This window comes from Mesorhizobium sp. ES1-3 (genome assembly GCF_020164795.1).
Lineage (GTDB): Bacteria > Pseudomonadota > Alphaproteobacteria > Rhizobiales > Rhizobiaceae > Mesorhizobium.
The window spans coordinates 1-370,453 of sequence record NZ_JAIUGW010000005.1 but is presented as its reverse complement, the minus strand read 5'-3'; the positions used below and the strand labels follow the sequence as shown (position 1 = coordinate 370,453).

Here is a 370,453-nt window from a genome sequence, read left to right as displayed (position 1 = left end):
CGGCAACCGCATCTTAGGGGGAGAAAACTGTTACCTATGTATCCGGTTCATTCTGTTACCCATCTATCCGCTGGACACGGTGTTGGCGATTTCGCCAATTACCGGCGACGTTTCGGCCAGTCCCTTTCTCCCCGTCTCTATACGGGGAGAAATGTCCGGCAGGACAATGAGGGGCGGCGCTAACGTTAAGGATTGGCCACTTCAAGCAAGTTCAATGGGCCTTTCAAAGCCCTGGTTAAACCACAAAGAAATCCTCGACACGCTGCCTGGCCTCGATCAGTGCTGGCAGGATTTCGCGTTGCATTTCCGCGACGGAAAACCGTGCCGACTGGGTCGAGACATTGATCGCCGCGACCGTGCGTCCAGCCTTGTCGCGGATCGGCACGGCGATCGAGCGCAGGCCGAGTTCCAGTTCTTCGTCGACGACGGCGAAGCCATCCGTTCCAGCCTTGCCGATGGCCTCTGCGAGCAATGACCTGTCGGTGATCGTCTTCGGCGTCCGGCTTTCGATGGTTGCGCGGCTAAGAAAGGCGTCCAATTCCGCTGGTGTCAGCCCAGCCAGCAGCATCCGCCCCATCGAGGTGCAATAGGCGGGCAGTCTAGTGCCGACGTCGAGCGACACGCTCAAGATGCGCCGCCCGGGAATGCGAGCGACATAGACGACATCCTCGCCCGACAGGATCGCCGCCGAACAGGCCTCGTTCAACTGCGCCGCGACCGTGCGCATGATGGGCGCGGCGAAGGTCCATAGGGAAGTGCCGGCGAGCCAAATTCGGGCAACGCTCAGCAGGCGCGGCGAGAGTGAAAACACACGGGCCGACTGGGTGGCATAGCCGGTGGCAACCAGAGTGAGAAGGAAGCGCCGGGCACCGGCGCGGGTCAGACCCGCTTCCTCGGCCATCTCCGTCAGCGTCATGCCCGAGGGGTGCCGGGCCAGGATCTCCATCACGGCAAGACCGCGCTCGAGCGAGCCGACATGATCACGGGAAACGGTCTCTTCGTCCATCTCGTCCTCTGACAAAGGCGATTTCGCCAGCATTGACTCCGCCTGGAAGCAGGCGCAGAAAGTATCACATGCAATACTTATGTTCGCAATGCGAACTTTTTGAATCGTGAGGGTCGCCGCGATGGTCAAGTTCCTGCCGCTCAAACAGGCTGTGGCCGAGAATCTGGGCAATGGCGACTCCGTCGCCTTCGAAGGCTTCACCCATCTGATCCCGACGGCCGCGGCGCATGAGGCGATCCGCCAGGGGTTTCGCGACCTGACCCTGATCCGCATGACGCCCGACCTGATCTATGACCAGATGATCGGCATGGGCATGGCGAAGAAGATCGTCTTTTCCTATGTCGGCAACCCCGGCGTCGGCCTGCTGCGGCGCGCCCGCGATGCGATCGAAAACGGCTTTCCCCGGTCGATCGAGGTCGAAGAACACAGCCATGCCGGCATGGCCAATGCCTATGAAGCGGGTGCGGCGGGCCTGCCTTGCGCCGTCTTCCGCGGTTATCGCGGCGCCGGGCTGGCTGACGTCAATCCCAACATCAGATCGATCACCTGTCCGTTCACCGGCGAGGTGCTGGCGGCCGTGCCGTCGATCCGGCCCGACGTCACCTTCATCCACGCACAGAAGGCCGACAGAAAAGGCAATGTGCTGGTCGAGGGCATCATCGGCATCCAGAAGGAAGCGGTGCTGGCGGCGAGGCGCGCGGTGGTAACGGTCGAGGAGGTGGTCGACAATTTCGACGATCTGCACCCGAACCTGACCGTGCTGCCGCGCTGGACCCTTTCGGCGATCTCGGTGGTGCCCGGCGGCTCGCACCCCTCCTACGCGCATGGCTACTATGCGCGCGACAATGCGGCTTATCTGGAATGGGACGAGATCGCCGCCGACCGGGAAAAATTCCAGGCGTGGATGCAGGCGCACGTCATCGAAAGAACCGCCGACGATTTCGCGGCCCGCGTCGAGCATCTGAGGAAAGCGGCATGAGCGAGCTCGCCTTTACCCCCAACGAGATGATGACGATCGCCGCCAGCCGTGCGTTGAAGAACGACGATGTCTGCTTCGTCGGCATCGGCGCGCCATCGGCCGCCTGCAACGTCGCGCGGCTGACGCATGCGCCCGATATCACGCTGATCTACGAGAGCGGCACGATCGGCACCGCGCCCGACGTGCTGCCGCTGTCGATCGGCGACGGCGAATTGTGTGAGACCGCGGTCACCACTGTCGCGGTGCCGGAGATGTTCCGCTACTGGCTGCAAGGCGGCCGCATCTCGATCGGCTTCCTCGGCGCGGCACAGCTCGACAAGTTCGGCAACATCAACACCACGGTCATCGGCGACTATTTCCATCCCAAGACAAGGTTGCCAGGCGGTGGCGGCGCTCCCGAAATCGCGACATCGTCGAAGGAGGTCTATATCACCATGGCGCAGACCAAGCGCGGCATGGTCGAAAAGATCGACTTCTTCACCTCCTTCGGCCATGGCGAGGGCGGCGATCATCGCAAGCGGCTTGGCATCGACACCGCTGGCCCGACATTGCTGATCACCGATCTCGCCGTCTGGAAGCCGGATCCGGTGACCAAGGAATTCACCGTGGTGTCGCTGCATCCCGGCGTTACGCGTGAGCAGGTGCAGGACACTTGTGGCTGGGTCGTAAAATTCGCCGAGGCCCTTGACGAGACGCCGGCGCCGACGGAACTCGAACTGAAGACATTGCGCGACCTGCAGGCCCGCACCAAGGCGGCGCATGCGGGGACCGGAAAAGGGAAAGCAGCCTGACATGGCCGAGGCCTATATTTGCGACTACATCCGCACGCCGATCGGCCGCTTTGGCGGTTCGCTGTCTTCGGTACGTACCGACGACCTTGGCGCCATCCCGCTAAAGGCTTTGCTTGAGCGCAATCCCGGCATCGATTGGCAGGCGATCGACGATGTCGTCTATGGCTGCGCCAACCAGGCCGGCGAGGACAACCGCAACGTGGCACGCATGGCGCTGTTGCTGGCCGGCCTGCCCAAGGAAGTCCCCGGCTCGACCGTCAATCGCCTGTGCGGGTCAGGCATGGACGCGCTGACCATCGCCGCGCGCGCCATCAAGGCCGGCGAAGCGGAATTGATGATCGCAGGCGGGGTGGAATCGATGAGCCGTGCGCCTTTCGTCATGCCCAAGGCCGACACGGCGTTCTCGCGCAATGCCGAGATTTACGACACCACCATCGGCTGGCGCTTCGTCAACCCGGTGATGAAGAAGCAGTATGGCGTCGATTCCATGCCGGAAACCGGCGAGAATGTCGCCGAGGATTTTGCCGTGTCACGCACCGACCAGGATGCCTTTGCCGTGCGCAGCCAGGACAAGGCGGTCGCGGCACAAGCCAATGGCCGACTGGCGAAGGAGATCACTGCGGTGACGATCCCGCAGCGCAAGGGCGATGCGGTCATCGTATCGAAGGATGAACATCCCCGTGCCGGCACCACGGTCGAGACGTTGGCCAAGCTGCCGACGCCGTTCCGGCAAGGCGGCACGGTGACGGCGGGCAATGCCTCCGGCGTCAATGACGGCGCGGCGGCGCTCATTGTTGCTTCCGAAGCGGCGGTGAAGAAATACGGCCTGACGCCGATCGCCCGTATCCTTGGCGGTGCGGCCGCCGGTGTCGCGCCGCGCATCATGGGCATCGGTCCGGCGCCGGCGACTCGGAAACTTTGCGCGCGGCTTGGCCTGACGCCGCAACAATTCGATGTCATCGAACTCAACGAAGCTTTTGCTTCGCAAGGCATTGCCGTGCTGCGCCAGCTCGGCATTGCCGAGGAGGCCGAACACGTCAATCCGAATGGCGGCGCCATCGCGCTCGGCCATCCCCTGGGCATGTCGGGTGCCCGCATCTCGGGGACGGCCGCACTCGAGCTGCGCGAACGCGGCGGCCGCTACGCGCTGGCCACTATGTGCATCGGCGTTGGCCAGGGCATCGCCATCGCGCTCGAACGGGCCTGATCCTCAGTTCTCGGCTCGACAAGACCATGGCCAGATTCGGCACTGCCCCAAATTTGACCATGTGGACAAAAGTCCTGACCCGTTCCATAGTTCCCTGTCTGATTTTTGGAACAGCCGGCTCGACACGGCCGTCGAACAGAGGGGCACTTGATGGAAAACCGGAACAACAAATCTCCTTCGATTCGCGAAGGCCTGTCGCGACGCAACGTGCTGGAACTGGGCGCGCTTGGCCTCGCGGCGGCGATGCTGCCCGGTGCGGCCTTCGCGGCCGGCAAAAAACTGAAGGTGGCGGCGATCTTCGCCACGCCGATCGAGGAACCCTGGGACAACCAGATCCATGTCGCGCTGCAGAAGGCCGAGAAGGAACTGGGCATCGAATACAAATGGTCCGAGAAGGTGCAGACCGCCGACTTCAGCCGCGTCATGCGCGAATATGCGCAAGGCGGCTATCAGCTGGTGCTGGGCGACGCCTTCGCCGCCGAGCGCGAATCGCGCCGCACCGCTAAGCAGTTCCCCAAAACCGCCTGGCTGTTCGGGTCGGGCGCCGGGCCGGCCGAACCCAATTTCGGCGTCTTCGACAACTGGATCCATGAGCCCGCCTATCTCTCCGGCATGATCGCCGGCAAGATGTCGAAGTCGGGCACGGTCGGCGCGGTGGCGGCGATGGGCATTCCGGAAGTGAACCGGCTGGTCAACGCCTTCTTCGCCGGCGCCAAGGAGGTCAATCCGAACGTCAAGAAGAAGGTCGCCTTCATCGGCTCCTTCTTCGATCCGCCGAAGGCCAAGGAAGCCGCGGTGGCACAGATCGATGCCGGCGTCGATGTCATCTATGCCGAACGCTTCGGCGTCATCGAGGCGGCGGTGGAGAAGAAGATCTTCGCCATCTCCAATATGTCCGACCAGTCGAGCCTCGGCCCCGACACGGTCATCACCGGCCCGGTCTGGGACATGTACCCGACGGTCGAGCAGGCGATCAAGCTGGTCAAGGCCGGCGTCTATACCGCGCAGGATTACGGCGATTTCTCGCGCATGGCCAAGGGTGGCTCCTATCTGGCGCCCTTCCACAAGTTCGACAAGACCTTGCCCGCCGAGGTCAAGGATCTGGTCGAGAAGAAGAAGGCCGAGATCCTGGAAGGCAATTTCCGGGTGGATGTGGACGAGAACACGCCGGTTTCGGATTGAAGGTTGTTACTCAAGGGGGGAGATCGGCAGTTTCTCCGGGATCGTTCGTATCTGACGCGGAAAATTGGCGAAAGCCGAAACGAGATCCGATCTCCCCCCTTGAGGGGGAGATGGCCGGCAGGCCAGAGGGGGGTGCAGCGCATCCCTGTCAATCGGAGGTGCCATGGCAAAGCTAGTTCCTCTCAGGAGTGCCCTTGTCCGCCCCCCTCATCGAAATGCGCGGCATCACCAAGAGCTTCGGCGCCGTCAAGGCAAACGAGGCCGTTGATCTCAGCGTGGCGCCGGGCGAAATCCTCGGTCTGCTCGGCGAGAATGGCGCCGGCAAGACGACATTGATGAACGTGCTGTTCGGCGCTTACGCGCCGGATGCCGGCGAGATCCTGATCCAGGGCCGGCCGGTGCGGATTACCAGCTCGGCCGACGCGCTGGCCGCCGGCATCGGCATGGTGCATCAGCATTTTCATCTGGCACCACGGCTCACCGTGCTGGAAAATCTGCTCATCGGCATTCCTGGCAAATCGGGGCGGATCGATCGCGCCGGCGGGCTGGCGCGGCTGGCTGAAATCAGCAGCCAGCACGGCCTGACGCTTGATCCGAACCTGCCGGTCTCGGCGCTGTCGGTCGGCGAGCAGCAGCGGCTGGAAATCGTCAAGGCGCTGTTTCGCGGCGCCAGGCTCTTGATCCTCGACGAACCAACGGCGGTGCTGGCGCCGAGCGAGGTCGACGGGCTGTTCTCGGCGCTACGCTCCATGGCGGCGCAAGGACTGGGCATCATCTTCATCTCGCACAAGCTCAACGAGGTGCGGGCGCTGACGCATCGCTGCACGGTGCTGCGGCATGGCCGTGTCGCCGGGCGGGTAGACGATCCCGCCAACACGACATCGGCCGCAATGGCGCAATTGATGTGCGGCCATGAAATCGTGCCACCGGCGCGCGGGCCATCGAGACCGGGCGAGGCAGTACTCACCCTCGATGGCATTTCGACCTCGAAGCATTCGGGCACGGCGCTGCGCGATGTGTCGCTTGCGGTTCGTGCCGGCGAAATCCTCGGCATTGCCGGCGTCTCCGGCAATGGCCAGCGGGCACTGGCGGAGGTCATCTCGGGCACGCGCGCGCCCGACGGTGGTCAAATGACGATAGCCGGCAAACAGGTCGTGCAATTCTCGCCGCGCGAGGTGCAGGCGCTCGGCCTCGGCCGCATCCCAGAAGACCGCATGACGACGGGGCTGGTCACCAATTTGCCGCTTGCCGATTCCATGGTGCTGCCGCGCATCGGTACATCAGCCTTCTCCGCAAAGGGGCTGCTCAAGCCGGATGCGATCCGCACTTTCGCCGAAGAACAGATCAAGGCCTATGATATCAGATGTCCCGGACCTATGACGCGGGCCGGCGCGCTGTCCGGCGGCAATCTGCAGAAGGCGCTGCTGGCGCGCGAGCTTGCCTTTGACCCGAAGGTTCTGATCGTCTCGCAGCCGACGCGTGGGCTCGACATTGGTGCGGCCCGCTTCATCCACGAAAAATTCCTCGACATGCGCGCCAAGGGCTGCGGCATCGTCGTCATCGGCGAGGATCTGGAGGAGCTGCTGGTGCTCTGCGACCGTATCGCGGTGATGTATGAGGGTCGCATCGCCGGCACGCTCGACAGCGCCGATGCCACAATCGCGCGGCTTGGCCTGCTGATGACCGGCGCTGAGGGGAGCGCTTAGAGTGATTGAATTTTCAGACGCTAGCGCTGCCCCTCACCTGCCTGCCGGCATCCTCTCCCCGTATAGAGACGGGGAGAGGGGCGCTATCATCGATGGTTTCGCCAATTTTCCAGGAGGCGCAGAAAGCCGCGACAGCTCCCTTCTCCCCGTCTCTATACGGGGAGAAGGTGCCGGCAGGCGGATGAGGGGCGGCACTGACATCCGGCAAGCAGAGGGCCACGGCTGATGTTTCGCCTGGAAGCTCGTACCTCCACACCCGCCTGGTTCAATCTGGCGCTACCGCTGCTGGCGATCGCGGCCACTCTTGTCCTGTGCAGCGGCCTGATAGCTCTGGCCGGGGCCGGTGTGCTCGAGTCCTACGGCGTGATGTTCACGGCCTCGCTAGGTGACAGCTACGCCATCACCGAAACGTTGGTGCGGGCCGCACCGATGATCTTCACCGGGCTCGCGGTGGCTGTCGCCTTCCGTGCCAAGTTCTGGAACATCGGCGCCGAGGGACAGCTGCTGGCCGGCGCCGTGGCGAGCTGTTTCGTCGGCGCGATCCCGATGCCGGGGCCGCTCGCCATGCTGCTGATGGCGCTGGCGGGTGCGGCCGCGGGTGCGGCGGTCGCGCTGGTGCCGGCGACGCTGCGTGTAAAATTCAAGGTCGATGATGTGGTGAGTTCTTTGCTGCTCAACTCGGTTATCTACTATGCGCTAATGGCGCTGATCGAGGGGCCGTGGAAGGACAGCTTCAGCGGCTATCCGATCTCGCCGCCGATCGAGGATTCGGCCAACTTCCCGGTGCTGATCGAAGGCACGCGGCTGCATCTCGGTGTCGTCGCGGCGCTGATCGCGGCACCCCTGATCTGGTTCCTCATCGTGCGCACGACGCTCGGTTTTCGCATTCGCGTCACCGGCGAAAACCCCGAAGCCGCCAGATATGGCGGCATCCATGTCGAGCGGGTGCTGATCTCGACGGCGCTGCTGTCGGGCGCTCTCGCAGGCTTGGCCGGCGTCGGCGAGGTCGGCGGCGTGCATTTCCAGGTGATGAGCGATATCTCGCCGGGCTACGGCTATTCCGGCATCGTCGTTGCCATGCTGGCGCGGCTCAACCCGCTTGGCGTCGTGCCGGCGGCGATCTTCCTGGCCGCCGTGATGACGGGGGCCGAGGCGATGTCGCGGGCGACCGGCGTGCCGGCCTTCCTCAGCGACGTCATCCAAGGCACGGCGCTGCTCGCCATGCTGGTGGCGCTGCTGTTCACCGCCTATCGCATCCGCCGCGTCGGAGCCATCGGATGAGCGCGGTATTCGAACAGATTTTTCAGGTTGGCTTTCTCGCCGCCATCATCCGCATCGCCACGCCGCTGGCCTTTGCCACGCTTGGCGAAATGTTCTCCGAACGGGCAGGCGTGCTCAATCTCGGCATCGAAGGCATCATGCTGCTCTGCGCGATGACCGGCTTCACCGCCACCAGCCTCAGCGGCAGCCTGTGGTTCGGCGTGCTGGTTGCGGTGTTGACCGGCATGCTGATGGGCACGCTGCATGCGCTGTTCACCGTCGCGCTCGGCCTCAGCCAGCATGTCTGCGGCATCGGGGTGACGCTGTTCTCGTCGGGGCTTGCCTATTTCCTCTACCGGCTGATCTTCGGCCAGCAGTCGGTGCCGCCGAGCATCAAGGGTTTTCAGACTTTGCCGATACCGGTTTTGTCCGATGTTCCCGTGCTCGGCCCGGCGGTGTTCAACCAGTTCGCGCTGGTCTACATGGCGATCCTGGCCATTCCGCTCGCCGCCTTCGTGCTCTACCGCACGCCCTGGGGCCTGTCGGTGCGCATGGTCGGCGAGAATCCGCGCGCCGCCGATTCGGCGGGTGTGAGCGTCATCGCCACGCGCTTCCAGGCTGTCATTCTCGGCGGTGCCTTGATGGGGCTCGCAGGCGCCTTCCTGTCGATGGCGCAATTCAACGCCTTCACCTTCGGCGTGGTGTCGGGACGCGGCTGGGTGGCGATCGCGCTGGTCGTCTTCGGCCGCTGGGATCCATGGCGCTCGGCAGGCGCCGCGCTGCTGTTCGCTTTCGTCGATGCGCTGCAACTGCGCATGCAGGCAAGCGGGCTCGGGCATATCCCCTACGAGGCGTTCCTGATGCTGCCGTTCATCTTCACCATCGTTGCCATGGCCGTCATGTCACGCAACGCGGTGGCACCGTCGGCGCTGCTGAAGCCGTTTCGACGGGAGGAGCGGTAAGGGCGCGAGCTCACGCCCACAGCAATTTCACACCAATCTTTGGCCATCAAAGAGAAAATAGTTCTGCCAATGGTCGAAAAATAGCACTCGACAAAGTCTACAAGTTTTATAGATTAATCGGCGAGACGGAGGTCGCCATGTCCTATATCCAGAACGCCCAGACCGACAGCAACGGCCAGAGGCTGGCGAATGCCCAGGGCTTCCGCCCGGCCTATGCCGGCGCTTTCGCCTATCTCGTCTTTGCCCTTGCGTTCGTGTTCACCGGGGCAGTCGTGTTGGGTCTTATTCCATAAGGGATCGACAGGGGCTGTTGCCCCACAGCTTTCAGGCAATCGGAGTTGAATGAACCGTATCCCGGAGTGCTTTCGCGCGCCTGAGGATTCGCATTTCACAGCATCGGTGATTCCAGCAATGGAGGAGATGACAATGCCGATCGAATTCACACATGTTCCCGGCAAGACCGCCGACGCGGCGGTTCCTTTTTTCTATCACTTCGCCGAGACCGCGACCAAGCTCGGGCTGATCGAGGATAGCGGATTCCAGAAGATCGTCGTCGACGATTCGGCCGGCCTGCTGACCAACATGGATCTTGCATCCCAGGTACTCGCCCGCACCGCTTCGCTGGAAGTGTTGCTCACCCATTGGGCCGGCGTGATCGAACCGACGGTGGCGGCCCGTCAGCTGGCGTCCATCGACAGGGCGGGTGCCGGACGGCTGGCGCTCAGGATGATCAGCGAGCCGTTGAACGATGACGATGCCGAGACACGGCCGGTCGGACATGGCGTCGTCTGGCAGCGCATCGACGAATATCTGGTGCTGTTAAAGCGTCTGTGGTCGAACGATCGGCCCTTCGATCACGAGGGCGCGTTCTACAGCATCAAGGACGGTTATGTGCCGCGCAAGAGCCCGCATGGCGCCGACCTCGTGATCCGCATGGGCGGGCAGTCCGGAACGGCGCTGAAGGTGGCCGGCCGGCATGCCGACGTCTTCGAACTAGCGCCGGGATCGATCAACGATATCAGGCAATTGATGGAGCGGGCGCGTGGCGCCGCAGCCGAACATGGCCGCGCCGGCAAACTACGCTTCGCGCTTCCGGTCAGGATCCACGAAGGTGTTTCCGCCGCCGGCCACAAGGCGGTCGACCTCTCCGGGCCGCCGGCCCAGGTCGCGCTGTCGCTGCTTGCTTATGCGGCTCTCGGCATCGATGAATTCATGATCGTCGGCGTTGATACGCCATGCGAGATCGCGACGGCCGGCCGGGAAACACTGGCGCTGCTGCGCAACTCCCTGGCGCGCCGGGAGGCCTGCGAATTCCAGCCTGGAGCTTATGCGCCTGGCGCAAGGTTGGAGGCGCGGGCAGCGAGCTGAAGCCAGTCAATCGTCAGTTGCTTCAGGTCTGTCGCCCAGCCGCGACAAGCCAGCGATGACGGCGTCCGAATCGGCCAGCACGCCGAAGACGCCGTCCTCGACCGTCACCATGTGCAACGCCGCTTCATGCGCCCTTTGATCGCCGCTGGCGCAGGCGTCCGAGATCGTCAGGCACTGGAAATTGCGGTCACAGGCCTCGCGCAGCGTGGTGTGGACGCAGACATCCGTCGTGCACCCTGAAAACATCAGATGGGCGATGCCTCGCGCACGCAGCACAAGCTCGAAATCCGTATAGGTGAAAGCGCTGTTGCAGGTCTTGTCGACGATGATGTCGTGCGGCGCGACATCGATCTCCGGAACGATCTGGAACCCTGCGCCCGAGCGCAGCAGGATATCGGTGCCATCGAGGCCGGCACGCTTGCGGCGCCATTTCTCATAGGGCGTCATGTCGGCCATGTCGGTACGATAACCCTGCCGCGTGTGGATGACCGTGACGCCAGCTTTGCGCGCGGCCGCGATCAGGCGGTTCACCGTGGGCAGGATCGCCCGCAGCGGCGAGGGGTCATACCCTTTCCTGGCGAAATAGCCCGATGTCGACAGGAAATCCTGTTGCAGGTCGATGACGATCAACGCGGTGTTTTCGGCAACCAGCCCGCCGTCATAGGGGTAGTCGAAAGGTGTTGCCTTGATCATCCGGAGCTCCTTTGCCGCCGGATCACCCTAGCGAGTTCGCATCGATGCGGCGATACCGGATGCCCGGCATCGTACGGCCTGGGATATCGGCGGGCACTGGTGCGTTAGCGGTTCAGGGCTTCACGGCGTATTCCCAAGATTGTTGAGTGTTGCAGTCATCTTCAATGTTGACTAGAAAGTTCATGTTTTATAGTCAGCCGGGCATCTGCCAGCCGCAGCCGGGATTGGAATGCCGCGGCCGCACTGGAGAAATGCATGACCAGAGGCGAACAAAGGAAGAAGCTCGTGTCGAGACATGGTTTGTTGGCGGCGTTGGTCGCATTGGTGATCCTGGCGGCGACCGGCGCGATGGCCCAGGAGCAACCTGCCGGCGTTGCTCCAGCAGTCGAGGCACCCGCGCCGGCACCCGCTACCCCGGCGGTTGCAGCACCGGCGACATCTGCCGGCGGGGGCGACGCCTGCTGGGGCGATGGAGCTGACCCTGCCGCACGATCTGTCGCCATGGGGCATGTTCATGGCCGCCGACATCATCGTGAAGGCGGTGATGATCGGACTGGCCTTCGCGTCGCTGGTCACCTGGACGATATGGCTGGCCAAATCGCTGGAGATTTTCGGTGGCAAGCTGAGCGTCCGCCGTGCCGTCCGCGCGATCGGCGATGCCGCGACGTTGAAGCAGGCGAGCCACGCGCTCGACCGCAGCGGCGGCCCCGGCGCGCTCCTGGTGCGGGCAGCGGAAGAAGAGACCGCGCTTTCGGCCGGTGCGCTCGACCATGTCGGCGGAGACGGGTTGAAGGAACGGGTCAGCTCACGCCTGTCGCGCATCGAAGCGGCGGCGTCGCGGCGCATGTCGCGCGGCACCGGCCTGCTGGCGACGATCGAATGCGGATCAAGTTCCGGGGTTGAGAGGGTCAATGCATAGATGGGCGCGTCGGTAAGACGGTCGAGGCCCAGAAGGCGCTTGATCGCCGAATGGCTCAGCGCCGCCGTCGGACAGGCCGACAGGCCGTGCCTGGTTGCCGCGAGCATCATGTTCTGGCCGATATGGCCAGCCTCGATCAGCACGACACAACGCCAGTCTAATGGGGCGGCTTCCAAAAAAATAGCGTCGACCGGACAGAGGCCATCGCCATAAGTCCAATTGACAACCATTTCGCCTTGGCAACGCGAAATCGCATCTGGTCATTTTTGGGGGCATTGACGCCGTGTGACCCATCTTGACGTATCGGATGACGTTTGGGCGTTGCCGCGCGGGAAAGCCGGACAATCGATTATTCCGCTGGTGGAGCTGAGGAGGATCGAACTCCTGACCTCGTCATTGCGAACGACGCGCTCTCCCAGCTGAGCTACAGCCCCGTCCAGCGGATGGCGCATTTATCGGGCGACGCGGTTTCCTGTCAAGGCGGCGCTTCACCGAAAACCCGACAGCCGGTCACATGGGTGGAACCTGCCCTTGCCGGTTTGGCGCGTAATGGCTACATGTCGGCAACAATTGGAGACCGGCATGCTCGCCCTCATTCAAACCATCGTCATGGCGCTCGACCTCTATTGGTGGGTCATCATCGCCTCGGCGATCTTTTCCTGGCTCTATGCCTTCAACGTCGTCAACTCGCGCAACCAGTTCGTCGGCAGCATCGGCAACATGCTCTACCGGCTGACCGAGCCGGCGCTGCGGCCGATCCGCCGCTTCATGCCCGACCTTGGCGGCATCGACATCTCGCCGATCATCCTGCTGCTGATCCTGTTCTTCCTCAGGCAGTTCATTCTCACCACGATCGCGCCGCTGCTACTGGCCTGACGATCGCATGAGCGCGCCGTTCCGCATCCGCGAGAACGGCGTCGATCTGTTCGTGCGGCTAACGCCGAAGTCTTCCGTGGACCGGCTCGAAGGCGTCGAAACATCGGCGGACGGACGACGTCACGTGAAGGCGCGGGTCCGCGCCGTGCCGGAAAACGGCGCCGCCAATCAAGCGCTGGAGAAGCTGGTCGCCAAGGCGCTGGGCGTGCCGGTATCGGCCGTTTCGGTCTTTGCCGGCGGCACGGCCCGGCTCAAGACGCTGCGCATTGTGGGTGATCCGGAGGCGCTGGCAAGAAGTGTCGAAGCGCTCTGCGATCAATCCTCTGCCTGAAGTTCAATCTCCCAGCGGCAAACGCGGATCGTCCACCTTCAGCGTGTTCACGCTCTGCTTGATGCGGCGCAGGTTCTCCAGCACCTTCGGGCCGCGCGTCTCGGCGACCGATGTCACGATCATGTCGACGATCGCCAGCAGCGCGTAGCGCGACGATGTCGGCTTGTAGATGTTGCCGTCCTCGAGCGGCTGCAGGTGGATGACCGTGTCGGCGGCCTTGGCCAATGCGGAGTCGGGCGCGGTGACGGCCACCGTGGCGGCGCCATATTGCTGGGCGACCTGCACCGCCTCGATGACCGAGCGCGCGTAGCCGGAGACCGAGAAGGCGACCACGGTGGTGTCCGGCGTGGCGACGGCGGCATACATGCGCTGCAGTTGCCCGTCGATCTGAGCCAGCACCGGCAGGCCGAGCCTGAACAGCCGGTTCTGCATCTCGGTCGCCATCATAGAGGAAATGCCACCCGAACCGATGCACAGCACATTGCCCGATGCCGCAAGGCGCGCGGCGACGTCGACCAGCGTCGTCATGTCGAGATTCTCGCTGGCGCGCTGGATGGCTGTGACAGCCGCTTCGGTGATGGCCGATGCGATGCGCTGCTCGCGGGCGTCGCGGCTCAGCGGTTCCGGCGACAGATACTGGCCGCCGATGGCGATGGCCTGCGCCAGATAGAATTTGAAGTCGCGCAGGCCCTCGCAGCCGAGATTGCGGCAGAAACGGGTGACCGTCGGCTCACTGACGCCGACGCGCGCGGCGATCTCGGAGATCGCGGCCTTGGAGGCGAAGTCGAGATCGGACAGAACGAGGCTCGCCAGCCGGCGATCCGACTTGGTGCCGTCCTGCGACATCAGCTGCAGCCGCGTGATGATGTCGGCAGGCGTCTTCATATCAGCGTTTCCGTCGTCATCTCAGCGGCAGGCCCGTCGCCGTGTCGAACAGATGGATGTTGCCGGGATCGACGGAGACCGGCAGCAGGTCGCCTGGCCGGACCGGCAGCCGGTCGCGGAACACGGCGCGTACCGTATCGGTGCCAATGGCGCCGTAGACATGGGTTTCGGAACCGGTCGGCTCGACGACATCAACCTTGAGCGTCATGGCATCGGTGGCTTCACCGACGATGAAATGCTCGGGCCGGATGCCCGCCTCCACCGCACTGCCTGCCGGCACCGGCTTGCCAGCGAGCGCAAGCCGGCCGCCGCCGACCGACTCGAACCAGGTTTTCTCGGGCGTCGTCTTGAGGGCACCGGACACAAAACTCATCGACGGCGAGCCGAGGAAGCCGGCGACGAACTTGTTGGCCGGCCTGTCGTAGAGCTCCAGCGGCGCCCCGACCTGCTGGATCCTGCCGCGATCCATCACGACGATGCGGTCGGCCATGGTCATGGCCTCGATTTGGTCGTGGGTGACGTAGACGATGGTCGATTTCAGCCGCTGGTGCAGCGCCTTGATCTCGGTGCGCATCTGCACGCGCAGCTGTGCGTCGAGATTGCTGAGCGGCTCGTCGAACAGGAACACCGAGGGTTCGCGCACGATGGCGCGCCCCATGGCGACGCGCTGGCGCTGGCCGCCCGAGAGCTGGCGGGGATAGCGGTCGAGGTAAGAGAACAGGTTGAGGACGCCGGACGCCTTCTTGACCTTCTGGTCGATGGCCGTGCGGTTCTCGCCCCGGATTTTCGGACCGAAGCCGATGTTGTCGGAAGCCTTCAGATGCGGGAACAGCGCATAGGACTGGAACACCATGGCGATGTTGCGCTGCTGCGGCGGCAGGTCGTTGGCGCGCGTGCCGCCGATCAGGAGATCGCCGGAACTGATGGTCTCCAATCCCGCCAGCATGCGCAGCAAGGTCGACTTGCCGCAGCCGGACGGCCCGACCAGCACCACGAACTCGCCGCTCTCGATGTCGAGGCTGATGTCCTCGAGAATCTTGTGCTGGCCAAAGGATTTCGACAGGTTGCGAAACTCGACGTCGGTCATGGTCACGCTCCCAATATGTCGTCGATGAACGGCAGGCAGCCGGCGGTCAATCCCGCATCCACGGGCATCACCACGCCTGTTACGCCCGAGGCCCGGTCGGAAGCAAGGAAAGCCACCGCTTCGGCGACTTCCGAGGCGTTGACGATGCGGCCGAGCGGATAGAGCCGCTGCAGCTTGCCGATTACGTCAGGGTTCTTGGCCAGGCGATGGTCCCAGGCGGCGGTGCGGATCGATCCGGGGCAGACCACATTGGCGCGCACGCCGCTGCGGCCACGCTCGACGGCGATCGATTTGGCATAGGCGTTGATGCCGGCCTTGGCGGCGGCATAGGCGGGGTTGCCGAAATGCGCGATGGCGTTGACGGAGGAAATGAAGACGACGTTGCCCGAACCGCGCGCGGCCATCGCCTTGACGATGGGGTCGGCGAAAATCATCACACCGGTCAAATTGAGGTAGAGCTCATGCTCGATCCTGTCCGCCGTCAGCGCATCAAGCGTCTCGGCGCGAGTCCAGCCGGCATTGTTGATCAGGATGTCGGGGACGCCGTCCTTTTCGAGCACCGCGGCGATCGCGGCTTCGACCGAGGCGCGATCGAGAAGGTCGAAGACATGGCGCGAGGCAAGGTGCGGGCTCGCCAGCGCCTCGTCGGACTGGTCGCAGCCGACCACCCGCGCGCCCCTGCCGGCCAGCAGTGCGACGATCGCCGAGCCGAGGCCGCCACCGGCGCCAGTGACCACGACGGTCCTGCCTTCGAATTCGGCTCTCGAAACCACGGCGCTTGCTCCTCCCGCAGGTCAGCCAGATGCCGGGAGGCTAAAGAACGAGATGTAATTAAGCAACATATTAATCCGCTTGCGTGCGGCGAATTCATCGATAATGTAGGAAAGTCACATAAATCTTGTGTCAGCACCGGCACAAGGAGCGCGAATGCGCGAAACAAATGGGAGAGATCGGATGAACCTTGCAAAATGGACTGCCGGCCTGATGGCCGGAATGGGCATGCTGGCCTTCGCGGCGCAGGCAGAGGCCGGCGAAGTGCGGGTTACCGTCGCGGAATACAGCGCCAAGACCGGCCCCTACTTCGAGCAGGTGAAGAAGGAGTTCGAGGCGAAGAACCCTGGCATCACGGTCAAATTCGAGGTGGTGCCGTGGGATGTGCTCTTGCAGAAGCTGACCACCGACATCACCGCCGGCACCAATGCGGATCTCTCCATCATCGGCACGCGCTGGCTGATCGACTTCGTCCAGCAGGATGTGGCCGAGCCGCTCGACAGCTACATCACGCCCGAATTCAAGGGCCGCTTCATCGACACCTTCCTGTCGCCTTCGATCATGGGCGGCAAGACCTACGGCCTGCCGATCGCCGCCTCGGCGCGCGCCATGTATTACAACAAGGATCTGTTCGAAAAGGCCGGCATCGCCAAGCCGCCGGCAACCTGGACCGAACTGCAGGAGGATGCGCGCAAGATCAAGGCGCAGGGCGCCTTCGGCTTCGGCCTGCAGGGCAAGGAGATCGAGACCGACGTCTATTACTACTACGCGATGTGGTCGCAGGGCACCGAGATCCTCAACAAGGACGGCACGTCGGGCCTGAGCACGCCGGGCGCGCTGGCAGCCGCCAAGCTCTACAAGTCGATGATCGACGAGGGGCTGACCGAGCCCGGCGTCACCTCCAACAACCGCGAGGACGTGCAGAACCTATTCAAGCAGGGCAAGGTCGGCATGATGATCACGGCGCCCTTCCTGTCCAACCAGATCAAGGAGGAGGCGCCGAGCCTCAAATACGGCGTGGCCGCCATTCCGGCGGGTCCGACCGGCGCGCGCGGCACCTATGGCGTCACCGACTCCATGATCATGTTCAAGAACTCCAAGAACAAGGACGAGGCCTGGAAGCTGATGGACTTCCTGTTCACCACGGAGCAGCGCGCCAAGTTCACGCAAGGTGAAGGCTTCCTGCCGGTGAATAAGGAAGAGGCCAAGATGGATTATTACGTCAACAACGCCGATCTGGCCGCCTTTACGGCACTGCTGCCAGACGCTCGTTTCGCGCCGGTCATCCCGGGCTGGGAAGAAGTCGCCCAGATCACCTCGGATGCCATGCAGAAGATCTATCTCGGCGGCGATCCCGAGACAATCTTGAAGGACGCCGCGGCGAAGGCCAATGCGGTGCTGAAGAAATAGGGCGTATCTCCCTGCGCCCGTGGCGCGCCCCCGACTCAGGTGGGGCGCGCCACACTTTTAGAAGAAGTATGCAGCGGTGCCTGCGATAAATGGCGAAGACCGACAAGGCAAATCGGGACAAGATCGTCGATGTCGCGCCGCCCCTCATTGCCCTGCCAGGCATTTCTCCCCGTATAGCGACGGGGAGAAAGAGGCTGGCCCCAACCTCGGCGCCCTTCTTGGACGCTGGTGATTGGCGAAATCGGCGACGAAAGCGCCCCTCTCCCCGTCACTATACGGGGAGAGGATGCCGGCAGGCAGGTGAGGGGCAGCGCAGACCGCGTGTAAGGAATTGAAGGGCCACCAAGCCCACGGCAATTACGGTACACCTAGCCGATGCAAAATCGCTTCCTGCCCTATCTCCTGACCTTGCCGAGCCTGTTCCTGGCGGCGGTGGTCATCTTCTGGCCGGTCTGGGACCTGATCCAGATCGCGACGCATGACGTCAATCGCTTTGGCCAGCTGCGCGAGTTCAGCGGCCTTGCCAATTTTGCCGTGCTGACCGCCGATCCTGATTTCGTCGCCGCGCTCTGGCGCACCGGGCTTTGGACCGTGCTGGTGGTCGGCGGTGCGCTGCTGGTCTCGATCCCGGTGGCGATGATCCTCAACACCGATTTCTATGGCCGTGGCCTTGCCCGCGTCATCATCATGCTGCCCTGGGCGGTGTCGCTGACCATGACGGCGGTGGTCTGGCGCTGGGCGCTGAGCGGCGAAAGCGGCATGCTGAATTCGGCGCTGATCGGGCTTGGCCTGATCGACCACAACATCCAGTGGCTGGCACAGGCCCGCACCGCCTTTCCGATGCAGGTGCTGATCGGTATATTGGTGACGGTGCCGTTCACCACGACGATCTTCCTCGGCGGCCTGTCGTCGATCCCGGACGATCTCTACGAAGCGGCTGCACTCGAAGGAGCAACGCCGGTGCAGCAGTTCCGCGAGATCACCTTTCCGCTCCTGAAACCCTTCATCAACATCGCCATCGTGCTCAACACCATCTACGTCTTCAACTCGTTCCCGATCATCTGGGTGATGACGCAGGGCGGGCCGGCCAATTCGACCGACATCCTGGTCACCCATCTCTACAAGCTCGCCTTCCGCATCGGCAAACTGGGCGAGGCCTCGGCGGTGTCATTGGTGATGTTCGCCATATTGCTGGTCTTCACCATGATCTATGTGCGCCTCGCCATGCGGGAGCAGCGCGCATGACCGGCAAGCTGAAGCGGACCGTCTTCGCCTGGCTGCTGCTGGCGCCTTTGATCGTGGTGACGATCTTCCCCTTCGCTGTGATGTTCCTGACAGCGGTCAAGCCGCGGACCGAGGTGCTGACACCCACCTGGTGGCCGAGCGAGTTCCGCTGGTCGAATTTTTCCGACATGTGGGTGGCGACCGGCTTCGGCCAGGCGCTGGCCAATTCGCTCTATGTCTCCGTGATCGCCACCGTCGGCGCCATCTTGATCTCGGTGCCGGCGGCTTACGCGATGTCGCGCTTTCGCTTCGCCGGTTACGGCGCGTTCCGCCAGTTCCTGCTGATCTCGCAGATGATCTCGCCGATCGTGCTGGTGCTCGGCCTGTTCCGGCTGATGGCCGCCTGGGGGCTGGTCGAATCGACCACCGCGCTCGGCTTCATCTACATGGCCTTCAACGTCGCGTTCACCGTGTGGATGCTGCAGAGCTATTTCGACACCATTCCGCGCGATCTCGAGGAAGCGGCCTGGATGGAAGGCGCCGGCCGCTGGCTGACCTTGCGAAAAGTGTTCTTGCCGCTCTGCCTGCCGGCGATCGCGGTGACGGCGATCTTCACCTTCATCAATGCCTGGAACGAATTCGTCGTGGCGCTCACCATGCTGCGCAGCCAGGAGAGCTACACGCTGCCGATCCAGGTCTTCTCGCTGGTCGCGGGCCGCTACACGATCGAATGGCATCACGTCATGGCGGCGACGCTGCTGGCCACCTTGCCGGTGGCGATCCTGTTCATATGGTTGCAGCGTTATCTCGTCCGGGGCCTCGCGCTCGGGGCGGTCAAGTAGCGATCCCAGCAATTCCAGGAAAAGTGCGCAGTGATTTTCCGTCCGGAATTGCGCCAAACAAGAAGTCTACGGAGCTTTCATGCGCATCTTCACCGCCTCGCTGGCGACCGAAACCAACACCTTCTCGCCGGTGCCGACCGACCGGGCCTCGTTCGAGATGGCGTTCTATGCCGGGCCGGGCAAGCATCCGGAAACGCCGACGCTTTGTTCCTCGCCGATCGTCGCGTTGCGCCGTCGCGCGGTCGCCGAAGGCCTGACCGTGATCGAGGGCACCGCGACCTGGGCCGAGCCCGGCGGCCTGGTGCAGCGGCAGACCTACGAAGCGCTGCGCGACGAGATCCTCGGCCAGCTCAAGACGGCACTTCCGGTCGATGCCGTCATTTTGGGCCTGCATGGCGCCATGGTGGCGCAGGGTTATGACGATTGCGAGGGCGACCTGCTGGAGCGCGTGCGCGGCATCGTCGGGCCTGAGGTGGTGATCGCCTGCGAGTTCGATCCGCACAGCCATCTGACGCCCAAGCGCGTGGCGGCATCCGACATCATGGCCTATTTCCTCGAATTCCCGCACACGGATTTCTACGAGCGCGGCGAGCACGTCGTCGAGCTTGGGCTTGCCGCGGTGCGCGGCGAGATCAAGCCCGTCATCTCGACCTTCGACTGCCGCATGATCCAGGTGCTGCCGACCAGCCGCGAGCCGATGCGTTCCTTCGTCGACCGCATCAAGGCGCTGCACGGCAAGGACGGAGTGCTGTCGGTCTCGGTCATCCACGGCTTCATGGCCGCCGACGTGCCGGAAATGGGCACGCGCATCCTGGTCGTCACCGACGATGACAAGGCCAAGGGCGATGCGCTGGCCAAGCGGCTGGGACGCGAACTCTATGCCATGCGCGAAACGACGGCGATGGCGATGCTGAGTGCGGCCGACGGCATCGACCGCGCGCTCGCGGTGCGCGCGCAGCGCAAGGGCAAGCCGGTGGTCATCGCCGACATCTGGGACAATCCCGGCGGCGGCGTGCCGGGCGACGGCACCATCGTGCTGCGCGACCTCCTGGCGCGCGGCATCACCAGCGTCGGCGTGGCGACGATCTGGGATCCGATCGCGGTGACCTTCTGCCAGGCGGCCGGCGAGGGCGCGGTCATCGACCTGCGTTTCGGCGGCAAGGCCGGGCCACAGGCGGGCGAGCCGATCGACGCGCGCGTCAAGGTGCTGAAGGCTGTCAGCGAAGGCTGGCAGAGTTTCGGACCGAGCCGCGTGACATTGGGACCGTCAGCGGTGGTGCGCATCGAGGGCACTGAGGTCGATGTGATCCTGAACACCAACCGCACGCAGACCTTCGAGCCGGATGTCTTTTCCAACATCGGCGTCGATCCGCTGTCGAAAGACATTTTGCTGATCAAGTCGACGAACCATTTCTACGCCGGCTTCGAGCCGATCGCCGCCGAGATCATCTATGTCGCGGCGCCGAGTTCGTATCCCAGCAATCCGGCGGCGACGAATTATACCAAGCTGACCCGGCCAGTGTGGCCACGGGTGGCTGATCCTTGGGCAGGTGCCGCGGGCGACCCTGCCAATCTCCCCCCTCGTGGGGGAGATGCCCTGCAGGGCAGAGGGGGGCGCGAAGGATCGCGGCGCCGATAGTCTTGGGACAACAAGAAACCAACGAAGGTCGAAATCGCGATTCACAGAAAGGTCGGCGGGACAGCGCCCCCCTCTGGCCTGCCGGCCATCTCCCCCACGAGGGGGGAGATCGGCTAATCACACCAATCCCCGCTTGACCATCATCGCTTCCGGCGAAGGCATTTTGCCGCGAAACGCGGTGTAAAGCTCTTCGGGGTCCTTCGAGCCGCCGGCGGCGTAGATGTTCTTCCTCAGCCGCTCGGCCAGCGCCGGGTTGAAGGGATCGCCCGTCTCCTCGAAGGCAGCGAAGGCGTCGGCGTCGAGCACCTCGGACCACATGTAGGAATAATAGCCGGCCGAGTAACCGTCGCCGGAGAAGACATGACCGAAATGCGGGGTGCGGTGACGCATGGCGATCGTGTCGGGCATGTCGAGCGTTGCCAATGTTTCGGCCTCGAAACGAAGCGGTGCATCCGGCGCATCGGGCCGCGCATGATAGGCCATGTCGATCAAGGCAGAGGCGGTGAATTCGACGGTGGCGAAGCCGGCGCCGAAAGTGCGCGTGGCCAGCATCTTGTCGAGCAGCGCCTTCGGCATCGGCTTGCCGGTCTTGACATGCAGCGCGTGCTTTTCCAGCACCGCCGGCACCGTCAGCCAGTGCTCGTAGAGCTGCGAGGGCAATTCGACGAAGTCGCGGCTGACCGAGGTTCCGGAAACCGACGGCCAGGTGACGTCGGTCAACATGCCATGCAGCGCATGGCCGAATTCGTGGAACAAGGTCTTCGCCTCGTCGACCGACAGCAGGGCCGGTTCGCCCGCCGGCGGCTTGGCGAAGTTCATGATGTTGTAGATCACCGGCTTCGAGCCATGCCCGAGCTTGTAACCGGACTTCAGCGCGCTCATCCAGGCGCCGGAACGCTTCGAAGGCCGCGCGAAATAGTCGGCCAGGAACAGGCCGCGCTCGCTGCCGTCGGCATTTTTGACCAGGAACACGCGCGCGTCCGGATGCCAGGCGGCGATGCCCTTCTTCTCCTCGAAGGTGATGCCGAACAGCCGCGTCGCCACGTCGAAGCAGGCATCGATGACACGGTCGAGCTGCAGATAGGGTTTCAGCTCCGCCTCGTCGAAAGCGAACTTCTCGGCGCGCAGCTTCTCCTGGTAGAAGCGCCAGTCCCAGGCGGCGAATTTTTCGTTGCTGCCGGCTTCCGTCGCCAGACGCTCCAGCTCCTTCTGATCGGCGGCGGCCTTCTCCAACACCTTTTCCCAGACCGGGTCGAGCAGCGCATGCACCGCCTTCGGCGTCTTGGCCATGGTATCGTCGAGCTTGAGCGCGGCGAAGGAGGCGTAGCCGAGCAGCTTCGCTTTCTCGGCGCGCAGCTTCAGCATGTCGCGCACCACGGTCGTGTTGTCGGACGCACCGCCATTCTGGCCGCGCATGGTGAAGGCGCGATAGGCGATCTCGCGCAGGTCGCGGCGTTCCGAGAAGGTGGTGAACGGCTCATAGATCGAGCGCGACAGGGTGACTGCGTAGCGGCCCTTCTGGCCGCGCATCTCGGCGGCCTCGGCCATCGAGCTTTTCACGAACTCCGGCAGGCCGACGAGGTCGGCCTCGTCGAGGAACAGCGCCCAGTCGCGCTCGTCGGCCAGCACGTTCTGGCCGAAAGTCGTACCGAGCGACGACAGCTCCTCGTTGATCTTGGCCAATCGTATCTTGCCGTCGGCGTCGAGCTTGGCGCCGGAACGGACGAAGCCTTTCCAAGTCTTCTCCAGGACGCGCAGCGTCTCGGGATCGAGTTTCAGGGCTTCGCGGCGCTGGTAGAGATCGTCGACGCGGGCAAACAGTTTTTCGTTCATCGAGATCGCCGAGAAGTGCCTGGACATCTTCGGCGAGATATCGCGCTCCAGCGCCTGGATCGTCTCGTTGGTGTAGGCGCCGGCGCGGCACCAGAAGATCGACGAGACATGATCGAGCGCCTCGCCGCCCAGTTCCAGCGCTGCAAGCGTGTTCTCGATGGTCGGCGCATCCTTGTTGCCTGATATCGCGTCGATCTCGGCCTCATGCGCCTTCAGCGCGGCGTCGAAGACGGGGGAAAAGTCACCGTCGCCAATATGGGCAAAATCGGGCAGGCCGAGCGGGTCTCGCCACGCGGTCAATGGATGGGCGGCGAGATCGACGACTTTCGTGGAGGGCATGGAGGGTCTTTCGCTGGCATCAGGAAGGAGGGTGTCACCGATGTAGGACGCGGTCCGCGGGCCCGCAATATGCCAGTTGGCCGCTCCGCTCAGTAGCCCTCGCAGTTTTCTGCGATCGCGGCCTGCGAGCTGGCGGTGATGCGGTTGTCGCTCACCGCGAAGGTTTCCTGCATCAGCATGTCATTGTGGGGGAAATCGTAGCAGGCGATCACGGTGGTGACCCCGCCTTCGCTCTTCTCGATGCGGTGCCGGATAGCGGCCCCGGCAACCGCGCCTTTCCATTCGTCGAGCGAGGCGATGAATTCCTGCTTGCTCTGGACGACGCCGAGATCGTCGAGCTTGATGCGGACGTCGTCGGCGAGCAGGTCCGCCAACTCGGTGCGATCGGCGACCAGCAGAGCCGAATACCAGCGGCTGATGATGGCGCGGTCATTGGCGCGAGCGGCCATGATCGCCAACAGCGATAAGGCTGCCGTGAAAACGACCGGCCTGACGTCCATCAGCGGGCGCGCCGCCCCCTTCATTCCAGCACCGGCCGCTCGAAATCGCCGGTCTCCTTGTTCATCACCCAGAGCTCGCCGGTCGAAATGTCGAACCAGGCGCCGTGCAGCGACAATCGCCCCTTGGTCTCGAGGATCGAGACGCAGGGAAAGGTCCTGAGATTGGCGAGGGAATAGCGGATCGAGATGCGCTCGAGGGCCGTCTGGCGCTCCGTCGCCGTCATGAAGGTGCTGGCCGACACCGTCTCGGCGGCCGGCGCGATCAAGCTCATCCATTTGCCAATGAAGTCGCCGGGCGACAGCGGCGCGGCGTTGGTGTCGAGCGCGGCGCGGATACCGCCGCAGCGGCCGTGGCCCATGACGACGATGTTCTTGACCTTGAGGCTCTGCACCGCGAATTCGAGCGCGGCCGAGGTCGAATGGAATTCGCCGTCCGGTTCGTAAGGCGGCACCAGATTGCCGACATTGCGCAGCACGAAGAGTTCGCCGGGGCCGGCGTCGAAGATCGCCTCGGGCGCGGATCGCGAGTCGCAACAGGCGACGATCATGGTCTCGGGCGCCTGGCCTTCGCGGGCGAGCTCGCGATAGCGGCCGCTCTCGGTGAGGTAGCGGCCGTTCATGAAATTGCGGTAGCCGGCGAGGAGATGGTCGGGAAGATGAGGCATGGGCGGCTAAGGCCTTTCCGGGTTGGAGGCGGCAGCTCGTTGGCGTCGACGAAAGGCTCTAACGGTAAAAACCCGCTGCGAGCAATGCAGAATTGCGGGGGCTAGTCATAAATGCCATGCGCCAAAGCGGGACGCCCGCCGACTTTGTCACGCCCAGATGGCGACCGGTATGCCAAAACCGTCAGCGAGCGGCGGGTTGGGAAACGGTTTTGCTTCGCCGCTGGCGATGCGGCCGGCGATCAGCGCCATCGCGGTCGCATCGAGGAAATCGTCGGCGGCCGCACCACGTGGCGGCGGCTGGTCGAGGAAGTCCATGTCATAGCCGTGCCGGCAAAGCAGCGCCTTGCGTTCCGCCATCCCGGCCGGATTGACGCTGCCCTTGATCTTCTTCGGCAACAGCATGGCCCGGTCGCCATTCAGACGGCAGAAGGCGACTTCCGGATGCGATTCGAAGACGCGACCGCGCAGCTCAGGCCGCGTGATCAGCAAGGCGTCGATCTCGCGGATTTTCGAGAAGATGCCGAAGGCCTGAATGGAAACGCCGCGCGGTGGATCGGATGTGGTCCTGGCCACATCGCTTGCCCTGATGTGTGCCGCGTACCAGGCTTCCATCGTGGTGAAGCCGCTGGTGTCGGCATAGAGCGCGGCGCGGGACGGGATCGAAAAGATGCTGGACTGGCGCGCGCCGAGCAGCGGCCGCACCAGCGCTTCCGGCCCGCGTCCGCCCCTTTGCGAAAATTCCGGTAAACCGATCGGCATGTCGACGGCGACAATCGCGTCATCGGGGATCGCCGCCAGCAGGGCAGCGAAGGTGGGGAAAACATTGACCGAAGGTGCGGCGTCCGGGTTACGAGGTGTCGAACCGGGTTCGCGCAGCACGGCGATCCAGCCGGCCTTGCAGCCGTCGACGCCGACGAGCACAACTTTGGCCGGGATCACGCCCGGCGGTCCCGCCCCGGATGCGTGAGGTGGCGAAGCTGGACCATGGCCATCGGGTGCGACAGGCTCTGCGCATCGGTTTCGAGCTGCAATTCGTCGCCGCCGCGTTTTGCCGTGCGCGCCAGGATCTCGTAGACCGCCGCGGTCGTCGACTGCAGCGCCTTGATCGCCGGCTGGCCGGACAGGATGCGCGCCAGGTAGACGGCCGCGGTCAGGTCGCCCAGACCGTTCGGCGGCTTGTCGATCAGGCGGTGCTCGGCCAGCAGCGCCTGGGTGCCGTCGAGCAGCAGATTGCCGGTGCCGCCTGAAATCATCGATGGCGCCGAGGTGACCAGCATGGTCGGCGGTCCGGCATGGAGTGCCGCCGAGATCACCGATTTCAGGTCGGGCAGCGGCGCGCCGGCCATCCATTCCAGCTCATAGCGGTTGGGGGTGGCGATATCGGCGATCGGCATCAGCCGGTCGCGCATGGCGGCGGCGGTGGGCTCGGGCACATAAAGGCCGCCGGAATCGCCCATCACCGGATCGCAGATATAGATGGCATCGGGCGTCCTCGCCTTGACCGCGGCGACCAGCGAGGCGACCGCCTCGGCCTGGCCGGGCTCGCCGAGATAGCCCGACAGCACGGCGCCGACCTCACCCAGCCACGGCGCGCGCTCCAGATCGGCCATCAGCGCCTTGAACTGGTCGAGCGGCGGCACGATGCGGGTCGCCCGGCCATGGCCGGGATGCCAGGGCAGAATGATTGTCGGCACGGCCCAGACCGGAAAGCCCAACGTCTCCAGCGCGAAGACGGCGGCGCGGTTGCCGACGGAGCCACGGGCGACATGGCTGGAAATGACGATGACCGCGCGCGGCGCGTCGGTTTTTTCGGCGCTCATTGTTTTTTGATTCCTAGCTGCCCCGGGTGAGGAAAAGCACGAGCCAGACCATCAGGCCCAGCGCCAGAAGCAGGCCTAGTATCCTGCCAACGCGCGTGCCCCAGACTTCGATCGGGTCCGTGCGGTCGGCATCGGCCGCCGAGACATGGTCGCGCATGCCTTTCGTCGTCCGTGCCACGAAAGAGTTGCCGGCCGGATCGGTCTCCTGCGCGACGCGCTGGAGGATACGGCGCGATTCGCTGTCACTGTCCTGGCGTCGCGCCATGATGATGTCCCGTTCTGATCGGACCTTATCGCGTTCGCGCGGCCAATCACAGGGCCTTGCGCGGCACGATATACGCCGAGCCTGCTGCAGGGGTCGGGGCCGTTTTCTTGAGCGCCGATTGTGCTAATGCTTCGCCTGCAACTTCTATCGAGGGACCCCCATCATGCTTGCCCAGCGCCTTGCTCGACCATCGCCATTCCGCACGCTGCCCGCCTTCCTGATGATGGCAATCGTGCTGCCGCTGCTTGCCGGCTGCGGCTACAACACGATCCCGACGGCGGAAGAAAACGCCAGGGCGGCATGGAGCGAGGTGTTGAACCAGTATCAACGCCGCGCCGACCTCATCCCCAATCTGGTCGAGACGGTCAAAGGCTATGCTTCGCACGAAAAGGACACGCTCGACGCCGTTGTCCAGGCGCGCGCCAAGGCGACGCAGATCACGGTGACGCCGGAAACGCTGAAGGATCCGGAAGCCCTCAAGAAGTTCCAGGATGCCCAGGCCGGGCTGACCAGCGCGCTGTCGCGGCTGATCGCGGTGTCGGAGGCCTATCCCGACCTCAAGGCAAACCAGAATTTCCTGGCGCTGCAGGCGCAGCTCGAAGGCACGGAGAACCGCATCGCGGTGGCGCGGCGCGACTATATCCAGGCCGTCAGGGACTACAATCTGACGCTGAGGACGTTCCCCTCGGTGCTATGGGCGACGCTCTGGTTCCGCGGCAATCAACCTTTCGCGAACTTCACCGTCGACGAAGACAAGATGCAGGTGCCGAAGGTCGATTTCGGCACGAAGCAGGGCGGGTGAACGGCGAAAAGTCATCGGAATAAATTCCGCGAAAAGACGGATCGCTGGCATGCAAACACCCCCCTCTGTCCTGCCGGACATCTCCCCCTCAAGGGGGGAGATTGGCAGCTTTGCGGTCGGCTCCCAGTCTCAAACCTTGACGATTGGCGAAACCCTGGATGACATCCAATCTCCCCCCTTGAGGGGGAGATGTCCGGCAGGACAGAGGGGGGCGCTACGGAACACCTACCTTTCCTTTCTTGGCCTTCTTGCCAGCATACTCTTCCTCCCCCTAACCGCCTTCGCTGCCGATCTGCCGGCGCTCACGGGCCGCGTCGTCGACAATGCCGGCATCATCGATGCCGCGACCAAGGCGGCGCTGACGCAGCAGCTGGCCGATTTCGAAACCAAGGGCTCCGACCAGATCGTCGTCGCCACCATCCCCAGCCTCGGCGGCGAGGAGATCGAACCCTACGCCAACCGGCTGTTCCGCTTCTGGAAGCTCGGCCAGGCCAAGGAGAACAACGGCGTCCTGCTGCTGGTGGCGCCCAACGACCGCAAGATGCGCATCGAGGTCGGCTATGGGCTGGAAGGCACGCTGACCGACCTGCACACCAGGCTGATCATCGAGAATGACATGGTGCCGGCCTTCCGCGCCGGCGATTTCTCCGGCGGCATCTCGAAGGCCGTCGACGACATGATCATGGTGCTGGAGGGGAATCCGGAGGAGCTGGAGGCGCGCGGCAAGCGCAACGAGCAGGCGCCGTTCAATTCCGACGACCTGTTCTTTGCCGTCTTCGTCAGCATCTGGGCGATCATTTTCTTCGGCAGCATCGCGGCCTCGGTCCTGCCGCCGATCTTCGGCCAGAAGCTCGGCCCCGGACGTTATCGCTGGCTCGGCATGACCTTCGAGCCGCACCGGCGGTCGTCCGGTGGATGGTCGTCGGGTGGTGGTGGCTGGTCGTCCGGCGGGGGTGGGTTTTCAGGTGGCGGAGGCTTTTCGGGTGGCGGCGGCTCGTCCGGCGGTGGCGGTTCTTCAGGAAGCTGGTGAGACATGATCATGGCAACACGACCGATCAGCCCACAGGATCATGAACGCATCGCCGCTGCGATCCGGTCGGCGGAATCCAGGACCGACGGCGAGATCTATTGCGTCGTGGCGCATGCAAGCGATGGCTATTTCGCCCCTGCGGCCTTGATGGCGACGCTCGGCATGCTGGTCGTCAGCCTCGCGGTTACTTATGGGCTGGAGGCCTGGTGGCTCACCATCCGCCTGCCGCATTTCGTCATCGCCGAGTTGCTGGCGCTGGCCTGCGTGCTTGCCCTGCTGTGGACGCTGCCCGGCCTGCGCATCCATATGGTGCCGCGGCGGCTGCGCTATCAGGCTGCGCACGCCAATGCGGTCAAACAGTTCCTCGCCCGCAACGTCCACCGCACCACGGCGCGCACCGGCGTGCTGATCTTCGTCTCGATCGCCGAGCGCTACGCCGAAGTGGTCGCCGATTCAGGCATCGACGCCAAGGTCGGCCAGCATGTCTGGGACGGCGTGGTGCGCGATCTGACCGCGCATGCCGGCGACGACCGGCTTGCCGACGGTTTCGTCAAGGCGATCGAGCAGGTCGGGGCGGTGCTGGCCGAGCACTTCCCGGTCACGCCGGGCGATACCAACGAGCTTGACGACCATCTGGTCGAAATCTGAAAGCTCGCCTGCAACCGCTCCTCAGCCGGATTCCTGACAGGCTTTACCGGATGTCGCCAGCGTCATGATCGTCTGTGCGAAAGCGGACCATCGGTCGCCCCGACTCTTGCAATCGGGCAACGCGGGTTTATGGTTAACAAATCATGAATACGCTGACGATCGACATTCGGAAGGCAGACCCGCGCGATGCCGGCGCCATTGCCGAGGTGCACCTGGAAGCCTGGCGCGGCGCCTATTCCGGTATCATTCCGCACCGTACTCTGACGTCGATGATCAACCGCCGGGGAGCCGATTGGTGGGCGAATGCCATCCGCCGCGCCGCCACCGTGCTGGTCGTCGAGATCGGCGGCACGATCGCCGGCTATGCGACGATCGGCAAGAACCGCGCCAAGGAGCTCAAGCAGCAGGGCGAAATCTACGAATTGTACCTGCGCCCGGAATATCAGGGCATCGGTCTCGGCAGACGGCTGTTTTCGGCAGCCAGGGCACGTCTCGCCGACCACGGGCTGAAAGGCATGGTGGTGTGGGCGCTGGAAGACAACCAGAACGCACTGGCCTTCTATGCCGGGGCTGGCGGCCGCGACATCGCCGAAGGCGTCGAGATTTTCGAGCAGAAGGCGCTGAAGAAGGTCGCTTTCATCTGGGAGTGACCGCCGGGGGATGATCGGGGAAGGCGAAGTCCCCGACTCACGCAAAATCACGGCGCTGAAACATCTTGTGCCGATGATTGAACACGTCGAACGCCGTCGCGTCTCGCGGGATGCATTTAAGCACCATTCGCCGCATTGCACCATTTTGCGCCGCCCGCTATCTCCTGCCGATCGAGAGAGGGACAAAAGCCATGCGCATCGAAGCCATAGCCACTGGAAAGAATCCGCCTGACGACGTCAACGTCATCATCGAGGTGCCGATTGGCGGCGAGCCGATCAAGTACGAGATGGACAAGGAGGCCGGCACGCTGTTCGTCGACCGCTTCCTGCACACCTCGATGCGTTATCCCGGCAATTACGGCTTCGTGCCGCACACGCTGTCGGGCGATGGCGACCCGATCGACGTGCTGGTCTGCAACACGCGCGCTTTGGTGCCGGGCTGCGTCATCAACGTGCGGCCGATCGGCGTGCTGATCATGGAAGACAATGCCGGCCAGGACGAGAAGATCATCGCGGTGCCGTCGCCAAAATTGACGCTGCGCTACGAGAACGTCACCGAATACACGCAGCTGCCCGACATCACGCGCCAGCAGGTGCAGCACTTCTTCGAGCACTACAAGGACCTCGAGCCCGGCAAATGGGTCAAGATCGAGGGCTGGCACGATTCCAAATACGCCAAGAAGATGATCATGGACGCGATCGACCGGGCAAAGGCGAGCAAGTAGCTCGAGCGGTCAGTTATCGACCCGACCGAAAGCCGGCACGTTGCCGACCACCACGCGCTTGTCCTTGCCGCAGGCAAAGCCTTTCGCCGTCTCATCGGCGATCTTGCGCGCCTGGTCGTTGGCAATGGGATTGCCGGTGGCCACCACCAGGCCGACGGTGCAGCCGTCACGGACGTCCATCTGGGCGACCTTGGCGACGAGCAGCACCTCGGTCTTCTTGGTCTCGTCCTCGGGATTGCTGATCGAGCGGCGGTGGATGACCGCGAATGGCACGGTCTTGTCGCCATTGGTTTCGATGCGCCACTCGACCTTGGCCGCGGACGAATTGAAGGCCGAAAAACTCTCCCAGGCGGACGTCAAGTCGCCGCCGGGCGGAAAACCGTAGAACAGCGATTCGCGGGCATCGTCATATCCGATCAGCACGGAATAGCCGCGATAGCCGGAGCAGGCGAGGTCGGCCCAGTCGCCGTCGCCCTGCTCGGCCTGCGCATAAGTCACACAGTCCTTCTTCCAGTCGAGGTCGGTGTAGACGCTGGATATCTCGCCCGCTTGTGCCGCCTGGCAAAGGCCGGCGAAGGTGAGCGGGATCAACAGGCTGCGCATCGCGGAGATCTCCGTTGGAGGTCGTCCCAGCGTATCGCCAATGGCTATTTCTTCAAGCTCGCTTCGATCAGCAGGTCGGCGTTGCGGGCAACCGACTGTGCCGGTCCGCCGAGGCCGAACAACTGGCCGCTGATATAGGCGCCTTCGATGAGCAGCAGCAGCCCGTCGCCCAGTGTGTCAGGGTCCTGTGCGCCCATCGCAGCCGCCATGGCGCGCAGGCGGCGGCGCAATTCCTGCTTGTTTGCCTCGCTGACGACGCGGGCCGGATGGCTGTGGTCTGGATATTCGACCGCCGCATTGGTCATGCCGCAGCCGCGATAGTCCGCCACTTGCGTTCGCTTGCCGATGCGGGTCAGGAAAGCCTTGATCTGAGCGCGCGGGTCGCCGGGATTGGCCGCAACGGCTTCATCGAAACGCTCCCAGTATTCAAGATCGTATTGCCTGAGGTAGGAGGCGGCCAGTTCGTCCTTGGAGGGAAAGCTGCGATAGAGGCTCGGCTTGGTAACGCCGGCGCGCCTGACGATCTCGTCGACGCCGATCGCCCTGATACCTCGCCGGTAGAACAGGTCATAGGCAACATCGAGGATCTTCTGGGCGGCCTTGGGTGGTGCCGATGCATGACCGTCGCTGATGGTCAGTTCAATATTTTTGTCGGTTGGCATCATGGGACTCGATTGACAATGTTACCGATCGGTACGTATACATTCCCATCCTGCAACGTACCGGTCAGTAACATGATAGCTCAATCCCGTCCCTTTGGCCAGCGCTACGCTTTCGTCGTGGTCGGCGTCATCTTCCTCTGCCTGCTGATCGCGGCCGGCCTGCGCTCCGCGCCCTCCGTCATGATGCTGCCGCTGGAAAACAGTTTCGGCTGGCGGCGCGACACCATCTCGCTGGCCGCGGGTGTCGGCATCCTGCTCTATGGGCTGACCGGTCCGTTCGCCGCGGCGCTGATGGAGCGCATCGGGCTGCGCCGCACGCTGCTTGCATCGCTGGTGGTGATGTCGGGTTCGACCGCGCTCAGCCTGCTGATGACCAAGCCCTGGCATCTGTTCATCACCTGGGGCGTTTTTTCCGGCATCGGATCCGGCGCCGTCGCAAGTGTGCTCGGCGCCACGATCGTCAACCGCTGGTTCAAGACCAATCGCGGCCTTGTCATGGGGCTGATGTCGGCCTCCAGCGCCACCGGCATGCTGGTCTTCCTGCCGCTGATCGCTTCGCTTGCCCAGGCTGGCGGCTGGCAGCCTGTCGTCATCGCCGTCGCGATCGCCACAGCGGCGCTGATCCCTCTGGTCTGGCTGCTGGTGCCGGAGCGCCCGGCCTCGATCGGCATGGTGCGCTATGGCGCCGAGGCGGATGATGTGCCGCCGGTGTCGCCGGCCTCGCAAGGCAATTTCCTTGCGCATACGCTCAACACGCTGCGCCGCGCCGCCGGCACGCGGGTGTTCTGGTACCTGTTCGCCACCTTCTTCGTCTGCGGCTTCACCACCAACGGACTGGTCGGCACGCATCTGATCGCGTTCTGTGGCGACATGGGCATTGGCGAGGTGCAGGCCGCCGGCCTGCTGTCGATGATGGGCATTTTCGACCTGATCGGCACCACGCTGTCGGGCTGGCTCACCGACCGCTACGACCCCCGCAAGCTGCTCGGCGTCTACTATGCCATCCGTGGCCTGTCGCTGATCTACCTGCCCTATTCCGGCTTTTCGGCAACCAGCCTGATCATCTTCGCCGTGCTCTACGGCCTCGACTGGATCGCCACCGTGCCGCCGACGCTGCGGCTGGCCAACGAAGCCTTCGGCGACCGCAGCGGGCCGATCGTGTTCGGCTGGATCGTCGCCGGCCACCAGGTGGGTGCCGCCACCGCCGCGGCCTTCGGCGGCACCATGCGTGAACTGCAGGGCAATTACGAACTGGCGTTCCTGATTGCCGGCATGACCGCGATCGCCGCGGCCTGTATTTCGCTCCTGATCAACACCAGCCGGCCGGCCTTCGATCCGGAACCGCAGGCGGCATAGGGCGGCTCGGCAGGCGAATTTGGCGATCTCCCCCCTTGTGGGGGAGATGCCCGGCAGGGCAGAGGGGGGCGCTGTCCCGCCGACCTTTCTCAACAAACCGCTGGATCGGCTCAGCGTCTTGTAGCGTAACCGAGCCGACCGAATTTCCTGCTGCTACACGATTTTCCTGCAAATGTTCCGAAGGGCGCCGACGCAGGTTTTCAGCGCCGGCAAAACTCAAAGGGTGGCGCTCTACGGCGCCCCCCTCTGTCCTGCCGGACATCTCCCCCACGAGGGGGGGAGATTGGCGGCGGCGCGGGCAGCGCGAGGCGTCTCAGTCGGGATAGCAGGCCATTGGAATGTGAGGCCAGACCGCCGTATCGCAGCTGGCGCTGGCCTGTCTCTGTTTGAAGGCGGCGCTGACCGGGCCGGTCACCACCGGGTCGACGCCGTCGGGCGCGTCGGCAAAGGCCTGCTGCGCGGAAGGCGCATCAGCCGGCAGGACGGACCGCGCTTCCTTCAGCGTTGCGGCCGACTGCGCGGCGTTGGCCGCCAGCAGGACGGAAAAGGCGGCGGACGCGATCAGCGGCCAAAATCGGTTGAGTTTATCGGTCATGACGTTCGAACTGCCCGGGCCCTGAAAAGGTTCCCGCCTTGGTTAACAAAATCATTTCACACGCAGATGCTTAAGATTTGATGAGTATTTGGTGTCGCGCGTCCCCTTTCGCAACTGCGAAAAACCCTGTATGAGCCGCGCAACCGAAAGAGGCAGCGCCTTTGGCCTGCTGCCTGCAACGCTTCCGAGACCAGAATCATGAACCTCCGTAATATCGCGATCATCGCGCACGTCGACCATGGAAAGACCACCCTGGTCGACCAGCTTTTGAAACAGTCCGGCTCCTTCCGCGACAATCAGCGCGTCGCCGAGCGCGCCATGGATTCCAACGATCTCGAAAAGGAACGCGGCATCACCATCCTGGCCAAGGCGACCTCGGTCGACTGGAAGGACACCCGCATCAACATCGTCGACACCCCCGGCCACGCCGATTTCGGCGGTGAGGTCGAGCGCATCCTGTCTATGGTGGATTCGGCCATCGTGCTGGTCGACGCCGCTGAAGGCCCGATGCCGCAGACCAAGTTCGTCGTCGGCAAGGCGCTCAAGGTCGGCCTGAAGCCAATCGTCGTCATCAACAAGATCGACCGCCCCGACGCACGCCATGTCGAGGTGGTCAACGAGGTGTTCGACCTGTTCGCCGCGCTCGACGCCACCGACGAGCAGCTCGATTTCCCGATCCTCTATGGTTCGGGCCGCGACGGCTGGGTGTCGGAAAACCCGGAAGGCCCCAAGGACCAGCAGCTTGCGCCGCTGTTCGACCTCGTCATCAAGCATGTGCCGGCGCCGACCGTCCATCCCGGCCCGTTCCGCATGATCGGCACCATCCTGGAAGCCAATCCCTTCCTCGGCCGCATCATCACCGGCCGCATCGAGAGCGGCACGCTGAAGTCCAACCAGGCGGTCAAGGTGTTGCACAATGACGGCACCCAGATCGAAACCGGCCGCATCTCCAAGATCCTCGCTTTCCGTGGCCTCGAGCGCCAGCCGATCGAAGAGGCTCAGGCGGGTGACATCGTCGCCATTGCCGGCCTGTCCAAGGGCACCGTCGCCGACACGTTCTGCGACCTGGCGGTGACCGAGGCGCTGCATGCGCAGCCGATCGACCCGCCGACCGTGACCATGTCCTTCCTCGTCAACGACAGCCCGCTTGCCGGCACCGAAGGCGACAAGGTGACCAGCCGCGTCATCCGTGATCGTCTGCTGCGCGAGGCCGAAGGCAATGTCGCGCTGAAGATCGAGGAATCGCCCGACAAGGATTCGTTCTTCGTCTCCGGACGTGGCGAATTGCAGCTCGCGGTGCTGATCGAGACCATGCGCCGCGAAGGTTTCGAGATCGCCGTCTCGCGTCCGCGCGTCGTCATGCAGAAGGGCGAAAACGGCGAATTGCTGGAGCCGGTCGAGGAAGTCGTCATCGACGTCGACGAGGAGCATGCCGGCGTCGTCGTGCAGAAGATGTCGGAGCGCAAGGCCGAAATGGTCGAGCTGCGGCCCTCCGGCGGCAACCGCCAGCGCATCGTCTTCCACGCGCCGACGCGCGGCCTGATCGGCTACCAGTCGGAGCTTTTGACCGACACGCGCGGCACCGCCGTGATGAACCGGTTGTTCCATGCCTACGAGCCCTACAAGGGCGAATTGCCCGGCCGCACCAATGGCGTGCTGATCTCCAACGAGCAGGGCGAGTCCGTCGCCTACGCCATGTGGAACCTTGAAGATCGTGGCCCGATGGTCATCGATCCGGGCGTCAAGGTCTATCAGGGCATGATCATCGGCATCCACAGCCGGGACAACGACCTTGAAGTGAACGTGCTGAAGGGCAAGAAGCTGACCAACATCCGCGCCGCCGGCAAGGATGAAGCGGTCAAGCTCACGCCGCCGATCCGCATGACGCTGGAGCGCGCGCTGGCCTGGATCCAGGACGACGAGCTGGTCGAGGTAACGCCGAAGACCATTCGCCTACGCAAGCTCTATCTCGACCCGAACGAGCGCAAGCGCTTCGAGAAGTCGTCCAAGGCGGTCGGCGCGGCGTAGGGGCCTACCGTGCAAATGAGCGGCAAACTCGTCACGGCTGTCGTATTCGACAATCAACCGGAGGCCGAAGTTTGCGTGTCGATGCTCAGCGCGTATGGGATCTATGCTCTCGCGAATCGCATTCTCGACACGAGTAAGCAAGGCCTGGTCCATGTGCAGGTCGTCGATAGCGATCTCGAAGCGGCCAAGGGGTTGATCAGCCCGGTTCCAAAAGCGAGCGACTGACCCCTAGCCGCTGTCGCTTCATCCGCCGGCAGCCGAGATGATGGCCTGTCGATCGGATTCGCCGGCGAGATCGATGCGGATTGTCTCTCCCTCTCGGACCGGTTTGCGCAGGGCCTTTGCTCCACCCGGCACGACGGTCAGCAACCTCCGTTCGTCCAGCGCCTGAAGCCGCGACCGCGAGATGCCGAGTTCGTTGGCAAGCAGCCGGTCGAGCCTCAGCGATACCGGTATTTCCAGACCGAGCCGGAGTTCCAGCGCCGTCGCGTCTTCCTTCATCTCGCCGATCACCTGCTTGCGCACGGCGGCGTCAGGGAACTCTTCGACGCGTCCCACCTGGTTGCGCAGGGCAACGATGTCGAAGGCATGGCTCCGGACCAGCGCCGGATCATTGCTTTCGAGTGCCGCCAACAGTGCCGGCGCGATATCGCGGCGGTTGCAGCGCTCGAAAATGCCGAAATTCCAGGAATTGTCGCAATCGACGCAACGATAGATCAGCCACACGTCGATGCGCTTGCCGTTGGCGTTGACGCGGAATTTCCCGCTGCAACGATAGGCCTTCACGAAGCCGCAGCGATTGCAATTGATCAGTGGGCGCGGTGCGATTTCAGGCGCGATCGTCCAGTGGATGCGCAGGGCCGAAGACATGCCGGTAGGTCCTTCCCGTTGGGAAGTTCATCCGGTCGGCGATGTCGAGATGCCCATGCGGGCGCGGCGTGGCGGGTGGCTGCGGAGATTGTGAAGTCGGGTGTCGCTGGCGGAAAGCGCGCGACAGCGGTTCAGCAGTGCCAAACCGGTCTCGAACCGCCGCCCAGAGGAACACATGAAAAATGCAACAGGCACTGCGGATACGGCGCCATGCAGGTGTGTCGGGGGGAGTTGACGAGACCGGCGGTTACTGAGGCAAAGTGAAGCTCGAAATTGTTTCGCGGCGGCCCTTCTAGCGGCGTGACGCTAGACCGGCAAGCGTCTTTTCGTCGGCGCTACCGAAGCTCGACCGCTTGCGCTAGATTCTGCCTTCAAAGGTTGTCAGACAGAGACCCTCGCCATGCACCTCACCTCGCTGCTGATCTTCGCCGCCGCCCTTTTCGTGGCTGCCGGTTCGCCCGGCCCATCGATCGCGGCGCTTGTCGCGCGCGTCATCTCGAAGGGGTTTCGGGATGTGTTTCCGTTCCTGCTTGCCATGTGGATCGGCGAAGGCATCTGGCTTTCGCTGGCCGTGTTTGGGCTCGCCGTGGTGGCGCAGACCTTCCATCTCGCTTTCGTCATCGTGAAATGGGTTGGCGTCGCCTATCTCGCCTACCTCGCCTGGAAGATGTGGACGGCGCCCGTCGACGCCAGGGAGGGCGAGATGCCGCGAGAAGATTCGGCCGGCAAGCTGTTCTTCGCCGGCATGGCTGTCACGCTCGGCAATCCCAAGATCATGATGTTCTACCTGGCGCTGTTGCCGACCATCATCGACCTCGCTTCGGTCAGCCTCGTCGGCTGGGTCGAACTGACGGCGACCATGGCGGTGGTGCTGATCGCCATCGATCTCACCTGGGTGCTCGCCGCCTCTCAGGCACGCAAGCTGCTCAGGAGCAAGCGCGCCATGAAGATCGCCAACCGCGTCAGCGCCACGACGATGGCCGGTGCCGCGGCGGCCATCGCGGCGCGGTCCTAAAGCAGCGGCGTCAGCCCATCATGTTGATGATCGGCGCGATCTCGACGTTGCAGTTCGGGTCCATCAGGATCGGACACTCCTTGGCCTTTCTGGCAGCGTCATCGATGTCCTTCGCCTCGATGATCGAATAGCCGCCGGTCGGGTTGCTGCCGCCATTGTTCTCGATTTTGCCGCCGGGCAGCACCGTCTTCGACATGCCGACAGGATTGCCGCGCTCGACCACGGCCGAGCCGAGCTTTCCGAACCAACCTGTCCAGGCGTCGGTCATTGCCTTGCGGTCCGCCTCGTTCGCCGGCATCTTGCCCGAGCCATGATAGATGTAGAGAAACTTTGTCATGCTCTCCTCCCTGATCAGCGGCATCGAACCGACATGCGGTCATGCCGCCCGCCGATCATCGGACCAAAATGACCAGCAGGCAATGAAAATGCGCGAGCGCTAATATTCGTGCTCCCGCGAGCGGACCGCCATACGCCACCCAACCGTCCTGAAGGGTGGCGCGACGGTTCCTGAATACCTGCCTTGCGGCGACCTTCATCACTTGGGCAGAATGCCGGCCATCGGAAGTGCCGCACTCTTCGGCGCCTGCGGCCCGCCGGAATAGAATTTCGAGGCCGGGTTCTCCTGCATGAAATCGTAGGCAACCACGCCGAGCGGCCGCTTTTGCCGTTCCGACGCCGCCTGGTGCCAGGGGATCACCTGGCGCAGCGCCTCGAGTGCCGCGGTTGGCGCCTCGCCGAATTTCCGCTGCGGATTCTGCGCCTTGCGGATTTCCATCCAATAGCTTGCCGTCAACAGGTCCTGCGCCAGCAAATGGAACGACACGTCGACCGCCTCGCGGGCGCGCTGCGTCTTGATGCGGGTCTGCGCTTCCAGGTCCTCGACGGTGGCGACGATTGCTTGGCCATTCGGTGTCACCGGCGTGCCGAGGTCGGCCAGTTCCTGCCAGAGATCGGTCGGCAGATAGCCGTCGAAGGTCGGGATATCCTTACGATCTTCGGGCTTCAGCACATCGGCCGGCTTGATCACGGTGAAGAAGGAGTTGCGGAAACGCTCGATGCGCTGCGCAACCGCGACGCCGAGATTGGTGAGAGAGATGGTGAAAGCCTCGACCTGATTGGCCATGGGATAAGGATCCCAGTTGGCATTGGAGAAGATATAGCCGGACTTACCCTTACTCAGCGGCCCGCCCTTGATGTAATATTTCATGAATTGCGGCGTGCTCAGCTCCGGCGAACTCTGCGGCGTCAGGCCTGGCAGCACGGCCGGATTGTGATCCGACGAATTGATGGAGAGCAGCACGGATTGGCGCAGATCCGCCCAGGCCTGCCAGGCCGAGCCCTGGCGCTGGCTGGACGCGCGCATGCTTTCCGGGTCCTGGATGACACGGGCCGCATCGTCATCGAAGAGATAGCTGCCCTTGATCATGTCCATGATCCTCGCGGCATCCCATGTCAGCCACGGGTAAGGCCGCATGGATTGCACCGGCACCGATATCGGCGTGACGCTGGAGTTCATGCCGTTCAGTCCCATGGCGAAGCTGAGGTCGGTCCATTCCAGCAGTTTTCGCGCGTCCTCCAGCAAAAGCACCGCCTGTGCCTGTGCATAGGCATTGGTGCTGATCAGCGCGGCCTGGTCGGCGGCAAAAGGCTCGAGCGGCTTCAGGCCGGCCTGCGAAAGGGCCTGTGTGGCCGGCATGCGAACGCCGTCGAGATAGGCCTCGCCTTCGCCGACCATGGCCGCGCCGATATTGCCGAGTGTCGCGAGGTCGCCTTCGCCGAGCGTACCGCGCGATTGCACGACCGGCGTCACCCGCTTGTTCAGCATGTCGATCAGCATATGCGTCAGCTGCGGGCTGGCCGCTTCATACGACATGGTATTGGCGCGGATCGCCATGATCGCGCGCACCAGCGCCTCTTCCTGCAGCTCCGGCCCGTAGCCTCTGTTGACGCCGCCCTCGAAGCGGGCGAGCTGCTGCTCCTTCAGCAGCTTGGTGTTTTCCGGGGTGGTCGGATCGCCGGAGAAGATCACCGTTTCGCGCTGGTCGCCGGCGCCACGGTTGAACCAGTAGATCGTGACACCTTCGGCAGCACCTTCCAGCAGCAGGCCATAGGCATCGGCCGAACGCTGCAGCGCCTCGGGGCTGAGCTCGACCTTGGCGCCGTTGCGGGCGATGTCGATGACCTGTTCGACGGTCAGGTCATGACCGGTCAGCGTTACAGTCTTTCCGGCGGCAGTTTCGAAAATGGGCTGGTAGGCGGTCGACGCCTCGAAGGCATGGGCGGGTGGAGCGGCGAGCGCCAGCGTCATGACCAGGGCGCAGACAAAAACCCTGGGTCTGATGATTCGATCAAGCATAAGGGCTCCCATTCTCGAAGCTTCTGGCTTCGGGCACCAAGTTCACCCCTCGGAATTTTGTTTCAAGGAAAACTAGCTGGCTGCATGCGCCTGTCAACGTTTGATGAAAACCAGGACCGATGGCGGAACGCGCGTGTCCCTATCGCGCCATGGCGTGGTATTCGTCGTTCGGCCGCATGTCGATCGCGGCCGCGACGCGGTTCGACATGTTGAAGAAGGCCGCTGTCGAGGCGATGTCCCAGATGTCGCGGTCGCTGAATCCGGCCTGGCGCAGGGCCGCACGATCGGCCTCGACGATCCTGGCCGGCGCTTCGGTCAGCTTGACGGCGAATTCGAGCATCGCCGTCTGCTTCGGGGAAAGGTCGGCGGCGCGGAAATTCATCACCATCATCTCGCCGAGCAAGGGATCGCCCGAGAGCTGGCGCACCGCCGCGCCATGCGCCGTCAGGCAATAATAGCAGTGGTTGATGGAGGAGACGGCGACCGCGATCATCTCGCGTTCCAGCTTCGATAGGCCGGATTCGCCCAGCATCAAATCATTGTACATGTCGGTGAAGGCGCGCAGCTTCTTGTCGTCGAAGGCATAGGCCCTGAGCACGTTGGGCACGAGGCCGAGCTTTTCCTCGCATTTGGCGAAATAGGCTTTTGTCGGCTCGCTCAGCTCACCCGAGGCCAGGTCAAGCGCGGTGATTTTGCCGGTCATGGATCATTTCTCCTCGTCGGGGATGCCTTGCCGCCGAATTCCGATAATTCTTGGCAAGCCGTCAAACCTTTGTCGCCAAACAGCGGTCATCTGCTACCATAGTCGCAAAAGCATACGACGGGAGGGAAGAAGCGTCATGGCCAGCGTGAAGTCCGCAGTCAAGTCGAAGAAGAAGCAACCTGCGGCGAAGACCGAGGACAGACCGGCAAGGCTCGCCGACTACCTGCTCGCCCGCGCTCCGGCGGAGGATATCGCCGCCTATGACGTGGCCGACCTCGAGCGCGCCGCCGATCTCGCCGGCCGGGCGGTTGCCGGCCACAAAAAGGGTGAGTGCGTCGTCGCCGTCGAAGCCGATTCGGGCGTCGTTCGCGAAGGCCGCCCGGTGACCGTCATCACGGTCGTCAACGACAACATGCCGTTCCTGTTCGATTCCATCCTCGGCGAGGTCACCGAGACCGCAGGTGAACCGACCCTGGTCACCCATCCGGTGATCACGGTTCGCCATGGCAAGACGGGTGTCGACGAAATCCTCGGCGACGGCAATTTCGCCAGGGATGACGGCAGCCACGACCGGCTGAGCGTAATCCATGTGCACATTCCCCGGCTGACGCCAGAGCAGGCAAATGGCTTGACCGAGCGGCTACGCAAGATGCTTGGCCAGGTCCATGCCGCGGTCAACGACTGGCGGCCGATGCTGGCCCGGCTAGATCAGGCCATCTCCGAATTCCGCTATTCGGCGGTGCCGCTCGACAAGAAGAGCGTCGCCGAGGCCATCGCCTTTCTGGAGTGGCTGCGCGACGACAATTTCACCTTCCTCGGCATGCGTGAATTCAAGTACACCGGCGGCGAGGAAAGCGGCAATCTGGAGCGCGCCGAAAAACCCGGCCTCGGCATCCTGACCGACCCCGACGTGCTGGTGCTGAGGCGCGGTACCGAGGCGGTGACGACGACGCCGGAAATCCGTGCTTTCCTGCACGGACCGGAGCCGCTGATCGTCACCAAGGCCAATGCCAAGTCGCTGGTGCACCGGCGCATCTATCTCGACTACATCGGTGTCAAGACCTACACCGCCAAGGGCGCGTTGGCGGGCGAACTGCGCATCGTCGGCCTGTTCACCTCGACCGCCTATACGCGCTCGGTGATGAAGATCCCGTATCTCAGGTCCAAGGCCGAAACCATCATCGCCAAGTCGGGCTTCGACCGCCACGACCACTCCGGCAAGGCGCTGATCAACGTGCTGGAAAGCTATCCGCGCGACGAGCTGTTCCAGGTCCCGGTGCCGATCCTGCGCAAGCATGCCGCTGCCATTCTCGGCCTGGTCGAGCGGCCGCGCGTGCGGGCGCTAGTGCGCGCCGACCAGTTCGACCGTTTCGTCTCGATCCTCGTCTTCGTCCCGCGCGATCGCTACGACAGCGTCGTGCGCGAGAAGATCGCCACCTATCTGAAAACCGTGTTCGAGGGCCGGCTGTCGGCCTACTACCCGGCCTTTCCCGAAGGCGGGCTGGCGCGCGTGCACTTCATCATCGGCCGCTCCGGCGGCAAGACGCCGAAGGTCGAGCAGGCGACGATCGAGGCGGCGATCCGTGACATCGTACGCACCTGGGAAGATGCGCTCGCCGATGCGGCCGAAGCCAGCGGCAGCGACCCGGCGTTGAAAGCGATCGCCGCGCGGCTGCCGGAGAGCTACCGGGACACGTTCAGCGCGGCGGTGGCGTTGGCCGATGCCGGACGCATTGCCAAGATCAGCGCCGGCAATCCGATCGCCATCGACTACTACCGCCATGCCGACCAGAAGACGCACCAGGCGGCGCTGAAGATCTATCACCATGGCAGCCCGGTGGCGTTGTCGCGGCGCGTTCCAGTGCTGGAGAACATCGGCTTCCGTGTCATCAGCGAGCGCACCTTCGAGGTCGGCGACGACCAGTCGGGCCTGGTCTTCATCCACGACATGGAACTGGAGAACAGCTACGGCAAGCCGATCGATCTCGCCGACGGCGGCGCGCTGTTCGAGGACGCGTTCCTGTCGGTGTGGCGCGGCGACGTCGACAATGACGGCTATAACGGCCTTGCCCAGACCGCCGGCCTGTGGTCGGGCGAAATCACCATCCTGCGCGCCTATGGCCGCTATTTGCAGCAGGTCGGCATTCCGCAAAGCCAGGATTTCATCGCCGCGGCGCTCAACCGCTATCCCGAGATCGCGCGCGGCCTGCATGACCTGTTCATAGCGCGGCTCGGCCCGACGGCGGAAACGGAAGGCGCGGTGGCGGCCAAGCACCTCAAGGCCAAGATCAAGGATGCGCTGGAAGATGTGCCCAACATCGACGACGACACCATCATCCGCCGTTATCTCAATCTGATCGAAGCCTCGCTGCGCACCAATCATTTCGTTGCCGATACGAAAGAGAAAGGCCAATCGCTGGCGATCAAGCTCGAGTCGCGGGCGGTCGAGGGATTGCCGGCGCCGCGGCCATGGCGGGAAATCTTCGTCTACGGCTCCGAGGTCGAAGGCCTGCATCTGCGCTTCGGTCCGGTGGCGCGTGGCGGCCTGCGCTGGTCGGACCGCGCACAGGACTATCGCACCGAGGTGCTCGGCCTGGTCAAGGCACAGCAGGTCAAGAACGCCGTCATCGTGCCGGTTGGCGCCAAGGGCGGCTTCTATCCCAAGAAGCTGCCGATGAGCGCTGGACGCGACGCCATCTTCGAGGCCGGCACCTCTGCTTACAAGAACTTCGTCTCCAGCCTGCTGTCGATCACCGACAATATCGGGCTGGACGGTGTCATCCCGCCGGCTGGTGTGGTGCGCCGCGACCAGGACGATCCCTATTTCGTGGTCGCCGCCGACAAGGGCACGGCGACCTTCTCCGACACCGCCAACGCCATCTCGGAGAAGCACGGCTTCTGGCTCGACGATGCCTTCGCCAGTGGTGGTTCGGCCGGCTACGACCACAAGAAGATGGGCATCACCGCCAAGGGCGCCTGGGAAGCGGTCAAGCGGCATTTCCGTGAGATGAACCGTGACATCCAGACCTCGCCCTTCTCCGTGGTCGGTGTCGGCGACATGTCGGGCGACGTGTTCGGCAACGGCATGCTGTTGTCGCCGAAGACCCGGCTGATCGCCGCTTTCGACCATCGCGACATCTTCATCGATCCGGATCCCGACATGGCGGCCTCGATGGCCGAGCGCGAGCGCATGTTCGCGTTGCCGCGTTCGAGCTGGCAGGACTATGACAAGACCAAGCTGTCGGAAGGCGGCGTCATCGTCTCGCGCAGCCAGAAGTCGATCACCTTGCCGGCGGCCGCGGCGGCCGCGATCGGCCTTGCCAGGACCACCGCCACGCCGGTCGAGATCATGACCGCCATCCTCAAGGCGCCGGTCGACTTGCTTTGGTTCGGCGGCATCGGCACGTATCTCAGGGCGTCGACCGAAACCAATGCCGAGGTCGGCGACCGCGCCAACGATGCCGTCCGCATCACCGCGCTCGACGTGCGCGCCAAGGTGATCGGCGAAGGCGCCAATCTCGGTGTGACGCAGCGGGCGCGCATCGAGTTCGGCATGAATGGCGGCCGCTGCAATTCCGACGCCATCGACAATTCGGGCGGCGTCAACTGCTCCGACGTCGAGGTCAACATCAAGATCGCGCTGGCGTCCGCCATGCGCAAGGGATCGCTGACGCGCCCAGCACGCAACAGGCTGCTGGCCGAGATGACCGACGAGGTCGGCGGCCTGGTGCTGTCCAACAACTACCAGCAGACGCTGGCGCTTTCGATCGCCCGCAAGCGCGGCCTCGCCGACATCGCGCATCAAAGCCGCTTCATGACGGCGCTGGAGGCACGTGGCCTGCTCGATCGCGGGGTCGAGACGCTGCCGTCGCCGGCAGCCCTTGCCGAACGCGAGGCGCGCGGCGAGCCGCTGACCCGGGCCGAGCTCGGCGTGCTGCTCGCCTATGCCAAGATCGTGCTGTTTTCCGATATCGTCGCCAGCGACGTGCCGGACGATGCGCATTTCGACCGCGACCTGATGGGTTATTTCCCGGACCGGATGGCGAAGAAATACGCCTCCGAGATCCACGGCCACCGGCTGCGCCGCGAGATCATCGCCCGTGTCGTCGCCAACGATCTGGTCAATCGCGGCGGCCCGTCCTTCGTCAATCGGCTGCAGGAAGCAACGGGGCGTACCGCTGCCGATGTGGTGCGCACCTTCGCCGTGGTGCGCGACGGCTTTGCACTGCCGGCGCTCTATCGCGAGATCGACGCGCTCGACAACCAGATAGACGGCCAGGTGCAACTCGATCTCTATCAGATGGTGAGCCGGCTCATCTATATGAGCAGCGGCTGGTATCTGAAGAACGATGCCGGCACGGCACCGCTCGGGCAGCGCATCGCCGAACTGCAGGATGCGCGCAAGGCGCTGGAGCCCAAGCTGGCGTCGCTGCTGCCGGCCTTTTCGCGCGAGCGGATCGAGGAGAAGCGGCACGGGCTGTTCAAGGCGGGCGCCCCGGAGACGCTGGCCGAGCAACTGGCGATGAGCGAGGCGGCGGAGCTCATCCCCGACATCGCGCTGACGGCGCGCACCGCCGGTGCCGACATCGTGGCGGCCGCCAGGGCGTTCTTCGCCGTCAGCGATGCCTTCCGCATCCCGCGCGTCGAGGATGCGGCACGCTCGATCACGCCTTCGGACTATTATGATCAACTCGCTTTGTCCCGCGCCACCGACACGATCGGCGCCGCACGACGCGGCATCGCGGTCGCCGCGCTCACCAGCCATGCCAAGGCAGCCGACCCGGTGGCCGCTTGGCTGGAAGCCGGCGGTGAGCGGGTGGCGCGCATCCGCGAACGGCTGCAGGCGCTGACCGAGGGCGGCGACATCACCGTGTCGCGGCTGTCGGTGGCGTCGGGGCTGATGAGCGATCTGACGGGGATGTGAGGCGGGTCATCTCAAAGATTGGCGCTGCCCCTCAACCGGCTGCCGCCACCTTCTCCCCGTATAGTGACGGAGAAGGGAACTGGCCGCAAGGCAGGCGCCAATTCTGTAACGTCGACAATTCGCGAAATCCCCCGCCAAAGCGTCTTTCTCCCCGTCCTGCACGGGGAGAAATGCCCGGCAGGACAATGAGGGGCGGCGCGACGCTTGTCATTTGCATGAGTATCGGAAAACGTGCAGACATGCCGCCGACACGGGCGGAGCGGGTGCCGGGGGAGTCATTATGGCGGTAGAGACAATGCAGCGGGCGTCCGGGCGCGGCATCTGGGGGTGGATGTTCTTCGACTGGGCGGCGCAGCCGTTCTTCACGGTCGTCACCACCTTCATTTTCGGCCCTTATTTCGTTTCGCGCATGGCGGGCGACCCGACCACCGGCCAGGCCGTCTGGGGCTATGGCATCGCCGCCGCCGGGCTGGTCATCGCCGTACTGTCGCCGATCCTCGGTTCGATCGCCGACCAGACCGGACCGCGCAAGCCGTGGATCGCCTTCTTCGCGGCGATCAAGGTCACCAGTCTCACCTTGCTCTGGTTCGCCGCGCCAGGTTCCAACCTGTTCCTGATCGTGGCGCTGTTCTCGCTGGCGTCGGTGGCGGCGGAATTCTCCACCGTCTTCAACGATTCCATGATGCCGCGCCTAGTGCCGAAGAGCGAGATCGGCCGCATCTCCAACATGGCCTGGGGCCTCGGTTATCTCGGCGGCATGATCGCTCTGATCTTCGTCGTCACTTGCCTCGCCGGCTCACCGGAGACCGGCAAGACGATCATCGGCATCACCCCGTTGTTCGGTCTTGATCCGCAGCTGGGCGAGGATGCCCGCGCCACCGGGCCGCTGTCGGCCGGCTGGTATTTCGTCTTCATCCTGCCTATGTTCTTCTTCACGCCCGACGCCATCAAGGGCATCCCGATCGGGCCGGCGGTGCGCGAAGGCCTTTCGGAACTGAAATCGACGCTGGCCGAGGTGCGCAAGCGCGGCGGCATCTTCCGCTTCCTAGTCGCCCGCATGATCTACCAGGATGGCGTCAATGCGCTGCTGGCGCTGGGCGGCACCTTCGCGGCGGGCATGTTCCACTGGTCGATCACCGAAATCGGCATGTTCGGCATCATCCTCAACATCGTCGCCATCTTCGGCTGCTGGATCGCGGCGCGGCTCGACACCGCGCTCGGCTCCAAGGCGGTGGTGCTGATTTCGCTGGTCATGCTGTCGATCGCCACCATCGGCGTCATCTCGACCGGGCCCGGCTTCACGCTGCTCGGCCTGATCCAGCTTTCCACCACCGATTCCGGCGGCCTGTTCGGCACGGCGGCTGAGAAGGCCTATATCATGTATGGCCTGCTGATCGGTCTGGCTTTCGGGCCGGTGCAGGCTTCGTCGCGCTCCTACATGGCGCGCAGCGTGACCGCAGCCGAATCCGGCCGCTATTTCGGCATCTATGCGCTGGCCGGGCGGGCAACCAGCTTCCTGGCGCCGTTCATGGTGGCGACGATTACCGCCACCAGCGGCTCGGCCCGGCTTGGCATGGCGGCCATCATCCTATTCCTGGCGGTCGGCATGGCGATCCTGGTTCGCACACCCTATCCGGCGGATCGGCCGGTTGAGTAGCAGCGCCGCTTCCTTCTTCCACAAGAGGAGAAGGAAGTCGCGCTCAATGCCGGAAATGCCGCACGCCTGTGAACACCATGGCGATGCCATGTTCGTCGGCGGCGGCGATGACGTCGTCGTCGCGCATCGAGCCGCCCGGCTGGATCACGGCGGTGGCACCGGCCTCGATCGCCGACAGCAGGCCGTCGGCGAAGGGGAAGAAGGCGTCCGAAGCGACGACCGAGCCCTTGGTCAACGGCTCCGCCATGCCTGCCGTCTCCGCCGCGTCGACGGCCTTGCGCGCGGCGATGCGTGAGGAATCGACCCGGCTCATCTGGCCGGCGCCGATGCCGACGGTGGCGCCGTCCTTGGCATAGACGATGGCGTTCGACTTGACGTGCTTGGCGACGCGGAAGGCGAATTTGAGGTCGGCCATTTCGGCTGGCGTCGGGGCGCGCTTCGTCACCACCTTCAGCTCGAGGTCGTCGACCACGGCATTGTCGCGGCCCTGGACGAGCAAGCCGCCGGAAACCGACTTGACCGTCGTGCCTGCCGTGCGCGGGTCGGGCAGGCCGCTGGTGACCAGCAGGCGCAAATTCTTCTTGGCAGCTACGATTGCCGCGGCCTCGTCGGTGGCGTCGGGCGCGATGATCACCTCGGTGAAGGTCTTCACGATCTCCTCGGCCGCCTCGGCGTCAAGGGTGCGGTTCAAGGCGACGATGCCGCCGAAGGCCGAGACCGGGTCGCAGGCGAGCGCTTTGGCGTAGGCCGCTTTCAACGACGTACCTTCGGCGACGCCACATGGATTGGCGTGCTTGATGATGGCGACGGCGGCCGAGCGGTTCGGATCGAACTCGCCGGCCAGCTCGAAGGCGGCGTCGGTGTCGTTGATGTTGTTGTAGGATAGCTGCTTGCCCTGCAGCTGCCGCGCCGTGGCGACGCCCGGCCGCTTGCCGCCATTGATGTAGAAGCCGGCATCCTGATGCGGGTTTTCGCCATAGCGCATGACCTCGGCAAGCCTGCCGCCGAAGGCGCGCCAGGTCGGATGTTCGATCTCCAGCGCCTCGGCGAACCAGCCCGAGATCGCCGCGTCATAAGTGGCGGTGCGGGCGAAGGCCTTGGCCGCCAGCTTCTTGCGGAAATCCAGCGACAGCGAGCCGATGTTCATCTCCAGCGCGTTGAGCACCGCGGCGTAGTCACCGGGATCGGTGACGATGGCGACATAGGCATGGTTCTTGGCCGAGGCGCGGATCATCGCCGGGCCGCCAATGTCGATATTCTCGACGATCGCCGCGTAGTCGGCGCCGGAGCGGCGGACCTCCTCGAACGGATAAAGATTGGAGACGACGAGGTCGATCGGCTCGATGCCGTATTTGCGCATCGCCAATGCATGCTCGGGATCGTCGCGCACGCCAAGCAGCGCGCCATGCACGGATGGGTGCAGCGTCTTGACGCGGCCGTCCATGATCTCGGGAAAACCGGTGAGCTCGGAGACATCGCGCACCGCCATGCCGGCTTCGGCGATCGCTTTTGCCGTGCCGCCGGTGGAGACGAGCTCGACGCCGGCCGCAGCCAACGCCCTGGCAAAGTCGATCAGGCCTGTCTTGTCGAAGACGGACAGCAGTGCGCGACGGACCGGGACGAGGTCGGGGGCGGGAATGTTCTTGGCAGGAACGGCCATGGGCTGGCGGCCTTTCACGGCTGGAGGGGCAAGCCCGCGCCGTAGCATATGGCATCAGGAAATCAAGCGGCAAGGTCGGCGCTGGAAGCCAGGGTCAGTTGTTTTCGGGATAACCGACGATCTTTGTTCGCGTCAGCTGCCAATGGACCTCGGCAATTTCGGACGCCTTGAAGGCGAGCACGATCTGGCGGCTGCGGCGCGGACCGCCCAGACCGGCGAAATAGATCGATTCCTCAACTTCCGGCGTCACTTCTCCCGAGGTGAACACCCAAGTATCGGCCTGATCGGCGGTCAGTACCAGCCGTTCCTGTTCGTCCTGCAGCAGATTGATGTCAGGATGGACGTGAAAGCGCACGGTGATGAAATCGCGGCCGCTCTTGCGGATCGCTGCGTTGCCGGGCCGCTGGAACCGGTCCCGACCCGCCAGCACATTGCCGTCCGCGGAGAGTTTCAGCTCACGCTCATGCAGGAAGCCGAAACGCTGGAGATAGCCGTCATGACGGGCGATGAAGCCGTGGACGCCCTTCTGGTCGATGCGCTTGCACTGCACTTGCTGCGGGCCGCCGATCAACGGTGAACCCAACTGGTCGTTGACCCGCAGCGCGTGGGTGAAACGCGCCGAAGACGTGTCGTTGATGGTGGCTGTCGAATGCGCGGCGGTGGCGCGAGCCAGCGGCCGGAACTCGGCGGCGCCGTAGGTGTCGATGCCGGCATTGACGATATAGTGCTGGCGGCCCGACGAGAGTTCGAAGGCGAGGCAGCCGGCATGCGCTGCATTGGAGACGTCGACCGGCGGCGGCGCGCCGGTATCGGCGATGACGGTGGTGCCGCCGATCGCCAGCCGCTCATAGCCCGAATGCGGCGCATGCAGCAGCGGCGAGCCGGCGGTGTCGTCATGGCGCAGGATGGTGGCGATGCGGTCATGGATTGTGGCGCCCATGCCGTTGAAACGGGCGAGGCTGCCATCCTGATGGCGGAAGAAGCGCAGCGCCGGCAGCATGCGGTCGATGGCGCCGATCAGCGCCTGCGGCGGCGCTTCGGCCTGGTTGGCATAGGTCTGGCGCAGCGGCAGGAGGTCGGCGAGGATTTCCAGCACCGCCATTGGATTGCGCGAGATATGGCCGCCGTCGGCAAGGATCTGGCGATTGAGTTCCTCTGCGAGGTTGCGGGTAGCGCGGCGCAACGCCGAGGCCGGCGCCGGCAGGGACAGTGCCGCGAAGGCCAGCGCGATGCGGGCGCGCAGCCGGTCCTTGCCGTCGGGCATTTCGCGCGCCATCGACCTGAGATAACGGATCTGCATGGCCAGCGATTTCAGGAAAGCACGGTAGAAGGGGAACTCGGCGCCCTGCAGCACGACGGAAGAATGCTGCAACCAGGCGATGATGCGTTTGGCCGTCGTGCCTGGTTCCCAGGCAATGCCCGAAATATGGTTGCCATGCATGGCGATCCAGTCGGAGACGAGCGCGCGGGCATTTGCCGCGGCGAGCTCCGTGCCGGCGGCACGCATATGGCGCAGCCAGCGAAAGCCATGCAGCGTCTTCTGCCAACCATGATTGGGGACATTGATCTGGAAAGGGGATTTGCCACCAGTCTCGACCAGATGGCCAGACAGTGGATAACGGCCGTAATAGATCTCGAGCGCGATCTGTGGATCGGCAAGGCGCAGGTCCGGCGGCGCGATCAGGACGCGTTCGGGTGTGCGTCCGGAATAGCGCCAACGATAGATCGGGCCGGCACGCAGGCGCCGGCGCGTCTTGCGCCAGAACTCCTTCGCGACCAGCGTCCACAGACGCGTCGTGTTGCTGGCAGCCAGTGCCAAACCCCCTCCTGGTCGTCCTTGCCCAAGCACAAGCTTATATGATTCAAGAACTTATGCGAAGGCGAATTCCATAGGACGGCGCCGGGTCCCCTGCTCTTGGACCGGGTGCATCCAAAAAAAATCTGCAAATCCCAGTGGTTAAGCCGGGCTTCGACGCATGCGTGCGGCGAAGAAACCGTCCAGTCCCGAACGCTCCGGAGCGCCGAGGTCGAGATCGGCGGGTGTGGTGCGCAACGTGCCTTGCGGCGTCAGGAACGAATCGATGCCGGCGATCTCGCCTTGCCGCAGCGGATCGTCAATGACCGTAGCCGTGTCCTCGAGAAAGGAACGATGCAGTTCCTCGCCTTCGAGCGGGTCGAGCGAACAATTGGAAAAGACGATCCTGCCTCCGGGCCTGACCAGCATAACGGCGCGGGCGAGCAGCCTGCGTTGCAGGTCTGCGAGCTTTTCGACGTCCGCCGCCGTCTTGGTCCATGGCACGTCGGGATGCCGGCGCACCGTACCGGTCGAGGAACATGGCGCGTCGAGCAGCACGGCGTCGAACAGTTCGCTGGGCTCGAATTTGAGCAGGTCGGCCTGGACGATGTCGGCCGACAGGCCAAGGCGATCGAGATTCTGCGCCAGCCGCGCCAGGCGGTTCTTCGAGGTGTCTACCGCTGTGACCCTGGCGCCAGCGAGAATGAGCTGTGCGGTCTTGCCGCCGGGCGCTGCGCAAAGATCGGCGACGCGCAGGCCGGCGACATCGCCGAACAGCCGGGCGGGAAGGCTGGCGGCGGCATCCTGGACCCACCATGCGCCCTCCGCGAAGCCAGGCAATTCGGTGACGGCGCCGGCAAGCTTCTCCCCCCGAACCGTTCCCGTGGGCAGGACGATGCCGCCGAGCTTTTCGGCCCAGAGGTCGGCATCGGCCTTGACCGAGAAATCGACCGGCGCCTCGTGGCGATGGGCGGCCAGGATCTGCCGGGCCTTCTCGGTGCCATAGGCGGCCTTCAGCCGGTCGGAAAACCATTTTGGCGCTTCGTCGGTGGCGGCAAGCGCGGCCGGAAGCTCGGCCTCCTTGGCTCGCGCCAGCGTGCGCAGCACGCCGTTGACCAGGCCGGAAAAACGCTGCGTTCGGGGATCGGACTTGGCGTGGGTCACGGCGAGGTCGACCGCGGCGCTGTCGGGGATGTCGAGGAACAGGATCTGCGCCGCCGCCACATGCAATATGTGCGACAAGGCGGTCGCGTTTGGCGGCAGCGGCTTTTCCAGGCGCCGCGCCAGCAGTCCCGTTATGGTCATGCGGTAGCGCAGCGCGGTGACCAGTATGGCGCGCACCAGGCCGCGGTCGCGCAAATCGAGCGCCCTGTATTGCGGATGGCCGTTCTCGTGGTCGGTCAGGCCGTCAAGCGGCGTGCGTGCATCGATGACGGCTGCCAGCAGCCGCGCCGCCGCCTTGCGCGCGGCAAGGCCGGCAACGAACTCGCCGCCGGCATCGTGGTCCTGATCGCCTGAAACCGTGCGCCGAGGTGCTCTGCCCGCCACGCTCACGACCACCGGCCTTTGGGCCCGGTCGGGTTGCGACCCCATGGATTGGGCTTCGGGCTGGCCGGTTCGGCCGTCTGTTCCGGTTCGGCCGGCTTGCCCCACGGTCCGGCCGATTGCGGCTCGTCCGCCTGCGGTGGTGTCGGTGCCTGGCGCTGCGTGGCCCGCGATGCACCGTCGCCCATTTGCCGCGCCATCGCCTGCAGGGCGGCGATGCGGTTGTCGGTGCTCGGATGGGTGGAGAACAGACTGTCCATGCGCTCGCCATGCAGGGGGTTGATGATGAAGAGATGCGCCATCGCGGGATTGCGCTCGGCATCGGGGTTGGGAATGCGTTCGGCCCCGCGGGCGATCTTGTCAAGCGCGGAGGCCAGCCACAGCGGGTGTCCACAGATTTCGGCGCCACGCCGGTCAGCCTCATATTCGCGGGTGCGGCTGACCGCCATCTGCACGATCATGGCCGCGAAGGGCGCCACGATCATCGCCGCCAGCACGCCGACAAAGCCGAACGGGTTGTTGTCGCGGTTGCCGCCGAGGAAAAAGGCGAAATTGCCGAGCATCGAGATGGCACCGGCAAAGGTGGCGACGATGGTCATGGTCAGCGTGTCGCGGTGCTGGACGTGGGCGAGCTCATGCGCCATCACGGCGGCGACCTCTTCATGGGTCAGCCGCTGCAGCAGGCCGGTGGAGGCGGCGACCGCCGCGTTCTGCGGGTTGCGGCCGGTGGCGAAGGCATTCGGCTGCGGATTGTCGATCAGATAGGTTTTCGGCATCGGCAGGCCGGCCTGCTTGGCCAGTGCCTGGACGATGGCGTAATATTCGGGCGCGTTCTTCTCGTCGACCTCGACGGCGTGGTTCATCGACAGCACCATCTTGTCGGCGTTCCAATAGCTGAACAAATTGGTGCCGGTGGCGATCACCAACGCGATCATCATGCCGCCCGAACCGCCGATCAAAAAGCCGACGCCCATGAACAGCGCCGTCATGGTGGCGAGAAGCATGGCGGTGCGAATGGTGTTCATCGTCTGCTCCTGCCCGGATGGCGGTGAAAAAGGGTCGATCCTCGTGAGGTCATCGCTATATGATGGGAAACACCTGCTCCTGTTTCAATCCGCTCGAGATATCGCATGAACGACGAAACCAGTAAAACGCTGGCCGGCCCCGATGACGGCACGGCGCCAAAAGAGCTGACACCCGCCGCCCGCCGCGCGCTGCAGGAAGCCGAGGCAAGGCGGCAGGACTACCGCGAGAAGGAAGCCGCACTGCCCCGGGAAATCGGCGGCCGTGGGGGCAAGGAGCCCGGCCGCTATGGCGACTGGGAGGTAAAAGGCCTGACCAGCGACTTCTAAGGTATGTTGATATTCAGGTGAGGCCGGCCTGACCTGAATCTCAACACACCTTGGACGGCTTTACGCTATATCTTAAGCAGCGTCGCGCTGCGGCTCGAGCGCAACCCAGCCGCGTTCGTCGACGGTGATGTCGATCTCATCATAACCGGCGATCGCGGCATGCTGTGTTGCCAGGGGATGCTGGTGCGTGGCGTTGATCACCATGACCGAAGCGCCCGCCGCCTCCGCCGCCGCGATGCCGGCCGGGGCGTCCTCGAACACCAGGCAATCGCGTGCGTCGAAGCCAAGCCGTCTCGCGCCGAGCTGGAAGCAATCGGGCGCCGGCTTGCCGCGGGAAACATCCTCCGCCGCGACGAGGACCGCAGGGACAGGAATGCCGGCGACCTTCATGCGTGCAAGCGCCAACGAGCGTGGCGCCGAGGTTACGATCGCCCAGCGCTCCGGCGGCAGTGCGTTAAGAAACGCCAAGGCGCCGGCGATCTGGACGATGCCCTCGAGATCGTCGGCCTCGGCCTTCAGCAGCAAATCCGCTTCGTGTCTCGGGTCGACGCCCGGGAGCGCCAGGGCGGTGATGGTCTCGATCGCCCGCACGCCGTGGATCGTCGGCAGGAAGGCCGCGACGTCGAGGCCGTGGCGCCGCGCCCAATCGCCCCAGACCCGCTCCGCCGAGGCGATGGAATTGATGAGCGTGCCGTCCATGTCGAAGAGGAAGGCGGCGAATTTTCTGCCAGCAAACATGATTTTCCTTGAAGTCCGGGGGAGGGTGTCGAGGGAGGACGCAACCGTAACGCCAAGGCGCCGGCATGGAAAGGCGCGCGAGCGCATTTGGAGAGCGATCCAGGGAACCACCGTCACCTTGCAACGTTTGAAACCGTACAATTCCCATCATGCGAACCAGGGGACGACGCCCATGCTGATACGCCTCGGCTACGAGATCGCCATTGAATGCGCCGAGGCAACTCCGGTGGTTTCTCTGCTCGAGATTCATAAGGACAGGCAGGGCGACATCAAGCGGCAGACACGTGTGCTCACCTCGCCATCGGTGCCGACCAGGCGCTATCACGACCTGCATGGCAATGCCTGCCGCCGTTTTACCGCGCCCGCCGGCGGCTTTCGCATCCTCTACGACGCGGTCGTCGAGGACAGTGGCGAGACGGACGAGGTCAACACGCTGGCCCGGGAAATGCCGGTCGCCGAATTGCCCGACGAGGTGCTCTTCTATCTCCTGGGTAGCCGTTATTGCGAGACAGATCATCTGAGCGATCTCGCCTGGCAGCTTTTCGGCCATCTTCCGTCCGGCTGGGCGCGGGTGCAGGCAATCGTCGAGTATGTCCACAACCGCCTGTCCTTCGGCTATGGCTATGCGCGTTCGACGCGCACCGCCGCACAGGCGCACGAGGAACGCGTCGGAGTGTGCCGCGACTTCGCCCATCTGGCGATCACGCTTTGCCGTTGCATGAACATTCCGGCGCGCTACGTGAACGGCTATCTCGGCGACATTGGCGTCCCGGCCGATCCGGCGCCGATGGATTTTTCGGCCTGGATGGAAGCGTTCCTCGACGGCAAGTGGTACACGTTCGACCCGCGCCACAACCGGCCCAGGATCGGCCGCGTCGTCATCGCGCGCGGGCGCGACGCCATCGACGTTCCCTTGCTGCACAGTTTCGGCCCGCACCGGCTCACCCTGTTCAAGGTATGGACCTACGAACAGCAAGGCAGGCTGTTCAATCCACCCCACCGCGGCATCGACAGGACGGTCAGCGCACAGATGCTGGCCTAGCTATGTTGATATTCAGGTGAGGCCGGCCTGACCTGAATATCAACACACCTGGGCAGGTTTCTGCCTCGGCATGCCTCGCAATCCTGGGACAGTTGCTCCCGCTTCGGCACAGAAGGCCTGTGCCGCAACAGGACGTCGCCAAGGCTTCGGCAATTGCCTCGTGTCGAGCATGGTAAGCGCCTGGTAAACGCGGCGACGATCGTGCTTTTTCGTTTACCAGCCGTTCACCTTCACGAAGGACGAAAGCAAGAAAAAACAACAGCTTGATGTCTGGCCGAGGATGTCCCGGCGTGAGGCGATGTCATCCGGCTGGAATCCTGCATTGCCCTGTTCGCGGCGACGAGGCCGAGGCAAGCGGAGGCTGTTGGATGCGGAATTACGGGGGTCTTGTTCACGCGGTCGGCGGGTTCGCCAGAGATCGCGGTGGAAATTTCGCGGTCCTGTTCGGCTTTGCTGCCTCGGTCTTGGCGCTGGTCGCGGGCTTTTCGGTCAATGTCGCGCAGCTCTACAATGCCAAATCGAGCCTGCAGGGCGTGGTCGATGCGGCGGTGACATCGACGGCGCGTGACCTGACCACCGGCGCCACCAAGGAAGCCGACGCCGACAAATCCGTGCAGGCCTTTCTCGACGCCAACGCTACCGCCGGAATTCTGCACGCCGGCCAGATCGTGCTCGACAAGCTGATCGTCGACAGGACCGCCAAAACGGTCCAGGCGGATGCCCATGTCGATGTCGGCCTCTATTTCCCGTTGTTCAGCACCGGTGACATGCAGCGCGTCGGTGCTTCCACCACAGCGCTCTATTCCGACAAGCAGATAGAGGTGGCCATGATGCTCGACATAACGGGATCGATGGCCAAGCGGGGCAACGTCAACAAGATCGGCGACCTGATAGCCGCCGCGCGAAATGCAGTCCAGACGATGCTCGAGAACCAGGACCCGAAGAACCCCCGCGTCCGTGTCGCGATTGTGCCTTATGCATCCGGCGTGAACGCCGGCAAACTGGCCGAAAACGTCTATGCCGAAAAGCAAGGGAGTTCCGAGCTGCCACCCGTCGCCGGCAGTTCGCTTCTCGTTGCCAAGACGGGCAAAAATCTGCTGCCGTCCTTCAGCGACTACATCTCCATTGTTGGTGCGGCCATGCCGCGCCCGGATAATTGCGCTACGGAGCGCAAGAACAAAAACGGCGATGCGGATTTGAGCGCCGACGGCCCAGACACTGTTCGCACAGACAGGAACGGCAAGAAATATTATGCCCTGGTCAACCGGGATGATCATCTCAGCGGCGAGGGAATGAACAGATGTCCTGACGCGCAAGTGATTCCGCTGACCGCGGATTCCGATGCATTGCTTGATTCGATCGACGACTTCCGGGCCGGTGGTTTTACAGCCGGCGCGATCGCCATTCAGTGGACCTATTATATGCTGTCGCCGCAATGGCGCGCCGCAATCAAGAATGCCGGCCTCGGCAACGGCGCTTCGAACGCCGATCCGAAGAAGATTGCCAAGGTCGCAATCCTGATGACCGATGGCCAGTTCAATACGGCCTTCGCGGGTGCCGCCGGGAGCTACAACGGCCAGGGTAACCTTGCGCGCGGCAATGCTGAAACGCTGTGCGACAACATGAAAAATGACGGCATCGAGATCTTCACCATCGGCTTCGACCTGAACGACAAGGACATGTCGGCAACCGAGCGGGACCAGGCAAAGGCGGTGCTAAAGGATTGTTCGTCGAAAGACGCCTCCGCCACAGAGAGACATTATTTCGAGGTGTCCACCGGAGCAGAATTGGACGGTGCCTTTCAGGAAATCATCCGCAACACCGAAAAGGTCATACTGACCCAATAACCCGTGAAACGGAAAAGGCCGCCGCTTCTTTCGAAGCCGGCGGCCTTCCGTGTTTCCGTCCATGGCGCGGCTCAATGGCGGTGACGCTCACGTCACCCGCCGCGCATCTCGCGCCTTAACGGGAAGACTGCTTCCCGAAAGTGCAATCCGCTGAGGCCACGTTCTGGAAAACGAAATCACTCGACATCGGATCACCTCCTTTCGATTTGTTGAACACACCCTCATGATGGGGTGCGTTGCAGCAAATGACAAGTGCCATGCTGAAAAAGGCATCCTTGCCCGAAGATGGCGCCGCATGCTTTGGCTTGCGATCCAGGTCTCAAACGGACAAGATCGAGCCATCGACCGCGGGGAAGGGCATGGACGCTACCGAAAGAGCTGCGCGCATCGTTCGAACGGTAGTCGAGGCGGTGAAGCCCGGCTTCGCGGTCAGGCTGTGGACCGGCGAGCGGATCGGCCCCGCCACGGGCCCTGTGCTGGTCATCAACGACCACGACATTGTCTGGCAGATCGTTCGCCGACCCTCCCTGTCGACCCTCATCGAGATGTGGATTTCCAAGGCAGTCGACATCGAGGATGGATCACTGTTCGATTTCTACGCCCTGCCTTCAACGGGCAAGCTGCGCTCGAAGCTGAAGGCATTGCCGAAACGGGCGCTTCTGCGTGACTTGCCGGCGGTGCTGTTTTCGAGAAAGCAGATGGCGTCGCGGGTCGATCTCGCTGGTCGCAACCCGTTCGTCAGCGGCTCTAGCAAGGAGGCGATCCAGCATCACTATGATATCTCGAATGCCTTCTACCGGCTCTTTCTCGACGAGCGCATGGTCTATAGCTGCGGGTATTTCCAGGATTTCGCAAACGGCATCGACGAGGCGCAGGTCGACAAGCTCGACCATATCTGCCGCAAGCTTCGGCTGAAACCCGGTGAAAGATTGCTCGACATCGGCTGCGGCTGGGGCGCGATGCTGATCCACGCCGCGAAAAATTACGGTGTCGTCGGACACGGCGTCTCGCTGTCGCAAGCCCAGACCTCACTAGCCCGCGAGCGCATTCGCGCCGAGGGTCTGGAGGACAGGATCACCATCGAGATAAAGTCCTACGCAGAGCTCACCGGCACCTTCGACAAGATATCGTCCATCGGTATGTTCGAGCATCTGGGCCTGGCAAACCATGTCGCCTACTTCTCCGCTGTCCATCGGCTGCTGAAACCGGGCGGCATCTATCTGCATCACGCCATCACGAGGCGCAGCAAAGGCGACATCAAGAAGACCCTGCGCAAGGGGCCGGAATACAAGGCGCTGATCAAATACATCTTCCCGGGTGGCGAGCTCGACACGATCGGCATGACGCTAGGCAATCTCGAAGCACACGGCTTCCTCGTCTACGATGTCGAGAATTTGCGCGAGCACTATGCCCGCACCTGCAGGCTTTGGGCCGAGCGTCTGCAGGCGCGGTTCGGCGAGGCGATCGCCGAGGTCGGCGAAGCCAAGGCGCGGCTGTGGCTGCTTTACCTGAGCGGCTGCTCCATCACCTTCGAACGCGCCTCGGCGCAGATTTTCCAGACCGTCGCCACCAAACGCGCGCGAGGCCCGAGCGGTCTGCCACCGACGCGGGCGGATCTTTATCGATAGGCTTGGGTCGGCAGGTCAGACGAATCGCATGGGCGCGCCGATCTCGACACGGCCGGGCTGGTCGACGGTGCAGTAGACGCCGAGATTGTGGGCGTTGTGGCGAACCAGGTTGCGCAGGATCCCCGGATCATTGTCGAAACCGTCCTGGGCAATGATGGTGAAGCCGCAGCGGCGGCACGGCTCGGAGATGGTCAGGACGAGGTCGCCGATGGCGAGCTTGCGGCCGATCCATTCCGTTTCGGGAAACGAGCCGTCGACCGGAGCCATGTCGACGACGATGTTGGGGCGGAAGCGGCGGGGATCGGCGGCACCTTGCGGATGCAGCGCCTCCAGCCGCGACAGGGATGCCGTGGTCAGGAGATGGATCGGCGCCTTGCGGTAGCGTTCCGCGGTCAGCGGACCGGCATAGCCTGCCGCATTCTCCCTGCGGAACGGCCGGATCGAGGCGCCGAAGCCGAGATAGGCCGACACGGCGCGGTCGCATTCGGCGCCGGGTGCGGCGAGCCAGTCGCCATCGGGGATGGCGATTTCCAATTCGCCGCTACGGCTCAACCGGGTCCGGATGCGCGGCACGTTGTACCACTTGGCGTCACGGTCGGGCCGGGCGATTTCATTGTCCGAGATATCGACGAGGCCGAACATACGGTCGCCCTGGATGCTGTCGGTGCCGACCAGGATGGCGTCCTGGCGCTCGCCGGCGAGCGAACTCGCCGGATAGCGCCACAACTGGGTGACGGTGCCCAATGCCGCGTGCTGCCGCATCAGCCCTTCTTGTTCTGCCGGTTGGCTATGAGGTCATCGACCACGGCCGGATCGGCAAGCGTCGAGGTGTCGCCGAGCGCGGAAAAATCGTCCTCGGCGATCTTGCGCAGGATGCGGCGCATGATCTTGCCCGAACGTGTCTTGGGCAGGCCGGGCGCGAACTGGATCTTGTCGGGCGTGGCGATGGCGCCGATCTCCTTGCGGACGTGGGCGACGAGCTCCTTGCGCAGCTCTTCGGTGGCCTCCATGCCCCTCATCAAGGTCACGTAGCTGTAGATGCCCTGGCCCTTGATGTCATGGGGATAGCCGACGACGGCGGCTTCCGAGACCTTCTCATGGCTGACCAGCGCCGATTCGACCTCGGCCGTGCCCATGCGATGGCCGGAAACGTTGATGACGTCGTCCACACGGCCGGTGATCCAGTAGTAGCCGTCGGCGTCGCGGCGGCACCCGTCGCCGGTGAAGTATTTGCCCTTGTAGGTCGAAAAATAGGTCTGCACGAAGCGATCGTGATCGCCATAGACGGTGCGCATCTGGCCGGGCCAGGAATCGGTGATGCAGAGATTGCCGTCGGCGGCCCCTTCGAGCACCTTACCTTCGCCGTCGACCAACTGCGGCTTGATGCCGAAGAAGGGCCGCGTCGCCGAGCCTGGCTTGAGGTCGGTGGCGCCCGGCAGCGGCGTGATCAGGATGCCGCCGGTCTCGGTCTGCCACCAGGTGTCGACGATCGGCACCTTGCCGTTGCCGACGACGTTGAAATACCACTCCCAGGCTTCCGGATTGATCGGCTCGCCGACCGAGCCCAGCACGCGCAATGACTTGCGCGAGGTCTTCTTCACCGGGTCGTCGCCGGCGCCCATCAGCGCGCGCAACGCCGTCGGCGCGGTGTAGAAGATGTTGACCTTGTGCTTGTCGATGACTTCCCAGAAGCGCGACTGCGAGGGATAGTTCGGCACGCCCTCGAACATCAACGTGGTGGCGCCGTTGGCGAGCGGTCCGTAGACGATGTAGCTGTGTCCGGTCACCCAGCCGACATCGGCCGTGCACCAGTAGATGTCGCCGTCATGGTAGTCGAAGACATATTGGTGCGTCATCGAGGCATAGACGAGATAGCCGGCGGTGGTGTGCAGCACGCCCTTCGGCTGGCCGGTCGAGCCCGACGTGTAGAGGATGAACAGCGGATCCTCCGCCTTCATCTTCTCCGGCTTGCACTCAGGCCTGACCGTTGCGACTTCGTCGTGATACCAGACATCGCGCCCCGGCGCCCAGCCGATCTTGCCGCCCGTGCGGCGCACTACCACGACGGTCTTGACCTTGACATGGTGCTTGGCGGCAACCTCGATCGCCTTGTCGGTGTTGTCCTTGAGAGGAATGGGCTTGCCGCCGCGCAGACCCTCATCCGATGTGATGACGAAGGTCGATTCGCAGTCGACGATGCGGCCGGCCAGCGCATCGGGCGAAAAGCCGCCGAAGACGACCGAATGGATGGCGCCGATACGCGTGCAGGCCAACATCGCGTAGGCCGCCTCCGGAATCATCGGCATGTAGATGGTGACGCGGTCGCCTTTCTTGACGCCGTGCTTCTTCATCACATTGGCGAGCCGGCAGACATGCTCGTAGAGCTCGTTATAGGTGACTTTCCTGTCGTCGTAGGGGTTGTCGCCTTCCCAGATGATGGCGGTCTGGTCGCCGCGCTTCTTCAGGTGGCGGTCGATGCAATTGTACGAGACATTGGTCTGGCCGTCTTCGAACCACTTGATCGAGACCTTGCCGTCGAAGGAGGTGTTCTTGACCTTGGAAAAGGGCTTGAACCAGTCGATGCGCTTGCCGTGCTTGCCCCAGAACTTGTCCGGGTTCTTCACACTGTCGGCGTACCATTTGAGGTAGGTGTCATTGTCGATCAGGGCGTTCTTCTTCCACGCCGGCTGGACGCGATGGACATGAACCTCGGACATTTCTGGCTTTCCTCCCGAACCCAATCCGCCGGCTTGAAACGCCCGCGTGATCGCGGCGACGCAGCCGCGAATTCGGCGGCATTATTACCAGTTCCGCCGCGACGGCAACATTAGACGTTGGATTCGCGCGGCGGGATGCCGCAGGGGTGCTTTTCGAGACTGTCAGCACTCGACGCGGTTCGCTGCTAACTGCATGTTTTTGTGGGAAAAGTTCGTTTTGCGATCAAGAAAAATCAATAGACAGTTAAGTAACGGCGCGCACAATTGGTGCTTGGGGGATGGAGAATCAACCTTGGGGACCGCAATGCGCGACCATCTTGAAATGGACCTGATGCTCAAAGGCTACGGGCTGACCACGGCCAAGATTCTTTATCATTTCCCCGACCACCCGCATCTCCTGCAGAGCTTCGTCTGGCAGGACTACGACATCGCTCCGAAGTTTCCGGTGCTGGTCAGGTTCATCGAATTCTGGAAGGCCAAGCTCGACGGGCCGCTGCATTCGGTGGTCTATACGCACCAGAAGCTGATCGCGCCGAACGAGTGGCGCAAAGTCGATGGGGAATTCGTGCTGCATTGAACGATGGTAACGCGATGATGGCTGTTGAGGTCGGCACCCTACGGCGCGCCCCTCTGTCCTGCCGGACATCTCCCCCTCAAGTGGGGAGATTGACTGGTTCGGTGATGCCGCCGCTCCGTCAACGTTCGAGATTGGCGAAAGCCATCGCGGCATCCCATCTCCCCCCAAGAGGGGGAGATGGCCGGCAGGCCAGAGGGGGGCGCTGTCCCGCGACCTTGCCTGCTAGAGTCCTCGCAATCACACCGCCGGCGGATTCAGCCGGGCAAAGCCTTCCTGACGCCGATAGGGGAAATAGGGGTACGGCGCGGTGACCTCGCTTGCCGCGTCGAGTTTTTTCACCTGCTCCGGCGTCAGCGTCCAACCGACGGCGCCGAGGTTCTGGCGCAGCTGCTCCTCGTTGCGGGCGCCGATGATGACGGAGGAGACGGTCGGGCGCTGCAGCAGCCAGTTGATGGCGATTTGCGGCACGGTCTTGCCGGTTTCCTGCGCCACCGCATCGAGCGAATCCACAATCCGATAGAGATGCTCGTCCTCGACCGGCGGGCCGAAGCTCGCGGTCTCGTGCAGCCGGCTCTTTTCCGGCAGAGGCTGGCCACGGCGGATCTTGCCGGTCAGGCGGCCCCAGCCGAGCGGGCTCCACACCAGCGCGCCGACGCCCTGGTCGAGGCCGAGCGGCATCAACTCCCATTCATAGTCGCGGCCGAGCAGAGAATAGTAGACCTGATGCGCGACATAGCGTGGGTAGCCGTGCTTCTCCGCCAGGCCGAGCGACTTCATCACTTGCCAGCCGGAGAAGTTGGAGACGCCGACATAGCGCAGCTTGCCGGCGCGCACGAGCCCGTCCAGCGCCGACAGAACTTCCTCGATCGGCGTCCCGGCATCGAAGGCGTGCAGTTGCAGCAGGTCGACATAGTCGGTGCCGAGGCGCTTCAGCGCGGCGTCCACCGACTTGATCAGCCGTGAGCGCGACGAGCCATAGTCGGCCGGCCCGTCGCCCATCGGCAGCGCGGTCTTGGTCGAGATCAGAACCGCGTCGCGGCGGCCCTTGATCGCCTCGCCGAGCACTTCTTCCGAGGCGCCATTCGAATAGACATCGGCGGTGTCGAAGAGGTTGACGCCGGCCTCGAGGCAGATGTCAATAAGCCGCCGCGCTTCTTGCGCGTCGCTGTTTCCCCAGGCGCCGAACAGCGGGCCGGAACCGCCAAAAGTTCCGGCGCCGAATGAAAGCGCCGGGACTTTCAGGCCCGATGCGCCGAGATGTCGATAGTCCATTTTCTTGCTCCTGGTGGTTTGTGAATAGGTGAGGCGATTCGGGTGTCGGCCGATGTCACGACCGGACAGGGGCAGGCGCGCCGAGCCTGGCGCCGCGATCGAGGCGCAGCGCCAGTCCGGCCACGGCGAGTGCCGCGAGCGGCAGCAGGGCGGCGACCCAGGTGAGCGCACCCAGCCCAAGGCCCTGGGCGATGACCGCGCCGCCAAGCCAGGCGCCGGCTGCATTGCCGAGATTGAAGGCGGCGATGTTGAACGACGACGCCAGGCTCTGGCCGGCGCCTTGCGCTTTCTCCAGCACCCACATCTGCAGCGGCGCCACGGTGGCGAAGGCGGCGGCACCGAGCAGGCCGACATAGATCACGGCCATGGCCTGGCTGTGGATGGCGAAGCTCATCGTGGCAAGCACCAGCGCCAGCACCACGAGGCTGCCGAGCACCGCCGGCACCAGCCAGCGATCGGCGACCTTGCCGCCGGCGAGATTGCCGGCGACGAGGCCACCGCCGAAGACGAGCAGGATCGGCGACACGGCCGCTTCCCTGAAGCCGCTGATCTCGGTGAGCAACGGGGCGATGTAGGTGAAGACGGCGAAGACGCCGGCATAGCCGAGCACCGTTGTGGCGAGGCCGAGCAGGACGGGCGTGCGGCGCAGCACGGCGAGATCGGCGCGCCAGTCGCTCTTCTCGAGCGCGGCCTGGCCGCGCGGCACCAGGGCCAGGATGACGGCGAAGGCCGCGAGGCCGACCGCGGTCACCGCCCAGAAGGCCGCGCGCCAGCCAAAGGCCTGGCCGAGCCAGGTGCCGAAGGGCACGCCGAGGATGTTGGCGATGGTGAGCCCGGTGAACATCAGCGCGATCGCCGAAGCCTTCCTGTTGGGCGCGACCAGACCAGTGGCGACCACCGAGCCGACGCCGAAGAAAGTGCCATGGGCAAAGGCGGTGATGATGCGGGCACCCATCAGCGTCCAGTAATCGGGCGCCAGCGCACAGGCGAGGTTGCCAATCGTGAAGATCGCCATCAGCGCCAGCAGTACGGTTTTTCGCGGCCAGTTGCCGGTGGCGATCGTCAACAAGGGTGCACCGATGACGACGCCCAGTGCATAGCCGGAAATCAGCTGGCCGGCGGCGGAGATCGAGACGCCGAGGTCTTTGCTGACATCGATGAGCAGGCCCATGATGACGAATTCGGTGACACCGATGCCAAAGGCACCGGCAGCGAGGGCATAGAGAGCAAGAGGCATGGCGGTTGGTCCCATCTGTCGGCAAAGGACGCCCAGCGCGCGCCCCGGCCCGGAAGATCGTGGTCCACCATGTTGTGAACCAGACTTGCCCAAGGCATACTTCCTGTGAAATAGATTCACAGATGGCTCGACCCGACGTCAACCGCTCTGGCGAGATCGAAGTCTTCGTGCGTGTCGTCGAGGCGGGGAGCTTCTCGGCCGCCGCGCGGCGGCTGCGCATGACACCTTCGGCGGTGAGCAAGCTGATCGCGCGGCTCGAAACCCGGCTTGGCGCGCGGCTTGTCAGCCGCTCGACGCGCAAGCTCCAGCTCACGCCGGAAGGAACGGCCTTTTACGACAGCGGCGTGCGCGTGCTCGCCGACATAGATAAGGCCGAGCGTGAAGCCGCGGCAGGAGCCGCGCCGCGTGGAAGGCTGAGGGTCAACAGCTACGTGCCGTTCGGCCAACACCGGCTAATGGCGCTGCTACCGCGCTTTCTGGAACGCTATCCCGAAATTTCCGTCGAGGCCGTGCTGACCGACAGCGTGATCGACCTGTTGGAAGAGCGCGCCGATATCGCCATACGCGCCGGGCCGCTGCGCGAGTCACGACTGGTGGCGCGCAAGCTCGGCCAGAGCCGGATGGTGGTAGTTGCCACGCCCGCCTATCTCCAAGCGCGCGGCACGCCACTGACGCCCGGCGATCTCGGCCGTCACAACATGCTTGCCTTCGGTTTCGTCCGATACATCGACGGCTGGCCGTTCATCGACACGGCCGGAGCACCGGTCATGGTCCCGATCGCAGGCACCGCCACGGTGAGCGACGGCGAGGCAATGCGGCTATCCGCCCTGTCAGGGGCGGGCATTGCGCGGCTGGCGCGCTGGCATGTCGAGCCCGACATTGCCGCCGGCCGGCTGGTGCCGCTGCTGGAAGACTTCAACCCCGGCGACGAAGAGCCGACCCATGCCGTGTATGTCGGCCAGGGCAAACACCTGCCTGCACGGGTGCGGGCCTTTCTCGACTTTCTTGCCGAGACCGTCCGGCTGTAACCGAAGCCGCGCGTCCAGGGACACGCGGCGTCGAAAAGGGCCGGCTTGCTCGCGGTACGAACTATGCCTTCGGGACGAAAGGCGCCGGACGACGGCCGGCGCTCTGGCGGTCGACCATCCAGCCGGGATATTCGGACGGCAAGGCGCTCACTTCGTCCAGCCTGGCGAGATCGTCGGCATCGAGCTCGAGGCTGGTGGCGGCAAGGTTCTGCTCGAGCTGGTCCATGCGGCTGGCGCCGATGATCACGCTCATCACGAAAGGCTTGGCCAGGACATAGCCGAGCGCCACGGTGGCGACGCCGACATCATGCTTCTTGGCGACCTCGCGCATGACGGCGACCGCCGCCCAGGCGCGGTCCTCGTTGACCGGCGGGAAGTTGAAGGACGCGCGGCGGCCCTCGCCATTGCCCGGTGCGCCGGGGCCGTATTTGCCGGACAGCAGCCCGCCGGCCATCGGCGACCACACCATCAGGCCGAGCTTCTCCTCGTTGATCAGCGGAACGATCTCGCGTTCGAGGTCGCGGCCGGCGATCGAGTAATAGGACTGGATGGTCTCGAAGCGGGCAAAGCCCTTGCGGTCGGCGATGCCGAGCGCCTTGGCGATGCGCCAGGCCTGCCAGTTGGAGACGCCGACATAGCGAACCTTGCCACTGGAGACGAGATCATCGAGTGCCCGCAGCGTTTCGTCGATCGGCGTCACCGCGTCGGTGCCGTGCAACTGATAGAGATCGATGTGGTCGAGCTGCAGCCGGTCGAGGCTGGCATCGACCGAATCCATGATGTGGCCGCGCGAGGAGCCGCGCTGGTTCGGGCCTTCACCCATGGCGCCATGAACCTTGGTGGCGATGACCACATTGGACCTGAGAACACCGAGATCCCTAAGCGACTGGCCGAGCAGGCGTTCGGACTCGCCGACGGAATAGACGTCGGCCGTGTCGAAGAAGTTGACGCCGGCGGCGATCGAGCGGCCGACGATCTCGTTGACGCCCTTCTGGTCGAGGCTGGCGATCAGGCCCCATTGGGCGTTCTGGCCGGCGGCGCCGAAGGTCATGGTGCCGAGGCAAAGTTCGGAGACGAACATCCCCGTATTTCCAAGCTGATTGTAACGCATGGCGAAAGCTCCAGGAGAATATGTGGTGACGCCGAGACAAATAGGAACGGTACGTTTCGTTTCTAGTGCTGGCATAATGGCCTTGCGGATCAGGCCTAACGATATGGTGCATTCCGAGCGGAAAGGAACGCTTAGACGTCCCAGGGATTGAGCACCGTCACACCAGTATCTTCAAAGTCGGTGACATTGCGAGTTACCAGAATGAGGTCATGAGCTAGTGCGGTTGCCGCGATGAGCGTGTCAGCGCTGCCTCGTGTCCGACCGGCGGTGATGCGGCCCCAAGTCAATGCCACGTCTTCCGTGACAGCAAGAATACGGTCGGCGTTGTCACGCCGAAGCTTCCGTAGCCATAAATCGAGGCGTGTCGCCTTTTCGGAATCGACCTTGCCCAGCTTGACGATCCCACGCTCGATTTCACCAAGGGTAATGACGCTGACGTTGACCGATGTTGGATCCACCGAAGCCAGGCATTCAGTCGGCCTGGGCAGCCGCCTCTGCACATCGGAAACGATGTCCGTATCGAGCAGATACATCAGAGATCGACGTTCCGGATCATCGTTTCCGGGCGACGGTTGACCTCCTCGGCGAAATCGTCGTCCCAAACCGGGCCAGTCAAAAGATACTCAGCCAACGACTTCTTTTTTCCAGCCAGACGGTCGTAATCATCGGCGGAGAGTACCACTGCGGCACGCTCGCCGCGCAACGTCACCGTCTGCGGTCCCTCGCTGCGCGCGCGTTGGACCAGCTTGGAGAAATTGTTCTTTGCGTCCTGAAGGTGCCAGTTCACAGAGAGATATCGCATCCGACTCATGACGCAGCAAGCCGGAGGTTCAGGCCGGACTACCTGCTTCCAAAAATCGCCGAACCGACCCTGACGCTGGTGGCGCCGAAGGCGATCGCGGTCTCGTAGTCGCCGGACATGCCCATCGACAGTTTGGCGATGCCCGCTTCCTTGCCGAGCTTCTCCAACAGTGCGAAATGCGGGCCAGGGTTTTCGTCGGCCGGCGGAATACACATCAGGCCCTCGATGGCGAGGCCGTGGACTTCCTGGCAACGCTTGACGAAGGCGACCGCCTCGCGCGGTTCGATGCCGGCCTTCTGCGGTTCCGAACCGGTATTCACCTGAACATAGAGCTTTGGCGCACGGCCTTGCCGGGCAATTTCCTTGGCGAGCTCGGCGGCGATCTTGTCGCGGTCGATGGTCTCGATGACGTCGAAAAGCGCCACCGCCTCCTTGGCCTTGTTCGACTGCAGCGGGCCGATCAGGTGCAGTTCGATATCGGGGGAAGCTTCCTTCAGCGCTGGCCATTTGCTCTGTGCTTCCTGGACGCGGTTCTCGCCGAAGACGCGCTGGCCGGCCTCGATCACCGGCTGGATATCGACGGCGTCGAAGGTCTTGGAGACCGCCACCAGCGTCACCGCGCCGGCTTCACGGCCGGCTTCCTGCTCGGCGGCGGCGATCTTCGCCCTGACCGCGAAAAACTGCTGAACGGTGTCGCCCATATGCAAATCCCGCTGTTTTTGACCCGCGTTTTTGTCAGCCGCGATGCCCATATGGTTGACGGGTTTGCCAAACCATGGTGAACACCCGGACCACATTTCGTGAACTGCCGGGCTCTTGCCCGCAGTCCGCATGCTTTTAAGTGAAAAACGTCCCATGGCAACCGAACGATACAATCCGCGCGCGTCAGAGCCCAAATGGCAGAAGGCCTGGGCCGAAAAAAAGCTTTTCGAAGCGCACAATGACGATCCGCGCCCGAAATACTACGTGCTGGAGATGTTCCCCTACCCTTCGGGGCGCATCCATATCGGCCATACCCGCAATTATACGATGGGCGACGTGGTGGCGCGCTACAAGCGGGCCAAGGGCTTCAACGTGCTGCACCCGATGGGCTGGGACGCCTTCGGCATGCCGGCCGAGAACGCGGCCATGCAAAACAAGGTCCATCCCAAGGAGTGGACCTACCAGAACATCGCCACCATGCGCGAGCAGCTCAAGGTGATGGGCCTGTCGCTGGACTGGGCGCGCGAATTCGCCACCTGCGACGTCGATTACTACCACCGCCAGCAGATGCTGTTCCTCGACTTCGTCGCGAAGGGGCTGGTGACGCGCAAATCCTCCAAGGTCAACTGGGACCCGGAGGACATGACGGTGCTCGCCAACGAGCAGGTCATCGACGGGCGCGGCTGGCGCTCAGGCGCGCTGGTCGAACAGCGCGAGCTGACGCAATGGTTCTTCAAGATCACCGATTTCGCGCAGGACCTGCTGGATTCATTGGACGGCCTCGACGAATGGCCCGAAAAAGTGAAGCTGATGCAGCAGAACTGGATCGGCCGTTCGGAAGGCTTGCTGATCCGCTGGCCGCTGGCCTCGGAAATTGCCGGCGAGCATGAGCTGGAAGTCTACACGACGCGGCCCGACACTATTTTCGGCGCTTCCTTCATGGCGATCGCCGCCGATCATCCGCTGGCCAAGAAGGCTGCGGAGACCGATCCGGCGCTGGCGAAGTTCATCGACGAAGTGCGCCATATGGGCACGTCGGTGGCGGCGCTGGAGACGGCCGAGAAGAAGGGTTTCGACACCGGTATCCGCGTCGTCCATCCCTTCGACGATACCTGGACGCTGCCGGTCTACGTCGCCAATTTCGTGCTGATGGAATACGGCACCGGCGCCATTTTCGGCTGCCCGGCGCATGACCAGCGCGACCTCGACTTCGCCAACAAATACGGCTTGCCGGTGGTGCCGGTGGTGATGCCGGACGGCGAGAACCCGTCGGCTTTCCAGATCATCGACGAGGCCTATGTCGACGATGGCGCGATGATCAATTCGCGCTTCCTCGACGGCATGAAACCGGACCGGGCTTTCGACGAGGTCGCGAACCTGCTGGAACAGAAGACGATCGGCAACCGGCCGATGGCCGAGCGCAAGGTGAATTTCCGCCTGCGCGACTGGGGCATTTCGCGCCAGCGCTACTGGGGCTGCCCGATCCCGATGATCCATTGCGAGGATTGCGGCGTGGTGCCGGTGCCGAAGGCCGACTTGCCGGTCAAGCTGCCGGACGATGTCGATTTCGACCGGCCGGGCAATCCGCTCGACCGGCACCCGACGTGGCGGCATGTGAAGTGCCCGCAATGCGGCAAGGACGCCCGGCGCGAAACCGACACGATGGACACGTTCGTCGATTCGTCCTGGTATTTCGCCCGTTTCACGGCACCCTGGGCGCATGATCCGACCGATCCCAAGGCGGCGAACGAATGGCTGGCGGTCGACCAGTATATTGGCGGCATCGAGCATGCGATCCTGCATCTGCTCTATTCGCGCTTCTTCACCCGCGCCATGCGCGAGACCGGCCATGTCGACCTGGCCGAACCGTTCAAGGGCCTGTTCACGCAAGGCATGGTGGTGCACGAAACCTACCGCGTCGGCACGGCATCGAATGGCCGCTGGCTGGCGCCGACCGAAGTGCGGCTGGAGGATGTCGACGGCAAGCGCCGCGCCATCGACATCGCCACCGGCGAGGCGGTCACCATCGGCCCGCTCGAGAAGATGTCGAAGTCGAAGAAGAACACTGTGAGCCCGGAAGACATCACCGACGGCTACGGCGCCGACACGGCGCGCTGGTTCATGCTGTCGGATTCGCCGCCCGAACGCGATGTCGAGTGGACCGACGACGGTGCCGCCGGCGCGCATCGCTTCATGCAGCGCATCTGGCGGCTGGTGTCGACGGCGGCCGAGACGCTGGCAGGCGTCACGCCCAAGGCGGCCAATGATGGCGAGGCGGGGGCCGTTTCCAAGGCCGCGCACAAAATCCTGAAGGCGGTCGGCGAAGACATCGAGAAGCTCGCCTTCAACCGTGCCATCGCCCGCATCTATGAACTGGCCAACGCGCTGACCGCCCCGCTCAACGAGGTGGCGGAAGGCAAGGCCGATACGGCGCTGAAAAGCGCCTGCCGCGAGGCCGTGGAGATCATGGTGCACCTGATCGCGCCTGTCATGCCGCACCTTGCCGAAGAGTGCTGGGAGGAGTTGGGCGGCACCGATCTGGTTGCCGAACGGCCGTGGCCGGTCTTCGATCCGGCGCTGGTCGTCGACAACGAAGTCACCTATCCGGTGCAGGTCAACGGCAAGAAGCGGGGGGATTTGACAATTGCCCGCGACGCGGACCAAGGTGCGGTCGAAAAAGCGGTCTTGGCTCTCGACTTCGTGCAGAAAGCACTAGAAGGCAAGGCTCCGCGCAAGGTGATCATCGTGCCGCAGAGGATCGTCAATGTCGTTGCCTGATCAGGAAAAGACAGAGTTGAGCCGTTTGCTGCGCCGCATCGCGCTTGCCGGCCTCGTCGGCTCGCTTGCGCTCGTCTCGGCCTGCCAGGTGCGGCCGCTCTATTCGAGCGCGCCGCTGTCGACGGGTTCGACCGCCAATGCCGAGATGGCGTCGATCGCCGTCAAGCCGGTCCGGACGCGTTATGCCCAGCAGGTGCGCAACAACCTGATCTTCGGGTTCGGGCGCGGCGCCGGCGAGCCGGCCTCGCCGCTTTATTCGCTCGATCTCGGCGTGACCGAAGCCGTTGAATCCTCGGCGCTCGTCCAGGTTGGAACCGACCAGGACGAGCCGACCGCCGGTTCGGTGACGCTGACCGCCGGCTACACGCTGACCGACGCGAAAACCGGCGCGGTGATCGCGGTCGGCAAGCGGGCGATCACCTCGTCCTTCGACAAGCCGCGTCAGGAATTTGCTTCCTACCGGGCGCAGATCGACGCCGAGAACCGTGCCGCGCGCGAACTGGCCGAAGCCCTGCAACTGTCCATCGCCCAGGATCTGGCCCGGCACGGCAAGACGGCCAGCTAGCGCCACTCTTCGTTCACGAGAGACGTCCTCTCGATCCTGGTGCCTGGGCCGTTTCCGATGGCCAAGGGCCAGCGCTTGCTCATGCTCGCCCGGCGCACGTGGATAATCGTCGAATACGATCCAGCGCTCGAATCCGTATCGTTCGGCCATCGCCGCGAAAGATATTTTTCGGTCGCTCCAACGGCACTGACGGAAGCAACTGTTAACCACTCGCTCCCTATTGCTCAGCAGACGTTCCACAGTGAGTCTTGAGCATGGAAGCCAGGCGTTTTTCTCGGGTCAATTCGTTGCACACAGCTTCGCCCGATGACCCCGAAGGGGAGCGCGCCGGCGGCCCGCGCGGCAAGGTGGATATCCGCCAGCCCGGTGCTTCTTATGCCGGCCAATCCGGGCGGGTTGCCGATCCCCGCAGCGACAGGCAGTCCTCCGCGGGGCCGAATGGCAAGCCCGCGGCGGGCAACGCCTTCCCGCAGGGCGGCGATACCGAAAGCCCTGCCTGGCAAGAGTATTTTTTCCTTGCGCCCAATGTGCGTTTTACACGCACCCCGGACTATGAGCCCAAGCACCGCCCGCCGCAGGACGAGGTTGCCGGGCAGGGTGGCCCGCAGGCGCCCCCGACGCAGCAAGTGGGGCCCGGCGTCGTCATGCATCGCGGACCGTCGCCGGCCGCGCCCGCTCAGCCAGCACGCGGCGGCGAGACGTCGCAAGGTGTTCCGCCCGCGGCTCCGAAGGTGCCCGCTCGAGCGGCCACGCGCCCGGCGCCCGTCGGCGGGAATGGCGCACCAGTCAAAACTCCCCCTGCTGAAAAAGTCCGGCGGCCCTATCTTTCCGATCATGCCTTCTTCGAGGGCTTGGCGCCGCTTCTGGTTGACGTGACGTCGCCGGCCCGCTCAGTCAACCCAGTTTCGCGTGCACCGATCGCGGCTCCGCCGGTTGCCGCGGCACGGGCCGATATCTCCGCGCCCGGTGTGGCCGATGTCACCGCCTTGTTCCGTGTCATCGAATGCCTTCCGGGCCAGGCCCCGTCCGCCCCTCCGGACGTCTTTCCGGCCAACTCCAACGAGGCCGTGGCCGAGCAGCCCGTTCCGGCGGGCAGGGCTGCCCGGCAGGCTCGGACGACGGCCGCGATGGCGCCTGCTGCAAGCAGCGCCGCCCCACTTGTGCAGCGCGCGGAGGAAGCCGTTCCCGCCATGCGCGCACCGTCGCTGCCCATGGCTGGCAAGGTTGCGCGGCCAGTGACGGGCGAAAGCTACGAGCTTCCCTCCGAGGAACTGCTGCAGCAGCCGCCGGAAGGGCAGGGCTTCTACATGTCGCAGGAGCGGCTCGAGCAGAATGCCGATCTCCTGGAAAGCGTGCTGGAGGATTTCGGCGTGCGCGGCGAGATCATCCACGTACGCCCCGGTCCGGTCGTCACCCTCTACGAGTTCGAGCCGGCGCCGGGCGTCAAATCCTCCCGCGTCATTGGTCTCGCCGACGACATCGCCCGCTCCATGTCGGCGGTCTCGGCGCGCGTCGCCGTGGTGCCCGGCCGCAACGTCATCGGTATCGAGCTGCCGAACGAGACCCGCGAAACCGTCTATTTCCGCGAACTGATCGAATCGCAGGGCTTCCGCAAGACCAGCTGCAAGCTGGCGCTTTGCCTTGGCAAGACGATCGGCGGCGAACCCGTCATCGCCGAGCTGGCGAAAATGCCGCATCTGCTCGTCGCCGGCACCACCGGCTCCGGCAAGTCGGTCGCCATCAACACCATGATCCTGTCGTTGCTCTACCGGCTGAAGCCCGAAGAATGCCGGCTGATCATGGTCGACCCGAAGATGCTCGAACTGTCCGTCTATGACGGCATCCCGCACCTTCTCACCCCCGTCGTCACGGATCCCAAGAAGGCCGTAACCGCGCTCAAATGGGCGGTGCGCGAGATGGAAGATCGCTATCGCAAGATGGCGCGGCTCGGCGTGCGCAACATCGACGGCTACAATGAGCGCGCCGCCCAAGCCCGGGACAAGGGCGAGACGGTCGTCATGACCGTGCAGGCCGGCTTCGAGAAGGGCACCGGCGAGCCGCTGTTCGAACAGCAGGAGATCGACCTGGCGCCGATGCCCTACATCGTCGTCATCGTCGACGAGATGGCCGACCTGATGATGGTCGCCGGCAAGGAGATCGAAGGCGCCATCCAGCGCCTGGCGCAGATGGCGCGCGCCGCCGGCATTCACCTGATCATGGCGACGCAGCGGCCTTCGGTCGACGTCATCACCGGCACGATCAAGGCCAATTTCCCGACCCGCATCTCCTTCCAGGTCACCTCCAAGATCGACAGTCGCACCATCCTGGGCGAGCAGGGCGCCGAGCAGCTGCTCGGCCAGGGCGACATGCTGCACATGATGGGCGGCGGGCGCATCGCCCGCGTGCACGGACCCTTTGTTTCCGACGCCGAGGTCGAGCATGTCGTGGCGCATCTGAAGGCGCAGGGTCGCCCCGAATATCTGGAGACCGTGACGGCCGACGAGGATGAAGAGGAAGAGGAAGGCGACCAGGGAGCGGTCTTCGACAAGGGAGCCGTTGCCGCCGAGGATGGCGATTCCAGCTATGACGAGGCGGTCAAGGTGGTGTTGCGCGACAAGAAATGTTCGACGTCCTACATCCAGCGCCGCCTCGGCATCGGTTACAACCGCGCGGCTTCACTGGTCGAACGCATGGAGAAGGAAGGCCTGGTCGGCGCGCCCAACCATGTCGGCAAGCGCGAGATCATGGCGGGCAAGCGCCCGTCGCCGACCGCGCTCCCCGACGATGGCACGGATTGACCGGGCAGGCTGCTCTCTGATCCACGGCGCATGAAAAAAGGCCGGTTGCCCGGCCTTTTTTCATATCTGGTAGCGGATCGCTCAGCTGATCTTCTGGCCGGTCTTGGCCCAGTCGGCGAGGAAAGCGGCAAGGCCCTTGTCGGTCAGCGGATGATTGACCAGCGCCTTCAGCGTCGCCGGCGGCGCGGTGATGACGTCGGCGCCGATGAGAGCCGCCTGCTTGACGTGGTTCACCGTGCGCACGGAAGCGGTCAGGATCTCGGTCTGGAAGTCGTAATTGTCGTAGATCTGACGGATCTCCTGGATCACCTCCATGCCGTCCGAGCCGGTATCGTCGATGCGGCCGACGAAGGGCGAGATGAAGGACGCGCCGGCCTTGGCCGCGAGCAGCGCCTGGTTGGCCGAGAAGCACAGCGTGACGTTGACCATGCGGTTCATCTCGGTGCGGATGGTCTTGCAGGCCTTCAGGCCGTCCAGTGTCAGCGGCACCTTGATGGCAATATTGGGCGCGATCTTGGCCAGCACCTTGGCTTCGGCCATCATGTCCTTGAACTCGGTCGCCACGACCTCGGCCGAGACAGGGCCTTCGACGATGTCGCAGATCTGCTTGGTGACCTCGATGATCTTGCCGCCCGATTTCAGGATCAGCGAGGGATTGGTGGTGACGCCATCGAGCAGTCCCAGATCGTTCAGTTCCTTGATCTCTTTGATATCGGCGGTGTCGGCAAAAAATTTCATGGCGGGTCTCCTGACGATTTCGTCGTGCTTGGGAAGGCACGTTCAGCGTTGCTCTTTGATCTAGACCAAAGTCAGGGCAAGGTCACGCCTCATGATCGAAGATTCGCCCTTTGTCGCGGCCGCGCCGGTGCTGGTGCCGATGCCGGCCGAACGCCCCTACACCTATGCCGTGCCGGTCGGCATGCGCGTGGTGCCGGGTTCGATCGTGCGCGTGCCGCTTGGGCCTCGCCAGGTCGCCGGCATTGTCTGGGACGGCGCGGTCGAGCAGGTCGACGCCAGGAAATTGCGCCCGATCGAGCAGGTTTTCGACTGTCCGCCGATCGACCGTGCCATGCGCCGCTTCGTCGACTGGGTGGCGCAGTACACGCTGTCGGCGCCGGGCATGGTGGCGCGCATGCTGCTCAGGGCGCCGGAGGCGTTTGATCCCGAACCCTGGATCGAAGGGCTGCAGCGCACCCTGCTCGTACCCGACCGGATGACCGATGCCAGGGCACGCGTGCTGGAGACGGCCGAAGGTGGCCTTGCCTGGACGCGCTCCGGGCTTGCCCATGCCGCGGGCGTGTCGTCGACCGTGATCGACGGGCTGAAGGCGCAAGGCGTGTTCGAGACGGTGATGATCCCGCCGCGGCCTGTGGTGGCCGCGCCTGACCCAAGCTATGCCGTTCCGGAACTGATGCCGGACCAGAACGAGGCCGCGTCGATGCTGCGCGCCAATGTCGCGGCCGGCGAGTTCAACGTCGCGTTGCTCGACGGCGTCACCGGTTCGGGCAAGACGGAGGTCTATTTCGAGGCTGTGGCGGCCGCGCTCGAGCAGGGCAAGCAGGTGCTCATCCTGCTGCCGGAAATCGCCTTGACGCATGGCTTTCTGGAACGCTTCCAGCAACGTTTCGGCGCCAAGCCGGGCGAATGGCATTCGGACCTGCCGCCGAGAATGCGTGAAAAAGTCTGGCGGCAAGTGGCGGAAGGCGGCGTGCGCGTCGTTGCCGGCGCCCGCTCGGCGCTGTTCCTGCCGTTCCGGGAGCTTGGCCTGATCGTCGTCGACGAGGAGCACGACCCCGCCTACAAGCAGGAAGACCGCGTCTTCTACAATGCGCGCGACATGGCTGTCGTGCGCGGCCATATAGGCGGCTTCCCCGTGGTCCTGGCATCGGCAACGCCGTCGGTCGAGAGCCGGGTCAATGCCAGCCAGGGCCGCTATGCCAGGGCGGTTCTTTCCGCCCGCTTCGCCGAGGCGGCACTTCCCGATCTCAAGTCGATCGACATGCGCCGCGCGCCGCCCGCCCGTGGCGGCTTCCTGTCGCCGGTGCTGATCGACCATATGCGCCGGACGCTGGAGAAGAAGGAGCAGTCGCTGCTGTTCCTCAACCGGCGCGGTTATGCGCCGCTGACGCTGTGCCGGGTCTGCGGCCACCGTTTCGGCTGCCCGGTGTGCTCGGCCTGGCTGGTCGAACACCGCTTTCGCGGCCAGTTGGTGTGTCATCACTGCGGTCACAATGAGCGCCGTCCCGAAGCCTGCCCGGAATGCGGCACGCTCGATCATCTGGTTGCTTGCGGGCCGGGGGTCGAGCGCATTGCCGAGGAGGTCGTCACGCATTTCCCGGACGCGCGCACCATCGTGCTGTCGTCGGACATCATGGGGGGCGTACGGCGGTTGCGGCTGGAGCTGGAGGCAATCGCCAATGGCGAGGCCGATATCGTCATCGGCACGCAACTGGTCGCCAAGGGTCACAATTTCCCGAACATGACGCTGGTCGGCGTCGTCGACGCCGACCTCGGCCTCGCCAATGGCGATCCGCGCGCCGCCGAGCGTACCTTCCAGCTGCTCAGCCAGGTGACCGGCCGTGCCGGCCGCACCGGCAAGAAGAGCCTTGGCCTGCTGCAGACCTTCCAGCCCGACCATCCGGTGATGCGGGCGATCGTCTCAGGCGATGCCGAGTCTTTCTACCAGCGTGAGATTTCGGAGCGCGAGCGCGCCGCCTTGCCGCCCTTCGGCCGACTGGCAGGCGTCATCGTCAGCGCGGTGACGCGGGCGGAGGCGGAGGGCCATGCACGCGGCCTGCGCCGCGCGGCACCGGAAGCGTCGGACCTGTTCGTGCTCGGGCCGGCGGAAGCACCGCTGTCCCTGCTCGGCGGACGCCACCGCTTCCGCCTGCTGATCCAGGGCGAACGGCGCGCCGACATGCAAGGTTTTATCCGGGCCATGCTCGCCAACGGACCGAAGCAGCGAGGCTCGATCCGGGTGCAGGTCGACATCGACCCGCAGAGTTTTTTGTAGGGACTCAATTTCAGCTACAGTTGTCTCGGCGAGAGAAACGGAAAGATCAATGAAAACCCTTGGCCTGCTCGGCGGCATGAGCTGGGAATCGACTGCCATCTATTATCGCCTGCTCAACGAGATCGTGCGCGAGCGGCTGGGTGGGCTGCATTCGGCAAAGCTGCTGCTCTGGTCGTTCGATTTTTCTGAGATTGCCGAGCGGCAGCATCATGGCGATTGGGACGGCGCCGGCGCGCTGCTGATCGATGCCGCGCGCAAACTCGAGGCCGGCGGCGCGCAAGGCCTGCTTTTGTGCACCAATACAATGCACAAGTTGGCCGACCAGGTGCAGGCGGCTGTGTCGATCCCGCTGATCCATATCGCCGATGCCACTGCGATGGCGATCAGAAAAGCCGGCATGCAGCGTCCGGCGTTGCTGGCGACACGCTTCACCATGGAGCAGGATTTCTACAAGGGCCGGCTTGCCGACAAATATGGCCTGTCGCCAGTGGTGCCTGACGACGCCGGGCGCGACATGGTCCATCGCGTCATCTACGAGGAACTCTGCCAGGGCGTCGTCACCGAAACCTCGAAGGCCGCCTATGTCGCCGAGGCAAACCGCTTGCGCGGCGAAGAGGGCGCGGACAGCCTGATCATGGGCTGCACCGAGATCACCATGCTCATCGGCCAGGGCGATTTCGACATTCCGGTTTTCGACACGACGCGCATCCATGCCGAGGCGGCGGTGGAATTCGCGCTCGGTTGATGCGCGTCTCCTAAAGTGGCTGGAGCCATCTGGCGCGGCATTTTTCCTCCGCTAGAATGCCCCGCAATTTCAAGCAGGCATTTCGAGGGGACACGATGGATTTTGCGCTTCCATGGCCGACGAGCCAGGGCGAATGGCTGGCCTGGTCGAGCGCGGTCTTCACCGTCCTGCTCGGCCTTCTGTTCTTCCTGGCGCCGGCTCTGGCGTTCCGCATCCTGCGCCTGCAGGCGAAACCCGAGAAGGCGGCGGCGATCGCCGAAGGGCGAGGCCGCATGTCGGGCTTCTATCTCGGGGTCGGCCTGTGCTGCATCCTGCTCGCGCAGCCGCTGGTCTACATGGCGCTCGGCTTCTCCTGGCTGTTCACCGCCTTCGGCCGGCTGCTGTCGATGATGTCGGATGGCGCCAATACACCTTTCAATTGGGTTTCGATCGTGGTGGAATTGGCGCTCGCCGCCTTGCCGCTCGCCTTTGCCTTCGGCTTTGTGCCCTGAATCCGAGGCTATTCCGGCGCGCAGGACGCTGATCTTTCGCCGGATGCGACAATAGTGCCTGAAAACCATGCGGAACGACGCATTGCGGTCTTAAAATGCCTGTGCTAGACGGCAATCGACTTTCGGCCGGGGATAGCGGAAGCCGCGCCTCCGTGCTTGGAAAAATGCAGTAAGGTCAAAGATTTAGCCAGAGTTTTTGCTCGCGCCAACAATCTGCGGCCTGTCAGACAAGAGAAAAGACGGTCCGTGGCTCAATCGTCATCGCCAATCTCAGGTGTCGCAGAACGCTATGCCGGTTCGCTGTTCGAACTGGCATCGCAGGCAAATTCCGTGGCCAAGGTCGAGGCCGACCTCAACGGTTTCGAGGCACTGCTCGCGGGCAGCGCGGACCTCACCCGGCTGATCAACAGCCCGGTGTTTTCCAGCGAAGACCAGGCCAAGGCCATCGCGGCGATCGCCGACAAGGCCGGCATCACCGGCCTGACCGGCAATTTCCTCCGCGTCGTTGCCAAGAACCGCCGCCTGTTCGCGGTGCCCGGCATGATCAAGGCATTCCGCCAGATCGCCGCCGAGCACCGTGGCGAGGCTGCCGCCGAAGTCACTTCGGCGCATGAGCTGACGGCGGCGCAGCAGACCGAACTCAAGGCGGCGCTGAAGAGCGTTGCCGGCAAGGACGTGGCCATTTCCGTCACCGTCGACCCGTCGCTGCTCGGCGGGCTGGTGGTCAAGATGGGCTCGCGCCAGATCGATACGTCGCTCAAAACCAAACTTAATTCGCTCAAGCTTGCACTGAAAGAGGTCGGCTGATGGACATCCGCGCCGCGGAAATTTCCGCAATTCTGAAAGACCAGATCAAGAATTTCGGCAAGGAGGCCGAGGTCTCCGAAGTCGGACAGGTCCTGTCCGTCGGTGACGGCATCGCCCGCGTCTACGGTCTCGACAATGTCCAGGCCGGCGAAATGGTCGAATTCCCCGGCGGCATCCGCGGCATGGCGCTCAACCTCGAAGCCGACAATGTCGGCGTCGTCATCTTCGGCGCCGACCGCGACATCAAGGAAGGCGACACCGTCAAGCGCACCGGCGCCATCGTCGACGCGCCTGTCGGCCCCGGCCTGCTCGGCCGCGTCGTCGACGCGCTCGGCAATCCGATCGACGGCAAGGGTCCAATCAAGGCGACCGAGCGCAAGCGCGTCGACGTCAAGGCGCCGGGCATCATCCCGCGCAAGTCGGTGAACGAGCCGATGTCGACCGGTCTCAAGGCCATCGACGCGCTGATCCCGGTCGGCCGCGGCCAGCGCGAGCTGGTCATCGGCGATCGCCAGACCGGCAAGACCGCCATCATCCTCGATACGATGCTCAACCAGAAGTCGGTGCACGACAACGGCCCCGAGAAGGAAAAGCTCTACTGCGTCTACGTCGCCGTCGGCCAGAAGCGCTCGACCGTCGCGCAGTTCGTCAAGGTGCTGGAAGAGCGCGGCGCGCTCGAATATTCGATCATCGTCGCCGCCACCGCTTCCGATCCGGCGCCGATGCAGTTCCTGGCGCCGTTCACGGCCTGCACCATGGGCGAATATTTCCGCGACAACGGCATGCATGCGCTGATCAGCTATGACGATCTGTCGAAGCAGGCGGTGGCCTATCGCCAGATGTCGCTGTTGCTGCGCCGTCCGCCGGGCCGCGAAGCCTATCCGGGCGACGTCTTCTACCTGCACTCGCGCCTGCTCGAGCGCGCCGCCAAGCTCAACGACGATCTGGGCGGCGGCTCGCTGACCGCGCTGCCGGTCATCGAGACGCAGGCCAACGACGTGTCGGCCTACATCCCGACCAACGTGATCTCGATCACCGACGGCCAGATCTTCCTCGAAACCAACCTGTTCTTCCAGGGCATCCGTCCGGCCGTCAACGTCGGCCTGTCGGTGTCGCGCGTCGGTTCCTCGGCGCAGATCAAGGCGATGAAGCAGGTTGCCGGCTCGATCAAGGGCGAGCTCGCGCAATACCGCGAAATGGCTGCTTTCGCGCAGTTCGGCTCGGATCTCGACGCCGCCACGCAGCGCCTGCTCAACCGCGGCTCGCGCCTGACGGAGCTGTTGAAGCAGCCGCAGTTCTCGCCGCTGAAGACCGAAGAGCAGGTCGCGGTGATCTTCGCCGGCGTCAACGGCTATCTCGACAAGCTGCCGGTCAACCAGGTCGGCAAGTTCGAGCACGGCCTGCTCAGCCACATGCGTTCGGCCGGCAAGGACGTCCTCGACGCCATCCGCAAGGAAAAGGCGCTTTCGGACGATCTGCGCGCCAAGCTGAAGGCCGAGATCGACGCCTTCGCCAAGACCTTCGCCTGAGCGAAGTGCAAGACGGGATCAGGTTTGAAGCATGCCTTCATTAAAAGACCTTCGTAACCGTATCGCCTCGGTCAAGGCGACGCAGAAGATCACCAAGGCGATGCAGATGGTCGCCGCGGCGAAGCTGCGCCGTGCGCAAGAGGCGGCGGAAGCGGCGCGTCCCTATTCGGAGCGCATGGGTTCCGTCCTGGCCAACATCACCCAGGCTGTCGGTGGCGGTGGCGATGCCCCGGCGCTGATGACTGGAACCGGCAAGGACGACGTGCATCTGCTTGTCGTCTGCACCGCCGAGCGCGGCCTGTGCGGCGGCTTCAATTCGCAGATCGCCCGTCATGCCCGCGACCATATCCGCCGGCTTCTGGCCGATGGCAAGCAGGTCAAGATCATCTGCGTCGGCAAGAAGGGTTTCGACATCCTGCGCCGCGACTATGCCGCGATGATCATCGAACGCGTCGATCTGCGCGAGGTCAAGACGCTCGGCTTCGTCAATGCCGATGCGATCGCCCGCAAGGTCATCCACCTATTCAACGAGGGCGCCTTCGACGTCTGCACGCTGTTCTACTCGCAGTTCAAGTCGGTGATCAGCCAGGTTCCGACCGCGCAGCAGATCATTCCGGCAGCTTCCGCCTCTTCGGCTCAGCCCGAGTCGGCGGATGGCGCCAGCGCCGTCTACGAGTATGAGCCGGAGCCGGGCGAAATCCTGTCCGACCTCATCCCGCGCAACATCGCGGTGCAGGTATTCCGCGCGCTGCTCGAAAACGCGGCGGGCGAAATGGGCGCCAAGATGAGCGCCATGGACAATGCGACGCGCAACGCCGGCGAGATGATCAACAAGCTGTCGATCACCTACAACCGCCAGCGGCAGGCGCAGATCACCAAGGAACTGATCGAAATCATTTCGGGCGCCGAGGCGCTCTAGGCGCGGTCCGCGGGTCATTGGCCCGCGAACCGGACCGCGTGAGAAACAAAGGACGAAAAGGGTAAAGACGATGGCGAAAGCAGCGACCCCCCAGAAGGCAACCCCGAAGACGGCAGCCCCCAAGGCAGCAGCCCCCGCGAAGGCCGCCAAGGCCCCGGCCGCGGCAGCAAAGGCGGCTCCGGCCAGGGCAGCAGCAGCCAAGACGCAGGCCGTGGCCACCAAGACCACCGGGGTTGTCGGCAAGGTCCGCCAGGTCATCGGCGCTGTCGTCGACGTGCAGTTCGGCGAGCATCTGCCGCCGATCCTGAACGCGCTCGAGACCAACAATGTCGGCAACCGACTGGTGCTCGAAGTTGCCCAGCATCTGGGTGAAAACACCGTGCGCTGTATCGCCATGGACTCCACCGAAGGTCTGGTGCGTGGCCAGGAAGTACGCGACACCGGCGGCCCGATCGCCGTGCCGGTCGGCCCGGGCATGCTCGGCCGCATCATCAACGTCATCGGCGAGCCGGTCGACGAAGCGGGCCCGGTCGACGCGGTCGAACTGCGCTCGATCCACCAGCCGGCTCCGGCCTACATCGAACAATCGACGGAAGCGCAGATCCTGATCACCGGCATCAAGGTGCTCGACCTGCTCGCACCCTACGCCAAGGGCGGCAAGATCGGCCTGTTCGGCGGCGCCGGCGTCGGCAAGACCGTGCTGATCCAGGAACTGATCAACAACATCGCCAAGGCGCATGGTGGTTACTCGGTGTTCGCCGGCGTCGGCGAGCGCACCCGCGAAGGCAACGACCTCTATCACGAATTCATCGAATCCGGCGTCAACAAGAAGGGCGGCGGCGAAGGCTCGAAGGCGGCGCTGGTGTACGGCCAGATGAACGAGCCGCCGGGCGCGCGTGCCCGCGTCGGCCTGACCGGCCTGACGGTCGCCGAATATTTCCGCGACCAGGGCCAGGACGTGCTGTTCTTCGTCGACAACATCTTCCGCTTCACGCAGGCGGGCTCGGAAGTGTCGGCGCTGCTCGGCCGCATCCCGTCGGCCGTGGGCTATCAGCCGACGCTCGCCACCGACATGGGCGCGCTGCAGGAACGCATCACCACCACCACCAAGGGCTCGATCACCTCGGTGCAGGCGATCTACGTGCCGGCCGACGACTTGACCGACCCGGCGCCGGCGACCTCGTTCGCCCACCTTGACGCGACGACGACGCTGAACCGGTCGATCGCCGAAAAGGGCATCTATCCGGCCGTCGATCCGCTGGACTCGACCTCGCGCATGCTCGACCCGCTGGTCGTCGGCGAGGAGCACTATGGCGTCGCCCGCCAGGTGCAGTCGATCCTCCAGCGCTACAAGTCGCTGCAGGACATCATCGCCATCCTTGGCATGGACGAGCTCTCGGAAGAGGACAAGCAGACGGTGGCCCGCGCCCGCAAGATCGAGCGCTTCCTGTCGCAGCCGTTCTTCGTCGCCGAAGTGTTCACCGGCGCGCCGGGCAAGCTGGTCGACCTCGCCGACACCATCAAGGGCTTCAAGGGCCTCTGCAACGGCGACTACGACCACCTGCCGGAAGCCGCCTTCTACATGGTCGGCGGCATCGACGAAGCGGTCGAGAAGGCACAGCGCCTCGCGGCTGAAGCGGCTTAATCAAGGGAATAGGGAGTAGTCAGTAGTCAGTAGTGAATAGCGGCTGGGTGATCGGGCGGTTGTCCTCTCTCCCTACTTCCTACTCACTATTCCCTACTCGCTAATTTGATCATGGCTGAAGCTTTCAAGTTCGAACTGGTTTCCCCGGAGCGCCTGCTGGTTTCCGCCGAGGTCGAATCCGTCGTCATCCCGGGCGCCGAGGGCGAGATGACCGTCATGGCCCATCACGCACCGGTCATGACCACGATCAAGCCGGGCGTTGTCACGGTGAAGAACGCCTCGGGGAGCGAAGAACGCTATGTCGTGTTCGGCGGCTTCGCCGACATCGTTCCGGCCGGCTGCACGTTGCTGGCGGAATCGGCCGTCGCGGTGAAGGACGTCGACCGTGCCGATCTCGCCCGCCGTATCCAGGAAGCCAGGGAAGACGCCGCCGACGCCAAGGACGATCAGGCGCGCAGCAAGGCCGAACAATTCCTGGGCCAGCTCACCACGCTGGAAGGCGCCATTTTGCCGGCTTGACCCTCAACTCAGAAGCGAAGTGAAAAGCGGGGCACTTGCCTCGCTTTTTTGTTTCGTTCGAGCGGCGAGAATTCAGCTATGGCGCGATGCTGTGGCGCCGGCATCAAAGTCCTCTATGGCCCGCTGATCCGTGCCAGTTCCGCCTTACGGCCCTTTGGCGTCTATGCCGAGCGCAGCAAAAGCCAAGGTCGTGCCGTCCCGCCGCAGGTGGACGAGATGGACGGCGACGAGTTCGATCAGCGTCTGGCGCTCGGCGTGATCCCTGGCGAAGCCGGCCAGATCGAACACCGCCGTCACGGTTTCGTTGGCCGGCAGCTGCTGGTCCAGAAGCGCGCTTAGCTGCGCGTCGAGCGGATCGGTGAAATGGCCCTCCGGCAAGGTTTTTCCGCGCGCCGCGCAAGCGGCGATCCAGGCAGCAACGACCAGCGTAAGGTGGACCAGTTCGGTGCCGGCTTCGAGACACTCGATGGCCGAGGCGATGATGCGCTGGGGCAGTTTCTGGCTGCCGTCATTGGCGATCTGCGCCGTGCAGTGGGCAAGTGCCGTGTTCGAGAAACGCTCGGCAAGCTCGGCCGTATAGGCTGATGTGTCGAGGCCGGCGTCGTCCGGCAATGTCGATTTGGCCTCCTCCCACAGCGCATCGACGAACCGCCTTATCGCCGGATCGGCAAAGGCGCGATCGACCGTGGGGTGGCCGCTGAGCAGGCCGAGATAGGCGATGCCCGAATGCGCGCCGTTGAGAAGCCTCAGCTTCATATCCTCGAAGGGAGCGACATCGCCGACCATGGTGACGCCGAATTTTTCCCAGGCCGGGCGGCCCGTGGGGAAACTGTCTTCGATCACCCATTGGCTGAAGGGTTCGGTCATCACGGGCCAGGCGTCCTCGATACCAAGTTCACCTGATATCCGCGCCCTGTCGGCATCGGTCGTGGCCGGCACGATGCGGTCGACCATGCTCGAGGGAAATGCGACCTGACCGGCGATGTGGCCGGCGATCCTAGCATCGCCCGCCGAACCAGGACCGGCATCGCGCAATTCAGCGAATTCGATCAGCAGCCTGTGCAAGGTGGCGCCGTTGGCGGGCAGGTTGTCGCAACAAAGCACGGTGAAAGGCGGGGTGCCGGCAGCCAGCCTCCGGGCGAGCGCTTCGGTCAGAAAGCCATGCGCCGTCTTCGGCTTTTGTGGATTGGCCAGGTCGTGGACGATGTCGGCATGCGCCGCGTCCAACCCACCGGCGGCCGCTCGCAGATAGGCTTTCTCGGTGATCGTCAGCGTCACGATGCGGATGCGCGGATCGGTCAGCACCGCCAGCACCGCGGCCGGGTCTTCCGGCGCCACCAGCATCGAGCCGATGGAGCCGATGACATGCAGCTTCTCGCCGCCGCTGCCGCGGACCGCCAGTGTGTAAAGCCCATCCTGCGGCGCCAGCGCGTCGCGCGTGTCGGCGCTGCGCAGCGACACGCCTGTTATGCCCCAGCCCATTTCGCCGGCCGCCAGGCATTCATCGACATAGGCGGCCTGGTGGGCGCGGTGAAAGGCGCCGACGCCCAGATGCACGATGCCCGGTGCAATCGCACCGCGATCGTATCGAGGAGCGGCGACCTTGGCCGGCAATGCGGGCGCCGTGCGGTTGGAAAGGCGGCGGTCTGTCATCGGTTCGCGCACTCATCTCGTGAAACGGCTGGTCATGGAACGGCGGTGATCCGGAGGCGGATCGCAAGCCGCGGAACACTGGCGGCGTAACACCGGCGGCGTTCCCCGACAATGCTCAGCTTTGCTCAAAAGTCATCATACAACAATCCAATTTTTGTATGTTGACATTATTTCTGGTCAACCCTACCGATAGGGCCGGGAGGATGGCCGTGGCACTGATCAATGCGGATTTGCTGTTTCCAGCCGAGGCGCGTCCGCTCTCGATCGCCCGCGATCTCTACGCCGGCATCAAGGACCTGCCCATCATCAGCCCGCACGGCCACACCGATCCGCGCTGGTATGCGCTGAACGAGCCGTTTCCCGACCCCGCGCAGCTGCTCATCGTGCCGGACCACTATATTTTTCGCATGCTGTTCAGCCAGGGCGTGCGGCTGGAGGCTCTCGGCGTACCGACCCTCGATGGTGCGCCCGTCGAAACCGACGGCAGGGCGATCTGGCGGCTGTTCGCCGAGCACTACTATCTCTTCCGTGGCACGCCGACCCGGCTATGGTTCGACCATGTGCTCGCGGATCTGTTCGCTATCGAAGAGCCGTTGAGCGCCGCAACCGCCGATCGCCATTACGACACGATCGCGACGGTGTTGCAGTGGGAGAATTACCGTCCTCGCGCGCTGTTCGAACGCTTCAACATCGAGGTCATCGCGACGACCGAAGGCGCGCTCGACGATCTCAAATGGCACCAGATGATCCGCGACAGCGGCTGGGAGGGCCGCGTCGTCACCGCCTATCGGCCGGACGCCGTCGTCGATCCCGATTTCGAAGGTTTTTCGGCCAATCTGGACCGGCTCGGCGAGATCACCGGCTGCGACACCGGGACCTGGGCCGGCTATCTCGACGCGCATCGCCAGCGGCGCGCCTTCTTCAAGAGTTTCGGCGCGACCTCGACGGATCACGGCCATCCGACGGCCGAGACCGCCAATCTGTCCGATGCCGCTGCGCAGGAGTTGTTCAACCGGGTCCGCGCCGGCTCGCAGGACGAGCGCGAACGAAAGCTGTTTCGCGCCCAGATGCTGACCGAGATGGCCAAGATGAGCCGGGATGACGGGCTGGTGCTGCAGATCCATCCGGGCTCCTGGCGCAACCATTCGCCTGGCGTTTTCCAGAAATTCGGCAGGGACAAGGGCTTCGATATCCCGACGCGCACCGACTATGTGACGGCGCTGAAGCCGCTGCTCGACTGTGTCGGGCTGGAGCGCGATCTCACCGTCATCCTGTTCACGCTGGATGAGTCCAGCTATGCGCGCGAACTGGCGCCGCTGGCCGGCGTCTATCCGGCGCTGAGGCTCGGGCCGGCCTGGTGGTTCCACGACAGTCCGGAAGGCATGCGCCGTTTTCGCGAGATGACGACCGAGACCGCCGGCTTCTACAACACGGTCGGCTTCAACGACGACACCCGCGCCTTTCCGTCGATCCCCGCCCGTCACGACGTGGCGCGCCGCGTCGATTGCGCGTTCCTGGCGCGTCTCGTCGCCGAGCACCGGCTGCGTGAGGACGAGGCGCATGAACTCGCGAAGGAGCTTGCCTACACGCTTGCCAAGAATGCGTACCGGCTCTGAGCCGGACGTTTCGATTTTCAAAGGGAGGAAGTCAGTAATGTTGCATTTCTCGAAATTGACGGCGGCCACGTTTGCCTTCGGCTCGCTGCTGATCGGCATAGCCAATGCCGAAACCGTGCTGCGATCCTCGGATACCCATCCGGACGGGTACCCGACCGTCGAGGCGGTCAAGTACATGGGCGACCTGATCAAGCAGCGCACCGCCGGCCGCTATTCGATCGAGGTCTATCACTCGGCGCAGCTCGGCGAGGAGAAGGACACGATCGAGCAGACCCAGGCCGGCGTCATCGACCTCGACCGTGTCTCGATGGGACCGTTCAACGGCATCGTACCGGAGACCGCCGTGCCGTCGCTGCCCTACATGTTCCGCTCCGTCGAGCACATGCGCCACGTCATGGACGGGCCGATCGGCGACCAGATCCTGAAGGCGTTCGAGGCGCATGATCTCGTCGGTCTCGCCTTCTACGATTCCGGCGCGCGGTCCTTCTACAACACCAAGAAGGACATCACCTCGATGGCCGACATGAAAGGCATGAAGTTCCGCGTCATCCAATCGGACGTGTTCGTCGACATGGTCAACGCGCTTGGCGCCAATGCGACACCGATGGCCTATGGCGAAGTCTATTCGGCGCTGCAGACCGGCGTCATCGACGGCGCCGAAAACAACTGGCCGAGCTTCGAATCCGCCAAGCACTACGAAGTCGCCAAGCATTACACGATGGACGAACACCAGATCGTGCCGGAAGTGCTGGTCATGTCGAAGGCAAGCTGGGACAAGCTGTCGCCGGAAGACCAGGCGATCGTGCGCCAGGCGGCCAAGGACAGCGTCGTCAAGATGCGCGAACTCTGGGACGCGCAGGAGAAGAAGTCGCGCGGCATCGTCGAGGCCGCGGGCGTCAAGGTCAGCGAGATCGACAAGCAGCCGCTGATCGACGCGATGAAGCCGGTCTACGACAAGTACCTGTCGACACCCGAGCTCAAGGACCTGGCCGCCCGTATACAGGCCGAGAAATGAACGGCACGGGCAACGGACCGAGCAGCGCGGAGGTCCCCGCGCTGCCTTCGGGCGCGTCGGCCATGCGAGGCTTCTGGCTGAGCGCGGAACGGGTGCTCTCCGGGCTTGCCCGGTTGGCGCTTTGGGTCAGCGGCGCCGGGCTGACGCTGATGACGATCATCATCTTCTGGCAGGTGTTCTCGCGCTATGTGCTGAACCGTTCGCCGAGCTGGACCGAATCCTTCTCGGTGCTGCTGATGGGCTGGTTCATTTTTCTCGGTGCCGCCGTCGGCGTGCGCGAGCGCACGCATCTGGGCTTCGACGTGCTGCTCTATGTCCTGCCTGCCTCGGCCAAGGCGGTGCTGCGCAGCATTTCCGATCTCGTCGTGCTGGCCTTCGGCGCCGGCATGATCGTCTACGGCGTACAACTGGCCAGGCTGACCTGGAACACGGTCATGCCTTCGCTGGCTTTGCCGGGGGGCGTCAGCTTCCTGCCAGTGATCCTGGGTGGCGCGCTGGTATGCCTTTTTTCGCTGGAACGACTGGCCGGGCGTTTTGCCGGCCTGCCCGTCGACGCCGACATCCATGCGACCGGCGAGGAGCTTTGAACCATGGCGCTCACCGTTCTCTTCGGCACCTTCGTCTTCCTGCTGATCATCGGCACGCCGATCGCGTTCTGCCTCGGCGTCGCCAGCTTCGCGACGATCCTCACGCTCGGCCTACCTCCGGTCGTGGTATTCCAGCGGCTGAATTCCGGCGTCAGCGTCTTTTCGCTGATGGCCATACCGTTCTTCATCTTCGCCGGCGACCTGATGGTGCGTGGCGGCATCGCCGCGCGGCTGGTCGCTCTGGCGGGCTCCCTGGTCGGCCATTTGCGCGGCGGTCTGGGGCAGGTCAACATCGCGGCATCGACCTTGTTCGGCGGCATTTCGGGCTCGGCGGTGGCCGATGCCTCCGCGGTCGGCGGACTGATGATCCCGCAGATGAAGGCGCGCGGCTACGGCGTCGACTATGCCGTCAACATCACGTCGGTCGGCGCCATCATCGCCCTTCTCATTCCACCGTCCCACAACATGATCATCTATTCGATTTCGGCCGGCGGCCGTATCTCGATCGCCGACCTGTTCACGGCGGGCGTGCTGCCGGGTCTGCTGCTGGCGTTGTCGCTGATGACAACGGCCTATTGGGTCGCCAGCCGCCGCGGCTACCCGACGGAGCCGTTCGCCGGCTTCGGCCGGGCCTTGCAGCTGCTTGTCGCCGCCATTCCCGGGCTCATCCTGATCGGCATCATTTTCGGCGGCGTCAGGTCCGGCATCTTCACCGCGACCGAGAGCTCCTGCATCGCCATCGTCTATGCCTTCCTGGTGACGCTGATCATCTACCGCTCGATGAGCTGGGGCGACTTCGTCGCCGCCACGACGGCAGCGGTGCGCACGACGGCGATGGTGCTGATGATCATCGGCTGCGCGGCCGCCTTCGGCTGGCTGCTCGCCTATCTCAGGGTGCCGGCCTCGCTCGTCGCCTTCCTGCAATCGGTATCCGACAACAAGCTTGTCATCCTGCTGCTGCTCAATCTCATCCTGCTCATCCTCGGCACGTTCATGGACATGTCGCCGCTGATCATCATCACGACGCCGATCTTCCTGCCGGTGGTCATGGCCTATGGCGTCGATCCCGTGCATTTCGGCGTGATCCTCATCCTCAATCTCGGCATCGGCCTTTGCACGCCGCCGGTCGGCGCGGTGCTGTTCGTCAGCTGCGCCATCGGCCGTATTCCGATCTGGACGGCGATGCGCTCGATCTGGCCATTCTATGGCGCCGCCTTCGCCGTGCTGATGCTCGTTACCTACATACCGGAAATCTCATTGTGGCTGCCGGGCCTGTTCCATTAGAGCTGTTCAGCGATCGGTGGAATCGCTGAGCAGGTCTAACTCTTTGTTTTTACGCAATTCCGGACGGAAAACCGCTACGCGCCTTTCCTGGAATTGCTCTAGGAGGTCACTACGTGTCCGAGACCGCAAACGACCTCAGGGTCGAGAGAAAGCCCAAGCTGTCGGAAACCGTCGTGGCGGCGATCCGCAGGCAGTTGCAGGCGGGCGAGATCCTGCCGGGCCACAAGCTGCCGACCGAGGGCCAACTGACGGAGACCTTCGGCGTCAGCCGCACCGTCATCCGCGAGGCGCTGGCCAAGCTTGCCGCCGACGGCCTCGTCGAGCCGCGGCAGGGCGCCGGGGTCTTCGTCACCGAGCACATCTCGACCATGTTCGGGGCGCTGGCAGCCGACATGGGCAACAAGGATTCCATCGCGCTCAACGTGCTCGAGGTGCGGCTGGCGATCGAGATCGAATCGGCCGGGCTCGCCGCCGTCCGTCGCAACGCCGCGCAGGAGGCGGCGATCCAGGAGGCCTTCTTCGAGTTCGAGCGGATGCTGCTCGACAGCCAGCCGACCGGACCCGCCGACCTTGCGTTCCACCGCGCCATCGCCAGCGCCACCAACAATCCGTTCTATGTCGAGATGCTCGACGTGCTCGGCCGCCGCGCCATTCCGTGCGATGTGACCTCGCCCTGGTCGACCGAACTGGTGCAGTCCGACAGCTACCAGCGCGGGCTGCAGCGCGAGCATCTGGTGATCCTGAACGCGATCACGGCGGGCGATGCCGAAACCGCGCGCGAGGCGATGCGCACCCATCTCGGCGCCAGCCAGCAGCGCTACCGCGAGCGCCTGCAGGCGCGGCAGGCCTATTACGCCAGTTCGGTCAAGGCGGCCGCCGGCGAATGATCGACCAGAAGTCAGGACAGAGATGAGCCAGAACCACACCGACTACACATCGCGCTTCGCCATCGACCCGGCCGCGGCCGCCGCCATGGGAACGGACGAACTGCGCCATAATTTCCACATCGAAGACCTCTTCCAGCCCGGCCGCATCAGCCTGACCTACACCCACTACGATCGCATGATCGTCGGCGGCGCCATGCCGGTGGCGACGGCATTGCCGTTGGAAGCGATCAAGCCGACCGGCACCAGGGGTTTTCTCGACCGGCGCGAATTGATCGCCGTCAACATCGGCGGCGGCGGCACGATTGAAGCCAGCGGCCAGGCCTTCGACCTGCAGGCGCGCGACATGCTCTATCTCGGCATGGGCTCCAGCGATGTGTCATTCGCTTCGGCCGACAAGGCCGCGCCGGCCAAGTTCTACCTGCTCAGTGCGCCGGCGCACCAGGCTCATCCCAGCCGGCTGATCCGCCTCGATGACGCCAAGCGCCTCGACCTCGGCAGCAAGGAGGCCTGCAACGAGCGCTCGATCTTCCAGTTCATCCATGCCGGGGGAACAAAAACCTGCCAGCTCGTCGTCGGCATGACGCAGCTGGCGCCGGGGTCGATCTGGAACACCATGCCGTGCCATGTGCATGACCGGCGCATGGAGGCCTATCTCTATTTCGACCTGCCCGAGGCGGCGCGCGTCTTCCACTTCATGGGCGAGCCGGACGAGACACGCCACATCGTCATGCGCAACGAGGAGGCGGTGCTGTCGCCGGGCTGGTCGATCCATTCGGGCGCCGGCACGTCCAACTACGCCTTCATCTGGGCGATGGCCGGCGACAATGTCGACTACACCGATGTCGACCCGGTGGCGATGGACACGCTGCGGTGAGCGATCTCACAGCCTTCAGCCTGGCCGGCAAGCGCATCCTGGTGACCGGCGCCAACACCGGTATCGGCCAAGGCATCGCGGTCTCGATCGCGCGCGCCGGGGGCGCGGTGATCGGCGTCGGCCGCTCGTCGATGGCCGAGACCGCGAGCAAGGTCGCGGCTCTGGGCGGCCAATTCGAGGCGGTTGCCGCCGACCTTGCCGACACGGGCGCGGCCGGACCGATGCTCGGTCGTGTCTGGGACGAAAGCGGGCCGCTCGACGGGTTGGTCAACAATGCCGGCATCATCCGCCGCGCCTATGCCGTCGACCTGACGGTGACCGATTGGGACGATGTCATCGACGTCAATTTGAAAACGGCATTCCTGCTGTGCCAATCCTTTGCCCGGCGCATCCTTGCCGAGGGACGCCAGGGCAAGATCGTCAACATCGCCTCGGTGCTGAGTTTCCAGGGCGGCATCCGCGTCGCGTCCTACACGGCATCCAAGCATGGCGTGCTCGGCATCACCCGGCTGCTCGCCTGCGAGTGGGCGGCGAAAGGCATCAACGTCAACGGCATAGCGCCGGGCTATATCGAGACCAACAACACGCAGGCGCTGCGCGCCGATCCCGACCGCAGTGCCGCCATCCTCGGGCGTATTCCCGCCGGGCGCTGGGGGGAGCCCGGAGACATTGGCGATGCCGCCGTCTTCCTGCTGGCGCCGGCCTCGAACTACATGCACGGCGCGGTGGTGCCGGTGGACGGCGGCTGGCTGGCGCGGTGAGGAGATGACAATGACCGAGCCTAAGATTTTCGCGCAAGCCGGCGAGGGCGCCTGGACGCCGACCCCGGACGGCAATCGCCGGCGCATTCTGCTTTACACCGACGAGCTGATGATGGTCGAATTCGGCTTCGACAAGGGTGGCGTCGGCGCGCTGCATTCACATCCGCATGTCCAGGCGAGCTATGTCGCCGAAGGCCGTTTCGAGGTGACCGTCGAGGGCCGCACCGAAATCCTGGAGACCGGCGGCAGCTTCATCGTGCCCTCCGGCCTGGTGCACGGCGTCAGGGCGCTGGAGGCCGGGCGTCTGGTCGACAGTTTTACGCCGCACCGCGCCGATTTTCTCGCCTGACCGGGCCGCCGACGATTTCTCGGCCAATGAAAAACCCGCGCCTCCAGGGAAGCGCGGGTTTGTTGCCTGGGCGCCAATGACGCCGCGGTACTCAAAACATCACCGCAGGATCGGAAACCTGCCGGATCATGATGAAGATAGACTTAATGCGCGTCAGGTGATGCGCCTGAGCAGGCTGAAAAGCCGTTCGAACGTCTTGCCATAGGGCGGGCGCAAAAGGGCTCCCGCGCTCAAGCGCGATTGCAGGAAGACCGGCTTCTCCTTGCTGAAGGTGCGGAACCCCCATTCGCCGTGATAGACACCCATGCCGCTGGCGCCGACGCCGCCGAAGGGCTGGTTCTCCTGCACCAGATGCAGCATGCAGTCGTTGATGGTGACGCCGCCGGCGACGGTCTCGCGCAGGATGCGCCGACGGTTGCCGCTGTCTGTGCCGAACCAGTAGAGCGCCAGCGGCCGGTCGGCCTGGTTCACATGGTCGATCGCGTCGTCGACCGTGGCATATTCGACGATCGGCAGCACCGGGCCGAAAATCTCCTCGCGCATCAGCCGCAGGTCCGGGCCGGCGTTGCTGACCAGGGTCGGCAAAAGCTTCCGGCCCGCGGTGCCGAGGTCTTCGCCGGCCGGGTTGATCTCGGTCACATCGGCGCCGGCCTCGCGGGCTTCCGCGATCATGGCGCGCAGCCGCTGGTAATGCCGGTCGCTGATGATGGCGGTATAGTCGGGATTGTCGCGCAGCGAGGGGTAGAACCGCGCCACGGCGATTGCGAGCTTCGCGGCGACGTTGCCTGCCTGTCCCTTGGGCACCAGCAGGTAGTCCGGCGCGATGCAGGTCTGCCCGGCATTCAACAGTTTGCCATAAGCGACGCTGGCTGTTGCCGCGTCGAGGTCGCAGGAGGGGTCGAGGATCGCCGGCGACTTGCCGCCGAGTTCGAGCGTGACCGGGGTCAGGTTGGCGGCGGCGGCGAGCGCGACCTGGCGGCCGACCGGGGTCGAACCGGTGAACAGCAGGTGGTCGAACGGCATCGAGACGAAGGCCTTGCCCATCTCGGCATCGCCGGTGATGACGCTGAGCTCATCGGGGGCGAAGTGCTCGCCGGCCAGTCTGGCCAGCAGCTCGGAGAAAGCAGGCGTCAGTTCGGAAGGCTTTACCAGGACGCGGTTGCCGGCGGCGAGCGCTGCCGTGACCGGCGCGACGGCAAGCTGAAACGGGTAGTTCCAGGGCGATACGATGCCGACCACTCCGAGCGGCTGCGGCAGAAGGCGGTTTTTGCCCGGCAGGAAGGGCAAGGTGGTGGCGACACGACGCTCCCGCATCCAGCCGCCGACATGCGCAAGGGCGTGGCGAATGCCGGCGCGTACGACAAACAGTTCCGCAAGCCGCGTTTCGTGCGACGAGCGGCTGCCGAAGTCGGCGTCGATCGAGGCGCAGATTTCGGTCTCGTGCCGCTCGGTCAGCGCCAGCAGGCGCCTGAGGCGGTCCTTTCGCAGGCCGAGGTCGGCAAAGGGCTGCTTCTCGAAGGCGGCGCGCTGCAACCGGAACCGCTCGCCGAGGACATCCTGTCTCACCTGCAGCATCGCGCGCTCTCCTTGCTCCTGCCCAGCTTACATCAGGGCCAGCCTGAATCCAGCCAGGAGCACATACCGCAAGGAGAGGCGAGGCTCACATGGCTGTTTGACCTTCCGTTTGCATCCATGCCGTTGTATCGAATGCGGCAAGCTGAAATCTCCGACAAGGGCGCGTGGCGCATGATTCCGCAAATTCGTGTCACCGCCATGCGACACGGACCCATCATTACGCCGGACATGCTGCCCGGCAATGACGGGGCCAACATCAACGGGCCGTCGCTGATCAGCATGCCTGAATGGGTGCCCGGCCGGCTTGGTGCCTACTATCTCTACTTCGCGGACCACACGGGGGCCTATATCCGCCTCGCCTACTCCGATTCGCTGCATGGGCCTTGGCGCATCCACCCCGGCGGTGTGCTGTCTCTTGATCAATGTCCATTCATGGTCGGGCATATCGCCTCGCCCGATGTTCACATCGACCAGAAGCTTCGCCATTTCGTGATGTATTTTCACGGCCCGGCAAAATCCGGTGAAGGCCAGATGACCTTCGCCGCGACATCCGTCGACGGGCTTCGTTTCACTCCGCTTTCCGAGCCGCTCGGGCCGTCCTACGCGCGCATCTTCCGTCACGATGGCTGGTGGTACGGTTTGCTTGGGACGGGAGCGATCACCGTCTATCGATCGAGAAACGGCATTTCGGATTTTCAACGGGGTCCGGTCGTGCTGCCTGCCATGCGGCACGACCTTGCCCCGCGGCATGTCGCGCTGCAGAAATCCGGCCGCTGGCTGCGGGTCTATTACACGCGTCGGGGCGACGCGCCGGAACGGATCCTTTGCGGCACAATCGATCTCGCCGAGGATTGGCGGGACTGGACCGTGCGGGGCGACAGCGAAGTGTTGCGGCCGCTGACGGAGTTCGAAGGGGCCGGCTTGCCGATCCGCCCCAGTCGGACCGGCCTAGCCCAGGACAGCGAAAACGCGCTACGCGATCCGGCCATTTTTGAGCAGGATAATCAGACCTGGCTGCTCTATGCGGTCGCCGGAGAAAGCGGAATCGCCCTGGCCGAGCTTGGCTTTTCCGAGGTGCAAGCTGCGGCGGCCCGGAAGCCGATCGCGGCGTTACGCCGCCGCGCAAGGCGGCTTTTCTGGCACCTTCGACAGAAGGCGCCAATGCTGCCTTCGGCAATGAGACCCCGAAATAGAATTTTCATCGCCGGCTGCGCGCGCAGCGGCACCACGCTCAGCCTCAATCTGATGGGCTGTTTTGAGGATATCTATGTCCATATCAGCGAAGCGCCGTACCAGACACTGATCGAGCTGGATCGCTATCAAGCCAACCTGGTCGTAAAACGCACTTTCGTGAGCTATAGGGATCTTGAAGATTTGCCCGCCTCGGTCGGCCTGATCTATTGCGTACGGCATCCTTTCGACGTGCTGACCAGCTCTCATCCGGAGACCGTCGATCTGCGGCCTTTTCACGTGACCATGGAGCGTTGGGAGGCGGAGTATGATGGTTTGATACGGCTGCGACAGGCCCAGCCGGAGAGAGTCATCTCCTATTTGCGCTATGAGGACGTGATCGCCGAACCGGACATCGCGCAGGCGAGGATTGCCCGATCCTTCGGCCTGGCGCCGGCTACGCTCTTCAGCCGCGATGCAAACAATCCCATCAGGTCCACCTCGCTGAGAAAATGGGAGCGCAATGAAGCGTTCAGGACCTATCTGCGCGGCCTGCCGCCGTCGTTTCTCGAGCGCGTGGACGGCTTCTGCCGGGAGTTCGGCTATGACAATTCGGCCGGCATATTGACGACGGAATTGGCTGAATGACGCAGGCAACCGGCATTCTGGCCGAGGATCGCAAGCGGCGCGTCCTGAAGGACGTGTTCGGCTTCGACGATTTCCGGCCAGGCCAGGCCGACGTCATGAACGCGTTGCTCGACGGGCGCCATGTGCTGGCCGTCATGCCGACGGGTGCCGGAAAATCGCTGTGCTACCAGGTTCCGGCGCTGGTTCTGGGCGGGCTGACCCTCGTCGTCTCGCCGCTGGTGGCGCTGATGCAGGACCAGGTCGCGGCGCTGCGGCTTGCCGGCGTCGCCGCCGATACGATCAATTCCGCGCTCGACCGCGAGGCCAATGTCGCGGCCTGGCGCCGCGTGGCATCGGGCCAGACGCGGCTGCTCTACCTGGCGCCGGAAAGGCTGATGACCGAGCGCATGCTCGAGGCGCTCTCCAGGCTCGACGTCAGCCTGATCGCCATCGACGAGGCGCATTGCATCTCGCAATGGGGCCCGGCATTCCGGCCCGAATATGAAGACCTGTCGCGGTTGCGTGGCATCTTCGCCAATGTGCCGATCATCGCGGTGACGGCGACGGCCGACGAGAGCACGCGCGGCGACATCGCCGCCCGGCTGTTCGCCGAGCGCGTCGAAACCCTGGTGCTGGGTTTCGACCGGCCCAACATCAAGCTGGCGGTCGAGTCCAAGCAGGATAGCAAGCGGCAATTGCTGCGGTTCATAGAGCGTCATGCGGGCAAGAGCGGCATCATCTATTGCCTGTCGCGCAAGAAGACCGAAGAGATGGCGGCGTTCCTCGAGAAGAACGGCGTCAGAGCGCTTGCCTATCATGCCGGCATGAGCAAGGAGGCGCGTGAGGCCAATCAAAACGCCTTCATGACACTGTCCGGCGTCGTCATGGTGGCGACCATCGCCTTCGGCATGGGTATCGACAAACCCGACGTCGCCTATGTCTTCCACACCGATATGCCGGGCAGCCTGGAGGCCTATTATCAGGAAATCGGTCGTGCCGGCCGCGACGGACGCGAGGCCGAGGCACATATGCTCTACGGTCTTGGCGACATCCGCATGCGGCGGCTGTTCATCGACGACGAGGACGCCTCGCCAGAGCACAAGAGACGATCGCATCGCCGGCTCGACACGCTGATCGGCTATTGTGAGACGGCGCAATGCCGGCGCCAGGTGCTGCTCGGTTATTTCGGCGAAGAGGCTCAAGCCTGCGGCAACTGCGACAACTGCCTCGACCAGGCGCCGCGCGCCGATGGCGGTGCCGAGGCGCGGAACATCCTCGCGGCGGTCGCGCAGAGCGGCGAGCGCTTCGGCGCGGCCCATGTCATCGACATCCTGCTTGGCCACGAGACCGAGAAGGTGCTGGCCAGAGGCCATCAGACGCTAAGCAGTTTTGGCACCGGCGCCGCGCACAGGAAGACAGTGTGGCTGTCGCTGATCCGGCAACTGGTTGCCGGCGGGTTCCTTATGCCGGATCCCGAGGGCCATGGCGGCCTCGCCATCTCCGAAAGCGGCCGTGCGCTCGGCCGCGGCGAGGTGGCATTCCAGTATCGCGTCGAGACGCGGGACCCTCTCGCGCGCGGCAGGAAGCGTTCCGGGGAAGGCTCCGCCGCCGAGGGCGTGGATGCTTCGCTGCTGGCGGCGCTCAAGGCGTTGCGGCTGCGGCTGGCCAAGGAACGCCAGGTGCCGGCCTATGTGGTGTTTTCCGACCGCACGCTGATCGACATGGCCGACCGCCGCCCGCGCGACCTCGACGCCTTCGCCGAGGTGAACGGCGTCGGCGCGGCGAAGCTCAAGGAGTTCGGTGAGATCTTTCTCAGTGCGATCGCGGCGCACGCCACCGAATGACACGGCAATATCGGAACTGTCTTTGAAATTCGGCGCCTCAGCTGGTGAGGCAGCATTTCTTGAATTTCATGCCGCTGCCACAAGGACACGGATCGTTGCGTCCAACGTCGCGCCACGGGTTCGTGACCGGCGTTACATTCGACCATATCGAGTCCGCCAATGCGGAGTGCCCGTCATCGTCCTCGTCGAGCTCGAAGCCATCGTCGCCGCCAAGGCCGCGGGTCCAATCCAGCGCCACAAGGACATCCTCGATGTAACTCAGACTGGCGCGGTCGAACCGGCCAATGTCACCGGGTTGTTGCTCGGCTTCCCGCAGGTCGCTTTCGAAATCGCTGCGTTCAAGCACATCTTCCGGTATGCGGCCCTCGTCCCAGGCGCTGTAGACAAGCGGAACGAGGTCTCGCAAGGCTAGCATCGCGATCGCCTTCAGCCAGCCGACCCATGCATAATCCCAGTCGTCGGCCAACCTCTCCTTGTAGAACCGCTCCACGAAATCCCGCGACCGGTCGCGCTCGATGCGACCTTCCCAGGTCAAAAAGGTCACCGCGCCAAATGCACCGTCGCGGATGAATTCGTCGACGGAGCGGTCGGCAATGATGCCGAACAGCGCGTCGGCGTCGCCGTCGAATACGCCTAGCCGCGCGGCGCGTCGTCTTCGCCCTCGACCATCAGCTTTCCGATCAATTCGCGAACCCAGCGCTGCCCGGCATGGCCGTGACAACGCTCGTGCCAGATCAAGCCGATATCGAACCGCTCGCTCAGCCAGGGCAGATCGATGATCGTCAGCCTTTCCGATTGGGCACGAAACAGCCGCCTGGGTACGAGCGCGACAAGATCGCTGCTGGAAACAATTTCGGGAATGAACAAGAACGAGCCCGCTGACATGACGACATTGCGCCGATAACCGAGAACCCCCAAGGCGTCGTCAACTGGTGTCTCGAAATTGCCGCCTCGCCGTGAGACGATGATATGTTCCAGCCTGACATAGTTCTCGATCGTCAGACCAGGCTTCAGATCCGGGTGGCTTTGCCTGCCGATGAGGACATATGTTTCCTCGTAAAGATGACATGCACGTAGATGCGGCATCGCGGGATCGGGTGTGGCGATCACCAAATCGATATCGCCGTTCGCCAACTGCTGTTCCATGAGGGCGGGGGACAGGTGCCAAACCGCCACGCGCACGCCTGGTGCTATCCGCCGGAGCGCTAAGACGAGCGGCATCACAACGGCTGCCTGGACATAATCCGAGCAAGCGATCGACACAGCGAGTTGCGCCGTTTCGGGATCGAAGTCCCTGTGGGATTGCAGTGTCGAGCGCACCCGATCCAACGCCTCGCGCAATTGCGGGGCAAGTTCTGTTGCCTTGGCGGTCGGGGTCATTCCGCGCTGGGCGGGAAGAAGCAAGGGATCGTCGAACAAATCCCGCAGCCGCGCGAGTTGCGCACTGACTGCCGGCTGGCTGAGATGCAGCCTCGCCGCCGCCTTGGTGACGTTCCGTTCGGCGAGCAGCACTTCGAGCGTTGCCAGAAGGTTGAGATCGATGCGGCTGGTATCTACCACCTTTATTCCCGAACAAAATATAATCGATTTCAAATATGGCCGGAAAGCCTCCATCTTGCAAGCATCGAGCGCTGAAGCGCACCCCCCACTCCACGATAGAGACAGAGAAGCATGATGATGAAGAATATCCTGATTGTATCTGCGCACCCCGAACCAACCTCGCTCACCCGGCAGTTGGTCGATGTTACTGTCGAGACGCTTGGCGCCGCCGGACACGAGATCGTGCAATCCGAACTTTACGGCATGAAGTGGAAAGCAGTGTTCGACGCCGACGACTTTCCCGTCCGCACCAATCCCGACCGGCTGTCGTTCATCATGGAATCCGGCCATGCCTATGCGACCGGCAACCAGACGCCGGATGTTGTCGCCGAACAGGCCAAACTCCTTGCCGCGGACGCGGTCATCCTGCAGTTCCCGCTGTGGTGGTACAGCGTGCCCGCGATCCTGAAGGGCTGGATCGAACGCGTCTATGCCTTTGGTTTCGCTTATGGCTACCAGAACGGCACCAACGAGTTTCGCTTCGGGAACGGCATCCTGAAGGGCAAGCGCGCGCTGGTAAATGTTCAGGCCGGTGGACCTGTGGTGGACTATGGCCCGCGCGGGATCAACGCGCCGATTGAGCAGCTGCTCTTTCCGCTGACCCACGGCGCGCTCTTCTATCCGGGCATGGATGTGCTGCCCACGCACGCTGTCTACAGCGCCGGCCATGTCTCCACCGCCGAAGAGGTCGAGGCGATCAAGGCGGGCTGGCGCGCGCGACTCGCCGGGCTGTTCACGGACGCGCCAATCCCGTTCCGTGCGCAGAACGGAGGCGATTTCCCCGATCGCCACACCATGGCGGATGACGTCGCGCCGGGCCAGACCGGCATCGTCGCGCATGTCGAAAGGGTGGTCGAGACGGTTGACGCGTGAGGCACGACGATCATGAAGCCTTCGCTGGTCGCGCTGGCCGTGGGAGCATTTGCCATTGGCACGACTGAGTTCGTGATCATCGGCCTGGTTCCCGGGATCGCGCGCGATCTCGGGATAACGCTCCCGGCGGGCGGCTGGTCTGCTCGTTTCCGGCTATGCCCTCGCCGTGACGGCCGGTGCCCCACGGTCACGGCGTTAGTCGGGCATCTGCCGCGCCGGCCGCTAGCGGTTGGATTGATGCTGCTGTTCGCGCTCGGCAATCTCTTGAGCGGCTTCGCGTCCGGCTATGGCGCGATGCTGGCGGGACGCATCATCGTCCCGCTGGGCCTTCCCAATCGGGAAAGCCCTCGCACTGGTATCTCAACCGTGTAGGCCAGAACAGGAAGGCGGCGGTGAGAGCTGCGGTGATAGCGAAATGGCACGTACTGGCTTCCGGCGACCAGCGGTCAAAGGCTATGCGTCGCCAGCGCCACGCACCGCGCTTCGGAAACGGAGATCAGAAGGTTCGACTTCAACCTCGGCGACGTACCGAGCAGTATGCCGAGTAGTCTTCGGCTCTCAGAACATCGATCGACAATATCGGATTCGTGGACACCCTCTTCCTGGAACCGCATCCCAGCTTAAGCGGAGAACATCATGATTTCACCCTACACAATAAACGTCCCTGACGAACGGCTCGCCACGATCAGAGCCAAGGTCGAGGCTTATGACTGGAGCCAGCTGCCGGATGCGGGAGGCTGGTCGGCGGGGGTCGGGGTTGATGACCTCAAGCGACTCGCCGCTTATTGGCGGGACAGCTATGACTGGCGTGCGGTCGAACGGCGCCTCAACGCGCTGCCCAACTTCACGGCCGACGTGGAAGGCGAGCACCTCCACTTCGTTCATGTGAAAGGCGACGGCTCCAAGCCGCCCGTCCTGCTTCTCCACGGCTGGCCGGGCTCGTATCTCGAGTTCGAGCGGCTGTTGGAGCCGCTCGCAGCGGACGGGCACGATGTTGTCGTCCCCTCGCTTCCTGGCTTCGCGTTCTCCAACCCGATCACGCGCCCGATCGGCCCGCGGCGGGCTGCTGCGCTCGTGCATGGGCTGATGATTCAACTGTTCGGCGACGCGCGGTATTTCATTCAAGGGGGCGATTGGGGCCACGGCATCGCGGCCTGGGCAGCGCATGATCGCCCGGACGCTCTGCTCGGCATCCATATTAACATGATGACCGTGCGTGCGGAGGACGCCGCTCCGACGACCGGCGAGGAGAAGTCCTTCGCCGCCAAGCGGGCCGCGATTGCCGATCAGGAGAGCGCCTACTTTCACGAGCAGGAAACCCGTCCGCAGACGCTCGGCATCGCGATGGCCGACAGCCCGGTCGGAGCGGCGGGCTGGATACTCGAAAAGTTCGGCAAGTGGGCCGATCTTCCGACAACCGCCAATGGCGCCCCCGACATCTGGAGCAAGTTTTCCGAGGAGGAACTCCTCACCAACATCATGCTCTACATCGCGCCGGCATCGTTCGTGACTGCAACCTGGATCTACTACGGCAGCCGGCTTGAGAAGTCGCTAATGCTTCCGGCCGGCACCCGCATCCAGGTGCCGACCGGCGTTGCGGCCTTCCCCGATCCGGTGTTCTTGCCGCCGCCGCGCTCGTTCGCGGAGAAGACCTACAACATCGTGCATTGGACCGACATGCCGCGGGGCGGCCATTTCGCCGCGCTGGAAGAGCCGGAACTGATGCTGGCCGACCTGCGCGCCTTTATCGCGACGGTGTCGGGAGCGCGCTCCTGAAGGTGGAGACTCTCCGAACCAAATTCATCGTAACCGAGGCTTTGCGACGGGCGAACAAGCGAGGTAGGCGTCGATCACGTCGCCGGCTCCTGCTGGTGCGAAGACGGCGTGACCCCAAAACCGGATGCTGGGGCGCCCCAACGGTGATCGCAGCTGCAATGACGAACGTTTCGATAGGAGTAGAAAAATTGCGTTTCATTGATGCCGTGACGGGCGATGCCGCTGCAATAGTGTCAGTCGTGAACGGGGCATACAGGGCCAATGGCGCAGTTGAGGGATGGACCAACGAGCGTGGGTTGCTTGATGGACCGCGCATCGGCGAGGAGGGCGTTCGTGCGCTCATCGCGCGGGGACGCATTCTTCTGCTGCGCCGGTTGACGGATGGCGCGATCTCCGGCTGCATCAACATCGCGATAGACGACGATGGCGCGTGGCATACGTCGATGCTCGCCGTGGCTCCGGACGAGCAGACCGCGGGCATCGGAAAGTTGATCAAGCAGGAGGTCGAGCGACAGGCCGCGGCGGCTGGGGCGCCACGGATGCGAATGGAGGTGATCCGGCAGCGTGAGGCATTGATCGCTTGGCATCGCCGGCGTGGATACGAGCTGACGGGCGAAACTCTAGCATTCCCCTACGACGACCCTTCGGTCGGTCATCCGCTGCGCCCCGACCTGGAACTTGTTGTTATGGAAAAGCAGTTGAACTCCACTGTTGGCTGAGTGTCAGCCACATTCATGCGCTTGCCGGCTTGTCGCAAACATCAGATCAAATCTCTACTCCCGAAGCTCGGGCGGTCGCAGAGCACCTACAATCCTTCCCGTTTCACCATCCTTTTCGGGAGGGAGGGCAGCGCTTCGCGATGTCGTCTGCCACCTCAGGTCCGCCGTCCTTCCGCGGCGGTCGCTACAGCCGCTTGAAACTCTGCGGGTGTAGGAGTGCGATGAAACGCCTGAGCGCTAGCCGGCAAAGCGATCCAAGGCTGTTTGCGAGAAGTCCAGATATGCACGTAGGGTTCGATCTTCCTACTCCGGACGAGCGTCCCCGCACGAAGTATCAGCATTCCGGGAACGGCCGAGTTCCGATTGGCAAGGCGGGTCATGCAAGCCTCACACCCGATATGCTCTGAGGCGGCCCGTTCCGCGCCGTTCAAAGCGAAGGTCGTGGCCGCGCCTTGGAAGCAGATAGGTGACTCAGGTAGCATGGCGTGCAGCGCGAAGGCACTTCCACTCCACGTCTGACAATCTTCGCAGTGGCAGGCGTAACTCGCCGGCAAATCCTCCAACGCTATTTGATACGTCACCGCTCCACAGCGGCATCGCCCTCGAAGCATCTCGTTCTCCATCAAAAGACGTCCTGAAACTGTGCTGCGGGCCGGTGACGAGCTTAGATCAGCGATCAAAAAGAGGCTGCATTGGCGTGACCCGCCGCGGCGGCGATTATCTGCTGGCGTTCAACAAGGATGCGATAATCGCGGCCGACATCCTCGGGCTGGTGGTGACGCGGGCGCCAGAGGATGATGCCGATATGGTTGGCATACCCATCCGCGCACGAGCCGAGCTTCGAGGCTCTGAGCGCCGCCGGCCATAAACCGCACCTGATTGCTAAGCCCGAGGCGCTCGACGAGGTCTGGCTGCGCACCCATGCGGACTTCAAGGGGATAGTCGACGGCAGGCGGTCGTTGATGGTGTTTCGCGGTGACGGCCCGACGCTCGTTCCGCTCGACGATCTCACGCCGGCCGAGATCGCGCGGCTATATCCCAGGAACGAACTGTGAAGAGCCCCGGCACCCGGCACGCCGGCATTTGTCGGCGGGCGGGGTAGGAGGTGCTTGTGGGGCCCCTGGTCCCAGCGGACGTTCGGCTTTTCACCATGTTCTGCGCTGCAGTACCATCCAAACCAGGGTGCTGGTGGACTAACTTTACCCCTACTCGACCCTGCAAGTGCGCAAAATTCCTAGGCTCGGTGTTATTGGTTGAGCACAGACGAAAAAAACCAGCCGGCCGGCGTTTGTTTGATGCCGGGTTCCATGCTTTCTGATGCAGTCAGTAACTTCCGATTCTAATCAGCAGGCAGCGGCTTTGAAGACTGAAGCTTCGGCGCAAGATCGCGTGATCTCATTGGGCGACGGTTTGGCGGCGATTCCCGAACGCTTACTGCTTGCCCACGCGCGTGGTGAGGTTCTCTTCATTTGCGGTGCAGGCATTTCGAGGCCCGTAGGGTTGCCAGATTTCCGCGATCTTGTAGTCGACGTTTACGGCGTTCTCGATGCCAGCGTGTATTCCTCACGGGCTTACCGAGGCGTTGGATCAAATCCGATACGCAGCGCCTGAACTTGCAAAGGACCCGATCTACCGACGGCTGTCGACAGCAGCCAGACGCTAGGTACGCGATGATGCGGAGCATAGAGAGCCCTCTTTTCGGAAGGTTCTAGCCTTGCGGCAGGCTTTTGCTAGTCGGCCAGTCTTGACAGCCCAAGCGCCTTGTTAGATGCAGCCAAAGGTGCAGGCTTACAAAAGTCGTCAAAAAACAATGTAATGAAACCAACGGGATAGCTGAAAATGATGGCGGAGAGGGAGGGATTCGAACCCCCGATGGGCTTGCACCCATGCCGCATTTCGAGTGCGGTGCATTCGACCACTCTGCCACCTCTCCGCGGTCATGGTCGGCCGTTGCCGGCGCGGCGCACTAGATAACGGCTGAACGGACAGGTTACAAGGCCAAATTCGCCGGAAATTCAGCTTGCCGTCCCGGACCTTGCCTGGACCGATGCCGCCCGTCCTCGGCAGGCAATGTCGGCTGGTCCGCCAAGGCAAGGAATCGGGCTGTTTGCCTTGACTCCCACGCAACCTTCGGTTAGGGACAGCGCGCAATCGGCGTGGAGGGTTCTTCCGCGCCGCTTGTTTTTTGAACCCGCAGACTGACAAAAAGACGGCCGAACCGCCAGAGGCGGTTCATCAAGGCCGACCGAACAGCGAAAGGCAAAAAATGTTCGCAGTCATTAAAACGGGCGGTAAGCAGTATCGCGTTGCCGCCAACGATCTCCTGAAGATCGAAAAAGTCGAAGCCAATGTCGGCGATATCGTCGAGATCGGCCACGTGCTCGCGCATGGCGAGGGCGAGAACGTCACGTTCGGCGCGCCGTTCGTCGATGGCGCCCTGGTTACCGCCGAAGTCGTCGAGCAGGGCAAGAACCGCACGGTCATCGCTTTCAAGAAGCGCCGCCGCCAGAATTCGCGCCGCAAGATCGGCCATCGCCAGCTTTTGACCACGGTGCGGATCTCCGAGATCCTGCTGGGTGGCGCCAAGCCGGCCAAGAAGGCCGCCGTGAAGGCGGAAGCCAAGGCCGAGGTTGCTGCCGAGGCCGCGCCGAAGGAAGCCAAGGCCAAGAAGGACGCTCCCAAGGAAGAAGCGAAGGCCGAGGCCGTCGCCGCGCCGCTGTTCAAGGCGCCGAAGGGCGAGCCGGACGACCTGACAGTGATCAAGGGCATCGGCCCGGTCGCCGCCAAGGACCTCGCCGAGCAGGGCATCATCACCTTCGCGCAGCTCGCCAAGCTCAGCGACAAGGATGTCGCCAAGATCGACGAGCACATGCCGTTCAGCGCCGACCAGATCAAGGACTGGCGCGAACAGGCCAAGGAACTGGCGAAGAAGTAATTTTTCCGGCGAAACATCAGCCGGATCGGACTTGAAACGGAACGCGAACGCGTTCATAAGGCCTTTTAGGCGCCTTGCGGCGCAACGGAGTTAGTTAGATGGCACACAAGAAAGCTGGCGGCTCGTCGCGCAACGGTCGCGACTCGCATTCCAAGCGTCTGGGCGTGAAGAAGTTCGGCGGCGAAGCCGTCATCCCGGGCAACATCATCATTCGTCAACGCGGCACGACCTGGCATCCCGGCGTCAATGTCGGCATGGGCACGGACCATACCCTTTTCGCGCTCGAAACCGGCGCCGTGACGTTCAACAAAAAAGCCAACGGCCGAACCTACGTATCGGTCAATCCGATTACCAAAGCCGCGGAGTAGCCGGTTCCGCACTAGAACACCGGCGCCCATCTCGGGACCGGTGTCTGGCAAAGCCAGGAAAAGGATCAGGGGAGATGGGTTTCCATCTCCCCTTTTTCTTTGCCTGGAGGACGTTGAAATGGTTGCCGAAGCGGAAGACTCAGAAGACGAAAGTTACGCGATAGATTGCCCGGTGCTGGTCACAGAGCGGCTGGTGATGCGCGCTCCCGATGAGCGGGATATCGCGCAACTGGTCGAGCTTGCCGATAACCGTCACGTCGCCGAGATGCTGGCGCGCATGCCCCACCCCTATGGCGAGGCAGAGGGGCGTGCTTTCCTCGCCATGACCAAGGCGCGCCGCGCCGGCATCGCCTATGCGCTGACGCTGGCCGGCACCGATACTTTCGTCGGCTGCGCCGGGCTGAACACCACCGATCGCGGGTTGGAACTCGGCTACTGGATCGGCGAGCCTCACTGGAAGCGCGGCTATGCGACCGAAGCAGCCCATGCGCTGGTCGACCTCGCCTTCCAGAAGACATCGATCCAGGTGCTGCACGCCTCGACGCGGGTCATCAACCCGGCCTCGCGCCGGGTGATCCACAAGTGCGGCTTCCAGTATGCCGGCCAGGGCATGCTGAACTCGATCGTCGCCGGCCAGGTGCCGGTCGAGCGCTACCGGCTCGACAGGAAGACGTGGACCAGCCTGCGGAACTGGATCCACTTTTGATGATTGCCCTGAAGGCGGGCCGAGCAAGAGCCCCCTCGCCCGGATTGCCAACCGAATTGCGAAGGGCAATTCGGGGCAATCCGACCTCTCCCCGAGGGGAGAGGAGGTCGCTGGTGCCGGCGTCAGTCTCTTCTCCCCTCGGGGAGAAGGTGGCCGCGCAGCGGCCGGATGAGGGGGCTTTCTCATACGCGATTGGACTGGCGGCTTATGCTCAGCCCAGTTCGACCCAGACCGGCAGGTGGTCCGAACCGCTCGCCTTCCGGTCGACCCACAGGCGCTTCAGCGAGCGGGCCAGCGACGCGCTGGTGAAGACGTAGTCGATGCGCTTGTGGCGGCTGGCGTTGGCGGGGTCCTTGGGGTCGACCCAGGAGACGAGATCGTCGCCGGCGACATCGAGGCGCATGGCGGCATCGACGGCGAAGTCGGCGGTCAGCGGCATGCCGAATTCATGATCCGGCCGGCCGGCGAGTTCGACATATTCGGGCGAACCGGCCAGCATGTTGAAATCGCCCATGCCGACAAAGGCTTCCGGGTGCGGCAATTCCGGCAGGCCGATCTCGGCGACGCCGGACAGTGCGCCGCCTTCGAGCGCATAGTTCAACAAGCGCCGGCGCAGGAACTGTATCTGGCTGGCGCGTTCCACCGGGCTACGGTGATCGAGATGGATGGAATAGAAGCGGATGAAACCAAGCGGCGTCTCGATCAGCGCCTCCAGCGCGCCGCGCTGGAAGTTCATCATCTCGAAGCTGCGGCTGCGCGGCAAAAGCAGGTTGCGCGACAGATGAATTGGCGTTTTCGACAAGACCATGTTGCCGAGCTGGAAGGTGGTGGTGATGGCGCGGCCGTCCTCGATGCGCGAGCCGATATTGGCCTCGAAATTGCTGCCATAGACGGCGAAATAATCGGGCAGCGCCTCGCCGATCTCGGCGACCATGTCGCGGCTTCCGTTCCTGGGATTGTTGCGGGTGACCTCCTGCAGGGCGATCACGTCGGCGCCGCGCACGGCATCGGCAATGCGCCCAACATCGTAGCGTGCATCGAGACCGATGCCGTATTGGATGTTGTAGGTTACAAGCTTCATCCCGCAATCTCCGGCCAACCCCACGCGGCCATCGTCATAAAACGGCCTCGCCCTTCGCCGCGCCTTGGTTTAGAGCAAGGCCCAAGGTTTAGAGCAATGCCGCACGGCCAATAAAAGAAACTGCGATCCAATGAAATTTCTCGATCAAGCCAAGGTCTATGTCCGCTCCGGCGACGGAGGCGCCGGTTCGGTGTCGTTCCGGCGCGAGAAGTTCATCGAGTTCGGCGGACCGGATGGCGGCGATGGCGGCCGCGGCGGCGATGTCTGGCTGGAAGCGGTCAACGGGCTGAACACGCTGATCGACTATCGCTACCAGCAGCACTTCAAGGCCAAGACCGGCGTCCACGGCATGGGCCGCAACATGACCGGCGCCAAGGGCGCCGACGTCACGCTGAAAGTGCCGGCCGGAACGCAGGTCTTCGAGGAAGACAATGAAACGATGATCTGCGACATGACCGTCGTCGGACAGCGCTTCCTGCTTGCCAAGGGCGGCAATGGCGGTTTCGGCAACCAGCATTTCAAGACCTCGACCAACCAGGCGCCGCGGCGCGCCAATCCCGGCCTGCCGGGTGAAGAGCTCAACATCTGGCTCAGGCTGAAGCTGATCGCCGATGCCGGACTGGTCGGGCTGCCCAATGCCGGCAAATCGACGTTCCTGGCGGCCGTCACCGCGGCGAAGCCGAAGATCGCCGACTATCCGTTCACGACGCTGCATCCGGGCCTCGGCGTCGCGCGCATCGATGCGCGCGAGTTCGTCATCGCCGATATCCCAGGTCTGATCGAAGGCGCGCATGAAGGCGTCGGCATCGGCGACCGCTTCCTCGGCCATGTCGAGCGCACGCGTGTGCTGCTGCACCTGGTCTCGGCGCAGGAGGAAAATCCGGGCAAGGCCTACAAGACCGTGCGCGCCGAACTCGAAGCCTATGGCCAGGGCCTGACCGACAAGGTCGAGATCCTGGCGTTGAGCCAGGTCGACACGCTCGACGCCGACGCGCGCAAGAAGAAGATCGCTTCACTGAAGCGCGCCGCCGGACGTGCGCCGATGCTTCTGTCCGCCGTCACCGGCGAGGGCGTCGAGGCGGTGCAGCGCGCGCTGATGGCGGTGATCGCCGAAGCCCGAGCGCAGATTGCCGCCCCGGTCGAGACGCGCTGGGAAAAGTAGGGCCATGCAGTCGCTCAGAAAATACCGGCGCATTACCGTCAAGATCGGCTCGGCGCTGCTCGTCGACCGCGCGAGCGGCCTGAAGCGCGATTGGCTGGCCTCGCTCGCCGACGATATCGCCGTGCTTGCTCAGGGCGGGGCCGAGATCCTCGTCGTATCCTCCGGCGCGATCGCGCTTGGCCGCACCATTCTCGGCCTCGGCAAGAGAGCCTTGAAGCTCGAGGAAAGCCAGGCAGCGGCCGCCGTCGGCCAGATTGCGCTCGCCGGCGCCTGGTCGGACGCGCTCGGCAAGGGTAGCCTGAAATCGGGCCAAATCCTTTTGACGCTCGGCGACACCGAGGAGCGCCGCCGCTACCTCAACGCACGCGCGACGATCTCGACGCTGCTCAAGATGAAGGCGGTGCCGGTCATCAACGAGAACGACACGGTGGCGACCTCCGAAATCCGCTATGGCGACAATGACCGGCTGGCCGCGCGCGTGGCGACGATGATGGGCGCCGACCTTCTGGTGCTGCTGTCCGACATTGACGGGCTCTACACCGCGCCGCCGGCGCGCGATCCGCAAGCCAAATTCATTCCGGTGGTCGACCGTATCACGCCCGACATCGAGGCGATGGCGGGTGCGGCGGCCTCGGAACTGTCGCGCGGCGGCATGCGAACCAAGCTCGATGCCGGCAAGATCGCCAATGCGGCAGGCACCGCGATGATCATCACCTCCGGCACCCGGCTGTCGCCGCTGATGGCGATCGAACGCGGCGAGCGCGCCACGTTCTTCAAGCCCAGCGCCAATCCGGTGAAAGGCTACAAGACCTGGATCGCCGGCCAGCTCGAACCGGCCGGGCGCCTGACCGTCGATGCCGGCGCCATCGGCGCGCTCATTTCGGGAAAGTCGTTGCTGCCGGCCGGCGTCAAACTGGTCAGCGGCAATTTCTCGCGCGGCGACACGGTGGCGATCCTGTCGCCCGAGGGCCGCGAGATCGCGCGCGGGCTGGTTGCCTACGATGCCGCCGATGCCGTAAGGATCGCTGGCCTGAAGACGGCCGAGATCGAGACGGTGCTCGGTTACGAGGCGCGTTCGGCGATGATCCACCGCGACGATCTTGTGGTGAGTCATTCTGGTGACCAAGTACGGGCCAGTGACGAAGCACGCGCCAGTGACGAAGCACGGGCCGAAGGCGACATTAGCGGAGGATGAGCCATGCTGAAGCTGCATGAAAAATCCGGGGACGACACCGTGGCGCTGATGGCCGATATCGGCCGGCGCGCCCGCGCAGCCGCCCGACCGCTGGCCGTTGCCACCACCGACGCCAAGAACGCCGCGCTTGCCGCCATGGCGGACGCGATCGTCGCCCGGGAACGGGACATTCTCGACGCCAATGCCATCGATGTCTCGAATGGCCACGAATCCGGGCTTTCCGGCTCCTTCATGGACCGGCTGAAACTCGATCCGGCACGCATCCGCGCCATGGCCGACGGCATCCGTGAAATTGCCGGGCTCGAGGATCCGGTTGGTGATGTCATCGCCGCGTGGGAGCGGCCGAACGGCCTGCACATCGAGCGCGTGCGTACGCCGCTCGGTGTCGTCGGCGTCATCTATGAAAGTCGGCCGAACGTGACGGCGGATGCCGGCGCACTCTGCCTCAAGGCCGGCAATCCGGTGATCTTGCGCGGCGGCTCGGATTCGCTCAATTCCTCCTCGGCGATCCACGCCTGCCTGGTCGAGGGACTGAAGGCGGCCCGTCTGCCCGAGGATGCCATCCAGCTGGTGCCGACCACCGACCGCGCCGCGGTCGGCGAAATGCTCAAGGGGCTTGGCGGCAATCTCGACGTCATCATTCCGCGCGGCGGCAAAAGCCTGGTTGGGCGGGTGCAGAGCGAGGCACGAGTGCCTGTCTTCGCCCATCTCGAAGGCATCTGCCATCTCTATATCGACCGCTCGGCCGAGCTCGACATGGCGGTGCGGATCGCGGTCAACGCCAAGATGCGGCGCACCGGCGTCTGCGGCGCCGCCGAAACGCTGCTGGTCGACCGCGCGGTCGCCACCACCCACCTGGTGCCGATCCTCGAAGCGCTGCGCGCCGCCGGCTGTGAAATCCATGCCGATGCCGAGGTGATGAAAGTCTTCTTCGACGCCAAGCCGGCGACCGATGCCGACTGGGTGACGGAATATCTCGACGCCATCATCGCGGTGAAGCTGGTCGACGGCATCAGTGGTGCGATCGACCACATCGAGACCTTCTCCTCGCACCACACCGAGGCGATCGTCGCCGAGGACGCGAAGGCCGTCGAACGGTTCTTCAACGAGATCGATTCGGCGATCCTGCTGCACAATGCCTCGACGCAGTTCGCCGATGGCGGCGAGTTCGGCATGGGCGCCGAGATCGGCATCGCCACCGGCAAGATGCACGCGCGCGGGCCGGTCGGCGTGGAGCAGCTGACCTCGTTCAAATACCGCGTGCGCGGGTCGGGCCAGGTGAGGCCTTGATGCTGTTCGTTCCTAGAGCCTGAGGCGTTGCGCGCGCGGACCCCCCTCTGCCCTGCCGGGCATCTCCCCCTCAAGGGGGGAGATCGACTGCCATTCCCGGTTTCGTCAATCGCCGGCGTTGTAGAATTAGCGCTGCCGATGAAGCTGCCAATCTCCCCCCTTGAGGGGGAGATGTCCGGCAGGACAGAGGGGGGCGCCTAGCACCATGCTTTCGTCCCCTCAGCCCACGGCCCCCGCCAGCTACCTCAAGATGCCGCATGCCGAAAAGGGCCTCGCCGTCGGCCTGTTCGGGGGTTCGTTCAACCCGCCGCATGCCGGCCACGCATTGGTTGCCGAAATCGCTTTGCGGCGCCTGGCGCTCGACCAGCTGTGGTGGATGGTAACCCCAGGCAATCCGTTGAAGAGCGCCAGGGAATTGGCGCCGCTGGTCGAACGGCTGCAGCTGTCGGAGAAGATCGCCAAGAACCCGAAGATCAAGGTCACCGCATTCGAGGCGGCGCACAATGTGCGCTACACCGCCGACACGCTGGCTCTGGTCAAGGCGCGCAATCCCGGCGTCGACTTCGTCTGGATCATGGGCGCCGACTCCCTGCGTGACTTCCATCACTGGCAGCGCTGGCGCGAGATTGTGCTCACCTTTCCGATCGCGGTCATCGACCGTCCGGGCGCCACACTGTCGTTCCTGTCGTCGGTTGTCGCCAAGACCTTCGATTACGCCCGCATCGACGAAGGGGATGCGCCAAGGCTTGCGCGGATGAAGGCGCCGGCCTGGACTTTCATTCACGGCCCGCGTTCCTCGCTCTCGTCGACCGCGATCCGCGAGCTGGCGAAGGGATAAGGCCTCTCCGCAGCAGGAAGAGCCAGCGTTTCGGACGCCCGGCATGTCGTTTTTACAGCGGTGTTTTCTCAGCCAATCAGCGATGCTGGCCGGCCATGGCAATTCAAACCAAGACCCAATCCGCAGTCGATCCGGAACAAGGCAGTGCACCCACGCCGCTGATCGCGATTGCCAGCGTCATCGTGTCGATGGCGCTGATTGCCATCGGCAACGGGCTGATGTTCGCCTATATCCCCGTCCGGCTCGGCGCCGAGGGTTTCGATCCGACATGGGCAGGGCTGATCGTCACCGGCCTGTCGGCCGGCGGCCTTGCCGGCTGCATATTGACCGGGCCGCTGGTGCGCAGGGTCGGTCACGCACGTGCCTTCATGGTGCTGTCGGCGCTGATCGCGCTGTCCAATGCGGCCATCGGCGCCGGGCCGCACCCGCTGCTGTGGATCGTCGCACGCGCGCTTTACGGCTTTGCCATATGCGGCCTGTTCATCGTCGCGCAGAGCTGGCTCAACGACGCGCTGCCGAACGCCATACGCGGCCGGGTGATGGCCGTGTTCTACGTCGCCTACATTGCCGGCCTTGGCGTCGGCTATGCGACGCTTGCCGTCATCGACATCCACACGGCCGCCGCGTCGCTGATCGGCATTGCCTTTACCGCTCTGTCGATCCTGCCTGTCGGCATGACGCGCCTTGCCCAGCCGCCGGCGCCGCGGGCGGCTTCGGTGGCGTTGCGCCAGGCGTGGCGGATTTCGCCAGTCGGCGTCGCCGGCATGCTGGCGGTCGGCGGCCTGTCGATGATCGTGTCCGGCTTCGCGCCCATCCACGCCACGGCCAAAGGCTACAGCCAGGCCGATGTCGCGCTGCTGCTGTCGGCAATGCCGGTCGGCACGCTGATCCTGCAGATACCGCTCGGCTGGCTTTCCGACCGCACGGACCGGCGCTATGTGCTTGCCGGCGCTGCGGCGCTCGCGGTCGTCGCCAGCGTGCTCGCCATCGCCTTCGACGGCGGTGCGCTGATGGTCCTGGTGGTGATCTACCTGATCTGGGACGGAGCGGCGGAATCGATCTACGCGCTCTCCAGCGCGCATGCCGCCGATCGCGCCAGGAAGGATGAACTGCTTGCCCTGTCGAGCTCGATGCTGTTTGCCTGGTCGCTCGCCGGCTTCATCGTGCCAGGCATCGTCACCGTGCTTTCCGCCGTTTTCGGCACGGCAACCTTCATTTATGTCGGCATCGTCATCGCCTCGGCATTCTGCCTGTTCGTGCTGTGGCGGGTGATCGCGGCGCGGCCCGTTCCGGCGGCCGCCACCGGCAGTTTCGCGCCGATGTCGGCGCAAGCACCGTTGCCGGTGGAACTCGCCTTCGCGCCGGACGAAGGGATCCGCCACAGGGGCGAGTGATTACTGCTTGCGGGCCTCGGGCGGCGGCGCTTCCGGAGGTGGCAGTGGGATGGAAATGCGCTCGCTGTCGAAGGCCTGCTTGGCGCGTTTCGTCATGTCGATCTGGGTGGCGAAATAGTCCGCAGCCGCGGTCCAGTAGCGCAAGGTGAGCGAAACGGTCGTATCGCCGAGCCCGGCCACGAAGGCGATCGGTCCCGGTACGCGGCGGATGCGCTTCTCGGCGCCGGCAATGGCAAGCAATGTCTTCTGCGCGCCGTCTATGTCGTTCCAGGAGCCGATGCCGAGCGTGATGTCGGTCCGGCGCACGCCATTGCGGGTGAAATTGCGTACCGGCTGGTTCCACAGCGTCGAATTGGGCGCCAGTATGTAGACACCGTCGGCGGTCCTGAGCTTGGTGGCGAAAAGGCCGATTTCCTCGACCGAACCGGCAATGGCCCCGACCTCGACGGATTCGCCGATGCGGAACGGCCGCAGCGCGAGCAGCATGATGCCGGCCGCGATGTTTTGCAGCGTGCCTTGCAAGGCGAGGCCGATGGCCAGGCCGATTGCGCCGATCGCGGCGATGATCGATGCGGTCTGCACGCCGAACTGGCCGAGCACCATGACGACGACGAGGATCAGGACGGCGTAGCGGACGATCTTGGAAAAGAAATGCCGCAGGGTCGCGTCGAATCCGTGGATATGGCCGAGGCCAGCCGCGACCGAGCGCTCGGCAAGTTTGGCAACGATGTAGCCGACCACCAGGAGGATGATGGCGCCGATGGTGGAAAAGGAATAGGAGACGATCAGCGTACTGAGCTGCGCGAGGCCGGCCTGGACGGTGAGAAGGGTGTTTTGCGGGTCGATCGGCATGGCGGGATTCCGGTTGGTCGGTCAGCCGATAACCGCTGCGGAACGCCTGGGTTCCGATGTTTTGCGCCTCGCGTGGAACAATATGCCAGTCGGCGAGTTCGCGTGAATTGGAGCTCCGTCTTGAAACTGCAACGGAACTCTGCCTATCTAAGTGGTGTCACCTGCTTTCAGGGGTGATTTGGTTGTTCTTGCTGCGAAAGGAAATACACTGAGAACAGCACTGCGGAAGAAGGCCGATATCGTGCCTTCGCCGGCCAGGATCAGCGTAGACGACGCCGTGTCCCGTGCCATCAAGACAGTCCTTGCCAGTCTGGAAGACTCCAAGGCCGAAAATATTGTCTCAATCGACATTCAGGGGAAATCGAGCCTCGGCGACTACATGGTCGTCGCGTCGGGTCGATCGCACCGTCATGTCGCGGCTGTCGCCGATCATCTCCTCAAGGCGCTCAAGGATGCCGGCCTCGGCTCCGCGCGCGTCGAGGGGCTCTCCGGCGCCGACTGGGTCCTGATCGATTCTGGCGATATCATCGTCCATGTCTTCCGCCCCGAAGTCCGCGAATTCTACAATCTCGAAAAGATGTGGCAGGCGCCGGATCTCGAGGAAGAGACCCTCCACTGAGCCGATTTTGTTTCGATGCATGTCGTTGTCCCAAAATCGGTTTCCCCTCGGGTGACATGCATTAGCGGCTCATAGAGGCGAGGATGAAGATTTCAGTTCATGCCGTGGGCCGAATGAAAGCCGGCCCCGAGCGGGAGTTGGCCGACCGCTATTTCGAGCGCTTCGCCAAGAGCGGACCCGCCGTGGGGCTCGAATTCGCCGGCATCATCGAGATCGCCGAGGGCCGCGCGCAGAGCGCCAGCGAGCGGCAGCGCGACGAAGGTTCGCGCCTGCAGGCGCAGCTGCAGCCAGGCACGGCATTGATCCTGCTCGATGAACGCGGCAAGAGCCTGTCCTCGCAGGATTTCGCCGGCCGTATCGGACAGTTGCGCGATAGCGGACGCAAGGCGCTGGTGCTGGCCATTGGTGGCGCCGACGGCCACGATCCGCCGTTGCGTGACCAGGCTGAGCTGGTGATGTCGTTCGGGGCGCTCACCTGGCCGCATCAGCTGGTGCGCGTGATGCTGGGCGAACAACTCTACAGGGTGGCGACGATCCTGTCGGGCCACCCCTATCACAGATCCTGAAAGCCGCCGGGTCGCACCGAATTTAGCCCCAATGCCGCGTAAAATTCACCGTGGAGGCTGCTTTTCGTTTGCAGGGCGTTATTGCGAAACCCTTTGGGCGACGGGCGCTAACATGGTTGATGATTCGTTAACGAAGCCGCGGATAGAATCGATCGCGAATGTCTGAAGGCTGGAAATCGACGACGGGCTCATCGACGGGGGGCTCCTGGCGCGCGCGCTGCGGCATCGCGTCGGCGGTGGTGCTTCTGTCGCTCCATGCAGGGCGGGCCGCGAACACGCTCGACATGGCGCCCGATCCGGACCAGAGCCGCGCCGAATACGAGCAGGTTTCCAGGGAAATAACGCTGTCGTCGGAACGGCTGGCGAAGCTCGCCGCCGATATCGCCGCGGTCAAGAAGGACCACGCCTCGATCACCGCTGCCCTCATCCAGTCGGCGATGACCGAACAGAAGCTTGGCCAGGACATCGAGGACATCGGCGCCAAGCTGGAAGGGCTGAAGGGCCAGCAACAGAAGATCCGCGCTTCACTGGCGGCGCGGCGCGACGTGTTGGCAGAAGTGCTGGGCGCCCTGCAGCGCATGGGGCTCAATCCGCCGCCGGCGATCCTGGTCAAGCCGGAGGACGCGCTCTCGTCGGTGCGCAGCGCCATCCTGCTCGGCGCCGTGGTGCCGGAACTGCGTCAGCAGACCGACAGCCTGCTGGCCGACCTCAAGGAGCAGACCCGAGTGACGGCCTCGATCGAGGCCGAACGGGCGCGGCTGACGGCTGCGGTCGGCGACCAGACGGCGGAGAAGAAGCGGCTCGGCATGCTGCTGGAGGCCAAGCAGAAGCTCGAGGCCGACACGAAGGCGCAGATGGCTGCCGAACAGCAGCGTTCCGAGCAGTTGGCGGCCAGGGCCAGCAGCCTGAAGGATCTGATCGCCTCGCTCGAAGCGCAGGCGGACAAGAACCGCAAGGCTGCCGATGCCGCGAAGGCAGCCGATGCGGCAAAGGCCGGCGGCACCGAGCCCGGTGGCGACCAGACGGCATCGCTGCCGGTTCCCGAAGGCAACAGGTTGACCGCGGCGGCGCCTTTCTCGGCACTGCAGGGACAGATCGCCTTGCCGGTCACCGGCCGCATCAAACGCCGGTTCGGCGCCGACGACGGTAACGGCGCCTTGATGCTTGGGGACATGGTTGCGACACAATCGGGAGCCATCGTTACCGCGCCGGCGGATGGGAATGTGCTTTATGCGGGGCCGTTTCGCTCGTATGGTCAACTCTTGATCCTCAATGCCGGCGACGGTTATCATGTCGTCCTGGCTGGGATGAGCAGAATCAGCGTCGCGACTGGCCAGTCAGTGCTCGCAGGAGAGCCGGTCGGCGCGATGGGAGAAGCCCGGGTGGCAAGCACCTCGGTTTCGAAGAATGGAAATGCCACGCCGGAACTCTATGTCGAGTTCCGCAAGGATGGAAAACCCGTCGATCCGGCCCCATGGTGGGCGGACCGTTTTTCTGGAAGGACGTGAAATGATGCGGAAACTGTCGCTTCTGTTTGCCGGTGCGCTGATGGGCGCGTCCGCCATGAGCCTTGTCTATGGCGCACCCGGCTCGGCGGCGAACGCTGCAGGGTCGGAGACCTACAAGCAACTGGCGATCTTCGGTGACATCTTCGAGCGGGTGCGGGCACAGTATGTGACCCCGCCCGACGACAAGTCGCTGGTCGAGAACGCCATCAACGGCATGCTTTCCTCGCTCGACCCGCATTCCTCGTACATGAACGCCGAACAGGCGCAGGACATGCGCGTGCAGACCAAGGGCGAGTTCGGCGGCCTCGGTATCGAGGTCACCATGGAGAACGACCTGGTCAAGGTGATCACGCCGATCGACGACACGCCGGCCGCCAAGGCGGGCGTGCTGGCCGGCGACTATATCGCCAAGATCGACGGCGAGGAGGTTCGCGGCCTGACGCTCAACGACGCGGTCGACAAGATGCGCGGCCTGGTCAATACGCCGATCAAGCTGACCATCTTGCGCCAGGGCGCCGACAAGCCGATCGAGCTCACCGTCGTGCGCGACATCATCAAGGTCAAGGCGGTCAAGTTCCGGGTCGAGAACGACATCGGCTACATGAAGATCACCTCCTTCACCGAAAAGACCTATGACGACCTCGAGAACGCCATCGACACCATCAAGAAGCAGGTGCCGGACGACAAGCTCAAGGGCTATGTGCTCGATCTGCGCCTCAACCCGGGCGGCTTGCTCGACCAGGCGGTGAGCGTCTCGGACGCCTTCCTCAAGCGCGGCGAGATCGTCTCGACACGCGGCCGCGATCCGAAGGACGTCACCCGCTTCGACGCCAAGCCCAAGCAGACCGACGACATCAACGGCAAGCCGATGATCGTGCTTGTCAATGGCGGCTCGGCCAGTGCGTCGGAAATCGTCGCCGGTGCGCTGCAGGATCTGCGCCGCGTCACGGTGGTCGGCACGCAGTCCTTCGGCAAGGGCTCGGTGCAGACCATCATTCCGCTCGGCGAGAATGGCGCGCTCAGGCTGACGACGGCGCTCTACTACACGCCGTCGGGCAAGTCGATCCAGGGCAAGGGCATCACGCCCGACATCAAGGTCGACCAGCCGTTGCCGCCGGAACTGCAGGGCAGGGATTTGACGCGCGGCGAGTCCGACCTCAAGGGCCATATCAAGGGCGCCGACGAGAGCAAGACCGGCTCCGGCTCCGCAGCCTATGTGCCGCCGGATCCGAAGGACGATCTGCAGCTCATCTACGCCGAGCAGCTGCTGCGCGGCCAGAAGACCGATCCGGCCTTCCCGCCCAATCCGGAAAAGGCCGTGCTCAACCAGTAAGGCCGGCAACCGGTCTGGCCGGTTGAACGAAGCAATGCGATGCTGCCGGGGCCGAAAGGTTCCGGCAGTTTGATTCGGGGGGCAGGACCGGGCCTCCAGATACGGCGCCAAAGGGCGCCAGGATTGATGAATTCGTGCATGTATTCCCGAAGGAGGTCGTCTTCGGAACCGTGCACCGGGGACAGGGCTTGGCTGATATCGGCAAGGACATCGAACGCCCGCTTGGACAGACTGTCCGGGCGCCGCGTGGCGCCGGCAAGATCAGCGTAGGCGTGATCGCGGCGAGCGCGGTGGTGCTGGCCGTGGTCGGCGTCTCGGCCGCGATCGCGCTCAGGGAAAAGCCGTTTCGAAAACCGCAGGAAGTCGCCGTTTCGACGCCGAAAGTGACAGCGGCTGCCGAGCCCGCCGCGTCGCCTCCCGCATTGGCCCCGGCGGCGACGGCCAGGGTGGACACGCCGGCGAAGACGGGCGGTCCGCAGATCATCCATGTACAGACGGAAGAAGGCGATGGCCCGCCCAAGGCGGCAATCGTCATTCGCGATCCGTCGACCGTCGGCCAGAACCTCAAGATCGCGCATATTCCCGATAGGGCGCTGATCGAAACCAGTGAAACCGGGCCATTGCCTATGCGCTCCGCCGATGGGCGGCGGCCGTTCGACGTCTATGCGCGGCCATGGTCCGGCGCGCGTGGCGCTCGTGTGGCGATCGTCATCGGCGGGCTCGCGGTTTCACAGACCGGCACCCAGGCGGCGATTGCCAAGCTGCCGGCGGAAGTGACGCTGGCCTTCGCGCCCCAAGGCAACAGCATCGGCCGCTGGATGCAGGCCGCGAGGCAGAGCGGCCATGAGATCGTGATGCAGGTGCCGCTCGAACCGTTCGACTATCCCAACGTCAACCCCGGTCGCAACACGCTGACGGTGGCGGCGACCCCCGACGAGAATCTGAAAAACTTGCACTGGGTACTGTCGCGGACGACGAACTATACCGGTGTCATGAACTACATGGGCGCGCGTTTTTCCGCCGACGCGGCGGCGATGCAGCCGTTCATGGCCGAGCTCAGCAAAAGGGGCCTCGCCTATATCGACGACGGCTCGTCGGCGCGCAGCCTGGCTCCAGACATGGCGCTGAAGGACGGCGTGCCCTTCGTCGCCGGCGACACCGCGATCGACGCGGTGCAGGATCGCGGCGCCATCCTGAAGAAGCTCGACAGTCTCGAAGCGACCGCGCGTGCCAAGGGCACCGCCGTCGGCATCGGTTCGGCTTTCGACCTGACGGTCGACACGGTGTCGTCATGGGTGGCCGAGGCCAAGAAACGAGGCATCGAGATCGTGCCGATTTCAGCGGTGGCTGTCGATCCGCAAAAAGGCTGACTGCCGTCTCGATAATTCTACTCCGGTGGGCACCTGGCGGCGCTTTCTGCGCTTCCGGTGCTCGCGTACTTTAAGTACGCTCCGCTCCGGTTCTCGAAATCACTCGCCACCTGCCTCACCAGAGCGAATTCTAAAAACGGCTGGAACTTTACTTATGGCAAAAAAAGTCGACCGCGAAACGCTGCCCTATCGCCCCTGTGTCGGGCTGATGATCCTCAATGGCGACGGGCTGGTCTGGGTCGGGCATCGCATCGCCGAACCCGACAGCGAGTTCGCCGGCACGACGCAGCTCTGGCAGATGCCGCAAGGCGGCATCGACACGGGCGAGGAGCCGCTGCAGGCGGCAGAGCGGGAGCTCTATGAGGAGACCGGCATGCGCAGCGTCTCGCTGCTGGCCGAGGCGCCGGACTGGATCAACTATGACCTACCGGATCATCTCGTCGGCATTGCGTTCAAGGGCAGGTATCGCGGTCAGACGCAGAAATGGTTCGCGTTCCGCTTCCATGGCGATACCAGCGAGATCCAGATCAATCCGCCGCCGGGCGGCCACACCGCCGAATTCGACAAATGGTCGTGGCGGTCGATGCAGGATCTTCCCGACCTTATCGTGCCGTTCAAGCGCAACGTCTATGAAGACGTGGTGGCGGCGTTCCGGCACTTGGTGCCATAGCTGGACGAGTGCGACTGGGTTCGAAGGACCGTAGTTGCCGCGCCGGCGTGTCGGTTCTATTGATGCTAATCCGCTACAAGGAGGGTCGCCATGAACGACGCCCCCACAACATTGCCGCCCGATGATGTCGCTGCCGTAAGCGAGGCGGCGGCCGGGGCCATTCTCACCATCGATCTCGGCGCGATCCGCGAAAACTACCGGCGGCTGAAGGCAAGGCTGGGCGGTGCACGCTGCGCCGGCGTGGTCAAGGCCGACGGCTACGGTCTCGGCGCGAGCCAAGTGGCATCGGCGCTGGCGGAAGAAGGCTGCGACACCTTCTTCGTCGCGCTGCTGGCCGAAGGCATCGCGCTCCGCAAGGCGATCGGGGCCGGACCTGAGATCTACGTGCTGAACGGACTGCCGCCGGGCTCCGAGCCGGAAGCGGTCGCGTCCGATCTCTGCGCGGTCGTCAACAGTGGCGCTCAGTTGAAAGCCTGGCGCGCCGCGGCACATCGCGTTGGCCGAAAACTTCCGGCCGCCATCCAGGTCGACAGCGGCATGTCGCGGCTTGGCATGGCACTAGCCGGAGTCGAGGCACTGGGCCGGGATGTCAGCGCGTTCGACGGCATCGGCGTCAGATATGTGATGAGCCACCTGGCCTGCGCCGACGAGCCGCGCCATCCCGCCAATGAACAGCAGCGGCTGGCCTTCGAACGGTTGCGCGCCATGCTGCCAGGGGCGCCCGCCTCGCTCGCCAATTCCTCCGGCATCTTTCTCGGGCCGTCCTATCATCATGATCTCGTCCGCCCCGGCGCCGCGCTCTACGGCATCAATCCGACGCCTGCCGAACCCAACCCGATGCTGCCGGTGGTGCGGCTGCAGGCCAAGGTGGCGCAGACGCGCAACGTCGAAAAAGGCACAGGCATCGGCTATGGCCATACCTATCATGCGGAAGGGCCGCTCAGTCTGGCGACGATCTCGTTCGGCTATGCGGATGGCTGGCTGCGCCGGTCCGCGTCGGCCGCCTGGTTCGAGGGGGCGCGCCTGCCTTTCCTCGGACGCGTGTCGATGGATTCGATCATTCTCGACATTTCCGCCTTGCCGTCCGGCAAGCTTCGCGAAGGGGATCTCGTCGAACTGCTCGGCCCTTCGCAAAGCGTCGACGACGCCGCCGGCCATGCCGGCACCATCGGTTACGAAATCCTGGCCAGTCTCGGCAGGCGCTTTCACCGGCGCTATGTCGGTGGTTGAGCGGTTTGGCCGCGCTTGACAAGCGGACGTCTGTCGGCAAGGTTCGGCGCATGAGCAACCTCGCTTATATCAGAACCTTGTTCAGGGTCTGCCCGATCGCGGGATCGTAGCCCCGGCGCGGCCGCCTTCCGGCGTTCGTCCGTACCGGGGCATCCATACATCCACCCATCGCCATCAAGCCGCACCGCTCCCCGCGGCTGCCGGCTTTCATCAGGCCGCCATCAGCGCGGCAAGCGCGCATCCGTCCGATGCGCCGATCCACGAGGTTTGCCATGCAACATGCAACGGGACTGCGTCCATCCCCCCAGATTCTGATCAGCGACACCGACCATGATAGGTTGACCGGCCTGGCCAGGACCGTGCTCGACCGCGCGCCCGAGACGGCCGAAGAGCTGCTCGCGGAACTGGATCGGGCCGTGATCACGCAAGCGGCGGCAATTCCGGCCGGCGTGGTGCGAATGGGCTCGACAGTCACGGTTCGCGGTGAAGGCAGTGACATCAAGCGCATCACGCTGGTCTATCCGGGCGACGCCGACATTGCCGAAAACCGGATCTCGGTGCTGACGCCGATGGGAACGGCGCTTGTCGGCGCCAGCATCGGGCAAGTGGTGTGCTGGAGCGGTCGTGGCGGCCACAAACTGTCGGTGACCGTGGAGGCCGTCGATACGCCCGCCGGCGGCGGCGAGCACTGATCGTGGAGGCGGTGATGAAAAGCGGGAGCTGCCAGCTGACCACGAAGGATTTCGCCGTCCTGGAGGTGATGCTCGAGCGCCGACGGGCCTTCGCGGATCCGATGGTCCGGATGATCGAAGAGAAGCTTTCCAATGCCCGCGTCGTGCCCATCGAGTCGGTCGAACCCGATATCGTGACGCTGAACAGCCGGGTGGTGTTTTGCGTCGATGCCGGTGCGACCGAGACGCGCACCCTGGTGCAGAACGAAGTGCGCGGACCGGTCGGCTCCAGCCTGTCGCTGGCAACCAGACGCGGGCTGTGCATGCTTGGCATGGCGCAAGGCCAGACGGCCTCGCTCGAGCATCCCGACGGCAGGCGCGAATCGATCCGGATCAAGGCGGTGCTCTATCAGCCGGAAGCCGCGCGGCGGGCAGCCCGGGAAAGAGCCGCCGCCGGAGGACCGCGGCCGCACGGCCTGACCCTCGTCTACAGCGCCGACACCTCCATCCGGCCTCTTGGCGGGACGGCAGGAATGCGGCAGACAGGGAGAGACGACGATCCGGGTCCGTCGGCGGCGTGAAAAGCCACGGCGCATGGTCGCGAAGACGAATCGATTTTCGCCGGTGATCGTGCGCAAATCGCAGATGCTGCCGTGTCCATCGGCGTGAAGGACATGGCGTAAGGAGTGAATGATGAAGATCATGGTGCTGGGCAGCGGCGTCATCGGGGTGACCACGGCCTACTATCTCGCCGAGGCCGGCCACGAGGTGACGGTGATCGACCGCCAGAAAGGCCCGGCGCTGGAGACCAGCTTTGCCAATGCCGGTGAGATTTCGCCCGGCTATGCCTCGCCCTGGGCCGGCCCCGGCATTCCGCTCAAGGCGATCAAGTGGCTCCTGATGAAGCATGGCCCGCTGGTGGTCCGGCCGGCCTTCGACCCGCCTATGTGGACATGGCTGGTCAAGATGCTGCGCAACTGCACCGCCGAGCGCTACGCCATCAACAAATCGCGTATGGTGCCGCTGGCGGAATACAGCCGCGACATGCTGAAGGCGCTGCGCGAAGCGACGGGCATTGCCTATGACGAGCGGACCCAGGGCACGCTGCAGCTGTTTCGCACGCAAAAGCAGCTCGACGGCACGTCAGGCGATGTCGAGGTGCTGAAGAAATATGGCGTGCCCTATGAAGTCCTCGATCCGGACGGCTGTGTCGCGGCCGAGCCGGCGCTGGCCGGGGTGCGCGAGAAGTTCGTCGGCGGTCTCAGGCTGCCGCATGACGAGACCGGCGACTGCAAGATGTTCACCGACAAGCTGACCGAGCTCTGCGTGGCGCGCGGTGTCAAGTTCGAATACGACGTGACGATCTGGCGCGTCATCCGCAGTCGCAATCGGGTCGCCAACCTGAGCACCAGCAAGGGTTGGAAGGGGGCCGATGCCTACGTCATGGCGTTGGGCAGCTATTCGGCGGGCTTCATGCGCCGGATGAAGCGGCCGATCCCGGTCTATCCGGTCAAGGGCTATTCGATAACAGTGCCGATCAAGGACGCCGCCTTGGCCCCGGTGTCGACGGTGATGGACGAAACCTACAAGGTCGCGATCACCCGGCTCGGCGACCGCATCCGCGTCGGCGGCACGGCCGAGATTTCCGGTTTCGATCTCAGGCTGCACGAATCGCGGCGCCGCACCCTCGAACACTCGGTCGGCGATCTCTTTCCCGGCTCCGGCGCCATGCGCGAGGCGACGTTCTGGTGCGGGCTGCGGCCGATGACTCCGGACGGACCGCCGCTGATCGGCCGCACCGAACTTTCCAACCTCTTTCTCAACACAGGCCATGGAACGCTCGGCTGGACCATGGCCTGCGGCTCGGCCAAGGTGCTGGCCGACATCATCTCGAACCGGGTGCCCGACATCGACGTGCGCGCCCTGGCGCAGGAGCGCTATCTGAAATAGCCGCCCGCGCGTCTGGCCGACTCGCATTGTTCTTTGCTTTGACGCATGTCGTCGCCCCAAAACCGGGCCACCTTTGGGCGACATGCATCAGAACGCCTGCCTGACCCACGCCTCGTCGAACAGCAGCCGGTAGGCCCACGGGATCATCACATTGGTGGAAACCGGGTTCGAGTGGGCGAGGTAGTCGTCATAGACCGGCTTCATCCTGGCGTAGAAGGCGGGGTCGAGCACCATCATGCCGTTCTCCGAATCATGGAAGAAGCTGCGGTTGTTGAGGTTGACCGAGGAGATGGCGACCAGCCTTTCATCGATCATCATGATCTTGGAATGCAGCACCACGTCGGGTGCCTTGAACTCGCGGATGTCGATGCGGTCGCCATATTTCTCGACGAACAGCTTGTTGAGCGCGGTGAGGAACTTGCCGCCGATATCGCCCTTGAGGTCGATGCGACCGACAATGTCGATCTTGACGCCACGGGCGAGCGCCCTGTCGAAGGCGCGGGCGAGGCTCGGCGTCAGATTGAGGTAAGGGTTGACGATCTGGATATGGTGCTGGGCGGCGTCGACCAGTTCGACGAAATAGGCCTCCAGCGCATGGTCGTCCTCATAGGGCATCGAAATGAAATGCCGGGCATTGCCTCGGGGGTGGCCGGCGGCGTGGACCGGGATGGAGAAGGGGCGCGCCAGGTTGGTGTCGGCGTCGCGCAGCCATATCGTCGACAGATGCGCGGCGAGTGTCTCGACCGTCGCCTTGTCGGCGAACTCGATGTCGAAGTCGCTCCAGTTCGAATAGTAGTTCAGCGAAAAGCCGTCGGTCTTGCCGTATTGCTCGAGGTCCGGGTAGCGCGACAGGTCGATCGGCTGATGGAACAGGAAACCGTCATGGATGTTGCGGCCGCCGATGATGACGCGCGAGCGCGCGGGGTCCCGCGCCAGCGTCGCCAGCATCTTGATATGATGGACTTTGTGCAGTTGTGAAATCTGTTCGTCGATCGGCGCGCCCTGGTCCGCCTGCCAGCGATATTCCTGCAACTCGACATTGGGGAATTCGGCCGCCAGGCGGTGCAGCATGGCGTCGTCCTTGTCGCGTTCCAGCACGTCGGTGACCATGATGCGGACCTTGGTGCCAAGCGCTGCATGGTGGCGGATCAGCCGTTCCATGATGCAGCCGGAAAAGTCGGCCTTGAATTCGAGCGAGGACAGATAGATCAGCTTCAGCCTTGGCGCCCTGGAGAAATCGAGCGGCAGCTCGGGGTCGCCTTTGTCTATTGCCGCATCCGACAGCGGCGCGCCCAGTAGCGCCTCGACCTTGGCGTTGAAGCCGTCTCTCGACTTGCGCAGCAGCTTGGGCTCGCCGATCCGCAAGGCGCAGGTCTGCGACAGCCAGCGGCTGGCATAGAAGGCGCGTTCAAGCGCGTCGAGGCCGACGCCGTTGGAGACCGGGCAGCGCTGGTAGCGGCTGTCGAAGCTGGAGAGCCCCGGATCCGCGGTCTCTTCGCGCAGGATCATGAGTGGCGCGCCGGCCGGGGCAAGGCTGGAGCGGATTCTTGCCGTGCAGCGGTTCAGGCTGTCGCCCGGGAACAGGCTGACGGTGTCGTCTCCGCCCGACAGGCGAAAGCGAAATGCCGAGCCGGCGGAGATGGTGCGTGAGGCTCCGGCGGCGCGGATCGCCAATGCGCCGTCGCAAGTGCCTTCGATGTCGGCAGGCTGCTCGCCCGCCTGGCGCACGACGATCTCGGTGCTGCGTGCCTGCAGGCCGGAGAAATCGAAAGTCTTGGGGGCCGAGGGCCGCGCCGCCGCATCGATGTAGAGCGTCTGCCGCGACGCCCGCCAGCGGCCGTCGAAATGGCCGTCGCCGCTGCCTGTGCCGGCCGGCGGCAGATGTGCGTTGGCGACGGGTCCGGCCAGTTGCCGCAGCGTCGAATATGTCGCCTGGAAATCGCGGTTCTGGACATCGCGGCGGTTGCGCCCGAACGGGCCGGTGCCGTTGGCACGGTCCATGGCGCCGAGCTGGTTATTGGCGAGCAGCGCCAGGAACCGTTTTTCATAGTCGCTGCCGCCGTCATTACCAAAGAACTGCGCCGCCGCGATCCGCGGCCCGGGCGTGCCGGCCGACAGCGAGGGCCGTGCGCAAGCCTCTTGTCCCGCCAGGAGGTCGCAGGCATTGCGGCCCGTACCGGCACAACCGGCAAGGGCGATGAGCCCGAACAGGGCGAGGATGACGGCCGTGCGGAGGTTCAACCGGCGGCTCCGGCCTTCATCGCGCTCAACTGCGCCGGGTCACGCGGCGGCATGAACCCCTGCGGAAAGACCTTGCAGACAGGGATGGCGAAGGTGGCGATCAGTAGGTCCGCCTCTCTGCGCATCTTGCGGGGCGCCGTCCTGTCATCGCGGATTGCCCTGGCCGAGGCGACAAGGGCGCCATCGCAATCGCAATGGTTGCGGCGGGCGATGTAGCAGGCGTCATGGATTCGACAAACGGCGTCGAGGCGGTCGACCGGCCGGGCCGACAGATCGCCGGTGCGGGTGCCGGGACCGCAGTAATTGCCGATGACGAAAGGCGAGGGACGCGCCATGACGTAGCGGATCGGTTTGGGCAATTCGGCTTCCGGCACTTTTGTCCATGGATTGGCGCATGCGGAGACGAACAGCAGCGGCAGGATGGCAAGAACGGCTCGCATATCTATCCGCGCCAGCTTTCTGAAAGATTTCCCACCCGGCGCCCCCCTCTCATGGCCGAGGCCGCATGCCTGATGCCACACTGGCTGGTTTTGTGGCAAGGAAAAGACGGCGTGTGGGGACCTGGGCCGTGTTTTTGCCGTGACGGCGCTTCTACAGGAAGAGGCCTCGTTCCCGCTCCACCGCCTTGGTGATGAAACTGGCGACGATCTGGACGCGTCGCAGCGGCCTGACCGATTCGTGATAGACCAGCCAGTAGGCGCGGCGGATGGGCGCGACCACATCGACGGCCACCAGCTCCGGCATCGAGCGGGCGACGAAGGTGTGCAGGATGCCGATGCCGGCGCCGGAGCGCACGGCTTCGGCCTGGCCGAGCGCCGAGGAGATGGCGAAACTGGTGCGCCATTCCGCGCTGAATTCCGCGGCATAATCGAGCGAAGGGCTGACGATGAGGTCCGGCACATAGCCAATGAGGGTGTGCTGGCCGAGTTCGGCGGCGGTTTTGGGCAGGCCATGCGCGTCGACATAGGCGCGAGAGGCGAACAGGCCGAGCGAATAGTCGACCAGCTTTCCCGCCACCAGCCGGCCTTCGGTCGGCCGCTCGACGGTGATCGCGATATCGGCCTCGCGCCGCGACAGCGAGAAGGAGCGCGGCACTGGCACGAGCTGGATGGTGAGTTCGCGGTGAAGGGTGGTGAGTTCGCCCAGCCGCTTGGCCAGGAAGGCGACGCCGAAGCCATCGGGCGCGCCGATGCGCACGGTTCCGGAAACATCGTCGCCCTCGCCTGATATGGTCGAGCGTGCGGCGATCATGTCGCCCTCCATGCGCTCGGCGATGTCGAGGAAGCGCTCGCCGGCCGGCGTCAGCTCGCTGCCGGTGGTCAGCCGGCGGAAGAGTTTCGTCCTCAGGGCTTCCTCGAGGGCCGCGATGCGGCGCGAGACGGTGGCATGGTTGAGCTCCAGCCGCCGCGCCGCGCCAAGAATCTGGCCGGCGCGCGCCACGGCGAGGAAGATGCGGACGTCATCCCAATTCATGGGGAGATGTCCGGCAGGACCGCGGGGGCGCAACAGAACTCAATATAACCATTCCAGCAATGACGACCATACTCTATCATTTGCGGCAATTGATGCACAGCCCTCGCTTGTTGTCTATTTTCCGCACAACGGTTGCGTTCTCCCTCGCGTTGCCATCGCCCTCGCAAAGGCGGACAATGCTTCCATCACAAACAAAGGGAGAGAAATCATGATCGACTACGGTCATTTCATCGGCGGCAAGCGTGTCGCCGGCACCAGCGGGCGCAAGCAGGACGTCATGCAGCCGATGGACGGCACCGTGCGCGGCACGGTGGCGCTGGCCTCGCAGGCGGAACTGCGCGCGGCGGTCGAGAACGCCAAGGCGGCGCAGCCCAAATGGGCCGCGACCAATCCGCAGCGCCGCGTGCGCGTGCTGATGAAGTTTCTCGAACTGGTCGCTCGCGACTATGACGAACTGGCCGAAATCCTGGCGCGCGAACATGGCAAGACCATCGCCGACGCCAAGGGCGACATCCAGCGCGGACTCGAAGTGGTCGAGGTGTGCATCGGCGCGCCGCATATGATGAAGGGTGAGTTCACCGACGGCGCCGGCCCCGGCATCGACGCGTATTCGATGCGCCAGCCGCTCGGCGTCGTCGCCGGCATCACGCCGTTCAACTTCCCGGCGATGATCCCGCTGTGGAAGATTGCCCCGGCGCTGGCCTGCGGCAACGCCTTCATCCTGAAGCCTTCCGAGCGCGATCCGGGCGTGCCGATGCGCATCGCCGAATTGTTCCTGGAGGCCGGTCTGCCGGCCGGCATCCTCAACGTCGTCAACGGCGACAAGGAGGTGGTCGACGCCATCCTCGACGATCCCGACATCAAGGCCGTCGGCTTTGTCGGCTCGACGCCGATTGCTCAGTACATCTATGCGCGCGGCTGTGCGGCCGGCAAGCGCGTGCAGTGCTTCGGCGGCGCCAAGAACCACATGATCATCATGCCCGACGCCGACATGGACCAGACCGTCGACGCGCTGATCGGCGCCGGCTACGGCTCGGCCGGCGAGCGCTGCATGGCGATCTCGGTGGCCGTGCCGGTCGGCAACGACACCGCCAACCGGCTGATGGAGAAGCTCGTCCCTCGCGTCGAGAGCCTGAAGGTCGGCCCGTCGACGGATTCGGCCGCCGATTTCGGCCCGCTGGTCACCGCCCAGGCGCTGGAGCGCGTCAAGGGCTACGTCGACACCGGCGTCAAGGAAGGCGCCAAGCTCGTCGTCGACGGCCGCGGCTTCAGGATGCAGGGCTATGAGGACGGCTACTATATGGGCGGTTGCCTGTTCGACAACGTCACGCCCGACATGCGCATCTACAAGGAAGAGATCTTTGGGCCGGTGCTGTCCGTGGTACGCGCGCCGACCTATGAGAATGCCCTCAAGCTCGCCAACGACCATGAGATGGGCAATGGCGTTGCCATCTTCACCCGCGACGGCGACGCGGCGCGCGACTTCGCCAGCCGTGTCCAGGTCGGCATGGTCGGCATCAACGTGCCGATCCCGGTGCCGATCGCCTACTACACCTTCGGCGGCTGGAAGGCGTCTTCCTTCGGCGACCTCAACCAGCACGGCCCGGACGCGTTCCGCTTCTACACCAAGACCAAGACGGTGACCTCGCGCTGGCCGTCCGGCATCAAGGATGGCGCCGAATTCGTCATCCCGACGATGAACTAACCGGACGATTTCTTGCTTTGCGCGTCCTCGCCTTCGGCTGCGGGCGCGCGGGCAGGCATCAAAGATGGCGCCGAGTTCGTCATTCCGACGATGAACTAGCCGGACGATTTCTTCGTCCGGTCTTACTCGCCGCAGGGCGGATGAGAAGATCGATTGAACCTGAGGCCTAAGTCCCCGGACTTGGGCCCTTTGTTTTGCAAACGCTAATGTGATGGAACCGGCGAGGCTCGCAGGACTTAGGGCTGCAATCCTGCCGTGGAGGAGGCGCGGCAGACAACCAGAGCGCCGCACGGCGGCCGGTGGCATTGCATCGTCCGGCGCAAGGAGGTGTCAGATGACACGACGTCTTACGGCGACAATGTTCGTTGCGGCGATGGCGATGTGCTCGGGCGCTGCTCAGGCAAATGCGGCCGGGCAATGCGCGGCCCGCGCCGATATCGTGAAAGCGCTCGGTGAGAACTTCCACGAAAGCGAAGCCGGGCGCGGCCTGATCAACCCCAATGTGGTCCTTGAGGTGTTCGTTTCGGAACAAGGCAGCTGGACGGTTCTGGCTTCCGACACGAAGGGCCAGAGTTGCATCCTGTCGGTCGGCGAGGGCTGGGACAGCCAAACGATCAAGGCGGCCTTGCCGGGTGCTTGACTCAGATCAGCGTGTCGCGGCCACTTCGGCGTGGCCGCGCAGCAGCGCCATCAGTTTCTTGGCGTCCTTGGCGGCGCCTTCCTCGTCGCCGTCCAGGATCGAGCGGATCAATGCGACATGGTGCTCGGCGGATTCCGCCAGTCCGGTGTCCGCCTTGTAGCGGAACCAGAAGCGGCGGCTGTGGGTCTGCAGGGGGGCGGCCAGCCGGGCGGCGAACGGGTTGTCGGCGGCCAGCGCCAGCGCCTCGTCGAGCGCCTTGTCGGCCTGGATGAAGGCAAGCACATTGCCCGAGATGACCGCTTTCTGCATGGCGAGCGCGGCCTCGTGAAACAGGTCGGCGGCCTCGCGGGTGACGAAGCGGGCGGCTGATCGTGCGAGCACCACCTCGACGCCGCGCCGGGCGTCGAGCACGCGCAGCCAGTCGCCGGGATGCAGAGGCGCTATCGCAATGCCGGCACGGGGCCTGACGTCGAGCAGTCCTTCCCAGGCCAGCCGCTGGATCGCCTCGCGCACGGGCGTGCGGCCGAGCGCCAGCCGCTCGATCAAGGAACCCTCGGTGATAAAACTCGCCGGGGCCAGTTCGAGCGTGACGATCATGTGTTCGAGGATGCGATAAGCCTTGATCGCCGCAGGCTCGGACACAGTGCTTGCTTCCATGGATATCAAAGGCGGTCTCCTGATATATCAAAAATATATCATAACAGATTCCGCATTGACAGCGGCTTTCCTAACAGATATACGGCTGATATATCAGATGGAGAGATAGCCATGTGGACCGGAGTTTTCCCCGCCGTCACGACCAAATTCACCGCCGACGACCGGCTCGACCACGCGGAGATGGAGCGTTGCTTCAGCTTGCAGATGGAAGCCGGCTGCGACGGCATCATCGTCTGCGGCTCGCTCGGCGAGGGGCCGATGCTGTCGCCTGACGAGAAGATCGAGGTACTGAGGACCGCGCAGAAGGTCGCAGGCAAGAAGCCGGTGCTGCTGACCGTCAACGAGGCCGGCACCCGCGAGGCCGCCAGCATTGCCAGGCGCGCCGCCAAGGAAGGCGCCAACGGCCTGATGGTGGTGCCGAGCCCGATCTACCACACCAACGCCGAAGAGACGGTGGCGGCCCTGCGCGCCGTCGCCGAGGCCGGCGATCTGCCGGTCATGATCTATTCCAACCGGCTCGCCTATCGCGTCGACGTCACCGTCGACCAGATGGAGGAGCTGGCATCGGACAAGCGCTTCGTCGCCATCAAGGAATCCTCCGACGACATCCGCCGCTCGACCGAGATCATCAACCGCCTGGGCAGCCGCTACGATCTGTTCACCGGCGTCGACAATCTCGCCTTCGAGGCGCTGTCGGTCGGCGCCATCGGCTGGGTGGCCGGCCTGGTCACCGCCTTCCCGCGCGAGACCGTCGCCATCTACCAGCTGATGAAGCATGGCCGCCGCGAAGAGGCGCTCGCCATCTACCGCTGGTTCCGGCCGCTGCTCGACCTCGATGTCTCGACCTACCTAGTGCAGAACATCAAGCTTGCCGAAGTGTTCGCCATCAACACCAACGACCGCGTCCGCATGCCGCGCATGCCGCTGTCGGGCGAACGCCGCAAGACCGTCGAGAAGATCGTCAAGGATGCGCTCGCGGTACGGCCGACGCTGCCGCAGTTCTAAGGAGAGTTCTCTTCTCCCCGTTCGCGGGGAGAAGATGGCGGCAGCCAGATGAGGGGCAGCGCCCACGTGCAAGGAAAGTCCAAATCGACAGACGAGGGGAGTCGCCCCTCATCCGCCCTTCGGGCACCTTCTCGCCGTGAACGGGGAGAAGGGACAGACATCGCCATCGTCGGCGGCGGCATCATCGGCATCTGCGCGGCTGCCTTCCTTGCCGAGGCCGGGCTGGATGTCACGGTTTTTGACCGCACGGGCATCTGCGAGGAGACGAGCTCCGGCAACGCCGCCGCCTTTGCCTTCTCCGACGTGTTGCCGCTGGCGCACAAGGGCATGATCCGGCAGCTGCCGAAATGGCTCGCCGATCCGCTCGGCCCGCTCAGCATCCCGCCGGCCTATCTGCCGAAGCTGCTGCCCTGGCTGATCCGGTTCTGGCGCGCCGGCGCGCCGGCGAAATACGAGGCGAGCCTGATGGCACAGGCCGGCATGATGAAACTTGCCGAAGCCGAATGGATGGATCTGCTCGATCGTTCCGGCACACGGCCGATGCTTCGCGAGGACGGTTCGCTCGAGCTCTACGAAAGCGAAGCCGAGTTCCGCGCCTCGCTGTCGGGCTGGGCGGCGCGCGAGCGCTTCGGCATCGGCTTCCGTCATGTCGAAGGCGAAGAACTGGCTGGCTTGCAGCCGGGGTTGTCACCGCGCTTCGTCAAGGGCACCTTCGTGCCGGGATGGAAGACGGTCGCCGATCCGAAACTGCTCGGCAAGGCGGTGTGGGCTTACGCGCAGTCCAAGGGTGCCCGTTTCGAGATGGCCCGCATCGATCGCGTCGCGGCGGATCAGGACGGTGTCACGCTGACGCTGGCCGATGGTTCGAGCAGGCAAGCCAGGCGCCTCGTTGTCGCGGCGGGCGCGTGGTCGCACCTCCTGGCGCGGCAGCTAGGCGATCGCATTCCGCTGGAGACCGAACGCGGCTACAACACGACGCTGCCGACGAGCGCTTTCGACGTGAGGCGGCAGCTGATCTTTTCGGGGCATGGCTTCGTCATCACTCGGCTCGAAACGGGCCTGCGCGTCGGCGGTGCCGTGGAACTCGGCGGCATCGAGCGACCACCCAATTTCAACAGGTCGAAAGCGCTCTTGCAGAAGGCGCAGAAATTCCTGCCGGGACTCGATCCCTCGGGCGGGCGCGAATGGATGGGGTTCCGGCCCTCGCTGCCGGATTCGGTGCCCGTGATCGGCAAGGCGACGCGAAGCCGGTCGGTGATCTACGCCTTCGGCCACGGCCATCTCGGCCTGACCCAGGCTGCGGCAACCGGGCGGTTGATCAGGGAATTCGTTCTGGGGCAGACTTCGTCCGTCGATCTGGCCCCCTTCGGCCCACAACGATTTTGATTTTTTCGGGTTTTGATCTTGAGGAGCGACATGGCCAAGAAATCCTTCTTCTGCATCGACGGCCACACCTGCGGCAACCCGGTGCGGCTGGTCGCCGGCGGCGGTCCGCTGCTGCAGGGCTCGACGATGATGGAACGGCGCGCGCATTTCCTCGCCGAATATGACTGGATCCGCACCGGCCTGATGTTCGAGCCGCGCGGCCATGACGTGATGTCCGGCTCGATCCTCTACCCGCCGACACGCGAGGATTGCGACATCGCCATCCTGTTCATCGAGACGTCCGGTTGCCTGCCCATGTGCGGCCACGGCACCATCGGTACGGTGACGATGGCCATCGAACACGGGCTGACCAAGCCGAAGACGCCGGGCGTCCTCAGGCTCGACACGCCGGCCGGCCTGGTCATCGCCGAATACAAACAGGTCGGCGAGTATGTCGAGGAGGTGCGCATCACCAATGTGCCGTCCTTCCTCCACGCCGCAGGCCTGACGGTCGAATGTCCCGGGCTCGGCGAGATCACCGTCGATGTGGCCTATGGCGGTAATTTCTACGCCATCGTCGAACCGCAGGCGAACTATCGCGACATGGCCGATTATTCCGCCGGCGACCTCATCGCCTGGAGCCCGGTGGTGCGGCAGCGGCTCAACGAGAAATATTCCTTCGTGCATCCGGAGAATCCCGGCATCACCGGGTTGTCGCACATGCTGTGGACCGGCAGGCCGACGGTCGATGGAGCCGATGCCCGAAATGCCGTCTTCTACGGCGACAAGGCGATCGACCGCTCGCCCTGCGGCACTGGCACATCGGCGCGCATGGCGCAGCTTCACGCCAAGGGCAAGCTTAGTGCAGGCGACGCCTTCGTCCATGAATCGATCATCGGTTCGCTGTTCAAGGGCAAGGTCGAAAAGGAGGTCACCGTGGCTGGCAAGCCGGCAATCATCCCGTCGATCGGCGGCTGGGCACGCATGACCGGACTGAACACCATCTTCATCGACGACCGCGATCCGTTCGCGCATGGTTTCGTGGTCAAGTAGGAGAATCCTGACCTTGCGGAAAGGAGTGTGACGAAAAAACGAACCATGTCAGGAACGCAACGATTCTTCTCATCACCTAATTTTGACGGCGATTTCTTCGAAACGGAGCGCATGATGCAGCCCAATCGTCAAAGACATTGCGTTGTGCCAATGATAGGGTCCGCGATAGTCCAGGGGCTGGGCGCGAAAAGCGGGCGATCGGGAAGACGTGACTTGGAACCACGCGGAGCGGTCGAAAAAATCACGTTGCAATCCGGGCTCGAAACTTTACGACTAGGGGAAATACGAAAAGGAATGCGTCTGCATGGGCGACATTCCAGGGGAGCCATGTACACATGCAGTACTTTGTCCAGCAGCTTATCAACGGGCTGACGCTGGGATCGATCTATGGGCTGATCGCGATCGGCTACACGATGGTCTACGGCATCATCGGCATGATCAATTTCGCCCATGGCGACATCTTCATGGTGGGCGCCTTCACGGCGCTGATCGTCTTCCTCATCCTCGGCGCGCTGTTTTATTCGGTGCCCGTGGTCATCGCGCTGCTGGTCATGATGATCGTGGCGATGCTGCTCACCAGCCTCTACAACTGGACGATCGAGAAAGTGGCCTACCGACCGCTGCGCGGTTCGTTCCGGCTGGCGCCGCTGATCACCGCCATCGGCATGTCGATCGCGCTGTCGAACTTCGTCCAGGTGACACAAGGGCCGCGCAACAAGCCGATCCCGCCGATGGTCAGCCAAGTCTACAACATCAACGGCGTCAGCGTGTCGCTGAAGCAGATCATCATCGTCATCGTCACCGCTTTGCTGCTGGCGGTGTTCTGGTACCTGGTCAACAAGACCTCGCTTGGCCGGGCGCAACGCGCCTGCGAGCAGGACCGCAAGATGGCCGCACTGCTTGGCATCGACGTCGACCGCACCATCTCGATCACCTTCATCATGGGTGCAGCCCTTGCCGCCGTCGCCGGCACGCTGTTCCTGATGTACTACGGCGTCATCGCCTTCTCGGACGGTTTCGTGCCGGGCGTGAAGGCGTTCACGGCCGCGGTGCTTGGCGGCATCGGCTCGCTTCCGGGCGCCGTGCTCGGCGGGCTCTTGATCGGCTTCATCGAGAGCATGTGGTCGGCCTATTTCTCGATCGACTACAAGGACGTCGCCGCGTTCTCGATCCTGGCCATCGTGCTGATCTTCCTGCCTTCCGGCATATTGGGCCGGCCAGAAGTCGAAAAGGTGTGAGATCATGGCCGTGACCGTATCTCGTGCGAGCGACACCGTCGCCAAGCCCATGCAGCGCGCGCTGCGCGAGGGCTTCTATGCCGGCGCGATCGCGCTTGGCCTGTTCGTACTGTTCATCGGCCTCAAGACCGACCAGAACATGTCCAACGAACTGGTCGTGGTGCAGCGCTGGGGCCTGCTTGCCGCGGTGGTGATCGCCACCGCCGTCGGGCGTTTCCTCTATGTCGCCTATGGCCAGCCCTTCATGGCCAACCAGAAGATCGCCGATGTCGCCACCGGGCTCATGCCGGCAAGTGTGGCATCCCGCTTCTTCACCCTGCCGACCTTCATCGGAGCGGTCGTCGCCATGGTGCTGCTGTTCGTGTTCAACAGCTCTCTCGCCGGATGGGTTGGGGCACAACCGGCCGGCTATCTGCAATTCCTGCGTGCCCTGGCGGTCATCTATGTGCTGGCCTGCGTGATCTATTACTTCCGCGCCTTCATCCATGCCAACTTCACCAAATTGGGCATCTCGGCGTTGGTGCTGTACCCGATCCTCGTCGTCGCGGTGCTGTCACTCAACGCCTGGTCGATCACCGGAGGGTTGCAGGGTTCGTTGAAATGGGTCGATAATTTCGGTATCCAGATCCTGATCTATGTGATGCTGGCCTGGGGACTGAACATCGTCGTCGGCCTCGCCGGTCTGCTCGATCTCGGCTACGTCGCTTTTTATGCGATTGGCGCCTATGCCTATGCGCTTCTCGCCACCCATTTCGGCCTGTCGTTCTGGATATTGTTGCCCGCCGCGGGCGCCATGGCCGCGCTCTGGGGGGTGCTGCTCGGCTTTCCCGTGCTGCGCCTGCGCGGCGACTATCTGGCGATCGTGACGCTCGCCTTCGGCGAGATCATCCGCCTCGTGCTGATCAACTGGCGCGAAGTCACCAATGGGTCGGCCGGCATCTCCGGCATTCCCAAGGTCAGCTTCTTCGGCTTGATGTCGTTCAACGTGTCGGACCCGAATTACATCGCCAAGGTGCTGAACCTCGCCACGTCCAGCGCCTACTACAAGATCTTCCTCTACTACCTGATCCTTGGGCTTTGCCTGCTAACCGCCTTCGTCACCATCCGGCTGCGGCGCCTGCCGGTCGGCCGCGCCTGGGAAGCCTTGCGTGAGGACGAGATCGCCTGCCGCTCGCTCGGCATCAACACCACCACCACCAAGCTGACGGCCTTTGCCACCGGCGCCATGTTCGGCGGCTTCGCCGGTTCGTTCTTCGCCGCGCGGCAAGGTTTCGTCAGCCCCGAATCCTTCGTCTTCCTGGAATCGGCCATTATCCTCGCCATCGTCGTTCTTGGCGGCATGGGGTCGCTGGTCGGCATCGCCGTCGCCGCCATGGTGATGATCGGCGGCACCGAGGCGCTGCGCGAACTCGACTTCCTCAAGCAGGTCTTCGGGCCCGATTTCACACCGGAACTCTACCGCATGCTTCTGTTCGGCATGGCCATGGTCATCGTCATGCTGTGGAAGCCGCGCGGCTTCGTCGGCAGCCGTGAACCGACCGCCTTCCTCAAGGAGCGAAGGGCTGTCTCAGGCTCCTTCACCAAGGAGGGCCACGGCTGATGAACGCGACCACGCAAATGAACGACGCCATCCTGCAGGTCGAGCATCTGTCGATGAAGTTCGGCGGCCTGGTCGCCATCGGCGACCTGTCCTTCACCGCCAGGCGCGGCGAGATCACCGCGCTGATCGGCCCCAACGGCGCCGGCAAAACCACAGTGTTCAACTGCATCACCGGCTTCTACAAGCCGTCGGAAGGCATGATCACGCTCAGCCGGGCCGACGGCTCCAGCTACCTTCTGGAACGGCTGCCCAACCACGAGATCCCGGCGCGCGCCAAGGTGGCGCGCACCTTCCAGAACATCCGTCTGTTCTCGGGCATGACGCTGCTGGAGAACCTGCTCGTCGCCCAGCACAACAAGCTGATGAAGGCCTCGGGCTATACGATCCTGGGCCTGTTCGGCTTCAGCGGCTACCGCAAGGCCTCAGCCGAATCGGTGGAGCTTGCCAAGCACTGGCTGGAAAAGGCCGATCTCGTCGATCGCGCCGACGATCCGGCCGGCGACCTGCCCTATGGCGCGCAACGGCGCCTCGAGATCGCGCGCGCCATGTGCACCGGTCCTGAACTGCTGTGCCTCGACGAGCCGGCGGCCGGCCTCAACCCGAAGGAATCGGCGGCGCTCAACGAGCTGCTGATGGACATCAAGAAGTCCTCAGGCACCTCGATCCTCTTGATCGAGCACGACATGTCGGTGGTCATGCAGATTTCCGACCATGTCGTGGTGCTGGAATATGGCCGCAAGATCTCCGACGGCAATCCGCAATCGGTGCGCACCGACCCGCGCGTCATCGCCGCCTATCTCGGCGTCGACGACGAGGAGGTCGAGACCGTGCTGACCGAAGTCGGCGACGAGGACGTCATCGAACGGCTCGATACCGGTCCCGACTCCGCGCATGGCCCGGGAACATCTTCGTCGTATCTGGCCGGGCCGGTGAGCGACACCGTCGGCCATAGCGAAGGCGAACGCGTGACAGTGTCGAAAGGCGCCTCGAAGGCAGCGCAGGTCGATGCCCGCGCCGCGACCGTGGCAAGCAGGCCTGTCGCACCGGCGCCGGCCAAGCCCGCTGCGAAGAAAGCGGCACCAAGGAAGACGGCCGCCAAGGCCCCTGCCGTGAAGGCCGAAGGCGTTTCGAACCGCCTCACTGCCCCCCGTGGCGGCAAGGCCGACAATCTGACCCGCATCAAGGGCATCGGTGCGGTCAACGAGAAGAAGCTCAACGAGCACGGCATCTTCCACTTCGACCAGATCGGCGCCTGGAAGAAGGCCGATGTCGAGGCAGTCGAGGCTTATCTCGCCTTTGACGGACGCATCGCGCGCGAGGAATGGGTCAAGCAGGCGAAGCTGCTCGGCCAGGGCAAGGATACGGAATTCTCGCGCCGTGTCGATGCGGGCAAGGTGGCGACCAGTCATGCTTCCGGCAAGGCCGCGAGCACAGGCAAGCCCGCTCAGGGCAAGCGTGGAGGGGGCAAGTGATGGCCACGACAACGCTGCTCGATATCAAGGGCGTGGAGACCTATTACGGCAACATCCGTGCGCTGAACGGCGTCAACGTCACCGTCAAGCAAGGTGAGATCGTGGCGCTGATCGGTGCCAACGGCGCCGGCAAGTCGACGCTGATGATGACCATCTTCGGGGCTCCACGCGCCCGCACGGGCACCATCACCTTCGCCGGGACCGATATCACCCAGTTGCCGACGCACGAAATCGCACGCATGCGGATTGCCCAGTCGCCCGAGGGCCGGCGCATCTTCCCGCGCATGACGGTGATGGAAAACCTGCAGATGGGCGCCAGCCTCGACAACCTCAAACACTACGGCGAGGACGTCGAGAAGGTGTTCACGCTGTTCCCCAGACTGAAGGAGCGCATCGCCCAGCGGGGCGGTACGTTGTCGGGCGGCGAGCAGCAGATGCTGTCGATCGGACGCGCATTGATGGCGCGGCCGAAACTGCTTCTGCTCGACGAACCGTCACTGGGTCTGGCGCCGCTGATCGTCAAGCAGATCTTCGATGCCATCCGCGAATTGAACCGCACCCAAGGGCTGACCGTGTTCCTGGTCGAGCAGAACGCGTTCGGCGCGCTCAAGCTCGCCACGCGCGGTTATGTCATGGTCAACGGCAATGTGACGATGAGCGGCACCGGCAAGGAGCTGCTCGCCAATCCGGAAGTGCGCGCCGCCTATCTCGAAGGCGGACATCACTGAGTTCAGGAGACTTCCCATGCAAGGCATTCTCTACGAGGAACAGTCGATCTGGCAGTTCTTCTTCGTCACCTGCCTGCTCGGCGGCTGGGCGGCCTGGATGACCGGCAAGGCCAGTGCCCAGACATGGCGCAGCTTCATCCAGCTGTTCGCCTATATGCTCGGCCTCGGCATCGGCATCCGGTTCATCCATCACGCGCTGTTCGACGGCACGATGTTCTCGCTGCATTACTATATCGTCGACACAATCGTGCTGATGATACTGGGCTTCGTCGGCTATCAATACACACGAACCAACCAGATGGTCACACAGTATAATTGGCTCTACGAAAGAGCTTCAATCTTGAGCTGGAAACCGAAAGGTTGACGTTCATCATTAACGCCGCGTCAGGGATGAATCGGCGTGACAAGTGCCTGAAAATCGGCAAACTATGCTTTCTGCGATAAGGGTGGGCATCGCATGAAAGCTTCATCCACGCCCACTCCGTTAATGGGAGCGTTTAAATGAAAAAGTCACTTTTGTCCGCCGTAGCCCTGACCGCGCTCGTCGCGTTCGGCGGCAACGCGTGGGCTGATGTAATGTTCGGCGTCGCCGGTCCGATCACCGGTCCGAACGCGGCCTTCGGCGCACAGCTGCAGAAGGGCGCCGAAGCGGCGGTCGCCGATATCAATGCCAAGGGCGGCATCAATGGCGAGCAGATCAAGCTCGAAGTCGGCGACGACGTCTCCGATCCGAAGCAGGGCATCTCGGTCGCCAACAAGTTCGTCGGCGACGGCGTCAAGTTCGTGATCGGCCACTTCAACTCGGGCGTGTCGATCCCGGCCTCCGAGGTCTACGCCGAAAACAATATCGTCGAAATCACGCCGGCCGCAACCAACCCGAAGTTCACCGAGCGTGGCCTGTGGAATGTGTTCCGTACCTGCGGACGCGACGACCAGCAGGGCAGCATCGCCGGCGCCTATATCGCCGCGAACTTCAAGGATGCCAAGGTTGCCGTGATCCATGACAAGACCCCTTACGGCCAGGGCCTCGCGGACGAAACCAAGAAGGCGATGAACGCCGCGGGCGTCAAGGAAGTGATGTATGAAGGCGTCAATGTCGGCGACAAGGACTTCTCGGCGCTGATCGCCAAGATGAAGGAAGCTGGCGTCACCCTGATCTACTGGGGTGGCCTGCACACCGAAGCCGGCCTGATCATCCGCCAGTCCGCGGACCAGGGCCTCAAGGCGCCGATGATGTCGGGTGACGGCATCGTGACGGACGAACTCGCCGCGATCGCTGGCGACGCCGTCGCCGGCACGCTCAACACGTTCGGCCCCGACCCGCGGCTGATCCCGGCCAACAAGGAACTCGTCGAGAAGTTCCGCGCGCAGGGTTTCGAGCCGGAAGCCTACACGCTCTACGCCTATGCCGCCGTGCAGGTGGTCGCCGAGGCAGCCGCCGCCGCCAAGACGAACGATCCGCAGGCCGTCGCCAAGGCGATGCATGAAAGCGGCCCGTTCCCGACCGTTCTGGGCGATCTCGCCTATGACGCCAAGGGCGATCCGAAGCTGCCGGGCTACATCATGTACGAATGGAAGAAGAAGGACGACGGCAAGTATTCCTGGTTCCCGAAGTCATAATTCATTCGGATCCGAAACCAACGATGCCCGGCGCCTCGCGCCGGGCATTTTCTTTGACATGCTGGCAGCGGTGACATCCCTGCCAGCTTTCCCTGATCTTATGCATGTCGTTATCCCGGAACCGAGGACACTTCCGGGCGACATGCATTGGCCTCGAAAGATCGCATCCAGGATCGAAATTGTCGCCGTTGTTCCGTCCGTTCGAACGAATGCGTGCGAGTGTTGACTGAATGATCGGTTTAAATCGGTTTAAGTCGGCGTCGATTTTGTTTGCACTGCAGCATTTTCGCGTTAATCATTGCCCCGATTTCCCGTCCCTTCCGCTGCTGGAGCCCAGTCCTTGGCCATCACGAAGATCCTCGTCGCCAACCGGTCAGAAATCGCCATCCGCGTCTTTCGCGCGGCCAACGAGCTGGGCCTCAAAACCGTGGCGATCTGGGCCGAGGAAGACAAATACTCCCTGCACCGCTTCAAGGCCGACGAGAGCTACCAGGTCGGGCGTGGCCCGCATCTCAACAAGGACATGGGGCCGATCGAGAGCTATCTGTCGATCGAGGAGGTGATCCGGGTCGCCAGGCTTTCAGGCGCAGACGCCATCCACCCCGGATACGGGCTGCTGTCGGAAAGCCCCGAATTCGCCGAAGCCTGCGCGCAAGCAGGCATCACCTTCATCGGACCGAAGCCAGACACGATGCGCAGGCTCGGCAACAAGGTCGCCGCGCGCAATCTCGCAATCGAGGTCGGCGTGCCCGTGGTGCCGGCCACCGATCCGTTGCCGGACGATTTGGAGGCGGTCAAGGAACTCGCCAGGACGGTCGGTTATCCCGTCATGCTGAAGGCTTCGTGGGGTGGCGGTGGCCGTGGCATGCGCGCCATCCGTTCCGAGGCCGATCTCGCCCGCGAGGTCATGGAAGGCAAGCGCGAGGCGAAAGCCGCCTTCGGCAAGGACGAGGTCTATCTCGAAAAACTAATCGAGCGCGCCCGCCATGTCGAGGTGCAGGTGCTCGGCGACCGCCAAGGCAATGCCGTGCACCTGTTCGAGCGCGACTGCTCGATCCAGCGCCGCAACCAGAAGGTCGTCGAGCGCGCGCCGGCGCCCTATCTCAGCGAGGACCTGCGCCAGGAGCTTTGCGGCTACGCGCTGAAGATCGCGCGCGAGACCAGCTATATCGGCGCCGGCACCGTCGAATTCCTGCAGGACGCCGACACCGGCAAGTTCTACTTCATCGAGGTCAATCCGCGCATCCAGGTCGAGCACACCGTCACCGAGATGGTGACCGGCATCGACATCGTGAAGGCGCAGATACACATTCTCGACGGCTTCGCCATCGGCACGCCGGAATCGGGTGTGCCGGCGCAAAGGGACATTCGGCTGAACGGCCATGCCTTGCAGTGCCGCATCACCACCGAAGACCCCGAACACAATTTCATTCCGGACTACGGCCGCATCACCGCCTATCGCGGCGCCACCGGCTTCGGCATCCGCCTCGACGGCGGCACCGCCTATTCCGGCGCGGTCATCACCCGCTTCTACGATCCGCTGCTGGAGAAGGTCACGGCCTGGGCGCCGACGCCGGCCGAGACGATCGCCCGCATGAACCGAGCCTTGCGCGAGTTCCGCATCCGCGGCGTCGCCACCAACCTCACCTTCCTCGAAGCGATCATCAATCACCCGAGCTTCGCCGACAATTCCTATACGACGAAGTTCATCGACACGACGCCGGAGCTGTTCCAGCAGGTCAAGCGCCAGGACCGCGCCACCAAGCTGCTCAACTATCTGGCCGACGTCAGCGTCAACGGCCATCCCGAGACGCGCGGCCGGCCGACGCCAAAGGCCGACGCGGCGCCGCCCGTCGTGCCCTATCTCAACGGCAATGTGCCTGGTGGCAGCAAGCAGAAGCTCGATGTGCTCGGGCCGGAAAAATTCGCCGCCTGGATGCGCGAGCAGAAGGAAGTGCTGGTCACCGACACGACGATGCGCGACGGCCACCAGTCGCTGCTCGCCACCCGCGTGCGCACGCATGACATTGCCGGCATCGCCGGCACCTACGCGCGCGCCTTGCCACAACTCCTGTCGCTGGAATGCTGGGGCGGCGCCACTTTCGACGTGGCCATGCGCTTCCTCACCGAGGATCCGTGGGAGCGGCTGTCGCTGGTGCGGGAAGCAGCCCCCAACCTGTTGCTGCAGATGCTGCTGCGTGGCGCGAACGGCGTCGGCTATACCAATTATCCCGACAATGTCGTGCAGCATTTCGTCAAGCAGGCGGCAAGCGGCGGCATCGACCTGTTCCGCGTCTTCGACTGCCTGAACTGGGTCGAGAACATGCGCGTCGCCATGGACGCCGTGGGGGCCGAGGGCAAGCTGATCGAAGCCGCGATGTGCTATACCGGCGACATTCTCGATCCGGCGCGGGCCAAGTACGACCTGAAATACTATGTCGGGCTGGCCGAGGAATTGCAGGCGGCCGGCGCCCATATCATCGCGGTCAAGGACATGGCCGGCCTGTTGAAGCCGAGTGCCGCCCGCGTGCTGTTCAAGGCGCTGCGCGAGGCGACCGATCTGCCGATCCATTTCCACACCCACGACACATCGGGCCTGTCGGCGGCAACGGTGCTGGCGGCGGTGGAAAGCGGCGTCGACGCCATCGACGCGGCGATGGACGCCTTCTCCGGCAACACCTCTCAGCCATGTCTCGGTTCGATCGTCGAGGCGTTGAGAGGCACCGAGCGCGATCCCGGCCTCGACCCGCAATGGATCCGCAAAATCTCGTTCTATTGGGAAGCCGTTCGCAACCAATACGCCGCCTTCGAGAGCGACCTGAAAGGGCCGGCCTCCGAAGTCTACCTGCACGAAATGCCAGGCGGGCAGTTCACCAATTTGAAGGAACAGGCTCGCTCGCTGGGGCTGGAGACACGCTGGCACGAGGTGGCGCAGACCTATCACGACGTCAACCTGATGTTCGGCGACATCGTCAAGGTGACGCCGTCCTCCAAGGTGGTCGGCGACATGGCGCTGATGATGGTGAGCCAGGACCTGACCGTTGCCGATGTCGAAAACCCGGCCCGGGATATCGCCTTCCCGGACTCGGTCATCTCGATGCTGCGCGGCGACCTCGGGCAGTCCCCGGGCGGCTGGCCGCGGACGCTGCAGAAGAAGGCATTGAAGGGCGACAAGCCGATCACGGCGCGGCCCGGTTCGTTGCTGAAGCCGGCCGACCTCGAGAAGAGCCGCAAGGAGATCGAGGACAAGTTGGAGCGCAAGCTGACGGAATACGAATTCGCCTCGTGGCTGATGTATCCGAAGGTGTTTTCCGACTTCGTCGTCGCCCAGGAAACCTACGGCCCGGTCAGCGTTCTGCCGACGCCGACCTATTTCTACGGCATGAAATCGGAAGACGAGATTTTCGTCGATATCGAAAGGGGCAAGACCTTGGTCGTGCGCTGCCAGGCGTTCGGCGATGTCGACGAGAAGGGCATGGTCACCGTGTTCTTCGAGCTGAACGGCCAGCCGCGGCGTGTGAAGGTGCCCGATCGCGCGCATGGTGCGTCGGCAGCCAAGGCGCGCCGCAAGGCCGAGCCCGGCAACGAGGCGCATGTCGGGGCGCCGATGCCGGGTGTGGTTTCGGCGCTTGCGGTCGCTGCCGGCCAAGCGGTCAAGGCAGGCGACGTGCTGCTTTCCATCGAAGCGATGAAGATGGAGACGGCGCTGCATGCCGAGCGTGATGGCACGGTCGCCGAGGTGCTGGTCAAGGCCGGCGACCAGATCGATGCGAAGGATCTCCTGATCGCGTTCAGCTAAGAGTTCGCAAGGAGCGGGCAGGCTGTCGGCTTCTGGCGGCAGGGCTGGCGAGCTGTTCGATAACGGCTTGACCCGCCGGCCCGGGTCGGGCATCGAACCGCTGAAATTCGCCGCGGCACGTTCCCCGAGTCGCGGCGCGGAACCGATCTTTGGAGAAAAACATGGCCGACGATATCACCGAGACCAGCCAGACTGTTGCCGCCGGCCAGCTGCGTGCCTTGATCGAGCGCATCGAGCGGCTCGAGGAAGAAAAGAAGACGATTTCCGACGACATCAAGGAAGTTTTCGCCGAGGCCAAGGGCACCGGCTTCGACACCAAGGCAATTCGCACCATCATCCGGTTGCGCAAGAAGGACCAGGCCGAGCGCCAGGAGGAGGATGCCATCCTCGATCTGTACATGGCCGCGCTCGGCATGGTCTAAGACTGGAAACAGTCTAGGGCGTCAGTTCGGCGCCCTCAACGGTTCGAACCATGAGCGAATTCGACTTCGGCGGCCGCCGTGCCTTGGAATTCCGCCATCGCGGCTTCTGGTCGCTGTTTGCCGAACGGCATCCGGAAGAAAGAGCCCGGCTGGCGCGGCGCGGACCCTGGTTCTGGCAGCGCGGGCTGCCCGACTTCGCACTGGTCCTTTCCATGTATGTCGCGCCGGCGCAGAACCATGTCGGCGTTTTCTTCGGCCGCAACGAGAAGTTCGGCGCCACGCAAAGCTGGTCGCGGCTGGAGCCGTTCCGGCCGGCGATCGAAGACAGGCTGAAACTCAGACCGGAACAAAGCTGCGAAGGCCTCGGCATCAATTCGATGTGGCGGGTCAATTGCTTTGCCGAGGACAACTGGCCGGCGATGACCGACTGGCTGGTAACGGAGTGCTCGCGTGTCGAGCACGCCGTTGTTGCGGTTCTGGGGCAGCGGTAAGTGATCGCGGATTTCTTCCGCTCGCGTTGGCTTGGCGAGGTGTCGCTCGACCGGCTGTTCCGGCGCGACATGATGCTTGTCGGGACCGTGATCAATATGGCGTCGTCTGCTGCGGCGCTGATCCTGCTTGGACTGAAGATGCCGCTCGGCCTTGTCCTGGCGGTGCATTTTGCACCGGTGCTCTACAACATCTTCCTGACTTTGGCGGTCTGGCGCACGGCTGAGAAGGCCGGCGGTGCCATGGCTTCCCTCTTCATGCTGGGATCGGCGCTCTGGCTGATCGCCACGATCGTTGTCTGACGAGTCGACCCGTACGAAAAAAGGGCGACCCGAGCCGCCCTTCGCGAGAAATGATAACGCCTGTTCAGGCGGCCGGCTCGAATTTCAGCGCCACGCCGTTGATGCAGTAGCGCAGGCCGGTCGGCGGCGGGCCGTCCTCGAAGACATGGCCGAGATGGCTGCCGCAACGAGAGCAGTGGCATTCGGTGCGGACCATGCCGTAGCTGCGATCGACGGTGTTCTCGACCGAGCCCGGGACGGGATCGTTGAAGCTCGGCCAGCCGGTGCCGCTCTCGAACTTCAGCGTGGATTGGAACAGCGGCTGGTCGCAGCCAACGCAGGAAAAAGTGCCGGCACGCTTCTCATAGAGCAGGGCGCAGCTTCCCGGCCGCTCGGTGCCGTGGTTGCGCATGACCGCGTATTGCTCCGGCGTCAGCCGGGCGCGCCATTCGGCATCGGTGCGGGTGACGGGGTAAGTGTGGGTGTCCATTTGATCTCCTCAGCCTTGGCGGCTCGTTCTTGGTTGCAACCTGATATTCGCAACAAGATAGTCGTTCGTTACGGGATTTGCCCGCATTTTCGAGCGGACTACCTGGAATTCCTCAGGCGATCGCCGCGAGATAGCGCGCGACGGAGGCGGCCAGCGACGTTTTTGCGTCGCCGATTATGTTCTGGTTCCACCATGCGCCGTAGATGTCGTCGAAGGCGAACGGCTCAAGGGCTGCCGCGATGCGGCGTATGGCGGCGCCATTGAGCGGGATCTGGTTCGGATAGCTGTACATGAAGCTGACATGGCGGCGTGTTGGCGTCACCTGCAGGATGTCGCCGGTCAGCAGGGCATCGGCACCGTCGCGTTTCCAGTGCAGCACCTGGCCGCCGGCAAAGTGGCCGCCGCAGCGGATGAGTGTCAGCGACGGGTTGATGGCCAGCGTCTCGCCTTGCCAACTGACAATCGAGCGATGCGGCCGCGTGATCCACTGCCGGTCGTCGGCATGGAGATAGATCGGTACGCCGCCAAACGCCTCGCTCCATTCGACCATCACCGAATAGTAATGGCAGTGCGAGATGGCGATAGCCGCCAGCCCGCCCCGACGGTTGATCTCCGCCACCGCCTCGTCGCTCACCATCGAGATGCAGTCCCACAGCACATTGCCGTGTGGTGAATGCGCCAGCAGCGCCCGCTGGCCGATGGCGAAGCGCGGCTCGATGCCGAAGGCGAGCACGCCGGCATCGTCCTTCATCACCAGCCGATGCCCGGCGGCGAGTTGTTGCGGCGTGATCCAGGCCTGGCCTTCCCAGCGCACATACTGCCGCTCGTCCTCGCAGATCGGGCAATGTTGCGGTGGCGTCTCCGTCGCCGCGAACTGGACACCGCACTGCAAGCAGAGGAAGCAGGTCATCCGATCTCCGGTGGTCCTTCAGTGTTTTCTTGAAAGCTGCTTCGTGGCACCTTCGAGCCCGGCCAGCGTCAGCGGAAACATGCGGCCGTCGAAGATGTCACGGATCATGGCGATCGAATGGGTAAAGCCCCAGTTCTTTTCGCTCTCCGGATTCAGCCACACCGCGTTCGGCCATTGCTGCAGGAGCCGGCCGAGCCAGACGGCTCCTGCCTCGGGGTTCCAGTGTTCCACCGAGCCGCCAGGATGGGCGATCTCGTAAGGGCTCATCGAGGCATCGCCGACGACGATGACCTTATAGTCGGGACCGTATTTGTGAATGAGGTCGAAGGTCGGAATCACCTCGGCATGGCGGCGGCGATTGTCCTTCCACACGCCTTCGTAGAGGCAGTTGTGGAAATAGAAATATTCGAGCTGGCGGAATTCGGCGCGGGCGGCCGAAAACAGCTCCTCGACGCTTTTGATATGGTCGTCCATCGAGCCGCCGACATCGAAGAACATCAGGAGTTTCACCGCATTGCGGCGCTCGGGCCGTGTCTTGACGTCGAGATAGCCGTGCTCGGCGGTGGCGTGGATGGTGCCGGGCAGGTCGAACTCTTCCTCGGCGCCTTCGCGCACCCAGCGGCGCAGGCGCTTCAGCGCGATCTTGATGTTGCGGGTGCCGAGTTCGACGGCATCGTCGAAATTCCTGAACTCGCGCTTGTCCCAGACTTTCACCGCGCGGCGGTTGCGGCTTTCATGCTGGCCGATGCGCACGCCTTCGGGATTGTAGCCATAGGCGCCGAAGGGCGAGGTGCCGCCGGTGCCGATCCATTTCGAGCCGCCCTGGTGGCGGCCCTTTTGTTGCTCGAGCCTTTGTTTCAGCGTCTCCATCAGTTTGTCGAAGCCGCCAAGCGCCTCGACCAGTTTTTTCTCCTCCTCGGTCAGGTGCTTTTCGGCGAGCCGGCGCAGCCATTCCTCGGGAATGTCGGCGACATCGACGGCATCCGGGCCACCCAGCGCCTCGATGCCCTTGAAGACATGCGCGAACACCTGGTCGAAGCGGTCGATATGGCGCTCGTCCTTCACCAGGGCGGCGCGGGCAAGATAGTAAAAACCTTCGACGTCATAGTCGACCAGTCCGGCTTCCAGCCCTTCCAGCAGAGAAAGGTATTCCCTGAGCGAGACGGGAACGCGCGCTGCCTTCAGTTCGAGGAAGAAGGGGATGAACATGGCCGGCCGTTACCTGTGGCCCTCGATCTTTTCTCGTGCGGCGCTTGCGATAAAGGCAGAGCGCGTCAGTCCGCGACGGCTGGCCTCGGCATCTATGGCCGCCAGCAGGCCGGCGTCGAGCGACAGATTGGCTCGAACGGGCCGCCCTGAATCGATCAGCACCGGAATCATGACGGCGGATTCGCCCGCAGAGCTATCGATCTCGTCCGCTCTCAACAGATCTGCCAGCCTGCGTGCCTTGGGCAAGGAAGCGCTCTTCGCCAATCGTGCTTCGACCCATTCGCGCACAGCCGATGTCGCATCGGCAATCGCCTCTTCGGGGTTTGCGCCGCCACCATGGCAACCGGGAAGATCAGGGATCCGCACACCCCAAACATCGTCCGCGCCGTCGAGAATCCCCACATAGTGCGTCATGCGTTCCGTCCTCAGATCCATCCGGCGAGCCGGGCGATCGACCGCGCGACACCGGGCGATTGTTCGCGATGGTGACTATTTCAATTGCCAACCGTCAGAGCAAATCATACTCGATAAAGCCTGTCCTGCGCGCGACGTGGTCATAGAGCTTGCGCGCGGTGGCATTGGTCTCGTGCGTCATCCAGTAGACGTTTTTTACCCCGATCTTGCCGGCCTCCTGCTTCACCGCCTCGATGAGGGCCGCGCCGATGCCCTTGCCGCGCACATCCGGGTCGGCGAACAGGTCCTGCAGGTAGCAATTGTTTTTCTCCGACCAGCCCGAGCGGTGGTAGAGATAGTGGGTGAGGCCGACGGCCTTGCCGTCGAGGGTAGCGATAAAACCCTTCGGCTCGAATTCGCCTGTCGTGAACAGGCGCTTCCAGGTGACGGCGTAGACCTCTTCCGGCAGCTTGGTTTCGTAGAAGGTCAGGTAGTCGGTCCACAGGCGGCGCCAGTCGGCGCGGTCGGATTGCATGAGCGGGCGGACAACGATCTCAGACATTTTATCTCCTCCGAAGGGTTCTGGCCGAAGCTGACGTGGTCTTCGGCCGGCGGCAACGGTCCACAGCCGGGAAAGCGCTAACGCTGCCTTGCTATTGCTGTCTTCTCGCCATGAAGGCCAGCCGCTCGAACAGATGCACATCCTGTTCGTTCTTCAACAGGGCGCCATGCAGCTTGGGCAGCGCGCTCTTGGCGTCGACGCGCAAATCCTGGGGCGCGATGTCGTCGGCGACCAGCAGGCGGATCCAGTCCAACGCCTCCGACGTCGACGGCTTTTTCTTCAGCCCCGGCACGTCACGGATTTCGTAGAATTGGGTAAGCGCCGCGCGCACCAGGTTCTGCTTGATGCCGGGATAGTGGACATCGACGATCCTGTGCAGCGTATCGACATCGGGAAAGCGGATGTAGTGGAAGAAGCAACGGCGCAGGAAGGCGTCCGGCAGTTCCTTCTCGTTGTTGGAAGTGATGATGACGATGGGGCGGACGGCGGCGCGGATGGTCTCGCCGGTCTCGTAGACGAAGAACTCCATCCGATCGAGTTCCTGCAGGAGGTCGTTGGGGAATTCGATGTCGGCCTTGTCGATCTCGTCGATCAGGAGCACGACCTTTTTGCCGCCCGCGAATGCCTCCCAAAGCTTGCCGCGCTTGATGTAGTTCTTGATGTCGTTGAACCTGACATCGCCGAGTTGGCTGTCGCGCAGCCGCGATACGGCGTCGTACTCGTAAAGACCTTGCTGCGCCCGCGTCGTCGATTTGACATGCCATTCGATGAGGTCGAGGCCGAGTGCCGCCGCCACCTGGCGGGCAAGTTCCGTCTTGCCGGTGCCGGGCTCGCCCTTGACCAGCAGCGGCCGTTCCAGCGCAATCGCCGCGTTGACCGCCACCATCAGATCCTTGTCGGCGACATAGGCCGCCGTGCCTTCGAAACGCATTTTTGCTCCTCGGTTCATTCCGGGGACCGTAAGGAGGCCCTCTGGTCCGCGCAAGGGCGGGTCTGCAACGGCGATCAGGCCAACCGGTTCGGAAAGAGCGCCGTCTCTCTGGCGCTTGGGCCACCATCGGCATATATTGGCGGAGGCGGTCTGCGCTTCCCGGCAGGAGACACTTTTCCCCGGGGCCTTAATGATCCTTAGGGAGCTGTCCCTGGGAAGACCCGTGGGTTTTCTCACACGGCGCCCACCTACTTTGTAGGCACCCGGGATCGACCTCTCCACCGGTTGTGTGGATCGTCACTGATTGCCATTGTCCATGCATTTCGGTGGATGATGCGGTAGAAAACGTCGTTCCTAAAACTCCACCAAGATCCGACCTTTTCTATCGTCTGAGCATGACATCCTCAAAAGATCTGAAAAAGCATCTGCGCCTCGAGGCACTCGCTCGCCGCGACGCGCTCGATGAATTCTGGCGGGTCGAGGCCGCGCTCGAAATGGCGGAGACGGCGCGCGACCACCTGGAGATCGGGCCTGGCCAGATCGTCTCCGGTTTCTGGCCGATGCGCTCGGAGGTCGATGTCAGGCCGCTGATGTTCGCCTTGCGTGAGCAGGGCGCACGGCTCTGCCTGCCTGCCATTCTCGACAAGACCACCATCGTCTTTCGCGAGCTGGTTCGTGGGGCGCCGATGGTCGACATGGGCTTTGGCACGGTCGGGCCGCACGCGGAGGCCGAAGTTCTCGACCCCTCGGTCATGCTGGTGCCGCTCGCCGCCTTCGACGCGCGCGGCCACCGCATCGGTTATGGCGCCGGCTATTACGATCGCGCGATCGCGAAGCTCGTCGACAAGGGGCATGCGCCCCGGTTGGTCGGCATCGCCTTCGACTGCCAAGAAGTCTCGCAAGTTCCCGACGAGCCCCATGACGTGGTCATCCCGGAAATACTCACCGAGAGCGGGTTGCGCCGCTTTGCGCCAAAATTGTAGATAGTTCTTTGAAACGCATGATCTTTGCCGAAAAGTCATGCAACTTTTCGGGATCAGGCATAGATGAGACTTCTCTTCCTCGGGGACATGGTCGGCAAGACGGGCCGCACTGCGGTGTGGGAACAATTGCCTGGCCTGATCTCCGACTTCAAACTCGATTTCGTCATCGTCAACGGCGAGAACGCCGCCGGCGGTTTCGGCATCACCGAAGAGATTTTTCGCGAGACGATCGCGGCGGGCTGCGATGTCGTGACCACCGGCAACCATGTCTGGGACCAACGCGACGCGCTGGCCTTTGCGCCGCGCGAGCAGCGTTTCCTGCGGCCCTCCAATTTTCCCAAAGGCACGCCCGGGCGCGGCTCCGGCGTCTACATCGCCAAAAACGGCGCGCGCGTGCTGGTTGCCAACATCATGGGCCGGGTGTTCATGCATCCCGAGCTCGACGATCCGTTCCAGGCCGGCGAACGTGAACTCGCCGCCTGTCCGCTCGGTGAGCAGGCTGATGCGGTAGTGATCGACTTCCACGCCGAGGCGACCTCGGAGAAAATGTGTTTCGCGCATTTCGTCGACGGCCGCGCCAGCCTCGTCGTCGGCACCCACACGCACCAGCCCACGGCCGATCACCAGATCCTCAATGGCGGCACCGGCTATCTCTCCGACGCCGGCATGTGCGGCGACTATGATTCCTCGCTCGGCATGGACAAGGAAGAACCGCTCAATCGGTTCCTGTCGAAGGTGCCGAAAGGCCGTTTCGAGGCAGCGACCGGCCCGGCGACATTGTGCGGCGTCGGCGTCGATATTTCCGACCGCACCGGGCTGACCGAGAAGATCGCGCCGTTTCGTCGCGGGCCACGACTGGAGGAAACCGCGCCGTCCTTCTGGTCGTGACATTGATATGGGGGGTCGCAGTACCTAATTGCCGGCGACACTGCTCTAGATCGTAGGGGACGACCTCCATGCAGCTTTTCGAATTCCTGGCGCCGCATTTTCAATTCGTCTCCGACCCGACCGCATGGGTCGCATTGCTGACGCTGGTGGTGCTCGAGATCGTGCTCGGCATCGACAATCTGATCTTCATCTCCATCCTGACCAACAAGCTGCCCGTGGAGCAGAGGGCTCGTGCGCGCCGCCTTGGCATCTCGGCTGCGCTGATCATGCGCCTGGTGCTGCTCGCCACCATCTCAGTCATCGTCCAGCTGACGACGCCGGTCTTCACGGCCTTTGGCCACGGCTTTTCCTGGCGCGACCTGATCCTGATCGCCGGCGGCCTGTTCCTGGTGTGGAAGGCGACCAAGGAGATCCATCACACAGTCGACCCCGACGACCATCAGGACACGATGCTGGGCGAAACGCTCAAGATCTCGCTTGCCGGCGCGATCTTCCAGATCCTGCTGCTCGACCTCGTCTTCTCGGTCGATTCCATCATCACCGCCGTCGGCATGACCGACGAGATCGCCATCATGTACATCGCGGTCATCGTGGCCGTCACGGCAATGATGCTGGCAGCCGGTCCGCTGGCGGACTTCATCGCCAAGAACCCAAGCATCGTCATGTTGGCGCTGGGCTTCCTGCTGATGATCGGCATGACGCTGATCGCCGACGGCATGGGCTACCATGTGCCCAAGGGCTACATCTACGCCGCGATGGGTTTTTCGGCGCTGGTCGAGGGGCTCAACATGCTGGCGCGGCGCCGCAAGAAAGCGAAGTCCGGCGAAGGGCGCTGACAGCACAGAGTTCAGCAGGGGCCAGCGCGATCGGTTAGCCAGGGGCTGCCTTGCCTGATAGCGAGATGATGCTTTTGATGCGGAAGCTCGGGCCCGGAATTAGTCCGACCTCGTCTAAGCGCTCACCAGGCGTCGGGTTCGCGCACCATGTGGATGATGTTGGCCGGATTGCTGATCCAGCCGCCACGGAAATGCGCGCCCAATGGCTCGATGGCATCGCAACGCACGATGCCTGCCTTGGCCAGATGATCCGCGGTGCCTGGAAAATCCTGCGTGAAAAGCTCCAGCCAGATTTCGGCTTGGCTCATCATCGGCGCTTCGTCGATCCACAGCCTGTTGGGGCCGAGCTCGAAGCCGATGGCCGGCGCCTTGGCGGTGGAGGGCTTCAAGCCGACGACATCACGATAGAAGGCGATTGTCGCCTCATACCGATGCGGCGGCACTTTCATAGCGATGTTGACGCCGCCGGTGATCTTCGCGGTCATGGTTCACGTCCTTGTTAGGGTGCTGGTTGGCTGGTTCATCTGGCATTCCGTCATGGCAGGTTGATCTGCCAGGAAACGCCGAACCTGTCGTTCAACCAGGCAAAACGGCGGCTGAAGCCATAATTGTCTGGCGGCATCAGGAAGCCGCCTCCCTTGGCCAGGGTTTCGACGATGCGCTCCAGTTCCTGTTCGGAGGAACAGTCGACGTAGAACGAGGCCGACGGTGTAAAGGTGAAGGCGTGGTGAACCGGGCTGTTGTAGACCATCACCTCCAGGCCGCTGATGGAAACGCGCGCCAGCTTGAGTGCTCCTTCCGGACCATCTTCGCCGGAACCGTAACGTGTGACGTCAAGGATGCTGCTGCCGGGAACGGTCTCGCAATAAAGGGTCATTGCCTCTTCGGCCTTGCCCTCGAACATCAGGAATGGCCTAACTTTCGTCATCGCTTGTCTCCGTCTGTCCTGTCGTTGCTCAGACGTTGTTTTCGCTGGCGGGTTCGCCTTTCGTCTCGCTGCGGTAGTAGCCGTCGCGCAGATTGATGCCGTATTCGACATAGGCCTTCATGCAGGCCAGCATCTGTGACCAGCCCTCGCAATTCAGATAGGACTTCTTCAGGCCGACCGCGCCTTCCTGCCAGCCGCTCTCGGCTATGGTGACGAAGGTGCCGCCATCGTCGAGCGGCTCGAAATTCATCTCGATGCGGGTCTTGTAGGCGGGCTTGCCGTCGGCGTCGGTGGCATCCCAGCGCAGCACGATGCGGCTGTCCTTGACCACTTCGTCGACCTGGACCGGCACCTTGCCCCACCAGACGACACCCGAACCGGCAACCAATGGCGCGCTGGCGCCACCGATGGTGGTGAAATAAGCGCTGAGCTTCTTCGGATTTACGACCGCGTCGAAGACCTCGGCGACCGGTTTGCCGATGCGCCCTGAAACACTGAATCCAAGAGACATATCCACAGCTCCTTGCTTGATCGCGACGATAATATGTTATATAAACATAACATGTCAAGCCAATCCCAGGACGACAATGTTTTCAAGGCGCTGGCGCATCCGCGCCGGCGCCAAATGCTGGATCGGTTGAAAGACGAGCCCAAGACCACCGGCATGCTGTGCGATGCCTTTCCCGACATCGACCGCTGCACCGTCATGCTGCATCTCAAGGTGCTGGAGGAGGCAGATCTGATCGTCGCGCGCCGTGACGGACGCGAGCGCTGGAACCATCTCAATGCGCTGCCGATCAAGCAGATCCACGATCGCTGGATCAGCCAGTATGCCGGCCATGCGCTCAGCATCATCGACCGGCTGAAGTCCGATCTGGAAGCATAGGCACGGCCGGGATCGCCGCAGCACGGCGCGGCTGGACGAATTGAGCCGATTTATCTATAAGCCGGCCATTCCGACAAAGAGCGCCGTACGTCCTCTGGACGCATCAAGGACGTTCTGAAATTGAATTCGAGCCTTTTGCAAAGGCGAGGTGACGCATCTCGCGGCAGGATGCTCTAGCCGAACACGACAGGGGTGCCATGGCTGGCCATTCACAGTTCAAGAACATCATGCACCGCAAGGGCCGTCAGGATGCGGTGCGGTCGAAAATGTTTTCCAAGCTGGCGCGCGAAATCACCGTTGCCGCCAAGAGCGGGACGCCCGATCCATCGATGAACCCGCGGTTGCGCCTGGCGATCCAGAACGCCAAGGCGGTGTCGATGCCGAAGGACAACATCCAGCGCGCCATCAACAAGGCCTCGATGGGCGATGCCGAAAACTACGAAGCCGTGCGCTACGAAGGTTATGGGCCGGGTGGCGTCGCCGTGATCGTCGAGGCGCTGACCGACAACCGCAACAGGTCGGCATCCAATGTCCGTGCCGCCTTCACCAAGGCCGGCGGGGCGCTCGGCGAAACCGGATCGGTGTCGTTCATGTGGGACCGCGCCGGCGAAATCTACTATCCGGCTTCGGCTGGCAGTGCCGACAAGATCATGGACGCGGCCATCGATGCCGGTGCCGACGATGTCGAATCGGACGAGGAAGGCCACACGATCTATTGCGCCTTCGAGACTCTCGGCGAGGTGTCCAAGGCACTTGAAGCCTCGCTCGGCGAGGCCGAATCGGTCAAGGCGATCTGGAAGCCGCAGAACAATGTCCCGGTCGACGAAGAGCGGGCGCAGTCGCTGATGAAGCTGGTTGCGACGCTCGAGGACGATGACGACGTGCAAAGCGTCTACGCCAACTTCGAAGTCGACGACGAAACCTTGGCCAAGCTCAGCGCGGCGTGAGTTGCAGAGCGCCGCGCGGGCGGAAGTGTACGCGGACATATGGCCAAGGAGTCCTTGCCTAAAGTATAGATGGGTCAGTTGTCGGCGGGAGGGGAGATGACTGACGAAGGGATTCAACTTGCCAATGCGATTGCTTGGCCTCGGCGCGGTGGCTTTTGGCGACGGCTGTTCGCTTCGCTTATCGACTATCTCGTCATCTTCGTCGCTCTTTATTCGCTGGTTGCGGCCTTGTTTCTGTTGACCGACGGCGGTGTGAAAGGCAGCTTTTGGCTGAACTGGAAAACGTGCCAGTCCGCCAGTCTGAACGGAACAGTCGATCCTTTACTTTCCCGCTACGATTGGCAGGTTTGTGCAACATCCTTCTTCGGTTTTCCGGTGGCCAGATGGGCAGCCGGCACAAGCACAGACCCTCAATCGAAGGCAGTCTCAACGCTTTCGATAGACCTTGATTCAAACGGAAAATTTCGACCTGCGGCACTGGATCTAGGCTTCCTCCAAGTGCTAGTCTTGGCGACCTATCTTCTTGTTATGGAGGGGGCTTTCAGCCGTTCGCTTGGCAAGGGGATCCTGGCACTCTTCGTCCATGACGAATTGGATTGGCATAGGGAAGGCCTCGCTTTGCAAAAAGCCGTTCGTCGGCAGGTGGTAAAATTCTTGGGCTATCTGCCTGCCACGCTGGTCGGAGCTTTCTTTGCTTTCGAGACCTGGAAAACCGTTCCGGCACCCGTGCTGAACTATTCCCGACTGGAAATCGTAATCGCCTTCGCCGCGTCTGCCCTAGCTTTTCTCTGGCCATGCTGGATCGCGCTGGCCATCGCATTCGGCAACGAGCCAATACATGACCGGGCCGCCGGCACGACCGTGCGCGTTCTCGAGACGGACCAATGAACGCGTCGGGGAAGCCTTGCGTCGCCATCACCTACTGCACGCAATGCCAGTGGCTCTTGCGTGCCGGCTGGATGGCGCAGGAGCTGCTCTCCACCTTCGGCACCGATCTCGGCGAAGTGACGCTGGTGCCGGGCACCGGCGGCATCTTCACCATCTCGTGCAACGATGTGCTGGTCTGGGATCGCAAGCGCGACGGCGGCTTTCCGGACGCGGCGAAACTCAAGCAGTTGGTCCGTGACGTGATCGATCCGGATCGTGATCTCGGTCACGCCGACCGCAAGAAGAGCTGAGATCTTCCTGCGAAAGCAGGACGATCATTTGCCGCGCTTCCTTCCGAAAACGGCACCGATCCCGGCGCCGATCGCTATGCCCGTGCCGATGCCGACGGCGGGGTCATCCATCGCCGCGCCAAGGGCAGCGCCGAGGCCGACGCCGATCGCAATGCCGACGGCCATGGTCGAATAGGGATCGTTCACGGCTCTTCTCCCGAAAATGTGGCCGCCACAACGCCCGGATGGGCGGCCCGCAAACATGTCAACGCGAGGCGAACCAGAAGGATGCCATGGCCAAGATGGCGGTGACGGTGCGAACGTGGTTCCACATCACCCAGTCCCGGAGAAAGCCGGTCCATACGGCTGCGCCATTGCTGCTGGCCGGATCGACGGCGGCCAGCACATCGTTGAGCGGTACGTTGAAGACCATGGTCACGATCGGGTTGCCGACGAGATAGATCAGCGCGCCGGCCAGAAGCCAGAACGAACCCGGCTGGCTCCAGCCGATGATGGCGCCGGAGATGAGCACGAGGCAGACCAGCCCGGTGCCGAAGAGCGCCGTCATGAACATCGGCGTGATGACGGTGACGTTGATCGAATTCATGGCGGCGATGCCGCCCGCCGCCGGCAGGCGAGCGAACGCCGGCATGACGAAGTTGGAGAAGGCAAAGAACACGCCGCCGACCACGCCTGCGCCCAGGGCCGCGATGAAGGTGAGGGTGGGAAGAAGTTTGACGATCATGTCGGTTGCTCCAGATGCCGGTTGCGGCGGTTTGCTCTGCTTGGAAATGTGAGTTATATTCACATTTGCAAAACGTGATAAACCCTCGTATTTTGCGAGTCAAGTCATTCGAGGCGATTTTGCCGAGCGCGTTTGTTGGAGACAGTCATGGAAGGTACACCGGCCAACGAGCAGATCGCTTCGCCGCGCCGGGCACCAAGCCAGCAGCGCAGCCGCGAGCGGGTCGAGCGCATGCTGGCCGCCGCCTCGGCGCTGATCGCCGAGCAAGGCAGCGATGCCATGCGTATGGGGGAAGTCGCTGAACGGGCCGGGGTGTCGATCGGATCGCTCTACCAGTTCTTCCCGGACAAGCGGGCGATCGTCTGGGCGCTGGCCGAACGGTATACGGTGGAAAGTCAGGCCTGCATCTCGGCGGCGCTCAAGGACGTTACGGATGCAGAGGGGCTGGGCCGAGCGTTTTCGGAGCTGGTCGATATCTACTACCGACTGTTCCTGGCCGAACCGGTGATGCGCGACATCTGGTCGGGCACACAGGCCGACAAGGCGCTGCGCCAACTCGAGCTTGCCGACAGCCGGGCCAATGCCGAATTCCTCGTCGCGGTGCTGAAGCGGCTACGCCCCGGCGCCGACCCCGTCTCCCTGGAGACCACAGCCTTTCTCGTCTGGCAGATGGGCGAGGCGGCCATGCGGCTGGCGATCTCGGTCGAACGGCAGGAGGGCGACAGGCTGGTCGCAGCCTACAAGCGCATGGCGCTCAGGGAATTGCTGGCGGAGTAAGGAGCCGAAAACTCAGCCTTCGGCCAGCAACAAAAAACCCGCCACGAGGGCGGGCTCTTGATCTGCGAAAAAGCGCTTTGCCTTAGAGGCCGAAACCTTCGAAGCGCTTCTTGAACTTCGACAGGCGGCCGCCGCGGTCGAGCAGGGTCTGCTGGCCGCCGGTCCAGGCCGGGTGGGTGGTCGGGTCGATGTCGAGGTTCATCGTATCGCCTTCCTTGCCCCAGGTCGAACGGGTCGTGTATTCGGTGCCGTCGGTCATGACGACCTTGATGGTGTGGTAGTCGGGATGAATAGCGCTCTTCATGGCTCGGTTCCTGGCTTGCTGGCGCGGCTGACTGGCATAAGCCTGCGTCGATGCGCCCCTTTTTAAAACTCGAAGCCGCAGCTATTGAGGAGCCACGGCTTCTAAAACGGTCGGCGTGGCTATACATCAGCCGAAATTGAATCACAAGGCCGCGGTTAGCGCATATTGAGGCGCATACAACAAGGCGGCTAGAGGAACACCGAGATGGCGCAATCCAGCAGCGCAGACGAGCGCCGCCGCTCGCTCAAGCCGCTCAGGCGTCTGTTCCCCTATATCGGGCACTATCGCACGCTGGTCGTCGGCGCCATCATTTCGCTGGTCATCGCGGCGGCAACGACATTGACATTGCCGCTGGCCGTACGACGCATGATCGATCACGGTTTCTCGTCGTCCAGCACCACCTTCATCGCCGAATACTTTGCCGCACTGGTGGTAATGGCCGCCGTGCTGGCGGCCGCCTCGGCCGGCCGCTACTATTTCGTCATCACGCTCGGAGAGCGCGTCGTCGCCGATATCAGGCGCGACGTTTTCGCTCATGTGACGACGCTGTCGCCGGCCTTCTTCGACACCGCCCAGTCGGGCGAGATCGTGTCCCGGCTTGCCGCCGACACCACACAGGTCAAATCGGCGGTAGGCGCCACGGCCTCGGTCGCTTTGCGCAACGTCATCCTCGGCCTCGGCGCTCTCGGAATGATGGTTGTCACCAGTCCGAAACTGTCCGGCCTGGTCATTGCGGCCATTCCAATCATCGTGCTGCCGCTGGTCGCCTTCGGCCGTTCCGTACGGCGCAAGTCAAGGCAGGCGCAGGACACGCTCGCCGAGGCGACAGCCTATGCCAGCGAGCAGATCGGCGCGGTGCGCACGCTGCAGGCCTTCACCAATGAGAAACTGGTCACCGGTCGCTTTTCGGGCGCGGTGGAAGCCGCCTTCGAAGCGGCACGCACCTCGATCTTCGCACGCTCCTTCCTCACTTTCTTTGCCATCTTCACCATCTTCTCGTCCGTCGTGGCGGTGCTGTGGTTCGGCTCGCGCGACGTGCTCGACGGCAATCTGTCGCCAGGCACGCTGGGTCAGTTCCTGCTCTATTCGGTGTTTGCCGCGGGCGCGCTCGGCGCGCTGTCGGAAGTCTGGGGCGAACTCGCGCAAGCAGCCGGTGCCGCCGAACGGCTGACCGAGATCCTGGCCGAGACGCCTGCAATTCAGGCGCCAGCCGATCCGAAGCCGATGCCGGCGGCCGCCCAGGGCGCGATCGTCTTCGATGACGTCTCCTTCTCCTATCCGGCCAGGCCCGACCGCGCCGCCGTCCATGGCTTGAGTTTTTCGGTCGAGCCCGGCGAGACGGTGGCCATCGTCGGTCCCTCCGGCGCCGGCAAGAGCACCGTCTTTTCGCTGATCCTGCGCTTCTACGATCCCGAAACCGGCCAGATCCTGATCGATGGCGTCGACGTGCGCGAGGCCGATCCCATCTCGGTCAGGCAGCGCATCGCCATCGTGCCGCAGGACGTCACCATCTTCGCGGCGAGCGCGCGCGACAATATCGGCTTTGGCCGACCAGGTGCCAGCGAGGCCGAGATCGAGGCGGCGGCGAAGGATGCGCTGGCCGACGAATTCATCCTCAAGCTCGAGAAAGGCTATGACAGCCAGGTCGGCGAGCGCGGCGTGACGCTGTCGGGCGGCCAGCGCCAGCGGGTGGCGATCGCCCGCGCCATCCTGCGTGACGCGCCGATCCTGCTGCTCGACGAGGCGACCTCGGCGCTTGACGCCGCAAGCGAGACGCTGGTGCAGACGGCGCTCGAGCGGTTGATGCAGGGCCGCACCACCATCGTCATCGCCCACCGGCTGGCGACGGTGCTCAAGGCCGACAGGATCCTGGTCATGGATGGCGGCCGCATCGTCGAGGAAGGCACGCATCAGAGCCTTGTCGCCAAGGGCGGCATCTACGCGCGGCTGGCCAAGCTGCAATTCGAGACCGGCGCCAGTGCCTTCAGGGGCGCGGCGGAATAGCAGGCGCTTTTCGGCCGGCGATTACAGCTGTCGCCTCACGCGGTTCCATAGCGCTTCCGCAAATGCTCCGTGAAATACGTGGCGTTGAGTTTTTCGCCGGTGGCGCGTTCGAGCAGGTCCGGCGTCGACCAGCGCGACCCCTGCGACCATATCTTCTTGCGGCGCCAGTCGTTGATGGCCGCGAAATTCCCTTTCGCAAGGTCGTCGTCGGCTGATGGATGTTCGCGCACCAGCGCGGCCCATTGCTGCGCCGCCATCATCGCGCCCAGCGTGTAGGAGGGAAAATAGCCGAAGGCGGCACCCGGCCAGTGCACGTCCTGCATTGGCCCATCGGCCGGATTGTCAATGGTGGAGAGACCGAGATAGTCGCGCATCTTGGCATCCCAGGCTTCGGGCAGGTCAGCCACCTCCAGCCTACCCGAGACGAGTTCCTGCTCCAGTTCGTAGCGCAGGATGACATGCAGGGGATAGGTCACTTCGTCGGCGTCCACACGGATCAGGCCACGCTCGACACGATGTACATGCGGCAGGAGATCATCGAGCGACCAGGCTTCGCCGAGATGCTTTTCCACCACCGGCAGCGCCCAGCGCCAGAAAGCAGGATTGCGGCCGATCTGCTTTTCGACGAACAGGCTCTGGCTTTCATGCACGGCCATGCCGCGGGCCTTGCCGAGCGGCCAGTGCGACCACGCCTTGGGCAGGTTCTGTTCATAGAGCGCATGGCCGGTCTCGTGCAGCACGCCCATCAGCGCCGACAGGAAATCCGACGTCTTGTAGCGGGTGGTGATGCGCACGTCGCTCGGCACGCCGCCGCAGAACGGATGGTGCGATACCGACAGCGAGCCATGCGTCAGGTCGAAACCGACCGCCGCCATCATGGCAAGGCCGAGTTCGCGCTGGCGGTCGATGGCATAGGTGCCCGCAAGCGGCTTCAGCGGATGCTTGCGCAGCCGCGCGTCCTGGATCGCCAGCGCCTCCGGCACGAAGCCTTTGAGGAAGGCCTTCAGGTCGGCGAAGACGGGAGTGATGTCCGCCGTGCGGTTGCCGGGATCGTATTGTTCCATCAGCGCATCATAGGGGGCACGGCCGAGCACGTCGGAGCGCAGAGCCGCCTCTTCACGCACCAGCGCCACCACGCCTTCGAGCGCCGGCTGGAAGCCAGCCCAGTCGTTCTTGGCGCGCAGGTCGCGCCATAGTTGCTCGCAACGCATGCGCGCCGTCGTCTGGCGTTCGACGAATTCGACCGGCAGGCAGGTCAGGTTGGTGTATTGCCGCCGCAGCTCGGTCAGGGCCGCGCGCTGCTCGTCGTCCAATGCCTCGCCTTCGGCGGCGGCGATCCAGTCCGATATTTCGGGCGCGGTCGCCCTGATGTGATACATGCCGGCCAGGGCGGCCATCGCCTCGGCGCGCTTCTCGCCACCGCCGACCGCCATGTGCGTTGCTTCATCGGCGCCGAGAATGGCCAGCGCATGCTCAAGCGCTTCGAGCTTGTGGCCGAGGTCGTCGAGTTTGTGAAAGGACATGGCGGCTTCCGTGATTGAGGACGGCGCGAAAAGACACCAACGCAAAAGCGTTGGCAACCCTCGGATACCATCCGGCAGATGCAGCTTGCGCAGGCGAGGTCGAGCATGAAATGCTGCCGGCGGCACATGCAGGGGGAGCAGAATGATCGGCAACATCCTGGTCGGGCTGGTGGCCTTGATCCATGTCTACATCGTCTATCTCGAGATGGTGCTTTGGGACACGCCGCGCGGGCACAAGACATTCCGCCTGACGCCGGAATTCGCCAGCGCCTCCAAAGTGCTCGCCGCCAATCAGGGCCTCTACAACGGATTTCTCGCCGCCGGTCTGATCTGGGGGCTCACCCTCGGCGCCGCCGGTTTCCAGGTCAAGGTCTTCTTCCTGTCGTGCGTGGCCATTGCAGGTCTCTATGGCGCGGCGACGGTCGGCCGCAAGATCCTGTTCATCCAGACCGTGCCGGCGGCGGTCGCCCTGATCGCGGTCTGGCTCGGTTGGTAGGCAGGATGGGCTCGCAAGGAAAAGGGACGCCCGCGGATTGGGATCCCGAAGGCGTCAGTCGGTCCCTTCCTCTTTTCCAGGCAGGATGGCCTCAGCCGTTCGGATAGTTTCCGCCGTCGGAGCCATCTCCAATCAGGAAACCGCTGCCGGTGTAACCCATCAGACGCTGGTCGACATTGTCGAGCCGGCGCAGCAGGTCATGGTATTGCGCGGCCGGTATCCTGCCATGATCCGACGCGGCTATCTTCTCGGCGGCCTGACCGATACGGGCCGTTCGCATTTCCAGGCGCTCCGCGACGGCCGGGACGATGTTGTTGGCTCGCCTGGCGTCGACGATGCCCTGATGGACACCCTGAACCTGCTGAACGAGCGCCGCGACGCGCGGGCCTGTCATGGCAGTCGGACCGGTCGCATCGAGTGCCCCCTTGTGGTGGCCCGCGGCATAGGCTCCGGCAAGCGGGGCGGCGATCAGAATTGCGGCAAGGGTTGCAGTCTTGAGAGATGCTGAAGAGCGCATGACAGCGCCTCCTTTGCTGGGAAGGAAGAGCGGCCTTGCCGCTCCGCGTTCCGGACGTGGGCCGTCCGGTTCCGTCGCGTCGCGATAGGGAGGCATCGCCGGCGGTTCTCGGCCCTGAGCAGCAAGCTAGGAGCGCTTCCGGGCGAAGTGTAATTAAAAAAAGATAATCTTTTCAGGCCTTGCCGGTCGCTTTCTGCGCCCTAGAGTTGAGCCGGCGAACAATTTCGCGTGAGATCGCGTGATGATGGATCACCGTTCGGTGAGCTTCAGTTCAATGCGGCGGTTCTTGTTGCGCGCTTCGTCGGTATCGGCGGGATCGAGCGGCTGGAACTCGCCGAAGCCGGCGGCGACCAGCCGGTTGGCCGGCACGCCGTTCTCGATCAGGAACTTGACCACCGAGGTCGAGCGCGCCGTCGACAGTTCCCAATTGTCGCGGTAACGGCCATTGCCGGACAGCGGCTTGTTGTCGGTGTGACCGTCGACGCGCAGCACCCAGTTGATCTCAGGGGGGATCTCTTTCTGCAATTCGATGATGGCGTCGGCGAGCTTCTTCATTTCGACCTTGCCGGCATCGTTGATCACTTCCGAGCCGGTCGGGAACAGCACTTCCGACTGGAAAACGAAGCGGTCGCCGACGATGCGGATGTTCTCGCGGTCGGCGAGGATTTCGCGCAGGCGCCCGAAGAAATCGGAACGGTAACGGTTCAATTCCTGCACACGCTGCGCCAGCGCCACGTTCAGGCGACGGCCGAGATCCGCGATCTTGGTGTTGGAATCGCGATCGCGCGTTTCGGAGACGTTGAGGGCATCCTCGAGCGCGCCGATCTGCTTGCGCAAGGCCGCGATCTGCTGGTTGAGGATCTCGACCTGGCTCAGAGCCTGCTGGCTGATCTGGCGTTGGTTGTCGAGTTCACCGCCCAACTGCGCGGCACGCTGGTTGGCGGCGTCGCCGGCGCCGGCACCTTGTGCCAGCAACTGTTCGAGCCGGCTCTTCTCCGCCTGCGCCGCCGACAGCGATGCCTGCAGATTGGCGAGCGAATCCTCCTTGTCCTGCGTCGTTGAGCGCTCCAGCGCCAGAAGCTGGGTCAGTTCGTTGATCTGGGAGTTGAGGCGCGACAGTGCCGTGTCCTTGCCGGAGATTTCGCGGCCGAGCAGGAACTGCGCCAGCACGAAAACGGTGAGCAGGAACATGATGGCGAGCAACAGCGTCGACAGCGCGTCGACGAAGCCCGGCCAATAGTCGATGCGGCGATCGGTACGCCGGCCCCTGGCAAGCGCCATGCTAGTGCACCCCGGGCTTCTTCAGCGCGTCGGCGATCTTTTCCAGCGTGTTGCGCATCGCCTTCTGCTCGTCGGACTGGGCTTCGACCCAATCGCGCATGATCTGCTGCTCGGAACGCATGTTCTTGACCAGGCCGGAAATGCCGTCGGCGAGATTGGCCATGGCGGTGGCGACGCGCGGGTTGGAGCCGCCGCCATTCTCCTGCATGCTGCGCAGCCGTTCCGACAGCAGCCGGATTTCGTCGGAGGGTTCGGTCCTGGCCGGGTCGGAAACGACGATGTCGGACGACAGGTCGGTGACCGAGGACAGCCAGTTTTCGAGTTCGGTGTAGAAGCGCGTCTGGGCGCGGCCGGCCTGCAGGTCGAGGAAGCCGAGAACGAGCGAGCCGGACAGGCCGAACAGCGAGGACGAGAAGGCGGTGCCCATGCCGGCCAGCGGCGCCGACAGGCCCTGCTTCAGCGAATCGAGCACCGCCGCGGCATCACCCGTGCCGGGATCGAGCGATTGGATGGTCTCGCGGATCGAGCCGATCGTGTTCAACAGGCCCCAGAAGGTGCCAAGCAGGCCGAGGAACACCAGCAGGCCTACCAGGTAGCGCGAGGTGTCGCGGCTCTCGTCGAGGCGCGTGGCGATGGAATCGAGCATGGTACGCATCGAACTGGTCGAAAAGGCCATGGACGACGAGCGTCCTATCATCGCCTTCATAGGCGCCAGCAGCACCGGTTCCGTGGTCTCCGAGCCGGCGCGGAAGGAGTTGACCCAGCGCACCTCGCGAAACAGCCGCCCGACCTGCGTGAAGGCCAGCAGGATACCGACCACGAGTACGCCGACGATCAGGCCGTTGAGGCCGGGATTGGTGACGAATGCCGTCGTGACCTGGCGGGTCAGGATGGCGACGATGAAGGCGACGATGGCCAGGAAGATGACCATGGTCAGCAGAAAAACCTGCGGGCTCGACAATTTGTGCGGATCGTAGATGAGCACGTCGGAGCGCCTGCCCATGCCGAAGGATCTGAGTAAAGCCATCCGTGCCCCGTTTCCGATGCCGCTGCCGCCGATCACGTTGCTGGCGACTCTAAACGGAATTGTGACCAAATTGAATGGTGCTTGGCAATATTGCCACAGGCGGCTTGGAGCCGACGCTTCAAAGGCGATTGATGACCAGGCAATCGACCATGGCCGCCAGATGCAGGCTGGCGCCGGTGACGACGAAGCCGTGCCAGAGCGCGTTGTGGAAGCGCAGCGCCTTCCAGGCGAAGAAAATCACGCCGCAGGAATAGACGACGCCACCGGCGACGATGAGCACGATCGACGTGGTCGGCAGCGTCTCGACGAGCGGTTTGACGAGGATGATGCCGCTCCAGCCGATGGCAAGGTAGAAGACGATCGCCAGCCTGTCGAAGCGGCCGGGGAAGAACACCTTGATGGCAATGCCCGTTGCCGCCGCGGCCCAGACCAGAACGATCATCCAGCGCGCCAGCGGCGAGTTTCCCAACTGGCCGAGAAAGGGTGTGTAGGTGGCGGCGATCAAGAGATAGATCGCGGCATGATCGAAACGTCGCAGGATCCATTTCGCGGGCGACGTCACCGGCCACAGATTGTAGGTCAGCGATACCGAGAGCACCGTAAGCAGCGAGACGACATAGAAGGCGGCTGCGATGTATTCGCCGGGCCCGACCCGGGAGGCGGCGAGCGCCAGCAGCGCCGAACCGGCCGCGATCGCCAGCACGATCCCGACAGCATGGACGACCCCGTCGGCGATCATCTCGGCGCGCGAATAGTGCCAGCGTCCGATGAACGGGATGTCGATCTGTGGCGGGGTGTTGGTCATCTATCGTCCTGCATCACCCTAATCTGGGCGACCGACGGACAGTATTTCAAGCTTTGTTTGCGGTTTTACGACTGCGGCGGTTCAGCGCGGCGAGAGCGGCTTTTTCACCGTCTTCAGCAATGCGCGCTGGATGATCTCGTTGCCGGCGACGACCGTGCCGGTGTCGAGCATGTCCTGTCCGCCATCCATGTCGGAGGCGAAGCCGCCCGCTTCGCGGATCAAGAGCAGGCCGGCGGCGATGTCCCAGGCCGACAGGCCGACTTCCCAGAACCCGTCCATGCGTCCGGCGGCGACATAGGCAAGATCGAGCGAGGCGGAGCCCATGCGGCGTATGCCGGAGACCTCGGCCATGACGTTGCGCAGTTCGACAAGGAAATTGCCGTGGTGGCCGCGGCCGAGATGCGGCACGCCGCAGCCGATCACCGTGTCGACAAGCTTGGTGCGGCCGGCGACGCGCAGGCGGCGATCATTCATGAAGGCGCCGCCGCCGCGTTCGGTCGTATAGAGCTCATCCATGGCCGGATTGTAGATGACGCCGGCAACGATCTGGCCCTGGCGCTCGAGCGCGATCGAGACGGCGAAAAGCGGAATGCCGTGCAGGAAATTGGTGGTGCCGTCGAGCGGGTCGACGATCCAGCGGTGCTGGCTGTCATCACCGGCGATGGCGCCGCGCTCTTCCATCAGGAAGCCGTAGCCCGGGCGCGCCTTCGACAGCTCGGCGAAAACGATGTCCTCGGCCTTGCGGTCGGCCTGGCTGACATAGTCGCCGGGACCCTTCATCGAGACCTGCAGGTTCTGGACCTCGCCGAAGTCGCGCGACAGCGAGCGGCCGGCCTTCATTGCGGCCTGGACCATGACGTTGAGGAGGGCGGAGCGTGCCATAGTGCTTCTTCCTGGTGCGGCGCTTTAAACTCTGTCTCGATGCATGTCGGTGACCCACAACCGGGGCCACTTCAGGGCGACATGCATCAGTCGGCGCGGCGCACGTAAGTGATTTCGTTGGTGTCGACGATGATGCGTTCGCCGGCGCCGATGAAGGGCGGCACCAGCACGCGAATGCCGTTTTCCAGCACCGCCGGCTTATAAGAGGACGCCGCCGTCTGGCCCTTCACCACGGGATCCGCCTCGGTGATGGTCAGCGTGACATAGTCGGGCAGCGAAATGCCGATCGGCCGCTCCTCGTAGAGCTGAACCGTCACCATCATGCCGTCCTGCAGGAACGCGGCGCGGTCGCCGACGAAGTCCTTGTTCAGTTCGAGCTGCTCGTAGCTTTGCGTGTCCATGAACACCAGCGCGTCTTCCTGCTCGTAGAGGAAGGAAAAATCCTTCAGGTCAAGCCGGATCTGCTCGACCGTCTCGGCCGAACGGAAGCGCTCGTTGAGCTTGGTGCCGTTGATGAGGTTCTTCAGTTCGACCTGGTTGTAGGCGCCGCCCTTGCCGGGCTTGACGGTGTTGGTCCTGACCGCCACCCAGAGGCCGCCATCGTGTTCGATGACATAGCCGGGACGGATTTCGTTGCCATTGATCTTGGCCATGATGATGGGATCCGGGAATGAGACTTTCGCTGGAAAAAGCGATTTCGGCTCCCAAGACCACAAAACACCCGAAGAGGCAAGCTGACGCTGAGCAAGCGTGCCGGGCCAAGTATCAGCCGAAGCGCGGAATGCTGTCACGTCGAGGCTCGAACACGGCCCGTCCTTTGGCAAAGTCGTCCTGCATCATATGCAATGAGCGTGCGCGCTGCCCTCAGGGCAACCGGTTCGCCTTCTGCAGGGCCTGCTTGGTCTGGTCGTCGCTCAGCCCTTGCAGGAAATCGTCCATCTCCTGATCGATGAGGCCGGCGCGGCGGGCGACGATGTACCAGGCACCGGCGAGCACGAGGTCCGGATCGGTGCCGATGCCTTGCATATAGAGTTTTGCCAGGCGGTTCTGGGCCGCGACATTGCCGCCTTCGGCGGCCTGCTTCGTCCAGCCGAAAGCCGATTTCAGGTCGCGCGCGCCGCCGCGGCCCTCGATCATCCAGGCGGCGAGATCGATCTGCGCGGTGTCGTAGTTCTGACGGGCGGCCTGCGCCAGCAGCCGCCGTGCCTGTGCATCGTCGCGCGGCTTGCCGCCGACGCCGTTGGCATAGATCTGCGACATGGCGTATTGCGCATCGGCGAGACCGGTCGCCGCTGCGCGCTCATAATAGGAAACCGCCTTGGCCAGGCCGGCGTCGCCGGGATCCTGCTGGACCAGCATCTGCGCGAAATTGAATTGCGCCAGCTGGTTGCCGGCTTCGGCGGCGGCCTGCATCAAGGCATAGGCCCCCTTCGTGTCCTTCTTGACGTAGCGGCCGTCGAGCAGCATCAGCGCATATTGGAACTGCGATTCGGGCACGCCCTGCTCGGCGGCAAGCGCGTACCATTTCGCGGCCTCGGCCGAGTTCAACGGCACACCCAAGCCACGCGACAGGATCTCGGCCACCAGCGTCTGCGCCGCCGGGTCGCCATTCTGCGCACGGACCAGCGCCAGATTGTAGGCGGTCTTGTAGAGCCCGCGCTGGAAGGCGCCATAGGCGGCGTCGGCCGGCTTGGCGCCGAAACGATCGGGATTGACGCTGTCGACCGAGGGCAGCGGTGCGGGCTCCGCCGTGGTGGCGGGCTGCGGCAGCTGGTTTTCGATCGGCTTGTCGGTGTGCACGCCGGTGTCAGGCTTGGGCTGCGGCAAGGGCATAGTTTCGGCGGCGGCGGCCTGGATCATCACCGCCGCAAGCAGGGCCTGAAGGGAAAGCCTTGCCAGGGACACGTCAATCCTCGAAGCGCGGCGCTGTTTCGTCGAGCAGCGCATTGGCCCGGGTGATTGCCGCCTTCGGATCGACGCCATCGGCAAACACGGCGCTCGACAGCGCGACGAATTCGGCGCGTGTGGCTGCCACCGTTTCGACGGAGGCAAGATCGGAACCGGCCTCGACGATGCAGGGGATCTGGATCATCTGCGCCCACCATTGCCCCAATGACAGATTGCGCGGATGCGGCTCGGGCTTGTTGTCGTAGCCGAAGCGGCCGAAGAAAATGTAATCGGGCCTGGCCTCGCCGAGCTCCAGCGCGTCGTCGCGGGTCTTGGCGCCGCCGGCGCCGACCATCATTTTCACCTGGAAATGCTCGATCGTCTCGGCAAGCTCGGCCTTGGAAACCTCGACATGGATGCCATCGGCCTGGACCCGGCCCGCGATGCGGGTGTCGCCAGCGATGATGACGGCCACGCCCGCGGCCTGCGCGGCTGGCACGACCTGTTCGGCGAACGCTTGGAAGGAGGCCTCGTCCATGCCGTTCTCGGGCAGGATCAGCGAGGCGACGTCGCCGCCGTCGAACGCGGCAGCGATGCGGGTGGCCGGCACGCCGGGCGGCGCGATCAGTACGATGCGGCAGCGGTTGGGGGGCGTTGCGTCATTCATGGTTCTTCGATCCCGGGTTTCGCCTATGCCGGGCGAAGATGGTTGGATTGCGGCATAGAGCAAACTGCCCGCTTTGAACAGGCGGGCAGCCAGGATCGGGATCTTTGACCTGGGGTAGCCAGTGTGTCGCCTTACTTGATCGGCTGTGGGCTCGCGGCGGACGGTCTCGGTTTCCACAATGTCCAGCCGAGATTCATGCCGGCGGCGGCGATCAGGATGGCGGCGGCGCCGACGACCTGGCTGAGATGCAGCCGATGGCCGAAAGCGGTGACATCGACCAGGATGGCAACGACCGGATAGATGAAGGACAGCGATCCCTGCAGATGCGTCGGCAGCTTCTGGATGGCGCCGTACATCAGGATGTACATCAGGCCGGTGTGGACGATGCCGAGCGTCGCCAGCATGGCCCAGCTCCATGGATCGGCGGGAAGATGCGAGAGATTTGCGAAGGGCGCCAGCATGACGACGCCGACGCAGACCTGGATGAGTGCGATCAGATGCGGCGGCGTGCCCTTGAGCTTCTTGGTGACGATGGCGGCGACAGCCCAGAAGAAGGCGGCGGCCAGGGCCATCAGAATGCCGGCGAGATAGTTCGTACCGACATCGCCGGCATCGGGGGCGGCCCCGACGATCAGCACCATGCCGGCGAAGGCGATTGCCAGCCAGGTCAGCTTGGTCAATGTCAGCCGCTCGGCGAACAACAGCGCGCCGAAGCCGACCAGCATGAAGGGCTGCGTGTTGTAGACCGCGGTGGCGATCGAGATGGAGGCGCGCGAGAACGCGCTGAACAGGAGCAGCCAGTTGATGACGATCGCCGCGCCGCCCAGTGCCGCGAGGCCGATGATGCGCAACGACAGCCTGTTGCGCAACAATCCAAGCGAAGCGCAGATGATGAGCAGCGTCAGCGCGCCGAACGCGCAGCGCCAGAACACCACATCCATGATCGGCTGGCCGGACATGATGACGAACCATCCGATCGTTCCCAGGATCGCCATTGCCGCCGACATTTCGACCGTGCCGCGTACAGTATCGTTCATGATAAGCCTCTGAACCCGTTGATGCGGCATAATCTCATGCGATGTGAGAGCTTTCCATCTTTTGGAAAAGGCGATATGGGGGAGTTGCCTAATTATATTAGGTTACTACCTCAAGAACCATGAGAAAGATAAATGCTGGACGATCTCGACCGAAATCTGCTGGAAATCCTGGTCAGGGATGCGCGAACCTCGCTGAAGGATCTGGCGGCCCAGGTCGGGCTGTCGTCGCCGAGCGTTTCGGAGCGTCTGCGGCGGCTCGAGGAACGGGGCGTCATCCGGGCGTTCACCGTCGAGATCGATCCGCTGGCGCTCGGCTATACGCTTCAGGCGATCGTGCGGATCAAACCTTTGCCGGGCAAGCTGCACATCGTCCAGAAGCTGATCGAGGAGATTGAAGAGTTCGGCGAATGCGACAAGGTGACGGGAGATGACTGTTTCGTCGCCCGGCTGTACGTGCGCTCGATCGGCGACCTCGACGGCATTCTCGACCGTATCGCCGACAAGGCCGAGACCAGCACCGCCATCATCAAGGCACAGCCGATCCGGCGGCGACCGCCGCCCCTGGGGTTGCCGTCGGGCTCACGGGCTTGACACCGCGTGGCCGTGGTGGAAAGGCGCGGCCAGTCCACCAAATGTCAGTCTTCCGCCAAGTGCCTGTCTGAAGAGCGAGAAAAACATGGCGCAGAACATTTACGATCAACCGGATTTCTTCGCGGGCTACAGCCAGCTTGGCCGCTCGGTCGAAGGCCTCGAAGGCGCCGCCGAGTGGCCGGCGCTTCGCGCGATGCTGCCTGATGTCGCAGGCCTGAGGATCGTCGACCTCGGCTGCGGCTTCGGCTGGTTCTGCCGCTGGGCGCACGGGCAGGGCGCGGCCGACGTCCTTGGGCTGGACCTGTCGGAGAAGATGCTGGCCCGGGCGAGGGCCGCCGGCCCGGACACCGGCATCACCTATGAGAGGGCCGACCTCGACCGGCTAAGCCTGCCGCAAAGCGGCTTCGATCTCGCTTACAGCTCGCTCGCCTTGCACTATGTCGAGCATGTTGCGCGCCTGTTCAGGACCGTGCACCAGGCCCTGTCGCCCGGCGGCCATTTCGTCTTCTCGACGGAGCATCCGATCTACATGGCGCCGACCAATCCGGGCTGGTCGATCGATGGGGAGGGGAAAAAGACTTGGCCTGTCGACCGGTATCTGGTGGAAGGGCCACGCAAGACCGACTGGCTGGCCAAGGGGGTGGTGAAACATCACCGCACCATCGGCACCACGCTCAACACGCTGATCCGCACGGGTTTCACAATCGTGCATGTCGAGGAATTCCGTCCAACGGACGCGCAGATCGCGGCCATGCCGGACCTTGCGGAAGAGCTCGAGCGGCCGATGTTCCTGCTGGTTTCGGCGCGCCGATAGGTGCTCGAAGCCCGTTAGAGGGGCCGGTCGCGGCCAGCCCATATTTGCGGTCGCCGAGCAGACGGTTCTGGGTTATTCAGGCGTCGACGCGCTTTCCCTCCAGACCAGTCCCTCCCATGTCAGGCCTGCTTCTCGATCCGTGGTTCTACGCGGCCGCCGTCCCGGCGGTCATTCTGGTCGGCCTGTCCAAGGGCGGCTTCGGCGGCGCCGTCGGTTTCGTCGGCGTGCCGCTGATGGCGCTGATCATGCCGCCGGTCCAAGCGGCCGCCATCCTGCTGCCTATCCTGTGCCTTATGGACATCGTCTCGGTGTGGACGTGGTGGGGCGTATACGACCGCAAGATGCTGGTCGACATGATGCCGGGCGCCGTCGTTGGCATCGGGCTTGGCTGGCTGACGGCGGCACTGGTCACCGAGGAAGCGGTGCGGCTCATCGTCGGCGCCGTTGCCATCATCTTCGTGCTGCGCTGGCTTTACCTGCAATTTCGTCATGGTTCCGACCATGCGGCCGAACCCAATCGCGTGGCCGCGGCCCTATGGGGCACTGTCGCCGGGTTCACCAGCTTCGTCGCCCATGTCGGTGGCCCGCCCTTCCAGGTCTATGCCTTGCCCATCCGGCTCGACCCCAAGGTGCTGTCGGGCACGGCAGCGATCTTCTTTGCCGCCACCAACGCGCTGAAGCTCATCCCCTATTTCGCGCTCGGCCAGTTCGACACCGCCAATCTGACGGCATCGGCGGTGCTGATGCCGCTGGCGCCGTTGTCGACCATTGCCGGTGCATGGCTGGTGCGGCGGATGCGGCCGGAGATCTTTTATCCCTTCACCTATGCGACCGTGGCGGTCGTGGCCGTGAAGCTCCTGTGGGACGGGATCGCCGGCCTCATGTAGCGCATTCCAGCCCGCATCAGGCGGCGCTTGGCACCATGCGTCTTGGCCGGCCGAGCGCCATCGCGGCACCGGCGGCAAGGACCAGCACCATGCCCGCCAGGACAGCGAAGTCGTGCAGGGTCGGCTTCAGAACCATGTCGGTGATGATGACAAGCATGACCGCATAATCGAAGCGAGCCGCCCGCAGGATGCGGTGGCCATAGGCAAGGGCTGCGGGCGTCACGCCGTCCCTGGCGATCATCGCGGCCATGCGGTCGGCGGTCGGCTTGAAAACGAACATGCCGATGCAGAAGGTCGTGGCGTAGCCGGCAAGGCCGATCAGGACCCAGAGATCGGAGAAGCCGACCCAGAACGAGCACATGATCAATCCGAAGGCCAATGTCAGCATCGACATCGGCGCGAAGAAGCGGTTGCCCAACTCGCCGGTGGCGCGCATCGCCTGCAGCGTTCCCTGGATGTTGCCGGCACGATCCGCCAGCGTCGCCAGCACCATCAGCGTGAAGCCGCCGCCGACCCAAAGCGTCGCCGAAAGGATGTGCAGCAATTTGACGATGGAATACCAATCCATGGCTTTCTCCCCGATGCCCCTGGCGGCGCGTGCCATTGCCCGCCCGCCGATCAGATGTCGCAGCGTTTAGCGCCGCGGCTGTTTCGGTACGATGTCGCGGAAAACCGGCTGTGTTTCAGACTGCCGGATAACGAAAGGAGCAACTAATATGATGAACGCACCGCCCGGTTTTCTGCTATGTCGGCAGTGTCGGGGGACGCGACATCGTCCGGAAACAATGCCGATGCTAGTGCCGACGCTGGAAGTCCGGCGGCGACGGCGCTGGCCTGACGATCAACTCATTCCCAGCTTGGGAAAAGGCAATTCGGGGGACTAATATGCAAGGGACAGCACGGAATTTCTTCACGCTGGCGATCATCTATGCGCTGTGCGGCATGGCACTCGGCATCCACATGGCCATCAGCGACGACCACGGCCAGATGCCGACCCACGCCCACACGATGGTGGCTGGCTGGCTGATGTCGGCGGTCTTCGCGTTCTTTTACCACCTGTTTCCGGCAGCCGGGCAAAAGACACTGGCCCTCGTCCATTTCTGGCTGACGGCAATCAGCGGCATCGGGCTCATGATCGGCCTTTATATACTGCTTGCCGGAAATCCGGGGATCGAGCCGTTACTCGGGATATCGTCGATCGGCTTCTACGCAGGCATGCTGCTGTTCGCCTTCATTGCCTTGCCGGTGGTGTGGAAAAAGGCCTGAGTGAAGGCTGAAACCTGGCCTGTGCGGCTGTGCTGTTACGGCACAGAAACACGGCATTGGGTCAAAAAATATCAGGGGTGTTAAGGGTTCATTAAGCTTTACAGGCGTTTACTATGTCCATCCAGTGATCTGGATTCTTACCGAGTGGTTGGAGCCACTTTGTTTGACGCCTCCCTGTTAAACTCCTGAGAGCCGCCTTATCCGCGGCTCTTTTTTTGTCCGAATTCCGGCGGTATCCCGCACAGCCGAGCGCTGTTAACCTTCTGTTAAACATGTGCTTGCCTTCACCCCGGACGAAGCGCATTTTCAAGCTTCAGTCTTATAGGGTCTCGGGTGTATCGGCAGAGAGCCGAATCGGCCGATTGCAAGTGCAGGGGCGTTATCAATGAACGAGCCTTCGAAGGGCATTGCGAAAACCGTGAAGCTGGCGGAGCGCCGGGTTTTTTCGCACTCCTTCAAACCGCTTTACCAGGAAGGCATGGGACTGGTCGAACAGGCGGCGGAGTATCTCGACGGCAAGGGCCGGGCCGAGGCCAAGAAACTGTCGCGGCTGGCGGCCACGCTCTACGCGGCCGAATCGATGCGGCTGACCACCAGGCTGATGCAGGTCGCCTCGTGGCTGCTTTTGCAGCGCGCGGCGAATTCCGGCGAGATGACCCGCGACCAGGTCGCATCGGAAAAGTCCAAGGTGCGCCTCGACACCGCTTCCGCCCATGACGAGGCGGCCGGCTGGGCCGAACTGCCGAATGATTTCCTCGACCTCGTCAACCGGTCGCTGCGCCTGCAGGCATTGGTGCGCCGCATGGATGAAGAGATCTACGGCGCCGGCGCGGTGGTCGACGTGCAGCCCGTCGCTCGCCGACCCAATCCGGTCTCGGACCAGATCAGCCTGCTCAACACGGCGTTCGCCCGCAATTAAGCGATTTCGCAATCGCTCCCCTTGAAATTGCAAGGGTTGTTTCCGGTTTGTTCACATTTCGCTGGCATCGCTGTCCGCCGGGGGTAAAGTCACCGGATGGGGGACGCGATTCGCATCATCGGTATCGATCCGGGGCTCAGGCGCACCGGCTGGGGCATCGTCGAGAGCCTCGGCAATTCGTTGCGTTTTGTCGCTTCGGGTACCGTGCGCTCCGAGGACAAGGCGGCGCTGGCGACGCGGCTCTGCCAACTGCATGACGGGCTCGCCGAAGTCCTGCATCAGGCCATGCCGCATGAGGCCGCCGTCGAACAGACCTTCGTCAACAAGGACGCCGTTGCGACGCTGAAGCTCGGCCAGGCACGCGGCATCGCCATGCTGGTCCCGGCGCGGGCGGGCCTCGTCGTCGCCGAATATGCGCCCAATGCGGTGAAGAAGGCGGTGATCGGCGTCGGCCACGGCGACAAGAAGCAGATCCACATGATGGTGAAGGTGCTGCTGCCGAAGGCGATCTTCGACACCGAACACGCCGCCGACGCGCTGGCCATCGCGATCTGCCACGCGCATCACCGGCAGAGTGCTGCCTATCGGCTGGCGGCATTGGCATCATGAGAGGCTGTTGGGGATGATCGGCAAGCTCATGGGTACGCTCGACGAGGTCGACGAGGATTTCTGCCTCGTCGACGTGCACGGCGTAGGCTACGTCGCCTATTGCTCGGTGCGCACGCTCGCCGCGCTGCCTTCGCCCGGCGAGGCGGTGGTGCTGTTCATCGAGACCTATGTGCGCGAGGACATGATCCGGCTCTACGGCTTCCAGTCGCAGCTCGAGCGCGAATGGTTTCGGTTGCTGATGAACAACGTGCCGGGTGTCGGCGCCAAGGTGGCGCTGGCCATCCTGTCGACGCTGGCGCCGGCCGACCTCGCCAATGCCATTGCACTGCGCGACATCGCCATGATTTCCCGCGCCCCTGGCGTCGGCAAGAAGGTGGCCGAGCGCATCGTCACCGAATTGAAGAACAAGGCGCCGGCCTATGCCGGCGCTTCGGGCACGATCGGCCTGAAGCAGGAACTCGGTGAAGGCATGGCGCCGGCGCCGATCACCGACGCTGTCTCGGCCCTGGTCAACCTCGGCTATTCGCGCGACACCGCCGCCAATGCGATATCGGCGGCGCTGAAGACGGCGGGTGAGGACGCAGATGCCTCGAAACTGATCCGCTTCGGACTGAAGGAATTGGCACGGTGATTGCTTGAAAACAAAATTCCAACTACAATATGCTTTGTAAGTAATTTCTCAGAAAGTAAGACAATGGGTGCTTACGCAAGCCTGACATCGAAAGGCCAGCTTACCATCCCGAAGGACGTCAGGGATGCACTGTCGCTCAAGGCGGGTGACATGATCGCCTGGACGGTAGTTGATGGCTACTTGATCGGAACGCCACGCAATCTCGACTTTGCCGACCTAGCCGGATTCCTGGGAGATCCGCCCGGCGGCCCGGCTTCGCTCGAGGAAATCGATGCAGCGGTTCGGGACGCGGTTGGACGGCATGTTGTCGGGGACGCGCCGAAGGGCAGGCATGAGGGCGACGCGTGACGTCGATAGGCATCGATACGAACGTTCTGCTTCGAATGGTGCTGAACGATGATGCCGAGCAAAGGGCAAAAGCCTTGGCTTTCGGCAAAGGCCTTAGTGAGGATACCCCAGGCTTTGTCAGCCTGATCGTCCTGGTCGAGTTCAGTTGGTCGCTGATTTCTCGCTACAGGATGTCCAGGGAACAAGTCCTGGCGGCAATTCAAAGACTGCTGAAAATCAGAACGCTGGTTTTCGAGGATTTCGATGCCATCGTGATCGCGCTCGAAAGGTCCAACATGCCGCAGGTTGACTTTGCCGATGCGCTCATCGCCGAACACAACCGAAATGCGGGCTGTTCCCACACAGTCACTTTCGATCTGCAGGCTGCAAGGTCCATTGCAAGCATGGAATTGCTGGCATGAGCCTTTCCCCCCGTCTCATTGCACCGGAAAAGCGCGGCGAGGATGCCGAACAGACCTTGCGGCCGCAGACGCTCGACGATTTTGTCGGCCAGGCGGCGGTGCGGGCCAATCTCAAAGTGTTCATCGAGGCCGCCAAGGGCCGCAAGGAGGCGCTCGACCATGTGCTGTTCGTAGGGCCGCCGGGGCTGGGCAAGACGACGCTGGCGCAGATCATGGCGCGTGAGCTCGGCGTCAATTTCCGCTCCACCTCCGGGCCGGTCATCGCCAAGGCAGGCGATCTCGCGGCGCTGCTGACCAATCTCGAAGAAGGCGATGTGCTGTTCATCGACGAGATCCACAGGCTCAACCCGGCAGTAGAGGAAATCCTCTACCCGGCGATGGAGGATTTCCAGCTCGACCTGATCATCGGCGAGGGACCGGCGGCGCGCTCGGTCAAGATCGACCTTGCCCGTTTCACCCTGGTGGCAGCCACCACGCGGCTCGGCCTGCTCACCAATCCATTGCGTGACCGCTTCGGCATTCCGGTGCGGCTCAATTTCTACACGGTCGAAGAGTTGGAGCAGATCGTGCGGCGCGGCGCGCGCATCCTGCAGATGCCGCTGGGCAACGACGGCGCGCTCGAGATCGCGCGGCGCGCGCGCGGCACGCCGCGCATCGCCGGACGGCTGTTGCGGCGCGTGCGCGATTTCGCCTCGGTCGCCGGTGACGGCCATGTCGACCGCCTGATCGCCGACGAGGCGCTGACCCGGCTCGAAGTCGACGCACTCGGGCTCGACGCGCTCGACCGCCGCTATCTCGGCATGATCGCGCGCAATTTCGGCGGCGGGCCGGTCGGCATCGAGACGATCGCGGCGGGCCTGTCCGAGCCGCGCGATGCCATCGAGGACATCATCGAACCCTATCTGATCCAGCAGGGCTTCATCCAGCGCACGCCGCGCGGACGCGTGCTCACCGCCAACGCCTGGCGCCATCTCGGGCTCGACGCGCCCAAGGACTTGGCGCAGCAGCAGATCAATCTGTTCCAGGAAGAGTAGCCGCCGAAGCGGCTTTTCACGCCGCCGATCAAGCATCAGTGAACGGGCCTGCGCAAATTCTCCTCATCTTCGCCGGCTTGCCGGCGTATTGCTGGGTTGTATCGGCTCGCTGCCTCATGAATGTCGTCCTCCCAAATCCAGATCGTTTTTGGGCGACAGGCATCAGCGCATGCCGAAATGAGGTGTCGGAGCCACTTTGATGATAACCAGACGCGGGTTCCTGCGCTTCATCGGCGGATCGTTCCTGTCGGTCGCCTCGTTCAGTGCGTACGCCATCGGCATCGAGCCGATGCTGCTGACGCATGTGAAGCGCTATGCGCTCACGCCACCGCATTGGCCCGCCGGGTTGAAGCTTCGCGTCGTCGCCCTTGCCGATATCCACGCCTGCCGGCCGTGGATGACGCCGCAGCGGATCGCTTCGCTCGCCGAAGAGGCGAATGCACTGCAGCCGGACCTGATCGTGCTGCTCGGCGACTACATAGCCGGCATGCGCCTGGTGTCGCAAAGGGTGACGCCGCCGGAATGGGCTGGCGCCCTGTCGGGCCTCAAGGCGCCGCTCGGCGTGCTGTCGATCCTCGGCAATCACGACTGGTGGGCCGACGGCTTCGCGCAGCGTGCCGAAGTCGGCCCGACGATCGCGCGCAAGGCTCTGGAGAAAGTCGGTATCCCGGTTCTGGAGAACGACGCCGTGCGTCTGGAAAAGGACGGACATGGGGTATGGATCGCCGGCCTCGCCGACCAGTTGGCGCTGTTGCCGAAAAAGAAGCACGAGCCCGCCAGGGGATTGGACGATCTCGACGGCACGCTGGCCAAGATCAGCGACGCCGCGCCGGTCATCCTGCTGGCGCACGAACCGGATATTTTTCCAAATGTGCCGTGGCGTGTGTCGCTGACGCTATCGGGACACACCCATGGCGGGCAGGTGCGGCTGTTCGGCTATTCGCCCATCGTGCCGTCGCAGTTCGGCAATCGCTACGCCTATGGCCATGTCATCGAGGACGATCGTAACCTGATCGTCTCGGGCGGGCTCGGCTTCAGCAATTTGCCCATCCGTTTCGGCATGCGTCCGGAGATCCTGCAGATCGACCTCGGCTGACCGGCACTTCAGGGCAGACGTCGGATTGCATCCATCACATCAGGCTCGGCCTTGTCGCCATTGAACGCATCGACCACGCCGAAAGCGCCGCCATAGCTCCACAGCGACCATGAGAAGCCGTGCGCTTCGGACCGCGCGATCATGTCCCTGACATAGGCGGCACGGTACCGCGCCGGCATCACATGGGCATTGCCATATTCCTGGCGGATCATGCCGAACTCGCCCAGCGTGATGTCTTCCGGCTTGATGCCGTTGACCTTCGCCCAGGCTTCGACGGCCTTGAACGGCGCATCCATCAGGCCAAGCAGCTTGTCGGCACTGTCCATGCTGGCGACCTGCTCGTCGAGATAGGCGAGCAGGCCGCTCTGCCGCGCCCAGGGCGCCTCTGCCTTGATACGGGCGCGGATGGTGTCAAGCGTCACATCGAGCTGCGCCTTCGGCACCGCGGTCAGCGGATAGGGCAGGCCGGTCACATAAGGGATAAAGTCGCCGGCCCAGGTCGCGCCCTGGTGGGTCAGCAGGAACGGGTCGTAGGAGTGGAAGGTCCAGATGACGTTGTCGTCAGGGATCGCCCTCGGATCGATCTTCTCAAGAGACGAGGCGGCGGAATAGCAGGCTCCGGTCAGGACCAGCGTCAGTTTCGTCGCCGAGGCACGCGCCGCCGCGAACAGCTTGCGCTGGCGGTCGGGCCACAGGTTGGTGCCGTCGCTGTCGCAATCGACGATCGGCTCGTTCATCGGTTCGAGAGCGACCTTTTCGGGATCTTCGCCAGCCAGCGTGCGGGCCATGCCGCGAACCATCTCGACATAGCGCCCGAAGGTCGCGGGATCGTCCATCACCTCGCCCATGCCGATCGTGCGGCTGCCGCCGGCCGGGATCAGGTGCATGTCGACGATCACCTTCAGCCCGGCGTGGTTGATCATGCGTGCCGAGTCCAGCACGCTGGCATAGAGCTGGTCACGAAGGCCTGTTGTCTTGTTCGAGAGAAAAGGCGACGGATCGACGGGCATGCGCAGGAAATCGAAGCCGGCATCCTTCAACGCCTCGAGGTCGGCCTCCTCGAGGAACTTGCGCCATTCCGGGAAGGGCAGGATGGCATTGGCATCACCCCACTGATCCTCGCCGGGCCAGGTGACCCACTGGTCGAGATTGAGACCGCGCTTCATCGAGAAGGTCGCCGCCTCACACGAAAGTGTCGACGCCACCAGCGCCAGCACGACTGCCGTCAAGGTCTTGATCATCGTCGTCAACAGTGCCATCGGGTTCATGCGCCAAAAAATACCTGCCGCGTCGGCATCCAAAAGGGAAGCGCAAATGGGCGATCATGGTGAATCGGCGGCATTGCTGGCCGGGCTTTCCGGTGCGCTGACCGAGTTCGGCCACCGGCTGATGGCGCGGGTCTATTATGCCGATACCGATTTCTCAGGCGTCGTCTATCACGCGCGCTATCTCGAATTCCTGGAGCGCGGCCGCTCCGACTATCTCAGGCTCACCGGCGTGCATCACACCGAGCTTGCCGACGGCAAGCATGGCGAGAAGATCGTATGGGTGGTGCGCCGCATGGAGATCGACTTCCGCATCCCCGCCCGCATCGACGACATACTGACCGTCGACACCCGCACGGAGACCATCTCAGGCGCGCGCATCTTCATGGCGCAGCAGCTCAAGCTCGGCGACGAGGTGCTGGTCGAGGCCAGGGTCGAGGCGGCGATCATCGGCGAGAACGGCCGGCCGAGACGCTTCCCCAGGGAATGGGTCGCGGCCTTCATGCCTAGGGCACGTTGAGATTCAAGTGATGCCGGCCTGCGATGCCCGGGCGCGGCAATGCGCCGCGCCTAATGGACTAACCCATCCTTAACCATAACGGTTCATGAAGAGATTGGTGAAGATTGGCGTTATCCAGCGCCTTCCTTTCACCAATATTTGCCCCGAAAAGGCCGCTAACGGCACGGTTTGGGGTGTCCGGTAGCTTCGTGCGAACCGACCACAAGGGATGCCATGGGCCAGCCGCCAGCTTCGCCCGGAAAATCTTAAGGACGTAACGATGGAAAATATCGCACTCGCCGAACCGGGCGCGCAATTGTCGATTTGGGCCCTGTTCATGCAGGCCAGCTGGGTGGTCAAGCTGGTCATGATCGGGCTGCTCTGCGCCTCGGTGTGGACCTGGGCGATCATCGTCGACAAGCTGGTCGCCTATGGCCGCATGCGGCTGGCTCTGAACCGCTTCGAGCAGGTTTTCTGGTCCGGGCAGTCGCTGGAGGAGCTCTACCGCACGCTCGCCGACCGCAAGACGACAGGCATGGGCGCCATTTTCGTCGCCGCCATGCGCGAATGGAAGAAGAGTTTCGAGAAAGGCGCCAAGTCGCCACTCGGCCTGCAGACCCGCATCGACAAGGCCATGGACCTGGCGCTGACCCGCGAGATGGAAAAGCTGGAGGGGCGTCTCGGCTTTCTCGCCACGACCGGTTCGGCGGCGCCGTTCATCGGCCTGTTCGGCACCGTCATCGGCATCATGACGTCGTTCCAGGCCATCGCCGGCTCCAAGAACACCAGCCTCGCGGTGGTCGCGCCCGGCATCGCCGAAGCGCTGCTGGCGACGGCCATCGGCCTGCTTGCCGCCATTCCGGCGGTCATCGCCTATAACAAGCTGTCATCGGATGCGAGCAAGATCGCGGTGCGCATGGAGGGGTTCTCCGACGAGTTCTCCGCCATACTCTCGCGCCAAATCGATGAAAAAGTCGCGCCGAAGGCCTGAGGAGTAACGAGATGGGCATGTCCGTAGGCATGGGAGGGCGCGGCGGGCGTGGCCACCGGCGGCGCGGCCGTCACCATGCGTTGATGTCGGAGATCAACGTCACCCCGATGGTCGACGTGATGCTCGTGCTTTTGATCATCTTCATGGTCGCGGCGCCGATGCTGACGGTCGGCGTGCCGATCGACCTGCCGGACACGCAGGCCAAGGCGATGAATGCCGACACCCAGCCGATCACCGTCTCGATCGACGCGACCGGCAAGATCTTCCTGCAGGAGACCGAGATTCCGATCGAAGAACTGGTGGCCAAACTGCAGGCGATCTCGAAGACCGGTTATGAAGAGCGCATCTTCATTCGTGGCGACAAGTCGACCGACTACGGCACGGCCATGAAGGTCATGGCTCGCATCTCGGCCGCCGGCTACAAGAACATCGGCCTGGTTTCACTGCAGGAACAGGATCAATAGACGCACGATGAGGACCGGCCTCACCACATCGGTGATCTTGCATACGGCGGTGCTGGCCTTCGGCCTGTTCACGCTGTCGGCGCCGGCCGCGCTGCCGTCCGCGGACGTCGAGTCGGTCGCGGTCGACATCGTGCCGATGGAGGCCATCGCGCAGACCTTGCAGGGCGACAAGAAGGCCGTGATGCATGAAAAGCCGGCGCCGTTGCCGACGCAGCGTCCCGACATCGTGCCAAATGCGCAGAAGGTGGGCGAAAACAGCGTCGACACCGACAAGCCGATAACGCCGGAAGCCAAGCCGAAACCCGTCGACACGACCTCGGCCCCGGCGCCAGCGCCGACCCCGAAGGAAATCCCGAAGACCGAGGACGTGCCGAAGCCGCAGGAAAAGCCCAAGCCCATTCCGGCGACGGAAGTGGCGCCAGCGCCGACGCCCAAGCAAGAGGTCAAGCCCGAGCCGGTCAAGCAGACGGAGCCCAAGCCGACGCCGGCCAAGCCGGCGCCGACCCCGCCGCCGCAGGACAAGACCGCCGCTATCGATCCGACCCCCGAGGTCAAGCCGGATGCCGTCGCCGAGGCCATAGCCAAGGAACCGCCGCCCGAAGAGACCCAATTGCCGAGTTCCGCGCCGGCCCCGGAAGCCCGGCCAAAGCCGCAACAGGCACAGGCCGAAAGCGCCAAGGCGCCTGGCCGCAAGAATGCCGACAAGCCGGTCAAGGAAGCCTCGTCCAAGCCGAAGTCCGACGACAAGCAATTCAACGCCAACGAAATTTCGGCCCTGCTCGACAAGCAGAAGCCGTCCGGCGGCGGCGCCAAGCGCTCGACCCAGCAGGCGTCGCTCGGCGGCGACAAGGATCAGGGCCAGAAGCTGTCGAAGTCGGAGCAGGGCGCCTTGGAAAGCCAGCTCGGCGGTTGCTGGACCTTGCCGGCCGGGCTTGAAGGCTCGGAGAATTTCGTCGTCGTCGTCCGTTTCAATCTGAACAACTCCGGCAAGCTCGACGGCCGTCCGTCCGTTGAAACATCGAGCGGCAACAGGCAGTTCGATGAGAGTGCGGTGCGCGCGGTTCAGAAATGCGACATGGCCGGCCTGCAGGTTCCCGCCGGCAAGCAGGACATCTGGAACGACATCCGGGTCACCTTCGATCCAAGGGAGATGCTCGGCCTGTAGGCCCTGACATCCGAAAATCAGTATGAGAAGCGAGAAGACATGAAATCAATCCTCAAGCCGCTCCTGATGATTGCCGCGATGGCGATGGGCATGACCGCTGCAGGCACTCTGCCGGCGCTGGCGCTCGTCGAGCTCAACGTCAACAAGGGCAATGTCGAGCCGCTGCCGATCGCCATCACGGATTTCCAGGGCGGCGATGCGCTTGGCGCCCAGATTTCCCAGATCGTCACCGCCGATCTCAAGCGCTCCGGCCTGTTCGCGCCGATCGACAAGAGCGCCTTCATCGAGAAGATCGCCAATCCGGACGCGACCCCTCGCTTCGACGACTGGAAGGTGATCAACGCGCAGGCGCTGGTCACCGGCAGCGTCAGCAAGGAAGCAGACGGGCGCATCCGCGCCCAGTACCGGCTGTGGGACACTTTTGCCGGCCAGCAGATGGCCGGCGAGCAGTTCTTCGCCAACGACGCCAATCAGCGCCGCGTCGCCCACATCATCGCCGATGCCATCTATGAGCGGCTGACCGGCGAGAAGGGCTATTTCGACACGCGCGTCGTCTTCATCGACGAATCCGGCGCCAAGAACGCGCGCAAGAAGCGCCTCGCCATCATGGACCAGGACGGCGCCAACATCCGCTATCTCTCGGACGGGCGGTCGATCGTGCTGACGCCGCGCTTCTCGCCGAACCGGCAGGAAATCACCTACATGTCCTATGAGAGCGGCCAGCCACGGGTCTATCTCCTGCAGATCGAGACCGGGCAGCGCGAACTCGTCGGCAATTTTCCCGGCATGACCTTTGCGCCGCGCTTCTCGCCAGACGGCCAGAAGGTGATCATGAGCCTGCTGCGCGACGACGGCAATTCCAACATCTTCGCCATGGACCTGCGCAGCCGTTCGACGACGCGGCTGACCAACTCGACCGCCATCGACACCTCACCCTCCTATTCGCCCGACGGCAGCAAGGTGGTGTTCACCTCCGACCGTGGCGGCCGCGCGCAGATCTACGTCATGGGCGCAGACGGCTCGGGCCAGACCCGCATTTCCTTCGGCGACGGCGTCTATTCGACGCCGGTGTGGTCGCCGCGCGGCGATCTCATTGCCTTCACCAAGCAGACCGGCGGCGAATTCCAGATCGGCGTCATGAAGACCGACGGCTCGGGCGAACGCATCCTGTCCTCCGGCTTCCAGCAGGAAGGCCCGACCTGGGCGCCGAACGGCCGCGTGCTGATGTTCTTCCGCGACTCCAATGGCGGTCCGAAACTGGTTTCCGTCGATCTCACCGGCCGCAACGAGCAGCCGATCCCGACCGCGAATTTTGCTTCGGATCCGGCCTGGTCGCCGTTGCTGGAATAAGACAGGAATTTGCGAATTGAAGAATTGAAGAGATGGAGAAAGCAGAGGGCTACGTTAAGCGAGCAAAGGATTTAGAGGTCTACAAGCGCGCTTACGTGGTCTCTCTCGCGGTTCACAAGGCCACGCTTGCTTTCCCCAAAATAGAGCAATACGCGCTGGCCGATCAATTGCGGCGTTCCAGCAAAGGGATTTGCGCCAATCTGGCCGAGGGGTTTGCCAAACAGACCCACTCCAAAGCCGAATTCGCCCGGTTCATTTCGATGGCCATGGGATCGTGCAGTGAAGTCGAGACGTGGATTTCATACGCGTTCGATCTTGGATACATCTCACAGGCGCAACGAGACGAGTGGCTACAATTCTATGCCCACGTGTACGGAATGCTGGTGAACCTCAGAGAGAAGCTAAGGTGAGCAGCCTTCTTCAATTCCTCAGTTCTCCAGCTCTTCAACTCCCCTTACATTCCCCCTTTTCCATGTCTTCGTCGCGTTTTGGCCGCATTTCCGCCTAGGGTCCGCGCCAACTGTGGCTTATGACAAAACGGCTGCGGACGGGCAGCTTAAACCAAATTTTAACCGTGTTTCTTGAATGCCGGTTAACCCAAACGTGGTTACTGGGTGATCAACGAAATCACTCGAATGCGAAGGAGAGGCGGCATGGGCCGTATCGCAGCACTTACCAGAAACCCGGTCATGATCGCGCTGGTGGCGATGCTCGCCGTCGCCGGTTGCGCTTCGAAGAAGACCCCGAACAACGCGGCCGACCTTGGCCTCAATGGCGCGGGTGCCGCGACACCCGGCTCGGCGCAGGACTTCACCGTCAACATCGGCGACCGTATCTTCTTCGATACGGACTCGACGTCGATCCGGGCCGACGCGCAGACGACTCTTTCGCGTCAGGCGCAGTGGCTGAACCAGTACAAGCAGTATGCCATCGTCATCGAAGGCCATGCCGACGAGCGCGGCACGCGCGAATACAATCTGGCGCTCGGTGCCCGCCGCGCGGCCGCCACCCGCGACTTCCTGGTCTCCAAGGGCGTTTCAGCCAGCCGCCTCAAGACGATTTCCTACGGCAAGGAACGTCCGGTCGCCGTATGCGATGACATCTCCTGCTGGTCGCAGAATCGCCGCGCCGTCACCACGCTCAGCGGCGCTGGTTCCTGATCGGCAAAAATACAACACACTTCTGCGAAAGGCGGCCTCCGGGCCGCCTTTTTCACATCCTGACGCTCGAAACAAAATTTGGCCGAAGTCTCGCGCCCTGCTATGAGCCGAGGGCGCTTGGCTGGTCTCACATCGATTGGGAAGGCGCGAACAAGCTAATGATTGGACGGCGAGAGGCACATGCATTTGAGATCGGTTCTGAGTGGCACGCTTGCGCTGCTGCTCCTATCAGGCGTAACCGCTTTGGCGAGCGGTTCCGGGCAATCAACCGAGAGCGGTTTTTCCTTCCATCTGCCGACACTTGAGTTGCCCAGCCTTTTCGGTGAGAAGAAAAAGCAGGATCAGGTCCAGCTCGCGCAGTCGAGCGGCGCCGGCGTAACCGGGCTCGAGGACCAATTGCGGCAGCTGACCGGCAAGGTCGAGGAACTCAATTTCCAGATCCTGCAGATGCAGGAGCAGATCCGCAAACAGCAGGAAGACAACGAGTTCCGCTTCCAGCAGCTGGAAGGCGTGCCGCAAGGTGGACAACCGGCGCAGAAGAAATCAGATGCCACCACCGGAACCAACACCAACGTGGCCTCGGCCCCGGCAACCCAGGCGCCGGCTGATGCCGGCGCCGCGCCCGGCAGCGATCAATCCACGGGCGGCAAGACCGTCGAGGACGTCATCGTCGAATCACCCGATGGCGACCCTGGCAAGGTGATCCCCGGCAAGGGAGCGCCCGAAAAGACCTTTGGTTCCATCACCGTCGACAAGAATGGCAATGTGATCGATGCCGGCGGCAGCACGCAGGCAACCGCGCCGGCACAGGACATGGCACCAGCCACCGGCGCACCTGCCAAGGCCGGCAAGTCCGGCGGCACGGTGGTCGCGGCGCTGCCCGCCACCAACAACCCCGAAGAGCTCTATCGCAACTCCTACCAGTTCATCCTGTCGGGCGACTACGGCACCGCCGAACAGGGTTTCCGCGACCATATCTCCCGCTTCCCCAAGGACGCCAAGACGGCGGACGCGCATTACTGGCTGGGGGAATCGCTGCTTGGCCAGCAGAAATACCGCGACGCGGCAGAAGTCTTCCTCGCCGCCAGCAAGGACTATCCCAAGGCCAAGAAGGCACCCGACATGCTGCTGAAGCTCGGCGTGTCGCTGGTCGGCCTCAAGCAGCATGATGTCGCCTGCGCCACCTTCAGCGAGGTCGGCAAACGCTATCCCGATATTTCCAACACACTCAAGGAACGCGTCAAGCAGGAGAAGGCCTTGGCTGCGTGCTGATTTTTCCTTGGGATGTCGCAGTCCCAAACCCGGGACCACATTTTGGCGACATGCATTGATGCTCGACACCGAGCCTGATCTTTCGACGAGACTTTTTTCGCATATCGATTTTTCCAACGGCGCTGTTGCGGCCGTATCGGGCGGCAGCGACTCGACCGCGCTCCTTCTCCTTCTCAAACAGCATCTCGATAAAACCGCACCGTCCGCCAGACTGTTGGCCGTGACGGTCGACCACGGCTTGCGGCAGGGTTCGGCTGATGAGGCGCGGGCCGTGGCGAAGCTTTGCGCGGAACGCGGCATCGCCCACCGCGTCCTGGCCTGGTCCGGAGAAAAACCGTCGACCGGCCTGCCGGCGGCAGCGCGAGAGGCGCGCTACCGGCTGCTGGCCAGCGCCGCCCGGGCGGAAGGCATCGGCTTGATCGTGACCGGACATACATCCGACGACCAGGCCGAGACGGTGCTGATGCGGCGCGATCGCAACGATGCGGCCCGCGACGAGGGACGGGGTCTTGCCGGCATGGCGCCCGCCACCTTGCATGAGTGGCGCGACTGGATCGTGCGACCGCTTCTTGGCATCCGGCGTTCTGCGCTGCGCGATTTTCTGCGGCGCCAACAGGTCGGCTGGGCCGAGGACCCGACCAATGCCGATGAAGCCTTCGAGCGGCCGCGCATACGCGCAACGCTTGCGGGGGAGGCCGGCGCACAGCGCATGACCGACGCGCTGGCGTTGGCAGCGCAGGAGGCCGACGCCCGCACCCGGCTTGGCGCCGAAGCCGCCTGTCTGATCGAGCGCTTTGCCAGCCAGCCGGCATCGGGCCTCATCAGGCTCGACCCGGCCCTGCTCGGCGCCGGCGACGACCGGGCGGCCGTCTACGCGCTGCGCATTCTGCTCGCGACGTCGGGCGGGATTGCCTTCCTGCCGGACCAGGCTCGCAGCGAGGCGTTGTTCGCCCGGCTGAAGGCCGGATTTCTTTGCGCCACATTGTCGCGGACGGTGGTCGACTTCAGGCGCGCCGGCATCTTCCTGCGCCGGGAGATGCGGGGCTTGCCGGCGGCAGCGGCAGTGGTCGACGCCGCCATCTGGGACGGGCGCCGCCAAATCACATTGAACGACGCCAACGGCGCATTGTTGATCGCCCCATTCGGGGCAGTGGCGGCGAAGCGGCTGGCTGTCGACCGGGGCGAGACGCCGCCAAGCCTGATGCGTGCGGCATTGGCGGCTGAACCAGCCCTGCTGCAAGCCGTCGAGAAGGCTGGTCCGGTGCCTGATCGGCCCGCATCGCAAGGGTTCGCGGCCTCGCCGGTCGTTGCTCCCTTTGCCCGCTTCCTGCCGTCCTTCGATCTGGCTCCGGCGCGCGCCGTCGCCGGGTTGATCGGAGCGGCGCCACTTCCCGCCTTGCCATTGCGTGGCCACGGTGCCGGTTGATGCTGCGTGAAAGCTTAACCCATACATGCTGTTCTGCTTGGCAAGGGGGGACGCTCTCCCTATGTTAGGCCCAAGTTTCCTCTCATGATGCCGTCCGCTCGCGGACGCCAACGGGACAATTGATGAATCCGAACTATCGCAACCTCGCGCTCTGGGCGATCATAGCGGTCCTGCTCATCGCCCTCTTCAATCTGTTCCAGACGCCGCAGACGCGCGGGGCTTCGAGCGATGTGCCTTATTCGCAGTTCCTGCAGGATGTCGCGGCCGGGCGGGTCAAGACGGTGACCATCGCGGGCGCCCGCATCACCGGCACCTACACAGACAATTCCAGCGGCTTCCAGACCTATTCGCCCGGCGATCCCCAGCTGGTCTCGCGTCTGGAGGACAAGAACGTCACCATCAATGCACGGCCCGAGACCGACGGCTCCAATTCGCTGTTCGGCTACCTGATCTCGTGGCTGCCGATGATCCTCATCCTCGGTGTCTGGATATTCTTCATGCGCCAGATGCAGTCCGGCTCCGGGCGCGCCATGGGCTTCGGCAAGTCGAAGGCCAAGCTCCTGACCGAGGCGCATGGCCGCGTCACCTTCCAGGACGTCGCCGGCGTCGACGAGGCCAAGGAAGATCTCGAAGAGATCGTCGAGTTCCTGCGCGATCCGCAGAAGTTCCAGCGCCTCGGCGGCAAGATTCCGCGCGGCGTTCTGCTGGTCGGCCCTCCCGGCACCGGTAAGACGCTGCTTGCTCGCTCGGTCGCCGGCGAAGCCAACGTGCCGTTCTTCACCATTTCGGGCTCGGATTTCGTCGAGATGTTCGTCGGCGTCGGCGCCAGCCGCGTCCGCGACATGTTCGACCAGGCCAAGAAGAATGCGCCCTGTATCATCTTCATCGACGAAATCGACGCCGTTGGCCGCCACCGCGGTGCGGGCCTCGGCGGTGGCAATGACGAGCGCGAGCAGACGCTGAACCAGCTGCTGGTCGAGATGGACGGCTTCGAGTCAAACGAAAGCATCATCCTGATCGCCGCCACCAACCGACCCGACGTGCTCGATCCGGCATTGCTGCGTCCAGGCCGTTTCGACCGCCAGGTGGTGGTGCCGAACCCCGACATCGTCGGCCGCGAGAAGATCCTCAAGGTGCATGTGCGCAACGTGCCGTTGGCGCCCAATGTCGACCTCAAGGTCGTCGCTCGTGGTACGCCCGGCTTCTCCGGCGCCGACCTGATGAACCTGGTCAACGAATCCGCGCTGATGGCGGCGCGGCGCAACAAGCGCCTCGTCACCATGGCCGAGTTCGAGGATGCCAAGGACAAGATCATGATGGGCGCCGAGCGCCGCTCGTCGGCGATGACCCAGGCCGAGAAGGAGCTGACCGCCTACCATGAGGCCGGCCATGCCATCCTGGCGTTGAACGTGCCGTCGGCCGATCCGCTGCACAAGGCAACCATCATCCCGCGCGGACGCGCGCTCGGCATGGTCATGCAGTTGCCGGAAGGCGACCGCTACTCCATGAGCTACAAATACATGATCTCGCGCCTCGCCATCATGATGGGGGGCCGCGTCGCCGAGGAGTTCAAGTTCGGCAAGGAGAACATCACGTCGGGCGCTTCCTCCGACATCGAGCAGGCGACCAAGCTGGCGCGCGCCATGGTCACGCGCTGGGGCTTCTCCGACAAGCTCGGCCATGTCGCCTATGGCGACAATCAGGAGGAAGTGTTCCTCGGCCATTCGGTGGCGCGCACGCAGAACATCTCGGAAGAGACCGCGCAGATCATCGACGGCGAAGTGCGCCGCCTGATCGACGAGGCCTATTCGACGGCGAAGTCGGTGCTGACCAAGAAGAAGAAGGAATGGATCGCGCTTGCGCAAGGCCTGCTCGAGTACGAGACGCTGTCGGGTGACGAGATCAAGCAACTGATCGCGGGTGAGAAGCCCTCGCGCGACCTTGGCGACGACACGCCGCCGAGCCGTGGCTCGGCCGTTCCGAAGTCCGGCGGCCGCCGCAAGAAGGGTCCCGAGCCCGAAGGCGGCATGGAGCCGCAGCCGCAAGGCTAGACTAGACCAGAGCGGTTCATCGTTTCACGGAACGCAGAAGAGCTCTATTCTTTTGTTTGACGCTATTCCCGATTCAGGCGACGCGCTTCAAGTCTTTGTTTTATGCCTGTCGTTGCCCCAGAACTGAACCAGTTTTGGGCGACATCGCGTCAGGGGGCGCGCCGGACGTACGTTGGAGCGTCATCCTCGGGCGTGTCCCGAGGACCTGCAAACGCAACCGAGTTGGCGGTTCCCAACTCATACCCGGCGCCCAGATGTCGCCCGACAGCAGATCCTCGGGACGAGTCCGAGGATCAAGGCTCAACGTCTGCGTGAACAACGGTGAACCGCTTTATCCGCCGCATTCGATTTTTATGATTCAGCTTTCAGCCGCGCATTGCACAGGCTGTAATAACCGCCGCCCTTCTGGATCCAGCGAAGGCCGTTCAACGTACCCGCCTCCTTGTTGTCATGGTAACCCTGCAGGCAGGTCTTCATCCGCGCCTTCGCGGGCTTTTCGGTCTTGAACTCGGCGGCGAGGGTGGTCGGGAATGTCACGCCCGCCGGCGCTACAGTGGGGGCGACCGCCGCGCTGGTTTCCTTTTTCGGCTGCAGCGCGGTTTTGACCGTATCCGCGCTGACACTCTCCGCGGTGGACGTCGCGCATTTCTCTTTGCGGAAAGCGCCCCAGTCCATGCCGTTCAGAGTGCCGCCTTCCTTGGCTGTCCGATAATTCTCGCCGCATTCCTTCATCGTCAGTGCGCTTGCAGGGGCGACGCTCCAAGCAACCAATGCCGCCACAGCCAATACCGCCGATTTCAAACTGAGCATGAGATCCCTCCTGGTTGATAAACAAGTTATGTGTCCTTTTTGTATACTGTTTGTTCCTTGTATGTTCAATCAGAATCTTTGGGAGCTTCGCGACAAGCCTGGCGGCGGGCAGTGTGGGCGAATTGATGATGCCGACAGCTCCCGCGATATGCAGATGCGAGCAAGGCCGCGGGCGTCGTCGCGCGCAACAAAAGGCCCGCGAAGCAGATGCATCGCGGGCCTTTGCCTGTCCTTGCCAGATTTCCGTCTAATTCAATTCGATCTCAACCGGCTCATGCCCCATCGATCTGGGGGAATGCCACGCGTGGCTCAGCCCTTCAGCTTGGCATTGCAGAGGCTGTAGAAGCCGCCGCCCTTCTGGATCCACTTCAGGCCGCCGAGCGCGTTGGCGTCCTTGAGGACATAGTACTGGTCGAGGCAGGTATGCATGCGGCCCTTTCCGGGAGTTTCGCTGGCATACTTCGCCGAGATCGCGGACGGGAAGGTGACGCCCTTGGGCGCAACCGTCGTCGGCTTTGCCGGCTCCTTGGTGTAGCTCGCCTCGCTCGGGGCGGGCACGGTGTCGTCGTCGGACGCGCTGGCGCCGCATTCAGCCTTGCGGAAGTCGTTCCACTTCATGCCCTTCAGCGTGTTCGCCGTCTTGGCAGCCTGGTACTTGGTGCTGCATTCGGCCATGCTCAGGCCCTTGCCAGAAGCGGCGGCCGGGGCGGTCGTGGTCGCAGCCTTGGTGGTGGCCGGCTTGGTGGTGTCGGTGGCGGCGGATGCGCCAGCGGCGCATTCGGTTTTGCGGAAGTCGTTCCACTTCATGCCGTTCAGCGTGCCGGCAGCCTTGGCCGCCTGGTACTTGGTGCTGCATTCCTTGGCAGTCAGGCCCTTGGCCGTGCTGTCGGCAGCGGCGGCGGCAGCCTTGGTGGTCTTGGCCGGCTTGGCTTCGGCCGGCTTGGTTTCAGCGGCCTTGGTCGTGGCCGCCTTGGTGTCCGTGGTGGCCGCGGCGTCGGTACCGCATTGCGCCTTGCGGAACTGGTTCCAGGTCGCTCCGGCAAGTGTCCCCGCGTCCTTGGCGGCGTTATACTTCGTGCTGCACTCGGCCATCGTCAACGCGTTGGCTGGCGCGGCCAGGAACAACGTTGCGACCGCGAGGCCGGTCAGAGTAGCAATTCGGTGGATGAGCATAGCGTTTCTCCGTGGCTGCAGCCCATTATACGTCCCAGCGAATCAATAACGCTCAACGGTCGGTTGCGCCAGATGCCAAGCGGCGTATATATCGTCGGAAATCGCGTTCTGACGACAAGGTGATGAAATCATTTGGCCTTACGGCCGCCGAGGCAAGAATTCTCGGGGTGCATCTGCGCCGAATGGCTCGCAAAACTGGTATATTGTGGCGCAACAGTGTCGCCATGCATGGCTGCGGCCATGTTGTGTGCGACGCACAACAATGATTTTCTAAGGATTGGTAACATATAATTACACAATGTGATCATGGCACGGCGGCCAGTTGTGGCATGACGTGCCGGCTAAGGACAATCGGGGATACTGGCTAGCATGGCAGGGAATTACTTCGGCACGGACGGCATTCGCGGGCGCGCCAACAAGTTTCCGATGACCGCGGAGATCGCCATGCGGGTCGGCATGGCCGCCGGCCTTTCGTTCCAGCGCGGCAGCCACCGCCATCGTGTCGTGCTCGGCAAGGACACCAGGCTTTCCGGCTACATGATCGAGAATGCGATGGTGGCCGGCCTTTGCGCCGCCGGCATGGACGTGTTCCTGCTCGGCCCGATCCCGACGCCGGCGGTGGCCATGCTGGTGCGTTCGCTGCGCGCCGACATTGGCGTCATGATCTCGGCCTCGCACAATCCCTATTACGACAACGGCATCAAGCTGTTCGGGCCCGACGGCTACAAGCTCTCCGACGAGATCGAAGAACGCATCGAGAGCATGCTCGACAAGGATATCGAACTGGCGCTCGCCGATTCCGACGGGCTTGGCCGCGCCAAGCGCGTCGACGGCGTGCACGACCGCTATATCGAATTCGCCAAGCGCACCTTGCCGCGCTCGATGTCGCTGTCGGGCCTCAGGATCGTCGTCGACTGCGCCAATGGCGCGGCCTACAAGGTGGCGCCCGAGGCGCTGTGGGAACTCGGTGCAGAAGTCGTTGCCATCAATGTCGAACCCAACGGCTTCAACATCAACAAGGAATGCGGTTCGACCCATCCGGCCGGGCTGCAGAAGAAGGTGCACGAAGTGCGCGCCGACATCGGCATCGCGCTCGATGGCGATGCCGACCGCGTCGTCATCGTCGACGAGAACGGGGCCATCGTCGACGGCGACCAGATCATGGCGCTGATTGCGGAGTCCTGGCACCAGAGCGGGCGGCTGGCCGGCGGCGGCGTCGTTTCGACGGTCATGTCCAATCTCGGCCTCGAACGCTTTCTCGGCGACATGAAGCTGCAATTGCACCGCACCAAGGTCGGCGACCGCTATGTCGTGGAGCACATGCGCGCGCATGGCCTCAATGTCGGCGGCGAGCAGTCGGGCCACATCGTGCTGTCCGACTTTTCGACCACCGGCGACGGTCTGGTCTCGGCGCTGCAGGTGCTGGCCTGCATCAAGCGGCAGGGCCGCCCGGTCAGCGAACTGTCGAAGAAGTTCGAGCCGGTGCCGCAGCTGTTGAAGAACGTTCGCATCGCCGGCGGCAAGCCGCTGGAGGAAGCCCCGGTCAAGGCCGCGATCGAAGACGCCCGCCACCGTCTCGGCAAGGCCGGGCGGCTGGTCATCCGTCCATCCGGCACCGAGCCGCTGATCCGTGTCATGGCCGAGGGCGACGATCCGCAACTGGTCGAGGCCGTCGTCAACAACATCGTCGGGGTCATCTCGGAAACCCGCAGCGCCGCCTGATCTCCGCCCGCCCGCAACGCGTCGCGCGCCGCCTTGGTTTGCATCGAAGCCCGCCCCTCCGGCGGGCTTTTTTGCTGGCCGGAGAACCGGTCGCCTTCTGTCGAAATCCTCGCCGAATCCCCGGAATTCTAGAGATTCGTGGTTAATCGACAGGGTTAAACGCCTTTTAACTTTTGCAATTCATTATCCACGCCTGAAAGCCAATCTCATTCGGACACGATCGCCGTTCCGAGGGTTTCTAGGGGTGACAAGCATGTTCAATACAGCAAGAAAGGCCCTGTTCGCGCTGTTGTTCGCGGGCCTGGCCTGGCCGGTGTTCGCGGCCGACCTGCCGGAGCCGCAGGTCGAAGAAGCGCCACCGCCGGTCTACGAGCAGCCGGTGGATGTCGGCGGCTGGTATATTCGCGGCGACATCGACTATCACAAGTCCGATGTGCGCGGCATCGACTATTCAACCTACAGCCTCGATCCCTGCAACTGCGGTAACATCCTGGTTGGCGGCACAAGCTTCGATTACGGCAAGCTCAAGGGCGGCTTCTCGCTCGGCGGCGGCGTCGGCTACAAGATCAACGACCACTTCCGCACCGACCTGACCGCCGACTACTGGTTCAAGTCGAACTTCAACGGCGGAACCTCGGGCGTGGACTCGCTTGGCAATCCCACGACATCGGTCGAAGTGTCGAAAATGAGCGCCTTGCTGCTGCTCGCCAATGCCTATGTCGATATCGGCACCTGGCACGGCATCACGCCCTATGTCGGCGCCGGCATCGGCGGTGCGCGCGTCAAGTGGGATACTGTCTACGATCCGAACACCACCGAGACCAACCCCGGAGCATCCAATTGGCGCTTCGCTTACGCTCTGATGGCCGGTGCTTCCTACTGCCTGACCGACAAGATCATCCTCGATGCCGGCTACCGCTTCTCCCATATCCAGGGCGGCCGTATGTTCGAATGGGATGCGAGCAGCGCCGGCCCAGGCTTCGACCGTGGCATCAACACACATGAGGTGCGGGGTGGCCTGCGTTACCAGTTCGGCGGCAACAACGGTTGCGCCGCACCGGTGGTGGCCTACCAGCCGGAACCCGAGCCGATCTACACCAAGTAATCGCCGCGAAGTTCCAAGAATTCGTCGACCGCCCGGTATCAGCCGGGCGGTTTTCGTTTGAGATGATCCGAGGCGAGTCCTTTCGAAATCAATTCGCTAACGCCCTGTTAGCCTTAACCGGCACTTAACCACTATGGTTAACAATGCTTCCTGAAACGATGGCTGCCGCCGTGATCGCAGGTGTCGCCAAATCCGGGAGTCGGGGACCATGACACTCATATCGCGTACTGCGCTGGCGCTTGCCGGATTCGGCCTCCTGCCGCTGACATCGGCACTCGCCGCCGACTACGATCCGCCGGTCTATGTCGACCAGGCGCCGGATTATGTGCCGGTCGAAGTCGGCTCAGGATGGTATCTGCGCGGCGACGTCTCCTACCTGGTGGAGAAGAGCTTCAAGAACGGGGATTTTACCTTCCCGTCAACGATCAACAACGAGAGCTTTGGTGAGAGCGAAGACGCATATTTTGCGAGCGTCGGCTTCGGATATCATTTCAACGATTACCTCCGCGCCGATCTCAATTTCGGCTATCTGCCCGGCAACAGCGCCAGTGTCAGTTATGATGATTCAGCTGTCGTAACGTCGCCTACATTGCCGCACGTGGGATCGGCATCGCTGAAGAACTATGCCTTCTCGGGTATGCTCAACGGCTATGTCGATCTTGGCACCTATGTCGGGATCACGCCCTACATCGGCGCCGGCATCGGTGTCGTCCGCAGCACGCGCAAACTTTCGGCGACCTACATCGATTACAATGACTCGGCCAACAATCTCACCCAGCAGGACAACAAGAACCAGTACTCCCTGGCTTACACACTGAATGCCGGTCTGGCTTACCAGGTGTCGAAGAACGTTTCCGTCGATCTGGGCTATCAGTATTTCTCGGCACCCGACGCCGAATATGTGACGGCCGAAAGCCTGACCTCCTTCCCGGTCAAAAAGGGGATCAGCAATCACCAGGTCAAGCTCGGGTTGCGCTACGACCTCTGGTAGGCTTGGGACAATTCAGGATTTTGACGGCGGATCCTCGTGGTCCGCCGTTTGCGTTTGAAGTTCACGCGATCCGGACCGCCTGTGTCCTGGCAGCGACAAAAACTTTTCTCTTGACGCCCGGGGCCTGAACGCATATCGCCGTCCGTGGGCCACCCCTCCCCAACGAGGGGCCACTATCTGGAAGGATAGACCATGATGACGACGCATACGAAGCCCGGACTCCGTCCGGCAAATCCCAATTTTTCCTCGGGTCCCTGCGCAAAACGTCCCGGCTGGTCGGTCGAGGCGCTGAAATCCGCCGCGCTCGGCCGTTCCCACCGCGCCAAGATCGGCAAGACCAAGCTCGAGCAGGCGATCGCGTTGACGCGCGAGATTCTCAACGTCCCGGCCGACTACCGCATCGGCATCGTGCCGGCCTCCGACACCGGTGCCGTCGAGATGGCGCTGTGGTCGCTGCTGGGCGAGCGCGGCGTCGACATGGTCGCCTGGGAAAGCTTCGGCTCCGGTTGGGTCACCGACGTGGTCAAGCAGCTGAAACTCGCTGATATCAGAAAGATCGAGGCCGGCTATGGCGCACTGCCGGATCTCGCCAGGATCGATTTCGACCGCGATGTGGTCTTCACCTGGAATGGCACGACCTCTGGCGTGCGGGTGCCGAACGGCGACTTCATTCCGGCCGACCGCAAGGGCCTGACCATCTGCGACGCCACTTCCGCGGCCTTCGCGCAAAGGCTCGATTTCGAGAAACTCGATGTCGTGACGTTCTCCTGGCAGAAGGTGCTGGGCGGCGAGGGCGCGCATGGCATGCTGATCCTGTCGCCGCGTGCCGTCGCGCGGCTGGAGAGCTACAAGCCTTCATGGCCGCTGCCGAAAATCTTCCGCCTGACCTCGGGCGGCAAGCTGATCGAAGGCATCTTCAAGGGCGAAACCATCAACACGCCGTCGATGCTTTGCGTCGAGGACTATCTCGACGCGTTGAATTGGGCGAAGTCGATCGGCGGCCTCGATGCGCTGATTGCCAGGGCGGATGCCAATGCCGCCGTGCTCGACCGGTTCGCGGAAAGATCCCCCTGGCTCGGCCATCTCGCCGTCGCGCCGGCGACACGGTCGAACACGTCGGTCTGCCTGTCCTTCAGCGACCCGGATATCGCGGCGCTCGACGCTGACGGGCAGGCGGCGTTCGCCAAGGGGCTTGTCTCGGTGCTCGACAAAGAAGGCGTCGCCTACGACATCGGTTCCTATCGCGATGCCCCGCCGGGATTACGCATCTGGTGCGGCGCGACCGTCGAAACGTCCGATCTCGAAGCACTGCTGCCCTGGCTTGACTGGGCCTTCGCCAGCCAGAAGGCGTCGCTGAAAGCGGCTGCCTGAGCTATTCCGCGGCGGCCCGAGGGCCGCCCGTTCCCGGATCAATCCCATTTTCAAGGAGGCCGCCATGGCGCCCCGCGTTCTCGTCTCTGACAAACTCTCTCCCACCGCCGTGCAGATCTTCAAGGATCGCGGCGTCGAGGTCGACTATCTGCCCGACCTCGGCAAGGACAAGGAAAAGCTGCTCGAAGTGATCGGCCAGTATGACGGCCTCGCCATCCGCTCGGCGACCAAGGTCACCGAGAAGCTGATCAACGCCGCCACCAATCTCAAGGTCATCGGCCGCGCCGGCATCGGCGTCGACAATGTCGATATCCCGGCGGCAAGCCGCAAGGGTATCATCGTGATGAACACGCCCTTCGGCAATTCGATCACCACGGCCGAGCATGCGGTGGCGATGATCTTCGCGCTGGCGCGACAGATACCGGAAGCCAATGCCTCGACCCATGCCGGCAAGTGGGAAAAGAACCGCTTCATGGGTGTCGAGATCACCAGCAAGACGCTGGGTGTGATCGGCTGCGGCAATATCGGCTCGATCGTCGCCACGCGCGGCGTCGGGCTGAAGATGCATGTGATTGCCTTCGACCCGTTCCTGTCGGACAGCCGCGCCGAGGAGCTCGGCGTCCAGAAGGTCGCGCTGGACGAGCTCTTCGCCCGTGCCGACTTCATCACGTTGCATACGCCGCTGACCGACAAGACGCGCAACATCATCGATGCGGCGGCGATCGCCAAGATGAAGGACGGCGTGCGCATCATCAATTGCGCGCGCGGCGGGCTGGTCGTCGAGGCCGACCTGGTCGCGGCGCTGAAAAGCGGCAAGGTGGCGGGCGCCGGCGTTGATGTGTTTGAGGCCGAGCCGGCGGAGAACAATCCGCTGTTCGGCATGGAGAATGTCGTGGCCACCCCGCATCTCGGTGCCTCGACCACCGAGGCGCAGGAGAATGTCGCGCTGCATGTCGCCGAGCAGATGAGCGACTATCTGATCAAGGGCGCGGTCTCCAACGCCATCAACATGCCTTCGATCACCGCCGAGGAGGCGCCGCGGCTAAAACCCTTCGTCAAACTCGCCGAGGTGCTCGGCGCCTTTGTCGGCCAGGTCACCGAGGATCCGATCAAGGAGGTCGAGATCCTGTTCGACGGCTCGACCGCGACGATGAACACGCGCGCCTTGGTGAGCGCCGCCCTTGCCGGCCTGATCCGGCCACAGGTGTCGGACGTCAACATGGTGTCGGCGCCGATCATGGTGAAGGAGCGCGGCATCATCGTCGCCGAGGTCAAGCGGGACAAGTCGGGCGTCTTCGACGGCTATATCAAGCTCACCGTCAAGACCGAGCACAGGACGCGCTCGATCGCCGGCACCTGCTTTTCCGACGGCAAGCCCCGCTTCATCCAGATCAAGGGCATCAACCTCGACGCCGAGGTCGGCCAGCACATGCTCTACACCACCAATGCGGACGCGCCCGGCATCATCGGCCTGCTCGGCACGGTGTGCGGCGAGAACGGCGTCAACATTGCCAACTTCCAGCTCGGCCGCAACCGGCCGGGCGGCGACGCCATCGCGCTGCTCTATCTCGACGCGCCGTTCCCGGAAAAAGTGCTGGAGCAGGTGCGGGGCCACAAGTCGATCGACTCGGCAAAGCGCCTCCAGTTCGACGTGGGCGGGATTTAGCCTCCCGCACCTTCCCAGGTGAAAAGCACACGACGCCCCGTTTGCCGGCATGCATGCGGGGCGTTTCCATGACCGCTGGAGCCGCCCGGCGAATGCGCCGTCGTCGGCAGTGGCATGCTTTGGAAACCCGGCCTGATTAATACCCGCCACCGCCAGGTCCTGAGTCGAGGAGGCATGGCTTGTCTCCATCCCCGGTGACTTCGGTCGCCGCCGGAGCCGCAGCCAAAGGTGTCATTGCGTCACGCTGCTACAAGGATATCTCCTTTAGCCATCAATATATTAGCAGATGCGGATAAGCATAAGGCTGGCCCAATCTAACGATTTTGTGATCTGCTTGACGATCTCGGTTTCTTTCCGCACGCTGCCAGCAATTGATGGGCATGACTTAAACTCAACTGGTTTTGTCATGGTTTCGCGCGCAGCGCCCGGCGCGCCTCACTTGCTGTCGGGGTGCCTTCGATGGATCGTCACAATACTGTCCGGCTGAGCCGGCGTCTGTTTCTGTCTTCGGTTGCGATGGTCACGCTAACGGCAACATCGGCAAGCTTTGCCCGATCGTTGTCGGGCTCGCTGCCTTGGGCGCCGCTGTCGTCCGATCCGCCGATGCAGGTCGTGCCCGGCGGCTGGCAATTCTTCACGCCGCAGGAAGCCGCGCTGGTCGAGGCCATCGTCGACCGCATCATCCCCGCTGACGATCTCTCGATGGGCGGCAAGGAGGCCGGCTGCGCCGTCTATATAGACCGTCAGTTGACGGGCGCGTTCGGAACGTCGAGCCGGCTCTACACAAAAGGACCGTTCCTGCCGGGGTTGCCCACGCAGGGTTATCAGGGCGAAGCCAATCCCGCCCAGCGTTACCGCATCGGCCTTGCCGCCATCGACGCTTTCCTGAAACAGCGGGACGGCAAGATATTCGCCGAGCTCCCGCCGGCGGACCAGGATGCATTCCTGACCGCCATGGAAGCTGGAAAGGTCGACTTGCCAAACGGCGTCAAGGGTCCCGGCTTTTTCGGACTTCTGCTGCAGAACACGATGGAAGGGTTTTTTGCCGATCCTGTCTATGGCGGCAACAAGGACATGGTCTCGTGGCGCATGCTCGGATTCCCCGGCGCGCGCTATGACTACCGGGACCACGTCAGCAAGCACAATCAGCCCTATCCGCGGCCGCCCGTCTCCATCGAGGGCAGCCCGGAATGGCTCGTGAAAAGGAGCTGACTATGACGACGATACTGCCTCGCAAGGATGTCGTGATCGTCGGCCTTGGCTGGACAGGGTCCATCCTTGCGCATGAACTCACAGATCAGGGCCTGGACGTGCTGGCCATCGAGCGTGGTCCGTGGCGCGATACGGCAACCGATTTCAACATCGGCTACGCACAGGACGAGTTGCGCTACAGCGTGCGGCGCGACCTTTTCCTGCAGCCTGCCGTGGAAACCCTGACGATGCGCAACGACCCGTCGCAGACGGCGCTGCCGATGCGCGATTTCGGATCGTTCCTGCCCGGCAACGGTGTCGGCGGTGCCGGGGTGCACTGGAACGGCCACACCTGGCGGTTCTGGGATTCGGATTTTCAGATCAAGACCAACCTCACCAAGAGGTATGGTCCGGCGCGGATCGCCGATCTCCAGGTCCAGGACTGGGGCGTGACCGGCGCCGAGATGGAGCCTTATTACGACCAGTTCGAATATCTGGCGGGGATCTCGGGCAAGGCCGGCAACATCAAGGGGCAGATACAGGAAGGCGGCAACCCGTTCGAGGATCCGAGGGCGCGGGACTATCCGAACCCGCCGATGGAGATGACCTACGCGCCGACCCTGTTCGCCAATGCCGGCCGGTCCATGGGGTTGCACCCGTTCCCGACGCCGTCCGCCAACATGTCGCGGACCTATGTCAATCCGCTGGGCATCACCATGGGGCAGTGTACCTATTGCGGATTTTGCGAACGGTTCGGCTGCGCCAACTATTCCAAATCCAGTGCCCAGACCACCATTCTTCCCGTCCTGATGAAGAAGGCCAATTTCGAGGTCCGGACCGACAGCGAAGTCCTGCATGTCGATCTTGCCGCCGGCGGCAAGTCGGCACGCGGCGTGACCTACGTCGATACGTCCGGGCAGGAATTCTTCCAGCCGGCCGATCTCGTGCTTCTGTGCGCCTACGGCCTGCACAATGCCCGGCTGATGATGCTGTCGGGCATCGGCAAGATCTATGATCCCGCTACCGGCGAGGGCACGGTCGGGCGCAATTATTGCTACCAGACCAACTCCGGCGTGCAGGTGTTCTTCGACGACAAGAACTTCAATCCATTCATTGCCGCAGGCGCGCTCGGCCAGACGATCGACGACTATAATGGCGATGCCTTCGACCACGGCGGGCTCGATTTCGTCGGCGGCGCTGGCATCAACTGCATCCCCACCAATGGACGTCCCATCGGGACAAGGCCGACGCTGCCCGGCACGCCGAAATGGGGCAGCGCCTGGAAGAAGGCGACCGTCGCGGGCTACAAAAGCACGCTCGGCTTCTCCTCACAGGGCAGCAGCTACGCGACACGCACCAACTACCTCGACCTCGACCCGACCTACAAGGATCGCTTCGGCCGGCCGCTCATGCGCATGACCTTCGATTTTCCCGACAACGATATCCGGATGTCGAACTATCTCTGCGACCGGATGGAGGAGATCGCCAAGACGCTTGGCGGCAACCAGTACAATGTCGGCCGCCGCAAGAAGGGCTGGGACAGCGTCCCCTATCAAAGCACCCATAATACGGGCGGCGCCATCATGGGAACGGACCCGAAGAAGAGTGCGGTCAACAGCTTCCTGCAAAGCTGGGATGTGCCCAACGTCTTCGTCATCGGCGCGTCGGCGTTTCCGCAGAATGCCGGCAAGAATCCGACGGGAACGGTCGGCGCGCTCGCCTACCGGGCCGCCGACGGCATCCGCAATCACTACCTGCGCAATCCCGGCGCACCCCTGGTGCAGGCATGAGGACGCTCGCTGCCGCCGCCGGCGCGGCCGTGCTGGCGATCACCCCGGCACTCGCCGCCGATCAGGCCGACCAGATCATCCGCGGCCAATACCAGGCCGTGCTCGGCGATTGCGCGGGCTGTCATACGAGGCCGGGCGGCAAGCCGCTGGCCGGTGGCCTGCCGCTCGAAACGCCTTTCGGCGCACTGGTGCCGCCCAACATCACGCCCGACCACGAAACCGGCATCGGCCAGTGGTCACAGACCGATTTCCGCAACATGATGAAATCAGGCGTCGGCCACGATGGCGTGCGGCTCTATCCCGCCATGCCGTACCCCGCCTATACCAGAATGACCGAGCAGGACATCTCAGACTTGTGGGCCTACATGACCACGGTCGAGCCGGTCTCGAACAAGGTCGAGACCAATCAGTTGCCGTTCCCGTTGAACATCCGGCTGGCGATGTGGGGCTGGAACCTCCTGAATTTCAGCGAGGCAAGCTTCCAGGCCGATCCGTCCAAGTCGGCGGAATGGAATCGCGGCGCCTATATCGTCCAGGGGGCCGGGCACTGCGGCACCTGCCATACGCCCAAATCCTTCCTCGGCGCAGATCAGGACTCCAGCTTCCTGCAAGGGGCGTCGCTGCAGGGCTGGTTCGCCCCCGACATCACCAACAATGCTCAATCCGGCCTTGGCAAATGGTCGCAAGAGGACGTGGTCGCTTACCTCAAGACCGGCGTCAACGCGCATTCGATCGCGTCCGGTCCGATGGCCGAGGCGGTCGAGAACTCGACTTCCAAAATGACGGATCCCGACCTCAAGGCCGTGGCCGTCTATCTCAAGAGCCTGGGGTCGGATACCGGCAGTGCGCAGGCGCCCAAGCCGGACGAGGCGCGGATGGTGGCGGGCGAGGCGATCTACCATGACAATTGTTCGGCCTGCCATGGCGGCGATGGCACCGGGGCCGGCGCGTTGTTCCCGACCCTCGTCGGTAATTCCATCGTGGCCCAGGGCAATCCCGAAACGCTTGCCCGTGTCGTGCTCGCCGGAAGCCAGGCGGTGCACACGGCCGGCGCTCCGACGACGCCTTCGATGCCCTCGCTGGCGTGGCGGTTGAAGGACAAGGAAATCGCCGACGTGCTGACCTATGTGCGCGGCAGCTGGGGCAATTCTGCTGCGGCGGTGTCGTCGGACGATATCGCGGCGGTGCGCAAGGAATTGGTGCCGTAATTTCGGCGCGCGCCGTCAGCGGCCGGAAGCCATCTTGCGCCCGCTGTGTTCGGCGAGCCCGATGCCGCCCAGGACGAGAACCAGCGCCAGCGCCTGATAGAGCTGGAACGTCTCACCGACAATCAGCACCGAAAGCAGCGTGCCGAAGATCGGCACCAGATTGATGAACAGGCCGGCGCGGTTGGCGCCGATCAGCTCGTTGCCCCTGATATAGGTTATCTGCGAGATGACCGAAGCGCCGATCGCCGTATAGACGATGACGGCCCAGCCGCGCGCATCGGGCACGATCACCTTGCCGGCGGCGGCCTCCCACAGGAAGAAGGGCAGCGAGGTGATAAGTGCTGCGAACGACATGGCCAGCATCAGGCTCTGCCAGCGTATCGCCGGCTTCAGCCGCAGCCCGACCGAATAGCCGCTGTAGAGAACGACCGCGACCAGCATGATGGCGTCGCCGAAATTGAGCTCCAGCGTCAGCAGCCGGCGCGGATCGCCATGGCTGGCCGTCAGGATGACGCCGAAGATGGTCAGCGCCACGCCGGCGATCTGCGCCCAGTTCACGCGCAGGCGGAAGAAAACGAAATTGGCTGTCATGATCAGGATCGGCATCGCCGCCTGTTCGATCGAGACGTTGATCGCCGTGGTGTAGTTGAGCGCGGTGTAGAAGATGGTGTTGAACAGAGTGAAGCCGCTGGCGCCCAGCGCCGCCAGCACGAACCAGTGCCTGCGCACGACAGGCCAATCCTCCTGGATCGTGCGCCAGCCGATCGGCAGCAGGATCGCCACGGCCAGCATCCAGCGCAGGAAGACCAGCGTCATCGGCGAGACGTGGTCGACCGCCAGCTTGCCGGCCACCGAATTGCCGCCCCACAGCAAGGTGGTGAGCAGCAGGAATATGTAGGCGCTTCGATGCATCGCGGGCTTCCGGCCGCGGGAATGGGCCGCGGTGTTTGCCGGCCTATTGCCCCCGTCAGCCCAAGTAAATGATGTCAAAGCCGGAAATTGTTGTGCCTCAGGGCATTTTTGGCGGCAAAGAAAGGTCGCACTCGCGAGGTCTTGACGCTATAGAGGCCTGTCGTTTCGAACCATATCCAAGCCGCGCGGCGGCGTCTCAAGGGAAAAGAAACATGGCCAATGTGGTGGTCGTCGGCTCGCAGTGGGGCGACGAAGGCAAGGGCAAGATCGTCGACTGGCTGTCGGAGCGCGCCGATGTGGTGGTGCGTTTCCAGGGCGGCCACAATGCCGGCCACACGCTGGTCGTCGACGGTAAGGTCTACAAGCTGTCGCTGTTGCCTTCGGGTGTCGTGCGGGAAGGCAAGCTGTCCATCATCGGCAATGGCGTGGTCTTCGATCCGCATGCTTTCGTCGCCGAAGTGGAGAAACTGAAAGGCCAAGGCGTGGACGTAACGCCGGATCGCCTGAAAATAGCCGAAAACACGGCGCTTATCCTGTCCGTACACCGGGAGCTGGACGGATTCCGCGAGGATGCCGCTTCGAATTCCGGAACGAAGATTGGCACGACCCGACGCGGTATCGGTCCCGCCTACGAGGACAAGGTGGGCCGGCGCGCCGTTCGGGTGATGGATCTGGCGGATTTGGAAACTTTGCCCCTGAAGGTCGACAGGCTGCTGACGCACCACAATGCGCTGCGTCGCGGGCTCGGCCATGCCGAAGTCACGCATGACGCGATCATGCAGGAATTGACCTCGGTCGCGAACAACATCCTGCCCTATATGGACCGCGTCTGGAAGGTGCTCGACGACAAGCGCCGTGCCGGCGAGCGCATCCTGTTCGAGGGCGCGCAAGGCACGCTGCTCGACATCGACCACGGCACCTATCCGTTCGTCACCTCGTCCAACACGGTCGCCGGCCAGGCCGCGGCCGGCTCCGGCGTCGGCCCGGGCGCCATCGGCTATGTTCTCGGCATCACAAAGGCCTACACCACGCGTGTCGGCGAAGGTCCGTTCCCGACCGAGCAGAAGAACGAGATCGGCGAGTTCCTCGGCACACGCGGCCATGAATTCGGTGTCGTCACCGGGCGCAAGCGCCGCTGCGGCTGGTTCGACGCGGTGCTGGTGCGCCAGGCGGTCGCCGTTAACGGCATCAAGGGCATCGCGCTGACCAAGCTCGACGTGCTCGACGGGCTGGACGAGATCAAGGTCTGTACCGGTTACAGGCTCGACGGCGAGACGATCGACTATTTGCCGGCAAGCCAGGGCGCGCAGGCCCGCGTCGAACCCATCTATGAGACGCTGGATGGCTGGAAAGGCACCACCGCCGGCGCACGCAGCTGGAACGATCTCCCGGCTCAGGCCGTCAAATATGTCCGATACATCGAGGAGCTGATCGGCGCGCCGGTCGCACTCCTCTCCACCAGCCCGGAACGGGACGACACGATACTTGTGACCGATCCGTTTCAAGACTAGTTTCTGAAGCCTTTCCGGGCATCGCGGCTGATTTGCGGGGGCCGGCGCGGAGGCAAAATACAGGTCGACTGAAGCATGGCAGATTTCGTTGCTGTTCTGAAAAACGCATTCGAGAAGCATGGCGACGAGACGCCCGAGAAGCGTACGCGCATCTATAACAGTGTTCGCGCCATGCTGGCGAAGAAGCTTGCGGACTATTCGCCGCCGCTGGCTCCCGAGGCCATAGACAAGCAGAAACGCTCGCTGGACGACGCCATTGCCGGCGTCGAGCGGGACTATGCCAAGAGTGTGCCGGAAACGGATCCGCTCGCGGAACTGGAACACATCTTTTCCTCCATCGACCGTAACAAGAACCAGCCGACCCACGTCAAGCAGCCGGCCAAGGCGGAATCGGCTCCCGCTCCTTCTCCGTATCGGCCCGCCCCTGCCGCGGCCAGCCCGGAGCCCTACAAACCGGCGCAGCCCGTGGCGAATCCCGAGCCCTACCGGCCTGCTCCAACCGCCAAGGCCGAGCCAGGCTGGCAAAGACCGACGCCGGTGCAGCCCGCTCCGGAGTTTTCGGAAAAGACCTTGCCGGGGATGGACGCGGATCGGGACGATGACCGGAACGATGTCTTTGCCGATGACGAAGCGCCGGCAGGCGCCGACACTTTCGAGCGTTTACGCCCGGCCGAACGCAAGCGCAGCTATGGCGGGTTGATCGCCGCAGTCGTCGCATTGCTGGTTATTGCCGGCGGCGGTTACGGCATCTGGCTGAACAAGGATGCCTTCGGCAAGATGCTGGGCCTGGGCGGCAGCAAGGTTGTTGCCAAGACCGAACCGGTGAAAACGACGCCGGCCAAGCCGGCGACCGATGCCGCGGCCACGCCACCGGCGCCCGCGACCGGCGCCGAAGGCCCGAAATTCACGCAGCGGCTGACGCCTGAAGGCGGCGAAACCGACCCCGGCCCGGCAGGCGGGCAGAGCGGCATAGGCGAGGGCGAGTCCGTCGCCGCGCTGACGACGCCGCCAACGGCAACGAATGCGCCGGCCACGGCAGCGCCGGCGGTTCCCGCTCCGGCTACCAATACGCCGGCTACCGGTACGCCTGCGCCAGCCGCGACCACGCCCGCGGCGGGCACACCGCCCGCAACACCACCCGCCAACGGAACCCCGGCCCCGGCCGGTGCGGCCGCCGCCACACCGCCGCCCGCGCCGGCAGGCGCAACGCCGCCCGCGGCGGCACCGGCAAGCGCCGCGCCGGCGGCACCGGCCGCGGCGCAAACCTCGGTTCCGGTCGGCCAGAAGGCGATCTTCTATGAGGAGCGCACCAGCACTGCCCAGGGTTCGGCCGAGCCCGGCAGCATCGTCTGGTCGCTGGTGCAGGAATCGCCCGGCGGCGACCTGCCGCCAGAGCCGGCGATCCGTGCCGAGGCGACCATTCCCGGCAAGGACATCCAGTTGCGCATGACCATCCGCCGCAACACCGACAAGACCCTGCCGGCCAGCCACATCATCGAGATGATCTTCCTGACGCCCGACGGCTTCGAGGGCGGCGGCGTCGACAACATATTGCGCGTCGCCATGAAGAGCTCGGAACAGGATGCCGGCAGCCCGCTCATCGGCATCCCGGCCAAGATCGCCGACGGCTTCTTCCTCGTCGCGCTCAACGACACCAAGGCCGACGAAGACGCCAACATGACCCTGCTGCGCGGCCAGGACTGGATCGACGTGCCGGTGGTCTACAAGACCGGACGGCGGGCATTGCTGACCATGGAAAAGGGCCTTCCCGGCGAGAAGGTGTTCGACGAGGCGATCAAGGCCTGGCAGGCCAAGACGGCGGGCTGAGAAGGCGGCGCAACGGTCGCCTTCGTTCAGAAACCCTGGAAAAGCATGTCGAGTGCGGCGACGATATCGTCGTGATGCTTTGTCAGGTTCAGCCGACTTTCACCCAATTCGCTTGCCGGGACGGTAGCAATCAGGTGTGTCGCCATAACCAACTTCCGGCCGTTGATGTCGAAGATCGGATGAAGCTTTCGCATCGGCGGCGGCACCGTCGCGACCGGCAGTAGCGGGATGACTACCCGCGTCTTGAAATTGTCGAGCAGGTCGGATTGGACGTCGAGCAAATAGTTGCCTTCGACGCGACCGGCGAAGACATCATAGCGCGGCATCAGAACTGCCGGTACTCTTCCAACGGGATGCCGTTTTTGTCGATGTAGTCGTTCCACGCATCTATCGTGGGGCGGTTCTCAAGCTTCCACAGCCTCGTTTTCTCGGCCGCCACCGCTTCCGCGATGCCGGCCTCCGCAGCGCGCGAGACGTTCACATCAAGCCCCTTGGCTTCCCTCATGAGGTTCGAGTCGATCGACAGATTTGCTGGCTGACGGACCGCATTCAAGGCAATCTTACGCATGGTGGCCTCCGCAACATGCGCATAATATATGCGCATTCCGATATGGAGGCAATCAAATCAAGCTGCCTCGACTGCGGCGGACCTACCCTTCCATCTCTTCCCGCAGCATCTCAAGCTCCAGCCATTCTTCCTCGAGTGCCGCCAGCGTCGCGCGCTCCTTGTCGAGGGCGGCAATGGTCTTCTGGAACGATGCCGGATCGCGCTCGTAATAGGCGGGATCGGCGATGTTGTTCTCCAGCCGCGAGATCGACGCGGTCACCGCCTCGATCTTCTTGGGCAAAGAGTCCAACGCGAACTTCTGCTTGAACGAGAGTTTTTTGGCCGGTCCCTTGGCGGCAGCAACGTCCGCCTTGGCCGCCGGCGCATCGCCGGCTTCGGCCTTGGCGCGCGCCTTGCGGTCGTCGAGCCTGGTGCCGCCGCGCTGCGCCAGCATGTCGGAATAGCCGCCGGCATATTCGACCCAGCGGCCGCCGCCATCCGGCGCGATGATGCTGGTCACGGTGCGGTCGAGGAAATCGCGGTCGTGGCTGACCAGGATGACGGTGCCCGCAAAACCGGCGACCAGTTCCTGCAGCAGTTCCAGCGTCTCCATGTCGAGATCGTTGGTCGGCTCATCGAGCACCAGCAGGTTCGCCGGCCGCGCCAGCACGCGCGCCAGGATCAGCCGCGCCCGCTCGCCGCCGGACAATTCGCGCAACGGCGTGCGTGCCTGTTCCGGCTTGAACAGAAAATCCTTCATGTAGGAGACGACATGGCGCTGCTCGCCATTGATGACGAGGTTTTCGCCGCGCCCGTCAGTCAGATACTGTGCCAATGTCTCCTGCGGATCGACTGCCTCGCGCTTCTGGTCGAGCGTGGCGATTTCCAGATTGGTGCCGAGCCGTACCGATCCGGCATCAGGCGCCAACTCGCCGGTCAGCATCTTCAGAAGCGTCGTCTTGCCGGCGCCGTTCGGCCCGACAAGGCCGACGCGGTCGCCGCGCTGGATACGGGTCGAGAATCCCTTGACGACGGTGAGGTCGCCAAAGCCCTTCTCGATGTTCTTGGCTTCGATCACCAGCTTGCCGGATTCGGCGGCGTCGCTTGCCACCAAGGTCGCGGAGCCCTCGGCACCGCGATGGCCGCGAAAGCGCTGGCGCATGGTCTGCAGCTCGCCGAGGCGTCGCATGTTCCGCTTGCGCCGCGCCGTCACGCCATAGCGCAACCAATGCTCCTCGCGCACGATCTGGCGGCCGAGCTTGTGCTGTTCGCGCTCTTCCTCTTCCAGAACCAGGTCGCGCCATTCCTCGAAATGGCCAAAGCCCTTGTCCAGCCTGCGGGTCTGGCCACGGTCGAGCCAGACAGTGGCGCGCGACACGCGTTCGAGGAAGCGGCGGTCGTGCGAGATCACGATGAGCGCCGAGGAAGTCCGGACGAGCTCTTCTTCCAGCCATTCGATGACAGACAAATCGAGATGGTTGGTCGGTTCATCAAGAAGCAGAATGTCGGGCTCGGGCGCCATGACACGAGCAAGCGCGGCGCGCCTGGCCTCGCCGCCGGACAGGTCGCCCGGCCGCTCCTCGCCCGACAGGCCGAGATGCTCCATCAGATAGCTGGCGCGATAGGGATCGTCGGCCGGCCCTAGTCCGGCCTCGACATAGGCGCGCACATTGGCGAAGCCGTCCATGTCGGGCATTTGCGGCAGATAGCGTACTGTCGCAGAAGGCTGGCGGAACACCTCGCCATCCTGCGGTTCGATCAGGCCGGCGGCGATCTTGAGCAGCGTCGACTTGCCGGACCCGTTGCGGCCGACCAGCGCGATCTTGTCGCCGGCCGAAGCGGTCAAGGCGGCGCCGTCGAGCAGCGGCGTGCCGCCGAAGGTCAGTCTTATCCCGTCGAGATTGAGAAGAGGCGGGGCCATGTCAGCTTTCGGGCAATGGATAGGGATGGGCGAGCAGCAGTGCGCGGCCATGGCCGAGCGCGATGTCGAGGCGGCCCTTGACCTCGTTGGAAATGGTCAGCGACGAACCGAAAGCCACCTCGACCTTGTCGAGCGGCCATTTGGCGCCGGTTACGGTCAGGCCGGAGAGTTCGGAAAAGCCGAGTATCGAAAACAGCGTGCCGTCGGCATAATCGAAGCCGGCCCTGCCGAGCAGCAAGGGGACAGCTTCCTGGGCGCCGCTGGTCAGAAGCACAGCTGTTCCGGCCTCGGCCAGCCGCAGGCCAAGCGCCAGATGCAGGAAGGCGTGATCGGCGCGCTTGCCGCCGAAGGCGCCCGCCAGCACAAGACGAGTCGCCCCGCGCTCGAGCGCTGCCGCGATCGCCAGTTCGCCGTCGGTCTTGTCCTTTTCCGCCGGGAAGGTTTGCCGGGGCACGGCGGCGAGACCTTCCGGCAGATCGGCCGGCACGGAATCGAAATCGCCGACCCACAGTTCCGGGACAAGGCCCAGCATCCGCGCATGGCCGATGCCGGCGTCGGCGGCGATGACGCGCGAGCCTTTGACCTGGCGGTCGAGCCGGGGCGTGCGGATGAGATCGCCGCCAAGCAGGATGGTGAATGTGCTCATATCCTGTCGCCCTTACCAGCCCGGCACGGGAAACGGAAGGCGGCAAACTCCCACTTGCGTGTCCCATCGGCCGGGCCTATGTGTCGAAACGCTCTAACGGGGTGCCGGACGCGACTTTCGCGGGCCGGCTGAGAGGTAGTCTCGCCAACCCGCTGAACCTGATCCGGTTTGTACCGGCGGAGGGATTAGACGTTTCGGACAATCCGACGCCTCAATTCCTTTCAACGCAAACGAAGGAGGCGCCGATGCGCACGCTTTTAAATTCTCTCGTCGCAGCCGTGGTAGTGACCCTGTCCGGGCCGGCTTTGGCCAAGGACAAGCTTACCGTTTATACCTATGAGAGCTTCACCGCCGACTGGGGTCCAGGCCCGGTGGTAAAGAAGGAATTCGAGGCCGAATGTGGCTGCGATGTCGAATTCGTCTCGGTCGCCGACGGCGTGGCGCTGCTCAACCGTGTCAAGCTCGAAGGCGCAGCGACCAAGGCCGACATCGTGCTCGGCCTCGACACCAATCTCACCGCCGATGCCAAGGCGTCGGGCCTGTTCGCACCGCATGGCACGGTGAGCGATGTCAATGTGCCGGGCGGCTGGAGCGACGATACTTTCGTCCCCTTCGATTATGGCTATTTCGCCGTCGTCTACGACACCGAGAAGCTCAAGACGCCGCCGAAAAGCCTGAAGGACCTGGTCGAGGGCAGTGCCAATGACAAGATCGTCATCGAGGACCCGCGCACCTCGACGCCCGGTCTCGGTCTGCTGTTGTGGGTGAAGTCGGTCTATGGCGACAAGGCGCCGGAAGCCTGGGCCAAGCTCAAGGCCAAGGTGCTGACCGTCACGCCGGGCTGGAGCGAGGCCTACGGCCTGTTCACCAAGGGCGAGGCGCCGATGGTGCTGTCCTACACCACCTCGCCGGCCTACCACATGGTCGCCGAGAACACCGAGCGCTACCAGGCGGCATCCTTCGAAGAGGGCGAGTACCTGCAGATCGAGGTTGCCGGCATCACCACCACGGGGGCCAAGAACCCGCTGGCGGCCAAGTTCATGGCTTTCATGACCGGGCCGAAATTCCAGGACGCCATCCCGGAGACCAATTGGATGTTCCCGGCCGGCAAGACCGACAAGCCGCTCAACCCCGCCTTCGACAAACTGGTCAAGCCGACCAAGACCCTGCTGTTCAGCCCCGAGGAAGTCGCGGCCAACCGCAAGGCCTGGGTGGACGAATGGCTGGCGGTGATGAGCAAGTAGGTTTTGTGGGCTAATCTCGTGAGATGACCGCTCTACGGCGCCCCCCTCTGTCCTGCCGGACATCTCCCCCACGAGGGGGGCGCCAAGGAACACAATGTTTCCCAAGTCGATCGTTGGTTCTCAGTGCAACGCGCATCTGATCCCCGCATCACCGCCGGCATCACCGCGCTCGCGGCAACCACACTGCTGATCGGCGGCGCTTTTGCCGGCCTTATCATCGAAGGCGCCCACGATTTTTCCGGCGCCTGGGCCGCCTTCGATCCTTACCTCTTCCGTGTCGTGCGCTTCACGCTCTGGCAGGCGGCCCTGTCGACGCTGCTCTCGGTCGGGCCCGCCCTGTTCGTGGCGCGGGCGCTGTCGCGGCATCCACGTTTCCCCGGCCGCGCCTTCATCCTGCGGCTCTTCGCCGTGCCGCTGGCTCTGCCGGCGATCGTCGCGGCGCTCGGCATCCTGGCGCTCTACGGCGGCGCCGGCTATTTCGCCGGTCTGTTCAACTGGGTTGGCGGCCGGGACTGGCCGGGCATCTATGGCCTGTCCGGCATTCTCGTTGCCCATGTCTTCTTCAACCTGCCGCTGGCCACCCGCCTGCTCCTCGAGGCGCTGCAGACCATTCCCTCAGACCAGTGGCGGCTGGCGAGCCAGCTCGGGATGGGAGCGCGGCCGGCATTCCGGCTGATCGAATGGCCGACGCTGCGCGCCGCCTTGCCCGGCGTCGCCGGACTTGTCTTCATGCTCTGCATCACATCCTTCACCATCGTGCTGACGCTTGGCGGCGGGCCGGCCGCGACGACGCTGGAGGTCGGCATCTATCAGGCATTGCGCTTCGATTTCGATCCCGCGCGGGCTGTCGCGCTGACATTGCTGCAGATCGGCTTGACCTTCATCGTGGTGCTGGCGCTGACCCGGCTCGGCGCCAATGTCGTCGGCGACACCAACCTGCCGGTCGCGCCGCGCCGCTATCTCTCGGTCAACAGGACCGAGGCCTCGCTGAACGCTATCCTCATCGTGTTGGCTTCGCTCTTCGTTGCCGGGCCGATGGCGGCGACCGTGGCGGCCGGATTGGGCGCCGATCTCGGCCGGCTGGCCGGCGAGGCCACTGTCCGGCAGGCGACACTGACCAGTGCCGTGCTCGCTTTCCTGTCGGCGCTGCTTTCGGTGATGCTTTCGCTGGCCCTGACCATGGCGCGCCGGGCGCTGGCGCTGAACCGCCGCTCCGGCCCAAGGACACTGCTCGAACATGCCACCGATACCGGCGCCGGCTTTGTGCTGGTCGTGCCGCCGATCGTCATCGGCGCCGGCTGGTTCCTTCTGTTGCGCCATGTCGGCGATGTCTTTGCCATCGCCCCGCTCATGGTCGTCACCGTCAACGCCGTCATGGCGATGCCTTTCGCGTTGCGCGCCATCCGTCCCGCCTATGACGCGGCAAGCGAGCGTCACGAACGGCTCTGCGCGCAGCTCGGCATTTCCGGCTGGGCAAGACTGCGGCTGGTCGACTGGCCGTCGCTGCGGCGGCCGCTCGCCACCGCCTTTGCGTTCGCCATGGCGCTGTCGCTTGGCGATCTCGGCGTCATCGCCCTGTTCGGCAGTGATTCCGTGCAGACCTTGCCCTACCTTCTCCTGGCTCGCATGGGTAGCTACCGCACGCAGGACGCCGCCGGCCTGGCACTGCTACTCGGCCTTGTCTGCCTGGCACTGGTGCTGGCAGCGGACCGGCTGGGAAAGGGGATGGCCCGCGATGTTTGACAGGGCTGCTGACGGCAAGGGGGTTACGGTGCGGCTGGACAAGGTCTCGTTCAGTTATGGCGAGGCATTGTTCGCCTTCGATGTCGAGTTCACGGCTGCGCAAATCACCGCCATCATGGGGCCGAGCGGTTCGGGAAAGTCAACGCTGCTCAATCTGGTGGCCGGGTTCGAGACGCCGAGATCCGGTCGCGTGCTGATCGGCGGGGTCGATGTCGGCAGCGAGCCGCCGGCCATACGCCCGGTGTCGATGGTGTTCCAGGAGAACAACCTTTTCGCGCATCTTTCCGTCGAGCAGAATGTCGGGCTCGGCCGTTCGCCATCGTTGCGACTGACCGATGCCGACCACGCCGATATCGCGGAGGCGCTTGGGCGCACCGGCCTTGCCGGCAAGGAGAAGCGGCTGCCGCGTGAACTTTCGGGCGGTGAGCGCCAGCGCGTCGCTCTGGCTCGCGTGCTGGTGCGTGACCGCCCGGTGCTGCTGCTCGACGAACCCTTCGCCTCGCTCGGACCCGCCTTGCGCGACGACATGCTCGACCTGGTTGCCAGCCTCCATGCCGAGCGTGGCATGACGGTGCTGTTCGTCACGCACCAGCCGCAGGATGCCCGCCGGATCGGCCAGAAGGTGGTGTTTCTGGACAATGGCGCCGTCGCCGCCACAGGCACCTCGGACGATTTCTTTGCAGGGACTGGTCCGGAGGCGTTCCGGCGCTACATCGGTGCCGGTGCCGGGGATGAGTTATCACGAGATATTGCCCGGAAGCGGACATAATTTACGCTCAAACCGGCTTGAGGCGATGTGGCGCTTGCTTGCCATGACTGGAGTAGTGTGGCTAGGTCCGCTCGATACCGGTCCGGCACAGGCCGTGATTTGCCTACAGCATCTGCTGCCCGCCCCGAGCGCGCGACCGACGCTGTAGCAGTTTGTTTTGCGCATGACACGGTCCGTTGGCCATGCGCAAGGACCTGAAAGGAAGCCATTCTGGCGATCGGCGCTGACAGGCTACGAATGAATCCGCTGGCGCGCTTTCTCGCGCTCGCCGGCTTTGCCGTGGCGCTGGCAAGCTGCCAGATGTTTACGCCTCCGGAAGTCCAGGAATCCGGCTTCCAGCCATCCGACAAGCCGATCACGGTGGACAATGTCGCCGCCAACAACAAGCTTGCCGAACTCGCCAAGGCGCAGCATCCGCGTATCCTGGCGACCTATGGTGGCGAGTATGCCGATCCCAAGCTCGAGCGCATGGTCGCCAAGGTGGTCGGCAATCTGACCGTGGTGTCGGCTAACCCGACCCAGACCTATCGCATCACCATCCTCAATTCGCCCAACGTCAACGCTTTCGCGCTGCCGGGCGGCTATCTCTACATCACGCGCGGCCTGTTGGCGCTGGCCAATGATTCGTCCGAGCTCGCCGCCGTCATCGCGCATGAAATGGGACACGTCACCGCCAATCACGGCCTGCAACGCCAGCAGCTGGAGGCCGAGGAAGGCCTTGCGACCAAGGTCGTTTCCGATGTGCTCGGCGACAGCCCGACCGCCAAGGCAGCACTGATCCGCGGCAAGCTCAGGCTGGCGCAGTTCTCGCGCAACCAGGAACTGGAGGCTGACGCCATTGGCATCAAGTCGATCGGCGAAGCCGGCTACGATCCCTATGCCGCCGGCCGCTTCCTGCAGTCGATGTCGGCCTACACCGATTTCCGTTCGATCAGCGGTGCCACGGACGCCAGCCTCGACTTCCTGGCCACGCATCCCAGCACGCCGCAACGCATCGATCTGGCACAGCGCCACGCCCGCCAATTCGGCGCGCCCGGTTTCGGCACGCGCGATCGCGATTCCTTCCTCGCCGGCATAGACGGCCTGCTTTATGGCGACACGCCGGAAGAGGGCTATGTGCGCGGCGAAACCTTCCTGCATCCGGGTCTCGGCGTGTCGTTCACGGTGCCGGACGGTTTCATCATCGACAATTCGGCGGCAGCGGTGACGGCAACGGGTCCGGGCGACATAGCGATCCGCTTCGACGGCGTTTCGATCGACAAGAACCGCGCCTTGACCGACTATATCAGAAGCGGCTGGGTGGCCGGCCTCGACGACAGCACCGTCAAGCAGGAAACCATCAACGGCAATGAGGCCGCGACCGCGCATGCCGGCGCCGAAGGCTGGCAGTTCGACATCGCGGTGATCCGTGCCGGCGGCCAGGTCTACCGACTGCTGACCGCGGCCCCCTCGGCCAGCGCGTCGCTGGAAACGGTGGCGCGCTCGGTCAGTGGCTCTTTCCACATCCTCAGTCCCGCCGAAAAAGCGGCCCTGAAGCCACTGCATATCCGTGTGCTTACGGTGCAGCCAGGACAGACCATGGGTTCGCTTGCCGCGCAGATGGTGGGCGTCGACCGCAAGCTCGACCTGTTCCGCGTGCTCAACGCGCTGTCGCCGGGGGCCGCGGTTTCGGCCGGCGACAAGGTCAAGATCGTCACCGACAAGTAAGCGCCGTTGCGCGAGATCAGGCGGCAGTCGCCATGAATTCCGGGTTCTGCTTCACCAGCGCGACCTTGAGCTTTTCCAGGGCGCGGGCTTCGATCTGGCGGACGCGTTCCTTGGAAATGCCGAGCGTCTCGCCGAGTGCCTCGAGCGTGGCGCCCTCGTCGGTAAGCCGGCGTTCCTCGATGATGCGGAGTTCGCGGGCGTTGAGCGCTTGAAGCGCCTCCTTCAGCCAGAGCGCGCGGCGCGCGATATCGATCTTGTCGCCGACAATCTCGTCGGGCAAGGGATCGTCCGAGACCAGGAAGTCCATCCGCTCGGTCGCACCCGCATCGTCGGCAAGCGGCACGTTGAGCGAGGAATCGGGCGCCGACAGGCGCGAATCCATCAACGCCACATCAGCTTCGGAAACGCCGAGCGCAACCGACACCTCGCGGTAGAGGGTTGTGTTGGAGAGTGGTTCGGCGCCGTTCGCGAGACGGGCGCGCAACCGCCTCAGATTGAAAAACAGGGCCTTTTGCGCCGAACTGGTGCCGCCGCGCACGATCGACCAGTTGCGCAGGATGTAGTCCTGCATCGAAGCGCGAATCCACCACGTCGCGTAGGTCGAAAACCGCACCTCGCGCTCGGGCTCGAAGCGAGCGGCGGCCTCGAGCAGACCGACATGGCCTTCCTGGATCAGGTCGCCGAGAGGCAGGCCGTAGTGACGGAATTTCGAGGCCATGGAAATGACCAGCCGCATATGGGCAACGGTGATGCTGTGCAACGCATTCTGATCGTTGTCCTGTTTCCAGAGCAGTGCAAGCCGATGCTCCTCGTCGCGCTCAAGGTAAGGCGCCCTCATTGCCGCGCGGACCATGACCCGACCTGCCGTGTCTTCCATCATAAGGCGCTCCTTGGCTCAGGCGTGCGAATGACAAACTGGCAAGAACCGGCTTGAAATGACGGCGTCGTGCCCTAGAACAGCCAAAACTGCCATGCGCGGGAAAGGTTCCGCTGGAGCAGGCAAGCGAGCGATGACGTCCGGGCAATTTCGGCACGGCTGCCCGGACTTCCGATGCTGCAAAGAAATTTCTTTTGGAGTATTTGATTTTCAGAACTGAGCCTTTTTGAAATTTCGTTCCTTATTTTTTCGATCCGCATCTGTCATTTTCCAGCCCTCACAACATGCCTGACATCAGGCCAAGGACGGGATCACAGAAAAATGAAATGGCTCAAGTCGCTCATTATCGCCGGAACGCTGCAGGCCCTGGCGGTCACATCGGGCCATGCCGGCGCCAATCTCGACCAGATCAAGCAGGCTGGCGTCATCAAGGTCGGCACGGAAGGCACTTACGCTCCCTTCACCTATCATGATGCATCCGGAGCGCTCGTCGGCTTCGACGTCGAAATCGCCAAGGCGATCGCCGAAAAGCTCGGCGTCAAGGCGGAGTTCCTCGAGGGCAAGTGGGACGGCCTGATCGCCGGCCTCGACGTCAAGCGATATGATGCCGTCATCAACGAAGTCGGCATCACCGATGCCCGCAAGGCCAAGTACGCTTTCTCCGATCCCTACATCGCCTCCAAGGCGGTGCTGATCGTGCGCGGCGACAACACCGACATCAAGACCTTCGCAGATCTCAAGGGCAAGAAGGCGGCGCAGTCGCTGACCTCCAATTTCGGCAAGCTGGCCGAATCGAATGGCGCCGAACTGGTCGGCACGGATGGCTTCGACCAGTCGATCCAGCTGCTTTTGACCGGCCGCGCCGACGCCACCATCAATGACAGCCTGTCGTTCCTCGACTTCAAGAAGCACAAGCCCGACGCCAATGTGAAGATCGCCGCCCAGGAAGAGAATGCCGATTACTCCGGCGTCATCGTGCGCAAGGGCGATCCGGAGCTGGTCGCGGCCATCAACAAGGCCCTTGCCGACATCAAGGCCGACGGCACCTACCAGAAGATCGCCGACACCTATTTCGGCCAGGACGTCTCGAAGTAATCATAAAGCGGGGCGGGTAGCCGCCCTGCAGCCCATCCAGCGGCGAGCCGTCTTTGACGGCTCGCCGCTTTTGTCGTGATATGGCTGACGCATTCGCGCTTCGATGACGCTGCCCGTCCATTCCGGAGGTATTTCGTGCCGCACTGGCTGCAACTGATGCTGGAGTCGCTGCCCTCGCTGCTGTGGGCAGCGTTGATCTTCACCGTGCCGCTGACGCTGCTTTCCTTCGTGCTCGGCCTGACGGTGGGGCTGGGCGCGGCGCTCGGCCGGCTGTTCGGGCCGAAGCCGCTTGTGGCGCTCGTGCGCTTCTATGTCTGGATCTTCCGCGGCACGCCTCTCCTAGTGCAGCTGTTCCTGATCTTCTATGGCCTGCCGTCGGTCGGCATCCTGCTCGATGCCTTTACCGCGGCGCTGATCGGCTTCACGCTCAACATCGGCGCCTACACGTCGGAAATCATCCGCGCGGCGATCGGCTCGGTGCCGAAAGGCCAGTGGGAGGCCGCCTATTCGATCGGCATGACCTGGAGCCAGGCGATGCGGCGCACCATCCTGCCGCAAGCCGGCCGGGTGGCGGTGCCGCCGCTCTCCAACACCTTCATCTCGCTGGTCAAGGACACGTCGCTGGCCGCCGCCATCACCGTGCCGGAGATGTTCCAGGCGGCGCAGCGCATTGTCGCCACCACCTATGAGCCACTCATCCTCTATGTCGAGGCGGCGATCCTCTATCTGGCGATGAGTTCGGTGCTGTCGGCCTTGCAGACGCGGCTGGAGGAGCGGCTCAACCGCTATGGCGGCTTCCTGGAGGCACGCTCATGATCGGCCTCGCCAACATCGAAAAACGCTTTGGCGACAATCTTGTGCTGAAGGGGGTGACGGTCGCCATCGCCGAGGGCAGCGTCACCGCGCTGGTCGGTCCTTCGGGCGGGGGAAAAAGCACGCTGCTGCGCTGCATCAACCTCTTGGAGATCCCGACCTCGGGCACGGTGCGGATCGGCGACGAGACGCTCGAGTTCCGCCCGGGTGGCAAGGTGCCGGCGGCGGACATAAGGCGCCTGCGCCTGCAGACCGGCATGGTGTTCCAGAATTTTCAGCTGTTTCCGCATCGCTCCGCCATCGAGAATGTCATGGAAGGCTTGGTTACGGTGCTCAAATGGTCGCCCCAGCAGGCACATGAGCGGGCGGCCGCGCTGCTGGAGAAGGTCGGCATGGCGCACAAGGCCGACGCCTGGCCGGCGACGCTGTCAGGTGGCCAGCAGCAGCGCGTGGCGATCGCGCGGGCTCTCGCCCCGTCGCCGAAAGTGCTGCTGTGCGACGAGCCGACCTCGGCGCTCGACCCCGAACTGGCGCAGGAAGTTGTCGACGTGCTTGGCCAACTCGCCAGCGAAGGCACGACCATGGTGATTGCGACGCATGATTTGCGCCTCGCCTCCAAGATCGCCCAGGAAGCGGTGTTCCTCGACGCCGGCGTCGTGGTCGAGCAGGGACCGTCCGCCACGCTGTTCGGCAATCCGGAGCGCGAACGGACCAAGCGGTTCATCGCCACGCTGAAGCAGGAGGCGGCGGAGAAGGGCGGTGGCGCATAAGCGCGGTATCCGCAGCAATCCCAAAGACAAAAAACCCGGCGCGAGGCCGGGTTTCGTTAACTCAACTCGAAGGCGAAAAGCTCAGGCAGCTTCTTCCTGCTCGGCTTCCTCGTTGTCGGCCTTGGCGCCACGCTTGGGGCCCTTGTTGAGGTTGACCTCGATCAGGCGCACGGCTTCGGTTTCCGACATGCGGTTTACGGCCGCGATCTCGCGAGCCATGCGGTCGAGCGCCGCCTCGTAGAGCTGGCGTTCGGAATAGGACTGCTCCGGCTGGTTGTCGGCGCGGTAGAGGTCGCGCACGACTTCCGAGATCGAGATCAGGTCGCCCGAATTGATCTTGGCATCATATTCCTGGGCACGACGCGACCACATGGTGCGCTTGACGCGGGCGCGACCCTGCACGACCTTCAGCGCACGCTCGACATAATCCTCCTCCGACAGCTTGCGCATGCCGATCGAGGTCGCCTTGGCGACCGGCACCTTCAGGCGCATCTTGTCCTTCTGGAAGTCGATGACGAACAGTTCCAGCTTGTGACCGGCCACTTCCTGCTCGTCGATCGAGACGATCTGGCCGACGCCATGCGCCGGATAGACGATGTACTCGCCGGTCTTGAAACCGTGACGCGCGGCTGTGGACTTCTTCTGCGGGGTTATCGTTGCCATTACGCCCTGAACTCCTTGTTGTGTGCCGGCGGCGGTGCCGGCTGAACTCACGTGATCGGTGTCACCGATCATTAGCCGCACAACAGATGAACCCACCGGAAAGGCCGGGACCGGCAAACCGCACGAACTGCGACCGCCTGGCCCAGATCGCTCTGGTCCGGAATGGGATTTTCACCTTTCAGTGATTTGGGGCGTCTGCGCCATAAATCGACGTTGTGTCACCGGCATGTTTCGCTGATGTAACACAAAAAGTCGGAAGAATCAAGGTTTTGCTGCGTAAGCGAAGGCCACAACCGATCGCCGCCTGTCAAGGCGGTTAATCCGACGTGCCTGTTACGCTGCGTCATACAAGCCTTTACAGCGGTGTTGTCAATCGCCTTCGCCGGGCTCGGCGGAGAAGTATTTCTCGAACTTGCCGGTCTCGCCGTCGAAGGTCTTGGCGTCGGCCGGCGGCTCCTTCTTGGCGGTGATGTTGGGCCATTTCTCGGCATATTCGGTGTTGATCTGCAGCCATTTGTCGAGGCCGGACTCGGTGTCGGGCTTGATCGCGTCGGCCGGGCATTCCGGCTCGCAGACGCCGCAGTCGATGCACTCGTCGGGATGGATGACGAGCATGTTCTCGCCTTCGTAGAAACAGTCGACCGGACAGACCTCGATGCAGTCCATATATTTGCATTTGATGCAGTTGTCGGTCACGACATAGGTCATCGGTCGGCTCCGGGATGTCCCGTTTTTGTTGGCTTTTTTGTGAGGTAACGCCTTTGTCGGCCGCTTGCAAGGGTGGCTATTCCCAGTGGCGCCAGGGTTTGGGAATGGAATTCCAGGTGGGCGGTGCCGCGAGGGCCCGACATGCCCACAGGCCGTCCCGTTTGCCGGTCCCGGTTCTGCTTTTTGTTTGTCGTTTGCCCTGGGAAAACACACCCCCGCGTCTGGTCGGCAAGGCTCAATCTTCGTCGAGCAATCGGTCGGTCTGGCGGCGCTCTTTCTTGGTCGGGCGGCCGCTGCCTGCCTCGCGCAGCGCCGGGATAGCATCGGGAAGTGCGTCGGCCTTGGCTGCGGGCGGCGGCGACATGTCTTCATAAAGAGTGCGAGCTTCCTCGGCAGGGCCGCGCCGCACACCAGCGCCGAGCACCTTCCAGACGAAGATACGCCGGTCGAGCGTGATGGTCAGCACGTCGCCTGGCTTGACCAGATCGGAAGCCTGCGCTGCTTTGTCGCGATTGATGCGCACGCGACCGGCGACTACCAGTTTGGCCGCCAGTGAGCGCGATTTCACCGCGCGCGTGAAGAACAGCCATTTGTCGATGCGCTGGCGGCCTTCCGCAACCATCGACGCGAGCCTACTTCTTTAATTGGTCGCGCAAAGCGGCGAGCTTGGCGAAGGGTGAATCCGGATCGAAGCGCACCGGACGCTCCTCGCGCGGCTTGGGCTGGAAGGCGGGCTTTCCGCCCCCCTTGCCACGATCGGCACCCTTGCCTTCCGGGCTGCCGCCCTTCCAGTCAGGCCGACCTTCGCGGCGGTCGGGACGATCGCCTTGCGGGCGGCCGTCGCGGCGCTCGGCGCCTTCGCCTTGCGGCCTCGGCTTGAACTTCGAGCGGTCGAAGCGCGGTTTGCCGGCGCCGTCGCGGCGCCCTTCATGAGCGGGACGGTCCGCGGGCGTGCCTGTTGCCGGTCCGTCGCCGGCATCGGCAGGCGCGTTGCTTCGGCCGCGCGCCTGTCCGGCTTGCGGGCGGTTGTTGCGGCCATCGCGATGGCGCGGGCGCTGGTCAAAGCGACCTTGGCGCCACAACAGGATCGGTTTTGGCGCTTCGGCTTCCGGCGCAGGTTCGCTGGTGGCTTCCGCCACTGCAGCCGGTTCGGCGGCATCCGTCGGCGCGGAGGCTTCGACGATCGGCTCCGCCGCTGCGGCTTCCTCCGTGGGCGTGGCGTCGACCTCGGCAGCTTCAGGTTCGGCCTGCGGTTCAACCGGGGCCGGCTCGGCGGGTTCAACAGCGGCTTCGGCTAAAGGCGCCTCTTCATCCGCAACCTCAGTCGTGGCTTCCGACTGCTCTTGTGCGACAGGCTCTGCTGCCGTTTCCGCGATGACCTCGGCTGGGGCTTCGATGGCGGCCTCGGCGGCTGCCGTTGCCGAACCCTCGACCGTTGCCTCCGCGGCCGCATCTACAGCGCCGGCTTCCGTTACTGCGGCTTCCACTGCCGCCTCTTCCGCCGCCTTGGCCTGTTCCGCGCGGGCTACCTCTTCGGCTGCCTGCTTGGCAGCGGCGGCTTCCCGCGCGGCAGTGTCCTGCGCTTCCAGCCGTGCCTTGACTTCCGCCACCGGTTTCGGCTCGGCGCGATAACCGAGACCCTTGAGGATCTCTTCCATGTCGTCGGCGGTGGCGCCGAGGATCGACATCATCGGCGGCGTCACCATGAAGGACTGGCCGTCATAGGCGCCGTCCGGCCGCTGGCCGAGGCCGGGCTTCCAGTTGGTCGCCGGGCGGATCAGGTCGGCCAGCCGCTCGAGAATATCGATGCGCACGGCGCGGCGGCCGAGATTGCGGTAGCCGGCAAGCTTGTAGAACGCCTTGTCGAAGGCCGGATCGATGACAACAGAGGTGCGTCCCGACGCCAGCGCATGGACGACGTCGCCGAAGCCCGGCTTGTCCTTGCCGTCGTTCTTCAGCGCCCAAAGCAAGGTCACCAGTCCGGCGGGTGCCGGCTTGATCAGCGCCGGCACGAAGACGTGATAGGCACCGAAGCGCACGCCGAGCCGGCGAAGTGCCGCCCGACCTTCCTGGTCGAGCGACTTCATCTCCTCGGCGATGTCGCGGCGATTGATGAGGCCGAAATTCTCCACGAGCTGGAAGGCGATGCCGCGGCCGATACCGGAAATCTGCTCCGCATTCTTCAAGTCGACCAGCGGCTTGAGCAGGGATTCGATCTGGAAATTGACGAAACGCTCGGCGCGCGCGGCGACCTTGTCGCGGGCCGGGCCGGTGAGTTGTTCGTCGGCCAGCAGCACCAGCCGCGGCTTCAGCGCGTCCTCGCCCGAAACCAGCGTGCCGATCGGTGCGCCGATCCAGCGCAGGGTGCCGTCCGAGCCGAGCGCGAGGTCGCCATTGGCGCAGGCGCCGAAGCGCTCCGCACGGGCCTCGAATTCGGCTGCCAGCGCCTTTTGCGCGGCCGTGCGCACGGCCTTGGCGTCTTCGCCGCCGGCGGTCTGGTCGGCGGTGAAGCGGAACCCTTGCAACTCGCCGACATGATGGCCTTCGACAAGGACGGTTCCGGTAGGACTGATTTCGGCTTCGGGCATGGTATTTTCTCTAAGGCGCCGCATGAGGACGGAAGTCCTGCGGTCTACGAAGCGTTTCGTCAACCGCTCATGCAACGCATCCGACAATCTGTCTTCGATTTCACGCGTCTTTTCCCGCCAGTGTGCCTGATCGGCCAGCCAGCCGGGCCGGTTCGACACGAATGTCCAGGTGCGGATCTGGGCGATGCGGTGCGACAGCGTATCGATGTCGCCCTCGGTGGTGTCGGCACGGCGCACCTGCTCGGCCATGTAATTCTCGTCGACATGGCCATGCCGGGCGAGGTCCATGTAGATCGAGGCGATCAGGTCGGCATGCTGGGCGGGCGCAATCTTGCGGTAGTCCGGCAGCGCGCAGGCTTCCCACAGCAGCGCCACGCGCTTGGCATTGGTCGCGAGCGCGCGGATGTCTTCGTCGCGGGAGAGATGTTCGAGCGCTTGTGCATCGACGGCCGGCAGCGCGCGTGTCAGGCCCTCGACCGGGGCGTTGGTTTCGATCGATCGCTTCAGCGCATCGAGGCTGGCGAAATCGAATTGCGCGGTGCGCCATTGCAGCACCTTCACCGGGTCGAATTCATGGCCCTCGATCTTCTGGACCAGATCCTCGTCGAGTGGGTCGACCTGACCGGTGACGCCAAACGTGCCGTCGCGCAGGTGCCGGCCGGCGCGGCCGGCGATCTGGCCGAGTTCGGCCGCCGTCAGATTGCGGTACTGGTAGCCGTCGAATTTGCGGTTCTGGGCAAAGGCGACATGATCGAGATCGAGGTTGAGGCCCATGCCGATCGCGTCGGTGGCAATGAGGTAGTCGACATCGCCCGACTGGAACAGCGCCACCTGGGCATTGCGGGTACGGGGCGACAGCGCCCCGAGCACGACGGCCGCACCGCCCTGCTGGCGGCGGATCAGCTCGGCGATTGCGTAGACCTCGTCGGCGGAGAAGGCGACGATCGCGGTACGCCTTGGCAGGCGGGTCAGTTTCTTGGAGCCGGCATAGGCCAGATGCGACAGCCGCGGCCGCGTCACCACCGAGACGCCCTTCAGCAGCCGCTGGAGAATGCCGTGCATGGTGGCCGCGCCGAGCAGCAGCGTTTCCTGGCGGCCGCGCAGATGCAGGATGCGGTCGGTGAAGATATGGCCGCGCTCGAGGTCGCCGGCCAGCTGCACCTCGTCGATGGCGACGAAGGCGGCGTCGGTCTCGCGCGGCATGGCTTCGACGGTGCAGACCGAATATCTGGCGCCCGGCGGCTGGATCTTCTCCTCGCCGGTGATGAGCGCCACCTTGTGGGCGCCGACCTTCTCGCAGACGCGCGTGTAGACCTCGCGGGCCAGCAGCCTCAGCGGCAGGCCGATGACGCCGGTTTCGTGCGCCACCATGCGCTCGATGGCGAGATGGGTCTTGCCCGTGTTGGTCGGGCCAAGCACGGCGGTCACGTCGCGGCCTGACAGGATCAGCGGCTCGGTGTGTTTCTGCTGAATGTTCATCGGCTCGGAAATAAGGCTTTCTGGCCTCTCGTTGTCGGGAGCGTGCCTGGACGGCGCGTATGACAGCCGACACATAGGGATTTCGGGCGCGAAGCGAAAGCGGAATGTTCCGGCCGGGTGTTAAGGACGCCTGCGTCGACCCGCAAATCAGCCCCAGCTTAACAGTTGGAACGAGTCTGGAACGAATCAGCGACGAATCGGTGACTCCGTCAGATTCAGCTTTTGTTCACGGCTAGATATGGATTTTGTGACCACGAGTCTCACCACATGCTGAATCACCGAACTGGCCCGTTTTATGCTTGGTGGATCTTGCCGTTAATGTTTGCCGGTAAACCATGCAGGAGGCTCGCGCCACTTCGCTCAACATTATGAAATTATTAATCTTTCTGAACTCTGCGTTAAGGAATTGCAGGCAATCGCGGCCATTAATGTTAACATTGCGCTCAAAGCCGGAACGAATCGGCGACAAACCAGCGCCAGCGGTATTTTCTCCTTTTGTTCCCCCAATATCTTGTGTTGTGAACAGCTTATCCACCGAGAATCCACAGGCTTGACCACAGGGTTTCGCACAGACGCGGCTGCCGTCATTAACCTTTGCGTGCCGGATTGGAGCATCGCGCCACAGCGAAGCCTTCCAAGGATCAAGCGTCGTTTGAAAGCGGACCGGTTTCCCGGTCCGCTTGTTGCGAGCACGCGTCGATCCCCCAGCCGTTGGCTGCGGTGAGAAGAGGACTCAGATGAAGTACTGGCCACCATTGGCGGTGAGGGTCGAGCCGGTGATGAAGCCGGCGTCTTCGGAAGCCAGGAAGACAACGCAGCGCGCGATCTCTTCCGGTTCGCCCAGGCGGCCGACCGGGATTTGCGGGATGATGCGTTCGTTGAGCACCTTCTCGTCGATCGCCTTGACCATCTCGGTGGCGATGTAGCCGGGGCAGATGACGTTGACGGTGATGCCGGCGCGCGCGCCTTCCTGGGCGAGCGCCTTCGAGAAGCCGATGTCGCCGGCCTTGGCGGCGGAGTAGTTGACCTGGCCGGCCTGGCCCTTCTGGCCGTTGATCGAGGAGATGGTGATGACGCGGCCGAACTTGCGGTCGCGCATGCCGCTCCACAGCGGATGCGTCATGTTGAAGACACCGGACAGATTTGTGTCGATGACCTCTTTCCACTGGTCGCGCGTCAACTTGTGGAACATGGCGTCGCGGGTGATGCCGGCATTGTTGACCAGCACGGACACCGGGCCGAGGTCGGCCTCGATCTGCTTGATGCCGGCGGCGCAAGCGTCATAGTCGGCGACCGACCATTTGTAGACCGGAATGCCGGTTTCGGCCTTGAACTTCGCCGCCGCGTCGTCGTTGCCGGCATAATTCGCGGCAACCGAATAGCCGGCAGTCTTCAAAGCGGTCGAGATCGCCGCGCCGATACCGCGCGATCCACCCGTGACGATTGCAACCTTGGTCATGCATTTCCCCTTTTGAAATCGCCCTGTTGTCGGGCTTGGCAGGCACTGGATTTGCTACAGGCACTACATATGAACCGGGCGGCTTGCGCCGCCCGTCCAAAATCTATCAGAGAGCCTCCACACACATGGCGACGCCCATGCCGCCGCCGATGCATAGGGTGGCGAGACCCTTCTTGGCGCCGCGTCGGCGCATCTCGAAGACCAGCGTGTTGAAGATGCGGGCGCCCGAGGCGCCGATCGGGTGGCCGATGGCGATGGCGCCGCCATTGACGTTGACGATCGAGGGATCCCAGCCCATGTCCTTGTTGACGGCGCAGGCCTGTGCGGCGAACGCCTCGTTGGCCTCGACAAGGTCGAGATCCCCTGCCGACCAGCCGGCCTTTTCCAATGCCTTGCGCGAGGCGGGAATGGGTCCGGTGCCCATGATCGCCGGATCGACGCCGGCGGTTGCCCAGGACGCGATCCGCGCCAGCGGGGTGATGCCGCGCCTGGCGGCTTCCGCTTCACTCATCAGCAGCGCACCGGCAGCACCGTCATTGATGCCGGAGGCGTTGGCCGCGGTCACCGTGCCGTCCTTGTCGAAGGCCGGCTTCAGCTTGGTCATGGCATCGATCGTGGCGCCGTGGCGGATGTACTCGTCCTGGTCGACAATGGTGTCGCCCTTCTTGCCCTTGATGGTGAAGGCGACGATCTCGTCCTTGAACTTGCCGGCCTTTTGCGCGGCCTCGGCCTTGTTCTGCGAGGCCAGCGCGAACTGGTCCTGGTCGTCGCGGGTGATCTGGAACTGGCGGGCGACGTTCTCGGCGGTGTTGCCCATGTGGTAGCCATTGAAGGCGTCCCACAACCCGTCCTTGATCATGGTGTCGATCATCTTGTAGTCGCCCATCTTGACGCCGGCGCGCAGGTGCTCGGCGTGCGGCGACAGCGACATCGATTCCTGGCCGCCGGCGATGATCACCTTGGCGTCGCCGGTGGCGATCTGCTGCATGCCGAGCGCGATGGCGCGCAGGCCGGAGCCGCAAACCTGGTTAAGGCCCCAGGCGGTGGTCTCCTTGGGCAGGCCGGCCAGGATCGAGGCCTGGCGGGCCGGGTTCTGGCCTTGCGCCGCGGTCAGCACCTGGCCGAGGATGACCTCGTCGACCTCGGCCGCCTCGACACCGGCACGCGTCAAAAGTTCCTTGACGACGACGGCGCCGAGTTCATGCGCGGGCGTGGCGGCGAAGGCGCCGTTGAAGGAGCCTACGGCCGTGCGCGCGGCGCTGGCAATGACGATGGAAGCGGACATTTTCTTCTCCAGACTTCAAGGGTGTTGTTGTGCCGTTGAGGACTTTTCTTGCCCTTTCCCAACCCCAAGTCAAACCGGAAATCGGCATGGCGCCGATGCGCCGCAAGCAGACCTCACCTCGTGGCGCCGGCGGTCTGGCCGGTGCTGCGCAGCATATTTAGCCTGCCATGCAGCATTATATGATCCCGCACTGCACAAACTGCTTGGAATTATGAGGCTTTTGCGCATATCCTCAAAAAGGGCGCAATCGTTACCGGCTGCTTACTCAGGCGTGCCGGTGTCCGGGGAGGATGCAGATGGCCGCAAAAGACGACCCGATCATTATCAAGAAATACGCCAACCGCCGCCTCTATAATACGGGGACGAGCACCTATGTGACGCTCGAGGATCTGGCCGAGATGGTCAAGAAGGGCGAGGAATTCACGGTCCAGGACGCCAAGACCGGTGATGACATCACGCATCCCGTGCTGACCCAGATCATTTTCGAGCTGGAGAACAAGGACGGGCAGAACATGCTGCCTATCCCGTTCCTGCGCCAGTTGATCGCCTTCTACGGCGACCAGATGCAGATGATCGTGCCCAGCTTCCTCGAACAGTCGATGATCGCCTTCTCCAAGGAACAAGAGCGGTTCCGCGAACAGATGAAGGGCGCCATCGGCAAGTCGCCGCTCGACGTGATGAAGATGGCGACGCCGATCAAGGCGCTGGAAGAACAGACGCGCCGCAACATGGAAATGTTCCAGAACGCAATGCGGCTGTTCACGCCTTTTCCGCCCCCGGGCTCGTCGGCGCCTGCCGCGGCTCCCGCCGAGCCGGCCAGGAAGGAAACGCCGGAAAAGCCGGACGATCTGCAACAGCTGAAGGATCAGATCGCGGCCATGCAGCGCAAGCTCGACACGATGTCGTAAGCGCATAGCGCTCACGACATTCAGCCCAGCAATCCCTCATAGCGGCCGCGCGGCCTGATGCTGCTGCCGCTCGCGATCTGTTCGACCATGTGCGCGGCCCAGCCGACGCTGCGTCCAAGCGCGAACAGGTGGAATGGTGCATCGCGCGGCAAGCCAAGGCCGCGCGTCAGCACGGCCAGGGCAAAGTCGATGTTCGGTTGGGCGCCTGTCGCGGCAATGGCGGCGGCTTGCAGCGATTGCAACGCCTCGTCGGTGTTGTCGAGGGAGGCCAGAAGCGCTGCGGCCCGGGGATCGCCCTCGGGATAGAGCGGATGGCCGAACCCCGGCAGTGGCCGGTCATGGCCGAGCCAGCGCCGGATCGCGGCATCGGCGCCGTGCCGCGCCGCGTCCTCAGCGAGTTGCATCACCGCTTCGCCGGCGCCGCCGTGGCGGGGACCGGACAGTGTCGCCAGGCCGGCAAGCAGACACGCGGCGGGCGAGGCTCCGGTCGAGGCCGCGACGCGGGTTGCGAAGGTCGATGCGTTGAGTTCGTGATCGGCGAGCAGGACAAGGGCACGGCGGATCGCTTCCGCGCCGCCATCATCCGCCGACCAGCCCCGTGCCAATCGCCGATGCACTGGTTCAGATCCCGCGATGGCACCAAGGGCGCTGGCCAGCACGCCGATCGCGTGCGCGGCATCAGTGCACAGCAAGGCAGCACTTCGTCCAAGCGAGGGCCGCGCCTGGCCGGCAAGCAGAGCGAGTTGCGCAAAGGCCGGGGTGCGGCCGATCTGAGGCGGCGCATCTGGCGACGGCGCTTCGAAACTGACCGGGCCGGGCAGGGCCCAGAGCAGCCCAGCGGTTTCTTCCAGCGTGGCATGGTCGGACAGCGCCGCGGCGTCCCGACCCCGATAAATGAGGTGGCCGTGCCAGACGGTCGAAATCGCGGTGACGATCGACGGCTCGCCCCAGGCGATCGCGCTTTCGGCAATGGCCGCAGGGCTCCGCCCGCGCGCCCTCCGCATCGCCAGTGCGGCGATATCGTCGGCGCGGTACTGGCTGCGGCGCGGGTCGGCACGGTCCGGACGCATGCCGATGCGGCCGCGGCTGACATAGGCATAAAGCGTCTGCGGCCTCACCCGGAGCCTTTCCAATGCCTCTTCCCGCGACAACCATTCGGACATATCGAGCCAGATGTTGATTCTATTGATCAAGATTGATGCTTATGGCGCCCACCCTTATCTCCCATCGGGAAAAGCTTCAAGGAGACAAGGCTATGGCGAATGGGCTCGATGATGTGGTGGCGGCCGAAACCGTGCTGTCCGATGTCGATGGTCTGGGCGGTCGCCTGACGATCCGCGGCCATTCGCTTGGGGAATTGGCTGGACGATGGAGTTACGCCCAGGTCGTCCACCTGCTGCTGGACGGGTTCTTCGACGGTCTGCCTGGCGACGCCGAACTGGCGGCAAAACTGGGTGAGGCACGCGTCGAGGTGTTCGAGCGGCTCGCGCCTGCGCTGCCCTTGCTGGCACCGTTTGATGTCTACAGCGCCATGCGCGCCGGCATGGCCTTGCTGCCGGATGGCGAGACGCTGACGGACGCCTTGCGGCTGATCGCGGCGCCCGCGGTGCTGACGCCTGCGCTGCTGCGCCTGCAGTGCGGTGAGCAGCCGATCGCACCCGACGGCAAGGCCGATCATGCCGCCGACATGTTGAGGATGCTCAGGGGCTCCATCCCGTCGCCTGATCTGGCCAAGGCACTCGACACCTATCTGGTGACCGTATGCGACCATGGCCTCAATGCCTCGACCTTCGCCACCCGCGTTGTCGCCTCGACCTTGGCCGGCCTGACATCGTCGGTGCTGGCCGGCCTCGGCGCGCTCAAGGGTCCACTGCATGGCGGCGCGCCCGGCCCGGTCATCAAGATGCTCGACGCCATCGCTGCGCATGGCGACGCTGCCGGCTGGCTGCGCGGCGAGATCGCCCGTGGCGAACGCATCATGGGTTTCGGCCATCGCATCTATCGCGTGCGCGATCCGCGCGCCGATGTGCTGAAAGCGGTGGTCCGCAAGCTTGGCGGCGAGGGCGAAACCGGTCGCCGGCTGGCCTTCGCCGAGACGGTCGAGCAAACGGCGCTCGACGTGCTCCGGGTCGCCAAGCCGCAGCGCTCGCTGCAGACCAATGTCGAGTTCTACACCGCGCTGGTGCTGGAAGCGGCGGGATTTCCTCCTGATGCCTTCAGCAATGTCTTTGCCGCCGGGCGCGTTGCCGGCTGGATCGCGCATGCGCGCGAGCAGCAGACCACCGGGCGGCTGATCCGTCCGCAGTCGCGCTATGTCGGGCCGGTGCCTGACCTCGTCGCCTAGATTTTCCGTCTGTTTCAAAGGCTACGGTCCCTCAGCATCGCAGCGGAGGGGCTTTTCGCATCACCGAAATTTCATGTGATCACGCGACCGTGTTCGTGTTCTTGCCTTGGTCCATCCTTATATGCTGCACTGCAACATAAGCCGGCCATGGCTGCTTCCTTCCAATGACGTTGGGGCAGGCCGGCGCATCAGGATGACAGGAACGCCATGACGAAGAACGGCAAGGCGGAGGAAAAGAAGAAGATCAACATCGCCCTTCAGGGAGGCGGCTCGCACGGCGCCTTTTCCTGGGGCGTGCTCGACCGGCTGCTGGAGGATGGCAGGCTGGAGATATCGGCGGTGTCCGGTACCAGCGCCGGCGCCATGAACGCAGTCGCATTGGCCGATGGTTTCGTGCGCGGCGGAGTCGAGGGCGCCAGGCAGAAACTGGACGATTTCTGGCACGCGGTGGCGGCAAAGGGCCGGTTCAGCCCGGTGCAGCGCATGCCGTGGGATGTCGCCTGGGGCAATTGGTCAATCGAGAACACGCCGGGCTATGTCTTCTTCGACACCATGTCTCGAGTGTTTTCGCCCTATGTCGCCAACCCGCTCGGCCTCAATCCGTTGCGCGACGTGGTCGCAAGGGAGATCGACTTCGGGAATGTCCGCGCCTGCAAGTCGATGGAGCTGTTCATCTCCGCCACCAATGTCGAGACAGGGCAGTTGCGGGTGTTTTCCGATGGCGAGATCGACCTCGACACGGTGATGGCGTCGGCCTGCCTGCCGCAACTGTTCCGCGCCGTCGAGATCAAGGGCGTGCCCTATTGGGACGGCGGTTACGGCGGCAATCCGGCGCTCTACCCGTTCTTCAAGACCGCGGCGACCGAGGATGTGCTTCTGGTGCAGATCAATCCGGTGGTGCGCGAGGGAACGCCAAGAAGCGCCAACGAGATCCAGAACCGCATCGACGAGATCACCTTCAATGCCGGGCTTCTGCGCGAATTCCGCTCGATCGCCTTCGTCAAGGAACTGATTGCGGCAGGTCGACTGCCGCATGGCGAATATCGCGACATCCGCATGCATCGCATCGATGCCGACGAGGCGTTCAAGGATCTGTCGGCATCGTCCAAGGTCAATGCCGAATGGGCCTTCCTGACCTATCTGCGCGACCTCGGCCGCACCGCCGCCAGCGACTGGCTGGAAGAGAATTACGATGCCGTCGGCAGCCAAGCTACGCTCGACCTGTCCGGCGAACTCGATGATGGGTTCAAGCCGGTACGCGGTCCCGCACCCGGCCGTCGGGTCAAGGAATTTCTCGCCGCGCGCAAGAACCCCGAGGCCGAACGCCGTCGGGCCTGAATCCGACGGCGCTGGCTCCACGGCAGCGTCTGTCGGCAGCCATGACAGGGTCTCCGGAGCAGCGCCCAGTCCAGCGTTGTCGGCGTGACGGCAACCTTGACGTGCGGAAGAGCCGTCATCATGCTGACGCCTGCTGCCACTGACGGTCGGATGGCGCTGCCCCGGAGCGTTCAGTGGCATCGGGCGCAATGCTCGGTACAGAATTGCGAATAGGACGAAATACACCTGGTATTCCCGCACCTGTCTCGCGCCGCGCCCGAAGTCGGGCGTATCATGACACGCGGTCCGGGACGCAATAATGCGGGCGCATAGGTGCTTTCAGCATCTGTCCGACGTCGGTGCATCGGGGTCGGCAAGCAGCCTGATCCGAAGGGGCCGTCGTCCCGTTTCCCGAGCGATTCCAGTTCTTTGGCCGAGTGTCGTGGCGCCGCTACCATTGTCCCTCGCCGATCACACTGACGCCGATCGTCGGTTTGTGCCTGCACTTCAATCAGCGACGCGACGCGGATCGCGGCTGTAGTCCGGAGACGACCCATGGCGAGCGCGGCTGGTCGCCCGTGGCCGAAGTTTCAGGGGCGGATCGCGAGCCAGCGGGCGCTTCGTCAAGTAGACAGGCAAGTCACGAAGAACCGTTTCATGGCGACCACACCTTGCCCGGCTATGCAATGCTGCTGCAACTTTGGGACTATATTGCGATGCAACTTTGATGTAGAAGCGCGCTCGCCGATCACGGCAATTTGAACACGGTCAGGCGCGCACCCATATCGGCGACGCGCCCGCGTCATAAGAGGCGGTGCTGGCCGAACCCGCAGTGGAAAAATGACGATGCCTAAAATCAGGTTTCACAAGCTTGCAGCCATTGTTGTGCTCATCGGTTTCGCGGCGTGGATGGCGACCGGCGAGTTCTCGTCGGTCGGCAGCGTAGCGGCCAACAAGGCCAAGGCAGCCGAAGTCGAGCAGGGCAAGGCGCCGGATGCGAGCAAGCCGAAGGCGGCGGAAGCCGAACAGAAAGCGCCGCTGCGCACCGTCGCGGTGGTGACGCCGCCACGCAAGACCTATGCGCGCGCCATCCGCATTTCCGGGCTGACCGAAGCCGACAAGCGCGCGGTGCTTGCAACCCGCGTCGCCGGCGTCATCGACCAGCTACCTGTCAAGCAAGGCGATCACGTCAAGACCGGCGACCTGGTGCTGATGCTCGCCGCCGAGGAAAAGATCTCGATGGTCGACAATGCCAAGCAGCTTGTCGCGCAGCGCCAGGCCGAGCTGGACGCGTCGTTGCGGCTGATGAAGACCGGCAATTTGCCCAAGCTGCAGCTCGACACCGCCCGCTCCAATCTGACTCTGGCGCAATCCCAGTTGGACACCGCGCAGGCCGAGCTCGACCGCAACGAAGTAAAGGCGCCGTTTGACGGCGTCATCGACCGGGTGCCGGTGGAACTGGGCAGCTCCGTCATGCAGGGCGGCGAGGTAGCGACCATCCTCAAGCTCGATCCTGTGATCGCGCGCGGCGAAATCAGCGAGCGCGACCTCGGCTATCTCAAGATCGGTGACAAGGCCAGCGTTCGGCTGGTCAGTGGCCAGACCGTCGAAGGCACCGTGCGCTATATCAGCCGCGACGCCTCGTCGGCGACCCGCACCTTCCGTGTCGAGATCGCCATCCCCAATGCCGATGGCTCCGTGCCGGCCGGCATGACGGCGGAAATCCAGCTCAGCGCCTTGCCGACCGACGCCGTCCTGCTGCCGCGCTCGGTGGTGACTCTCGGCGACAAGGGCGATCTCGGCATCCGCGCCGTCGGCACGGACAACAAGGTGGCATTCTTCCCGATCGACCTGGTCGACGACACGCCGACCGGTCTCGTGCTCGGCGGCATCCCGGCCGATGCGCGCATCATCGTCGCCGGCCAGGAACTGGTGAAGGAAGGCGACGAGGTTCATCCGGTCGAGGCCGACCAGGCAACCATCAACAAGCTGATCGGCGAAGCCACCGCCGGGACGCAGTAGCGCGGGGCGCCGGCGCCGGGCCTTGCCCGGCGACAGCATGTCCGTTCGCCACTCCCGAAGCCAACAGCAGGCATAAGTCATGGATATCGTCAGACTCGCAATCAACAATGCCCGCCTGACCATCTCGGTGCTGGTCTTCCTGCTGATCGCAGGCTGGGTCGCCTATCAGTCGACGCCGAAGGAAGCGGAACCCGACGTTCCGATTCCGATGATGTATGTCAGCCTGATCTATCAAGGCATTTCGCCCGAAGATTCCGAGCGCCTTCTGCTGCGGCCGATGGAAAGCAAGCTGAAGAGCCTGAAAGGCCTCAAGGAGATGCGCTCGGCCGCTTTCCAGGGCGGCGGCTATGTGCTGGTCGAGTTCCAGCCGCAGACGAACCTGGCGACGGCACTGCAGGATACCCGCTCCAAGGTTCAGGACGGCAAGGCCGACCTGCCGCAGGCGGCCGAAGAGCCAGTCGTCACCGAGGTCAACATTTCCGAATTTCCGGTGCTCGTCGTCACGCTGTCGGGCGAATTGCCCGAACGCGTGCTGGCGGCCGCCGCGCGCGAGTTGCGCGACCGCATCGAAGAAGTGCCGGGCGTCCTGGAAGGCTCGCTGCAGGGTTCCCGCGACGATCTGGTCGAAGTCGTCATCGATCCGATGAAGCTGTCGTCTTACGGCTTGCAGCTCGATCAGCTGATCGGCGCCGTCGGCGCGTCCAACAGCCTCGTCGCCGCCGGCAACATCGAGGGCTCGCAGGGTAAATACGCCGTCAAGGTGCCGTCGCTGATCGAGACGCCCGAGGATGTGGCCGCACTTCCCGTGGTCGCCGGTCCCAATGCCGTGGTTCAGGCCAAGGACATCGCGACGATCCGCTCGACCTTCGCCGACGCCACGACGATCACGCGCCTCAACGGCAAGCCGGCCATCGCCATCGAGGTCAAGAAGCGCATCGGCGCCAATCTGATCGACACGCTGACCAAGGTCAGGGAGGTGTCAGACACCTTCGTCAAGACCATGCCGGAAGGCATGCACGTCACCTACACGCAGGACAAGTCGGTCTTCGTCAACCAGCTGCTCGGCGATCTGCAGAACCACGTGATGATCGCCGTCATCCTGGTGTTCATCGTCATCCTCTACGCGCTGTCCGGACGTGCCTCGCTGCTCATCGGCCTGGCCATTCCGTCATCCTTCCTGATCGGCATCCTGCTGCTGGCCATGATGGGCTACACGATCAACATGATCGTGCTGTTCAGCCTCATCCTGGCCGTCGGCATGCTGGTCGACGATGCCATCATCGTCACCGAGTTCGCCGAACGACGGATGAGCGAGGGCATGCCGAAGCAGGAAGCCTTCGCGCTCGCCGCCAAGCGCATGGCCGGTCCGGTCATCGCGGCAACGATGACGCGTATCGCCGCCTTCTCGCCGCTGCTGTTCTGGCCGGGGATCATCGGCGATTTCATGAAGTACATGCCGATCACGCTGATCGTCACGCTGTCGGCCTCGATGCTCTATGCGCTGGTCTTCGCGCCGACGCTGGGGGCGATCTTCGCCAAGGCGCCGCAGCATCACGAGGATGGCAATCGCGATGGCTGGTACATGGCTGTCGTCAAGCAGGCAGTACGCTTCCCCATCACCGTGATGGTCCTCACCGTCGTCTTGCTGGCCGGCATCTTCGTTGGCTATTCGAAGTACGGTGCCGGCGTCGAGTTCTTCCCGAGCGTCGAACCCGACTACGGCCTGCTCTATGTGCATGCCCGCGGCAACCTCTCGCTGGCCGAAATGGATACCGCGACCAAGATTGCCGAAAACCGGCTGCTCGGCTGGCCGGGCGTGAAGTCGGTCTATACGCGCGTCGGCAAGTCCCAGGGCGGCGGCCAGGACGTGCCCGAAGACGTCGTCGGCGTCATCCAGTACGAATTCATCGACTGGCGCGAGCGCAAATCGGCCAACGATATCCTGAACGACCTGCGTGGCGTGATGGCCGGCATTCCCGGCGTCGACGTCGAGGTGCGCGTGCCGGAAGCAGGCCCGCCGACCGGCAAGCCGATCCAGATCAGGCTTTCGGCCATCGACCCCAAGGGATTGGACGAGAAGGCGCGCGCCGTCGCCGCGCGCATTGCCAAGGTGCCCGGCGTCATCGACATCTCCGATGGCTTGCCGCCGCCCGGCGTCGACTGGGCGCTCGAGGTCGATCGGGCCAAGGCCGCCCAGTATGGCATCAGCCCAACCTCCGTCGGGACGGTGGTGCAGCTCGTCACCAATGGCTTGAAGCTCTCGGAATACCGGCCGGCCGGCGCCGACAAGGCGGTCGACATCCGGCTGCGCTTGCCCGAGGACCGGCGCACGCTGTCGACGCTCGACGAGCTCAGGGTACAGACCTCGCAAGGATCGGTGCCGATCTCGAACTTTGTCGTTCGCAAGGCGAAGCCGAGCGTCGGCATCCTCAATCGCATCGACGGTGCCCGCACCGTGGTGGTGCAGGCCAACGTCGCCGCCGGCGCTCAGGTCGCCGCCGTTCAGCAGGAGGTTACCCAGGCCGTCGCCGACATGAATCTCGGCAGTGGCATACGCTGGAAACTGGCCGGCTCGAACGAGGACAGCGCGGAAGCCAGCGCCTTCCTCAGCAAGGCCTTCGGGGCCGCGATCTTCCTGATCTTCCTAGTGCTGCTGGCGCAGTTCAACAAGTTCACCAGCGTCTGGCTGGTGCTGTCCTGCGTCGTCATGGCGACGATCGGCGTGTTCCTCGGACTGCTGATAACAGGCGAGACGTTCGGCATCGTCATGTCGGGCATCGGCGTCATCGCGCTGGCAGGCGTGGTGGTGAACAACAACATCGTGCTGATCGACACCTATGACCGGCTGCGCGAGGAAGGCTGGGACAAGATGGACGCGGTGCTGCAGACCTGCCGCGAGCGTGCGCGTCCGGTTGTGCTGACGGCGGTATCGGCCATTCTCGGCGTGCTGCCGATCGCCTTCGGCCTCGGGCTGGAAATCTTCCATCACGAGACGACGATCAATGCGCCGTCTACGCAATGGTGGATTTCGCTGTCCTCGGCGATCGTCTTCGGCCTGTCCTTCGCCACCATCCTGACGCTGGTGGTGACGCCGTCGATGCTGATGGTGTTCACGCGCGCCAAGATCAAACCCGGTGCGCGGCGCGGCTGGTTCAGCCGCCTGTTCCGGCGTGGCAAGGGCCAGATCTCGTCGGACACCCCGGCAGCGGATGAAGGCGCCGAGCCGGCAATTGCCTTCCCGAAAGCCGCCGAATAGACGGCTCCCCGATCTAACTGCCAAAGGCCGCCCGGAACAACCGGGCGGCCTTTGGCATTTTCCCTCAGGGCCGATGTCCCAGCATTGTCTCGCAAGCAACGCAGAGCGGGGAATTTGTCATGCCGATCAGCACCATCGTCATCATCGTCCTGATCCTTGTCCTCATCGGAGCGGTGCCGGCATGGCCGCACTCGCGATCCTGGGGTTATGGACCTTCGGGCATTGTCGGTGTGGTGCTGGTGGTGATTCTGGTGCTGGTGTTGATGGGGAGGCTTTGAGCTGCCGCCTCAATTCGTAAAGGACGAAAGGCCTTCAGCTTCGGGTAAGTTGTAAGTGCCGTCGGCGTTGGAAATCAGGCAGCTTCCGCGGCGCCATTCACGGTGGCGATGCCGATATCCTGGAGCGCATCGGCGACCGCCCGGTCGAGCGGCGTATGCGGGATTTCTCCAATGATGCCTTCCAGCCGCGTCGAAGCCAGCCGGTGCGGCTCGAAGCGCAGGTATGACATCGAGACGATCTCGCGCCACATTGCCACGAACGGGCTGCCGGCGCGCAGCACCCACCAGGGCATGGAAGTCATTTTGAGCTGATGGCCGACGGCCTTCTCGGCGGCGGTCTTGATATCGAGATCGGTGACGGCATGGCCCGGGAAGTTCAGCGCCTCATAGACGCCGAGCTTGTCGAGATTGCGCGCCAGCGCGACGAAACCGACTGCGAAGTCCGGCAGATAGGCCCATTCATGCACAAGATCGGCCGGACCAGGCGCGGTGTAGATGCCCTTGTTGATCTTGGCGGCGACGACCAAGTCGAACCACGAGCCGCTGCCGGTGCCGCCGAAGAAATCGCCGGCGCGCAGAAGAATGGTGCGCACCCGGCCGGCCTCGGCCTCACGGCGGAACAAATCCTCCATGGCGCAGCGAATGCGGCCTTTTTCCGTGGTTGGATGAAAGGGTGTGTCTTCCGTGATCACCGCCGGCATTGGCGAGCCGTAATTGTAGACGGTGCCGGGGAAGAGGTGCAGCGCGCCGTTGGTATGGCAGGCCGCCATGACGTTCTGCGCCATCGGCAGGCACTTGCCCCAGTCGGTGTAGATAGGATTCAGGCCGTTGAAGATGATGTCGACTCCTTGTGTGGCGCGGATGAGCGACTGGCGGTCCAGCGCGTCGCCTTCAACCGCCGTTGCGCCCTTAAGCTCTGCCGGCACCTTGCCGGTACGGGTGACGGCGCGGACGTCGAAGCCGGCGTCGATGAAGGCTCTGGCAACCACGCGGCCGAGCCGGCCATTGGCGCCGAGGATTGCGATCTTGGTCATTGGATAACTCCTGGTTGGTTGTTGCAGTCCGTATCGGTGTTTGCAGGGTGAATATGATTGCCTCATCTATGAATTGAAATTGACCAGGATTGCAGTTTTGATATTCATTATTGAATGGATGACATCGACTGGAACCTGATCAAGAGCTTCGTCACCGTGGCGGAAACCGGCAGCCTGTCGGCCGCGGCGCGAAAGCTGTCGGCAAGCCAGCCGACGCTTGGTCGTCACATCGGGGAGTTGGAGCAGGCGCTTGGCGTCACGCTGTTCCGACGCGGGCGAAGCGGCTATGCGCTGACGGAAGCCGGCGCCACGCTATTCGAACGGGGCAAGGTGGTGAGCGAACAGGCTAGTGCCTTTTCACGGCTCGCGCTGGGCTCGGTCGAGGCGATCGAAGGCACGGTGCGGATTGCCGCCAGCGAAGTGGTGGCGGCCTATGTGCTGCCAGACATGATGGCAAGGCTCGGCATCGAGGAACCCGGCATCGAGGTCGAGATCGTTGCCTCGAACCAGGTCGAGAACCTGCTGCGTCGCGACGCCGACATCGCCATCCGCATGGTCAAGCCGGCGCAGAACGAACTGGTGGCACGCAAGGTCGGCGATATCGCGCTCCGTGCCTGCGCTGCCGTATCCTATCTCGACAGATGCGGCCGTCCGCTAGGGCCAGCCGATCTCGTCGATCACGCCCTGATAGGCTTCGATCGCAGCGACGAGATAATCCGAGGCTTTTCCCAGTATGGTATTCCGGTCACCCGAAGCAGTTTCCGCTTCAGGGCCGATAATCAGATCGTGCTCTGGGAAGCGGTGCGGGCGGGAAACGGCATTGGTCTTGGCCAGGAGCCGCTGGCAGACCGCGATCCGCTCGTGGAAAAGGTGTTGCCCGGCCTGCCATTACCTGCCCTGCCGGTCTGGCTCGCCATGCATCGCGACGTGCGCGGCAGCGTGCGCATCCGCCGCGTGGCCGACTTTCTCCATGAGGAGTTGAGGCGCTATTCGGCAGGTGCGGCGTCGGGGGCGAATTCGGCGCGGTGAGCCAACCCGGCCATCAAAAGAACGACGATCAGCAGGCCCGCCATGGCGATGAAGATCGGGCCGAAGCTGAAATGTTCGGCAACGAAGCCGATCGCCGACGGCGCCACCAGAATGCCGGAATAACCCATGGTGGTGACCACGCTCATGCCGGTGCCCGACGACATGCCTTCCTGGTTGCCGCCGGCCGAAAATATGATCGGCACCATGTTGGCGATGCCGAAGCCGCAAAGCGCAAAGGCCGCGATAACGAGCCAGGGCGAGGGTGACAGGCCGGCGATCAGCATGCCGGCGGCGGCGAATACAGCCGATCCGCGCAGCGTCGTCACCGCGCCGAAGCGGTTGCGGACGCCATCGCCGAAAAAGCGCATGATCGCCATCACGCCGGAGAAGGCGGCGTAGGCAAGGCCGGCGACAGCGAGGTCGGCGCCGAGTTCCTGCCGCAGATACAGCGCCGCCCAGTCGAGTACCGCGCCCTCGGAAATCATCGTCAGCAGGGCCATCAGGCCGATCAGGTAGACCAATGGGTTTGCCGGCAAAGTGAATTTGTGGTGCTCGGCCGCCTGCGGCCTGTTTTCGGCCACGATATGGGGGACCGCCGCCGCGATCGCCGCAAAGGCAAGCGCGGTCACCACCGCGGCATGGGCGAAATGGCCATAAGTCTGGATGGCAAAGCCGCCAAGGGCGCCGCCGGCGAAACCGCCGAGGCTCCAGAAGCCGTGCGAGGACGACATGATGGCGCGCCCCAGCCGCCGTTCCACCACCACCGCATTGGCATTCATGGCGACATCCATGCCGCCGATCGAGCCGCCGAAGATGAACATGGCAACGGCCGCCAGCGGCACGTTGGGCGCCAGCGCCACGACCAGCAGGCCGAGGCTGCCGCAGAGACCGAACCAGCGCAGCACGGTGCGCGAGCCATGTCTGGAGATCAGGTGGCCGCACCATGTCATGGCGGTGACCGCGCCGGCGCCAAACAAAAGGATCAGCAGGCCGAGCGTGAATTTCGAGATGTCCAGCCTGGTCAGGAACACCGGAATCTGCGGCGCCCAACTGCCGGTCAGAAAACCGTTGGCGAGGAAAATGGCGGCCACCGCCCATCGCCCGCGGATGGCAGTCTGCATGGCGTTCGACGCGTTCATAGGGCGAATCCGGTCAGAAAATGGCTTTGCGCGGCAAATTAGATCGATTCAATTTTCAGTCAAGCGCTCTTGTGGGAAAGCATTTGGGCCAAACGGACTCAGTGATCCCTAGGACGCCTGGCTTCGAATTCGGCCTTCTTGGCGTCCGAAGCCTCTGTCTGGTTGAGCGCCTGCCACTGCGCATAGGGCATGCCGTAGACGATCTCGCGCGACTGGTCCTTCGAGAGATCGACGCCCTCGGCATTGGCAGCCTCGCGATACCAATTCGACAGGCAGTTGCGGCAGAAACCGGCGAGGTTCATCAGATCGATGTTCTGCACGTCGCTACGTTCGCGCAAATGGGTCACCAGCCGGCGAAAGGCGGCCGCCTCGAAGTCGCGCTTCTGTTCGTCGCCGAGTTTGGTCATCGGAACCTCCGTCATAGCGGCCCGGTGCGCGAGCCAAACATCTTTACCGCATGTATATCGGGACGGCGGTCGATGCCGTCAACGATCGGGGCCAGCCGCTCGGCCCAGGCGAGAATGCCCTGCTGGTCCGCTATCAGGTCCTGGCGGATTTCGATCAGCGCATGGGCGTAGCCATTGACGATGGCGTGCCTGAACATGGTGTCGCCGCGCAGCGCGCCGTCATACGGTTCGTTGTCGCCGACGATGAGGTCTTTGTCCTCAGCCAGCATGTCGATCAGCTGTCGCGCCGCCCGGTCGTCTTTGTCCCAGAGGATGCCGACATGCCAGGGCCGCTGCCTGCCTTGCATGGCCGGCGTGAAGGAGTGCACCGAGAAGATGAAGGGCGCCTTGCCGGTGGCTTGCACGACCGACGCAATCATGGCGCCGACCGCATCGTGATAAGGACGGTAGAACCGATCAAGCCGCCTTTCGCGTTCTTCCGGCGCCAAGGGATAATTTCCTGGAATGATGGTGCCGTCATAGAGCTGGCGAATGAGGGTTGGATCGTCCTCGCCCCGGTTGGGATCGATCAGCAGCCGCGAGAAATTGGCGAGCACCGCCGGTACGTCCAGCAGGGCCGCCAGTTCGCGCGTCACCGCTTCGACGCCGATGTCATAAGCGATATGGCGGCCGAATTCGGCCGATGGCAGCCCCAGGCTGCCATACTCCTCGGGCAGGTCGCGGCGGGCATGATCGGCCAGAAGCACGATGCCCCGCTTGCGGTCGCCCTCGACAATATCGAATGGCGCGAAAACTGTGGATCGGGTCATTGGCGGGAAATGGGCTGTTCGCTGGCTTCCGGGGAGGGTGCTATCGTCATTCCACGAAGACGACGCGTGCGCAATGCCGTTGTTTGGCCAAGGTTTCCGCTGAAATCTGGCAAGGGGCGACGGATGGCGCGCCGAGAGCCTTCCTAAATCGATTGGATTGGTTGAAACGGCGCGTTGACATGCGCCCGGACTTTTCCGAAAAGGGGCGCAGAGAGATGCTGATGTGGTTCTTGAGGGGTTTTGGAATGGGTTGCGCCGGCAGGCAGCGCATGCGCTCAGCCTTTGCCATGCCATTCCTGATCCTGACCGTTGGCGCGTCGGCAATGGTCATGGCCTCGCCGGCGCACGCCGATTTCCGCGTCTGCAACGCCACGCAGAACCTGGTCGGTGTCGGCATCGGCTATCGTGCCAAGGCCGGCTGGATCACCGAGGGCTGGTGGCACATCGATGGATCGAGCTGCAAGACGTTGATCGAAGGGCCGTTGTCATCAAGGTTTTACTATCTTTATGCAGAAGACGCCGAGCGCGGCGGACGCTGGGACGGCCCGATCAACATGTGCGTGGCTGAAAAAGAGTTCAAGATCGCCGGCGTAAGCGACTGCGTCGCCCGGGGCTTCCAGCGCGCCGGATTCCAGGAATATGACACGGGCGAGCAGGCAAGCTGGATGGTCCAGCTCACCGATGAGCCCGCAACGGGAGGCGCCCCAGCCGCCCCGGGAACGAATAGTCAATGAGACGTAGCCGTAAGGTCAAGATCCTCGCCACCATCGGTCCGGCCTCCTCGTCCGAGGAGATGCTGAAGAAGCTGTTCGAAGCGGGCGCCGATGTCTTCCGCATCAATATGAGCCATACCGATCATGAGCTGATGCGCACGCTGGTCGCACGCATCCGCGCCGTCGAGGAAAAAGTCGGCCGGCCGATCGGCATCCTGGCCGACCTGCAAGGCCCGAAGCTGCGCGTCGGCAAATTCGCCAACGGCAAGGAAGTGCTGACGCTGGGCCAGACCTTCACGCTCGACGACAATCCCGAGCCTGGCACCTCGACCAGGGTCTACCTGCCGCATCCGGAAATCCTGAGTTCGGTCGAGGCTGGCCATCGCCTCTTGATCGACGACGGCAAGCTCGAGCTGAAGGCGGTGAAGAGCGACGGCAAGTCGATCGTCTGTACCGTCATTGCCGGCACCACGATTTCCGACAAGAAGGGCGTCAGCCTGCCCGATACCGACCTGCCGGTCGGCGCGCTGACCGAGAAGGATCGCAAGGACCTCGACGCGGTGCTCGCCACGGGCGTCGACTGGGTCGCGCTGTCCTTCGTGCAGCGGCCGGAAGATCTGGCCGAAGCGCGCAAGATCGCGCGCGGCCGCGCGCTCATCATGGCCAAGATCGAAAAGCCGCAGGCTGTCGCCCGGCTGGCCGAGATCATCGAATTGTCCGACGCGCTGATGGTCGCCCGTGGCGATCTCGGCGTCGAGATGCCGTTGGAAGCCGTGCCCGGCATCCAGAAGCAGATAACGCGCGCCGCGCGCCGCGCCGGCAAGCCCGTGGTGGTCGCTACGCAGATGCTGGAATCGATGATCACCGCCCCGGTGCCGACCCGCGCCGAGGTCTCCGACGTTTCGATCGCCGTCTTCGAGGGGGCCGACGCCATCATGCTGTCGGCGGAATCGGCGGCGGGCGCCTATCCCGTCGAGGCGGTTGCCATGATGAACCGCATCGCCACCAAAGTCGAAACAGATCCGACTTATGCCGGCATCATCAACGCACAGCGTTCGGAGCCGGAAGCGACCGGTGCGGATGCCATTTCGCTGGCCGCCCGCGAAATCGCCGAAACGCTGAAACTGTCGGCGATCGTCACCTACACGGCATCAGGCACCACCGGCCTGCGCGCCGCGCGTGAGCGCCCACAGGTGCCGATCATCGCGCTGTCACCGATCGTCGACACGGCGCGGCGGCTGTCGCTTTTGTGGGGCACGCATTGCGTGGTGTCGCCGGACGCCACGGATCTCGACGACATGGTCAACCGCGCCTGCCGCATTGCGCTGGAAGAAGACTTCGGCAAGCCGGGCGACCGCGTCATCATCACCGCCGGCGTGCCGCTGCGGACCCCGGGATCGACCAACATGCTGCGCATCGCCTATGTCGGATCGGAAACCGGCCGGTAGTCGGCCGCCAGCCTCATTGCGATCCTGAGCGCTCTTGCCGCGGCTTCCGGGTGGTTTCTTCGCTGGAGAAACCGGTGCGCGCGGGGAATAGGGTCGTACAGATACTGATCCGGGCCCAGTATCTTTCGACGGTTGAGTTCGGTCGTATCGAGCAGATCGAAATCGACCTTCGCGATCGTGCAACGCCATCCGGCGTTCCGCGAGGCCCAGCCTCTTTCATGATGTTCGAGCAACGCTCTCGGGCGCAATAGCCGTGGTAGTCGAAAGCGATCATGCCGTTCGTCACATAGATATGGTTTCCCGAAAAGTTCTCAGCGGGGATGATCCGCTCGCCGTAAAATCCCTCAAGAGGCGGATGCTCGAGGAAGGTGCCGGCGAGAATGGCGCACGCGCCGTGACCGAAGAAGATGCGATCCGGCAGCGCCCATCGCTTTTCCGGATTTCTCTTTATGCCGTGTTTCAGGACGTACATGCCGCTCAGGTCCTGATGGGGTCTTGCGATGACCGTTTTCGGATGGCAGGCATCAGGTCGGCGCGAGCTCCGCTTCAGGTTCCTTGATGTCGGCGCATTTGCCCACGCCATAGGCGTCGTCGGCAATCCGGGCTTCCACCTTCCTGGCGATTGCTTCCAGGTCGATATCCTTGCCGGCGACTTTCCCGATGGCGCCGACAACGAGGTCGGGGGCGATCCAGTCGGGTTTGTGACCGAGATTATGCACCCAGACGAGCTCGGCGCCTGAGATGTCGCGCACCAGGCCAACGGAATGGATATGCGCATAGACGACCTTGTCGCGGTCGCCCGAAATGACGACGGTCGGCGCCGTGATCTCGTTGTAGTGCGGCGCGGCACCAAGCGCATAGCGATAGAGCCCGGCCACGTCGGTGGCATTGGCGCGAAAGGCCGATGGCCGCAGCACCAGCGGGATCGAGGCTGAGGCGAGATAATCGTCCGGCACCTTGTTGGGCGAGAAGACGCAGGTCGTGGCATCAGCCATCCGCAACGTTCCCGCAGGATAGCTCAGGGTCTCGGAGAACAGCCGGCCGATCACCGGAATGGTGGTCAGGTCGTAGTACCAGGACGTCGCGCCGCCCGGCCAGGGATGGGTTGCCGGTGCCAGGAAGACGAGGCCGAGCGTCCTGTCCGCATGCTCGCGGCCGAAAGCCGCCGTCACCACGCCACCGAAGGAATGGCCGACAATGATGGCCTTCTTGATGCCGAGACGGTCCATGAGCGCGGCGATGGTGTTGGCCTGAGCCGACGGATCCTCACCGTTGCCGGGACGGCGTCCCGACCAGCCGGCTCCCGGCCGGTCGAGGAACAGCATTTCGGCCCGCCCTTCGAGCCGTGGCCTCAGCGGCAGCATCTGATCTTTAAGATTGGCGCTGGCGCCATGGATGAAGACGATCGGAGGCAGATCCGCATTGGTTGGAGCGGGGATGTGGACATAGTGGATGCGGGCGCCGTCGATGTCGGCGAATTCGCCGATCGGCGGAACGCGGCGCTCGATCAGCCATGAGCCGACGCGGGTCACGCCGACAAGGGCAAGGGCAAGCGCCATCAGGAAGGCCAGCGCGGCATAGATCAGGTTCATGCGGGGTATACGGGTGAGTAGGGGAGTAGGGGAGTAGGGGAGTAGGGGAGTAGGGGAGTAGGGGGCCTATTCCCCTACCGCCTAGTCTATCAAATGCCTTCGCCGGCAAGCTCTTCCGACAGGGTGGCGACCTGGTTCTGGGCGCTTCGCATCATCGGATAAATGGCCAGCACTCTCTGCCAGGCCTCGAGCGCCGATTGCTTGTGGCCGGTCTCCGCCATGATCTGGGCCAGCCCCGACAGCGCACCGAAATGGCGTGGCTCGAGCTGCAGTGCGCGGTCGATGTCGGCCATCGACTTGCCGTAGTTCTTCATCATGAAATGTACGGTGGCGCGGCGGTTCCAGCCTTCGGCGTAGTTTGGCTGCAAGGTCACCACCTGGTCCAGGAAATCGAGCGCGACGTCGAACTTCTGATCGCTCATCGCTTTTTGCGACCACTGCATCATCAGGTCGATCGAGGCGCTGCCAGACTGGGACCATTCGTTCCAGATGTTGCCGGCAATGCGCTCGGCGGCCTTTTCGTTGCGCTCGCGCTTCAGATCGGAGAACAGCTTGTCGAGCCGGGCCTGTTTCGTCATCGGCGGGGCCGGAGCGTCCGGAGCCACGGGCTGGGCACCGGAGGGCGCCGACTGACCATCCGCGGCTGCCACCGCGATCGGCCGATCACCGGCCTGCGTCGGCAGGGAGATGACACCGGAAACAAGGAAAGTCGTCAAAAATACAAAAGGAATCCGCATTGCCCGAGTTTACTCCCGGGCGGCGGAACATCAAAGTGATTTAGCGTGGGAAGGTCGGCTGGCCGACAAACATCAATGGGCGGAGGCAAAAAGCCTCCGGCCGAGAACTCAACCCTGGCGCGCCTTGTAGCGCGGGGCGGTCTTGTTGATGATGTAGATGCGGCCCTTGCGGCGAACCAGCTGGTTGTCGCGGTGACGCGCCTTCAGCGCCTTGAGCGAATTCTTGATCTTCATGGTCTTGCCTGTCGGTGTGAACCCGGTTCCGGGTCGAAATTTTAAGGCGCGCCAGAAGACGCGCCTTTTGAACGGTGGGTGGCTCATAAACGAGGAGCCTTGCCCATGTCAACCGTAAGTCAACCGCAAGCGTGCTCCGCGTCCCGATATCATCAAATATCCGCCATGTCGGCCCCGTGGCATTGCGCGGCCATCAGCCGGCTGGGATGATATCGTTCATTTCAAGTGATTTGGGGATGACCATGCGCCGAATTCTCCTGTCCGCCTGCCTTATCGTCCTGGCGGCAAGCGCGGCCGCCCGGGCGCAGGAATGCGACCGCTCCGACGACAGCCAGCAAATGATGAACATCTGTGCCGGAGAGGACTATCAGGCCGCTGACGCCAGGCTCAACAAGGCCTATCAGGACCTGATCGGCTCCGATGATGCCGACGGCAAGAGATTGCTTCAGGCGGCACAACGCGCCTGGATCGCGTTCCGGGACGCCGAGTGCACGCATTCCACCGCCGCCAGCCAGGGTGGCTCCATCCATGCCATGGAGGTCTCGCAATGCCTGACCAGGCTGACCAATGCTCGCATCAAGCAGCTTGCCGCCTCCGCCCATTGCGAGGAAGGCGACGCGGGCTGCGCCAGCCCCGGCGAGGACAGCGACGAGGTGCAATAGGGGCGTTTGATTAGAGCGGTTGTTACGCAATTCCGGACGGAAAACCGTTACACACTTTTCCGGGAATTGCTCTACCCGCGGCGGCTGATGCGGGTGAAATGGCCCATCTTGCGGCCGGGCCGGGCCTCGGCTTTGCCGTAGAGATGCAGCATAAGATCAGGCTCGGCGAGCAGGGCTGGAACGCGCAGCACGTCGTCGCCGATCAGGTTCTCCATCACGCAATCGGAATGGCGATCGGGGCTGCCGAGCGGCAGTCCGGCGAAGGCGCGGATATGTTGCTCGAACTGCGAAACGATGCAGGCGGCTTCGGTCCAATGGCCGGAATTGTGGACACGAGGCGCGATCTCGTTGGCCAGCAGCGAACCGTCGGCCAGCACGAAGAACTCGACGCCGATCACGCCGACATAGTCGAGCGCGGATAATATCTTCGATGCCGCAACTCGTGCCGCTACCGCCGTTTCGGGTTTGATGCCGGCCGGCAAGGTCGATGTGTGCAGAATACCGTCGCGGTGCACATTTTCGGCCGGATCATAGGCGACGACAGTGCCGTCCAGGCCCCGCGCGGCGATGACGGAAATCTCGCGCTCGAACGGCACGAAGGCCTCCAGGATCAGCGGCACATTGCCCATCGCCTCGCAGGTGCCGGCGAAACCGCCGGCTTCCATGTTGCGGAAGACGCGCTGGCCCTTGCCGTCATAGCCCATGCGCCGCGTCTTCAGGATGCCGCTGCCGTCGAACGCCTTCAGCGCCGCCGTCAGTTCCTCGTCGGTGTCGACCTGATGGAACGCGGCGGTGGCGATGCCGATGCCGTTGAGGAATGTCTTTTCGCTCACCCGGTCCTGCGCCACGTCAAGCGCACGCACCGGCGGATAGACCGGCACCCTGGCGGCAAGCGCGGTTGCAGCGGCCACCGGAACGTTCTCGAACTCGTAGGTGACGACGGCGCTCGCCGCCGCCAGTTCGGCAAGCGCGGCCGGGTCGTCATAGGCGGCGGTGATCTGCCGGTTGGCGACCTGGGCGGCTGGGCAATACGGCTGTGGCTCCAGCACGATGGTGCGGTAGCCGAGGCGGGCGGCGGCCATCGCCAGCATGCGACCCAACTGGCCGCCGCCGATGATGCCGATCGTCGATCCGGCGGGCAGGCTCACGGCGTATCCGTCGGTTCGGCCGCGACCTTGGCGGTTTGCGAGGCGCGCCACGCGTCGAGGCGCTGGGCGAGCTTGTCGTCGTTCAGCGCCAGCACGGCGGCGGCAAGGAGAGCCGCATTGGCAGCACCGGCCTTGCCGATGGCGAGCGTTCCGACAGGAATGCCGGCCGGCATCTGGACGATGGAGAGCAGAGAATCCTGGCCGGACAGCGCTTTCGATTCCACCGGCACGCCGAACACCGGCAGCGGCGTCATTGCCGCCGTCATGCCGGGCAGGTGCGCCGCACCCCCGGCGCCGGCGATGATCACCTTGTAGCCGGCCGCCTTGGCGCCCTTGGCGAATTCATAGAGTCGGTCGGGCGTGCGGTGCGCCGAAATGATCAGCCGTTTGTGGGGGACACCAAGCGCCTCCAGCGTCTCCGCTGCCTGGCGCATCGTCGCCCAGTCGGATTGGCTGCCCATGATGATGGCGACGTCGGCGCGTTGATCGTTCAAGCTTCTGCTCCCCGGCGACAAAGGCGCGCCTTAGCGGAATTCGCGCGGGGCCGCAAGGATTTCAGGCCACCGGCGAGATGCCGATGGCCGCATCCGGCTCACACCGCCGCCTTGCGGAAGCGGGCGACGAAGTCGTCGAGCTCGGGCCGCTCCATGTCGGAGATCGCCCAATAGGAGAAAGCGCCGTCGCTCCAGTGCACCATCGAGAAGCCGCCCGAGGAAAGATTGTCCGGCTGCGTGGTCTTGCCGCCCTGTTGCGGTTCGGCGACGAGAGTGATCAGGTGCTCACGGTGGCGATAGACCAGTGCTGGCACTGGCCGGCCTGATATCACCTCGACCCGGCCGCCGATGAGGGCAAAGCCGTCCTGGGCAAGGTCGGGCGCAGGCGGCGACACGCCGATCCTCGCGTCGAGCCACGGCTTGACCGTATGGCGGTCGGACGAGACGATGTCGAGGGGACTCGCGGCAAGCAGGCTGCGGCGATGGCCGCTGGCGACAGCGGCGGCAAAGCCGTCATCCACGCCACTCTGCATCACCCATTGCGTCGCTCCACTGGCCAGCACCGCGCTGATCATGATCGACGCCGCCATGGCGCGCCAGTCGAACGAGCCGAAGCGGCGTGCCCTTGGCGATGTGCGCGCCTGCGAAGGACGCGTCCCCGCCTCCCGTCTCTGGCCTGCGCCGGCAATCAATCCCGGGAGCTTCGACGGCGTGCTACGCTGCGCCTGCGCCGCATCGGGCTCCTGCTGGTCGGTGCCCGCGAAACCAATCGCCGCGATGCGGGCCAGAAAGGCATCGCTGACATCGGGGCGTGGCAAGCGGCTGACCGCGCCTCGCAAGGCAACGATACGGGCATGCTCGGCGGCAAGCCGGGGATCGGCCGCGATACGACGCTCCACGGCAAGGGCCGCCGCCGCATCGAGCTCGCCATCGACAAGGGCGTGGATCATCAGTCTGATACCTTCGGGATCATTGGGCAGTCCGTCGTCATGGCCGGTCATGGCGCTCTCCACAGTTCAGATGCCAGCAGGCTACGGGCACGGGCCAGCCTGGACATCACGGTGCCCATCGGCACGTCGAGCATGGCGGCTATCTCACGATAGCTGAGACCGTTGATGTCGCGCAGCACCAGCGTTTCGCGAAACGGCTGCGGCAGGGCAGCGATCGCCGCCTCGAGTGCCGCCGTATCGGCCCTGGCGATCAGGCTCGCTTCCGGGCCGTCCTCGTCGGGCAGGCTGGTGCCATGGGCGGCGGCCATGTCGTCGAGATCGCCCAGATCGCCGACGGCCATCATGCCGCGCGGCCGGTTGCGCGCCATCCAGGTGTAGGAGGTGTTGCGCACGATGGCCAGCAGCCAGGCACGGGCATTGCCGCCGGCATAGCCCGATATGCCGGCATGCGCCTTGATGCAGGCGTCCTGCACGACGTCCTCGGCATCGGCGGCATTGCCGGTCAGCCAGCGGGCAAGCGCCAATGCGTCGCCGAGATGCGGCAGCACCACCTCGTTGAAGCGCTCCGCCAGGGCCCTCTCGCTCAAAGCAACACCATGATCCCCTCCGGGATGGACAGGCTGTGCCGCCTCAGGATGCGACAGCGATTTTGCCTGGCTTGCAGCAGCAAAGCTCCCGGAAAAGGGCAAAGTCGCCTGCCTTGCTGAAAGTGAATTCATCTGCGTCACCAGTGTCAAGCGCCATGAAAAGGAGGGGCGCCACGAAGGAGTGACCGATGACGATCATGCTCGCCAGCGCATGACGGCGGCTGACGCCGCAGCCAGGTTCGCTGTGCTCGCGATGATGGGGCATGCCGATCTCCTCAACGCCAGCTTTGGCGTATGTCGAGGAGACTTGTCGCGGAGACGATTTATTCCCGCGTGGGCAATCCGGCTGTTCACGGTCGCGTGATCAGTCGGTGCTTTTCGGCACTGTTGGTCGGTTTGGCGATCAATCCGGCCAGCGCAAAACGCCCGACGAATCCTTGCGCGCAATTTTCATCGCGTCGGCCGGGCGCTCCTTCGCGGTCAGCACGGCGCGCAGCCGTTCGGCGACGATTTCCGCCTCGCCGGGGTGAAGATTACAGGGGTCGAGGAAGAAATGGCCGCGCTCGACCTCGTGGTTGCGCACGATGATCGGCGGCGAGCCGGCGGCAAGCGCCGAGGCGAGCCCGGCCGCGGTGAAGCGGCTCTCCGGCGAGACGAAGATCTGCAGCCGGTCGAGTGGATTGGCTGTCGGGTCCGGAATAATGTTCGCTGAAATGCCTGACAGTCCCCGCAGCGCATCCTTCCACAGATTGAGTGCCGCCTCCTCACGCTGGCGGATGCCGGTATGGTCGCGCTTCTCCCAGGCTTCCAGCGCCGCCATGGTGCCGGCGATACTTTCCTTGCCCACCTTCATGGCGCGGGCGACGCCGCGGTTCTGCAGATAGGCCGATCGCACCAAATCCTTGCGGCCGGTGACGATGCCGCTGGTCGGTCCGCTCAGGAATTTGTGGCCGCTGTAGATGACGACATCGGCGCCGCGCGCGAGGAAGCCGCGCAGATCATATTCGGACGCGGCGTCGACGATCACCGGCACGCCCTTGGCGTGGCAGATCTCGCAGAATTCCTCCAGCGACAGCATGCCGTACTGCACGGTGTGGTGGGCGACGACATAGAGGCCCGCCGCCGTGCGCTCGTTGATCGCTTCGCGCACGTGATAGTCCTGCGTGACGCTGACCGTGCCGGCGGGCACCACTTTGGCGCCGGCGACGCGGACCGACTGGTCGATCGGCGCGCCATAGTTGACGATGTGGCCAAGCTGGATGACGACCTCGCACTTGAGGTCGCCGGTGTCGTCGGGCAGACGCTCGATGGCAAGCAGGCTGGTTCCCGTCATCGCACCGGCGATCGCCATGGTGATGCCGCTGGCGCAGCAGGCGGTGATGAAGCCGGCCTCGCCGCCGGTGAGGCGCGCGACGACCGTGCTCGCGGCACGCTGCAGGTCGTCCATCTCCACCCATTGCGAGGCCATTTCGGCCATGGCGCTGATGGCTTCCGGGACGATGATCGAGGCGCCGAGCGCGGTCATGGTGCCGGAGACGTTGATGATCGGCCTCAAGCCCAGCCGTTCGCGGATGGTGGTGTTTGAGCCGGTGTCGGAATAGGTTTTCATGTGAGCTAATCCCGTGGGGTGGCAGGTCAGGCGGCGATCTCGACGACCGCTTCGATTTCAACGGTGATGTTTCCAGGCAGCGAGCCGACGCCGATCGCCGAACGGGCATGGCCGCCGATCTTGTCGAAGACATCGGCGAACAGGTCCGAACAACCATTGACCACCTTTGGATGGTCGCTGAAGGTCGGCGTCGCATTGACGAAGCCGAGCAGCTTGACGACGCGCACGATGCGGCCGAGATCGCCGGCGGCGGCATGCATGACGGCAAGCAGATTGAGCCCGGTCAGGCGGGCATGCTGATAGGCCTGCTCGACCGTCACATCCTCCCCCACCTTGCCGGTGCAGAGCGTACCGTCGGCGCGCAATGGCCCTTGGCCGGAGAGGAAGATCAGCCGGCCGCTTTCGGCGTGCGTGACGAAGTTGGCGATGGGCGTCGGCGGCTCGGGCAGTGTCAGGCCGAGTTCGGCGAGCCTGGTATAAGGCGTCATGGATGAAGGCTCCTTGGGACGGCGTCGGCCGTCCAACGTCAGAAATGCGAGGCGCGGAAGCGCGCCAGGAAAGTGCGGAGGCGTTCGTTGGTGGTCTCCGCCGCGAGGATCTCCTTCGGCGGTCCGACTGCGCTGACGCCGCCATCGGCCATGAAGACGATGCGGCTTGAAGCGTCGCGGGCGAAGGCCATTTCGTGCGTCACCATCAGCATCGTCATGCCGTCCTCGGCGAGGCTGCGCACCACTGCCAGCACTTCGCCGACCAGTTCGGGATCGAGGGCGGAGGTGATTTCGTCGAGCAGCAGGATCTTCGGTTCCATGGCCACGGCGCGGGCGATGCCGACGCGCTGCTGCTGGCCGCCGGACATTTCGGCCGGCAGGCTGTCGGCCTTGTGGGCGAGGCCGACGCGGCCGAGCCAGTGCTCGGCGATCGATCGCGCCTCGGCCTCGCTCTTTCCCCGCACCTTGGTCAAGCCCAGCATGATGTTGCCGGCGGCCGTCAGGTGGGGGAACAGGTTGAAGCTCTGGAACACCATGCCGGTCTCGGCGCGCATGGCGGCAAGATCGCGCTCGCTGCGGCGCTGGCGCGTCCCGGCCTCGCGATAGCCGACCTCCTTGCCGTCGATGCGGATCGAGCCGCTGTCGTAGCTTTCGAGGAAGTTGACGCAGCGCAGCAGCGTGGTCTTGCCGCTGCCGGAAGGGCCGATGACGGTCACCACCTCGCCGCGCTTCACCTGAAGGCTGACGGAGCGCAACACCTCGACTGCGCCGAAGGCTTTCGAGACATCGCACACGTCGAGCAGCGCGGGACTGGCGTTCGAGGTTTCGGACATCGTGCTATTCCCGGATGAAGGAGAAACGCCGCTCGAGCCGCCGGCTGGCGAGCGAGAGTGCGTAGTTGACTGCGAAATAGATGAGCGCGCCCAGTATATAGAGCGGCATCGCTTCATAGGTGCGGCCGATGACCTGGTTGATGGCCTGCATCAAATCGGTGATGCCGAGCAGCGACACCAGCGCGCTGCCCTTGACCGCGTCGGTGACGCCATTGATCCAAGGCGGCAGGAAGCGCCTGAAGGCCTGCGGAAAGATGACGTAGGTGAGCCGTTGGCGAAAGGTCAGCCCGATCGCCATCGCGGCTTCGGACTGTCCCTTCGGGATCGAGCCGACCGCGCCCCTGAGATACTCGATGACCTGCGCCGTCTTGAACAGAGTGAGCGCGGCAACCGCGGCCCAGAAGGACGGCAGATGCAGCCCGATCGCGGGCAGGCCGTAATAGACGAAGAACATCAGCACCAGGATCGGAATGCCGCGAATGGTGTCCGAGAAGATGCGCACCGCCCAGCGGAGCGGCATTGGTCCATAAACCAGGCCGACACCCAGCAGCACGCCGGCGATGAGCGACAGGACCACGACCAGCAGCGAGACCCACAAGGTCACGGCGAAGCCTGCGGCAAGGAAGGGCAGTGCATAGAGGATCTGGCTCAGCATGTCAGCGCGCCGCCCTGAACCGGCGCTCGACGAGCCGCAGCCCGAAAAGCATGATGTAGCCCGTCACCAGATACATCGCGGTGGTGACGAGGTAGACCTCGACGATGCGGAAAGTGTTGAAGTTGATCCACTGGGCGCCGAAGGTGAGTTCGGGCACCGAGATGACCGAGGCGATCGAGGTGTCCTTGAACAGCGAGATGAACGTATTGGATAGCGCCGGCAGCGTGATGCGCAGCATGGTCGGCAGGCGCACATGCAGCAGCCTTTGCCAGGGCGTGAGGCCGATCGCCTTGCCGGCGTCGAGCTGGCCGCGCGGGACAGCCTCGAGCCCGGAGCGAAACACCTCGACCAGATAGGCGCCGCTATAGACCGACAGGGTCAATACAAACGAGGTTGGTGCGCTGTAGGACAGGTCGACCACGGTCGGCAGGCCGTAGAAGACGAGATAGACCAGCAGGATCAGGGGCACGTTGCGGATGAACTCGACATAAGCCGCGATCACCGCCCGCACCACGCGTCCGGCCGAGACATACCAGACCGCGAGCACCAGCCCGATGACGACACCGATGGCGATCGAGATCACGGCGAGCTCGAGGCTGAGCAGCAGGCCGCCCCACAGCTTGTCGAAATGCCGCCAGATCAGGTTGAAATTGAGCGTATAGCCCATGCGCCTCTCTCGGTGCCGAGCGATTCAAGGATAGGCTGCGGGGGAAGAACGCTCAAGACGCTCTTCCCCCGGCTGGGTCAGATGACCGGGAAGCCGGGATGGCGTGCCGGCGGTTCCTGGCCGAAATAGTCCTTGAATGCGGCGTCGTAGAGCGCCGTCTCATGGCCGAACATGGCGATGGTGAAGGTCTGGTCGACATAGGTCAGCCAGTCGAGATCGCCTTGCCTGACGGCCGCGCCGTAAAGCATCGAGTACCAGCTCTTGCCGGCATCGAAATACTTGTCAGGGTTGCGCGAGGCGAGCCAGCGCACTGTGGAGAGGTCGACCGCGGCGGCGTCGACGCGCTTGGATTCCAGCGCCTGCAAGACGTTGGCCTGGGTGTCGATCTGCATCACCTGCGCCTGCGGCAAGGCGAAATGCACCGAGCTTTCGGCGTCGACATTCTGCAGGATCGAGATACGCGTGGCGGCGCCGTTCGCCAAGAGCTTGTCGAAGGTCTTGTTTTCGGAGCCGGGCAGGGTCAGCAGCGCGACGCCCTCGACGTAATACGGCCGCGAGAAGTGGATCAACTGCGAGCGCTGCGCCGTCATGGTCATGAACTGGATGGTGATGTCGACCTTGTTGGTCGTCACGTTCGGGATGCGCTGGGCCGGGTCCTGCATGACGAACTCGACCTTGGTCGGATCGTCGAAAAGGCCCTTGGCCAGGATGCGGCCCATGGTGATGTCCATGCCGACCAGTTCGCCGGCATCGTTCTCGAAGTGCCAGGGGGCGTTGGTGCTGCCGGTGCCGACAATAAGCTTGCCGCGGTCAAGCACCGTGCGCAGCAGGCTGTCGGATGCGGCTTGCGCTGCTGCCTTCTGGGCATCGACGGTTGCCAGAACGCCTGCGGTGGCCAGTCCCGCCATTCCCAATTTCAGAAAATCACGTCTTCCGGATGTGTCGTTCACGGCGACCTCCTTTCGTGTTGTGTTCCCCTTTGCACAGGCCATACACGCGACAGTGATCGTCAAGGATTGTCTCTTACAAGAGACGCGTGTATCCTGTACAAGACAGATACTAACACCGGGAATCGACAATGCAAGATGGTAGCGTTTTGGCTGTTTCAGCCGACGAGAAGATGCCGGGCTCCCGTGAAAAGGGTCTCAACCGGGTCCTGAAGATCCTGGAGTTCCTTCACATGACGCAGCGTGCGATCGGCATTGGCGATCTTGCCAAGGGGGTCAATGCGCCGCGTTCGACGACCTACACGCTGGTGCGGTCGCTGGTCGATGCCGGCCTGCTGGAAATGGCCGGCGACGGCAACCGCGTCTATTTCGGCAAGAAGCTCTACCTCTACGGAATGGACTATGTGCGCGGCAACGACCTGTTGCGGCGCGGGCGCCAGGAGGTCGATCATCTGTCGCGCGAGACCGGCGAGACCTCGGAACTGTGCATGCTGCAGAGCGGCCGCTACACGATCGTCCATTCCAGCCCCGGCACCAGGCCGTTCCGCATCAGTTCGGCCACCGGCCTGCAGATACCGCTGCCCTGGACTGCCTCGGGCCGGCTGCTGCTTGCGGGGCTGGAGAGAGCGGCGATCGAAGCCATGGTGTCGGACGACGATCTCGTGCTTCCCGACGGCCGCAAGCTGCGGCTCGAAGATTTCATCGCCGATATCGCAAAGGCAGGGGTGACCGGCTATTGCGTCACCTCGGGCCTGGTCGACGCCTATACGAAATGCCTCGCCGTACCGGTCTTTTCAGCGCCAGGCAAGGTCGAGGCGACGATGTGCCTAGTGGTTCCGATCGATACGTCGGAGGAGCGGACCGCCGATCTCATCGGCCTGTTGCGCGGCCGCGCCGCCGGGCTTTCGATAGGCGGATAGGCGGAAAGTGCCAAGCGGGGTCTCGCGTCTCAGGCGATGATGTCTGGAATGATCTTGTCTTCCAGCTTCATCAGCCGGTCCTTGAGGGCCAGCTTCTTCTTTTTCATGCGCTGGATCTGCAGCGGGTCGCAATTCGTGGCGATCATCGCGTTGATCGCGGCATCGAAATCGGCGTGCTCCTGCTTCAGCCGGGAAAATTCGAGGCGAGTATCGGCCTGTTCCTGATCGGACATTCTCTACCGTCTGCACGTCTGCGGCGCCCAAAACTGGGCCTGATTGGGCGGGGGCGGCAATTTCTGCCACCGGCGCGCAGCCCATATCACATTTCATCTTGTCGTGGAATGCTACCACGCAGCATTCGACATCGCTGCCCGATGGTGGCACACTGTCATCGTGCCGTCACAGATGCGACCTGCGGTGGACGTGCCTTTGGCGGCTGCAATCGAGGAAACCATGAAAGGGAGAACCAATCATGTCTCTTGCATCCCATCTTGATGAGTTGCAGCGGAAACACGGCGACATCGAACGCGAAATCGATGACGCAATGAACCACCCATCGGTGGACGACCTTGAGATCGTAAATCTCAAGCGACGCAAGCTGGCACTCAAGGATGCGATTGAGAAACTGAGGGCGCAACCAACCACGCATTGATCCTCACCTGACATAGCCGCTCACCACTGGCGGTCTTCCTTGCCGGCGGCGCCAGCCGCCGGTGCAGTGGTTTTAAATTCAGCGCTTCCACAAGTCGAAGCTAATATTCGTCAGGCCAATTTATGCCCGGCCGCCGTCAGGTCGTGCTCTGTTTCAGGTCCCTGGCCGGCACCAATTGCTGCCAGTGGCGACCTGTCGCCATTGACAAGCCATCTTTGCTCCTCCACCTCATGCCCGGACTTCAGCGCATCGGACCCGGCTTGTGCGTCCAAGCGGACGCACGGGCTTCGGAGAGACGCATAGCGCTCCAAAGAGACGCATGGCGCTCAGAGACAAAAGGCTGCCGGCATGACCGGATATTTTTCTTCACCTTTCCCCCGCCGAACTTCGGTCGGCGTCGATGTCGGCGGCGTGGTCGTCGGCGGCGGCGCACCGGTCGTCGTCCAGTCGATGACCAATACCGACACCGCCGATATCGACCAGACGGTCGCGCAAGTCGCGGCGCTGCACCGCGCCGGCTCCGAGATCGTGCGCATCACCGTCGACCGCGACGAGAGTGCCGCCGCCGTGCCGCGCATCCATGAGCGACTGTTGCGGCTCGGCATCGATGTGCCGCTGGTCGGCGACTTCCACTATATCGGCCACAAGCTGCTGGCCGACCATCCGGCCTGCGCCGAGGCGCTGGCCAAGTACCGCATCAATCCCGGCAATGTCGGTTTCAAGGACAAGAAGGACCGGCAGTTCACCGACATCGTCGAGATGGCGATCAAGCACGGCAAGCCGGTACGCATCGGCGTCAATTGGGGCTCGCTCGACCAGGAGCTGTTGACCCGGCTGATGGACGACAACCAGGACAAGGGTTTCCCCCTGACGGCGCAGGAAGTGACGCGCGAGGCGATCGTGCAGTCGGCGATCCTGTCGGCCGAGATGGCCGAAGAGATTGGCCTCAGCCGCGAAAAAATCATCCTGTCGGCCAAGGTCAGTGGCGTGCAGGACCTGATCGCCGTCTACACCGAGCTCGCCACCCGTTCCAACCACGCGCTGCATCTCGGCCTCACCGAAGCCGGCATGGGTTCCAAAGGCATCGTTGCCTCTTCCGCCGCCATGGGCATCCTCCTGCAGCAAGGCATCGGCGACACCATCCGCATCTCGCTGACGCCGGAGCCCAATGGCGACCGCACCCGCGAAGTGCAGGTGTCGCAGGAACTGCTGCAGACCATGGGCTTCCGGCAGTTCGTGCCGATCGTCGCGGCCTGCCCCGGCTGCGGCCGCACCACCTCCACCGTGTTTCAGGAACTGGCTCAAAACATCCAGGCGGACCTGCGCAAGAACATGCCGGTGTGGCGTGAGAAATATCCGGGCGTCGAGAACCTCAAGATCGCGGTGATGGGCTGCATCGTCAACGGCCCGGGGGAATCCAAGCATGCCGATATCGGCATTTCGCTGCCCGGCACCGGCGAGACGCCGACCGCGCCGGTCTTCGTCGACGGCAAGAAGGCGGCGACGCTGCGCGGGCCGTCGATCGCGGCGGATTTCGAGAAAATGGTCGCCGACTATATCGAACAGAGGTTCGGTCAGGGCGGCAAGGCCGCGGCAGAGTAGGTCAAATGCGGCGTTTCCCCTGGGCGACGCTGATTTTCCTGTGCGGCATGGCCTTGTCGACGCTTGCCGAGGCCGATCCGCCGCAATCGGCCAAGCAGCGGCTGATCGACAAGGTCTGCAACCTGATCCAGGCGCATGCCGACCAGAACGGTTTGCCCCGGGACTTCTTCGCCCGCCTTATCTGGAAGGAAAGCCGTTTCGATCCCAATGCCGTGAGCCCCGTCGGCGCCGAAGGCATCGCCCAGTTCATGCCGGGGACCGCCAAGATGCGGGGGCTGGAAAACTCCTTCGACATCAACCAGGCGATCCCGGCGTCGGCCAGATATCTCGCCGAAATGAAGACCAGCTATGGCAATCTCGGCTTGGCGGCGGCGGCCTACAATGCCGGTGAGAGCCGGGTGTCGCGCTGGCTGAATTCCGGCGGCTTCCTGCCGATGGAGACGGAAAGCTATGTGTTCGACGTGATGGGCGAGCCGGTCGACAAGTTCACTGACCGCGGCTATGCCGGAAAAGTCGAGCCACTCGATGCCAAGCTGGATTTCGCGGTCGCCTGCCGCAAGCTGCCGGTGATCATGTCGAAGACCGTGGCGATGGCCTCGATCAACATCAAGCCATGGGGCGTCCAGGTCGCGGGTAATTTCCGTCGCAGCGCCGCGATCAGCCAATGGCTCAGGGTGCGGGGCCGTTTTCCGGCCCTGCTTGCCGGGCATGATCCGGTGGTGAGCCGGGTGCGCACGCCGATCGGCCGGCGCGGCATCTACGCCGTCAGGATCGGGATCGACGACCGCGCCGCCGCCAATGTCATCTGCCAGAAACTGCAAGGCGTCGGTGGCGCATGCGTGGTGGTGCGCAATCGGTAAGGGCTTGAAGACGGCGCCCGTCGCATCCAGCAACGATTTCAGCTATAGCGGCGGCCACCATCTTCCCCTGGGCAGCAGCCCTGTCATGCGCGAGCGCCCATGTTCGACGGATACATCCTCTGCGGCACGCCCAGAACCGGCAGCACTTTGCTGTGCAAGCTGCTGGCGGCCACCGGAACGACCGGCGATCCCCACTCATTCTATCGGAGGCAGGATATATCGGAGTGGGCCGAGGACTGGGGACTGCCGGCTCGCGACACGATGGGCGAGCCTGAATTCCAGCTTGCCTATCTCAATGCGGCAATCACTGCCGGGAAGGGTGGCACTGAAATCTTCGGCTTGCGCCTGATGCGGGAAAATCTGGACGAGCTTTCCGCGATCCTCGACCGGATTTTTGCGGGGCTTGCGTCGGACAAAGCGCGTTTCGAGAAGGCTTTTGGCCGTGTCCTCTACATACACCTGTCTCGCGAAAACAAGCTCGCGCAGGCTGTCTCCCTGATCAAGGCACAGCAAACCGGTCTTTGGCATATCGCCCCCGACGGAGCCGAAATCGAAAGGGTGGGGCCTGCCAGGGAACCTCACTATGATTTCGAGCGCATCAAGGGCGAGGTCGACGAGCTGGAAGCCTATGATATGGCCTGGAACACCTGGTTCGCGCAACAGGGCATAGCGCCATTGCGGATCGGCTATGAGCGCCTTGCCGCCGAGCCGGCCGCGGCATTGCTACGCATTTGCGAAGCCCTGGGCGTCCGGGCGCCGGATGCCCAGCATGTCAGGCCCGGCGTGGCGAAGCTCGCCGACGAGACAAGCCTGGACTGGATGCGCCGCTTTCATCTGGACGCAGCCGTCTGAGGCGTTGATGGGTGGTCAGGCCGTCTTGGCCACCACCGTCTCGCTGAGCCATGTGCCGATCTTGGCGCCGAGGCGATCGGGCGAAACGGGCTTGGGCAGATAGTCGTCCATGCCGGCCTCGATGCACTTGTCGCGGTCGCCCTTCAGCGCATGGGCGGTGACGCCGATGATCGGGATGTGGCCTCCCGACGACGCCTCGATCGCCCGGATGGCGCGTGTCGCCTCGTAGCCGTTCATTTCCGGCATCGACACGTCCATCAGAACCAGTCTCGGATGCAGCGACCGGTACATCTCGACCGCGGTGCGGCCATTGCCGGCGATACGGTAGCTCAGGCCGAGCCCATTGAGGATCTGGCCGAACACCATCTGGTTCACGTCATTGTCCTCGGCGATGAGGATGTCGATCGGGCTGTTCGGCGCGGCATTCAAGTCTGGCACCGGAGCGGCTGGTACGGCGGGGCCCCGGATAACCGTGAAGGCCGGCGGAGTCGTCTGAGGCTTCGGTTGGACCGGCTCGCGAACGAACCGCGCCTTGCCGACCTGCGAGCGCGCTTTCTGGATGACCGAGATGACCGTGCCGAGCAGGACCGCCGACCGCGCCGGCTTGGTCAGATGCGCCGCAATGCCGAAATCAATGATCATCTTGCCGAAATCGACCTGGTCGACCGAGGTCAGGATAACGACCGGAATGGTGGACAGCCGGCTGTCGGCGGCGATGGCCCGGGCGACATCGGCGCCGTTCATGCCAGGCATCTGATAGTCGAGGATGATGCAATCGACGCTGGCGCCGAGTTGGCAGGCGCGATCGAGGAAGGCGAGGCCCACCGCGCCGCTTTCGGCGGCGGCGCAGTCGAAGCTCCAGCTTCTGAGCTGTTCGAGCAGGATCTCGCGGTTGACCGGATTGTCATCGATGACCAGCACGCGCGCGCCGGTGACGTCCACCGGCACGATCGCGTCGCGCGCCTCGGCACGATGGACCGGCAGCGGCACGGCGAACCAGAAGACGGAGCCGCGGCCGATCTCGCTTTCGACGCCGATCTTGCCGGACATCAGGTCGACGAGACGGGCGGCGATGGCGAGTCCGAGGCCGGTGCCTTCGTGACGGCGAGTCGAGGAGCCGTCGACCTGGGCGAACTTCTCGAACACGTTCTGCAATTTCTCTGCCGGGATGCCGATGCCGGTGTCTTCGACGCGCAGCTTGAGCTGGACGATGTCGTTGACGGTTTCGCCGCCTACATCGATCAGCACATGGCCCTTCTCGGTGAATTTGACCGCATTGCCGACCAGGTTGGTGACGATCTGCCGAAAGCGGCCGGCGTCGCCGACGACATAGGCCGGCAGCCTGGGGTCGACGCGCACGATGAGTTCCAGATTCTTCTCGGCGACACGCGCCGAGACAAGCGTCGCCACATCCTCCACCGCTTCCGAGAGGCGGAAAGGAGCAGGGTCTAGCGTCAGCTGCCCGGCATTGATCTTCGAAAAATCGAGAATGTCGTTGATGATGGTGAGCAGCGCGTTGCCCGATTTGACGATGACGTCGGTGAAGGTCTTCTGGCGCGGGTTCAGTTCGGTCTTGGCCAGCAACTCGGCCATGCCGAGCACGCCGTTCATCGGCGTGCGGATCTCGTGGCTCATGTTGGCCAGGAATTCCGACTTGGCGCGGTCGGCGGCCTCTGCCTTGAACAAGGATTCGGCCGACTGGGCAAAGGCGCGGCGGATCGCCTGTTCCATCGGCCGGAAGATCCAGAGAGCGACGATGGCCAGGACGGCGAACAACAGGCCGCTCGCCCATAATAGCAGCCGGTCGCTGGAGGCGTCCGCCAGATGGCGTTCGTCGTCCATGGCGGTGCGGACACGCACCAGCATGGGCTGAACGAACAGGTCGTTCTGGTTGCGGATTTCGCGAGAGCTCCATTCGTCGGTCTTTTGCGCCACCGACATCAGGTTGAAGTTGCGAACCATGTCACGCGGCGACCAGAACAGATCGCCATTGACGGAAGCGGCCGCGAGCTCATCGACGGTCTTGGCCGACAGGCGCGGACGTATCGCGGCCAGCTGTGCGGTCAGCGTCTCGATCTCGCCGGTCAGACGCTCGGAATGGTCGCGCGCCGAAGCCGTCAGCGCATCGCGCGTCTCGATCCGCCAGGCGGAACCGGTTGTCTCGGCGAAGCTGGTGGCGTTGCGCAGGTCGCGGGTGAAAACGACGAGGTTGCTGCTCAGCGCATCGATTTCATGGCGCAAGGAATTGACGCGATTGAGCGCACCCATGATGGCGGCTGAAGTCAGCGCGAAAACCAACAATCCTGAGAGATAACGTATCCGGACGGACCGGATGAAGGAAGAATATTCCGGCATGCGCAACCCCAACACATACGCATTCTAAGAATTGGGATTACGCTTCATTTACATTAAGATTTCGTTGGCACAACCACAGGTGCAATGCGCGACCCGATAGGGGCCTGCCGTCAGCTGTCGCGGGTTGCCACGAAGGTCGCGGCGGCCTTCAGCAGGGCCGCCTTTTCGCCATAGGGTTCGAGCAGCGCGTGCGCCTGGCCGACGAGGCCGTCGAGCTGCTTGCGTGCCCAATCCGCGCCGTGCAAGGCCACCAGCGTACCCTTGCCGGCGGCGGCATCCTTGCCGGTCGCCTTGCCCATCTGCCTGGCGTCGGCCGTCAAGTCCAGCAGGTCGTCGGCGAGCTGGAAGGCAAGGCCGATCGCCGACCCGAACTCGGCCAGCCGTTCGCGGTCATCCGACTGTGCGCCGGCCAGGATTGCACCCGCCTCGCAGGCGAAGCGGATCAAGGCCCCGGTCTTCATCGCCTGCAGCCGGATGATGCCGGCCTCGTCCGGTCGCACCTGCTCGGCTTCGAGATCGAGCTTCTGGCCGCCGACCATGCCGCCGGCCCCGGCGGCGCGGGCCAGCGCCAGCACAAGGGCTGCGCGCCGCTCGGCCGGCAGCGCGGTCGCTTCGGCGGCGAGGATATCGAAGGCGAGCGTCAGCAGTGCGTCGCCGGCCAGGATTGCGGTGGCCTCGTCGAAGGCCTTGTGCACGGTCGGCTGGCCGCGGCGCAGGTCATCGTCATCCATCGCCGGCAGGTCGTCATGAATCAGCGAATAGCAATGCACGCATTCGAGTGCCGCCGCGACGCGCAGCGCCGCTTCGCCATCGGCGGAGAACAGGCCCGCACTCTCCATGACCAGGAAGGGGCGCAGGCGCTTGCCGCCGTTCAGCACGCCATGGCGCATCGCCGCCATCAGGCGATCGGGCCGCGCGATCTCGCCCGATAGCGGGCGATCGTCGAGCAACCGACGCAGCATCACCTCGACGGCGGCCGCGCGCCTGATGAGCGCCCTTTCGAACGCCATTTCGTCCTCATTCGTCATGGCCGGGACCGGTAGCCGACACTCAGACGTTGCGCAAGAAGGCAAGCGCCATTATGCCGGAGCAAGGAGAAGTACGGGTTGGGCGGCTTGGCGGAACCGATCGTCGATCATGATACCGAAAAGCTGGACATGGCGACGAGATCGCGAGGCGTGAACCGCCGCAGTCTCAGGCGCTGGGTGCGGCGTGGCATCGTCGTGGCCGCCGTGCTGGCGCTTATCCCGGTGGCACTGACCTTTCTCTACCTGCCGTCCTTCGTGCATCCGGTATCGACGCTGATGCTGAAGGACCTTGCTACCTTCTCCGGCTACGACCGGCGCTGGGTTTCCATTGATGACGTGGCGCCCGTGCTCGCCCATTCGGTCATCATGTCGGAGGACGGGCAGTTCTGCTTCCACCGCGGCGTCGATCTCGGCGAGCTCAGGAGCGTCGTCGACGATGCGCTGGCCGGCGAGGCGACGCGCGGCGCCTCGACCATCACCATGCAAACGGTGAAGAACCTGTTCCTCTGGTCGCGGCCGCTGGGCAGCGTGCGCAAGATCGTCGAACTGCCGCTGGCCGTCTATTTCGACGCGGTGATGTCGAAACGGCGCATCATGGAGATCTATCTCAACATCGCCGAATGGGGGCCGGGCATCTACGGCATCGAGGCGGCGGCGCAGCACCATTTCGGCATTTCCGCAAAGCAGTTGTCGCGCCGGCAGGCCGCGTTGCTCGCCGTCACGCTGCCCAATCCGATCGCCCGCAATCCGGCAAAACCCGGGCCGGGCCTCCGACGACTCGCCAACCTGATCGAGCGGCGCGCGGGCCGCTCAGGCGCTTATGTCGGCTGCCTGGAATAGCCGCCACAAAAAAGATTCACCGCAGTGCTGGCCAAAACGGTGTCAGGCGTGTATAGGCACCCGACTTTCTCAGATTTAGGCCCCGACATGGCCCTTTCACGAGGGCGGGCGGGGCTTTTGACCATGTAGTGGAGCATATCCATGGCCGTTCCGAAACGCAAAACCTCTCCGTCCAAGCGCGGCATGCGCCGCTCGGCCGACGCCCTCAAGGCCCCGACCTATGTCGAGGACAAGAATTCCGGCGAAATGCGCCGCCCGCACCACATCGACCTGAAGACAGGCATGTATCGCGGTCGCCAGGTGCTGACGCCCAAGGAAAGCTGAGCCCAGCTTTTCCGAAGGTTAGAGTTACAAAAGACCGGCCTCTAGCCGGTCTTTTTGCGTTGGCTCGCCGTACACGCCGGCTACTTCAAGCGCTGAGCTTTCGTCTCTCGTTTTTCCATGTCGGCCGGGCAACCGGCTGACATGGTTGTTGCATCCGGTCTTCGACCGTGTTTGCGGCCACGCACGAAAAATCTTGACGCCGTGCCTGCGGCGCATTCTACAGAAGGTGCCCCCATATATGGAGACGCCAGATGTTCGGTGCCGTCCCGCTTTTGATCGTGCCTTTCGTGCTCTACAATCTCGGCCTGCTCGGTATATTCGGCGGCGGCGACGATCCGTGGGCGAGCGAGATATTCTCGTTCCGCATGATGTCGGGCGGCGTGTTCTCGATGACGCTCGGCGACCTGATCGTGCTGATCGGGCTGATCTTCCTGTTCCTCGAAATGGTGAAGTCGGCGCGCACGACCACGGCGTCGATCATGGACCATCTCCTGTCGACGCTTGTCTTCGTCGCTTTCCTGGTCGAGTTCCTGCTGGTGAAAGGTGCGGCGCACTCCATCTTCTTCACGCTGATGATCATCGCGCTGTTCGACGTGATGGCCGGTTTCGCGGTGTCGATGCGGTCGGCCAGCCGCGACATCAATTTGAATTGAGCCTCAGCCCGGATCGGCGGTGAAGCCGGCGGCTTCGATGCCGGCAATCGCGGCCGCCTCGTCATTGTCCGACGTGTCGCCGGAAATGCCGACGGCGCCAATGATCGCGCCGGCCTTGTCGCGGATCAGCACGCCGCCGACGACCGGCAGCACGCGTCCCCCCGACACGTCGGAAATGCCGGCAACCAGATGCGGCCGCTCCTTGGCGAAGGCCTCGACCTTGCGCGAGCCCATGCCGATCGCCAGCGCGCCATAGGCCTTGCCCGCCGACATTTGCGGGCGCAGGAACGAAGCGCCGTCCTGGCGCTGGAAGGCGACCAGATGTCCGCCGGCGTCGAGCACCGAGACGCCGAGCGGCTTGAGCTTGAGATCGGTGCCGCTGGCGAAGGCGGCATTGATGATCTCGACGGCTTTTTCGAGCGACAACGCGGTCATGGCAATCTCCTGTTGAATAACCCGATCATCGGCGGCCAGCCGGGCGAGGCAATCCCGGTTTTGGTTGAAATTGCTTCCCGTGAAGCAGCGGGATGAAGGCGCACCTGTCCGATGGCGTCACGACCGCTCGGTTCAAGGCGAGGAATTGGCGGAGAGGCGGGAGCGTTACTTTTTCTTGGCGCGGGCCGGCTTCTTGGCGGGGGCGGCAGGCGTGTTGGCCAGATCTTCGGCTTCCTTGGCGAGCCGCAGCGCCCGCAGCTTGTCGGTCTTGGCCTTGCGGGCGTCGCTCTCGGCGACATACTCGGCCATGGCCTTCTGACGGACCGTCGCCGCCTCTTCCTGCTTCTTGAAGCGCAGGTCGGCACGCGCGCGGGCAGTGTCCCTAGAGTTCTCAACCAAGAGTCTATCCAATCCCGTCACGTGTGATTTCCGTCCCTTGTAGCAGAGCCGGCCTCTCAACGGGGAAAATAGTTGGTCAGGCGGCCGGGCCGGCGCTGCGGGCCTTTTCGGCGACGACCGCCTCATAGGCGGCCTGCAGCGTCGCGCGGACAGAGGGGCCGGGCGCATCGAGGGGGGTGCCGAGGTGCTCATGGCGCAACTCGTCCATGAATTTCTCCCACATCGGCGGTCCGCCCTTTTCCAGGAGTTCGGCGCGGATCGAAAGTTCCTCGCTGGTCGGCAGCCAGACGCGGCCCCAGGCGCCGAGATGGGCCAGGATGGGCACCAGCGTGATGGCCATCTCGGTCAGGCTGTAGATCGCCTTCTGCTTGTGACTGGGATCGTCCGCCTTGGTCAGCATGCCGAGCTCCAACAGCCGCTTCAACCGGTCTGCGAGGATGTTGGAGGCAATACCTTCCATCGACCCGTTGAGCAGTTCACGAAAATGGCGCCTGCCGCCGAAAATCATGTCGCGCAGGATGATCAGGCTCCAGCGGTCGCCGAACACCTCGAGCGAGAGGTTGATCGGGCAGCCGGACCGGCGATCGAGGGTCATTCGATTTTTCTCCACAAAACCGGTTGCATTATCGTATCGGTCTTAGTATCGTGCAACCGATTGCAAAATGCAAGCAGATGAGGGGGGCCATAAATCCGGTGCTGCTGCTGATCATGGGCGCGATGGCCTCGGTGGCCAGAGGCCATCGTCGCGCACTTCCGATCCAGTTGAGACTTCGCGGGTGAGCCTTGACGAGCGAGGCTTGCCGCAATAGTTAAGTGAATGCTTCAGTGTTGCCGCAAAAACAGACGAGAACAAGAATGTCCCTGATCCTGCATTTCCATCCGCTGGCTTCCTTCTGCTGGAAGCCGCTGATCGCGCTCTACGAGAACGACACGGCCTTCGAGCCGGTCATCGTCGACCTTGGCGACGAGCAATCGCGCGCGGCCTTCCTGAAGATTTCGCCGACCGGCAAGATGCCGGCGCTGCGCGACGATAGGCGCGACCGCACGGTGCTGGAATCGACCATCGTCGTGGAATATCTGGCCGCGCACTATCCGGGACCGATCGACCTCGTTCCCGCCGACATCGACCTGGCGCTGGCGGTCCGCCAGGCCGACCGCTTCTATGATTTCTATGTGCAGGAACCGATGCAAAAGATCGTCGGTGACAGGTTGCGGCCGCAGGGCGAGACCGATCCATTCGGTGTCGAGCAGGCGCGCGGCCAGTTGCGCAATTCCTACGCCATCATCGAACGGGAGATGCAGTCGAGAGAATGGGCTGTGGGCGATGCCTTCACCATGGCCGATTGCGCGGCGTCTCCGGCACTCTTCTACGCCAACAAGGTCGAGCCGTTCGGCGACAACTATCCCGCCGTGAAGCGCTATCACGACCGCTTGCTGCAGCGCGCCGCCTTCATCAGGGTGATCGAGGAGGCGCAGCCCTATTTCAAGTTCTTCCCCTACAACAACGGCTGATCGCGTGTTGCACGATCCGGCCCAGCTCGACCTGATGTTCCAGGCGCTCGCAGATCCGGCGCGACGGCAGATGGTCGACCGGTTGTCACGCGGCCCCGCCTCGGTGAGCCAATTGGCCGAGCCGCTGGCGATGTCGCTGTCGGCGGTCGTCCAGCACCTCAACCTCCTTGAGGCGAGCGGCCTCGTGCGCACGCAGAAGGTCGGGCGGGTGCGCACCTGCCAGATCGATCCGAAGGCGCTGCGAGCGGCCGAGCACTGGATCAATGAGCGGCGCCTGTCATGGGAGCGCCGGCTGGATCGGCTCGGCGATTTCCTGGCCGAGAGCTAGAGAGGAATATGTCATGTCGAAGATCGAGGAAGGTTTCATGACTGAACGATCCGTTGTCCATTCCACCTTTGTCGTCGAGCGGAGTTATCCGGTGGCACCGGCGAAAGTCTTCTCCGCGTTCAGCAGCCCGGATGCCAAGCGGCGCTGGTTCGTCGATCCCCATGACCCGGCGCCAAGCCGGCACGAGATGGACTTCCGCGTCGGCGGCAAGGAGGTCAATGCCGGCTGCCCGAGCGATGGGCAGATGCATTTCTTCAACGCGGTCTATCAGGACATCGTGCCGGACCAGCGCATCGTCTATAGCTATGAGTTGCTGTTCGGCGAAACCCGTGTCTCGGTGTCGCTGGCGACGATCGAATTTGTGGCGGAAAGCGGCGGCACGCGGCTTGTGATGACGGAGCAGGGGGCCTTCTTCGATGGCCACGACACCCCGGCCACGCGCGAGCATGGAACGGGCGAACTGCTAGACGCGCTCGACGCTTTCGTGAATTCGCAGTCCTGAACCAGCGGGTCGGGTGCGGCGTCGAGAACTGATCAGGCTTCCCAGAATTGATCGAGCCAGATGTTGAGTCTCAGGAAGCCGGCATTGCTCACCGTATAGACACGCCGCGTGCCTTCAGGTTTGGCATTGACCAGTCCGGCGTCGAGCAACACTTTCAGATGCTGTGATACGGCCGGGCGGGAGACTGGCAGCCCGGCCGCCAATTCGTTGACGGTCTTCGGACCGCGTCGAAGTTCTTCCAGAAGATGGCGCCGGTTGGGGTCGGCGATCGCCATGAAGGCGTCGGAAAACATCATGCTTCATTTGTGAGGCAAAGTTTTTCAAATCTCAACTGTTTGCTTCTGCTTTTCTTCTCGGATCGAGCCGCAATGCTTCCGGGGTCACCGAGCGGTCGGCCGGCTGCGTCTTGAAGGCATCGCGGTCTTCGATCGGCACCGGCGCGCGACGGCTGATGCGCAGCAGCGTGTAACCAGCCAGCGACAGGTGCGCGAAGGCGGTCGCCAGGAACAAGCCCTCCGGGCGCATCCAGCCCATCAGCGCCGCCGCCAGCAACGGGCCGATCATGGTGCCGAAGCCGTAAAGCAACAGCAGTCCACCCGATACCTTGACGAAATCCTCCGACCGCGCGTGGTCGTTGGCATGCGCCACGGCGATCGAATAGAGCGTGTAGGCGAAAGCGCCATAAGCGGCGGTGAAGATGATGACGAAGATGCCAGAGCGCGGTTCGAACAGGAAGATCATGAGTGCGAATAGCGCGGCGCCGAATGCGGCGCCGGCCAGCACGAAACGCCGGTCGGTCTTGTCGGAGAGGCGCCCGGCCGGAAGCTGCATGGCGGCACCGGCAACGACCACAAGGCTCATCATCAAGGCGATCTCGGCAGTCGGGATGCCGATGCGGGCACCGTAGACCGCGCCTAGCGTGCCCCAGGCGCCGTTGGCGATGCCGATCAGCACGCAGGCGATCGCCGACACGGGTGAGTTGGCATAGAGGCCCTTGACGTCGAGCTTGACGTCCTGCAGCGGCTTGGGGTGGGACGCCGTCGACACAGCGGTCGGGATCAGCGAGAGGCAGAACAGGATGCCGGTGATCATGAACAGCGATGCCGATTTGACGTCGCCGCCGGCGACGATCATCTGGCCGCCCATGATCGAGGCGTAGGTCACCATCATGTAGAGGCCGAAGACGGTGCCGCGGTTCTCGTTGGTGGCTTTCTCGTTCAGCCAGCTTTCGATGACCATGAAGGCACCGGCCATGGTGAAACCGGTAAAGGCGCGCAGCAGGATCCAGACATATTCGTCGATGATCAGGCCGGTGAGCAGCGCCACGATGGCACCCGACGCTGCAAAGGCACCGAACGCGCGCACATGTCCGGCTCGGCGCACGATGCGCGGCGCAAAGAAACAGCCGGTGACGAAGCCGCCGGCCCAGGCCGTGCCCATCAGGCCGAGCGAAGCGGTCGAGAACCCTTCCACCTGGCCGCGCAGGGGCAACAGCAGCCCGTGCAGTCCCGATGCCGCCAGAAGGAAGGCGGTGCCGCGAAGCAGGGAAAGGATCGGTCTGTAGGCTGCGAGCATTTTTTGATCCGGCTGAGGACTGGGAGGGACGCAGGTTCGAAGACAGTCGCATTCGGGCTTTTCGGCGGCGGACGGTTACCGCAGCGAATTATCCGCAGCGGAACAAAGCCTCGGCGGCCGACTTGGTGTTGTCCTTGGTCTTGAGTTCGGCTTCCAGCCGGGCGATCTCGTCGCGCAGGATGCCGATGCGCTCGGACAGTTCACCGACGGAAAGCAACGACAGGTCCTGCCCGATCTCGTGCGGGCGCGCCTTCTTCTTGGGTTCGTCGTCGAAGATCGCCATCGTTGCTCCTCCTCCGCCAGACCAGATTGGCCATTTGCCTGATTTGCCAATGAGCATACATAGGGCAGGGGCGTCGATGCAAACAGCCGGTAAGAGTGCGGCGAGGAAAGACGGGAAACTTCATGGCGAGCGGACAGAAAATTCCGGCACGGATGACGGCGATCGCGATCTCGGAGCCGGGCGGCCCCCGGGTGCTGAAGCCGGAAACGCGCGACGTGCCGCTGCCCGGCCCCGGCGAAATCCTGATCAAGGTCCATGCCGCCGGCGTCAACCGGCCGGACGTCCAGCAGCGCAAGGGCGCCTATCCGCCGCCGCCCGGCGCATCGGACCTGCCGGGTCTCGAAGCGTCGGGTGAAGTGGCGGCGCTTGGCGACGACATATCGCGCTGGCGCATCGGCGACCGGGTCTGCGCGCTCACGCCCGGCGGCGCCTATGCCGAATATGTTAGGGTTCATGCAGGCAGTGTGCTGCCGCTGCCGGCGGGCTTCACCCATACGGAGGCGGCGGCGGTGCCGGAGAACTATTTCACCGTCTGGCACAATGTCTTCGAGCGCGGCGGACTGAAGAAGGGTGAGACGCTGCTCGTCCATGGCGGCTCGTCCGGCATCGGTACCACGGCGATCCAGCTCGGCTCGGCCTTCGGCGCCTATGTCATCACCACCGCCGGATCCAAGGAGAAATGCGACGCCTGCCTGAAGCTCGGCGCCGACCACGCGATCAACTACCGCGAGCAGGATTTCGTCGCCGCGGTCAAGGAGGCTACCGAAGGCCGGGGCGCCGACGTCATCCTCGACATGGTCGGCGGCGATTATGTCCAGCGAAACTACGAGGCCGCCGCCATCGAGGGCCGCATCGTGCAGATTGCCGTGCAGGCAGGTGCTGTGGCGACCGCCGACTTTTCCAAGATCATGGTCAAGCGGCTGACCCATACGGGTTCGACGCTGAGGCCGCGTACCGTCGAATTCAAGGCAGCGATCGCGGCGGCGCTCGAGGCGCAGGTGTGGCCTCTGCTGGGCACGCGCAAGGTCGCTCCGGTCATGGACATGATCTACCCGCTCACCGATGCCTGGAGGGCGCATGAGCGGATGGAGGAGGGTGAGCACATCGGCAAGATCGTGCTCGACGTCGGCTAGGCCAACATCCCCTGAATGGGGTCGCTGCCTACAAGGTGAACAGAAGCTTAATGGTGCAATGCAGCATTTGCATCATTGCTATGCAAAATCAGCCATTCAAGTCCTCATCGATGATCACTATTTGAGCATCATCGAAACGAACCCAATTCAGGAGGACTACCATGAACCCGATCCGCGCTTTCCGTAACTGGCGCATGTACAACGAGACCGTTCGCGAACTGAACCGCCTCAACGCACGCCAGCTCAGCGACCTCGGCATCAACCGCGGCGACATCGAACGGATCGCCCGTCAGGCGACCTGATTGCAAGCGCGACCCGCCGCAAGGCAGGGTCGCAATGCAGAGCCGCCGCGGACGCCTGTCGTCGCCGGTTCCGAACCCGCTGGACCCTGTCCGGCGGGTTTTGTCTTTTGGGGGCAGAAAAAATAGTGGCAGAGGCAATCGTGCCGTCCCTATCGGGCACAAGGGCGAACCCTGGATGGAGGCGGCGGCAAGCGCCAACATCACCGTGAAGACCGGACGAACCTATCTCGAACGGATATTCGCCAAGACCGGAACACGCCAACAGAGCTAGCTTGTCGCGTTGCTCAAGGGCACGGAACCGTTCCGGTAACTGCCGGTTCGCGGTTTCCGGTGGGCTTCTCCAAAAACATTGCGAAACAGGCAGGGAACGGTTATACAGGCCCCGAATTTCCCATTTTGGTGGCTCTAAACCACCGCCCGCGCGGGAACGCGGGCGAACGAGAAGGATTTTTAAAAATGGCCAATACGCTGCTGATGCCCAAGGCGACCGCCGTCTGGCTGGTCGACAACACCGCGCTTTCCTTCGAGCAGATCGCGCAGTTCTGCGGGCTGCATCCGCTCGAGGTCAAGGCGATCGCCGACGGCGAATCGGCGCAAGGCATCAAGGGCATGGACCCGATCATGACCGGTCAGCTGACCCGCGACGAGATCGCGCGCGCTGAGAAAGACCCGAACCAGCGCCTGAAGCTTTCCGACCCCAAGGTGCGGGTGCCGGAATCCAAGCGCAAGGGTCCGCGCTACACGCCGCTGTCGAAGCGCCAGGACCGGCCGAACGCCATCCTGTGGCTGGTGCGCAATCATCCCGAACTCAAGGACGCGCAGATTTCGCGCCTCGTCGGCACCACCAAGTCGACGATCGAGCAGATCCGCGAACGCAAGCACTGGAATTCGGCCAATCTGCAGCCGATGGACCCGGTGACGCTAGGCCTCGCCTCGCAGATCGACCTCGACATGGAAGTCAACCGCGCCTCGCGGGGCCGCGAACAGGCGCAGCCGGTCGGCGACACGCTGCTGCCGGCGGCATTGACCGAGCGGTTGGTACCAGCGCCGGAGAAGCCGAAGGACGAGGATGCGGAACTCGACGCCAATGCCGTGTTCGCCAAGCTGTCGGCGCTGAAGTCGAAGGATACCGACACGGACGACGAGGAGTAGGCAGCGCCTCTTCCTTCTCCCCTTGTGGGAGAAGGTGGCCGAGCGAAGCTCGGTCGGATGAGGGGTGTTCCAGCTTGGCACCGACGCACTCCGTCGCGCACCCCTCAACCGTCTCGACGCCGCGCGCCGATCCACCGCCCTGGGGCGAGCCGCTGGTCTCGCCCGTCCTTCCGACCCCACAGGGGGAGAAGGAAGGAACCGTCAGCTTCGCGCCGCGCGGTCCGGCGCCATGCCGTAATCCTCGCTGCGCTCCACCGCCCGGTAGAAATCGGCAAGCTGCTTGCCGCGTTCGGGCTTGAAGATGCGCCCGGCGATGACCACGGAGGCGATGCGGTCGATGCGGAAGGCACGGAAATCATCGCGCATCTCGCACCAGGCGACCAGCGTCCACACCTTGCCCCAGAACCACAGGCCGAGCGGCCTGATATCGCGCGCGGTGCCCCGGCCGGCTTCGTCCGAGTAGTCGATGGTCAGCACCTGGCGCTTTTCGACCGCGCGCTCGATCAGGTCGATCGCCTCGCGGGCGGCATCGCTGACCACCCACATCGGCGTATGGATCTCGGTGCGGGCAATGCGGTCCTTTTCTGCATCGGGCAGCACGGCACCGATCTTGATCAGCGCCTCGTCGGCAGCCCGCGCCATCGCGGCGCCGCCAAAGGCGCGCACCATGCGCGCGCCGGCAACCAGCGCCACGATCTCGTCACGCGTGAACATCAGCGGTGGAAGGTCGAAGCCCTCCCTCATCATGTAGCCAACGCCGGCCTCGCCGTCGATCGGCACGCCCGTCGACTGCAGGTCGGCTATGTCGCGATAGATGGTTCGCTCGGAAACCTCGAGCCATGTGCCGAGCTTCTGGGCGGTGACCAGACGGCCACCACGCAGATGCTGCACGATCTGAAAGAGCCTGTCGGCGCGGCGCATCGTTTGCTTCCCCAGTGTCTTTCCTGTGCATGCCGTGGCTCCCGGACCGGATCCACTTCCACATGGCATGCATTACGGTTTCAGCCCTTCGCGCTTGCGCTGCGCGGTGACGAAATCCGCGCCGAAGGACAGTTTACTCGTTGTCGGCGTCGTCGCATCGAGCACGCGCCAGAAGGGTGCGATGTCGCGGAGAGTCATGCCGCGCTCAAGGTCCTCATTGGCGGCTTCGGCGACCGTGCGCAGATGATAACCTATGGTGACCGGGCATGTCACTTCGGCACCGTGCTCGATGGCAAGGGCCGTGCGCAACGCGCGGACATCCATCTCGACGCCTTCGGGAATCGAGCGGATGAAATCGTCGACCTGACGCGCGGTCGGCACCAGCATCGGCTGGCCTTCGACGACGCCCCCCACCGTGCGCGGCGTTGGTTTCACGCCGTTGATGCCTGGTGTGTTCAGCCTGTCGTTCCAACTCTTCATCGATCGTCCTCTCGGCCGGCCAGGCGCATCATCCCACCATCGCACGCACCTCCTGACAGCATACTGTCAGGAGGCTTCAGCATACTCCTTGGCGAACAGCGTCCGCATCTGCGCGAGTTCGCTGCCTTTCTCGGGATAGAGCGTCCGCAGGAAGGCAAGGGCAAAGGTGCCCGGTGCCGAACCCGGCGCGGACACGATTTTGCCGTCAGCCACGGCATGCGGTACATCCTGATAGTTCAGGTCGCCGCCATAGCCGGCCTCGTGACGGTTGATCCAGTCACGGCCGTTGCTGGTGTGCCTGGCGTTCTCGAACATGCCGGCGCGGGCCAGCGCAAGCGTTCCCGCACAGATGCCGCCAACGACACCGCCGCGCCTGGCGACGGCCGTCAGCAGTTCGGAAGCATCCGGCGGCGCCTTGGCCGCCCACTGGTCGGAACCGATGACGGCCACGGCATCGAGATCGGTATTCTCATCGTCGCTGGCCGACCGGTCTGGCGTCAGCCGAAAACCGCTGATTCCGGTCACCGGCTTGCCTTCCGGCGTAATCGACACGGCGCGAGCGCCGAACCATTCGACCGCCGAGGCTGCCAGCAGCCCGTACTCCCAATCGGCAAAACCCTCGATGAAAAGAAAGCCGATTGTCTTCTGATCGGGCATGAGCTCGCTCCATCCCTTGCGCGCCAGAACTGGTATCTGGGTGCTGACAGGTCAGCATCCAACTGCTGCGCTGAAAATTTCGTCTCAATTGCCGTGATGGCGACGCTCGGCATACATGTCAGGCCAGCCGATATCCTTGCGGATGTCGGCGGGCAGCGCGTCCATGAACCGCTGGGTCCGGATCTCGTTGCGCATCGTGCGGATCTTGCCGACATAGTGCTGCATGCCGTGTAGAATGGTAAAGCCGTTCATGACCAATCTCCTCTCTCTGACTGCAAACAGTATCGCACACCCCTCCTGACAGCAGTCTGTCAGGAGGATGGCAGGTCGTGCGACGACAGTTCCGTTCTTGCCGTGACGGGTCAGGCGAGCGCGGATTGTTCACCATGAGGAGACCAATCGGGGCAGTATTGTCCATCGATTGGTGACGGACTGTCGGGATAGGCGGCCTTCAGCGGCGTGACGGGAGTTCTGATATGAAGGGAGAAAATTCTTCCCCAAAAACAGGGAGACGACCATGAGCCTGCAACTGACGGGAATTCACCATCTGACCGCCATCACCGCCAATGCGCCCGGCAATCTTCACTTCTACACGAGGGTGCTGGGGCTGCGGCTGGTCAAGAAGACGGTGAACCAGGACGACACATCGGCCTACCACCTCTTTTATGCCGACGGCGAGGCAACGCCGGGTACCGACCTCACCTTCTTCGACTGGCCGATCGGCCGCGAACGGCGCGGCACGCACAGCATCGCGCGGACCAGCCTCAGGGTCGGCAGCCGGGAGAGCCTTGCCTGGTGGCAGCAGCACCTTGCCAGCGAAGGCATCGTGACAGGAGAGATTACCGATATCGGCGGCTATCCCAGCCTGGATTTTGAAGATCCCGAGGGCCAGCGTCTGCGGCTCGTCAGCGATGGCGGCAAGGGCGGCAGCCATCCCTGGGCGCAGAGCCCGGTGCCGGCGGAGCATCAGATCCGCGGGCTCGGGCCAATCGTCATCAGTGTTCCCGACATCACCAACACCGAGGCGGTGCTGACCAGCGTGATGAACATGCGTAAGGTCCGCGACTATGCTTCGCCGGACGGTGAGGGCCAGGTCCACGTCTTCGAAATGGGCGCGGGCGGGCCGGCAGCGGAGCTTCATGTCGCCGTGCAGCCCGGGCTTGCGCCGGCTAGGCAAGGCGCCGGTGCGGTTCACCACGTCGCCTTCAGGGCGCCGAACCAGGAGACGCTGCATCAATGGACGGCGCGCCTGGCCGAATTCCGGCTGCCGTCGAGCGGCGAGGTCGAGCGCTATTACTTCCGCTCGCTCTATTTTCGCGAGCCGAACGGCATCCTGTTCGAGATCGCCACCGACGGGCCGGGGTTCACCGCCGACGAGCCGCTGGAAACGCTCGGCGAAAGCCTGGCCCTGCCGCCGTTCCTGGAGGCAAAACGCGCTTCGATCGAGGCTGGCCTCAAACCGCTGAAGTAGATCGCTGAGCGGTCAAGGCGGGCGCCGCGTTCCGGTCCGGGATCGCGGCGCCCTTTCTTTCCCGGAGACGGAACGAACCGCTTTGACAGGTGACAGCGTTGCTGGTCAAAGGCGGCATGACCAAACTCCTCGCCCTTGTCATTGTCGGGTTCATGGTGATCCAAATCATCAAGCCGGTCGGTTGGCCCGGGCTCAAGCGCCGCGCCGATTTCTGGAAATTGGCATTGCTCGCCATGGCGGCAATCTCGCTGGCGGCCGTGCTCGGGCATTTGACATAGGCCCTCGCGACACCTGTCGTCGGCTTTCAGTCCGCGAGCACAGGGCCGACGAGATGTTCCGCCCAGGCCCGGTAGCCGGCCTCCGAGGCATGGAACCCGTCGGAGGCAAAACCGGCCTCGGGATTGGTGATCGGCAGGCGCGGCGCCGGCACCGCGCCGCGTTCCAGGCAGAGGCGTTCGCCCATCCGGTTCATCGCGGTGGCGCGGATCTCGAGGATCTTGCCGAGCAGCGACGGCATGGCCGGCGCACGCGTGAACTCCAGCACCGGTGACCATACCACGCGCGCCTCCGGCCATTTGGCGCGCAGCGCATAGAGCAGGCCGCCGAACTCCTTCTTGAAACGCGGTACTGAATGGAAGTTCTTGGTATCGTTGGTGCCGATGGCGAGCACGATGTGCGTCCACGGATCGGCCGACAGATTGGGCAGGACATGGTCGCGAATCTGGCCCGATGTCGCCGAATTGAAGCCGGCTGCACGCCAGCGCACAGCGCTGCCGGTGCGCTGTGCAATCAGGACGGCGAGCTGCGCGGCAAGTCCGTTTTCGGAATTGCCGATGCCGACCGACGCGGCTGAGGAATCGCCCAGCACCAGCAGCGAGATCACCGGCGGGTTGCCGGCGAGATCGTGCATGACCGGGCCTCGCGCCGGCAGCATGCGCGAGGTGCGGCGGCGCACGCCCAGCCCCTGCCAGACATAGACAGGGAAGGCGAGCCAGGTGAGAATGGTCGGAAAGCGTCGCATCGCTGGTCCATTGAGCTGGTTTGCGACCAGCATCTAATGCATGTCACGGGCGAGGTGAACGAGCATTTCCGGCGAAAACAGAATCGCCTCGAACGCTCTACCCCTTTGCTTTACGCTATTTCGAACGCAAAACCGCTCCGCACTTCGGTGGACTCTAGCCGTCGTGGCGATCGCGCTCCGCTTGCGGCTCGCCTGCATATTCGTCGTGCAGCCGCACCCAATCCATCAGGTTGCGATAGAGGCCGGTCTCATCGCGGCCCTTCGGCGTCAGGTCCAGATAGTGGTAGGCGCCGATCAGTTGTTCGCCGCCGCGGGCACGCGAAACGAATGTCAGGAAGGTGTCGCCGTTCTCGTCCCTGTAGAAAACGCTGATGCCGGGGAGCTCCTTCGATGTCCGGGGACGGGTTTCGAAATTATAGGTGGTGTCGCCAGCCGCGATCTGCCTGTCGGTGAAGGAAACCTGCATGTCGAAGTTGAAATCCGACGCATAGGACGACACCCAGTCGAACTTCCAGCCCATGCGCTGCTTGTAGGGCAGCAGTTCCGCCAGCGGCGCGCGTGAAACCACGACCACCGAGACATCGTGATGCCTCAGATGCTGATTGGCTCCGTCTATATGGTCGGCAAGGAACGAGCAGCCCTCGCAATGATGCGTACATCCCGGTCCAAACATGAAGTGGTAGACGATCAGCTGGCTGTTGGCGCCGAACAGGTCGGAAAGTTTCTTCGGCCCCTGTTCGGTTTCGAAGACATAGTCCTTGCGGATTTTCAACCAGGGCAGTTCGCGCCGCTCGGCCGCAACGCGCTCGCGTAACCGTGTCAGTTCCTTCTCGCGGGCCAGATGTGCCTTATGAGCCTCGAACCAGTCTTCGCGCGAAACGACCTTGTTGCGGTGCATGAACTTCTCCCTGTCTGCACCCCAAGGACGTACGGGATGGGCGCAAGCCGACATCGCCGCTGCCAGGAATGCCCAGAGCAAATAAGAATGCGAACGCCTTGCCCCAAGGCCGGTGCGCCAAAACAAAAAACCCGGGCATGTCGGCCCGGGTTTGAAGGAAAGGAATAGCAGGGGATCTTCAGGCAGCCTGTTCCAGGCTCGCCTTCCATTTACCCAGCGCCGCCAGATGGTTCATGTGGGCGCGATGGGTGAAGGCGGCCTGGCCAGCAGCGACATTCGAGGCCTTGCCGCTCCAGGCCTTCTGCGGCGCGGCCTGCAGCGCGCGGCCATAGGAGAAGGTCAGCTTCCACGGATGCGGGCCGATGGCGTTGATGGCATTGAGGTTGGCGGTCGCCTCCTCGTCCTCCTGGCCGCCGGAGAGGAAGGCGATGCCCGGCACCGCCGCCGGCACCGTCTCGCGGAACAGTTTTATGGTTTTTTCGGCTACTTGCTCGGGGCTGTCCACCGTGCCCGATTTCTTTCCCGAGAGCACCATGTTGGGTTTCAGGATCGTGCCTTCGAGCAGGACACGGGCGGCATAGAGTTCGTCGTAGAGCCTCGTCAGCGTCGCCTTGGAAACCTCGTAGCAGGTGTCGATGTCGTGGGCGCCGTCCATCAGCACTTCAGGCTCGACGATCGGCACGATGCCGGCTTCCTGGCAAAGGGCGGCATAACGGGCAAGCGCATGGGTGTTCGCGCCGATCGAGGTGGCCGAGGGCACGCTCCTGGTCGTGTCGATGTCGATCACCGCGCGCCATTTGGCGAAGCGGGCGCCGAGCTTGTAATAGTCGGCAAGGCGCTCGCGCAGGCCGTCGAGGCCTTCGGTGATGGTGTCGCCGGGAAAGCCGGCCAGCGGCTTGGCACCGGCATCGACCTTGATGCCGGGAATGGCGCCTGATGCCTTGATGATGTCGACCAGCGGCGTCCCGTCGGCGGCCTTCTGGCGGATGGTCTCGTCGTAAAGGATGACGCCGGAAATGTACCGGGTCATCGCGTCCTTGGTGCGGAACATCATCTCGCGGTAGTCGCGGCGGCTGTCGGCGGTCGATTCGACGCCGATGACATCGAAGCGCTTCTTGATGGTGCCGGAGCTTTCATCGGCGGCCAAAAGGCCCTTGCCGTTGGCCACGATCGCGGCGGCAATGTCTTCGAGACGTTCGCTCATGGTTGCTCTCCTTGACGGTATCGTTCGCGTTTAACGGAACTCTACCGCCAAAGGAATGATGCCGGAAAGCTCGAATCGATTGAAAGTCGCCGGCGCTGCCGCCGGCTCCCCTCGAGTTGATCGGATTGTCGGCGAGCGCCGACCGCCTCAGCGCTTGAGCACGTCGACGCCGGGCAAGGGCTTGCCTTCCATCCACTCCAGGAAGGCGCCGCCGGCGGTCGAGACATAGGTGAAGTCGTCGGCCACACCGGCATGGTTGAGCGCCGCCACCGTGTCGCCGCCGCCGGCGACCGAAACCAGCTTGCCGGCCTTTGTACGCGTGGCCGCATGCTTGGCCGCAGCCACCGTGGCGTGATCGAACGGCTCGATCTCGAAGGCGCCGAGCGGACCGTTCCAGACCAGCGTCGCCGCACGATCGATCCACTCGCCAATCGTCGTCACGGTTCTGGCGCCGACATCGAGGATCATGCCATCGGCTGGCACGTCAGAGATGGCGACGGTCTCGCAGGCCGCACCCGCCTTGAATTCCTTGGCGACGACGCCGTCGACCGGCAGGATGATGGCGCAGCCGGCCTCGGCGGCTTCGATCATGATCTGCTTGGCGGTCGGGGCCAGGTCATGCTCGCACAGCGACTTCCCGACATCGGTGCCGCGCGCGGCGAGGAAGGTGTTGGCCATGCCACCGCCGATGACCAGCGCGTCGACTTTCTTCACCAGGTTCATCAACAGGTCGATCTTGGTCGAGACCTTGGCGCCGCCGACGATGGCGACGACCGGACGGACCGGATTGCCCAGGCCCTTCTCCAGTGCCTCGAGTTCGGCCTGCATGGTGCGACCGGCAAAGGAGGGCAACAGGTGCGCCAGCCCTTCGGTCGAGGCATGGGCGCGGTGGGCGGCGGAAAAGGCATCGTTGACGAAGATGTCGCCATTGGCGGCAAGCCGTTCGGCAAAGGCCGGGTCGTTCTTCTCCTCGGCCTTGTAGAAGCGGGTATTTTCCAGGAGCAGCACGTCGCCCTTGTCCATGGCGGCGACAGCGCTGCCTGCCGTGTCGCCGACGCAATCGCTGGCGAAGCCGACGGGGCGGCCGAGCACCTCAGCGGTTGCCCTGGCAATCGGCTCCAGCGAGAATTCCGGCGAAGGACCTTCCTTGGGACGGCCGAAATGGGCGAGCAGGATGACCTTGGCGCCCTTCCCGGACAATTCGGCGATGGTCGGAGCGATGCGCTCGATGCGGGTGGCATCGGTGACCTTGCCGTCTGCGACGGGAACGTTGAGATCGACGCGCACCAGCACGCGCTTGCCGCTGATGTTGCCGATATCGTCCAGTGTCTTGAAGGCAGCCATGCCGGTTCCTTTCGTCTGAAAATCGCCGGGACCATACCCCGCATCGGCGGCGATGCAAGGCTTTGGCGGGGTCGGACGCGAAATTTTGAAACGGGCGAGGGCATAGTCCGTGAAGACGCCCGGAGTATATCTGGGGTGGTGCAACGATCGCCCGCGTCAGCTTTCGGCCGATGCCTTCTCGACCGGAGGCTCAGGGGCGTCATCCGCCTGTGCCGTTACCTGCGCCCCGGCCGGCTTGCGCCACTTGCGGATAAAGGCACCGAGACGGTCGCCGATCTCGCCGGCGCTCAGGAAGACAGGCACGCGCGCCACCGGTGCGGTCGGCTCGAAAGAGAGGCCGAGACCTGTGATCCTGCCCTTGTCGTCGACATCCCTGACGATCAGCTCGATCGGGCCAAGCAGAACCCGGTCGGCATATTCGGCATGGCCGCCGAGCCGCGCCGTGACCAGCGCGCCGACTGTTTGCTTCTGCTCGGCCTCGGTGAGACCGGGCGCATAGGCGACTTCCAGTTCGGCGGCGGAGCGTTCGGGGTCGACGGCGAAGGCGCCGAAAAAATCGGCATCCTCCGGATCGACCACGGCGCGGCTGGCGAACAGCTTGTCGAGCAGGCGCGGATAGCGGTCGGGCACGAAGATGTAGACCTGATCGCCGGCAGCGAGCCGGCCCATGTCCTGGAAACGCATCGAGCGGCCGTCACGCAGCACCAGCGAGGGCCGCGCCCAGCGCGGGATGCGCTCGCCGCGCGCCACCGGGCTGCCTGGCGCCACACGATAGGCAAGGAGTTCGTGATGCGCGGAGCCGGGCAGCTCCAGTTCGACCTTGTCCAGAGGTCCGAGCCGCGCCGGCACGATCAGGCCCAGGCGACGCGCCAGCGGACCGACGGTCCAGCCCTGGATGACCAGCGACACCAGAACGATGATGAAGGCGGCGTTGAAGATGGTGCGGCCGTTCTCCAGCCCGCCGAGCAGCGGTGTGATGGCGAGCAGGATGGATACGGCACCGCGCAGCCCGACCCAGGAGACGAAAGCGACTTCGGGACGCGGCAGGCGGAACGGGACCAGGCAAAGCCACACGGCGACAGGTCTGGCAATGAACATCAGGAACAGGCCAAGGGCTATCGCAGGCACCATGATCGCCGGAAATTGCGAGGGCGTCGCGAACAGGCCGAGGATGAGGAACATGATGATCTGCGCCAGCCACGACATGCCATCCTGGAAACGCTTCAGGATGGTGACGGCGCGGATGTCGGAATTGCCTGCGATGAGCCCGGCGATATAGACGGCCAGGAAGCCCGACCCGCCAATCGCGCCGGCGGCGGCGAAGACCATCAGCGACAGGGTCAGCACGAAGATCGGCAGCAGGCCATGGTCGAGGTTGAGCCGATCGACCAGGCGCACGATGGCGAGGCCGCCAAGCACGCCGACGATGGCGCCGAGGCCCATGTTGACGAGGAAGCCGAGGATCAGATTGGTGACCAGGACATTGGCTTCGGGATTGGCATGGGCGGCGATGACCTCGACCAGCGTGATGGTCAGGAAGATGGCGATCGGGTCATTTGTGCCCGATTCCACCTCGAGCGTGGAGCGCACGCGCTCGCGCAGATTGATCTCGCCGGCGCGCAGCAGGAAGAATACCGCGGCCGCGTCGGTCGAGGCGACGGCGGCGCCGAGCAGGAAGGATTCCAGCCAGCTGAGGTCGAGCAGGTAGTAGGCGGCGGCGCCGAACAGGCCGGTGGTGAGAAGCACGCCGAAGGTCGCCAGCGACAGGGCTGGTCCTGCCGCCTGCCGCAAGGCGTTGAGCGGCGTGCCGAAACCGGAATCGAACAGGATGACGGCGAGCGCCAGTGAGCCGGCAAAATAGGCGATACGGGCATTGTCGAACTGGATGCCGAGGCCGTCGGTTCCGGTGGCGAGCCCGATGCACAGAAACAGGAGCAGGAGTGGGGCGCCGAAGCGGAAGGCGATCAGGCTCGAAAACGCGGCGGCGACGACAAGCGCTGTGCCAACCAGCGTGACGAGATAGATCGCATGCTCCATCCGTGATTTGCCCCTCGAATTCCTCTGCCTCCTGGCTTTACGGCAGAGTGGGGCGAAGGCGTGACCAGTGCAAGGCGGGAGGGTGGTTTTTTGCCCAGCGCCGCTGATTTTCGCGCTGCTGCTCCGGTAAACGAAAAACGCCCGGACGAAGCCGGGCGTTTCGAGTGTCGAGGAGACGGATCTTCGATCAGGCGATGGTCTTGCCGAAAGCGACGGCGGTGTCGCCCATGCGGTTGGAGAAGCCCCATTCATTGTCGTACCACGACAACACCGAAACGAAGTTGCCGTCCATCACCTTGGTCTGGTCGAGCGCCATGATCGAGGAGCGCGGATCGTGGTTGAAGTCGATCGACACGTTCGGGTGATGGGTGACGCCGAGGATGCCCTTCAGCTTGCCGTTGGACGCGGCGATCACCGCCTCGTTGATTTCCTGCACCGTGGTCGAACGCTTGGCGATGAACTTGAAGTCGACGACCGAGACATTCGGCGTCGGCACGCGGATCGAGATGCCGTCGAGCTTGCCCTTGAGGTCGGGCAGGACGAGGCCGATGGCCTTGGCGGCACCCGTCGAGGTCGGGATCTGCGACAGGGCGGCGGCGCGGGCGCGGTAGAGATCCTTGTGCATGGTGTCCAGCGTCGGCTGGTCGCCAGTGTAGGAATGGATCGTCGTCATCATGCCCTTTTCGATGCCGACCGTCTCGTGCAGGACGGCCGCGAGCGGCGCCAGGCAGTTGGTGGTGCAGGACGCATTCGAGATGACGATGTGGTCCTTGGTCAGCTTGTCGTGGTTGATGCCGTAGACGACGGTCAGATCAGCTCCGTCGGCAGGCGCCGAGACCAGCACGCGCTTGGCGCCGGCGGTCAGGTGGGCGGCGGCCTTGTCGCGGGCGGTGAAGATGCCGGTGCATTCGAGCGCGATGTCGACGCCGAGTTCCTTCCACGGCAATTGCGTCGGGTCCTTGATCGCCGTGACCTTGAACTTCTCCCTGCCGACGGTGATCTGGTCGCCGTCGACCGACACTTCATGGGGGAAACGGCCGTGCACGCTGTCAAAGCGCAGCAGGTGGGCATTGGTCTCGACCGGGCCGAGATCGTTGACGGCGACGACATCGATGTCCCTGCGGCCGGACTCATGGATGGCACGCAGGATGTTGCGGCCGATGCGGCCAAATCCGTTGATGGCAACTCTGACGGTCATTGTTCTCTCCCTGGGAGCTGGAAGGCAGACGATTGGTCCGCAGCTTCATAGCGGCGGACGGGCGAAGAATCCAGCCGCAGCGGGCTGGATTTAAATCGATTAGGTTAGGCCAGTCCAGCGAAACCGCTTTTCACGCGATCTCGCCGGGGATTTTGTTTCGTGCATGTCGTTATCCCAAAACCGCGATACACTTTTGGGCGACATGCCCGGGCCTCATTTGCCGTGCAGGCGGGCTTCCGCTGCCTTGGCAGCCGCATCGGCGGTGATACCGAAATGCGGATAGAGCTGCTCGATGGTGCCCGAGGCACCGAAGCTGGTCATGCCGATGAAGATGCCATCGGATCCGATGAGATGATCCCAGCCCTGGCGGATGCCGGCCTCGATCGCCATCTTGATCGGTGCCGAACCGATCGTCTTCTTGCGATAGGCGCCGCTCTGCTTGTCGAACAGTTCGAAGCAAGGCACCGAGACGACACGGGTCGGGTGGCCATGCTTTTCCAGAAGGTCGCGGGCGCCGAGTGCGATCTCGACCTCGGAGCCGGTAGCGAAGATCGTCACCGCGGCTTCACCGCTGGCGGCGGCGAGTTCATAGGCGCCCAGGCTGCTCAGGTTGTTTTCGGTGAACTCGGTGCGCACGGTCGGCAGGTTCTGACGGGTCAGCGCCAGCGTCGACGGCGTCTTTTCGGATTCGAGCGCGATCTGCCAGCATTCAGCGGTTTCGACCGCGTCGGCCGGACGGAACACATTGTGATTGGGAATGGCGCGAAGGGCCGCCATGTGCTCGACCGGCTGGTGGGTCGGGCCGTCTTCGCCCAGACCAATGGAATCATGGGTCATGACGAAGATCGAGCGGATGCCCATCAGCGAGGCAAGCCGCATCGACGGACGGGCATAGTCGGAGAAGCACAGGAAGGTGCCGCCATAGGCGATGAGGCCGCCATGCAGCGTCAAACCATTGATGGCCGCCGCCATGCCATGCTCGCGAATGCCGTAGTGGACATAGCGCTGGCCGTAGTCGTCCGGCGTGATGTTCTTGGTCTGGCTGGTCTTGGTGTTGTTGGAGCCGGTCAGATCGGCAGAGCCGCCGATGGTTTCTGGTACCGCGCCGTTGATGACTTCCAACGCCATCTCGGAGGACTTGCGAGTGGCGACCTTCGGCTTGTCGGCCGTAAGCTTCTTCTTGTAGTCGACGATGACGGCGTCGAAGTTCGCCGGCAGTTTGCCCGCGGTGCGGCGCTCGAACTCGGCCTTCAGCTTCGGATCGGCCTTGGCGAGGCGGCCTTCCCAGTCGGTGCGCGCCTTGACGCCGGCCTTGCCGGCGGTGCGCCAGGCATCGAGGATGTCGGCCGGGATTTCGAAGGGCGGAGAATCCCAGTTGAAGAACTTGCGCGCGCCGGCGATCTCGTCGGCACCGAGCGGCGAGCCGTGCGCCTTGTTGGTGCCGGCCTTGGTCGGCGCGCCGAAGCCGATGGTCGTCTTGCAGGCGATCATCGTCGGCTTGTCGGAATGGCGGGCGGCCTCGATGGCATAGGCGATCGCTTCGGGATCGGTGCCGTCGATATGGCTGGCGTTCCAGCCGGAGGCCTGGAAGCGCGCGACCTGGTCGGTGTTGTCGGCGAGCGAGACCGGGCCGTCGATCGAGATGTTGTTGTTGTCCCAGAAGACGATCAGCTTGTTGAGCTTGAGGTGACCGGCAAGCGCGATGGCTTCCTGGGAAACACCTTCCATCAGGCAGCCGTCGCCGGCCAGCACGTAGGTGTAGTGGTCGACGAGGTCGTTGCCGAAGGCGGCGTTCATGATGCGCTCGCCGAGCGCGAAGCCGACCGAATTGGCGAGGCCCTGTCCGAGCGGGCCTGTCGTGGTTTCGATGCCGGTGGCATGACCGTATTCGGGATGGCCCGCCGTTTTCGAGCCCAGCTGGCGGAAGTGCTTGATCTGGTCGATGGTCATGTCTTCGTAACCGGTCAGATGCAGCAACGAATAGAGCAGCATCGAGCCATGGCCGGCCGACAGGATGAAGCGGTCGCGGTCGGCCCAGTGCGGGGCCTTGGGGTCATATTTCAGGAAGCGGGTGAACAGCACCGTGGCGATGTCGGCGCAGCCCATGGGCAGGCCGGGATGGCCGGAATTCGCCTTCTCGACGGCGTCCATGGAGAGAAAACGGATCGCATTGGCCATCCGGTCATGTTGTTCACGCGACGTCATGGTACCTCCAGGGTGGGGGTTTGGGGGCTTGGGAGAGCCCTTGAAAAGGGTGCGCGACACATAGCAGGCGCGGGCTTTTAGTCAACAAATCGGGTGCAGATTTGCCGGTCTTGTGATGCCGCAGGCAGGCCTACTTTAGCGTTAGCGGGGGACAGTCGCGAGAGCTTTGTTGACGTTGCCTTCACCCGGTGCCTAATGTTTCCTGGATAACGCGTTCTGAACGCGAACGATTCGGTGATGGGCAGGGCAGGACGAAGGCCATGACCGGGGAAACCACGCTCAAGGAAGTAATCGCCAGGCTGGGTAAGGCCATAGAAGGGCTGGAAAACGCCGTCGCGGCCAAGCTCGAGCATGAGCGGGACTATTCGGAAGCCGAGGCCGAAGTGCAGCGGATGAATGCCGATCGCTCCCGGCTGGCGCAGGAGCTCGACAATTCCGAAGCGCGCGCCGAACGGCTGGAAGACGCCAACAAGGAAGTATCGCGACGGCTGGTGACCGCGATGGAAACCATCCGCGCCGTGTTGGACAGATAGGAGCTGGCCCGATGGCACAGGTCACGGTTTCAATCGACGGCAAGCAGTACCGCATGGCCTGCGACGAGGGCCAGGAAGAGCATCTGATCGACCTCGCCGAACGCTTCGACCGTTATGTCTCGCATCTGAAGGATTCTTTTGGCGAGATCGGCGACCAGCGGCTGACCGTCATGGCCGGCATCATGGTGATGGACGAGCTCTCCGAGCTGCAGAAGCGCGTCAAGGGCATGGAGAGCGAGGTGCTGACCTTGCGCAAGACGCGCGACGAGGCGCTGACCAAGGCCGACAAGAGCGACAGCGTGCTGACCAACGCTCTCGGGGCCCTGGCGCAGCGCATGGAAGATCTGGCGACGTCGCTGGCGATCAACAAGGCCTGAGGCGCGCCTCCCCGATCCCTGACGTCTGTCTCATGCCCGATGTCACGCTCTATTTTTCGCCCCGCAGGCGCGGAAAAATTTTGCCCGTCGGGCGATAGCCGTCATCTCCGGCGTTTAATCAGTCACGCTGCGGTGGTACGATTAGGTGCCGGCGCCGGCCGGCAAAAGAATGCCGGCTATATTTCACAAGGGTAGGGATAGGTCATGAGTCTTCGTATCAACGACATCGCGCCGGACTTCACCGCCGAGACCACGCAAGGGACCATCAAGTTCCATGACTGGATCGGCGACGGTTGGGCGATCCTGTTCAGCCATCCGAAGAATTTCACGCCGGTCTGCACGACCGAGCTTGGCACGATGGCGGGGCTCGAGGGCGAGTTCAAGAAGCGCAACGTCAAGATCATCGGCATTTCGGTCGACCCGGTCGAAAGCCACGGTAAATGGCAGGACGACATCAAGACGGCGACCGGCCATTCGGTGCATTATCCGCTGATCGGCGACAAGGACCTCAAGGTCGCCAAGCTCTATGACATGCTGCCAGGCGGCGCCGGCGAAACCTCGGAAGGCCGCACGCCCGCCGACAATGCTACCGTGCGCTCGGTCTACGTCATCGGACCGGACAAGAAGATCAAGCTGGTGCTGACCTACCCGATGACGACGGGGCGCAACTTCGACGAGATCCTGCGCGCGGTCGATTCCATGCAGCTCACCGCCAAGCACCAGGTGGCGACGCCGGCGAACTGGAAGCAGGGCGAGGACGTCATCATCACGGCCGCCGTTTCCAACGAGGATGCAATCAAGCGCTTCGGCGCCTACGAGACCATCCTGCCCTATCTCAGGAAGACCAAGCAGCCTTCCGCCTGAAGCCAGCGTGTCGGAACAGTTTTTGGCTTTTCCGCTCCTGCGAGCCAAGTCATGCTTGACTGGCCCGCAGGAGCGGACAACGATGCTCCCAATGGGTTCCGGTAGAGAAAATCGTTCCTGCCGGCCTTGGGGTAAGGGAGCCGGATGTGGATGTAGCTTTGGCCAGGCCTTTGGTCAGCGGCTTCTATGACAAGCCGACCGGGGCCATCCAGTATGTCGTCGCGGACCCCGCGACGAAGCGATGCGCCATCATCGATCCGATCCTTGATTTCGACGAGAAATCCGGCGCAACTGGTACGAGGAGCGCGGATGCCCTGCTCGATTTCGTCGGGGAAAATGGGCTGGAGCTCGAATGGATCCTCGATACCCATCCGCACGCCGACCATATCTCGGCGGCGCATTACCTGAAACAGAAGACCGGAGCGCCGATGGCGATCGGCGACAGGATCGTCGACGTCCAGGCGCTGTGGAAGGTCATCTACAACTGGCCGGATTTTCCCGCCGACGGAACGCAGTGGGACAGGCTGTTCGCGGAGGGCGAGACGTTCCGGATCGGAACCCTTCCGATCAAGGTGCTGTTCTCACCCGGACATACGCTGGCGTCGATCACCTATGTGGTGGGGGATGCGGCCTTCGTGCATGACACGATGTTCATGCCCGACAGCGGCACGGCGAGGACGGATTTTCCCGGCGGCAGCGCCGCGCGGCTCTGGCGCTCGATCCAGGATATCCTGGCGATGCCGGACGAGACGCGCGTCTTCGTCGGCCATGATTATCAGGCCGGTGGCCGCGAACCCCTGTGGGAAAGCACGGTCGCGGCACAGAAATCCACCAACATCCATCTTGTCGCCGCGCGCACAGAGGCTGAGTTCGTCGCGCTGCGCGAGGCGCGCGACCGCACATTGCCGATGCCGCGGCTGATCCTGCATGCGCTGCAGGTCAACATGAACGGCGGGCGGCTGCCGGAACCGGAAGCCAATGGCCGGCGGTACCTCAAGTTTCCGCTGGATGGGCTTTGAGGCAACCGTGGCTCCGGCTGCGGCGTACAAAAAGGCGGCGCCAGTTTCCTGGCGCCGCCGTTTGTTTCGTAGTCGATCCCGGCTTTACGCCGCTGGCTGTGCCTCGATGGTGCGCAGCGCCTGCATCTGGCGCTTGGCGGCGGCCTTGACGGCATCCTGCACCTTTTCGAAGGCGCGCACCTCGATCTGGCGAACGCGCTCGCGGCTGATGTCGAACTCGGCCGACAGTTCCTCAAGCGTCAGCGGCTCCTCGGCGAGGCGACGCGCCTCGAAGATGCGCCGCTCGCGATCGTTGAGCACGGCCAGCGCGCCCGACAGCATGCCGCGCCGGTTTTCCAGCTCGTCCTGCTCGATCAGCATTTCTTCCTGGCTTTCGTGGTCGTCGACCAGCCAGTCCTGCCATTCGCCGGACTCGCCTTCCGTCGCCCGGATCGGCGCGTTGAGTGACGCGTCGCCGGACAGGCGGCGGTTCATCGACACCACTTCGGCCTCGGAAACGTTCAGCCGCGTGGCGATCTCGGCGATCTGGTCGGGCTTGAGGTCGCCATCGTCCAGCGCCTGGATCTTGCCCTTCACCTTGCGGAGATTGAAGAACAGACGCTTCTGGTTGGCGGTCGTGCCCATCTTGACTAGGCTCCACGAGCGCAGGATGTATTCCTGGATCGAGGCCTTGATCCACCACATGGCGTAGGTGGCGAGGCGGAAACCGCGCTCGGGTTCGAATTTCTTGACGGCCTGCATGAGGCCGACATTGCCTTCCGAGATCACTTCGCCGATCGGCAGGCCATAGCCGCGATAGCCCATGGCGATCTTGGCGACGAGCCTCAGATGGCTGGTGACGAGCTTGTGCGCGGCCGTGGTGTCTTCATGCTCGGCATAACGCTTGGCGAGCATGTACTCTTCCTGCGGCTGAAGCATGGGAAAGCGGCGGATTTCTTCGAGATAGCGGCTGAGGCCGCCTTCGCCGGAAACGATACTGGGTAATGACTGGGCCATGATAGCGCCCCCTCTCTATTGGAGTGATGCCCCCGAAACGCGGCGGGCATGTGACGCGAGCACCAAAAGGCTCGCCCGCGACAACAGATCCTATACAGGAACAAAACCAGAAAAGACAGGCATTTGTTCAACACGAAACAGTGTGTCACGCTGAAGTGAACAATGACAGTCAGGTTTTTTGATGGTCGGTTCAGAGTTTGCTGAAGCCGTCGACGAGTTTCTCCATATCCCTCGGCATCGGTGCCTCGAACCTCATCGTTAGATGGGTAGTGGGATGCCGAAATGCAAGGAGCCAGGCATGCAAAGCTTGCCGGGAAAATGCCTTGACCTGACTTTTCAAGGGCTCCGGCAGCCGATTGGCCTTGGTGCGGAATGCCAGGCCGTAATCGGGGTCGCCGATGACGGGATGGCCGATATGGGCCATGTGAACGCGGATCTGGTGGGTGCGGCCGGTTTCCAGTCGGCATTCGACGAGGCTTGCGGTGGCGAATTCCCGCTGATCCTCGCCGAAACGCTCCTGCACGGCAAAGCGGGTGACGGCGTGGCGCGCGTCGTCGCGGCCTTCCGGCACGACAGCGCGGCGCACCCGGTCGGCGGCGCGGCCAAGCGGCGCATCGATCGTTCCGGTCGGCCTCTGCGGTATGCCCCAGACCAGCGCCAGATAGGCGCGTTCGAGGTCGCCCGTCAGGCCGTGGTCGGCAAAGGCTTCCGACAGGGCCTTGTGGGCGCGGTCGGTCTTGGCGACCACCATTACGCCGCTGGTCTCCTTGTCGAGGCGGTGGACGATGCCCGGCCGGCGCACCCCGCCAATGCCCGACAGGCTGTCGCCGCAATGGTGGATCAGCGCATTGACCAGGGTGCCGGTCCAGTTGCCGGCGCCGGGGTGCACGACAAGCCCCGCCGGCTTGTTGATGACGATCAACTCGTCGTCTTCGTAGAGCACGTCGAGCGCTATGTTCTCGCCCCGCGGCTGCGCCGGTTCCGGTTCCGGCATAGCGACCGACACATTTTCGCCCGAGCTCATCTTGCGTTTGGTTTCGTCGACCGGCTTGCCGTCGATGACGACGGCGCCTTGCCTGATCAGCATCTGTACCCGACTGCGTGACATGTCCGGGCCAAGGGCGGCTGCCAGCCACTGGTCCAGGCGTTGGCCCGCCGCATCCGCGCCCGCGACCAGCAAGGTGGGCGCGGCCTCTATCAATTCAGGGTCCTCTTCGCTATGAGCGCTCATCGAAAAACCATTCCGGAATATTTGCCATGGCCCGGCCCGATGCCGACGAAGACCAGGAAAAGCCGCTTGACCCCGAGGTCGACAAGCTGCGCGGCAAGCTCATCCGCTTCATGGTCATCAATCTCGGCCTCTTGTTTGTTGCTCTTATGGTGGTGATCGGCGCCCTTGTCTACAAAGCCCGCAAGGCGCCATCGGCCAACCCGCCGCTGTCCGGCGACGTCCAGACGCCGGCTGGCGAGCCGGCCAGCGGCGATATCGTGCTGCCGGTGGGCGCCAGGGTGGTCAGCCAGTCCTTGTCGGGCGATCGTCTCTCTGTCGATGCCGAGCTTGCCGACGGCAGCCGTGCGATCTTCGTCTATGATATTGCCGAGCGCCGCCTGATCGGCCGTTTTGCAATCCGCAACAAATAGGCAGGCAGCAATGCCGCAAACGAGCTTGCCGCAGACATGACCGGATTCGCCGAACATCGCCGTGTCGCGACCGTGACGCTGGTCGTCGCCGACTATGACGAAGCGATCGCATGGTATGTCGGGCGGTTGGGCTTTCTGCTGCTCGAGGATGTCGATCTCGGCGGCGGCAAGCGCTGGGTGATCGTCGCGCCGACCAACGGGCAGGGCGCCAGGCTGCTGCTCGCCGAGGCGTCCGACGAGAGGCAGAGGAATAGCATCGGCAACCAGACCGGCGGCCGGGTCTTCCTCTTCCTCGAAACCGACGACTTTGCCCGCGACCATGCCGCCATGCTGGACAAAGGCGTCGAATTCCGCGAGGCGCCGCGTTTCGAACCCTATGGTACCGTGGCCGTTTTCGCCGATCTCCATGGCAATCTCTGGGACCTGATCGAGCCCAGGCGGTAACGCGGAGGACAGCTTTTTACTCGATGCGGTAAAGCCGCTGAACCCCAGTTGCTTTTTCCTGGCCGTCAGCCTATATCGCCGGTTCTTGAACGCGCCCATCGTCTAGCGGTCAGGACACCGCCCTCTCACGGCGGGAACAGGGGTTCGATTCCCCTTGGGCGTACCAAGCAACGGCGCGGTCGTTGATCTCCAGACAATCCAACGATTTCGGACCAGTCCCGCATGGGCTCTGCATACGTCCAAAGAGCGCGCAATGCCCGGCGCGAGTCCGGGAATTTCCCATGCCCGAATCCACCCAATTTAAGTCAGGCCGCGGCGCTTGAAAGCACTGCGATCTCTGATACTTGCGTGCGGGGGGTAGCTTTCGCGGCAACGCGGATTTTGGGTTCGGGTAGAGTTTGGAATGACTTCCGTGAAGACGATATGCGCGCACTGCCATGGCGGCGGCAAGGTTTTCGATTGCTCCAGATGGCATGCATCAAAAGGGCATTGCTGCCCGCATGGGACGCATCAAAGTGGTTGTCCCGGAAAGACCTTGGTGTGCGCGGAGTGTGCCGGGCTTGGGACGATGCCGGAAGCCGAGTTCAGAGCCGTCGCGTAGGCCGTCCTACCGCAAAGAGGCGATCTTCGCGGCTATCGCTTCCTGCTTGGTGCGTTGGGACGGCAGGCACGTTAAGGTTCGGTTTACCAATAGCCTGTCTACTGGAGACAATTCGCTTTCGGCCCGCGACCACGGATGTACTGGCGCAACCGTCGAGGCGGAAAGGAAAGGTCGGCTCAGTGCCGGCCTTTTTGCTTTCGGCATTGGCTCGCATCGGCCACGGCCAGGCGCCCCGGCGGCTTCGCGCTCGGCTCTCTCCGAACAACTTTTTGGCAAGGGATATTGCCATCGCCTCGATCGGCCCTACCATCGATTCCGGCAGTCCGACGCGGATTGCCGGCTGGTCGTGACGATGAGGCTTGCGATGAAAGGCATTGCAAAGCTGGTGATTGCGGGTGTGCTGTTGGCGGCAGGTGTCGTATGCACATCGGTTGCCGCAACGCTCAACACCATGGACGATGTCGGGGCCGCGATCCAGTCGTGCTGGACGCCGCCTGGCGACGCCGGGAATTCGACTGTAACCCTGAGCTTCAGTTTCAAGCGCGACGGTACTCTGATCGGACAGCCGCGACCAACCGCCGTCAAGGTGGCCGGCGACGACAAGGCGCGTCAGTCGTTCATCGATGCGGCAATAACTGCGGTGAAGAATTGCACGCCGCTGAGTTTATCGCCGGAACTGTCGCAAGGAATTGCCGGCAACGTGTTCACGCAGCAATTCGTTTCGCCCAAACAGTAGCGGCACACCCAAAAAAGCCTGCCATGGAGTGGGCATGAGCGTGCAGCCTGGCTGGTTCGTCTGAATCGGAGAGCGGGGTCGAACGTCTTTCCCCCGATCGCCGGATCAACGGCTCAGCCGCCGTACTTCGGCATGCCGTGCCAGGTCCGGAGTCTCGAAGACATAGTCGCTCCAGGCCGATTCCGGAATCTGCCCGGCCAGATAGCACTCAAGCAACAGGTTTTGCTCGGGATTGAGCGGCCGCGGGGCACGTTCGTGATCCAGCCCGAGAGAATGAAAAAGATTTCTCGTCAGTTCCGATACCGTGAAGTGGATCGACATCTGCGTTCTCCTTCGCGCTTCAACGCAGCAACGCGGGCAAAGGTTTCAAGGCCAGACACCGGTAACGCCTGATTGATCGCATGGCTCGACGCATCGGTCTGCCGACGGCCGCAGGTCTGTCTCCGTTGTTTTCCGATTCGTCTCAATCTTGAAATAAAAATGTAATGTCGAATTTATAGGCAGGATTATATTGCACTAGATGAAGCTCTTCTCGGACAGAATTCTTATAATATCATATATAGCTCATTTAGCTGTAGTTTATCCAGGTCGAAAGAGCGTTGTTCTGGACTATCGGCAACAAGGATCGTGGCATTCAGATGACCCGTTTCTGTCTTTTCATGATGATCGCGCTGGTATCGATCGTTGCGTTTGGGTTCGGCACAACATCTTCCTACGCGGACAGTTGTGGTGCGATCAGAAATCAGTTGCTGTCCGCTGGCCGCGGCGGAGGCGCGAGCCCGGCACTGGCTTAGCTTCGTCGCCAGCTCGCGGCAATTCAGGGCCTGGAGAGGCAGCGCAAGTGTACCGCGCAAAGTGCCGCGGGCAGCTTCTTCAACGCCTGCGCCGACCTGGCTCGAAACCGGACGGAGGTGCAGCGCCAGATTGCGGCTGCGTCCAATTCCGGGCGTGACAATTCCGGCCCGCAGGCGCGGTTCGCAGCGCTCGGCTGTCCGTCGGGGGCAAAGCAGGAGCGCCCGGCGCCGAAGGCCAATCCGCGACGGCGGCGGCCGGGGCCACGACCAGCGGCAATGCGATGCTGTTTTGCGTCCGCCTTTCGGATGGGTATTTCTTCCCCGCGCCAAAGTCGCAATTCGCCGGCAGCGGCGATCTCAAGGAAATGGCCGATCAATGCCGTTACATCTGCGACGATCCCGCGGTCGATCTCTACACGCTGAGCGATATCAGCCAGGAAACCGACAGCATGGTGGCGCTCGACACGCGCAAACCATACACCGAGTTGCCGGCAGCTTTCCGGTATCGTGACGATGCCAATTTCAAGGCCTGTGACGTCAAGCGTTATTATCAGCGGGTTGCCGAACTGACGGCCAGGACGTGACGCCCACGAACATGACCAATGCCATCATCCCTTTGCCTCAGGCAAAGCCGGACCTCGGCAGCGTCGCGGCAATTCCAGAATCCGATATCGAGGCTCCGGGTGCCGCCCAGCCGCAGTCGATCGGGCCGGCAAGCGGACCGTGCGTGTGGTCGGTCCCGCCTTCTTTCCGGCTGAATGACCACAGGCGTTTTCGAGCGCGTAGCCGTCTCCGATGAGCCTGCCGCGTGTCCGCTGGAACCAAGATCCGGCTGGAACAGGGACCTGCTCCCGGCGTTGTGGTCGGTATCAGGCAGGAGGAACGCCATGGCCACGTTCAGGGAAATGAGGATACTGGAGATCGTCGAAGACGGCTCCCTGACTTCCGACCAGAAGATCGCCGAATTGCGCAAGATCGAATCCGAGGCGCGCGGGCTGCAGCGGGCGGCGACGGAGGGCCCGATGGGCGACGACGACGGCTGGCAGGACGATCTGCGCCAGGTTCGGCTTGCGCTCGACAGACTGGGGGCCAAGGAACCGAGGAAGGGCGCGGCATCGCTGTAGGACGCTGTCCGCTGGAGCGGTTCGGCGATCCTGTCAAATGCAAAGCCGTCCTAGTCGCAGACCATGCGAACCCTTTGGCCGGGTGCGCTCACGTTCCTGCATGCGAGTTGTTTTTCGGGACCCGATGACGGGGGAGGCGGCGGCGGCGGCGCCCTGGTCGGATGCCGTCTATGCGGCGCAGCTTTCTGGGCCTTGCGCTCGAAAACCCGCCCGGGTGGCTGGGATGGTCCCGGAAAGGCGCCATTGTCCACCTGAGGCTGGTAATCGACATTGGGCGGCGGCCGGTCCCAGATCCGCCGGGCGTCGAGCGGCCGCGGGATAATGACCGTGCCGTCATAGCTGCGCGAGCAGCCACCGCTGAAAAGCAGCGCCACGCCCAGCAAGAAAGGCACAATCCGTCCATACATTAGCAACACCCCTGCACATGCTTATAGCGCGGCCTCGCTGCGCGCCACAACCGGACGGAATAACGCAGCAGGAACCGGCCGGTTGGGCCGTTAAGGTTAGCGGATCGTTAATGCTTCTGCGGCACATTCCGCCGACGAACCGCGGAGGGAGGGTTCGGCCTTGATTTTCGGGGTGGGGACAGCATGGCGGAATCGGACGAAGCAATCGGCGCGCGCGACAAGCGCGAGCCCGGCAAGGCAGCCGCGCTTGGCGGCGATGGATCGTCCGGCGTCGACATGGATTGCGCCGGCGCGCTTCGCCAGCTCGTCGAAGCGGCTTCGGACTGGACCTGGGAAACCGACGCGGAACTTCGCTTTTCCTGGCTTTCACAAGACTACCAGGCAGCGACGGGTATCGATCCGGCTGATGTGCTTGGCCGGTTCCGCTTCGATTTTCTCAATCAGGTCCTGAAGGGCAACCGCAGCGCGGCAGCGCATCTGGAGGATTTGCAGGCGCACCGGCCGTTCCGCGACTTCGTCTACGAACTGAAGGGTGGCCGCCCCGACTGCCGCTGGGTGCTGACGTCAGGCTTCCCGCGTTTCGACAGCGACGGAAAATTCGCCGGCTATCGCGGCATAGGCCGCAACGTCACCGCGCTGGCCAGCGCCTTCGAGGCCATGGAACCGCCAGCTGACGGCGAGTCCGTCCAGCATCTTGGCGATCTCGAGCGGACGATGGATGCCATGCATATGGGCGTCGTGCTTCTGGATGCCAGGCTCGACACGCTGATCGTCAACAAGGCTTATCGCGATCTCTCCGGGATTCCGGATGGGGCCGTGACCGTCGGCGCTCCGTTCAGTCTGTTGATGGAACTCAACCGCCGCAATGGCATCTATGGCGACATCGACGAAGAGCAATGGCGGCGCTACCTCGCCACCCGCGTCGAGGAGATCAGGGCCGGTACCGTCGCACCTCGGGAGTTTGTCCGCGCCGACGGGCGGACCATGATGTTCTCCGTCACCGCTCTGTCGGGAGGCAAACGCCTGCTGACCTACTATGAGGTCACCGAAGTCAAGCGCCGTGACGCCGAAATCGAGAACGCCAACGCCAAGATCGCCGAGACGTTTGCCAATCTCCGCACCATGGTCGATCAGATGCCGATCGGCGTTCTCGTCCTCGATGCCGCCATGCGTGTCGAGGTCATCAACCGCGCCTTCTACGATTTCTGGCAGATCGACGCCCAGGACGCCGAGACCGGCTGCAGCTTCCGCGATCTGATGGACGCGAGCCGCGACACCGACCCCTATGGTTCGGACGACGCGACATGGCAGCGGCATGTCGCCGAGCGCGAGGCCGAAATCAGAGCCGGCACCGCCGGATCGTGGCAGTTCCCGCGCAAAGACGGGGGGACGCTGATCGCGTCGATGGCGCCGCTGGCCGGCGGCAAGCTGCTCATTTGCTATGTCGATGTCACCGACATGAAGGACCGCGAGGCCGAACTTGCCGAAGCGCTGGAAAAGGCGCGGCTGGCGGAGACCGTGATCAACGCCGTCGAGGATCCGATCTTCGTCAAGGACGACAATTTGCGCTTCGTCTTCGTCAACGAGGCCTTCGCGGCGCTGTTCAAGCAGGCGCCGCAAGCCATGCTTGGCAAACCGGGGGGCGATTTCCTCGGGCCGGCCGACGTCGCGTTGTTCGAAAGCAGCGAACGTGAGGTGCTGGCCAGCGGGCGGCAATATGAAGTGGAGGAAAACTTCGAGGCGGGCGGCGCCAGCCGTTCGCGCATCGTCAGGAAGAACCGCGTCCGCATGGCAAGCGGCCGCGACTATGTAGCCGGCTTTCTCTTCGATATCTCCGACATGAAGCGGCGCGAGACCGAAGCGCAGGAAGCGCGGAAGCATCTCGCCAACGTGCTGGAATCGCTGCCGGCCGGCGTTATCATCTACGATCGGGACGACAACTTCGTCTTCGCCAACCACAGGCTGCAGAATACGCTGCCGGCGCTGAAGCCCTTCTGGCAGCCCGGCCGCACTATCCGCGAAGCGCTGGAGTTCGGCCATTCGGTCGGCTATTTCCGTTCGAGCGGCGATCCTGGGATCGACAGCCTGTACGAAGTCGATTCCGAACGCTGGCTTGACGGCATCCTGGCCCGTTACCGTCTGCCGAATTCCTCCTATGAGCGCCTCAATTCGGATGGACGCTGGTACCAGGTCTATGACATGCGCACCGATGACGGCACGTTCATCGGCGTGCGCGTCGACATCACCGACCTGAAGAGTCGCGAGGCTGCGCTTCATCACTCGATGCGCCAGATCGATCTCTTCCGGCATGTCATGGACGAGTTGCCGGTAGCCGCCTTCATCAAGGCGCAGGACCTGAGCATCGAATTCGTCAACAAGGCCTGGTGCGCGCTGACCGGTCTCGCCAAGGATGATGTCATCGGCCGGACCGACCGCCAGTTGTTCAGCGGCGAGGAAGCAGAGGGCTTCAGCCAGGACGACACCGATGTCGTGACGAACGGCAGTGTGCGTGAGGTCGAGGAGCCCGTCACCCATCGTGACGGAACCGTGCGGCAGTTGATGACGCGCAAGAGCCGTCTGGTGGCCACGGACGGATCGGTGCATCTGGTCGGCTCCAGCACCGACATCACCGACGTCAAGGCACGCGAGCAAGCTCTGGAAGAGAGCATGCGCGAGAACGAGGTGTTCCGCAGCCTGATCGACAATGTACCGGTGTCGATCTACGCCAAGCGCTCCGATCTCAGGCAGTTCTATGTCAACAAGGGCTGGTGCGACCTCACCGGCTTCAGCAAGCAGGAGGCGATCGGCAAGACCGACGTCGAAATCTTCGGGCCGGATGGCGAGGCCTTCGTAGCCAGCGATCTCGCCGTGCTGCGTACCGGCGAGACCCAGGAGATCGAGGAGACGGTGCGCCTTCCCGACGGCAGCGTCAGGCATCAGTTCGCCCGCAAGGGCGCTATGATCGCCTCCGACGGTTCGCTCTACCTGATCGGTTCGACCACGGACATCACGGAGCTCAAGCAGCGCGAGGCGGAGCTCAGCGAGGCGCGTCAGCGCGCCGTGCTCGCCGACCGCGCCAAGTCGGAATTCCTCGCCAATATGAGCCACGAGATCCGCACGCCGATGAACGGCGTGCTGGGCATGGCTGAACTCCTGGCCAAATCCAATCTCGACCCGAAGCAGAAGACATTCACCGACATCATCGTCAAATCGGGCAATGCGCTCCTGACCATCATCAACGACATCCTGGATTTCTCCAAGATCGATGCCGGCCAGTTGGTGCTCGACCCGGCGCCTTTCAATCTCGCCGAGGCGATCGAGGACGTGGCGACGCTGGTGTCGACACGGGCCAAGGAAAAGGATCTCGAGCTCATCGTGCGCATCGAGCCGCGGCTCGAAAGCCTGTTCATCGGCGATGTCGGCCGGATCCGGCAAATCGTCACCAACCTGCTCGGCAATGCGGTGAAGTTCACAGAAGAAGGCCACGTGCTGGTCGATGTGACCGGCGAACGGGTTCCGACCGGAACCAGGCTGACGATCTCTGTCACCGATACCGGCATCGGCATCCCCGAGGAAAAACTGAAACTGGTGTTCGAGAAATTCAGCCAGGTCGACACGTCGTCGACACGGCGCCACGAGGGCACCGGGCTTGGCCTTGCCATCACCTCGCGGCTGGTCGACCTGATGGGTGGCGACATCGGCGTCGAGAGCGCCGAAGGCAAGGGGTCGACCTTCTGGTTCACAGTGACGCTGCCTGGGGCCGGGCAACAGAACGGACAGCGCATCACGCCGGTGGACGTGACGGGCGCACGCGTGCTGATCGTCGACGACAATGCCGTCAACCGCGCCATCCTGACCGAGCAGATGACCTCGTGGACGTTCGATTCCTGCGCGGCCGAAAGCGGTGCAGAAGGCCTCAAGGTGCTGATCGCCGCGGCGGCCTATGGCGTGGCGGTCGATTGCGTCGTGCTCGACTATCAGATGCCTGAAATGAGCGGCGCCGAAATGGCGCGCATCGTGCGCGACACCGAGGGCCTCGCGGATACGCCGATCATCATGCTGACCTCGGTCGACCAGTCGCTTGCCAACACCAGCTACCGCGATCTTGGCATCGACGCGCAGCTGATCAAGCCGGCACGCTCCTCGGCGCTCCTGGAAACCTTGGTCGCGACCATTCAGCGCCATCGCCACGCCACCAGCGGCCACACCGTTCAGCCGCCAGCGGGCGAGGCGCTCGAGATTGCCCCGCGGGCCCCTCTGGCGATAGCCGAGCAGCGTGCGCAGCTGCAGCCGCCGCCGGTTCGTCCCAGGCTGCCTGCCTCCGGCGGCGGGCAAAGGCTGGATATTCTCGTGGCCGAGGACAATGAGGTGAACCAGATGGTCTTCACCCAGATCCTCGGCGAGACCGGCTACCGCTTCGAGATCGTCGCCAATGGCCGCAAGGCGCTCGACGCCTTCGGCACGCTCAATCCGTGCATGATCCTTATGGACGTCTCCATGCCGGAGATGAGCGGTCTCGAAGCGACGGCCGCGATCCGCCTGCTGGAGCAGGAGACCGGCACGCATGTGCCGATCGTCGGCGTCACCGCGCATGCGCTCAAGGGCGACCGCGAACGCTGCCTGGAGGCGGGCATGGACGACTATCTGCCCAAGCCGATCAGCCCCAGGGCTCTGCTCGAGAAGGTCGAGCGCTGGGTCGGCGCCGGCCGTCAGGTCCATCGCAACGCGGGCTAGCACCCGCGTCGCCGGGATTGCAGGATCCGGCGAGACAAAATCGAGGGAATCAGCTGCGGATTTGCTGCCACCCCTGCGTGCAATGGATATGGTGCGATCGCACCATATCCAAGGCGATGCCGAGCCGGGACAATAGCAAAATCGAATTCCGCCCTTCTCGGTTACGGGCGGGAGCAGCGACCGCCTGCAAGAAACAGCGTCACTCTACCCCAACGGACCTGTTTTTGGCGATGGCCCGGCCATGACACGCTCTGGCTGCGAGCAACGCGCTCCCGTCCGGATTTTTTTCACTTGGGAACGCCCGGTCGAATCCCGGGTCATTCCAGCCGTCGGACGGCTCAAGCCCCTGATTCCGGCGGTAAAGCCGGACCGCGCCGCGGGCGCCCGACATCGGCGCCTTTCTCGGTCCGGGCGACGCGTTACCGGGCTGACATGAAACTGTCATGCGACTGTTATAATCGAAGGCTATTGGCCTCAGCGGGCGCCGGAGGAAATGGCGCCGAGAGACCATCTTCCGAACAGGAGCAGGCCACATGAGACATTTCATCCGCTCGGCGGCCGTTGCGATTGCAATGGCTGCGGCGTCCACCATCACCCTTTCCGCGGCAATGGCAGCTGACCTTTCCGGCGCCGGTTCCACTTTCATCTATCCGGTGTTCGCCAAGTGGGCCGACACCTACAAGAAGGACACCGGCATCGGCCTCAACTATCAGTCGATCGGTTCCGGCGGCGGCATCAAGCAGGTCATCGCCAAGACCGTGACCTTCGGCGCCACCGACAAGCCGATGTCCGACGCCGACCTCCAAAAGAACGGCCTCGTGCAGTTCCCGATGGTGATGGGCGGCATCGTGCCGATCGTCAACCTCACCGGCATCAAGCCGGGCGAACTGGTGCTTGACGGCAAGGCGCTGGCCGACATCTACATGGGCAAGATCACCACCTGGGACGACGCCGCGATCAAGGCGCTGAACCCCTCGCTCACCCTGCCGTCGACCGCGATCGCCGTCGTGCATCGTTCGGACGGCTCGGGCACCACCTTCAACTTCACCGACTACCTGGTGAAGCTCTCGCCCGACTGGAAGGACAAGGTTGGTTCGGACACTGCCGTGGAATGGCCCACCGGCGTCGGCGCCAAGGGCAGCGAAGGCGTTGCCAACACCGTCAAGCAGACCGACGGCGGCATCGGCTACGTCGAGTACGCCTATGCCAAGCAGAACAACCTCTCCTACTCCAAGATGCTGAATGCAGCCGGCAAGGTCGTCGAGCCGTCGCTCGAATCCTTCGGCGCCGCCGCTTCGAATGCCGACTTCAAGGGCGCGAAGAACTTCAACGTCATCATCACCAACGAGCCTGGCGACACCACCTGGCCGATCGCGGCTTCCACCTGGGTTCTGATCCACAAGACTCCGAGCGATGCCGCCGCCACCGGCGAAGCGCTGAAGTTCTTTGCCTGGGCCTATAAGGACGGCAAGGAAACCGCCAAGGCGCTCGACTACGTGTCGATCCCCGACAGCGTCGTCGACCTGATCAAGGCTTCGTGGAAGGCCGACATCCAGGCCGACGGCAAGCCGGTCTACGCAGGCGAGTAACATCACCCGAAGGAGCGCCGCTTCACGCGGCGCTCCTTTTTCTCAACACAAAGAGCCGAGCTTGACATGAGTGCTGTCCAGGAAGCCTTGCCAGCCATCAAGGGCTCGCGCGACGCCATCGTCAGACGTTTCGCGTTAACCGATTCGATCTTCCATGGGCTGACCCGCGCCGCCGCCATTCTCGTGCTGGTGCTGCTTGGCGGCGTTGCCATCTCGTTGTTTGCCGGTTCCTGGCAGGCACTGTCGACCTTCGGCTTCTCGTTTCTGACCAGCGAGAGCTGGAACCCGGTGACGGAAAAATTCGGCGCCCTGGCGCCTATCTATGGGACCATTGTCACATCGGCCATCGCCATCCTGATCGCCGTGCCGCTCGGCATCGGCATTGCCATTTTTCTCACCGAGCTTTGCCCGCGCCCCCTTCGGCGCCCAATCGGCATGGCGGTGGAATTGCTGGCCGGCATTCCTTCGATCATCTATGGTATCTGGGGCCTGTTCGTCCTGGCGCCGTTCCTGCAGACGACAGTGCAGCCCTTCATCATCAGCGTTTTCCATGGCATTCCCGGCCTTGGCAGCCTGTTTGCCGGTCCGCCCTACGGCATCGGCCTGCTGACCTCGTCGCTGATCCTCGCCATCATGGTGCTGCCCTTCATCACTTCGATCACCAAGGACGTGTTCGACACGGTGCCGCCGGTGCTGAAGGAGTCCGCCTACGGCATTGGCTGCACGACCTGGGAAGTGACACGTCGCGTCGTCATCCCTTACACCCGCATCGGCATCATGGGCGGCGTCATGCTCGGCCTTGGCCGCGCGCTTGGCGAAACCATGGCGGTGACGTTCGTGATCGGCAACGCGCACCGCATCTCGACCTCGCTGTTCGCGCCGGCAACGACAATCTCCGCGACCATCGCCAATGAATTCACCGAAGCCGTTGGCGACCTCTACACGTCCTCGCTGGTGGCGCTCGGCCTGATCCTGTTCGTCATCACCTTCCTCATCCTTGCGATCGCACGCTACATGCTGATGCGCATCGACGCCCGCACCGGAGCCTGACCGATGTCGACAGCCTCGTCGCTTCACAGCCGCCGCAAGGCCAGAAACTCGGTGATGATGACGCTGTGCGTCGCCGCCGCGGGCATCGGGCTTGCCTGGCTGGCACTGATCCTCGGCGCGTTGATCTACAAAGGCGCGGCCGGGCTCTCGCTTGATGTGTTCACGCAGATGACGCCGCCGCCCGGCGATGCCGGCGGCCTGCTGAACGCTATCTATGGCAGCGTGGTGATGACGGTCATCGCCGTTATCGTCGGCACGCCAATCGGTGTTCTGGCCGGCACCTACATGGCCGAATACGGCCGCTTCTCGAAACTCACCACCGTGGTGCGCTTCATCAACGACATCCTGCTGTCGGCGCCGTCGATCATCATCGGCCTGTTCGTCTACGAATTGATGGTGCGGCCGATGGGGCATTTCTCGGCGATCGCCGGCGCCGTCGCGCTGGCCATCCTGGTCATCCCTGTGGTCGTGCGCACCACCGAGGACATGCTCAACCTGGTGCCGAACGCCTTGCGCGAAGCCGGCACCGCGATCGGCGCGCCGCGCTGGGTGGTCATCAAATCAGTGGCTTACCGTGCCGCACTTTCCGGCATCGTCACCGGCATATTGCTGTCGATCGCCCGCATCTCCGGCGAGACGGCGCCGCTGCTCTTCACCGCGCTGAACAACCAGTTCTGGTCGAGCAATCTCAACGCGCCGATGGCCAGCCTGCCGGTCACCATCTTCCAGTTCGCTCTCAGCCCCTATGAGGAATGGCAGCAGCTGGCCTGGACCGGCGCACTCATAATCACATTGACGGTTCTCGCGCTCAGCATCTTTGCGCGCAGCCTGACCGGACGCAGAGAGGACAAATGAGCCAGATGTTGTCTCCAGACATGACGATTGCCACCGAGGCAGCCGCCAAGGCGAAGATCGAGGTCAAGAACCTCAATTTCTACTACGGCCAGTCGAAGGCGCTGAAGGACATCACGTTGTCGCTGCCCGAGCGCAGCGTGACGGCCTTCATCGGACCGTCGGGTTGCGGAAAGTCGACGCTGCTGCGCGTCTTCAACCGCATCTACGAGCTCTACCCCAAGCAGACCGCCGAGGGTCAGGTGCTGCTCGACGGCCAAAACGTTCTCGACCGCTCGCAGGATCTCAACCTGCTGCGCACCAAGATCGGCATGGTGTTCCAGAAGCCGACGCCATTCCCGATGTCGATCTATGAGAACATCGCCTTCGGCGTCAGGCTCTATGAGAAGATCAGCAAGGCCGAGATGGACGGCCGTGTCGAACAGGCGCTGAAGCGCGCGGCACTGTGGACCGAGGTCAAGGACAAGCTGAACGCCAGCGGCCTCAGCCTGTCGGGCGGCCAGCAGCAGCGGCTTTGCATCGCCCGCACCGTGGCGGTGAAGCCGGAAGTCATCCTGCTCGACGAGCCGGCCTCGGCGCTCGACCCATTGTCCACCGCCAAGATCGAGGAACTGATCGACGAGTTGCAGGCCGACTACACGATCGTCATCGTCACCCACAACATGCAGCAGGCCGCGCGCGTCTCGAAGCAGACGGCTTTCATGTATCTGGGCGAACTGGTCGAATTCGACAAGACCGAGAAGATCTTCACGTCGCCTCGCGAGAAGCGCACGCAGGACTACATCACCGGCCGCTTCGGCTGATATCACGCATACGAGGACCAGGATCATGGCCGAACACACAGTCGCAGCCTTCGACGAGGATCTCGGACAGATCAGCAGGCTGATCAGCGACATGGGCGATCTCGCCGGCACGATGGTCGGTGGCGCCACCAAGGCGCTGCTGAATTCGGACAACGCGCTGGCACAGCGCGTCGTCTCCGACGACGCCATCATGGACGCGCGCCAGCGCGAACTCGACGACCGCGCCATCACCCTGATCGCCAAGCGCCAGCCGATGGCCGACGATCTGCGCCATGTCGTCGGCTCGATCCGCATGGCGGGCGATCTCGAGCGCATCGGCGACCTTGCCAAGAACATCGCCAAGCGCGTCGGCTCCGTCGGCCTCACCGCCACGCCGCGCGACCTGTCGCATTCGATCGACTCCATGGCGCAGCTGGTGCTGATCCAGGTGCAGGGCGTGGTCGAGGAATATGCGGCCGGCGATGCCGCCGCACTCGCCAAGCTCAGGAACGACGACGAACGCATCGACGTCAAATACACCTCGGTGTTCCGCGAACTCCTGACCTACATGATGGAGGATCCGCGCAACATCACGGCTTGCACGCATCTTTTGTTCTGCGCCAAGAACCTCGAACGCATCGGCGACCATGTGACCAACATCGCCGAGAATGCGTACTATGTGCTGACTGGCACGCAACTGCCCGCCAATCGTCCGAAGCAGGACGAGACGGCGATGTCGGTGCCGGCGGCTTGACGGCAGGGATGATCAATCGATGATCGCGCCACGCATCATGGTGGTGGAGGACGAGGAGCCGCTCGGTGTGCTCCTGCGCTACAATCTGGAATCGGAAGGGTACCAGGTCGAGGTGGTGACGCGCGGCGACGAAGCCGAGATCCGCCTCCAGGAGAACGTGCCCGACCTCCTGGTGCTCGACTGGATGGTGCCGGCGGTTTCCGGCATCGAGCTCTGTCGGCGCCTGCGAATGCGGCCCGAGACCGAGAGGCTGCCGATCATCATGCTGACGGCACGCGGCGAGGAGAGCGACCGCGTGCGCGGCCTTTCGACCGGTGCCGACGACTATCTGGTCAAGCCGTTCTCGACGCCGGAATTCATGGCCCGGGTCAAGGCGCTGCTACGCCGCGCCAAGCCGGAAGTGCTGTCCAGCGTGCTCAAGGTCGGAGACATCGTGCTCGACCGCGAATCGCACCGGGTCTATCGCAAGAAGAGCGAGATCCGGCTTGGCCCGACCGAGTTCCGGTTGCTAGAGTTCATGATGCGCCATCCCGGCCGGGTGTTCTCGCGCAGCCAGCTGCTCGACAATGTCTGGGGCGAGACGATCTATATCGACGAGCGCACCGTGGACGTGCATGTCGGACGGCTGCGCAAGGCGGTCAACAATGGCCGCATGCCGGACGTCATCCGCACCATCCGCGGCGCGGGCTACGCGATCCGCGAGGATTAAAGCGCCGCTCAGCCAGCGCGAGTGCAGCGAAACATGCCTCGCCTCGCGGAAATGGCCATTCAACTCGCTGTGCCGTTGCCATGTCGAGCGTGCTGTCGGGTTTGCGCATCTGAACCGGTGTCGAACTTTCCACTCCCCCCAACGTCGGCGTCACACCGATCACACGGCATGGGTGTCACTGTCATCGAAGCCGTCAATAGCTTGGGACGCCCAGTCAAGCAGTTGGGACGCGCAGTCCTGGCGTCCGGCCATGCGTTTCCCGGACTGCAAGGCGTTGCACGGTTTCAGGCAACGCTCTTCCCGGCACTCCCTCTCACTTGCACGCTCAGCGCGAAAATCTCCTGGTCGACGAAAGTCAATGCGCGCATGGCGCAGCCTTCGCGAATGAGCGGCAGCTCGTTCGGCTCGGTGTCGAAGGAAATCGATTCCGAATGCTGGCCGCCGGCGGTGTGGGCGATGGCCTCGCGCAACGCCGGCTCGATCAGGTCGAAGGCGGCGGCGCTGACGCCGACCATGGCGACCGGTGCGGGATCGATCAGCGCGAACAGGCTGCCAAGCCCGTATCCGAGCGTTTCGCCGGCCTTGCGGTAAAGAGATCGGGGGCTAGGGCGGTCTGCGGCGTAAACCTGCCTGAGGGCTTATATCACGTGCCCGTTCCGCCGGCGTGACCTATAGCCGGCGCCGCGCGGCAAGACGCGCCTTCATCCGTGCCTTTGCCGATTCAGTGCCATCGTGGAAGGTGTCGAACCACTTGTCCCATGGCACTTCCAGCGTGCCGTAGTTCACCTCAAAGTAGCGATGATGAAGCTGGTGGTGGAAGGTGCCCAGGTCGACGCGCTTGCGCCCGGCCAGCCAGAGCCCTTCGAACCCGGTATGGGTGGTAATGGCGTAAAGGCCATAGAACATCAGGTGGCAGATAAGATGCACCGGGCTGGACGGAACAACGAAATGGACCAGCGCGGTTCCGAAATAGAAAATGTGTTCAACCGGGTGCATCGCAAGGCCCGACCACGGCCCCACATCAATATTGCGGTGATGCAGCGCGTGGATGCGGTAAAGGAGCTTCGTATGGAGCAGCCGGTGAATCCAGTAGAAGTAGAAACTCTCCCAGATCGGGATCAACAGGAAGAGGCCGACGAACCAGACCGGGTGGCCGGACCATGTTAGAGTCGGCGCATAGCCATTGGCCATCGCCCACCAGACCAGCGCCTCGTATGCCGACCAGATCGTTACGCCCGAAGCCAGCGACCAGAACACGTTGTCGGCCAGTTGGCTGTCGAAACTGAAGGCGCGCCCCTTGCGCGGGTAGGGGCGCGGATCAAACTTCTTGTCGGTGCCCTGCAACTGGTGGCGGTGAAAAACAAGATGCAGCCCCTGCGCTACAACTACCGTCAGGCCGAAGTTTCGTAGCCAGATCACCCCGATCCATAGCCCTGGCTCCTTCGCCTGGGCAAGCGTGGGGCTGGCCAAGGCATAAGCCGCGAAGGCCAGCCCCACGATGACGAGATTGATTGAGACAGGCAGCCAGCTTCCGACATACCAGCGAAAGATCGCTGCGAGGTTCAGCGGCCAGCGCCAGACCGGCGCAATCTCAATGGGCAGGCTGTCGGGGACGTGGTTCCATTCCTTCCGGTCTGACATCGATGTCGCTCTTTTCCGGCCGTGGTTCATGCGCAGGGTATTGCTCGGAAATTGACAACACAAAGAATATCTTTTCAGGTATTGGGGTCATTTTAATTGATGGTAAGATCTCATGAAAACACCGCACCCGACCTGGCTGCTCGCCTTCGAGGCGGCGGCGCGGTATGGCAGTTTCACCGCCGCGGCCGCTGAGCTGAACCTGACCGCAGCGGCCGTCAGCCAGCATATCCGCCTGCTGGAAAAGCATGTCGGCGCGCGGCTGTTCGAGCGGCTGCCGCGCGGCGTTGCGCTGACGGATATCGGCCAGGCCTATGCCCAGCCGGTGCGCCAGTCCTTCGCCGAGTTGCAGCGGGCGACGGACGGTCTCTTCGCGCGCCCATCGCGGCGGGTGGTGCGGGTGCGCGCCTCGATCACTTGGGCGGCGTTGATCCTTGCGCCCCGGTTGGCCGATTTTCGGCAGGCCCACCCAGAGATCGACATCCAACTCTCCACCTTCGTCTGGTCCGATCGTTTTGAAGCCGGCAACAGCGATGTCGACATCCGCTGGGGGCACGGCGACTGGCCCGAGGGTGCGGTTCAACTGCTGGCCCATGAATCCGCGATCGTCGTCTGCCATCCTGCCGACACCGCCTGGTTGGCGGGGCGCCGGGACATCCGCGACTTCCCCTTTGCCTGCCTGCACCATGTGATCGGGTTTGAGACCGAGTGGCAGCGCCTGTCGGATCATTTCGGCCTCGCCCTCCCGGCCCCGCCGCAGCGTGCCCGCTACGATTCATCGCTGCTCGCGCTGTGGGCGATGACCACGGGCGGCGGCGCCATGATCGTTCTGGAGAGTTTCGCCAGGCCGTTTCTCGATTCCGGCCAACTGGTCGCGCCCTTGCCGCACCGCGTGCCCATAAGTGGCGCGCATTACATGGTGCAGGCCGACGGGGCGGGGCGCAATGACGCGGTGCAGACCTTCTGCCGCTGGGCTGCGGCGCTCTACCCGGCCTGAACGCCGGTTGTGGGTACTGGCGCACGGCGGACCGCACCGCCGGCCGACGGGGCTTAGAGCCGGATGATTTTAGGTCGAATCGACCTGAAATCTGAATCCGTTTCTAAATCAAAGAGATAGAGCATGATGTCGTCCGAAAACCGCTTCACACTTTTCGACATCATGCTCTAGCAGGAGGCCCGAAATCTGGCGGGTAGTATGTCATGCCCCGTCGGAGTGATTGGGTTCGATCTTGGTCTCAGGCAACGTTCTTTCCCGCGCCCGCCCTTGCCTGTACACCAGGCGCGAAAATCTCCTGGTCGACGAAAGTCAGTGCGCGCATGGCGCAGCCTTCGCGAATGAGCGGCAGCTCGTTCGGCTCGGTGTCGAAGGAAATCGATTCCGAATGCTGGCCGCCGGCGGTCTGGGCGATGGCCTCGCGCAAGGCCGGCTCGATCAAGTCGAAGGCGGCGGCGCTGACGCCGACCATGGCGACCGGTGCGGGATCGATCAGCGTGAACAGGCTGCCCAGCCCATAGCCCAGCGCCTCGCCGGCCTTGCGATAGGCTTCGCGCTCCGGTCCGTCCTTCTCCCTTGCCGTCGCCGCGAGTGTCCGCATTTGCGCGTCGCTGACATCGGCGACCGGCTCGGTGTCCTCACCAAGCTGCCTGGCGTTACGCCAGATGGCGTAGTTGCCGGCATAGGCCTCGACGCAGCCGCGCCGCCCGCAGCGGCAGAGCGCGCCGCCCGGGCGATGAATCATGTGGCCGAACTCGCCACCCGACGAATGCGTGCCGGTGAACAGCTCGCCCTTCAGCACCAGGCCCATGCCGATGCCGTGCGAGAGCAGGATGGCGATGAAGTCGTCGCGGTAGCGTTCGGGGTCGCGCCGGCGCAGCGCCACCGCCATCATGTTGCAGTCGTTCTCCACGGTGGCGGGGATGCCGAATTCGGCTTCGAGTATGTCGGCGAAGGCTATGTCCGTCTGCGGCGTGATCGGCGACCACAGCATGGCGCGCGCCTCGGTGTCGGTGATGCCCTGGATCGCCAACGCGATGCGGGCCACACTGCGGACATCGAGATCGGGATCCTCGAGGCGACGTCGTACTATTGCCGTGCATTCGCCGATCAGCGCCTCGCGCGACATGGTCAGCGTGTCCAGCCGGCGCTGTTCCTCGGCGACCACCTGGCCGGCATAATCGATGACGGCGACAGAGAGGAAATTCAGCGACAGCACCACGGTCATCACAGCCGCGGCCTCGGGGTTGAGGCCAAGGCCGACCTGTGGCCGGCCGCGTTTCAGTGAGCCGGCCTCGTTGGGCTTGCCTTCGGTCAGGATACCCTCTGCGATCAGGTCGGCTGATATCGCCGATATGGTCGAGTGGCTGAGGGCCGTGGTCGCGGCGATCTCGGTGCGCGAGGGCTGGTCACCTTGGCGCACGGCTGCAATCACCATTGCGCGGTTGCGCCGGCGCAGATCGTCGTGACGGATTCCGACCGACATGCTTTCCCACATCCTCCCCGTCGCCGTGGTTCCTGACGCCCCTCGACACCTCCGGCAACGCGTCGAATACTGGCAGAAGCGGCTGGTGCTGTCATTTATTTATTGCAGGACTCGAAAAAAGGTTCCCGGCACCTCAAAATGCATCAGAATCGATGTTGACAGCGTTCCGACGATGGACCAGTATTTTTTCGGGGCTCGAAAAAATAGGGCCTCTGTGCCGGCCTTCGGGCCAGTTTGGTCGCGCCATACGCGGCGCAGGGAGGATAACATGAAGAGATTCACAGTCGCCATTCTGGCGGGTGTCGCCATGTCGCTGACACTGGCGTCGGTCGCGCAGGCGAAGGACAAGGTCATCGGCGTTTCGTGGTCGAATTTCCAGGAAGAGCGCTGGAAGACTGACGAAGCCGCCATGAAGAAGGCGATCGAGGCCGCGGGCGACAAGTACATTTCCGCCGATGCGCAGTCCAATCCCGGCAAGCAGCTGACCGATGTCGAAAGCCTGATTTCGCAGGGCGCCAATTCGCTGATCATCCTGGCGCAGGATGCGTCGGCCATCGGCCCGGCGGTACAGAAGGCGCTCGACGAGGGCATTCCGGTCGTCGGCTATGACCGCCTGATCGAGAACAAGGACGTCTTCTACCTGACCTTCGACAACAAGGAAGTCGGCCGCATGCAGGCCCGCGAGGTGTTCAAGGTGAAGCCTGAAGGCAATTACGTCTTCATCAAGGGATCGGGCGCCGACCCGAACGCCGACTTCCTGTTCTCGGGCTCGATGGAAGTGCTGAAGGAAGCCATCGACAGCGGCAAGATCAAGAATGTCGGCGAGGCCTATACGGACGGCTGGCTGCCCGCCAACGCCCAGAAGAACATGGAGCAGTTCCTCACGGCCAACGACAACAAGGTCGACGCGGTGGTCGCGGCCAATGACGGCACCGCCGGCGGCGTCGTCGCGGCGCTGACGGCGCAGGGGCTCGCCGGCACCGTGCCGGTCTCTGGGCAGGACGGCGACCACGCCGCGCTCAACCGCATCGCGCTCGGCACCCAGACCGTGTCGGTGTGGAAGGACGCGCGTGAACTCGGCAAGAACGCCGCCGAGATCGCCTCGCAGCTCGCCGACGGCAAGAAGATGACCGACATCGCCGGCGCGAAGGATTTCACGACGCCTGGCGGCAACACCGTCAAGTCGCTGTTCCTGACCCCGGTCGCCATCACCAAGGACAATCTCAACCTCGTCATCGACGCCGGCTGGATCAAGAAGGACGAAGTCTGCGCTGGCGTCGCCGCCGGCACAGTCGCGGCCTGCAACTGAGTTTGACCGCTTGCAGAAGTGAAGGCGCCGCGGCCCCAAAGCCGCGGCGTTTTCTCAAAAAGATTTGTGTTTCCGCGTCGCGCGGATAGCTTCTAGGCTGGGTTCGGCATCCGCGTCAGACGGCCAGCCGGTTGGAGGAAATCATGACCGACACGACGTCCGACCTGCAGGCCGACACCGCGCGAGCCTCGGAACTCGGCGCGGTCGCCCGGTTCCTGAAAGCGACCGAGATCGACACCCGCATGCTGGGCATGATCGGCGCCCTGCTGCTGATCTGGATCGCGCTGCATGTGATTTCGAGCCTGCGTCTTGGCGTCAATCCGCTCGATTTCGACAGCCGCACGTTTCTCACGCCGCGCAACCTGTGGAACCTGTCGGTCCAGACGTCGGCGGTCGCCATCATGGCCTGCGGCATGGTGCTGGTCATCGTCATGCGCAACATCGACCTGTCCGTCGGTTCCGCCGAGGGCTTGATCGGCATGGTCATGGGCTTTGCCCAGGTGCATTTCCTGGTCCGGTTCGTGGGGCTTGAACTCGGCAATCCGTGGATCTGGGTGCTGGCGCTGGTCATCGGCCTGGCGCTCGGCCTTTTGATCGGCGCGTTCCAGGGCTTCGTGATCGCCTATCTCGAAGTGCCGGCCTTCATCGTCACGCTGGGCGGCCTGCTGGTCTGGCGCGGTGCCGCCTGGTGGGTCACGTCAGGCCAGACGGTAGCACCGCTCGACGCCACCTTCCAGCTGATGGGCGGCGGACCGGCCGGATCGATCGGCGCCACCTGGAGCTGGGTCGTGGGCATCGTCGCCTGCCTGGCCGTCGTGTTTGCGCTGTTCAACGGGCGGGTGCAGCGCAAGCGCTTCCGCTTCCCGCTGCGGCCGATCTGGGCCGAGACACTGCTCGGCGTCGTCACCTGCGCCCTCATCATGGGCGCGGTGTGGCTCGCCAACTCCTATCCGTGGCCGATCGGCATCGTGAAGCGCTACGCGGCCGCCAACAACATCATCGTGCCCGAGGGCGGCCTGTTCATCGCCCACGGCATCGCCATACCGGTACTGATGGCGGTCGCCGTCGGTCTGGTCATGACCTTCATCACCAAACGCACCCGTTTCGGCCGTTATGTCTTTGCCATCGGCGGCAATCCGGAAGCGGCCAACCTCGCCGGCATCAACACGCGCTGGATCACCATGAAGGTGTTCATGATCATGGGCGTGCTGGCCACCATCGCAGCCGCCATTTCGTCGGCACGGCAGAACTCGGCCACCAATGTGCTTGGCACATTGGACGAGCTGCTCGTCATTGCCGCGGCCGTCATCGGCGGCACGTCGCTCGCCGGCGGCTCGGGAACGATCATCGGCGCCATGCTCGGCGCGTTGCTGATGCAGTCGCTGCAGTCGGGCATGGTGCTCCTCGGCGTCGACTCGCCGCTGCAGAGCATCGTCGTCGGCGCCGTGCTGGTCATCGCGGTGTGGCTCGACACAGTCTATCGCAAGCGGGTTTAGGGGTACGATCATGGCTGACAAGACCGCTCCCGCAACCGCCCCCATGGGCACGCCGCTGGTCGATATGCGCAACATCTCGATCGCCTTCGGCGGCATCCGCGCCGTCGACGACGCCTCGATCGATCTTTTCCCCGGCGAGGTCGTGGCGCTGCTCGGCCACAACGGCGCCGGCAAGTCGACGCTGATCAAGATCCTGTCCGGCGCCTACAAGCGCGACTCCGGCCAGATTTTCGTCAATGGCGAGGAGGCAGCGATCTCCAACCCGCGCGACGCCAAGAAATACGGCATCGAGACGATCTACCAGACGCTGGCGCTGGCCGACAATGTCGATGCGGCCGCCAATCTGTTCCTCGGCCGCGAGCTGATGACCGCCTGGGGCACGCTCGACGACGTCGCCATGGAGGCCGAGGCGCGCAAGGTGATGGGGCGGCTCAATCCCCGCTTCCAGCGCTTCAAGGAGCCGGTGATCAAACTGTCGGGCGGACAGCGGCAATCGGTGGCGATCGCACGCGCCATCCTGTTCAACGCCCGTATCCTCATCATGGACGAGCCGACGGCGGCTCTCGGGCCTCAGGAAACGGCGCAGGTCGGCGAACTGGTCAGGCAGCTCAAGTCCGACGGCATCGGCATCTTCCTGATCAGCCACGACATCCACGACGTGTTCGAGCTGGCCGACCGGGTCTGCGTGATGAAGAACGGCCAGGTCGTCGGCACGGCACGCACCACGGATGTCACCCAGGACGAGGTGCTGGGCATGATCATCCTGGGCAAATGTCCCCCAGGTGCCATACCAGGGCCGGGTGCGCTGAAGATCGCCGCCTGAGGCCGGGCGCAGGCCGGCCAGGCTGATCGGACACGCCCCGTTGCCGTTCACGTGATATGCCAGTGATCACGATGGCTTGGCCTGACCATTGTGTTGGCCCGGCGACTTGCCCATAAAGGTCCTGTTTTGCTCAGGGACCGCATCATCCGTTGAAGAAGCTTTTTCCAATCGTCGCGTTCATTGCCGTTGCATTGATCAGCATGACCATGGCGGGATTCGCTTATTTCGCGACGCAGGAAGCCGCCCGCATCAAGTTCGAAGGGGCGGCCGATGACGCCCTCAACCGGATCGAGAGCCGCATCGACCTGCATCTGTCGCTGCTGCGCTCGATGCAGGCCCTGTTCGACGCGCGCAACGGCGATATTTCCCAGAACGAGTTCAAGGCCTTCTTCAAGGCGCTGGACGTCGACAACAATTTCGCCGGCCTGCGCGGCATCGGCTTCCTGCGGCTGGTCAAGACTGGCGACGAGGCAGCGGTGGAACGCGACATTCTCCACGATTTCGGTGCCAGCCACCCGGTCTATCCGGATACGACGCAGCCCTGGCGCACGCCGATAGTGCTTTTCGAGCCGCTGGATCCGTCCAGCCAGGCCAGCATCGGTTACGACATGTTCAGCGAGCCGGTGCGGCGCGCGGCAATCGAAAAAGCGATGGCCGACGACCAGCAGCACGCAAGCGGGCTGGTGCAACTCGGCCAGGGCACGGGCGCCGCGCAGACCTTCACCGGCTTCCTGGTCTTCGTGCGGCTCAACGTCGAAACGGCGCCGGAGGTCATCAACGCATCGCGGTCCTCGACCGCCGGCTTTCTCTATGCCGCCTTCCGGGCCCGGGACCTGTTCCAGATCGCGCTGAGCCGTGCGCCGCTGCTGCCGGTCAACACAGAGATTTATGACGGAGCGGTGAACGGCGACAATCTGTTGTTCCGCTCGGAGACGCCACCGGCTTCATCCCTGGGAGACCGGCTGCTGGTCACCCGCAAGATGACCGTGGCGGGACGCCCTTGGACCGTGTTGTTCAGACCGACCAGCGCCTTCTCGCAACCCTCGTCGCGCGCCATCCCCGTAATGCTGGGGCTGTTCGGCCTGCTCCTGGCCGGCGCCATTGCGCTGGTGGCGCGCTATCAGGAGCGAGCCTATGACGCGGTGTCGGCCTTGCACGAAACGACGGAAAAGAGCCTGCTCGAAAAGGACCTGATGCTGCAGGAGATGAAGCATCGCATCAAGAACTCGATCACCAGGGTGCTGGCGATCGCGCGGCAGACGGCCTCACGGGCGACCGACGTCAGCGAGTTCTCCGCCTCCTTCTCGGCCAGGCTGCAGGCGATGGCCGCTTCGCAAGACATGTTGACGCGCTCACGCTGGCAGAAAGCCGACCTTGCCGATCTGCTGCGCATCGAGCTCGGCCAGGTGTTCGGCAAGGAGCTGCCGGATGGGCTGCTGTCAGGCCCAGAGGTGCTGCTTGACGAAACCACGACGCAGGCGCTTGGCCTGACCTTCCACGAACTGGCAACCAATGCGCTGAAATACGGCGAGGCCGGCAATTTCGTCGGCGCTCTCAAGGTGGACTGGTCGCTGGAAGGGCGCGGGCGCGAGCGGACGCTGGCGCTGAACTGGCGGGAGGCCGGAAAGAAGAAGGTCGAGGCGCCGGCCGCGACCGGATTCGGCACCAAACTGATCGACCTCAATGTCACGCGCGAATTGCGCGGCACGATCAAGCGCGATTTCCAGGCTGACGGCTTGAAGGTGGAAATCAGAATTCCGTTGGTCGGCTAAAATCCTGCCGATCGGCAACGGCCAAGAAAATCCGGAGGCCGGACATGGCCCCCGGATCCGTATTCCATTAGAACGGTTCAGCGTTTGATAGAAATTGCCGAGCCGATCCTGGATTGCTCCAATCGCTGAATTAGTTGCAGCGGGCCGTGTAGATCCGGCCGCGATGATCGCGATACTGGCAGTAGCCGTTCTGCAACTTGCGAACCAGCAGGCCGGATCCGGCGCCGACAGCCGCACCGACCAGCGCGCCCTTGCCGCCGCCGACCAAGCCGCCGATACCGGCGCCGATCAAGCCGCCGCCGACGACGTCCTTCTCCGTGCTGGTGCAGCCGCTGACAGCAACCACCGCAACCATGGCAATAAGTATTTTCCGCATAGAGTCGCTCCTCACTTGTGTCCACACTTTAGTAAGCTCCAACCGCCATTTAGCATGAAACGACGGCCTTTGCTGCTGCAATTTATTGTTGACTAAGGTCGTCTTTTTCTGGGCGGATCGTGTTCGATGCCATGACGAGGTTGGAAATGGCCAACGAAGCGTCAAGGTTACCGTCTGGCCGCACCTTCCAGACAATCTGATCGTAGTCGTCCTCCAAGGCGGGATCGACCGCGAGGCATTCGGCGACGACATGCTGCGCCTGCCCTTGCACGTCGCCCATCACGAAGGGGCGCTCGGCGGTGCACTCGTCGGCAGTCGCAAAAACACTGACTGGGACCTGCAATTCCCGGCATTCGGCCATCGTGTTCGAGCAGCCGATCACCAGCAACAACGCGGCTATGTGTTCCATGACGGATGTCCTCTGGCCGCAATAACGGCCGACATCGTCAAAAAGTTCCTGTCATTTCCAACGGGTTACGCAAAAAAACTGCGGCCCCTCGCGATCGGAGGCGCGGCGGCGTTGATCGACCGGCGATTTCAACGGAGAGCAGGACCCAAGTCAGGTCAGCTGCCAAAGAACGGCCAGCAACATGATCGCGGCCAAGGCAAGAATGAGCCCCTTCATCGAACCCCTGCCTGCCTCAGGGTGTGTTTCCGCGGAGGATTCGGATTCCAGAAATTCGCCCATCGAAATCCGGGCGGCTTGTTCCAATCTGTTCATGTCGGCAACCGTCAAGACATTCCTCCCGTACCGCGCTGCAAGCCTGCCAACAATGTCCGAAAGCGGGGCAGGTTCCGGCGGTATCTGGGAAAAAAAGCATCCGCCCTCATGGTGAACAGCCGGTTAAGAATCGCTGCTTGCCGAGGCTTTCACTGCGTCTCGAAATTGTTGTGCGGAACGACAAGGCGGTATTCGAGATGGCCGTCGCCGATATCGAGGTTCGCGGTTCCGTTCAGGGACGCTGGCACCACCCGCTCCAACGCGACGCTGCCGAATCGCTTCTGACCGCCCCCATCGTCTTTGGTCCCTATCGTTTCGGCCCATGTCAAGGACAGGGTGACCTCCCCCGTGTCGGCGGCGTTGAGGTCGGCGGTGACCTCGACGAAACCATCCGGCCGGGACAGGGCGCCGTAGCTGACGGAGTTGACGGCGAGTTCATGCATCGCCAGGCCAATATGCAGCGCGGCGTTGGGATTGAGGTAGGGATTGGCGCCACGGAAGCGAAGGCTATGTGACGGATTCGCTCCGTAGCGGCCGACCTGGCTCGCCACCAGCTCATGAAGGGCTGCCCCTCGCCAGTTGGAGGATGTCACCAGATCCTGGGAGGACGCCAGCGACTGCAGCCGGCCGCGGAAGCGCTTCAGGAAGTCGCCGACGCCGTCGGAATAACGACCGGTCTGGGTCGCGATGCTCTGGATGATCGCCAGCAGGTTCTTCGAGCGGTGGCTGACTTCACGCAGCAGCGTCGTCAATGTCTGTTCGCGCCGCTTCTGCTCGGTCGTCTCGACCATGGTGGTGACGACGCCTTGGACATCGCCATTGTCGCCTCGGTCGGCATCGACCCAGATCTGAAACCAGCGAACGCCATTCTCGACTGGAACACTGATTTCAAGGCGCTGAGGATCGCCGGTCGCAACCACATCGCGCTTGGCGGCGCCGATGCGGTCGGCCTGCGCCGTTGGCAGGATGCCGTTCCCGTCGACATCGTCGGAGGCCCAGGGCGCGCGCATGTTGCGGGCCCATACGGTCTTCATTTCGCGATCCTGATAGAGGACGGAAATGCCGGCATTGTGCAATGCGTGGAGAAGGGCTCGGCCAAGCTGCATGCCGCTTTCGGCGGGGTGCATGGCGATGACTTCATCGCGCGGTGCGCCTTCCGTTCTGTCTGAAGTCCTGGAGCGCATCGGTCAATTCGTCCATCCAACTCGGGCTGAACGGCTCACTGTCGAATGGGTTCCCCTGAAAGCGGTCCGCCGGACGGTATCCTTGAAGGACGCCGCCCGGCGGTGGCTGGAAACCGTTTGAGGGGTGCGGCTTCCAGTGTTCGCCTGATGAGCCGCCAGGCTCACGCCCGCCTGAACAGGCCGGCCAGAAGCGAAATAATCAGGAAAGCCAGGAAGATGAAGAACAATATCTGCGCGATACCGGCGGATGTGCCGGCAATGCCGCCGAAACCAAGCGCGCCGGCAATAATCGCCACGACGAGAAATACGAGCGCCCAGTAAAGCATGGTCCATCTCCTTCGAATGATACGGCAAAAACGTGGGTGGATGCGGTTTGTTCCACCATTCGCCGAAAAAGACGGTGCTTGCAAATCGTTCCGGGCAGCGCGGGCTGGGAAATTCGCCAGTGGCCGATCCGGCTTGTCAAAAGGGCCGCCGGATGAATCGCATCCAACGGCCTTTTGATGTCCCTCGTCCGGCTTCCGGAGCCCGCGATCTATGCGGCAGCCTTGGCCTGCCGGTCGAAGAACAGAGCCTGGCTGATCAGCGCCTTCACCATGTCGGGATTGAACGGCTTGGTCACGAGAAAGGCCGGCTCGGGGCGCTCTCCGGTCAGGAGACGCTCGGGGAAGGCGGTGATGAAGATTACCGGCACGGATGTCGACGACAAGATTTCGTTCACGGCCTCGATGCCCGAGCTGCCGTCGGCGAGCTGAATGTCTGCGAGCACCATCTTCGGTCGGGTCTTGCCGAACATCGTCACCGCTTCGGCATGGGTGCGCGCCGTTCCCACGACCCGATGACCGAGGCTCTCGACCATCTCCTCTATATCCATGGCGATCAGCGGTTCATCCTCGATGATCAGCACGTCGGTCGCCACCTGACGGGAAATCTCATTGCTTGCCTCGGCGAGCAACTCAGAGAACTGCTGGTCGCCGACATCGAGGATTTCGGCTGCCTCGTCCTCGCTGAAACCTTCGACGGCAACCAGCAGGAAGGCCTGGCGGGGAAGCGGCGCGATCGCATTGAGATTTGCGGCGGCGCGCTGCTCCCAGGCCGATTGTGACTGCTCCTGCGGAACGCGGATGGCAACGGATGTGAAGAGCTTGGCGAAAACCTTGTACAAGGCGATCCGGTCACTCGACGCCTCCGGGAAGATGTCGACATCGGCGATGATGGCCTCAAGCATTGCGGCGACCAGCGCGTCGCCGCTCTCCTGCGATCCCGAGACGGCACGCGAGAAGCGCCGCAAGAACGGCAGATGCGGAGCGATGGTGGCGGACAAGCTCATGATGGACGTCTCCCTCAGATGACGCGGTTGGACGGATTGCAGCTCACGCCGATTGCGCGCCCCGCGGAAATAACGGCGCTTTTCCGAAAAAGTTCCACCGATATGGAACAAATCCGTGGCAATGGCGTTTGGGCGTCGGGATGGGCAACCAGACGAGGGTGCCGCTTGCCTTGTGTTGCGTTGGATACGAGCGGCTTGAGTTCTGGGAATATAAGGGCGAAATGAAGGACATGACGAAAGATATTCTGGCTGGTGCCGCGGGCAGGCGCCGGAATGGCGTCGGCGACCCTCTGGGGCCGAACTCCGAAATCGGACGCAAACTCAAACAATATTATGACGAGCTGGTCTCCGACAATGTGCCGGATCGCTTCGCCCAGTTGCTCAGACAACTGGAACAGGCCGAACCCGCACAGAAGAAGGACTGAGGCATGGCAGCGGTCTCCCAAGGCTTCAAGACCGATCTGCTTGGGGCAATCCCGAGCTTGCGGGCTTTTGCCGTTTCGCTGACACAGAATGCCGACAAGGCCGACGACCTCGTGCAGGAGACGCTGGTCAAGGCCTGGGACAAGCATGAGAGCTTTCAGCCTGGCACCAATCTCAAGGCATGGCTTTTCACGATCCTGCGCAACGAGTTCTATTCGCAGATGCGCAAGCGCGGCCGCGAGGTGCAGGACAGCGACGGCATCATGACGGCCCGGCTTGCGGTGCATCCGGCCCAGCATGGCCAGCTCGACCTCAAGGATTTTCGTGGCGCTCTCGAGCAATTGCCGGAGGACCAGCGCGAAGCCATCATCCTGATCGGTGCATCGGGCTTCTCCTATGAGGAGGCCGCCGAAATCTGCGGTTGCGCGGTCGGAACGATCAAGAGTCGGGTCAGCAGGGCCCGCACACGCCTGCAGGAGATCCTGAAAATCTCCGGCGAGGACGAGTATGGTCCCGATGCGATCTCGGCCCAGGTCACTGGGACGGCGGCGCATTGAAATGCGGGCCGGATAACGGCTCTTCGAATGTCGTTGCGTCGGTCTCAGCCAAGGGAGCCGCGACCGTAGGCCAGCGCCACGGCTTCGACGAGGTCTTCGCCTGAATAGGGCTTGGTGACCAGCCTCACTCCGGGGAAGGATGCCTTGATCTCGCCCGCATCGGAATGACCGGACGCAAACACGAACGGGACGCCGGTCTCACGCAGGCCCGCGGCGAATTCGAGCGTCGAGGCGCCGCCCAGCATCAGATCGACAATGGCCGCGTCGAAATGCGTCGCGATCTTCCGGCCATCAATTTCGGCCAGGTCGCGGGCAACCACCACCTCGCCCGCACCGTGGTCGCGGCAGAGTTGCTCGACATCCATGGCTATGAGGAATTCATCCTCCAAGACAAGAATGCGCAATCCGTCAAGTAATTGGGGCACGGGCGATTGCTCCTTGAAACGTCGGGAGTCATGATCGCAATTTGGTGTGTTGTCATTTAAAAAAGCCGCGCGCCGGCGATAAAAGGCCGACCTTGGACAAGCGCGTAAAGCGGACCTGCTGGCGGCAGGCCTTTGCAAGGAGGAAATGCCAAGCCAGATCGGGCGTGTGCTTTTTCAAGCCGGCAATACCCTTGCGAGCCCGGCAATACCCTTGCGAGCAATGTCCGTTGCGGCTCTTGCCGGTGTTCCGGGAGTTCGGGAGACCGGAGCTTCTGGGCGAACGCCGCGGCCCGCTGATATGACGCGGCGCTTCTCGCCAGGGCGCCGAGGATGCACGTAACCGGGTTTTGGGGTAGTTTGTCCCCGCATCGGAACCTTGAGACACAGGGCGCGTTTGAAATCGAGCAATCACAAGGAGTTAAGCAATGGCAACCGCCGCAGGGAAAACCGCCAACGAAGCCCGGACGAATTCGGATCTTGAAGCCGATATCAGGCAGTTGAAGGCCGATATCGACAAGCTCACCAAGCAGCTGGCCAAGACCGGTGAACACGGCTACGGCACAGCGCGCCGGGCGGCGGCCGAAGGCGTCGAGCAGTTGCGCGCCCAAGGGGAAGCAGCCTTCGACAGCCTGCGCGGCAATGCCAGGGATATCGAGGCGCAGATGGTGGCAAGTGTACGCGAAAAGCCGGTGACGTCGCTGGCAATCGCCGCTGGCGTCGGCTTCCTGTTCGCGCTGCTCGCGCGTCGCTAGTTCCGCTGAGATGGGATTGCTGGCTTCCCTGCTCTCGGGTTTTGCCTCGGGTGAAACAATGGCTGCGGTGCGGCGCGCACGCACGGCGGCCATCGTCTACGCGCTTGCCGCGCTGGCGGCATTCTGCGGCTTCGGCTTCCTGGTCGGGGCAGCCTATATCTGGACGTCGGCGCGCTATGGATCGCTGGCTGCCGCGGTTGGTTTCGGTGTCGGCTTCCTGGTGATCGCGGGCCTTGTTCTTTTGACCCACAGGCTGATGTCGGGCGCCCGGGTCCGCCGCGAGGCAAGGCGGCGCAAGGCCGACATGAAGGCGATCGGCATTACGGCCGCGCTCGCTGTACTGCCGACATTGCTCAAGGGAAAAGGTGGGCTCGGGGTTATTCTCGGTCCGGCCGTGGCACTCGCGGCCTACGCCATCTACCGCGAGAACGTGAAGTCCGACACCGACCATCCGGAGGCCGGCGAGGAGTAGCAGCGCCGGGGCGGCCCGCCTCGTGTCACTTCGACAGATCTTCCAGCGCCATCCTTCCGGACCCGGCTCCCCGGAACCATCCTAGCAAGGAACCCGTTACCCGACCGTGATTTATCGAGTGCGCGGGTTGGCGCAGAACGAGACGAGGGCCGACCATGCCCAAGATCATTCCTGAAAACAAAGCACGCCAGGGGCGTTGGGGTTGGCACGGGTTGCGCATCCTGATCGCGGCGCTGCTTCTGGCATTCGTGGCATGGGGTGTCGCCGAAATATATGGCGAAACGGCCAAGACTCCAGCCACGGAGCAAGGAAGTGGGCCGAGCGGCGGTTAGAGTTTCGGCCGCCATCGCCAGAGATTGCGTCATCGCCAAAGACCGCGTCAGGGCCCGGGGCCACATCAGGCAGCCTTTGCCTTGGCAATGCTGGCCGGCACCAGGACGTTGAGCGCTCCGGGCCGGATTTCGATGGTCGTCTCCCGATCGAGCCTGACCAGTTCGCCATCCATGACAGCGCGAAACTTTCTGCCGCCGGAATGGATTTTCAGCACCGCACGGTCGGCCTGGTGGATTTCGACATGCTCATTGTCGCGCCACTTGCCGCGCGCCATGTTGAAGAAGAACTTGACCAGTTCGGCGCGCTGCTGCGCCACCGTGACATAGACGCCTAGCACGCCGCCCGCAGGGTTGTCGGCATAAGGCAAATGGCCTTCGCCGAACAGATTGTTGGTGACGCCGATGCCCGATATGCGCGCCGTCACCTCAGCGTCGCCAATGCCGAGCGTGACATTCATCGCCGGCGGGTTCTTGATCGTCGCCCAAGCGGCCTTGGCCGAGGCACCGATCTTGCCCAGGCGCGATCCGAATTCCATCCCCTGGCGTAGCTGCACCATCTTGGCATGCATGCCGATCGAGAACTGATGGACGAATGGCTGGCCATTGGCCGTGGCCATGTCGACCGCGATGATTTCGCCGTCGGCGAAGGCGTCCAACGCGGCATCGAGCGACTGCGGAATGCCGAGGCCGCGCGCGAACAGGTTCATCGTGCCGGCCGGCAATATGGCAAGCGCCTTTTTCTTGCCCATCAGCCTTGCCGCCGCGGCTGAGATGGTTCCGTCACCGCCGCCGGCAAGCACAACATCGACGGCGCGGCGCGACGCAGCGCTGTCGAGGGTTTCCACGATGTCCTTGCCGGCAACTATGTCGATGCTGAGAGAGTGGCCCGCCGATTCCAGCGTCTGACGCATCCGGTCGGAAAAAGCCGCGAGATCGACGGTGCGCAAGGTGCCACCGTCCCGGTTCAGCACCGCTGCAAACTTCATTCCCCGCTCCGCTCAAACTTGGCCCGGGCGCGCCCAAGCCGGAGGCTGGAACGCAGCGGACCAGGAAAGGTTCCCGTTGCGCCGGAATCCAAGGCCAGGATCCAAGACAAGAGTCAAAGGTTGCGTCGGGCTGGCGATTACCGCATCCGCTTGATGGTTTTGGTCTCGAACGTCGCGGTTTTTTGTCGGAACAACAGCATGGTCACGACGTTGTGAACCTGTAGAGATGCCGCGTCCAATCTCCCCCGATGGGTCGACCGCACGCGGCGCGCACGAAATCAGGCACGAGGAGAGATTATCATGATCCGGACCCTTTTAGCGACGACTGCCCTTGCGACAATGGTCGCAACCGGGGCCTTCGCGCAGAGCGCTGCAACCCCAGCCCCGGCTAACCCGCCAGCCGCCCAGCAACCGGCTGCGCCGGTGGTGCGGGCGGAAGGTAGCATCGTCACCAATATTATCGGTGCATCGGTCTATAATGGCACTGGCGACAATGCCGAGAATATCGGCAAGGTCACAGACGTCGTCTTTGACAAGGACGGCATGGCGAAATCCGTCGTCATCGGCGTCGGCGGCTTCCTTGGCGTCGGAACCAAAAACGTCGCCTTCGACTATGACAAGCTGCAATGGGCCGAGAAGAACGGTAACCGCTGGCTGGTGGCGCAGACGACCAAGGACGAACTGAAGGCGCATCCGGAGTTCGACAGCAAGGCTTATGCGCCGGCCCCGGCTGCATCGACAACTGCCCAGGCGCCAGCCACGTCGACCGACACCGCGCAGAAGCCCGCCGACATGAATGCGCAGCCGGTGAAACAGGCTGATGGCAATCTGGCTACGAACATCATCGGTGAAAATGTCTACAACGGGACAGGCGATGACGCCCAGAAGATCGGCGACGTTAACGACATCGTGCTGACCAAGGAAGGCAAGGCGCAATCGCTGATTATAGGCGTCGGCGGCTTCCTTGGCATGGGCGAGAAGAACGTCGCCTATGATTTCGCCAAGGCGAAGTGGGCGCAGAAGAACGGCAACCGCTGGCTGGTGGCGCAGACCACCAAGGAAGAGCTGCAGGCGTTGCCGGACTTCAACCGAAAGGCCTATGATCCGGCCCCGGCGACGACGGCATCGAACGAGCCGGCGGCCACCGCGCCGGCAGCGGCGCCTTCGGCCGCGACAGTCCCCGCCGCTCCGGCGGACAAGACGGCGGCGGCGCCAGCTGACGCCACGGCTCCCGACCAGACAAAGACCTCAGCCATCGATAAGTCGAAGCTGACGGCAATGCCGATTGGCGAGATCAGGGGTAACGATCTGAAGGGCACGACAGTCTATGGCGCCAATGACGCCAAGGTTGGCGAGATCGGCGATGTCGTGCTGACGCCCGACAAGAAAACCGATGCCGTGATCGTCGATGTCGGCGGCTTCCTCGGCATCGGCTCGAAGGAGGTCGCGGTCGGCATGGATAATTTGAAGTTCATGACCGACAAGAGCGGCAAGAAGTACCTTTATACGACCTTCACCAAGGAGCAGCTCGAGAAGCAAGCAGCTTACGACAAGGGCACCTACGCCCAGAAGCGCGACGAGCAGCGTCTGATGGTTCGGTAGGCAAGGATACTTCGACAGCTAAGGAAATGGGGCGGTAGGGAAATCCCTACCGCCCCGTATGCGACCTGGCATATCCAACCAATCCATTGTCCGTCAACTCCGAGAGGGCAAGCGACTGGTCGAGATGTTCGGCCCGCCAGGCAAGCAGCCTTTCAGCGAATTCCAGCCGGGTGGAACGATGTGCCGGACTGTTGGCGAGGTTCTTCAATTCGCCAGGGTCGTCCTCCATGTCGAAAAGCAGGGGCGGCAAGCCGCCGCCAAAATGCACGTATTTGAATTTCCGTGTGCGGATGACAGCGAGGTTGCACTGGCGCGAGGTAATGCCGAAGTGCAGTTCAGCTTCTCCGTCCGCGATCGAGCGAAAGTCGAACTCCCAGTGCGCGGCGTCGCGCCAGACGGCGGGAGTTCCGCCGCTCAAGAAGGGTTTGAGCGAGCACCCGTCAAGATGCGGTTCGGGAGCCGCGCCGAGCAGGTCGATGAGCGTAGGCAAAATGTCGACCGCTTCGGTGAAGCAATCGACAGTGCTGCCGGCGGCCTTGCGATGGCGTGGGTCGCGGACGACCAGCGGAATGTGGTAGCTGCCGTCGAAATAGCCGCCTTTGCCCAGCATGAAATGGTCTCCCATCATTTCGGCGTGGTCGGAGGTGAGCACGATGATGGTGTTGTCCCAAGCGCCTTCGGCCTTCAGCGCTTGCCATAGGCGGCCGAACTGCGCGTCGACCTCCGAGATCATGCCGTAGTAGATTGCTCGGATGCGGCGGAAATCATCCTCGCTCCAGTCCTGTACCTTGCCCGTGGCACCGGGGCGGAACTTCGCGCGGTTTTGCCGACCGAGATCATAGGCGATGTAGGGGTGGCCCTGAGATTCGGCTCGCCAACTTTCCGCACGGTGAAAAGCGGGGCCGTCCGCCGGATCGTATTGGGTATTGTACGGTTCCGGCACGATGAAGGGCGGATGCGGGCTGATAAAGGAAAGATGCGCAAACCATGGCGCGGCCTCCTCTTGCTCGCCCAGCCAGCGGATGAATTCGCCGGCAAGGAAGGCCGTCGGCGTCTGGTCCTTCGAGTAGACGGGCGGCGCTTCAGTCACCGCGCCGTCCGCCTCGCCCACGGGACGATGGATGCCAGGACTTCCAGCGCCGGCATCGATGCCCTGCTGCTTCAGCCAGGACAACCACTGCTTCTGATGTTCGGGAAGTAGTTGGCGCACCGTGAAGCCGGGCAGCACGCCTTCATAGCTGTGCAGCCGTGGATCGGCCGGTGCAAGCTGGCGCGGGTCGAGCGACACATCCGTATAGCCGAACAAGGTCGGATCGTAGCCCACGCTGCGCGCCGCAAGCGCAATATTGCCATGGCGGGCATCGAGCGGCGTGCCGTTGCGGCAGACGCGGTTGTTCATCTGGTAGAGGCCTGTGTAGAGGCAGGCACGCGCCGGCGAGCATGGAGCCGAGCCGCCGTAATGGCGCTTGAACAGCACACCTTCGGCGGCCAGCGCATCGGCATTCGGCGTCTTCACCTGGGGATGGCCGGCAGCCGACAGGCAATCGCCGCGCCACTGGTCGCAGGTGATGAGGAGGACATTTGGCCGCCTGCCTTTTCCAGTCACTTTGCTCTCCCCTCCAGTACGTTCGGTGAGCACATGGAACCGATTTCCATCAACCGCGCAAGACCAGGCTGTTGACCGGATGGTGAACAAGAATCCGATTATTGTTCACTTATACAGCACAGTCTATTCTGTGTTTGCCGCCTTTGCCGTGGATGCAGGTATCCTCATATTGGCGTGGACAGCGGCGAGGGCCGCACAAACACCAAGGGAAGGAGCAAAGACCATGCTCGACCAGATCAAGGGCCTGCATCACGTCACCTCGATGGCCAGGGATGCACGGCAGAACAATGATTTCTTCACCCACAAGCTCGGCCTGCGCCGGGTCAAGAAGACGGTCAATTTCGACGCGCCGGACGTCTATCACCTCTATTACGGCGACGAGGTCGGAACGCCGGGTTCGGTGATGACCTATTTTCCGTTTCCCAACATCGGTAAGGGCCGCCATGGGGTCGGCGAAGTCGGTACCACGGTCTACTCCGTGCCCGAAGGCACGCTCGCCTATTGGGAAAAACGCTTCACCGACGAAGGCGTAACCAACGTCTCCCGCGAGGAAAGCTTTGGCGAGAAGCGGCTCGGATTTGCCGGTCCGGACGGCGACGGCTTTGCCCTTGTCGAGGACAAGGCCGACAGCAGAGCGCCCTGGGTGAAGGGCGGCATTCCGGCAGACGAGGCGATCCGCGGTTTTCACTCGGTTTCGCTCAGGCTGAAAGATGGTGGCGCCACCGAGGAGCTGCTGAAGTTCATGGGCTACGAGGAGGTCGACAAGTCAGGCAATGTCAGGCGGCTCGCCGTCAAGAACGGCAACGGCGCCGATGTCGTCGACATCGAATCACTGCCTACCGCGCCCTTCGCCGATCTCGGCGCCGGCTCCGTCCACCATGTCGCTTTTGCCGTCGAGAACCGCGCCAAGCAGCTCGAAGTGCGCAAGGCGCTGATGGATACGGGCTATGGCGTGACGCCGGTGATCGACCGCGACTATTTCTGGGCGATCTATTTCCGCACGCCGGGCGGCGTGCTGTTCGAAGTGGCCACCAACGAGCCGGGCTTCGACCGTGACGAGGACACCGCTCATCTCGGTGAGGCGCTGAAGCTGCCCACGCAGCATCAGCACCTGCGGCCCTATCTCGAACAGCATCTGCAAAAGCTGGAGGGCTGAGGCGATGAGCAAGGACGCTTTCATCCACAAGGTGCTACCCGGTTCGCCAGGCGGTCCGCTGCTCTTCGTCTTCCATGGCACGGGCGGCGACGAGAGCCAGCTTGTATCGCTGGGGCGCGATCTCGCGCCCCAGGCGACCATCATCTCGCCGCGCGGCGATGTCTCCGAACAAGGTGCCGCGCGTTTCTTCCGCCGCACCGGCGAGGGCGTCTACGACATGGACGACCTGGCGCGGGCGACGGCCAAGATGGCTGAATTCGTCAAGGCCCATGTCGAGGCGGCGACGCCATCGGCCGTGCTGGGCCTCGGCTATTCCAACGGCGCCAATATCCTGGCCTCGGTGGTGTTCGAAGCCCCTGGTCTGTTCGATGCCACGGTGCTGATGCATCCGCTGATCCCGTTCGAACCTGAGGTCAAAGGCAGCCTTGCCGGCCATCACATCCTGGTGACCGCCGGCAGGCGCGATCCGATCTGCCCGCCGAACCTGACGGCGCGGCTCGAAGCCTATTTGCGTGCCGATGGTGCCGATGTCACAGTGGAGTGGCACGAAGGCGGGCACGAGGTGCGGCCAAACGAAATCGAGGCGGCGCGGCGGCTTTTTGCCGGTGTCGCCCAAGGAGTCTAGGGATGCCCGATCGACTGCCAGAGATCGAACTTGAAGATCGCGGCTCCAAGGGTCGCTACGTCCTGCGCGGCCCCGGCGGCACCGAGGCCGAGATGACCTTCACCAAGATCGGCGAGCACCAGCTCATCATCGACCACACGGAAGTGCCGGACGCCTTTCGCGGCCAAGGCGCCGGGCTTCGGCTCGTCACCCGCGCCGTCGAGGACGCGAGGGCGGCTGGCAAGAAGATCATCCCGCTCTGCCCGTTCGCCAATGCCCAGTTTCGCCGCCATCCGGAGTGGGCCGACGTGCTGAAGCAATAGGTTGGACTGGCTTTGTCATTTGCGCGGGTGGCACATCCTGCCTAAGTGGGTATGATATATCGCTCCCGCGCCGATGAACGAACCGAATGACCCCCCGATGACCGAATCCGACCTCGTCCCCGTCTTCGACGGCCACAATGATACGCTGCTGAGGCTCTATCAGTCCAAGGACAGCGACGTCGAAAAGCTGTTCATCGAAGGGAAATCGGGCGGCCACATCGATCTGCAGCGCGCCAGGGCCGGAGGTTTCGCCGGCGGCATGTTCGCCATCTTCCCGCCGCCGGTCGAGAAAGCGCGGCGTAGCGCCGTGCCTTCGGCGCCGAGCGACAGCGAGCCACTGCCGCCCGAGGTTCCGCGCGCCGATGCGCTCAACTCGACGATCGCCATGGCGTCCATCCTGTTTCGGCTGGAGCGCGCCGGCGCATTGGCGATCTGCCGCAGTGCCGGCGATGTGCGCAATGCCATGGCACAGGGCACGATTGCCGCGGTCTTCCACATCGAGGGCGTCGAGGCGATCGATCCCGAACTCACCATGCTCGACGTTCTGCATGCCGCGGGCCTGCGTTCGCTCGGCATCGTCTGGAGCCGGCCGAATGCGTTCGGCAATGGCGTGCCGTTCCGCTTTCCGTCCTCGCCCGACACCGGACCTGGCCTGACCGATGCCGGCAAGGCGCTGGTCAAGGCCTGCAATGAACTGAAGATCATGATCGACCTCTCGCATCTCAACGAGAAGGGCTTTCGCGATGTCGCAGCGCTCAGCGATGCGCCGCTGGTCGCCACCCACTCCAACGTGCATGCGATCTGCGGCCACTCGCGCAATCTGACCGACTGGCAGCTCGGGGCGATCCGCGAAACCGGCGGCATGGTCGGCCTCAACTTCGCCACCGGCTTCCTGCGCGAGGACGGCCGCATGAATGCCGACACCAGCCTCGACATCATGGTGCGCCATATCGATTCCCTGCTGCAGGCCTTGGGCGAGGATGGCGTCGGTCTCGGCTCGGATTTCGACGGCGCCATGATCCCGGCCGTCATCGGTGACGTCGCCGGCCTGCCGAAGCTCATCGATGCGCTGGCGGCGCGCGGTTTCGGCCGCGCGCTGATCGAAAAGATCGCCTACCGCAACTGGCTGAGCATGCTGGAAAGAACGATAGGTTAGTGCAGTTCCAGGAAAAGTGCGTAGCGGTTTTCCGTCCGGAATTGCGTAAAACAAAGAGTTAGACCGGTTCAGCGATTCCACCAATCGCTGAACCGGTCTAAAGTGGCTTATTCGAAGCCCATGCGTTTCAGCCAATCCTTGCCGACGCCGCGATCCCTGATGATCGGCAACGGGTTTTCCGCATCGAGCCGCGCGCAGATGCGATAAACCTCGAGCGTCTCCGCGCTCATCTCGTGCTGCTTGTAGAAGAACATGGCGGCGGCATAACGCGTGCGGCCCGACCATTTCTCGCCGAGCGGCGTGTTGACCAGTTCCCACTGTTCGGCGGCTTCGCCATCTTCCTGCTGCTTGTCCGCTTCGTCGGTCATGCTCAGAAGTCCGCCGGCGGGTTGGCGGTGCGGCGGTCGAGCTTTATGAAGGGTCGCGCCACGACCTTGGCCCGTTTCATCAGCTTCTGGTACTGCAGCTCGCGCATGGCGTAGATCTCGACCCAGAGGTCCTCCACGACAATATCACCATAGGGCCGCGCCAGCGAGGCGATGGCGATGTTGCGCTTGGCCATCGGCGACCACATGGCGGCGCTGACCAGGCCGACCTCCTGGCTCTTCCTGTAGTAGACGATCGCGTGTTCGGCGGGGATGTTGCCCTCGATCTCCAGCCCGACCAGCACATGGCGCAGCTTGCGTTTCGCCCTTGCTTCGAGGATGGCGCGACGGCCGTTGAAATGCTCCTTCTCCAGATCTATCATGAAGCCGAGCCCGATCTCGTCGGGCATGCGTGGGCGGTCGGCGCGGATGGCGTGTTCGGCGGTGGTGAAATCGGCATTGGCGACAATCAGCCCGGCCTCGAGCCGGGCGCGGTTGAGCGCGGTATAGCCGATGGCGCGGATGCCGCGCAGTTCGCCTGCCGCCATCAGCCGATCCCACAGGCTCAGCGCCTTATCGGCCGGAACGAACAGCTCGTAACCGAGATCGCCGGTAAAGCCGGTGCGTGAAATGATGACCGTGCCGCCGTCATGCGGGAACTCCGCAAGGTCGAATATTTTCAGCTTCTCGACACCGGCGAAACCGGCATCGCGCAGCACTGCGAAGGAGGTTGGGCCCTGCAGGGCGAGCCCGGCGACGGCCTCGGTCTCTTCCTCGACAATGACGTCGAAACCAAGGGCACTGTCCAGCAGCCACGGCAGATGCCGTTCCTGCGAACACAGCCGAAAGCGGGTCGGCGAGAGACGGAACAGCGTGCCGTCGTCCAGCACAAAACCTTCGTCGTCACACCACGCGGTGTAATGAATGCGGCCGGGCCTGAGCCTCGTGACATCGCGCAAGGTGACGCGGTCGAGGAAGGCTTCGGCGTCCGGTCCCTCGATCCGGTATTTGGTCATCGGCGAGATGTCGAACAGTGCTGCCTGGCTGCGGATGGCGAAATATTCCAGCTCCTCGTCCCAAAGCGAATGCGGCGCGCGGTAGCCGGCCCAATTGTACCAGTCCTGGGTCTTGGCCAGCGCATCGAGGCGCGGCTGGAACGGCGTCCCAAGGCGCAGCGTGCGGAAGTGGGATTGCGCCAGGGTGCGGGCCGCGTTGTCGAGCTGACCGGTCATGGCAGCGTTCCTTCGCCGGAGAATGCGGTGTCGGTAAGCTGAAGCATCACGTCACCCTTTCATCGCGATGATGCGCCGCGCGGCGTTCAAGCCGGGCGCACCCGAAACACCACCGCCGGGATGCGAACCGGCGCTGGCCAGGAACAGCCCGTCGAGCGGCGTGTCGTAACCCGACCAGCCGGAGACGGGGCGCGAGATCAGCATCTGATCGGCCTGCAATTCACCATGGTGCCAATGACCGCCCGGCATGCGGTAGCGCTTCTCGATGTCGGCAGGGGTGAGCAGTTCGGCGTGAACCACCGTCTTGCCGATGCCAGCCGCGTAGGCTTCCAACTGAGCCATGATTGCCTCGAGGAATTTCGACTTGCCGGCATCCCAGCCTTCCTTCAATGCATAGGGCGCGTATTGCACCACCGCCGACAGCACGCAGGCGCCGCCTGGCGCCAGCGACGGGTCTGCAAGGCTGGGCAGGGTGATCTCCATCACCGGCTCGCGCGAGAACGCGCCATATTTGGATGGATTGAAGGCGCGCTCGACATGGTCGGGGGAGGGCGCAATGACGAGCCGGCCCTTATTGCCGGCGGCATGGACGCCGACAAATTGCGGCGGCCGGTCGAGCGCCAAATGGAGCTTGGCGGCATCGCCCTTCATGCGGATATTTCTGACCTTGCGCATGAAGCCGGTGTCGATCGCGCGCGGTCCGACAAGATCGAGGAAGGTGGTCGCCGGGTTGATGGCGGAGACGATCGTCCTGGCACGAAGCTCCTCGCCATTGTCGAGGACGACGCCGACGGCGCGGCCCTTCTCGACAATGATTCTTGCGACGGGCACCGATGTGCGGATCGTGACGCCAGCCCTTTCGGCAGCATCGCGGATGGCGGCGACCACCGTGCCCATGCCGCCCTGCGGGAGTATCTGCGCTCCGGCCGCACCGCCGATCTCTCCAGCCAGACGGTAATAGAGGCCGAGCAGCGAGGTCGGCGAGCGCGGGCCAAGATGGCTGCCGAGGGTTGCGTCGAAGGCGAGCAGGCCCTTCAGCCTGTCGTCGGTAAGCTGCTCGTCAAGCAGGTCGGCGACGTTCATCAAAAGCACGCGCAGGAAGTCGCGCATGTCTTCCTTGCCGAGCTTCTTCAGCGCCAGCGCGGTCTGGCCAAGTGCCGCGCCTTCGAACAGCGACATGCCGCCGAGATCAGGCGGGCGTCGAGAGAGGAAGGGTTTCAGGATGCCTGCATAGCGCAGCAGTTGCGCGCGCAATTCCTTCCAGGCGGACTGTTGCGACGAACTGGCGCCGGTGAGCACCTCGCCATAGGCGCCATGCAGGACAAGTGGCGGTCCATCTTTCGACAATGCGACCGACGGGATGAAGTCGGTGCGAGCGATTTGCAGCCCGTGTTTTTCCAGCTCCAGCGTCTTCATCACATCGGGATGCAGCCGGTTCAGCACATGCGCGATCGACGAGATGCGAAAGCCGGGCGCGAATTCCTCGGTGCGCGCGGCGCCGCCGAGTTCGGCTCCGGCTTCCAGCACCAGCGTCTTGCGGCCGGCCTTCGCCAGCGTGGCCGCGGCGACAAGCCCGTTGTGGCCGCCGCCAATGACAAGCACATCCCATTTTGGGGCATCAAATGACGTCATGGGCCGGGCTCATATGCGAGGTGGATTTTGCGAGATCGCGCAGGATTTCAGCCGCGGCGTTGCGTCCGGGCGCACCCATGACACCGCCGCCGGGATGGGTCGAGGAGCCGCACATGTAGAGGCCACCGAGCGGTGAACGATACTGCGCATAGCCCGGCACCGGGCGGTTGAACAGCAGCTGGTCGAAGGTGAGTTCGCCCTGGAAAATGTTGCCTTCGGTGAGGCCGACCTCGGCCTCGATTTCGCGCGGCGTGCGCACCTCCATGTGGACGATGCGGTCGCGGAAACCCGGTGAGTATTCTGATATCTGCGCGATCACGCTTTCAGCAAAACCGTCGCGATCAGCGTCTGTCCACTCGCGACCCGCGATCTTGGGCGGCGCGTACTGCACGAAGCAACTCATGAAATGTTTCCCCGGCGGCGCCATGGTCGGGTCGAGCGTCGTCGGGATGACCATGTCGAGGAACGGATCGGCGGACCAGCGGCCGGCCTTCCAGTCGTCATAGGCGCGCTCCATGCGCTCCACCGAATCGGTGAAATGCATGTCGCCGCGATAGACCGGCGAATCCTTTGGTAGCGCCGGGAATTCCGGCAGCGAATCGAGTGCGATGTTGACCTTGCCTGAGGAGCCACGGATCTTGAAATTCTTGACCCGGCGCAGGAAGATGTCGGGCAGCTCTTTCTCCTCGACCAGCTTCAGGAAGGTGCGTTTCACGTCGGCATTGGAGACGACGAGCTTGCCGTAGATTTCCTCGCCGCCGGCCAGAACGACGCCTTTGGCCTTGCCACGGCTCACCAGCACATGGTCGACCTCAGCGCTGGTGCGGATCGTGCCGCCGGACGCCTTGAAGGAGGCTGCCAGCGCCCTGGCGACGGCGCCCATGCCGCCACGCGCATAGCCCCAGGCGCCGACCGAACCGTCGACCTCGCCCATATAGTGGTGGAGCAGGACGTAAGCCGTGCCTGGCGACATCGGCCCGAGTGCCGTGCCGATGATGCCGGACAGCGCGAAATTCGCCTTGATGACGTCGGTCTCGAAATATTCGTCGAGGAATTCCGAGATCGACATGGTCCAGAAGCGCAACGTCAGCGCCATTTCCTCGGCGGAGAGACCAGCGAATTTCTTGCCGAGATAGAGCAGCTCGCCAAGGTCGCGCGGCTTGAGACTGGTGGGGTCGGGCGCGGTGCGCATCAACAGTGGCTGGATGAAGCGGCACTGCCGCGTCACGTCGCGAGAGTAACGGTCATAGGCCTCGGCATCCTTTTTGGAGAAGCGGGCGAATTCGCGCCGGTGCCCGTCGTGGTCGCGGTAGTTGGCGAGATAGTCGCCGTCGCGGGTGAACACCGCGCCGCCCTCATAGGAAATCACCTGCAGGCCGAAGCGCGGCAGCTCGAGATCGCGCATGATCTCGGGGCGGAACAGCGAGCAAACATACGAGCAGTTGGAATAGAGGAAGCCCGGCGTCAGCTCACGACTGGTGGCGGCACCGCCGACCCAGTCGTTCTTCTCCACCACCAGCACGTCGAGACCGGCGCGCTGCAGGTAACAGGCGTTGACCAGGCCGTTGTGTCCTCCGCCGATGATGACCGCATCCCAAGCTTTCATTTTGGCTCAGTCTTCCCTGTTTTGCGCAATTCCGGACGGAAAACCGCTCACACTTTTCCTGGAATTGCTTAGGCGATCCGCTTTTCATTTTTGCGTGATCTGTTCCCGAATGCGTGGAATTTGGCATGACACCAGCCGTTCTGTCCACCCGCACTGAATGAATGTTCAACAAATGATATTGCGTTTTTTTGAACTTGGGTTACGCTTTGCCGGCGTTCGAAACAGGCATTCGTCGATTGGGGCCGAGGGCTGATGATCGAAACGGTGGAAGCCGAGCCGGAATATGACGACACTGCCATCCGCTTCCTCGAAGCGCTGTGGGGCGATGGCTACCTGTCGCCGGGCGGGCCTGAAGAGGTCGACCGGGTGGTCGAGGGTCTTTCTCTCAAGGGCAAGACCGTCCTCGATATCGGCTGTGGCACCGGCGGCATCGCGCTGCATCTGGTCGAACGGCATGGCGCTGCCCATGCCACCGGTTTTGATGTCGAACACCCGGTGATCGTGGCGGCCAGACAGCGTGCCACGGCGCGTGCGCTGGCGGAGAGGACGAGCTTCATCCAAGGGCCGCCGGGGCCGCTGCCCTTTACCGATCGCTCCTTCGATGTCGTCTTTTCCAAGGACGCGCTGTTGCATGTACGTGACAAGGACGCCTTGTTCGCCGAGATTTTCCGCGTGCTGAAACCGGGCGGGGTCTTTGCCGCCTCCAACTGGATGATCTCGCATGACGGCGAACCGTCGGCCGAGATGAAGGCGTATGTCGCCGCCGAGGGGCTGTCGTTCGCCATGGCCTCGCCGTCACGTTACATCATGGCCATGCGCCGGGCGGGTTTCGCCGATGTCAGCGCCAGGGACCGCAATCCCTGGTACCGCGAGGTCGCGCGCGGGGAGCTCGAAAGGCTGAAGGGACCGCTCTATCCGGCCGCTGCCGCGGTGGTGGGCGCGGCCTATGTCGACAAGAACATTCGAACCTGGGAAGCCATGCAGAAGGTGCTTGACAGTGGCGAGCACCGTCCCACTCATCTTCGCGGGTGGAAGCCGGATGCAGAGGGATAGCCGGCGATGCTGGAGACCATCACACGCATGAAAACGGCAGACGCCAGGGACGCGCTCCTTGAATCGGCGCGGAAAGCCGAATCCGACAAGCGCGGGCGCAAGGCCTCGAAGGAGGTCAGGCAGCTTCAGCTCATCGAGGCGACGATCGATTCGCTGGCCAAGCGCGGCTATTCGGAAACGACGATGGCCGATGTCGCCGATGGCGCCGGCCTGTCGCGCGGCATCGTCAACTTCCATTTCGAGAGCAAGGAAAAGCTGCTCATCGCGACCTTGCAATACATGTATGACGAATACTCGGCCCATTGGCGAAATGCCCTGCAGAAGGCAGGCGATGATCCTGCCGACCAGCTTCAGGCGCTAGTCGCGGCCGATTTCGACCGCTCGATCTGCAACAAGCGCAAGCTTGCCGCCTGGTGCGCCTTCTGGGGCGAGGCCAAGTCGCGGCCGACCTACCAGGCGTTGAGCAGCGCCCGCGATATTGTCTATCAGGACATCTTCATCGAACTCTGCGCGACGCTCAAGCAGAGCGGCGGCTACGGCTATGAGCCGCAGGTCATGGCATTGGCGCTTAGCGCCATGCTGGAAGGGCTTTGGCTGCGGCTGATGATGGGGACCGAGAACACGACCCGCGAGACCTCTTTGCAGGCGGCGAACGAATTCCTGTCGGCGGCTTTCCCGAAGCACTACCCGCGGAAGGCGGCCGGGCCAACAAAATCATAAGAAAAGACGAAGCCATAAGAAAACCGCAGAGGATGGAACAGCAATGAAGACACTGACAAGACGCCTGACGCTGACGCTCGCGCTGACTGGTGCACTGGTAGCTTCCGCCTCCGCACTGGCGATCGCCGCCGACAAGGACCTGATCGTGTTCGACTGGTCCGGGTATGAGGCCCCGGGCTTCCACCCGAAATATGTCGAGAAGAACGGCGATTCGCCGACCTTCGCCTTCTTCGGTGACGAGGACGAGGCGTTCGAGAAGGTCCGTTCCGGCTTCAAGGCCGACCTTGGCCATCCCTGCTCGCAGAGCGTGACGAAGTGGCGCGAGGCTGGCCTGCTGCAGCCGCTGGACACCTCCAGGATCACGGGCTGGAAGGACCTCAATCCCGGCATCATGGCGATGAAAAATCTCGCCACGACCGATGACGGAAAAGCCTGGTTCATGCCCTGGGACTGGGGCAACACGCAGCTCACCTACAATTCCTCCAAGATCGACGAGAAGGACGTGCAGTCGCTGAAAGCGTTCACCGATCCGAAGTTCAAGGGCAGGGTATCGATCGGCGACAATGTCGACGATGCCTATGCGCTGGCGAGCCTCGCCATCGGCCTGAAGGACTGGACCAAGATGACGGACGACCAGTTCAAGCAGGCGTCCGACTTCCTGCGCCAGGTGCACAAGAATGTCCGCTCCTACTGGACCGACACCACCGACGTCGTCCAGCTTCTGAGCGGCGGCGAAGTCGATCTCGCCTGGGCCTGGAACGATGCGACCGTGCAGTCGGTCGCGGCCGGCGTGCCGATCAAGTCGAAGAAGGACACGGCGGAAGGCATCTCGACCTGGGTCTGCGGCTATGTGCTGTTCAAGGACGCACCCGGCAACATCGACAAGGCCTATGATTATCTCAATGCAGTCAACGAGCCGGAGATCGCCAAGATCCTGGTCAAGGATTGGGGCTACGGCCAGGCCAACGCCAAGGGCATGGCCGGCGTCGATCAGGCCGTCCTGAAGGAAAAGGGCTATGACGACGTGCAGAAATTCGTCGACAAGACGCTGTTCCAGCAGCCGCTGCCGTCCGATCTCAAGCTCAAGATGATCGCCGAGTTCGAGAAGATCAAAGCGGGCTATTAGGCCTTTGCCTGCCGAGCCCGTCCGTGCGCCGGCGGCGGCGGGTGGGCTCGCCAAAGCGCTTGAATTTGCCTAACCTCGCTCCCGACATCTTTCGCGATGGGGGAGTTTTCGCGCCATGAATTCCGTGCTTCGCCACCTTGTCATCGCCACCGCCTGCACGCTCGGCGCCGGCGCGGTTTACGCGCTCGCCGAAGGCGGCGGCGACCTCGTCGTGTTCGACTGGTCGGGCTATGAGGATCCGCTGCTGCACCCGGCCTACACGACCAAATACGGCGCCGAGCCGACCTTCGCCTTCTTCGGCGACGAGGATGAGGCCTTCGAGAAGATGCGGGCGGGCTTCAAAGCCGATATCGCGCACCCCTGCTCGCAAAGCGTGGTGAAGTGGCGCGAGGCCGGCATGCTGCAGCCGCTCGACACATCCAGGATCGCCGGCTGGAAGGACCTCAATCCCGGGATCATGGCGATGAAGGATCTCGCGGTCACCGCCGACGGCAAGGCCTGGTTCATGCCATTCGACTGGGGAAACACCTCGCTGCTCTACCGTACCGACAAGGTGACGGCCGATCAGGCACAGTCGCTCAGGATTTTCGCCGATCCGCGGTTCAAGGGCCGCGTCACCGTCGGCGACAATGTCGACGACGCTTATGCGCTGGCGAGCCTGGTCATCGGTCTCAAGGACTGGACCAGGATGACCGACGACCAGTTCAAGCAGGCTTCCGCTTTCCTGCGCGACGTGCACAAGAACATCCGTTTCTACTGGACCGACGACACCGACCTCAATCAGGCCTTTATCGGCAACGAGGTCGATCTCGTCTGGGGCTGGAACGAGACCTTCGTGACGCTGAAGGGACAGGGCCTGCCGATCGCCATGAACCGCGAGACCAAGGAAGGGATTTCAACCTGGGTGTGCGGCTATGTGCTGATGAAGGATGCGCCAGGCAAGCTCGACGAAGCCTATGATTTCCTCAGCGCCGTCAATGCGCCCGGCGTGTCGGACTATTTGGTCAAGACCTTCGGCTACGGCCACGGCAATGGCGCCGGGATGGCTGATATCGACCACAAGGTGCTGGCCGACCGCGGCTTCGACAATCTCGACAAGTTCCTCGACAAGACCCTGTTCCAGCAGCCGGTACCGCCGGAGCTGAAGAAGCGCATGATCGACGAGTTCGAGAAGATCAAGGCTGGCTATTGAACGACAAGACCGAAAGGACCGACGTCGTCATCGTCGGGGCCGGCTTCACCGGTCTGTCGGCCGCGATTGAATTGAAGCGCGCCGGCGTAGATTTCGTGGTGGTGGAAGCCCGCGATCGTGTCGGCGGCCGCGTCGAGGCCAAGCGAAACGGGCTTGGCGAGCGCATCGACAGCGGTGGCCAGTTCCTGTGCGAGGACATGCCGCAGCTGATGGAACTGGCGCGGGCTCGCGGCAAGACCTTCGTCGAGACTTACGTCGAGGGTGATTTCATCACCTACCCGTCAATGTCGGTCGGCCGGGCCGAGCGGACCTATCACGCCTCGATGGCAATCCGCGAACGCATGAACAGGATCGAGCCCTACGATCCTGCCATTGCGGGATTGACCGTTGCCGAGTGGCTGGAGAGGCAGGATGACGCGGGCGAGGCAAAGACGGTCTTCCGGTCGATGATCGAAGGCCTGTGGTGCCTGGCGTTGGAAAAGGTGCCACTCTGGTATCTGATCGACAATGACCGGCGCATCACCAACGAGGTGCCGGAGCTGCAATATTCCCTGCGCGAGACCATGCAGTCGGTGGCCGATGATCTGGCCGAGGACCTCGGCGGCCGGGTGAGGCTTGGTGAACCGGTCACCCGCATCGAATGCGGTCCGCCAGGGGTTCGTGTCGTCTCGAGCAATGGCGTGATCGAAGCGCGCGAAGTTCTGGTCGCCGTGCCGCCGGCGACAGCCGCGAAGCTCGATTTTACGCCCGCTTTGCCGGCAGCCCTGGAAACGGCGCTCGGCGCCTGGGAAAGCGGCGCGGTGATCAAGATCCTGGTGCGCTATCCCAAGCCGTTCTGGCGCGAGCGGGATTTGAGCGGAATGGTGATGTGGCGGGACCTGCCGGGGCTGTTTGCCTGTGACGCCAGCAGGGATTCCGATCATGCGGCGCTTGTCGTCTTCGTTGGCGGGCCGCTGGCGCTGCGCTGGCACGAACTCGGCGAGGCGGATCTCCGGGCGCAGGTGACGACGAGGCTTGTGGAGGCGCTCGGTCCGGAAGCGGCGGATAGCCTCGATTTCAACCGCCGCGACTGGACGCATGACGGCTGGAGCGGCGGTGCCTATAGCGACCTGATCGTCGATGTGACGGCGAGGGATGCCGAGCGCACCATTCTTGCCGGTGCGCCGCCGGTGCATTTCGCCTCGTCGGAATTGTCGCCGTCATTCCCGGGCTATGTCGAAGGCGCGATCGTGGCCGGACGCATCGCGGCGCGCAGGATCATCGCCGATGTTTAGTCGGCCATCGCGACCAGGGCTTCCGGGTCATAGGCGAGGCGGATCGGAGTGCCGACCGGGATATCGTCGGCGCCGAAATCGTTGGTCTCTGTCACCGACAGCGGCTTCTCCAGGCCGGGGATCTCGACGATCAGATGGGTGATCTCGCCGAAATAGTGGCGCTCGACCACCTTGCCGGCGACCTCGAATTTGGCTGTCGCATTGTCCCATAGCACGCGCAGCCGCTCAGGCCTGATGCCGAGCGTCGCGCCGCCGCCGTTGCGCACGAAAGCCTTGGGCTTGTCGGTCTTGATGCGGCCGAAACCCAGCGTGTCGACGATCAGCGTGGCGCCGTTCTCCTCGACGATCTCTGCCTTGACGAAATTCATGCCGCCAAGGAAGTCGGCGACCTGCCGGTCGACCGGGCGTTGGTAGATCTCCTTGGGGGAGGCGACCTGGGCAATCTTGCCGCCGAACATCACGGCGATGCGGTCGGACATGGCGAGCGCTTCGTACTGGTCGTGGGTGACCAATACGAAGGTGATGCCGACCGCCTGCTGCAGGCGGCGCAACTCGACCTGCATCTGCTCACGCAGCTTCTTGTCAAGCGCCGACAGCGGCTCGTCGAGCAGCAGAACTTTTGGCCGCATCACCAGGGCGCGGGCAAGCGCGACACGCTGGCGTTGGCCGCCGGAAAGCTCGGTGGCAAGCCGCTTGCCGAGGCCGATGAGCGAGACCTGCGCCAGTGCTTCCTCAACCCGGCGCTTCTCCTCGCCGCCCTGCAGCTTCAGCCGCTTCAGCCCGTAGGCGACGTTTTGCTCGACATTGAGGTGCGGGAAGATCGCGTAGCTCTGGAACACCATGTTGGTCGGCCGGCGGTTCGCCGCGATGCCTTCCATGGGCTGGCCGCCGACCGCGATCGAACCGCTGGTCGGATTGTCGAAGCCGGCGATCATGCGCAAAAGCGTGGTCTTGCCGCAGCCGGACGGGCCGAGCAGCGAGAAGAACTCGCCTTCCCTGATGGTCAGGGAGGCGTCGTCGAGTGCCTTGAACGCTCCGTAGCTGCGCGTGACGTTGCGGATCTCGATCATCGGTCTTTCGGATTGGATCCTGTCCACGTGAGGGCGCTCGATCCGCGGCTGCTCAGGCATAGAGGCCTCCCTCGTTTTGGGTGCGTCTGGCCGCGCGGCGACGCAGGATTTCGGCGATTGTCATCAGCAGGAATGAGGCAACCAGCAGCAGCGTGCCCAGCGCCAGCACGCCGGGCAGTTTCGACGCGAAGCGCAACTGGCCCCAGATGTAGATCGGTAGCGTCGCCTCAGTGCCGGTCAGGAAGAAGGCGATGATGAATTCGTCCAGAGAGATGGTGAAGCAGACCAGCAGGCTGGAGATGATCGCCGGCGCCACCATCGGCAGCGTCACGCGCCGGAAAGTGCCGAAGGCGCTCTCGCCGAGGTCGGCGGACGCTTCTTCCAGACTGCGGTCGAATCCTTCGAATCCGGAAGTCAGCACCGTCATCGAATAGGGAATGCAGATCAGGACGTGGCCGAGCACGACAGTGAACAGCGACAGGCTCAAGCCGAGCTGCAGCATCACCAGCAGCATGGAGATGGCAACGATGACTTCGGGTAGCACAAGCGGGGCCATGATCAGACCGTTGATGGCGCGGCGGCCGGGATAGCGGTAGCGGGTGATCGAGCGGGCGGCGAGGATGCCGAGCACGGTGGAGAGGATGGCCGCCGAGACGCCGACGATCAGGCTGTTCCAGGCGGCGTCGAGCAGCGCCGGCGTGCGCGGCAGGTCCTCGTACCATTGCAAGGTGAAGCCGGTCAGCGGGAATTTCGGCGTCGCCGCCGTGTTGATCGAGAAGATCGGCAGGAAGATGACGGGCAGATAGAGGAAGACGATGTAGAGGAACGCATAGGCCGACAGCCAGCCGCCTGGCGGGAAGCGCCGCGCCCTCATCGCGCCATCCTTTGCAAGGTGCGGATGACCAGCACCGTGGCGCCGGCCATCAGGGAGACGATCAGCATGGTGGTGACGGAAAGTGCGGCACCGAGCGGCCAGTTGGCGGCCTTGCCGAACTGCGCCTGGATGGCGTTGGCGATCATGACGCCGTCCTTGCCGCCGACGAGCTTTGGCGTGACATAGTCGCCGACCGTCGGGATCATGACGATCAGCGCCGCGGAAATGACGCCCGGCGCCGACAGCGGCAAGGTCACGCGCAGGAACGAGCGCAAGGGACCATCGCCAAGGTCGGTGGCCGCTTCGACCAGCGTGCGGTCGACCTTCTCCAGGGACACGAAGATCGGCAGGATGGCGAAGGCCGCCCAGGCATGGGTGAGGGTGATGATGACGGCGCTCGAATTGTAGAGCAGGGCTGTCGACGGTTCGTCGATGATGCCCAGGCCCATCAGGCCGGAATTCAAGACTCCGTTATAGCCCAGGATGACCTTCCACGACATCACGCGCAGGAGATAGCTGGTCCAGAACGGGATGGTGATGAGGAACAGCCACAGGCTCTTGTGACGGCCGCCATGGAAGGAAATGAAGTAGGCGATCGGGTAGGCGAGGACGACGGTGAACAGGCTGACCGTCAGCGAGATGCAGAGCGAGCGCCACAGGAGATCGCGGTAGATCGGCTCGGTCAGCGCGACGCGGTAGTTTTCCAGCGTGAAAGTGCGGTCGATGGTCAGGTAGTGCTGCGTCCAGAAGGAGTGGGCGATGACCACCAGGATCGGCAGGACCAGCAGGATGAGCGCGTAGAGGAAGGTCGGGCTGATCAGGGCAAAGCCCTGTACGGGCTCTGATTGCAGAAGGGCATTTCGTCTGGCCCGCGTCATGCGCAACGGGGGCGACCCTTCCGCAGCCACCGTCATTGGAGCACGCCGCGTGGCAGGGTTCCGGGTGCGATCTCGGTTGCTGGCCTAGACTGTCCCGCCATACGGCATCCCATCGGACTGGCGCCGGCTATCGTTCCCCTTGCCGGCTTTCTTTCATCATGCGCGCATCCGCGGATTGAAATCAAGCGCTAATTCTGTAATATTGATTGAACGGACATTCAAAATCGTGTGAGCAGGGCGACGATTTTCGCCGGGGCGAACCAGATTGATGCCCGGACAAATTCGATGGAATGATGTGGAGACGACGATGGCGGCTGTGAGAGATCTGAAGGCACGCGAAACGGCTGGCCCTGGCGACGACGATGCGGTCGAACTGGCCAAGCGTCATCTCATCCAGCCTTGGCCTTATGCCGGTTCCGTCGGCACCGAGGCACGCGCGCTGATCGGCGAGGGCGATGGCATCTACATTACCGACAGCACGGGCAAGCGGCTGATCGATGGGCCTGCCGGCATGTGGTGCGTCAATGTCGGCCACCGTCGCGAGGAACTCGCCAGGGTGATGTACGACCAGGCGATGGCGCTGTCCTACAACACGCCCTGGTACACGATGAACGCGCCGTCGGCGGAGCTAGCCAGACGCATCGCCGGCCATGCGCCTGGCGACCTCAGCCACGTCTTCTACACCACCGGCGGTTCCTCGGCCGTCGAGACGGCGCTGCGTTTCATGCAGTTCTACAACAATGTGCGGGGCCGGCCGGAAAAGAAGCTGATCCTGAGCCGCGGCGGCGCCTATCACGGCTCGACCTATCTGTCGGCCTCGCTCAATGGCCGTCCGCGCGACCGCGACTGGATGGACGGCGCCGACGAACTGGTGGTCAAGCTCTCCTCGCCCGACCCGTTCCGGCGCCCGCAAGGCATGAGCCTTGCCGCCTTCACCGATCTCCTCGTCGACCAGTTCCGCGACACGGTCGCGCGCGTCGGCGCCGACAGAATAGGCGCGTTCGTCGGCGAACCCATACAAGCATCCGGTGGCGTCATCATTCCGCCCGACGGCTACCTCAGGCGCATCCGCGAGATCTGCCGCGACAATGATATCCTCTATATCTCCGACGAAGTGGTGACGGGCTTTGGACGCCTGGGCCACGTCTTTGCCTCGGGCGACGTGTTCGGCATCGACCCCGACATGATCACCTTCGCCAAGGGCGTCACCTCAGGCTATTTCCCGCTTGGCGGCGTCATCATTTCCGAGCGGCTGCTGGAGGAATTGCGCCGTTCCAACCATCCCGATGCGATGTTCGGCCATGGCCTGACCTACACCAGCCACCCCGTCGGCTGTGCGGTGGCGCTGAAAAATCTCGACCTGCTGGAGGAAAGCGTGCTTGCCCATACGCTCGAGGTCGCGCCCTATTTCCAGGCGCAGCTGAAGACGCTGGAAGAGCTGCCGCTGGTCGGCGAAGTGCGCGGCGTGGGGCTGATGGGCTGCGTCGAATGCGTCGCCGACCGCGAAAGCAGGGATCCACTGCAGCTCGACAAGGATGTCGGCAAACGCATCGATGCACACTGCCACGAACTTGGCCTGCTGGTGCGGCCACTGATCAACATGTGCGTGATGTCGCCGCCACTGATCATTACACGAGAGCAGATCGACGACATGGTCGGCATCTTGCGCGAAGGCATTTCGCGCACCATGGATGATCTTAGGAAAGAGGGCGTGTGGCGGGGGTGAGTTTCCTCCTTCTCCCCGTTTCACGGGGAGAAGGTGCCCGGAGGGCGGATGAGGGGCGGCGCCAGCCTTGCTGGTTGGCCATGTTATCTGCTTCCAAGATGATTTTCTAATCTCGCAAGCCGGCGCTGCCCCTCACCTGCCTGCCTGCCTGCCCGTCCTCCGCAGCAGCTGCGCTGCAGCTGCGGAGGGTGGACCGGCTCCTCTCCCGTATAGAGACGGGGAGAGGGGCGCTATCATCGGCGGCTTCGCCAATTACCAGCGTTCTTACCCTCGTGACCGCAGCGCGTCGTTCAGGTTCCACATGTCCTTTTCTTCCGGCGCTGTTTCCAGGCCGAGCACCGGAATCTGCTTGCGCAGATGGTCGTGGTGGGTGCGCACGCCATATTCGAGGTCGGAAAGGTAGAAACCCTCGAAGGCCTCGGACAGCATGGATTCGTTCGACCAGACCGAGAGCTGCACATCTTCCGACATGGTGTCACGATCGATGCGGAAGGAGAGATAGCGGGCGGCTGCCTGCTCGCGACTTTCGTCGCGGTAGCGATAGATGGCGCCACGCAGCAGCGTCTCACCCGTCGACAGCGGAAACTCCTGATAGAACTGCACCGATTCCGGCATCACCGACAGAACGGCATTCGGGAAGATGCCGTAATAGACCCAGGCCTTCCTGAGGTGGTCCGGCAGGTGCGTCGGCTCCGGCGCGATCTTGACGTAGTTCCTGACGCTCCAGCGGCGGCCGGCATGCGGATTGTAGGTGGCGAAGGAGCGCGAGACGCCGTTGATGAACGGCTCGTCGAAATAGGTGGCGCCGTAGAGATCCTGCAGGGCCGGATGCGCCATGGCGACATGATAGCCTTCATTGTCGACATCGCGCACCGACTTCCAGTTGACCGGTGTCTTCTGGGTCCAGATACCCCAGGACGGCACCATGTCGGCGGCCTTGTAATGCGCGAATTCGGGTTCGATCGGCTTCAACAGTTCGGCGACGGAAGGCTGTGGCCCGCCATTGCGGAAGCGAATGAAGATGAAGCCCATCCAGACTTCGAGATCGAGCGGCATCAAGCCGAACTCGGTCTTGTCGAGATCGGGGAAGGAGCGCGGGCGGGCGGCGCCGCGCAGCGTACCGTCGAGATTGTAGACCCAGCCATGGAACGGGCAGACCAGCGCGTTCTTGCAATTGCCCTGGCTGTCGGCCACGACGCGGCTGCCGCGGTGGCGGCACATGTTGTTGAAGCCGCGCACGACGCCGTCCTTGCCGCGCACGATCAGCGCGCGCTCGCCTATGACATCCATGGTGAGGTAATCGCCAGCGCCAGGTATGTCGCAGACATGCCCGGCGATCTGCCAATGATTGCGGAAGACATGCTCCTTCTCCAGTTCGAGAAGGGCGGTGGAATGGTAACTCCAGCCTGGCAATCCCCGCCGGTCCCAATCGTTCGGGATTGCCACGTCACGGAGGTGCGGGTTCATGAAACGTCTCTTCTTTTTATTGAATATGCATTCAATATAATCATATTTTGCGTTGAAATGCAATGATTTGTGGAAATTGGCAGGTTTCGCGTCGAAAATGTCAGCCCCGGTTCCAGCGGAATCTTGCTGCGCCGCGGACTTTGAAAACCCCGGAAAATCCGGGTGTTAGCCAGAGTTCCATAACCTCCACCCGTCGCCCGTTCACGCTGCAAATCGCGCCCCTCGGACAAGTATTCCGCTGGCAAGAAAAAGCCCTGCCGTTCGCGTCGGCCGCCTGCGGTGCAGGCAGGGCAACCGCCATCTCGACTCTAGATAGTCGATGCCGGATTCTGACCGTTTTTGCCCGTATCGATGTTTCAATCCCGTTACATTGCCGGGTTCTCGTCACCTTTGCACCGTTACAAAGCGCGATTAAACTCGTTTTATCGCAAAAAGAAAATCAACGAAGGGGATGATGATGCATGCGAAAGTCCAGATCACCAGCAGCAACCGCTATCAGGCTCCGGAGCGCGCTGACTGCCGCCCGAAGCTGGCGCTTCGCCAGCGTGCCAGCGACCACCCGATGGCAATGTTCATGGCGTTGGCTGCTTGCGCCTTCGCCGGCATGGCGTTCACGCCGACGGTCGGCCCAGCCTTCGCTTCGTTGAACCCGCCCGCCAACATCGTCGATGGGGCGCCGACCACGACCACGACGGCGCGCCTGCCAATGCCCGCGATCGATTTCGCCTGCAAGGGGCAGGCCTGGGGCGCCGAGAGCGTGGATTGCTTGCGCGCCATTGCCGAGCAGTCCGGAACGCACAAGGCCCGCGCGATCCGGATGATCGCCAACGCCGCGCCGCTGACCAGCACGCCCAACATCTTCTGATTTCTGTCTCTGGATTTGCCTGGCATGATCCCGAAAGCCGGTTCGCGTTTGGGGATCATGCCCTGACCTCCCCGAGCGTCCTCCAGCGCTCCCTTCGGCTCCCGCCGCGATGTCGGCCGGGGGCCTCTTTTTAAGCTTTCAACGCGGCCTGCTCGGCAATGGTCGAAAGCACGCTACGCACATCCAGCGTGCTGAACGGTTTTTCGAGGATCTGTGGCCGCTGCTGCGCCGGCAAGGCTTCGATTTCCGCCTTCGCGCCGATGAGGTCGCCGGTGACCAGCACGAAGCGCCGCGCCAGGTCGGGGCGCTCGGCGAGCAGTTCGCGGTAGATCGAAATGCCTGATGTGCCGGGCATGCGCAGATCCGAAAAGACGATGTCCGGCGGCATGTGGCCGCTCAAGGTGGCGGCGCTCGATTCCCACACTGGCGCGATCCGCGACTTGATGCCCATCAATTCGAGAATGTCGGACAAGGAACCGGCGACGTCAGGCTCGTCATCGATGATCAGGGCATGGCGCAGGCCGCTCGATCGTGGCTGGCTTTCGCCAGCGGCGGCGATGCCCGCCGAGATCGCCGGCAACTGGACGACGAAACGCGCGCCTCTCGGCTGCACTTCCTCGAACCAGACATTGCCGTTGTGCCGCTCGATGATGGATTTCGAAATCGACAGGCCGATCCCGGTGCCCACACCGACCGGCTTGGTGGTGAAATAGGATTCGAAAATGCGCGAACGGATGGCTTCGGGAATGCCGGGCCCGTTGTCCTCGACCGAGAAGCAGGGATTGCCCCGGTCGCCGCGGAAGCTCCGCACCTTGATCAGCCGGTCGCCGGCGATGCCAGCCAGGGCATGCTGGCTGTTGATGAGGAAATTGGCCGCCACCTGCGTCACGTGGTCGGCGTCGGCCATGGCCAGCAGGGGACCCGGCGCGAAATCGGTGTCGATGATGATGCCGCTCGAGCGCGCGCCGTAGGCGGTCACCTCGAGAGCGGCGCGGATCACCTGGTTGAGATCGGTCTCGGTCTGCGCCGCGGGATGGAGGCGGACCATCGACAGGAAGCTCTTGACGATGCGCCCGCAGCGCTCGGCGGCGGCGCGCACTTTTTCGGCACGGACCTTGGTCTGCGGGTCCGAGGCGAATTCATGCAGCAGCGTCGATTGCGCGACCACAACCGCCAGCGGGTTGTTGAGCTCGTGCGAAACGCCCGCGAGCAGCGAGCCCATCGCAGCCATCTTCTCGTTCTGGTGCAGCTTCTCGCGCTGCCGGTTGATCTCCTCCTCGGCGCGCAGCCTCTCGCGCAAGTCGCGGATGGAGCCGAAGATCAGCCGGCGGTCGGCGACCCGCATCTCGGTCGCCGTCAGCTCGATTGGGAAGACCTCGCCGGCGGCATTCTGCGTCACCGTCTCGAGCCGCTGGCCGACCATCGGCGCTCCGCGGCCGGACATGTAGTCGGCGCCCGAGGCATAACCCTTGCGGTAGTATTCCGGAACGACGGTGTCGAGCAGGTCCTTGCCGAGAATGTCGCTGCGCTGGAAGCCGAACATCTTTTCCGCGGCCGGATTGAATTCGATGATCGACCCGGCCTCGTCGATGACGATGATGGCATCGAGCGAGGCCTGCAGCATGGTGCGGCGGATCACCTCGCTGGCGTGGGCGTCGGAGGGGGAGTGTTCGATGGCGTCGCCGATGGCGAGCGCGATGATGTGCAGCGTCGCCTCTTCCTCGTCGGTCCATTCACGCTCCTCGACGCAATCATTGACGGCGAGCGTGCCCCACAGATGGCCGTGCGCGAAGACGGATACCGACAGGAACGACTTGATGTTCTGCTTTTCGAAATCGGCTCTCAGGAACCCTTCGAGATCGCGCGTGTGCCCGGCGAAGACCTTGCCCTGTCGCTCATCCTCGGCCAGCCGCTCCAGCAGCGGATCCGAATTGACGATCGACTGCATGATGACGGTCGGTGAGGCCAGTTCGCCGCCGAAATCGGGGTCGATCCAGTAGGCGGCGACCGACTGGGCGAAACCTTGGCCGGGTAATTCGCGCAGGCGGAACAGGATACCGCGCTGGCACTCCATGGCGTCGCACAGCGTTTCCAGTATGCCGTCCATTTCGCGCTGCCAGTCGCCGGCCTCGCGCAGCCGGCGCACGACACGCACGGCCGCCATGGCCGCGCCTTGCCTGAAGCCCTGCATATCCGTGCTTGCCGTCTCGCCCGTCATTGTCAGCCGTCATTCCAGAGTCACGTCAATTCGATCGGCTGGCAACGGCTGCGGAGCGGAAACCCTTTGGGTCTGACGCTCAGTTGCCGTCGCCGGTCGGCAGCGAGAAGATATAGCCTTCGCCGCGCACCGTGCGCAGGAATTTCGGGTTGGCCGGATCGGTCTCGATCTTCTTGCGCAGCCGCATGATGCGGATATCGACGGCGCGCGATGATTCCGGATCCTCGGTGAAGCCGATCGCCTCGGAGATCGCGGCCCTGGTCAGCAGCCGGTTGGCGCGGGTCAGGAAAACCTCCAGCACGTCGAACTCGCTCTTGGCCATGTCGATCACCGTGCCGTTGGCGCCGGTGACCAGCCTGCCGTCGAGATCGGCCTGGAAGGAACCGAAAGCGACGGAGCGGCGGTCGGTCCTGGCTTTCCCTTCCTGCGGCTCCGTCGGCTGCGGGACACGGCGCAGCACGCTACGCACCCTGGCCAGCACTTCGCGCAGTTCATACGGCTTGACGATATAGTCGTCGGCGCCAAGCTCCAGCCCGACGATGCGGTCGAGCGCGGTGCCGGCGGCGGTCGCATAGATGATGCCGATCGGCATTTTCGAGCGCAGCCAGCGGCCGAGCGACAGGCCATCCTCGCCCGGCATGGCGATGTCGAGGATGGCCAGATGGAAGGGCTGCGTCTCGATCAGGCTGCGCGCGGCGGCTGCGGTTTCCGCGGTCGCCACGTCATAGCCGGCGGCGCCGAGATACTCGGCGACCGCGTCCCTCAGGTCGGGCTCGTCCTCGACGATGACAATTCTTGCCCGCACGATGCTCTCGCTCCCACTTTCAGTGGAAAGTAGATTGGGTATAAACATGATGTCCAGCACTCATATCCGGTTGCCAGGGAACGGTTGGAAAACATGGCCGCACGAGCCGTCATCGCGCTTGTTTCAGTCGCCGACGTCGTGGCGACCGAGCTTGCCGACCATCTCGAGCGGCGCGGTCATGACGTGCGCCAGGCGCGGCAGCCCTGGGAGGCGGAATCGCTGCTGGCGGGCGGAGGCATCGATGTCGTCGTCGTCGGCGACAGCCTCAGCCAGGCGGAAGGGCGGGATCTGCTCAGGCGTTATGGCGGCCAAGGCGGGGGAAGCGCGTATGGACCGGATTTCATCCTGATATGCCGGCCGGCCGATCTCCTCGACAAGGTGCTGGCGCTCGAACTCGGCGCCGCCGACGTCGTCGAAAGTCCGCTCAATGTCAGGGAACTCGCCGCGCGTGTCGGCGGCCTGCTTTCGCGGCGCGGCAGGGGCACCCAGGAACTGATCGTGCTGGAGAACGCGACCGTCGATCTGAGATCGGCGATCGTCATGCATCGCTCGGGTACGCAGGAGCAGCTCTCGCCCGGCCAGGTGGCGCTGCTCAGGCTGTTCCTGGCGAGCCCGCGCAAGGTGCTGACGCGTGACGACATTATCGCCGCCGCGCCGGCGGAGAATGCCGACGCCTTCGATCGCTCGATCGACTCGCGCATCGTGCGGCTGCGCCGCAAGCTCGACACCGAGACCATCACCACCATACGCGGCGCCGGCTACAGGTTCGATCCGCCACGGCAGTTCGCCGACTGACGGCTGTCTTTTCCAGCTGGTTCCCCTGATCAGCATCGGACTTTCCATTTCCGCGCCGATGCCCGCCAGGTTCAGCGCACCACCAGCAATGACGGGCCCGAGGCCATGTCGCCGCCGGCGGCGAACTCGCTTGCGTGGGCGCGCTCCTTGAGGAGCACGCTGGCGAGAGCGGCAAAGCCGAGCAGGCCCTGCGCGTAGAGCAGCGCGGAAAGCACGGAAGCTGCGAATCTTGTTTTCATGATCGGAATTCCCCAAAAAGATGATTGTGTCGCGGGTCGCTTCAGGAAACTCCCGAAGTGCCCGCGCCGCCCACGGAGCCCCCCGTCGCGGCGCGGGCCTTCGGTCCTCTCGGCAGCAAGTTGCCGGAGGGGCCGCGCAATGCCAGCAGCCGAAGGCCAACCCGCCAGAGGGCCTTCAACCGGGCGATGCGCAGGCTGGAAACGATCCAGACCGTGGCGCAAAACAGAGCGACGTGCAGGGTCGAAATCTCACTCGAACTCATCGCCGCCAGCTTCGCCACTTGCCCGCCGGCAATGGTGCCGACGCCGCCGATGGCCGCCGCAGCGATGCTGATCCTGAAGAGCCAGGACCGCGTGTTCGTTTTCGTTCCCATGGTCGTTGCCGTCTGTTTTCGTTGCGTCAACTTTTGCCTCCGGTCCGTATCCGGATCATGCCGCCAAATCCGCGCTTTGTTGCAGTTTGGTTTCGAAACCGGCCTGGATCCTTTCATATGGCGGGAGTTCGAACCTTCGTTTCGGGGCGAATACCTATGTGCGTCGTTCTCGATCCCTTATTTGGGGTGCGGGCAATGCCGACGATGCGGGTCGGCTTGTTAACCAGAGGAAACAAATTCGAAACACAAACGAGCATTTCGCGAAATCTCGCCGAAACATGCCGCATGGATAAGCCGCTCATCGAATTGGAGCCGGCCGGCCGGCAGAGAGAGGGACGTCATGCGCACCACCATTTCCGCAAAACTCATCAACATCACCGCCGCGGCGCTCATGGGCAGCGCGCTTCTGTTCGGCGCCAACGCCGCTCATGCCGCCAACAGCATCGTGGCGCGCGTTTCGCTGTCGCAGCAGGTCATGGAAGTCTCGGTCGACGGCCGGCCGACGTTCGCCTGGAAGGTTTCCACCGGGGACAGGGCGCATGTCACGCCGACCGGCTCGTTCAAGCCGACGCGCATGCATGAGATGTGGTATTCGAAGAAGTACGACAACGCGCCGATGCCGCATTCGGTCTTCTTCAGCGGCGGCTACGCGGTTCACGCCACCTATGCCATCAAGCGTCTCGGCCAGCCGGCCTCGCATGGCTGCGTACGGCTGCATCCGGACAATGCCGCCGATTTCTACCAGCTCGTCGAGACCTTCGGTCCAGCCAACACCAGCATCGTCATCGTCAAGTAGCAGGCAGGTTGCCGCATTCGGACATGTGCCGGAGTTGCTGGAGCGACCGCCAAAAAAAGAGGCCGGGAAAATCCCGGCCTCTTTTTGTTTCTTGCGCCTTGCGCCTTGCGCCTCAGCTCGGCAGTGCTGGCATCAGCTTCGGATCCGGCTTTTCCGCCAGATTCGGCAGGTCCTTGCTGGCGATGAAGGTGTAGAACATGGGCACGACGAAGAGCGTGAACATGGTGCCGACCAGGATGCCGGTGAAGATGACCAGGCCCATCGAATAGCGGGCCGCGGCACCGGCGCCGCTGGAAACGATCAGCGGCACCACGCCCAGCGCCATCGCCGCCGTCGTCATCAGGATCGGCCGCAGGCGCACCTTGGCCGAGGCGATGATGGCGTCACGCCGCCGCATGCCATGCAGTTCGCGCTGCTGGTTGGCGAATTCGACCAGCAGGATGCCGTGCTTGGTGATCAGGCCGATCAGCGTGATCAGGCCGACCTGAGTATAGATGTTGAGCGTGCCGAGGCCCAGATTGAGCGGCACGATCGCGCCGAAGATCGACAATGGCACCGCCATCATGATGATCAGCGGATCGCGGAAGCTTTCAAACTGCGCCGCCAGCACCAGGTAGATGACGATGACGGCCGCGCCGAAAGCGATCAGGATCGTGTTGCCCTGTTCCTTCTCCTGCCGGGATTGGCCGGAATAGTCGATGAAGAAAGTGTCGGGCAGGCTTTCCCTGGCGATGTCCTCGAGGACTTTCAGACCGTCGCCCGTGGTGACGCCGGGCAGCGGCAGCGCCGAGATCGTCGACGAGTTCAACTGGTTGAACTGCTCGATGGCCGCCGGAGACGCGTTGTTCGAAATCTTCACCACGGCCGACAGCGGCACCATCTCGCCCGTCACGCTGCGCACGAAGTATTCGCCGAGCTTTTCGGGGTTGTCGCGGAACTCCTGCGGCACCTGCGGGATGATGTCATAGCTGTTGGAGTCGCGGTCAAACTGCGCCACTTCGGCGCCGCCGACCAGCAGCGTCAGCGTCCGGCCGATATCGGCGATCGGGAGGTTGAGCGCGGCGGCGCGGTCGCGGTCGATGGTCACCGTCACCTGTGGTGCGTCATAGGCCATCGAATTCTGCACGACGATGAAGCGGCCCGAGGCTTGCGCCTTGTTCTTGATCTTCTCGGCTTCCTCGTACACCTGAGCGGAATCGCCGATCGAGCGCACCACCATGGAGATGGGCAAGCCACCGCCGGAGCCCGGCAACGTCGGCGGCGCGAAGACAAACGCCTGGACGCCCGCCACCTTGGCGATGCGAGCCGTGATGTCGGCCTGCAGCTGCTTCGAATTGCGCTTCCGCTCCGCCCAATCCTTGAAGGCAAAACCGACGAAGGCGCTGTTGGTCGTGCCGCCGAACGCGACGGCCGAGAACTGCGCCCGGGTTTCGGGAATATCCTTCACCAGGCCCAGGATCTGGTTGACATAGGTCTCGGTGTAATCGGAAGTCGCATAGCGCGGCGCCGTCACGAGCGAGAGCAGGAAGCCCTGGTCCTCTTCCGGCGCCAGTTCCGTCGAGGTCTTGGTGAACATGAAGCCGGTCACGCCGACAAGCGCCAGCACGATGAGCAGCGTCAGCGGGCGATAGTTCAGAGACCCGGTGACGGCGCGCTCATAGACGTGCTCGACGCGCGAGAAGGTGCCGTCGACGATACGCTGGAAACGACCGGCATTGCCGGGCTTCAGCAGGCGCGCCGACATCATCGGCGTGATGGTGATGGCAATGACGCCCGACAATACCACCGACCCGGCAAGCGTCACCGCGAATTCGCGGAACAGGGCGCCGGTCAGGCCGCCGGTGAAGGCCAGCGGCGCGAACACCGCCGCCAGCGTCATGGTCATGGCGACGATGGCCGACGCGATCTCGCGCATGCCGCTGAAGGCCGCCTGCATGGGCGGCATGTTGTCTTCTTCCATGTGGCGATGGATGTTTTCCACCACCACGATGGCGTCGTCGACGACAAGACCGATCGCCAGCACCATGGCCAGCAGCGACAGAAGGTTGATCGAATAGCCCACCGCGAACAGAAGGAAGCAGACGCCGATCAGCGACAGCGGGATGGTGATGATCGGCATCATCACCGAGCGGAACGAACCGAGGAACAACAGGATGACGACGACAACGATGGCAACCGCCTCGCCGATGGTCTTGAACACCTCGTCGATCGAGGCGCTGATCTGTCCGGTCGCGTCATAGACGACCTCGATCGTCATGCCTTTGGGCAGCGTTTCCTGGATCTGCGGGACGAGCTTGGTGAGCGCCGCCGCAGTGGTCAGCGGGTTGGCCGCCGGGGTCGGGAAGATGGCGAGGAAGGTCCCCGGCTTGCCGTTGAAGGAGACCCTGGTGTCGGTGTTCGCGGCTGCCAGTTCGACACGAGCCACGTCGCGCAGGCGCACGACATTGCCGTCGGTCGAGCGCAATGGCAGCTCGGCGAAGGCCTGCGGTGTCTGCAGCGTCGAGCGCACGGTGATCGACGAAACGACATATTCGTTCTGGGTGTTGCCCGGCGCCGACAGGAAGTTGGAATTGTTGATCGCCGTCAGCACTTCGGCCGCCGTCACGCCGCGCGCGGCAAGCCTGACCGGGTCGATCCAGACGCGCATCGAGTATTCCTGGGCGCCGAAGATCTGCACATCGGCGACGCCTTCGACGGTCGACATGCGGGGCCTGATGACGCGCTCGATATATTCGGTCAGCTGCTCCTTGGTCATGTTCGGATTCTGCATCGAGATGTACATCATCGCGAACTGCTGACCCGTACCCTTGACGATGACCGGGTCCTTGGAGGCGTCCGGCAAGGTGCCGCGCACCCCCTGGACCTTGGACAGCACTTCGGTCAGCGCCACGTCAGGGTTGGAGCCGAGCTTCATCTGCACCGTCACGGTGCTGGAGGACGGACGGCTGGACGAGGTGACGTAGTCGATGTTCTCGGTCGAGGCGACGGCGCGCGCGATCGGGGCGGAAATGAAGCCTTGGATCAGGTCGGCGCTGGCACCCGGATAGGCCGTCGTGATGGTGATCGCCGTTTCGTCGACCTTCGGATACTGCCGGATCGACAGGTTGAAGATGCCCTGGAAACCGAGCAGCAGGATCATGCAGGCAAGGACTGTCGAAAGAACGGGCCGGCGGATGAAGAGATCGGAAAAGCTCATTGCTGGTCGGCCTGCTTGTTCGCCGATTTGGTCGGGTCGATCGTGTTGTCGACGTTGACGGTCATGCCGTTGAAGAGGCGGTTCTGGCCCGCAGTGACGACCTCGTCTCCGGCCTTGAGCCCTTCGACGATCTCGACCATGCCCTGATTGCGGCGGCCGGGCTTGACGAAGACCTGCGACAGCACCAACACGGGCTTGTCGCCTTCGGCCGCCGGCTTGGTCGGATTGGCCGCTGCTGGCTTGGCTGCGTCTGCCGGCTTGGTGGCATCAGCCGCCGGCTTCATGGTATCGGCCGGCTTCATTGCGTCTATAGGCTTGGCGTCTGCAGGCTTGGCGTCAGCCGGCTTGTCGGTGGCCGCCGCGGCTGGCTTTTCTTCCGGCTTGGCTGGCTGCGTCGGGGCCGCGCCGGCGGGTTTCGCCGGTTGCACCACGAATATGTAGTCGCCATAGAGACTGGTGGTCAGCGCCGTCTGCGGCAGGGACAGCACGTTCTGCTCCTCCGGCAGTTCGACGCGCACCTGTACGAACTGGCCGGGGGTCAGCTTGCCGTCGGGATTGGCGACTTCCGCCCGGATGTTCACCAGCCGGCTGGAGGGGTCGATCTTGGGGTCGATGCCGCGAATGGCACCGGCAAAGGGCATGTTGTCGCTGCCGCCAAGGCCTAGGCGGACCGTCTGGCCGATCTTGAGCAGCGGCAGCTGCTGTTCGGGAACCGAGAAGTCGACGCGCATCGTGTCGAGGTCCTGCAGCGTCACCACCGCGGTGCCGGGCGACAGGTACTGGCCGAGGTCGATCTTCGGAATGCCGACCGTGCCGGTGAAAGGCGCGGTAAGCTGCTTCTGGTCGAGCACGGCCTGCAGCCTGGTGACCTGGGACGCCGAAGCAGACGCCGCCGCCCGCGCGGTGTCCAGCGTCGAGTCGGAGCCGACACCACGCTTTGTCAGTTCGATGGCGCGGGTCAGCGTGGTCTGATCGAGCGCCGCCTGCGCCTTCTGCGCATCCAGATCGGCGCGCTCGACGGCGTCGTCGAGTTGCAGCAGCACCGCATTGGCCGTCACCTTCTGGTTGGCATGGAAAGGGATTTCCTTGACGATGCCGGCGGTCTCGACCGTCAGGTCGACACCGCGCACGGCCCGCACCGTACCGATCGCCTCGACGCCGGGCGTCCAGCTCGACGGCTTGACGATGGTCGTCGAGACGGTCGCCGCCGGCGGCTTCATGGTGGCGAAATACTGCTTGATGCCGTTGTCGCGCAGGAAGTTGAAGCCGACGATGCCGCCGACCACAATGAGGAGCACGGCAAGGACCACAATAATGATAAAGATACGGAGTATGCGCTTGAACAAGGAAGTCCCCTCAGTCGAAAATCCGGCGCGAAGCACGGACATCGGGACACATACCGACTGCGGGTCCCGATTTCAAATGGTGGCGGTCTTACTGTACCGTCTGGACGGTCTTGTCAATTGGGCCTAAGCTTGCGATGGGAGGCGCCATGAAAGCCCAAAGACCGAACTCGCGCGAGAAGATTCTCGCCGCGGCGGCCGATGTTGCCCGGGAATCCGGGCCCGGTAGCCTGTCGCTCGATGCCGTCGCCAGCCGCGCCGGCGTGTCGAAGGGTGGGCTGCTCTACAATTTCCCGACCAAGGCCAAATTGATGCAGGGCCTCGTCGAAGACTATCTGCGCGATTTCGAGCAAGCGCTGGAAACCGCGAACAGCAACGACAACGGCAAAAATCCCCTCGCCGTCTATATCAGGCTGTCGGCAGAGGATTGCGAGGAAAAGCAGCCATCGGCATCCTGGATTTTTTCGGCGATCGCCGAGGATCCCGATTTCATGACGCCGATAAAGACATTCAAGCGGCAACTTTTCGAGCGCCTGAAGGGCGAGGCGCCGGACCTCAAGTCGCTGCTGGTCTGCTATCTCGCCATCGAAGGACTGCGCAGCATGAACCTGTTCGATTCGGACGTGCTGTCGAAGGACGAACGGGAACTCTTGGTGTCGTCACTTCTCGACATCGCCAAATAGCGCCAGTCCGAAGACCCCTGGTCGATCGCGCTTGGCGCGGCGATCCTAAAGACACGCTCCGGTCCCGCTTGAAGGAGACCCCGCGCAAGGCAGAGCTCTCCCCGCGTCACACAGGGTTCATCGTCCGGACATAGCGTCTTTTCCAGTTCTTTGCTGCGATGCAACAGGAGTGGGACATGGTGGACATAGTTTCCAGTGAGGCGGGCATTCCGAGGCCGGCTCATCCGCTGGATAGTTCGGGCGGCGCGAAGTGGTTCCTGCCGGCCTTCGGTATGCTGGTGCTGGTCGGCGTGGTCTATGTCGGCTACGCGCTGAGCCAGGATCTAGCGGTGGCCAAGACCGTGCCGTGGATCCTGCTCGGCATCGCCTTGCTGATCGCGCTCGGCTTCGAGTTCGTCAACGGTTTCCACGACACCGCCAATGCGGTGGCGACGGTCATCTACACGCGCTCCCTGCCGGCCGAATTCGCCGTCATGTGGTCCGGCGCCTTCAATTTTCTCGGCGTTCTCACCTCCAGCGGCGCGGTCGCCTTCGGCATCCTGTCGCTGCTGCCGGTCGAACTGATCCTGCAGGTCGGCTCTTCCTCCGGCTTCGCCATGGTGTTCGCACTGCTGGTGGCCGCGATCCTGTGGAACCTCGGCACCTGGTTCCTCGGCCTGCCGGCGTCGAGCTCGCATACCATGGTCGGCTCGATCATCGGCGTCGGCCTTGCCAACCAGTTCATGGCACCTGCCGGCAGCGCCACCAGCGGCGTCGACTGGTCGCAGGCGACCAATGTTGGCGTGACCTTGCTGGTGTCGCCGATCATCGGCTTCTTCGCCGCCGCGATCCTGCTCTATGCGATGAAGCTTCTCGTCCGCAATCCGGCGCTCTACGAGGCGCCGAAGGGCAATGCGCCGCCGCCCTGGTGGATCCGCGCGCTGCTGATCTTCACCTGCACCGGCGTCAGCTTCGCGCATGGCTCCAATGACGGACAAAAGGGCATGGGCCTGATCATGCTGATCCTGATCGGCGTGGTGCCGACCGCCTATGCGCTGAACCGTACCCCCGACATCAACTATCTCGAAGCCTACAAATCGGCTTCGGTCAGCGTGGAGACCGCGCTGGGCAAATATGTGAAGCCCGGTGCCACCGTCGCCGACGCGAAGGATGCCAAGGCAGCCGTGCAGGATGCCGTGCGCACCCGGACCTGGAGCGACAAGACGACCGTCGCGCTGCAGAGCTACATCCATAGTACAACGGCCGAGCTGCAGCCTTACGCTTCGGTCGACACCGTGCCGACCGATCTGGTGAGCAACGCCCGCAACGACATCTATCTGATCGGCGAGGCGCTGAAACTGATCGACAAGAAGCAGTTGCTGCCGATGGAGGCCGCCGATCTCAAGGCGGTCACCGATTATCACAAGGCTGTCGACAACGCGACGAAGTTCATCCCGATATGGGTGAAGGTCGCGGTGGCACTGGCGCTTGGCCTGGGCACCATGGTCGGCTGGAAACGCATCGTCGTCACGGTCGGCGAGAAGATCGGCAAGAGCCACCTGACCTACGGCCAGGGCGCTGCCGCCGAACTCGTCGCGATGGTCACCATCGGCATGGCCGACCGTCTGGGTCTGCCGGTGTCGACGACCCATGTGCTGTCATCCGGCGTCGCCGGTACGATGGCGGCGAACGGCTCGGGCCTGCAATGGTCGACGGTTCGCAATCTGCTGCTCGCCTGGGTGCTGACCCTGCCTTGCTCGATCGCGCTCGCCTTCGTGCTGTTCATCGTCTTGCGTCAAGTGTTCTGAGCGGGCGACTTAAGCGACGACAGTACAGACGGCGCCAAGTTGGCGCCGTCTCGTTTTCCAGGGCTATGATCGCTGCAATTCGGATGGCAGTAATAAACGACGCATCGCATCTGATCTTGTTTCGAGCTGGCGCTGCTGATCGCGGGGCGACCGGCCGTTCTACTGGCTCTTGCTGCGGACCGGCGCCAATCTAAGATTCTGAACCGGGCTCAGTATTCCGAGCCAGCCGTTTCCGACCTGAAAAGTTCAGGTCGGATCTTCGCGATGCAGGTCGTGGATGGTGACGCCGTCGGCATTGGTCGGCAGCATCAGCCACTTCTTGTGACGCAGCGTGCGCTCGGTGTCCTCAAGGCCCATCTCCCAATGCTCGCGCATCGAGGTGCCCGAAAACTCGTAGTCCTTGGCGTGGCCCTCGTAGCCTTTGTGCTGGTAGATCAGGTGGACGATGTTGACGACGCCGGCGTTGGAATAGTCGGCGATCAGCTCTGGCTCGCCGTCCTTGAGCTGCTCCGGCGGCACGCGCTTCAGCGCATCGAGCAGCTTCATCTTCAGCGCATGGATGCGCTCGAAATTGTCGGTGTTCTGCCGCGTGCGGCTCGAATACATGATGTCCTTGTGGCGCGACAGCACGTCGGCCATGCCGCGCGGCAGCACGCCGCGGGCACTGAACAGATCGACCTGGAAGACCAGCGAGGAACGGTCCTCTTCCTGGTCCAGCAGATATTGCAGCGGCGTGTTGGAGACGATGCCGCCGTCCCAGTAATATTCGCCCTCGATGCGGATCGAAGGGAAGGCCGGAGGCAGGGCGCCGCTGGCCATGATGTGCTCCGGCTCGATACGCACCTTCTCGGTGTCGAAATAGACGAAGTTACCGGTCCTGACATTGACCGCGCCGACGCTCAGCCGCTTCTTGCCGTCGTTCAGCACGTCGAAGTCGATCAGGCTCTTCAGTGTGTCCTTCAACTCGGCGGTGTCGTAGAAGCTAGTGGCGCCTTCCGCCCCCGACAGCTGGAACCAAGGATTGGGATTGCGCGGTTTGAAGAAGCCAGGCTGGCCCATCGTCATCGTCATCAACGACGAGGTCTGGTTGCGGATATCGCGGTAGATGTCACCTTCGGGCGTGTAGGACCAGATCTTGCGGCCAGAAACCGTCTGCCAGAACTGTTCCAGCCGCTGCAGCCGGCGGCTCGGTTCATTGCCGGCGATGATCGCGGCATTGATGGCGCCGATCGACACGCCGGAAAGCCAGCCCGGCTCGCAGCCGGCGTCGGCCAGCGCCTGATAGACCCCTGCCTGATAGGCCCCGAGCGCGCCGCCGCCCTGAAACACCAGCGCAATGCGGTCATACGCCGCCGTGATTTCCTCGATGGTGGCAGCGGCTGCCTTGTTGCGGTTACGCTCAAGCACTGACTTTCTCCAGCTGGGTTGCGCTGGCAGCGGATCGGCTGTGGTCAGCGAGGTAATCATGCACGACTTCGCCCAGCCCGAGCGTCAGATCGGCTTTGAAATGGACCGCCGACACGATTTCGAGCACGGGCAGCTTCGCCACGTCGGCCATGACATGGGGCCGCAGATCGAGCGCGGCCGGAGCCGTCCAGGCTTCCTTCAGCGTGATATCGGTGAGGTAGTAGCGGACAAGCTCGCAAATACGGGGCGTGCCGTCGACATGCGGGATGATCTTGATCAGGAAATTGGGGGCGGCGAGCGAGGCGAGCACGGAATCGTGGTCGGCTTCACGGTGCTTGTAGCCCATCGTGCCGGTGGCGCAGAGCACGCTGCCATAGTGCAGCGTGCCGACGATCACCTCGCCTTCATGGACGATCTTGGGATTGGCGAGCTTCTTCGGAAATCCCCACAGTTCACGGCCGCCGGCGATCGGCGCGTCGTCGTCGAGATACATGGAATGGACATAGCCGCCGTGCTGGCCCTTGTAGCGCACCGGAATGACCTGACCGGTCTCGGTGTAGTCGCCGAAGCCGGTCGAGTCCGGCATGCGGATGAATTCATACTTGACCAGCGGCTCATCGATCTCCAGCGGCGCCGGCACGACGGCCTCAAGCGCCTCGCGTGTCGTGCGGTAGGTGATGATGATGTATTCGCGGTCGAAGAAACGATAGGGGCCTGGCGGGAAGGAGGGATTGGTGAGCGGCATCGCATAGGCGCGCTTCACGACATCGGCGAGTTCCATCCAGTGCCCCAACGGTTCGAAAATGACCCCACGCGAATGCGTTGGCAAATATGTTGCATGGCAGCATGACAATGCCATGTCACCCTCTCGCGCGGCCGGCCAAGGCCGTCGTGGGGCTGTAATCGAGCCGACACATGGCCGTGGCATTGTCGTGTTGCGCCGCACAAACTATTCTCATCAGTCCCTCCCACCTCGCGCGAGATCTCCCATGGGTTCCCTGTCTTCGAAGAATGCGCTTGTCACCGGCTCGACCAGCGGTATCGGCCTTGCCATCGCCCGCGCCTTCGCGGCCGAGGGCACCAACGTCACCATCAACGGTCTTGGCGACGCCGCTGCCATCGAGCAGGAGCGCGCCGGCATCGAGAAGGATTTCGGCGTCAAGTGCCGCTACTCCGATGCCAACATGATGGATGGCGCCGCGGTCACCGCCATGATCCATGACGCTGAAGAAGCGTTCGGCAGCCTCGACATCCTGGTCAACAATGCCGGCATCCAGCATGTGGCGCCGATCGAGGAGTTTCCCGACGACAAGTGGGAAGCCATCATCCGCATCAACCTGCTTGCCGCCTTCTACGCCATCAAGGCCGTGGTGCCGGGCATGAAGAGCCGCAAATGGGGCCGCATCATCAACACGGCCTCGGCGCATGCGCTGGTCGCCTCGCCGTTCAAGTCGGCCTATGTCTCGGCCAAGCATGGCATATCAGGACTGACCAAGACGGTGGCGCTGGAAGTTGCCCAGAACGGCATCACCGTGAACGCGATCGCGCCCGGTTATGTCTGGACGCCACTGGTCGAGAAGCAGATCCCCGACACGATGAAGGCGCGCGGCATGACCGAGGAACAGGTCAAGCACGACGTGCTCTTGGCCGCGCAGCCGACCAAGGAATTCGTCACAGTGGAAGAGCTTGCGGCACTGGCATTGTTCCTGTGTTCGGATGCGGCCAGGCAGATCACCGGTACGACGTTGCCGATGGACGGCGGCTGGACGGCACAGTAGAGCTGGTCGAAACATACCGCCTTCAGACCGACGCCAGGGGCGCCGGCAGGAAGGCAGCGCGCGGGCCCATGAAAATCATCCAGCTCTCCGATCCGCATCTGATGACGCCGGGTGGCCTTCTCTACGGTTCCGATCCACTCGCCAGGCTCGACACCTGCCTGGCGGATATCGGCAGGAACCATGCCGATGCCGATCTGGTGGTGATATCAGGCGACCTGACCAATGACGGCGAGCGCGCCGCCTATGAGGCGTTGCGGGAGGCGCTGGCGGGGTTCGGGCCGCCTTGCCGACTGATGCTCGGCAACCATGACGACCGGGCGCTTTTTCTCGAGATGTTTCCGCAGGCGCCTGCGGAGCGTGGGTTCGTCCAGAGCGTTTTCGATGGCAGCGAGGGCCGGCTGATCCTGCTGGATACGCCGGAGATCGGACAGGTCGAGGGTCGGCTTTGCCAGGCCCGTCTCGACTGGCTGGACGAGAAGTTGCAGGAGGCCCGCGACCGGCCGGCCTTCCTCTTCATGCACCATCCGCCGTTCCGGATCCACATGCCGGTGCTTGACGAGGTCAAGCTCGCCGACGCCGATGCCTTCCATGACATTCTCCGGCGTCACGGCAATGTCGGCCACATCTTCGCCGGCCATGTCCACAGGCTGATCGCCGGCAGCTGGCGCGGCATACCGGTCAGCACGCTGCGCAGCACCAACCATCAGACCGCACTCGATTTTTCGGACAGCTGGCGGCTGGGCCACGAGCCACCCGCCTATGCCGTTGTCTTTATCGATGCCGACGGGGTGGTCGTGCATTTCCACGATTTCCTGGGCGGCAGCGCCTAGCGCAAGCCCGCGCCGCCGCCCGTTCATCCCTGCGTCGCGCCCTGCGAGGCGATGCCATTCGTTCCGGCCTGGCGATCCCGGTTCGGCGCCCGCACCATGCCGGGCCCGACGGATTGCGCGGTTGCCGGCCCTCCACAGCCCCTTTTCCACCTCGCCAGGCGCGCCGGGAAAGTGCTGCAAAAGCTCTTGAATCTGGACATTAGTCTTGACAGAAATACATATGTTCAATACCCGTCAGGCAATTGAACAAGCCTGCATTATGGGAGGATTGAGCGGTATGGCTTCCAATGTTTCGTTGACGGGCCTTGCCCGCGATCTCGAGGAACGTGGCAAATCGGGCAGGCCGATCCGCATCGGGCTGATCGGGTCGGGCGAGATGGGAACCGACATCGTCACCCGCGTCGCCCATATGTCGGGCATAGAGATCGGCGCGATCTCCGAGCTGAACCTGCCCGCCGCCAGCAAGGCGGTGGACATCGCCTTCCAGGAAACCGGACATGCGCGCGAAGTGTCGAACGCTTCGGCGATGACGGCCGCCATGGAAGCCGGCAAGGTGGCGGTCACCAACGACGCCAGCCTGGTCATCAACAATGATCTTATCGATGTCGTCATCGATGCCACCGGCGTTCCCGCCGTCGGCGCCGAGATCGGCTTGCGCGCCATGGAGCATGGCAAGCATCTGGTGATGATGAATGTCGAGGCCGACGTCACCATCGGCGCCTATCTCAAGAGCGAGGCCGACCGGCTCGGTGTCACTTATTCGCTGGGCGCGGGCGACGAGCCCTCCTCCTGCATGGAATTGATCGAGTTCGTCTCGGCGATGGGCCATCCGATCGTCGCCGCCGGCAAGGGCAAGAACAACCCGCTCAACATCGACGCCACGCCGCCCGCCTATGAGGATGAGGCCAGGCGCCGTCACATGAATGTGCGCATGCTGGTCGAATTTGTCGACGGTTCGAAAACCATGGTCGAGATGGCGGCGATCGCCAATGCCACAGGCCTGGTGCCCGACAAGGCCGGCATGCATGGCCCGGCGGCGACGCTTGGCGAATTGAACAAGGTGCTGGTGCCGCAGAAAGACGGGGGCGTGCTGTCCAGGGTCGGCGTCGTCGACTATTCTATCGGCAAGGGTGTCGCACCCGGCGTCTTCGTCGTCGCCGACATGTCGCATCCGCGCATCTCGGAGCGTATGGAAGATTTGAAGATGGGCAAGGGCCCGTACTTCACCTTCCATCGCCCCTATCACCTGACCTCGCTCGAAGTGCCGCTGACCTGCGCCCGCGTCGTGCTCTACGGCAAGGCCGACATGGTGCCGCTGGCCAAGCCGGTGGCCGAAGTCTGCGCGGTGGCCAAGAAGGACATGCAGCCGGGCGAGAAGCTCGATGCGATCGGCGAATATTGCTACCGCGCCTGGATCATGACGGCGCCGGAAGCGCACGCCGCCAGGGCCATTCCCTGCGGCCTGCTGCAGGGCGGCTCGGTGACGGCGCCGATCAAGAAGGGCGAACTCATCACCTACGCCAATGCCGCCCCGGCGCCGGGTTCCAAGATCGCCGAATTGCGCGCCCGCCAGGACAAGCTCGTCTACGGAACCGTGGAGGCGTGATCATGGCCGGAGCCAGCAAAGCCGTCGCCGACAGCCGCGCCAACCTGCCCTTCGTCTATCGCCAGTACAGCGCCGAGCAACTCAAGCAGGTCCTCTACAAGATGTACCTTATCCGCCGCTTCGAAGAGGGCGCGGAGGAAAGCTACACGCGCGGCCTCATTCACGGCACCATGCACCTGTCCATCGGCCAGGAGGCCAGCGCCATGGGCATATGCATGCCACTTGGCGAGGATGACCAGATCACCTCGACCCATCGCGGCCATGGCCATTGCATCGCCAAGGGTGCCGAGGTCAAGCGCATGTTCGCCGAGTTCTTCGGCAAGACCACCGGCTACTGCAAGGGCCGCGGCGGCTCGATGCACATCGCCGATGTGGCCAAGGGCAATCTCGGCGCCAACGGCATTGTCGGCGGCGGCATTCCGATCGCGGTCGGTGCGGCGCTCTCCTCCAAGATGATGAAGACCGGCAAGGTCGTGGTGTCCTTCTTCGGCGACGGCGCCAACAATGAAGGGGCCTTCCACGAGGCGCTCAACATGGCCGCGGTCTGGAAGTTGCCGGTGATTTTCGTGTGCGAGAACAATGGCTACGGCATGTCGACATCGACGGCCCGCTCCACCGCGGTCAAGAACATCGCCGATCGCGCCGCCGCCTATTCGATGCCGGGCGTCATCGTCAACGGCAACATATTCTCCGAAGTCGCCGAGGCCTCGCACAAGGCTGTCGAGCGCGCCCGTGCGGGCGAGGGGCCGACGCTGATCGAGTCCAAGACCTACCGCCATCGCGGCCATTCCAAGAGCGACCGCAACCGCTACCGCACCAAGGAAGAGATCGAGGACTGGATGTCGAACCGTGACCCGATCACGCTGTTCGAGAACGAGCTGCGGGAATTCGGTTTCATCGACGACAAGGGCATAGAGGCCATCCGCGAGGCGGTGGCGCGGGAGATCGCCGACGGCATCGAATTCGCCAAGGCAAGCCCCTCGCCCGACGTCAGCGAGACCGGAAATTACGTGTATACGGAGCAGGCGTGATGGACGCGATGGTGCGTGAACTGAGCTACGCCCAGGCGATCCAGGAAGCCATGGCGATCGCCATGGACATGGACGAGCGCGTCTTCCTGATGGGCGAGGATATCGGCGTCTATGGCGGCGCCTTCCAGGTGACGGGCGACCTGGTCGAGCGCTACGGCACTGAGCGGGTGATGGACACGCCGATCTCGGAACTGGGCGGCGCTGGCGTCGCCGTCGGGGCGGCCGTCACCGGCATGCGGCCAATCTTCGAATTCCAGTTTTCCGATTTCGCCACGTTGGCCATGGAACAGATCGTCAACCAGGCGGCCAAGATGCGCTTCATGCTGGGCGGCGAGGTTTCGGTCCCCGTCGTGATGCGCTTCCCCGCCGGCTCGGGCACGGGCGCTGCCGCGCAGCACAGCCAGAGCCTGGAAGCCTGGCTCGGCCATGTGCCGGGCCTGAAGGTCATCCAGCCGGCGACGCCCTACGATGCCAAGGGCATGCTCCTGGCGGCCGTCGCCGATCCCGATCCGGTGATGATCTTCGAGCACAAGCTGCTCTACAAGATGAAGGGGCCGGTGCCGGAAGGATATTACACCGTGCCGATCGGAAAGGCCGACATCCGCCGCGAGGGCCGCGACCTCACCATCGTCGCCACCTCGATCATGGTGCGGAAGGCGCTCGACGCCGCCGCCACGCTGGAAGCCGAAGGCATCGACGTCGAAGTCGTCGACCTCAGGACCATCCGGCCGATGGACAGGCAGACCGTCATCGACAGCGTCAAGAAGACGTCGCGGCTGATGTGCGTCTATGAAGCGGTCAAGACCCTGGGCATCGGCGCCGAGGTCAGTGCCATGATCGCCGAGAGCGAGGCGTTCGATTATCTCGATGCGCCGATCGTGCGACTGGGCGGTGCGGAAACGCCGATCCCCTACAATCCGGAGCTGGAAAAAGCCACGGTGCCGCAGGTTCCCGACATCATCACCGCCGCGCGCGACCTCGTCAAAGGGGTTCGCTGAGACATGCCGACCGAAGTCATTCTTCCCAAGGTCGACATGGACATGGCGACCGGACAGATCTCGCGCTGGTTCGCCGAGGAAGGCGCGCACGTCAAGAAGGGCGACGTGCTGTTCGAGATCGAGACCGACAAGGCAGCGATGGAGATCGATGCGCCGGCCAGTGGCGTGCTTCGCGACGTGACCGGCAAGGAAGGCGTCGACATTCCGGTCGGCGCCCCGGTTGCGTGGATCTATGCCGACGGTGAGGTTTATGGGAATAAGGCGCCAATCTCCCCCCTCGTGGGGGAGATGTCGGCCAAGCCGACAGAGGGGGGCGCTGTCCCGCCAACTGCCGGGAGCGAGGCGCCCCCCTCTGGCCTGCCGGCCATCTCCCCCACGAGGGGGGAGATCGGCCAATCACCGGGCGGCCGCGCGACGCCGCTGGCTCGCCGTCTGGCGCGCGAGGCGGGCCTCACCCTTTCAGCCATATCCGGCACCGGCCCGCATGGCCGTGTGGTCAAGGCGGACATCGACGCGGCGATTGCCAAGGGCGGCGCCAGGGAAGTTCCAGCGGTCGCGTCCGAAGCTCCCGTCCCTGCCGCATCCGAGCCGGCAGTAAAGCCGATGTCGGACGACCAGGTGCTGAAGCTGTTCGAGCAGGGCTCTTATGACCTCGTCCCGCATGACGCCATGCGCAAGACCATCGCGCGGCGCCTGGTCGAAGCCAAAACCACCATCCCGCATTTCTACCTGACGCTCGACTGCGAATTCGATGCGCTGCTTTCGCTGCGCACGCAACTCAATGCCGCCGCGCCGGTGAAGAAGACCGACAAGGGTGAGGCCCCT

General features: G+C 63.6%; 365 protein-coding genes, 3 tRNA genes, 1 other RNA gene, 5 pseudogenes and 1 riboswitch. Of the genes and pseudogenes, 217 read left to right on the top strand and 157 right to left on the bottom strand.

Translation table 11 applies throughout. From position 1 onward, the window contains the following. Positions 1-235: 235 nt before the first annotated feature. Positions 236-1,006 carry an IclR family transcriptional regulator C-terminal domain-containing protein gene (locus tag LB536_RS11095; RefSeq protein ID WP_224591874.1) on the bottom strand — a complete coding sequence of 257 codons (771 nt, stop codon included), beginning with the start codon at positions 1,004-1,006 and terminating at the stop codon, positions 236-238. A gap of 121 nt (positions 1,007-1,127) precedes the next feature. Here LB536_RS11095 and LB536_RS11090 point away from each other — a divergent pair, with 121 nt between their 5' ends. From LB536_RS11090 to LB536_RS11045, 9 genes and pseudogenes are all read left to right on the top strand, one after another. Next, the gene (locus tag LB536_RS11090) at positions 1,128-1,985 is read left to right on the top strand and encodes a CoA transferase subunit A (protein ID WP_140811133.1); all 858 of its coding nucleotides are present in this window, start codon (positions 1,128-1,130) and stop codon (positions 1,983-1,985) included. Beyond that, positions 1,982-2,776, top strand: coding sequence for a CoA-transferase subunit beta (locus LB536_RS11085; RefSeq protein WP_224591872.1), 795 nt, complete (start codon positions 1,982-1,984; stop codon positions 2,774-2,776). The genes LB536_RS11090 and LB536_RS11085 overlap by 4 nt, the downstream gene beginning before the upstream one ends. A 1-nt stretch (position 2,777) precedes the next feature. Beyond that, positions 2,778-3,983, top strand: a complete 1,206-nt coding sequence (gene pcaF / locus LB536_RS11080) for a 3-oxoadipyl-CoA thiolase (RefSeq protein WP_224591870.1) — start codon at positions 2,778-2,780, stop codon at positions 3,981-3,983. A gap of 150 nt (positions 3,984-4,133) precedes the next feature. Further along, positions 4,134-5,165: a BMP family protein gene (locus tag LB536_RS11075; protein ID WP_224591869.1), complete on the top strand. Its 1,032-nt coding sequence runs from the start codon at positions 4,134-4,136 to the stop codon at positions 5,163-5,165. Between the two features lie 215 nt (positions 5,166-5,380). Then, positions 5,381-6,631 (top strand): annotated as a pseudogene (locus LB536_RS11070) (ABC transporter ATP-binding protein); the annotation flags it as partial. A gap of 465 nt (positions 6,632-7,096) precedes the next feature. Then, complete coding sequence (locus tag LB536_RS11060; RefSeq protein WP_140811127.1) at positions 7,097-8,152, top strand: ABC transporter permease; 1,056 nt, start codon at positions 7,097-7,099, stop codon at positions 8,150-8,152. Next, positions 8,149-9,093, top strand: a complete 945-nt coding sequence (locus tag LB536_RS11055; protein ID WP_224591865.1) for an ABC transporter permease — start codon at positions 8,149-8,151, stop codon at positions 9,091-9,093. The genes LB536_RS11060 and LB536_RS11055 overlap by 4 nt, the downstream gene beginning before the upstream one ends. Positions 9,094-9,230: 137 nt before the next feature. After that, positions 9,231-9,386, top strand: coding sequence for a hypothetical protein (locus tag LB536_RS11050; RefSeq protein WP_140751827.1), 156 nt, complete (start codon positions 9,231-9,233; stop codon positions 9,384-9,386). Positions 9,387-9,519: 133 nt separating this feature from the next. Further along, positions 9,520-10,461, top strand: a complete 942-nt coding sequence (locus LB536_RS11045; protein ID WP_224591864.1) for an LLM class flavin-dependent oxidoreductase — start codon at positions 9,520-9,522, stop codon at positions 10,459-10,461. 6 nt (positions 10,462-10,467) lie between these two features. Here the strand turns inward: LB536_RS11045 and LB536_RS11040 are convergent, their stop codons facing one another. Then, the gene (locus LB536_RS11040; protein WP_224591861.1) at positions 10,468-11,154 is read right to left on the bottom strand and encodes a cysteine hydrolase family protein; all 687 of its coding nucleotides are present in this window, start codon (positions 11,152-11,154) and stop codon (positions 10,468-10,470) included. A 285-nt stretch (positions 11,155-11,439) separates the two neighbouring features. On the opposite strand from LB536_RS11040, the pseudogene LB536_RS11035 reads away from it, so the two are divergent. Next, positions 11,440-12,031, top strand: a pseudogene (locus LB536_RS11035) (tonB-system energizer ExbB); the annotation flags it as partial. 89 nt (positions 12,032-12,120) lie between these two features. Here LB536_RS11035 and LB536_RS31315 read toward each other — a convergent pair. Both LB536_RS31315 and LB536_RS11025 read right to left on the bottom strand, forming a co-directional pair. After that, positions 12,121-12,180: pseudogene (locus LB536_RS31315) on the bottom strand (hypothetical protein); the annotation flags it as partial. 251 nt (positions 12,181-12,431) lie between these two features. Next, positions 12,432-12,507 (bottom strand) — tRNA-Ala (locus LB536_RS11025). A 148-nt stretch (positions 12,508-12,655) separates the two neighbouring features. Between LB536_RS11025 and LB536_RS11020 the strand changes: the two genes are divergently transcribed. Beyond that, positions 12,656-12,949: a YggT family protein gene (locus tag LB536_RS11020; protein ID WP_023771816.1), complete on the top strand. Its 294-nt coding sequence runs from the start codon at positions 12,656-12,658 to the stop codon at positions 12,947-12,949. A gap of 7 nt (positions 12,950-12,956) precedes the next feature. Next, positions 12,957-13,280, top strand: a complete 324-nt coding sequence (locus tag LB536_RS11015) for a DUF167 domain-containing protein (protein ID WP_140761606.1) — start codon at positions 12,957-12,959, stop codon at positions 13,278-13,280. Positions 13,281-13,283: 3 nt separating this feature from the next. Here the strand turns inward: LB536_RS11015 and LB536_RS11010 are convergent, their stop codons facing one another. The 3 genes from LB536_RS11010 to LB536_RS11000 are packed head-to-tail and all read right to left on the bottom strand — an operon-like array spanning position 13,284 to position 16,025. Next, the gene (locus tag LB536_RS11010; protein WP_140811118.1) at positions 13,284-14,165 is read right to left on the bottom strand and encodes a MurR/RpiR family transcriptional regulator; all 882 of its coding nucleotides are present in this window, start codon (positions 14,163-14,165) and stop codon (positions 13,284-13,286) included. 16 nt (positions 14,166-14,181) lie between these two features. Then, complete coding sequence (locus tag LB536_RS11005) at positions 14,182-15,252, bottom strand: ABC transporter ATP-binding protein (protein WP_140761610.1); 1,071 nt, start codon at positions 15,250-15,252, stop codon at positions 14,182-14,184. 2 nt (positions 15,253-15,254) lie between these two features. After that, the gene (locus LB536_RS11000) at positions 15,255-16,025 is read right to left on the bottom strand and encodes an SDR family oxidoreductase (protein ID WP_224591858.1); all 771 of its coding nucleotides are present in this window, start codon (positions 16,023-16,025) and stop codon (positions 15,255-15,257) included. A gap of 181 nt (positions 16,026-16,206) precedes the next feature. Here LB536_RS11000 and LB536_RS10995 point away from each other — a divergent pair, with 181 nt between their 5' ends. The 4 genes from LB536_RS10995 (at position 16,207) to LB536_RS10980 (ending at position 21,138) form a co-directional block, all read left to right on the top strand. Continuing rightward, the gene (locus LB536_RS10995; protein WP_224591855.1) at positions 16,207-17,433 is read left to right on the top strand and encodes an ABC transporter substrate-binding protein; all 1,227 of its coding nucleotides are present in this window, start codon (positions 16,207-16,209) and stop codon (positions 17,431-17,433) included. Between the two features lie 375 nt (positions 17,434-17,808). Beyond that, positions 17,809-18,678, top strand: coding sequence for a carbohydrate ABC transporter permease (locus LB536_RS10990; RefSeq protein WP_224591853.1), 870 nt, complete (start codon positions 17,809-17,811; stop codon positions 18,676-18,678). After that, positions 18,675-19,499, top strand: a complete 825-nt coding sequence (locus LB536_RS10985) for a carbohydrate ABC transporter permease (RefSeq protein ID WP_140761623.1) — start codon at positions 18,675-18,677, stop codon at positions 19,497-19,499. The genes LB536_RS10990 and LB536_RS10985 overlap by 4 nt, the downstream gene beginning before the upstream one ends. A 79-nt stretch (positions 19,500-19,578) precedes the next feature. Beyond that, the gene (locus LB536_RS10980; protein WP_224591850.1) at positions 19,579-21,138 is read left to right on the top strand and encodes a M81 family metallopeptidase; all 1,560 of its coding nucleotides are present in this window, start codon (positions 19,579-19,581) and stop codon (positions 21,136-21,138) included. A gap of 117 nt (positions 21,139-21,255) precedes the next feature. On the opposite strand, the gene LB536_RS10975 is transcribed toward LB536_RS10980, so the two are convergent. The 6 genes from LB536_RS10975 to LB536_RS10950 all read right to left on the bottom strand — a co-directional run bounded on the left by LB536_RS10975 (position 21,256) and on the right by LB536_RS10950 (position 26,560). Beyond that, positions 21,256-23,310 carry a M3 family metallopeptidase gene (locus LB536_RS10975; RefSeq protein ID WP_224591847.1) on the bottom strand — a complete coding sequence of 685 codons (2,055 nt, stop codon included), beginning with the start codon at positions 23,308-23,310 and terminating at the stop codon, positions 21,256-21,258. A gap of 89 nt (positions 23,311-23,399) precedes the next feature. Next, complete coding sequence (locus tag LB536_RS10970; RefSeq protein ID WP_224591844.1) at positions 23,400-23,834, bottom strand: nuclear transport factor 2 family protein; 435 nt, start codon at positions 23,832-23,834, stop codon at positions 23,400-23,402. Further along, complete coding sequence (locus LB536_RS10965; RefSeq protein ID WP_224591841.1) at positions 23,831-24,475, bottom strand: carbonic anhydrase; 645 nt, start codon at positions 24,473-24,475, stop codon at positions 23,831-23,833. The genes LB536_RS10970 and LB536_RS10965 overlap by 4 nt, the downstream gene beginning before the upstream one ends. A 147-nt stretch (positions 24,476-24,622) precedes the next feature. Next, positions 24,623-25,414, bottom strand: a complete 792-nt coding sequence (locus tag LB536_RS10960; RefSeq protein ID WP_224591838.1) for a DUF429 domain-containing protein — start codon at positions 25,412-25,414, stop codon at positions 24,623-24,625. After that, on the bottom strand, positions 25,411-26,295 hold the full coding sequence (gene pdxY, locus LB536_RS10955) for a pyridoxal kinase PdxY (RefSeq protein ID WP_140761637.1): 885 nt from the start codon (positions 26,293-26,295) through the stop codon (positions 25,411-25,413). The genes LB536_RS10960 and pdxY overlap by 4 nt, the downstream gene beginning before the upstream one ends. Positions 26,296-26,308: 13 nt before the next feature. Then, on the bottom strand, positions 26,309-26,560 hold the full coding sequence (locus LB536_RS10950; protein ID WP_140761639.1) for a hypothetical protein: 252 nt from the start codon (positions 26,558-26,560) through the stop codon (positions 26,309-26,311). 163 nt (positions 26,561-26,723) lie between these two features. Between LB536_RS10950 and LB536_RS10945 the strand changes: the two genes are divergently transcribed. The 5 genes from LB536_RS10945 to ppa all read left to right on the top strand — a co-directional run bounded on the left by LB536_RS10945 (position 26,724) and on the right by ppa (position 30,415). Then, positions 26,724-27,362 (top strand): LemA family protein, encoded by a 639-nt coding sequence (locus LB536_RS10945; RefSeq protein ID WP_140761642.1) that lies wholly within the window; start codon positions 26,724-26,726, stop codon positions 27,360-27,362. Positions 27,363-27,540: 178 nt separating this feature from the next. After that, on the top strand, positions 27,541-28,392 hold the full coding sequence (locus LB536_RS10940; protein ID WP_224591835.1) for a TPM domain-containing protein: 852 nt from the start codon (positions 27,541-27,543) through the stop codon (positions 28,390-28,392). 9 nt (positions 28,393-28,401) lie between these two features. Then, positions 28,402-29,040, top strand: coding sequence for a TPM domain-containing protein (locus LB536_RS10935; protein WP_224591833.1), 639 nt, complete (start codon positions 28,402-28,404; stop codon positions 29,038-29,040). A gap of 143 nt (positions 29,041-29,183) precedes the next feature. Next, complete coding sequence (locus LB536_RS10930; protein ID WP_224537337.1) at positions 29,184-29,690, top strand: GNAT family N-acetyltransferase; 507 nt, start codon at positions 29,184-29,186, stop codon at positions 29,688-29,690. Positions 29,691-29,881: 191 nt separating this feature from the next. After that, on the top strand, positions 29,882-30,415 hold the full coding sequence (ppa, locus tag LB536_RS10925; protein ID WP_140503932.1) for an inorganic diphosphatase: 534 nt from the start codon (positions 29,882-29,884) through the stop codon (positions 30,413-30,415). A gap of 9 nt (positions 30,416-30,424) precedes the next feature. Here the strand turns inward: ppa and LB536_RS10920 are convergent, their stop codons facing one another. Together LB536_RS10920 and LB536_RS10915 are read right to left on the bottom strand one after the other, a co-directional pair. After that, positions 30,425-31,018 carry a hypothetical protein gene (locus LB536_RS10920; protein WP_224591830.1) on the bottom strand — a complete coding sequence of 198 codons (594 nt, stop codon included), beginning with the start codon at positions 31,016-31,018 and terminating at the stop codon, positions 30,425-30,427. Between the two features lie 44 nt (positions 31,019-31,062). Continuing rightward, positions 31,063-31,680 carry a TetR/AcrR family transcriptional regulator gene (locus tag LB536_RS10915; RefSeq protein ID WP_224591827.1) on the bottom strand — a complete coding sequence of 206 codons (618 nt, stop codon included), beginning with the start codon at positions 31,678-31,680 and terminating at the stop codon, positions 31,063-31,065. Positions 31,681-31,752: 72 nt separating this feature from the next. On the opposite strand from LB536_RS10915, the gene LB536_RS10910 reads away from it, so the two are divergent. Continuing rightward, positions 31,753-33,036 carry an MFS transporter gene (locus tag LB536_RS10910; protein WP_224591825.1) on the top strand — a complete coding sequence of 428 codons (1,284 nt, stop codon included), beginning with the start codon at positions 31,753-31,755 and terminating at the stop codon, positions 33,034-33,036. A gap of 313 nt (positions 33,037-33,349) precedes the next feature. On the opposite strand, the gene LB536_RS10905 is transcribed toward LB536_RS10910, so the two are convergent. Continuing rightward, positions 33,350-33,631 (bottom strand): hypothetical protein, encoded by a 282-nt coding sequence (locus LB536_RS10905; protein ID WP_224591822.1) that lies wholly within the window; start codon positions 33,629-33,631, stop codon positions 33,350-33,352. Positions 33,632-33,829: 198 nt separating this feature from the next. On the opposite strand from LB536_RS10905, the gene typA reads away from it, so the two are divergent. Both typA and LB536_RS10895 read left to right on the top strand, forming a co-directional pair. After that, positions 33,830-35,659 carry a translational GTPase TypA gene (gene typA / locus LB536_RS10900; RefSeq protein WP_027145159.1) on the top strand — a complete coding sequence of 610 codons (1,830 nt, stop codon included), beginning with the start codon at positions 33,830-33,832 and terminating at the stop codon, positions 35,657-35,659. Between the two features lie 15 nt (positions 35,660-35,674). After that, positions 35,675-35,884 carry a hypothetical protein gene (locus LB536_RS10895; RefSeq protein WP_140761666.1) on the top strand — a complete coding sequence of 70 codons (210 nt, stop codon included), beginning with the start codon at positions 35,675-35,677 and terminating at the stop codon, positions 35,882-35,884. Positions 35,885-35,902: 18 nt separating this feature from the next. Here the strand turns inward: LB536_RS10895 and LB536_RS10890 are convergent, their stop codons facing one another. Next, a complete protein-coding gene (locus LB536_RS10890) occupies positions 35,903-36,529 on the bottom strand; it encodes a DUF1062 domain-containing protein (protein ID WP_224591819.1) in 627 nt (208 codons plus the stop codon). Between the two features lie 400 nt (positions 36,530-36,929). On the opposite strand from LB536_RS10890, the gene LB536_RS10885 reads away from it, so the two are divergent. After that, complete coding sequence (locus tag LB536_RS10885) at positions 36,930-37,544, top strand: LysE family translocator (RefSeq protein WP_224591816.1); 615 nt, start codon at positions 36,930-36,932, stop codon at positions 37,542-37,544. A 10-nt stretch (positions 37,545-37,554) separates the two neighbouring features. Here LB536_RS10885 and LB536_RS10880 read toward each other — a convergent pair whose 3' ends face one another. From LB536_RS10880 to LB536_RS10870, 3 genes are all read right to left on the bottom strand, one after another. Next, positions 37,555-37,881: a hypothetical protein gene (locus tag LB536_RS10880; protein ID WP_224591814.1), complete on the bottom strand. Its 327-nt coding sequence runs from the start codon at positions 37,879-37,881 to the stop codon at positions 37,555-37,557. A 198-nt stretch (positions 37,882-38,079) separates the two neighbouring features. Next, positions 38,080-39,900: an aromatic amino acid ammonia-lyase gene (locus LB536_RS10875; protein ID WP_224591812.1), complete on the bottom strand. Its 1,821-nt coding sequence runs from the start codon at positions 39,898-39,900 to the stop codon at positions 38,080-38,082. 139 nt (positions 39,901-40,039) lie between these two features. Next, the gene (locus LB536_RS10870; RefSeq protein WP_140811090.1) at positions 40,040-40,603 is read right to left on the bottom strand and encodes a peroxidase-related enzyme; all 564 of its coding nucleotides are present in this window, start codon (positions 40,601-40,603) and stop codon (positions 40,040-40,042) included. A gap of 136 nt (positions 40,604-40,739) precedes the next feature. Between LB536_RS10870 and LB536_RS10865 the strand changes: the two genes are divergently transcribed. Together LB536_RS10865 and LB536_RS10860 are read left to right on the top strand one after the other, a co-directional pair. After that, on the top strand, positions 40,740-45,527 hold the full coding sequence (locus LB536_RS10865) for an NAD-glutamate dehydrogenase (protein ID WP_224591810.1): 4,788 nt from the start codon (positions 40,740-40,742) through the stop codon (positions 45,525-45,527). A 280-nt stretch (positions 45,528-45,807) separates the two neighbouring features. Next, complete coding sequence (locus LB536_RS10860) at positions 45,808-47,184, top strand: MFS transporter (protein ID WP_224591808.1); 1,377 nt, start codon at positions 45,808-45,810, stop codon at positions 47,182-47,184. Between the two features lie 43 nt (positions 47,185-47,227). Here the strand turns inward: LB536_RS10860 and purH are convergent, their stop codons facing one another. The 4 genes from purH to htpX form a co-directional block, all read right to left on the bottom strand. Continuing rightward, positions 47,228-48,844, bottom strand: coding sequence for a bifunctional phosphoribosylaminoimidazolecarboxamide formyltransferase/IMP cyclohydrolase (gene purH, locus LB536_RS10855; protein WP_224591806.1), 1,617 nt, complete (start codon positions 48,842-48,844; stop codon positions 47,228-47,230). Between the two features lie 94 nt (positions 48,845-48,938). Continuing rightward, the gene (locus LB536_RS10850) at positions 48,939-50,663 is read right to left on the bottom strand and encodes a heparinase II/III family protein (RefSeq protein WP_224591804.1); all 1,725 of its coding nucleotides are present in this window, start codon (positions 50,661-50,663) and stop codon (positions 48,939-48,941) included. 138 nt (positions 50,664-50,801) lie between these two features. Further along, the gene (locus tag LB536_RS10845; protein ID WP_263488989.1) at positions 50,802-52,232 is read right to left on the bottom strand and encodes an RsmB/NOP family class I SAM-dependent RNA methyltransferase; all 1,431 of its coding nucleotides are present in this window, start codon (positions 52,230-52,232) and stop codon (positions 50,802-50,804) included. After that, positions 52,190-53,209 carry a zinc metalloprotease HtpX gene (gene htpX / locus LB536_RS10840; RefSeq protein WP_224591797.1) on the bottom strand — a complete coding sequence of 340 codons (1,020 nt, stop codon included), beginning with the start codon at positions 53,207-53,209 and terminating at the stop codon, positions 52,190-52,192. Before htpX ends, LB536_RS10845 begins: the two co-directional genes overlap by 43 nt. A 105-nt stretch (positions 53,210-53,314) precedes the next feature. Here htpX and LB536_RS10835 point away from each other — a divergent pair, with 105 nt between their 5' ends. After that, positions 53,315-53,536: a DUF1674 domain-containing protein gene (locus tag LB536_RS10835; protein ID WP_224591794.1), complete on the top strand. Its 222-nt coding sequence runs from the start codon at positions 53,315-53,317 to the stop codon at positions 53,534-53,536. Positions 53,537-53,608: 72 nt separating this feature from the next. Here LB536_RS10835 and LB536_RS10830 read toward each other — a convergent pair whose 3' ends face one another. Then, positions 53,609-54,274, bottom strand: a complete 666-nt coding sequence (locus LB536_RS10830) for an HAD-IA family hydrolase (protein ID WP_224591791.1) — start codon at positions 54,272-54,274, stop codon at positions 53,609-53,611. A gap of 172 nt (positions 54,275-54,446) precedes the next feature. Here LB536_RS10830 and LB536_RS10825 point away from each other — a divergent pair, with 172 nt between their 5' ends. From LB536_RS10825 to LB536_RS10815, 3 genes are all read left to right on the top strand, one after another. Then, positions 54,447-55,316, top strand: coding sequence for a transglutaminase-like domain-containing protein (locus tag LB536_RS10825; RefSeq protein ID WP_224591789.1), 870 nt, complete (start codon positions 54,447-54,449; stop codon positions 55,314-55,316). Between the two features lie 368 nt (positions 55,317-55,684). Then, entirely contained in the window at positions 55,685-57,163 is a 1,479-nt protein-coding gene (locus LB536_RS10820) for a TadE/TadG family type IV pilus assembly protein (RefSeq protein WP_224591785.1), read from the top strand. Positions 57,164-57,522: 359 nt separating this feature from the next. Next, entirely contained in the window at positions 57,523-58,791 is a 1,269-nt protein-coding gene (locus LB536_RS10815) for an SAM-dependent methyltransferase (RefSeq protein WP_224591782.1), read from the top strand. 15 nt (positions 58,792-58,806) lie between these two features. On the opposite strand, the gene LB536_RS10810 is transcribed toward LB536_RS10815, so the two are convergent. Together LB536_RS10810 and acs are read right to left on the bottom strand one after the other, a co-directional pair. Further along, positions 58,807-59,553: an MOSC domain-containing protein gene (locus tag LB536_RS10810; protein WP_224591778.1), complete on the bottom strand. Its 747-nt coding sequence runs from the start codon at positions 59,551-59,553 to the stop codon at positions 58,807-58,809. Further along, complete coding sequence (gene acs / locus LB536_RS10805) at positions 59,553-61,508, bottom strand: acetate--CoA ligase (RefSeq protein WP_224591775.1); 1,956 nt, start codon at positions 61,506-61,508, stop codon at positions 59,553-59,555. Before acs ends, LB536_RS10810 begins: the two co-directional genes overlap by 1 nt. A 304-nt stretch (positions 61,509-61,812) precedes the next feature. Between acs and LB536_RS10800 the strand changes: the two genes are divergently transcribed. Beyond that, complete coding sequence (locus LB536_RS10800) at positions 61,813-62,085, top strand: usg protein (RefSeq protein WP_140810638.1); 273 nt, start codon at positions 61,813-61,815, stop codon at positions 62,083-62,085. Between the two features lie 237 nt (positions 62,086-62,322). Here LB536_RS10800 and LB536_RS10795 read toward each other — a convergent pair whose 3' ends face one another. Both LB536_RS10795 and LB536_RS10790 read right to left on the bottom strand, forming a co-directional pair. Further along, the gene (locus tag LB536_RS10795; protein ID WP_140810639.1) at positions 62,323-63,357 is read right to left on the bottom strand and encodes an aldo/keto reductase; all 1,035 of its coding nucleotides are present in this window, start codon (positions 63,355-63,357) and stop codon (positions 62,323-62,325) included. 55 nt (positions 63,358-63,412) lie between these two features. Beyond that, positions 63,413-64,594 carry an MFS transporter gene (locus tag LB536_RS10790; protein ID WP_224591773.1) on the bottom strand — a complete coding sequence of 394 codons (1,182 nt, stop codon included), beginning with the start codon at positions 64,592-64,594 and terminating at the stop codon, positions 63,413-63,415. Between the two features lie 122 nt (positions 64,595-64,716). Between LB536_RS10790 and LB536_RS10785 the strand changes: the two genes are divergently transcribed. Further along, positions 64,717-65,622, top strand: coding sequence for a LysR family transcriptional regulator (locus LB536_RS10785; protein WP_224591770.1), 906 nt, complete (start codon positions 64,717-64,719; stop codon positions 65,620-65,622). A 61-nt stretch (positions 65,623-65,683) separates the two neighbouring features. Here the strand turns inward: LB536_RS10785 and LB536_RS10780 are convergent, their stop codons facing one another. From LB536_RS10780 to LB536_RS10765, 4 genes are all read right to left on the bottom strand, one after another. Beyond that, positions 65,684-66,733, bottom strand: a complete 1,050-nt coding sequence (locus LB536_RS10780; RefSeq protein ID WP_224591767.1) for an aldo/keto reductase — start codon at positions 66,731-66,733, stop codon at positions 65,684-65,686. Positions 66,734-66,864: 131 nt separating this feature from the next. After that, positions 66,865-67,266, bottom strand: a complete 402-nt coding sequence (locus LB536_RS10775; protein ID WP_224591764.1) for a type II toxin-antitoxin system VapC family toxin — start codon at positions 67,264-67,266, stop codon at positions 66,865-66,867. Beyond that, a complete protein-coding gene (locus tag LB536_RS10770) occupies positions 67,266-67,520 on the bottom strand; it encodes a type II toxin-antitoxin system Phd/YefM family antitoxin (protein WP_140810643.1) in 255 nt (84 codons plus the stop codon). Before LB536_RS10770 ends, LB536_RS10775 begins: the two co-directional genes overlap by 1 nt. A gap of 53 nt (positions 67,521-67,573) precedes the next feature. Next, positions 67,574-68,236 (bottom strand): YggS family pyridoxal phosphate-dependent enzyme, encoded by a 663-nt coding sequence (locus LB536_RS10765; RefSeq protein WP_224591761.1) that lies wholly within the window; start codon positions 68,234-68,236, stop codon positions 67,574-67,576. A gap of 154 nt (positions 68,237-68,390) precedes the next feature. Here LB536_RS10765 and leuS point away from each other — a divergent pair, with 154 nt between their 5' ends. The 3 genes from leuS to LB536_RS10750 all read left to right on the top strand — a co-directional run bounded on the left by leuS (position 68,391) and on the right by LB536_RS10750 (position 74,378). Beyond that, complete coding sequence (gene leuS, locus LB536_RS10760; protein WP_224591758.1) at positions 68,391-71,015, top strand: leucine--tRNA ligase; 2,625 nt, start codon at positions 68,391-68,393, stop codon at positions 71,013-71,015. Continuing rightward, on the top strand, positions 71,002-71,580 hold the full coding sequence (gene lptE / locus LB536_RS10755; RefSeq protein WP_224591755.1) for an LPS assembly lipoprotein LptE: 579 nt from the start codon (positions 71,002-71,004) through the stop codon (positions 71,578-71,580). The genes leuS and lptE overlap by 14 nt, the downstream gene beginning before the upstream one ends. Positions 71,581-71,834: 254 nt before the next feature. Beyond that, entirely contained in the window at positions 71,835-74,378 is a 2,544-nt protein-coding gene (locus LB536_RS10750; RefSeq protein ID WP_224591752.1) for a DNA translocase FtsK, read from the top strand. 81 nt (positions 74,379-74,459) lie between these two features. On the opposite strand, the gene fsa is transcribed toward LB536_RS10750, so the two are convergent. After that, positions 74,460-75,116: a fructose-6-phosphate aldolase gene (gene fsa / locus LB536_RS10745; protein WP_140754930.1), complete on the bottom strand. Its 657-nt coding sequence runs from the start codon at positions 75,114-75,116 to the stop codon at positions 74,460-74,462. A gap of 91 nt (positions 75,117-75,207) precedes the next feature. Between fsa and LB536_RS10740 the strand changes: the two genes are divergently transcribed. The 8 genes from LB536_RS10740 (at position 75,208) to LB536_RS10705 (ending at position 84,046) form a co-directional block, all read left to right on the top strand. After that, entirely contained in the window at positions 75,208-77,391 is a 2,184-nt protein-coding gene (locus LB536_RS10740) for a primosomal protein N' (RefSeq protein WP_224591749.1), read from the top strand. Between the two features lie 49 nt (positions 77,392-77,440). Further along, positions 77,441-78,136: an aspartate/glutamate racemase family protein gene (locus LB536_RS10735; protein ID WP_224591731.1), complete on the top strand. Its 696-nt coding sequence runs from the start codon at positions 77,441-77,443 to the stop codon at positions 78,134-78,136. Positions 78,137-78,231: 95 nt separating this feature from the next. After that, positions 78,232-78,627, top strand: coding sequence for a DUF4345 family protein (locus LB536_RS10730; protein ID WP_137933072.1), 396 nt, complete (start codon positions 78,232-78,234; stop codon positions 78,625-78,627). A gap of 246 nt (positions 78,628-78,873) precedes the next feature. Continuing rightward, the gene (locus LB536_RS10725; protein ID WP_224591727.1) at positions 78,874-79,434 is read left to right on the top strand and encodes a F0F1 ATP synthase subunit delta; all 561 of its coding nucleotides are present in this window, start codon (positions 78,874-78,876) and stop codon (positions 79,432-79,434) included. Continuing rightward, positions 79,434-80,963 carry a F0F1 ATP synthase subunit alpha gene (gene atpA, locus LB536_RS10720; RefSeq protein ID WP_140810653.1) on the top strand — a complete coding sequence of 510 codons (1,530 nt, stop codon included), beginning with the start codon at positions 79,434-79,436 and terminating at the stop codon, positions 80,961-80,963. Before LB536_RS10725 ends, atpA begins: the two co-directional genes overlap by 1 nt. A gap of 31 nt (positions 80,964-80,994) precedes the next feature. Continuing rightward, the gene (locus LB536_RS10715; protein ID WP_140754922.1) at positions 80,995-81,882 is read left to right on the top strand and encodes a F0F1 ATP synthase subunit gamma; all 888 of its coding nucleotides are present in this window, start codon (positions 80,995-80,997) and stop codon (positions 81,880-81,882) included. 70 nt (positions 81,883-81,952) lie between these two features. Beyond that, on the top strand, positions 81,953-83,527 hold the full coding sequence (gene atpD, locus LB536_RS10710; RefSeq protein WP_224591723.1) for a F0F1 ATP synthase subunit beta: 1,575 nt from the start codon (positions 81,953-81,955) through the stop codon (positions 83,525-83,527). A 111-nt stretch (positions 83,528-83,638) separates the two neighbouring features. Then, positions 83,639-84,046: a F0F1 ATP synthase subunit epsilon gene (locus LB536_RS10705; protein WP_140810654.1), complete on the top strand. Its 408-nt coding sequence runs from the start codon at positions 83,639-83,641 to the stop codon at positions 84,044-84,046. 144 nt (positions 84,047-84,190) lie between these two features. Here the strand turns inward: LB536_RS10705 and LB536_RS10700 are convergent, their stop codons facing one another. Further along, positions 84,191-85,699 carry a mannitol dehydrogenase family protein gene (locus LB536_RS10700; protein WP_224591720.1) on the bottom strand — a complete coding sequence of 503 codons (1,509 nt, stop codon included), beginning with the start codon at positions 85,697-85,699 and terminating at the stop codon, positions 84,191-84,193. A gap of 203 nt (positions 85,700-85,902) precedes the next feature. Between LB536_RS10700 and uxaC the strand changes: the two genes are divergently transcribed. The 8 genes from uxaC (at position 85,903) to LB536_RS10660 (ending at position 93,072) form a co-directional block, all read left to right on the top strand. Then, complete coding sequence (uxaC, locus tag LB536_RS10695; protein WP_224591717.1) at positions 85,903-87,315, top strand: glucuronate isomerase; 1,413 nt, start codon at positions 85,903-85,905, stop codon at positions 87,313-87,315. A 37-nt stretch (positions 87,316-87,352) separates the two neighbouring features. Next, positions 87,353-88,330, top strand: a complete 978-nt coding sequence (locus LB536_RS10690; protein ID WP_140754914.1) for a TRAP transporter substrate-binding protein — start codon at positions 87,353-87,355, stop codon at positions 88,328-88,330. A 62-nt stretch (positions 88,331-88,392) separates the two neighbouring features. Beyond that, a complete protein-coding gene (locus tag LB536_RS10685) occupies positions 88,393-88,917 on the top strand; it encodes a TRAP transporter small permease (RefSeq protein ID WP_140810657.1) in 525 nt (174 codons plus the stop codon). A gap of 3 nt (positions 88,918-88,920) precedes the next feature. Then, on the top strand, positions 88,921-90,201 hold the full coding sequence (locus tag LB536_RS10680) for a TRAP transporter large permease (protein WP_224591714.1): 1,281 nt from the start codon (positions 88,921-88,923) through the stop codon (positions 90,199-90,201). Positions 90,202-90,314: 113 nt separating this feature from the next. After that, on the top strand, positions 90,315-91,088 hold the full coding sequence (locus LB536_RS10675; protein ID WP_224591711.1) for a FadR/GntR family transcriptional regulator: 774 nt from the start codon (positions 90,315-90,317) through the stop codon (positions 91,086-91,088). Between the two features lie 22 nt (positions 91,089-91,110). Continuing rightward, the gene (gene kduI / locus LB536_RS10670; RefSeq protein WP_224591707.1) at positions 91,111-91,962 is read left to right on the top strand and encodes a 5-dehydro-4-deoxy-D-glucuronate isomerase; all 852 of its coding nucleotides are present in this window, start codon (positions 91,111-91,113) and stop codon (positions 91,960-91,962) included. Further along, entirely contained in the window at positions 91,959-92,723 is a 765-nt protein-coding gene (kduD, locus tag LB536_RS10665; RefSeq protein WP_224591704.1) for a 2-dehydro-3-deoxy-D-gluconate 5-dehydrogenase KduD, read from the top strand. Before kduI ends, kduD begins: the two co-directional genes overlap by 4 nt. 10 nt (positions 92,724-92,733) lie before the next feature. After that, entirely contained in the window at positions 92,734-93,072 is a 339-nt protein-coding gene (locus tag LB536_RS10660; protein WP_224591700.1) for a cupin domain-containing protein, read from the top strand. 153 nt (positions 93,073-93,225) lie between these two features. On the opposite strand, the gene LB536_RS10655 is transcribed toward LB536_RS10660, so the two are convergent. Continuing rightward, a complete protein-coding gene (locus tag LB536_RS10655; protein WP_224591697.1) occupies positions 93,226-94,647 on the bottom strand; it encodes a coniferyl aldehyde dehydrogenase in 1,422 nt (473 codons plus the stop codon). Between the two features lie 12 nt (positions 94,648-94,659). Here LB536_RS10655 and LB536_RS10650 point away from each other — a divergent pair, with 12 nt between their 5' ends. Together LB536_RS10650 and recQ are read left to right on the top strand one after the other, a co-directional pair. Then, positions 94,660-96,465, top strand: a complete 1,806-nt coding sequence (locus LB536_RS10650) for a hypothetical protein (RefSeq protein ID WP_224591694.1) — start codon at positions 94,660-94,662, stop codon at positions 96,463-96,465. Then, positions 96,462-98,288, top strand: a complete 1,827-nt coding sequence (recQ, locus tag LB536_RS10645) for a DNA helicase RecQ (RefSeq protein ID WP_224591692.1) — start codon at positions 96,462-96,464, stop codon at positions 98,286-98,288. The genes LB536_RS10650 and recQ overlap by 4 nt, the downstream gene beginning before the upstream one ends. A 37-nt stretch (positions 98,289-98,325) precedes the next feature. Here the strand turns inward: recQ and LB536_RS10640 are convergent, their stop codons facing one another. Continuing rightward, positions 98,326-99,009 carry a DUF1186 domain-containing protein gene (locus LB536_RS10640; RefSeq protein ID WP_224591688.1) on the bottom strand — a complete coding sequence of 228 codons (684 nt, stop codon included), beginning with the start codon at positions 99,007-99,009 and terminating at the stop codon, positions 98,326-98,328. Next, positions 98,922-100,076, bottom strand: a complete 1,155-nt coding sequence (locus tag LB536_RS10635; RefSeq protein ID WP_224591685.1) for a LysR family transcriptional regulator — start codon at positions 100,074-100,076, stop codon at positions 98,922-98,924. Before LB536_RS10635 ends, LB536_RS10640 begins: the two co-directional genes overlap by 88 nt. Here LB536_RS10635 and LB536_RS10630 point away from each other — a divergent pair. The 4 genes from LB536_RS10630 to LB536_RS10615 all read left to right on the top strand — a co-directional run bounded on the left by LB536_RS10630 (position 99,960) and on the right by LB536_RS10615 (position 103,255). Further along, the gene (locus tag LB536_RS10630) at positions 99,960-100,760 is read left to right on the top strand and encodes an NAD(P)H-dependent oxidoreductase (protein WP_245463252.1); all 801 of its coding nucleotides are present in this window, start codon (positions 99,960-99,962) and stop codon (positions 100,758-100,760) included. The genes LB536_RS10635 and LB536_RS10630 overlap by 117 nt on opposite strands. A gap of 12 nt (positions 100,761-100,772) precedes the next feature. Next, on the top strand, positions 100,773-101,132 hold the full coding sequence (locus LB536_RS10625) for a hypothetical protein (protein ID WP_224591682.1): 360 nt from the start codon (positions 100,773-100,775) through the stop codon (positions 101,130-101,132). Between the two features lie 264 nt (positions 101,133-101,396). Continuing rightward, complete coding sequence (locus LB536_RS10620) at positions 101,397-102,536, top strand: epoxide hydrolase family protein (RefSeq protein WP_140754892.1); 1,140 nt, start codon at positions 101,397-101,399, stop codon at positions 102,534-102,536. A gap of 188 nt (positions 102,537-102,724) precedes the next feature. Then, entirely contained in the window at positions 102,725-103,255 is a 531-nt protein-coding gene (locus LB536_RS10615; RefSeq protein WP_181178225.1) for a GNAT family N-acetyltransferase, read from the top strand. 155 nt (positions 103,256-103,410) lie between these two features. Here LB536_RS10615 and LB536_RS31310 read toward each other — a convergent pair whose 3' ends face one another. Continuing rightward, on the bottom strand, positions 103,411-103,866 hold the full coding sequence (locus LB536_RS31310) for a GFA family protein (protein WP_140755025.1): 456 nt from the start codon (positions 103,864-103,866) through the stop codon (positions 103,411-103,413). 198 nt (positions 103,867-104,064) lie between these two features. On the opposite strand from LB536_RS31310, the gene LB536_RS10605 reads away from it, so the two are divergent. After that, complete coding sequence (locus LB536_RS10605; protein ID WP_140810670.1) at positions 104,065-104,310, top strand: hypothetical protein; 246 nt, start codon at positions 104,065-104,067, stop codon at positions 104,308-104,310. A 788-nt stretch (positions 104,311-105,098) separates the two neighbouring features. Here the strand turns inward: LB536_RS10605 and LB536_RS10600 are convergent. Then, positions 105,099-105,188: transfer RNA gene (locus LB536_RS10600), tRNA-Ser, on the bottom strand. A 333-nt stretch (positions 105,189-105,521) separates the two neighbouring features. On the opposite strand from LB536_RS10600, the gene LB536_RS10595 reads away from it, so the two are divergent. The 3 genes from LB536_RS10595 (at position 105,522) to LB536_RS10585 (ending at position 107,264) form a co-directional block, all read left to right on the top strand. Further along, positions 105,522-106,190 carry a 50S ribosomal protein L21 gene (locus LB536_RS10595; protein WP_127275341.1) on the top strand — a complete coding sequence of 223 codons (669 nt, stop codon included), beginning with the start codon at positions 105,522-105,524 and terminating at the stop codon, positions 106,188-106,190. A gap of 98 nt (positions 106,191-106,288) precedes the next feature. Further along, entirely contained in the window at positions 106,289-106,558 is a 270-nt protein-coding gene (rpmA, locus tag LB536_RS10590; RefSeq protein ID WP_015315190.1) for a 50S ribosomal protein L27, read from the top strand. 118 nt (positions 106,559-106,676) lie between these two features. Then, complete coding sequence (locus LB536_RS10585; RefSeq protein ID WP_224591679.1) at positions 106,677-107,264, top strand: GNAT family N-acetyltransferase; 588 nt, start codon at positions 106,677-106,679, stop codon at positions 107,262-107,264. A 211-nt stretch (positions 107,265-107,475) separates the two neighbouring features. On the opposite strand, the gene LB536_RS10580 is transcribed toward LB536_RS10585, so the two are convergent. Then, on the bottom strand, positions 107,476-108,345 hold the full coding sequence (locus tag LB536_RS10580) for an endonuclease/exonuclease/phosphatase family protein (RefSeq protein ID WP_224591677.1): 870 nt from the start codon (positions 108,343-108,345) through the stop codon (positions 107,476-107,478). Between the two features lie 130 nt (positions 108,346-108,475). On the opposite strand from LB536_RS10580, the gene obgE reads away from it, so the two are divergent. The 5 genes from obgE (at position 108,476) to LB536_RS10555 (ending at position 114,224) form a co-directional block, all read left to right on the top strand. Continuing rightward, positions 108,476-109,507, top strand: a complete 1,032-nt coding sequence (gene obgE, locus LB536_RS10575; protein ID WP_224591674.1) for a GTPase ObgE — start codon at positions 108,476-108,478, stop codon at positions 109,505-109,507. A gap of 4 nt (positions 109,508-109,511) precedes the next feature. Beyond that, positions 109,512-110,702 carry a glutamate 5-kinase gene (proB, locus tag LB536_RS10570; protein ID WP_224591671.1) on the top strand — a complete coding sequence of 397 codons (1,191 nt, stop codon included), beginning with the start codon at positions 109,512-109,514 and terminating at the stop codon, positions 110,700-110,702. Positions 110,703-110,705: 3 nt separating this feature from the next. Then, positions 110,706-111,992, top strand: coding sequence for a glutamate-5-semialdehyde dehydrogenase (locus LB536_RS10565; protein ID WP_224591668.1), 1,287 nt, complete (start codon positions 110,706-110,708; stop codon positions 111,990-111,992). Positions 111,993-112,242: 250 nt separating this feature from the next. Then, on the top strand, positions 112,243-112,830 hold the full coding sequence (locus LB536_RS10560; protein WP_411966540.1) for a nicotinate-nucleotide adenylyltransferase: 588 nt from the start codon (positions 112,243-112,245) through the stop codon (positions 112,828-112,830). A 95-nt stretch (positions 112,831-112,925) separates the two neighbouring features. Further along, a complete protein-coding gene (locus tag LB536_RS10555; protein WP_224591664.1) occupies positions 112,926-114,224 on the top strand; it encodes an MFS transporter in 1,299 nt (432 codons plus the stop codon). Here the strand turns inward: LB536_RS10555 and LB536_RS10550 are convergent, their stop codons facing one another. Continuing rightward, positions 114,225-115,076, bottom strand: coding sequence for a mechanosensitive ion channel family protein (locus tag LB536_RS10550; RefSeq protein WP_224591662.1), 852 nt, complete (start codon positions 115,074-115,076; stop codon positions 114,225-114,227). A 241-nt stretch (positions 115,077-115,317) separates the two neighbouring features. Here LB536_RS10550 and rsfS point away from each other — a divergent pair, with 241 nt between their 5' ends. The 10 genes from rsfS to LB536_RS10500 all read left to right on the top strand — a co-directional run bounded on the left by rsfS (position 115,318) and on the right by LB536_RS10500 (position 124,993). Continuing rightward, positions 115,318-115,695 (top strand): ribosome silencing factor, encoded by a 378-nt coding sequence (gene rsfS, locus LB536_RS10545; protein ID WP_140754872.1) that lies wholly within the window; start codon positions 115,318-115,320, stop codon positions 115,693-115,695. Positions 115,696-115,778: 83 nt separating this feature from the next. Further along, positions 115,779-116,261 carry a 23S rRNA (pseudouridine(1915)-N(3))-methyltransferase RlmH gene (gene rlmH, locus LB536_RS10540; protein ID WP_224591660.1) on the top strand — a complete coding sequence of 161 codons (483 nt, stop codon included), beginning with the start codon at positions 115,779-115,781 and terminating at the stop codon, positions 116,259-116,261. Positions 116,262-116,419: 158 nt separating this feature from the next. Beyond that, complete coding sequence (locus LB536_RS10535; protein WP_224591658.1) at positions 116,420-117,769, top strand: murein hydrolase activator EnvC family protein; 1,350 nt, start codon at positions 116,420-116,422, stop codon at positions 117,767-117,769. Between the two features lies 1 nt (position 117,770). After that, a complete protein-coding gene (locus LB536_RS10530) occupies positions 117,771-119,102 on the top strand; it encodes a S41 family peptidase (protein WP_167531416.1) in 1,332 nt (443 codons plus the stop codon). A 188-nt stretch (positions 119,103-119,290) separates the two neighbouring features. After that, the gene (locus tag LB536_RS10525) at positions 119,291-120,472 is read left to right on the top strand and encodes a divergent polysaccharide deacetylase family protein (protein WP_224591889.1); all 1,182 of its coding nucleotides are present in this window, start codon (positions 119,291-119,293) and stop codon (positions 120,470-120,472) included. Positions 120,473-120,626: 154 nt separating this feature from the next. Further along, positions 120,627-121,142: an RNA pyrophosphohydrolase gene (locus LB536_RS10520; RefSeq protein WP_224591657.1), complete on the top strand. Its 516-nt coding sequence runs from the start codon at positions 120,627-120,629 to the stop codon at positions 121,140-121,142. A 90-nt stretch (positions 121,143-121,232) separates the two neighbouring features. Next, on the top strand, positions 121,233-122,372 hold the full coding sequence (gene alr / locus LB536_RS10515) for an alanine racemase (protein ID WP_224591655.1): 1,140 nt from the start codon (positions 121,233-121,235) through the stop codon (positions 122,370-122,372). A gap of 272 nt (positions 122,373-122,644) precedes the next feature. Continuing rightward, positions 122,645-123,064 carry a nucleoside diphosphate kinase regulator gene (gene rnk / locus LB536_RS10510; protein WP_224591653.1) on the top strand — a complete coding sequence of 140 codons (420 nt, stop codon included), beginning with the start codon at positions 122,645-122,647 and terminating at the stop codon, positions 123,062-123,064. A gap of 14 nt (positions 123,065-123,078) precedes the next feature. Beyond that, positions 123,079-123,624: a nucleoside-diphosphate kinase gene (locus LB536_RS10505; RefSeq protein ID WP_224591651.1), complete on the top strand. Its 546-nt coding sequence runs from the start codon at positions 123,079-123,081 to the stop codon at positions 123,622-123,624. Positions 123,625-123,736: 112 nt separating this feature from the next. Continuing rightward, a complete protein-coding gene (locus LB536_RS10500) occupies positions 123,737-124,993 on the top strand; it encodes a D-amino acid dehydrogenase (protein ID WP_140755021.1) in 1,257 nt (418 codons plus the stop codon). An 87-nt stretch (positions 124,994-125,080) separates the two neighbouring features. Here the strand turns inward: LB536_RS10500 and LB536_RS10495 are convergent, their stop codons facing one another. The 3 genes from LB536_RS10495 to LB536_RS10485 all read right to left on the bottom strand — a co-directional run bounded on the left by LB536_RS10495 (position 125,081) and on the right by LB536_RS10485 (position 128,707). Next, entirely contained in the window at positions 125,081-127,234 is a 2,154-nt protein-coding gene (locus LB536_RS10495; protein ID WP_224591648.1) for a phospholipase D-like domain-containing protein, read from the bottom strand. Further along, positions 127,231-127,674: a hypothetical protein gene (locus LB536_RS10490; RefSeq protein WP_224591645.1), complete on the bottom strand. Its 444-nt coding sequence runs from the start codon at positions 127,672-127,674 to the stop codon at positions 127,231-127,233. Before LB536_RS10490 ends, LB536_RS10495 begins: the two co-directional genes overlap by 4 nt. A 151-nt stretch (positions 127,675-127,825) precedes the next feature. Next, on the bottom strand, positions 127,826-128,707 hold the full coding sequence (locus LB536_RS10485; RefSeq protein ID WP_140810684.1) for a LysR family transcriptional regulator: 882 nt from the start codon (positions 128,705-128,707) through the stop codon (positions 127,826-127,828). 208 nt (positions 128,708-128,915) lie between these two features. Between LB536_RS10485 and LB536_RS10480 the strand changes: the two genes are divergently transcribed. Next, positions 128,916-130,412, top strand: a complete 1,497-nt coding sequence (locus LB536_RS10480) for a CoA-acylating methylmalonate-semialdehyde dehydrogenase (RefSeq protein WP_224591644.1) — start codon at positions 128,916-128,918, stop codon at positions 130,410-130,412. Positions 130,413-130,746: 334 nt separating this feature from the next. Further along, positions 130,747-131,052, top strand: coding sequence for a hypothetical protein (locus LB536_RS10475; RefSeq protein ID WP_224591641.1), 306 nt, complete (start codon positions 130,747-130,749; stop codon positions 131,050-131,052). Positions 131,053-131,058: 6 nt separating this feature from the next. On the opposite strand, the gene LB536_RS10470 is transcribed toward LB536_RS10475, so the two are convergent. Further along, positions 131,059-131,709: a GntR family transcriptional regulator gene (locus tag LB536_RS10470; protein ID WP_181178239.1), complete on the bottom strand. Its 651-nt coding sequence runs from the start codon at positions 131,707-131,709 to the stop codon at positions 131,059-131,061. Between the two features lie 111 nt (positions 131,710-131,820). On the opposite strand from LB536_RS10470, the gene LB536_RS10465 reads away from it, so the two are divergent. The 13 genes from LB536_RS10465 (at position 131,821) to LB536_RS10405 (ending at position 146,802) form a co-directional block, all read left to right on the top strand. Next, positions 131,821-132,714 (top strand): dihydrodipicolinate synthase family protein, encoded by an 894-nt coding sequence (locus tag LB536_RS10465; RefSeq protein ID WP_224591636.1) that lies wholly within the window; start codon positions 131,821-131,823, stop codon positions 132,712-132,714. A 48-nt stretch (positions 132,715-132,762) separates the two neighbouring features. Next, a complete protein-coding gene (locus tag LB536_RS10460) occupies positions 132,763-134,100 on the top strand; it encodes an NAD(P)/FAD-dependent oxidoreductase (RefSeq protein WP_263488969.1) in 1,338 nt (445 codons plus the stop codon). A gap of 30 nt (positions 134,101-134,130) precedes the next feature. Continuing rightward, positions 134,131-135,132, top strand: coding sequence for a 4-hydroxyproline epimerase (locus LB536_RS10455; protein ID WP_224591630.1), 1,002 nt, complete (start codon positions 134,131-134,133; stop codon positions 135,130-135,132). A 335-nt stretch (positions 135,133-135,467) separates the two neighbouring features. Next, on the top strand, positions 135,468-136,370 hold the full coding sequence (locus LB536_RS10450; protein WP_127276526.1) for a branched-chain amino acid ABC transporter permease: 903 nt from the start codon (positions 135,468-135,470) through the stop codon (positions 136,368-136,370). 4 nt (positions 136,371-136,374) lie between these two features. Then, a complete protein-coding gene (livM, locus tag LB536_RS10445) occupies positions 136,375-137,970 on the top strand; it encodes a high-affinity branched-chain amino acid ABC transporter permease LivM (RefSeq protein WP_224591627.1) in 1,596 nt (531 codons plus the stop codon). After that, a complete protein-coding gene (locus LB536_RS10440; RefSeq protein ID WP_140754838.1) occupies positions 137,970-139,442 on the top strand; it encodes an ATP-binding cassette domain-containing protein in 1,473 nt (490 codons plus the stop codon). Before livM ends, LB536_RS10440 begins: the two co-directional genes overlap by 1 nt. Then, positions 139,442-140,170 (top strand): ABC transporter ATP-binding protein, encoded by a 729-nt coding sequence (locus LB536_RS10435; protein WP_140754836.1) that lies wholly within the window; start codon positions 139,442-139,444, stop codon positions 140,168-140,170. The genes LB536_RS10440 and LB536_RS10435 overlap by 1 nt, the downstream gene beginning before the upstream one ends. Positions 140,171-140,186: 16 nt before the next feature. Beyond that, the gene (locus LB536_RS10430) at positions 140,187-140,534 is read left to right on the top strand and encodes a DUF6867 family protein (protein WP_140754834.1); all 348 of its coding nucleotides are present in this window, start codon (positions 140,187-140,189) and stop codon (positions 140,532-140,534) included. 137 nt (positions 140,535-140,671) lie between these two features. Continuing rightward, a complete protein-coding gene (locus LB536_RS10425; RefSeq protein ID WP_023771718.1) occupies positions 140,672-141,790 on the top strand; it encodes a branched-chain amino acid ABC transporter substrate-binding protein in 1,119 nt (372 codons plus the stop codon). Positions 141,791-142,130: 340 nt separating this feature from the next. After that, entirely contained in the window at positions 142,131-145,589 is a 3,459-nt protein-coding gene (pyc, locus tag LB536_RS10420) for a pyruvate carboxylase (RefSeq protein WP_224591625.1), read from the top strand. A gap of 161 nt (positions 145,590-145,750) precedes the next feature. Beyond that, positions 145,751-146,011 carry a DUF2312 domain-containing protein gene (locus LB536_RS10415; RefSeq protein WP_015315223.1) on the top strand — a complete coding sequence of 87 codons (261 nt, stop codon included), beginning with the start codon at positions 145,751-145,753 and terminating at the stop codon, positions 146,009-146,011. Between the two features lie 50 nt (positions 146,012-146,061). After that, positions 146,062-146,502 (top strand): hypothetical protein, encoded by a 441-nt coding sequence (locus LB536_RS10410; RefSeq protein WP_140754830.1) that lies wholly within the window; start codon positions 146,062-146,064, stop codon positions 146,500-146,502. Continuing rightward, on the top strand, positions 146,503-146,802 hold the full coding sequence (locus LB536_RS10405) for a hypothetical protein (protein ID WP_224591622.1): 300 nt from the start codon (positions 146,503-146,505) through the stop codon (positions 146,800-146,802). It begins immediately after the preceding gene. Between the two features lie 64 nt (positions 146,803-146,866). Here LB536_RS10405 and msrB read toward each other — a convergent pair whose 3' ends face one another. The 6 genes from msrB to LB536_RS10375 all read right to left on the bottom strand — a co-directional run bounded on the left by msrB (position 146,867) and on the right by LB536_RS10375 (position 151,276). After that, positions 146,867-147,271, bottom strand: a complete 405-nt coding sequence (msrB, locus tag LB536_RS10400) for a peptide-methionine (R)-S-oxide reductase MsrB (RefSeq protein WP_027141754.1) — start codon at positions 147,269-147,271, stop codon at positions 146,867-146,869. A gap of 112 nt (positions 147,272-147,383) precedes the next feature. Further along, positions 147,384-148,181, bottom strand: coding sequence for an MBL fold metallo-hydrolase (locus tag LB536_RS10395; RefSeq protein ID WP_224591607.1), 798 nt, complete (start codon positions 148,179-148,181; stop codon positions 147,384-147,386). An 18-nt stretch (positions 148,182-148,199) separates the two neighbouring features. Continuing rightward, the gene (locus LB536_RS10390) at positions 148,200-149,390 is read right to left on the bottom strand and encodes a vWA domain-containing protein (RefSeq protein ID WP_140754827.1); all 1,191 of its coding nucleotides are present in this window, start codon (positions 149,388-149,390) and stop codon (positions 148,200-148,202) included. Positions 149,391-149,399: 9 nt separating this feature from the next. Further along, positions 149,400-149,804 (bottom strand): type II toxin-antitoxin system HicB family antitoxin, encoded by a 405-nt coding sequence (locus LB536_RS10385; protein ID WP_224591605.1) that lies wholly within the window; start codon positions 149,802-149,804, stop codon positions 149,400-149,402. Positions 149,805-149,898: 94 nt separating this feature from the next. Next, the gene (locus LB536_RS10380; protein WP_140810693.1) at positions 149,899-150,345 is read right to left on the bottom strand and encodes a GNAT family N-acetyltransferase; all 447 of its coding nucleotides are present in this window, start codon (positions 150,343-150,345) and stop codon (positions 149,899-149,901) included. A gap of 91 nt (positions 150,346-150,436) precedes the next feature. Further along, on the bottom strand, positions 150,437-151,276 hold the full coding sequence (locus LB536_RS10375) for an AAA family ATPase (protein ID WP_224591602.1): 840 nt from the start codon (positions 151,274-151,276) through the stop codon (positions 150,437-150,439). A 144-nt stretch (positions 151,277-151,420) separates the two neighbouring features. On the opposite strand from LB536_RS10375, the gene ssrS reads away from it, so the two are divergent. From ssrS to LB536_RS10355, 4 genes are all read left to right on the top strand, one after another. Beyond that, positions 151,421-151,576, top strand: a non-coding RNA gene (gene ssrS / locus LB536_RS10370) — 6S RNA. A gap of 95 nt (positions 151,577-151,671) precedes the next feature. Then, on the top strand, positions 151,672-152,259 hold the full coding sequence (locus LB536_RS10365) for a 5-formyltetrahydrofolate cyclo-ligase (RefSeq protein ID WP_140810695.1): 588 nt from the start codon (positions 151,672-151,674) through the stop codon (positions 152,257-152,259). A gap of 63 nt (positions 152,260-152,322) precedes the next feature. Beyond that, positions 152,323-153,147: a YmdB family metallophosphoesterase gene (locus LB536_RS10360; protein WP_140810697.1), complete on the top strand. Its 825-nt coding sequence runs from the start codon at positions 152,323-152,325 to the stop codon at positions 153,145-153,147. Positions 153,148-153,215: 68 nt separating this feature from the next. After that, positions 153,216-153,983 carry a TerC family protein gene (locus LB536_RS10355; RefSeq protein ID WP_224591599.1) on the top strand — a complete coding sequence of 256 codons (768 nt, stop codon included), beginning with the start codon at positions 153,216-153,218 and terminating at the stop codon, positions 153,981-153,983. 122 nt (positions 153,984-154,105) lie between these two features. Here the strand turns inward: LB536_RS10355 and LB536_RS10350 are convergent, their stop codons facing one another. Genes LB536_RS10350 through LB536_RS10340 form a run of 3 tightly spaced genes read right to left on the bottom strand, consistent with a single transcriptional unit; the run spans position 154,106 to position 155,422 of the window. Next, positions 154,106-154,468: a hypothetical protein gene (locus LB536_RS10350; RefSeq protein WP_224591596.1), complete on the bottom strand. Its 363-nt coding sequence runs from the start codon at positions 154,466-154,468 to the stop codon at positions 154,106-154,108. A 50-nt stretch (positions 154,469-154,518) separates the two neighbouring features. After that, positions 154,519-154,911, bottom strand: coding sequence for a VOC family protein (locus tag LB536_RS10345; protein ID WP_224591592.1), 393 nt, complete (start codon positions 154,909-154,911; stop codon positions 154,519-154,521). A gap of 28 nt (positions 154,912-154,939) precedes the next feature. Continuing rightward, positions 154,940-155,422 (bottom strand): SRPBCC domain-containing protein, encoded by a 483-nt coding sequence (locus LB536_RS10340; protein WP_224591589.1) that lies wholly within the window; start codon positions 155,420-155,422, stop codon positions 154,940-154,942. A 51-nt stretch (positions 155,423-155,473) separates the two neighbouring features. Here LB536_RS10340 and LB536_RS10335 point away from each other — a divergent pair, with 51 nt between their 5' ends. From LB536_RS10335 to LB536_RS10320, 4 genes are all read left to right on the top strand, one after another. Further along, positions 155,474-155,797, top strand: coding sequence for an ArsR/SmtB family transcription factor (locus LB536_RS10335; protein WP_140810703.1), 324 nt, complete (start codon positions 155,474-155,476; stop codon positions 155,795-155,797). Between the two features lie 197 nt (positions 155,798-155,994). Then, a complete protein-coding gene (locus LB536_RS10330) occupies positions 155,995-156,744 on the top strand; it encodes a YebC/PmpR family DNA-binding transcriptional regulator (protein ID WP_140754807.1) in 750 nt (249 codons plus the stop codon). Positions 156,745-156,840: 96 nt separating this feature from the next. Then, complete coding sequence (locus tag LB536_RS10325; protein ID WP_181178219.1) at positions 156,841-157,632, top strand: RDD family protein; 792 nt, start codon at positions 156,841-156,843, stop codon at positions 157,630-157,632. Beyond that, positions 157,629-157,922, top strand: coding sequence for a SelT/SelW/SelH family protein (locus LB536_RS10320; protein WP_140810707.1), 294 nt, complete (start codon positions 157,629-157,631; stop codon positions 157,920-157,922). The genes LB536_RS10325 and LB536_RS10320 overlap by 4 nt, the downstream gene beginning before the upstream one ends. 24 nt (positions 157,923-157,946) lie before the next feature. On the opposite strand, the gene LB536_RS10315 is transcribed toward LB536_RS10320, so the two are convergent. Further along, the gene (locus tag LB536_RS10315; protein ID WP_224591892.1) at positions 157,947-158,108 is read right to left on the bottom strand and encodes a hypothetical protein; all 162 of its coding nucleotides are present in this window, start codon (positions 158,106-158,108) and stop codon (positions 157,947-157,949) included. 58 nt (positions 158,109-158,166) lie between these two features. After that, positions 158,167-158,646 carry a DUF1772 domain-containing protein gene (locus tag LB536_RS10310; RefSeq protein WP_224591585.1) on the bottom strand — a complete coding sequence of 160 codons (480 nt, stop codon included), beginning with the start codon at positions 158,644-158,646 and terminating at the stop codon, positions 158,167-158,169. A 147-nt stretch (positions 158,647-158,793) separates the two neighbouring features. Here LB536_RS10310 and LB536_RS10305 point away from each other — a divergent pair, with 147 nt between their 5' ends. Then, positions 158,794-159,423 carry a TetR/AcrR family transcriptional regulator gene (locus LB536_RS10305; protein ID WP_224591582.1) on the top strand — a complete coding sequence of 210 codons (630 nt, stop codon included), beginning with the start codon at positions 158,794-158,796 and terminating at the stop codon, positions 159,421-159,423. An 82-nt stretch (positions 159,424-159,505) separates the two neighbouring features. On the opposite strand, the gene rpmE is transcribed toward LB536_RS10305, so the two are convergent. Then, on the bottom strand, positions 159,506-159,727 hold the full coding sequence (gene rpmE, locus LB536_RS10300) for a 50S ribosomal protein L31 (RefSeq protein ID WP_010912060.1): 222 nt from the start codon (positions 159,725-159,727) through the stop codon (positions 159,506-159,508). Between the two features lie 204 nt (positions 159,728-159,931). Here rpmE and LB536_RS10295 point away from each other — a divergent pair, with 204 nt between their 5' ends. Further along, positions 159,932-161,731, top strand: a complete 1,800-nt coding sequence (locus tag LB536_RS10295; RefSeq protein ID WP_224591579.1) for an ABC transporter transmembrane domain-containing protein — start codon at positions 159,932-159,934, stop codon at positions 161,729-161,731. A gap of 35 nt (positions 161,732-161,766) precedes the next feature. Here the strand turns inward: LB536_RS10295 and LB536_RS10290 are convergent, their stop codons facing one another. Then, the gene (locus LB536_RS10290; protein WP_224591576.1) at positions 161,767-163,254 is read right to left on the bottom strand and encodes a carboxypeptidase M32; all 1,488 of its coding nucleotides are present in this window, start codon (positions 163,252-163,254) and stop codon (positions 161,767-161,769) included. Positions 163,255-163,396: 142 nt separating this feature from the next. On the opposite strand from LB536_RS10290, the gene LB536_RS10285 reads away from it, so the two are divergent. Continuing rightward, positions 163,397-163,750 carry a DUF1304 domain-containing protein gene (locus LB536_RS10285; protein ID WP_224591573.1) on the top strand — a complete coding sequence of 118 codons (354 nt, stop codon included), beginning with the start codon at positions 163,397-163,399 and terminating at the stop codon, positions 163,748-163,750. A gap of 91 nt (positions 163,751-163,841) precedes the next feature. On the opposite strand, the gene LB536_RS10280 is transcribed toward LB536_RS10285, so the two are convergent. The 9 genes from LB536_RS10280 to LB536_RS10240 form a co-directional block, all read right to left on the bottom strand. Then, the gene (locus LB536_RS10280; RefSeq protein ID WP_224591570.1) at positions 163,842-164,267 is read right to left on the bottom strand and encodes a hypothetical protein; all 426 of its coding nucleotides are present in this window, start codon (positions 164,265-164,267) and stop codon (positions 163,842-163,844) included. Positions 164,268-164,516: 249 nt separating this feature from the next. Beyond that, positions 164,517-165,548, bottom strand: a complete 1,032-nt coding sequence (locus LB536_RS10275; protein ID WP_140810713.1) for a peptidoglycan -binding protein — start codon at positions 165,546-165,548, stop codon at positions 164,517-164,519. Position 165,549: 1 nt separating this feature from the next. After that, positions 165,550-166,575, bottom strand: a complete 1,026-nt coding sequence (locus LB536_RS10270) for a MotA/TolQ/ExbB proton channel family protein (RefSeq protein ID WP_140754786.1) — start codon at positions 166,573-166,575, stop codon at positions 165,550-165,552. A 118-nt stretch (positions 166,576-166,693) separates the two neighbouring features. After that, entirely contained in the window at positions 166,694-167,380 is a 687-nt protein-coding gene (trhA, locus tag LB536_RS10265) for a PAQR family membrane homeostasis protein TrhA (RefSeq protein WP_224591567.1), read from the bottom strand. An 81-nt stretch (positions 167,381-167,461) separates the two neighbouring features. Then, positions 167,462-168,262 carry an inositol monophosphatase family protein gene (locus LB536_RS10260; RefSeq protein ID WP_140754782.1) on the bottom strand — a complete coding sequence of 267 codons (801 nt, stop codon included), beginning with the start codon at positions 168,260-168,262 and terminating at the stop codon, positions 167,462-167,464. Between the two features lie 86 nt (positions 168,263-168,348). Further along, positions 168,349-168,915: an elongation factor P gene (gene efp, locus LB536_RS10255; protein WP_027141779.1), complete on the bottom strand. Its 567-nt coding sequence runs from the start codon at positions 168,913-168,915 to the stop codon at positions 168,349-168,351. A gap of 211 nt (positions 168,916-169,126) precedes the next feature. After that, positions 169,127-170,122 carry a tetratricopeptide repeat protein gene (locus LB536_RS10250; protein ID WP_263488995.1) on the bottom strand — a complete coding sequence of 332 codons (996 nt, stop codon included), beginning with the start codon at positions 170,120-170,122 and terminating at the stop codon, positions 169,127-169,129. 46 nt (positions 170,123-170,168) lie between these two features. Then, the gene (locus LB536_RS10245) at positions 170,169-170,816 is read right to left on the bottom strand and encodes a thiamine phosphate synthase (protein WP_140754778.1); all 648 of its coding nucleotides are present in this window, start codon (positions 170,814-170,816) and stop codon (positions 170,169-170,171) included. 131 nt (positions 170,817-170,947) lie between these two features. After that, positions 170,948-171,853: a DMT family transporter gene (locus LB536_RS10240; RefSeq protein WP_224591561.1), complete on the bottom strand. Its 906-nt coding sequence runs from the start codon at positions 171,851-171,853 to the stop codon at positions 170,948-170,950. A gap of 132 nt (positions 171,854-171,985) precedes the next feature. On the opposite strand from LB536_RS10240, the gene LB536_RS10235 reads away from it, so the two are divergent. From LB536_RS10235 to LB536_RS10225, 3 genes are all read left to right on the top strand, one after another. Further along, positions 171,986-172,444, top strand: a complete 459-nt coding sequence (locus LB536_RS10235) for an Lrp/AsnC family transcriptional regulator (RefSeq protein WP_140810719.1) — start codon at positions 171,986-171,988, stop codon at positions 172,442-172,444. 85 nt (positions 172,445-172,529) lie between these two features. Continuing rightward, positions 172,530-173,258 (top strand): class I SAM-dependent methyltransferase, encoded by a 729-nt coding sequence (locus tag LB536_RS10230; RefSeq protein ID WP_224591558.1) that lies wholly within the window; start codon positions 172,530-172,532, stop codon positions 173,256-173,258. 116 nt (positions 173,259-173,374) lie between these two features. Continuing rightward, positions 173,375-174,145, top strand: coding sequence for a sulfite exporter TauE/SafE family protein (locus LB536_RS10225; RefSeq protein WP_140810721.1), 771 nt, complete (start codon positions 173,375-173,377; stop codon positions 174,143-174,145). Positions 174,146-174,161: 16 nt separating this feature from the next. On the opposite strand, the gene LB536_RS10220 is transcribed toward LB536_RS10225, so the two are convergent. Continuing rightward, on the bottom strand, positions 174,162-174,713 hold the full coding sequence (locus tag LB536_RS10220; protein WP_140810722.1) for a DUF2269 family protein: 552 nt from the start codon (positions 174,711-174,713) through the stop codon (positions 174,162-174,164). Positions 174,714-175,030: 317 nt separating this feature from the next. On the opposite strand from LB536_RS10220, the gene LB536_RS10215 reads away from it, so the two are divergent. The 8 genes from LB536_RS10215 to LB536_RS10180 all read left to right on the top strand — a co-directional run bounded on the left by LB536_RS10215 (position 175,031) and on the right by LB536_RS10180 (position 180,449). Further along, the gene (locus LB536_RS10215) at positions 175,031-175,411 is read left to right on the top strand and encodes a hypothetical protein (RefSeq protein WP_140754766.1); all 381 of its coding nucleotides are present in this window, start codon (positions 175,031-175,033) and stop codon (positions 175,409-175,411) included. A gap of 385 nt (positions 175,412-175,796) precedes the next feature. Beyond that, complete coding sequence (locus LB536_RS10210) at positions 175,797-176,330, top strand: DUF1465 family protein (protein WP_140754764.1); 534 nt, start codon at positions 175,797-175,799, stop codon at positions 176,328-176,330. A gap of 96 nt (positions 176,331-176,426) precedes the next feature. Then, positions 176,427-176,939 (top strand): crossover junction endodeoxyribonuclease RuvC, encoded by a 513-nt coding sequence (gene ruvC, locus LB536_RS10205; RefSeq protein WP_140754762.1) that lies wholly within the window; start codon positions 176,427-176,429, stop codon positions 176,937-176,939. 13 nt (positions 176,940-176,952) lie between these two features. Next, positions 176,953-177,570, top strand: coding sequence for a Holliday junction branch migration protein RuvA (ruvA, locus tag LB536_RS10200; RefSeq protein WP_224591555.1), 618 nt, complete (start codon positions 176,953-176,955; stop codon positions 177,568-177,570). 63 nt (positions 177,571-177,633) lie between these two features. Beyond that, entirely contained in the window at positions 177,634-177,918 is a 285-nt protein-coding gene (locus tag LB536_RS10195; protein WP_224591552.1) for an AbrB/MazE/SpoVT family DNA-binding domain-containing protein, read from the top strand. Next, positions 177,915-178,319: a PIN domain-containing protein gene (locus LB536_RS10190; protein ID WP_224591550.1), complete on the top strand. Its 405-nt coding sequence runs from the start codon at positions 177,915-177,917 to the stop codon at positions 178,317-178,319. The genes LB536_RS10195 and LB536_RS10190 overlap by 4 nt, the downstream gene beginning before the upstream one ends. After that, entirely contained in the window at positions 178,316-179,353 is a 1,038-nt protein-coding gene (ruvB, locus tag LB536_RS10185; protein WP_224591547.1) for a Holliday junction branch migration DNA helicase RuvB, read from the top strand. Before LB536_RS10190 ends, ruvB begins: the two co-directional genes overlap by 4 nt. Before the next feature lie 199 nt (positions 179,354-179,552). Beyond that, positions 179,553-180,449 carry a metallophosphoesterase gene (locus LB536_RS10180; protein ID WP_140754754.1) on the top strand — a complete coding sequence of 299 codons (897 nt, stop codon included), beginning with the start codon at positions 179,553-179,555 and terminating at the stop codon, positions 180,447-180,449. Positions 180,450-180,457: 8 nt separating this feature from the next. Here the strand turns inward: LB536_RS10180 and LB536_RS10175 are convergent, their stop codons facing one another. After that, positions 180,458-181,708 carry a glycoside hydrolase family 5 protein gene (locus tag LB536_RS10175; RefSeq protein ID WP_224591544.1) on the bottom strand — a complete coding sequence of 417 codons (1,251 nt, stop codon included), beginning with the start codon at positions 181,706-181,708 and terminating at the stop codon, positions 180,458-180,460. Positions 181,709-181,763: 55 nt separating this feature from the next. Here LB536_RS10175 and ybgC point away from each other — a divergent pair, with 55 nt between their 5' ends. The 10 genes from ybgC (at position 181,764) to ftsH (ending at position 192,092) form a co-directional block, all read left to right on the top strand. Further along, complete coding sequence (ybgC, locus tag LB536_RS10170; protein WP_224591541.1) at positions 181,764-182,234, top strand: tol-pal system-associated acyl-CoA thioesterase; 471 nt, start codon at positions 181,764-181,766, stop codon at positions 182,232-182,234. A 259-nt stretch (positions 182,235-182,493) separates the two neighbouring features. Continuing rightward, the gene (gene tolQ / locus LB536_RS10165) at positions 182,494-183,204 is read left to right on the top strand and encodes a protein TolQ (protein ID WP_015315267.1); all 711 of its coding nucleotides are present in this window, start codon (positions 182,494-182,496) and stop codon (positions 183,202-183,204) included. A gap of 11 nt (positions 183,205-183,215) precedes the next feature. Then, a complete protein-coding gene (tolR, locus tag LB536_RS10160; RefSeq protein WP_027141797.1) occupies positions 183,216-183,668 on the top strand; it encodes a protein TolR in 453 nt (150 codons plus the stop codon). 7 nt (positions 183,669-183,675) lie between these two features. After that, entirely contained in the window at positions 183,676-184,833 is a 1,158-nt protein-coding gene (locus LB536_RS10155; RefSeq protein ID WP_224591538.1) for a TonB family protein, read from the top strand. A gap of 39 nt (positions 184,834-184,872) precedes the next feature. Then, entirely contained in the window at positions 184,873-186,183 is a 1,311-nt protein-coding gene (tolB, locus tag LB536_RS10150; RefSeq protein WP_140754746.1) for a Tol-Pal system beta propeller repeat protein TolB, read from the top strand. A 32-nt stretch (positions 186,184-186,215) separates the two neighbouring features. Then, on the top strand, positions 186,216-186,593 hold the full coding sequence (locus LB536_RS10145) for a four helix bundle protein (RefSeq protein ID WP_224591535.1): 378 nt from the start codon (positions 186,216-186,218) through the stop codon (positions 186,591-186,593). Positions 186,594-186,836: 243 nt separating this feature from the next. After that, entirely contained in the window at positions 186,837-187,343 is a 507-nt protein-coding gene (pal, locus tag LB536_RS10140) for a peptidoglycan-associated lipoprotein Pal (RefSeq protein WP_140754743.1), read from the top strand. A 180-nt stretch (positions 187,344-187,523) separates the two neighbouring features. Then, positions 187,524-188,615 carry a tol-pal system protein YbgF gene (ybgF, locus tag LB536_RS10135; protein WP_224591533.1) on the top strand — a complete coding sequence of 364 codons (1,092 nt, stop codon included), beginning with the start codon at positions 187,524-187,526 and terminating at the stop codon, positions 188,613-188,615. A gap of 58 nt (positions 188,616-188,673) precedes the next feature. Next, the gene (tilS, locus tag LB536_RS10130; protein WP_224591530.1) at positions 188,674-190,041 is read left to right on the top strand and encodes a tRNA lysidine(34) synthetase TilS; all 1,368 of its coding nucleotides are present in this window, start codon (positions 188,674-188,676) and stop codon (positions 190,039-190,041) included. 122 nt (positions 190,042-190,163) lie between these two features. Beyond that, positions 190,164-192,092: an ATP-dependent zinc metalloprotease FtsH gene (gene ftsH / locus LB536_RS10125; RefSeq protein ID WP_224591528.1), complete on the top strand. Its 1,929-nt coding sequence runs from the start codon at positions 190,164-190,166 to the stop codon at positions 192,090-192,092. Between the two features lie 351 nt (positions 192,093-192,443). Here ftsH and LB536_RS10120 read toward each other — a convergent pair whose 3' ends face one another. Both LB536_RS10120 and LB536_RS10115 read right to left on the bottom strand, forming a co-directional pair. Further along, a complete protein-coding gene (locus LB536_RS10120) occupies positions 192,444-192,902 on the bottom strand; it encodes a hypothetical protein (protein ID WP_140754737.1) in 459 nt (152 codons plus the stop codon). 309 nt (positions 192,903-193,211) lie between these two features. Then, a complete protein-coding gene (locus LB536_RS10115; protein WP_224591525.1) occupies positions 193,212-194,075 on the bottom strand; it encodes a hypothetical protein in 864 nt (287 codons plus the stop codon). Positions 194,076-194,444: 369 nt separating this feature from the next. On the opposite strand from LB536_RS10115, the gene glmM reads away from it, so the two are divergent. The 8 genes from glmM to LB536_RS10075 all read left to right on the top strand — a co-directional run bounded on the left by glmM (position 194,445) and on the right by LB536_RS10075 (position 205,119). Beyond that, positions 194,445-195,797: a phosphoglucosamine mutase gene (gene glmM / locus LB536_RS10110; RefSeq protein ID WP_224591523.1), complete on the top strand. Its 1,353-nt coding sequence runs from the start codon at positions 194,445-194,447 to the stop codon at positions 195,795-195,797. A gap of 253 nt (positions 195,798-196,050) precedes the next feature. Next, complete coding sequence (locus LB536_RS10105; RefSeq protein ID WP_140810734.1) at positions 196,051-196,902, top strand: outer membrane protein; 852 nt, start codon at positions 196,051-196,053, stop codon at positions 196,900-196,902. A gap of 208 nt (positions 196,903-197,110) precedes the next feature. Next, entirely contained in the window at positions 197,111-197,893 is a 783-nt protein-coding gene (locus tag LB536_RS10100) for an outer membrane protein (RefSeq protein ID WP_140754729.1), read from the top strand. 195 nt (positions 197,894-198,088) lie between these two features. Continuing rightward, positions 198,089-199,264: a phosphoserine transaminase gene (locus LB536_RS10095; RefSeq protein ID WP_224591511.1), complete on the top strand. Its 1,176-nt coding sequence runs from the start codon at positions 198,089-198,091 to the stop codon at positions 199,262-199,264. A gap of 64 nt (positions 199,265-199,328) precedes the next feature. Further along, entirely contained in the window at positions 199,329-200,930 is a 1,602-nt protein-coding gene (gene serA / locus LB536_RS10090) for a phosphoglycerate dehydrogenase (protein WP_224591508.1), read from the top strand. Positions 200,931-201,389: 459 nt separating this feature from the next. After that, on the top strand, positions 201,390-202,142 hold the full coding sequence (locus tag LB536_RS10085) for a gluconate 2-dehydrogenase subunit 3 family protein (protein WP_224591505.1): 753 nt from the start codon (positions 201,390-201,392) through the stop codon (positions 202,140-202,142). Between the two features lie 2 nt (positions 202,143-202,144). Beyond that, positions 202,145-203,911: a GMC family oxidoreductase gene (locus tag LB536_RS10080; protein WP_224591502.1), complete on the top strand. Its 1,767-nt coding sequence runs from the start codon at positions 202,145-202,147 to the stop codon at positions 203,909-203,911. Further along, entirely contained in the window at positions 203,908-205,119 is a 1,212-nt protein-coding gene (locus tag LB536_RS10075) for a cytochrome c (RefSeq protein WP_224591499.1), read from the top strand. The genes LB536_RS10080 and LB536_RS10075 overlap by 4 nt, the downstream gene beginning before the upstream one ends. Before the next feature lie 15 nt (positions 205,120-205,134). On the opposite strand, the gene LB536_RS10070 is transcribed toward LB536_RS10075, so the two are convergent. Then, positions 205,135-206,031 carry a DMT family transporter gene (locus LB536_RS10070; RefSeq protein WP_224591496.1) on the bottom strand — a complete coding sequence of 299 codons (897 nt, stop codon included), beginning with the start codon at positions 206,029-206,031 and terminating at the stop codon, positions 205,135-205,137. Positions 206,032-206,243: 212 nt separating this feature from the next. Between LB536_RS10070 and LB536_RS10065 the strand changes: the two genes are divergently transcribed. Next, positions 206,244-207,542, top strand: coding sequence for an adenylosuccinate synthase (locus LB536_RS10065; RefSeq protein WP_224591493.1), 1,299 nt, complete (start codon positions 206,244-206,246; stop codon positions 207,540-207,542). Positions 207,543-207,617: 75 nt separating this feature from the next. After that, entirely contained in the window at positions 207,618-209,369 is a 1,752-nt protein-coding gene (locus LB536_RS10060; protein ID WP_224591491.1) for a hypothetical protein, read from the top strand. Positions 209,370-209,395: 26 nt separating this feature from the next. On the opposite strand, the gene LB536_RS10055 is transcribed toward LB536_RS10060, so the two are convergent. The 4 genes from LB536_RS10055 to LB536_RS10040 form a co-directional block, all read right to left on the bottom strand. After that, a complete protein-coding gene (locus LB536_RS10055; protein WP_140754715.1) occupies positions 209,396-209,695 on the bottom strand; it encodes a CcdB family protein in 300 nt (99 codons plus the stop codon). Next, positions 209,695-209,937 carry a type II toxin-antitoxin system CcdA family antitoxin gene (locus tag LB536_RS10050; protein ID WP_140754713.1) on the bottom strand — a complete coding sequence of 81 codons (243 nt, stop codon included), beginning with the start codon at positions 209,935-209,937 and terminating at the stop codon, positions 209,695-209,697. Before LB536_RS10050 ends, LB536_RS10055 begins: the two co-directional genes overlap by 1 nt. Before the next feature lie 82 nt (positions 209,938-210,019). Then, the gene (locus tag LB536_RS10045; RefSeq protein WP_224591488.1) at positions 210,020-211,837 is read right to left on the bottom strand and encodes an ABC-F family ATP-binding cassette domain-containing protein; all 1,818 of its coding nucleotides are present in this window, start codon (positions 211,835-211,837) and stop codon (positions 210,020-210,022) included. Between the two features lies 1 nt (position 211,838). Beyond that, the gene (locus LB536_RS10040) at positions 211,839-212,483 is read right to left on the bottom strand and encodes a thiamine diphosphokinase (RefSeq protein WP_224591485.1); all 645 of its coding nucleotides are present in this window, start codon (positions 212,481-212,483) and stop codon (positions 211,839-211,841) included. A gap of 87 nt (positions 212,484-212,570) precedes the next feature. Next, positions 212,571-212,685: riboswitch (TPP riboswitch) on the top strand. 43 nt (positions 212,686-212,728) lie between these two features. On the opposite strand from LB536_RS10040, the gene thiB reads away from it, so the two are divergent. The 4 genes from thiB to LB536_RS10020 all read left to right on the top strand — a co-directional run bounded on the left by thiB (position 212,729) and on the right by LB536_RS10020 (position 217,946). Continuing rightward, positions 212,729-213,727: a thiamine ABC transporter substrate binding subunit gene (gene thiB, locus LB536_RS10035; protein ID WP_140754707.1), complete on the top strand. Its 999-nt coding sequence runs from the start codon at positions 212,729-212,731 to the stop codon at positions 213,725-213,727. Between the two features lie 123 nt (positions 213,728-213,850). Continuing rightward, positions 213,851-215,470 carry a thiamine/thiamine pyrophosphate ABC transporter permease gene (gene thiP, locus LB536_RS10030; RefSeq protein WP_224591483.1) on the top strand — a complete coding sequence of 540 codons (1,620 nt, stop codon included), beginning with the start codon at positions 213,851-213,853 and terminating at the stop codon, positions 215,468-215,470. Continuing rightward, positions 215,463-216,239 carry a thiamine ABC transporter ATP-binding protein gene (gene thiQ, locus LB536_RS10025; RefSeq protein ID WP_224591480.1) on the top strand — a complete coding sequence of 259 codons (777 nt, stop codon included), beginning with the start codon at positions 215,463-215,465 and terminating at the stop codon, positions 216,237-216,239. Before thiP ends, thiQ begins: the two co-directional genes overlap by 8 nt. Before the next feature lie 237 nt (positions 216,240-216,476). Next, positions 216,477-217,946, top strand: a complete 1,470-nt coding sequence (locus LB536_RS10020; protein WP_224591477.1) for a M48 family metalloprotease — start codon at positions 216,477-216,479, stop codon at positions 217,944-217,946. Positions 217,947-217,962: 16 nt separating this feature from the next. Here LB536_RS10020 and LB536_RS10015 read toward each other — a convergent pair whose 3' ends face one another. After that, complete coding sequence (locus LB536_RS10015) at positions 217,963-218,826, bottom strand: RNA polymerase factor sigma-32 (RefSeq protein ID WP_140754699.1); 864 nt, start codon at positions 218,824-218,826, stop codon at positions 217,963-217,965. Between the two features lie 318 nt (positions 218,827-219,144). On the opposite strand from LB536_RS10015, the gene LB536_RS10010 reads away from it, so the two are divergent. From LB536_RS10010 to LB536_RS10000, 3 genes are all read left to right on the top strand, one after another. After that, a complete protein-coding gene (locus LB536_RS10010; RefSeq protein ID WP_140754697.1) occupies positions 219,145-219,918 on the top strand; it encodes an amino acid ABC transporter substrate-binding protein in 774 nt (257 codons plus the stop codon). A gap of 135 nt (positions 219,919-220,053) precedes the next feature. After that, positions 220,054-220,734, top strand: a complete 681-nt coding sequence (locus LB536_RS10005) for an amino acid ABC transporter permease (RefSeq protein WP_013892562.1) — start codon at positions 220,054-220,056, stop codon at positions 220,732-220,734. Continuing rightward, positions 220,731-221,501: an amino acid ABC transporter ATP-binding protein gene (locus LB536_RS10000; protein WP_224591475.1), complete on the top strand. Its 771-nt coding sequence runs from the start codon at positions 220,731-220,733 to the stop codon at positions 221,499-221,501. Before LB536_RS10005 ends, LB536_RS10000 begins: the two co-directional genes overlap by 4 nt. 81 nt (positions 221,502-221,582) lie before the next feature. Here the strand turns inward: LB536_RS10000 and LB536_RS09995 are convergent, their stop codons facing one another. The 7 genes from LB536_RS09995 to LB536_RS09965 all read right to left on the bottom strand — a co-directional run bounded on the left by LB536_RS09995 (position 221,583) and on the right by LB536_RS09965 (position 229,683). Continuing rightward, complete coding sequence (locus tag LB536_RS09995) at positions 221,583-222,164, bottom strand: CarD family transcriptional regulator (RefSeq protein ID WP_006327799.1); 582 nt, start codon at positions 222,162-222,164, stop codon at positions 221,583-221,585. 369 nt (positions 222,165-222,533) lie between these two features. Further along, positions 222,534-222,872: a ferredoxin FdxA gene (fdxA, locus tag LB536_RS09990; protein WP_140735514.1), complete on the bottom strand. Its 339-nt coding sequence runs from the start codon at positions 222,870-222,872 to the stop codon at positions 222,534-222,536. A gap of 235 nt (positions 222,873-223,107) precedes the next feature. Continuing rightward, positions 223,108-223,494: an RNA-binding S4 domain-containing protein gene (locus LB536_RS09985; protein WP_224591472.1), complete on the bottom strand. Its 387-nt coding sequence runs from the start codon at positions 223,492-223,494 to the stop codon at positions 223,108-223,110. A 10-nt stretch (positions 223,495-223,504) separates the two neighbouring features. Beyond that, a complete protein-coding gene (locus tag LB536_RS09980; RefSeq protein ID WP_224591468.1) occupies positions 223,505-226,939 on the bottom strand; it encodes a helicase-related protein in 3,435 nt (1,144 codons plus the stop codon). Between the two features lie 232 nt (positions 226,940-227,171). Further along, the gene (locus LB536_RS09975; protein WP_224591466.1) at positions 227,172-227,474 is read right to left on the bottom strand and encodes a hypothetical protein; all 303 of its coding nucleotides are present in this window, start codon (positions 227,472-227,474) and stop codon (positions 227,172-227,174) included. A 198-nt stretch (positions 227,475-227,672) separates the two neighbouring features. Then, a complete protein-coding gene (gene phbB / locus LB536_RS09970; RefSeq protein WP_140754686.1) occupies positions 227,673-228,398 on the bottom strand; it encodes an acetoacetyl-CoA reductase in 726 nt (241 codons plus the stop codon). A gap of 106 nt (positions 228,399-228,504) precedes the next feature. Then, complete coding sequence (locus tag LB536_RS09965; protein ID WP_140754684.1) at positions 228,505-229,683, bottom strand: acetyl-CoA C-acetyltransferase; 1,179 nt, start codon at positions 229,681-229,683, stop codon at positions 228,505-228,507. A 296-nt stretch (positions 229,684-229,979) separates the two neighbouring features. Here LB536_RS09965 and phaR point away from each other — a divergent pair, with 296 nt between their 5' ends. Then, the gene (phaR, locus tag LB536_RS09960; RefSeq protein WP_140754682.1) at positions 229,980-230,591 is read left to right on the top strand and encodes a polyhydroxyalkanoate synthesis repressor PhaR; all 612 of its coding nucleotides are present in this window, start codon (positions 229,980-229,982) and stop codon (positions 230,589-230,591) included. 20 nt (positions 230,592-230,611) lie between these two features. Here the strand turns inward: phaR and LB536_RS09955 are convergent, their stop codons facing one another. Beyond that, positions 230,612-231,754: a citrate synthase gene (locus tag LB536_RS09955; RefSeq protein WP_140810779.1), complete on the bottom strand. Its 1,143-nt coding sequence runs from the start codon at positions 231,752-231,754 to the stop codon at positions 230,612-230,614. A gap of 92 nt (positions 231,755-231,846) precedes the next feature. Here LB536_RS09955 and LB536_RS09950 point away from each other — a divergent pair, with 92 nt between their 5' ends. From LB536_RS09950 to LB536_RS09930, 5 genes are all read left to right on the top strand, one after another. Beyond that, positions 231,847-232,935 (top strand): citrate synthase/methylcitrate synthase, encoded by a 1,089-nt coding sequence (locus tag LB536_RS09950; RefSeq protein ID WP_140810752.1) that lies wholly within the window; start codon positions 231,847-231,849, stop codon positions 232,933-232,935. Positions 232,936-233,142: 207 nt separating this feature from the next. Then, positions 233,143-234,273: a patatin-like phospholipase family protein gene (locus tag LB536_RS09945; RefSeq protein WP_140810754.1), complete on the top strand. Its 1,131-nt coding sequence runs from the start codon at positions 233,143-233,145 to the stop codon at positions 234,271-234,273. An 825-nt stretch (positions 234,274-235,098) separates the two neighbouring features. Next, positions 235,099-236,274, top strand: a complete 1,176-nt coding sequence (locus tag LB536_RS09940) for an efflux RND transporter periplasmic adaptor subunit (RefSeq protein WP_140810755.1) — start codon at positions 235,099-235,101, stop codon at positions 236,272-236,274. 79 nt (positions 236,275-236,353) lie between these two features. Continuing rightward, positions 236,354-239,530 carry an efflux RND transporter permease subunit gene (locus tag LB536_RS09935; RefSeq protein WP_224591463.1) on the top strand — a complete coding sequence of 1,059 codons (3,177 nt, stop codon included), beginning with the start codon at positions 236,354-236,356 and terminating at the stop codon, positions 239,528-239,530. 119 nt (positions 239,531-239,649) lie between these two features. Then, entirely contained in the window at positions 239,650-239,808 is a 159-nt protein-coding gene (locus LB536_RS09930) for a DUF3309 family protein (protein WP_140810757.1), read from the top strand. Positions 239,809-239,882: 74 nt separating this feature from the next. On the opposite strand, the gene LB536_RS09925 is transcribed toward LB536_RS09930, so the two are convergent. Continuing rightward, complete coding sequence (locus tag LB536_RS09925; protein ID WP_224591460.1) at positions 239,883-240,842, bottom strand: SDR family oxidoreductase; 960 nt, start codon at positions 240,840-240,842, stop codon at positions 239,883-239,885. 114 nt (positions 240,843-240,956) lie between these two features. Here LB536_RS09925 and LB536_RS09920 point away from each other — a divergent pair, with 114 nt between their 5' ends. Further along, positions 240,957-241,871 carry a LysR family transcriptional regulator gene (locus tag LB536_RS09920; protein ID WP_140810759.1) on the top strand — a complete coding sequence of 305 codons (915 nt, stop codon included), beginning with the start codon at positions 240,957-240,959 and terminating at the stop codon, positions 241,869-241,871. Here LB536_RS09920 and LB536_RS09915 read toward each other — a convergent pair. The 3 genes from LB536_RS09915 to LB536_RS09905 form a co-directional block, all read right to left on the bottom strand. Continuing rightward, positions 241,829-243,010: an MFS transporter gene (locus LB536_RS09915; protein ID WP_224591457.1), complete on the bottom strand. Its 1,182-nt coding sequence runs from the start codon at positions 243,008-243,010 to the stop codon at positions 241,829-241,831. The two genes, LB536_RS09920 and LB536_RS09915, sit on opposite strands and share 43 nt — an antisense overlap. 98 nt (positions 243,011-243,108) lie before the next feature. Next, complete coding sequence (locus LB536_RS09910; protein ID WP_140754662.1) at positions 243,109-243,417, bottom strand: DUF1244 domain-containing protein; 309 nt, start codon at positions 243,415-243,417, stop codon at positions 243,109-243,111. An 11-nt stretch (positions 243,418-243,428) separates the two neighbouring features. Beyond that, positions 243,429-244,226 (bottom strand): N-formylglutamate amidohydrolase, encoded by a 798-nt coding sequence (locus tag LB536_RS09905; protein ID WP_224591454.1) that lies wholly within the window; start codon positions 244,224-244,226, stop codon positions 243,429-243,431. Positions 244,227-244,513: 287 nt separating this feature from the next. On the opposite strand from LB536_RS09905, the gene LB536_RS09900 reads away from it, so the two are divergent. Both LB536_RS09900 and pyk read left to right on the top strand, forming a co-directional pair. Then, complete coding sequence (locus tag LB536_RS09900; RefSeq protein WP_224591876.1) at positions 244,514-244,960, top strand: DUF1036 domain-containing protein; 447 nt, start codon at positions 244,514-244,516, stop codon at positions 244,958-244,960. After that, positions 244,957-246,387 carry a pyruvate kinase gene (gene pyk, locus LB536_RS09895; RefSeq protein WP_140754659.1) on the top strand — a complete coding sequence of 477 codons (1,431 nt, stop codon included), beginning with the start codon at positions 244,957-244,959 and terminating at the stop codon, positions 246,385-246,387. Before LB536_RS09900 ends, pyk begins: the two co-directional genes overlap by 4 nt. Here pyk and LB536_RS09890 read toward each other — a convergent pair. From LB536_RS09890 to ykgO, 4 genes and pseudogenes are all read right to left on the bottom strand, one after another. Next, positions 246,360-246,859 (bottom strand): annotated as a pseudogene (locus tag LB536_RS09890) (hypothetical protein). The gene pyk and the pseudogene LB536_RS09890 sit on opposite strands and share 28 nt — an antisense overlap. Before the next feature lie 52 nt (positions 246,860-246,911). Next, entirely contained in the window at positions 246,912-247,979 is a 1,068-nt protein-coding gene (locus LB536_RS09885; protein ID WP_224591451.1) for an alpha/beta fold hydrolase, read from the bottom strand. A gap of 89 nt (positions 247,980-248,068) precedes the next feature. Next, positions 248,069-248,716 (bottom strand): tetratricopeptide repeat protein, encoded by a 648-nt coding sequence (locus LB536_RS09880; RefSeq protein ID WP_140754657.1) that lies wholly within the window; start codon positions 248,714-248,716, stop codon positions 248,069-248,071. 108 nt (positions 248,717-248,824) lie between these two features. Next, on the bottom strand, positions 248,825-248,950 hold the full coding sequence (ykgO, locus tag LB536_RS09875) for a type B 50S ribosomal protein L36 (protein ID WP_006203764.1): 126 nt from the start codon (positions 248,948-248,950) through the stop codon (positions 248,825-248,827). A 242-nt stretch (positions 248,951-249,192) separates the two neighbouring features. Between ykgO and LB536_RS09870 the strand changes: the two genes are divergently transcribed. Next, the gene (locus tag LB536_RS09870; RefSeq protein WP_224591448.1) at positions 249,193-249,612 is read left to right on the top strand and encodes a lysozyme inhibitor LprI family protein; all 420 of its coding nucleotides are present in this window, start codon (positions 249,193-249,195) and stop codon (positions 249,610-249,612) included. A gap of 71 nt (positions 249,613-249,683) precedes the next feature. Here the strand turns inward: LB536_RS09870 and LB536_RS09865 are convergent, their stop codons facing one another. From LB536_RS09865 to LB536_RS09815, 11 genes are all read right to left on the bottom strand, one after another. Further along, complete coding sequence (locus LB536_RS09865; RefSeq protein WP_224591445.1) at positions 249,684-250,760, bottom strand: 5-(carboxyamino)imidazole ribonucleotide synthase; 1,077 nt, start codon at positions 250,758-250,760, stop codon at positions 249,684-249,686. After that, entirely contained in the window at positions 250,757-251,254 is a 498-nt protein-coding gene (gene purE / locus LB536_RS09860; protein ID WP_027141852.1) for a 5-(carboxyamino)imidazole ribonucleotide mutase, read from the bottom strand. Before purE ends, LB536_RS09865 begins: the two co-directional genes overlap by 4 nt. 98 nt (positions 251,255-251,352) lie before the next feature. Further along, positions 251,353-252,255, bottom strand: coding sequence for an anti-sigma factor family protein (locus tag LB536_RS09855; RefSeq protein WP_224591443.1), 903 nt, complete (start codon positions 252,253-252,255; stop codon positions 251,353-251,355). Beyond that, a complete protein-coding gene (locus LB536_RS09850) occupies positions 252,252-252,791 on the bottom strand; it encodes a sigma-70 family RNA polymerase sigma factor (protein WP_224591441.1) in 540 nt (179 codons plus the stop codon). Before LB536_RS09850 ends, LB536_RS09855 begins: the two co-directional genes overlap by 4 nt. Positions 252,792-252,834: 43 nt before the next feature. Next, the gene (locus LB536_RS09845; RefSeq protein ID WP_224591439.1) at positions 252,835-253,056 is read right to left on the bottom strand and encodes a hypothetical protein; all 222 of its coding nucleotides are present in this window, start codon (positions 253,054-253,056) and stop codon (positions 252,835-252,837) included. Between the two features lie 138 nt (positions 253,057-253,194). Beyond that, a complete protein-coding gene (locus LB536_RS09840; RefSeq protein WP_224591437.1) occupies positions 253,195-254,400 on the bottom strand; it encodes an aminotransferase class V-fold PLP-dependent enzyme in 1,206 nt (401 codons plus the stop codon). 26 nt (positions 254,401-254,426) lie between these two features. Continuing rightward, positions 254,427-254,888 (bottom strand): RidA family protein, encoded by a 462-nt coding sequence (locus LB536_RS09835; RefSeq protein ID WP_140809721.1) that lies wholly within the window; start codon positions 254,886-254,888, stop codon positions 254,427-254,429. Positions 254,889-254,926: 38 nt separating this feature from the next. Further along, positions 254,927-255,721, bottom strand: a complete 795-nt coding sequence (locus LB536_RS09830; RefSeq protein WP_224591435.1) for an amino acid ABC transporter ATP-binding protein — start codon at positions 255,719-255,721, stop codon at positions 254,927-254,929. A gap of 4 nt (positions 255,722-255,725) precedes the next feature. Then, positions 255,726-256,376, bottom strand: a complete 651-nt coding sequence (locus tag LB536_RS09825; RefSeq protein WP_224591433.1) for an amino acid ABC transporter permease — start codon at positions 256,374-256,376, stop codon at positions 255,726-255,728. A 1-nt stretch (position 256,377) separates the two neighbouring features. Continuing rightward, the gene (locus LB536_RS09820; protein ID WP_224591431.1) at positions 256,378-257,043 is read right to left on the bottom strand and encodes an amino acid ABC transporter permease; all 666 of its coding nucleotides are present in this window, start codon (positions 257,041-257,043) and stop codon (positions 256,378-256,380) included. Between the two features lie 77 nt (positions 257,044-257,120). Beyond that, a complete protein-coding gene (locus tag LB536_RS09815) occupies positions 257,121-257,993 on the bottom strand; it encodes a transporter substrate-binding domain-containing protein (protein ID WP_140809713.1) in 873 nt (290 codons plus the stop codon). A gap of 128 nt (positions 257,994-258,121) precedes the next feature. Here LB536_RS09815 and LB536_RS09810 point away from each other — a divergent pair, with 128 nt between their 5' ends. Continuing rightward, on the top strand, positions 258,122-258,910 hold the full coding sequence (locus LB536_RS09810) for an IclR family transcriptional regulator (RefSeq protein WP_224591429.1): 789 nt from the start codon (positions 258,122-258,124) through the stop codon (positions 258,908-258,910). A gap of 29 nt (positions 258,911-258,939) precedes the next feature. Here the strand turns inward: LB536_RS09810 and LB536_RS09805 are convergent, their stop codons facing one another. Then, positions 258,940-259,143, bottom strand: coding sequence for a YdcH family protein (locus LB536_RS09805; protein ID WP_140754631.1), 204 nt, complete (start codon positions 259,141-259,143; stop codon positions 258,940-258,942). 239 nt (positions 259,144-259,382) lie between these two features. Here LB536_RS09805 and LB536_RS09800 point away from each other — a divergent pair, with 239 nt between their 5' ends. The 4 genes from LB536_RS09800 (at position 259,383) to LB536_RS09785 (ending at position 262,876) form a co-directional block, all read left to right on the top strand. Continuing rightward, positions 259,383-259,562 carry a YdcH family protein gene (locus LB536_RS09800; RefSeq protein ID WP_127278461.1) on the top strand — a complete coding sequence of 60 codons (180 nt, stop codon included), beginning with the start codon at positions 259,383-259,385 and terminating at the stop codon, positions 259,560-259,562. Between the two features lie 348 nt (positions 259,563-259,910). Beyond that, positions 259,911-261,164: a flavodoxin-dependent (E)-4-hydroxy-3-methylbut-2-enyl-diphosphate synthase gene (ispG, locus tag LB536_RS09795; RefSeq protein WP_224591427.1), complete on the top strand. Its 1,254-nt coding sequence runs from the start codon at positions 259,911-259,913 to the stop codon at positions 261,162-261,164. A 5-nt stretch (positions 261,165-261,169) separates the two neighbouring features. Further along, positions 261,170-262,024: a lytic transglycosylase domain-containing protein gene (locus LB536_RS09790; protein WP_224591425.1), complete on the top strand. Its 855-nt coding sequence runs from the start codon at positions 261,170-261,172 to the stop codon at positions 262,022-262,024. A gap of 99 nt (positions 262,025-262,123) precedes the next feature. Next, positions 262,124-262,876 (top strand): Stf0 family sulfotransferase, encoded by a 753-nt coding sequence (locus LB536_RS09785; protein ID WP_224591423.1) that lies wholly within the window; start codon positions 262,124-262,126, stop codon positions 262,874-262,876. Between the two features lie 15 nt (positions 262,877-262,891). On the opposite strand, the gene LB536_RS09780 is transcribed toward LB536_RS09785, so the two are convergent. Together LB536_RS09780 and LB536_RS09775 are read right to left on the bottom strand one after the other, a co-directional pair. Further along, entirely contained in the window at positions 262,892-265,231 is a 2,340-nt protein-coding gene (locus LB536_RS09780; RefSeq protein ID WP_224591422.1) for a response regulator, read from the bottom strand. A 110-nt stretch (positions 265,232-265,341) separates the two neighbouring features. After that, complete coding sequence (locus LB536_RS09775; protein ID WP_224591420.1) at positions 265,342-266,259, bottom strand: polyprenyl synthetase family protein; 918 nt, start codon at positions 266,257-266,259, stop codon at positions 265,342-265,344. A 78-nt stretch (positions 266,260-266,337) separates the two neighbouring features. On the opposite strand from LB536_RS09775, the gene LB536_RS09770 reads away from it, so the two are divergent. The 3 genes from LB536_RS09770 (at position 266,338) to LB536_RS09760 (ending at position 268,076) form a co-directional block, all read left to right on the top strand. Then, positions 266,338-267,099, top strand: a complete 762-nt coding sequence (locus LB536_RS09770; protein WP_224591418.1) for a biosynthetic peptidoglycan transglycosylase — start codon at positions 266,338-266,340, stop codon at positions 267,097-267,099. Positions 267,100-267,240: 141 nt separating this feature from the next. Beyond that, the gene (gene rpmF / locus LB536_RS09765) at positions 267,241-267,423 is read left to right on the top strand and encodes a 50S ribosomal protein L32 (RefSeq protein WP_008834724.1); all 183 of its coding nucleotides are present in this window, start codon (positions 267,241-267,243) and stop codon (positions 267,421-267,423) included. A 251-nt stretch (positions 267,424-267,674) separates the two neighbouring features. Beyond that, positions 267,675-268,076 carry a hypothetical protein gene (locus LB536_RS09760; protein WP_140754613.1) on the top strand — a complete coding sequence of 134 codons (402 nt, stop codon included), beginning with the start codon at positions 267,675-267,677 and terminating at the stop codon, positions 268,074-268,076. Between the two features lie 3 nt (positions 268,077-268,079). Here LB536_RS09760 and LB536_RS09755 read toward each other — a convergent pair whose 3' ends face one another. The 3 genes from LB536_RS09755 to LB536_RS09745 form a co-directional block, all read right to left on the bottom strand. Then, positions 268,080-268,511 (bottom strand): GlcG/HbpS family heme-binding protein, encoded by a 432-nt coding sequence (locus tag LB536_RS09755; RefSeq protein ID WP_224591416.1) that lies wholly within the window; start codon positions 268,509-268,511, stop codon positions 268,080-268,082. 165 nt (positions 268,512-268,676) lie between these two features. Further along, positions 268,677-268,910, bottom strand: coding sequence for a hypothetical protein (locus LB536_RS09750; protein WP_135863133.1), 234 nt, complete (start codon positions 268,908-268,910; stop codon positions 268,677-268,679). Between the two features lie 76 nt (positions 268,911-268,986). After that, positions 268,987-269,505, bottom strand: a complete 519-nt coding sequence (locus LB536_RS09745) for a winged helix-turn-helix transcriptional regulator (protein WP_224591414.1) — start codon at positions 269,503-269,505, stop codon at positions 268,987-268,989. A gap of 260 nt (positions 269,506-269,765) precedes the next feature. Here LB536_RS09745 and LB536_RS09740 point away from each other — a divergent pair, with 260 nt between their 5' ends. The 3 genes from LB536_RS09740 to LB536_RS09730 are packed head-to-tail and all read left to right on the top strand — an operon-like array spanning position 269,766 to position 271,252. Then, positions 269,766-270,422 (top strand): glutathione S-transferase family protein, encoded by a 657-nt coding sequence (locus LB536_RS09740; RefSeq protein ID WP_224591412.1) that lies wholly within the window; start codon positions 269,766-269,768, stop codon positions 270,420-270,422. Positions 270,423-270,426: 4 nt separating this feature from the next. Beyond that, complete coding sequence (locus tag LB536_RS09735) at positions 270,427-270,750, top strand: ArsR/SmtB family transcription factor (RefSeq protein WP_135920007.1); 324 nt, start codon at positions 270,427-270,429, stop codon at positions 270,748-270,750. A 37-nt stretch (positions 270,751-270,787) separates the two neighbouring features. Continuing rightward, the gene (locus tag LB536_RS09730) at positions 270,788-271,252 is read left to right on the top strand and encodes an SRPBCC family protein (protein WP_140809693.1); all 465 of its coding nucleotides are present in this window, start codon (positions 270,788-270,790) and stop codon (positions 271,250-271,252) included. 32 nt (positions 271,253-271,284) lie between these two features. Here LB536_RS09730 and LB536_RS09725 read toward each other — a convergent pair whose 3' ends face one another. The 3 genes from LB536_RS09725 to LB536_RS09715 form a co-directional block, all read right to left on the bottom strand. Then, positions 271,285-271,548 carry an ArsR/SmtB family transcription factor gene (locus tag LB536_RS09725; RefSeq protein WP_140754603.1) on the bottom strand — a complete coding sequence of 88 codons (264 nt, stop codon included), beginning with the start codon at positions 271,546-271,548 and terminating at the stop codon, positions 271,285-271,287. Between the two features lie 31 nt (positions 271,549-271,579). After that, positions 271,580-272,827 (bottom strand): MFS transporter, encoded by a 1,248-nt coding sequence (locus LB536_RS09720; RefSeq protein WP_140754601.1) that lies wholly within the window; start codon positions 272,825-272,827, stop codon positions 271,580-271,582. An 88-nt stretch (positions 272,828-272,915) separates the two neighbouring features. Further along, positions 272,916-273,110, bottom strand: coding sequence for a DUF1192 domain-containing protein (locus LB536_RS09715; protein ID WP_224591410.1), 195 nt, complete (start codon positions 273,108-273,110; stop codon positions 272,916-272,918). Between the two features lie 122 nt (positions 273,111-273,232). Between LB536_RS09715 and LB536_RS09710 the strand changes: the two genes are divergently transcribed. From LB536_RS09710 to LB536_RS09700, 3 genes are all read left to right on the top strand, one after another. Next, complete coding sequence (locus LB536_RS09710) at positions 273,233-274,243, top strand: NAD(P)H-quinone oxidoreductase (RefSeq protein WP_224591408.1); 1,011 nt, start codon at positions 273,233-273,235, stop codon at positions 274,241-274,243. 161 nt (positions 274,244-274,404) lie between these two features. After that, entirely contained in the window at positions 274,405-274,545 is a 141-nt protein-coding gene (locus LB536_RS09705) for a DUF1127 domain-containing protein (RefSeq protein WP_140754595.1), read from the top strand. A 456-nt stretch (positions 274,546-275,001) separates the two neighbouring features. Continuing rightward, positions 275,002-275,697 carry a DUF1013 domain-containing protein gene (locus tag LB536_RS09700; RefSeq protein WP_015315358.1) on the top strand — a complete coding sequence of 232 codons (696 nt, stop codon included), beginning with the start codon at positions 275,002-275,004 and terminating at the stop codon, positions 275,695-275,697. Positions 275,698-275,898: 201 nt separating this feature from the next. Here LB536_RS09700 and LB536_RS09695 read toward each other — a convergent pair whose 3' ends face one another. The 4 genes from LB536_RS09695 to LB536_RS09680 all read right to left on the bottom strand — a co-directional run bounded on the left by LB536_RS09695 (position 275,899) and on the right by LB536_RS09680 (position 278,007). Beyond that, entirely contained in the window at positions 275,899-276,618 is a 720-nt protein-coding gene (locus LB536_RS09695) for a helix-turn-helix transcriptional regulator (RefSeq protein ID WP_224591406.1), read from the bottom strand. A gap of 72 nt (positions 276,619-276,690) precedes the next feature. Continuing rightward, positions 276,691-277,098, bottom strand: coding sequence for a hypothetical protein (locus LB536_RS09690; protein WP_224591404.1), 408 nt, complete (start codon positions 277,096-277,098; stop codon positions 276,691-276,693). A gap of 66 nt (positions 277,099-277,164) precedes the next feature. Further along, a complete protein-coding gene (locus LB536_RS09685) occupies positions 277,165-277,755 on the bottom strand; it encodes a DJ-1/PfpI family protein (protein ID WP_224591402.1) in 591 nt (196 codons plus the stop codon). An 84-nt stretch (positions 277,756-277,839) separates the two neighbouring features. Next, complete coding sequence (locus LB536_RS09680) at positions 277,840-278,007, bottom strand: hypothetical protein (RefSeq protein WP_224591401.1); 168 nt, start codon at positions 278,005-278,007, stop codon at positions 277,840-277,842. A 265-nt stretch (positions 278,008-278,272) separates the two neighbouring features. Between LB536_RS09680 and LB536_RS09675 the strand changes: the two genes are divergently transcribed. Then, positions 278,273-279,226, top strand: coding sequence for a ring-cleaving dioxygenase (locus LB536_RS09675; protein ID WP_224591399.1), 954 nt, complete (start codon positions 278,273-278,275; stop codon positions 279,224-279,226). Between the two features lie 116 nt (positions 279,227-279,342). Further along, positions 279,343-279,504 (top strand): hypothetical protein, encoded by a 162-nt coding sequence (locus LB536_RS09670; protein ID WP_140754587.1) that lies wholly within the window; start codon positions 279,343-279,345, stop codon positions 279,502-279,504. 26 nt (positions 279,505-279,530) lie between these two features. Here the strand turns inward: LB536_RS09670 and LB536_RS09665 are convergent, their stop codons facing one another. From LB536_RS09665 to tkt, 7 genes are all read right to left on the bottom strand, one after another. Then, positions 279,531-280,247 carry an SGNH/GDSL hydrolase family protein gene (locus tag LB536_RS09665; RefSeq protein WP_224591398.1) on the bottom strand — a complete coding sequence of 239 codons (717 nt, stop codon included), beginning with the start codon at positions 280,245-280,247 and terminating at the stop codon, positions 279,531-279,533. A 154-nt stretch (positions 280,248-280,401) separates the two neighbouring features. Beyond that, positions 280,402-281,145 carry a DUF899 domain-containing protein gene (locus tag LB536_RS09660; RefSeq protein ID WP_140809679.1) on the bottom strand — a complete coding sequence of 248 codons (744 nt, stop codon included), beginning with the start codon at positions 281,143-281,145 and terminating at the stop codon, positions 280,402-280,404. Positions 281,146-281,323: 178 nt separating this feature from the next. Next, on the bottom strand, positions 281,324-282,349 hold the full coding sequence (locus LB536_RS09655; protein WP_224591396.1) for a class I fructose-bisphosphate aldolase: 1,026 nt from the start codon (positions 282,347-282,349) through the stop codon (positions 281,324-281,326). A 147-nt stretch (positions 282,350-282,496) separates the two neighbouring features. Next, positions 282,497-283,693, bottom strand: a complete 1,197-nt coding sequence (locus LB536_RS09650) for a phosphoglycerate kinase (protein ID WP_224591394.1) — start codon at positions 283,691-283,693, stop codon at positions 282,497-282,499. Between the two features lie 156 nt (positions 283,694-283,849). Further along, a complete protein-coding gene (locus LB536_RS09645) occupies positions 283,850-285,730 on the bottom strand; it encodes a potassium/proton antiporter (protein WP_140754577.1) in 1,881 nt (626 codons plus the stop codon). Positions 285,731-285,917: 187 nt separating this feature from the next. Next, entirely contained in the window at positions 285,918-286,928 is a 1,011-nt protein-coding gene (gap, locus tag LB536_RS09640) for a type I glyceraldehyde-3-phosphate dehydrogenase (RefSeq protein ID WP_140809673.1), read from the bottom strand. A gap of 213 nt (positions 286,929-287,141) precedes the next feature. Then, positions 287,142-289,133, bottom strand: a complete 1,992-nt coding sequence (tkt, locus tag LB536_RS09635) for a transketolase (RefSeq protein ID WP_224591393.1) — start codon at positions 289,131-289,133, stop codon at positions 287,142-287,144. Between the two features lie 260 nt (positions 289,134-289,393). On the opposite strand from tkt, the gene LB536_RS09630 reads away from it, so the two are divergent. From LB536_RS09630 to LB536_RS09615, 4 genes are all read left to right on the top strand, one after another. Beyond that, entirely contained in the window at positions 289,394-289,666 is a 273-nt protein-coding gene (locus LB536_RS09630) for a DUF4164 domain-containing protein (RefSeq protein ID WP_006200774.1), read from the top strand. An 11-nt stretch (positions 289,667-289,677) separates the two neighbouring features. Next, the gene (locus LB536_RS09625; protein ID WP_140754571.1) at positions 289,678-290,043 is read left to right on the top strand and encodes a cell division protein ZapA; all 366 of its coding nucleotides are present in this window, start codon (positions 289,678-289,680) and stop codon (positions 290,041-290,043) included. A gap of 204 nt (positions 290,044-290,247) precedes the next feature. After that, the gene (locus LB536_RS09620; protein WP_140509714.1) at positions 290,248-290,907 is read left to right on the top strand and encodes a peroxiredoxin; all 660 of its coding nucleotides are present in this window, start codon (positions 290,248-290,250) and stop codon (positions 290,905-290,907) included. Between the two features lie 158 nt (positions 290,908-291,065). Further along, positions 291,066-291,926, top strand: coding sequence for an MBL fold metallo-hydrolase (locus LB536_RS09615; RefSeq protein WP_224591391.1), 861 nt, complete (start codon positions 291,066-291,068; stop codon positions 291,924-291,926). Positions 291,927-292,010: 84 nt separating this feature from the next. Here LB536_RS09615 and rpoH read toward each other — a convergent pair whose 3' ends face one another. Both rpoH and LB536_RS09605 read right to left on the bottom strand, forming a co-directional pair. Continuing rightward, the gene (gene rpoH, locus LB536_RS09610; protein WP_015315375.1) at positions 292,011-292,922 is read right to left on the bottom strand and encodes an RNA polymerase sigma factor RpoH; all 912 of its coding nucleotides are present in this window, start codon (positions 292,920-292,922) and stop codon (positions 292,011-292,013) included. 190 nt (positions 292,923-293,112) lie between these two features. Continuing rightward, positions 293,113-294,153: an RluA family pseudouridine synthase gene (locus LB536_RS09605; protein WP_224591389.1), complete on the bottom strand. Its 1,041-nt coding sequence runs from the start codon at positions 294,151-294,153 to the stop codon at positions 293,113-293,115. Between the two features lie 26 nt (positions 294,154-294,179). On the opposite strand from LB536_RS09605, the gene LB536_RS09600 reads away from it, so the two are divergent. The 4 genes from LB536_RS09600 (at position 294,180) to LB536_RS09585 (ending at position 296,344) form a co-directional block, all read left to right on the top strand. Next, positions 294,180-294,563 (top strand): fimbrial protein, encoded by a 384-nt coding sequence (locus tag LB536_RS09600; protein WP_224591387.1) that lies wholly within the window; start codon positions 294,180-294,182, stop codon positions 294,561-294,563. Between the two features lie 36 nt (positions 294,564-294,599). After that, on the top strand, positions 294,600-295,007 hold the full coding sequence (locus tag LB536_RS09595; RefSeq protein WP_224591385.1) for a VOC family protein: 408 nt from the start codon (positions 294,600-294,602) through the stop codon (positions 295,005-295,007). A 91-nt stretch (positions 295,008-295,098) separates the two neighbouring features. Beyond that, positions 295,099-295,173, top strand: a tRNA-Glu gene (locus tag LB536_RS09590). A 799-nt stretch (positions 295,174-295,972) separates the two neighbouring features. Beyond that, positions 295,973-296,344, top strand: a complete 372-nt coding sequence (locus tag LB536_RS09585) for a hypothetical protein (protein WP_224591383.1) — start codon at positions 295,973-295,975, stop codon at positions 296,342-296,344. A 105-nt stretch (positions 296,345-296,449) separates the two neighbouring features. On the opposite strand, the gene LB536_RS09580 is transcribed toward LB536_RS09585, so the two are convergent. Beyond that, positions 296,450-296,665, bottom strand: a complete 216-nt coding sequence (locus LB536_RS09580) for a hypothetical protein (protein ID WP_224591381.1) — start codon at positions 296,663-296,665, stop codon at positions 296,450-296,452. Between the two features lie 754 nt (positions 296,666-297,419). Between LB536_RS09580 and LB536_RS09575 the strand changes: the two genes are divergently transcribed. The 9 genes from LB536_RS09575 to phoB all read left to right on the top strand — a co-directional run bounded on the left by LB536_RS09575 (position 297,420) and on the right by phoB (position 309,139). Further along, positions 297,420-297,722, top strand: a complete 303-nt coding sequence (locus tag LB536_RS09575) for a DUF2865 domain-containing protein (RefSeq protein WP_224591379.1) — start codon at positions 297,420-297,422, stop codon at positions 297,720-297,722. A 303-nt stretch (positions 297,723-298,025) separates the two neighbouring features. Beyond that, positions 298,026-298,262 carry a hypothetical protein gene (locus LB536_RS09570; protein WP_140754557.1) on the top strand — a complete coding sequence of 79 codons (237 nt, stop codon included), beginning with the start codon at positions 298,026-298,028 and terminating at the stop codon, positions 298,260-298,262. A 590-nt stretch (positions 298,263-298,852) separates the two neighbouring features. Next, complete coding sequence (locus LB536_RS09565; protein WP_224591377.1) at positions 298,853-303,403, top strand: PAS domain-containing protein; 4,551 nt, start codon at positions 298,853-298,855, stop codon at positions 303,401-303,403. Positions 303,404-303,936: 533 nt separating this feature from the next. Next, positions 303,937-304,992, top strand: coding sequence for a phosphate ABC transporter substrate-binding protein PstS (gene pstS, locus LB536_RS09560; protein WP_140754551.1), 1,056 nt, complete (start codon positions 303,937-303,939; stop codon positions 304,990-304,992). 66 nt (positions 304,993-305,058) lie between these two features. After that, positions 305,059-306,042 carry a phosphate ABC transporter permease subunit PstC gene (gene pstC / locus LB536_RS09555; protein ID WP_140754549.1) on the top strand — a complete coding sequence of 328 codons (984 nt, stop codon included), beginning with the start codon at positions 305,059-305,061 and terminating at the stop codon, positions 306,040-306,042. Between the two features lie 3 nt (positions 306,043-306,045). After that, positions 306,046-306,897 carry a phosphate ABC transporter permease PstA gene (gene pstA, locus LB536_RS09550; protein ID WP_140809652.1) on the top strand — a complete coding sequence of 284 codons (852 nt, stop codon included), beginning with the start codon at positions 306,046-306,048 and terminating at the stop codon, positions 306,895-306,897. After that, positions 306,894-307,697, top strand: a complete 804-nt coding sequence (gene pstB, locus LB536_RS09545) for a phosphate ABC transporter ATP-binding protein PstB (RefSeq protein WP_140809650.1) — start codon at positions 306,894-306,896, stop codon at positions 307,695-307,697. The genes pstA and pstB overlap by 4 nt, the downstream gene beginning before the upstream one ends. A 25-nt stretch (positions 307,698-307,722) precedes the next feature. Beyond that, complete coding sequence (gene phoU, locus LB536_RS09540; RefSeq protein WP_015315387.1) at positions 307,723-308,430, top strand: phosphate signaling complex protein PhoU; 708 nt, start codon at positions 307,723-307,725, stop codon at positions 308,428-308,430. 19 nt (positions 308,431-308,449) lie between these two features. Then, the gene (phoB, locus tag LB536_RS09535) at positions 308,450-309,139 is read left to right on the top strand and encodes a phosphate regulon transcriptional regulator PhoB (protein WP_010911896.1); all 690 of its coding nucleotides are present in this window, start codon (positions 308,450-308,452) and stop codon (positions 309,137-309,139) included. Positions 309,140-309,423: 284 nt separating this feature from the next. Here the strand turns inward: phoB and LB536_RS09530 are convergent. Beyond that, positions 309,424-309,756 (bottom strand): annotated as a pseudogene (locus LB536_RS09530) (sugar kinase); the annotation flags it as partial. Between the two features lie 52 nt (positions 309,757-309,808). After that, positions 309,809-310,780 carry a sterol desaturase family protein gene (locus tag LB536_RS09525; protein WP_224591368.1) on the bottom strand — a complete coding sequence of 324 codons (972 nt, stop codon included), beginning with the start codon at positions 310,778-310,780 and terminating at the stop codon, positions 309,809-309,811. Positions 310,781-310,892: 112 nt separating this feature from the next. Between LB536_RS09525 and LB536_RS09520 the strand changes: the two genes are divergently transcribed. Continuing rightward, complete coding sequence (locus tag LB536_RS09520) at positions 310,893-311,774, top strand: LysR family transcriptional regulator (protein WP_224591366.1); 882 nt, start codon at positions 310,893-310,895, stop codon at positions 311,772-311,774. 238 nt (positions 311,775-312,012) lie between these two features. Here the strand turns inward: LB536_RS09520 and LB536_RS09515 are convergent, their stop codons facing one another. Continuing rightward, positions 312,013-313,257: an ROK family protein gene (locus tag LB536_RS09515; protein ID WP_224591364.1), complete on the bottom strand. Its 1,245-nt coding sequence runs from the start codon at positions 313,255-313,257 to the stop codon at positions 312,013-312,015. Between the two features lie 268 nt (positions 313,258-313,525). Here LB536_RS09515 and xylF point away from each other — a divergent pair, with 268 nt between their 5' ends. The 4 genes from xylF to LB536_RS09495 all read left to right on the top strand — a co-directional run bounded on the left by xylF (position 313,526) and on the right by LB536_RS09495 (position 318,657). Continuing rightward, positions 313,526-314,566: a D-xylose ABC transporter substrate-binding protein gene (xylF, locus tag LB536_RS09510; protein WP_140754535.1), complete on the top strand. Its 1,041-nt coding sequence runs from the start codon at positions 313,526-313,528 to the stop codon at positions 314,564-314,566. Between the two features lie 143 nt (positions 314,567-314,709). Then, positions 314,710-316,062 carry a sugar ABC transporter permease gene (locus LB536_RS09505; protein ID WP_224591361.1) on the top strand — a complete coding sequence of 451 codons (1,353 nt, stop codon included), beginning with the start codon at positions 314,710-314,712 and terminating at the stop codon, positions 316,060-316,062. 10 nt (positions 316,063-316,072) lie between these two features. Further along, a complete protein-coding gene (locus LB536_RS09500; RefSeq protein WP_140809641.1) occupies positions 316,073-316,885 on the top strand; it encodes an ATP-binding cassette domain-containing protein in 813 nt (270 codons plus the stop codon). A 149-nt stretch (positions 316,886-317,034) separates the two neighbouring features. Next, positions 317,035-318,657, top strand: a complete 1,623-nt coding sequence (locus LB536_RS09495) for a CHASE domain-containing protein (RefSeq protein WP_224591359.1) — start codon at positions 317,035-317,037, stop codon at positions 318,655-318,657. Positions 318,658-318,787: 130 nt separating this feature from the next. Here the strand turns inward: LB536_RS09495 and LB536_RS09490 are convergent, their stop codons facing one another. From LB536_RS09490 to LB536_RS09465, 6 genes are all read right to left on the bottom strand, one after another. Next, positions 318,788-319,033: a YMGG-like glycine zipper-containing protein gene (locus LB536_RS09490; RefSeq protein WP_140754527.1), complete on the bottom strand. Its 246-nt coding sequence runs from the start codon at positions 319,031-319,033 to the stop codon at positions 318,788-318,790. An 82-nt stretch (positions 319,034-319,115) separates the two neighbouring features. Continuing rightward, complete coding sequence (locus tag LB536_RS09485; protein ID WP_224591357.1) at positions 319,116-319,442, bottom strand: hypothetical protein; 327 nt, start codon at positions 319,440-319,442, stop codon at positions 319,116-319,118. A 150-nt stretch (positions 319,443-319,592) separates the two neighbouring features. Beyond that, positions 319,593-319,769, bottom strand: a complete 177-nt coding sequence (locus LB536_RS09480) for a hypothetical protein (RefSeq protein ID WP_224591354.1) — start codon at positions 319,767-319,769, stop codon at positions 319,593-319,595. Between the two features lie 134 nt (positions 319,770-319,903). Next, positions 319,904-320,938, bottom strand: coding sequence for a sensor histidine kinase (locus tag LB536_RS09475; RefSeq protein ID WP_140754523.1), 1,035 nt, complete (start codon positions 320,936-320,938; stop codon positions 319,904-319,906). Between the two features lie 161 nt (positions 320,939-321,099). Beyond that, complete coding sequence (locus tag LB536_RS09470) at positions 321,100-321,264, bottom strand: DUF1328 domain-containing protein (protein ID WP_006203859.1); 165 nt, start codon at positions 321,262-321,264, stop codon at positions 321,100-321,102. A gap of 209 nt (positions 321,265-321,473) precedes the next feature. Beyond that, a complete protein-coding gene (locus LB536_RS09465; RefSeq protein WP_140809635.1) occupies positions 321,474-322,268 on the bottom strand; it encodes a response regulator in 795 nt (264 codons plus the stop codon). A gap of 221 nt (positions 322,269-322,489) precedes the next feature. Between LB536_RS09465 and LB536_RS09460 the strand changes: the two genes are divergently transcribed. Together LB536_RS09460 and LB536_RS09455 are read left to right on the top strand one after the other, a co-directional pair. Beyond that, on the top strand, positions 322,490-322,693 hold the full coding sequence (locus tag LB536_RS09460) for a NepR family anti-sigma factor (RefSeq protein ID WP_140755009.1): 204 nt from the start codon (positions 322,490-322,492) through the stop codon (positions 322,691-322,693). Positions 322,694-322,696: 3 nt separating this feature from the next. Continuing rightward, entirely contained in the window at positions 322,697-323,248 is a 552-nt protein-coding gene (locus LB536_RS09455) for an RNA polymerase sigma factor (protein ID WP_010911883.1), read from the top strand. 44 nt (positions 323,249-323,292) lie between these two features. Here the strand turns inward: LB536_RS09455 and LB536_RS09450 are convergent, their stop codons facing one another. Beyond that, positions 323,293-323,673 (bottom strand): response regulator, encoded by a 381-nt coding sequence (locus LB536_RS09450; RefSeq protein ID WP_224591352.1) that lies wholly within the window; start codon positions 323,671-323,673, stop codon positions 323,293-323,295. Between the two features lie 52 nt (positions 323,674-323,725). Beyond that, the gene (locus LB536_RS31065; protein WP_263488963.1) at positions 323,726-323,851 is read right to left on the bottom strand and encodes a hypothetical protein; all 126 of its coding nucleotides are present in this window, start codon (positions 323,849-323,851) and stop codon (positions 323,726-323,728) included. Between the two features lie 247 nt (positions 323,852-324,098). Here LB536_RS31065 and LB536_RS09445 point away from each other — a divergent pair, with 247 nt between their 5' ends. The 3 genes from LB536_RS09445 to LB536_RS09435 all read left to right on the top strand — a co-directional run bounded on the left by LB536_RS09445 (position 324,099) and on the right by LB536_RS09435 (position 325,229). Further along, complete coding sequence (locus tag LB536_RS09445) at positions 324,099-324,425, top strand: YqjD family protein (protein ID WP_140754519.1); 327 nt, start codon at positions 324,099-324,101, stop codon at positions 324,423-324,425. Positions 324,426-324,435: 10 nt separating this feature from the next. Next, complete coding sequence (locus LB536_RS09440; protein WP_224591350.1) at positions 324,436-324,897, top strand: hypothetical protein; 462 nt, start codon at positions 324,436-324,438, stop codon at positions 324,895-324,897. A 155-nt stretch (positions 324,898-325,052) separates the two neighbouring features. Next, positions 325,053-325,229 (top strand): hypothetical protein, encoded by a 177-nt coding sequence (locus LB536_RS09435; protein WP_181178211.1) that lies wholly within the window; start codon positions 325,053-325,055, stop codon positions 325,227-325,229. A gap of 65 nt (positions 325,230-325,294) precedes the next feature. On the opposite strand, the gene LB536_RS09430 is transcribed toward LB536_RS09435, so the two are convergent. Further along, entirely contained in the window at positions 325,295-326,215 is a 921-nt protein-coding gene (locus tag LB536_RS09430) for a diacylglycerol/lipid kinase family protein (protein ID WP_140809632.1), read from the bottom strand. A gap of 300 nt (positions 326,216-326,515) precedes the next feature. On the opposite strand from LB536_RS09430, the gene LB536_RS09425 reads away from it, so the two are divergent. Beyond that, positions 326,516-327,817 (top strand): PRC-barrel domain-containing protein, encoded by a 1,302-nt coding sequence (locus LB536_RS09425; RefSeq protein ID WP_224591348.1) that lies wholly within the window; start codon positions 326,516-326,518, stop codon positions 327,815-327,817. Positions 327,818-327,863: 46 nt separating this feature from the next. Here LB536_RS09425 and LB536_RS09420 read toward each other — a convergent pair whose 3' ends face one another. After that, a complete protein-coding gene (locus LB536_RS09420; protein ID WP_224591346.1) occupies positions 327,864-329,423 on the bottom strand; it encodes an alkaline phosphatase family protein in 1,560 nt (519 codons plus the stop codon). Positions 329,424-329,646: 223 nt separating this feature from the next. Here LB536_RS09420 and LB536_RS09415 point away from each other — a divergent pair, with 223 nt between their 5' ends. The 4 genes from LB536_RS09415 (at position 329,647) to LB536_RS09400 (ending at position 332,662) form a co-directional block, all read left to right on the top strand. Then, positions 329,647-330,579, top strand: a complete 933-nt coding sequence (locus tag LB536_RS09415) for a VOC family protein (RefSeq protein WP_224591344.1) — start codon at positions 329,647-329,649, stop codon at positions 330,577-330,579. Positions 330,580-330,583: 4 nt separating this feature from the next. Then, complete coding sequence (locus LB536_RS09410; RefSeq protein WP_224591343.1) at positions 330,584-331,204, top strand: alpha/beta hydrolase; 621 nt, start codon at positions 330,584-330,586, stop codon at positions 331,202-331,204. Between the two features lie 2 nt (positions 331,205-331,206). Beyond that, the gene (locus LB536_RS09405; protein WP_224591341.1) at positions 331,207-331,506 is read left to right on the top strand and encodes a GNAT family N-acetyltransferase; all 300 of its coding nucleotides are present in this window, start codon (positions 331,207-331,209) and stop codon (positions 331,504-331,506) included. 97 nt (positions 331,507-331,603) lie between these two features. Next, positions 331,604-332,662, top strand: coding sequence for a dipeptidase (locus LB536_RS09400; protein ID WP_224591338.1), 1,059 nt, complete (start codon positions 331,604-331,606; stop codon positions 332,660-332,662). Positions 332,663-332,769: 107 nt separating this feature from the next. Here the strand turns inward: LB536_RS09400 and LB536_RS09395 are convergent, their stop codons facing one another. The 4 genes from LB536_RS09395 to LB536_RS09380 are packed head-to-tail and all read right to left on the bottom strand — an operon-like array spanning position 332,770 to position 337,497. Continuing rightward, positions 332,770-333,030 carry a hypothetical protein gene (locus LB536_RS09395; RefSeq protein WP_140754503.1) on the bottom strand — a complete coding sequence of 87 codons (261 nt, stop codon included), beginning with the start codon at positions 333,028-333,030 and terminating at the stop codon, positions 332,770-332,772. A gap of 2 nt (positions 333,031-333,032) precedes the next feature. Next, on the bottom strand, positions 333,033-334,259 hold the full coding sequence (locus LB536_RS09390; RefSeq protein ID WP_224591336.1) for an aminomethyltransferase family protein: 1,227 nt from the start codon (positions 334,257-334,259) through the stop codon (positions 333,033-333,035). Positions 334,260-334,310: 51 nt separating this feature from the next. Next, positions 334,311-335,891 (bottom strand): phytoene desaturase family protein, encoded by a 1,581-nt coding sequence (locus LB536_RS09385; RefSeq protein WP_224591334.1) that lies wholly within the window; start codon positions 335,889-335,891, stop codon positions 334,311-334,313. Then, positions 335,878-337,497: a phytoene desaturase family protein gene (locus LB536_RS09380; RefSeq protein ID WP_224591332.1), complete on the bottom strand. Its 1,620-nt coding sequence runs from the start codon at positions 337,495-337,497 to the stop codon at positions 335,878-335,880. Before LB536_RS09380 ends, LB536_RS09385 begins: the two co-directional genes overlap by 14 nt. A 252-nt stretch (positions 337,498-337,749) precedes the next feature. Between LB536_RS09380 and LB536_RS09375 the strand changes: the two genes are divergently transcribed. From LB536_RS09375 to LB536_RS09355, 5 genes are all read left to right on the top strand, one after another. Continuing rightward, a complete protein-coding gene (locus LB536_RS09375) occupies positions 337,750-338,550 on the top strand; it encodes a methyltransferase domain-containing protein (protein ID WP_224591330.1) in 801 nt (266 codons plus the stop codon). 6 nt (positions 338,551-338,556) lie between these two features. Then, positions 338,557-339,270 carry a transcriptional regulator BetI gene (gene betI, locus LB536_RS09370; protein WP_224591328.1) on the top strand — a complete coding sequence of 238 codons (714 nt, stop codon included), beginning with the start codon at positions 338,557-338,559 and terminating at the stop codon, positions 339,268-339,270. A 43-nt stretch (positions 339,271-339,313) separates the two neighbouring features. Beyond that, positions 339,314-340,396 (top strand): ABC transporter substrate-binding protein, encoded by a 1,083-nt coding sequence (locus tag LB536_RS09365; RefSeq protein ID WP_224591326.1) that lies wholly within the window; start codon positions 339,314-339,316, stop codon positions 340,394-340,396. Between the two features lie 115 nt (positions 340,397-340,511). After that, on the top strand, positions 340,512-341,588 hold the full coding sequence (locus LB536_RS09360) for an extracellular solute-binding protein (protein ID WP_224591324.1): 1,077 nt from the start codon (positions 340,512-340,514) through the stop codon (positions 341,586-341,588). Beyond that, a complete protein-coding gene (locus LB536_RS09355; RefSeq protein ID WP_224591322.1) occupies positions 341,585-342,862 on the top strand; it encodes a flavin monoamine oxidase family protein in 1,278 nt (425 codons plus the stop codon). Before LB536_RS09360 ends, LB536_RS09355 begins: the two co-directional genes overlap by 4 nt. Here LB536_RS09355 and LB536_RS09350 read toward each other — a convergent pair. Genes LB536_RS09350 through LB536_RS09340 form a run of 3 tightly spaced genes read right to left on the bottom strand, consistent with a single transcriptional unit; the run spans position 342,859 to position 345,720 of the window. Beyond that, positions 342,859-343,932, bottom strand: a complete 1,074-nt coding sequence (locus tag LB536_RS09350; protein ID WP_224591320.1) for an ABC transporter ATP-binding protein — start codon at positions 343,930-343,932, stop codon at positions 342,859-342,861. The two genes, LB536_RS09355 and LB536_RS09350, sit on opposite strands and share 4 nt — an antisense overlap. A gap of 52 nt (positions 343,933-343,984) precedes the next feature. After that, positions 343,985-344,806 (bottom strand): ABC transporter permease, encoded by an 822-nt coding sequence (locus LB536_RS09345; protein ID WP_224591318.1) that lies wholly within the window; start codon positions 344,804-344,806, stop codon positions 343,985-343,987. Beyond that, positions 344,803-345,720 (bottom strand): ABC transporter permease, encoded by a 918-nt coding sequence (locus LB536_RS09340; RefSeq protein ID WP_224591316.1) that lies wholly within the window; start codon positions 345,718-345,720, stop codon positions 344,803-344,805. Before LB536_RS09340 ends, LB536_RS09345 begins: the two co-directional genes overlap by 4 nt. A 271-nt stretch (positions 345,721-345,991) precedes the next feature. Between LB536_RS09340 and LB536_RS09335 the strand changes: the two genes are divergently transcribed. Continuing rightward, on the top strand, positions 345,992-347,410 hold the full coding sequence (locus tag LB536_RS09335; RefSeq protein WP_224591314.1) for an aminotransferase: 1,419 nt from the start codon (positions 345,992-345,994) through the stop codon (positions 347,408-347,410). A gap of 264 nt (positions 347,411-347,674) precedes the next feature. Here the strand turns inward: LB536_RS09335 and LB536_RS09330 are convergent, their stop codons facing one another. Beyond that, on the bottom strand, positions 347,675-348,877 hold the full coding sequence (locus tag LB536_RS09330) for an aromatic ring-hydroxylating oxygenase subunit alpha (RefSeq protein ID WP_140809597.1): 1,203 nt from the start codon (positions 348,875-348,877) through the stop codon (positions 347,675-347,677). 140 nt (positions 348,878-349,017) lie between these two features. Here LB536_RS09330 and LB536_RS09325 point away from each other — a divergent pair, with 140 nt between their 5' ends. After that, on the top strand, positions 349,018-349,332 hold the full coding sequence (locus LB536_RS09325) for a hypothetical protein (protein WP_224591312.1): 315 nt from the start codon (positions 349,018-349,020) through the stop codon (positions 349,330-349,332). 2 nt (positions 349,333-349,334) lie between these two features. Further along, complete coding sequence (locus LB536_RS09320) at positions 349,335-349,742, top strand: hypothetical protein (RefSeq protein ID WP_224591311.1); 408 nt, start codon at positions 349,335-349,337, stop codon at positions 349,740-349,742. A gap of 130 nt (positions 349,743-349,872) precedes the next feature. On the opposite strand, the gene LB536_RS09315 is transcribed toward LB536_RS09320, so the two are convergent. Together LB536_RS09315 and LB536_RS09310 are read right to left on the bottom strand one after the other, a co-directional pair. Then, positions 349,873-351,960: a PAS domain S-box protein gene (locus LB536_RS09315; protein WP_224591309.1), complete on the bottom strand. Its 2,088-nt coding sequence runs from the start codon at positions 351,958-351,960 to the stop codon at positions 349,873-349,875. 79 nt (positions 351,961-352,039) lie between these two features. Continuing rightward, on the bottom strand, positions 352,040-352,813 hold the full coding sequence (locus LB536_RS09310) for a response regulator (protein WP_181178208.1): 774 nt from the start codon (positions 352,811-352,813) through the stop codon (positions 352,040-352,042). 45 nt (positions 352,814-352,858) lie between these two features. Here LB536_RS09310 and LB536_RS09305 point away from each other — a divergent pair, with 45 nt between their 5' ends. Continuing rightward, positions 352,859-353,560, top strand: a complete 702-nt coding sequence (locus LB536_RS09305) for a response regulator transcription factor (RefSeq protein ID WP_224591307.1) — start codon at positions 352,859-352,861, stop codon at positions 353,558-353,560. A 71-nt stretch (positions 353,561-353,631) separates the two neighbouring features. On the opposite strand, the gene LB536_RS09300 is transcribed toward LB536_RS09305, so the two are convergent. Next, complete coding sequence (locus LB536_RS09300; protein ID WP_140754471.1) at positions 353,632-353,799, bottom strand: hypothetical protein; 168 nt, start codon at positions 353,797-353,799, stop codon at positions 353,632-353,634. 41 nt (positions 353,800-353,840) lie between these two features. After that, positions 353,841-354,173: a hypothetical protein gene (locus LB536_RS09295; RefSeq protein ID WP_140754469.1), complete on the bottom strand. Its 333-nt coding sequence runs from the start codon at positions 354,171-354,173 to the stop codon at positions 353,841-353,843. A 340-nt stretch (positions 354,174-354,513) separates the two neighbouring features. Between LB536_RS09295 and LB536_RS09290 the strand changes: the two genes are divergently transcribed. Next, positions 354,514-354,969 (top strand): L,D-transpeptidase, encoded by a 456-nt coding sequence (locus LB536_RS09290; RefSeq protein WP_140754467.1) that lies wholly within the window; start codon positions 354,514-354,516, stop codon positions 354,967-354,969. Positions 354,970-355,081: 112 nt separating this feature from the next. Here the strand turns inward: LB536_RS09290 and LB536_RS09285 are convergent, their stop codons facing one another. Beyond that, positions 355,082-358,165: an efflux RND transporter permease subunit gene (locus tag LB536_RS09285; protein ID WP_224591305.1), complete on the bottom strand. Its 3,084-nt coding sequence runs from the start codon at positions 358,163-358,165 to the stop codon at positions 355,082-355,084. Beyond that, a complete protein-coding gene (locus tag LB536_RS09280) occupies positions 358,162-359,511 on the bottom strand; it encodes an efflux RND transporter periplasmic adaptor subunit (RefSeq protein WP_224591302.1) in 1,350 nt (449 codons plus the stop codon). The genes LB536_RS09285 and LB536_RS09280 overlap by 4 nt, the downstream gene beginning before the upstream one ends. 146 nt (positions 359,512-359,657) lie before the next feature. Here LB536_RS09280 and LB536_RS09275 point away from each other — a divergent pair, with 146 nt between their 5' ends. Further along, positions 359,658-360,191, top strand: a complete 534-nt coding sequence (locus LB536_RS09275; protein WP_140809583.1) for a TetR/AcrR family transcriptional regulator — start codon at positions 359,658-359,660, stop codon at positions 360,189-360,191. A 176-nt stretch (positions 360,192-360,367) separates the two neighbouring features. Next, positions 360,368-361,978, top strand: a complete 1,611-nt coding sequence (locus LB536_RS09270; protein WP_224591300.1) for an inorganic phosphate transporter — start codon at positions 360,368-360,370, stop codon at positions 361,976-361,978. A gap of 246 nt (positions 361,979-362,224) precedes the next feature. Here the strand turns inward: LB536_RS09270 and LB536_RS09265 are convergent, their stop codons facing one another. Beyond that, positions 362,225-363,385: a patatin-like phospholipase family protein gene (locus tag LB536_RS09265; RefSeq protein WP_224591298.1), complete on the bottom strand. Its 1,161-nt coding sequence runs from the start codon at positions 363,383-363,385 to the stop codon at positions 362,225-362,227. Continuing rightward, the gene (locus LB536_RS09260; protein ID WP_224591296.1) at positions 363,378-364,166 is read right to left on the bottom strand and encodes an acetoacetate decarboxylase; all 789 of its coding nucleotides are present in this window, start codon (positions 364,164-364,166) and stop codon (positions 363,378-363,380) included. The genes LB536_RS09265 and LB536_RS09260 overlap by 8 nt, the downstream gene beginning before the upstream one ends. Positions 364,167-364,374: 208 nt before the next feature. Here LB536_RS09260 and LB536_RS09255 point away from each other — a divergent pair, with 208 nt between their 5' ends. The 6 genes from LB536_RS09255 to LB536_RS09230 all read left to right on the top strand — a co-directional run. Then, a complete protein-coding gene (locus LB536_RS09255) occupies positions 364,375-365,163 on the top strand; it encodes a 3-hydroxybutyrate dehydrogenase (RefSeq protein WP_224591294.1) in 789 nt (262 codons plus the stop codon). A 68-nt stretch (positions 365,164-365,231) separates the two neighbouring features. Continuing rightward, positions 365,232-365,993: a phosphodiesterase gene (locus tag LB536_RS09250; RefSeq protein WP_224591292.1), complete on the top strand. Its 762-nt coding sequence runs from the start codon at positions 365,232-365,234 to the stop codon at positions 365,991-365,993. Positions 365,994-366,270: 277 nt separating this feature from the next. Further along, the gene (locus tag LB536_RS09245) at positions 366,271-367,599 is read left to right on the top strand and encodes an NAD(P)H-dependent oxidoreductase (protein WP_224591290.1); all 1,329 of its coding nucleotides are present in this window, start codon (positions 366,271-366,273) and stop codon (positions 367,597-367,599) included. A 2-nt stretch (positions 367,600-367,601) separates the two neighbouring features. Then, positions 367,602-368,630 (top strand): thiamine pyrophosphate-dependent dehydrogenase E1 component subunit alpha, encoded by a 1,029-nt coding sequence (locus LB536_RS09240; RefSeq protein WP_224591288.1) that lies wholly within the window; start codon positions 367,602-367,604, stop codon positions 368,628-368,630. Next, positions 368,630-369,628 (top strand): alpha-ketoacid dehydrogenase subunit beta, encoded by a 999-nt coding sequence (locus LB536_RS09235; protein WP_224591285.1) that lies wholly within the window; start codon positions 368,630-368,632, stop codon positions 369,626-369,628. The genes LB536_RS09240 and LB536_RS09235 overlap by 1 nt, the downstream gene beginning before the upstream one ends. Before the next feature lie 3 nt (positions 369,629-369,631). Next, positions 369,632-370,453 (top strand): biotin/lipoyl-containing protein (locus LB536_RS09230; protein WP_224591284.1); only part of this gene is annotated, 822 nt, incomplete at its 3' end.

Excerpts from the sequence above, each read along its gene's own strand:
- LB536_RS11095 (WP_224591874.1), bottom strand. The coding sequence starts at position 1,006 with ATGGACGAAGAGACCGTTTCCCGTGATCATGTCGGCTCGCTCGAGCGC.
- LB536_RS11090 (WP_140811133.1), top strand. The coding sequence starts at position 1,128 with ATGGTCAAGTTCCTGCCGCTCAAACAGGCTGTGGCCGAGAATCTGGGC.
- LB536_RS11085 (WP_224591872.1), top strand. The coding sequence starts at position 1,982 with ATGAGCGAGCTCGCCTTTACCCCCAACGAGATGATGACGATCGCCGCC.
- pcaF (WP_224591870.1), top strand. The coding sequence starts at position 2,778 with ATGGCCGAGGCCTATATTTGCGACTACATCCGCACGCCGATCGGCCGC.
- LB536_RS11075 (WP_224591869.1), top strand. The coding sequence starts at position 4,134 with ATGGAAAACCGGAACAACAAATCTCCTTCGATTCGCGAAGGCCTGTCG.
- LB536_RS11060 (WP_140811127.1), top strand. The coding sequence starts at position 7,097 with ATGTTTCGCCTGGAAGCTCGTACCTCCACACCCGCCTGGTTCAATCTG.
- LB536_RS11055 (WP_224591865.1), top strand. The coding sequence starts at position 8,149 with ATGAGCGCGGTATTCGAACAGATTTTTCAGGTTGGCTTTCTCGCCGCC.
- LB536_RS11050 (WP_140751827.1), top strand. The coding sequence starts at position 9,231 with ATGTCCTATATCCAGAACGCCCAGACCGACAGCAACGGCCAGAGGCTG.
- LB536_RS11045 (WP_224591864.1), top strand. The coding sequence starts at position 9,520 with ATGCCGATCGAATTCACACATGTTCCCGGCAAGACCGCCGACGCGGCG.
- LB536_RS11040 (WP_224591861.1), bottom strand. The coding sequence starts at position 11,154 with ATGATCAAGGCAACACCTTTCGACTACCCCTATGACGGCGGGCTGGTT.
- LB536_RS11020 (WP_023771816.1), top strand. The coding sequence starts at position 12,656 with ATGCTCGCCCTCATTCAAACCATCGTCATGGCGCTCGACCTCTATTGG.
- LB536_RS11015 (WP_140761606.1), top strand. The coding sequence starts at position 12,957 with ATGAGCGCGCCGTTCCGCATCCGCGAGAACGGCGTCGATCTGTTCGTG.
- LB536_RS11010 (WP_140811118.1), bottom strand. The coding sequence starts at position 14,165 with ATGAAGACGCCTGCCGACATCATCACGCGGCTGCAGCTGATGTCGCAG.
- LB536_RS11005 (WP_140761610.1), bottom strand. The coding sequence starts at position 15,252 with ATGACCGACGTCGAGTTTCGCAACCTGTCGAAATCCTTTGGCCAGCAC.
- LB536_RS10995 (WP_224591855.1), top strand. The coding sequence starts at position 16,207 with ATGAACCTTGCAAAATGGACTGCCGGCCTGATGGCCGGAATGGGCATG.
- LB536_RS10990 (WP_224591853.1), top strand. The coding sequence starts at position 17,809 with ATGCAAAATCGCTTCCTGCCCTATCTCCTGACCTTGCCGAGCCTGTTC.
- LB536_RS10985 (WP_140761623.1), top strand. The coding sequence starts at position 18,675 with ATGACCGGCAAGCTGAAGCGGACCGTCTTCGCCTGGCTGCTGCTGGCG.
- LB536_RS10980 (WP_224591850.1), top strand. The coding sequence starts at position 19,579 with ATGCGCATCTTCACCGCCTCGCTGGCGACCGAAACCAACACCTTCTCG.
- LB536_RS10975 (WP_224591847.1), bottom strand. The coding sequence starts at position 23,310 with ATGCCCTCCACGAAAGTCGTCGATCTCGCCGCCCATCCATTGACCGCG.
- LB536_RS10970 (WP_224591844.1), bottom strand. The coding sequence starts at position 23,834 with ATGAAGGGGGCGGCGCGCCCGCTGATGGACGTCAGGCCGGTCGTTTTC.
- LB536_RS10965 (WP_224591841.1), bottom strand. The coding sequence starts at position 24,475 with ATGCCTCATCTTCCCGACCATCTCCTCGCCGGCTACCGCAATTTCATG.
- pdxY (WP_140761637.1), bottom strand. The coding sequence starts at position 26,295 with ATGAGCGCCGAAAAAACCGACGCGCCGCGCGCGGTCATCGTCATTTCC.
- LB536_RS10950 (WP_140761639.1), bottom strand. The coding sequence starts at position 26,560 with ATGGCGCGACGCCAGGACAGTGACAGCGAATCGCGCCGTATCCTCCAG.
- LB536_RS10945 (WP_140761642.1), top strand. The coding sequence starts at position 26,724 with ATGCTTGCCCAGCGCCTTGCTCGACCATCGCCATTCCGCACGCTGCCC.
- LB536_RS10935 (WP_224591833.1), top strand. The coding sequence starts at position 28,402 with ATGGCAACACGACCGATCAGCCCACAGGATCATGAACGCATCGCCGCT.
- LB536_RS10930 (WP_224537337.1), top strand. The coding sequence starts at position 29,184 with ATGAATACGCTGACGATCGACATTCGGAAGGCAGACCCGCGCGATGCC.
- ppa (WP_140503932.1), top strand. The coding sequence starts at position 29,882 with ATGCGCATCGAAGCCATAGCCACTGGAAAGAATCCGCCTGACGACGTC.
- LB536_RS10920 (WP_224591830.1), bottom strand. The coding sequence starts at position 31,018 with ATGCGCAGCCTGTTGATCCCGCTCACCTTCGCCGGCCTTTGCCAGGCG.
- LB536_RS10915 (WP_224591827.1), bottom strand. The coding sequence starts at position 31,680 with ATGCCAACCGACAAAAATATTGAACTGACCATCAGCGACGGTCATGCA.
- LB536_RS10910 (WP_224591825.1), top strand. The coding sequence starts at position 31,753 with ATGATAGCTCAATCCCGTCCCTTTGGCCAGCGCTACGCTTTCGTCGTG.
- LB536_RS10905 (WP_224591822.1), bottom strand. The coding sequence starts at position 33,631 with ATGACCGATAAACTCAACCGATTTTGGCCGCTGATCGCGTCCGCCGCC.
- typA (WP_027145159.1), top strand. The coding sequence starts at position 33,830 with ATGAACCTCCGTAATATCGCGATCATCGCGCACGTCGACCATGGAAAG.
- LB536_RS10895 (WP_140761666.1), top strand. The coding sequence starts at position 35,675 with ATGAGCGGCAAACTCGTCACGGCTGTCGTATTCGACAATCAACCGGAG.
- LB536_RS10890 (WP_224591819.1), bottom strand. The coding sequence starts at position 36,529 with ATGTCTTCGGCCCTGCGCATCCACTGGACGATCGCGCCTGAAATCGCA.
- LB536_RS10885 (WP_224591816.1), top strand. The coding sequence starts at position 36,930 with ATGCACCTCACCTCGCTGCTGATCTTCGCCGCCGCCCTTTTCGTGGCT.
- LB536_RS10880 (WP_224591814.1), bottom strand. The coding sequence starts at position 37,881 with ATGACAAAGTTTCTCTACATCTATCATGGCTCGGGCAAGATGCCGGCG.
- LB536_RS10875 (WP_224591812.1), bottom strand. The coding sequence starts at position 39,900 with ATGCTTGATCGAATCATCAGACCCAGGGTTTTTGTCTGCGCCCTGGTC.
- LB536_RS10870 (WP_140811090.1), bottom strand. The coding sequence starts at position 40,603 with ATGACCGGCAAAATCACCGCGCTTGACCTGGCCTCGGGTGAGCTGAGC.
- LB536_RS10865 (WP_224591810.1), top strand. The coding sequence starts at position 40,740 with ATGGCCAGCGTGAAGTCCGCAGTCAAGTCGAAGAAGAAGCAACCTGCG.
- LB536_RS10860 (WP_224591808.1), top strand. The coding sequence starts at position 45,808 with ATGGCGGTAGAGACAATGCAGCGGGCGTCCGGGCGCGGCATCTGGGGG.
- purH (WP_224591806.1), bottom strand. The coding sequence starts at position 48,844 with ATGGCCGTTCCTGCCAAGAACATTCCCGCCCCCGACCTCGTCCCGGTC.
- LB536_RS10845 (WP_263488989.1), bottom strand. The coding sequence starts at position 52,232 with ATGGGGTCGCAACCCGACCGGGCCCAAAGGCCGGTGGTCGTGAGCGTG.
- htpX (WP_224591797.1), bottom strand. The coding sequence starts at position 53,209 with ATGAACACCATTCGCACCGCCATGCTTCTCGCCACCATGACGGCGCTG.
- LB536_RS10835 (WP_224591794.1), top strand. The coding sequence starts at position 53,315 with ATGAACGACGAAACCAGTAAAACGCTGGCCGGCCCCGATGACGGCACG.
- LB536_RS10830 (WP_224591791.1), bottom strand. The coding sequence starts at position 54,274 with ATGTTTGCTGGCAGAAAATTCGCCGCCTTCCTCTTCGACATGGACGGC.
- LB536_RS10825 (WP_224591789.1), top strand. The coding sequence starts at position 54,447 with ATGCTGATACGCCTCGGCTACGAGATCGCCATTGAATGCGCCGAGGCA.
- LB536_RS10820 (WP_224591785.1), top strand. The coding sequence starts at position 55,685 with ATGCGGAATTACGGGGGTCTTGTTCACGCGGTCGGCGGGTTCGCCAGA.
- LB536_RS10815 (WP_224591782.1), top strand. The coding sequence starts at position 57,523 with ATGGACGCTACCGAAAGAGCTGCGCGCATCGTTCGAACGGTAGTCGAG.
- LB536_RS10810 (WP_224591778.1), bottom strand. The coding sequence starts at position 59,553 with ATGCGGCAGCACGCGGCATTGGGCACCGTCACCCAGTTGTGGCGCTAT.
- acs (WP_224591775.1), bottom strand. The coding sequence starts at position 61,508 with ATGTCCGAGGTTCATGTCCATCGCGTCCAGCCGGCGTGGAAGAAGAAC.
- LB536_RS10800 (WP_140810638.1), top strand. The coding sequence starts at position 61,813 with ATGCGCGACCATCTTGAAATGGACCTGATGCTCAAAGGCTACGGGCTG.
- LB536_RS10795 (WP_140810639.1), bottom strand. The coding sequence starts at position 63,357 with ATGGACTATCGACATCTCGGCGCATCGGGCCTGAAAGTCCCGGCGCTT.
- LB536_RS10790 (WP_224591773.1), bottom strand. The coding sequence starts at position 64,594 with ATGCCTCTTGCTCTCTATGCCCTCGCTGCCGGTGCCTTTGGCATCGGT.
- LB536_RS10785 (WP_224591770.1), top strand. The coding sequence starts at position 64,717 with ATGGCTCGACCCGACGTCAACCGCTCTGGCGAGATCGAAGTCTTCGTG.
- LB536_RS10780 (WP_224591767.1), bottom strand. The coding sequence starts at position 66,733 with ATGCGTTACAATCAGCTTGGAAATACGGGGATGTTCGTCTCCGAACTT.
- LB536_RS10775 (WP_224591764.1), bottom strand. The coding sequence starts at position 67,266 with ATGTATCTGCTCGATACGGACATCGTTTCCGATGTGCAGAGGCGGCTG.
- LB536_RS10765 (WP_224591761.1), bottom strand. The coding sequence starts at position 68,236 with ATGGGCGACACCGTTCAGCAGTTTTTCGCGGTCAGGGCGAAGATCGCC.
- leuS (WP_224591758.1), top strand. The coding sequence starts at position 68,391 with ATGGCAACCGAACGATACAATCCGCGCGCGTCAGAGCCCAAATGGCAG.
- lptE (WP_224591755.1), top strand. The coding sequence starts at position 71,002 with ATGTCGTTGCCTGATCAGGAAAAGACAGAGTTGAGCCGTTTGCTGCGC.
- LB536_RS10750 (WP_224591752.1), top strand. The coding sequence starts at position 71,835 with ATGGAAGCCAGGCGTTTTTCTCGGGTCAATTCGTTGCACACAGCTTCG.
- fsa (WP_140754930.1), bottom strand. The coding sequence starts at position 75,116 with ATGAAATTTTTTGCCGACACCGCCGATATCAAAGAGATCAAGGAACTG.
- LB536_RS10740 (WP_224591749.1), top strand. The coding sequence starts at position 75,208 with ATGATCGAAGATTCGCCCTTTGTCGCGGCCGCGCCGGTGCTGGTGCCG.
- LB536_RS10735 (WP_224591731.1), top strand. The coding sequence starts at position 77,441 with ATGAAAACCCTTGGCCTGCTCGGCGGCATGAGCTGGGAATCGACTGCC.
- LB536_RS10730 (WP_137933072.1), top strand. The coding sequence starts at position 78,232 with ATGGATTTTGCGCTTCCATGGCCGACGAGCCAGGGCGAATGGCTGGCC.
- atpA (WP_140810653.1), top strand. The coding sequence starts at position 79,434 with ATGGACATCCGCGCCGCGGAAATTTCCGCAATTCTGAAAGACCAGATC.
- LB536_RS10715 (WP_140754922.1), top strand. The coding sequence starts at position 80,995 with ATGCCTTCATTAAAAGACCTTCGTAACCGTATCGCCTCGGTCAAGGCG.
- atpD (WP_224591723.1), top strand. The coding sequence starts at position 81,953 with ATGGCGAAAGCAGCGACCCCCCAGAAGGCAACCCCGAAGACGGCAGCC.
- LB536_RS10705 (WP_140810654.1), top strand. The coding sequence starts at position 83,639 with ATGGCTGAAGCTTTCAAGTTCGAACTGGTTTCCCCGGAGCGCCTGCTG.
- LB536_RS10700 (WP_224591720.1), bottom strand. The coding sequence starts at position 85,699 with ATGACAGACCGCCGCCTTTCCAACCGCACGGCGCCCGCATTGCCGGCC.
- uxaC (WP_224591717.1), top strand. The coding sequence starts at position 85,903 with ATGGCCGTGGCACTGATCAATGCGGATTTGCTGTTTCCAGCCGAGGCG.
- LB536_RS10690 (WP_140754914.1), top strand. The coding sequence starts at position 87,353 with ATGTTGCATTTCTCGAAATTGACGGCGGCCACGTTTGCCTTCGGCTCG.
- LB536_RS10685 (WP_140810657.1), top strand. The coding sequence starts at position 88,393 with ATGCGAGGCTTCTGGCTGAGCGCGGAACGGGTGCTCTCCGGGCTTGCC.
- LB536_RS10680 (WP_224591714.1), top strand. The coding sequence starts at position 88,921 with ATGGCGCTCACCGTTCTCTTCGGCACCTTCGTCTTCCTGCTGATCATC.
- kduI (WP_224591707.1), top strand. The coding sequence starts at position 91,111 with ATGAGCCAGAACCACACCGACTACACATCGCGCTTCGCCATCGACCCG.
- LB536_RS10660 (WP_224591700.1), top strand. The coding sequence starts at position 92,734 with ATGACCGAGCCTAAGATTTTCGCGCAAGCCGGCGAGGGCGCCTGGACG.
- LB536_RS10655 (WP_224591697.1), bottom strand. The coding sequence starts at position 94,647 with ATGCTGCAGGTGAGACAGGATGTCCTCGGCGAGCGGTTCCGGTTGCAG.
- recQ (WP_224591692.1), top strand. The coding sequence starts at position 96,462 with ATGACGCAGGCAACCGGCATTCTGGCCGAGGATCGCAAGCGGCGCGTC.
- LB536_RS10630 (WP_245463252.1), top strand. The coding sequence starts at position 99,960 with ATGATGATGAAGAATATCCTGATTGTATCTGCGCACCCCGAACCAACC.
- LB536_RS10625 (WP_224591682.1), top strand. The coding sequence starts at position 100,773 with ATGAAGCCTTCGCTGGTCGCGCTGGCCGTGGGAGCATTTGCCATTGGC.
- LB536_RS10620 (WP_140754892.1), top strand. The coding sequence starts at position 101,397 with ATGATTTCACCCTACACAATAAACGTCCCTGACGAACGGCTCGCCACG.
- LB536_RS31310 (WP_140755025.1), bottom strand. The coding sequence starts at position 103,866 with ATGCTTCGAGGGCGATGCCGCTGTGGAGCGGTGACGTATCAAATAGCG.
- LB536_RS10595 (WP_127275341.1), top strand. The coding sequence starts at position 105,522 with ATGTTCGCAGTCATTAAAACGGGCGGTAAGCAGTATCGCGTTGCCGCC.
- rpmA (WP_015315190.1), top strand. The coding sequence starts at position 106,289 with ATGGCACACAAGAAAGCTGGCGGCTCGTCGCGCAACGGTCGCGACTCG.
- LB536_RS10585 (WP_224591679.1), top strand. The coding sequence starts at position 106,677 with ATGGTTGCCGAAGCGGAAGACTCAGAAGACGAAAGTTACGCGATAGAT.
- LB536_RS10580 (WP_224591677.1), bottom strand. The coding sequence starts at position 108,345 with ATGAAGCTTGTAACCTACAACATCCAATACGGCATCGGTCTCGATGCA.
- obgE (WP_224591674.1), top strand. The coding sequence starts at position 108,476 with ATGAAATTTCTCGATCAAGCCAAGGTCTATGTCCGCTCCGGCGACGGA.
- proB (WP_224591671.1), top strand. The coding sequence starts at position 109,512 with ATGCAGTCGCTCAGAAAATACCGGCGCATTACCGTCAAGATCGGCTCG.
- LB536_RS10565 (WP_224591668.1), top strand. The coding sequence starts at position 110,706 with ATGCTGAAGCTGCATGAAAAATCCGGGGACGACACCGTGGCGCTGATG.
- LB536_RS10560 (WP_411966540.1), top strand. The coding sequence starts at position 112,243 with ATGCCGCATGCCGAAAAGGGCCTCGCCGTCGGCCTGTTCGGGGGTTCG.
- LB536_RS10555 (WP_224591664.1), top strand. The coding sequence starts at position 112,926 with ATGGCAATTCAAACCAAGACCCAATCCGCAGTCGATCCGGAACAAGGC.
- LB536_RS10550 (WP_224591662.1), bottom strand. The coding sequence starts at position 115,076 with ATGCCGATCGACCCGCAAAACACCCTTCTCACCGTCCAGGCCGGCCTC.
- rlmH (WP_224591660.1), top strand. The coding sequence starts at position 115,779 with ATGAAGATTTCAGTTCATGCCGTGGGCCGAATGAAAGCCGGCCCCGAG.
- LB536_RS10535 (WP_224591658.1), top strand. The coding sequence starts at position 116,420 with ATGTCTGAAGGCTGGAAATCGACGACGGGCTCATCGACGGGGGGCTCC.
- LB536_RS10530 (WP_167531416.1), top strand. The coding sequence starts at position 117,771 with ATGATGCGGAAACTGTCGCTTCTGTTTGCCGGTGCGCTGATGGGCGCG.
- LB536_RS10520 (WP_224591657.1), top strand. The coding sequence starts at position 120,627 with ATGGCAAAAAAAGTCGACCGCGAAACGCTGCCCTATCGCCCCTGTGTC.
- alr (WP_224591655.1), top strand. The coding sequence starts at position 121,233 with ATGAACGACGCCCCCACAACATTGCCGCCCGATGATGTCGCTGCCGTA.
- rnk (WP_224591653.1), top strand. The coding sequence starts at position 122,645 with ATGCAACATGCAACGGGACTGCGTCCATCCCCCCAGATTCTGATCAGC.
- LB536_RS10505 (WP_224591651.1), top strand. The coding sequence starts at position 123,079 with ATGAAAAGCGGGAGCTGCCAGCTGACCACGAAGGATTTCGCCGTCCTG.
- LB536_RS10500 (WP_140755021.1), top strand. The coding sequence starts at position 123,737 with ATGAAGATCATGGTGCTGGGCAGCGGCGTCATCGGGGTGACCACGGCC.
- LB536_RS10490 (WP_224591645.1), bottom strand. The coding sequence starts at position 127,674 with ATGCGAGCCGTTCTTGCCATCCTGCCGCTGCTGTTCGTCTCCGCATGC.
- LB536_RS10485 (WP_140810684.1), bottom strand. The coding sequence starts at position 128,707 with ATGAATTGGGATGACGTCCGCATCTTCCTCGCCGTGGCGCGCGCCGGC.
- LB536_RS10480 (WP_224591644.1), top strand. The coding sequence starts at position 128,916 with ATGATCGACTACGGTCATTTCATCGGCGGCAAGCGTGTCGCCGGCACC.
- LB536_RS10475 (WP_224591641.1), top strand. The coding sequence starts at position 130,747 with ATGACACGACGTCTTACGGCGACAATGTTCGTTGCGGCGATGGCGATG.
- LB536_RS10470 (WP_181178239.1), bottom strand. The coding sequence starts at position 131,709 with ATGGAAGCAAGCACTGTGTCCGAGCCTGCGGCGATCAAGGCTTATCGC.
- LB536_RS10465 (WP_224591636.1), top strand. The coding sequence starts at position 131,821 with ATGTGGACCGGAGTTTTCCCCGCCGTCACGACCAAATTCACCGCCGAC.
- LB536_RS10460 (WP_263488969.1), top strand. The coding sequence starts at position 132,763 with ATGAGGGGCAGCGCCCACGTGCAAGGAAAGTCCAAATCGACAGACGAG.
- LB536_RS10455 (WP_224591630.1), top strand. The coding sequence starts at position 134,131 with ATGGCCAAGAAATCCTTCTTCTGCATCGACGGCCACACCTGCGGCAAC.
- LB536_RS10450 (WP_127276526.1), top strand. The coding sequence starts at position 135,468 with ATGCAGTACTTTGTCCAGCAGCTTATCAACGGGCTGACGCTGGGATCG.
- livM (WP_224591627.1), top strand. The coding sequence starts at position 136,375 with ATGGCCGTGACCGTATCTCGTGCGAGCGACACCGTCGCCAAGCCCATG.
- LB536_RS10440 (WP_140754838.1), top strand. The coding sequence starts at position 137,970 with ATGAACGCGACCACGCAAATGAACGACGCCATCCTGCAGGTCGAGCAT.
- LB536_RS10435 (WP_140754836.1), top strand. The coding sequence starts at position 139,442 with ATGGCCACGACAACGCTGCTCGATATCAAGGGCGTGGAGACCTATTAC.
- LB536_RS10430 (WP_140754834.1), top strand. The coding sequence starts at position 140,187 with ATGCAAGGCATTCTCTACGAGGAACAGTCGATCTGGCAGTTCTTCTTC.
- LB536_RS10425 (WP_023771718.1), top strand. The coding sequence starts at position 140,672 with ATGAAAAAGTCACTTTTGTCCGCCGTAGCCCTGACCGCGCTCGTCGCG.
- LB536_RS10415 (WP_015315223.1), top strand. The coding sequence starts at position 145,751 with ATGGCCGACGATATCACCGAGACCAGCCAGACTGTTGCCGCCGGCCAG.
- LB536_RS10410 (WP_140754830.1), top strand. The coding sequence starts at position 146,062 with ATGAGCGAATTCGACTTCGGCGGCCGCCGTGCCTTGGAATTCCGCCAT.
- msrB (WP_027141754.1), bottom strand. The coding sequence starts at position 147,271 with ATGGACACCCACACTTACCCCGTCACCCGCACCGATGCCGAATGGCGC.
- LB536_RS10395 (WP_224591607.1), bottom strand. The coding sequence starts at position 148,181 with ATGACCTGCTTCCTCTGCTTGCAGTGCGGTGTCCAGTTCGCGGCGACG.
- LB536_RS10390 (WP_140754827.1), bottom strand. The coding sequence starts at position 149,390 with ATGTTCATCCCCTTCTTCCTCGAACTGAAGGCAGCGCGCGTTCCCGTC.
- LB536_RS10385 (WP_224591605.1), bottom strand. The coding sequence starts at position 149,804 with ATGACGCACTATGTGGGGATTCTCGACGGCGCGGACGATGTTTGGGGT.
- LB536_RS10380 (WP_140810693.1), bottom strand. The coding sequence starts at position 150,345 with ATGTCTGAGATCGTTGTCCGCCCGCTCATGCAATCCGACCGCGCCGAC.
- LB536_RS10375 (WP_224591602.1), bottom strand. The coding sequence starts at position 151,276 with ATGCGTTTCGAAGGCACGGCGGCCTATGTCGCCGACAAGGATCTGATG.
- LB536_RS10365 (WP_140810695.1), top strand. The coding sequence starts at position 151,672 with ATGACATCCTCAAAAGATCTGAAAAAGCATCTGCGCCTCGAGGCACTC.
- LB536_RS10360 (WP_140810697.1), top strand. The coding sequence starts at position 152,323 with ATGAGACTTCTCTTCCTCGGGGACATGGTCGGCAAGACGGGCCGCACT.
- LB536_RS10355 (WP_224591599.1), top strand. The coding sequence starts at position 153,216 with ATGCAGCTTTTCGAATTCCTGGCGCCGCATTTTCAATTCGTCTCCGAC.
- LB536_RS10350 (WP_224591596.1), bottom strand. The coding sequence starts at position 154,468 with ATGACCGCGAAGATCACCGGCGGCGTCAACATCGCTATGAAAGTGCCG.
- LB536_RS10345 (WP_224591592.1), bottom strand. The coding sequence starts at position 154,911 with ATGACGAAAGTTAGGCCATTCCTGATGTTCGAGGGCAAGGCCGAAGAG.
- LB536_RS10340 (WP_224591589.1), bottom strand. The coding sequence starts at position 155,422 with ATGTCTCTTGGATTCAGTGTTTCAGGGCGCATCGGCAAACCGGTCGCC.
- LB536_RS10335 (WP_140810703.1), top strand. The coding sequence starts at position 155,474 with ATGTCAAGCCAATCCCAGGACGACAATGTTTTCAAGGCGCTGGCGCAT.
- LB536_RS10330 (WP_140754807.1), top strand. The coding sequence starts at position 155,995 with ATGGCTGGCCATTCACAGTTCAAGAACATCATGCACCGCAAGGGCCGT.
- LB536_RS10325 (WP_181178219.1), top strand. The coding sequence starts at position 156,841 with ATGACTGACGAAGGGATTCAACTTGCCAATGCGATTGCTTGGCCTCGG.
- LB536_RS10320 (WP_140810707.1), top strand. The coding sequence starts at position 157,629 with ATGAACGCGTCGGGGAAGCCTTGCGTCGCCATCACCTACTGCACGCAA.
- LB536_RS10310 (WP_224591585.1), bottom strand. The coding sequence starts at position 158,646 with ATGATCGTCAAACTTCTTCCCACCCTCACCTTCATCGCGGCCCTGGGC.
- LB536_RS10305 (WP_224591582.1), top strand. The coding sequence starts at position 158,794 with ATGGAAGGTACACCGGCCAACGAGCAGATCGCTTCGCCGCGCCGGGCA.
- rpmE (WP_010912060.1), bottom strand. The coding sequence starts at position 159,727 with ATGAAGAGCGCTATTCATCCCGACTACCACACCATCAAGGTCGTCATG.
- LB536_RS10295 (WP_224591579.1), top strand. The coding sequence starts at position 159,932 with ATGGCGCAATCCAGCAGCGCAGACGAGCGCCGCCGCTCGCTCAAGCCG.
- LB536_RS10290 (WP_224591576.1), bottom strand. The coding sequence starts at position 163,254 with ATGTCCTTTCACAAACTCGACGACCTCGGCCACAAGCTCGAAGCGCTT.
- LB536_RS10285 (WP_224591573.1), top strand. The coding sequence starts at position 163,397 with ATGATCGGCAACATCCTGGTCGGGCTGGTGGCCTTGATCCATGTCTAC.
- LB536_RS10280 (WP_224591570.1), bottom strand. The coding sequence starts at position 164,267 with ATGCGCTCTTCAGCATCTCTCAAGACTGCAACCCTTGCCGCAATTCTG.
- LB536_RS10275 (WP_140810713.1), bottom strand. The coding sequence starts at position 165,548 with ATGGCGCTTGCCAGGGGCCGGCGTACCGATCGCCGCATCGACTATTGG.
- LB536_RS10270 (WP_140754786.1), bottom strand. The coding sequence starts at position 166,575 with ATGGCTTTACTCAGATCCTTCGGCATGGGCAGGCGCTCCGACGTGCTC.
- trhA (WP_224591567.1), bottom strand. The coding sequence starts at position 167,380 with ATGACCAACACCCCGCCACAGATCGACATCCCGTTCATCGGACGCTGG.
- LB536_RS10260 (WP_140754782.1), bottom strand. The coding sequence starts at position 168,262 with ATGGCACGCTCCGCCCTCCTCAACGTCATGGTCCAGGCCGCAATGAAG.
- efp (WP_027141779.1), bottom strand. The coding sequence starts at position 168,915 with ATGGCCAAGATCAATGGCAACGAAATCCGTCCCGGCTATGTCATCGAA.
- LB536_RS10250 (WP_263488995.1), bottom strand. The coding sequence starts at position 170,122 with ATGATCCAGGCCGCCGCCGCCGAAACTATGCCCTTGCCGCAGCCCAAG.
- LB536_RS10245 (WP_140754778.1), bottom strand. The coding sequence starts at position 170,816 with ATGAATGACGCAACGCCCCCCAACCGCTGCCGCATCGTACTGATCGCG.
- LB536_RS10240 (WP_224591561.1), bottom strand. The coding sequence starts at position 171,853 with ATGAACGATACTGTACGCGGCACGGTCGAAATGTCGGCGGCAATGGCG.
- LB536_RS10235 (WP_140810719.1), top strand. The coding sequence starts at position 171,986 with ATGCTGGACGATCTCGACCGAAATCTGCTGGAAATCCTGGTCAGGGAT.
- LB536_RS10230 (WP_224591558.1), top strand. The coding sequence starts at position 172,530 with ATGGCGCAGAACATTTACGATCAACCGGATTTCTTCGCGGGCTACAGC.
- LB536_RS10225 (WP_140810721.1), top strand. The coding sequence starts at position 173,375 with ATGTCAGGCCTGCTTCTCGATCCGTGGTTCTACGCGGCCGCCGTCCCG.
- LB536_RS10220 (WP_140810722.1), bottom strand. The coding sequence starts at position 174,713 with ATGGATTGGTATTCCATCGTCAAATTGCTGCACATCCTTTCGGCGACG.
- LB536_RS10215 (WP_140754766.1), top strand. The coding sequence starts at position 175,031 with ATGCAAGGGACAGCACGGAATTTCTTCACGCTGGCGATCATCTATGCG.
- LB536_RS10210 (WP_140754764.1), top strand. The coding sequence starts at position 175,797 with ATGAACGAGCCTTCGAAGGGCATTGCGAAAACCGTGAAGCTGGCGGAG.
- ruvC (WP_140754762.1), top strand. The coding sequence starts at position 176,427 with ATGGGGGACGCGATTCGCATCATCGGTATCGATCCGGGGCTCAGGCGC.
- ruvA (WP_224591555.1), top strand. The coding sequence starts at position 176,953 with ATGATCGGCAAGCTCATGGGTACGCTCGACGAGGTCGACGAGGATTTC.
- LB536_RS10195 (WP_224591552.1), top strand. The coding sequence starts at position 177,634 with ATGGGTGCTTACGCAAGCCTGACATCGAAAGGCCAGCTTACCATCCCG.
- ruvB (WP_224591547.1), top strand. The coding sequence starts at position 178,316 with ATGAGCCTTTCCCCCCGTCTCATTGCACCGGAAAAGCGCGGCGAGGAT.
- LB536_RS10180 (WP_140754754.1), top strand. The coding sequence starts at position 179,553 with ATGATAACCAGACGCGGGTTCCTGCGCTTCATCGGCGGATCGTTCCTG.
- LB536_RS10175 (WP_224591544.1), bottom strand. The coding sequence starts at position 181,708 with ATGGCACTGTTGACGACGATGATCAAGACCTTGACGGCAGTCGTGCTG.
- ybgC (WP_224591541.1), top strand. The coding sequence starts at position 181,764 with ATGGGCGATCATGGTGAATCGGCGGCATTGCTGGCCGGGCTTTCCGGT.
- tolQ (WP_015315267.1), top strand. The coding sequence starts at position 182,494 with ATGGAAAATATCGCACTCGCCGAACCGGGCGCGCAATTGTCGATTTGG.
- tolR (WP_027141797.1), top strand. The coding sequence starts at position 183,216 with ATGGGCATGTCCGTAGGCATGGGAGGGCGCGGCGGGCGTGGCCACCGG.
- LB536_RS10155 (WP_224591538.1), top strand. The coding sequence starts at position 183,676 with ATGAGGACCGGCCTCACCACATCGGTGATCTTGCATACGGCGGTGCTG.
- tolB (WP_140754746.1), top strand. The coding sequence starts at position 184,873 with ATGAAATCAATCCTCAAGCCGCTCCTGATGATTGCCGCGATGGCGATG.
- LB536_RS10145 (WP_224591535.1), top strand. The coding sequence starts at position 186,216 with ATGGAGAAAGCAGAGGGCTACGTTAAGCGAGCAAAGGATTTAGAGGTC.
- pal (WP_140754743.1), top strand. The coding sequence starts at position 186,837 with ATGGGCCGTATCGCAGCACTTACCAGAAACCCGGTCATGATCGCGCTG.
- ybgF (WP_224591533.1), top strand. The coding sequence starts at position 187,524 with ATGCATTTGAGATCGGTTCTGAGTGGCACGCTTGCGCTGCTGCTCCTA.
- tilS (WP_224591530.1), top strand. The coding sequence starts at position 188,674 with ATGCTCGACACCGAGCCTGATCTTTCGACGAGACTTTTTTCGCATATC.
- ftsH (WP_224591528.1), top strand. The coding sequence starts at position 190,164 with ATGAATCCGAACTATCGCAACCTCGCGCTCTGGGCGATCATAGCGGTC.
- LB536_RS10120 (WP_140754737.1), bottom strand. The coding sequence starts at position 192,902 with ATGCTCAGTTTGAAATCGGCGGTATTGGCTGTGGCGGCATTGGTTGCT.
- LB536_RS10115 (WP_224591525.1), bottom strand. The coding sequence starts at position 194,075 with ATGCTCATCCACCGAATTGCTACTCTGACCGGCCTCGCGGTCGCAACG.
- glmM (WP_224591523.1), top strand. The coding sequence starts at position 194,445 with ATGGCAGGGAATTACTTCGGCACGGACGGCATTCGCGGGCGCGCCAAC.
- LB536_RS10105 (WP_140810734.1), top strand. The coding sequence starts at position 196,051 with ATGTTCAATACAGCAAGAAAGGCCCTGTTCGCGCTGTTGTTCGCGGGC.
- LB536_RS10100 (WP_140754729.1), top strand. The coding sequence starts at position 197,111 with ATGACACTCATATCGCGTACTGCGCTGGCGCTTGCCGGATTCGGCCTC.
- LB536_RS10095 (WP_224591511.1), top strand. The coding sequence starts at position 198,089 with ATGACGACGCATACGAAGCCCGGACTCCGTCCGGCAAATCCCAATTTT.
- serA (WP_224591508.1), top strand. The coding sequence starts at position 199,329 with ATGGCGCCCCGCGTTCTCGTCTCTGACAAACTCTCTCCCACCGCCGTG.
- LB536_RS10085 (WP_224591505.1), top strand. The coding sequence starts at position 201,390 with ATGGATCGTCACAATACTGTCCGGCTGAGCCGGCGTCTGTTTCTGTCT.
- LB536_RS10080 (WP_224591502.1), top strand. The coding sequence starts at position 202,145 with ATGACGACGATACTGCCTCGCAAGGATGTCGTGATCGTCGGCCTTGGC.
- LB536_RS10075 (WP_224591499.1), top strand. The coding sequence starts at position 203,908 with ATGAGGACGCTCGCTGCCGCCGCCGGCGCGGCCGTGCTGGCGATCACC.
- LB536_RS10070 (WP_224591496.1), bottom strand. The coding sequence starts at position 206,031 with ATGCATCGAAGCGCCTACATATTCCTGCTGCTCACCACCTTGCTGTGG.
- LB536_RS10065 (WP_224591493.1), top strand. The coding sequence starts at position 206,244 with ATGGCCAATGTGGTGGTCGTCGGCTCGCAGTGGGGCGACGAAGGCAAG.
- LB536_RS10060 (WP_224591491.1), top strand. The coding sequence starts at position 207,618 with ATGGCAGATTTCGTTGCTGTTCTGAAAAACGCATTCGAGAAGCATGGC.
- LB536_RS10055 (WP_140754715.1), bottom strand. The coding sequence starts at position 209,695 with ATGCCGCGCTATGATGTCTTCGCCGGTCGCGTCGAAGGCAACTATTTG.
- LB536_RS10050 (WP_140754713.1), bottom strand. The coding sequence starts at position 209,937 with ATGCGTAAGATTGCCTTGAATGCGGTCCGTCAGCCAGCAAATCTGTCG.
- LB536_RS10045 (WP_224591488.1), bottom strand. The coding sequence starts at position 211,837 with ATGGCCCCGCCTCTTCTCAATCTCGACGGGATAAGACTGACCTTCGGC.
- LB536_RS10040 (WP_224591485.1), bottom strand. The coding sequence starts at position 212,483 with ATGAGCACATTCACCATCCTGCTTGGCGGCGATCTCATCCGCACGCCC.
- thiB (WP_140754707.1), top strand. The coding sequence starts at position 212,729 with ATGCGCACGCTTTTAAATTCTCTCGTCGCAGCCGTGGTAGTGACCCTG.
- thiQ (WP_224591480.1), top strand. The coding sequence starts at position 215,463 with ATGTTTGACAGGGCTGCTGACGGCAAGGGGGTTACGGTGCGGCTGGAC.
- LB536_RS10020 (WP_224591477.1), top strand. The coding sequence starts at position 216,477 with ATGAATCCGCTGGCGCGCTTTCTCGCGCTCGCCGGCTTTGCCGTGGCG.
- LB536_RS10015 (WP_140754699.1), bottom strand. The coding sequence starts at position 218,826 with ATGATGGAAGACACGGCAGGTCGGGTCATGGTCCGCGCGGCAATGAGG.
- LB536_RS10010 (WP_140754697.1), top strand. The coding sequence starts at position 219,145 with ATGAAATGGCTCAAGTCGCTCATTATCGCCGGAACGCTGCAGGCCCTG.
- LB536_RS10000 (WP_224591475.1), top strand. The coding sequence starts at position 220,731 with ATGATCGGCCTCGCCAACATCGAAAAACGCTTTGGCGACAATCTTGTG.
- LB536_RS09995 (WP_006327799.1), bottom strand. The coding sequence starts at position 222,164 with ATGGCAACGATAACCCCGCAGAAGAAGTCCACAGCCGCGCGTCACGGT.
- fdxA (WP_140735514.1), bottom strand. The coding sequence starts at position 222,872 with ATGACCTATGTCGTGACCGACAACTGCATCAAATGCAAATATATGGAC.
- LB536_RS09985 (WP_224591472.1), bottom strand. The coding sequence starts at position 223,494 with ATGGTTGCGGAAGGCCGCCAGCGCATCGACAAATGGCTGTTCTTCACG.
- LB536_RS09980 (WP_224591468.1), bottom strand. The coding sequence starts at position 226,939 with ATGAACATTCAGCAGAAACACACCGAGCCGCTGATCCTGTCAGGCCGC.
- phbB (WP_140754686.1), bottom strand. The coding sequence starts at position 228,398 with ATGACCAAGGTTGCAATCGTCACGGGTGGATCGCGCGGTATCGGCGCG.
- LB536_RS09965 (WP_140754684.1), bottom strand. The coding sequence starts at position 229,683 with ATGTCCGCTTCCATCGTCATTGCCAGCGCCGCGCGCACGGCCGTAGGC.
- phaR (WP_140754682.1), top strand. The coding sequence starts at position 229,980 with ATGGCCGCAAAAGACGACCCGATCATTATCAAGAAATACGCCAACCGC.
- LB536_RS09955 (WP_140810779.1), bottom strand. The coding sequence starts at position 231,754 with ATGTCCGAATGGTTGTCGCGGGAAGAGGCATTGGAAAGGCTCCGGGTG.
- LB536_RS09950 (WP_140810752.1), top strand. The coding sequence starts at position 231,847 with ATGGCGAATGGGCTCGATGATGTGGTGGCGGCCGAAACCGTGCTGTCC.
- LB536_RS09945 (WP_140810754.1), top strand. The coding sequence starts at position 233,143 with ATGACGAAGAACGGCAAGGCGGAGGAAAAGAAGAAGATCAACATCGCC.
- LB536_RS09940 (WP_140810755.1), top strand. The coding sequence starts at position 235,099 with ATGCCTAAAATCAGGTTTCACAAGCTTGCAGCCATTGTTGTGCTCATC.
- LB536_RS09935 (WP_224591463.1), top strand. The coding sequence starts at position 236,354 with ATGGATATCGTCAGACTCGCAATCAACAATGCCCGCCTGACCATCTCG.
- LB536_RS09930 (WP_140810757.1), top strand. The coding sequence starts at position 239,650 with ATGCCGATCAGCACCATCGTCATCATCGTCCTGATCCTTGTCCTCATC.
- LB536_RS09925 (WP_224591460.1), bottom strand. The coding sequence starts at position 240,842 with ATGACCAAGATCGCAATCCTCGGCGCCAATGGCCGGCTCGGCCGCGTG.
- LB536_RS09920 (WP_140810759.1), top strand. The coding sequence starts at position 240,957 with ATGGATGACATCGACTGGAACCTGATCAAGAGCTTCGTCACCGTGGCG.
- LB536_RS09915 (WP_224591457.1), bottom strand. The coding sequence starts at position 243,010 with ATGAACGCGTCGAACGCCATGCAGACTGCCATCCGCGGGCGATGGGCG.
- LB536_RS09910 (WP_140754662.1), bottom strand. The coding sequence starts at position 243,417 with ATGACCAAACTCGGCGACGAACAGAAGCGCGACTTCGAGGCGGCCGCC.
- LB536_RS09905 (WP_224591454.1), bottom strand. The coding sequence starts at position 244,226 with ATGACCCGATCCACAGTTTTCGCGCCATTCGATATTGTCGAGGGCGAC.
- LB536_RS09900 (WP_224591876.1), top strand. The coding sequence starts at position 244,514 with ATGCCATTCCTGATCCTGACCGTTGGCGCGTCGGCAATGGTCATGGCC.
- pyk (WP_140754659.1), top strand. The coding sequence starts at position 244,957 with ATGAGACGTAGCCGTAAGGTCAAGATCCTCGCCACCATCGGTCCGGCC.
- LB536_RS09885 (WP_224591451.1), bottom strand. The coding sequence starts at position 247,979 with ATGAACCTGATCTATGCCGCGCTGGCCTTCCTGATGGCGCTTGCCCTT.
- LB536_RS09880 (WP_140754657.1), bottom strand. The coding sequence starts at position 248,716 with ATGCGGATTCCTTTTGTATTTTTGACGACTTTCCTTGTTTCCGGTGTC.
- ykgO (WP_006203764.1), bottom strand. The coding sequence starts at position 248,950 with ATGAAGATCAAGAATTCGCTCAAGGCGCTGAAGGCGCGTCACCGCGAC.
- LB536_RS09870 (WP_224591448.1), top strand. The coding sequence starts at position 249,193 with ATGCGCCGAATTCTCCTGTCCGCCTGCCTTATCGTCCTGGCGGCAAGC.
- LB536_RS09855 (WP_224591443.1), bottom strand. The coding sequence starts at position 252,255 with ATGACCGGCCATGACGACGGACTGCCCAATGATCCCGAAGGTATCAGA.
- LB536_RS09845 (WP_224591439.1), bottom strand. The coding sequence starts at position 253,056 with ATGCCCCATCATCGCGAGCACAGCGAACCTGGCTGCGGCGTCAGCCGC.
- LB536_RS09840 (WP_224591437.1), bottom strand. The coding sequence starts at position 254,400 with ATGAAAACCTATTCCGACACCGGCTCAAACACCACCATCCGCGAACGG.
- LB536_RS09835 (WP_140809721.1), bottom strand. The coding sequence starts at position 254,888 with ATGACGCCTTATACCAGGCTCGCCGAACTCGGCCTGACACTGCCCGAG.
- LB536_RS09830 (WP_224591435.1), bottom strand. The coding sequence starts at position 255,721 with ATGTCCGAAACCTCGAACGCCAGTCCCGCGCTGCTCGACGTGTGCGAT.
- LB536_RS09825 (WP_224591433.1), bottom strand. The coding sequence starts at position 256,376 with ATGCTGAGCCAGATCCTCTATGCACTGCCCTTCCTTGCCGCAGGCTTC.
- LB536_RS09820 (WP_224591431.1), bottom strand. The coding sequence starts at position 257,043 with ATGGGCTATACGCTCAATTTCAACCTGATCTGGCGGCATTTCGACAAG.
- LB536_RS09810 (WP_224591429.1), top strand. The coding sequence starts at position 258,122 with ATGCAAGATGGTAGCGTTTTGGCTGTTTCAGCCGACGAGAAGATGCCG.
- LB536_RS09805 (WP_140754631.1), bottom strand. The coding sequence starts at position 259,143 with ATGTCCGATCAGGAACAGGCCGATACTCGCCTCGAATTTTCCCGGCTG.
- LB536_RS09800 (WP_127278461.1), top strand. The coding sequence starts at position 259,383 with ATGTCTCTTGCATCCCATCTTGATGAGTTGCAGCGGAAACACGGCGAC.
- ispG (WP_224591427.1), top strand. The coding sequence starts at position 259,911 with ATGACCGGATATTTTTCTTCACCTTTCCCCCGCCGAACTTCGGTCGGC.
- LB536_RS09790 (WP_224591425.1), top strand. The coding sequence starts at position 261,170 with ATGCGGCGTTTCCCCTGGGCGACGCTGATTTTCCTGTGCGGCATGGCC.
- LB536_RS09785 (WP_224591423.1), top strand. The coding sequence starts at position 262,124 with ATGTTCGACGGATACATCCTCTGCGGCACGCCCAGAACCGGCAGCACT.
- LB536_RS09780 (WP_224591422.1), bottom strand. The coding sequence starts at position 265,231 with ATGCCGGAATATTCTTCCTTCATCCGGTCCGTCCGGATACGTTATCTC.
- LB536_RS09775 (WP_224591420.1), bottom strand. The coding sequence starts at position 266,259 with ATGACGAATGAGGACGAAATGGCGTTCGAAAGGGCGCTCATCAGGCGC.
- rpmF (WP_008834724.1), top strand. The coding sequence starts at position 267,241 with ATGGCCGTTCCGAAACGCAAAACCTCTCCGTCCAAGCGCGGCATGCGC.
- LB536_RS09760 (WP_140754613.1), top strand. The coding sequence starts at position 267,675 with ATGTTCGGTGCCGTCCCGCTTTTGATCGTGCCTTTCGTGCTCTACAAT.
- LB536_RS09755 (WP_224591416.1), bottom strand. The coding sequence starts at position 268,511 with ATGACCGCGTTGTCGCTCGAAAAAGCCGTCGAGATCATCAATGCCGCC.
- LB536_RS09745 (WP_224591414.1), bottom strand. The coding sequence starts at position 269,505 with ATGACCCTCGATCGCCGGTCCGGCTGCCCGATCAACCTCTCGCTCGAG.
- LB536_RS09740 (WP_224591412.1), top strand. The coding sequence starts at position 269,766 with ATGTCCCTGATCCTGCATTTCCATCCGCTGGCTTCCTTCTGCTGGAAG.
- LB536_RS09730 (WP_140809693.1), top strand. The coding sequence starts at position 270,788 with ATGACTGAACGATCCGTTGTCCATTCCACCTTTGTCGTCGAGCGGAGT.
- LB536_RS09725 (WP_140754603.1), bottom strand. The coding sequence starts at position 271,548 with ATGATGTTTTCCGACGCCTTCATGGCGATCGCCGACCCCAACCGGCGC.
- LB536_RS09720 (WP_140754601.1), bottom strand. The coding sequence starts at position 272,827 with ATGCTCGCAGCCTACAGACCGATCCTTTCCCTGCTTCGCGGCACCGCC.
- LB536_RS09715 (WP_224591410.1), bottom strand. The coding sequence starts at position 273,110 with ATGGCGATCTTCGACGACGAACCCAAGAAGAAGGCGCGCCCGCACGAG.
- LB536_RS09710 (WP_224591408.1), top strand. The coding sequence starts at position 273,233 with ATGGCGAGCGGACAGAAAATTCCGGCACGGATGACGGCGATCGCGATC.
- LB536_RS09705 (WP_140754595.1), top strand. The coding sequence starts at position 274,405 with ATGAACCCGATCCGCGCTTTCCGTAACTGGCGCATGTACAACGAGACC.
- LB536_RS09700 (WP_015315358.1), top strand. The coding sequence starts at position 275,002 with ATGGCCAATACGCTGCTGATGCCCAAGGCGACCGCCGTCTGGCTGGTC.
- LB536_RS09695 (WP_224591406.1), bottom strand. The coding sequence starts at position 276,618 with ATGCGCCGCGCCGACAGGCTCTTTCAGATCGTGCAGCATCTGCGTGGT.
- LB536_RS09690 (WP_224591404.1), bottom strand. The coding sequence starts at position 277,098 with ATGAAGAGTTGGAACGACAGGCTGAACACACCAGGCATCAACGGCGTG.
- LB536_RS09685 (WP_224591402.1), bottom strand. The coding sequence starts at position 277,755 with ATGCCCGATCAGAAGACAATCGGCTTTCTTTTCATCGAGGGTTTTGCC.
- LB536_RS09680 (WP_224591401.1), bottom strand. The coding sequence starts at position 278,007 with ATGAACGGCTTTACCATTCTACACGGCATGCAGCACTATGTCGGCAAG.
- LB536_RS09675 (WP_224591399.1), top strand. The coding sequence starts at position 278,273 with ATGAGCCTGCAACTGACGGGAATTCACCATCTGACCGCCATCACCGCC.
- LB536_RS09670 (WP_140754587.1), top strand. The coding sequence starts at position 279,343 with ATGACCAAACTCCTCGCCCTTGTCATTGTCGGGTTCATGGTGATCCAA.
- LB536_RS09665 (WP_224591398.1), bottom strand. The coding sequence starts at position 280,247 with ATGCGACGCTTTCCGACCATTCTCACCTGGCTCGCCTTCCCTGTCTAT.
- LB536_RS09660 (WP_140809679.1), bottom strand. The coding sequence starts at position 281,145 with ATGCACCGCAACAAGGTCGTTTCGCGCGAAGACTGGTTCGAGGCTCAT.
- LB536_RS09655 (WP_224591396.1), bottom strand. The coding sequence starts at position 282,349 with ATGAGCGAACGTCTCGAAGACATTGCCGCCGCGATCGTGGCCAACGGC.
- LB536_RS09650 (WP_224591394.1), bottom strand. The coding sequence starts at position 283,693 with ATGGCTGCCTTCAAGACACTGGACGATATCGGCAACATCAGCGGCAAG.
- LB536_RS09645 (WP_140754577.1), bottom strand. The coding sequence starts at position 285,730 with ATGGAGCATGCGATCTATCTCGTCACGCTGGTTGGCACAGCGCTTGTC.
- gap (WP_140809673.1), bottom strand. The coding sequence starts at position 286,928 with ATGACCGTCAGAGTTGCCATCAACGGATTTGGCCGCATCGGCCGCAAC.
- tkt (WP_224591393.1), bottom strand. The coding sequence starts at position 289,133 with ATGACGTCGCGTGAACAACATGACCGGATGGCCAATGCGATCCGTTTT.
- LB536_RS09630 (WP_006200774.1), top strand. The coding sequence starts at position 289,394 with ATGACCGGGGAAACCACGCTCAAGGAAGTAATCGCCAGGCTGGGTAAG.
- LB536_RS09625 (WP_140754571.1), top strand. The coding sequence starts at position 289,678 with ATGGCACAGGTCACGGTTTCAATCGACGGCAAGCAGTACCGCATGGCC.
- LB536_RS09620 (WP_140509714.1), top strand. The coding sequence starts at position 290,248 with ATGAGTCTTCGTATCAACGACATCGCGCCGGACTTCACCGCCGAGACC.
- rpoH (WP_015315375.1), bottom strand. The coding sequence starts at position 292,922 with ATGGCCCAGTCATTACCCAGTATCGTTTCCGGCGAAGGCGGCCTCAGC.
- LB536_RS09605 (WP_224591389.1), bottom strand. The coding sequence starts at position 294,153 with ATGAGCGCTCATAGCGAAGAGGACCCTGAATTGATAGAGGCCGCGCCC.
- LB536_RS09600 (WP_224591387.1), top strand. The coding sequence starts at position 294,180 with ATGGCCCGGCCCGATGCCGACGAAGACCAGGAAAAGCCGCTTGACCCC.
- LB536_RS09595 (WP_224591385.1), top strand. The coding sequence starts at position 294,600 with ATGACCGGATTCGCCGAACATCGCCGTGTCGCGACCGTGACGCTGGTC.
- LB536_RS09585 (WP_224591383.1), top strand. The coding sequence starts at position 295,973 with ATGAAAGGCATTGCAAAGCTGGTGATTGCGGGTGTGCTGTTGGCGGCA.
- LB536_RS09580 (WP_224591381.1), bottom strand. The coding sequence starts at position 296,665 with ATGTCGATCCACTTCACGGTATCGGAACTGACGAGAAATCTTTTTCAT.
- LB536_RS09575 (WP_224591379.1), top strand. The coding sequence starts at position 297,420 with ATGCTGTTTTGCGTCCGCCTTTCGGATGGGTATTTCTTCCCCGCGCCA.
- LB536_RS09570 (WP_140754557.1), top strand. The coding sequence starts at position 298,026 with ATGGCCACGTTCAGGGAAATGAGGATACTGGAGATCGTCGAAGACGGC.
- LB536_RS09565 (WP_224591377.1), top strand. The coding sequence starts at position 298,853 with ATGGCGGAATCGGACGAAGCAATCGGCGCGCGCGACAAGCGCGAGCCC.
- pstS (WP_140754551.1), top strand. The coding sequence starts at position 303,937 with ATGAGACATTTCATCCGCTCGGCGGCCGTTGCGATTGCAATGGCTGCG.
- pstC (WP_140754549.1), top strand. The coding sequence starts at position 305,059 with ATGAGTGCTGTCCAGGAAGCCTTGCCAGCCATCAAGGGCTCGCGCGAC.
- pstA (WP_140809652.1), top strand. The coding sequence starts at position 306,046 with ATGTCGACAGCCTCGTCGCTTCACAGCCGCCGCAAGGCCAGAAACTCG.
- pstB (WP_140809650.1), top strand. The coding sequence starts at position 306,894 with ATGAGCCAGATGTTGTCTCCAGACATGACGATTGCCACCGAGGCAGCC.
- phoU (WP_015315387.1), top strand. The coding sequence starts at position 307,723 with ATGGCCGAACACACAGTCGCAGCCTTCGACGAGGATCTCGGACAGATC.
- phoB (WP_010911896.1), top strand. The coding sequence starts at position 308,450 with ATGATCGCGCCACGCATCATGGTGGTGGAGGACGAGGAGCCGCTCGGT.
- LB536_RS09525 (WP_224591368.1), bottom strand. The coding sequence starts at position 310,780 with ATGTCAGACCGGAAGGAATGGAACCACGTCCCCGACAGCCTGCCCATT.
- LB536_RS09520 (WP_224591366.1), top strand. The coding sequence starts at position 310,893 with ATGAAAACACCGCACCCGACCTGGCTGCTCGCCTTCGAGGCGGCGGCG.
- LB536_RS09515 (WP_224591364.1), bottom strand. The coding sequence starts at position 313,257 with ATGTCGGTCGGAATCCGTCACGACGATCTGCGCCGGCGCAACCGCGCA.
- xylF (WP_140754535.1), top strand. The coding sequence starts at position 313,526 with ATGAAGAGATTCACAGTCGCCATTCTGGCGGGTGTCGCCATGTCGCTG.
- LB536_RS09505 (WP_224591361.1), top strand. The coding sequence starts at position 314,710 with ATGACCGACACGACGTCCGACCTGCAGGCCGACACCGCGCGAGCCTCG.
- LB536_RS09500 (WP_140809641.1), top strand. The coding sequence starts at position 316,073 with ATGGCTGACAAGACCGCTCCCGCAACCGCCCCCATGGGCACGCCGCTG.
- LB536_RS09490 (WP_140754527.1), bottom strand. The coding sequence starts at position 319,033 with ATGCGGAAAATACTTATTGCCATGGTTGCGGTGGTTGCTGTCAGCGGC.
- LB536_RS09485 (WP_224591357.1), bottom strand. The coding sequence starts at position 319,442 with ATGGAACACATAGCCGCGTTGTTGCTGGTGATCGGCTGCTCGAACACG.
- LB536_RS09475 (WP_140754523.1), bottom strand. The coding sequence starts at position 320,938 with ATGCGCTCCAGGACTTCAGACAGAACGGAAGGCGCACCGCGCGATGAA.
- LB536_RS09470 (WP_006203859.1), bottom strand. The coding sequence starts at position 321,264 with ATGCTTTACTGGGCGCTCGTATTTCTCGTCGTGGCGATTATTGCCGGC.
- LB536_RS09465 (WP_140809635.1), bottom strand. The coding sequence starts at position 322,268 with ATGAGCTTGTCCGCCACCATCGCTCCGCATCTGCCGTTCTTGCGGCGC.
- LB536_RS09460 (WP_140755009.1), top strand. The coding sequence starts at position 322,490 with ATGAAGGACATGACGAAAGATATTCTGGCTGGTGCCGCGGGCAGGCGC.
- LB536_RS09455 (WP_010911883.1), top strand. The coding sequence starts at position 322,697 with ATGGCAGCGGTCTCCCAAGGCTTCAAGACCGATCTGCTTGGGGCAATC.
- LB536_RS09445 (WP_140754519.1), top strand. The coding sequence starts at position 324,099 with ATGGCAACCGCCGCAGGGAAAACCGCCAACGAAGCCCGGACGAATTCG.
- LB536_RS09440 (WP_224591350.1), top strand. The coding sequence starts at position 324,436 with ATGGGATTGCTGGCTTCCCTGCTCTCGGGTTTTGCCTCGGGTGAAACA.
- LB536_RS09435 (WP_181178211.1), top strand. The coding sequence starts at position 325,053 with ATGCCCAAGATCATTCCTGAAAACAAAGCACGCCAGGGGCGTTGGGGT.
- LB536_RS09430 (WP_140809632.1), bottom strand. The coding sequence starts at position 326,215 with ATGAAGTTTGCAGCGGTGCTGAACCGGGACGGTGGCACCTTGCGCACC.
- LB536_RS09425 (WP_224591348.1), top strand. The coding sequence starts at position 326,516 with ATGATCCGGACCCTTTTAGCGACGACTGCCCTTGCGACAATGGTCGCA.
- LB536_RS09415 (WP_224591344.1), top strand. The coding sequence starts at position 329,647 with ATGCTCGACCAGATCAAGGGCCTGCATCACGTCACCTCGATGGCCAGG.
- LB536_RS09410 (WP_224591343.1), top strand. The coding sequence starts at position 330,584 with ATGAGCAAGGACGCTTTCATCCACAAGGTGCTACCCGGTTCGCCAGGC.
- LB536_RS09405 (WP_224591341.1), top strand. The coding sequence starts at position 331,207 with ATGCCCGATCGACTGCCAGAGATCGAACTTGAAGATCGCGGCTCCAAG.
- LB536_RS09400 (WP_224591338.1), top strand. The coding sequence starts at position 331,604 with ATGACCGAATCCGACCTCGTCCCCGTCTTCGACGGCCACAATGATACG.
- LB536_RS09395 (WP_140754503.1), bottom strand. The coding sequence starts at position 333,030 with ATGACCGACGAAGCGGACAAGCAGCAGGAAGATGGCGAAGCCGCCGAA.
- LB536_RS09390 (WP_224591336.1), bottom strand. The coding sequence starts at position 334,259 with ATGACCGGTCAGCTCGACAACGCGGCCCGCACCCTGGCGCAATCCCAC.
- LB536_RS09385 (WP_224591334.1), bottom strand. The coding sequence starts at position 335,891 with ATGACGTCATTTGATGCCCCAAAATGGGATGTGCTTGTCATTGGCGGC.
- LB536_RS09380 (WP_224591332.1), bottom strand. The coding sequence starts at position 337,497 with ATGAAAGCTTGGGATGCGGTCATCATCGGCGGAGGACACAACGGCCTG.
- LB536_RS09375 (WP_224591330.1), top strand. The coding sequence starts at position 337,750 with ATGATCGAAACGGTGGAAGCCGAGCCGGAATATGACGACACTGCCATC.
- betI (WP_224591328.1), top strand. The coding sequence starts at position 338,557 with ATGCTGGAGACCATCACACGCATGAAAACGGCAGACGCCAGGGACGCG.
- LB536_RS09365 (WP_224591326.1), top strand. The coding sequence starts at position 339,314 with ATGAAGACACTGACAAGACGCCTGACGCTGACGCTCGCGCTGACTGGT.
- LB536_RS09360 (WP_224591324.1), top strand. The coding sequence starts at position 340,512 with ATGAATTCCGTGCTTCGCCACCTTGTCATCGCCACCGCCTGCACGCTC.
- LB536_RS09350 (WP_224591320.1), bottom strand. The coding sequence starts at position 343,932 with ATGATCGAGATCCGCAACGTCACGCGCAGCTACGGAGCGTTCAAGGCA.
- LB536_RS09345 (WP_224591318.1), bottom strand. The coding sequence starts at position 344,806 with ATGAGGGCGCGGCGCTTCCCGCCAGGCGGCTGGCTGTCGGCCTATGCG.
- LB536_RS09340 (WP_224591316.1), bottom strand. The coding sequence starts at position 345,720 with ATGACGGTGGCTGCGGAAGGGTCGCCCCCGTTGCGCATGACGCGGGCC.
- LB536_RS09335 (WP_224591314.1), top strand. The coding sequence starts at position 345,992 with ATGGCGGCTGTGAGAGATCTGAAGGCACGCGAAACGGCTGGCCCTGGC.
- LB536_RS09330 (WP_140809597.1), bottom strand. The coding sequence starts at position 348,877 with ATGAACCCGCACCTCCGTGACGTGGCAATCCCGAACGATTGGGACCGG.
- LB536_RS09320 (WP_224591311.1), top strand. The coding sequence starts at position 349,335 with ATGCATGCGAAAGTCCAGATCACCAGCAGCAACCGCTATCAGGCTCCG.
- LB536_RS09315 (WP_224591309.1), bottom strand. The coding sequence starts at position 351,960 with ATGACGGGCGAGACGGCAAGCACGGATATGCAGGGCTTCAGGCAAGGC.
- LB536_RS09310 (WP_181178208.1), bottom strand. The coding sequence starts at position 352,813 with ATGTTTATACCCAATCTACTTTCCACTGAAAGTGGGAGCGAGAGCATC.
- LB536_RS09305 (WP_224591307.1), top strand. The coding sequence starts at position 352,859 with ATGGCCGCACGAGCCGTCATCGCGCTTGTTTCAGTCGCCGACGTCGTG.
- LB536_RS09300 (WP_140754471.1), bottom strand. The coding sequence starts at position 353,799 with ATGAAAACAAGATTCGCAGCTTCCGTGCTTTCCGCGCTGCTCTACGCG.
- LB536_RS09295 (WP_140754469.1), bottom strand. The coding sequence starts at position 354,173 with ATGGGAACGAAAACGAACACGCGGTCCTGGCTCTTCAGGATCAGCATC.
- LB536_RS09290 (WP_140754467.1), top strand. The coding sequence starts at position 354,514 with ATGCGCACCACCATTTCCGCAAAACTCATCAACATCACCGCCGCGGCG.
- LB536_RS09285 (WP_224591305.1), bottom strand. The coding sequence starts at position 358,165 with ATGAGCTTTTCCGATCTCTTCATCCGCCGGCCCGTTCTTTCGACAGTC.
- LB536_RS09275 (WP_140809583.1), top strand. The coding sequence starts at position 359,658 with ATGAAAGCCCAAAGACCGAACTCGCGCGAGAAGATTCTCGCCGCGGCG.
- LB536_RS09270 (WP_224591300.1), top strand. The coding sequence starts at position 360,368 with ATGGTGGACATAGTTTCCAGTGAGGCGGGCATTCCGAGGCCGGCTCAT.
- LB536_RS09260 (WP_224591296.1), bottom strand. The coding sequence starts at position 364,166 with ATGGAACTCGCCGATGTCGTGAAGCGCGCCTATGCGATGCCGCTCACC.
- LB536_RS09255 (WP_224591294.1), top strand. The coding sequence starts at position 364,375 with ATGGGTTCCCTGTCTTCGAAGAATGCGCTTGTCACCGGCTCGACCAGC.
- LB536_RS09250 (WP_224591292.1), top strand. The coding sequence starts at position 365,232 with ATGAAAATCATCCAGCTCTCCGATCCGCATCTGATGACGCCGGGTGGC.
- LB536_RS09245 (WP_224591290.1), top strand. The coding sequence starts at position 366,271 with ATGGCTTCCAATGTTTCGTTGACGGGCCTTGCCCGCGATCTCGAGGAA.
- LB536_RS09240 (WP_224591288.1), top strand. The coding sequence starts at position 367,602 with ATGGCCGGAGCCAGCAAAGCCGTCGCCGACAGCCGCGCCAACCTGCCC.
- LB536_RS09235 (WP_224591285.1), top strand. The coding sequence starts at position 368,630 with ATGGACGCGATGGTGCGTGAACTGAGCTACGCCCAGGCGATCCAGGAA.